The sequence below is a fragment of the Undibacterium sp. Ji42W genome (assembly GCF_049340405.1).
In the GTDB taxonomy this organism is placed as follows: domain Bacteria; phylum Pseudomonadota; class Gammaproteobacteria; order Burkholderiales; family Burkholderiaceae_D; genus Undibacterium.
In genome coordinates, this window is record NZ_JBMPOV010000005.1 from 57,672 (window position 1) to 442,329 (window position 384,658).

Consider the following 384,658-nt stretch of genomic DNA (forward strand, 5'->3'; position numbering starts at 1 on the left):
CTACTCATGCATTGCGACATGATTTACCTGGCCGAGAACGCCAAATTGTCGATGCCGTTCACCCAGCTTGGCCTGTGCCCTGAATTTGCCTCCAGCATGATATTCCAGCAAATCGTCGGCTATCAACGCGCCGCAGAAAAACTCATGCTGGGCGAAGCCTTCACCGCTGCAGAAGCTTTTGAAATCGGCTTCGTCAATAAAGTCTTGCCACTGGAAGCATTATTGCCTTACTCCCAGCAACAGGCAGCCAAACTGGCAGCACTGCCAGCCGCATCCATACGCGCCACCAAACGGCTGATGAAAGGCAACCAACCCGCTGCCATCAGTGCCAAGATGACAGAAGAGAACAAATACTTCTCGGCGATGTTGAATGCGCCAGAAGCGAAAGAGGCATTTACAGCCTTCTTCCAGAAGCGGAAACCAGACTTTAGTCAGTTTAATTGAGCTGCTTATGTCATCTTGATGTCTCACGTAAAGTGCCACAGAAGTTGAGATTCTTGCCGCAGAAGCTGAGATTTCTGCCTTGAAAAGTGAGATGGTATTTCGATGATCACCTACTACGTGAATCGCGTAATGTATGTTGTTTTTTCAGAGGGAGTCAACGTTGACGACTTAGCGATGATGGCGCGACAAGGTTTCGATTTATTTGAGTGAGTCACGGAGTATTGTATTTTCTCCTCCGCTCATTAAAAGCCTGCATGCACTGCAGGCCTTTTTTATTTCACTCGCTCAGTACTTGGGCGTTTACATATTCATAGAAATCGCAAGGCAACTGAGTTTTTTTGTATATCTTCAATACTACTTCCTACCCGCTCAAATAGTTATTTTATTAAAAGGAAGTGTATTGCAAACGTTATCCATCTGCTATTTAGGCGCTTCGATTGATGCAGCATCAAGTATGCCCACAATTGCACTAAACAAAAATGGAGCTGTGCGTTTGCTAGCTGAATTGACCCTGTCAGTTTGATCCACCTTCCACTTCCTGGCGAAGGCGGCCACCCTGTATACGACCCTTTAAATCCCGGTTCTTTCAAATCGAGATGAAGCTGCTTTAAGCTTCGTCGCTGTTTACGATTTTTACCCGCTGCGGTTTTAAGCCAGCTTGAAAGCTGTATTGCATATTTGTCGATGTCACTGGCTGTTTTTCGCTCCGCATAGGCAGGCTCTGTGACTTCAGAGCGCAGATAGCGTCGGACAGTGTTGCGAGAGATGCCCAGCCGCCTGGTGATCTCCTGTAATGGAATCTGGTCACGAATGTGCCAGCGTCGACTACTACCTAGTAATGCCACGTCAATCACTCCTGCTCCCTACTCATCAAGATAAGTAGGATTGTGTGCTAAACGTGGGTCAATTTTCAGTGCAAATCAGCATGGTGAACTTGAAACAAAGTGTCTTACATAGTGAACGAATCGGCCAGAATTAAAGAGACACCCCGCTTCTTACCGCACCAAACAGGGGCTAAACGAGTACAGCATCACACTAATAATGTACGGTGTTGATCACCCAAAGTGTCCAGTATCTCAGAGCACATTGATGAAACCTGTATGTGCTTGATCAAAATTTGTCCTATGCTGTATAAAGGATGATGAATGACGAGTATAAATAGAAGATAACGGGAGCCGGGCATGCAAAGACGAACTGTATTGCAACTCGCTTTCTTGTCATGCTTGGCATCTTTCAATGCCCTGGCGCAAGAAAGCAAGACCCTGCAAATTTCTACCCTGATTGAAAAAGATCCCGCTACGCTCATCGTTGAGAAAATTATTGACACTGCTTACCGTAAATTGGGTTTGCATTTGAGTGTCCATTATCTACCCGGCGAGCGTTCCTTGCGCAGTGCAAACAATGCAGAAATGGACGGCGAGTTGTACCGCAAGCTAGGAATGGAAAGAGATTATCCTAATCTGGTCATTGTGCCAGTCCCATTGCTGACCTATGAAATTGTTATTTTTACCAATGGTACGCATTTTCTTGTCAACAGCTGGGAGAGCTTGCGCCCCTATACGATAGGTTTTGTCCGGGGCATTAAAATTATCGAACAGAACACGGTGGGAATGAAGCTGGAAGCAGCACCTACGGTACGCCAGGCATTTCAAAAAATGTTACTGGGCCGCTCAGATATTGTCGTGGCAAATCGCATATCTGGCCTGGCGGCCTTGGCTGAAATGAAACAAACGGATGTCACCATATTGATGCCGCCATTGGCTACGTTTCCGGTATTTCACTATCTCAACAAGAAACACGAAGCGCTGGTGCCGATGTTGACTGCCATCCTGCAAAAAATGCAAAAAGACAAAACTATGGAAAGCATACAAAATGCGGTGATGGCTGAGCTGCAGCGGATTGACTAAATGCGCTGTACCTTAAATTTTATATATTGAGATACTTTTATCCACCGGAACTTGTGTGTGCGTTTATTTGAGTTCTGGTAAATGGATATTCTTAAACTTCTTCCAGGCTGACCGCAGTTTCTGCTGTTGCAGTTGATCTTGAGACATCAGGTAGCCCAAGGCAAAATTGCTGCCCGCTCTATGATCACTCTGGCGCTCATTTATAACTTGCAGTAATTGCCCCGCAACTGCACCATCATTGATACTTCCCAGAATATCCTGCAGGTTACTTAAAGAATTTATATATGCATTGATATCTTTTTCAACAAATAAATTCTCAAAAAAATTGCATGGGTAACGCGCATTCTTGATGGCAATTCTAAATTGATGACTTGTACGCGGATCTGCGTCAGCTTCTGCTTTAAATAATTTTTTGCCACGCTTGAGTAAATTCTTTTGCTGATGAAATAAAATTTCCTGTGCAAATGAAATTAATGCCGTAGTGGGATTTTTATTCTTGAGAGATTTAGCTGTTTCAATTAATGTAGGCTGCTCAAGCCAGGCGGATAATGCAGATATCAGGCACTCTGAGCGACGGCTTTTCAGTGCGGTATAAATTTTTGTTTGCTTTTTGTTTGCTATCAACAAAGCTGCCTGTTGCAAGCCAGATAGCTTTGCCTCTGCCGGGGCGATGGTTTGGATTGTGACAAGGGTACAACTAGAAAACACCTGCCAATCGCGCGCCTCGCCTAATTTTTTCGATAGATAATCCAACTCTGCTTGCAGTGTGTCAGGTACGCGAACCGAATGATCAAATACTTTTAATGCTGAGTGTAAACGACGCAGGCCGACATGCATTTGGCGAACGCAATCAGGATCTGCTCCAGCTTTGATTGCTGAATGATTGTCCTGAATTTGTTCAAGACAATTTTCCAGTATCGCCCGGGCAGCAGGCTCTAGTTTCATATGGGGGCGCAACTTCATTTTGTGCGCCTTCACTGCAACTGTTTGCTGTAGTGGTGATGACATCTTATCCTCTCAATTCCTGCGTCCGCCAAGACCGCCAATTTCAGTCAGTCCAGACATGAGTATGTGAAACTCAGCAACTGCTCAATGATTAAAGCCGTATTCAACAATCGCTTGCTTGATCTATATCAATATCTTTAACTGGCGAATGTCTATAGATGGTGTGTGCATTCTCCAGATATGGCGATACTCTTGAATACAGTGCGCTTATAGCATCGGGTGGTCTGTGTGGCAGCGAACCTAGCTCATTTGCAGCTATGCGCGGTACCGAACAGTTAAATGCTTGCTCCCTCGTGATGATGGGGGGCGCATTAAAGCGCTATGTTCCTTTGTCCGACTACGGCGTGACTCGCTTTCCAATCGTCATCCACTCATTCACTGTCTCTACCATTGAAAGTAGCTCATGAAAGCTTTTATTTATCAAGGCCCAGGGCAAAAAACCCTCGAAAACCGGGCAAAGCCAGAAATCATGGCGCCGACAGATGCGATAGTAAGACTAAGCAAAACAACCATCTGCGGTACCGATTTGCATATATTAAAAGGCGATGTCCCCAGTTGCCAACCTGGACGCATCCTCGGTCATGAAGGCGTAGGCATCATTGAATCAACAGGCGTGGCTGTCAGCAATTTTAAAGTTGGTGACCATGTGCTGATATCCTGTATCAGCGCCTGCGGGAAATGTGAATTTTGCCGGAAACAGATGTTCTCGCACTGTACTACTGGCGGCTGGATACTTGGAAACACGATAGACGGTACACAGGCTGAATTTGTCCGCATTCCATACGCCGATACCAGCCTTTATCCCATACCAGCGGGAGCAGATGAAGAAGCACTGGTGATGCTCAGCGATATCTTGCCCACAGGATTTGAATGCGGTGTCTTGAATGGCAAAGTACAACCCGGCAGCACCATAGCCATAATCGGTGCGGGGCCGATTGGCCTCGCTGCATTGCTGACTGCCCAGTTTTATTCTCCTGCTGAAATCATCGTACTTGACCTTGACGATAATCGTCTTGCTGTCGCACGCAAATTTGGAGCGACAAACACTTTTAACAGTGCCAACGGCAAGGCGGCAGAAGCCGTCATGACACTGACCCAGGGTCGGGGAGTGGATACTGCTATTGAAGCCGTGGGTATTCCTGCGACCTTTGAGCTGTGCGAGCAGATTATTGGCGCGGGCGGAACGATTGCCAATATCGGTGTACACGGGACAAAAGTTGATTTACATCTGGAAAACCTGTGGGATCGTAATATTACGATTACCACCCGCCTGGTCGATGCAGTCAGCACGCCAATGTTACTTAAATCAGTGGCGTCCAAAAAAATCGACCCGCAGTTATTGATCACACATCGCTTCAGTCTCGACCATATCCTGGACGCCTATGACACGTTTTCACATGCTGCAGACACCCACGCACTGAAAGTGATTATTGAAGTTTAGGTTTTAAATGTAGTCCGGGCATCAATAAATCTGCCAACATACCGACTTTATCTGGCTGTAGATGTAGCAGATTTTTGTTCAAGTTTTAAGCCTATGGCACTGCGCGCAGGAAAGCCCTTCCAGTAAGTGTGGTCTGGTTTTGGTTCTCCACTTTCTTCTGTACTCCATTTTCCATCGCGGGCATTTTCTGTCAGGTTCAGGTAGGCATCCATGCTGCTATCGTTTTTAAGATATCTGGCGAGGAAGGCAGTCAGGAAATGTTGTGAGATATTGTTCATCCTGGTGTTGTCCCAAACGGCATCTATATAGCTTTCTGCGGGTATTTTTTTCAGGCCTGCGATGGCTGACCAGGATTCTTTTGGTGCTGGTATCGGGGCACCTGCGTTGTGATTGGCATTTTCAAAAGTCAGTAAATAGCGCTGGGTGTTGATGCTGTTTTCATAGATATTGCGTACTCCAGGCGTATAGCCTGAGACATCGTCAGCACTGCCTGCGATAAAGAAGATGGGTGTTCGTATAGTAGTTAACGCTGCTGCGTCCCACAAGCCTGCATTCCAACCCCAGGGTGCAAATGCAACTGCTGCCTTGATGCGTTTGTCCTGGGACGCAAGATAGCTGGCATTGCCTGCCTGCCGTATCGCCAGCGCCTTGTCTGGGACGAAGGCGGCATTCACACTGGCTTCGTTCAGGCCAGCGCCTATGGAATTGACAACGCCATAGCCACCCATAGAATAACCAATCAGGCCGGTATTGTCGGCATTGATGAGGCCGGTGAACCTGCCTGTGGCATCGCGTTTGTTCAACGCTGCCATCTGCTTCAGCACAAATAACTGATCGAGTGAGCGGTTCAACAAGGTGCTGGAAAAAGCCTTGAGATCACTGTAAGTGCTGTCAGTATGATCAATCGCCACCACGACATAGCCTTTGCTGGCCAGGTTTTCTGTCAGATGGCTGAGCAGGAAGCGGTTGCCGGGATAACCGTGTGAGACGATCAGTAGCGGGTATGGGCCGTGTTGTGTATCTGGCGCCGCATCGCGCACTGCCTGGCCAATGAGGCTGATCTCAGTCTTGCCATCGCGCAGGTAAGTCTGGTATTTGCCACCCGCCGCTTGTTGCGCTTTCAATGTGGCCGGATACCAGACCTCTACCGTCAATGGCCTGTCGTAGTACACAGGATCAGCGCCAACCTTGCTACTGATAATATCCAGCTGTTTTGGGTTACTAAGGTTCAGGCTGGTGGTGCCGACATTATACTGGCCATAGGCTGCCAGCTCTGGCGCATCTGGCCGTATCAGGTCAATGCGGTTGTCTTGCGCGCTTGCCCATAATGGGGACAACAGCGTGCAGGCAGCGAAGAGTACGTACATTTTTTTTGATGGCATCGCCGACTTTCACAAAGAATGTTTGATAAATCGGACTTACGCAAAATTGTCCCAACAAGGCGTAGCGACAAAGACAGTATTTTAGTACGGCTAGGAGCTGCAACGCAGTTGGGGCGGTTTTTCGTAAGTCCGAATAAAGAAAGATGCTGATTAAGTTGTCAGCATACTCCAATGATAATGAGGGATGAGGTCATTATCTGTTCTCTGGAAAAGCCAGGCCCAGGTTTTCACGCAAGGTAGTGCCTTCATAGCGGCTTCTGAATAAACCGCGCTTTTGCAATTCAGGTACCACCAGTTCAGCAAAATCATCGAAGCCACCTGGCAAATACGGTGGCATGATATTGAAGCCATCAGCAGCTTCCTTTTCAAACCATAGCTGGATCTGGTCGGCAATCGTCTCAGGTGTGCCTATCAACGTAAAGTGACCACGGCCACCTGCGATGCGCAAATATAGTTCGCGTATGCTGAGGTTTTCGCCTTGTGCCAGTTGGGTCAGTAATTTTTGCCGGCTTTGCTGGCCATTGTCCGTCAAGGGTAATTCTGGCAAAGGCTCATCAAGCGGATAGGCTGATAAGTCAACATTGCCTATCATGCGGCCCAATAGCGCCAGACCATCCTTGGGTACGACCAGGTCTTGCAATGTCTGGAACTTTTCCTGTGCCTCTTCCAGGGTTTTTCCGACGACAGGGAACAGGCCTGGCATGATCTTCAAGCTATCGGCATCGCGTCCTGCCTGAACTACCCGGCTTTTCAAATCACGGTAAAAAGCCTGGGCAGATGCCAGATTTGGGTGGGCGGTAAACACCACATCCGCAGTTTCTGCCGCCAGGTTTTTACCCGCTTCCGAGCCACCTGCCTGCACGATGATGGGGTGGCCTTGCGGACTGCGGCTGACATTCAGCGGACCAGCCACCGAGAAGTAATCGCCCTTGTGATTCAGCGCATGCAGTTTTTCCCTGTCGAACTGTATGCCTTTTTCTTTATCGTTAACGATGGCATCGTCTTCCCAGCTATTCCACAGGCCTTGTACTACCTGATGAAATTCTCTGGCCCTGGCATAGCGCTCGCTGTGTGCTACATGCGCGCTGCGGCCAAAATTAGCGGCTTCGCTGGCATTGTCCGAGGTCACGAGGTTCCAGCCTGCACGACCTCCAGAGATGCGGTCCAGCGAGGCAAATTTGCGGGCGATGTGATAAGGCTCGTTATAGGTAGTGGTGGCCGTGCCTATGAGGCCGATATGCTCAGTCACGGCGGCAAGCGCTGACAGCAGCGTCAATGGCTCCAGGCCACCGACGCCGCTGTTCAGGGCAACACTATCGGCAAAGAATACTGTGTCGAAGCAGGCACGCTCGGCAATCTGCACCACTTTTTTGTACAGCGCAAACGGTTGGCTGCCATTGTCGGCCTGCGGATGCCGCCAGGCCGCCACATGATGGCCATTATGCAGCAGGAATGCGCCCAGTTTTAATTGACGTGTCGCCATGAGCTCAGAAGTCCTTCCTGAGATTGACACCAAAATAGCGCTGGTCATCACGCGGTACTGCGCGCGTGACTGTATTGGTGCCATTCACCAGATTGGTCGCATAAGATTTGTCACCCAGGTTCTTCGCGATCAAAGCAAGCCGCCAGCCATTGTCTGGTGCCGACAATGCCACGCTGGCATTCCATAAACCGACGCTGCCCTGTATGGTCGTTGTCGATTGGAACAAGTCATACTGCACTTTGCTTTGCCAGCTAAAGTCGCTTGCCACATCCACCTGCAAACCATTACTGAGCGGTATGGCGTAGCTGGCGCGGGCAAAGGATTTCCACTTCGGTGAAAACGGCAAGGTCTGGCCATTCAGGTTGCAGGACGCTGCTGCAGCGGCGGGGCAATTGAACTGGTCTATGCGTGCATCGATATAAGCCAGTGATGCGCTCAGGTTCAGGCGCGGTATTGGCCTGACTTCCACTTCCAGTTCCACACCACGGGTAGATACTTCACCTGCATTGATGAGGCGGGTGACAACGGCACCTGCGACGGTGTCATAAAAATTGGTCTGGTAATTGGAATAATTGGTCTGGAAAGCCGCAACATTAAAGCTGAGTTTGCGGTCCAGCAGCAAGGCCTTGATGCCCACTTCAAATGAATCTGACAGTTCTGGCTTCAAGGCCAGTGTGTCGCGGCTGAGCATATTGAAAAATACGTTGTATGCTGGCCCCTTGTAGCCGCGTGATAAGGTCGCATAACTGCTGATATCTTTGCTTACATCAAATTGCACACCTATGCGGCCTGAAAATGCACTTTCTGTGGTGGAACCTGCATTGGCAGTCGCTGGTTGTACACCCGGGAAGGCAATAGTCTGGGTAGATATGCGCGCATGTTCATAGGCCACTTCATCCCGCGTCCAGCGCAGGCCAGCCAGAAGTTTCCAGTCCGGGCTGAATTTATAATTGCCTTCGCCAAACAGGGAATAACTGTCAGTTTTTACGCTGTAAGGCGCATAGCCGTAATTGATGGCGCTTGGTGAAGTAGTCACGATGCGCTGATAAGTTTCTTCATCCTTGCCATGCAGGTAGTAGGCACCAGCCACATATTCAAAGGCGGCATCTTTTGGTGAGGCCAGCCGCAATTCCTGTGAAAACTGGCTGAAGTGCAGCGTGCCTATATCGCGTGTGGCTGGAAAGGCAGCATTGATGCGCGTGATATCTGCACTGTTGCCTATCGCAGAGGTCGTGGTGTGCTGTTCATTGTCCCACTGTCTTGCAGCAGTAATCCATGTCCAGGTATAGCCCTGATTGCGCCAATCCACCTGTGCCGATAACCCTTTATTGAAATCAGTAATCGCATTTGGCAGATCATACACAACCTGTCGATTGTCCAGGCCCGGCCTGACCGGTGAAATTGCCTGTAGCAGTGGGGCATTGGTCGATTGCAGTACTACGTAGGTCGGTGAACTGGTCGAACGCAGGTAATCTGCAATTATACTGATGTCCAGGTCATTATTCGGCGTCAGCAGAAGCTTGGCGCGCGCACCCTGGCGGTCGTAGCCATTCACCTTCTTTTGCGTACTCAGGTTATCAACATTGCCTTCATAAGAACTATCCAGTGCAGTGAATGATGCACTCAATAAATTGGGAGCCAGTGTGCCGGAGATGCCGGCGCGCAGGCGTTTTTCATTGCCTTCAAAATAAGAGGCATCAATGAAACCCGTGGTTTCTTTAGAAGGTTTCCGGCTGAGGATATTGAACACACCTGAAGATGCATTTTTACCAAACAGCGTACCCTGCGGGCCGCGCAATACTTCTATGCGGTCTATATCGAGCAGGTCCAGCGTCGCCTGGCCGGGGCGGGCATATACCACGCCATCCACCACGGTAGAAACCGTAGGTTCAACACCCGGAGAAGTGGAGATGGTACCGATACCGCGTACAAAAATCGTCGAGTCTTTATTGCCACCCTGCTGGCGAAAATTCACACTCGGCAATTCAGCAACAATGCTGTCTATGCTGTTGCGGTTAGCCTGTTCTAGCAAGTCGCCATTCAAGACAGAAATGGCCACCGGTACTGAGCGTAGAGAAGCTTCGCGCCTGGTTGCCGTGACGGTGACTGATGATAGTGTCGCCTGTTCATCGGCCGAAGAACGCGGGCTGCTTTCTTCCGCAGCAACCGTACCCATGCTCAGCGCCGCACCCGCTAGTACGATGCCCAATTGCTGATAGCGTCGCTGTTGCGACAATTTGTTTTTTGCATTGACTTTCATACGCTTTCCTTTGATTGAAACTTTTTTGTAGTCACTTCGTTGGCTTAGTCGAATTGGTAATAAGCATCGAATTAAATGCAACTTTGTTCATGTAACAGCCGCTGTTAGAATTCGATGGTATCGATACCACTTATTTAGTTTCTGTGATGCCTGTGCATCTCGTCAAAGAATTAAAACAATCATCGATATGTCTTTTAAAAATATGCAGAGATGAATAAAGAAAATAAAGTACGCCAGGGTCGCGGTTCTGGCCGGGCAACTATTCATGATGTGGCGCGGGTTGCCGGAGTGGGTTCCATTACGGTGTCACGCTATTTCAAGCAGCCTGCGCTGGTGTCGGCTACGCTCAGCCAGCGCATCGCCGTTGCAGTGAAAAGCCTGAACTACCTGCCCAACCTGGCCGCAGGTGGGCTCAAGTCTGCGCATGCGCGCATTGTTGGCATGGTCATTCCCAATATCTCGGGGCCAATTTTTGCGCATACCATACAGAGCTTTAGCGATGTGCTGACTGCGCATGGCTATCAATTGTTGCTGGCATCGAGTTATTTTTCTGTTGAGCAGGAAGAAGCCGCAGTCCGCACTTTCCTGGGCTGGTCACCCGCTGCATTGGTGGTGACGGGGCAATACCATACAAAGGGCACTGTGCAATTGCTCAATGCCGCCAATATCCCGGTAGTAGAAACCTGGGATTACCAGCCACGCCGCAAATACATGCAGGTTGGTTTTTCACACGAAGAGGTCGGCAAGCAGGCTGCACGCTACTTGCTCAAGAAAGGCTATAAACGAATCGCCTTTGTACAAAACAGCGTTGCCGGTGATGAGAGTGCCATCGACAGACGCGATGGCTATGCCTGCATCATGCGCGAAGCGGGGCTGGAACCCTGGTTCTTTTTGCCTACTGCTGCCACACCTTTTGACGCAGGCAAACAAGCGATGGAAGCCCTGGCCACGCGCGAGCGCAATGCTGCCGAAGCCATCATTTTTGCGAATGACAATCTGGCAGCCTCGGCCATACTGGCCGGACAAAGAGCGGGCATACGCATGCCTGAGCAATGTGCGATTGTGGGTTTTGGTGACTACGCGATGTCATCGATGCTCTTGCCCAGTCTGACTACTATACGTCCGCCTGCAAAAGAGATAGGTGAAATTGCTGCCCTGCGCATTTTGCAAAGCCTGGGTGAAGTAGCGGCCAGTGACAAGGTACAAAGGCTGAATCTCTTGCAATGTGAAATGCTGGAACGCGAAAGCGCTTAGCCTGAATTCAAATGTATTTACATTTATCAAGTAGTGAACTCGAAAGTGATGTATGAAAAAACTGTCTCTTTTTATTTTGGTCAAAATTATTTTACTAACCAGCCTGCCTGCACTCGCTGCAGACGACAAGCTGATTGCCATCGGTTTTCAAAAAGGCAGTGGCTTGCTATCCATCCTGAAAGCCCAGGGCACGCTGGAAAAGACACTTGCTGCACAAAAGTTGCAGGTGAAGTGGATAGAGTTTCCGGCAGGACCGCAATTGCTGGAAGCCTTGAATGCAGGGAATGTCGATTTTGGTTTGACCGGTGCGCCACCTCCTATATTTGCTCAGGCTGCGGGCGTGGATTTGTTGTATGTCGGAGCAGAACCCTCTTCGCCAGCATGTGAGGCTATCCTGGTGCCTAAAGATTCACCGATCATGACGGTTGCTGAACTCAAGGGCAAGAAGGTGGCGTTTCAAAAAGGTTCCAGTTCCAACTTATTGATACTGGCAGCCTTGCGCAAAGCGGGCCTGGGTATGCAAGACATACAGCCCATCTACCTGTCACCGGCAGATGCGCGCGCTGCTTTTGTCAGTGGCAATATCGATGCATGGATAGTCTGGGACCCTTACCTGGCGTCGGTACAGCATAGTCTGCCTGTCAGGGTGCTGGCAGATCATCAGGGGCTGCTGCCTGCCAATAGTTTTTATGAGGCATCACGCCGCCTGGTGGAAAAAAATCCGCAAGCGTTGAATGCCATTCTTGCAGAGCTTGCCGCTACCGCCGTGTGGGCCAACCAGCATCCACAACAATTGGCCAGCACCATCGCTGGCCAGTTAGGCATGCCACTGGAAGTGATCACTACCTGGCAGCAGCGTAGCCGCTATGGCGTCATGCCTGTGAGTGCTGCGATTGTCAGCCGCCAGCAGGAAATTGCTGACCTGTTTTATCAAAATAAATTGATACCAAAAGCGGTCAGGATCAGTGACAAAGCCTGGCTATGGGTGCCCAAGGCGGGTAACTGACGGGCACCTGAAGTGACTGTCACATCTCAGTTCATGCATATCCGGTTTGTCTGTGGCAAATCGGATATGCATCAGGTGAAGAAATATTAAAAAATGATATCCTGTGCAAGTTACCATTTACGCAGGTCTTCGCCATGCACAGCGATCAAATTGCCGCCGTTCTTAAAGAGCATAAATTTCTCAGTGCCCCAGGTCAGTTAGGTAGCCTGATTGCCTCGCGTGACTGGTCAAAGACATCACTGGGTCCAATTTCTGGCTGGCCGCAGAGCCTTAAAACGGCTGTTAGCCTGATACTGAGTTCGCCCCAGCCTATGTGGATAGGTTGGGGGGAAGATATCGCTTTTCTCTACAATGATGCCTATATCGATGTACTTAGCCTGGCCAAGCATCCACAGGCATTGGGTCTGCCGGCGGCCGAGATTTGGTCAGAAATATGGGATATTTGCGGCCCGTTGGCCAATCGCGTGTTTGCTTTGGGTGAAGCCACCAATGCAGACAGTGTGCGCTTGTTCATGAACCGTGGGGATTTTCTGGAAGAGAATTTTTTCTCTTTTTCATATAGCCCCATCCGTGACGAGTCAGGCAATGTCGCTGGCCTTTTTTGCCCTAATCTTGATGTCACCGCAAAGCACTTGAATGCGCGCCGTTTGCGGACGTTGTCAGAAATGGCCGCTAGGTCCTTGTTGGAAAAAACCGTGCGCGCTGCTGCGGACAGCGTTATCGCGGTCCTGGCGGGCAATCCAGATGATGTCCCGTTTGCACTGTTGTACCTGAATTATCAAACGCCAGGGCAGCAAGCAGTGGCCACAGGGCCGCAACTCTGGCAGGCAACCGGGATCGCTGTTGAAGATGTTCCTGCCATTATTGCTCCTGACCCAGAGGAAGGTGACGATGCCGTTGTTGGCAAAGTCTCCCTTTCACTCATGCTTGAACGCGCCGTTTCGGCCAGTATGACCGAAGGAGCATCGCATAAGCTTGAGTTGCCTGTAGTGCAGGCTCTGCCAACTGGCCTTGCAGGACAGCCAGTATGTCAGGCATTGATATTGCCGTTGCTTGCTTCGGGTACGACAGTCGGTGTGCTGGTCGTGGGTATCAGTCCTGTGCGCAAACTGGATCATGATTACCGCAGTTTTTTTGACTTGGTTGCCACGCAATGCGGGAATGCTATCCAGAATGCCAGGTCGGCTGAGGAAGAGCGCTTTCGGCTGGATATGCTGGCTGAGATTGATCAGGCCAAGACACAGTTTTTCAGTAACGTCAGCCATGAATTCCGCACGCCACTGACCTTGATGCTCGCACCACTGGAAGAGGCACTGGAAGAGTCAGATCACTTGCCGCCAGCACAGCGCCAGCGTCTTGAACTGATGCAACGCAATGCGGTAAGGCTGCAAAAGCTGGTGAATACCCTGCTTGAATTTTCACGGGTGCAAGCAGGCCGTGCCCAGGCCGCTTTCGAACCTACTGATCTGGCAGCACTCACGACAGACCTGGCCAGCAGCTTTCGGTCGACGGTGGAGAGTACTGGCATGCAACTCGCTGTAGATTGTCCACCATTGCCGGCGCCAGTCTTTGTCGATGTCGCCATGTGGGAAAAAATTATTCTCAATTTGCTCTCGAACGCTTTCAAATTCACTTTTGAAGGTCAGATCACGGTGAGCATGCGGGCAGCGCCGGACCGGGGCACAGTCACCGTGACTATTGCCGATACTGGCATAGGCATTGCGGCTGATCAGTTACCCCGTTTGTTTGAACGTTTTCACAGGATAGAAAGCGCCCGTTCGCGCACGCATGAAGGTTCGGGCATAGGCCTGGCTCTGGTGCATGACCTGGTGGCACTGCAAGGCGGCGAGATATGGGTCGATAGTGAGCCTGGACGCGGTACCTGCTTCCACATCAACCTGCCTATCGGCAGTGCCCATCTTAATCCGTCGCAGATTCGTCAGTCGCCACAAGCCAGCACCAGTCATGCGACCACCAGGGCTTATGTGGACGAGGCAGCGGGGTGGATAGGCGTGCCCTTGTTGCCAGTATTACCTGAGCCAGAGGTACTGCCGGCTCCGGCATCGTCAGAGCGTGTGCTGATTGTTGACGATAATACTGACATGCGTGATTATTTGAGCCGTTTGCTGAAACCGCGCTGGCAAATCGAGGTTGTGGCCAACGGTGTAGAGGCATTGGCCGCTATAAAGCAGCAGATGCCAGACCTGATAGTCTCAGATGTCATGATGCCGCAACTGGATGGTTTTGGTTTGTTGGCAGCTTTGCGTGCAGGCGTAGCAACCCATGAATTGCCAGTATTGCTGCTGTCCGCCCGTGCTGGCGAAGAGGCGCGTCTGGAAGGTTTGCAGGCGGGAGCCAGTGATTATCTGGTCAAGCCATTTTCAGGCCGCGAATTGCTGGCACGGATAGATGCACTATTGCTGCGCCAGCGCGTGCGTACCATAGAAAAAAGCGCGACGCGGCGCATGCAGGCTATTTTCAGCCAGGCACCTGTCGCCATCGCTATTCTGAGAGGGCCGCTGCATGTGTTCGAGTTAGCGAATGAGCGCTATCTGGAACTGGTGGGCCACCGCGCGCTGATAGATTTACCGATACGTCAGGCATTTCCTGAACTTGAGGGGCAACAAATATTCGGGTTGCTGGATGAGGTGTATGCAACCGGTGTGCCCTATATGGGGCGCTCAGTGCGGGTTGATCTGGTGCGCGGTAGTCCGCCGCAGCAAGTCGAATGCTATTTTGATTTTGTCTATCAGCCGCTGTGCGCTGAAGATGGCAGCATAGAAGGTGTGGCAGCTGTGGTGTTCGAGGTCACCGAGTTAAGCAGTGCCAAGCGTGCGGCAGAAGCTGCCAGTCTTGCCAAGGATGAATTCCTTGCCATGCTCGGGCATGAGTTGCGTAATCCTTTGGCTCCCATTGTCACAGCCTTGCAACTGATGCGTCTGCGTGGTGTAGAAGCGGCTCAAAAAGAGCGCGCCGTAATAGAACGGCAGGTTCAACATCTGGTGGCGCTGGTGGACGATTTGCTGGATGTTTCGCGCGTTACCCAGGGCAAGATTGAATTACGCAAAAAAGTCATTGAGGTCGGCGAGGTGGTGGCAAATGCGATAGAGACGATCAGCCCTTTGATCGAAGGCAAGCTCCATCATCTGAGCGTTGATGTCGCTTCGGGCGGTTTGCTTGTGCAGGCAGATCCCGTCCGCCTGAGGCAGGTCATCGCCAATTTGCTCAGCAATGCGGCCAAATATACTGAGCAGGGAGGCCAGTTGCGCATTGCCGCACAGCGACAGGGCACTCAGGTGCTGCTGACTGTCAGTGATAATGGCATAGGCATCAGCGGCAGCACCTTGCCGACTATTTTTGATTTGTTTGTACAGGAACGTCAGGCCCTGAGCCGGTCGCAAGGCGGATTGGGGCTGGGGCTGGCGATTGCGCGCAGCATGATGGCACTCCATGGTGGCAGTGTCGAGGCGCATAGCGATGGCCTGGGCATGGGCAGCACGTTCACATTGCGTTTGCCTGCCTATGAGCAATTGGACGCAACGGTGCCTGAGGCTACATCGGCATCGGTACCCGAGACAGCAATCGTGAATCATAAGGCGCTGAGTATCCTGATTGTCGACGACAACGAAGACGCTGCCCATGTATTGCAGGATATGCTTGAAATTCAAGGGCACAGGGTGAAGGTGGTGCTTAACGGATTGGCTGCATTGCAACTAGTACCAGCATTTCAACCGCAGGTTTGCCTGCTCGATATCGGTCTGCCCGGCATGGATGGCTATGAACTTGCTGAGCGTTTGCGCCAACTGCCTGGCGGACCATCATTGCGTTTGTTTGCTGTTACCGGCTATGGTCAAAGTGAAGACCGCCGCCGTGCGGCTGAGCATGGTTTTGACGAACATTTTGTCAAGCCACTGGATATTGCCAAGCTTAATGCCTTGTTATAGCCATCGCAGGTAGATGTCACGTTGTTTAAATTCGTTACTATCGGCCTGTGATACGCCTTTGTTGACGCTGCAAAATAACAGCATCAGGAAACGCCGCCCCCTCTGCCGTATTATCGAACACGCACCAGATGTGCTTGCAATGTGCCGATAATGCGGCAATGCGTATCGATAGCTTGTCCAGAAAAGCCGGGTCATAACTTGAACGGTACATCTGTGGACTGCCATGCAACCTCAAATACGCATTGGATGAAGTCAGTGGGAAATCTTCCTGCAGCACTTCATAGCTGGCAATGCCCGGATCGGCCGCCACCAGGCAGATATCATTTTCAAACAACAGATCAAATGCTGCAGCCTGGAACCAGGTGGCATGACGTGGTTCCAGCGCAAGCGGGGCATGACTGAGTTGCTTCAGCAAGCCAAAAAACCTTTGCGCGATTTGATAATCAAAAGACAGGCTGGGAGGAAGTTGTATTAACAGGCATCCTAATTTCTCCTTCAGGTGTGCAGCTTCCATCACAAATTTCCGCAATTCCACATCGCAATTTCTTAAACGCAGAATATGCGTGATCGCTTTTGGGAGCTTGACAGAAAAACGAAATTCATCGGGAACACTCGCGCGCCAACGTGTATAGGTAGCAGCTTGATGCGGGCGGTAAAAAGAAGAGTTGATCTCAACGCCATCCAGGAATTGCGCATAGCGTTGCAAATGCGTTAGTGCAGGACCTTTACTCTTTGATGCATTCAACGCATCCTCCAGCTGGAGCAAAGACGGAAATTGTTGTACTAAGTCTGCATTTATCTGCCCAGGTACATTCCAACCTGCACAGGCGCAAATAAGACGGGATGCAATTGCCTGTTTCATAGAGATAAGCAAGAAAGCTAAAATTAAATCTTAATATGTTGCGCCCACTCTACATACCAGCTTTATCTGAAAATGATGTAAGAGAAAATGAGGTGCGTGGTATTGCTGAGATCCGCCTGCATGCAGGCGTAAAAAAACCGCTGTAAAAGTGGTTTCTGCTTCACCACTATTACCACGGCTTCTTCAAACTCTCAGTAAATTATCAATGCTTACTGCAAATTACGCATCCGCGCACGCATAGGTTTGAGCACAGCCAGCGCCATGATGGCGGCCAGGGCATTCAAGCCTGCGGCAATATAGAACACTTCGTGCCAGCCTTTATAGGCTTCTACTACATACACAGACAGTGGCACCAGCAGGGATGCAGTACCTTTGGCGGTGTACAGCAGACCAGCATTGGTTGCGGCAAATTTGCTGCCAAATGTGTCGCCACAAGTGGAAGGGAAGAGGCTGTAGATCTCACCCCAGCCAAAAAATACCAGGCCAGTCAGCAAGACGAAAAGGACAGGGTCTTTACCAAAGATGCTGAGTGCGAAGATACCCACTGCTTCCATCGCAAACGCGATAAACATGGTGTTTTCACGACCGATATTGTCGGACACCCAGCCAAAGAAGGGGCGGGTAATGCCGTTGAAAATACGGTCCAGTGACAGGGCAAAGGTCAGCGCAGGCAAGGTGAAGCCTATCAGCGATACCGGAATGTCAGCAATTTTGAAATCCTTGGCGATGGGGGCCAGTTGTGCTGTGGCGACCAGGCCTCCAGCAGCCATCATGACGAACATGAGGTACATGACCCAGAACACCGGCGTCTTGATCATTTGCTTCCAGGTGAAATCTACCTTGGTCTGGCTGATACGTGACGCTGGTGCTGCTCTGGTCGGGGCAGTCTTTGGTGTGCTCAACAAGAAGGATAGCAAGAATACAACCAGGCCCTGGCCCAGGCCAAAATACAGGAAGGCTGATTCATAGCCAGTGTTCTTGATCATGGCTGAAATAGGAATGATGGTCAGCGCCGACCCCATGCCAAATCCGGCGGCGGTCAGGCCTGCTGCCAGCCCGCGACGGTCAGGAAACCATTTAAGCGCATTGCCTACACAGGTGCCATATACCGCACCAGCGCCAATACCGCCGATTGCTGCAGCGAGATATAGTATCGTCAGAGAATCCGCATAGGAGTTCATGATCCAGGCCAGACCAATCAGCAATCCACCGACCATCACGACAGGCCGGGGGCCGAATTTATCAACCAGATAGCCTTCTACCGGCACCAGCCAGGTCTCGGTCAGCACGAAGATGAAAAATGCAACCTGTATGGCTTTGCGACCCCAATGGTATTTTTGATCGAGGGGATCAACAAACAAGGTCCAGCCGTATTGCAAATTGGCGATCATTGCCATGCAGATGATGCCTAGCAATAATTGTAGCCAGCGGTACTGCGAGGCGGTTTCTACCAGAGGAAGTTCTGGCTTGAGGGATATTTCCGGAGTCATGCGCCTGTCCTTTAATCAAATTCTGAGAGGTGAATAGAAGCAATGCTGAGCCATACTGGAGATACAGAATCATATGCAAAAAATTTTGTCGAATTTGCTAGCCGATTCGACTAGACTATCATAAGGCATTTAAAGCTATTTAACAAAAATACCTTTAGCATATGCTTATCTGTTAAGAATTTAATTCCGCTCTCTACCTTATCGATATGACACATTGGTTACGCTTTGAACATGAAAATCAGTCTGGCTTTGGTAGCCTTGAGGCTGGCATCATCACTGTTTGCGAAGGAGATTTATTCACGAACCCCATACCCACAGGCCAGACACTGGCACTGAATGAAGTGCGCCTGCTCACGCCCAGCCAGGCTTCAAAAATGATAGGCCTGTGGAATAATTACCACGAGCTGGCTGACAAGCTGGGCCAGGCGATTCCTGCCGAACCTTTGTATTTCATCAAGACCTCCAACGCTTACCTCCCGCACGATGGCATCATCAAACGTCCACCCGCATACGAAGGCAAAATCCTGTACGAGGGCGAGCTGGGTATCGTCATAGGCAAGACCTGTAGCAATGTCAGCGAAGACGAGGCCGCTGCCAGTATTTTCGGTTATACCTGTGTCAACGATGTGACAGCATTGGAATTATTACAACGTGATACCAGCTTCGCCCAGTGGTGCAGGGCCAAGAGTTGCGACAGTTTTGGTGTGTTCGGCCCCGTGATCGCCACGGGGCTGGACGTACAAACGCTGACGGTCAAAACATTGTTAAACGGCAAGGAGCGGCAAAATTATTCCTGCCGCGATATGATCTTTAATCCGGCACAGATCGTCAGCATGATTTCACGCGAGATGACATTGTTTGCGGGCGATGTCATTGCCTGCGGCACATCAACTGGCGCTGGCCCCATGCGTAGCGGCCAGGTGGTAGAAATTGTGATAAACGGCATAGGCAGTTTGCGGAATAGTTTTGACAGTCTTGAGGATAAAAATATATGAAGATAGCGGTAGTAGGTGCAGGTGCGATTGGCGGCTTCCTGGCAGTCAAACTTGCGCTGGCAGGGCATGAGGTCAGTGTGGTGATACGCGGCGGCAACTTGCAGGCCGTGCGTGAAAACGGCATGAAACTGATCATGGATGATGGCAGCGAACATGTGGCAAACATCTTCGCTACAGACCGCATTGCCGATTTGCCGGTGCAGGATGTCGTCATCCTTGGCATGAAGGCACATCAGGTCGCGGTAGTGGCTGCCGACATACCCGCCTTACTGGGGCCAGAATCCATCGTCGTAACAGCGCAGAACGGTGTGCCCTGGTGGTATTTCCAAAAGCATGGCGGTGACTATGAAGGGCGCAGGGTAGAAGCCGTTGATCCTGGTGGTGTGGTAACTGCCAATATCGATGTGAATAAAGTCATAGGCTGTATCATCTATCCAGCCTGCGAGATCATCGCACCTGGCGTCATCAAGCACATAGAAGGTAACCGCTTTTCACTGGGCGAGATTGATGGCAGCGATACGCCACGCATACGGGCGCTGGCGGATGCCTTGCGAGTGGCGGGTTTCAAGACCCCGATCTCGTCTGACATCCGTTCAGAAATCTGGCTCAAGCTGTGGGGTAACCTGAGCTTCAATCCCATCAGTGCACTGACCCATGCAACACTAGTGGATATTTGCGAATTTGCACCAGTGCGTGAACTGGTCGCGCGCATGATGCGTGAAGGGCAGGCGATAGGTGAAAAGCTGGGCGTGAATTTCAAGGTCAGCATAGACAAGCGTATCGCTGGCGCTGCCGCTGTTGGCAAACACAAGACTTCCATGTTGCAGGATATTGAAGCTGGCCGCCCCATAGAACTTGAGGCGCTGGTGGGTACCGTCATAGAAATGGGCAGTATCACTAATACGCCTACGCCGAATATAGAAGCGGTGTATGCAATGACAGCGCTGCTGGCACGTACGGTACATGAGCAGAATGGCAAACTGCGTATACAGCAATGAGTGATTTAATGCCTGAAAATGATCTATCAGGTTTCGTGCTTTATTTTAATCATAGAAAGCAATCATGCAAAGATTTTCCACACTCGTTGAATTACTCGCCGTTGGCGCTGACGACGCCATTGCATTGCAGGCGCCTGGTGCCAAGCCGCTGACTTATCGCGGCCTGCGCGCCAACCAGCAAAAGACCCTGGCCGCCCTGAACAGCTTTGGTATAGGCCGCCAGGACAGGGTGGCTATCGTCCTGCCGAATGGCCCGGAAATGGCCAGCGCCTTTGTCAGCATCGCTGCGGCTGCCACTGCGGCACCGCTGAACCCGGTGTACCGTGCGGATGAATTTGAATTTTATCTCTCTGACCTGCATGCCAAAGCGCTGGTGGTGGAGAAGGGTAGTACTTCACCTGCGCTGGCTATCGCCGACAAGCTAAAGATACAGGTACTGGAACTCACACCCAGTGAAGAGGGCATAGGTGCATTCACCCTGACCCAGGTCAATCCTCAGCCTGCCGGTGCATCCTTTACCCCTGGCCCTGCTGCGCCTGAAGATATAGGCCTGATACTGCATACCTCGGGCACCACGTCACGCCCCAAGATCGTGCCACTGTCGAACATCAATATCTGCGCTTCGGGTTGCAATGTACGCGACAACCTGCAATTAACTGCGGCTGACCGTGGCCTCAATATCATGCCGCTGTTTCATATCCATGGCTTGATCGCAGGCTTGCTGGCTCCCTTGTCAGCGGGCAGCAGCATCTTTTGTACGCCAGGTTTTAATGCCCTGAAATTCTTTGGCTGGATGACTGAGGCCAAGCCAACCTGGTACACCGCCGTACCGACCATGCACCAGACCATCGTTGCGCGGGCAGCGCAAAATCATGAAGTGATTGCGGCCAATCCCTTGCGCTTCATACGCTCGTCATCATCAGCCATGCCACCCCAAGTCATCAGTGAGCTCGAAGCTGCTTTCAAGACCCCTTTGATAGAAGCCTATGGCATGACAGAGGCAGCACACCAGATGGCCAGTAACCCGTTGCCACCCGCCAGGCGCATACCTGGCTCCGTTGGCATTGCCGCCGGCCCTGAAGTCGCTATCATGGATGTGGACGGCAATTTGCTGGAGCGTGGCCTGACAGGTGAAATCGTTATCCGTGGCCCGAATGTGACGGCAGGCTATGAAAATAACCCCAAAGCCAATGCAGAGGCGTATACCAATGGCTGGTTCCGCACTGGTGATCAGGGCATTATGGATGTCGATGGCTACCTCAGCATCACTGGCCGCCTGAAGGAAATCATCAGCCGTGGCGGTGAGAAAATTTCCCCGCGTGAAGTTGATGAAATCCTCATGGATCATCCTGCGGTACAGCAGGTTGTTACCTTTGGCATTCCTCACGAGAAGTTGGGTGAAGAAGTCGGTGCTGCCGTGGTTCTGCGTGAAGGCACAACAGCCACAGAAAAAGAATTGCGCGAATTTGCCGCTGTACGCCTGGCAGACTTCAAGATACCACGCAAGATTTTATTTCTGGATGAAATACCCAAGGGCGCTACCGGAAAGCTGCAGCGCATAGGCCTTGCTGCCAAGCTGGGTTTGTAAAAAGTAGTTTGGCTGCACAAGCAAAAGGGGCACAGATCTGATCTGCGCCCCTTTTGTTTGCGTCCAATTATTTACAGGCCAAGTCGTTTGGTGGCATCTGCCATCACTGCACTGTCCCAAGGTACAAAGCCCTTCATGTTGATGCCTTTCAAGGCTGCTTTACCAGCATCATTTTCACTAAGCTTGAGCAACAGGTTTTGTACTTTTTCACGCTGCTCACTCGTCAACCTTCTGGATGCCAGGAATTGCTTGATAGGGACAGGCTTGGTTTCGCCTATTACACGACCACCCTTGGCAACCCAGTCTTTGGCAACTGCGCCTGAACCAGTGACACCAGCTTCAACGAAGCCATTTTCCACCATGAAGGGTACGGCATCCTGAAAGCGTGTAGCGCTAAAACGCGAAGCAGGGTCGCGAAAACCAAGCTCAGTCAGGTTGGCCGTGAACATGACGGTAGTGATGGACTCCAACGATGGCACCCCAATTTTTTTATCGCGCAGGTCAGCAATGGTTTTTACTGAAGAATCCTTCTTGACGAACACGCGGGCACGATAGTCAGTATAGTCCTTGGCGCTGACCAGACCGACATACTTACCGCTCTTGACTGCGCGCAGGCTTATATGGGCAGGGTGAATGAATACCAGGTCATAGCGTTCAGCGTCCAGACCTGCTTCAAAATTGCTGTATCTGTCCACGGCTTGTACCTTGACCGCATGCTTGAGTTCTTTTTCCAGTAAATCTACTAGTGGCTTAAAACGCTCAGAGATGGGGCTGCCATCCTGATAGGTCACACCTTCGTTGACCGCGAGTACCCAGTCCTGCGCACTGCTTGCCTGTGCTGTGAGGGTAAGAGAAATCAGGAGAAAAACACGTAGGGAAAGCATGGATGAAATCCAGATAAAGAGCATTGAGGGTAAGTAATTGCTAGTATTGTAATTGAATTTAATAAACACGCAACTTTTTCTGGAATTTCGTCAGAAGATCGAAGACTATCGAAATGATCTCAACCATTTGAATTGGCGAGCGTTTTCTTGCGAAAGAAATGGAGTGCGGTTTCATCGCTGGCCGCATTTGCCAATGACAGGCGTTCTGCCGTGTAAAGTTTGATCTTGGCGCTTTGTGAGTTCACTTGGCATATTGCTAAAAATGAGCTTGAAGTGGCTATACAATATCCAGCAATGGAAAAGATGCCGATGCGTCGATGTGAAATCAGTAATATGATGCAAAGGCTTTAGCGACTGTCAGCATAGTCATGTCAGGTTCTGACTGCCATGTCTGTTGCCCCTATTCAAGTAAGCCCGACAAACTTAATATCACTCAGGAGAATGAGATGCCCCATCAAAGCTCAGATGATTTCAAGCCAGAAGTATTGCAACTGTTTGACCAGTATGTCCATGGACAAATCGACAGACGTGGGTTTTTGCAGTCGGCCAGTAAGTTTGCCGTCGGTGCGGTAACGGCAGAGGTATTGCTGCAGCAGTTAAGTCCTAATTTTGCCCAAGCACAACAAGTGCCCAAGACGGATGTGCGCATACAGGCGCGCTATGTTGAATATCCATCGCCACAGGGTTATGGCACTTTGCGCGGTTATCTGGTCACGCCAGCAGATGCGAAAGGCAAATTGCCTACGGTGCTGGTCGTGCATGAAAACCGGGGCTTGAACCCGCACATAGAAGACATCACCCGCCGTCTGGCACTGGAAGGCTTTATCGCCTTTGCGCCAGATGCTTTGGCACCCTTGGGCGGTTACCCCGGTGATGAAGAAAAAGCCCGCGAACTCTTCCCCAAACTTGATCAGACCAAGACGCGTGCTGATTTTATAGAGGCCGCAGCGATCTTGAAAAAACTGCCAGAAGGGAATGGCAAGGTTGGTGTCGTTGGTTTCTGCTATGGAGGTAGTATTTCCAATTTCCTCGCGACCAAAATCCCCGATCTTGCTGGCGCTGTCCCTTTCTATGGTGGACAACCGACAGAGGAGGATACCGCAAAAATCAAAGCCCCTCTACTCATCCATTACGCCGGCTTGGATGAACGTGTCAACGCTGGATGGCCAAAATATGAGGCCGCACTAAATAAGGCTGGCGTCAAATACCAGGCTTTTGTTTATGCCGGTGCCCAGCATGGCTTTAATAATGATACGACGCCACGTTATGACCAGGCCGCGGCAACACTGGCATGGCAGCGTACGCTTGATTTTCTCAAGACCAATTTAAGAGCCTGACTCATGATTTTTGCCAGCGTCCGCCGATATTTTTCAACAAGATATTAGTAGCTGCAAGCTGGCGGTTGCGTATCGACAGCAAATTGGATTCACTAGCCAAGGCGGCATTCTGTGAGGTCACTACATTCAAGTAACTGACGGTGCCTGCCTTGTATTGTTCTTGCGTGATTTCCAGGTTACGCTGGGCGGCTTGCAAGGCTTCTGTCTGTAACTGCAGCTCTGCATCGAGTTGTTCCATCACCACCAGATTGTCTTCCACTTCCTGCAATGAGGTCAGGACTGTCTGGCGATAAGTAGAGGCGGCGATATCTGCCGTTGCGCGTGCCTGGTCACTAGCCAGTTGACGTGCACCACCATCAAAAATAGACAGTAATATGGAAGGGCCAAGCGACCACACCAGGTTGGGTGCATCAATCAATTTACTCAGGGAAGAACTGCGGTAACCCGCATTGGCCGACAAGCTGATGTCAGGGAAAAAGGCGGCATCCTTGACACCTATCTGGGCATACGCGGCGACCAGCTTGCGTTCAGCCGCTGCGATATCTGGCCTGCGTTCCAGCAAGGTTGCCGGGATCAGTACCGGCACAGCAGGTGCTGTCGGCAGTGTAGCGGTGCTGCTGATATTCAAGGCTGCGGGAGTCACACCCAACAGTACGGCAATCGCATGCTCCAGTTGTGCCCGCTGTGCCACTGCATCTTTTAATTGCACCTGGCCGGTGGTCACTTGTATTTTGGCTTGCAAAACATCGCTTTGTCCTGCCACCCCGGACTGATATCTGGCCTCGGTCAATTCCAGGCTGCGTTGATTGGAGGTGGTAGTTCTTTGCAATATGGCTTGCTGCGCCTCGGCCACACGCATGGCGAAATAGGTTTGTGCGAGTGTCGCCTCGGCAGACAAGCGGGCAGCATCATAGTCATCACGGCTGGCCTGCAGGCTGGCGTTGGCGACATCGGTGGCTTTTGACAGCCTGCCCCATAAATCAATTTCCCACGAAGTATCGACAGCCAGTGAATAACTATTGCTGGTAGTACGGCCATTCTGACCTGAGCCTGGGTTACCGCTGCGCGTGCCGCCTGCATTCAATGAGACTGTTGGCCACAATGCTGACTGGCTGGCTTTGAGCACCGCCTTGGCATTGGCGATCTGGGCGGCGGCTGACTTCAGGTTTTCATTGCCCAGCAATAGCTTTTGTTGCAGTTCATTGAGCACAGGGTCATTGAACATTTCCCACCAGGATTCTGCAACTAAAGCGTCCGAACCAGCGCGCGTGGCTTGCGCTGATTTCCAGTAACTGGCTTCCTTGAATTCTGCGGTCAGCGGGACCGTAGCCGGTGGCGGTGCCTTGGTCTGGGCACAGGCAGATAACAGCACGACCAAAGTCAGCACGGATAAGCGTGGCAAAGTTACAGGGCACAAGTTAATATTTTTTTTCATAATCGCTCTCATGCAATATCCAAAGCGCCAGCGCTCGCTACTGCTTTTACGGGTTTTTTCTTACGGCGTAATCTGTCCATGCACACAAAGACGACAGGCGTGGTGTACAGGGTCAGCAACTGGCTTAACAACAGGCCGCCGACGATGGCTATGCCCAGCGGCTGGCGCAATTCTGCACCATCGCCGGTACCCAGTGCCAGTGGCACAGCACCAAAGATTGCTGCCAGGGTAGTCATCAGGATAGGGCGCAGGCGCAGCAGGCTGGCGCGGTAAATTGCTGCACCGGCAGTTACGCTGCTGCCACGGCTGTTTGCTTCATGTTGCGCAGAAATTGCAAAATCGATCATCATGATGGCGTTCTTCTTGACGATGCCTATCAGCAGTACCACGCCGATCAGGGCGATGATGGAAAAATCAGTCTTGAACAGCATGAGTGCCAGCAAGGCACCTATGCCTGCCGAAGGTAAAGTTGAAAGTATGGTCAGTGGATGGATCAGGCTTTCATACAGTATACCCAGCACCAGGTAGATGGTAATAATGGCCGCCAGCACGAGTAGTGGCTGGCTGCTCAGGGAAGACTGGAAAGCCTGCGCCGTCCCCTGGAAACTGCCATGCACGGATATCGGTACCCCTAGTTTGGCGATGGTGTCATTAATCGCGTCCACCGCCTGCGACAAGGCGACATCCGGTGCCAGGTTGAAGCTGATGGTGCTGGCGGGCGAGCCACTTTGGTGATTGACAGCCAAGGGCGTATTGGTGGTCTCCACCTTTGCCACGCTGGCCAGGGGTATGCGCACACCTTTGGAGGTAGTGACATACAGGCTCTTCAAACTTTCAGGGCTTTGCAGATAGGCCGGTGCCAGTTCCATTACGACCCGGTACTGATTCAGCGGGTTATAGATGACACCGATCTGGCGCTGCCCAAAGGCATCGTTAAGCGTGCTGTCGATGGCGCTGACGGTCAAACCCAGTCTGGCCACGGCATCGCGGTCTATTACCAGCGAAGTCTGTATGCCCTTGTCTTGCTGGTCACTGTTCAGATCAGCCAGTTCAGGCAATTGCGACAAGGCCTTGCGTATGCGTGGTTCCCAGGTACGCAGATCAACCAGGTCATCTGCCTGCAAGGCATATTGCCAGGCGGCGTTACTTTGCCGGCCTCCGATGCGGATATCCTGTACCGGTGACAAAAACAGATTGGCACCCGGCAAATGCGCAAGCTTGCCGCGCAGGCGGTTGATAACCTGGTCTACACTCTCTTCGCGCTCAGTCCTGGATTTGAGCGAGATGAACATGTTCGCACTATTGCGCTGGCCGCCACCGGTAAAGCCAGTGGCATTGGCGACCGCAGGGTCGGCCAGCACAATTTTGCTGAAGGCATTGAGTTTCTCTTGCATGGACGTGAAAGAGCTGGCCTGGTCTGCCTGCACGCCACCCATCATCAAGCCGGTATCCTGCTGCGGGAAAAATCCTTTGGAGATCGTGATGTACAGCGATACATTCAGGGCAATCACGCCAGCCAGCACCAGTAGTGTCAAAGGCTGATGCCGCAAGGTCCAGCGCAGGCTGCGACGGTAGCCGCGCATCAGGCCACGCTGGAAACGGGAAAGCGCGCGCGAGAATTTACCCGGTGCCTTGGCTTTTTCCACGGGCCGCAACAAGGCCGCTGCCATCATGGGCGTAGTCGTCAGCGATACCAGCATGGATACCAGGATGGACACCGATAACACCACCGCAAACTCGCGGAACAAACGCCCGACTATGCCGCCCATCGCCAGGATGGGGATGAAGGCGGCAATCAGTGACAAGCTGATCGATACTACTGTGAAACCAATTTCGCGCGCACCCTGTAATGCTGCTTCCATCGGCGTCTTGCCGCGCTCTATATGGCGCGAAATATTTTCCAGCACGACAATCGCATCATCCACCACAAAACCGGTAGCTACCGTCATCGCCATGAGTGAGAGATTATCGATACTATAGCCAAGCAAATACATGACACCGAAGGTGCCAGCCAGTGAAACTGGCACCGCCACCGCAGGTAACAAGGCAGCGCGGAAATTGCGCAAGAAAGCGAAGACCACGACGATGACCAGGCCAAAGGCAATCGCCAGGGTGCGCTGCACTTCAGTGATGGATGCGCGTATGGTGGGCGTCCTGTCCATGACCACATTGACATCGATGGCTGGCGCAATGGAGGCGCGCAATTGGGGCATCAGGGCGCGGATGGTATCTACCGTCTTGATGATGTTGGCACCTGGTGCCTTGTTCAGTATCAGCAAGATCGCAGGTGTACCATTTGCCATGCCGTAATTGCGCACATCCTGCACGCTGTCTACCACTTCAGCCACATCGCGCAGGCGCAGTGCGGCACCATTGGCATAGCTGATGATCAGCGGCGCATATTGTTCTGCCTTATAGGACTGGTCATTGGCGCTGAGCTGCCAGTAATGTTGCTGGTCTTCGACCGAACCCTTGGGGCGGTTGGCATTGCTGGCGACAACGGTAGCGCGTACATTTTCCAGCGAAATGCCATTCGCTGCCAGCTTGTTGGGATCCACCTCTATGCGCACCGCAGGCAATGCACCTCCACCTATGGTGACCTGACCTATGCCATCGACCTGGGACAGGCGCTGTGCCAGCACGGTGGAGGCAGCGTCATACATCTGGCCGCGTGTCAGTGTCTTGGATGTCAGCGCAATGATCATCACCGGCGCATCAGCAGGATTAACTTTACGGTAAGTCGGGTTGCTGGGCATGCCGGATGGCAGCATGGCGCGCGCCGCATTGATGCCAGCCTGCACATCCCGCGCTGCGCCATCAATATCCCGGCTCATATCAAATTGCAGGGTAATGCGTGAACTTCCCAATGATGAAGAGGAAGTGATTTCATTGACACCGGCAATGCTGCCCAGCGCACGTTCCAGCGGTGTGGCCACCGTGGCTGCCATGGTATCCGGGCTGGCACCCGGCAATGAGGCATTGACGGAGATGGTAGGAAACTCAACCTGCGGCAAGGGCGCAATCGGCAGCAAAAAGTACGCGATGATCCCCGCCAGCGCCACACCCAGGGTAATGAGTGCAGTGCCGACCGGACGTTCTATGAAGGGGCGGGAAAGATTCATCTGCTTACGCCGCAGTTTCTGTTGCAGTTTCTGAACCTGGCTTTCGGGCAAACCTGCTGGCCAGCGCCGTGAAGCCAAGATAAATTACTGGCGTTGTGAACAGCGTCAGCATCTGGCTGACAATCAGCCCACCCACCATGACCACACCAAGCGGATGACGCAATTCACTGCCCACGCCCGAACCCAGCATCAGTGGCAGCGCACCCAGCAAGGCTGCCATGGTGGTCATCAGGATAGGGCGGAAGCGCAGCAGACAAGCCTTGTGGATGGCTTCGCGCGGGTTCAGGCCTTCTTCGCGTTGTGCATACAGGGCAAAATCGATCATCATGATGGCATTCTTCTTGACGATACCAATGAGCAGCACAATACCGATGATGGCGATGATACCCAGGTCCAGCCTGAATGCCAGCAAGGCCAGCAAGGCTCCCAGACCTGCCGACGGCAAGGTGGAAAGTATCGTCAGCGGATGTATATAGCTTTCATACAAGACACCCAGCACGATATACATGGTGACTATCGCTGCCAGTATCAGTAACAGTGTGCTGGACAAGGATGCCTGGAAAGCCAGCGCCGCACCCTGGAAGCTGGTTTCCACACTGACTGGCAAATGCAAGGCTGCTTCTTCTGCCTTGATGGCGTTGACCGCATCACCTAGCGCCGCGCCCTGGGCGAGATTGAAGGAAACAGTCGCAGCAGGGAATTGCGCTGCATGGTTGACTGCCAGTGGCGCTATCCTCTCCACCACTTTGGCGATTGAAGACAGCGGCACCTGTACGCCATTCGTGCCTGGCACATACAGATTGTTCAAGGCTTCCATGCCCACTTTGTATTGCGGTGCCACTTCAAGGACCACACGGTACTGATTGCTTTGCGTAAAAATCGTCGAGATCAGGCGCTGGCCAAAGGCGTTGTACAGCGAGTTGTCGATCGCTGCGACACTGACGCCAAAGCGGCCTGCGGCATCCCTGTCTATATCCACATAGGCTTGCAGGCCCAGCTCTTGCTGGTCACTGGCGACATCAGCCAGTTGTGGCAATTTGCGCAAACGTTCGAGCAGGGAAGAGGTAGCGCGCGACAGTTCAGCAATATCGGGGGAACTGAGCATGAACTGATATTGTGTTTTGGCTATCCTGTCTTCTATGGTCAGATCCTGCACTGCCTGCATATAGATGGCGATGCCAGGCACCTTGCGCGTCAGATCACCCAGGCGTCTGGCGATCAGGGTGGCCGAGATACCCCGTACCTTCAGGGGTTTCAGCACGATCAGCATGCGCCCGGCATTCAGAGTGGCATTTGCACCATCCACACCAATGAAAGAGGACACGCTTTCCACTGCCGGGTCTGTCAGGATCACGCTGGCCAGTTCTTGCTGATGTTCAGCCATGGCGGCGAATGAAGTAGATTGCGCTGCCTCGGTAATTGCCTGTATCTGGCCCGTATCCTGCACCGGAAAGAATCCCTTGGGGACAAAGATATACAGCAAACCGGTCAGAGCCAGGGTCGCTACAAATACCAGCATGGTGGTTTTTTGCCTGTCCAGCACCCAGGTCAGCATGCGGCCATAACCCGCAATGGTTCGTTCAAACATGCGGCCTATGGCGCGTTTGACCGGGCCAAAGTCCTCTTCTTTTTCGTGGTGTAAAAGACGGGCGCACATCATCGGTGTCAGGGTCAGGGACACGAAGGCAGAAATCAATATCGAGACAGCCAGGGTAATCGCAAATTCATGAAACAGGCGGCCCACCACGTCTCCCATGAACAGCAGCGGTATCAATACCGCAATCAGGGAAACGGTAAGCGAAATAATGGTGAAGCCGATTTGCTGCGATCCCTTTAGCGCTGCTGCCATCGGGGTTTCGCCTTCTTCGACATAACGGGCGATGTTTTCTATCATGACTATCGCATCATCGACGACAAAGCCTGTCGATATCACCAGCGCCATCAGGGTCAGGTTATTCAGGGAAAAACCTACCATATACATGACACCAAATGTGCCTACCAGTGACAAAGGTACGGCAACACTGGGGATGATGGTGGCAGGCACGCTGCGCAAGAAAACAAAGATCACGAATACCACCAGGCCTATGGCCAGTAGTAATTCGATTTGCACATCATCGACAGAGGCGCGTATGGTGGTGGTTCTGTCGCTCAGTACCCGCACATCGACAGACCCAGGCATGGCGGCTTGCAAGCTCGGCAGCAAGGCTTTCACGCGGTCTACCGTCTGTATCACATTCGCGCCAGGCTGACGTTGTACATTGAGGATGACAGCCGGGGCCTTGTCTGCCCAGGCCGCAAGGCGCATGTTCTCTGCATCATCGACCATGGTGGCAACATCACGCAGGCGTATGGGGTTGCCGTTCTTGTAGGCAAAGATCAGGTTGGCATATTCTGCCGCGCTTTTCATCTGGTCATTCGCATCAATCGTCGAGGCACGCAGGGGACCATCAAAACTGCCCTTGGCCTGGTTGACATTGGCGCTGCCTATGGCAGTGCGCAAATCATCCAGTGAGAGGCCAAGATTGGCCAGTGCCGTAGGGTTGGCCTGTATCCTGACAGCAGGTCTGCGCCCACCCGCAATGCTGACCAGGCCCACGCCACGCACTTGCGAGATTTTTTGCGCTAGACGGCTCTCGACCAGATCATGTATGCGTATCACTGGCAGGGTGGTCGATGAAACCGCAATCGTCAACACGGGTGCATCCGCAGGATTGACCTTGCTATACACCGGCGGCATCGGTAAATCACTGGGCAACAAATTACTGCCAGCATTGATGGCAGCCTGCACTTCTTGCTCGGCAACGTCGAGTGACAGGCTCAACTCGAACCGCAGCGTGATCACAGAGGCACCGCCAGAACTGGTCGACGACATTTGCGCCAGGCCAGGCATTTGTCCAAACTGGCGTTCCAGCGGTGCCGTGACAGAAGATGTCATGACATCCGGGCTGGCACCGGGATAAAGCGTGGTCACCTGTATGGTGGGGTAATCCACTTCCGGCAATGCCGCGATAGGCAGCAGGCGGTAAGCCAGCAAACCGGCCAGCAAAATCGCCAGCATCATCAGCGAAGTTGCGACCGGTCTTTCAATAAACAGACGTGAGGGATTCAGGGTAGCCATGGTGTGATGATAATGAGCTGAGCGCCCTTATTTCCTGGTTTCTGCTGCGGAGGCAGGGACAGGAACTGATGCCGCTGCTGGTGTTGATGCTGACGCTGAAGCAGGCACCGATGCTAACGCAGATGCAGACCCTGAAGCAGAAGCGCCGCCTCCTTTACGTCGTTTGCCACCGCCACCGCGAGGCTCATCAGCGCCTCCAGGTCTGGCGGATGCTGCAATGACTTCCACCTTGCCGCCATCACGCAAACGGTCTGCGCCATCGGTCACCAACTGGTCACCTGGCCTGAGTTCAGCCTTGACGGCCACCCAGTCACCATCGGTCGCCAACGTAGTGACAGGCTTCAAGGTAACCACACCGCCTTCACCGACGACATACACAAAATTGCCTACCGTGCCGCGTTGCACGGATGCCACTGGGACTGCCAACGCATCTTTCATGGTATCGAGTTGCAAGCGTACATTCACAAACTGGTTGGGAAACAGGCCATTGTCCTTGTTAGGGAACAGAGCCTTGACCTTGATGGTTCCTGTCGTCAAATCTATGCTGTTATCGGTATTGGCGACACTGCCTTCTGCCAGGATATTTTTTTGTTCCCGATCCCATGCTTCTACCCGCAAAGGCACATCATTTTTCATTTGCTGGCGCAATTTATCGAGGCGTACATCGGGGATGGCAAATACAATGGCAACCGGCTGGGTTTGGGTGATTGACACCAGGCCATTGGTGTCCGAGCTATGCACGATATTGCCCAGGTCAGCCTGCTTCAAGCCAGCCAGGCCAGAGATAGGAGCAGTTACGCGGGTATAACTCAACTGCAGTTTGGCATTATCTACTGAGGCCTGGTCAGACAAGATGGTGCCGTGCAGTTGCTGCACCAGTGCTTCTTGCGTATCCATTTGCTGCTTGGGGGCTGCCTGTTTTTCGACCAGGTCTTTATAACGTTGGTAATCCAGCTCGGCATTTTTTAACTGTGCCTGGTCACGCGCCAAGGTGCCCTGCGCCAGTGACAAGGCGATCTGGAAAGGCTTGGGGTCTATCTGCGCCAGCAACTGTCCTGCCTGCACAGCCTGGCCTTCCTTGAAATAAATCGCTTTGAGTTCGCCATCCGCCTTGGTGCGCACAACAGCAGTATTGGCAGCAGCGATATTGCCTATTGCGGTGACGATCAGACGTATGTCACGCTTTTGCGCAGGTACGACGGACACCGGCTGTGCTTTATTGCCGCCATCACGCCCGCCGCCTCGTTTACCTGAATTCCCTGGAGGGCCATTGCCTGCCTCTGCTGGTGCGCTGGCATCAGTGCGGTGGTAATACCACCAGCCACCTGCCGCTACTACAATAAGCACCAGTACGGCAGTTGCCGATTTCCAATTGACGATTCTTGATGTCATCTTAATGCCTTCACACTGTCAGTACTAAAACGAATAGCAAATTAATGGGGTATCCATGTGTATCATGCGGAGAACTTTTGGCGCCCAGCGACATTCATCAAAGGTGAAAAGCTGAGCTGCACAGTTTATTTTATGAGTTTGAATAGCGCAAAACAGACGCGTACAGCAGGAGCAATACAGCAGCAGCGGTGTGGCTATATCAATAGTTGCCTATGCGCGCAGCAATGTCAACGATAGTCTTGCGGCGCAAAGATATATACATCTCCATGCACTCCGCAAGTAAAGAACCGTGTGTCGCCGACAATGGCGGTCATTCCCTCAAGAAATAAGTTCTAGTTGAAACTATACTATCGGAAAACAGCTGGTCTATTCAAGGCGGAATTCAATTCGTTACGAAAGTGAGAGAATACGTTACTTGCGCGGACATGCATTGGGTTAATAATATTTCCTTGACAAAGTAAGCGCTTGCTCAGTCAGCCGTTTTAAGGGTGTATGGATGGAAAACACGATATTTTCAGAATTGAAGTTTTGGCTCATGATGATAGCCTCGATTGTCATGCCTTTTGGCATCTACAGCTACCTGATATTGAAAAAAGCCATATCCCAAAAAACCACCCTGGCGTTTGGTTTTGCACTGGTCGCCATTGCTGGTATGGACGTGTATTTTCTCAAGGTACTCTCAGCCGCCGCAAAACTGTCCCCCTCACCTGCGGACGATACGATATTTGTCTCTGAAATTTCGCTTGCTCTGTACCTGGTGCCTGCCATGTTCGGTGGTATTGGGGTCAATATCATTTCACATGTGCTGATCAAGCATCTGGACCAGGCGAATCAGCGCTTCAAGAAAGAACATCCCGAGTCATGAGCTTTGTGGCTGTTGAAGAACAATTTTTGCGATGCAAGACAGCCCTCTTTGTGGAGGACTGTCTTGCTTTTAAAATCGGCTTTTTTATTTAAACGCCTTGACCAGTGCTTCAAACTTAGTCCCTAGGGATTTGTCATGGGCCGTAATTGGCGGTACTTCACGCTTCACATCCAGTAACTGATACACCGCCATCTGCGCGGCACGTACTGAATATTCCACCGTAAAGACCACGTCATCTGGTACTTCGACAAACTGGCTGATGAAAGCAAAGTTTTTTGTACCGGGCGGCACAGGCAAAGGCCGGTCGCCAATGGCGCGGGGCATGAACATGCTGGTGATGTAAGGCATGCGGCAAGGGATGCAATTGGCATTGTCAAAGACTTCAGCATCAAAGCGCAGGTGACCCAGTAATTCTTCCAGGATTTCGGCACCACTGCATTCGCTCATTGGCTTCGCTACGTAGTCACCGATGCGGTCAGGGTAGAGCGCATAACCCCAAAACACCTGGATACCAGCAGGCTGGTTGATGAAATGAGGCTGGTGCGCCAGCACGATGGACATCAGCCAGTTGGAATCCTTGAAAGTCACCAGCCCGCCAGTACCAGCCTCGTTGCCACTGAATTTTTGCATCAGGTCAAAGAAGCGCGGATCTTTCAGCGTAACCGTGAACGACTCCCACCATGACTGGGCGATGCAGGTATTGAATGCCGCCGGATTACCCATGTTGGGTCTTTCAGCTGCAAGCTGCTCCCACAAACGCCAGCCGCAGCTATCTATCTTGCTGTGTTTTTCCGGAGCACTGCTCATCGAACCCAGGCTGGATGCATCGGTCATGGAACCATTTTGCAGGAATACGAGGTCACCGTCAGCAACGGCGATGCTTTCTGCTACGCCGTCACGCAGGCATTCCAGGCCAGTGACCTGGAATTGCTCATTGATCACAGTGTGCGTCAGTTTTTGCACCTCGCAATTCGTGATGAATTGCACGCCATTTTGTTTCAGCCAGGTTTGCAGCGGCAAGACCAGTGAATCATATTGGTTGTAAATAGTGCGTTTGACGCCGGCCAGGGTTTCGATGCGAGAAAATTCCATCATGAATCTGTGCAGATAGCGCTTGAACTCGACAGCGCTATGCCATGGCTGGAAGGCGAAAGTGGTGGCCCACATGAACCAGAATTCGGTCTCAAAGAAAGAGGGTGAGAGCCAGTCAGTAATGGTGCTGTTGCCCATCTCTGCCTCATCCGCCTGGCTCAGCTTGAGTAATTCCATACGGTCTTGCATGGAGAAACCCATGGACGATACCGGCACCTTGGCGCGTCGCTTGTCTACCAGCCTGGCCTTGGAGTTGGACTTGTAGTGTTCATTGAATTCGACCGTTTCTTCCAATACCGATCTTCCCGGATTATGCAGTGAGGGGATGGATTTGAACAAATCCCAGGTGCATTCATAATTGTCGGTCGTGAGCATGCGGCCACCTCGCAGTGAGTAGCCTTGATCTGGGCTACCTGCACCGTCAAGACTGCCGCCCAAGAGGGATGTAGCTTCAAGGATGAAAATATTGTCGCCCTTGATTTTTCCGTCACGTATCATAAAGGCGGCAGCCGCCAGGGAACCGATGCCACCACCGATCAGATATGCTTTTGTATTCATAGTCATAATTTCCTTAAACTGTATTAACGTGTTTCGTTTTGATTCATGCAGATGTATTGCCATGTTGACACGCAAGCAGGGATATGTTTTGCGCTATGACAAACAAGTGAAACAGATGAAGTTTTTAAGCGCGTAAGCGCTATGCATATCCTGCCGGAACGGATAAGCCGCAGCAGGATTGTTGACCTTGACCCAAGCACTTGCAGACAGCAATGCCAGTTCAGTTATCTCTCTGTAAAGCCAAGACTACATGGCAGTGCAACTATCCGCGCAAGTGCGGCAGGCTTTTGCACACTCACTCATCATGCCGTCGGCATCGTTATGGGCCTCACAAAAGGTGGCGCAAGACAGGCAAATTTCTGCACATTCGCGGGCCAGGTGCATGTGGTGTGGTGAGCGGCGTGCCATGAAATCTGCATGGACCAGGCAAATCTGGGCGCAGTCCAGCAGGCTGACCAGGTGTAATACTTCACTATGATTGCTGTCACCATGCATGACATGGGCGGCAGCAGTGGTACAAATGCGATGACATGCCAGACAGTTGGCCAGACATTGTTCCATTTTTTCATTGAGGGGTGTGAGTTTCATTTTTAATTCTCCTGAATGACTGAGTGAGTTCAAGTTAACAATGGCACGAAGCCAGCGACATGAGAATTTATACGCCGCATTGCCGAAAATGAATGTGCGCTGTCGTACATGGCGAGTTGTAGCAGTACTCAATAGAATAATTCCACTAAGAAATTCGAGAACGTTGTGGTCATAAAACTTGCTCCTGATAAATCTATTTGAATCTTATTTCAATCTGTTTGAGTCTGACCCATAAAGTGCTGTAAATTTATGTGTGGCAGCGTACAGAGGGCATTTGCAAAAAATGTGATGCTACGTCCCATGGTGCCTCGGTATGAATATGTTGTTCATGCTGGCTCTCTTGCTAAGTCTGAATGGCGGGATAGAACTAGTCCCCATAGCTTTGTTCAGATTTCAACCTTGGAGAAATAAATGAAACAACAATTAAAATTCATCATCGGTGTGTCAAGCTTGTTACTGGTTGCTCATGCGAGTGCACAAATCGTCTTCTATGAAGGCGAGGGCTTCCGTGGCCGCACCTTCAGTGCCAATGGCACACAAAGCAATTTCCGCAACAGCGGTTTCAATGACCTTGCTTCGTCAGTGGTGGTAACCAATGGCCGTTGGGAAGTCTGTGACGATGCCAATTTCGGTGGCCGTTGCATGATCCTGAGCAAAGGTAGCTACGATACGCTGTCCGGCATGGGCATGAATAACCGCATATCTTCCGTTCGTCCAGTCAGTGGCAGGGGACGTTATGATAATGAGATGCAGGCACCTTTGAGCTCGCCAAATTATGATTACCGCCGTCGTCCAAACGAAGGTGTGTATGACGCGCCTGTGACATCTGTCCGCGCCGTTGTCGGCCCACCAAATGAGCGCTGCTGGATAGAACGTCAGCAAGTTCAAACTGAACGCAGTGAGCCTAATGTTGGTGGTGCCATTGCTGGTGCACTGATCGGCGGTATCCTGGGCCATCAAGTCGGTGGCGGCACTGGCCGTGACCTGGCAACTGCTGGTGGCGCAGTCGCTGGTGGTGCACTTGGCGCAAATGCCGGACGTGGTAATGGTGGTACCTATGATCGCGATGTACGCCGTTGCCAGACAACTGCCAGCACAACACCGCAATACTGGGATGTAACCTATAACTATCGTGGCGTAGAACATCACGTACAGATGAGTTCTCCTCCAGGATCTACTATTGCTGTGAACCGTAATGGCGAACCAAGGCAGTAAGTAGCTTCTCAGTAGATTTAATTAAGGAAGGCCAGATACTGAAAAGTATCTGGCCTTTTTTTGCCTGCGCTCAGTAACTTTATCTGCATCCATAGGCGCATGAGTGCCAGCTAGTAATCCATCCCTGGCCATCAAAATCCTTGCCCTGAATCAGAGATTGTCATTTCCTCGCTTACTGCTTCAATGGTTGAATTACTTTAACTTGGAGGAGCGGCTTTAGCCACGAATGCACGACCACGGTCAAATGTTCCCGGCTGAAACCGCTCGTACGAAATCAAGCAAGTGTTGAAATGGCTGCCCACATCCAATCACCAGTGCCATAAATCCTTTAGCAAGATCATATGCACTTTCATCCATGTAAAAACCCGCCATCGCAAGAGCAAGGGCGGGTTTTTAACCTCGTGATCAGCTTTTGAAACAGCTAAGCTGCTGAGTGAACAATTCTCTCAAGTCCAGGACAGATTATTTCTGAACCGGCTGCACATAATTCAACTCTACAGTATGTTCACGCTGATCATCCATCAAAGGTATCAGCAAATTTCCCATGGCGACGTCATCAACAAAGAGCAGGCTCTTCCCGTACGCGATATCCCTGAGCTTGACGGTGATCAGGTAGGTGCTGCTCAGATGTTGATAGCGCAGGCTGAAGTTGGTCCATCCATCCGGTACGCATGGTGTCAGGCTTAGCTGTTTGCCTTCACGTTTCAATCCCAACAAAGATTCCATCATGAAGGTATACATCCAGCCCGCCGAACCTGTGTACCAGCTCCAGCCACCACGGCCTGTATGCGGCGCTACTGCATACACGTCGGCGCAAATGACATAGGGCTCCACCTTGTAACGCGCCACCGTCTCTGGTGAATTGCCATGGTGGATAGGATTGATCATGTCGAACGCTTCCCAGGCACGGGCGGCATCTCCCATTTTTGCAAAGGCCATACCAGTCCAGATGGCTGCATGGGTGTACTGTCCGCCGTTTTCGCGGACTCCAGGTACATAACCACGGATATAGCCAGGATTTTGTCCGGAGCTGTCAAAGGCAGGGTCGAGCAACTGTATGATTTGCTTGTCCCGCCGCATGAGGCGTTTGTCCAGGGACTGCATGGCCTGCGTCGCTCTTTGCGGATCTGCTGCACCGGACAATATAGCCCAGCTTTGCGAGATCGAGTCTATTTGGCATTCTGCATTTTGTGCCGAACCCAATGCTCCACCGTCATCAAAATAAGCGCGTCTGTACCAGGCACCATCCCAGGCATTGTCGTCAATATTTTTCGCCAACTGACGTGCCTGCTCCAGGCAACGGGTGGAGAATTCATTGTCGTTGCGTGTCAGAGCAATAGCAGAGAATTTTGTCAGCACCTGATGCAGGAAGAAAGCCAGCCAGACGCTTTCGCCCTTGCCCAGATGGCCGACTTTATCCATGCCGTCATTCCAGTCGCAGGAACCAATCAAAGGTAAGCCGTGGCTGCCAAAGCGCAAGCCATTTTCAATGGCCTTGACGCAATGCTGATACAGGCTGCCAGTGTGTGGCGATCTGCCAGGCAGGTCGTAATAGGAGTCTTCTTCGTGGTTGACGAGGCGGCCTTCCAGATAGTGCAACTCTTCATCGAGAATACCAAAATCACCGCTGCTATTGACATAACGTGCCACTGCCAAAGGCAACCAAAGGTAATCATCAGAACAATGGGTGCGCACGCCGCGCCCTATCGGTGGATGCCACCAGTGCTGTACATCGCCCTCGACGAATTGATGGGCAGCAGACAACAGCAATTGCTCGCGCGCCAGAGTTTGCCTCGTGTGTACCAGTGCCATACTGTCCTGCAACTGGTCACGGAAGCCAAATGCGCCGCCAGATTGATAATAGCCGCTACGTGCCCACAGACGGCAGGCGATGGTTTGATACAGCAACCAGCCATTGGCAAGCAGGTTCAGCTCCTGGTCAGGCGTATTCACCTGTACTACACCCAGGGTATCGCGCCAGTAATCATACACTTTATTGAGTGCATGTTCTGCGGCAGCAATACCACGGTGTTGTAGTATGAATTGCGTGACATTGGTGTGATCGGTCATGACCGTACCCAGCACAAATACCAGTCGCTTTTCCTGCCCCGGGCCTAATTCAAATTCCTGCTGGATTGCTGCACAAGGGTCAAGGCCGGCCCCCGTTTTGCCAGACAATCTTTGTCTTTCCAGCGCAGCCGGTTTTTGCAGGCTGCCATTGCGCCCGATAAATTCATTTCGGTCGCCAGTGACACTGCGGTTGGTGCCATCCAGGTCAAAAAATGCCCTGCGCCCCGGGAACTCGGTATTGTAGGGATTGCGAGCCAACAAGCAGCCGCTGGCAGGATCGACTTCGGTAGCGATATGCATCAGAGATTTAGGACGCAGATCGCCAAGCACCCATTCCACATAACCTGTAGCTGACAATTTCCTTTGCTCTTCAGAGACATTGGTGACGCGTAGTATGGAATATTTGGCTGCCGTATCCATGGAGACAAAGACCGTCAATTCGCTACGTATGCCCTGTTCCTCGTGAGTAAAGACGCTATAGCCAAATCCATGGCGGGTGACATAGTCACCGCTACCGCGGCAAGGCAGGGCGGTAGGTGACCAGTAAGCACCGGTGTCTTCATCGCGGATATAGAAAGCTTCACCGCTGCTGTCGCTGACCGGATCATTATTCCATGGCGTAAGGCGGAATTCATGGGCATTTTCGCCCCAGGTGTAAGCTTGCCCACTTTCAGAAATGACTGTGCCAAATTGTGGATTCGCCAGTACGTTGACCCATGGTGCAGGTGTGACTTGACCCTCCCGCGTGGTGATGACGTATTCACGGCCATCCTCAGAAAAACCACCTATGCCATTAAAGCTTTGCAGTTTTTCTGGTAGGTTCCCGCTATTCCTGTTCTCGCCTGACTTGTTGGCCAGAGGCTGATATCCGGATTGTGAATATACCTGGCGCGAAGGCAAGAGCTTAGGCACGCGCAAATCCAGCACATCACGCCGGCTCAGTTGCTCCATCAGGCTGCCGCGGTGATCATTCAGTATCACCCTGGCAACTGCCTGGAACAGGATTTTGTCTTCGACTGAAATCTGTTCAGCCATGCGGACAAAGATGCCACCCGGCCTTTCTATGGCGTGGGTACCAATGACAGAAGAAATCATGCCCATGATCTGTTCCTGAAGGGCTTGCCGGTAAGTGGCATGATCTTCATTCCAGATCACCAGGTCCACAGCAAGACCTTTAGAGCGCCAGTAGGCATGGGCCTGCACCAGTTGCCGCACCAGTTCTATATGTTCTTGCTGATTGATCTGCAACAGCACAATAGGCAAGTCTCCGGAAATCGCATAGCCCCATAAGCCCGACTGACCGCGGTGGTTGCGGCTCAGCACACTGGCGTCGGCACGCAGCAGCGGGTTCATGTAGATGACGGAGTTCGCCATGCGGCCATACAGCTGTGCGTCGGCTTCGCTGATATTCAACTGGCGCAAGACGATCTGGCTATGCGTCCATGACAATCCTATCACGCGGTCTGCCAGATGCTGATCCTGGTATTTATCGATCATGGCCAGACACATATCACGGTTTTCTGCGACGCCGGTGACAACATCGAAAGTGGCAATCTGTTCCGGTTCCAGCGTAATTTGATAACGTATCGCCACTATCGGATCGAGTACCGAGCCATGGCTGTCAGACAGGCGATCAACACGCATGGCTGCAGGTGCTTCCAGCGTATTTCCGCGACCTATGAACTGCGCCCGGTCGGTTTCGTAAGAGACATTGTCTGCCGTGGCACCATGGAGCGATATCAGGTGGAACATGCTGGGTATCTTCTCGTCCATGGAACGCGGACGGCGTGTACACAAAAGTGCGTGCTGGTCATGCAGGATTTCAGTCTGCACAAACAATTTGCTGAATGCCGGGTGCATGGCGTCTGCTGCTGCTGGCGCGAGCACGACCTCGGCATAACTTGTGAAGTCTATCGTGCGGCGGTGGCGTGAGCGGTTGGTAATGCGGGTACGGCGCAATTCAATATCATCTTCTGGCGAGACCACAATCTCGGTATGCATATCAAGATTATTGTCACTACGGCGGAATTCTGCCCGGCCTTCGGAAAAGATTACCTCATAGGTAGGTGAAAGCACCAGGCAAGGCTGGAATGCGGTAGACCAATATTTGCCGTTGCTGGTATCGCGGACATAACAGAACGTACCCCAATGATCGCGCGTGCTGTCTTCATTCCAGCGGGTGATGGCTAGATCGTTCCAGCGACTATAACTGCCACCTACGCTGCTGATCATGACGTGATAACGGCCATTCGACAGCAACTGTACTTCCGGTGTGCGTGTATTGACATGGTGTAGTACGCGCAACGGTGTTTCCTGGCCAGCACTGGCGCTGCGTATGTCTGCCAGCTCAGTCGTGTTGGAATACACAGCGGTCGCCTTGGGCACACGTTCATGCAGCAACGACATGGTGGCCTGGAACAAGGGGTCGGACTCAAAGCGTTTTTGCAAAGGCTTGTCGAGCAACAGATAGGCCAGTGACAAGAAGCCCATCCCCTGGTGATGTACCATGAATGAACGTATCAAGGCATGTGTCTGCCCGCGTGGCAGGCGTGAAGGTGTATAGTCTATCGCTTCAAAGAAACCATACACACCTTCAAAGCCCAGTGAAGCCAGCTGTTCGAGATTGCTGCAGGCTTTCTCTGGTTCTACCATCAGTGCCATCATCGACGCATACGGTGCAATCACGAGATCGTCGCCCAGCCCGCGTTTAAAGCCAAGACCAGGAACACCAAAGGCCCGGTATTGGTAATTCAAATGCGCATCAAAGGTGTTGTAACCTGATTCTGAAATTCCCCATGGCACATTGCGCTGTTCGCCATATTCTATCTGGCGCTGTACTACTGATCGGTAAGTTTGCTCAAGCAGGGTATTCTGGAAGTTTGGCATGACCAGCAAGGGCATCAGGTACTCAAACATTGAGCCGCTCCAAGACAGCAGAATAGGTTCTCCGCCTGCGATGGTTAATTGGCGCCCCAGTGCAAACCAGCTCTCTTGAGGAATCTGACCCTGGGCAATGGCAACAAAAGTGGCCAAGCGTGCTTCTGATGCGAGTAAATCGTAACAGGCAACATCGCGCCGGCGTTCATTGACGTTATAGCCTATGGTCAGCAAGTGAGTGTTGGCATCGTACAGGAATTCATATTCCATTCTGGCAAATTCGCCAGTCTGCTGTATCAGTTGCCCGATTTGCTGTATGCGGTCGGTGGCGCGTTTGCTGGCCGTTGTCAGCATTGCTGGTAAAGTAGGGTTTTTGCTTACAGCCAGACTAGGTTGATCCAGCGACAAGCTGTCGTCCCTTGGTGAGTTGTATGCATAACTCAATTGCGCGAGTGCTTTTAAAGTTGGAATCGCATCAAGCTGCGGAAAAGCTTGCAGCCAACTGCCTGGCTCTGGCAATGTCAGCCAAGGTGCCAGATAGACCAGCTCATCAAGTTGTGCATGTGTTTGCCTGCTCAGCGCAGTTGCCCATACGTGGGATAGATTATCTGCCTCCACGGTCTGGCTGGCCAGATAACTGTCAGCATGGTGTGTCAGGCGTTTCAGGCAGTCATAGATCACGATCAGTGAAGTTGGTGCGCTAAGACACAGCACATCGAGATCAGTTTTAAATTCCGCCAGCCTGCCTGCAACCTGCTCACCTACGGTGCTGCGCAATATCAGGTAAGTATCATGCAAGCCGCCAAACAAACGCGGCTGGCAGATTGGTGCATCTGTCAGACCTGCCAGGCCAGGGCGCAGGGTCAGCAAGTGACCAGCCAGGTTGCCGCTATCTACGGTTGAAATATACAGAGGTTGCAAAGGTTGCAATGTCTTGGTGTCGTACCAGTTATAAAAATGATCCTGGTGGCGTTCCATCTTGCTCAAGCTGGCAAACGTGTCTTGCGTGCGTTGCAAGAGCTGCCCGGCAGGGATATAGCCAAAATCATAGGCGACCAGATTGGCCAGCAGTGACAATCCTATATTGGTGGGCGAAGTACGGTGCGCCGTTACGCTAACAGGCTGGAATTGCACATTGTCAGGTGGCAACCAGTTGTCTTCAGGCCCGACATAGGTTTCAAAAAACAGCCAGGTTTTGCGGGCGGTTGCCTGCAAAAACTCTGTTTGTTCCGTGCTTAATTGAGACACGCGCTGCTGCTTTTCACGGCTCATCAGGTAAGCAATGACAGGCGAAATAAACCACAGCAACAAGATCGGTGCTGCTGCGTGCAAGGAAGCTGGATTGATATAGTCCAGGAAGAAAAATACGGCAATAGAAAATACCGGCGCGATCCACATGCTGCGGAAATTATTCCACACGGTATTGTTGAACTGATGATTGCTGATGATAGAAGGGTTCCATTCCAGCAAACGCCTGTGCGAAATCAATACACGCCATTGCGTACGCAAGATGGCATCCAGATTAATCCATGCTTCATACGGCAGAAATACCAGACTCAGTGAGGCATGGATAAAATGCTGGGTACTTGACCGCAGCAATGACAGCAGATGCTGACGGAAAAAAACATCGTCGGGCTTTTGGGTCAGGTTAAATAAAAATCCACTGGCAGCAGGTATCAGTAAAAAACCAAGGGCTGCCGCCGACCATAGCCAGGCATGTGGCAAACCGCTCCAGGCAATAACAAGGAAGGCGACAAGCGCCAGCGGCACCACGCTGCGTCGCAGATTGTCGAACAGTTTCCAGTGCGATAGTGAGGACAGGGAATTAGCGCGCTTGATGGGTTTGCCAGTAACTTCATCCTTAGGGCCTGGTACCTTGGGCAAGAGCCAGGAAGCAATCTGCCAGTCACCGCGTATCCAGCGATGGCGGCGGCGTATGTCAGCCAAATAACTGGATGGATATTCTTCATATAACTGCACATCGCTCAACAGGCCTGCGCGGGCATAGCAGCCTTCCAGCAAGTCATGGCTGAGGATACGGTTCTCCGGCATGCGGTCTTTCAGGGCATGCTCAAATACATCGATATCATAAATACCCTTGCCTATGAATGAGCCTTCGTCAAAGACATCCTGATATACATCTGACACGCTGCGTGTATAAGGGTCAATACCAGCTTCACCACCACACAGCAATTCATAATAAGAAGCGTCGCTGGCGGGCAGGCTGACTGCGACTCGCGGTTGCAAAATTCCATAACCGTCCGTCACCCTGTGCAGCTTGTCATCATAATAGGCACGGTTGAGCGGGTGGGCCATGGTTGCCACGAATTTACGTGCTGCATCTCGTGGTAATTCCGTATCGGTGTCGAGGGTAATTACATACTTCATGTTCTCCAACCCGGCGGTATTGCCGATGATACGCATGAAAGCATCGGCACCCGTGCCGCGCAGGTAGCTGTTCAGGGCGGCCAGTTTGCCGCGCTTGCGCTCATACGCCATCCAGATTTTCTCTTGCGCATTCCAGACCCGTGGCCTGTGCATGGTGATGAAATGGTCACCCTCTGGACGCGGATATTTCGTGTTAAGTGCCTCTGTGACATTGCTGATATGGTCCAGTAATTTTTCATCCGTTTCCAAGGTCTCGGTATCTGCATCAGGAAAATCGGTCAACAGGCAAAAACGTAAATTGGCATCGCTATTGGCCAGGAAGCGTACTTCCATCGCTTCTGACAATGCGTCAATATTCTCCGCATTGAACAACATGGTCGGCACTACTACCAAGGTGCTTGCTTCCAATGGTATGCCTTTAGAAAAATCCATGCGTGGCAAAGGCCGTGGCAGGGCAACGAAGGTGGCCAGCCAATTGACCATGGACAGCGCAAACTGACTGCTGGCAATCAGGCTGGCGGCGATAAATCCGGTCAGCAAATAGGGATTAACTTGGGTAGAACGAACCTGATTGAGCAGCAAACCCGTAGTCGCCAGGCTGATGATGACAATGCTGCCCAGATAAATACTCAGGGCAGAATCACGGATAGCGTGTTTGATCGATTCTGGCAGGGCATGTTGCATGGCAGTAGAGCGCTCAAGTTCTACCCGGCCTTTGCCGACCAGAAAATAGCCTATGTGGGCATTGCGAGCTGCCTGGCCATATTTGTTGGCTGCTTCCCGCGCGAAACGCAAGGCATTGTGGGCGACATCGGCTTCTGAAAACCCGCTGCCTTTGGCAATTTTCTCAACCGCATGGCGGTACAGATCGCGCGTGGAAAAATCCATGTGCATATAGGTGGCAGCAGGGTCTTCGCGCAGGCAGCGATCGACCACACTCATGCTTTCGACGAAATCACGCCAGTCCATCGATGTCAGCAAACGCAGGCTACCGATACTGTTGCTGATGGAAATCTGGTCAGCCGCCTGGTGTTGCGAATCCAGGTGTACCAGATGTTCTATGGTGTCGCCGGTTTCTGCCAGGCGTTGCGATAACCAGTTCAATGGCAATGCAAGAGCTGGCCCCTGACCTTGCAATCTGCGCATCATTTCTGCAACAAAAGAGCTGTCCAGAGGCGGCTTTGAACGTGACATGTCAGCCACCAGCAAGATCAGATTGCTGGGATCTTTTTCAGCAGTCTCTGTCATTTCCTCTGCCCATTTGGCGGCGAGGTTGCGGTTATTGTGCGTGGTTGTCAGATTCGTCGCAACCCGGCGCAAATTTTCTATCAACGCCAGACGCAGCATGATGGGAATGGCCCATAGCTCACCGAGCTTTAATACCGAGACCAGTTGATAAGCGCTGATGAAGCGGCTCAGGTTTTCTGGATCTACCCTGCCATCACCATGCGAAATGGTTTCCAGCGCAATGTCATACACACGCGGACGGCCCGCAGAACTGCCGCGCAACAGACGCGGCAGTTCCTTGCTGTAGTTCTTGGGCAAATGGCGTTTTGCCGTGCGTATCTGTTCTTCGATCAGATAGTAGTTATCCAGCAGCCATGCGGCGGCGGGGGTGACGGGCCTGCCTTCCTTGATGGCTTCTGTCAGCAAGGTACAGGCATTCATGATCACGTCCTGATTATCAGCCAGGCGGGCCAGGAGTTGATCTTTCCCAAAAACAGTGCTGAGCTTATGGCTGTTTGCCAGTATGCGGCCATGCTGTTCCATTTGCAGGGCACTGTACAAGTCTGCACGCAAGGGTAATTCTGCCCCGGACTGGGAGACATAGGTTTGCAAGCGCAACTGGCCGTGTTTCCAGACGTTTTTAAGCTGATGGAGGCTGGACGACAGCATATCTTTAGCTGATTTCAAATCGCACACTTCTTTCTGTTATTGGGATTTGCCAGTGACCGTGGTGAGTGATCATCTCTGCCACACCTTTGGTTATCTCTGCATTTCTGAATTGCGTATGCAAAAACGATGGTCTGACCTATGGGAGCGGCTGTGTTTTGATCATAAAACATCAGCGGGGGAATGTAAGTTCGTTAGCGTACATACAATATTGAGGTACACATCTCATAGTACTCTACATAGAGCGGTGGAAACAGGTATCTGTACCGCTCATTTGAAGTGTGCGGCAACGAACAGACCTGGTTTTATGCTGAGCGGTATAAAGGCGTCGAAGATCACAAAAAATGTGACTTAAATGGGGTTTGCAAGAGCACAGATACTTATCTACTGGAGAATAAAAATGAACAAAAACTTGAAAACTGGTCTTTTGGCAGTATGCAGCGCCAGCATGGTCATCATGATGGGTTGCGCCAGCAGTATGAAAACGCCTGCTACGGCAGAAGTTGCCGTCTCTAAAGAAGCAGTCGATAACGCTGCTGTCGCAGGTGGCAGTGAATTCGCACCAGCAGAAATGAATTCTGCACGTCAAAAAATGGCGTTGGCAAACAAAGCCATGCAAGACAAGGATTACAAGCTCGCCAGTGACTTGGCAACGCAGGCTCAGGCTGATGCCAAGCTGGCACAAGCCAAAGCGAACTCTGCAAAAGCAGAAAAAGCTGCCAACGCGCTGCAAGACGATATCCGCGTTTTGCGTGAAGAGCTGCAACGCGCAAATAACAAGCAATAAGAATAAGTAATAAAAATAAGCAAAACAAATTCGTCAGCAACTCTACTGCAGAGTCTGCCATTACATTTTTAAGGATACATCATGAATAAGAAAATATTTGCACCCGTCGTCCTGATGACAGCAATGCTGCTCTCCGCGTGCAGCACAGCACCAAAAACTACCAGTCTGCTAGACCAGACACGCATGGATTATCAAGCAGCGCAAAATAATCCAAATGTGCTTACTCTGGCTCCTTTAGAAATGCGCCAGGCCGATGTGGCAATGAACGATGCCAATAAAGCGGCTAAAGACAATGAAAGCTCAGAAAAAATTGATCGACTGGCTTATATTGCCAAACAAAAAATAGGCGTGGCTCAAGAGCTGACCAAGCAAAAACAGGCAGAGGCTGCCGTTGCTGATGCTGCTAAAGCGCGTGACCAGATCCGTCTGGAACAACGTACCAACGAGGCTGACAGAGCGAAAATGCAGGCTGACCAAGCCAAGGCACAAGCTGATCAGGCCCGCCTGGCTGCGCAGATAGCGCAAGGTGAAGCCAGTGAAGCCCAGCGCAAGGCGCAGGAAGAACAGGCAAAAGCACTGGAAATGCAAAACCGTAACGCTGCCCTGGAATCACAACTGGCTGACTTGCAAGCCAAAACGACAGTGCGCGGCATTGTGATCACTCTGGGCGATGTGTTGTTCGGTGTGGATCAAGCCAAATTGAACCCAGATGGTATGCGTACCGTACAAAAGTTGGCGACTGTATTGCAAAATAATATGCAAAGAACAGTGCTGGTCGAAGGACATACTGACAATACTGGCACACAGGCACACAACCAGGATTTGTCAGAGCGTCGCGCCAACGCGGTACGTAGTGCGCTGGTGTTGATGGGTGTATCGCGTGATCGTATCGAAACCAAGGGTTACGGCGAAGCCTTCCCTGTTGCTGAAAATAATACAGCGCAAAACCGCCAGTTCAACCGTCGTGTAGAGATCATTTTGTCTGATGTCAACGGCAAGGTCTTGCCACGCTAATTGCAGGAATCAAGAAAGAAAGGAATGATCATGAGCTACATAATGCACACTAAATTGCGTACCAAATATATCTTGCCCATGCTATCTGCTTCTTTGCTGATATTGGCGGGTTGCAATAAGGCGCCAGATGGCACGGCAGCAAGCGCCTCAACTACTATCGGTGTGGAAATTGATGACTCGGTCATTACCACAAAAGTCAAAGCGGCGTTGATGTCTGACGACATCATCAAAGGTGCAGACGTTAAAATTGAAACCCGCAAGGGCGAAGTTTTGCTAAGCGGCTTTGCCGACAACCAGGCTCAGATTGACCACAGTGCTGCTGTGGCGATGGCAGTACAGGGTGTCAAGAAGGTCGATAACAAACTGGCTTTGAAGCAGGGCACACAAACCGTTGGCAACAAGATAGACGACAGCGTCATTACTGCCGGTATCAAGACAGCCATGCTGCAGGACACGCAAATGAAAAGCATGGATGTTGCAGTAGTCACCCGCAAAGGTGAAGTGCAACTGAGCGGTTTTGTCGACAGCGAATTGCAGGCAACACATGCTATTGAAGTGGCAAAAAGCGTCTCTGGTGTGCAAAGCGTGGTTAATAATCTCAAGGTTAAAAACTAGTCAGATCAGCTGATACATTTTTGTCGTTTCGTACTTCCCCACATTATTCAATGATGTGGGGAAGTTTTACTTTATCACTGTGGGAAAATATCATGACGAATGAATTAAACGAAAAACCGGTGCCTGTTAAACCCGAACCAGAAGAAAAGAAGAAGGACATCAAGAAGAAAGAAGATGATCTGGATGAAGCGCTGGATGAAAGTTTCCCCGCCAGTGATCCGGTGGCTATCTCAATCACACCACAGAAAGTGGCAGAGATACCTGCAACTGAGAAGAAGAAATAATTATTGGCCTGCATAAGCCCTCTATGCCTCATAAACTTACAGGTGTGAACCCTAATAAGGACCACACCTGTGGTACTAGCAGACGTAACCAGATGGCAGTTAAAGCCAGTACTCAAGCCTTCTGGCCAGCCATTCTTTCAGCCTGTTCATTTGCGGGCGCTGTTGCCATGTTTCCAGAGTGACCTCGGTAGATAAACGCAAGTCTTCCTTGAAGGCGGTTTCCATTGCCACTGCAAACTCAGTATCAATGACAACCACATTCACTTCTTTATTGTGCAAAAAACTGCGCGTATCTATATTGGTGGAACCGACAGTTGACCATACCTGGTCGATGACTGCGGTTTTTGCATGCAGCACGGAAGTATTCAGTTGATACACCTTGATCCCGCCTGCCAGCATTTCATTGTAAAAGGATTGGCCGGCATGAAACACCAGGCCGCTATCAGTCACGCCAGGCATGATGATCTTCACGTCTACACCGCGCTGGGCTGCGGCAATCAACGCTTTCAATATTTGTGCATCCGGCACAAAATAAGCGGATGTGATGTGGATAGTGTCGCGTGCTTCCTGTATCGCTAGTAAGTAGGCTTTGTAGATAGCCGGGTTACTGTCAGGCTCACTGGCAAGTACACGCACCATCTTGTTGCCCTGGTTTTTCAAGGCCGGGAAATACAACTTGTCTGCTGGTGATTTATCATCGACACTGAGCCAGGTATCAAGAAATATCCACTGCAAAGCTGCAACGGCAGGACCTGTAACCTGTATATGGGTGTCGCGCCAACCTACTTTGTCTGGGTTTTGCGATTTGGAGCGGAATAGCGAGCTGTTTGCATAAGTGGCGCTGATATTGACACCGCCTGTGAAGGCGACTTCACCATCGACAATCAGGATTTTCCTGTGATCGCGCCGGTTAGGTGACCACGGACCTTGCAGTTTGGTCGGGTTGATGGGGTTAAACGCCAGCAGTTGTATGCCAGCGGCTTTCATTTCATCAAAGAATTTTTGTGGCGTACCTATGGTGCCCACGCTGTCATAGATGATATTGACCTGCACACCGGCTTGCTGTTTTTCTATCAATAGTCTGGCAAATTCCAGGCCAAGCTCATCCTGGTCAAAAATATAGGTTTCTAGATTGATGTGGTCTTTCGCCTGCCGTATCGCCGTCATCATGGCGCTCATGGTTTGCGGCCCATCGAACAGCAAAGTGACCTGATTACCTGCTATCAGCGGGCTGCCAGTGACAGCTTCTTCCAGTGCTGCCAGAGCCTGCATGTTCGCCAACCCTGTACCAGAATTTTTCCAGCGCTGGCGCATCAATGCCTGGGCTTTTGAGGTGCTGAGTTCACCCTTGGCATTATTAATGGTCGGTTTTACATCTGCCGTTTTCTGTGGATGGTCAAGTGCCGGATCGAGGTAATTGATTTCTGGCAGGGTACTGCAAGCATTAAACATAAGGACAGTAGCGATGCTTGCTGTGCCCGTCGCGAGGACGCGGGTGACCTTACGCTTGGCGTTCATAGTTAATCCTTACCAAATCTTGTTGCGTCAGCAGTAGCGTAGCCAGGGCTACAGTTTGCCGACTGTCAATTAACAAGACCTGGTGAAGATAATATATTTTCTTCGCCAGGTCAGCTTTTAAATAGAAACATAAAAACCGCGCTTAACGTTGGCGAATACCTGATTTTCTATAGGCATCAGCCATATCTTGTTGCATTGTCGATTTTGCTTCGCTAAGGCATGTGCTTTGCTGGTTGCGTGCCATGCGCCTGCATTCAACGACCGATAACTGATAAACAGCTTCAGCTTCTTTTTTCAAGGTCTTGAAATAAGCCATAGGCGTCATTTCTTCCTGATACCAGCGCTGCGGATCTCCATTCTGGGAGGTTGCGTTGGGATCCGTATCTGCAGCCTGCGCAGGACTTAGCATTGCAGCGCTGACGAGCGCAAATGCAAGGCCCGCCATTAACTGTTTTGTCGTTTTCATGATAACTCCTCTTGTAACGTGAGAAATTCAAAGATCAAGGAACTGCATGGAATATTTTTCAAGCCTGAAGACTTATAGGGCTTACAAGCGACCAGTCAGCAATAAGATAACGAGGATAATAACGATCAAACCGGTAACGCCACTTGGCGCATATCCCCATGAGCGGCTATGAGGCCAGGTTGGCAGAGCGCCTACAAGAGCCAGGATAAGTATGACGAGCAATATGGTGAACATGATGTAGCCTTTATTTTAGTAAGATTAAGCTAGTATTTAAAGCGTTTATTTAAGATCCTAAGATCCACTTTTTTGCGAATTATGTAGGGAACCCCAGGCGTTGGTTAATGTAGCATTCGCCAAGTTTTTGTCAGGCTTAAACTTAGATATTCGCACATTCGCCATGCTGCTCTTTCCATGCCTCTACCCGGTCTTTATCGGCGTCTTCCTGTATCGGGCAAAAGCTCGCATGAGATTCGACGTCGGTTTCTATTTGTTCGTTGCTTTGGCTGGAAACACCCCAGCCCAGCAAGGACCCGACAATGGCACCAAACAGTATGCCAAGAACAGCGCCTATGACGGCAGCTTCCAGTGGTTGTGTCACCAATAAATCCAGGCCAGGAATAAAGAACGGCGATATAACAACGGCCAGCGTCGCATTCACCATACCGAGTACACTGCCGACTACCATTCCGATAGTTGCACCGGTTGTGATGACTGAATTGATGTCATGATTCCAGCGTTGCAGGAATGGTTTTTTCCGTGGCTGCCCCGTGAAGTCACCTCGTCGTGTCAGAGGATGCTTGGGGTAATTGGGCTGTATTCCTGCGTTGCTCAGCGGCATATTGTCATTGCTGGTCATCATGATCTCTGGCTCCCTCGCTAAATCAGGCTCAACTCTGGCGCAAATCGTCCTTGCCAGAGTCGAACCTTACTATCATGGATTGGTAATTTTTTTGACTGTGTCTTCAATCACTTCGCGGGCGTCGCCCACTTTTTTCTCAAGCTGGCCTTCCACCTGTTTTTCAAGGCCTTTGGCTTGTTGCTCTTTGCTACCGATGATTTTTCCGGCGCCTTCTTGTACTTTACCGGCGATATCTTTAGCTACGCCTTCGATTTGTTCTTTGTTCATGATTTTTCCTTGGTTTCTAAGATTGAATTCAGATAAAAATTGATTTATCTGAGGCCTGTGTTTAATTTAAGCGCTTCTCAAAATAGGCTCTGTACGCTGGCACACTCTGCAAAAAAAATTTCAAAATAAAGGTCCACAGCACGATAAGAGCAGGTTGAAGAAGCTAAAAAATAGACATATAGACATGTAAATGAAATAAATATTCGCGAATGTTCGATACCGCACAGATATGTTATTGCCCAGATTGCAAAATCAGGCCATCGGAATTCTCCGACGCTGCAATTGTTGACGGTAGCTAGTTGAACTGCCGGACATTCACACCTAAGAGGGAAAAATATGAATAAAAAACTCGCCATGATGTTGGTTTGTACCGCCACGCTGAGTAGTGCTGTTTGGGCTGCCGCAGATGAAAAATCAGTTGCTTATACAGCTGCAAAAGAATCTGCAAGTACTGAGTTCAAACTGGCTAAAAGCAAATGCGACACTATCACTGGTAACCCAAAAGATGTCTGTCTTGCTGAAGCAAAAGCTGCCCGTGTACATACTGAAGCAAATGCCAAAGCGGAATATAAAAATACCGTAGCAGCACGCACAAGCGCAAGAAAAGATATTGCTGATGCTGACTATGATGTAGAGAAAGCCAAATGTGGCAGCATGACTGGCAATGATAAAGATGTCTGCATCAAGCAAGCCAAATCCAACAAAGTTGCCGCCGTAGCAAACGCCAAAGCAGATAAAAAAGTTGTTGAAGCCCGTGTTGATGCAAATGACGAAAAAGTCACTGCTGAATACAAAGTCGCATTAGAAAAATGTGATGCCTTGTCTGGTCAAGGTAAAGATAACTGCGTCGCTGCAGCAAAATCGAAATTCGGTAAATAAGTTCGCTTCGGGCACAAAATCTAATCGGATGCGCTATGCACTAAACGGTTTTGTGTCATATATAATTTTAATTAATCTCTGAAAGAAAAAAATGAAGATCGCTCAACGCATGATGGCTATGGTATTCGTCGGTTCCCTGATGGTAATTACTGGCTGCGCTTCTACATCAACTAAAGAAGGTACTGGCGAGTATGTCGATGACTCTGTCATCACAACTAAAGTGAAGGCTGAAATTTTCAATGAACCTACATTGAAATCAGCAGAAATCAATGTTGAAACATTTAAAGGTACAGTGCAACTTAGCGGCTTTGTATCTTCCAATGCCAATATTGAAAAAGCAGTCTCCATTGCACGTAACGTCAAAGGCGTACGTTCAGTGAAAAATGATATGCGTCTGAAATAAGACCCAGCTTGGTTGAAAAAGCGCTGTCAACTGACAGCGTTTTTTTTATGCCCGTAGTACGCCAGCAGTCAGTTTGCTGGCTTACTTCTTTGTACAAGGTGCTACCTGTCGTGGATTCAGCAAATTGAATCCCTTTGGGTGATCATATAGTCAATGCTATATGTTGATGCGTAATCTGGTTATTGCCGCTTGCAGATAAAGAAAAGCAATACAGAGCCTGCTCTTGCAGCCCGCCGCGATTCACTGTAAGTGCGGCTGTAGCCGAGAACATCCACATGAAACGAATAAGCAACACGGCAAAAGAATTCGCGGCTATAGCCGGCCGGATGAAACCCAATCAAGTTCTGCCTAATTCCTGATTTTAATATTCTTTGTTGACGCCATGCCAGGCTGACTACCAATACTCAAGCAGAGCTGCCTTAAATAAGTGCGCTATCATCTCTTTGGTTTTGCACAGCATGCACGGTGTTCACTTTAGAGAATTTGATCAGGCATAAAAAAACGGGAGCCGAGGTTCCCGTTTCTTCTTGTACATTGTTGCTTATTTTACGCGTTTTTCAACTGTAAATTGCTCAATTTCTACACGACGGTTTGGTTCCAGGCAAGCGATCAGGTCAGCACGTTTTTTATTGTTGCAAACAACGACTGGATTGCTTTCACCTTTGCCTACGGCATTCAATCTTTGTCCATCAACTCCTTTATCATTCAGATAGGTTTTGACGGAATTGGCACGCTTCTCAGACAATTTCAAGTTGTATTGATTTGAACCGATGCGGTCTGCATAGCCAGTGATCACGACCTGGTTGATTTGCGGATTGGCATTCAGCGCTGCAGCGATGTCATCGAGTTTTGGTTGAGGGAGGCTCAGCAATGAACTGTTGAAGGCAAACAGCTCGGTCGCAGACAGCGTGATTTTCTGATAGACCGGTGGCGGCGGGGTAACTGGCGCAGGTGGTGGTGTTTGCACAACGACTGGTTCTGGTGGAGGAGGCGGTGTGTAGCTAGCAGTTTTGACCGCGGCCCTTGGTTTGTCGAAAGCATAGTTCAGGCCAAATGACAGGTGGGAGTTGCTGGCCTGGCTAAAGCCAAAGTCATTGCCATGCAAATAGCCATGCACTTTGCGCCATTCTACCTGCGCAGACCATTGATCGTTCAGAGAAAACTGAGCACCTACACCGCCGCTGACTGCAGGGGCTGTGCTGTCACCAGCTTTCAGGCCGCCATTGCTTCTGTCTCGGTTTGCTGCAATGCCTAACACCAGATAAGGACGGAATGCTTCGCGGGAAAACAGATATAGCACGTCAACGCCGAGGGCATTTTGTTGATAACGCCTGCCGTTGTCTGAGGAGCGCGTGTAGTTGGTATTGATTTGCGCATCCCAGTTTTCCGCCAGTGGTTTGCCCAAACGCAGGCCAACACCATAGCCACGGTTACCCGCACCGAAGGTTTCATCTGTTTCTGCTGCGTGGACGCTGCCACCGACATACCAGGATGGATTGTAGTCTGCAGCCATTGCGCTGCCTGCGCAAAACAGTAAGGCCAATGCAGCGGGAAGTGCTTTTATTTTGCTCATGGATATTCTTTCTAAGTAATGTAAATTCAGTGGAAATTCTTTTGCTGTCTGGAAAATCACGAAAACACTTTTTTTCCTGAGGAGAAATGGGTTTTACGTAATTAAATCCTGATCGCCAGACTAAAGCCCAGGCGATATTCCATCGGTGCGCTGGCGCACAATGTGGTTTTTTTGTATAAAAAAAATAGGTTTATTTTTTGCAGCCAGTTTGACGCTGCAATTTGCTGAGGGAATCCGGAGTTTAAAAGCAGCAAGTTTCTTTGACGCGGGTATTGACTATGTGACCAAGTCACAAGCATCTTCCAACTGGAATAAGCCAAATTGACTACTGCTCAAATCAATACACAGAAGGGGGATAAAACCGGAGGAGCGAAACTGATAGTCGACGCCGTTGCTGCCGACTACCATTATATTGACAGATGCAGTTCAGCACTGATTCTGATGATACGTGCACTGTCTGGTTGCTTGATATGAAAACTTAACTTTCAGCCTTTTGCCTTATTGTTTCAGACCTTCGTTCTTCATCGCTTCCAGCTTGTCATAACCAACCGCCGCTGAGGCGGTTTTGATAGTTGCCATATCAACATTGTCGCCATGGGCTTCTACCATGAAGCGACCAGCGATCAACAGGCTGTATTCGCCCGATGGGCCATCCTTCTGGAATCTTTCATGGGTAGGGCGGCCATTGACCTTGCCCATCTTTTCATAGCCAGTGTCGGTTTCCTTATCCTGCTCTATCATGCCCCAGGCAAACATGGTGCCAAACATTTTGCTGCCACCAGTATCAGTGATCGTCATTCTGATCTGATGATTGTTTTCATCACCGTAGCGGGCTTCAGCCTTGGAGACCTTGAATTCGCCCATGGCAGATTTTTCACCCTCCAGGCTATTGCGCTTCAAACCGCCTATGGTTTCAGGGAACAGGGCTTTCAGCTTGTCCTTATCGACAACTTCTGCCTGGCTGCCTGCACCCAGTGCAACGCCTATGGCTTCAGTTGCGGCTTTCATTTCAGCCTGAGGGTCGCCAGATTTTTTAGCGGCTTCCATCTTCTTGTTGGCCTCTTCCATTTTCTGGCCCATTTTTTCGAGCTCACCCAGTGCACCACTAGTTGCAACAGAGGTGTGTGAGGCTTGCATGTTGGCTGCCCCATACATCGCGCTGCCACCAATTGCGCCAATGACCATGTTGAACACGACCATTAATACGATGGAACATACGATAGACACGGCAGTGTAGGGCCCAGCCTTTTCCTGTGGAGCTTTCATCAGCACAGGAAGACCCAGATACATCAGGTAAATGCCGTAGGCGCCAGCCAGCAAACTGAGCAAGCTCAGTGTTGGCAACAGCGAAAGTACGCCCGCCAGCCATGCAGGAGTGAAAGAATACGCCGCTACCTTCAATGCTTGTGCGGGATTTTTTTCTGCGCCGAATTGGGGTGCCAGGGCATCGATGATCAGCGATATCAGATAAACACCGACCAGGGCAAATACAAAGCTCATCACCATCGCTGTGATGCCGGCGAGGATGGGCAGCTTCATACTACCCAGCAAGGGGATGCTGAATCCGATAATACTCATGCCAATAAAACTGGAAACAGCAGGGATGGCAGCCAGAGGGGCGACGTAGTTCTTGAAGATGTCTGCCGTGCTGGTGGTTTCAGCAGCGATGACGGGCCATTCTGTTTTTGGCGTCAGGGTAATGTTTTTCGCGCGTTCTACGAGATTCATGGGTTTTTCCTTTAATAAAGGGCAGGGCCGGTATCTGCGACCCAAAACAGGAAAACTGAAGAAAACAGGCTACTTATCTTTTCATTAAGCGACAAAGTTTATTACAGTTTTTTGCAAGTAGGACAAAATAAAGCGCTTTTCTGCTGTTTTCCATACAATGAATCTCAGGACTTGCTAGCTGTCATCATTTCCAGGCAGCGACAGGAACTGTATCCCGGTTTTATCGACCAACTCCTTATAGCTTATGGGTTTGCTGGCATGTGCCTGGTCTGTATTTTCGACCCAATAGGCCCAGGCGCGACCAGTTGCGGGGTCATAAACCAGTTTGAACAGATACCTGGGCACCCAAATCTTATTGTTTCCAATTGTCGCTGGTCGCGAGTCGTAAACCGGGCCAGTAATCACATATACGTCACCTGATGCCCGCAACACATATTGGCGCGTGGTTTTTTCTATGGCAGCCCAGGTCTTGCGGTTGTTCACTGGTGCCTGTGGCACCATATTCGCCAGCGAAAAGCTTTGCGCCATCGCGGTGCTGTCTGCCATGTCGGCAGCCGGTGCCATATGCCCACGGTCATAGCCAGAGCCCTTGTAGTCATCCAGTTCGGCCCGTTCTGCACTCGGTAGTCTGGCATCTGCATAGAACTGGTCACTACGCTCGTTTTCCCTGGCTTTGTAGATGATCTGGCGATTCAGCCTTTCCGCTACATAGATGGGGGTATGGCTCTTGCCAGAATGCATGACTGCAAATGCCGAAAAACATAGCGCACGCGGGCGCATGTCGTTAGAAGTGCGCATGGCAGGGATGTGCCCTTTGGCAAAGAACTGGCGGCAAGCGGAGAAATCACCGGTACTCTGCGTTGGAAAAGGGAGAGAGTTGAAAAAAGGGTGGTCAAAAAAAGAAAGATCAACAAAGGAAAGGCTGACCAGTGCAAAAAAGAGCAGGGGACTGAGTTTGGCGAGTTTTTTTAACATGTATGTGCAAGCTGATGCCTGTTGCGGACTATCCTGATGTGAGCCGAATCAATTACTTCATACTCAAGCGTCCCAAGGCCGAGACAGTTGACACGGCAAAATACTGCATGTAAATACAGCGTTATGCGAAAGCGCTGGATTCTATAGGATTTTCCGCAAGGTATCTTGCTGAAATAAAAATACTTGTATTTTTGAGTAGACATATCTGGTAACAAATTGAGACTACTTTGACAATAAAATACTTGCTTATTTGATGCGCTTGACAGACTATCGCGCTGATTGAAAAATGGATATAGCATGATGTTTTCCTCTGTATTGTTTACTGCCGCGAGAAATAGACTGCTCAAGCTTGATGCACGCTGGGTTTTTTTGGGCCTGCTTTTGCTTGAATCACTGCTGTATTGTCTTGACGAGTTCACCGGGCCGTATAGTTTTTATGCGCCGTTTTACATTTTCCCGGTCGCGATGAGTGCTGCCTTGCTGTCGCGGCGTATGACGGTTTTTCTGGTGGTATTGTCCAGCCTGGCAAGAGCCCAGGTTTTTAGCCAGGTGTTTCAGTCTGGTAGCCTGATGCTGCTGGTATTCGATATTGCCCAGAGTATTTTGCTGTATGGTTTGATTGCGGTGTTGGTGATTACCGTCAATAGCATGCACCAGCGCTTGCTGAAATATGCCCACTACTTGCGCGCCAATATCAGGCAGTTGCGTCAGCAAAGACGCAACAGGGCGAGCATACGCCGCGCTTTGCCTGACGATGCGGACGGCATCGTACGGCTGGCCGTCAACGGTGCACAAAATGGCGATTTGTCCGAAGACATCTCAAATGCGGTGTTACAACGTACGCTGGCGACTGCCTTCAGGCAAGGCATAGTCGAGGGTCAGACGGTCAGGCATATCTGGGCTGGTGGGCAGCAAAAAGTACCGGTTGAATTCTGGGTGTCCATCATCAATGGTCGTATGGCTGGTTTTTTCATGCTGTACGGTGTCGATAATCAGCAAGGATCAGAACGCGAATTGCATGCCATGGTGGTGGCAGATGAATACCGTGGCTTGGGCATAGGTGCCGCCATGACAGATTTCTTTTGCATGCATTTTAAGAATCGCCGCCTGTTCGCTGCCTGCAAGTCAGGCTCAAAAATGATGAAGATGTTGAGCCGCCGTGGTTTCAGTTTTTTTTCCACCACGCAAAACGACTACGTCATCATAGAGCGGCATAACTGACACTTGCGTCTGCAATCAATTCTCGTGCAGGGCATCCCACTGCAAGCCAAACTTGTGGAGATATTTTTTGAGCCTGTCTGCATCATTGGGGTTGGCTTTATTGCTGCGTGAAGCGGCAAACAATTTACGGCCAGCTTCCGACATGTTTTTAGAGCGCACACATATTGCCAGTACGGCCTGCAATTGCACCGCATCGAATAAGTCCAGCTGTGAGACCTGCTCTGCATTCAGATAGTCATGCAAATCCAGTTCATGATTCCCACTATCGCCTTCATGCGCATATGACCACAGGCGTTGCAGGCGCTTGATTTCTTCACCAGCATTCTGATCATTAATGCGCCCGGCATCGGCCAGCGTGGCCATGCGCGTGACTGAAGCGGATAAATCACGGAAGTTGCCTGCCCACACTGCCTGGGCAGATGTGGCAAATGCCATATAGCTGTCTTTCGCCTCTTTGTTGAAGCGCACCATCTGTCCATTCTCAGCACTGTATTGCGATAGCAGATAATCGATATTCGGCGCAATGTCTTCTACCCTCCCACTCAAGCCGGGCAATTCATACGACCACAGATTGATACGCGCGTACAAGTCTTCACGGAAACGGCCTGCCGCCACTTCCTTGCCCAGATCACGGTTGGTACCCGCCACCAGCTGGAAATCACTTTGCACTTCGTGATCACTACCGACCGGGAAGAAACGTTTTTCTTCCACCGCCTTGAGCAGCATGGCTTGTTCATCCAGGCCCAGCTCACCAATTTCATCAAGAAACAGTAAGCCCTTGTGTGCTGTTCTCAGCAAGCCCGGGCGGTCAGACATGGCACCGGTAAATGAACCCTTGATATGGCCAAACAAGGTAGAACCCGCGCCATCACCACGCAGCGTAGCGCAATTGACTTCGACAAATTTTCCCTCCAGCCTGTGCCTGGCTTTTTTCAGTTCAAAGATACGCCGCGCCAGGAAAGATTTACCCGCGCCAGTGGGCCCCATCAGCAGGATGGCCGTCTTGGACTTGATGGCGACGCGTTCTATCTCATCGATCATGGTATTGAAGCGCGCATTGCGGGTGGCAATGCCAGACTTTAAAAAAGCCACGCCTTCTTCCTGCTCGCGGCTAAAGCGCTGGGCAATCTGGTCATAGCGCGACAGGTCCAGATCGATGATGGTCATCTCACCAAAATTGGTCTTGGTCTGCCGCCGTGGCGGCGAAGTCTGCAATAGCTTGCCAGGCAGGTAATTGGCTTCCGTCATCAGGAACAGGCAAATCTGTGCCACATGGGTGCCCGTGGTGATATGCACCCAGTATTCTTCTTTGTCGGTATCGAAGGGGTAGGACCTGGCAAAGTCAAACAGGCAGCCATACACCTCTTCAAAATCCCAGGGATCTTTTATTTCCAGCTGATGCGAACGTAGTTTGGTCTCGGGCGAAGTATCAGCGATGTCTTTTTCCAGTTGAGCGAGCAATAGCGCATGCTGACCGCTATGCAGCAAATCAATGCGGTCAATGACGATATCTTCATGCTGGGTCAGGGCTACCGTGGGCCGCCATTTTTCCCAGCGACCGCTGCCACGGCCACTATCGAGTTGCGTGCCTATAAAACCAATGACGACTTTTTTCTTCTTGACCATTTTTGGATAAAAATTTATCTATTTAGATAATTATATACGAATTTAGTTTTGGCGGTCATTTCGATGGTTTCCTTGTGGATTCTGTATTTATCTATTTAAATCAATTACTTAAGTCGTCTCGTTTGACGTTGATACAGAGCTGGCACGCCCATTGCAATAGAGATAGGCAAGAGCGAGTAAATAAACAGCTCTTCAAACATAAAAATAATAGATAGCGAGGAAATGAAATGGTTAACGCACAATTGTTCCAGAGTTTAAAAAACTCACTGACAAACAAATTTTTGCCAGTAACAGATACAACGAATTTTTCCGGTGTTGCCGCTTACAAGTTCACCGCCGAACACAAGCTGGCGCAATATGCAGGCACTGGTTGTTTGAACGCGACTTACTACGCCAGCGCAGAAGCGCAACTGGCAACCGTGCTGGATTTGACTAAAGAGGTAACGCCTCTGTTCGTAGCGCAAACAGCGATCTACTGCCGTGAGCGTGGCTATATGAAAGACATGCCAGCCTTGCTGGTGGCAGTACTGACTATGCGTAATGCAGTCGAATTGCCACGTACTTTCAAGCGTGTGATGAACAATGGCAAGATGCTGCGTAACTTTGTGCAGATAGTGCGTTCAGGTGCGATAGGCCGTAAGTCTCTGGGCTCACGTCCTAAAAAACTGGTACAGGCATGGTTGAATACTGCAAGTGAAAAAGAATTACTGTCCGCAGCGGTGGGTACTACACCATCACTGGCTGATGTTGTGAAAATGGTCCATCCCAAACCTGTTGAGGCGTGGCGTGAAGCCTTCTTCGCCTGGTTGATCGGCAAGCCATATAAGGCAGAAGCTTTGCCACCAGTCGTAGCGGCGTTTGAAGCCTTTAAGAAAGACCGCAGCCTGGCCTTGCCAGATGTGCCTTTCCAGATGCTGACAGCGATGGATTTGACGACAGAAGACTGGGCACAAATTGCCCGTCAGGCTGGCTGGCAGATGTTGCGTATGAACTTGAACACCTTTGGACGTCACGGTGTATATGCCTTGCCAGGCATGGTCGATTTGATTGCCGCTACATTGCGTAATGCTGAGGCAATTGCCAAAGCCAAGGTATTTCCTTACCAGTTGATGGCGGCTTACAAGGCAGCGAATGAAGAAGTGCCGTTGCCCATCAAGAATGCCTTGCAAGATGCGATGGAAATCGCCTTGAGCAATGTGCCGGAGATATTTGGCAAGGTCGTGGTGTGTGCTGACGTGTCTGGATCCATGTCATCTGCAGTCACAGGTTACCGTGGCTCTGCAACGACAGCAGTACGTTGCATAGACATCGCCGCCCTGGTTGCTGCTGCCATGTTGCGCAAGAATCCATCGACGCTGGTTTTGCCGTTTGAAAACCAGGTTGTGAAATGTGATTTGAACCCACGAGACAGCGTGATGACCAATGCGCAAAAGCTGTCAGCGATAGGTGGTGGTGGAACCAATTGCAGTGCACCACTGGTGAAATTGAACAAAGAGAAAGCGCAAGCTGACCTGGTGATCTTTGTCTCTGACAATGAATCCTGGATGGATGCAGGTCGTAGCCGTACTACTGCAACCATGGCGGAATGGAATGTGTTTAAACAACGCAATCCACAAGCCAAACTGGTGTGCATAGACATTGCACCCTATGGCACGACACAGGCAGCAGAAAGAGATGATATTTTGAATGTAGGTGGTTTTTCTGATGCCGTATTTAAAATCATCGCTGCCTTTGCTGCCGGTCAGCTAAGTGCAGAGCATTGGGTAGGTGAAATAAAGGCAATTGATATTTAGAGAGCCGCTGGCGGGGCAAATGCAGTAACAGCTTCGCCAGTCCAGGTAGTAAAAGTTTTTGAACGCAGCATGAATGCAAATGTGATTACACCTCTCACTGTAAAATCACCTTTAAATCTTGTCATGCAGTGCTTCAAAGACCATATGAATGTGGTCTTGAATTTGAAATGCAGTACGAATGCGCAGGCGATTACATCCCAAAAAAAATCGCAAGCAATCCTTGTCGTACGATATTTCTCAATACTGCAATCAGATGTCGCAGTGCAGGCTTTGAATATGGCATGAATGCTGACGTGATTACATTTGAAACGTAATATCACTTTCTGTTCTTGTCATGCCATATTCAATAAATATCATTGTGCTTGTTTTCTTGAATGCCCTATGAATGCTTATGTGACTACATTTGCAATGTTCACAGAAATTTTTGTCATAGAGTGGTTCAGGAAATGGATTTGTAAAGGTTTTGAATAAGCCAGGAATGCTGACGTGATTACATTTTGCGAAAATGAGACTTCACTTCAAATTTTTGTCCTGGCTTGTTCAATCAGGTTTTACCCGAATGCCATCAGGATTACATCGGTTACATTGGTTCGACTCCAGTCTGGTCTACACCGTAAGGATAGATCAGCAAATCCTGGTAAAACTTGTCGGGGTTTTATTTAAAGAGTATAGAAGTGATGAAAAGTGGAAAACAAAGACGGGTAGAAATCATGGAAAAGCGGCGTGCCCGCATACCAGTGAAAGAAAGTTTTGATGTCTATGCCCTACCAGTTTCAGCTGGAGCAGTTTTAGCTGATCGTGATGCATTAAGCCACAATAAGAATGCTATTTTTCTACCTTTGTTTTATGTGGACTATGCCTTTAACTGTCGTGATTGTGGAGCAGCGCAGATATGGACAGGCAAGCAGCAAAAGTGGTGGCATGAAATTATGCAGGGAAACATTAATAGCGTGGCTATCAGGTGTCGTCCTTGCCGCAAGATAGAGCAACAAAGAAAGAAGCAAGCCAGAGAAACTCATTTGCGTGGTCTGGCAGCAAAGCAAAAACAATAGAGTTTCCAGGCGAATGCCAGTGAACATTCAACGGTCCTAAGGTGGTTAACAGAGGAATGGAGATACATTCATGGTCTGGTGTAGCCTGGGTACTGACTCTAACAAGAGTCTCCCGGCCGTCCGTTTCACAAACCCTTGTCGCCGCAAGTAATTGGAAATGAAAGAGTTTGTGCAGTGAGTAAAAGTTTGGGCGAATGCTGGTGAAACTACATCTCTCATGCGGAAGTCGCGGGTTCAATCCCCGTCACGGTATCTCGGTATCGTGTAGCTCAGCTGGGAGAGCACCGAGTGGGCAACCACGATGCTTCACTTAACCTTGTCGCCACTGTGAATTTGAAAAAGAAAAAAGAGAAAAATATGAAACACGAAGATTATGATGTAGTGCAGTACAAAGATGGCCGTCCTATCAAAATGTGGACCAAAGGTGTTCCTGTTGAAGAAGAAGCCAAGCAGCAATTGGCGAATACATCCCGTTTGCCTTTCATCTACAAACATATTGCCGTGATGCCAGACGTGCATCTGGGTAAGGGTTCTACTATTGGTAGCGTGATACCTACCCTGGGTGCGGTGATTCCGGCGGCGGTTGGTGTGGATATCGGTTGCGGGATGATGGCTGCCAAGACCACCCTGTTCGCCCATGATTTGCCAGATAATCTGGGCCCTTTGCGTACAGCGATAGAAAAAGCCATACCACATGGTATGTCGCCTAAGACCCGTAGCTTCAAAGGCCGTGATAAGGGATCATGGGAATCGCCGCCAAACGCTGTGGATAATGCCTGGGCTGAATTGAAAGACGGTTTCGATGAAATCTGCCTGAAAACCCCGCGCTTGAGAAACACCAATAACTACCGTCACCTGGGGACTTTGGGTAGCGGTAACCACTTCGTTGAAGTATGCCTGGATGAAGCCAATGCCGTATGGTTCATGTTGCATTCCGGTTCCCGCGGTGTAGGTAATGCGATTGGTAGCCATTTCATTGAATTGGCCAAGCAGGATATGCGTACCCATTTCATTAACTTGCCTGATCAGGACCTGGCTTATTTGCCAGAAGGTACTCAGCATTACAAGGATTACATTGAGGCAGTAGGTTGGGCGCAGAAATTTGCGCGTATGAACCGTGAAGTGATGATGTTGAACTTGATTGCTGCTGTACGTACCGTGATCAGCAAACCGTTTGAGACCCATGTAGAAGCGGTAAACTGCCACCATAACTATGTACAGAAAGAGCATCACTTCGGTAAGGATGTCTTGGTAACCCGTAAAGGTGCGGTATCTGCGCGTGCTGGTGAATTGGGGATTATTCCTGGTTCCATGGGAGCGAAAAGCTTCATCGTGCGTGGAAAAGGGAATGAAGAAAGTTTCCATAGCTGCAGCCACGGCGCAGGCCGTACCATGAGCCGTACCGCCGCCAAGAAGCTATATACCGTTGCTGATCAGATTGCCGCAACCCAAGGTGTGGAATGCCGTAAAGATGCCAACGTGATTGATGAAATCCCTATGGCATATAAAGATATCGACGCCGTGATGCTGGCGCAAACTGCTCTGGTAGATGTAGTGCACGTATTGAAGCAGGTTGTGTGCGTTAAGGGGTGATTTACGTAAGACCATTAACCACAGAGACACAGAGACACAGAGAAGAGCAAGAGAAAACCAATGGAATGAAGATTCGCTCAAACTAGAAAGAGTTGAATTTCCTCATGTTTTTCTCTGTGTCTCTGTGCCTCTGTGTTGAGAGGTCTTGAACTTGATTTTAATAAAATAATGAATAAGAAAATGATAGAGCTGGATGGCTCTTTGGGTGAGGGTGGTGGGCAGATTTTGCGTACGTCTTTGAGCCTGTCCATGATTACCGGTCAGCCGTTTCGCATCATCAATATCCGTGCTGGCCGCGCCAAGCCGGGTTTGTTGCGCCAGCATCTAGTGGCAGTGCAATCGGCGGCGGCTGTCAGTGGCGCGCAGGTTGCTGGTGCAGAACTTGGTTCGACCATGCTGGAATTTATTCCATCGGGTATCTACGGCGGCACGTACCAGTTCGCTATCGGCAGTGCGGGTAGTTGTACCCTGGTATTGCAGACCCTGATACCGGCTTTGCTATATGCCGACAAACCATCGACTATCAAGATCACTGGTGGCACCCACAATGACATGGCGCCACCTGCACAGTTCTTGCAAAAGGCCTATGGCCGGGTATTGCAGCAAATGGGTGCAGACGTCAGCTTTGAATTGAAACGCTATGGCTTCGTGCCTGCCGGTGGCGGTGAAATCATTGCCCAGGTACAGCCATGCAAGCAGTTGAAGAAGATCGATTTGCTGGAGCGTGGCGAAAGAACCAAAGGCTATGCCGAAAGCTTTGTCGCTGGTGTACCTGTCGATGTCGCCAAACGGGAGCTTGAATGCGTAGGTGCCGGCATGGGCTGGAATGCCGATCAATTGCTGGTACGTGGCCTCAGCAATGACCAGGGGCCAGGCAATGTACTGCTGATTACACTGGAACATGAGCAGGTCACCGAAGTGTTTTGCGGGTTTGGTGAGAAAGCGGTCAAGGCAGAAAATGTCGCCAAGCGTACCGTGCAGGAGTTGCGTGAGTATGTCGCATCGGGTGCCGCTTTGGGTGAGCATCTGGCAGACCAGGTCATGTTGCCTTTTGCACTGGCGGGCGGCGGCAGTTTTACCTCCAGCGTTGTATCGCAACACGCCAAAACCAATGCAAATGTAATCGCCAGGTTCTTGCCTGTCAGTACAGAATTCAAACCACAAGATAAACGCTTTATTTGCACGATGAAGCACAATTAAAAAGGAGCGCAAGATGAAACTTGCAGAAGCCTTGTTACTGCGAGGCGATTTACAGAAGAAACTGGCATCCATGCGTGAACGTATAGTGCGCAATGGCCTGGTACAGGAAGGCAATGCGCCGCAGGAAGATCCTGAAGCCTTATTGCTGGAAGCCTATGCCGTAACTGCAGAGTTGGAAAAACTGGTCCTGGCAATTAATGCAGCGAACATGGCGAACAAACTGCCAGATGGCCGTAGCCTGACAGCCGCCATCGCTGAGCGCGATAGCTTGATACAGCGCCATGCCTTGTTGCAGGCAGCCATAGGATCAACGCATAAAGAACCAGACCGCTATAGCGCGCGTGAAATAAAATGGGTGTCCGTATTCGATGTGAAAAAATTGCAGAAGCAGTCGGAAGACCTGGCCAAAAATTTGCGCGAACTGAATGCGAAAATCCAGGAAAGCAACTGGCAGGTGGTATTGTAACTAAGCTTGTAAATGAGTTTGTAAATGATTTTTTAAATGAACTTGTAAAGTTTTCGGAACATAGGGCGAGCGTGGAACCCCGGCCCGATGACAGGGGGTGGAAAATATACTGGGATCGCTCACGGAGCGCGATGGGCAGCGCCAACAAATGACAACTCAGCCCATCACATCGCACTGTTGAATTTGCATACTGCAAACCTGACTACCACACGCTGACTATGTTCCAACCCGTTTAAAAAATTCACTTAGTCATTCGCGTTTTTTTGCGCGATGTTTTTTGTGAATTTTTCGTCGATAAAAATAATTTTTGTTGACACAGTAATTTATTTTCGTGCAGAATCAAGTTTCTTCGATATGCAGCATTTTTAAAATTCGCAGCAATTCGATTTTTCCGACTTTTTCATCAACACCCAATTCAAGAAAGGAACGGCCATGCCACGGAATACGGCTAGTAAGAACAATCAATACTTTTAGCCCCGTGCACGACGCTCGGGGTTAAGGCAAATCGCCAACCCGAGCCGGTCGTTTTTTTGAAAACCCCGGTGAGGAAACTCGTCGGGGTTTTTTACTTTTCAAAACGCTGATTTTTGTTGGAACGCCAGAACTTGCATAGCCTTGCGCCATGTAGGCAGGGACGGTGTTCGCCAAAAAAGATGCACAGCGCTATTGAAGAAGAAAGCAGCCAGATATTTCTCATGCAAGCAGCAGGATTTGCTGCGATAGCAGGAGCAACTAGCTGAAAAAACACCGGCATGACAAGAAGGAAAATTGTATGCCTATAGCTCAAAGTTTGCACAAGGCCAAAGTGCCTGTGCATATATTTACTGATGATGTTGATCACACCGCCATACAGCAGTTGCTCAATATCGCTAATTTAAACATCGTCCATCCTCATGTGGCGGCCATGCCTGATGTGCATGCGGGTGTGGGTGCCACGGTAGGCAGTGTGATACCTACCCGCTCCGCCATTATCCCTGGTGCTGTGGGTGTGGATATCGGTTGTGGCATGAATGCTGTGCGCACGACGCTGACAGCCAGCCAGTTGCCTGACAATCTGGCGAAGCTGCGCAGTGCCCTGGAAGCCGAGATACCAGTCGGCTTTCGCCAGCATGCATGGAACAGGATGCGTGGGTCAGCCCTGGTCAGGGTGGGCAAACCCTTGAATGACAGGCTGGACAAGATCGTCGCCAAACACAAGAGCATCATGAAAATGCTGCCAAAGTTTTATCAGACCTGGATATGCCAGTTGGGTACCCTGGGTGGTGGCAATCACTTCATTGAAGTGTGTATCGATGAAGAGCAGCGTGTCTGGATCATGCTGCATTCCGGTTCGCGTGGCGTGGGCAATGTCATAGGAAGGCATTTTATCTGGGCCGCGAGGAAAGAAATGTGGCGGCACCAGATACATTTGCCGGACAAGGACTTGTCTTATTTTACTGAAGGCTCGGAATTGTTTGATGACTATGTCGATGCAGTGCAATGGGCGCAGGATTATGCCTTGGCTAACCGCAGTGAAATGATGCGCAGGGCACTGGCTGTGCTGGAAAAAGAAGTCACCAGCTTCAAGCTTGATGGCGAGGCCATCAATTGCCATCACAATTATGTGTCGCAAGAAACGCATAATAATGAAAACCTGTTCATTACCCGCAAGGGAGCGATTTCGGCGCGCATGGGTGAGATGGGAATTATTCCTGGCAGCATGGGCGCACGTAGTTATATCGTCAGGGGCAAGGGTAATCCTGAATCATTCTGTTCCTGCTCGCACGGGGCAGGGCGCAGGATGAGTCGGGGTGAGGCCAGGGAGACGTTTGATGCTGATGACTTGGCCGCCCAGACTCAGGGTATAGAATGTCGCAAGGACAAGGGCGTGGTGGACGAAATTCCGGCTGCCTATAAAGATATCGATGCAGTCATGGCACATCAGCATGACCTGGTTGAAATAGTGCATACCTTGCGCCAGGTCGTTTGTGTAAAAGGATAGAGGATAAAGAATGAAGATCAATATCAAATTACCCAAACCGCGTAACCCGCTGGCTGTGCTGGTCAAGCAGCGCAATGCCGGTGTCCATGGTGCACTCAATCCGAAGCGTACTGAGCGCAGGCAAGAGAAGCAGCGCCTGCAACAACTCAAGGGCGGGCGGCTGAAGGATGAGGAGTAAGCCCGCTGCTTGTTTTGATTTTGTTTTATTTGGTTTTAATCAAGGCGCTCATTTGGCAACAAATGAGCGTTTTTTTTATTTGCCTGGCTTGAAATGTAGTGGTCAAGTAAATCAGGACAAAGAAATAGGAGAATTTACGGCGTAGTGACGTTCGAAGACAGAAGGAGATAAATATCCCAATGTGGAATGCAAACGTGTCGTGTTGTAGAAATTCGTAATATAAGCAACGATGTCCTGTCTTGCCTCCATTTTATTAGCGTAGCTACCTTGCCAGACGCGTTCCATCTTCAAATTAAGGAAGAAACGCTCTGCAACAGCATTGTCCCAACAATTTCCCTTGCGACTCATGCTGCAAATAAAACCGTGCTCTTGCAACAATGCCTGATACTGACGACTGGCATACTGAGAACCTCGGTCAGAATGAACAATTAAGCCAGGAGCCGGGTTTCGCTGGCCAATCGCCATGCGTAAGGCATCACAAACCAGATCTGCTGGCATATTGGGTGCCATCGCCCATCCCACCACTTTGCGGGAGAATAAATCCAGCAAGACTGCCAGATAAAGCCAGCCTGTTTCAGTACGAATATAGGTGATATCGGATACGTAAGCCAGGTTGGGGGCAACTGGATTGAATTGCCTGGACAGGATGTTTTCTGCTATTGGTAAGTTATGCCTGCTATTGGTGGTGTGCACGAATTTACGTCGCCAGACTGGCTGTAGTCTGGCCTGCCGCATCAGACTGCGAACCTGGTAACGACCAATACGAATGCCTTGTGCCTGCATTGCCACTACCAGGCGACGGCTGCCATAGGACTTGTGACTAGCACTAAAGGCCGCTTTCAAATGTACTTCCTTGCTGCAAATACGCGGTGTGGCATGGCGTTGCACCGAGGCGTAATACGCTGACCTGCTGACTTCCAGTACCCGGCAACTATGTGTGACTGGAATGGCCTTCTTTTGCAAGTGGGTGATGAGCCTGTAGCTCATTTCATTTCCCTGGCGAAGAAGGACGACGCATTTTTTAAGATGGTCACATCCATGCGCAGTTGACGGTTCTCTTGCTCCAGCTCCCGGATGCGCTGTTGTTCTGCTGTCAGCGGCTTACTTGCCAGTGGCTCTCCATCAAGTTCAGTTTCGTATTGCTTCATCCACCGGCGTATCGCCGTTTCTCCTATATGCATGCTTTGACTGACTCTCGATATACTCAGTCCTTGTTCTTTCACCATCTTCACCACTTCCAGTTTGAGCGGTGTGTCGAAGTGTTTCTTCATCATGTTGAGGCCTCTTTAAGATTGAGTTTCCTCTTATTTCACTGTCCTGGCAAATTAGACCACTACAAAATGCTTTGCTGCAAGCCGCGGAGGCTGGATAGAATTGCTGCATTAAAATAAAACTGCGCCTGGTCGCAGACGGGGGATACATCATGATGCGGCAAAACCGGCTACTAGCCATAGATCTCTTGCGCGGTCTGGTCATCGTGCTGATGGCACTGGATCATACGCGCGACTTTTTTGCGGTTACCCCATTTGATCCTCTTGATTTGCAACAAGGTTCGCCAGGCTGGTTCTGGACACGCTGGATTACCCATTTATGCGCGCCCATCTTCGTGACTCTGGCTGGCATGTCGGCCTTCCTGCGGGCGCAGCAGCGTGATAAAAAAGAGATGACACGCTATTTGCTGAGCCGGGGTGCCTTGCTGGTTTTGCTGGAATGCACCTGGGTCAGCTTCAGTTGGCAGTTCGATTTCAATGTGTTCATCTTGCAGGTGATCTGGGCGATAGGCATGGCGATGATGGCATTGGGCTTGCTGATTTGGTTGCCGCGCTGGGCGATTGCCCTGGTTGCTGCGGCATTGATACTGCCGCATAACCTGCTCGATGGCATGCATGCCAAAGGCAGCCATGTCTTGTTCATGGCCTGGCACCAGGGTGGTTTTTATCCCCTGACTGATAAACTGGGTATCGTCTTTGCCTATCCGCTCATGCCATGGATAGGTTTGATGGCGGCTGGTTATGCGCTGGGGCCGGTGATGTTGTGGGAAGCTGACAAGCGCCAGCGTTTCCTGCTATTAGCAGCGGCTATCCTGTTTGTCAGTTTTGTGATTTTGCGCAGCGGTAATTATTATGGTGACCCTGATTTCTGGTCAGCGCAAGGCAAGGGCTGGTTCTATGACTTCATGTCTTTTGTGAAGGTGCATAAATACCCACCTTCCTTGCTTTACCTGTGCATCACGCTCAGTATAGGCTTGGGCACGCTGGCCTTGATGGATAAGTTTGTGAAAAAACCTTTGCCATTGCTGATGCTGTTTGGCAAAACACCGATGTTCTTTTATCTGGTGCACATTGCACTCATCCATGCGCTGGGCTGGATTTATATGCAACTACGTTATGGGCAGATCGTTGATTTCCGCAAGACTGAGGCAACGCCAGAGTATGAAGCTTCGCTTCTGGTTTGCTATCTGGCCTGGTTGTTTGCCTTGGCAGTGATGTGGGGATTGACGAAACTGTGGTGGGCGCGCCGTGCCGGAGGCAAGTTGCAGGCGACCGCTTAGCTTTGCGTGATTTCGCCGCTATCCCTCGCAGGGAATAGCGGCGTTTTCTTAACTGATTGCTTACTTACCCGAATCCTTCGCTGCCTGGCGCAAAGTTTCCAGCGTCGCGCCTGGCGTGATCAGGTTGCCGTCATAACGCAGTTCTATAAGCGCAGGCAGATTGTGCTCGCGGCTATGGGCCAGTGCTTTTTCCAGCGCCGGGGCAAATTCTGCTGTGGTAGTGACGACTTCTCCACTGCCACCAAAGGCGCGGGCCAGTGCTGCAAAGTCCGGGTTGTGCAATTCCGTACCAGACACGCGCGCCGGGAATTCTTTTTCCTGGTGCATGCGTATGGTGCCATACATGCCGTTGTTAAAGACGATGATCACCACGCCTGCCTTGTATTGCACGGCAGTTGCCAGTTCCTGGCCATTCATCAGGTATTCGCCATCGCCGGCAAAGGTGATGACGGTACGTTGCGGGTCTATGATCTTGGCAGCCACGCCAGACGGTACGCTATAGCCCATGGCACCAGAGGTGGGGGCCAACTGCGTGCGCATGCCACCGTAAGGGAAGTAGCGATGCGCCCAGGTCGCATAGTTGCCAGCGCCATTGGTGATGATGGTGTCTTTTGGTGCAAGGCGTTTGATGTCCTGTACTACCTGCCACAGGTTCAGGGGGGCGTTTTCTTTGGTGAAAATCGCTGGTTCGGTTTGCCACGCCAGCAAGTCGGCCCGTGCCTCGCTGACTGTTGTCTTCCACTTCGTGGCGGCATCCAGGCCTTCCATCTCGGCCAATGCTTCGGCAATTTCCTTCATGCCACTGTTGATCATCAGGTCAGCCTGGTAGACGCGGCCCAGCTCCAGTGCGTCACTGTGGATGTGTACCAGTTTCTGTTTGGGTATCGGTGCTTCCAGCACGCTGTAACCGCTGGTGGTCATTTCACCCAGACGCGGGCCTATGGCAATGATCAGGTCAGCGTCTTTCAGTCTTTGTGCCAGCTTGGGGTTGATGCCTATGCCTACATCGCCTATGTAGTTGGGGTGGGCATTGTCCATCAGATCCTGGAAGCGGAAGGCGCAGGCCACAGGCAAGTGATTGCTGGTAGCGAATTCGCTGATGTGCTGGCAGGCTGCCTGGTCCCAGCCGCTGCCACCCAGCAACAGCACAGGGCGTTGCGACACAGTCAGCATATTGCGTAATTGTGCCAGTTGTTGAGGCGAGGCGGATGCCTGCACTGGTGTGTAATGGCGGGTATCTGCGACTTCTGCTACCTGGGCCAGCATATCTTCTGGCAATGCCAGCACGACTGGGCCGGGTCGGCCACTGGTGGCTACCTGGAAGGCGCGGGCGATGTACTCTGGTACCCGGTCAGCGCGGTCTATCTGGGCTACCCATTTCGCCATCTGGCCAAACATGCGGCGGTAATCTATCTCCTGGAAGGCTTCACGTTCGACAAAATCATGACCAACTTGGCCGATGAATAAAATCATCGGTGTTGAATCCTGATAAGCCGTATGTACACCGATGGATGCGTTGGTCGCCCCCGGCCCGCGGGTGACGAAGCAGATGCCGGGTTTGCCTGTCATCTTGCCATAGGCATCTGCCATGAAGGCTGCGCCGCCTTCCTGGCGGTTGATGATGAAGCGTATGGGGCTGTCATGCAGGGCGTCCAGCACTGGCAAATAACTCTCTCCAGGTACACCAAAGATGGTATCGACACCGTGGACTTGCAGGGCATCCACAATCAACTGACCGCCAGAACGTGATTTCAGCATGATAGACAATGATAAAAAGTAAAAGCAGTACGCTACCAGAAAGCCTGCTTAATTTGCATCGTATTTGCAGCTTGTGCACGGAATTATCGTTGAATAGGTTAGATAAACTAACCCTGGATAAGGTAGAATAGCGCCCGAAGCAGGCCAGACAATCGCTGGTTGCCTTGAGTAATCAAGGCGACGGGAGGAAGGTCCGGACTCCATAGAGCAGGGTGACGGCTAACGGCCGTACGTTGAAAGCCAGGGCGCAAGTTTTGGTATAAGACGAGGAATAGGGCCACAGAGACGAGCGTATTAAGTTACGGTGAAACGCGGTAACCTCCACCCGGAGCAATTTCAAATAGGCACGCGTTGATGTTGCTCGCGGAGCGTGCGGGTAGAAAGCTTGAGCGGCGGAGCAATCCGTCGCCTAGAGGAATGATTGTCATAGCAGACGACAGCAATGTCTATGCCGTAACAAAATCCGGCCTATCGGCCTGCTTCATTTATTTTGTATCTTCCATCGGCAAGTAGCTTGCCGCCTTCACAATGCGCCATAGTCCGTTCAAGATTGTCGCCATCAAGCATCATTCCTTGCAAGCAAGTCCTTGTTCTCAAAATACCAGTGGTACACTGGTGCAATAAGTTCTACTAGTTCTACTGACGCTGTATCTACAAAATTGCAAAACGCATGGAGACTGGCGGTCTAAAGAAAGAGCGTGATGTGCCTCTACTGGCATTCGCCATTTGCATCTGCCTGATTGCAGTCGCGATCATAGGGCAGAGCTGGTGGTCTATAGCCCAGGACAAGGTGCTGACCATCAATGCGGCGCAGGAACATAATTTCCTGGCAGTACGTATGCTTGAAGAGCATGTCAGCGAAGTCATGCGCGGCGCTGTCCGGGTGACGATGGTCGCCAGTGAAGAAATCCTCTCTGAAACCAGGGTAACTGCAAACGAATCCCGGCAATTGCAACAAATCCTGGCCATGCAGAGACAGGAATCTGAATCCATCCACGCACTTTCCGTATTTGATACGCAAGGACTATGGCTGGCGTCCAGCCAGATGGGGGCCGCCGCACCTGAAAAAGCCGAAGAGCAGCGTCATATAAAATTCTTGCTTGAGCATCCTGAAGAGAGCAAGGTAGTGCTCGGCGATGCTTATCAACTGCAACAGAGTGGCCAGTGGATTTTGCCCGTTCTCAAGAATTTTTTTGATAAGAGTGGCAAACGCGCCGGTCTGATACAGGCTGACATCCAGCTGCGCTATCTCTATGATTTTTATGAGCGTATTGCTCTGGGCAGTGGTGCCAGCATTGTTCTCTACGATGAATCTGGCCGGAAACTGGCTGCCGCCGGTCTCAAGGACCGTGATTACTCCAGGCTGGTGCTGAATAATGTCATCCGCGACAAGTCGCCGGAAGGTGCATTGCGGGATGTCGATGAAGAAGGCAAGGTCTGGCTCATCAGTTATAGAAGAATTAACGATTTCCCTTTAATACTGGTGTATGCGCGAGAAAGCAGCATTATCCTGACGGACTGGAATACCAGGGTCACACAAAAGATCATGGTCACGGCGATAACGGCAGGCTTTATTTTTATGCTGGCATTGCTGCTGTTATGGCAGATACGCCATCTGCGTGACTCCAGAAACCGTCTGGAGGCCAGCGAGAGCCGCTACCGGCTGATTTATCAGGGTGCGCAGGATGCTATCCTACTCATTAGCCGTGACTATATCTATGTTGATTGCAATCCGGCTGCCGTTACCTTCTTTGGCGTCAATACCCAGGAAGAGGTCATAGGGCGCAAGGTTGGCAGTTTCTCGCCCAGCGTCCAGTCCGTGGCTGGTTACGTCACCCAGGACAAGGATGTGCTGGTCGCCACCCTGATAGATCAGGCTTTTAACGGTGTGCCGCAGCGCTTTGAATGGGTGACCGTCAGGAATGACCAGATACAGCACACAGAAATTTCATTGAGCCGGGTAGAAGTCGATGGCGAAATGCTCTTGTTTTGCGTGGAGCGCGATATCAATGCGCGCAAATACAGCGAGTTATTGATCGCAGGACAAAATCGCTTGCTGAAACTCATCGGCGGTGAAGAAGAGCTGACGTCGATACTCGAAGCCGTCAGCCAGTTTGTTGAAAAACTATGCCCCCACTGGCGCTGCGGCATACAACTGCTGGCCGACGACAGGCGCAGTTTTGCCCATGCGACTGGCAGCCGTTTTCCAGAAGTTTTGCTGGCGCAGATACCTGGTATGACACTAAGCCACGGCAGCGGTATCTGGTCTGAGAGTGCCTTGACCAGTGAAGCTGTCTGGCTACGTGAGTTTTTGCAGGCACCTGCCATGCAGTTCGTCAATGACTTGGAAACCCTGGTTGAATTTTCTTCTTGCGCGGCATGGCCCATCTTTGGCAAGAATGGCCAGTTGCTCGGCAGTTTCAGCCTGTTTTCTTATAGTCGCGAACCTTTGAGCGAAAAAGACCTGGGCCTGGTCAGGGTCACAGTAGATATTGCCGGTATTGCCATAGAAGGCCGCCGTTCAGAAAAGAAAATCATGCAGCTCGCTCATTATGATGAGCTGACGGGTTTGCCTAACCGCTTTTTGTACAACCAGCATCTGGCCCGTTCACTGGCAATTGCCGAGCGTAACCGCAGCCAGCTGGCAGTGTTATTTCTTGATCTGGATCGCTTTAAAAACATCAATGACACCTTTGGTCATGATGAAGGTGACAATGTCTTGCGTACCATCGCGCACAGCTTCAGGCAGTGCCTGCGTGAATCCGACATCATTGCCCGCATAGGCGGGGACGAATTCATTCTTCTGATCGACCAGTTCAGCGAGGCACGGGACCTTGGTGACGTGGCTGACAAGCTCTTGTATGCTGCTGCACAGCCTTTCGAGATAGATGGGCAGGAATGCCAGCTCAGCGCCAGTATAGGCATAGCTACCTTTCCTGCCGATGGCAGGGACGCGCAGACCCTGCTCAAAAATGCCGACATTGCCATGTACAAGGCAAAAAACAAGGGCAAGGATAATTACCAGTTCTATGCCTCGGAAATGAATACCCACACCGTGGAGAGGCTGGCCTTTGAGGCGCGCCTGCGCAAGGCGCTGGAGAGACGTGAGTTTGTCGTCTATTACCAGCCCAAGCTTGATGTCAAAACCGAGCGTATTGTCGGTGCCGAAGCACTGGTGCGTTGGAACCATCCAGAGCGTGGAGTATTGTCTCCTGTCGAATTCATCAGTCTGGCAGAAGAAGCTGGCCTGATCTCCCGCCTCGGCATGCTGGTACTGGACATTGCCTGCCGCGATATTTTAAGTTTCCGCAATGTAGACAAGGACTTTGGCAGGGTGGCCATCAACCTGTCTGGCGCACAATTCAATGATGCCCACATGCTCGAAGAGGTCAAAAGCGTGGTCGATTTCTGGCGCGTGCCCTCCAACTCCATCGAGTTTGAGATTACAGAAAGCATGGTCATGCATAACCGTGAACAAGCCATCTTGCTTATGGATGGCCTCAAAGACGCAGGGTTTACGCTGTCCATAGATGATTTTGGCACGGGTTACTCGTCACTTGCTTACCTGAAGCGTTTCCCTGTCGATAGCGTCAAGGTTGACCGTTCCTTCATCAAGGACATCCCGGATGACCCGAATGACACTGCCATCGTGCTAGCCATCGTCGCTATGGCACATACCCTGGGCATCAAGGTCATCGCCGAGGGCGTCGATTCGGCTATACAGCTGGAAACCTTGCGTGACTGCAAATGCGATGAATTCCAGGGTTTCTATTTCAGCAAGGCTGTGCCAGACAAGGAATTTTTGCAATTATTGCAGCGGCAAAGAAGGGAAACTTAATAGCTATACATCGCCAGTCTGCTCACCTGGCAGGCAACATTGAATTGCCTCACTAATTCACCTGCTTTTGGCGTGAAAACCTGCCTATGCAAGCCGGTTTTCAGCGATAATCTGCCCCCTTGTTCATCTTCCTCTGTTTATCAACGTTTATAAATTATCACTTCAGCGGCTAAAAAGCAGCGATCTCCTCTTTCCTGCAGGCATTTTCCTTAAGTTTCCCATCCCAAAACGCAACAGTCCGGGATAAACACATGGTTATATGTAAGGCGCTACTTTCACTATGCTGTGTAAGTACCTAATTTATCAGGGTAAATTGTCTGGGGTTGGCTGGGTCTCACCTCAACTGTTAGCGCTAAGTCATTGACTTCATTAGAAATTTTCCCAAATTACCTGACAAATACGCTTGACCGGGCTCAAGTCATCCTCTAAAGTGGGCAATAGTGTGAAAAAGTGTAATTTTGTGGCATAGAATTCCTAATTTCGCTTACATTCCATGCGTGGTCAGACATACAGATTTTCAGGAAAAAGGTAGATAGCGTGTTTCAGGGGGCGTCCTCACTCAATCTCGATGCAAAAGGCAGGATGTCCATCCCTGCCCGGCACCGTGACGCGCTTAATGTGCAATGCGAAGGCCGGATTACCCTGACCCGTCACCCGGATGGTTGTCTCCTGCTGTTCCCGCGCCCTACCTGGGAATCCCATAGGGAGCAAATCGCTGCATGGCCCATACAGGCGCGCGACTGGAAACGTATTTTTCTCGGCAATGCCTTTGATGTCGATATGGATGGTGCTGGCCGCATCCTTGTTGCACCTGAGCTGCGTAGTGCCGTAGGCATGCAGCGCGATGTCATGCTGCTCGGCATGGGCAGTCATTTTGAGATTTGGGATGCTGCCAAGCTGGCAGAAAACGAAGCGAAGGCCATTGCTGGCGGCGCCCCTGATGTATTAAACAATTTTTCTTTCTGATCGCAGGCAATGAGTATTCAGCAAGCGGCAGATTTTACGCACCAGACTGTGCTGTTGCATGAGGCTGTAGACGCCCTCGGCATCACAGAGCAGCGTGCCAGCGGGATTTATGTCGATGGCACCTTTGGCCGTGGTGGGCACAGCCGCCTGATCTTGTCGCACCTGGGCAGCAATGGCCGCCTGATTGCTTTTGATAAAGATACCCAGGCGATTGCCAGTGCAAAAGAAATACTGGACCCGCGTTTTCATATCGTACATGACAGTTTTGCAGCCATTGCAGAGGCCTTGCCTGAACTTGGCGTTAGCAAGGTTGATGGCATCCTGATGGACTTGGGTATCTCATCGCCGCAAGTGGATGATGCCAGCCGGGGCTTTAGCTTCAGGTCAGATGGTCCGCTTGATATGCGTATGGATACTACTCGTGGCATTTCCGCAGCCGAATGGCTGGAGACTGCCGAAGAGCAACAAATTACGGAGGTTATAAAAAATTATGGGGAAGAACGGTTTGCTTTTCAGATTGCAAAGGCGATTGTTGCTCGCAGGAAGACAGACGCCATTCGTGGAACACGACAGCTCGCAGAAATCGTCGCACACGCCGTCAAAACTCGCGAGAAGGGTAAAGACCCGGCAACTCGCACCTTTCAGGCTATACGGATTTTCATCAATAAGGAGCTTGAAGATCTCGAAATAGGTCTGGCGGCAGCGTACCAGTCATTAGCGCCTTATGGCCGCATGTCGGTGATCAGTTTTCACTCCCTCGAAGACCGTATCGTGAAGCAGTTTTTTGCTTCCAAGGTCAAGGTGGAACAGCCAGATCGTCGCCTGCCCATACGTCATATCGATTTGCCCAAACCACAAATGCGCTTGCTGAACCGCATCAAGCCTACTGAAGCCGAGGTCAGCGCCAATCCGCGTGCGCGTTCGGCAATTTTGCGCGTGGCAGAGCGTTTGCCTGAGGGGGATGCATGAGCACCCGTCTCAACATTGTTCTGGCAGTGGCCTTGATCGCCTGCGCCTTGTCGCTGATTAACTCCCAGTACCAGGCACGCCGCCTGTTTATAGAGCTCGAGCGCGAACAAAGTTTAAGCAAGCAGTATGAATTGCAGTGGACGCAACTGAAACTTGATCAATCTACTTTTGGCAAGCATGCCCGCATAGAAACAACAGCGGTCCGTGAATTGGATATGGTGGCAGTGACACCTGAGCGTACGCAATACCTCAAAGCGGTGGAGACAAAATGAGCAGATCAGCCAGTACAGCCCGCACAGCCGCTGCGCGCGGTGTCGCCTTTTCTTCCAGCCCTGTGCTGGACGTGAAGCTGCCTGCCTGGCGTTCGCGTTTTGTGCTGTTTTTGTTGTTCGCCGCCTTTGTCGCGTTGATTGTCAAGGCGTTGTATCTGCAAGGATTTACCAAGGATTTTTTGCAGAAGGAGGGCGCCAATCGCTACGCCCGCACGCTTGAATTGCCTGCGACCCGCGGTAAGATCACTGACCGCAATGGCCAGGTATTGGCGTCATCCGTGCCTGTAAAAGCCATCTGGGCCATTCCGGATGATGTTTTGGAAGCGCCAAAAGAAAAAATACAACAACTGGCCAAATTGCTGGACATGACAGAAGCAGAATTGCGCAAGAAGCTTGATTCTGACCGTCAGTTTGTTTATCTGAAACGTCAGGTGGAACCTGCAATCTCAGACAAGATAGTGGCTCTGGCCATACCCGGTATAGAAACCCGCAAAGAATACAAACGCTTTTATCCAGAAGGTGAAGTCATGGCCCATGTGGTCGGCTTCACCAATGTGGAGGATATAGGACAAGAAGGTATAGAGCTGGCATCGGAAAAAAACCTGGCAGGTAAGACCGGGAGTCGCCGTGTCATCAAAGACAGACTGGGACATATCGTCGAAGATATACAAGCCGTGCGCGAACCGCATGATGGCAAGGACTTAACACTGTCGATAGATAGCAAGATCCAGTACATCGCTTTCACTCACCTGAAAGAGGCACTGGAAAAACACAAGGCCAAGGCTGGCGGCGCAGTAGTGCTGGATGTGCAAACTGGTGAAGTGTTGGCACTGGTGAATCTGCCTACCTACAATCCGAATGACCGCTCTGTGCTAACTGGTGCGCAATTACGTAACCGTGTCATGACCGATACTTTTGAGCCAGGTTCGACCATGAAGCCAGTGACCGTTGCCCTGGCGCTGGAAACTGGACGAGTGACACCGGATACCGTATTCCAGACGGCACCTGGTGTCATGGCTATCGGCCCGGCATTGATACATGATGCGCATAAACAAGGTTCTCTGACAGTCGCGCAAGTCATACAAAAATCATCGAATATCGGCACAGCAAAAATGGCTTTGCAGATGCGGCCGCAAGAGATGTGGGAAATGTTCACTACCCTGGGTTTCGGCCAGCAGCCAAAGTTCGGCTTCCCTGGTGCGGTTGCCGGGCGTTTGCGTAATTACAAAAACTGGCGTCCTATTGAGCAGGCCACCATGAGCTATGGCCACGGTATTTCGGTATCGCTGATACAGATGGCGCGTGCCTATATGATTTTCGCCAGGAATGGTGACATGATACCGCTGACTTTCCAAAAGTCGGATGAAATGCCGCATGGCTCACGCGTGATTTCTGAAAAGACTTCAAAACAAGTGCGCCAGATGATGGAAACAGTGACCGAGCCTGGTGGTACTGCGCCACAGGCGCGTATTGCTGGTTACCGCGTTGCAGGCAAAACAGGTACTGCCCACAAGAATGAGGGTGGCCGTTACGTGAATAAATATCTGCTTGATTTTATTGGTTTTGCGCCAGTTTCAAATCCGCGTGTAATCGTGGCGGTGATGGTGGACGAACCAACTGCTGGTGGGCACTTCGCAGGCCCTGTTGCAGCACCGGTATTTGCAGCAATTATGGCGAATGTCTTGCGGTCACTGAATGTGCAGCCAGACTCTTCCGTCACTAGCATTATTCCTGAAGAAGGTGTACAGGAAAGCATGTAATGGCACAGAAAAATACAATGATAATAGCAATACTGGACTGGCTGAAGCAGCATGCGCCAAATGCGCAACTGCGTTCAGATTCCCGCTCCACACAAACAGGAGATGTCTTCTTTGCCTTGCGCACCCCTATTACTGATGGTCGTGCGCACATCGCCCATGCAATTGCCAATGGTGCAGTCGCCGTGGTGTATGAGGCTGATAATTTTGCTTGGGATGAGGCGTTAAATATCCCCCATCTGGCTGTAGATAATTTGCAGGACGTGGTTGGGCATGTCGCCCATACCTGGTATGGCGAGCCAGATAATGGCTGGTTCAATGTGGCCATCACTGGCACCAATGGCAAGACTTCCTGCTCACAATGGATAGCCAAGGCCCTGTCGCTGAGTGGTACACCTGCGGCTGTTATCGGCACTTTGGGAATAGGCCAATATCGCAATGGCATGCTGGGACAGTTGGCAGAGACTGGTTACACCACACCTGACGCCATAGGCTTGCAGCAAAAATTGGCAGAATTGCAGCGCGATGGTGCACAGGCACTGGCGATAGAAGCTTCTTCCATAGGCCTGGACCAGGGACGTTTGAACGGCCTGCATTTTGATGTCGCTGTGCTGACCAATCTGACGCGTGATCATCTTGATTATCATGGTGATATGCAAGGCTATGCTGCTGCGAAAACTAAACTGTTTGACTGGCAGGGTTTGGGTACGGCAGTCATCAATTTGGACGATGCCTATGGTCTGGAACTGGTTAAGCATTTGCAAGCCAGTCAGCGAGCAACCAAACTACTCTGCTATAGCCTGGAAAGAGATTTGGTGTCGGGCATAGATGTACTGGTCGCCAGTAATCTGAAAACCAGCCATGCTGGCACCAGCTTTCATCTTGAGTCGCCATTTGGCGCGGCACAAGTAAAGACCCAGCTCATCGGCAAGTTCAATGTCAGCAATATCCTTGCGGTACTCGCCGTGTTGCTGAGCAAGGGCATAGCCCTGAACAAGGCGGTTGGCATCATAGAAAAACTCACCCCTGTTCCTGGCCGCATGCAATTGCTGGGTACTGCCGGTCATGTCATGGTCGTCATTGATTATGCACACACACCAGATGCGCTGGAAAAAACCATAGAAGCCTTGCAGCAAGTTGCGCAAGAGAGAGCCGGGGCTTTGTGGTGCGTGTTTGGTTGCGGCGGTGACCGTGATCCGGGCAAGCGCCCACAGATGGGCAAGATTGCTGAACTGGCGCAGCATGTTGTCGTCACCAGTGATAATCCGCGCAGTGAAAATCCGTCGCAGATCATAGAAGATATCCTGAAAGGCATGACCGGTACGCCGCAAGTCATTGAGGACCGCGCGAATGCGATCTTGTATGCGATCAAGCATGCTGATCATCATGACGTGGTTTTGCTGGCGGGCAAAGGACATGAAACCTATCAGGATATCAATGGCAAGAAATGGCCATTTTCTGATGAAGAACATGCTGCACTCTCACTCGCTACCGTGGCAACCAGCGGTAATATGAAGAGGAGTAGTTGATGGAATTTACTCTTCAGCAATTGCAGGCTGCTCTGCCTGCGGCGAAACTAACAGGTGATGCCGGTGTCATCACTCGCATCACTGGCCTGACGACTGACAGCCGCAAAGTTGGCGCTGGTGATCTGTTCGTCGCCTTGCATGGTGAGCACTTTGATGCGCATGATTTTCTGCCGCAAGTCGCGGCTGCTGGCGCAGCAGCAGTGATTGCTGAACGCTTGCCTGATGACTTTAATCTGCCTGCAATAGTAGTAGCGGATAGTAAGCTCGCCCTGGTAAAAGTAGGGCGCTTCTGGCGTCAAAAATTTAAGCTGCCCGTCATAGGTGTGACCGGCAGCAATGGTAAGACCACCGTCAAGGAAATGATTTCTTCTATCCTGGCGGCCGCCTTTGGTGCAGATGGACGTCTGGCAACCGCAGGTAATCTGAATAATGAAATCGGTGTCCCTCTGACCATCATGCAATTGCATGCGGGGCATAAAGCAGCGGTCATAGAAATGGGCATGAACCATCCTGGCGAAATCGCCTTGCTGGCATCTGCCGCGATGCCCACCGTGGCACTGGTCAACAATGCCCAGCGCGAACATCAGGAATTCATGCAAAGCGTGGAAGCCGTGGCGCGCGAAAACGGCGTGGCGATACAGTGCCTGCCAGATGATGGCGTCGCTGTATTTCCTGCCAATGATACTTACACGGGCTTATGGCAATCCTTTGCGTCTGAACGAGGTCAGCGTAAATCCCTGACTTTTGGTTTGACAGCCGATGCTGATGTACATGCCACTTATCTGCCCAGCGTGTTTGGCAGTGACTTGCAAATCAACCTGGCAGGCCAGGTCTTGTCCGTACGCCTGAACGCCGCAGGCCAGCACAATGTCTTCAATGCACTTGCCGCCGCAGCTTGCTGCCTTGCGACAGGCGTCAGCAAAGAAGCCATCGTTGCCGGGCTGGAAAATTTCGCACCCGTCAATGGTCGCCTGCAACGCAAGCAAGCACTATGCGGCGCAACCGTCATTGATGACAGCTATAACGCCAATCCTGATTCAGTACGTGCCGCGATAGATGTGCTGGCACAAATCGGTGGTGACACCGCACTGGTGCTTGGTGACATGGGTGAGGTGGGTGAAAACGGCGCGCAATTTCATCATGAAATTGGCGAATATGCGCAACAGCGCGGCATCAAAAAATTGTTATTGCTGGGCGAGCTGGTTGCCCATGCAGCACAGGGCTATGGCGTGGGTGCCCAGCATTTTTCCAGTGTAGAAAACCTGTGCCAGAACCTTGATGCGCAAACTGCGGCTGACACGATCGTGCTGGTCAAGGGCTCCCGTTTCATGAAGATGGAAAGAGTCGTCGCCCATCTGTTGGCCGCAGACGATAAAGAAAAAAATACATTACAACAAAAAATAATAGGGAATCATTAGTATGTTGCTCTGGTTGGCTGAATTGTTAAAGCAGGATATAGGCTGGCTGCGCGTATTCGGGTTTATTACCTTCCGCGCAGTGTTTGCCACGATGACGGCCATCTCCATCGGTATTTTTGCAGGTCCAGCGGTTATCCGCATGCTGACCAGGCTTAAGGTAGGCCAAGCTGTGCGCAGCTATGGCATGGAAACACATCTTGTTAAATCAGGTACGCCAACCATGGGCGGCGTGCTGGTCTTGATTTCGATTGGCATCTCCACTTTGTTGTGGGGCGATTTGAGTAACCGTTTTATCTGGGTCGTGATGATAGTCACCCTGGGTTATGGCGCAGTCGGCTGGGTTGATGATTACCGCAAGGTGGTACATAAAGACCCTGAAGGCATGCGTTCCAGGGAAAAATATTTCTGGCAATCGCTGATCGGTCTGATTGCTGCTTTTTATCTGGCATTTTCAGTATCCGCACCAAGCAACTCAAAAGTACTGGAATTGTTTATCGCCTGGGTGCAATCCGGCTTCAATATGGACTTGCCACCCAAGGCAGATTTGATCGTGCCTTTCTTTAAGACTGTCAGCTATCCCCTGGGCGTCTGGGGTTTTATTGCGTTAACCTACTGCGTTATCGTCGGTACCAGCAATGCCGTGAATTTTACGGATGGTCTTGATGGCCTGGCCATCATGCCGACCATCATGGTCGGTTCTGCCTTGGGTCTGTTTGCTTACCTTACAGGTAACGTTGGTTATGCCAAATATTTGCTGATACCGCATATACCAGGCGCTGGTGAATTGCTGATTTTCTGTGGTGCGATGGCCGGTGCTGGCCTGGCTTTCCTCTGGTTCAATGCCCACCCTGCGCAAGTATTCATGGGCGATGTCGGTGCGCTGGCACTGGGCGGCGCGCTGGGTACGGTGGCTGTCATCGTCAGGCAAGAAATTGTGTTGTTCATCATGGGGGGTATTTTTGTGGCAGAGACTTTGTCTGTCATGCTGCAAGTCAGTTACTTCAAATACACCAAGAGAAAATATGGCGAAGGCCGCCGCCTGTTGTTGATGGCGCCTTTGCATCACCACTTTGAGAAAAAAGGCTGGAAAGAAACCCAGGTTGTCGTGCGTTTCTGGATCATCACCATGTTGCTCGTGCTGATAGGTTTGTCTTCCCTGAAGTTGCGTTAAAAAGTGAATAAGTAGTTTGATGTTTGTTTTGTTGGATAGAAATAGCAGATATGGATTTTTCGGGTAAACATGTACTGGTACTTGGCCTGGGTGAAACCGGGCTGGCGATGGCGCAATGGCTGCTGCGCGCCGGTGCGCGCCTGCGTGTTGCCGACACTCGTGAAGCACCGGACAGATGGCCGCAATTGCAGGCTTTGTCAGATCAGGTGGAATTTATTGGCGGTGCTTTTAGCCCTGCCATGCTGGATGATGTGGAGCTGGTAACAGTCAGTCCCGGTTTGTCACCTTTGCGTGAATTGCAGGAGTTGTTACCAGTAGCTACTGAAAAAAATATCCCGGTCTGGGGCGAGATAGAATTATTTGCACAAGCTTTGCTAGCTTTGAAAGCTGAGCGCGAATACCAGCCTAAAGTCATCGCCATCACTGGAACCAATGGCAAAACCACCGTCACCAGCCTGGTTGGTTTGCTGGTAGAGCGCGCTGGTTTGACAGTTAAAGTCGCAGGCAACATCAGCCCGGCCGTACTGGATGTCTTGCGGATATGTCTGGAGCAAGACAGCCTGCCGCAAGTCTGGGTGCTGGAATTGTCCAGCTTCCAGTTGCACACTACCCATAGTCTGCAAGCCAATGTAGCGACAGTATTGAATATTACCCAGGACCACCTGGACTGGCACGGCAGCTTGCAAGCATATTGCGCTGACAAGGCAAAGATTTTTGGCGAGCAGACTTTGCAAGTCCTGAACCGTGATGATGCATTGGTCATGTCCATGGCAAAGCCGCATGGCAATGCTGTCAGCTTTGGTATTGATGCACCGAAGCACCTGGCGGACATGGGCTTGTTGAATGAACATGGCATGGGCTGGCTGGTAGTGGCAAATCCGGCAGAAGATGCACCTGTTGTCACAAATAGCCGGCGCAAGAAAAAAGAAGTGGAAGAAATGCCGGTCATCATCAGCCGCCTGATGCCTACCGATGCCTTGCAAATCCGTGGCCAGCACAATGCGGCGAATGCCCTGGCTGCTTTGGCTTTGTGCCGCGGCATAGGTTTATCATTCGCGCCCTTGTTGCATGGTTTGCGTGATTACAAAGGTGAACCGCACAGGGTAGAACAGGTTGCCAATATAGCCGGTGTTGATTATATCGACGACAGCAAGGGCACCAATGTTGGTGCCACGGTCGCCGCTTTGAAGGGCCTGGGCCAGCAATCTGACGCATTGCATAAGCGGATTATTTTGATTGCCGGTGGTGAAGGTAAGGGCCAGGATTTCTCTCCTCTGGCTGATCCGGTCGAGCGTTATACCAAAGCGGTCGTCCTGATAGGCAAAGCCAAAGAAGAATTGCAACAGGCATTGGCAGTGACCGGCGTGTCTGTACACGATGTCGCAACGCTGGAAATGGCAGTGCAGGCTGCGGCTGAAATGGCGGCAGATGGCGACATCGTTTTGCTGTCACCAGCGTGCGCGAGTCTGGACATGTTCCGCAATTACGCGCATCGCGCTGACGTGTTTGTCGATGCCGTGCGTGAAATCGCACTGGCACGCGGGGAGGTCTGTTGATGCGTCAGCTTTTGCTCCCATTGCAAAGGTGGTCCCCGTTTGGCGCACCGCCAGCGAGTACCAATCTGGTCAGCCGGTCCAAGATGATGGACTATGACCAGCCTTTGGTGTGGGTGACAATTATCCTGATGCTGTTCGGCATGGTCATGGTGTATTCGGCTTCAATCTCTTTGCCTGATTCGCCCAAGTATGCCAATTACAAGAATTCGCATTTTCTGGTACGCCAGGCATTGTTTGTCGCGCTATCTTTGATTGCGGGTGCGCTGGTGTTCCGTATCCCGATTGCGACCTGGCAAAAATATGCGCCTTATTTATTTGTAGCGACCCTGGTATTGCTGGTGGCTGTGTTGATACCTGGTTTGGGTAAAGGCGTGAACGGTGCCAAGCGCTGGTTGTCTTTCAAGGTATTGAATTTGCAGCCATCTGAATTGATGAAGTTGTTCATGGTCTTGTATGCCGCTGACTATACCGTGCGCAAACAGGAATACATGCACAAACTGACCAAAGGTTTTGTGCCCATGCTGGCAGCGGTTGGTATCGTGGGTTTGCTGTTATTGCTGGAGCCTGATCTGGGTGCTTTTGGCGTTATTGTTTGTATCGCCATGGGTATCCTGTTTTTGGGTGGTATCAACGGTGTCTGGTTTGGCGGGATTGCAGCGACGCTAGTTGGTATCTTTACCGCGGTTATTTTGGCATCTCCCTGGAGGCGTGAACGTATTTTTGCCTACCTTAGCCCGTTTGAAGAAGATCATGCACTGGGCAAGGCTTACCAACTGACACATTCCCTGATCGCCTTTGGCCGTGGGGAATTGTTTGGTGTGGGCCTCGGTGCCAGTGTGCAAAAACTGCATTATCTGCCAGAAGCGCATACAGATTTTTTGCTCGCTGTCATCGGAGAAGAGCTGGGATTCGTTGGTGTCATGGCGGTGGTACTTTTATTTTACTGGTTGCTGAAACGCGCTTTTGAAATCGGCAGGCAAGCGATAGCGCTGGATCAAACTTTTGCTGGTTTGCTGGCCAAGGGTATCGGTATCTGGATAGGTGTGCAGACGTTTATTAATATGGGTGTCAACCTGGGCTTGTTGCCTACCAAGGGGTTGACCCTGCCTTTGATGAGTTACGGTGGTTCTGGTGTCATGATTAACTGTGTAGGTCTGGCGATTTTGTTGCGTGTCGATTATGAAAACCGCGTCTTGATGCGGGGAGGCCGCTCATGAACCAGGCAATTCAAAAAATGCCAAAAAAATTGCTGATCATGGCAGCAGGCACGGGTGGGCACATTTTTCCCGGCCTGGCGATAGCCGACATCATGCGCGAACGTGGCTGGCAAGTCAGCTGGCTGGGCACGCAAATTGGCATGGAAGGGCAGATCGTCCCCAAACACAATATCGCCATGGACAATATTGATTTCTCTGGCTTGCGTGGCAAGGGTTTATCGCATACGGTCAGCGGTGCTTTCAAGCTGGTCAAGAGTTTCTTTAGCTGCTTCAGCATCATTGGCCGCCGCCAGCCAGATGTGGTGTTGGGCATGGGCGGTTATGTGACCGTGCCAGGTGGCATCATGGCTGCTTTGCGCGGCAAGCCAGTTGTGCTGATGAATGCTGACGCTGCATTGCTCTTGTCGAACAAGGCCTTGCGTCCATTCGCCAGTAAATTATTGTTTGGCCTGCCATCAGCAACAGTAACTGCGGATAGCAAAACCAGTGTTATCGGCAACCCGATACGCAAAGAAATTTGCGAATTGCCAGTGCCAGCGACACGCTATGCAAACCGCACAGGTGCTTTGCGCATACTGGTAGTCGGCGGTAGCCTGGGCGCCAAAGTATTGAATGATGCAGTACCGAAGGCAGTGGCCTTGTTGCCAGAAGCACAGCGCCCGCTGATTACGCATCAGTCTGGCAAACAACATATAGAAGCTCTGCGCCAGAGTTATGCGCAGGCAGGCGTGCAGGCAGAAGTGCTGGATTTTATTGACGACATGCCACGCCGTTATGCCGAGGCTGATCTGGTGATTTGCCGCGCCGGTGCGATTACTGTGTCTGAACTGACTGCTGCCGGTGTGGCCAGCATACTCGTGCCTTTCATGGCGTCGAGTACTTCACACCAAAAAGAAAACGCCATCTGGATGGCAGGACAAAAAGCCGCCATCCATTTGCCACAAACTGAATTAAGCCCAGCCTTGCTGGCAGAGAAATTAAAAGTACTGGACAGAGCGCAATGCCTGGCGATGGCTGAAACAGCCTACGCCCTGGGGCAGCGTGAAGCCAGTGCCAACATTGCCCATATTCTGGAATCATTAGCATGAAACACAAAGTCAAACACATCCATTTTGTAGGTATAGGCGGCTCGGGCATGAGCGGTATCGCCGAAGTCTTGTTGAATCTCGGCTATACAATTTCCGGTTCCGATCTCGGCAGCAATGCTGCTTCAAAACGCCTGGCGCAACTGGGTGCCAATGTCATGCTGGGACATGCAGCAGAAAATATTGCAGGTGCTGATGCCGTTGTGACATCGACTGCCGTCAAGGGCGATAACCCTGAGGTCATCGCTGCCCGCGCCAAACATATTCCCATCGTGCCACGCGCAATGATGCTGGCAGAACTCATGCGTTTGAAAAGCGGTATCGCGATTGCCGGTACGCATGGTAAAACGACGACGACCAGTCTGGTTGCCAGTGTCTTGGCACAAGGCGGGCTGGACCCGACTTTTGTCATTGGCGGTTTGCTCAATAGTGCGGGTGCCAATGCCAAACTGGGTAGTGGCGATTTCATCGTGGCAGAAGCCGATGAGTCAGATGCTTCTTTCCTGAATCTTTTGCCGGTCATTGAAGTCATCACCAATATTGATGCCGACCATATGGAAACCTATGGCCATGACTTCGCCCGCTTGAAACAGGCTTTCATTGAATTTACCCAGCGTTTGCCATTTTATGGTGTGGCGGTACTGTGTCTGGATGATGCGAATGTGCGTGAAATCATGCCTTTCGTCTCCAAGCCCATCGTCACCTATGGCTTTCATGCAGATGCCGATGTGCGCGCAGTGGATGCCACAGCCGCCAACGGCAAGATGCATTTCACCGTCGTGCAGGATGGCTATGAGAATATGCAGGTCAGCCTGAACCAGCCTGGCATGCACAATGTACAAAATGCTTGCGCCGCGATTGCGATTGCGCGTGAAGTCGGTGTCAGTGATGAAGCAACTCAAAAAGCACTGAGCGAATTTAATGGTGTAGGCCGCCGTTTCACCCGTTATGGCGAAATTGTCCTGGCAAATGGCGGTACTTTTGCGCTGGTTGATGACTATGGTCATCATCCTGTAGAAATGGCGGCGACTTTGGCCGCAGCACGCGGGGCTTATCCAGGCCGCAGGCTGGTGCTGGCTTTCCAGCCGCATCGCTATACCCGTACCCGCGATTTGTTTGAAGATTTCGTCCGCGTGATTTCTGATGCAGATGCAGTAGTGCTGGCAGAAGTGTATGCCGCTGGCGAAGCACCGATACTGGCGGCAGATGGGCGTTCCCTGTCGCGCGCCCTGCGCGTCATGGGCAAGGTAGAGCCGGTATTTGTTGAAGATATTTTGGAAATGCCGGACAGTATTTTACGGGTATTGAAAGACGGTGATGTCGTCATCGTCATGGGCGCAGGTTCCATCAATGCTGTGCCAGCAAAACTGGCGCAGTCAGTGTAAATGTAGAAAACAAGTGATCAGATCATCATGAGCGAATTGAATTTGAAATCTCTGGGCAAAGTAGGTGTATTGTTTGGCGGGCGTTCGGCTGAACGTGAAATCTCCCTGATGTCCGGTAATGGCGTATTGCAGGCCCTGAAAAGCAAAGGCATAGATGCCCATGGCTTTGACACGGCAGAGCGCAGTATCGCCGAACTGGCGGCAGAGAATTTCGACCGTGTTTTCATTGCCCTGCATGGCCGCTATGGTGAAGATGGCAGCCTGCAAGGTGTGCTGGAGCAATTGAATATTCCTTACACTGGCAGCGGTGTCATGGCATCGGCGATTGCCATGGACAAGATTTTTACCAAACGCATCTGGCAAACCTATGGCTTGAGCACACCTGCTTATGCCGTGTTGACAGGTCAGACTGAATTGCGCCGTGTGCCGGATGAACTGGGTTTGCCACTCATCATCAAGCCGCCACATGAAGGTTCTACAATAGGTATTACCAAGGTGGTTGGTTATTCCGATATGCAGGAAGCCTATGCCCTGGCAGCTCAGTTTGATGAAGTCGTCCTGGCAGAAGAATTTGTCGAAGGCCGTGAATTGACAGTAGCGATTTTGGGTAAAGGCGAACAGGCATATGCCATGCCGATCACCGAGATCGTTGCACCCGATGGTAACTACGATTATCAAAACAAGTATTTTACTGATGACACGCACTACATTTGCCCGGCAGTACTGGAACAGGATCTGACGGATGCCATCCGCAAAATGGCTGTCGATGCCTACCGCGCGCTGGATTGCGAAGGCTGGGCCAGGGTCGATGTCTTATTGCGCAAGTCGGATAATAAGCCATTTTTGCTGGAGATTAATACATCACCAGGCATGACCGGGCATTCGCTGGTGCCCATGGCAGCCAAGGCAGTAGGTATCAGTTATGAAGACTTATGTGTCGAAATTTTGAAGGCAGCAAGTTTGAAAATTAAATCTGAACAAAAAAAGTAAACGAGTAAGAGTGAAAAATGTGGCATGACAGCAAGCTGATGAACAATACCGCAAATGCCCTGTTTGGGCTGGTGCTGTTCATCCTGGTGCTGTCCGGTGTGTGGTGGGTGATACAAAGACCGTTTTTTACTTTGCGTGTGATACGGGTAGAAGCCAGTAGCGCAAACGGCGACACCGATTTGCGGCATGTGAACACATTGACGATCAGGAACACTGCTTTACCAAAGATCAGGGGTAATTTTTTCACTGCAAATCTGGATGCAGTAAGGACCGCGTTTGAAGCAGTACCCTGGGTACGCAAGGCCAGTGTACAAAGGGAATGGCCGAATAAGCTCATCGTCACTTTGGAAGAACATGTGGCGCTCGGTACCTGGGGTGAAAACGGGCAGTTGATTTCTGCCAAGGGTGATGTGTTCACAGCAAACCTGGCCGAGGCAGAAGATGATGCAGATCTGATTGCCCTGAGCGGACCAGAGGGTAGTGAAAAAGAAGTACTCGCGCAGTATGTGGAATTTAAAAACTGGTTTGCCAAGATCAGTTTGGCACCGGATGAAGTGAATTACTCCAGTCGTTATGCCTGGAGTGTGAAGTTGAATAATGGTATGCAAGTGCAATTGGGCAGGGTGCAGGATGCAACAACGCTCAAAAGCCGGGTGGATAAATTGATGACAGTTTATCCGCAACTGCTGGCCAGTTTGCAAGACAGTATTGAAAGTGTGGACATGCGTTATCCGAATGGCCTGGCGCTCAAATCGAGCCACAGTAATATCGGATCAAAAAAGCAAACAAAAGCAAGTGGAAAGACATGACAAAAGACGCTAAAAATCTGATCGTTGGTCTCGATATCGGCACCTCAAAAATTGTGGCGGTCGTGGCAGAAGTCATGCCTGACGGAAGGCACGAAGTCATCGGCCTGGGCCAGCACGAATCCAAGGGGCTGAAAAAAGGTGTCGTCGTCAATATCGAGGCGACCGTCGAATCCATACAGCGCGCTTTGGAAGAAGCAGAGTTGATGGCAGACTGCAAAATACGCAATGTATATACCGGTATCGCTGGCAGCCATATCCGCAGCTTTAATTCCAGCGGTATGGTGGCGATCAAGGATAAGGAAGTTACCGCAGCCGACGTTTCGCGTGTGATAGAAACTGCCAAGGCCGTCAATATTCCGACTGACCAGCAATTACTGCATACCTTGCCGCAAGAATTTATCGTCGATAGCCAGGATGATGTGCGCGAACCGATAGGCATGAGCGGCATACGTCTCGAAGTCAAAGTGCATATCGTCACCGGTGCCGTGTCGGCGGTCCAGAACATCGTCAAGTGTGTACGCCGTTGCGGCCTCGAAGTATCCGACCTGATCTTGCAACCGATGGCGTCGGCAGAAGCAGTGTTGACCAAGGATGAAAAAGAGCTGGGCGTGGTTTTGATTGATATCGGTGGTGGCACGACGGACGTGGCGGTATTTAGCGAAGGTGCGATACGCCATACCGCAGTGATACCGATTGCCGGTGACCAGATCACCAATGATATCGCCATGGCTTTGCGCACGCCAACCTCGGAAGCAGAAGAAATCAAGGTGCGTTTTGGTGTCGCCAAGCAGGTATTGGCTGACCCTTCAGATACGCTGGAAGTGCCGGGTCTGGGTGACCGTGGCCCGCGTTCTTTATCACGCCAGGCTTTGGCGGCAGTGATAGAGCCGCGTGTGGAAGAATTGTTTGCGCTGGTGCACCAGGTGGTGCGCGAATCTGGCTATGAAGATGTGCTCTCGTCAGGCATCGTTTTGACTGGTGGTTCTGCTGCCATGCCGGGCATGGTCGAGATGGCAGAAGACATCTTTTTGAAGCCGACCAGATTAGGCATGCCGGCGTACAGCGGGCAGTTGGCAGATGTCGTGCGCAGCCTGCGTTATGCCACAGTTTTGGGGTTGTTGTTGGAAGCGAAGAAGCAGTATTTGCGCGGTCATCTGGTCACTCGGCAAGAAGGTTCAGCCAAAGCGGTCTGGCAACGCATGAAAGAGTGGTTTTTAGGGAATTTTTAGCTTGTATTTTGTATCTAATTTAGTGTAGTCATTTTATAATAGTTCGATATACAGTTATTAGTCGCTAGTCGTCACATCCCGGTGATGCCTAGCGACTGATAACTGCCTACCTGGAGGAGTCATGATGGAGTTCGATATGGTTGATAACGCCACACAAGGCACCGTAATCAAGGTTGTCGGCGTAGGTGGCGCAGGCGGCAATGCGGTTCAGCACATGATCAACAAAGGCGTGTCCGGCGTTGAGTTCATAGCAGCAAACACAGATGCGCAAGCACTGTTGCAGTCTAAAGCAAACAATGTGATACAGATCGGCGAGACTGGTCTGGGCGCAGGCATGAAACCGGAAGTCGGCCGCAAGCTGGCAGAAGAATCCCGTGCCCGCATCGAAGATGCATTGCGTGGCGCGCACATGGTATTTATCGCTGCAGGTATGGGCGGTGGTACTGGTACAGGTGCTGCTCCCGTAGTTGCGCAAGTCGCCAAAGAACTAGGCGCACTGACCGTGGCGGTGGTTTCCAAACCATTTTCTTACGAAGGTCAGAAATGCATGGACATCGCCGATGAAGGTCTGGAAGCCTTGTCCCAACACGTCGATTCACTGATCATCATTCTCAACGAAAAACTCGAAGAGATTTATGAAGACGACAGCATGATCGAATGGCTGCAACACGCAGATGATGTCCTCAATAATGCCGTCGCAGGTATTGCAGAGATCATCAATGTACCTGGCCATATCAATGTCGACTTCAATGACGTGAAAACCATCATGGGCGAGCAGGGCAAGGCCATGATGGGTACGGCAACTGCCTCCGGCGTTGACCGCGCACGCATCGCCGCTGAACAGGCAGTTGCATCACCACTGCTGGACGGTATCGATTTGTCCGGCGCCCGTGGCGTGCTGGTGAATGTCACAGCCAGCCGTGGTCTGAAAGGTAAAGAGATCAAGGAAGTCATGTCGACAGTGCGCGCTTTTGCTGCACCGGACGCATCGATTGCCCAGGGTATCGCTTACGACGACAACATGGGTGACGATATTCGTGTGACAGTCGTCGCAACTGGTCTTGGCCGTGGCAAGAAAAATATACAGCTGGTGCAAACACCGATGCTGCGTACCGGTACTCACAATGAAACAGTGATGGCCAGCCCTGTCATGACATCTGCCACCATCAGCACTGGTTCTGTAACAGGTTCCGCAGGTTTTGATGGCCTGAGTAAACCTGCAGTATGGCGCCGTGAATCGGCATCAGAAACAGTACGTGCCCTGGAAAAAAATGGAATGGAAACTTACGATATCCCAGCTTTCCTGCGCAAACAGGCTGACTGATTTATCCGGTTTTCTGCAAAACGCCAGCTTCGGAAGAGGCTGGCGTTTTTTATTTGGCGATCGAAAAGCTAGACCAAAAAGCTCACCACAGAGACACAGAGGCACAGAGAAGAGCAAGAGAAAAACAATAGAAATAAGTGCTCAAGATCGTGTCATGCTGAACCAATAGTTTTTTAAAGTATTGTTTTCACCAAAAATAGAATCTTTGCTACACGTCTTATACATAACTAAACACAGCATTTCTCTTGCCTTTCTCGGTGTCTCTGTGCCTCTGTGTTGAGAGGTCTTTCCTTTAACCTCTGCAAGAAAATTCTAGCTCAGGCATACTTGCGTCCTTCACTGTCGGTGTTGATATGGCTCAAACTTCCTGCTTTTGGCGGGGCGCGGCATACTACAAGGCGTTGAATATCCGAATACTTATCTAGGGAGCATAAAATGACAATCAAGATTGGCGATACCCTGCCTGAAGGCAGTTTGGCAGAATTTATTGAAGTGGAATCAGAAGGCTGTTCACTCGGACCAAATACCTTCAAAGTCGCGGACCTGACCAAAGGTAAAACCATTGCTATTTTTGGCTTGCCTGGCGCGTACACGCCAACTTGCTCAGCCAAGCATGTGCCTGGCTATGTTGCACTGGCAGCAGATTTGAAAGCCAAGGGCGTTGATGAAATCTGGTGTATCTCTGTGAATGACGCATTCGTCATGGGTGCGTGGGGTCGTGACCAAAAATCCACAGGCATCATCCGCATGATGGCTGACGGTAATGCTGATTTCAGCAAGGCCCTGGGTCTGAGTGATGACTTTAGTAAGTACGGCATGGGCACACGTTCCCAGCGTTATTCCTTGCTGGCAGTTGACGGTGTCGTCAAGCAACTGAATATCGAAGAAGGCGGCAAGTTTGAAGTGTCTAACGCAGAAACGTTGTTGGCACAACTGGGCTAATCAGGTCTTCTGACTTACCTTAAATGGCGCGCAGTTTTTGAACTGAGCGCCATTTTTTCTATACGATACTCTTATTCCAGCGACATGCCCATGATGTGTGACTGCACGCCATAACCCTGAGCCGTATAAAAATCCATGGCATTGCGGTTGAAGTCAAAGACTTCCAGCCTGATTTCCACCGCGTCATGCTGACGCCCCCAGCTCGCTGCGCCATCCATCAATAATTTCCCTATTCCCATTTTTTGATAGGCATCAGAAACCACGATCGTGCCTATGCGGCAGATACGGCGGCGGTACAAGAAGGGAATCGTGGTGTTTTCATGCCAGCTCATGGTAATGAAACCCAGGATTTGCTCACCATCACAAGCTAGCAATGCACAGCCCGCAGGATTTTCAAAAGTGCTGTGCCAGAACTGGCGGTCGAGTTCGCGATTTGGTTTTTGGACGAAAACCTTAGGAGCAGCGGCGTGGTGCTGGGCATTGATTTGATCGCTCAGATCGCAGATGGCATCCAGATCATTGGCGGTCGCGGGGCGGATTTGAATTGTTGTTTTTGTATTCATTTTTAAGATATGAAAAGGCTAATTTCCCTCACTCCTGCATGGGAAATTGCCTGAAACGCTATAATAGCGCGATGTTAAAGCAAAGAACCATCAAACAATTAGTGAAAACTGTTGGCGTCGGTCTGCATTCCGGCACCAAAGTTGAACTCGTCATGCGCCCGGCACCGGTGGATACCGGCATTATTTTCACGCGTACAGACCTGACGCCGCCGGTGGTCTTGCCTGCCCAAGCGCTGGGCGTGGGAGATACCCGCATGGCATCGACCTTGTCGAATGAGCATGGCAAGGTGTCAACGGTGGAGCATTTGCTGTCTGCCTGCGCAGGTCTGGGTATTGATAATCTGTACATCGATGTCAGCGCAGAAGAAATCCCTATCATGGATGGTTCGGCTTCATCTTTCGTCTATTTATTGCAGCAGGCTGGCATGCAGGAACAAGACGCGGCCAAGAAATTTATTCGTGTCTTGAAACCCGTAGAAATCCGCGAAGGTACGGGCAAGTCAGAGAAATGGGCCAGGCTGGAACCTTTCAATGGTTTCAAGCTGCACTTCTTTATTGAGTTCAATCATCCGGCAGTTGATGGCACGGTGCAAACGGCAGAAGTTGATTTTGCCAGTTCCACCTTTGTGCAGGATGTCGCCAGGGCACGGACTTTCGGTTTCATGCAGGATGTGGAAATGCTCAGGGGTATAGGCCTGGCGCGTGGCGGTTCCATGGAAAACGCGATTGTCATGGATGAATACCGCATCCTGAATTCAGATGGCCTGCGCTTTGATGATGAGTTTGTCCGTCACAAAATCCTGGATGCGATTGGTGATCTATACCTGATCGGCCATCCCTTCCTCGCCAGTTATACCGCTCACAAGTCTGGTCATGGCTTGAATAATCAATTATTGCGTGCCTTGCTGGCGCAGCCCGATGCTTATGAAATCGTCAGTTTTGATGATATGGATTTGGCTCCACCAACCTATGCCACGCAGGTGGACAGGGAGTGGGCACTCGCTTAACGGGATGGGTTTCAGCTTATCTGCAGCCTAAAATCAGCTTCCCGAACGGTGGCGCTCTATCAAACGCCCCAGCGCGGCACGTAAATCTGCATTCTGTGGCGTATCTTCCAGCGCATGTTCCAGCTGTCCAAATGCCTGTAAAGCCTTGCCCGAAAAAGCTATTTGCTTTACGGCAACAGGTTTCTCGACGACACGCCTGACTTGTACTTTAATCCGGATTGCGTTAATCTGCCATCCCCGTTCTTGCAAAAATGCTTGCAGTTTCGGGCATTGTTGTTTCAATTTGGTCGCCAGTGCGGCATTCGGCGCAGAAAGCGTCAACTGTCCCTCCGTTACTTGCATAACCTCACAAGAGGCAAATATCGGCGGCAGTATGAGTCCACAGTCTTTTTGCAGCTTCAGATTGCGCTGCACCGTGGGTAGCAGTTGGGAGATTCTCTCATTACTGCGCAAAAAGTCACCGGCTTCGCTGGCACCAGGCACTTTGCGACCGCGTTTAATGTTAACCGGATAGGTAGGGCGTGAGAATGTTGACATGCGCATTACCTTACCACAAACAGGACGGGCCAGCTCTCACAAGGGGCGCCAGGCTTTCCATCGTTTTCAGAGGAGCATATTGATGCAAATCATTTTGATGCACTCCCGCTTTACCCAGGCAAAGTCAGTGACATTGTCTTCTCGCCATGTAATTCTTGCTTTATTTGCATTTTTGCTCGTGACCACCTTCTGTGCCGCATTGATGGCCGCGCTGACTTTGAAGCTGGCAAGTGCCGACCTGCCGGTTTTGCGCGATTTGGTACCAATGGCTGCAAGTGATAATGGCACTGTCGGTAACAAAGACAAATACATGAAAGAAAACCTGGCAGCCATGGCCGCCAAGCTAGGTGAAATGCAGGCACAACTGATACGCCTGGATGCACTCGGTGAACGGGTGCAGGGCCTGGCGGGTGTCAAGCCAGAAGAATTCAATTTCAAGGAAATGCCAGGTCGTGGTGGCCCTGAAGTCTCTACACAGCCAGCGCAGGAATTGAACCTGGCCGAGTTTCAGGCGGCTCTCGCAGCCATGTCGGTGGATATCGAACACCGTTCGGATTACATGAACGTGGTGGAGACCAAGCTCATGGGCTTCAAGGTGCAATCCAAGCTCTTGCCTACTATCCAGCCTGTCAATGTTGCCTATAATGCATCTGGCTTCGGCTGGAGGCTGGATCCATTTTCTGGTCGCAGCGCTTTTCATGAAGGTATCGATTTCTCTAGCCCCAGCGGTACACCGATTGTCGCGGCTGCTGGCGGGGTGGTCGTTGCTGCGGAATATCATCCGCAATTTGGAAATATGGTGGAAATCGATCATGGTGGCGAAATCATGACCCGTTATGCCCATTCATCCAAAATCTACGTCAAGCTCGGTGATATCGTGAAGCGCGGCCAGCATATTGCTGACATTGGCTCCACCGGCCGGTCTACTGGTTCGCATTTGCATTTTGAAGTGCATGTCAAAGGTGTGCCACAAAATCCCCATAAATTCTTGTCTGCAGGGGCTAATCAGGCCAATCTTGCCGCCGTGAATCAGAAATAACTTGAGTTTGCCGATTCAGTCTCCAACTGCTAACGCATGTCTGGGAATTGTTTGCCAGGAACTCACCTGGTAATTGCTAAAAAAGTTTATTTTCTTGCTTAGTTGTCAGGAGAATTGCGCATTTACTGGTTAATTGAGTGTCACATGGTAAAATCACAGGTTATCCTAATGTTGTTGTCAAATTAAGCACTATTTCAACAATTTTTTTAAGAATTTAACTTTCCGTTCATAGCATGTCATTCCTGACCAAGATATTCGGCAGCCGCAATCAGCGGCTTTTGAAGCAATACCAAAAGACGGTGCGTGAGATCAACGCATTGGAACCCAAGCTGGAAGCCTTGTCAGACGAGGCTTTGCAAGCCAAGACTGCAGAGTTCAAAGCACGTGTTGCGAACGGAGAGACACTTGATGCCATCCTCCCTGAAGCTTTCGCGGTCTGTCGCGAGGCCAGCAAACGCGTCTTGAAAATGCGTCACTTTGACGTGCAGATGATAGGCGGCATGGTTTTGCATTACGGCAAAATCGCTGAAATGGGCACCGGCGAGGGTAAAACCCTGATGGCGACCCTGCCAATTTACCTGAATGCCTTGTCAGGCAAGGGCGTGCACGTTGTGACCGTCAATGATTACCTGGCGCAGCGCGATGCTGAATGGATGGGCCAATTGTATGGCTGGCTGGGTCTGAGTACAGGTATCAACCTGTCGCAACTTGATCATGATGCCAAGCAGGCAGCCTATGGCTCTGACATCACTTACGGCACGAATAACGAATATGGTTTCGATTATCTGCGCGATAACATGGTCTATGAAGCCAAAGACCGTGTACAGCGCAGCCTGAATTTTGCAGTTGTCGATGAAGTCGATTCTATCCTTATTGATGAGGCACGTACGCCTTTGATCATTTCTGGTCAGGCTGAGAATCACACCGAGCTGTATTACAAAATCAATGAAGTACCAAAACTACTGACCCTGCAAATCGGTGAAGAAACACCGGATGGCAAAGGTAAGATTGAGGTACCTGGTGATTACACCAAGGATGAAAAAGCCCATCAGGTCTTGCTGACCGAAGCGGGTCATGACAAGGCAGAAAACATTCTCACGCAAATGGGTTTGCTGCCTGAAGGTGCCTCCCTGTATGACGCTGCTCACATCACGCTGATCCATCACTTGTATGCCGCCTTGCGTGCGCATGCCCTGTATTTCAAGGATCAGCACTATGTAGTGCAGAATGATGAGATCGTCATCGTTGATGAATTCACTGGCCGCATGATGACAGGCCGTCGCTGGTCTGATGGCTTGCACCAGGCGGTTGAAGCCAAAGAGGGTGTGCGCATCCAGAATGAAAACCAGACTCTGGCATCGATCACTTTCCAGAATTATTTCCGTATGTATTCCAAACTGTCAGGCATGACAGGTACGGCAGATACTGAAGCTTATGAATTCCAGGAAATCTACGGTCTCGAAACCGTGGTTATTCCACCGAACCGTCCATCCCAGCGTAAGGACAGGCAAGATCAGGTCTATAAGTCTGCGCAAGAGAAATACAATGCCATGCTGGTTGATATCCAGGATTGCTACGAGCGTGGACAGCCAGTGTTGGTGGGTACGACTTCGATTGAAAATTCTGAGCTTCTGTCCGACATACTGACCAAAGCCAGTTTGCCGCACAATGTCTTGAACGCCAAGCAGCATGCCCGTGAAGCGGAAATCATTGCCCAGGCCGGTCGTCCAAAAGCCATCACCATCGCTACCAATATGGCTGGCCGTGGTACGGATATCGTGCTCGGTGGTAATGTCGCCAAGCAAGTACAAATGATAGAAGCCAATGCAGCCTTGTCTGATGCAGACAAGCTGACGCAATCGCAAAAACTGCGTGACGAATGGCAATCCCTGCATGAGACTGTCGTCAATGCTGGCGGCTTGCATATCGTTGGTACTGAGCGTCATGAATCCCGCCGCGTAGACAATCAATTGCGTGGTCGTTCTGGCCGTCAGGGTGATCCAGGCTCTTCCCGTTTCTATCTGTCGCTCGACGATACTCTGTTGCGCATTTTTGCCGGTGACCGTGTCCGTGCCATCATGGACAGGCTGAAAATGCCTGAAGGCGAACCTATCGAAGCAGGCATCGTTTCGCGCTCCATAGAGTCCGCACAACGCAAGGTCGAGGCACGTAACTTTGATATCCGCAAGCAATTGCTGGAGTACGATGACGTTGCCAATGATCAGCGTAAAGTGATTTACCAGCAGCGTAATGAATTGCTGGAAGCGCAGGATATGGCAGAGCTGATTTCTTCCCTGCGTCATGGCATGTTCGAAGATATCGTGCGTGAATATGTACCGGCAGAATCGGTCGAAGAACAATGGAATATCCCTGGCCTGGAAGCTGTCTTGCGTGATGAATGGGCGCTGGATTTGCCATTGACGCAAATTCTGAAAGACGATGCCAATATCACGGATGAAGATATCCTTGAGCGCGTGCAAAAAGCCGCCAATGAAGTTTATGACGCCAAAATCTCCATCGTTGGCAAAGAGTCTTTTGCCGGGTTTGAACGCAATGTCATGCTGCAAAGCATAGATACCCACTGGCGTGAACATCTGGCTGCACTCGATCATCTGCGTCAGGGTATCCATCTGCGCGGTTATGCACAGAAAAATCCTAAACAGGAATACAAGCGCGAAGCGTTTGAACTGTTTGGCCAGATGCTGGAAGCGATCAAGAACGAAGTGGTCAGGACCGTAGTCACTGTGCGCATACAATCCCGTGAAGAGATTGATGCCGCAGAAGAAAGACTGGCACAGTCACAGATTGAAAACGTCCATTACCAGCACGCTGATTTTGATGCTGATGCAACTCCGGAAGAAATGCTGGCACCGGTTGCTAATTTCGGCACGGACCAGCCAGAAATCAACTACGCCCTGAAGGTGGGGCGTAATGACCCTTGCCCTTGTGGTAGTGGCAAGAAGTTCAAGCAATGCCATGGCAAACTTGCCTGATCATTGAGTAGTAAAAACTAAAGGCGACCAATGGTCGCCTTTTGTTTTTCGTCTTCCAGCATCAGTTTTGGAATTTCCCATGGCTTACTTGACGCAAGTAAGGCCTGGGGTTAAAGTGAACGGGCGTGCTTTATTTGAGCATTCATTCTATATTCCAAAATCCCATAGTGTGATAACCAGAACTGAAGGGCCTTATGGACTTGAACTTTAACGATGCAGAGCTTGGCTTTCGTGAAGAAGTCAAAGAATTTCTGCGGCAATCACTGCCTCAGGATATCAGCCATAAAGTCCATCATGGCATACCAATGGAAAAAGCTGACTATCATCGTTGGCAAAAAATCCTGCATTCCCATGGCTGGGGTGGTAGTTCCTGGCCAATAAAATTTGGCGGCACTGGCTGGTCTGCTGTGCAGCGCTATATATTCGAAGAAGAATGTGCCGCTGCGGGTGCACCGCGCTTGCCGCCCTTTGGTATCAAGATGGTCGCGCCGGTCTTGATGGAATTTGGCTCGGCCGAACAACAGCAAAGATTCTTGCCCAGTATACTGGCGGCAGAGGAATGGTGGTGCCAAGGTTATTCCGAACCCGGTTCAGGTTCTGACCTGGCATCAGTCAAGGCGACGGCTGATCTCATACAAGATGGCGAGGCTGAATACTATCTGGTGAACGGCCAAAAAACCTGGACTACGCTGGCACACTATGCAGACTGGATATTTTGCCTGGTACGTACAGACCGTGCAGCCAAGGCGCAGCGCGGTATTTCATTCCTGCTCATTGATATGAAGTCGCCTGGCGTCACCGTCAGGCCCATCATCACTATGGACGGCGCGCATGAAGTCAATGAAGTCTGGTTTGATGATGTCAAAGTGCCAGTTGCCAATCTGGTTGGAGAGGAAAACAAGGGCTGGACCTATGCCAAGTTCTTGCTGGGACATGAGCGCACCAATATCGCGGGCATAGGCATTGCCAAGCGTGAGCTGGCCAGACTGAAAAGAGTGGCCGCATGTGAATTCAAGAGCGGTAAGTCGCTCATGGAAGATGCTGCCTTTGCCACGCGCCTGGCACAGGTAGAGATTGATTTGATAGCCCTGGAAATGACCAATTTGCGCGTCCTGTCAGCAGAAGAGCAAAGCCATGCACCCGGGCCGGAAGCATCGATACTAAAGATCAAGGGCACGGAAATCCAGCAGCTAATCACTGAATTGCTGGTGCAGGCGGTAGGGGAGCAGGCCTTGCCGCTGCGTGATCGTCAGGACACCAGCGAGCTGGCCAGTCCACTCGCCATCAATTACCTGAATATGCGCAAGCTCTCCATCTATGGTGGCTCAAATGAAATACAAAAAAATATCATTGCCCAAATGATCATGGGACTGTGAGGGGGATATGAGGAGGGTATAGCCGCTTTTCATGAAATTTCCTCAGCGCAAACATGCTTCGCAGTGCAACAAAATGCCCTACAATGTCGGCTTGATTTCAACGCAAGGAAAAACCATGGCCGTTAATTCCCCCATCCCTGTGGCTGCAGATTTGAAACCGGTAGCCGGCATACGCCTCGGTTATGCCGAGGCTGGCATACGCAAGCCCAATCGCAAAGACGTACTGGTCATGGAACTAGCCCCTACGGCAACCGTCTCCGGGGTATTTACGACCAACCGCTTTTGCGCAGCCCCTGTGCAGGTTTGCAAGGCTCATCTGGAAGGCCTGCACATGGCGTCCAGCCCTATCCGCGCGCTGGTGGTGAACACTGGCAATGCGAACGCTGGCACTGGCGATGCTGGCTTGGCTGCAGCAAATGCAACTTGCGCTGCCCTGGCAGAATTGCTGGCTTGTGAAGCTTCCCAAATCCTGCCGTTTTCTACTGGCGTGATCCTGGAACAATTGCCGGTCGACAGGCTGGTCGCAGGTTTGCCAGCAGCCATAGCAAACCTGACAGCTGATAACTGGTTCAATGCGGCTACTGCCATCATGACTACCGATACCCAGCCCAAGGCGGCATCGGCAACGGTGGAAATCAACGGCAAAACAGTGACCATGACGGGCATCAGTAAAGGCGCAGGCATGATCAAGCCAAATATGGCGACCATGCTGGGCTATCTGGCGATTGATGCCAAGGTTGCGCAAAATGTACTGGATCACATGGTCAAGCAAGCGGCTGACAAGTCTTTTAATTGCATCACGATAGATGGTGACACCTCTACCAATGATTCCTTCATGCTCATCGCTACCGGTGCGGGTGAAGTCGAAGTCAATGATGTCGAGACACCTGAATATGCGGCTTTGGCAGAAGCCGTGACGGCGCTGTCGCAAAAACTTGCCCACATGATTATCCGTGATGGCGAAGGTGCGACCAAGTTCATGACAATCGCGGTGGAAGAAGGCCGTGATGTAGAAGAATGCCGCAAGATTGCTTACTCGATCGCCCATTCACCTCTGGTGAAAACGGCTTTCTTTGCTTCTGATCCTAATCTGGGCCGCATCCTGGCAGCCATCGGTTATGCCGGTGTGAATGACCTGGATGTAGGCAAGCTGAACCTGTATCTGGATGATGTCTGGGTCGCCAAAAACGGTGGCCGTAATCCTGAATACCGTGAAGAAGATGGTCAGCGCATCATGAAGCAGAGCGAGATCACTATACGCGTCAAACTGGCGCGTGGTGATGCGGCCGCGACGGTGTGGACATGTGATCTGTCACATGATTATGTTTCCATCAACGCCGACTACCGTTCCTGATCTGGATAGACAATGACGCAGCTTGATCAATTTCTCTTGCGTGCCGAGCATTTGCTGAGCAGGCTGGAAAACATATTGCCCGCCAGCACGCCAGCGCCTGACTGGAACCTGGGCTTTGCCTACCGTTGGCGCAAGCGTGGCGGACAAGGCTATTTACAAGTCGTGCGTCATGCCTCGACCATTGCGCTGGATGACTTGCGCAATGTCGCGGCACAAAAAAACCAGATAGAACAAAACACCAGGCAATTTGTCCATGGTAAACCAGCTAATAATGTCTTGCTGACTGGTGCCCGTGGCACAGGAAAATCATCGCTGATCAAGGCTTGCCTGAACCAGTTTTCTGACCAGGGTTTGCGCCTGATAGAAGTCGATAAGGCTGACCTGGCTGATTTGCCCGATATCGTCGATTTAATCGCAGAGCGCCCCGAGCGCTTCATTGTTTTTTGTGATGACCTGTCTTTTGAAGAGGGTGAGGCCGGTTACAAGGCTTTGAAGGTTGCGCTGGATGGCAGTATCTCTGCCCAGTCCGACAATGTGCTGATCTACGCGACTTCAAACCGCCGCCATCTGCTGCCTGAGAAAATGTCCGACAATGCCAGCTACAAATATAGTGATGATGGTGATTTGCATCCGGGTGAAACGGTAGAAGAAAAAATCTCCTTATCCGAACGCTTTGGTGTCTGGGTCTCTTTCTATCCTTTCAAACAGGATGATTACCTTGACATCGTCGCCTATTGGTTAGGCAACATGGGCTGCACTGCTGCACAGGTAGAAGAAGCGCGTGGCGATGCCTTGCGTTGGGCGTTGCAACGCGGTTCACGTTCTGGCCGCGTGGCTTGGCAATTTGCCCGCGACTATGCTGGCAAGCTGGCGGAGTCCTGAGATGAGCGCAAAACCTGTGGATGTCGCCGTAGGCATCCTGATGAAAGCCAATGGCGATGTCTTGCTGGGACAGCGTCCGGCTGGCAAACCTTATGAAGGTTATTGGGAATTCCCCGGTGGCAAAGTCGAAGCCGATGAATCCATACTCGATGCACTCAAGCGCGAATTTGTCGAAGAGTTAGGTATACAAGTGCTGACTGCTGAGCCATGGTGCGGCGTTGAGCACATCTACCCACATGCCCATGTCAGGCTGCATTTCTATATCAGCCGCGAATGGCAGGGTGAGCCGCAAAGCCTGGAAGGGCAAGCCTTTGCCTGGCAGGGCAGTGTAGGACTCACGCCGCTATTGCCTGCCACCATACCCCTGCTGGAATGGCTGGATTCGCTGCGCAAAGACGAGGCCAGCGTAGCTACTGCTGCTTAAGCCGCTGAAATTCTAAGGCCTATGCTCTGGCTTGTCGATCTGATTTATCTCCCCTCACCCAGAAGAACATCAGAGCAAACATTAGTCTGTTGGCTCTGTCCCCCTTTTTCCTCAATTCGTTCCCACTTTGTGGTCACCTGCCTATGCTTGGTGAAAAGTGCTGCCTGCCTCTTGTCATCAAACTGTCTTTTTATGACAAACAATCCGTAGTATCACTTATTGTCGGATACTTTTCTGGCTGAGATTATCTGTGCTTTATTTTACGACTGATATGTATTGAAAACAATACAGTGTATTTAAAATAGTACAGTGTGCAGATTTTAGTACGCAATAGAGTGTGTTCTCTAGTGCGCAAAGTAGAGGGAAAGCAGTAGCTGTATTAAATTCAATACAAAATTTTTGGTGATTCCAAAATAAATTTTTTAAGTCCTTGAATTTTATCAATAAAATTTTGTGGCACGACGATTGCTATGACTAGTCGCAGTTTCCTTATATGCGATGGAGTGGTGAAATATGAAGCAAGTTGCTGGAATAGCAGGTGCGGTACTTCGTATTGACTTACAGGCAATACGTTACAACTATGGTCTGTTGCGCGGTTTATTGGGCACGGCGAAATGCGGTGCCGCAGTCAAGGCGGATGCTTATGGTGTGGGCGCGGTGCAAGTCGTGCAGGCACTGTATGCAGAAGATTGCCGGGATTTTTTTGTCGCCCATTTGCAAGAGGCGATCATTATTCGTGAACATTTACCTGCAGATGCAGCCATCTATGTCATGCATGGCTCACCCGTTGGGCATGAGGCGGAATTATTGGAATATCACTGCACACCGGTATTGAACAGCCTGCCACAAATGCTGGCTTGGCGTGCATTGGCACAAAAAGAACGGCGCCGCCTGCCTGCCATCGTGCAGGTAGATACTGGCATGGCCAGAATGGGTCTGTCAGCAGCCGAGATACAGCAATGGCAGGCCGATATCAGCCTCAGCGAAGGTATAGACCTGCAATACATCATGAGCCATCTGGTCAGTGCAGAAGATCAGGCCAATCCTGTTAATCAACAGCAGTTGCAAGCCTTTAATGCCTTGCGTGCGCACATCCCGGCTTGCCATGGTGTGCCGGCCAGTCTGGCCAATTCTTCCGGCATCTTCCTGGGCAAAGACTTTCATTTCGACATGGCCCGTCCTGGTGCAGCTTTGTATGGCGTTGCTCCTGTGGCCGGGCAAGCCAACCCCATGCGTGCCGTTGCCCACTTGCAAGGCCGCATCATACAAACCCGTGAAATTCCGGCCGGTACTGGTGTCGGTTATGGATCGACCTGGCGCAGCAGCCAGACCGCCCGCATTGCCACTGTCGGTGTTGGCTATGCCGATGGTTGGATGCGCAGCCTCAGTAACCGTGGCGTCGCCCATATTGCGGGGCAGGCCGTGCCCATGGTGGGCAATGTATCGATGGATACGATCACCCTGGATGTGACTGCGGTCGCCGCAGAACATCTGCAACCCGGTTCCATGGTGGACCTGATCTCTACTGACAATACAGTGGATCAGGTGGCGACATGTGCCAATACCATCGGCTATGAAATCCTGACCAGTCTGGGAGGCCGTTATGAGCGTACTTATAGCAATTAAGCCTCCACATGTATCGCCGCTAGCCTGAGCCGGCAGCCAGTACAAACAAAGAACACAACAGACAAGCAGATTAATCCAGCAATAAGCCAGCAGCAAGCGGGGAGAAAAAAATGAAAGTAGTTATATTGGGTGCAGGTGTTATCGGTACAGCGTCAGCCTATTATCTTGCCAAAGCAGGGCATGAAGTCACCGTGATTGAGCGTCAGCCAGCAGCAGGCCTGGAAACCAGTTATGCCAATGCAGGCGAAGTTTCTCCAGGTTATTCAGCACCATGGGCAGGCCCTGGCGTGCCCCTGAAAGCCATCAAATGGCTGATGATGCAGCACAGCCCGCTGGCGATACGCCCCAGCTTTGACCCGACTATGTGGCGCTGGGTCACGCAAATGCTGATGAACTGCACCAGCAAGCGCTATGAAATCAATAAGGGTCGCATGTTGCGCATGGCTGAATACAGCCGCGATGTCTTGCAACAATTGCGCAGCGATACCGGCATCAGCTATGACGAACGTACCCAGGGTACGCTGCAACTGTTCCGCAATCAGCAACAACTGGACGGTGCAGAGGCCGATATCGCCATCCTGAAACGCTACGACGTACCCTATGAAAAACTCGATAAAGCCGGTTGCCTGAAAGTGGAGCCGGCACTGGTCAACGTGCAGGACAAATTTGTCGGTGCATTGCGCCTGCCCGGTGATGAAACCGGCGATTGCTTCAAGTTCACCCAGAGCTTGTCCACATTCGCGCAAGAACTGGGCGTGCAGTTCAAGTACGGCGTCACCATACAAAGACTGGTCAAGAGTGGCGATACCATCAGTTCTGTCATCACCTCGGAAGGTGAGATCAAGGCAGACTGTTTTGTATTGGCACTTGGCAGTTATTCCCCGATTCTCTTGAAAGAATTGGGCATCAAGATTCCTGTTTACCCTATCAAGGGCTATTCAATTACCGTTCCGATTACCAACGCACAAAAAGCGCCGGAATCGACGGTCATGGATGAGACCTATAAAGTCGCAATTACCCGCCTGGGCGACCGCATACGTGTCGGTGGTACCGCTGAAATCACCGGCTATAACCTCGACCTGCGTGCAGACCGTCGTGCCACCCTGGAGCATTCAGTAACTGATTTGTTCCCTGGTGGTGGCGACGTCAGCAAAGCCGAATTCTGGACTGGCCTGCGTCCCATGACCCCGGACGGCACCCCTGTCATTGGCCCTACGCCTTACCGCAACCTGTACCTGAACACCGGTCATGGCACGCTGGGCTGGACCATGGCTTGCGGTTCTGGCCAGTTCATTGCTGATGTGGTTTCTGGCAAGCGCCCGGCTATTTCTACTGAAGGTTTATTCATGGACCGTTACGGCAGCGTAAATAGTCCTATTTTTATACACAAGGAGTTGGCATGAATGCAATTGAAGAATTATTGTCATCAACCCAGGTTTTTTCAGACGCCAATCTGAACGCGCGTTTTTTTACGGCGATTGAATTACTGGCGCAAATCATGATGGTCATGCCGCGTACTGCGAACATCACCACTCTGGCACAGGCAACGGGCAAGACTCCGCGCCTGATACGCTCGATACTGGCAGTATTGAGCAAGGACGCTCTGGTCAGTCGCGACAGCAAGGAAAAAGATGCCTGGCATTGCCGCGACTGCAATGGCATCATCACCCTGGCAGATGTCTACCGCAGTTTCGTCAATGCTGAAGAACGCGCCGCCTCCAAGGCAATCGAAAAAGCAGTCCAGGAAGAAGAAACAGAAGTGCCACAGGAACGACGCACTACCCGTACCTCCAGCCAGCAAAGCGTGGACTTGTTGATGATGCAAGTTAAAATGACGCTCAATCGTGCAGTCTTGCAGCAACTGGAGCAATTTGACCTGGGCCGTTTGCGCGGCCTGGCATCAAATAGCGCTTTCCGTCGCCAGCATGCCCGCCCGCGTGGTTATATTCCGGAACCGTATTAATCCACATATTAAGCAGACTTACATCGTTTCATCACAAAGCAACGCATGCGCATCAATATCCAGTTCAAGGACAGAGTAGGTATTGCCCACGAAATACTGGCAGTATTGGCGCGTCGTGGGCTCAATGTGGTAGCGGTTGAAGTTGACCCACCCAATATCTATATCGACAGCCCTGAACTGCTTGAATTCATGCTCCCCTCATTGCAGACTGATTGCCAGTCTGTACGCGGGGTAGGTGAAATCAAGGTGCTGGATGTCTTGCCCGGCATACGCAGACGCCTCAATCTCGACACCATGATGGCCGTCATGGAAGACCCGGTGCTGGCAATCGATGCCAGCGGCCATATCGTGATTGCCAATGTCGCGGCTGCGACGGCAACCCGCATGAGTGAGTCCAGCCTTTGCCAGCGCAGCCTGAACCAGGTACTTGACGATGCGGGCATACAGGAAGAACTGGTCAATTGTGGTTTCCGCCTTCCCAGCCGTGAAGTCAGCCTCAATGGTGAGCCCTATTTCATGGATGTGACGCCAGTATCAGAGCCACAAGGCCTCGATATTACCCATGGCCGCTCGGTAGGTGCCGTGCTGACCTTTCACGCACCTACCCGCATAGGTGGCCGCCTGCATGCCTTGCAACATTCGGAAGGCAGTGGCTTTCATTTCATCATCGGTGAGTCAGAACAGATACGCAGCCTGAAAACCAAGGCAGCACGGGTAGCCGTGGTCGATGCCCCTTTGCTGATCACAGGCGAGACCGGCACTGGCAAGGAATTGCTGGCCCAGGCTTGCCACGGCGTCAGTGGCCGTAGCAATGCGGCTTTCCTGGAGCTGAATTGCGCAGCCTTGCCAGAAAGCCTGGCTGAGAGTGAATTATTTGGCTACATGTCTGGCGCCTTCACCGGTGCCCAGCGCGGTGGCAAGCCTGGCCTGTTTGAAATGGCGGACGGTGGCACGGTCTTTCTCGATGAGATAGGCGAGATGTCGCTTTATCTGCAAGCCAAGCTCCTGCGCTTCTTGAATGATGGCAAGTTCCGTCGCATAGGTAGTGATAAAGAGGTCAAGGTGAATGTCCGCATCATCAGCGCTACCCACAGAAACTTGCGCAAGATGGTGCAGGAGGGCAGTTTCCGTGAGGACTTGTTCTATCGCCTGAATGTCTTGCACCTGGAAATGCCAGCGCTGCGCGAGCGACCTGACGATATCCTGCCGCTGGCCAGGCATTTCATAGAACGTGCCTGCACCCAGGCGCAAAAGCCGGTATGCCGTTTGAATTCATCGGCCTGCGCTGCTTTAGTGTCCAATCATTGGCCTGGCAATGTCAGGCAATTACAGAACGTGGTGTTCCGCGCGATTACCATGTCGGACCAGCGGGTACTGGATGCTGCTGACTTGGATTGGGCTGAGGGCAGCATCACGGCTGATGTGGTGAAGAGCGATGCCACCGAGAGCTGGGAATTGTCGGTCAACGCCTTTGAGCGCAGTTTGCTGGAAAACCTGTATCCGCAATATCCATCCAGCCGTAAGCTGGCGACGCGTCTGGCAACTTCGCATTCCATGATCGCCACCAAACTACGTAAATACGGTATCCCGCAAAAACGCTAAGACGTGTTGATGACCTTAAGTGCGTGCTAGATCAAGGCGCATGCGCTGCTCTTCACCTTGCTGACACACGCTCGCTACAGATCGTAAACACGTTCTAATTCAGGGAAGTGGATTATTCAGCCAATTCTTCAGGGTCTTCAGGTAAATTGACTGTAGGTATCGTGTATTTCTCTTCAGCCCAGGCACCCAGGTCAATTTGCTTGCAGCGTTCAGAGCAAAAAGGACGCCAGCGGTTCGCTTCTTTCCATTCCACCTTGGTTTTGCAGGTGGGGCAATCAACAAAAGTAGCCATGTTCAGAAATTACAGAGAGTCAGGTCAAACGGGATATCGTTTTCGTAGGCCTTGGGCTTCATGTCGCCATCCTGGGACATAAAACGTATCCACAACATATATTTATTCGCCGAGATTTCAGGAATGGCACCAAGTTCTTGCATGACATTGACGCGTAATAACTGATAGACCTTGCCTTGTAGCATCTGCTGGTAACTGCCAGCCTGGGCAATGACTTTCGATGTAGAGCCAGATTCACGCAACAGGCGCAAGACTACATTGATGGCATCAAACAGCGGAGCGATAGGGGCAAACCAGGCGCTGATGTCGGCAAAGCGTTTTTCTGCCGTATTTTTTTGCCAGGCATGGTAGCTGGGCAAGTCAAATTCGCAGGCGCCGCCAGGGATAATGGTGCGGCCACGTATGCTCATCAGCCATTCATTGTCACGCACGTTCTGTCCGGTCTTGCCTGTGCTGGCAACCAGGGCGCTGCTGGCGCGGTCAACATCATCCAATACTTTATCCAGCATTTCTGCCTGTACATTGGGATTGGACTTAAAACTGATGAGGGTATGTCTTTGTCTTTCGAGTTCTTGCAAGAGATCGGATTTGAGGTCGGCGCGACCAGCGACTTCCAACATTTCAAAAATGGTGGCAAGGGCAACGTGATGCTGCATGGGATCAGACTGATGCAAGAAAAACGTGAATTTTTCGTATAAGTCTTCCAGCCGCAATAACGTGCGAATACGCTCGTTAAAAGGGTATTCGTAAACAATCAAAATAGTTTCCCTGTCAAAATTTGGTGCTCATCAAAGCTGCACATGATTCTGAACCATACTGTGTGAAATTACAAACACCGCGTGCAGATTTCCATTATTTTTTTTGTAGGAAAATGTTGCATGCGCATTCAATATCTTCTTGCTGATACTGGCGTTTGCGTGCGGCTCTGGTCTCTAATGCTTATTTTTTGCCAGTCTCAGATACAGCTCATGCAAGCGTAAAACCTCTTCACTAATATTTTCAAGATTACCATTGTTGACAATGACATCATCAGCTGCAGCCAGCCTTGCTTGCCTGCTGGCCTGGTTGCGCATGATGGCCTCTACCTGTTCCCGGCTTAATTGATTGCGCGACATGACACGATTGATTTGCGTCTCTTCATCGCAATCAACGACCAGAATACGATCTACGCGTTGCTTCCAGTTGCCAGACTCCACCAGCAGAGGCACCACGAAAATGCGGTAGTCACCCCTGGCTTCGGTTGCTGCACGTTCTGTTTCTGTACGTATCAGCGGATGCAATATGGCTTCGAGTTTCAGTTTTTGTGCGGTATCGGCAAACACCAGTTGCCGTATGCCAGCCCTGTCCATGGCACCGTCAGCCGTAATAAATTCATCACCAAATTGCGTACGTATCCCAGGTATAGCCAGACCGCCGGGCACTGTTAACTGATGAGCGATCAGGTCGGTATCGATCAGCGCAGCACCTAGTTCGCCCAGCATATTGGCGACCGTGGTTTTCCCGCTACCTATACCACCTGTCAGACCTAGCGAAAAAGCGGCTACGTAATTGCCAGCCATTACAAGGTGCTCAGGTAAAAATCGACAATTTGCCGACCCCAAATCAGCGCTATCAAACCGGCACCAGTCAGGTAGGGGCCAAAGGGTATTTCTGTTTCCCAACCAAATTTCTTCGAGATAATTTGTCCTATACCTATGACAGAGCCCACCAGGGTCGATAATAAAACAATAACGGGCAACATGCTCCAGCCCATCCAGGCACCAAAGGCTGCCAAGAGCTTGAGATCGCCATAGCCAAAGCCAGGTCTGCCACGCAGCTTTTCATAAATCCAGTTGATTAACCATAACGACATGTAGCCAATAGCGGCACCCAGTACTGCGTCCTTCAAAGTAGCAAAGCCGCCATAGGCATTCAACAACAGGCCCAGCCACATCAGACTCAGGGTCAGATCATCCAGCAGCAATTTATGGTCAATATCGATGAAGGTCATGGCGATCAGAAACCAGACAAAGACCACCGCACTCATGCCCATTACGCCACTGCCAAAATGCCAGATCATGCCAGCAGTGAGCAGGGCAGTCAGTGCTTCTATCAGGGGATAGCGTATAGAGATTTTGGCTTTGCAGCCCGTGCACTTACCACCAATGACGAGGTAGCTGATGATCGGTATATTTTCCAGTTCCGTGATCTTGTGCCCGCAATGCGGACAGGCAGAACGAGGCAGCATCAGGTCAAACTTGTCCTGGTGTGGCATTGGCTCCTGCCTATGTTCTGCGACAAAATTATCCACTTCACGCAGATACATTTTAGGCATGCGATAAATCACCACATTCAAAAAACTACCTATCAAGAGTCCCAATAGCCCGAAGGCTATTGTGGACAATCCATGCTGCGGCCCGGCAAATAAAAACGTCTCAATCATCCTGCAACCGAACCCATTTTGAAGATAGGCAAGTACATGGCTACTACCAGGCCACCAATGACCACACCGAGAATCACCATGATGATAGGTTCCATCAGGCTCGATAGAGCAGCAACGGCTTCATCGACTTCATCTTCATAGAAGTCAGCAACCTTGCCCAGCATCTGGTCCAGCGCACCGGATTCTTCACCAATGGCCACCATCTGCGTCACCATGGCAGGGAAGACATTTGCATTCTGCATGGCAACAGTCAAACTGGTACCTGTACTTACTTCAGTCTGGATTTTGATCGTTGCATCCAGATATACAGCATTGCCAGCAGCACCGCCGACTGAATCCAGGGATTCAACCAAAGGCACACCCGCTGCAAACATGGTGGCCAGCGTACGCGTCCAGCGGGCAATAGTTGCTTTTTTAATCACATCGCCAAAAATTGGCGCCTGCAGCAACGCTCTGTCCATGAATTGTTGCATTTTTAATGAGCGACGCCATGTCTGCATAAAGAAGTAGATGCTGCCAAACAGACCGCCAAAGATGATGTACCAATATTTGACGAAATTGTCCGAGATGTTCATGACGATCAGGGTAGGTGCTGGTAATTCTGCACCAAAGCTGCTGAAGGCCTGCTTAAACGCTGGGACCACCCAGATCATGATAACGGCGGTCACGATGAAGGCGATACCCAGAATGGCGATAGGATAAGTCAGTGCTGACTTGATCTTACCCTTGATGGCCATGGTTTTTTCTTTGTAAATGGCCAGTCGGGTCAGCAAGTCTTCCAGAATACCCGCTTGCTCACCAGCACCTACCAGATTACAAAACAGCGGGTCGAAATACAGGGGGAATTTGCGGAAAGCCGCGTTCAGGCTGGTACCGGTTTCTACGTCGCCACGAATATCCTGCAATAATTTGGACACGGAAGGGTTGCTATGGCCTTTGGATACGATATCAAAAGACTGCAACAGCGGCACACCCGCCTTCATCATGGTTGCCAGCTGGCGGGTAAACAAAGTGATGTCCTTGTCGGTAATCGCCTTGCCGGAAGTATAACTTTTCTTTTTTAGCTTGGTAACAAGAATGCCTTGCCTGCGCAGAGTGGCATTCACGATGGCTTCACCGCCAGCGCGTGTTTCGCCCCTGACGACTTTGCCAAACTTGTCCTTGCCTTCCCAGGCGTACAATTGCTCTTTGGGTTGGCCTGCTTTTGCCGATTTTGCCAGATTGGTTGCCATATTAATTTTCTCTTATTATTCGTTGGTACATCCGAGGACTTCCTCGAGGCTGGTCAGTCCCTGTCTGACTTTCATTAATCCGGATTGCCGCAAATTCCTGATACCTTCTCTTTGTGCCTGCTCTTCCAATTCCAGGGCGCTGGCACTGGCCAAAATCAGGCGTTCCAGAGCTACGGATATTGGCATCAATTGATAGATCCCGACCCGCCCCTTGTAGCCGCCGCCGTTGCAACGGTCACAGCCCACTGGACCATATGGTTTCCAGGTACCATCCAGATCTTCATCCTTGAAGCCTGCTGCCAGTAAGACTTCATCGAGGATTTCTACCGGTTTTTTGCAAGTACAAAGACGGCGTGTCAGCCTTTGTGCCGTAATCAAAATAACGGATGAAGCGATATTGAAAGGTGCCACGCCCATATTCATCAGACGGGTCAGGGTAGCAGGCGCATCATTGGTATGCAGGGTAGAGAACACCATGTGGCCAGTTTGCGCAGCCTTGATGGCGATATCGGCAGTTTCCAGGTCACGAATCTCACCTACCATGATGACATCAGGATCTTGACGCAAGAAGGACTTCAGGGCGACGGCAAACGTCAGGCCAGCTTTGTCGTTGACGTTGACCTGATTCACACCAGGCAAGTTAATCTCTGCCGGATCTTCTGCCGTCGAGATATTGATGCCAGGTTTGTTAATGACGTTAAGGCAGGTATACAAGGAAACGGTTTTGCCGGAACCTGTAGGTCCAGTCACCAGCACCATGCCGTAAGGCCGCTGGATTGCTTCCATTAAAATGGCTTTGTGGTCCGGGTCATAGCCAAGGGCATCAATACCCATCTGCGCCTGTGAACCGTCCAAGATACGCATAACAATCTTTTCGCCAAACAGGGTAGGTAAAGTGCTCACACGAAAGTCGATGGACTTGTTGGCATTCAATTGCAACTTCATACGACCATCTTGCGGAACACGCTTTTCCGAAATGTCGAGTTTGGATATAACCTTGATACGGGAAGACAGCTTGTCTTTGATGGCCAGTGGTGGCTGGGCAATCTCCCTCAGCTCACCATCGACGCGGAAGCGTATGCGGTAGAATTTTTCAAAGGGTTCAAAATGTAAATCGGACGCGCCAAGATTAATCGCATCAATCAGCATTTTCTGTAGGAATTTGACGACTGGAGCGTCATCAATTTCTGTAGCCTGTGCTTCGGCGGCGGCGGCGCCCATATCCTCTTCTTTGAATTCCAGCTCGAATTCATCACCACCAATTTCATTCAAGCTTTGTTCTGAAGACTTACCCAGTTTTTCCAGTAATTTGACCAGAGCATCGTGCTGCACGATGATGATGTCTATTCCCAGGCCAGTCTGGAATTTGACTTGATCGAGGGCAGAATTATTGGTCGGGTCAGAGATTGCCAAGGAAACCTTGTTGCCTTTTTTGGCAATGGCGATCAGACGCTGGGACTGCATGAGTTTTTGATCGACCAGTTTTTCCGGAATCTGCGACTCATTAATTGTTGATAAATCCAGCAGAGGATAACCAAATGCATCCGAGCAAAATGTTGCCAGGTCACGCGCGCTGAATGTGCCACTTTGCGTCAGGGCATCAATAAAACCGGTTTTGTCTGCCTGCGCTTTTTTGCTGACAGTGTCGACTTGGGCAGGCGTCAATAAATTGGCCTGCGTCAACGCTCTCGCCAGGCCAGAGCTTGGCATCTGGGATGCTGAATTGGGTAAGACTGCGGACATAGGATCTTTTGAGTAAAATTTGCCAATACAATCAGTTGCCTCAGGATAATGCAACTAAGCCTGTTATTTGTAAAGTCGTTCCCCGGTGTGGTCACCAGAGGGTGGGCAAAAAATGCAACGCTGTGACCGCTGCACCGAGTTTTAAATCTATACGCTGTTGACGACAAAGATTTGCAGCTTCTTTACTCTGTATAGAATGTTTTCAGACAAATTGCCACGATGAATTTACCACTCTTTTGTTTCCGTGGTGCGCGTGGATTCCGGGCAGTGATGTTATCCTGCCCGATTTTGTAACAATCTGTTAAATCCGCGAAATATGCGATTTAATGATTGCGGCCAACTGCAAAGGCACACAGTTTGACCATTGCTTGTTTGTATTGATTATCTGGCCATACCGAGATGGCAGCAGCAGCACGGTCGGCTGCTTTCACGGCTTCGCTTTGGGTATAAGCCAGCGCACCTGATTGCGTGATAGCAGCCAGTATGGCATCAAATTTGGATTCATCGCCGTTTTCTATGCAAGCACGCACCAATTCACGCTCTTCTTCGCTACCGTTTTTCATCAGGTAGATCAGAGGCAGTGTGGGTTTGCCTTCACGCAGGTCGTCGCCAACGTTTTTACCTATGTCGTTGGCATTTCCTGAATAATCCAGCACATCGTCAATCAACTGGAAAGCAGTGCCCAGAGAACGGCCATATTCACCAGCAGCCTCGATTTCTGCCTGATTGGCACCGGCGATGAGAGCGCCGATTTCTGCTGCGGCTTCAAACAGTTTTGCGGTTTTTGAACGGATTACCTGCAGGTAGCGTTCTTCAGTCACGTCAGGATCATGCATATTCAATAACTGCAAGACTTCGCCTTCAGCGATGACATTGGTCGCATCTGCTAGGATTTGCATGATTTGCATGCTATTGATGGAGACCATCATCTGGAAGGCACGGGAATACAAAAAGTCGCCCACCAGGACCGAGGCAGCATTGCCAAACAGGGCATTGGCAGTCTTGCGGCCACGGCGCATGGATGATTCATCTACCACGTCATCATGCAGCAGGGTAGCGGTGTGGATGAATTCGACGATCGCGGCCAGTTCATGATGATGCTTGCCTTGATACTGGAAGGCATTCGCGACCAGCAATACCAGTACCGGGCGTATGCGTTTGCCGCCTGCGCTGATAATGTATTCGGCGATCTGGTTGACCAGGGCAACTTCAGAATGTAGTTTGTTGCGGATTACCTGATTCACTTCGTCCATATCGACGGCGATCAGTTCAGTGATGGGGTTTTGGTTGTTTGTGGCAGACAAGGGAGAACCTGCATAAGAATCCGGGATGACCGCGATTATACGATGCAGTGCTGGTATTTGCTTGAATTGCACCAGTTTTGCGCCAGTTCTCTTGTGCGTCCTCTATTTATCAGCGGCCAATTGCCTGTTTACCATGGGTGTGCTGAAAAAATATGCAAATAGTCTTTGACGCTTTTGGCTGGATTATGTACAATTTGGGGTTTTCCCGACTTCCCAGGTGCATTTTTGTCTGGCGGGGAGAAAATCCCTAATATTTATTTGATGAGGTTTCACATGTACGCGGTCATAAAAACCGGAGGCAAACAATACAAAGTTGTCGCTGGTGAAAAACTTAAAGTAGAACAGATACCTGCAGACATTGGCTCCGAAATCACCATTGATCAAGTGCTCGCATTGGGCGCTGGCGAGACCATTAAATTTGGTGCTCCATTGGTCGCAGGTGCTACGGTGCTGGCTAAGGTTATAGATCACGGTCGTCACGACAAAGTGCGCATTTTCAAAATGCGTCGTCGTAAGCACTATCAGAAACGTCAAGGCCATCGCCAAAACTACACTGAACTGCAAATCGTTTCTATCAACGGCTAATCTGTAGATCAGCAATCAATCTACCTGTATTTAAGGAGCTAATTAAAAATGGCACACAAAAAAGGCGGCGGCACCACGCGCAATGGTCGTGACTCAGAATCAAAACGCCTTGGCGTTAAAGTTTACGGCGGCCAGGCTATCAATGCCGGCGGTATCATCATTCGTCAACGCGGCACTCGCGTACACGCTGGTGAAAACGTTGGTATGGGCAAAGATCACACTTTGTTCGCTCTGGTTAATGGCAAAGTACAATTTGCGATCAAAGGTGCAGCACGTCACCAGTTCGCTATTGTTGTTGCAGACGCAGCAGCAGCGTAATGCATTGAAGTAATTCAACGCAGGGCGCAAGCCAGTATGACAAAAAGGCTCTGCCATCGGTGGGGCCTTTTTAGTTGGATCAGTCTCCGTTCCAACTCATTGCGGTTATCTTTCCGCAAGTTAACCTCTCCGTAAGAACCTGTTTGCGATCTTTTGCGAGCGCGCGTCAGCGGGGTCAGGGTAATAAAAACCGCAGCGCAAAAAGCGGAATGTACTCTAGTAAATGAGCATTTTGAGCAGCATATGAGCCTCGCATGAACTCCGGTTGCGCCCGCGCAGTAAGATCGAAAACAGGTGCTAAGCACATCCTGCATGGCAGTTTGGTATTGACCCTTTTAATTTGAAGAAATCCTGTATAAATTTATTGTTCCATCAGGTTACAAAAATTTATACAAGCTTTTTTAGGTGGTAAAAATGAAATTTATTGATGAAGCCCGTATCGAAGTAATCGCCGGCGACGGTGGCAATGGTGTGGCATCCTTTTGTCGTGAAAAATTCCGCCCATTTGGCGGTCCTGACGGTGGTGATGGTGGCCGTGGCGGCAGTATCTGGGCAGTTGCTGACCGTAATATCAATACTCTGGTTGATTATCGCTATTCCAAATTGCACAAAGCCAAAGACGGTGAAAATGGCCGTGGTGCAGATTGCTACGGCAAAGGCGCTGACGATATCCGTCTGCGCATGCCGGTTGGCACCCAGATTTGCGACAGAAACACCGATGAAGTCATCGCTGATCTGACTGAACATGGCCAGGAAGTTGAACTGGTCAAAGGCGGCGAGGGCGGTTGGGGTAATATTCACTTCAAGACCTCCACCAACCGTGCGCCACGTCAGCGCTCTGATGGTAAAGAAGGCGAACGCCGCGAATTGCGCCTGGAATTGAAAGTACTGGCTGACGTAGGTTTGCTGGGTTTGCCAAATGCCGGTAAATCCACTTTCATTACTGCGGTATCAAATGCACGTCCGAAAATCGCTGATTATCCTTTCACGACCCTGCATCCTAATCTGGGTATGGTCCGTGTTAGTCATGAAAAAAGCTTCGTCATCGCCGATATCCCTGGTCTGATCGAAGGCGCTGCTGATGGTGCTGGTCTGGGTATCCAATTCTTGAAACATTTGCAACGCACAGGTTTGCTCTTGCACATTGTTGATCTGGCACCGTTTGATGAAGCTGTCGACCCTGTCAAAGAAGCCAAGGCCCTGATCAAGGAATTGCGCAAGTATGACGAAAGCCTGTATGAGAAGCCACGTTGGTTGGTACTCAACAAGCTCGACGTGCTGACCGAAGATGAACGCAAGAAAAAGGTCAAAGACTTCATCAAGCGCTTTGCCTGGAAAGGCCCGGTCTTTGAAATCTCCGCCTTGAATCGTGAAGGCTGCGAAGAGCTGGTGACCGAGATCTATAAATACCTGGAAGAAAAGCGTACGCATGAACAGCGTTCGCAAGAAACCACGATGAAAGAAGAAGCGCAGGGCATCTTGTCCATTGATCCGGATGATCCGCGATTTAAAGTACTGGAAGACTAATAGAAAACCTGGTGAAAGCCAGGTTTTTTTTACGCCTGCCACCGCCTGCAATCGTCTGCTCGTCAAATGCCTGGTATCCCGAAGGATAGAATATCAATGATTATTCTGATATTGGAATAATTTCTTTTTAATAATGAAAATCTCATAAAAATTAGCATACACCTTTTAAATATGAATTAAATTTAGATTGCAAAGACAGTATCCATATAAAGTATAATTTTAATTTGTTTGCCGCTTTATTGCAGCAACGCCGCCAAATCATATCCGTACTCATTTATGCAATCTGTCATTCAACAGGCAAAACGTCTGATTATCAAAGTAGGTTCATCCCTGGTCACCAACGATGGTAAGGGGCTGGACAAACAGGCCATCGCCAGATGGGCCGCCCAGATAGCAGGCCTGCGCGCCATGGGCAAGGAAGTGGTGCTGGTCAGTTCCGGCGCGATAGCTGAAGGGCGACAACGTCTGGGCTTTGAAAAACGGCCAACTGCCATCCATGAACTGCAGGCTTGCGCTGCTGTCGGGCAAATGGGCCTGGCACAGATTTATGAAAGCAGCTTTCGTGAACATCAGATAGGCACCGCGCAGATTTTATTGACGCATGCTGACCTGGCCGACCGCGAACGTTACCTGAATGCGCGTTCTACCCTGTTTACCTTGCTGCGCCTGGGCATCGTTCCCATTATTAATGAAAATGATACGGTGGTCACCGATGAAATCAAGTTTGGTGATAACGACACACTGGGTGCGCTGGTTGCTAATTTGATCGAAGCCGATGCCCTGATCATCCTGACTGATCAGAAAGGCCTTTACACCGCTGACCCGCGCAAAGACCCGAATGCCACTTTTGTCCATGAGGCCAGGGCAGGTGACCTGGCGCTGGAGGCCATGGCTGGCGGCGCAGGCTCCAGTCTGGGCAGTGGTGGCATGCTGACCAAGATACTGGCAGCAAAACGCGGTGCCCGTTCTGGTGCGCATACCGTCATCGCCTGGGGACGCGAGGACAATGTCTTGGTGCGCCTGGCGCAAGGTGAAGCCATCGGTACACAATTGATTTCGCAAATGGCTCCGGTAGCTGCGCGCAAACAGTGGATGATGGACCATCTGCAAACGCTGGGCCAGGTCGTGCTGGATGCTGGTGCGGTGCAAAAACTCACGCGTGAAGGCAAATCCTTATTGCCTATAGGCGTGCTTGATGTGCGGGGCGAATTCAGCCGCGGTGCCGTTGTCACTTGCTGTGATGAGGCAGGTACACCGGTAGCCAGAGGGCTGATTAATTATTCAAGCGCAGATGCGCGCCGCATCAAGCGTCATGCTTCTTCTGACATTGAATCCATGCTCGGTTTTGTTGAAGAGTCGGAACTGATACACCGCGACAACCTGGTTTTGTTGTAAATCGAATATAACACTGAGCATTAAAAATGGGCGCTGAATCTGAATTGACTCAGTGCCCATGTTATTCGTACATCTTGCTATTAGTAATACGACGTTTTCTTGCCACGCAACTTGTCCAGCAAGACACTGGCTTTGCCTGCGATGGTTTTGCCTTCGCAAAAATACTCAGAAAACAAAGTGGCATGCTGCTTGTTGGCACCAGTGTTGGTGATGGTGTCCCATTGATTGCGGCGCGAGCGTGACCAGGTGCCATCCGGGCGGCCAAATGCATACAGTTTGACTTCATAAGTCTGGCAACGCAGACCTTCATAACTGATATTCTTCGCACCGCCAGCACTGGTGGCAACCAGGCTGTAACGTATGGTACCGTCTGCCGCCACCGTCAGCGATTTGGTGTCAATGGCAAAAGACTGGCTGGGGCTCTTGTAAAAATTCAAGAGATTTTCAGCTTTGGGCGCTTCTGGCAATTGCAGGGCGACTTCACGCCATTCTTTGTCTTCTTCCTCTTCATCTGCTGCAAAAGCCAGGCTGACTGGCAGCAAGGCCAGACCGATGATGGCGATATGACGTAATTTTTTATTCAACATAAATTATTTGGACTCTTCCGGCTCGGTTTTATTGCAATCCTGGTTTTTTGGCGATAGTTGCGACTGTTGCTGATTGCGCAAATAGCGGTTGCGGTTGGAATTGGGGTGCTCGGTGCGGTGCACATAGCGTGACAATTCCTGCAAGGCCAGTTGATACACGCCGCGCTTGAATTCAATCACTACATCCAGTGGTACCCAATAGTCATGCCAGCGCCATGCGTCAAACTCAGGATGGGTGCTGGCCCGCAAATTCACATCGCAATCGCGGCCTATCATGCGCAACAGAAACCAGATTTGTTTTTGCCCACGATAGTGCCCGCGAATTTCACGCTTGATAAAATGATCCGGCACTTCATAGCGCAGCCAGTCGCGGGTACGTCCTATGACTTTGACATGCTCAGGCAGTAAGCCGGTTTCTTCTTCGAGTTCCCGGTACATTGCCTGTTCCGGAGACTCGCCATATTTAATGCCACCCTGGGGGAACTGCCAGGAATGCTCGCGCACCCGCTTTCCCCACCAGACTTCATTGTTGGCGTTTAGCAAAATTATGCCAACGTTAGGGCGGAAGCCTTCACGATCCAGCATGTTCAACCTCAAAACTTTCTGTGGCTAAACGGCTTGCTCCTGCAATAGATAGCGTAGAGAGCGTTTGTTTCGTCGCAAAATACCGCGTTTTTCGACGGACAGCCCCCTGGGAGGCGAACAAATCGCAGTTTCCTTCATCAAATGTGCAAAGAGTGGGCGCATTAGCCAGCTAATCCTTTAAAATTGAGTTGATTATAACCCTCCATTTAAAAAGAATCACTGTCATGCGTGCTACACGATTTTTTATTTCTACACAGAAAGAAGCTCCTGCCGATGCCGAGATCGTCAGCCATAAACTGATGATGCGTGCGGGCATGATTAAACGCCTCGGTTCCGGCATCTATAACTACATGCCCATGGGCTTGCGCATCATCCGCAAAGTGGAGAATATTGTTCGTGAAGAAATGAACCGCGCCGGAGCGATCGAGATGCTGATGCCCGTCGTGCAACCGGCAGAACTTTGGCAAGAAACTGGCCGCTGGGACAAGATGGGCCCGGAACTGATGCGCGTGAAAGACCGCCATGGCCGTGATTACATCATCCAGCCTACGTCTGAAGAAGCAATTACTGACGTCGTCCGTACAGAAATCCGTTCCTATCGCCAGTTACCTGTGAATTTTTATCACATCCAGACCAAGTTCCGCGACGAACGCCGCCCACGCTTTGGTCTCATGCGTGGCCGTGAATTCACCATGAAAGATGCTTATTCCTTTGACCGCGATGTCGAAGGCATGCAAAAGTCTTATGAAGTCATGTATGACGCCTACACCCGTATTTTCCAGCGCTTTGGCCTGGAATTCCGTGCGGTAGCGGCTGATAACGGTGCCATTGGTGGATCTGGCTCACATGAATTTCACGTCATTGCCGACACTGGTGAAGATGCGCTGGTGTATTGCCCGACCTCTGATTACGCCGCCAATATGGAAGCGGCAGAAGCCTTGCCTACGCAAACCAGTCGCCCACCCGCTGCTGCGGCGCTGACCAAGACTGCCACGCCTGGTAAAGCCAAGTGTGAAGATGTCGCGCAGTTGCTCAATATTCCGCTGGAAACCACGGTCAAGTCCATCGTGCTGGCTGTTGATGCTGAAAAAGACAACGGCAAGGCAGCGCAAATCTGGCTGTTGCTGTTACGTGGTGACCATGAGCTCAATGAAGTCAAGGCCGGTAAGATAGCTGGGATGGCCAACTATCGTTTTGCCACCGAGGCAGAAATTATCGAGCATTTCGGCACCAAGCCAGGCTATCTCGGCCCTATCGGCACACAAAAGCCCGTCAATATCGTGGCCGACAGAACTGTCGCCAACATGGCGGACTTTGTCTGTGGCGCAAATGAAGCTGACTTCCATTTCACTGGTGCCAACTGGGGCCGTGATTTACCTGAGCCAGTGGTTGCTGATTTGCGCAACGTTGTCGCTGGTGATCCTTCACCGGATGGCAAAGGTCTACTGGCCATACAGCGTGGTATTGAAGTGGGCCATGTCTTCCAGCTCGGCACCCGCTATTCCGACGACATGAAAGCCACTTTCCTCGATGTGAATGGCAAGCCACAATTGCTGCAAATGGGTTGTTACGGCATAGGCATCACCCGCATCCTGGGTGCAGCCATAGAGCAGAATTTTGATGACAAGGGCATCATCTGGCCAACGGCGATTGCACCGTTTGAAGTCGTCATCTGCCCTATGGGTATGGACCGCAGCGAAGCCGTCAGGACTGAGGCTGAATCGCTGTATGACGCATTGCTGGCTGCTGGCATCGACGTGATACTGGATGACCGTGGCGAGCGTCCCGGTGCCATGTTTGCTGACTGGGAACTGATAGGCGTGCCGCACCGTGTCGTCATCGGTGACCGTGGCCTCAAGGAAGGCCAGCTCGAATATCTGGGCCGTCGCGATACTGAAGCCAGCAATGTGCCGGTGGCCGGGATGCTGGCCTTTATCAAGGCCAAGATGGCAGATAAATAAGTAGCAGGATGAAGTATTTTTTCTTGCGCTTTTGCGTCTGGTGCAAAGGAAGATTGAGCGTTAGCAGCAAGTTTGATCTGCAAGCCACGCAAATCACACGAGTTATATGTGAAGGACGGAGAAAATCCATCCTTCATGCGGCGATCTGCCTGTTGGCTGTTTCTGTGTTACCAGCGCAAGCTGGTAATCAAAAAGAAGAAGCCATGGCAGACTCCGTCCGTCTTGCGCTGGCCAAAGCTGTGTCTGATTCCACGCCACCTAAACCCACGTTTACCAATATCGACGAACGTATCAAATACCTCAATTGGCAGGGGGAAATGGCCACTCGTCTGAAGCGACGCATACCTGATTTGCAAACCCGTAAGGAATTGCTGGATGCCATCTGGTATGAATCCAAGCGTGCAGGCCTGGATGTTGCCATGGTCATGGGGCTGATACAGGTCGAATCTGCCTTCCGCAAATATGCGACTTCTGTGGTTGGTGCGCGGGGTTATATGCAGGTCATGCCTTTCTGGTCGCGCGTGATAGGCGATGGTGATGCGAAAAAACTGTTCCAGATGCAAACCAATCTGCGTTATGGCTGCTCGATTTTGCGCCTGTACATCGATATGGAAAAGGGTGATCTTTACCTGGCACTGGGCCGTTATAACGGTAGCCGAGGCCGTCCTGAATATCCTAAAGCAGTGCTGTCCAACTGGAAAAACTGGGAATTCACCAGTTGATTTATTTGCTACGTAAAATCTGTATCGCTGTTCATGTAGCAATTTATGCTACCCCTGGTCTCGTAAAATAGTCCTTTGAATAAATCACGGGTCAAGTATGACCGGGCATTCCAGAATGCTCGGTCATACTCAGGATTACACCAAGACCAAACATGCAGGTACTCTTTTATCAAGAAGAATTTGGCAGTACAGACTGGCGCAAGCTATTGCGTTCACGCTGGCAATTGCTGCTTGCAGTACTGCTCGCGCATCTCTTGTTAATCCTGTTGTGGCCCAGCATCGTCAGGCATAAAAATGAAGTGAGCACGCCACTGGCTTTTGTGGTCCGCATGCTGGAGGCACCCGTACAACCCAAGCCAGAACAGACGGCGCCTGTGATCAAACCAGCGATATCACCCAGCCAATTGCCTGCGCCAAATAAACCCCGCACTGTAGTCGTGCCGGCCAGCCCCGTTACGCCGGTCAACAATGATGCAGGCACAAGCATCACTATCGCACCTGTCCCTGTTGCGAATACAGAAACCAGCACACCGACTTTCAGTGGCGATAGCCCCATCTTGATCCAGCGCGACATCAGCAAAGTCATCAAGCAGGTAGAACGTGAAATGCCAAACCGCATCCTGACCGATATCAAGCCAGAAAAGTCATCGATGGTGCAATTTGGTATCAATGTCGCTGCCGCTGCGCGTCCGCGTGGCACCAGCTATCAGAACATCATCATGGCGGACGGCACGGCCATGACCAAGGTGACGACACCAGCAGGCTCATATTGTGTGGTAGGTGCAAAACCAGGTGCAGATATCACCAGGGCGCCGGGCATACGGACTGTCAGTTGCGGTAGTTATTGAGGCGAGGACAGGCTCATGCTGGCAACTCCTTGTTACCACTCTGCACAAAGCAATGAGTCGCGCATATTGGCTGGCATACTCTTCGGAGTCTTCCTGCTGCATGTAGGTTTATATGTGCTGTGGCCGCAGTTGAAAGCGATGCGCAAAGACGAGTTGACGCAAGCGAATAGCGGCAGCTTGATTTTTTTACGGCAGCCCGACCAAGTGAAACTGGTAGCACGTTCACCAGCTATGCAGGCTGTCACAGCGTCATCCCGTCAAAGCAGGGGCATGCCAGCGTCACGGCAAAGTGCCGCTATCAGTATCAATGACAAAGCTGCAGTCAGTGACAATCAGCAAGCGATTTCACCAGTAGAAAAAGAGTCGGCACGTCCCGGCGTTGAGGCACCGGTTAGCCGCGATACGCGGGATATTTTCAATAGCCTGAAAAAAGATTTTCAGTACCGTGACAAGGTCAGTGCCAAATCAGCGCCCGCAGCGATGGAAAAATTTGGTGCCGCAATCCAGTCATCATCAACCGTTATGCGTGAAAGCTATAAGCATGAAGTGCATACACTTGGCGATGGGCGACCGGTATCTAAAGTGATTACCCCATTTGGCACCTATTGCATCCTGCACCGCAAACCCGGCGAGATCATTGGCAATGAGTTGCCGACTGTACCTGTGACCTGTGGTAATTTGTAAGAATATATTTGTAAAAGCGTGTACAGAAAATAAAAACAAAAATGCCCGCGCGATGCGGGCATTTTTGTTTGGGATGGGACTGACTGCTTCCCTTTAAGTTTCCCAAAGCAACTGCAGAAATCTCTTCCTGATAATCAGGACAGATGACCGGAAATGAGTTTAGTCATTTCAAACATGGACACTTGTTTCTTGCCATCGAAAACGGCTTTCAACTTGTCATCCGCGTTGATGTTGCGTTTGTTTGCTTCGTCTTGCAGTTTGTGTTTCTTGATGTATTCCCATACTTTTTTAGTGACTTCAGTACGAGGAATTGCTGCTGCACCGATGACTGCTGCCAGAACTGGGGAGATAGTCATCGGTTTCATGAACGCTGCATTTGGCTTGCGTGCTGCTGCTGGCTTGGCTGCTGCGGCTTTTTTAGGAGCTGCTGCTTTTGCTGCTGGTTTCGCTGCTGCTGCCTTTGGAGCTGCTGCTTTTACTGCCGGTTTAGCTGCTGGTTTAGCCGCTGGTTTGGCTGCCGGTTTTGCTGCTGGTTTTTTTGGTGCTGTTGCCATAAATAGCCTCCTTCACAAATTTCGTGGACGGAGCTTTGATCGTTTTGAAAAGCTCCTGCATTGCGTCACTTCACGCATCGCTAATAGTGGTGCGGTTTTTACAGGGATGCAAGTGTTTTTTGCGGGTTTTTACTGAAAAAGTGCAGGAATTTGCCTGTCGTTGGATTTACGCATAAAAAAATGCCGGATTAGCGCCATTTTGGCTGCTATCCGGCATTTTTTATAGAGGGAAATATGAACAGAAATACTGAGAAAAACTCAGCGTTTTCCTGGCATCATTCCCTTCATACCGCGCAACATCTTCATCATGCCACCACCACGTAATTTCTTCATCATGGACTGCATTTGCTCAAACTGGGCCAGCATGCGGTTCACTTCTTGTATCTGTACGCCTGCACCAGCGGCGATACGGCGCTTGCGCGAAGCCTTGATCAATTCTGGCTTGGACCTTTCTTGTGGTGTCATGGAATTGATCATGCCTTCCATGCGGCGCACCTGTTTTTCAGCCTGGTCCATATTGGCGCCGCTGGCAGCCTGCTGCATTTGTGCCGGCAACTTATCCATCAGGCTGGACAGGCCGCCCATGTTCTTCATCTGCGAAATCTGCATCTTGAAATCATTCATGTCGAATTTGCCGCCATCCTTGATCTTGTGCGCCAGATCCTGCGCTGCGGCCACATCCATGCCTTTTTGCGCCGATTCGACCAGTGCCAGGATGTCGCCCATGCCCAGAATACGGTTGGCCATGCGGGTAGCATCGAAAGATTCCAGGCCATCGAGTTTTTCAGCAACACCGACAAACTTGATCGGTTTGCCGGTGATATAACGTACCGACAGGGCAGCGCCACCGCGTGCATCACCGTCAAGCTTGGTCAGCACCACGCCAGTCAAAGGCAGGGCATCATTAAAAGCTTTGGCGGTATTGACGGCATCCTGACCCAACATGGCATCGACCACGAACAACGTTTCTATCGGCTTGACGGCAGCGTGGACTGCGGCAATCTCTTGCATCATCGCTTCGTCAATACCCAGGCGACCGGCAGTATCGATAATCAGCACATCGTGATAATGCTTTTTGGCGTAGTCAAGTGCAGCCAGGGCAATGTCCACTGGTTTATCGGTAGGCAAGGACGGGAAAAAATCTGCGCCAACCTGTGATGTCACTGTCTGTAACTGGCCTATCGCTGCCGGACGGTAAACGTCGGCAGAAACGGTTAATACTTTTTTCTTCTTTTGCTCGCGCAGATATTTGGCCAGCTTACCGACTGTCGTGGTTTTACCAGCACCCTGCAAACCAGCCATCAGGATGATCGCTGGTGGCTGGCAATTAAAACTCAGTTGCGAAGCATCTTCCCCCAGGTCGGCACCCATCAGGATGGCCAGTTCTTTTTGCACCACGCCGACCAGGGCCTGACCTGGTGTCAGGGAAGAAATGACTTCTTCACCCATGGCTTTTTCTTTGACGCGGGCGATCAGTTCACGCACTGCTGGCAGGGCAACGTCAGCCTCCAGCAAGGCCATGCGCACTTCGCGCAACATGTCGGCGGTATTGGATTCAGTCAGGCGGGCTTCGCCGCGCATGGTCTTGACGACTTTGGCTAGGCGCTGGGTAAGATTATCGAGCATGTTGGCTTAGGGGATATTAAGAAAATTTCAATAGGGTGCGGCTCACTACTGCCTGCAACAGGCGGTAGTCGCAGTTCAGTAGCAACTCAATAACAAAGAGTCGCAACTCAATAGCAACTGAGTAGCAACAACAGCAGGCATTTTACCTGAACCCGTGGCCGGGTCAGGCATTTCGCCTATTTCACCTGATGTGGGCAACATATGCGGTCAAAATTCTGAAAATCCAGAATTATTTGAAATGTCCGTGCGGATTTTCAGACGCATGAGGGATACTACTGATATATTTTACTCAAAAAATCAGTTAAAACCGAGGTGCGGGTCTTCATTCGTGCTTGGTATGAAGTCTGCTAATAAGAGCGCTATCCCAGAGCTTGTTGCAAAATCAAGTTGGCTGGACATTCTGCAATGTCAGCCGGATTTTGTCGCCGGTTCAAAAAAATAGACGCTCAATAATCTGGAGACAATCATGAGTCGACTTCACCGTGCCTGGCGCCTGCCACGCATATTTGCCCTGTGCACCCTGATTGCTACGTCTGGCTATAGCCAGGCAGAAGAAGGTGTCACAGACAATAGCATATTAATAGGACAAACTGTAGGACTGACCGGGCAGATTGCCGGGCCGGTCAAAGAAATGAATGCTGGTGCTGCGGCTTACTTCAACCAGGTCAATAAAAATGGTGGCGTGCACGGCCGCAAGATAGAGCTGCACATCGTCGATGACAAGTTTGATCCTGTCATTGCCGCTGCCAATGCCGAGACGCTCATTAAGAAAGATCATGTCTTTGCCTTGTTCCAGTCGCGTGGCACGCCACATACCCAGGCTATCCTGCCTATACTATCGTCCAGCAAAGTGCCACTGGTGGCACCGAGTACTGGTGCCGCAGTGTTTCATAACCCTGTTAACCGCTATGTATTCAATGTCAGGGCCAGGTATCAGGATGAGGTGAAAAAAGCCGTGGAGCAGTTTTCTACGATAGGCCTCAAAGATATCGCCATCCTGCATGTCGATGATACTTTTGGTGGCGATGGCTTGATCGGTTTTACCAATGCGATGGACAGCTTCAAACTCAAGCCTTCTCTGGTCAGCAAATATGACAGGGCAAAGCCTGACCTGCCCAAAGCAATAGACGAGGTTCTCAAGTCACCAGCCAAGGCGCTCATCATCGTTGGTTCAGCGACCACCGTGGCAGAACTTATCCGTGGTTTGCGTGCGAAAGGCAGCACCGTACAAATCATGACTTTGTCGAACAATGCTTCGCAGTCCTTCATTGATTCACTGGGTCCGGTAGCAACTGGTGTGATGGTGTCGCAGATTATGCCTGCGCCGCATCTGGTATCTTCTACTTTGGGGCAGGAATTCAAGACCATCGCCAAGGACAACGGCGTACCCCCATCTTATGCGGCGATGGAAGGTTTTGTTTCTGCCAAATTGCTGGTAGAAGGCTTGAAACGGGCAGGCAAGGGCCTGACACGAGAAGGCCTGATACGTGCGCTGGAATCCATGCACAAGGTTGATTTGGGTGGCGTCACAGTGACTTATAGTGATCGCGACCACAGCGGCAGCGAGTTTGTCGACCTGACGATGATAGGGCGGGATGGCAAATTCTTGCGCTAACGCATACTTCAGTGCGAAAACACGGAATGCGCGATAGGAATAGTCCGGGTTTTCGCAACGCGCTTGTACAAATTTGCAAGAAAGTTGAATGAAATCAGTTGTTTACTAAAATCCTCATGCTGGCACAATATCTGCTAATCAGCATGCGTAGGAAAAAATCAAATCAAAACCCAGGAGACAAAGATGTTCAAAAAGATGTTGCTTGCCAGCCTTATTACTACCGGATTATTTGCCAGCGCTGCCCAGGCCCAGGATGTTGTCAGGCTGGGTAACCTGAAATTCGCTCACTATGGTGCAGTCTCCTACATCAAGGAAATCGCTCCCAAATGTGGTATCAAGGTAGAAGAACGTGTGTTCGCCAAAGGCCTCGACGCCATGCAAGCGGTTATTGCTGGTGAGCTTGACGTGGGTGCCGTCTCTTCAGAGGCAACCATATCAGCCCGCGCCAGTGGGGCACCCATATACCTGGTCGCCGGTTTTGCCAAAGGTGGTGCGCGCCTGGTAGGACGTGCTGATCTTGGCATGAAGACCGTCAAGGATTTGAAAGGCAAGAAAGTTGGCGTGACCCGCGGTGGTATCCAGGATATCTTGCTGGCAGCCGAGCTCTCACAACACGGCCTGACTTATTCTGACCAGCCTGGCAAGGATGTGCAAATCATTTATCTTGGTTTTCCTGATCTGAACCAGGCTTTGTTGGGCAAGAATATTGACGCCATCATGCAGTCCGAACCATATTCTTCGCAGGCCATCAACAAGGGCTTTGGCAATGAAATCATCAAACCTTACGATACCCCGATAGGTGAGCCAGTTCGCACCATGGTCATGACCGAGAAGTTTTATAAAGAACGTCGCCCGGTTGCAGAAAAATTCATGCGTTGTTTTGTTGAGGCTACCAAGACCTTTATTGACAATAAAGAGCTGGCTGAAAAATATGTGCGTGAAAACATGTTCAAGGGGCAAATCAGCCACGAAGACTTTGTCAATGCCATAGAAAACTCACCTTATTCATATGACATAACGCCCGAGCATATACAGGTCACCACCGATCTGATGCAAAAATATGGCGTAGGCAGAATGGCCAAACCACCTGTTGCCAAGGATTGGGTGAAAACTGACCTGCTGGATCAGGCCAAGAAGTCTTTGAATATCAAGTAAGTCCCTGCGACATCGGTGATCGTGGCGATGCCTGACAGCATATGCCACGACACAATCAAATATTTCTAAGGAAGAGCAATGAAAAAGAATTGGCGTATATTTGGCGCAGGACTGATTGTGCCCATTGTATTGATACTGGTCTGGCATACCTTCTCGACCCGGGGCTGGGTTAACCCGCAAATGTTGCCGGCACCACTGGATGTATTAAAGAAATGGATAGAGTATGGTGCCCCGAGGGAAGCATTTAACCCGGCGGTAGAGAGTTGGCTATCCTGGATATTTTCAGGCGAGATGGTGCGGGATATCATGGGCAGCATGTATCGTGTGTTTGCTGGTTTTTTGATTGGCACTACGCTTGCCTTGCCATTGGGTTTGATCATGGGGACCAATCAACGGATTTTTGTCTTGTTGAATCCGTTGATTCAATTGCATCGCCCGATTCCACCGATTGCATTTACTCCGCTGGCTATTTTATGGTTTGGATTGGGTGACGCTCCTGCAATTTTCCTGATTTCGATAGGTGCATTTTTCCCGGTACTGATGAATACCATCGCTGGTGTACATCACGTCGATAGTATTTATATCCGTGCTGCTCGTAATCTCGGGGCAAATCAGTTCACCATGTTTTCGCGCGTCATCTTGCCCGCTGCCGTACCTTACATTTTATCTGGCGTGAGAATTGGTATCGGTAGTGCCTTCATTTGCGTGATCATTGCTGAAATGCTGGCCGTGAATAATGGTATCGGTTTCCGGATTCAAGAAGCACGCGAATACTTCTGGACCGATAAAATTATTGCTGGCATGTACACCATCGGCTTCCTGGGTCTGGCAATTGATATTGCAATGAATAAACTAAATAATTACCTGCTGCGTTGGCATCGTGGATTGGAGAGCTGAGATGAATAAGACACATATAAAAATCCAGGGAGTGAATAAGATTTTCAAGACTGTGGATAAAGAAGTTGTCGCACTCAAGAATATTGAGCTGGATATCCCGGAAGGACAATTTGTTTGTTTGCTAGGCCCCTCAGGTTGCGGGAAATCGACGCTGCTCAACGCTGTTGCCGGCTTTTCACTGCCAACTTCAGGCACGATTACCGCCAATAATATAGTCGTCAAAGCGCCTGGTCCTGACCGCGGCATGGTGTTTCAGGAATATGCATTGTTCCCCTGGATGACAGTAGAGCAGAACATCGCTTTTGGTCTGGAAATCAAGGGCTTGGCCAAAGGAGAAATCCAGCAACGTGTGGCCGGTTTGCTGGCTATGCTGGGTCTGAGTGATTTCAAGGCACGCTTTCCCAAGGATTTGTCTGGTGGTATGCGTCAGCGCGTTGCAATTGCCCGTGTATTGGCGCTGGATTCGCCTATCATGTTAATGGATGAACCCTTCGGTGCGCTGGATGCACTGACACGCCGCAACTTGCAGGATGAATTGCTGCGCATCTGGTCAGAACTGAAGAAAACCATCATCTTCGTTACCCATAGTATAGAAGAGGCAATTTATCTGGCTGACCGTATCATCGTCATGACCTACCGGCCAGGTACCGTGAAAAAGGATTTGATCGTTGAATTGCCACGTTCGCGTGATCCTTCTGACGCCGGCTTCAATGCACTCAAGCGTGAACTCGGTCAATTGGTGATGGAGGAGCAGCAAAGACACCATCACGATGAATTGAAGATGGCGGCAGTAGATTAAGTAGAAAGAAGGAAGTAAGAAGTAGAAATGCGGACGCGCCCCCAAAAAAACATGAGGAGAGACATCATGCTGAAATTCGTACGGATTGTCGTAGCGGGATTGGTTTTCTTTTTGGGCGCGTCCAGTCATGCGCAAAATGCCCATGGCACGGCTCCTGAGGCAGTCGCCATGGTGCAAAAAGTAATCGCCGGTATTAAGGCGAATGGCAGGGACAAGACTTTTGCTGACGTCAATAATCTGCAAGGGCCCTTCCGTGACCGCGACTTGTACGTGACCATCAATGATATGAATGGCAAGAATCTGGCTCACGGTGCAAATGCCAAGATGCAGGGCAAGGACTTGATGGATTTAAAAGATGCCGATGGCAAGCTGTTTGTACGCGAGCGGATGGAGCTTGCCAAAACCAAGGGCAAGGGTTGGCAAGACTATAAGTTTGTAAATCCCGTCTCTAAACAGATAGAACAAAAATCCATGTACTTTGAAAAGTATGAAGACATTGTTATCAATTGCGGTATTTATAAGTAAGCGCTTGTGACAGCGCCGCGTACTGGCAGTGTCCGTCACCGGCGACTGATTTTTATTTGGGTGGCGGCAGTATGCATTGCGCTGGTGGTTGGCAGCTACCTTGTCGCCGCCACCATCGCCAAAGACAATAGCCGTCAGGCGGGTGACAGGCAGTTGCAGATCATTGCGCTGGATATTGAATCTGTACTTGAGCGTTACGAAACCCTGCCTTTTGCCATTGCATACCTGCCCATGACGGCAGAGGCTTTGCTGCACAAGGAGGATGGCAAGCTGACGCAGGCCCTGAACCTGAGTTTACAAGAACTGGCAGAGCAAGCCAAAGTTGCCGCCATCTACCTCATGGATGTGCAGGGTAATACGATCGCCGCCAGTAACTGGAGTACTGCACAAACCTATCTGGGCCAGAACTTTGCTTTCAGGCCGTATTTTTCTGAAGCCTTGAAGCAGGTCAAGCCTGGCCATTTTTATGCGATAGGCAATACCACCAATATTCCCGGTTATTTTATTTCCCAGCCAGTCTATCCACCCGGCAGCAAGCGTGGCAGCCAGGCTCCGATAGGTGTGATCGCCGTCAAGATCATCCTCAACGAATTTGAGCAAGCATGGGGCAGTAGTGAAGAACCTATCGCGCTCAGCGACAGGCATGGCGTCGTGTTTTTGAGTAATCGCGCTTCCTGGAAATACCATAGTCTGCAAAATCTGTCACCCGTCGTGCAGCAAGATTTGAAAGCCACTTTGCAATATGGTGGCAAGCACATAGAAGCCATTGCTCAATTGCCGTTAAAGGAAAAGAAAGGTTATGACGACTATTTGCAAAGGCGGATAGGGCGTCTGGACTGGCAGTTAATGTTATTCCCTGACCAGGGCAAAGTCATGCGGGCGGGTTTGCAATCTGCCCTGGTAGTGGCTTTGATACTGGGCATAGCACTGGCCTTTGCTGCTGTGTTTGACCAGCGTCGCCGCAGGCTGGAAGAAGGCAGGCTGGCGCAACGTGCGTTAAAGAAAGCGGCAGATGAACTGGAACTGCATATCGCTGAACGCACCCAACAATTGACGCAGGCAAATGCAGAACTTGAAAACCGTTACCTGACACTCAAGCAGACTGAAACCCTGCTGCGATCTACCCAGAATGAAATGGTGCAAGCCGGCAAACTGGCCATGCTGGGGCAGATGGCCACTGGCATCACCCATGAACTGAACCAGCCACTGACCGCAATACGCGCCTTTGCCGATAACGCCATCACCTTCATGAACCGTGGCAAGGCTGAGCAGGCTTTGGCCAATCTGGAACATATCAGCCACGCCAGCGAACGCATGGGCAGCATCATTGCCCAGCTCAAGGGTTTTGCCAGGAAGAGCCCGAATGCGATTGCCGAGGTCAATGTGCAGACTGCAATCCAGTCTGCGGTCAGCTTGTTGCGCAGCGAAACTGACAGGCGTGGCGTCAAACTAAGCGTACATATTGAAGAACCCGCCAAGGTGCTGGGTGACACCGTCCGGATAGAGCAAGTCTTGATCAACCTGATACGCAATGCGCTGGATGCAGTAGAAAATAGTCCGGTCAGGGAAGTCGATGTCAGACTGAGTAGTGAACAGGCGATGGCAAGAATCACGATAGAAGACACTGGAACCGGCATACCTGAACATGTTGCCGGTCATTTATTCGAACCATTTTTCACTACCAAGGAAATTGGCCTGGGGTTGGGGCTTGGTTTGGCGATTTCTTCTTCCATCGTGCAAGCCATGAATGGCAGCTTGGTGGCAGATAACCGTCGGGATGGCGGTGCCAGATTTACCGTTTGCATCCCGCTGGCTGATCAGGCATGACTATATACATAGAGTAAGGAAACAGGATGACTCAAATGCTCGCTATATTAATAGAGGATGAGCAGGCAGTGCGCCTGGCAACGACCCAGACGCTGGAGCTCGGCGGCTTTGAAGTGCAGGCCTGCGCCAGCGCAGAGTTGGCCGATGCTTATATCAAGGATGGTTATGCCGGCATCATCGTCACCGATGTACGCTTGCCCGGCAAGTCAGGCCTGGACGTATTGGAAAAAGTACGCGGCATCGATGCCGAGCTGCCCGTCATTCTCATCACTGGCCATGGCGATGTGAGCATGGCGGTAGAAGCGATGCGCCATGGTGCTTATGACTTCCTTGAAAAACCTTTTGCGGCTGAGCGATTACTCGATGCCTGCCTGCGTGCGCAGGAAAAGCGGCGGCTGGTCATGGAAAACCGCAAACTCAAATTGTCCTGGCTGAATCATGCCGCAACGCCGGATTTGATAGGCCAAAGTCCACAGATAGAAAAAGTCAGAAAATTCATACAAAGCATAGGCCCAACCCAAGTTGATGTATTGATCAACGGCGCAACCGGTTCCGGCAAGGAAGTGGTGGCGCGGCAATTGCATCTGGCTAGTGGCTGTAAAGGCGAATTCGTTGCCATCAATTGCGGTGCACTGCCTGAGTCTGTGTTCGAGAGCGAGATTTTTGGTCATGAAGCCGGTGCTTTCACCAGCGCCCAGAAACGCCGTATAGGCAAGCTGGAATATGCGCAGGGTGGCACTGTATTTCTTGATGAAATTGAAAGTATGCCGCTAAACTTGCAAATCAAATTGCTCAGGGTCTTGCAGGAACGCAGCCTCGAAAGACTGGGTGGCAACCAATCCATCGCACTGGATTGCCGCATTATTGCAGCCACCAAAATGGATTTGCTCAAGCTCAGCGCACAAGGGCAATTCCGCGAAGATTTGTATTACCGCCTCAGCGTCGTCACCATGCATTTGCCCAGACTCAATGAGCGACGAGAAGATATTCCCTTATTGCTTTCGTATTTTGTGCAGAGGGCAGCGCTGCGTTATCAAAAACAAGTACCAGTCCTGTCTGCTTCACAAATGCAATTGTGGATGCAGGCTGACTGGCAGGGCAATGTGCGCGAGCTGCGCAATTTTGCCGATCAACTGGTACTGGGTGTGGTTGATTTTGCTGATCTGCCTGCACCACAAACTGGACAAGTCCAGACAAATGTTGCTTGCAGCCTGCCTGAAAAATTGGATGCATATGAAGCCATCCTGATCCAGGCTGCACTGGAAAAGAGCGCCAATAATGTGGCAGCAGCTGCCGAAGCACTGGGCATCCCCAAGAAAACCCTGTACGACAAGATGAAAAAATATCAAAAAACCTTGTCATCAATCAACCCGTTGGCAGTTTAAGGCTCGCTCGTGGAAAATGCTGAACATGCATAATCCGACTTTTCAGGCGACATGGTGTAAACTTGTGCCATGCAAATCTATCTATCATTCCTTGCCGCTGCTTTATATATATTGAGCATAGTCTTGCCAGGACGCTGGCTGACGCTGTCGAATGCCGTCAGCGCCTTGGCCTGGCTGACACATGGCATGGCTTTGTGGCTGACCATTTTTCCTGATCACGCGCTCAGGGTGGGCTTTGCTGTGATGTTATCAGCTGCTCTGTGGGTATCTGTGTTTGTCTGCTGGCTTGAAAATCGCAACTCCTCCCTCGATGGCCTGCGTTTGTTACTGATGCCTAACGCCGCCGTGATGGCTGTCCTGCCCAGTTTTTTCCCTGGCAGCCTGATTGCCCTGGCTGGCCAGACTGCCATGTTCCCCTGGCATGTGGTAGTCGCCATGTTGGCCTACAGTACGCTGACGATCGCGGCTTTTCATGCTGTCGTCATGACAGTGCAGGACAAGCACCTGCATCAATTGCGCTCAGTAAAAAAGGTGGAGTGGCTCAATACTTTGATAGACCGACTGCCAGCTTTGCTGACCATGGAAAAAATTCTGTTCCGTTTTGTCTTGTTTGGTTTTGTCTTATTAACACTGACCGTCTTGTCGGGCGTGATATTTTCAGAGCAGGTACTGGGTGTTGCTTTTAAATGGGATCACAAAACCTTGCTGTCACTGCTGTCCTGGCTACTGTTCGCGATTTTGCTGACCGGGCGCTACTGGCGTGGCTGGCGCGGTAAAACAGTCTTGAGTTTTACTCTTTCAGGATTCATCACTTTGTTGCTGGCGTATGTTGGCAGCCGCTTTGTGCTGGAAGTCTTGTTGCACAGGAGCCTGTCATGAGGTTACTGTTCTGGTTGGGGCTGGTGATACTGATTATCCTGGCCGTGAAGAAGAAAGCGCAGCCTCCGGCTACCAGGTCTGGCAATGCTGAACGCCCCCTGAAACCGGAAAATGCTGGTTCACAGAATGCCGCATCCGCTGAAAACATGGTCTGCTGTGCACATTGCCAGATTTATTTGCCCGCATCAGAGGCAGTGCAGCGCGCCGGTCAGGTTTACTGTAGCCAAGAACATGCTGATCTTGCATGAGCTTGCAAGCCGACAGGACACCCATGACTGAAACCCGCCACGAAGTGTCTGAGCCTTCACACTCATTCTGGCGCTCACTGCAAACCTTGAATGCTTCGCGCATAGTAGTGGCCGCGAGCTTGCTGATCTTGCTGAGTTTGCGCAGTGGCAAAGATATCTGGACCAGTGAGCATTTGTTCGGACGGGACATAGGCCTGATTTATCTGTCTGTGGCGATCGGCTTTGTGGTGCTCAAGCAACTGTACCCGCGCCGGTTCATGTGGCAACTGACGACCCAGATACTGCTGGACATTATCATCATCTCCACCATGTATCTGGCGAGTGGTGGTAGCAAAAGCGGCCTGGGCATTTTATTTTTGTTCCCGCTGGCAGGTGCAGCGATCCTGAGCCCGCTACTCTGGTCTTTCTTTTTTACGTCCATCGTCGTCCTGTTTTTATTGGGAGAGAGTGTTTATCATTACCTGCAACAGATAGATGGCGCTCCCTTTTCACAATCGGGTTTATATGGCGCCGCCTATTTTGCCGTGGTGTCTGTCGTCAACCGGCTGGCGCACAACCTCATTAACCAGGAACAGTTGGCGGTACAGCGTGGTAATGCGCTGGCAATACAACAGGCCATCAATCAACTGGTGATTGCTGACATGGGCGATGGCATCCTGGTGCTGGACCAGAATGGTTGCATTTTTGAAATCAATCCTGCAGCGGCGCGCATGCTGGGAGGCAATCTCAGCAAAGAAATGATAGGCACAGAATTGGGTAGCATTGCCGCTTTGCGCCCGATTGTTGAAGTATTGAGCAATATGCTGGCGCGCCCCAGTTTGCCTGACCGCCGCAAGGAAGAAGAAATTTCCTTCGTGTCGATACGCTGTTATCTCGACGATCCCAAGCCTGAATTGGGTGAAATGGTGGCCGATACCGCCACCAGGGAACGTAATGAACGTGAACGTCCGCATTTCATCACGCACTTGAAATTGCGTTTTGTTTCTATCAAGGGTGTCAATGCGGGCGGCTTGAAAGAACGCAATGGCAGCTATACCATCGTTTTCATGCAGGATGTGTCGGATATAGAAAACCAGGCACAGCAACTCAAGCTGGCATCCATGGGCCGCCTGACTGCCAGTATTGCCCACGAAGTGCGTAATCCGCTGTCGTCGATTTCTTATGCCGCCTCCTTATTGAATGAGGACATGAGCCATCCTGGCCAGGAAAATAAACAGGCACAACGCTTGCTGAAGATTGTTGATGACAATGTGTCACGCTTGAACCAGCTCATAGAAGATATCCTGAAGCTCTCACGTAAGGCACAGTCAGATGTGGAGCCATATCAGGTGATGGACCAGATTGAAGAAATGGTCAGGGATTTTATAGAAACACGTAACTTGCCAGTTGATTTTATCGCAGTATCGAAATATGAAAACTTCCTCGTCAACTTTGACCCCAGTCATTTGCGCGAAGTGGTGTTGAATCTTTTGTCAAATGCCATACGCTATGCCAGCGGGCAAACGGCCAGTATCAAACTGTTTGCCTATATTAATAGTAGTGGCCGGCAAGAGTTGCATATACAAGATGATGGGCCGGCGATTCCGTATGAAGTCAGGTCGCATTTGTTTGAGCCGTTTTACACGACATCACGTATGGGCACTGGCTTGGGCTTGTATATGGCAAGGGAGTTGTGTTTGAATAACCACGCCTTGCTCGATTATGAATACAGGGTTGAAGAAACCGAAGAAGGCAAGACCGAGCCCAGTGGGCGTTTTGTAATTAATTTCTCTGGATATAGTGCATGAGTATGATAGAAGCTGCGGTCTGTCCCCGTATCCTGGTGGTGGATGATGAGGCCCATCTGCGCGAGTTGCTGGAGATCACCCTGATCAAAATGGGGCTGGATGTCGATAGCGCAGAAACCCTGGGGCTGGCCCGTGCTCACCTGAGCAAGCGTAGTTATGCATTGGTGTTGACTGATATGCGCCTGCCGGACGGATCCGGCATGGAGCTGGTACAGGAGGTGAATAGTCTCTACAAAAATACACCGATAGCCGTGATCACCGCTTTTGGCAGTGCCGACAATGCCGTGGTTGCCTTGAAGGCTGGTGCTTTCGACTATGTCTCCAAGCCGGTGGCACTTGACCAGTTGCGCAAACTGGTCAGGTCGGCCCTGCAAACCAATGAGGTTCAAAAAGTACAACTGGCAACACCAGAAAAGCTGAATGTCCCCGCCAATTCTTTTATGATAGGTCAGTCACAAGGCATGCAAGAGGTCAGGGCGCAGATCAGCCGCCTTGCACGCAGCATGGCACCTGTGATCATTACTGGTGAATCGGGTAGCGGCAAGGAACTGGCCGCACGGGAAATACATACCAGCAGTGCCAGAGCAGACAAGCCTTTTATCGCCGTCAATTGCGGGGCGATTCCCGAGAACCTGATGGAGGCTGAATTCTTTGGTTACAGAAAAGGCGCATTTACTGGTGCCGCTGATGACAGGGAAGGTTTTTTCCAGGCTGCCAATGGCGGCACCCTGATGCTTGATGAAGTGGCCGACCTGCCTTTGCCCATGCAAGTCAAGTTACTGCGTGCCATACAGGAAAGGCGGGTGCGCAAGGTTGGTGCTACGGTGGAAGAGGCAGTCGATGTGCGCATTATCAGTGCCACCCACCAGAACCTGGCGATCTGTGTCGAAGAAGGGCGTTTCCGGCAAGATTTGTATTACCGCCTGAATGTGATTGAATTGCACTTGCCACCCCTGCGCGAAAGACTCGAGGATATTGTCGAGTTGTCCCGCAATATCCTCAAAAAACTGACGGGCAATGATGTTGATATGTCAGTAGAGGCAATTGATGCGTTGATCATTTATGACTTTCCCGGCAATGTGCGTGAGCTGGAAAACATACTGGAGCGTGCAGTTGCTTTTGCCAATGATGGCTGCATAGAGGTCAGCGACCTGGCCTTGCGCGGAACCAGGAAGTTGCCTGAGTTGCCGGTAGTGCAACCGGTACCCACCGCCGTTATCAGTCATCAGGGTCAGGCTGTTATGGATGCGCCTCCTGTTATGGTGCAGGATGTATTCGCCGCTCCGGGGTTGCCTTGTTCGCTGCCTGATTATCTTGAAAGCGTAGAGCGCGAAATGATACGCCGTGCCCTGCACCAGACCCGCAACAACCGTACCCAGGCGGCAGAATTGCTAGGCGTCAGCTTCCGGCAACTGCGCTACCAGATACAAAAATTGAAGATACAGGAATAAATTATTGAGTTCCCTTTTTAACGACCCAGGCCAACAGTGTCTGGGTTTTTGCCTGCTTGCGGCCTGTCCGTCTTAGCCCCAAGAGCACAATCACCCTCGCTTCATTGATCTCACCGCCGACACTTTCTTATTTCCTTTTTGGATGCATTTGTCATGGGATCGCAAGACCTTGCGCCTAGCATGATTTGGCACGTTAGTGTCCGCTCTCGGCTGGACTTACGCATTTCTGTGCTTTGCGAAAGTCAACACCCCGTACACATATTTACAGAAAAAATAATTCAATTAATTAAATAAAAAGCGGTTGCATATCGCCTGTTGCGGCACTAGAATTAGGGCAAATAAAAATTAGCGCACTAGATGTAGTGGTTTTCAGAATTTGTTTGTTTTCTTGCCTTGCTTCAATTTCCCTCATGTTTTGCAATTGAATTTGTGTCTGATGTAAACAAAATAAACTGGATTTGGCGAATTTTCGCCGCATCCGGCTGTAAGCCTTGCTGCACCTTACTTGCTTAACTGCCTAGTCGCTTCACTGTTTAACCCCATGCCCGGCAAAGTCGTCGCACTGCAACTTTGCTGGCAAAAAATAACACCGCATCCGGAGGATCAATGCACTCTTCTATTGAAACATCTACTACATCCAAGCCAGAACTTGGGTCGGTTTTGAATATGGCAGCGACACCTGCCACTAACAGCCACAGCAGTTATAGCGAATACCGCATCATTCGCCGCAATGGTTCAGTGGTTGGTTTCGAACCGTCCAAAATCGCCATCGCCATGACCAAGGCGTTTCTGGCAGTGAATGGTGGACATGGCGCAGAATCTGCCCGGGTACGTGAACTGGTAGAGCAACTGACAGCCAGCGTGGTGGCAGCCTTGCTGCGCCGCCAGCCTGCCGGTGGTACTTTCCATATAGAAGATGTGCAAGACCAGGTTGAGTTGGCGCTGATGCGCTCAGGCGAACATGATGTCGCCCGTTCATATGTTTTGTACCGCGCCAAACGCATGGAAGAACGCCGCCGTGTCAATGATGCGCCTGGTCATGCAGAAGCCGCTGTGCCGCAATTGCACGTCATCGTTGACGGTCAGTCTCGTCCGCTGGACGTGGCAGAAGTACGCAAGATGATTGCCGCTGCCTGCCTGGGCCTCGACAAGCTGGCTGATCCTGATGCGATCCTGGCCGAGACCTTGAAAAACCTGTACGACGGTGTACCGGTAGAAGAGTTGTATAAGTCTGCCATCCTGGCTGCCCGCGCGCTGATGGAAAAAGAGCCGGCCTACAGCCAGGTCACGGCACGTTTGCTGCTGCATACAGTCCGCAAAGAAGTGTTTGGCAAAGAAGTGGCGCAACAGGATGCGGCGGCAGAATATCTCGATTACTTCCCTAGGTTCATCAAGAAAGGCATCGAAGCAGATTTGTTGGATGCCAAACTGGGTCAGTTTGATTTGAAGAAACTGGCAAATGCCCTGGTTGCTGACCGCGATCTGCAATTTGGTTATATTGGTCTGCAAACTTTGTATGACCGCTACTTCCTGCACGTACGCGGGACCCGTATAGAAATGCCTCAGGCTTTCTACATGCGTGTGGCCATGGGTCTTTCCTTGAATGAAATTGACCGCGAAACCCGCGCCATCGAATTTTACAACCTGTTGTCCAGCTTTGACTTCATGAGCTCGACACCAACTCTGTTCAATTCCGGCACACAACGTTCACAACTGTCTTCTTGCTACTTGACCACAGTTGCCGATGACCTTGATGGCATCTACGAAGCCATCAAGGAAAACGCACTGCTGGCAAAATACGCTGGCGGCCTGGGCAATGACTGGACGCCAGTACGCTCGCTTGGCGCGCATATCAAAGGCACCAATGGTAAATCCCAGGGTGTAGTCCCTTTCCTGAAGGTTGTCAATGACACGGCAGTGGCTGTTAACCAGGGCGGTAAACGTAAAGGCGCAGTGTGCGCCTACCTGGAAACCTGGCATATGGACATTGAAGAATTCCTTGACCTGCGCAAAAATACAGGCGATGACCGCCGCCGTACGCATGACATGAATACTTCGAACTGGATTCCCGATCTGTTCATGAAGCGTGTCATGGAAAAAGGCGACTGGACTTTGTTCTCCCCATCCGATGTGCCTGACCTGCATGATAAATTTGGTAAGGCTTTCGAGACGGCATATGTCGCTTATGAAGTAAAAGCAGCCAAGGGCGAACTGACCCTGTCCAAAAAAATCCCCGCGCTGGACTTGTGGCGCAAGATGTTGTCCATGCTGTTTGAAACTGGCCATCCATGGATCACCTTCAAAGATCCTTGCAATATCCGTTCGCCACAACAGCACGTCGGTGTAGTCCACAGCTCCAACCTGTGTACAGAAATCACCCTGAACACCAACGACAGCGAGATCGCAGTATGTAATCTGGGCTCGGTCAACATGCCTGCCCACATGAAAGACGGCAAGCTGGATCACATTAAATTACAAAAAACTGTGCGTACAGCGATGCGTATGCTGGATAACGTCATCGACATCAACTACTATGCAGTGAAGAAGGCGCGCGATTCCAATCTGCGTCACCGTCCTGTCGGTATGGGTATCATGGGTTTCCAGGATTGCCTGCACATGATGCGCATTCCTTATGCATCGATGGATGCCGTACAGTTCGCTGATACTTCCATGGAAGCCGTTTGCTATTATGCTTATTGGGCATCGACTGAACTGGCTGAAGAACGCGGCCGTTACAGTTCCTATCCCGGCTCTTTGTGGGACCGTGGCATCTTGCCGCAAGATTCCCTGAAGATGCTGGCCGAAGAACGCGGCGGTTATCTGGAAGCTGACTTCTCGGAAACCATGGACTGGTACCCACTGCGTGACCGCATCAAGAAATTTGGCATGCGCAATTCCAATTGCGTGGCGATTGCGCCGACTGCAACAATTTCTAACATTATTGGTGTGGCGGCTTGTATAGAACCGACTTACCAGAACCTGTATGTAAAGTCGAATCTGTCCGGTGAATTTACCGAGATCAATGAACATCTGGTGCGCGATCTGAAAGACCGCGGCATGTGGGATGAAGTCATGATCTCTGACTTGAAATACTTTGACGGCAGCCTGGCACGTATTGACCGCATCCCGGAAGATCTGCGCGCCCTGTATGCAACAGCATTTGAAATCAGCCCATCCTGGCTGGTCGAGGCGGCTGCGCGTCGTCAAAAATGGATAGACCAGGCGCAGTCCCTGAATATTTACATGGCTGGTGCATCCGGTAAAAAACTGGACGAGACTTATAAGCTGGCATGGTTGCGCGGCTTGAAAACGACTTACTACCTGCGTACTATTGGTGCAACGCACACTGAAAAATCCACCAGCAAAACCGGTGCATTGAATGCGGTAGGGGTAGATGGTAATGGCGGTGGTTATGGCGCAGCATCTGCTGGCATCACCACAGCAGCTCAGGAAACCGATGGCCCGGCCTGCATGTTGCGTCCCGGTGATGCCGGTTTCGAAGAGTGCGAAGCCTGCCAATAACTGTCAATAAGTATCAAAAGACTGAGGGAAGAAGCGCTGCCTCTTCCCTCTGAAGAATAAGCTGTTACAAAAAGTAAGGAAATAAATAATGTTATCTTGGGATGATGAAGTCAAGCCGGCAGCTCCGGCACCACGTCAGGTCACTGGTCAGGATTTGCAGCCTCGCCTGCAGACTCAGGATGTTGCCCTCAATCCTGCGCTGGTCAGCAAGCCATTGCCGGTCGTTGCAGAAGATGTGGCCCGCCGCGTGAACGCTGCCGATAAGCGCATCATCAACGGTACTACCGACGTCAATCAACTGGTTCCCTTTAAATATAAATGGGCCTGGGATAAATATCTGGCAGGTTGCGCCAATCACTGGATGCCGCAAGAAATCAATATGCAACGTGATATTGAACTCTGGAAAGACCCTAACGGCCTGACCGAAGATGAACGCCGTTTAGTAAAACGTAATCTCGGTTTTTTTGTGACAGCTGATTCTCTAGCTGCCAACAATATCGTGCTCGGCACCTACCGCCATATTACGGCACCTGAATGCCGGCAGTACTTGTTGCGTCAGGCATTTGAAGAGGCGATTCATACTCACGCTTATCAATACATCGTTGAATCGCTGGGTCTCGATGAAGCAGAAATCTTCAATGCCTACAATGAAGTTGATTCCATCCGCGACAAGGACCAGTTCCTGATTCCTTTCATCGACGTATTAACTGATCCTGCATTCAAGACGGGCACCACCGAGGCAGATCAGACTTTGCTCAAGTCCCTGATCGTATTTGCCTGCCTGATGGAAGGCCTGTTTTTCTATGTCGGCTTCACACAAATTCTGGCGCTTGGCCGTCAAAATAAAATGATGGGTGCGGCTGAACAATACCAATACATCTTGCGTGATGAATCGATGCACTGCAATTTCGGGATCGATTTAATCAATACAATTAAGATGGAAAATCCACATTTGTGGACGCCAGCATTTCGCGATGAAATTAAATCGTTGTTTTTGCGTGCGGTGGAGTTGGAATATCGTTACGCAGAGGATACAATGCCGCGTGGAGTGCTCGGTTTGAATGCGCCTATGTTTAAAGGTTATTTACGCTTCATTGCAAATCGCCGCGCACAACAAATCGGTCTTGAAACGCTGTTCCCTCAGGAAGAAAATCCTTTCCCTTGGATGAGTGAAATGATAGACCTGAAAAAAGAGCGCAACTTTTTTGAGACACGTGTGATTGAGTATCAAACTGGTGGAGCCCTCAACTGGGAATAAGTGCTGACAACAGCGAACGCCAAAATCCGGATCAGGGATTTCTGATCAAGTAGTGCGAGCAGGTTGATTGAAGTTTTGAATGTGATGTTGAATTTGGGTATGCAAGACCCCAGATAGAAAAGGCAGCCACAAGAATTCATCAAATCAGGAAACGCCGCAAGCTGTCAGTATCCCCCGGGATTGCTCATGATTTGCACAAGATGTAAAACGCGAGAGGCCTCACCAAACTGAATGGACAGTCATAGACAACATTGTTTTGAACTGTTAGTGCCGCAATACCTGGCTACACTGGGTATTGTGGCTATTGGTTTTTGTGTTTCGCAAAAGAATACCGGCGTCTGCAATTAATGCAGGCGTTTTTGGGTTTGCCGCCAGGCCAGAAGCCGGCATACAACCTGTTTTTGATCTGCAGCGAGCGTTAGCGGGGTCAGGGTAAAAAACGCAGCGCAAAAAGCGGAATGTACTTTGGTACATGAGCATTTTGAGCAGCGCATGGACCCCGATCACGCCCGCGCTTAAGGTCATAAACAGGTTCTAAAGCAAACCATGATGGCTGAAGTGCCCCATCAATAGAGGGGATGGAGCAGTTCGGCCGGTGCAGAATTCATTAGCGCAAACAGCGATCATGTTTGTGCCGATGAATAATCCGCTTGAATGGATCGAGCGGATTTAATTTTTATCTGATTTTTTCCATCTCAATCGAAGGAGAAACAAAATGGCAACAGCACCACAACCGTCCCCGGACGAACCAGCAGCAGCAAAGAAACCTGCTGCAAAAAAAGCCGCAGCTAAGACAGCAAAACCAGCTGCAAAAAAAGTAGCCGCGAAGCCAGCAGCCAAGGCCGCAGCAAAACCAGCAGCGAAGGCAGCAGCTAAACCAGCAGCAGCTAAAAAAGCAGCGGCCAAACCAGCAGCTAAAGCGACTAAGGCAGCGGCTAAGCCAGCAGCTAAAGCGACTAAGGCAGCAGCCAAGCCAGCAGCTAAAGCGACTAAGGCAGCAGCCAAGCCAGCAGCTAAAGCGACTAAGGCAGCGGCTAAGCCAGCAGCTAAAGCGACTAAGGCGGCAGCCAAGCCAGCAGCCAAAGCCACTAAGGCAGCAGCTAAACCAGTAGCGAAAAAAGCAGCAGCCAAGCCAGCAGCTAAAGCGACTAAGGCAGCGGCTAAGCCAGCAGCTAAAGCGACTAAGGCAGCAGCTAAGCCAGCAGCAAAAGCGACTAAGGCAGCGGCTAAGCCAGCAGTCAAGGCAGCTAAAGCAGCTAAGCCAGTAGCGAAAAAAGCGGCAGCCAAGCCAGCAGCCAAAGCAGCAAAAGCAACTAAGGCGGCAGCTAAACCAGCAGCAAAAGCAACCAAGGCAGCAGCCAAGCCAGCAGCTAAAGCAACCAAGGCAGCAGCCAAACCAGCAGCCAAGGCAGCTAAACCAGCAGCAAAAGTTGCTGCCAAGCCAGCCAAGGCAGCGGCTAAACCAGCAGCAAAAGCTGCTGCCAAGCCAGCCAAAGCAGCTAAGCCAGCAGCAGCTAAACCAGTCGCAGCGAAGCCAGCACCAAAAAAAGCGGCGGCTAAGCCAGCCGCTAAAAAGGCCGCTCCAGCAAAACCAGCGACACCTGATGCAAAAACAGTTGTAAGTCCAAATGCAGCATGGCCTTTCCCAACTGGTAATCGCCCAGCATAATCTTTGATATGCTTGGTGGCCTGGTTTTATTCAGGCACAATACCCACTGTCTGATTCGTCATGCAGTGGGTTTTTTTTAAGGGCGTACCGTGTTACTGAATAATTTAATTTATGTCATCAAAGCCGTCACAGGCGTATTTGCTGGCTTTTTGTTACTGCGCTTTTGGATGCAGGCGCAACGTATACGGCCGCCGGCATCAATGGCGCAAGCAATTTTTAAATTGACCGACTGGCTTGTGCACCCTATCCGCCGCGTTATTCCCGGTTTTGCTGGCTATGACTGGGCGACACTGATCGGTGCCTTGCTTGTTGCCCTGGCTACGGCGGGCTTTATCGTCTGGCTGGTGTTACCTGTATTCATGGTCGAACAGGTTTTCATTATGGCGGGCATCATGATGGCGCAATGGATCATTTACGAGATCATGGCTTTGCTGTTGCTGGAGGTCTTGTTTAGCTGGGTAAACCCAAGCGCGCCTTTCGCGCCTTTTGTGCGGGCCTTGAACGAGCCCTTTCTGAAGCCAGTGAGGAAACTCATCCCTGCCATCGGCGGCCTGGATTTTTCCCCCATGATTATTTTGATCTTATTGCAGGTTTTGATTAACTCTATCTCTTGAACTCAAAAAATAAGCTCCAAAGATGACGTTCTAAAAACCGACTCCAGAAAGCAAATTTCAGAAAGTGGATTTCAGAGGCCAGGTTTCAAAAACTAAGTTTCTGAATTTACTCATTGCTCGATACGCTGGCAGTTGATTGCCGTATTACCAGTTGCGAGCGCAACATTTCCCGCCTTAGTGGCGCTTCCGGGTCAACAATACGGTTGACCAGTATCTGTGCTGTCAGATTACCTATGGCCTGTTTGGGCTGGGCTATCGTCGTCAATGGCGGGGTGCTGAACGAGGCCAGGGCAATGTCATCGTAACCAATCACAGACAAGGCTTCCGGTATCTTGATGCCAGCTTCATTGGCTGCCCTGATGCCGCCTATCGCCATCAAATCATTACTCGCAAAAATTGCTGTGGGTCGCTGTGGCAGCGCCAGCAATTGCTGGAAAGCGTTAAAACCGCCCTGGCTGGTAAAGTCAGCATGTAGCAGATAATTGCTGTTGAATTCCAATCCAGCCTCCTGCAAGGCGCGGCGGTAGCCGGTGACGCGGTCACCGCTGGGTAACAGGATGTCAGGTCCGGCAACGCAGGCAATACGCTTGTGACCAAGTCCTATCAGATAACGGGTTGCTTCATAGCCCCCCTGTTCATGGTCTGCTTCAATAAAGTCAGCTACCACGCCCGACACTTCGCGATCTACCAGCACCTTGGGTATGCCTTCGTCTGCCAGCAATTGTGTCAGCTCTTCGTCCGAACCGGAGGACACCAGAATCAGGCCATCGATACGTTTTTCCATCAGTACGCGGATATAGGCCGCCTGCTTCTTTGGATCATCGTAGGAATTGCACAGGATAATGTTATAGCCCAGCTTGAATGAAGCGTCTTCTATCCCCTGTATGATTTCGGCAAAATAGGGATTTGAATTATTCGGTATCATCATCCCCAGGGTGTGGGTGCGGTCGTTCTTGAGGCTGCGGGCAACCGCGCTGGGGATGTAGCGCAATTCCTGTATCACGGCCAGCACACGTTCGCGTGCATCTTCACTGACGACACGGGTATTATTGATGACGTGAGAAACCGTGGTCGTTGAAACCCGGGCTTTCTCTGCGACTTGCTTCATTGTTGCCATAAGATTCCTGCCTTTCTGTGCCAAGATTATGACGCAGGATGAGGTTCATGGCGCATATTTTCTGTAATAACTATGTACTAATCTATTTGCTAATCGATGTACTAATCATAGAGAGAGATTTCTGATGAACGATCTTGTCATTCGCAATGCCAGTTTGCCAGATGGCCGCAAGGGTATCGATATCGCCATCCAGGGTGGCCGCATCAGCGCAGTTGATGTGGCTTTGCCCGTCAGCGCGGCAGAAGAAATCAATGCCAACGGCAACCTGGTGACGCCGCCATTCGTCGATGCCCACTTCCATATGGATGCGGTGCTCAGCTATGGTTTGCCGCGCGTCAACCAGTCCGGCACTTTGCTGGAAGGCATCGCCTTGTGGGGCGAATTGAAGCCTATGCTGACACAAGAAGCATTGGTCGAGCGGGCCATGCGTTATTGCGACTGGGCGGTAGGGCGTGGTTTGCTGGCGGTGCGTTCACATGTCGATATCTGCGATGACCGATTGCTGGCGGTTGAAGCTTTGCTGGACGTGAAGCGTCGCGTTGCGCCCTATCTGGATTTGCAACTGGTGGCATTTCCGCAAGATGGTATCTTGCGCAGCGCTACCGCCATGAATAATCTCAAGCGTTCCATCGCCATGGGTGTGGATGTGGTCGGCGGCATACCGCATTTTGAACGCACCATGGCTGATGGTGCAGAATCGGTGCGGCTGCTGTGTGAGTTTGCTGCTGACAAAGGCCTGCGTGTGGATATGCATTGCGATGAATCGGATGATCCCTTATCGCGCCATATAGAAACCCTGGCTTATCACACCAACAGGCTGGGCATGCAGGGCAGGGTGGCAGGTTCGCATCTGACTTCCATGCATTCCATGGACAATTACTATGTCAGTAAATTATTACCATTGATACGCGAAGCTGGCGTGGCTGCCATCGCCAATCCTTTGATTAATATTACCCTGCAAGGCCGCCATGACACTTACCCCAAACGCCGTGGCATGACGCGTGTGCCTGAAATGCTGGCCGCAGGCATAGAGGTCGCCTTCGGCCATGATTGTGTGATGGACCCGTGGTATAGCCTGGGTTCTGGCGATATGCTGGAAGTCGCGCAAATGGGTCTGCATGTCGCACAGATGACGGGGCAAGACGCGATGCGTCAGTGCTTCCGGGCAGTGACGGTGGCACCTGCGCGCATATTGGGCCTGGAAGGTTATGGGCTGGAAGTGGGATGCAATGCTGACTTGGTGATACTCGACGCCAGCGACCCCGTAGAGGCGATACGCCTGCGTGCTACCCGCACCCATGTGCTGCGCCGCGGCAAAGTCATCAGCCAGTCGCCGGTGCCGCATGCGAATTTGAATTTGCCAGGACGGCCAGGGCAGGTGGATTTCAGGTCGAAAAACTGAGAGGCTGTTACGCAATCAATATAGGCAAGCACTGATATCACAGACCGCATTGAAGCAGACTAGCAAGGTGGCATAGTCGCAGTGAAGCAAAGTGCGCGTTGGGTGCGCCGTGTGCACCGCCTTTCTTGTGGGACTTCATGCACAGAAACGTATGCGTATGCCAAAAAAATGGTTAGCATGGCGCACCCTAGCAAGCGGAGCTTACGCTAGCAAGCCCCCTCATAGGCGCAGATATCTCGGGATCAGAGCTGCGCAAAAGCCTTTTCTGCTGCAGCAATCGTATCGGCAATAATGGCATCATCATGTTGCGCAGAAACGAAGCCTGCTTCAAAAGCCGATGGTGCCAGATAGACGCCCTGGTCCAGCATCAGGTGGAAGAAGCGGTTGAATCTTTCCTTGTCGCTGGCCATCATGGCGGCATAAGAACCCGGTACTTCATTGGCAAAATACAGGCCAAACATGCCGCCAACCGCATCTGCACAGAATGTGACGCCGGCAGCTTTGGCAGCTACAGTCAGGCCATCGGTCAGCTTACGGGTTTGCGCTGTCAGATTTTCATAGAAGCCTGCTTGCTGGATAATTTTCAGGGTAGTCATACCGGCTGCCACCGCAACCGGGTTGCCTGACAACGTGCCAGCTTGGTACACGCCACCCAAAGGTGCCATGTGCCCCATCAAATCGGCGCGGCCACCGAAAGCAGCTACCGGTAAGCCACCACCGATGACCTTGCCCAGGCAAGTCAGGTCAGCCTGTACGCCATACAATGCCTGCGCGCCATGCAGGCCCACGCGGAAACCGCACATCACTTCATCAAATATCAGGACACTGCCATGCGCAGTACACAGCTTGCGCATGGTGTTGATGAATTCTTGCGTGGCACGTATCAGGTTCATGTTGCCTGCGACTGGCTCAACGATCACGCAAGCGATCTGCTCACCGATGGACTTGAACACTTCTTCCAGTTGCTCGCAATTATTATAGTCAAGCACCAGGGTATGTTTGCTGAAGTCTTCCGGCACACCGGCAGATGTAGGGTTGCCAAACGTCAGCAAACCACTGCCAGCCTTGACCAGCAAAGAATCAGCATGGCCATGATAGCAACCTTCAAACTTGATGATCTTGTCACGTTTGGTGGCGCCGCGTGCCAGGCGCAGGGCGCTCATGGTGGCTTCTGTTCCGCTCGATACCAGGCGCACTTGCTCTATGCTGGGCACGAGTTTGCAGATTTCTTCTGCCATCTCGATTTCACCTTCAGTCGGCGCGCCAAAACTCAGGCCACGGGCGGCAGCTTCCTGTACTGCGCTGATGACTTCAGGGTGAGCATGGCCAACAATGGCAGGGCCCCATGAACCTATGTAATCGATATAGCGTTTGTCTTCTGCATCCCAAAAATAAGGGCCAGCTGCGCGCGTGATGAAACGCGGCGTACCTCCGACAGAGCGGAAGGCGCGCACGGGAGAATTGACGCCACCAGGCGTGGTCTTTTGGGCGCGGGCAAACAGGATGTCATTTTTATCGGTCATGATGGAGCTTCAATAAGTGATGATGCAAAGAGGATGTCTGTAAATAAAGACGTCTATATTAGTTGGTGTAGTAGTAGCCAACAGTTAGCTGGCTTCCCTGGCCCAGAAATAACGGTCTGGTATCAGCCTGCCCATGCCCAGTCTTTGCGCGTGGCTAAGGGCAGCATGAGTAAATTCCTGGGCTTCCAGCACGGCCTCGGGTATTTCCAGCCCATTTGCCAGCAGGGCGGCAATCGCGGCAGACAAAGTGGAGCCTGCGCCTGCATGTGAACCTGGCAAACGCTGCCAGGTGTCGCGCCTGACGACGCCGGATTCATTATATAAAGTGTTAACCACCTCACCAGTTTCACCCGCTGTGCCCGTGACTAATATATACTCGCAGCCGGATTCGATCAGCATCATGGTGTCGGCTGCCAGGTCTTCGGTTTCTGCCTCAGCGTCGGTCTCAGTGTTTTCTTTCCAGGTTTCTGCCAGGCGCGACAATTCAACAGCAGAGATCATCAGCAGACTTGCTTGTGGAATTAATAATTCGCGGATTGCCAAAACCAGGTCTTCTGCTTCTGGCCCTTGTTCTGTCAGGGCAGCATTGAAGGGGTCGAGTACCAGCGGCAGTTCAGGATAGTCAGAAACGATCTCGGCGATGACGGTGACATTCTCGACGCTGCCTGCCTGACCGACTTTAAAAGCCAGTACGGGCATGTCTTCGAGCACGGTACGTGCCTGTTCATCGACTAAATCTCCATCAAGTGGATGTAAATCATCGATTTGCGACGTATCACCAGTTAAAATGGCGGTGATAACGGGTAAGCCATAACAGCCCATGGCCGCAAATGATGCCAGATCGGCATGGATACCGGTGGCAGCAACAGGATCTGATGCGCCAAAGCTAAGTATTAGTGGAGAAATTTGGTTTTGCACGTTGGGTAGATTAATATAGCTGACTTCGTGAGGACTTATTTACTCGCGCAAATGCCATTAGTAACACATTGCAAACAGAATATTTGCAGCAGTTTCAATATTTTACTTGATTGAAGGGTTTTAGTCGTGACTGATACGGTAACGGAAAAGGGTGGTTTCAAGGCGTGGATGTGTTTGATTTGCGGTTGGGTATATGATGAAGAGCAAGGCTCCCCTGAAGACGGAATTCCGGCTGGTACCAAATGGGAAGATGTACCCATGAATTGGACTTGTCCAGAGTGCGGTGCACGCAAAGAAGACTTCGAAATGGTGGCAATCTGATCGATTTATCGATTTTGATGTTGCTTAATATGTTTATTCAAGGAAAAAAAGCGCAAATGTGCGATTTTTTGTTACAGTGATATGTAACCTTAATACTGCCGGGAAGAGATGATTTTATGTCAACGTTGACAGGCAACGAGAACTTGAAAATCATGGTGATTGACGATAGCAGCACCATACGCCGTTCGGCCGAGATTTTCCTTGGTCAGGCCGGATACAAAATAGTATTGGCAGAAGATGGCTTCGATGCACTCGCCAAGATTAATGATTCTCATCCAGACCTGATTTTTTGCGATATCCTCATGCCTAGGCTGGATGGATATCAAACTTGCGCTTTGATAAAAAAAAGCGCGAAATTCCGGGATACACCGGTAATTATGTTGTCTTCTAAGGACGGTTTATTTGACCGTGCCCGTGGCGCAATGGTCGGCTCTGATGAGTATCTGACCAAGCCTTTTACAAAGGACAGTCTGCTGAAAACGGTAAAGAATTACACTTCGGCGACATAGATTTATATAGTTAAGTTAGTTAATGTGAGGTAAAACAAGATGGCCATTCAAAAAATTCTGGTAGTAGACGATTCTCCAACAGAACGCTATTTCCTGACCGATGTATTGGTGAAAAATGGTTTTTCAGTATCAACAGCTGAAAACGGCGAAGAAGCCCTGACAAAAATCAAGGCAGACAAACCACAACTGATCCTGATGGACGTGGTCATGCCTGGACAAAATGGTTTCCAGATTACCCGTGCGATCGCCAAAGATCCTGATACGCAAGATGTTCCTGTGATTATTTGCACCAGCAAAAATCAGGAAACTGACCGTATCTGGGGCTTGCGTCAAGGTGCCCGCGATTACCTGGTGAAGCCTATTGATCCGGCAGAATTGCTGGCGAAAATTTCGGCCCTCGGTTAATCCGTATAGACAAGTATTAATTCTTGCATCAACAATAAGATATCTTCGGATTGCCTCATGAATCAGACTGTGCGTGAAACTGCTGCAGCAAATCTGGACGTCGTCAAACCTGAAAAGGGCGTGCGACGTACCCGTTTGCGTGAATTTCAGGCGCAGCTGGTTGAACGCATGCAAGCTGCCCAGCGTGGCGGCTATACGAAACTCAGCCAGCTGGGCATTATGATAGGACAGGGACGTTATCTCCTGGATTTGCGAGAATCCGGGGAGATCGTCACTGCCGGTACCCTGACACGGGTGCCGTTGACACGCGACTGGTATATAGGGCTATCCAATATCCGTGGCAATTTGACTGGCGTCGTCGATTTGCCGCGTTTCCAGGGCATGGATAACACCAAGCTTGATACACAATGCCGGATTGTTGCTTTTGCTCCCGGCATGGCATTTAACAGCGGTTTGCTGGTATCCCAGGTTCTGGGTTTGCGTACAGTTTCAGAAATGGAAGAAATCCCTTTTGAAGACAATCAGCTTGAAAGCAAGGCCTGGTTGAGGAAAAAGTACAGGGATAAGGATGGCAACATCTGGTTTGAGCTTAGTCTGGCCACATTGGTACAAGACCAGGATTTTTTGCAAATAGGTATTTAAGTCGGTATGTGCACTGTAGCAATACCGACAGCTTTTCAATCGTTTAGGAGACTTAGTAATGGCATTTAATCTACCGTTCTTGTCCAAAGATAAAGAAAATCCGGAAATTGACGGAGCAGAAGTTGCGGCAAGGTCGTTCGGGAATGCTGATTCGGTTGAAGTTGAAGAAGCAAGCAACGTCAAAATGCTGACGCCAGAGCAGGAGGCAGCTGCTGCCACGCCTGCGGTGGCAGCAGCTGCTACTAAAGTAGAGTCGTATGGCGACGCCACCTTTATCGGTGACCCTCTGGAAAAAGGCAGTGGCATGCGCCTGCCTATTATTGGCGGCATGTCAGTTCGCCGTCAGACCAACTTCTTGCTCTACACCATGGGATTTTTCCTGTTGCTGGGTGGTGTCTCCGTGTATCTGAACTCTGAGCAATCGACGCTGCTGTCTACGCAGGCACAGATCGCCGGTGAGGCGCTGATGCACTCGCAGCGTATCGGTAAAGCGGCACCGAATGCGATTCAGGGTAACGTCGAGGCGTTTAAACAACTCAAGGACAGCCGTGGCGAATTAAATGCCGATCTGGGTGTTTTGCTGAGTGGTGGTCCCTACCAGGGCCGTTCGGTCAAACGTGCTGACTCTACTTTGGAACCTGTCGTCAAAGAAGCGCAAAAAGCCTGGAATAACTCCAACAAGGCTGCGGAAACGATCCTGAACCGTCAAAAAGAATTGACGGGGTTCGGTCAGACTCTGCAAAAAATGAATGCCCTGTCCCCAATCCTGCTGGAACTGACGGAACAAATCTCTACACTGAAAGTACAGGGCGGTGGTTCCGCGCGTGAAATTAATGCTGCCGGTCAGCTGGTCATGTTGACCCAGCGTCTGGGTCGTAGCGCGAATGAATTCCTGACTTCCGAGGGTGTTAATCCTGAAACGGCGTTCTTGCTGGGTAAGGATACCAATACTTTCCGCGATCTGGTCGATGGTTTCCTGAAAGGTAGTGATGTATTGCGCCTGACAGCGACCAAGGATGCCGATACCCGCGACAAACTCACTGAACTGCAAAAAACTTTCTCTGAATATCAGGTATGGGTTTCCAGCATTTTGGGCAATCTGCAAAACTTTATCGCTGCAAAACAATCCGAACAGCTGGTGTTTAATGAGAACGAAGATCTCAAAAACAAACTGTCCAAATTGCAGAAAACGTACACCGCTGAGCAGGATGGTACCAGTGTCTACTTCTATGTAATGCTGGGTTCCGCCTTCTTCGCGTTGCTGGCTGCGGTAGGCGTGGGTTTCGTTCAGTTGCAGGAAAGCCGTAACCGCGCTAAAGAAGCGAATGATCGTCGTCTTGAAGCTGCGGCACAAATGATGCAAGCGCAGAAACAGGAAGAAGAAGCGAAAGCCGCGAACGATCAGAATCAGGCTGCGATTTTGCGACTGATGAATGAATTGCAAGAGGTTGCGGATGGTGACTTGACTGTGCAAGCGACGGTTTCTGAAGATATCACAGGCGCGATTGCCGACTCGGTTAACTACACGGTGGAAGAGTTGCGCGGTCTGGTAGGTCGTGTTACGGCAACGGCAGAACAGGTTACTTCAGCATCTACACAAGCGCAGAATATTTCCAGCGATTTGTTGACAGCGTCTGAACAACAGTCACGCGAGATTTCTGATGCCGGTCAGGTTGTTCTGACGATGGCGGCTGAGATTACCGATGTTTCCCGCTCTGCGAATGAGTCAGCACTGGTTGCGCGTCAATCGGTTGCTGCGGCGGAGCAAGGTGCCCATGCGGTGGAAAACGCCATCAAGGGTATGAACGAGATTCGCGAACAAATCCAGGAAACTTCCAAACGTATTAAACGTCTGGGTGAATCTTCACAAGAGATTGGTGAGATCACTGAACTGATTTCCGACATTACCGAACAAACCAACGTACTGGCGCTGAATGCGGCGATTCAGGCGGCGTCAGCCGGTGAAGCAGGCCGGGGCTTCTCGGTGGTTGCGGAAGAGGTTCAGCGTCTGGCGGAACGTTCAGCTGAAGCGACCAAGCAGATTGGTGCGCTGGTTCGTACGATTCAAACGGATACCCATGACGCGGTTGCCGCGATGGAAAAATCCACTCAGGGTGTGGTTGAGGGAGCAAAACTGTCAGATGCGGCCGGTACGGCGCTGTCTGAAATCCGTAGCGTTTCCAACCGTCTCGCGGAACTGATTCAAGGTATCTCGCTGGCGACGGAACAACAAGCTACCTCAGCCAACGGCGTTGCACAAAATATTCAGCACATTTTGACCATCACCGAGCAAACGCAGCATGGTACGCAGCAAACTGCGGTGTCCATTAAAGAATTGTCCATGCTTGCGGAAGAACTCAAGAACTCTGTGTCACGGTTCCGGGTTGCCGCCTGATTTTCACGCCCCGGTTGTGAGAGTGGACCTTAACAGTGAAAAACGAAGTGTCTGCCATGTGCGCGCCGACCAGGGTGGCGTTGCACATACTCGAGATAGCCAAGCTATTGCTGAGTATAGTTGGAAGCCTGGCCTTGCCCTGGTTGGCCGGGCAGATGTCCTTCACTCACGTTTTCACTGTTACAGTCCACTAGCTGCAACCCTATCATATTTGCACGGCAATGGACTGAGGTTCATTGCCCTTGAGTTTGCGGAGTACGCATGACATCCGATTTATCAAAATCGCCAGATCTCCCACAGGAGCAGTTCGACATCGGGCCGCTATCCTGGGTGATGGGAGAAGTGCGGGAAGCAATCACGAATGCTGGCAAGATGCTGACGGACGCACTTGGCCAGGACACTGAAACCCGTCCCACCACCTTATTACATGCAAAAAGCTATCTGCATCAGGCCCATGGTGCCTTGCAGATTGTTGATATCGATGGCGTATCCATCGTTACAGAAACCATAGAAGAATTGCTCGAGCGCCTGCAAAGCGGCCAGCTTGAAATGACACAGGCAAATGTTGAAGTCATTGTTGATGCCTTCCATGCTGTCTTGCGCTATCTGGAAGACTTGCTGTCTGGCTCGCTGCATCAGCCAGTACGCCTGTTCCCGTACTACCGCGCCTTGCTAGAACTCAAAGGTGCCGAGAGAATACATCCGGCGGACTTGTTTTTCCCGTCGCTGTCCGCCAAAGAGCAGATACCTGAACTGGCCGTCAGCAGCAAGGCTGTGGCCATCAGTTATACCGGCTTGCGCCAGCGTTTTGAAAAACTCTTGCTGACCGTATTGACCAGCAAGGACAAAGAACAGCAACGCACTGCTACGCAAGCCATGCATGACATGATTGCGGAAATTGAAAATGGCCAGACCAACTCGCAAGCCAAGGCTTTCTGGGTTGTCATGCGTGCTTTTGTTGAAGCCGTAGGCCATGGTTCCATCGATAACCAGCAATATGTCAAACAGATATTTGGCCGCATTAATCTGCAAATTCGTCGTCTGGTAGAAGGTGTCAGCACCATCCCGGAGCGCCTGTTGCGCGATGCACTGTTCTTCCTGGCCCAGGTTGAAAACCCTTCTCCTTTTGTCACCAGGGTACGCAAGGCTTACCAGCTTGATGACAAAGTGCCTTTCGATTACGACAAAAAGAATTATGGCCAGATCACGGCAGGTGCACTGACAGCGGCAAAAGAACAATTGTCAGCAGTCAAAAACCTGTGGGGCAGGATAGCCAATGGCGAAACTGGCCTGGCAGAAAAGTTCTCCCAAAAAATGACTGACCTGGCCGATACCGGCGCAGGTCTGAATGCGCCAGCACTGGCAAAACTCTTGCGTGAACTGAACGGCATTGCCCGCAGTGTCGCGCATTCGCCAGATGGCAGCAAGCTGGGCATAGAGCTGGCCACCAGCCTGCTGTTTGTTGAGCATGCACTTGATCACGTCACACGCCTGCCAGCCAATTTTGCTGAACGCGCTGAAGAAATCACGACCCGTTTGCTGTCCGTCGTTTCCGGTGAAACGCCGCAAACCCAAGCCAGCTGGATGGGTGAAATTTCCCGCGAAGCGCAACAACGTCAGACCATGGGTGTACTGGTTGCTGAAATGCAGTCCAGCCTGCGTCATATAGAAAAAGTGCTGGATGAATATTTCCGCAATCCCGCTGACAAAGAAACGCTGAAACCCATTGACGGCAATTTGCACCAGATCGGTGGCGCTCTGGCGATGCTGGATCAGGACGACGCTATGGCGGCAGTCGAGCATACACGTCGGATGATCAGCAGCTTCAAAGAAGAAGATGCGATAGATCCTGTTGCGCAGGCGGCCTCGCATGAAAATGTGGCGCAAAACATAGGTGCGCTGTCTTTCTTCATTGAAACTTTGCATTCTCAGCCGGATACGGCGAAAAAGAAATTCAGCTTCGACAAAGAAGCCGGCCTGTTCCGTTCCAATTTGCTCGAAGCCCAGGCAAGCAAGGAATTGCTGCCTAGCGCAGACATTCATCTGCCTGGCGATGAAGCACATGGTCAGGAACCCAAGATCGCTATCTTGCAGACTGCCGAGCAGGAACTGGCTCAGCAACAGCAGGAATCTGCCCGCCTGGCAGCATCCCTGGCTGCCGCGCCAGAAGACGCAGGTCTGCAAGCACAACTGAAAAGCTCGTTGGAATCCGAACGTTCCGTGGCTATCTTACTGGACGATACTGCGGCTTCAGAACGTGCGAAGTCTGCCATTGCCCTGCTGGCAGCAACCGATGCCACAAGTGGCTCTGGTGCCTTGCAGGAAATAGTGACAACGCCAACAGTTGACACTGCCGTTGCTGCCGCACCGGCTCAGGATATTCCTGAAGGTGATGATGCGATTGATGCTGAATTGCTGGAAATCTTCCTCATGGAAGCTGATGAGGTGCTGGAGTATGTCCAGACCACCTTGCCGTTGTCCAGAAAAGATACCAATAACCAGGAATACCTGACCAGCTTGCGCCGTTCTTTCCATACCCTCAAAGGCAGTGGCCGGATGGTTGGCCTGATGGTGTTTGGTGAAGCCGCCTGGAGCATAGAACAGGTCATGAACCTGTGGCTGTCTGATTCACGTAGTGGTGATGAAAATCTGTATGCCCTGTTGGACCGCACTGCGCGCGAAATGGTTGAATGGGTTGGTGAGCTGAAACAAAGTGGTATTTCCGCACGGACAGGCAAAGCGATCATCGCCGCTGCTGAACGTGTCAAGGCCGGCGAGGATTATCAGGATATTCCTGAAGTAGTCGCCGCACCTGTTGTTGCGCCTGAACCAGTCGTCGCTACTCCAGTTGTTGAAGAAATTCAGGCTGTTGCCCTGCCTGAAACTAACGAAGTTGCAGAAGCTTTTGAAATCGGGTACATGGCAACGCCCGCAGTGGAAGAAGTGGCTGCTACTCCAGCAACTGAGCATGCAGCTTCCGAATTTGACGCGTTTGAATTTACACCGGTAGAACTGGTGAATGCCGAACCGGCTGCGGCAGAAGTGCCAGCAGTACCTGAGCTTACCGTCACAACTGAACATGTTGAGCATCCAGCTGTTGTCGAGATTAATGCTGTCGAGATTCCAGCATTCGCCAACTTGCCTGAATTGACACTGGATACACCTGCGCAAGTTGCAGAAACCAGCTCGCCTGTAGATAGCCTGTCACTTGACCGTGCTCTGGAAGTTGCTGTAGCAGCAGAAGACATGCCAGTTCCTGACGCTGAAGAACTGGTCGCTGATTTGCCGTTGGATGCTGTACAGGAAGAAATTCTGGTATCAGGTGTACCGGCAGCCCAGGCAGAAGATGGTTCTCCTGACGTGTTGGCCGAAACTGTAGCCAATGTACCGTCACTGGAATTGTCAGAAGTCATAGAAGCGATTGACATTCCAGCCGCAGCTTCGTCTGTGCCAGATTCAGAAGCGCTGGAGTTGGCAGATTTTGTTGCCGCATCTGCCGAGAGTCTGTTGCCTGAACTCAGCATTGCCAGCGATGAGCCTGGAACAGTCTTGCCTGCAGAGACAGAGCATCATGCAGAAGACGTAACAGTGTTTGAAGTTGCACCAGTTGCGCAAGTCAGTGAAATTGTCACGGCAAAAATCATCGACTTCCCTGATCTGTCCATCCCCGCACCTAGTGTGGACGACAATATCAAACGCATTGGCGATATAGAAATCAGCCTGCCGCTGTATTCCATCTACATGGCAGAAACCGATGAAATCGTCCGTTTCCTGGTGCAAGACTTCGCTGAGTGGAGACACGAGCCGCATCGCCATGTTTCTACACATGCGATTCACGCCAGCCATTCTCTGGCAGGTAGTTCGGCAACTGTCGGACTCAAGCCTTTGCAAGAACTGGCGCATAGCCTGGAATTTGTCTTGCAGAGACTGGAACGTCATCCCGTCGTATTGCTGGAATCAGAATACGACGTGCTGGACCGCTCTCTGGATTCTGCCAAACGCATGCTGCAAAAGTTTGCCTTGTCAGAAATGGCCGCATCGGCTCCAGAAGAGATCCGTCAGCTTGAACATTTGCTGCAAGTCGTCATCGAGCGTTCCAACGCCGGTGCAGATGAAGAATTCATCACTTCCACGAATGAAAAACTCGACCTGACATCTCTGTCAGAAGAGTTGCCAGCGATCGAAGTCAGTGAGCTGACTGAAGCAATTGATGTGGTTGAAATACCGGTCGTCACCGAAACTCTGTCTGACGCAGAATTCAATCTGGATGATGCAGAAGTGCTGGAAGCTTTGCCTGTTCTGGGCGAAGATTTGACAGAAATGTTAACTGCGGAAGAGTTGGCAGTTGAGACACCTCTGGAAGCAGAAATTGTCATTGCAGCAGGCTTGCCAGAACCAGAAACGCCAGCAGAAACGATTACTGACCGCATCGGTTCCATCATGCTCGACGCCATGGATGATATCCATCTGGTGGAAACGCATGCAGAGCTTGCTCCTGTTGTTGAGCAGGCACCTGCTGTAGAGCACGCGCCTGCGATTGAGCCTGATCCGGTCGTTGAGCCTGCGCATGTAGAAGTGCCAGAGCCTGTTGCCGAGCCAGAAATAGTGGAAGCAGTAGCTATCCCGGCAACACCGGCAAGCTTTACGCCGGTCGTTCAGGCAGCGCCTGAATATGTTGCGCCAGTCAGTGACGGTAGTGTGCAGATCCGTGATGATCTGGATATGGACTTGTTGCCTGTCTTCATAGAAGAAGGTAATGACTTGTTGCCTATGGTTGGTCAGTTGCTGCGCACCTGGCAAGAAAAACCGGACGACATGGCAGCACCACAAGCCATTGCCCGTATCATGCATACCATCAAAGGCAGTGCACGTATGGCCGGTGCCATGGGCCTGGGTCAGCACATCCATGACATGGAATCACGCATCGAAACCCTGATGCATGGTGGTAGTGCAGTCCGCGTTTCGCTATTGGATGATTTGCTGGCGCGCCATGATCACAGCATGCACATGTTTGACCGCCTGTTGCATCCAGAAGCGCATGCAACACCAGTACAAGCTGATGCACCACTGACTGCCGCACAAGAACTGGATCAGTTCCAGGAACAAATGGCTGCGACCAATACAGATGCGCCAGTAGTGATCAATGAACTGGTCAACCTGACGCCTGTCGTGCCGCTCATGACCCGTGCCATACCGGCCAGGGCAGCAGCCGCACCAGTAGCGGTAGCCGCCAATACGCCAGCGACGCTGGTGCGTGTACGTGCAGATATTCTTGACCGCCTGGTGAACCAGGCTGGTGAAGTTTCCATCTCGCGTTCACGTCTCGAAAATGAAGTCAGCACCTTGCGCTCGTCCCTCAGCGAGTTGACAGAGAACGTCAACCGTTTGCGTGATCAGTTGCGTGAAGTTGAAATTCAGGCAGAAACCCAGATCACTTCACGTATGGCACTTTCGGGTGACCGTGAATTTGATCCGCTCGAGTTTGACCGCTTCACCCGCCTGCAAGAACTGACACGCATGATGGCCGAAAGCGTCAGCGACGTGGCCACCGTACAAACCAACTTGACGCGTACTATCGACGGCGCAACCAATGACTTGCTGGTACAAGCGCGTTTGACTCGTGACTTGCAACAGGATTTGATGCGCGTGCGTATGATTCCTTTCGCCAGTATTTCCGAGCGTCTGTATCGCGTGACCCGTCAGACTTCCAAAGAAGTCGACAAACGCGTGAACTTGGATATCCGTGGTGCGACGGTAGAGATGGATAGGGGCGTTCTGGAAAAAATGGCCGGCCCTTTCGAACATTTGCTGCGTAATGCGATTGTCCACGGTATCGAAAGCCGTGAACAAAGGCGTAACCATGGCAAAGAAGAAACCGGTGAATTGCTCATTGAAATCCGTCAGGAAGGTAATGAAGTTGTGATTCGCTTCAGCGATGATGGCCAGGGCTTGAACCTGACCCGCATCCGCGAAAAAGCGCTGTCCGTCGGTTTGATCTCCAATGAAGATAATCCTGGCGAGCTGGAAACAGCCAATATGATTTTCGAACCTGGATTCTCAACAGCGACTGAAATCACCGAACTCGCCGGTCGTGGCGTTGGTATGGATGTGGTCCGCTCCGAAGCAGCATCGCTGGGTGGACGTGTAGAAGTGACGACCAACGAAGGCAAGGGCGCTGAATTTATTATTCGTCTGCCTTTGACGCTGGCGGTAACGCAGGTAGTTTTGCTGAGCTCCGGTGGCCGTACCTTCGCCGTACCTTCCGTTCTGGTCGAGCAAGTACAGCAACTGAAATCCAATGCCCTGGCCAATGCCTACAACGAAGGCGCAGTCATGTGGCAAGGTCAGCGCGTGACTTTGTACTACCTGTCCTCCATGTTGGGTCAGGACGATGCAACGCCGATGACACAACAATACAGCCCGCTGCTGATCATGAAGAGCGGTGGCGAGCGTGTTGCCATTCACGTAGATGACGTTCTGGGTAACCGCGAGGTAGTTGTTAAAAACATTGGCCCGCAACTGGCGCGTATGACAGGTATTGCTGGCGCGACCGTACTCGGTTCTGGTGAAATCGTTCTGATCCTGAACCCTGTGCCACTGGCACAACGAATGGAACACGAACATGCACGCCTGCAGCAACTGGGTGCAGAAGCGACGCCTGAAATGGGTGCTGTCGCCAACCTGCATGCAGCAACGGCAGTGGCTGAAACCAAAGCCCAGCCAGTACAGGGCTTGCGTACCCAGCATACAGTAATGGTAGTCGATGACTCCCTGACTGTACGCCGCGTTACCCAGCGTTTGCTGACTCGTGAGGGTTATCAGGTCATCCTGGCAAAAGACGGTATTGATGCGCTGGAGCAGTTGCAGTCGGTGACACCAGACGTGATGCTGGTCGATATCGAAATGCCACGCATGGATGGCTTCGATCTGACGCGCAACGTACGCAGTGATTCACGTACCAGCCATATCCCTATCATCATGATCACTTCGCGTACTGCGGATAAGCATAGGAACTATGCGAAAGAACTCGGTGTGAATGAGTACTTTGGTAAGCCTTATCGTGAGGATGATTTGCTGGGGGCGATTATGGGGTTCCTGGGTAAGGATGCCGCGGTGATCGTGTAAGTAGGCTGTAGAATTAACGTAGTCAAAAAAGCAGAGAGTGATCTCTGCTTTTTTGTTTTTGGTGACCCGTCCTGATTAAAATTTACACTTTTCTGAACCCGGAAGGGAAAGTGTGAGATGGATACAGGGATACAGAGGAGTCAGAGGCATTACACGCTGACTTTTAAATTATTGGTATTGGTTTTTTGCCGTTGTAATTTATCGTGATTGAATGGCCGTGCACTAAAAGTCGTCATTCCAGCGCGCTTTTGGCTGGAATCCAGCGGCGTTCATTGCACGCAGTAACTGGATTTTTCTGCCACAGATTTTTAATGCAGACATGTGTTGAATTACGATTGCAGGCCGGTGGTAGACCGGCGGCTACTTACCTTTTTGCTTCGCCAAAAAGGTAAGCCAAAAAGGCGACCCAGGCGCAGCCGCCCCTGCGGGGTTCCCATTTGTGCAGTACAAAAAATGGGAAAGTCCGAAAACTCGCTATGCTCAAACATCGGCCTTTCTCTTTCCATTTTCTGTATTGCACAAATGGCGTCTACACATGGGAAACCGCAAAAAGTCAAAAGCAACTTCAAAATCAACAACAACAGCAACGTCAAAACCAACGTCAAAACCAACGTCAAAACCAACGTCAAAACCACATCAACACATTGCTATCGTATTAGTTCGCCTAGCCTTCAGTTCCTCACTCATCCTCATCATGCGTAGCCACCTTCTTCACCACCGCATACCGCGTCAAAGTCTGCTTGCGCGCGACGTCATGTTCAACCAGTGGAAATGGATAATCCCTACCTATCTTCACCCCGGCCTGCTCCAGTAACAGCGGAGCTACCTTCCACGGCGCATGGATACTGCGTTTGTCCAGCTTCGCCAGTTGTGGCAGGTAGCGTTTGATGAACTTGCCTTCGGTGTCGAATTTTTCTGACTGGGTGATGGGGTTGAAGATGCGGAAGTAGGGTTGGGCGTCGCAACCGGAGGACGATGCCCATTGCCAGCCGCCGTTGTTGGCGGAGAGGTCGAAGTCGTTGAGGTGTTCGGCGAAATAGGCTTCGCCGCGGCGCCAGTCTATGCCCAGGTCTTTGATGAGGAAGCAGGCGGTGACCATGCGCAGGCGGTTGTGCATGTAGCCGGTCTGGTTCAGTTGCAGCATGGCGGCATCGACCAGGGGGTAGCCGGTGCGGCCTTCGCACCAGGCGGCGAAGTGGGCGTCAGCTTGCGGGCCGGTTTCCCATCGTATCGCGTCGTAGTCTGGCTTGAACGAGCGGCTGGCCACATGCGGGTGGTGATGCAGGATCATGAAATAAAAGTCACGCCAGACCAGTTCGGACAACCAGATTTCTGCACCGCGATTGGCAGAGATGCGTATTTGCCGCATGGCTTCCTGCACCAGTTGCCGTATCGATATCGTGCCAAAGCGTAAATGGACTGACAGATACGAAGGTCCCTTGATCGCTGGAAAGTCCCGAGACTGGTCATATAGCTTCATGCGGCCCACAAAGTCTTCCAGCAAACCCCGTGCACCCGACATGCCCGCGGCAACGGGCATGCGGCGTTCGGCGGCCTGCGCAAAGCCCATTTCTGCCAGCGTTGGTATGGTTTGTCCAGAGATGGTACTTAACTTATGCCCGTATTTCTCTATGGGATAAGAGCGCGAATAAAAGTCGCTTCCTTCTGCATGGAATTTTTTCAGCCAGGCATTTTTGTAGGGTGTGAAAACAGAGAAGGGCGCATTCGCCAGCGACAAGACTTCTGACTTTTCAAAAATGACCTGGTCTTTAAAACTCAGCAATGCACAATTTCGTTTTGATAATTCTTGCCTGACGGATTCATCACGGGCCACTGCCTGTGGTTCGTAATCATGATTGGTGAACACAATATCCACCCCAAGCTCAGCCACCAGTTGCGGTATGGCGTTCTCTGCATGGGCATAACGCACCAGCAAACCACCGCCCATTTGCTGTAATTCTTGATCCAGTTCAAGAATACTTTCATGAATAAAGGCCAGCCGCCTGTCATTTTCTGGCAAATTGTCTAATATTGTTTTATCGAAGATAAAAGCGCAGTAGACCTCGTCACTTTGCCGCAGGGCATGGTACAGGGCAGCATGGTCAAAATTTCGCAGGTCGCGGCGGAACCAGACTAGTGAGCGCGGGTAATGGGCTTTATGGGCTTTATGGGCTTTATGGGCTTTATTTTCTTGCATGATCTGTCTGATAGTGTGGTCAAAACGCAGTGTGGCACCTTAGCACACATCGAAAATACACGCTAAAAATGCTAAAATGTGACCATGGCGAAGCAAACAAAATCACTACATACCAATCTGCACGACGATGCGACACAGTCGGCCCCGATGACTTCCAGACATAAATTCCAGGTGAAAAGCGAAGACGATAACAATTTGGAATTGAATTTAACCAATCATTTCCTGATTGCAATGCCATCCATGATGGACCCCGTCTTTGGCGGCACGGTAATTTATCTGTGCGAACACAGCCCGCGCGGTGCCATGGGCATGGTCATCAACCGCCCCATAGAGCTGACTGTGGCTGGCCTGTTTGACCGCATAGACCTGAAGCTGGAAATCATTCCTGACTCTCATCCCATAGGCAAGCGCCCGGTTATATTTGGCGGGCCGGTGCAGGATGACCGTGGCTTTGTCCTGCACACTCCTGTTGGTGAGTATTCATCGTCATTAAAAGTGACAGACGAGATCGCCTTCACCACTTCACGCGATGTACTGGAAGCGGTGGCCGCCGGTGACGGGCCTGAACAAGTCCTGATCAGTGTTGGTTATGCAGGCTGGGGTGCTGGCCAACTGGAACAGGAGATACTGGCTAATGGCTGGCTGACAGTCGCTGCCGACGCACGCATTCTGTTCGATTTGCCGCTGGAAGAACGTTTTGCCGCCGCCATCAAATTGCTGGGCATAGACCCGCTGATGCTGGCAGCCGAAGCGGGGCATGCCTGATGGCTGCAAGCGAAGGTACAGTACTCGCCTTTGACTTTGGTTTAAAACGCATAGGCGTTGCCGTTGGCAATACCTTTTTACGCCAGGCCAAACCACTCAGCATCATCCATGCCCCTACCAATGATGGCAAATTTGCCGACATCACCAAGCTCATAGAACAATGGCAGCCCGTGCTCTGCGTGGTGGGTTTGCCCATGCATCCCGATGGTGCCGACAATGAAATGACGCAGCGCTGCAAGCGCTTTGCGAACCAGCTCAATGGCCGCTTCAATTTGCCTGCCGTGCTGGTCGATGAACGCTATTCTTCTGCCGTACTCAGCAGCTCGCGTGGCGAGTTTATCGACGACGATGCGGCGGCCCTCATTCTGCAACAATATTTTGATGAAACGCCATGATTACCACGACCACTAATGCTGCACAGCTTGATGCAGAAGCATTGTATCAGCAGCTACTGGAGCAAATCAGGCCACATGCGCTGGCACAAGGCAAACTCGCCATCGTTGGCATTTATTCAGGCGGTGCCTGGATAGCCGAGCGCCTGGTGCAAGACCTGGGCTTGCCGAATAAAGCGGGCCTCATCGATGTCTCTTTTTATCGCGACGACTATGCCGCCAAGGGTCTGCATGCCGAAGTCAAACCTACGCAAATTCCTTTCGATGTCGATGGCGCACAAATCATCCTGGTAGATGACGTGCTGTATACAGGCCGCACCACCCGCGCCGCCATCAATGAGCTATTTGATTATGGCCGTCCGGCCCGCATCATGCTGGCCACCCTGGTAGACCGTGGTGGCCGCGAATTGCCGGTGGCTGCTGATTTTGTCGCCCATACCGCCTCATTTGAACCCGCCGTCTCTGTCAATCTGCAACGTGCAGATGATGGCACTTTCAGCATCTCTGTCGACCATGCATAATCCCCAGCTCAATAAACACGGCGAACTCCAGCATTTGCTGACGATAGATGGTTTGCCGAAAGCCATCGTTAATCATATTCTCGATACCGCATCTTCCTTCGTCAGCGTCAGCGACAGAGAAGTCAAAAAAGTGCCGCTGATGCGTGGCAAAAGCGTTTTCAATCTGTTCTTTGAAAACTCTACCCGCACGCGCACGACGTTCGAGATTGCCTCCAAGCGTTTGTCGGCGGATGTCATCAATCTCAATATCGCCGCGTCCAGTACCAGCAAGGGTGAATCCTTGCTCGACACCATCGACAATCTGGCTGCCATGCATGCCGACATGTTTGTCGTGCGTCACGCCACATCAGGCGCACCTTTCCTGATTGCCAAGCATCTGAACGACACCAAACAGCACCATGTACATGTGGTGAATGCCGGTGATGGCCGCCATGCCCACCCTACCCAGGGTTTGCTGGACATGTACACCATACGCCACTACAAAAAAGACTTCACCAACCTGACAGTCGCGATTGTTGGAGATGTCTTGCACAGCCGTGTTGCGCGTTCCGACATCCATGCCTTGACCATGCTGGGCGTACCCGAAGTGCGCGTGATCGGCCCACGTACCCTGTTGCCCGGTGGTCTTGAGCAAATGGGTGTGCGTGTATTCAACAACATGGATGAAGGCCTCAAAGGCGTCGATGTCATCATCATGCTCCGCCTGCAAAATGAACGCATGAGTGGTGCCTTGCTGCCTTCAGCACAAGAATATTTCAAGAGCTATGGACTGACGCCAGAACGCCTGGCACTGGCAAAACCAGACGCCATCGTCATGCACCCCGGCCCCATGAACCGTGGTGTAGAAATTGATTCTGCCGTGGCCGATGGCCCGCAGGCAGTGATACTGCCGCAAGTGACTTTTGGTATCGCCGTGCGCATGGCAGTCATGAGCATCGTTGCAGGCAACAGCGGCGGGGTATGAGGAGAATATGAAAATACATATCAAAAATGGCCGCGTGATTGATCCGGCAAGTGCGACCGATGCAGTACAGGACGTGTTTATTGCTGCCGGCAAGGTCGTTGCCCTGGGCCAGGCACCTGCTGACTTTGCCGCCAATAAAACTGTCGATGCCACAGGCTTGATCGTTGCTCCTGGCCTGGTAGACCTCAGTGCCCGCCTGCGTGAACCTGGCTTTGAATACAAGGCCACGCTGGAGTCTGAATTGCAGGCCGCCATGCGCGGTGGTGTTACCAGTCTGGTGTGCCCGCCAGATACTGACCCTGTGCTGGATGAATCAGGCCTGGTAGAAATGCTCAAGCAAAGAGCGCGCATGCAAAACAAGGCGCATGTCTATCCGCTGGGTGCGCTGACCGTCGGCTTGAAAGGCGAATCCCTGACCGAGATGGTGGAGCTGACCGCGGCAGGCTGCATCGGTTTCTCTCAGGCAGAAGAAACCATCGCCAATACCAATACCCTGCAAAGAGCTTTGGATTACGCGGCCACTTTTGGCTTTACCGTCTGGTTGCGTCCGCAAGATGCCTATATAGGCAAGGGCGGTGTTGCCCATAGTGGCCCGCTGGCTTCGCGCCTGGGCTTGTCTGGCGTGCCCGTCATGGCCGAGACGATTGCCCTGCATACCCTGTTTGAACTCATGCGTGCCACTGGTGCCAAAGTGCATCTGTGCCGCATCTCTTCTGCTGCTGGCCTGGACTTGATACGCAAGGCCAAAAAAGAAGGCTTGCCGTTGACTTGCGATGTTGGTGCACATCATGTACACCTGACAGATGCCGACATTGGCTACTTCGATTCCAATGCCCGCCTGACCCCGCCTTTGCGCAGCCAGCGTGATCGCGATGCCATTTCTGCAGCATTGAAAGACGGCACCATCGATGCCATCTGTTCAGACCATACACCGGTCGATGATGATGAAAAATTGTTGCCTTTTGCCGAAGCATCACCCGGTGCCACCGGTCTTGAATTGCTATTGTCACTAGCACTGAAATGGGCAGAAGACAGCCGTGGTGATGTCAGCATGACGCTGGCTCTGTCCAAGATCAGCCAGCATGCCGCCAAAGTGGCAGGCGTGCCTGCCGGACAAATCGCGGTTGGCCAGGCTGCCGACATCTGCATCTTTGATCCAGCCACACGCTGGAAGGTAGAAGCCAAAGCCCTCGCCAGCCAGGGCAAACACACGCCTTTCCTGGGGTATGAATTACCGGGTGTGGTCAAGGCCACGATAGTTTCAGGGCATATTGCCTTTGATATGCTGCATTGAATCTGCTCTGACAGAATTCTTTGAAAATGATTTAAAGTATTATTGGGTAATAAAATGGTTTGCTGGGAGTATGGTTCACCGTACTCCCGTTTGTTTTATTGCGATTTGAAATTTTTATCTTAGCCTTTGTGGGCATGGGCGTTTGGGCATGATCGTTTGGCATTTTTTCCGGATATTTCTCCATCTCACCGCAGGTCTGCTGACTTGCGCCGTGATCTTTCCGTTTTCTTCCGATGCCAGGCGTGACGAGCTGGTTCGTCGCTGGTCGGTCAAGCTGCTTGTCATCTGTGCTGTGGAGGTGGCTTTCAAGGATAAAAGCGAAGGTGCGGTGAATGCAGCGGCGATGATTATATCCAATCATGTGTCATGGCTGGATATTTTTGTCATCAATACCCTGCACCCTTGTCACTTCGTCGCCAAGTCAGACATCCGCAACTGGCCTTTGCTGGGCTGGTTATGTGAAAAAGCAGGCACGATTTTTCTGGTACGTGGCAGGCAGCGCGATGTGCGTCGTATTTATGAAGGCCTGGTACATCAGATAAAAGCAGGTAAGCGCATCGCGTTTTTTCCTGAGGGTACGACAGCAGCACAAGGCAATTTGCTGTCTTTTCACGCCAACCTGTTTGAAGCAGCAATAGAAGCACATGTGCCTGTGCAACCCTTTGTTGTCCGCTATCTCGATGCGCAGGGGCAGTTCCATACTGCTGCCGATTTTATTGGCGACATGACATTTGCCGAGAGCATGCGCATCATCTTGCTGGCACCGCGCATGACCGCAGAACTGGTACGTCTGCCTGCCATTCCTACCGAAGGTGCGCACCGTAGAGAAGTGGCACAAGTGGCGCGTGCAGCGGTGATGAAAGAACTTGGTTTAAGCGAGTAATACTTACCCTGGTTTTTGCTGCTGCGGACAATCGATCTGCATAATTTGTCGGTCTTCCAGCGCAACGGCAGTCAACTTGCCGCCCCAGACGCAGCCGGTATCCAGGCTGATCAGATTGTCACGCAAGATCAGGCCCAGGGTGGACCAGTGACCAAATACCACAGTGTGTTTTTCGCTGGCGCGTGAAAGGTCAAACCAGGGGGCAAAGCCTTGCGGCGCACTGTCGAGCCCGTCCTTGCTGTCAAAATCCATGACACCATCTGCACTGCAAAAACGCATGCGTGTCAGTGCGTTGATGATGCAGCGTAATCTGTCATAGCCTTGCAAATCATCCTGCCATTGTGCCGGGGTGTTGCCATACATATGGTGTAATAAGTCTATCCAGTCTTTACTGCGTAACTGTGTTTCGACTTCATGCGCCAGCTTCATGGTGTGCTTTGCTGACCATTGTGGGAATATGCCTGCATGTATCAGTAAATGTTGATGCAGCAAAATCGCCATGGGTCTGCGCCGCAACCAGTCTAGCAATTCTTCACGGTCTGGTGCTTGCAGGATATCGTCGAGGGTATCGCTGCGATGCACCTTGCGTATGCCATTGGCAACGGCCAGCAAATGCAGGTCATGGTTGCCGAGCACCGATTCTGCCCGGCCAGCGATTTGCAAGTCACGTATCAGTCGCAGGCTGGACAGCGATTTGGGGCCGCGGTTGACGAGGTCGCCTGCAAACAAATACTGTGCATCCGGTTCGGTCAGCTCTATTTTATTGAGCAGGCTTTGCAACTGGTCGGCACAACCTTGTATATCACCGATAAAATAAGTTTTTGCCATTGCTGCCTCAGGGCTCGCCACCCATACGTTTAGCTTCTGCGCGGCTGATCAGGGCTTGCTGTTTTTGTTGTTCACGCACGCTGGCGGTGACCATGGTTGGCCAGCCTATCAGATGCTGCTCTGCAATTTCAGCCAGGCCACGCAGCCATGCCGGTGATTCATTCAAGCAGGGGATGTAATTGAATTCCTTGCCACCCGCTTTAAGAAAATCGGTCTTCACTTCCATGGCGATTTCTTCCAGGGTTTCCAGGCAATCAGCGATAAAGCCGGGACAAATCACATCGACGCGCTTGACGCCTTCCTTGGCCAGTTTTGCCACAGTAGGTGCAGTGTAAGGTTGCAGCCATTCTGCACGGCCCAGGCGCGACTGGAAGGTGACCACATAATCATCTTTGCCCAGCCCCAGTTTCTCTGCCAGCAGGCGGGCGGTTTTATAGCATTCGCAATGATAGGCATCGCCACGCAATAAAAAAGCCTTGGGCAAACCATGGAAACTCATGACCAGTTTGTCCGGGCGGCCATGGCTTTGCCAGTGATCCATGACGGAAATGCGCAGCGCCTGTATATAACCATCATGATCATGATAATTCTTGACGAAGCGCAGTTCAGGCATGTTCCTGACTTGCTGATAATGCTGAACGATAGCGTCAAAATTAGAGGCAGTCGTGGTAGCAGAATATTGAGGGTAAGCAGGCAATATCAGTATGCGCTCACAACCGTCGGCTTTAAGTTTTTGCAAGACTTCGGGGATGGAAGGTGAACCATAACGCATGGCATAGGCAACTTGTACTTCATGTCCACGTTCACCCAGATAGCCTTTCAGCAATGCTGCCTGTTTTTGCGTATGTATTTTCAGTGGTGAACCATCCTTGGTCCAGATCGAAGCGTATTTCTTTGCTGACTGGCCAGAACGGAAGGGCAGGATAATCCCATGCAAGATCATCCACCAGAGCGGGCGCGGCACTTCAACCACGCGCCTGTCCCATAAAAATTGTTTGAGATAACGGCGCACGGCCGATGTCGTCGGTGCATCTGGTGTGCCCAGGTTGATCAGCACGACGGCTGTCTTGGCGATCTTGCCGTGTGAATATTCAGGTTCTTTAAGGAAGCGCATGATGTTTTTTTTCTTAAGATGCCAATAATTCTCTGGCGTGTTTGCGCGTAGTCGCTGTAATTTCTATGCCGCCCAGCATGCGGGCGATTTCTTCCACTCTTTGCTTGTTATCGAGTGCTTCTATCTGTGACACAGTCTTGCCATTGTGATTGGCTTTGCTGACCTGGAAGTGCTGGTTAGCCTGGCTGGCCACTTGCGGCAAATGCGTAACGCACAAGACTTGCCTGTCTTGTCCGAGACGTTTTAATAAACGCCCAACCACTTCAGCCACGCCACCACCTATGCCACTATCAACTTCATCAAATATGAGGGTAGGGGTGGCAGTAGCACAAGAGGTGATAACAGAAATCGCCAGCGAGATACGCGCCAGCTCACCGCCAGAGGCAACCTTGGCCAGCGGCCTTGCCTGTACCCCGGCATGGCCTGCCACCAAAAATTCTACTTGTTCCAGGCCATAGGCGGCCGGTTCTACAGGATTGAGTGCGACCGAGAAGCTGCCTCCACCCATGCTCAGGTCTTGCATGGCTGTGGTGACTGACGCGCCCAGATCCTTGGCAACTTTTTGTCGGGTCTTGCTCAGTTTTTGTGCGGTCTGCAAATAAGCCAGCCTGGCTTTTTCTTCCTGTGCTTTCAGGGCATCCATATCCGTCGCATTCGACAACTGCGCCAACTGGGCTGACAGCGTGGCAAATTCTTCATGCAGTTTTTCAGGTGCAACGTGAAAGCGCCGTGCCGTGGTATGTATCGCCTCTACGCGGTTTTCCACCACGCGCAATCGTGCAGGGTCAAGCTCGGTGCGGCTCAGGTAAACATTGAGGGCATAAGTGGTTTCCTGCAAATTGATGCAGGCAGATTCCAGCGCATCGGTGACGGGCTTTAATGCCGCATCATAATCAAGCAGCTTCAACAGCTTTTGCTGGATGGCAGTCAGTTGCGACAGAACCGGATGCTCGGATTCAGAGATCAAAGTAGCCGCCTCTTGTCCGCCTTCCATCAGGCTGGCAGCATGGGCCAGCCGGGTATGTTCCTGGCTGATACTCTCCCATTCGCCGGGTTTGATCTGCAATTTATCGAGTTCGCCGACTTGCCATTCCAGACGCTCGCGCTCTTGCAAGACACTCTTGGCATTGGTTTCAAATTCTTCGCGTTGCTTGCTGATATTGCGCCAGGCGCGGTAACGCAAGCCAACTTCTGTGACTTGCTCTTGTAAGCCACCTTGCATGTCCAGCAAATCGCGCTGTGCTTCAGTTTTTAATAGGGATTGATGTGCGTGCTGGCCGTGGATATCAACCAGCATGTCGCCAATTTCGCGCAATTGCCCTGCGGTGGCGGTGATGCCATTGATCCATGCTTTTGAACGGCCGGCATTATCAATGGTACGGCGCAAGATCAATGGCTGGTCCTGGTCAAAGAATTCATGTTCTTTCAGCCAGGCAGCAAGGATGTCATTGACGGCAAATTCTGCGCTGATATCCGTTTTGCTGGCAGACTCGCGCACCATGCTGGCGTCGCCCCGGCCACCCAAGGCCAGGGTCAGGGCATCGATGAGGATGGATTTACCGGCACCGGTTTCTCCGGTCAGCACACTAAAGCCAGAGGAAAATTCAAGTTCCAGCGTATCAACAATGACAAAATCACGAATGGCAAGCGTGCGCAACATAATGGGCTGACATGAAGGAGTTTGTTAAGAAAACAGGGCTGGTCAAGATGCCCCTGCATAGCGAAATCGCTATTCTAGCAACAGCCTGTGACTTCTGTGTTCGTAAGAGTGGGTGGGTTAAAACTAATTCAGCGCACCCTCTACCGATGGATATTCATTCCAGTGCAGTTTCTCGCGCAAGGTGTTGTAATAATTCCAGCCGGGAGGATGCAGGAATGTCACCGTATGAGCAGATCGGTTGACGATAATCCTGTCCTGATGCTGCAGGCTGGCAAAGTTTTGCATATCAAAATTCAGGCTGATATCGCGCCCGGCCACGATGGTGATAACGATTTCGCTACTGTCTGGCAAAACAATCGGCCGGTTCGACAAGGCATGCGGGGCGATCGGCACCATCGCAATACCGGATAAACTAGGGTGCAGCAAAGGGCCGCCGGCAGAAAGCGCATAGGCCGTGGAACCTGTCGGCGTCGAGACGATAAGACCGTCCGAGCGCTGGTTGTACATGAAATGCCCATCTACCTCGACACGTAATTCCACCATGCCTGAGCCTGCGCCACGCGAGACCACAATGTCATTGAAGGCAACACCACTGAAAATCTGGTTGCCGTCGCGCGTCACGATCGCCTGCAGCAGGCTGCGGCGCTCGGAGACATATTTGCCATCCAGCATTTCTGTAATGACAGGGATCATGCGGTCAAGCGCGATATCGGTGATGAAACCCAGCCTGCCCTGGTTGATACCGATCAGGGGAATATTATAGGGGGCCAGTTGCCGTGCTATGCCCAGCATGGTGCCATCACCACCCACTACGATGGCAACATCTGCCAGTTTGCCTATCTCAGGCACCGGCATGCTGCTGAATTCGCTTAATTGCAGGTATTGCGCCGTTTCTGACTCGATGACGACGCGGTGTCCTGCGGCCGCGAGAAAATTGGCCAGTTCCTGAATTGAGTCCGCAATGCCTGAGGCATTAGATTTTCCAACAAGTGCAATGGTTTTAGCCTGTACTGTCATAAACAAAGGTAGGGTGACATGATGGCTAAGATTAGAACATAATTAGGACATCAACGAATGGAATGAGTGCTCTTTATGGCAATTAAAGCAGTTTTGCTGGATCTGGATGATACTTTGTGGCCGGTTGCACCGGTAATTCGCCATGCTGAATCAGCATTGCAGCAATGGATGCATGAACATGCGCCCGCCGTGGCGCAAAATTACAATGTGGAAAAACTGCGTGAGCGCAGGAATGTGCTGGTAGCGAGTGACCAGCGTTTTCAATACGACTTATGGGCCTTGCGCCATACCTTGCTCAAACAGGTGTTTGATGAACATGGGGTGGCAGCCGAAAAAGCCGACCAGGCCATGGCGGTATTTGCCGACGCCAGGAACAAAGTGGACTTGTACAGTGACGTCAAACCGGCATTGCAGGCTTTGCAAGAAAAACTGCTGCTGGGAACAGTCTCAAACGGTTTTGCCGATTTGCAGGCGATAGGGCTGGCGCATCACTTCAAGGTGTCGATCGCTGCCTTTCGCTTTGGCTGTGCCAAGCCTGATCCCAGGATATTTCTGGCTGCTTGCCAGGAGCTGGGCCTGGAACCTGCCGAGGTCTTGTATGTGGGTGATGATTTATTGCTTGATGTACAAGGCGCGCAACGGGCAGGATTAAAAGGCGGCTGGATGAACAGGCAGGCTTTAAAAATTGAAGATGAGCGCCATCTTCATATCAAGCCGGATGCAGAATTTGCCAATCTGCATGACCTGACTCTATGGCTATGAATTTTTCTATGTTCATGTCAGTCATGAACGCATAAAATGAAACCATGCAACTAGATATCCGCGCACAAACTTTATTAAAAGCCCTGGTCGAGCGTTATATTGCTGACGGCCAGCCTGTGGGTTCCCGCGCCTTGTCCAAAATATCCGGCCTGGAATTATCCCCGGCGACGATACGCAATGTCATGGCCGACCTTGAAGAAATGGGCTTTGTGGCCAGCCCGCATACTTCTGCGGGCCGTATCCCTACGCCCAGGGGCTATCGCGTCTTTGTTGATACCTTGCTGACTGTACAAGATGTGAATGGCGCAGGCATGGATTCCCGGTTGCAGTCCAGCATGCAATCAAATATGAATGCACAGTCTCCGCAAAAACTAATTGCGAATGCGGCGCAGATATTATCGTCGTTGTCACAATTTGCCGGTGTCGTCATGACGCCGCGTACCGAGTCGATTTTCCAGCAGGTAGAATTCTTGCGCCTGTCAGAAAAACGTATCTTGCTGGTGGTGGTGGCACCTGGCGGCGAAGTGCATAACCGGCTGCTGTTGACCGATGTTGATTACACACCAACTCAGTTGGTGCAGGCAGCCAATTATTTGAACCAGAATTTTGGTGGCCTGAGCTTTACCGACGCACGCACCCGTATTAATAGCGAGCTGCGGGAATTGCAAAATGACATGACCAGACTCATGCAGGCGGCAGTAGAAGCGGGCAGCAATGCCATGGATGAAGATAATGACGAGGTAGTTATCTCTGGTGAACGCAATTTGCTGAATGTGCAGGACCTGTCTTCGAACATGAGTTCTTTGCGCAAACTGTTCGATATGTTCGAGCAAAAAAATAGCCTCATGCAGTTACTCGATGTGTCGAGCAAGGCAACCGGGGTACAGATATTCATCGGCGGTGAATCACAACTGGTACCCATGGAAGAAATGAGTATCGTCACCGCGCCTTATGGAGTCAATGGCAAGATAGTTGGCACCCTGGGTGTTATCGGCCCTACCCGCATGGCGTATGAAAGAGTTATTCCCATCGTAGACATCACTGCAAAATTATTATCTAATGCACTTAGTCAGTAATAAACCATTAAGATACAGTCTGAAGTAGCGAAGCAAAAAAGAAAATAAGCAAACATTGATGCGCATACAGGGTTGCTATGGACAAGAAAAACGCAAAGATTTTATTGATTGATGATAATGATGTCACCCGCGAGGTGCTCAGGGTCATACTGCGCAGTGAGGGATATAACGTCGTTGGTGAGGCTACCGACGGCGGTACCGGCCTGGAAATGGCGGTGAAACTGAAACCTGATCTGATCTTGCTCGATATCGTCATGCCCAAAATCAGCGGCACTGAAATCCTGCCCCGCATACGTGAATTGTTGCCAGATTCAAGAGTGTTGATGGTCACCGCCAATAAAGACCAGGATACGATTACGGAAGTAGTCAAGAACGGCATCCATGGCTATATTCTCAAGCCATTCAATGCGCAAAAAATCATAGATACAGTCGAAGCCGTGGTGTCCAAGATCAATAAGTAGGCTGGATCGCACACGGGGCACTCATGGCCCGGTGCGCTTGCGAAGCTACAGTGGCGGTTTTGTCCTTGCTTCAAGTCTTGTGTTCGCAATTAGGCTTGGTGCAATTGCCATAAATCGCCAGCGCATGTTCGGCGATTTTAAAGCCACGTTCCAGCGCAACGGTTTGCTGGCGGTGTTCAATTTCTTCATCAAAAAATTCTTCTACACGGCCACAGTCCAGGCAGACCAGATGGTCATGATGTGAACCCTCGTTCAATTCAAAAATGGCTTTGCCAGTCTCAAAATGATTGCGGTTTAACAGGCCAGCCTGTTCAAACTGGGTCAGGACTCGGTATACAGTTGCCAGACCGACATCCATATTTTCATTTAGCAGGATCTTATATACATCTTCTGCTGTCAGATGACGAACCTTGCTGCTCTGGAAGATTTCCAGGATTTTCAGGCGGGGCAGAGTGGCTTTCAGACCGCTGGCTTTGAGGTTTGGGGAGCTGTTTGTCATGTTTTCGATCAAAAATTTGCTATCTGCTTTATGATATCGGGTTTTAGGGCTTGTTGCTCAATTAAGAGGTTATCTATGCAACTGTTGTTTTCAGAATTAACACGGAAGAAGATGAGCCGCGTTGCGGGTCTGGTTTTGCTGGCTGGTCTGACAGCATGTTCCTCACCTATTCCGCTGTTGTCATCGGCTGACAGGACTTCAGTATATGCAACATCCAGCGCACCGAGTGACGCAAATGGTGCACAAGTGGTGGAGCCTACTGGTTTTGGCAAGGTGCTGGCTTTTATTTCACCTTACCGTGTTTCCATACAGCAAGGTAACTTTGTTTCCCAGGAAATGGTGGCGCAATTAAAAGAAGGCATGACACGCGAACAAGTGCGGTTTGTGCTGGGCACAGCTCTGCTGACAGACATGTTCCATGAAGACCGCTGGGATTATCCTTTCCGCCTCATCAAACCTAATGGCGAGCGTATCACCAGCCGCGTCTCTGTGTATTTCAAGGATGGTACCGTATCCAAGTTTGAAGGTGGCAATTTGCCGAATGAAAAAGAATACCTGGCACGTATTACCGAATCTGCTTTGGGCCTGAACCGTGTGCAGTCGGTGATAGAGACCGATGCGCCGAAGAAAAAAGAAAAATAAATCTAAAGAGAAGTAAATCTAAAGAGAAATTAATATTAATGACTGCACTGAAAATCGCTGTGGCCGGGGCTTCTGGCCGTATGGGGAAAATGCTGGTCGAGGCGATCAGCAATGCCGATGACATGGTACTGGTGGGTGCGCTGGATGTGCCCGCCTCACCAGCCCTGGGTACGGATGCCGCCGCCAGTCTGGGCAAGCCTTCTGGTGTCAGCATTACTGCTGACCTGGCTACAGGCCTGGCAAATGCCGACTACCTGATCGACTTTACCCGCCCCGAAGGCACACTCAAGCATCTTGAGTATTGCGCAGCGCATGGCATCAAGATGATTATTGGCACCACTGGCTTTGATGATGCAGGCAAGGCAGCGATTGCCGCCGCAGCAGAAAAAACTGCCATCATGTTCGCACCGAATATGAGTGTGGGCGTGAACGTCACCATGAAGTTGCTGGAAATGGCCGCCAAGAGCTTTGCCGAGGGCTATGATATCGAGATCGTTGAAGCCCATCACCGCTTCAAGGTCGATGCTCCTTCTGGCACTGCCCTGAAAATGGGTGAAGTTATCGCCGATGCACTGGGCCGTGACCTCAATGAAGTAGGCGTCTTTGCCCGTGAAGGCGTCACTGGTGAGCGCGACCCGTCGTCCATTGGTTTTGCTACCATCCGTGGCGGCGATATTGTTGGTGACCATACAGTCTTGTTTGCTGGCATAGGCGAGCGTGTAGAAATCAGCCACAAGTCTTCCAGTCGTGTGACTTATGCTCATGGCAGCCTGCGTGCGGCACGTTTTCTGCAAGGCAAGTCTACAGGCCTGTTTGATATGTACGATGTATTGGGTCTGCGTTAAAACATACGTATTCCCCTGACATTTAAATAAGTGAAATAAGCGCCACACGCATGAATTCTGCAATCGCACATTACTGGGAACAGGCAGATACCCTTGGGCATCTGGTTGGCTGGCTGTTATTGTTGATGTCTGTACTGAGCTGGACATTGATATTGATGAAGGGCTGGAGTTTCTGGCGTATCCGTAAAGCGGCTCCCGGCTTGCACGCCTTCTGGCGTGCGCCCAGCCTGGCAGATGCCTTGTCAGCGCTGCGTCAGACAGATCAATCCAAAGTATTTATCTCATTGGCAGATGCTGCGCATTCAGCCAGTGACTCGGCACAACGCAGTGCCACCCTGTCTGCCAATGCGGGTCTGAGCGAAATCCTGACGCGCAGCCTGCGTCAGGAGCTGCAAGGCCTGACGGTCAAGCTGGAAACTGGCCTGAGCTTTCTCGCCTCAGTCGGTGCAACTGCCCCTTTTGTTGGTTTGCTGGGAACAGTCTGGGGCATCTACCGCGCCTTGACAGCCATCTCATCCAACGGTGTGGTACAAATCGACCAGTTGGCAGGGCCAGTGGGCGAAGCGCTCATCATGACTGCGCTGGGTTTGCTGGTCGCTATACCTGCCGTGCTGGCTTATAACGCCTTTAACCGCATTAATCGCATTACCCTGGCTGAGCTTGATGGTTTTGCTTTCGACTTGCATGCTCATATGAGCAAGGTCTGATATTTTTCCAAAGATGACATTCGGTCAATTCCACACGCCGCGCGAATCTTCATCCCGTCCCCTGACTTCAATGGCGGACATCAATGTCACGCCCATGGTCGATGTGATGCTGGTCTTGCTGGTCATCTTTATCATCGCGGCGCCTTTCATGACGCATGCCGTCAAACTGGATTTGCCGCAAGCCCAGTCTGCCCCGGTGCCTGACCAGGCAGATGCAGTGCGTATTTCCTTCGACGCTGATGGTATTCTGTATTGGGATAAACAGGTGCTCGCCATGGCAGATATGGAATCCAGGCTGGCACTTCTGGCGAAAAAGAACAAGCAGGCAGAATTGCAACTGCGTGCGGATAAGGCCACCCGATATGAAATCATTGCCCGTGTCATGGCTGCTGCCCAGGCGCAGGGACTGGGCAGGATTTCTTTCGTGACTGATAGCAAGCAGGCTAAAAAACCTTAGTTCAGCCGTAGTTCTGCCGTAGTTCTGCCGTAGGTCTGTGCAGCTTGATTGAAAATTTGACGGCTCCGCTTGTCAGTCGAGAAACATCTTATAAGCGTCCGATCGTCGTTTGCCAAGTTGCTTCTCGCCTCAAAATCGTCCTGACAGCCTTAGTCCATCAGGCTTTCCTCAATAATGTGCCTGAACAAGTTATAATCTAAGGTTCTGAGTCATTTTCGCATCTACTTCTGCTTACGCCATGCAAGAAAAATACACGCCCTCTGACGTCGAACAATCGGCGCAAACTCATTGGAAAAAGATCGATGCCTATACGGCAGTAGAAAATAATCCACGTTTCCCTAAGGGCAAGTACTACGCTTGCTCCATGCTGCCTTACCCATCGGGCAAGCTGCACATGGGCCATGTGCGCAATTACACGATCAACGACATGCTGGCACGCCAGTTGCGTATGAAGGGCTATAACGTCCTCATGCCTATGGGTTGGGACGCATTTGGCCTGCCAGCAGAAAATGCGGCGATTGCCTATAAAAAGTCGCCTGCCGAATGGACTTACGCCAACATCGAAGACATGAAGTCGCAAATGCAGCCTTTAGGTTTGGCATTTGACTGGAAGCGTGAAGTCGCAACTTGTGACCCTGACTACTATCGCTGGAACCAGTGGCTGTTCCTGAAGATGCTGGAAAAAGGCGTGGCTTACAAGAAAACCCAGGTTGTGAACTGGGACCCGATTGATCAAACCGTGCTGGCGAATGAGCAGGTGATTGATGGCCGCGGCTGGCGCTCTGGTGCACTGGTAGAAAAACGCGAAATCCCCGGCTACTACTTTGGCATCACCCAATATGCAGACGAGCTGCTGAACAGCATCGATAATCTTGATGGTTGGCCTGAGCAAGTGCGTACCATGCAACGCAATTGGATAGGCAAGAGCGAAGGCGTGCGCTTTGCTTTCCCGCATCAGATTGCTGACGAAACTGGCGCACTGGTACAAAATGGCAAGTTGTATGTATTTACTACTCGTCCTGACACCATCATGGGCGTGACTTTCTGCGCAGTAGCGGCGGAACATCCTATCGCCACGCTGGCAGCAAAGAACAATGCCGCATTGGCAGCCTTCATTGAAGTCTGTAAAGCAGGCGGCACGACAGAAGCCGAAATGGCGACCAAGGAAAAAGAGGGCATACCGACTGGCCTCTTCGTTACTCACCCGCTGACTGGCGAGCAAGTCGAAGTCTGGGTTGGTAATTATGTGCTCATGACCTATGGCGATGGCGCAGTCATGGGCGTGCCTGCGCATGATGAACGTGATTTTGCTTTTGCGAAAAAATACAATATCGCCATCAAGCAGGTAGTGGCAATCGAAGGTGAAAGCTTCACGACAGATGCCTGGGCAGAGTCCTATGGTGACAAACAACGCGGCGTCACCATCAATTCTGGTAAATATGATGGCCTGAGCTTCAAGGCAACGGTCGATGCAGTGGCTGCCGACCTCATTGCCAAAGAACTCGGCGAAAAGAAAACCACCTGGCGCTTGCGTGACTGGGGTATCTCCCGTCAACGCTATTGGGGGACACCTATCCCTATCATCCACTGCGACAGCTGTGGTGATGTGCCTGTGCCGTATGAAGATTTGCCCGTGGTATTGCCTACCGACTGCATCCCTGACGGTTCTGGCAATCCATTGAAACACCGTGAAGATTTCCTGAATGTGCCTTGCCCTAAATGCGGCAGCCCGGCACACCGTGAAACTGACACCATGGACACCTTCGTTGATTCCAGTTGGTATTTCATGCGTTATACCTGCCCTGATGCGACAACCATGGTGGATGGCCGCAATGATTACTGGATGGCGATGGACCAGTATATAGGCGGTGTCGAACATGCGGTTCTGCATTTGCTGTACGCACGTTTCTGGACCAAGGCCATGCGTGACCTGGGTCTGGTCAAGATAGACGAGCCTTTTAAAAACTTGTTCACCCAGGGCATGTTGCTCAACGAGTCTTACTATCGACCAGATGCCAGCGGCAAGACAATCTGGTTTTATCCGAATGAAATCGAAGTCCAGCATGATGACAAGGGACGTCCAATTTCTGCCATATTGAAATCGGATGGCCAGCCTGTGCAAATGGGCGGCATAGAAAAGATGTCCAAGTCCAAGAACAATGTGGTGGAACCCAAAGACATTATCGAACAGTTTGGTGCGGACACAGCGCGTCTGTTCACGATGTTTGCTGGCCCACCAGATCAAAGTGCGGCATGGAGTAACAGCGGTGTAGAAGGTGCATCACGTTACCTGCGCCGTATGTGGGCTTCTGCCTTGAAACTGTCTGGCACGATTGCTTCCGGTAATGTTGCACCTGCTACCTATGCCAATGATGTCAAGGCCTTGCGCCGTGAAGTATATCTGACGCTGAAGCAGATCGATGCCGATTATGATCGCCTGCAATACAACACGGTGGTTTCTGGCGCGATGAAATTGCTCAATACCATAGAGTCCTTCAAGTCAGAAGCCGAAGGCAGTGCAGCAGCTTTGCGCGAAGCCTTCAGCATCTTGCTGCGTGGCCTGTATCCGGTATGTCCGCATATCACGCACGTCTTGTGGCAGGAACTGGGCCTGGCGACAGAACTCGGTGAAATCATTGATGCACCGTGGCCGCTGGTGGATGAAGCAGCATTGGTACAGGATGAAATCGAGCTGATGGTGCAGGTCAATGGCAAACTGCGTGGCAGTATCAAGGTTGCCAAGGATGCCGACAAAGCCACCATAGAAGCGACTGCTCTGGCTAATGAAAGCGTACAGAAGTTCATGGAAGGCGCAGCCAAGAAAATCATCATCGTGCCTGGCAAGTTAGTGAATATCGTCGCCTGATTGTTTAATAGATAGACCAGTAACAGGGAAACCGCATGCAAGCAAACTATGTAAAGCGTCTGCAATGGCTGGCAGCCATCATGTCCATCATGTTGTTGTCGGCCTGCGGTTTCGCCCTGCGCGGCCCGGTTGCCTTGCCGTTTAAAAGTATTTATATCGGCATGCCAGAAAGCTCGGCCCTGGGGGGGGAGTTGCGCCGCCATATCCGTGCCAATGGGCAGACGCAAGTTATGTCTGAAGCCAAGGATGCACAGGTGATACTGGAAGTGCTCAGCGAGACCAGGGAAAAACAAATCCTGTCGTTAAACAGCCAGGGTCGCGTACGTGAATATAATCTGATTTATAACTTCCGTTTCCGTGTCCGCAATAATGTAGGCAAGGAATATCTGGAACCGGTAGACCTGCAGTTGAAGCGCAATATCACCTTTAATGAATCACAGGTACTGGCGAAAGAGGCGGAAGAAGTCTTGCTGTACCGCGATATGCAAAGCGACCTGGTGCAGCAAATCATGCGCAGGCTGGCCGTTGTAAAGATGGACGACTGATATGCAATTACGCTTCGATGCCCTTGACGGCCATCTGGCGAAAACACTGGCGCCACTGTATGTGATCACCAGTGATGAGCATTTGCTGGCACTGGAAGCAGCAGACAAAATACGCCGCGTGGCAAAAGCGCAAGGGTTTTACGAGCGCGAGATACTTACGGTGGAACGCAGTTTCAAATGGGGTGCCTTGCTGGCAGCGAATCAATCGCAATCCCTGTTTGGTGATAAAAAACTCATCGACTTGCGCATCCCTACCGGCAAACCTGGTAAGGATGGTGGCCAGGCCTTGCAGGATTATGTGGCGAACTTATCGCCCGATAACCTGACCCTGATCACCTTGCCCAAGCTGGACTGGGCCACGCAAAAAGCCGCATGGGTAGGCAGCTTGCAGCAAGCCGCGGTATATATTGATATCCCGCTGGTAGAGCGCAATCAGCTGCCCGGCTGGATCAGCATGCGCCTGTCTCTGCAACAACAAAGCGCAGACCGGCAAAGCCTGGATTTCATTGCTGACAGGGTAGAGGGCAATTTGCTGGCAGCCCATCAGGAAATCCAGAAGCTGGCCTTGCTGCATCCACCTGGCAAACTCAGTTTTGAACAAATCCATGATGCCGTACTGAATGTGGCGCGCTATGATGTCTTCAAGCTCAATGAAGCCATGCTGGCTGGTGATGTCGCAAGACTGGTGCGCATGTTGAATGGTTTGAAAGGCGAGGGCGAAGCACTGCCGCTGGTCTTGTGGGCCATGGCAGAAGAGATACGTACCCTGCTTAAACTGAAGTCGGGCATGGCACAGGGCAGGCCCTTGTCAGCCTTGTTGAAAGAATACCGCATCTGGGGCCCGCGGGAAAAACTCATGGACCCCGCCTTGCGCCGCGTCAGCCTGGCAAATTTGCGGGCTGCACTGCAAGAGGCATCGCAAGTCGATAAGATGGTAAAAGGTTTACGAGCGAAGGCATTTGCAGGGGACCCCTGGGATGCCTTGTTGCAATTGGGTTTGAGAGTGGCCAGGACAGCATAAAAGCTGTTCAACAGATAATCTGGCCTGCACCCGATTAAGCGGTTTATCAAACCGGAAATTGAATTCCCTCGCTACCTTGCTGGTGGCTGATCAACGAATATGAGAACCAGACGTTCTCTGAATGACGATATGGATATCAAGCACTACATGAATGACCTCGGCATCCGGGCCCGCGCAGCATCGCGCGCCATGGCCAAAGCCGACACCGCCGCCAAGAACAAGGCCCTGTCCCTGATCGCTGTGGCCATCAGGCGCGAGGCCGCAGCCTTGCGCGCTGCCAATGAACTTGACCTGGCCGCAGCCAAAGGAGCAGGCATGGAAGCCGCCATGCTTGACAGGCTTACCCTGTCCGACAAGGCGATAGCCACCATGGCCGAAGGGCTGGAACAGATCGTCAGCCTGGCTGACCCCATAGGTGAAATCTCGAACATGAAATACCGCCCCACCGGCATACAGGTAGGGCAGATGCGCGTGCCGCTGGGCGTCATCGGCATTATTTATGAAGCACGTCCGAATGTGACGGTGGATGCTGCTGGCCTGTGTATCAAAAGTGGCAATGCCACTATTTTGCGTGGTGGCTCAGAAGCCATTCATTGCAACCAGGCGCTGGCAAAACTGGTCAAGGAAGGTCTCGCCGGCGCTGGCTTGCCTGCTGATGCCGTGCAGATCGTTGAGACTACAGACCGCGCAGCAGTCGGTGAACTGATCACCATGCCACAATATGTCGATGTCATCGTCCCGCGTGGCGGCAAAGGCCTGATTGCGCGCCTGATGCAGGAGGCAACCGTGCCCATGATCAAGCATCTCGATGGTATCTGCCATGTATATATTGATAATAAGGCTGACCTGAAAAAAGCGGTGGATGTGGCATTCAATGCCAAGTGTCATCGCTATGGCACCTGCAACACCATGGAAACCTTGCTGGTCGCGCAAGATATAGCTGCCCAGGTCTTGCCAGCACTGGCTGAGCTGTATGCAGGCAAGCAGGTCGAATTGCGTTGCGACGATGCCGCCGCTGTGATTCTGGCAGGCTATCCGCATCTGGTGAAGGCCACAGAAGAAGACTGGAGCACTGAATACCTCGCCCCTATCCTGGCAGTAAAAGTAGTGGCTGACCTGGATGAAGCCATCACGCATATCAATGATTATTCATCCAAACATACAGAATCCATCATCACAGAAGACTATAGTCGCGCCCTGCGTTTCTTGCGAGAAGTGGATTCTGCCTCGGTGATGGTAAATGCCTCCACCCGTTTTGCGGATGGTTTTGAATATGGGCTGGGTGCCGAAATCGGTATCTCGAATGACAAGCTGCATGCTCGTGGCCCAGTAGGTCTGGAAGGGCTGACTTCAATGAAGTACGTGGTCTTTGGTCATGGTGAAGTACGCCAATAATATTAGAAGATTAGAAGCTCATTGTAAGAAAACAAGAAAGAAAGTAAGCCATGCTCTGGGTCAAAGTTTTCCACATTCTGTTCGTCATGTCCTGGTTCGCAGGCCTGTTTTATATGCCACGCATTCTGGTCAATCTGGCGATGGATAATCATCCGCCCACGACTGAGCGGCTGTTACTGATGGCACGCAAGCTGTACCGGTTCATGACGGTATTGGGGGTGCTGGCCTTGATCTTCGGTCTGTTGCTATGGCTAGGCTATGGCATAGGCAAGGGGCCGGGTAATGGCTGGCTGCATGCCAAGCTGAGCTTGGTGATCGTGCTGATAGGCTATCACCATGCCTGCGGCAGCCTGCTGAAAAAATTTGAGAAGGGCGTTAACAAGCGCAGCCATGTCTGGTTCCGCTGGTTTAATGAAGTGCCGGTGATTTTGTTGCTGGCGATATTGATTTTGGTAGTCGTCAAACCCTTCTAGGTTTGACGAGGTTTCAAAATACGGTTGTCCTGGAGTGCAGAACTCCAGGCCAGCAATTGGCGGTGAATATTCACCATCGTTTTTTTTAACGGATAAAGGGTACTCCTATGACGCGTTATTCTTATTTTTGTCCATGCCCACGAGGCCTGGAAATAGCCCTGGCTGAAGAGCTGGGTGAAATTGCAGCCATGGATAAAACCATGACGGTACACAATCAGGTCCCAGGTGGCGTGCACTGCTCAGGTAGCCTGCATGATGGCTGGCGTATCAACCTGCATTCACGCATTGCATCCCGCGTGCTGATGCGTATGGCGCATTCTGGCTATACCAATGAAAACGATATTTACGACCTGGTGCTGGATCAGCCCTGGGAAGACTGGTTTGGCTATCACCACACCATCCGCGTCGATGTCACGGCAGTCAAATCACCCTTGAAGAGCCTGGACTTTGCCACACTCAAAATCAAGGATGCGATCTGCGACCGTTTCCGCGACCAGTTTACCCAGCGCCCCTCAGTCAATACCAAGAACCCGGACATGCGCATCGTCGGGTTCATGGATGCGCGCAATTTTACGGTGTATCTGGATATATCTGGCGAACCCTTGTTCAAGCGCGGCTGGCGTATGGAAACCGGTGACGCACCCTTGCGTGAGAATCTGGCAGCAGGCTTGCTGCGCACCGCTGGCTGGAAACCTGGCACACCGTTGTTTGATCCTATGTGCGGCTCTGGCACCATTCTCATCGAAGCTGCACAAATCCTGGCAGGCATACCACCTGGCCTGAAGCGCGATTTTGCGTTTGAGAAAATGCATCAGTTCGATGCTGATGCCTGGGCCCAGATCAAGGCCAGTGCCAAGCCACATCCTTTGCCCGCTGAGCCGACTATTTTTGGCAGTGATATTTCTGGCGACATGATCGTCATGACGCGCAATAACCTGAACAAGGCTGGCATACGCTTTGACGTGCCACTGAAGCAGATAGAAGCGCAGGAAATCAAGGCACCAACGGCAGAACCCGGCATCTTGCTGACGAATCCGCCTTACGGTGAACGTATCGGTGTACGTGGTGACAGCACGATGGAAGATGATGACATGGCCAAAGATTTTTTCAGCGCCTTCAGTACTACGCTCAAGCAGCGTTTTGCTGGCTGGAGCGTGTTCCTGTTCACTGCTGACCTGGGTTTGCCCAAGATGTTGCGTTTGAAAGAATCGCGCAAGACACCATTCTTTAACGGCGCACTGGAATGCCGCTTGTTCCGCTTTGACATGGTGGCAGGCTTTAACCGAAGGGAAGAAGCGAAGCCAAAAGATATCGCTGAATAATTTTCATGCAATTATTGTAGATTACTATAAGTTGTTAAAAGTGCTTATAAGTCGCTATTAGCTGCTTCAAAGTTACTGCAAAGTTACTGCAAAAACGGCCAGGTCTCAGCAGACCTGGCCGTTTTGCTTTAGGCTTGAGGCTTCACTTCAAGATTCTGCAAGGAGATGTAGTCATGGCACTGGAATCAACAGCAAAGCAACTGAATTTAAAAGACCCCTCCTTATTACGTGACCAGGCCTATATCAATGGTGAGTGGGTCACAGGCACGGCCCGTTTTGAAGTGAATAATCCTTCCACGCTGGCAATACTAGGCACAGTACCGAATTTGGATGCCAGCCATACCGAGACCGCGATTAAGGCCGCGCAAGTCGCCTTTCCCCTCTGGGCCGCAAAAACCGGCAAAGAGCGTGCGACGCTCATGCGCAAATGGTTTGACCTGATGATAGAGAATGCCGACGACCTGGCCGCCATCATGACAGCAGAGCAAGGCAAGCCACTGGCAGAAGCCAAGGGGGAAGTCATTTACGGTGCCAGCTTCATAGAATGGTTTGCTGAAGAAGCCAAGCGCGTTTCCGGCGATGTCATGGCATCCACCTGGAGCGATAAGCGCATGGTCGTCTTGAAGCAACCTATTGGTGTCTGCGCCTCGATTACGCCATGGAACTTCCCTATCGCCATGATCACGCGCAAGGTAGCACCTGCGGTTGCGGCTGGGTGCTCCATCGTCATCAAACCTGCCGAGCAAACGCCCTTGTCGGCGCTGGCCATGGCAGAGCTGGCGCACAGGGCTGGCATACCAGTAGGCGTCATCAATATCATCACGGCTGACTCCGAGCAATCCATTGCTGTCGGCAAGGTCTTGTGCGACAGCCCGGTGGTCAGGCATTTGTCTTTTACTGGTTCAACCCCGGTAGGCCGCATCCTCATGCGCCAGTCTGCTCAGACAGTCAAAAAGCTGGCGCTGGAGTTGGGCGGCCATGCTCCCTTCATCGTGTTTGAAGATGCAGACCTGGATGCTGCCGTCGAAGGCGCGCTGCAATCGAAGTTTCGCAATTCTGGCCAGACCTGCGTCTGTACAAACCGCTTTTATGCGCATGAATCAATTTACGATGCCTTCGTCGAAAAATTGTCAGCCGGCGCCAAAAAGATTAAAGTAGGTGATGGCTTTAGTGCTGGCATCAACCAGGGGCCCATGATCGATGCGCAGGCAGTCGCCAAGGTAGAGGAGCATGTGGCCGATGCCTTGAAACAAGGCGCAAGCTTGCAGGCTGGTGGTAAATTGCTGGAAGCGGGAAAACTTTTTTATGAACCAACGGTGCTGTCAAATGTCACATCCGGCATGTTGATCATGAATGAAGAGACCTTTGGCCCGGTAGCCGCAGTCGTCAAGTTCAAGACCGAAGAAGAAGCCATTGCCGCCGCGAATAATACTGACTTTGGTCTGGCCTCCTACTTTTATTCACGCGACATAGGCCGTGTCTGGCGGGTTGCTGAAAAACTCGAATACGGCATGGTAGGCATCAATACCGGCCTGATCTCGAACGAAGTAGCACCGTTTGGCGGCGTCAAGCAATCCGGCCTGGGGCGTGAAGGCTCCCAATATGGCATGGATGAATATCTGGAAATGAAGTACCTTTGTATGGGTGGCATCTGAATTTCATTTTGAACTTCAGCATGAACTGCGGCGTAAACTTCAGCCTGGTATTGGCTGCAGTTTCTTAGCCCCCCAATTTGTAGTCCCCTGCCTGATAGCTGCCACTGCTATCAGGCGCAACACTGAATTTGCCCATGTCCTCTGCAACCAAGATCAGCAATGCTGGCCTGGCGACCTTACTGGCTGCCCTGGCCATGCTTGGTCCGTTCTCGATTGATACTTATCTTCCAGCTTTCCCCAATATCCAGTCCACCCTGCATGCCAGCCCGCTGGAAGTGCAGCAGACCCTGACAGCCTATATGCTGTCCTTTGCCGTCATGACCTTGTGGCATGGCGCTTTGTCAGATGCTTTTGGGCGGCGCAATGTGATCCTGGTGGCGCTGGCGGTGTTTGCTGTGGCAAGCTTTGGTTGTGCTTCTGTGCATAGCATTCATTACCTGTGGGGTTTCCGTATTTTGCAGGGTGTATCGGCAGGGGCGGGCATGGTGGTTGGCCGTGCCATCATACGTGACCTGTATGCTGGAGCACCAGCAGAGCGCTTGCTGTCGCTGGTGACCATGATTTTCTCTATTGCGCCGGCGATTGCGCCCATATTGGGTGGGTGGATAGTCAATTTCGTCAGCTGGCGGGCGATTTTTCTGTTGTTGTTTGGCTATACCGTGGTTCTGTGGTGGGCTTGTTACAAGCATCTGCCAGAATCCTTGCCCATGGACAAGCGCCAGCCTTTCAGCGCAGAATTTTTATGGGTCAGTTATAAAAAAGTATTCAAGTCACCGCTATTTCATTTAAAGGCTGGCACCATCGCCTTTAATTTTGCTGGTTTGTTCCTGTATGTTTCCGCTGCCCCGGCTTTTATCACCCAGCATTTGCATCTGGGGCCAGATCAGTTTGGCTGGCAATTCGTGCCTTCCGTCGGTGGTATCTTTTTGGGTGCCCTGGCGGCTAATCGCCTGGCGGGCAAAATGACGGTGTGGAAGCAGGTCAGCATAGGCTTTTGCTTTTTGATCGGTGCGTCCCTGTTTAATGTGGTGTTCCATTATTTTTCTCCCCCCATTTTATGGTGGTCAGTCACGCCTCTGTTTTTTTATACCTTTGGCATGTCACTGGTAGCACCAGGTGCGACCTTGCTGGTATTGGATTTGTTTCCTAATATAAGAGGCATCGTTGCTTCATGCCAGTCGGCGACGGTGACCATGTTGGGTGCTGTCATTGCTGGCATCGTGGCACCAGCACTTGACCATTCCGTGCTGACTTTGGCGCTAGGGCAATTTGCCTGTGCTGTCATCGGTGCCACCATGTGGTACACCGGGCGTGCTTACTGGCGTGCCATGACTGCGCAAAAACAGAATGCCTGGGAAACCGTCGAATAAGTATTTACCCTAATTGTGCTAATGAAATATTTCATTTTGTCAATAGTTGAATATTTCATTTATAGTAATGTATAAATAAATTTCAAGTCAGTTACTTGAAATGCAAGTTACTGGCCTTATATAATTGGTGCTTTGCAGCAAAGATGCAAAATCAGGCGTCCTCAGCAGGTTTTCTTGATTTTGTGTACTATTCGTTCCGCATATGCAAATAAGATTTCCATCGTGTTCTTTTTGGCTGAACTTTATTAGAGTGTAGCTTTCTAAACACAATGAATTCATCAAGTTGTCACTTTTCGCAGGTATCGTGCCGCTTGTCATTGGATCTCTTACCGATTCAAGGCTGTAAAACACCTGTAATTCTGTTTTTACCGTGCTTGATATAAATTGGTGAAAACTTAACATTCATTTTTGGATACTAGATAATGAAAAAATCATTCCTCGCACTCGCTCTGATGAGTGCTTTCTCCGGTGCAGCGTTCGCTCAATCTTCCGTAACTATCTACGGTATCGTTGACGCTGGCTTCCAAAGTCTGGATAACGGCACACCTGCTGGCCGTTTCAACAAACTCCAGAGTGGTCAGGAAAACGGTTCCCGTCTGGGCTTCAAAGGTACTGAAGACCTCGGCGGTGGCTTGAAAGCCAACTTCGTTCTGGAAATGGGTCTGAACGTTGATGACGGTAGCTCTGCTCAAGGCCGTACATTTGGCCGTCGTTCCACCGTTGGCCTGTCTGGCGATTTCGGTTCAGTAGATCTGGGCCGCGACAAGACTCCAACTTTCAAATTCTTCGACAACTTTGATCCGTTTGCATCTGGCTTCATCAACAACGGCAATGGTCTGTCCAATCTGTACTTCATCGGCGGTACTGCAACTGTTGCTGGCGCTAACGCCAACTCCGGTGGCCGTGCAAGCAATGCAATCTACTACTACACACCAGGCAACCTGAATGGTTTCTCTGCTGTTGGTCAATATGGTTTCGGCGAAGCCGCTGGCGACAACTCTGCTGGCCGTTCCCTGGGTCTGAACCTGCGTTACAACGCTAATGGCCTGGATGTTGGCTACTCTTTCGTTAAAGATAATGGCCAAGCCGCTGCTAACGGTCCTATCAATGCACGTAAAGGTAACACTCTGGCTGTTGCTTATGATTTCGGCGTAGCTAAACCAGTCTTTATCTATCAAAAAGTGAGCGATGACGCTGTTTTGGCTGTTGATCAAAAGATCTTCTCCCTGGGCGTAACAGTTCCGTTTGATCCAAGCAACAAGATTTTGGCTACTTTCAGCAAAATCAAAGACTCTACTCTGGTTGCAGCTAACTCCGCAGCTACAGTTGGCGATGCTAAGCAATTCGCAATCGGTTACCAGTACACATTCTCCAAGCGTACTGACCTGTACGCTGCTTTCGCAAGCACAACACAAGATGCCAATTCCCAAAAAGTGGGCGCAGCAGTTAAAGGCGCTGACGTAAAAGAATTGACATTCGGTGTACGTCACCAGTTCTAATACGGTTCTTGTCAAGCGGGCTTTGGTCTGCTTGGTCTGAATAGGGAAGAGGCGCTATCTTTTAAGATAGCGCCTCTTTTATTTTAAGCTAAGCAGTAAGCAGCGGCCGTTGTAACTGTGGGCAGGCAAACGCTGACAGCAGCTTTGCGCAAGGTCTGACCGTATATTCCTGTCAGACCCGCCTGGGTTTGTTACAATGACTGAACATATATCGTTTCCGGGCTTCAACATGAAAATCACAAACAAATCTGCAATGCTGCTGATGTCGTTTTTGTTGGCATTCACAGCCGCTCAGTCAGCTTTAGCACAAGCGCCTTCCAAGGCTGACGTGCCACCTCCGCCAAAAATGGAAAAACTGGAAGAAATCCCCGATCCCAAAGGCGTATCGGTGAGCAAGCCAGAACCCAGGACCAAAGTGACAGAAAAACGCGTCATTGGCGGCAAGGGCACTGAGGTACAGGTAAAGTCAGGTAAGAGCAATTACACAGTCAAAACCGATACCGACGTAGGTAATGCCCCTAAAGGTACGGTGCAGGGCGACGCCAACCGCGCAGCCCAATGGACCATACTTGAATTTGGTGGCAAGAAAGAAGTGAAAGAGGGTAATCCTCCTGATGTTCTGCCACCTGCTTCAAAATCTGCTGCTCCTGCCAGCTCTGCCACCGCAAAGTAAGTGCTCACCAGACAATCACCAGCCATGCACTGCAGGCCGGGGTTGCCGCCAAGCATACGCGGTAAATATTCGCAGTAAGCATTCACTCAGTTTTTCATTTTTTTATTGATATGGCAGTTTTTACACCGGTAACTCTGGACGATCTTGGCCCCTGGATGCAGCAATTTCCATTGGGTAAGGCTTTAAGCATCAAAGGCATTGCTTCAGGCATAGAAAATAGTAATTTTTTCATCAATACCGAAGCAGGTGAATTCGTCCTGACGATTTTTGAAAACCTGAGCTTTGAGCAATTGCCGTTTTACCTGAAGCTCATGCGTCATCTGGCAGATCATGGTGTACTGGTGCCTGCACCGATCGCCAACGATCAAGGTGAGTTAGTGGTCGCTCTGCATGGTAAGCCTGCTGCGATTGTCAGCAAGCTTGAAGGCCGCTCGCAAATGGACCCGCAGGCTGTGCACTGTGCTGAGGTTGGTGCCATGCTGGCACGTATGCATCTGACTGGTAAAGATTTCAGCATACAGCAACCTAATCTGCGTTCGCTGGACTGGTGGCATGAAACCACGCCCAAGGTTTTACCTTTCCTATCAGATGAATTGCAGCATTTGTTGCGGGCCGAAGTGCATTTCCAGGACGCTTTCGACAGTACCCCAATTTATCGTGCCTTGCCGCGTGGCCCTGTGCATGCCGATCTGTTTCGCAATAATGTGATGTTTGATGGTGAGCGCCTGACCGGTTTTTTTGATTTTTATTTCGCCGGTTGCGATAACTGGATTTTTGATGTTGCCGTGACGGTCAATGACTGGTGCATTGATGTGGACACTGGCGTGCTGGACGAGGCGCGTGTACTGGCCTTGCTGAACGCCTATCACACCGTGCGCCCTTTTACTCAGGAAGAGGGGATAGCCTGGCAGCCAATGTTGCGCGCGGCCGCACTGCGTTTCTGGCTGTCGCGCCTGTATGATTTTTACCAACCGAGGGATGCAGAAATGCTGACTCCGCACGATCCTACACATTTTGAACGTATCTTGCGCCTGCGCGAATCTGCTAGTGTGCCCGCATTGCCTGTCACTCAATGAAAACAATCGATGCAAGGTCCGGCTGGACCTGGGTGACCCGGGGCTTCGCGTTATTCCGTCAAAGACCCGCAGAGTTGATCAGCCTGTTTTTCATGTGGATGATGCTCGCGCAATTGCTGAAGTTCATTCCTGTTGCCGGGCAATTTCTCAGTTTATTCCTATATCCGGTCTTTTCAGTAGGGCTGATACAAGCCTGCCTGCAAGTTGAAAATGAGCAAAGAATAAAACCCAGTTTGCTGTTCATGGGTTTTAAGTCGCAGAGCAGGGGCGCTTTGCTGGGATCGGGCGTCTTCCGTATATTGGCCTTATTGACAGCAACTTTGCTGTCTGATGCGCTTGCTGATGGAGATATCGCGGCATTTGTAAAAATTATCCAGACTGCTACCGGACCCATAGACGCGATTGCGCTGCAACAAGCCTTTCCCTTTAAAGGAATATTGTTTTTTATCCTGATTTATTTACCATTTGCAATGGCATTTTGGTATAGCGTTCCATTGATGGTATGGCAGCGGATGCCGCTGATGAAATCCATGTTTTATAGTTTTTTTGCCGTACTGCATTCCTGGAAAGCCTTCGTTGTCTATGTGCTCGGCTTGTATGGCGTGATGATATTGGTCAGCCCTGTCATACTCATTTTTGCCGGGATAGACATTTATGTCGCGGCATTCATGTTTGTCGCATTATCATTTCTGATTTTTGTGATCGCTTATTGCTCTTCTTATCCGACTTACACAGATGTTTTTGGCAAGCCGGACCAGGAAACTCAGCCTGCAGCCTGATGTTCTGAGGGTAGGTCGAGGTCTTCAATAATCTCAAAACTATGCGTCATCTCTGCCGTTTTTTCCAGCATGATGGACGCCGAGCAGTATTTTTCATGTGATAGCTTGATGGCACGTTCCACCAGGTGAGGTTTCAACTGGCGGCCACGTACAACGAAGTGGAAATTGATCTTTGTAAATACCTTGGGTTCGGTTTCCGCCCGTTCGGCTGTCAGCTTGACGTCACAACCACGGATATCCTGCTTGCCCTTGCGTAAGATCAGCACCACATCATAGGCCGAGCAGCCACCCGTTCCCAGCAATACCATCTCCATAGGGCGGGGCGCAAGATTACGGCCGCCGCCATCTGGTGCTCCATCCATTAATACCGCATGGCCGGAACCGGTTTCTGCCAGAAAAGACATGCCGGACGACCCTGTCCAGCGTACTGTTGCTTCCATTCCTCACCTCTCAATGAAATTAGAAAATACTGTCCTCAGATTGTAGCCTATTGCTCAAAATCGTGAACTTTTGAGAAAAAAACTGTGAATTACCTTGCACTGCACAATTTCTTATCCTATTATTGACTCATCGGTTAGTTAATAGCAAGTCTGTCAACTAACCCCGCACTTGTCTCCTCCACCTACTTCCTTTGGTGGATTCAACCCGAAGCCAGTCTTCGGGTTTTTTTTGCCCGTATTTCTGCAAAATTTCCACAAGCTCGCTGCAAAGCCTGCACAAAAATTAAACAGTTCTTGCACTAAGTCTTTGAAAATACTATAATTTCCGACTCCCTGATCGCCCAAGGGAGAAGTGATAAGGACGAGTCTGCTGAAATAAATGGCAGAACCACCAAAAACACAGAATATTCAGGGCGTTTTTAACTTTTATTAGGATTCAACATGAAAACCTTTTCCGCTAAGGGCCATGAGGTTCAGCGCGACTGGTTCGTGATTGACGCGACAGATAAAGTACTCGGACGTGTTGCCAGCGAAGTGGCACTCCGTTTACGCGGCAAACATAAACCAGAATTTACACCACACGTAGACACAGGCGATTTTATCGTTGTTGTTAACGCAGGCAAACTGCGCGTGACTGGTACTAAAGCACTGAACAAAACATACTACCGTCACACTGGTTATCCAGGCGGTATTTATGAAACAAATTTCCAGAAAATGCAAGAGCGTTTTCCAGGTCGTGCACTCGAGAAAGCTGTCAAAGGCATGTTGCCTAAAGGCCCACTCGGCTATGCAATGATCAAGAAGCTGAAAGTCTATGCAGATGCAACACATCCGCATGCAGCTCAGCAACCACAAGTACTCGACATCTAAGGATTAGCCATGATCGGTAATTACAACTACGGAACTGGCCGTCGCAAGAGCGCAGTTGCTCGCGTATTCCTGAAATCCGGCAGCGGCAAGATCGTTGTCAACGGCAAACCAGCAAACGAGTATTTCTCTCGTGAAACTGGCCTGATGGTCATCCGTCAACCTCTGGAACTGACTAATAATCTCGAAACATTCGACATTATGGTTAACGTTCACGGCGGCGGCGAATCTGGCCAATCCGGTGCTGTTCGTCACGGTATCACTCGTGCCCTGATCGACTACGATGCAGCTTTGAAACCTGAATTGTCAAAAGCTGGCTTTGTTACTCGTGATGCTCGCGAAGTTGAACGTAAAAAAGTTGGTCTGCGCAAAGCACGTCGCGCAAAACAATTCTCCAAGCGTTAATTTTTATCGCCGTACGGAATTGCTACAAAAAAGCCGCCTGCAAGGGCGGCTTTTTTGCTTTGGAGCATGTAACGAGTTTTTTCAGTCGCAGCGGCATGGACTCTTATGCTGCTAGAATAGCGTCAAAATTTCTTGCAAGGGAAGCATATGATCAAAATTGGCATCGTAGGTGGCACTGGGTATACCGGGGTAGAATTATTGCGCATATTAGCCACCCATCCTGAGGCGCACATCACGGCGATCACTTCCCGTAAGGAAGATGGCTTGCCGGTTTCTGACATGTATCCTTCCTTGCGTGGCCGCGTCGATATCGCTTTTTCTGCGCCCGACAAAGCCAACCTCAAAGAATGCGACGTTGTCTTCTTTGCGACCCCGCATGGCGTCGCCATGGCACAGGCACCTGAACTGCTGGCCGCTGGCGTCAAGGTCATCGACCTGGCAGCCGACTTCCGCATGAAGAATGTGGCTGAATTTGAAAAATGGTATGGCATCCCGCATACCTGTACCGATGTGCTGGATGAAGCCGTATACGGCCTGCCAGAGCTGAACCGTGCCGCCATCAAGACGGCCAGAGTAGTTGGCAACCCAGGTTGCTACCCCACGACCATGCAGCTCGGGTTTGCACCTTTGCTGCAGGCAGGCATCATTGACGCAGGCAATCTGATCGCTGATTGCAAATCCGGCGTATCCGGCGCTGGCCGCAAGGCCGAGCTGGGCCTCTTGTTCTCTGAGACCAGTGACAGCTTCAAAGCCTATGCTGTATCAGGCCACAGGCATACTCCAGAGACGGTAGAGCAATTACAGCGCATCAGCAAAGACCCGATCGGCCTGCTGTTCACGCCGCACCTGGTACCGATGATACGTGGCATGCATTCCACACTCTATGCACGCCTGAATACAGAAATCAGCAACGAAGACTTGCAAGCCCTGTTTGAAAACGTCTATAAGAACGAGGTTTTTGTTGATGTAATGCCATTCGGCTCACATCCAGAAACGCGTTCCACCCGCGCATCGAACATGTTGCGTCTGGCTTTGCACAGGCCAAACAATGGCAATACGGTCATTATTCTGGTGGTGCAGGACAATCTGGTCAAGGGGGCATCCGGTCAGGCAGTGCAGTGTATGAATCTGATGTTTGGCCTGGAAGAAACGACCGGGTTGATGCACGTACCAGTGCTGCCGTAATCGCGCGGTCATGGCAAAGTCACGTCTGACTCCCAAGCGCTTCCTAGCGCCAAAAATGACGATTACGCATGAAAAGCCCTGGTCATCCAAAGTGGCCATTGCTGGCGTGGTCGTTGCCATTGCTGCTGGTGTCGCCTGGTGGACGTATGATCTGGGCAAGAGTTTTGCGTTTGGCTCCAGGATCAGTACGGAGCAGGTAGAAGAACTCAAAGAAAAAATCAAGGAACTGACTGCCGAGCGTGACAAATTGTCACTGGCAGCCAATACCATAGAGAGCACCGTCAACATCGACAAGTCCACCCAAAAGCAGTTGACCGACCAGGTCAAGGCCTTGACGACAGAAAACCTCAAGCTCAAGGATGATCTGGCCTTTTTTGAAAGCCTGACGCCCTCGGCAGTCGGTGCTGAAGGCATCTCGCTACAGAATTTCAAGGTGGAAATACTCAGCCCAGGCCAGTTGCGCTATAGGGCGCTGGTCATGCAAGGTGGTAAAAGTGGGCGTGATTTCACTGGGGAAATGCAATTCAGCCTGAACTTGGTACAAGCGGGTAAACCTGCTACGATGCTGTTTCCCGATCCTAAATCGGGCGATGCTGGCAAGTTGAAGTTGTCATTCCGGCATTATCAGAGACTGGAGGGTATCATTACCTTGCCAGAAGGAGCTACGGTCAAAGGTGTGCAGGCCAAGGTATTATCGAATGGTCAGATCCGGGCTCAGCAACTGGTTAATTTATAGCGGACAATTTAAAAACGATTGATTAAAAGCGGTCAATTCATAAACCACGCAAAGAATAGCTGCGCTTGCTAAAATAGCATTTCTGATATGCTGCGGCTTCTGGCTTATTTCCTCAAGAAGGAACACCAATGTTTAATCGAAAAACCAAAAACACCATAGACAGCCTGATCGGTGCAACCACCGTCATCCAGGGCGATTTGCATTTTAAAGGCGGTTTGCGCATTGATGGCCATATCCGCGGCAATGTGGTTGCTGATCTTGAAGCATCCAGCATGCTGGTAATCTCTGAACAGGCAAAAATTGATGGTGAAGTCCGCGCCGCTCATATTGTCGTCAATGGCGTCATCAATGGCCCGGTATTTTCGTCAGAATTGCTTGAATTACAGCCAAAAGCACAAATATCTGGTGATGTGCATTACAAAACACTGGAAATGCTGAGCGGTGCTGTCGTTTCTGGCAAGCTCAGCCATGACCAGGCACAAGAACCTGTTTTGAAACTCGCAGCGAACAATGCATAGATTTCTGTGCGGGTCTATAATGATGGTAAATAGTCTGAAGGAGTAATTATGAATGCTGTTGCCGAAATGCCCGCACCCATTGTTTTCACTGAAAGCGCCGCTGCCAAAGTAGCCCAGTTGATTGAAGAAGAGGGTAATCCTGACCTGAAACTGCGCGTCTTCGTACAAGGCGGTGGTTGCTCTGGTTTCCAGTATGGTTTCACATTTGATGAAATCACCAATGAAGATGATACGACCATGACCAAGAATGGCGTCCATTTGCTGATTGATTCCATGAGCTACCAGTATCTGGTTGGTGCAGAAATCGATTACAAAGACGACCTCGAAGGCGCACAGTTCGTCATCAAGAACCCGAATGCAACAACCACTTGTGGTTGCGGTTCTTCATTCTCGGCATAATCGTCGTTGATTTGCCTGAAAAAGGACGCTTAGGCGTCCTTTTATTTTTTTGCGTGACCGATTGCAGCTAAAGCAGAACTAATTGTTACAGTTTACAAAGTCTTGATAAATTGCTTATCGAATGATTTCATGTAAGATTTCGCCCTCTGGCATTTTAATCAATTTAGCAAGGTGGTTCGACATGAAAAATAAACTGGCATTGGTCCTGGTATCCATCTCACTCACGATGACGATGGCCGCACATGCAGGCGAAGGCGAGTTGAGCAAATCAGAACGCCGCCAGTACAATGCCATGCTCAAGGCGATTGATGGTAATGACGCCGCCGCAGTAGAAAAGCTCATCAAGGACAAGATCAAGCTGGACTTGCAAGAGGACAGCCGTGCCGCCCCCACCTTCATGACGCAAGCAGCATTGAAAGGTAACAATGACATCATCCTGACCTTGCTCAAAGCTGGCGCCAGCATAGAGTCCACCAATGGCGATGGACATACCCCTTTATTTTGCGCCGTGATGTCAGATAAGTTGGAAACAGTCCAGCTTTTGATCAGCAAAAAAGCCGATGTGAATGCCACTGCACCTAATGGTGATACGCCTTTGTCATGGGCTAAGGGTGTTGCCAAGCCGAACAAGAAAATGATAGATGTTCTGGTCAAGGCTGGCGCTAAATAAATAATTTTCTTGCCGACAGGGCTGGTCATTTTTCGCTCTGTAAAGCAGCCTGCCTTGGCAGGTATGTTGCATGCAGCACTTCTGTAAGAAGTAATGAAAAGTATTTGCGGCAATTTCTGAGAACAATTCATCACAAGACATGGAAAGCTGATTACACTCCTTGAATCAACAGGAGCCAGCATGGAAGCATCACTCGCCATATCTTCACGCCAGCAAGACCTTGTGCGCGCACTGCGCCAGCAATTGCCTGCGCATTGCATTTTGTATGATGAAGAAGATACCCGTCCTTATGAATGCGACGGTCTGGCTGCCTACCGCCAGTTGCCCATGGTGGTGACACTGCCTGAAAATGAAAGCCAGGTCATCAGCATCATCAATATCTGCCGCGAAAAGCAGGTCGCCATCGTGCCGCGTGGCGCTGGCACCGGTTTGTCTGGCGGTGCCATGCCAATCGCGGATGGCCTGGTACTATCGACAGCCAAACTCAATAGGATCATTAAGGTAGATGCTTATGCCCGCACTGCCGTGGTACAGCCAGGCGTGCGTAACCTGGCGATCTCTGAAGCAGTGGCCGCCCATGGCTTGTACTATGCCCCTGACCCGTCTTCCCAAATCGCCTGCACCATAGGTGGTAACGTGGCAGAAAATTCTGGTGGTGTGCATTGCCTCAAATATGGCCTTACCGTACACAATGTCATGGCCGTGCGCGCCATCACCATGGAAGGTGAAGTCATCGAGTTGGGTGGCGGTGCGCTGGATGCGCCTGGCCTGGATTTGCTGGCGGTGTTCATCGGTTCTGAAGGCATGCTCGGTGTCGTCACTGAAGTGACTGTCAAACTGATACCCAAGCCGCAAACAGCACGCGTCATCATGGCGTCGTTTGATAATGTCGTCAAAGGCGGTAATGCAGTGGCGAGTGTCATTGCGGCAGGTATCATCCCCGCGGGGCTGGAGATGATGGACAAGACATCTTCACGCATGGTCGAGCCCTTTGTACAGGCAGGGTATGACACCGATGCCGAGGCCATTTTGCTCTGTGAATCAGACGGTACCATAGAAGAAGTTGAAGAAGAAATTGCCCGCATGAGCGCCGTACTGGAGCAGGCTGGTGCCACCGCACTGGCAGTATCCAGTACCGAAGCAGAGCGCTTACGTTTCTGGTCTGGCCGCAAGAATGCCTTTCCTGCTGCTGGCCGTATTTCTCCTGATTACTACTGCATGGATGGCACGATACCGCGCAAACATCTGGCACAAGTCCTGATCGGCATCACCGCCATGGAAGAAAAATATGGCCTGCGTTGCGCCAATGTTTTTCATGCTGGGGATGGCAATTTACATCCGCTGATTTTATTTGATGCGAATAAAGAGGGTGAGTTTCACCGGGCCGAGGAATTTGGTGCCGAGATACTGGAGCTATGCGTCAAGGTCGGTGGCACGATTACTGGTGAACACGGTGTGGGCATAGAAAAAATCAATTCCATGTGCGTGCAGTTTTCCAGTGAAGAGATTACTGCCTTCCTGGCCTTGAAGCGGGCTTTTGATCCTGACGCCTTGCTGAATCCGGATAAAGCCATACCTACTTTGCATCGCTGTGCTGAATACGGCCGCATGCATGTGAAAAGAGGTGTAGTGAAATTCCCTGATTTGCCGCGTTTTTAAAGACGGCGACTAGACTTAATTGGACGATGGCATGCAAACGACGCTAGACAATTTTCGTGATCGCATATTGGCCGCAAGCGCCGGTGGCACAGCACTGCAGATACAGGGCGGCGGCAGCAAGCACTGGTATGGGCAGGAAGTGCTGGGTGATGTGCTGGATACCCGCGCCTACAGCGGCATCCTGGCGTATGACCCGACTGAACTGGTGCTGACCGCACGTAGCGGTACTCCGTTGACAGAAATAGAAACTGCCCTGGCAGCACAAAACCAGATGCTGGCATTTGAGCCGCCGCATTTTGGCGCTACCGCGACCATAGGCGGTGTCGTGGCAGCTGGCATGTCTGGCCCGCGGCGGCCTGCCGTTGGTGCCGTGCGTGATTTTGTGCTGGGTGTCAGCCTCATGAATGGGCAGGGGCAAATACTGGAATTTGGTGGACAGGTCATGAAGAATGTCGCTGGCTATGATGTCTCGCGCTTGCTCACTGGTTCCATGGGATGCCTGGGTTTGCTGCTGGATATTTCCGTCAAGGTGTTACCACGTCCCTTTGCAGAAACCACCTTGGTGTTCGCCCTGTCAGAAGCAGATGCGCTGACGCGTTTAAATCAATGGGCAGGCCAGGCCTTGCCTGTCTCAGCCAGTTGCTGGCATGTAGGTCGTTTGATGTTGCGCTTGTCTGGCGCAGAGGCCGCAGTGCGTGCCGCCAAGGCCAGGCTAGGTGGTGAAGAAATGCAGGATGCCAGCGCTTTCTGGACAGCCCTGCGTGAACAGACCCTGGATTTTTTCCAGCAGGAAGAAGAGCATGGTCTATGGCGCTTGTCGCTACCATCCACCAGCCCGCCCTTGAAGCTGACTGGCAAAACCATGATCGAATGGGGTGGGGCGCAGCGCTGGCTCTACAGCACAGAAAAACCAGAACTGATACGTCTGACTGCACTGGCCGCTGGTGGCCATGCGACTTTATTCCGTGGTGGCGACAAGAGCATAGGCGTGTTCGCCCCCTTGTCTGCACCAGTAGAAAAAATACATAGACGCCTGAAAAATACTTTTGACCCTGCCGGTATATTTAACCCCGGTCGCATGTACAAAGGCTGGTAAAAACAATGCAAACCAATCTCGCTGATTTCATCAAAGATACACGCGAAGGCAAAGAGGCTGAAGATATCTTGCGCAAGTGCGTACATTGCGGATTTTGTACAGCCACTTGCCCGACTTATCAATTACTCGGTGATGAACTTGATGGCCCGCGTGGCCGCATCTACCTCATCAAACAGGTACTGGAAGGCAAGCCCGCTACGGTTAAAACCCAGCAACATCTGGACCGCTGCCTGACTTGCCGCAATTGTGAAACCACTTGCCCATCCGGCGTGGAATATGGCCGCCTGGTGGATATAGGCCGTCAGGTGGTGGAAAAACAGGTTGACCGCCCGCTGTTCCAAAAACTCAACCGCGCTGCTCTCAAAGCCGTGCTGCCGCGCAAATGGATATTCAATCCAGCGATGAAGCTGGGACAAAGCCTGCGCGCAGTCTTGCCTAAGGCCTTGCAAAATAAAGTGCCTGTCGCGCATGATGCAGGGCAATGGCCGCAAACTGAGCACGCCCGCAAGATGCTCTTGCTGGATGGTTGCGTACAGCCCGCCATGTCACCGAATATCAATGCTGCCACCGCCAGGGTGCTCGATGCCATGGGTGTGCAATTACAGATCGCCCCCAAGGCTGGTTGCTGCGGTGCCATACGTTATCACTTGAATGATCACGAAGATGGCCTCAATGATATGCGCCAGAATATTGATGCCTGGTGGCCCTATGTAGAAGCTGGGGCAGAAGCCATCGTCATGACCGCCTCCGGTTGCGGCGCCACGGTTAAAGAATACGGACATTTGCTGGCACATGATGAAGCTTATGCAGGCAAGGCTGGAAAAATATCCATGCTGACCCGTGACCTGAGTGAAATCCTGCCAGAGTTTGAAACGCAACTGGTACAGCGTCTGCAAGGAAAACTTAGCAAACCCGGCAAGCGCATTGCGTGGCATCCACCATGCACCCTGCAACATGGCCAGCAAATACGAGGCAAGGTCGAAGACCTGTTGACGGCGATTGGCGTGGATGTGAAGCTGTGTGCCGACAGCCATTTGTGCTGCGGCTCAGCCGGTACTTACTCCGTATTGCAACCGAAACTTTCCTATCAGTTGCGCGATAACAAATTACGCAATCTGGAGGCGACAGATGCGGAGATGATCTTGTCCGCAAATATAGGTTGCCTGACGCATTTGCAGTCGGGGACAGACATCCCTGTCAGGCATTGGGTAGAGCTGATTGATCAGTTGATGCAGACAGCTTCTATTGAAGCTGAAACTACATAAAAGTATTCTAAGCATCGAGATAAAAAAGAGCAATCATTCGATTGCTCTTTTTGTTTATTCCGCCAGCAGCTTCTCTATATCATCCAGCAAGTCCTTCGGCGCAGTCTGCGGCGCATAGCGTTTGAAGACTGTTCCGTCTTTCTTGATCAGGAACTTGGTGAAATTCCATTTGATCGACTGGCTGCCCAACAAGCCAGGGGCCTGGCTTTTCAGGTGCTGGAACAAGGGATGAGCCTTATCGCCATTGACATCTATCTTGTCGAACAAGGGAAAAGTCACACCATAATTCTTTTCGCAGAAAGAGCCAATTTCACCGGCAGAACCCGGTTCCTGATGACCAAACTGGTTGCAGGGGAAGCCCAGTACTTCCACACCCTTGTCCTTGAATTGCTGATATAGCGCTTCCAGCCCCTTGTACTGCGGTGTGAAGCCGCAATTGCTGGCGGTATTCACGATCAGCAATACCTTGCCTGCATATTGTTGCAGATCGACTGGCGTGCCTTGCAGGCTGTTGGCTTGAAAGTCTAGCGTACTCATACGATGCCCAGATGTTTGGTGCCTGCACTCAGGTCACGGTCTTTGGCGTCTTTGCCCCTCAGCATGATGGCCAGGCGCAGTTCATTGACAGAGTCGGCATTGCGCAGCGCGTCTTCATACGTGATCTGGTCTGCTTCATGCAAATCAAACAAAGACTGATCGAAGGTTTGCATGCCCAGTTCGCGGGATTTCTTCATGATCTCTTTGATTTCATGTACCGCACCTTTAAAGATCAGGTCAGACACCAGTGGTGTATTGAGCATGATTTCTACCGCTGCAGCACGGCCCTTGCGCCCCTTCAGTGGCACCAGGCGCTGTGAAATCACTGCCTTCAGGTTCAGTGATAAATCCATCAGCAATTGCTGGCGACGTTCTTCCGGGAAGAAGTTGATGATGCGGTCAAGCGCCTGGTTTGAGCTATTGGCATGCAGGGTGGCCAGGCAAAGGTGACCGGTTTCTGCAAAGGCAACAGCAAAGTCCATGGTTTCGCGGTCGCGGATCTCACCAATCTGGATAACATCCGGTGCCTGACGCAGGGAGTTTTTCAGCGCAGCACCCCAGTCTTCAGTATCAATACCGATTTCACGCTGGGTGATGATGCAATTCATGTGCGGATGCACATATTCTATCGGGTCTTCGATCGTGATAATGTGGCCATAGCTGTTCGCGTTTCTATAGCCCAGCATGGCTGCCAGCGAGGTCGATTTACCTGAACCGGTAGCGCCCACCATGATGACCAGGCCACGCTTGGTCATCGCGATTTCTTTGAGATTTTCTGGCAAGCCCAGGTCTTCCAGTTTGGGAATGGCCGTGGTGATCGTCCGCAGCACCAGGCCAACGCGGCCCTGTTGCATAAAGGCCGAGACGCGGAAACGCCCCAGACCTGCCGGGCTGATCGCGAAATTACATTCCTTGGTCGCTTCAAATTCTGAAGACTGCTTGTCGTTCATGATAGAACGGGCCAGATCAACAGTATGTGCAGGTGACAGCGGTTGGTTTGAGACTGGCGTTACCCGCCCATCTATCTTGAAGGCCGGTGGAAAGTCCGCAGTAATAAACAAGTCTGAACCGTTCTTGCTGAGCATGAGTCTCAGCAAATCATTCATGAATTTGGTAGCCTGATCGCGTTCCATTTTTTATCCTTTGATCAATTAGCCTGGGAAGTTGTCTGGTGTTTTGGCCGCACTACGTGCAGTCGCTACCGAGATGACATTGCGGCGCACCAGATCGGTCAGATTTTGATCCAGTGTCTGCATACCCAGGTTACTACCGGTTTGTATCGACGAATACATCTGCGCGATCTTGGCTTCGCGGATAAGGTTACGTATCGCTGGTGTACCCAGCATGATTTCATGCGCCGCCACACGGCCAGAACCATCCTTGGTTTTCAGCAGGGTTTGCGAGATAACCGCTTGCAGCGATTCTGACAACATCGAACGCACCATTTCTTTTTCTTCCGCCGGGAAAACGTCGACAATACGGTCAATGGTCTTGGCAGCAGATGAAGTATGCAGTGTACCAAACACCAAGTGACCGGTTTCAGCAGCAGTCAGTGCCAGGCGTATGGTCTCCAGATCACGCAATTCACCAACCAGGATAGCATCGGGATCTTCACGCAGTGCAGAACGCAAGGCGGCATTGAATGACATTGTATGCGGGCCGACTTCACGCTGGTTGATCAGGCATTTCTTGGATTCATGCACGAATTCGATAGGATCTTCGACCGTCAGGATGTGACCATATTCATTTTCATTGAGGTGGTTCACCATCGCCGCCAGTGTGGTTGATTTACCAGAACCGGTAGGGCCGGTCACCAGTACCAGACCACGAGGTTTCATGGCCAGTTCCGCGAAAATCTTGGGTGTGTTCAACTGTTCCAGCGACAAAATCTTGGATGGAATGGTACGCATAACCGCTGCTGCACCGCGTTCCTGGTTGAACGCATTCACACGAAAACGTGCCAGGCCCGGAATGGAGAAGGAAAAATCGCACTCCAGCGATTCTTCATAGATTTTGCGCTGCGAGTCGTTCATGATGTCATAGATCAACTCATGGACATCTTTATGCTCCAGTGGAGGCAAATTAATGCGCCTGACGTCACCATGTACCCGTATCATGGGCGGCAAGCCGGAGGATAAGTGTAAGTCGGAGGCATTGTTCTTGACGGAGAACGCCAGCAGTTCTGAAATGTCCATTTATAATTCCGGTAATGAAATCGTTGCTGATTGTGGTTAAGCTGCTTTAAAGCAAGATATCGCAATATTAAGCTGTGGATGGGAGTTTTACCAGAAGTCCACAACGAATTAGATAGATTTTTGGTTACTGATTATGTCCTCAATTTCTGACAACTTGCAAGCCGTAAGTGCTGATATTCGCGCTGCTGCGCTTGCCAGCGGGCGCGATCCGCAACAACTTCACCTGTTGGCTGTGTCCAAGACCTTTCCGGCTGATGCTGTCATAGACGCCGCAGAGGCTGGCCAGCATTGTTTTGGTGAGAATTACCTTCAAGAAGCTTTAGAGAAAATGCAGGAAGTACAGGCGAAAAAGCCGCAACTTCAGCTCGAATGGCATTTTATCGGCCCCATACAAAGCAATAAGACCCGCCCCATTGCAGAGCATTTTGCCTGGGTGCATTCAGTCGACAGGGAAAAAATCGCCCAGCGTCTGTCGGAACAAAGACCGGCAGGCATGCCAGCCCTCAATATTTGTCTGCAAGTTAATATTAGCGGCGAGGCAAGCAAGAGCGGTGTCTTGCCTGAAGAAGCTGTGGCACTGGCGCAAAAAATTGCCGTGTTGCCGGGTTTGCAATTACGTGGCCTGATGGCCGTGCCAGAAGCCAGTGACGATGAGCATGTACAAAGGCAGGCGTTTCGTCAGTTGAAGCAGTTGAGCGATAGCATGCAAGCCGCAGGCATTGCCCTGGACACCCTGTCCATGGGCATGAGTAGCGACATGCAAGCAGCAATCGCAGAAGGCAGCACGATGCTGAGGATAGGAACAGCTATTTTTGGAAACCGGAACTATGCAAAATAAGATGAAAATCGCCTTCATAGGCGGCGGTAACATGGCAAACGCCCTGATAGGTGGCTTGCTCAAGAATTTGACGACCGCTGAACATATCCACGTCATCGACCTGAATCAGTCTTCCCTCGATAAACTGAGCAGCGACTTTGGCGTAACAACAGCGCTCGCTGCCGATGCCAGGCTGGCGCAGACGGATGCGATTATCCTCGCCGTTAAACCGCAGCAATTGCGTGAAGTCGTGCAAGGCCTGGCAGCTCATCTGGATAAGCAATTACTGATCTCCATCGCAGCCGGCATTCGTGCCAGCGATATGGCGCGCTGGCTGGGGGGCTATGAAAAAATTGTCCGTACTATGCCCAATACGCCGGCTTTGATAGGGCAGGGCATGACAGGGCTGTTTGCACTGGCAGGTGTAAGCACGGAGCAAAAACAAATGGCAGAGCACATCATGGAGGCGGTTGGCGCAACAACCTGGCTGGACGATGAAAGTTTGCTGGATGCCGTTACGGCAGTATCCGGCAGTGGCCCGGCTTATGTGTTTTATTTTATCGAAGCCATGCAGCAGGCCGCAACGGAGCTGGGCCTGAGTCCTGAGCAGGGCCTGCAACTGGCGATGACTACCTTTACTGGCGCGGCGCAACTGGCTTTGCAAGCATCAGAACCAGTCAGCGTCTTACGTGAACGTGTTACATCCAAAGGCGGCACCACCTATGCCGCTTTGACCAGCATGCAAAACGCCGGAGTCAAACAGGCTATCGTGACAGCCATCAAGGCAGCGGCGGCCAGGGGAAAAGAATTGGGTGACGAGTTTGGAAAACTGTAAGCTGAGGAGGTAAGGGTATGTAAACAAAGTGCTTACTACTGAAGGTTTAAAGCGTAATCTCAATCAAGACTGATTTAAGTTGATAGGCCAGAAGGCTGGCTCAAGTTTAAGATTTGCTTGAATTCACGGAACTGGCCGTCGTATTTGTGGTATTGAAAACATCTGTGCGTATACCTCGCAATACGTTAGCCAGGCTACGCCAGGTTTGCCATCCCAATAGTGCAGATTTGGCAAAAGAAAATATCCGCCTTGGTTTGAATATCAGTACAGCAGCAATTGCAATACCACCGAGTAATGGCCTATGGCGAGCAAATTGTCCGGCTCTGCCTAGCAAGCTGGCTGCTCCACCTGCCATGCCCATGGATTCTTTGAGCTCCTGGTAATGTATCGTCATCAGGCCGCGTTCTGCCTGTATCTTTAATAATAATGCCTGACGCCGCAAGGCCAGTCTTTCCTGACGGTTTCCCATGCTTTAACCCTGTTCTTTCTGGCTCTTATCGCCACGATCAAAGACTGAAGCGTCTTTTTTCAATTCGGCCAGGCTATGGAATAACAAACCGGGTTTGTTGCGGAATTGCGTGCGTAAGCGTAAAGCGATACCCACAGCCAGCAGACCAAATACTGTGATTAAAGTCAGCAATACCGTATAGCGGTTAGGGGTATCCCAAAACACTGCTACCACGGTCAGTATGACCAGCAGGATGGCAATGCCAGCAAAAAACAGCGCCGTTAATGACCATATGAGACTGGAAGAAAAGTGTGCAAACTCTTCTTCCAGCTCAACTGCAGCCAGTTCCAGGCGAGTGCGGACCATACTGCTCAGTGTTGCAGCAAGCTGTCCGAGCGAATCGCTGATAGCCATTGTATGTTTGCTGTGCTTATTTACGGCGCTTATCTGCTACGGCCAATCAGCAAGCCAACCAGCAGGCCAATGCCGGCTGCAATACCGGCAGACTGCCATGGGTTTTCCTTGACATAGACGTCGGTGGCCTTGGCAGCTTCTTTTGTACGTGTCACGACGATATCTTCGATACGCTCAACTTCTGCCTTGGCATTTCTCAGGGTTTTTTCAAATTTGGCCTTGGCAGACTTGAAACCTTCACTGCCTTGTTGCTCGGTATTTTTCAACAGTTCTTCTGCATCGCGGATAACCAGATGCAAGTCATTCATCAATTGTTCTTTATGCTCATCTACTGTGCTCATGATTCATCCCTTCTGGTTGGTCAAATAATTTACAGCTTATAGTAATGATGTATGGTTACTTTGCGTTAATGCAAGATGTAGCAAGAGGTAATTTAATACCGCGAATTAAGAAATTGGCAATCTGTCAGCTTACTTTACTGCATAGTCAATGGCAATGCCAGCAAAGATTGCTGCACCCAGCCAATTGTTATTCACGAAAGCGGCAAAGCAGGCCATGCGTTCACGCTCGCGTATCAGGGTGTAATGGTAAAGCGAGAATGCAACTGCTACCGCCATGCCAGCGAAGAACCAGGTGCGCAAGCCGAATTGCCAGCCCACCAATAAGATCAGCATGAAGCTGAGGGCATAGCACAACATGACGGCAAGGACATCGTAATTGCCAAAGGTGATGGCAGAGGTCTTGATACCTATCTTCAAGTCATCATCCCTGTCCACCATCGCGTATTCGGTGTCATAGGCAACTGCCCAGAATACATTCGCCAGTAACAAAATCCAGGCTGCCAAGGGGACGGTATTTTGCACGGCAGCAAAGGCCATGGGGATACCAAAGCCAAAGGCTATGCCCAGGTAAGCCTGGGGGATGGCAAAGAAACGCTTGAAATAAGGGTAGCTGCCCGCCACCACCACCGCCGCCACCGACAGTATCTTGGTCAGGTTGTTCAATGGCAGGATCAGGCAAAAAGAAATCAGCGCCAGTACCACGGCAACTCCTACAGCCTCTTTGCCGGATATCTTGCCGCTGGTCAGTGGCCGGTCTGCCGTGCGTTTGACATGACGGTCAAAGTCCCGGTCTGCATAATCATTGATTGCGCAACCGGCAGAACGCATCAGGGCCGTGCCCAGGCTAAAGATCAATACCAGGTGCCAGTCTGGCTGACCATCAGAGGCTATCCACAGCGCCGCCAGCGTAGGCCAGAGTAATAAGAGTATGCCTATGGGCTTGTGCAGCCTGACCAGTTTGATGTACCAGCCCAGGCGAGTCAGCAAGAAATTCATGATTCAGCTTTGTTGTTGCGCATGGCAGAATTATAAGTGTTATCTATACACGGAGTGGCGCTGAGTGATATCTTAATGAATTGCTACATTCAATGCTTTATTGCAATATGTTGAATGCATCATGTGACTCATTTCACTGATCCGTCATGGATTTTGCAACAAGCTCACATAATTATTATAAGTTTTCTGGGACTATCTATGAAACCGCATACCAAACTGGCCTGGGCCAGTGCTGCTGTATTGATGAGCTTTGCCAGCTCCGCCCATGCAGTCACTGAGATAAGCTGGTGGCATTCAATGACCGGCGCCCTGGGTGACCGCGTTACCGCATTGGCTGAGCAATTCAATAAAAGCCAGAATGAATACAAGGTCACGGCTGTCTATAAAGGCAGCTACGACGAAGCCCTGGCCGCGGGCATCGCTGCCTTTCGCGCCGGTAATGCCCCACACATACTGCAAGTATTTGAGGTTGGCACTGCAACCATGATGTATGCCAAGGGCGCAGTCAAACCAGTATCCGAGGTCATGAAAGTCGCTGGCGAGAAATTTGATACCTCTGGCTATGTCGCCGCAGTGGCTGGTTATTACACTTCACCCAAGGGTGAAATGCTGTCCTTCCCTTTCAATAGTTCAACCACCGTGTTTTACTATAACAAGGACATGTTCGCCAAAGCGGGCATGGACCCCAACAAGGCGCCGGCAACATGGCAAGAAGTCGTGGCTGCCGCTGCCCGTTTGAAAGCCAGCGGTGAAAAATGCGCCTACACCACAGGCTGGCAAACCTGGGTGCATCTGGAAAGTTTTTCAGCCTGGCATAATGTGGAGTTTGCCTCCAAGGGTAATGGCTTTGGCGGCCTTGATGCACGCCTGACCTTCAATAGCCCGCTGCATGTACGTCATATAGAAAACCTGGAAAATTGGGCCAAACAAGGTTACTTCACTTACGCCGGTCGCAAAAATGAGCCCGAAGCGAAATTCTATTCAGGCGAATGCGGCATGCTGACTTCGTCCAGTTCTGCCTATGGCAATGTCGCCAAGAATGCCAAGTTCAAATTTGCTGTGGCACCGCTGCCGTATTATTCCGACGTCAAAGGTGCACCGCAAAACACGATCATCGGTGGTGCTTCGCTGTGGAGTATGAACGGCAAGAAAACAGAAGAATACAAAGGTGTCGCCAAGTTTTATAAATTCCTTTCGCAGCCAGAAGTACAGGCCAAATGGCATCAGGAAACCGGCTACCTGCCCATCACCAATGCCGCCTATGAGATGACCAAGAAATCAGGTTTCTATGAAAAAACACCAGGCCCCGGCGTCGCAGTACAGCAAATGATCGTCAAGACCACAGACAAATCCCGTGGCATTCGTCTGGGCAGTTTTGTCCAGATACGCACCATCATGGATGAGGAGCTGGAATCTGTCTGGAGTGGCAAAAAATCAGCCAAAGCCGCACTGGACAATGCTGTTTTGCGGGGCAATGAATTACTGGATCGTTTCGAAAAAGCGAATAAGTAAAGTCAAGATCAAGACCTCTCAACACAGAGGCACAGAGATACAGAGAAAACCAAGAGAAAAGCAAAGCGAGTAAAGAAGCACATCGTCTTTGTTTTTCCTCTGTGCTCCCTCTGTGTCTCCGTGCCTCTGTGGTGAGCTTTTCGGTTTTAAAGTTATTCAATGAGGTTTTTTTGGAAAAGCGTGCGCGGTTTCGTTCGGCCTGGTTGCCTTATTTGTTGCTCTTGCCGCAGTTACTGGTAACGGTGCTGTTTTTTTTCTGGCCTGCGATGCAGGCCCTGTATCAATCCGTCTTGTTGCAGGACGCCTTCGGCATGTCCACGCAGTTTGTCTGGTTTGATAATTTCAAGACCCTGTTTGCTGATGAAACTTATCTGGCGGCATTCAAGACCACGGCACTGTTTTCCAGCCTGGTGGCGGTACTTGGCTTGAGTCTGTCGTTGTTGATGGCAGTTTTTGCTGACAGGGTGGTCAGAGGCAGTTCCATCTACAAGACCATGCTGATCTGGCCATATGCAGTGTCGCCGGTTGTGGTCGGCGTGCTGTGGATGTTCTTGCTCAACCCCACGCTCGGCATCGTCGCGCATGGCTTGCGCCATTTTGGGATTGAGTGGAATAATCTCTTGAATGGCCGTCACGCCATGATATTGATCGTCCTGGCGGCTGTCTGGAAACAGATCAGCTATAACTTTTTATTTTTCCTCGCAGGTTTGCAGTCCATACCCAAGTCGTTAATCGAAGCTGCGGCGATCGATGGTGCCGGGCCGTGGAAGCGCTTCTTCACCATCGTCTTTCCACTGTTGACACCAACGACTTTCTTTTTGCTGGTCGTCAATATCGTCTACGCCTTTTTTGATACCTTCGCGATTGTTGAGGCCACCACCCAGGGCGGACCGGGCAAGGATACCGAGATTCTGGTATTCAAAGTCTTTAATGATGGTTTCAAGGGTGGCGATCTTGGCAGTGCCGCTGCGCAATCAGTGATACTGATGACGATCGTGATCGTCTTGACCGTGCTGCAGTTCAAATACATAGAAAAGAAAGTGCAGTATTAAGCATGATAGAACGCCGGCCTTTTCTGGGTATGTTCAGCCACTTCATCCTGATACTTGGTGTCAGCCTGGTGGTTTTTCCCATCTATGTTGCCTTTGTCGCCGCTACCCAGACGGCTGAACAATCTGCACTCGCACCGATGTCCCTGATACCGGGCGACCAGCTCTGGATCAACTTGCAGGCAGTGCTGGGCACAGGCACGTCTGGCAATGTCGCCAGCAGCCCGGTGGGGCGCATGATGTGGGTCAGCCTGGTGTCTGCGCTGATGATCGCCATCGGCAAGATTTCAATTTCCATGTTGTCTGCTTTTGCGCTGGTGTATTTTCGCTTCCCTGGTCGCACACTGTTTTTCTGGATGATTTTTGTCACCCTGATGTTGCCTGTCGAAGTGCGTATCAGCCCGACTTATAAAGTAGTGTCTGACTTGTCCATGTTGAATAGCTATGCCGGGTTGACGGTACCGCTGATCGCCTCGGCGACGGCGACCTTCTTGTTCAGGCAATTCTTTTTAACTGTGCCCGATGAACTGGCCGAAGCCGCACGCATCGATGGTGCAGGCCCCTTGCGCTTCTTCAAAGATATTCTGTGGCCGCTGTCGCGCACCAATGTAATTGCCCTGTTCGTCATCATGTTCATCTACGGCTGGAACCAATACTTGTGGCCCTTGCTGGTATCGACAGAACAGAACATGTACCCGATAGGTGTAGGTATCAAGCGCATGATTGCTGGTGGTGATGCTGCCGTTGAATGGAATATGGTAATGGCGACCCTGCTGCTGGCGATGTTGCCACCGGGACTGGTGGTGGTCGTTATGCAAAAATGGTTTGTTAAGGGCCTCGTCGATTCAGAAAAATAAGAGGACGTTGTGAAAATTAACCTGGCGTTGTTGCGCCGCCTTGCCGTGCTAAAGCATTGTCTGCGTTGGCGCGCCTAGCCATCTTAATTTCACAGCAACCTCTCAATAAAATAACTTATGGCACAACTGCATTTTAAAAACGTCACCAAGACGTATGGCAAGGGCGATAAAGCCGTTGCTGTCATCCATGGCATTTCCATGGAGATCAACCATGGAGAATTCATCGTCATGGTTGGCCCTTCTGGCTGCGGCAAATCGACGCTCTTGCGCATGGTCGCGGGGCTGGAAGAAATTACTTCTGGCGATATTGTCATTGGCGACAGGGTTGTCAATAATCTGGAACCCAAGGACAGGGATATCGCCATGGTGTTCCAGAACTATGCGCTGTACCCGCACATGAGCGTGTACCAGAACATGGCCTATGGTTTGAAGATACGCGGTTTTTCCAAAGCCGATATTGAAAACCGGGTACAAAAAGCGGCGCAGATACTGGAACTGGGCGCACTGCTGGACAGGACTCCGCGCCAACTCTCTGGCGGCCAGCGCCAGCGCGTTGCCATGGGCCGTGCCATTGTCAGGGAGCCAGCAGTATTTTTGTTTGATGAACCACTGTCAAACCTGGATGCCAAATTGCGGGTGCAAATGCGCCTCGAAATCCAGCGTCTGCACAAGGCACTGGGTACCACTAGCCTGTATGTCACACATGATCAGGTTGAGGCTATGACTCTGGGCCAGCGCATGATCGTCATGAATGGTGGCGTGGCAGAACAGATAGGTACGCCGGCAGAAGTATATGCAACGCCGGCCACGACTTTCGTCGCCAGTTTCATCGGCTCACCACCGATGAATCTCTTGCGTGGCAAACTGACTGAGAATGGCAGGCAGATGCGGATAGGCCAGGCACTGGTGTCACTGCCGCTGGTGCAAAGTGAAGCAGAGCGCGTCGCCAACCGTGAACTGATACTGGGTGTGCGTCCAGAACATTTATTCATAGGCATGCCAGGTTTGCCACTGGATGTACAACTGGTAGAGTCGCTGGGGGCAGATTTGCTGGTGCATGGTCTATGTGGTGGTGAACCCATGGTGATACGCACGCCTGCAGGCACAGCAGTAGAAGCAGGTCAGCGTACAACCGCAGGCTTTGCTGCGGATGTGGTGCATTGGTTTGATCCTGTTACAACCAAACGTATCTGAACATTTGATACGGGTCAGCAAGCCAATATCAGGGTCATTCAATCGATCAGACAATCAGGGCAGCTTTGCGCTTTTGATTTTGCTGCTGTTTTAAAAAATCCGAACGTACACTGGCGCGGCTGGGTGCGCCATTCAGTGTATTGGCTTTGCTGATGGCGGGAGTCTGTTGCTCGCTTTTTTGCCCGCAAATATAACCCAGTCCAAACACCGCAAACGTCAGCAGTGCGGCTATTGCATACCTGCGTATGGTCTCACGCCCGCTGCTGTTCATATTGGTATCACTTCCTGTTTGCATTCCTGACCCCTTTGACTGAAGCTTGAATATTTGCGTAGGCAGCGAGTTTTAATCTTGATACGCTTGCTATTGAACTTCATGCCGCTTTTGCAGGTCGAAGTGTCGCAATAATTAAAAAAACGTACCAGAAAATTGCTGAAAGAATAGTTAATTAGTCTGTTTGGTACTGAATTGCGGTACTATTTGCGAAATTTTACATTTAGTCAGGAAGCCTTCATGAGTTCACCCGAATTGGTCTTGAAAGTCTTGCGTTCAGAGTTGCGTGCCGCAGGCGTGACATACAAAATGCTGGCAGAGCGCATAGGCATGAGTGAATCCAGCATGAAGCGCATGTTTGGGCAAAAGGATATGAGCCTGTCGCGCCTGGCAGAAATCTGCAAGGCATCCGGCATTGCCATGGAAGATGTATTGCGCCAGGCCGCCGACGTCACGCCGCATGCAGATACGCTGAGCCTGACGCAAGAACAATCGCTGATGGCCGACCCCAAGTTATTGCTGGTAGCGATTTGCTGCCTGGGGCACTGGACGCTGGAGCAAATCATAGAAACCTATCATTTGTCTGAGGCTGAATGTGTCCTGCATCTGATCGCGCTTGATAAACTTGAAGTCATAGAATTGCGCCCGCTGAACCGTTACCGCCTGAAGGTATCCCCCGCATTCCACTGGCGTCCTGACGGGCCGGTGCAGCAGTATTTCAGGGACGTGGTGGTCAGCGATTATTTTGATGGCAGCTTTGCCGCGCAGGGCGAAACTTTGCTTTTCGTGCCAGCCCGGGTGTCATCACACAGTGCCATGGAGATGGTGCAAAAGATACAGCAACTGGCGGCCGAGCTGGCACGTCTGCATCAGGATGACCGCCGCCTGAGGCCAGAAGAGCGCGATGGCTTTACCTTGCTGGTGGGTTTCCGTTCCTGGGAGTTTTCAGCCTTTACGGCGTTGCGTCGTCCAGAGACGGCAGCGCCAGTCAAAGGACTGACGCATCAGATTCACCAGATAGGCCCGAGGAAAAGGTAAAGAGAAGAGCCATTACCCCGCGTCGCTCCGGCACCAAAGAACAGCGGTCCAAAACGCGTTTCAACAGAGACAAAGGCGCTGGCGGCCTGCTTGAGGGAACTCAGGCGCAGTGCCTGGCCATTGCCATAAGAATTGCCCGCTTCCAGCGAGAACCCCGTCCGTATCGCACCGCCTATGGTGGTTGGCAAAGAGCCGATTTTACGCGCTATGACAAAGCGGCCAAAAGCCGTAGCGTCACCCGCAAGTGAGTTGTTCGCCGTGCCAGACAGACGCAAGAAACCGCCCAACGGGTTGGGAGCACCACCACGTTCTGAACGGCTCCATTCTCCATATAAATGGCCGGCCCAGTCACCAAGCTGAAAGGCTGACAAAGCATCAATCTGCGACTGTGCCTGCGAGCGCTCCCCCGGATTCTGTGCCGCTGTTTGTTCCCACGAGGAGGTCACCAGATAACCCCGGCTCGGGTTGGCCAGAGAGTCCAGGGTATCCAGACGGAAGCGCAGGAAGCGCGTGGTACTGTAATAGCGCAGGCTGTCCTGATTGGCGACGGCGGGCAATAAAATGTCAACTTTGCCAAAGCCACGGCTGGCACCTGCTTCGATAGTGCCCCAGTTATCCAGTTGTCGTCCAAAAGCCAGCGTCGCCTGGGTACCGCGCACGCCCACCCGCAAGGCTCTGCGCCCCTCCTGGTACAAATCCAGGCTGCTGCCATTGTAATCAAGCGAGGGGGCGACATACCATGGAGAGCCGGAAGCCAGCGGCTGCCAGAACTGGGTGCCAAACTGGCGCTGGCTGCCTATGCGGGCAAAGGTGCGCAATTCTGCCCCATAGCTATTGAGTGAAGAGGCGATATGCAAGACGCTCAGGCCAAAGCGGTTTTCATCGGCAAAATCACTGGTCAGCTCCAGGCCCACTCGCAGGCGGTTACGGCTGGAATTTGATTCTGATGGCTTGATCAGCACATTGCGTTTGCCATCTTCATCGCTGATGACGGTTTCTATATTATCGATATCACCGCGCCCGTATAGCTTGCCCGAGGCTTGCCTGATCTGCTCTTGCGACAAGACCTGGCCCTCCTTTAAACCCGTTTGTGCGATCAGGGCCTGGGGGTTGATATAGCGCGGGCCTTCCACCTCTATTTTTGCCAGCGGCAGTTTGTCGGCAGTATTTCTGCCAGCCTGCCCCGCGTTCGAGCGCTGGTATTCAAAGACGGCATATTGTTCATCGGGTACACGCAAGGCGCTCAGTTGCGTGGCCATTTTGTTGGTGGCAATTTCGCCTGCCTTGATGGACTGCTGAAACAGTCCAAAATCAAGAAAGCTGGTACCTGACAATTCTGGTGCGATCAACACGTCAGATTTACGCAAATCCCTGATCGAACGCTGCACGTTTTGTTCAGTGAGGATTTGCAGCATCTGCTTGGTCACATCAATCGCACTATTGAGTTCATGCTCCTTGGCCAGTGGTGTGCCTACATTCACGGCAATAATGATATCGGCACCCATGGCGCGGGCCAGTTCCACTGGCAAATTACTGACCAGGCCACCATCAACCACGAGTTTTTGTTTGATGCGCACAGGCGCAAACACACCTGGCAGGGCCAGTGAGGCGCGCATGGTCATCAGCAAGGGGGTGTCATTCAATTCCACCATCTCGCCAGTCAGCAAATCAGAGGCAACCGACAGAAAGGGCAGGGCCAGCTGGTTGACGGGCTGGTCACGCATGCCTTCAGGCATCAGGCGTGTCAGGGCATTTTCCAGCGCGGCATTGCCGGCAGCCGCAGGGGGCAGGGACACACCAGACTTGGTTATCGCAAACTCTATGCGCGAAGGCAGCATCAAGTCTTCTTCCTTGCGGCGGAAATCCAGGTCATAGCGGGCTGGGCGGTCAGCCAGTACGCTGTCCCAGTCTGTTTCCTTGACGATTTGTTCCAGCTCGTCTGCTGAGCGCCCGGCAGCATAGGCGCCACCGACGACAGCGCCTATACTCGTGCCAACCACCATATCCACTGGCACACGCATTTTGCGCAACGCACGCAAGACACCAATATGGGCAAAGCCACGCGCACCGCCGCCTGATAGAACCAAGGCTACTTTCGGGCGTGTTGGCTGAGTGCTGGTAGCCATAGTGGAATTTGGAACATCGCCAGTGGTTTGCGCCTGGCTGTCAAAGGTAAAAAAGCTGGCTACCGCGCAGGCAAGTACCACCAGTATCCGGGACAATGACATGGACTGAAGCTTTCTGTAGAAATGTGATGAGCTGGGTCAATACTCCAGAATCTCAGCAGCGTGTTTCGCAAAAGACCGCAGTATATACTTATCGCCCAGTTCAATGACGGGCAGTTTGCTGATTCGCGAGAGGTACCCTAATTATCTTGCTTAGTTATCTGGATTAACCAGCGCAGTCAAAATGTGGTCACGCCAGACGCCGTTAATCTTGAGATAAGACCTGGCATAGCCTTCCTTTTCAAAGCCCAGTCTCTCCAGCAAGGCACCGCTGCGCTGGTTTTCTGGCACATAGTTGGCCATGATGCGATGCAGCCCCTGCTGCTGGAACATATAGGCAATGCCAGCCTGCACGGCTTCTTGCATAAGTCCTTGGCCTTGCTGTTGCTCGGCAATCGCATAACCCATGTGGCAAGCCTGGAATGCGCCCCGCACGGTATTGCTGAAATTGCAAATTCCTATCATGGTCTGGTTCTGGCAAACCGCAAAATGCATGGCCAGGCCAGCTTCTATCAGGCGCGAACTTGCCAGCAATCTTTCTTCGCATTTCTCCAAGGAGAAAAATTCTTCATCGCGTGCAGGTTCCCATGGTGCCAGATGATGACGGTTGAGCAACAGGTATTGCTGCACCATGGGTGCATGTTCGGGCATCAGTACCCGCAATTGCAGGCGCGTGGTCGCTATTGCTTCTTTGTTCATCGTGCAGTGAGGGGATTATTGAGTGCTCGCTGCTTCGTCGAGCATGGTGACACCGGGCAAATCGCAAGCCATCACAGCTTTGCATATCGCTTCAATTGCCGCCTGGCGGGTAAAGCTCTTGCGCCAGGCAATGACGACGCGGCGGTCGGGTGCTGGTGCGGTAAAAGGCAGGTAACGCAGCATGCCATCTTTGGCATCCATGTCAGGTACAGATGCCATTGGCAGCACCGTAATGCCTATGCCGGACGCCACCATGTGACGTATGGTTTCCAGTGAAGAACCTTCAAAGGTTCTGGCAATACCATCACCGGTCGTGGAGAAGCGCGACATTTCCGGACAAACTTCCAGCACCTGATCGCGGAAGCAATGGCCATTGCCCAGCAAGAGCATGGTTTCTGACTTCAGTTCTTCGGCCGAGACTTCCTTGCGCTCAGCCCAGGCATGGGTGCGCGGCATGGCGACCACGAAGGGCTCGTCATACAGCGGCTGTATCATCATGCCCTGGTCTGGCAGGGGCAGAGCCATGATGGCCGCATCGAGCTCACCCTGGCGCAATAACTCCATCAGTTTTACGGTGAAATTCTCTTGTAGCACCAAAGGCATCTGCGGCACCTGCTGTATCATGGTTTTCACCAGCGTAGGCAGCAGGTAGGGGCCTATCGTATAAATGACACCGAGGCGGAAAGGGCCAGCCAGCGGGTCTTTGTTTTGCTTGGCGATTTCTTTTATAGCAGCGGTCTGTTCCAGCACACGTTCAGCCTGGGCAACAATCTGCGCGCCCAGCGGCGTGGTCGATACTTCAGTGCCGCCACGTTCAAAAATAGTGACGCCCAGTTCATCTTCGAGTTTTTTGATGGCGACAGACAGCGTAGGCTGGGCAACAAAACAGGCTTCTGCCGCATGGCCAAAATGCTTTTGCCGGGCTACGGCAACGATATATTTTAATTCTGTAAGTGTCATGCCGATAGTTTGGCACAGACTGAGAGCAGCGTCAGCAAGTGCTTTGTACAGGGAACAAATTTTTTCGTGAATTTAACAATGGCAGGGGGAGTATTTTTTTAACAATCATACGGAATATACGGTATCCGCCTGTTTTGGCACATACTCTGCCAAAAACTAAATTTCTCATGAGACGCTGGCTGATTGTCGGTTTATTGATCTGGCGCAGTGTCTTGCCCCTGATTTATAGTAGATGGTCAGGGAATGGCTCTGCTGCGCCACCCCCTTCTTGAAACTACATATCCGGCATCAGCCCTTGGCCTTGCTCATGGCCTTGGTCAATTCCAGATGCCCTTGCGCCGCACCGCTTTCTGGCACTGCTTCACCATCACGCTGGCGAACTTCTGCCAGACGCGCTGCCAGTTGCTCAGGTGCATCACCACCACGACCCACCCACACACCTTGTGTCAGGGTGATGTTAGCGGCTTCAAAGCTGCCAGCGCCTGCGCACAGGATGGCACGGCTAGGAGCCTGCTCAGACGCCAGCACCAGCATCGCTGGTACTACATCAGATGGTTGCAGGGCCGCCAAAAATTCTGCCGGGAACAGGCTCTCTGTCATGCGGGTTGCTGCTGTCGGTGCCAGACTGTTGACGCGGATATCATACTTGGCCCCTTCCAGCGCCAGCGTTTGCATCAATCCAACCAGGGCCAGCTTGGCCGCGCCATAATTTGACTGGCCAAAATTGCCATACAACCCGGACGACGAGGTCGTCATCACGATGCGGCCATATTTTTGTTCTGTCATGATGGCCCAGACTGCCTTGCAACAATGCACCGCACCCATGAGATGCACATCCAGCACCAGTTTAAAGTCGGCAATATCCATCTTGGCAAAACTCTTGTCGCGCAAGATACCGGCATTATTGACCAGGATATCAATTCGCCCCCATTGCGCCATGGTGTCTGCCACCATCGCCTGTACCGCTTCAAAATCAGTGACCGATGCACCGTTGGCTATTGCCTCACCACCAGCTGCACGAATTTCTTCAACCACGGCCAGCGCAGCGGCAGATGAACCACCAGAACCATCCCGCGCACCACCCAGATCATTGACTACCACCTTGGCACCGCGCGCTGCCAGCGCCAGCGCATGTTCACGTCCCAAACCACCACCTGCACCGGTTACGATGGCAACTCGGCCTTTGAAGTCTATTGTCATTTTTTCTCCTGTTGTAATTTGATATCGTGGGCAGACTCAGCCCTGAGATGCCGAGTGTATGCTATTTTTTTGGAGATGTAGCGGCAGGCAGCTCAGTTTTTAGACGCTGGCGACTAAACAGCTTTTGCACCGATTTTCTTTTGCATGATGATCGCGCCACCAAATTCCGGGTTCAGCTCATACGGCGCAAAGCCTTCTGCGCGATACAGATTTTGTGCCCGGGTATTGCCCTCCAATACTTCCAGCGTTATCTTGCAGTAGCCCAGTTGTTCGGACAATGCAGTCAGGTGCTGCATCATTTGATTACCTATGCCCTGGCCGCGAAAATCAGGGTGGACGGCAAAGTCGTGGATGTTCAACAGCGGCTTGCAGGCAAAGGTGGAAAAACCCTCTATGCAAATCGCAAAACCGGCAGCCTGATCATTCACGTAGGCGAGAATAGCGTGCACGGTATTGCGTTTTTTGAGTTCGCTAACGAGATTGGCTTGTGCATAATCCGACAAGGCTTCGCCACCACCCATGGGGTCCAGCGCATACATATTGAGCAAGTTGACCAGGTCTTTGGCATGTTGCAGATGATTGACATCAACATTAACGATATTCAGCATAGCTTTTACACTCTCAAAAATTCTTCTTTATATCCCAGCCAGCGCTCCAGGTGAGCAGCAACGGTGACGGGATCATTTTTTAATAATTCATCAGCTAGATTGCGTGCCTTATCCACCAGCCATTGATCGGTTTCAAGATTAGCAAAGCGCAACATGGCTTCGCCGGATTGACGTGCGCCGAGGAATTCACCGGGGCCGCGTAACTCCAGGTCCTTGCGGGCAATTTCAAAACCATCATTACTCTCGCGCATGGTGGCCAGCCTTTGCTTGGCAGTGCCACCCAGCGGGCCCTGGTAAAGCAACAGACAGACACTGGCCGCTGCACCACGGCCTACGCGGCCACGTAGCTGATGCAATTGCGACAGGCCAAAACGTTCAGCGTGTTCTATCACCATCAGGCTGGCATTCGGTACATCGACGCCAACTTCAATCACCGTGGTAGCAACCAGTACCTGGCTGTCATTGCGGATGAATGCTTCCATGGTGGCCTGCTTTTCTGCTGGTTTCAGGCGGCCATGGACCAGACCTACCTTCAGTTCTGGCAGGGCTTCAGCAAGCATGGTGTGCGTGTCAGTTGCTGTTTGCAGTTGCAGGGTTTCTGATTCTTCTATGAGTGGGCATACCCAATAGACTTGCTTGCCTTCCTGCCCCGCTGCCTGCACGCGGGCGATGACTTCATCGCGGCGATTCTGGTCAATGACGCGGGTGACGATAGGTGTACGGCCCGGCGGCAATTCATCAATGATGGACACTTCAAGATCAGCGTAGTAGGTCATCGCCAGAGTGCGTGGAATAGGCGTGGCCGACATCATCAGTTGATGTGGCACCTTACCCGCCTCAGTCTTGTTGGCCAGGTTCAGACGCTGGCTGACACCAAAGCGGTGTTGTTCATCGACGATGACCAGGCCCAGTTTCTTGAATTGTACGCTGTCTTGTATTAATGCATGGGTGCCTATCACCAGTTGTGCTTCGCCAGAAGTGATGAGCGCATTGGCAGCGTCTTTATCTTTTTTCTTCAGGCTGCCAGTCAGCCAGGCGGTTGTAACACCCAGTGGTTCCAGCCATGCAGCGATTTTCCTGAAATGCTGCTCTGCCAAAATTTCTGTTGGTGCCATCAGCGCAGCCTGAAAACCATTATCGATGGCTTGCGCTGCCGCCAGTGCTGCAACGATGGTTTTGCCGCTGCCTACATCACCCTGCAACAGGCGCTGCATGGGGAAGGCTTCGCGCAAATCATCGCGTATCTCGGCCAGCACTTTTTCTTGTGCTTTCGTCAGTGAAAATGGCAAGTTCAGCAGGAAAGCATTGCTGAGTTCACCCACCATTGCCAGGGCATTCGCGCCTTTGCTGCGGCGTGTGATTTGTGCGCGCTTCAATGACAATTGCTGGGCCAGCAGTTCATCGAATTTCATGCGTTCCCAAGCCGGGTGTTCGCGTTCTATCAGGCTATGTTGATCGACATCTGGCGGTGGATTGTGCAGGGTGCGTATGCTGCTTTCAAAATCCTGCAAATGCAGGGCGGCCAGTCGCGCAGGGGATAAAGTGTCGCACCAGTTGACGCGGGTCATGGCATTGGCAATTGCCTTGCGTAACAAAGCTTGTGGCACACCCTCGCCAGATGGATAAACAGGCGTCAGCGCAGTTGGCAAAGGCGCGCCTTCATTGACGATCTTGTAGTGCGGATGCACCATCTCTGCGCCAAAGAAACCATGGCGCAATTCACCGCGTGCCCGCACCCGCACACCTACGGCCATCTGCTTGGTCTGGTTGCCATAAAAATTCAGGAAGCGAAGTACGACCTGGCCACTATCGTCAGCTATAGTCACCACCAACTGGCGGCGCGGGCGGTACTGGATATCGCATTCTGTGACCAGGCCCTCAACCTGCACGCTGCTGCCACCACGGAAAGAGGCATCGCGCATGCTGACGATTTCAGTCTCATCTTCATAACGCATGGGCAGGTGCAAGACAAAATCCATGTCCTTGCGCAAGCCAAGCTTGGCGAGTTTTTCACTGGCTTTTGCTGCAGTAGTACTACTTGCGTTGGCTGGGGCTTTGGTTTTTTTTGCAGTTTTTTTGGGGCTGGATTCAGGCGGTGTATAGCTGCCAGCCATGGCTGCATCAGCTGGTGTATTTTTTAACTCTGCACTTGCACTTTGGTCTTCAGCGGCCATGGGGTGTAAAATGGTGGGTTTTGCTGTTAGCTTATTTTCTTAGCTTACTATTCTTACGACAGGTAAAAATGATTGCTCTGGCATTTTAAAGCGTATTCATTGCTGTTATGGATAGCCTTGCAAGATTCTTGCTTTGCATTCTACTGATTTTTTATACAGTGCGCAGCAGCTTTTTTACCTATTTTCCCTGATTACCCTGAATTTTGTCGAATTTTTGCATGCGCTACTCCCTAAGTGATTTTGATTTTGAACTTCCCGAAGCCCTGATCGCGCAAACTCCTTTGCCTGATCGCACCGCTTCGCGCCTCTTGCATGTAGATAGTTATCAACTGATAGACCGGCATTTTGCTGATGTCATTGATCAACTGTCTGTCGGTGATTTGCTGGTATTTAATGATACCCGTGTACTCAAGGCGCGCTTCTTTGGTGTCAAGGAAAGCGGTGGCAAGATACAGATGCTGGTAGAGCGCGTGCTGTCGAATAATGACATGGAACGCAGTGTGCTGGCACAGATGCGGGCTTCAAAGTCGCCGCTGCCGGGCAGCAAAATTCGCCTGGCTGATAGTTTTGACGTGGTTGTCGGTGAGCGGGTTGGTGAATTTTTTACCCTGTATTTTCCGTCTGATATCTTCACGCTGCTGGAAACCTATGGCCGCCTGCCTTTGCCGCCGTATATAGAACATGATGCAGATGACTTTGACGAGCAGCGTTACCAGACCGTGTATAACCGCGTGCCGGGTGCGGTAGCGGCGCCAACCGCTGGCCTGCATTTTGATGAGGAGCTGTTGCAGCGGTGCCAAGATAAAGGTATCAAACTCGCCTACGTCACCCTGCATGTGGGCGCAGGTACGTTCCAGCCTGTACGCACAGAAAACCTCGCTGACCACCAGATGCATAGCGAATGGTATACCGTGCCAGATGAGACTGTGGCAGCCGTGCAAACCACCAAAGCCGCTGGCCGCAAAGTGGTTGCTGTCGGTACCACCAGCATGCGTGCACTCGAATCTGCCTCTCAAACTGGCAGTTTGAAAGCGGGCAGTGATGACACCCGTCTGTTCATCACGCCGGGCTATGTATTCAAAACCGTGGATAGGCTTATCACCAATTTCCACTTACCAAAATCCACTTTGATGATGCTGGTATCAGCATTTGCCGGGTATGATCGCGTCCGCGCTGCATATGCCCATGCTATCGCTCAACAATATCGTTTTTTCAGCTATGGCGATGCCATGCTGCTGACCAATTCCTCCGGGGAAGACCATGCTTGAATTTACACTGATTAAAAAAGATAAAACTACTGCTGCTCGTCGTGGCCGTGTCAAAGTCAACCATGGTGAAATAGAGACGCCTATCTTCATGCCAGTGGGGACTTATGGCTCGGTCAAGGCGATGTCGCCGCTGGAGTTGAAAGAGATTGATGCCCATATCATCCTCGGCAATACTTTCCACCTGTGGCTACGCCCGGGCATGGATGTGATCAACAAGTTTGGCGGCCTGCATGATTTCATGGGCTGGGATAGACCTATCCTGACAGACTCTGGTGGCTTCCAGGTATTTTCGCTGGGTGCGATGCGCAAGATCACTGAAGAAGGCGTCAAGTTTTCTTCGCCTATCAATGGTGAACGTCTGTTTTTGTCGCCAGAGATTTCCATGCAAATCCAGCGCGCCCTGAATTCTGACATCGTCATGCAGTTCGATGAATGCACGCCCTATGAAATCGATGGCAGGCCAGCGACAACGGAAGAAGCAGGCAAATCCATGCGCATGTCTTTGCGCTGGGCCAAGCGTTCCATTGATGAATTCAACCAGGGTGAAAACCCGAATGCCCTGTTTGGCATCGTCCAGGGCGGCATGTTTGAACACCTGCGTGACGAATCCCTGGCTGGCTTGAATGAACTGAATTTCCACGGTATTGCCATCGGCGGCCTGTCGGTAGGTGAACCCAAGGAAGACATGATGCGCGTACTGGCGCATGTCGGCCCCAAGCTGCCAGAAAACAAACCGCATTACCTCATGGGCGTAGGTACGCCAGAAGACTTGGTCGCTGGTGTAGCCAATGGCATAGATATGTTTGACTGCGTCATGCCTACCCGTAATGCGCGCAATGGCTGGATATTTACCCGCTTTGGCGATATCAAGATCAAGAATGCCCGTTACAAGGAAGAAAAAGAACCTCTGGATGCAACTTGTGAATGCTATGCCTGCAAGAACTTTTCACGCGCTTACCTGCATCATTTGCACCGCACCGGCGAAATTCTGGGCGCTCGTTTGAACACCATCCACAATCTGCATTACTACCTGGATTTGATGAAAAACATCCGTAAAGCACTCGACGATGAGCGCTTCCCAGAGTTTGTCCAGCAGTTCCATGCAGACCGCGCGCGCGGCGTTTGAGCTAGTGTAGGACATACGCAAAACCGCCCCAACTGCGTTGCAGCGCCTAGCAGTACTTAAAGTACTTTCTTCGTCGCTACACCTTGTTGTGACAATTTTGCGTAAGTCCTAATGTCTTATTTAATACGGTAAATAATGACGGACTGATCAGTAATACGAATTATATTCAGGCCGCTTGCAGGCAAAATGGCGCTCTCGTCCGATTGGACAAATGAATACTAGAGGTCTGATATGAATTATCATCCCGTCATTATTGCCGGCGGCGGCATTTCTGGTTTGTATTGCGCCTGGCGTTTGGCGCTGGCCGGGCAAAAAGTCGTGGTGCTGGAAGCCTCATCTGACCGCTGGGGTGGTCGCATAGAAACCGAAGACCTGGATGGCTTCATTGCTGAATGGGGACCCATGCGGTTCGAGCCCACGCTGCAGCCGCGCTTCGATAAATTGTGCCGTGATCTTGGTGTGAAACTGACCGAGTTCAGCGGCCCTGAAGGTGAAGAAGTCAACGCACCTACTTATGATTTGCCAGCAGAGGAAATGGGTCTCAACTCTCTGCAATTGCTCAAGCGCGGCATCATGCTGATCTTGGGGCAAGACCCACAAGACCAAGCCTGGATAGATGCCCAGACTGAAGCTGACTACCAGCGCATGCGCAAGCATGCACAACTCAATGGCCAGCCCTTATGGAGCATGGGTTTCTGGAACGCCATGTCCGCCGAAGGTGCACTCAGCCATCTGGCGCTGACCAAGCTGCGCGACACCGGCACTTTCTATCATATGATCCCGGAAAACCTGAATGCGATTGAATGGATCATCTGGTGGCTGCGGGCCCTGAAAACCGTAGGCCAGCAACTGGCCAGTGTGGATGGTGGCACCGCAAAACTGACCGAGAGCCTGATGGCCAAATTGCGCGGCCTCAGTAATGTGACCCTGGCCGGTGGTCATATGCTGACCAGCTTCAAACAAATCGCCATGGGCCAGCCCAGGCTGGAACTGGATGTACATACCAAGAACGGCAATATACAGTTGCAGACTGACAGGCTGATCCTGGCTCTGCCCAGGATGCCGCTGGTGAAACTGGCATCCTGCCTGCCTGAGCATGTCTCTTCACAACTGGATGCGGTGAATGGTTTCCCGATGTTGAAACTGTTTTTCGTCACAGACTCACCATGGTGGGATTATTCGCAACGACCGCAACAATATGCGAGTTGCCTGCCTACCCGTGAGATCCATTATTTCCGTCGCCCCCAAGGCCAGGACAAGGATGGTCATGGCATGGTCTTGCTGTACATGGACCGTCCATCGACAGAGTTCTGGAAGCACTATGTCATGGAAACCGACAAGCACGACCGCGCCGAGATCGACCAGAACGTCAAGATCGTTGATGCCTTCTCATTGTTTGTCGCACGCGATGTCAAACGCCTCGTCGATATCAAGCGTTCGGGCCTGAAACTGACTGATCAGGCCCAGCACATGTTTGAAGAAAAATCGCTGGAAGATACTCGCGACTTTATCAAGAATTCCATCGTGACTTATGGCATACGCGACTGGGCCAGGGCACCTTATGGCGCTGCCAACCATGGCTGGCAGCCAGGAGTGCGTTCATGGAAGGTCATGGATGTGTTCAAGGCCTTCGACTTTGGCAGCGGTGCCAAGAATATCCACATCGTCGGTGAGGCATACTCAGATTACCAGGGCTTTGTTGAAGGTGCTTTGAACACCTCGGAACTGGCTTTGGCGACAATACGCTCCAGTTAAAAGAAGAGTATTTGAATGGTATTTGTAATAGCAGGGGAGTCAGCGTGAGCTTGCTCCCCTTGTTTAACGCGATGTTCCAGTTTCTTCGGGGAGACTTCCTATATACCAAAGTATTGACAGTCAAATGCAAGAATGACAATCCAGGAGAAGCTTGTTACACTCTTTAAAGGTCCTCATGACCAAAGCCAAAATGGCAAGCATGTAGCTTAAATGGAGAAAGCTTGTGAGTAAAAGTACAAAACTGATCGCGGTAGTAGTGGTCCTGGCAATCGCCTATCCTGCAGCGGCCTGGTATACCGGAAAAAATGTAGAAACCAAACTGACAGAGACCAGCCTGAATCAGGCTAAATCTTCTCCTTATGTCAAAGTCATCAAGCAAGAGTATCAGCGCGGCGTGTTCTCTTCTACCCAGGACACAACGCTGGAGCTGACTTTTCCTGGCATGAAAAAACCGGATTTTCCTCTGCCTGGCGCCAGTGCTGATGCTGGTACTGACGCCAATACCGCGGGGCGGCCCGGCACCGATAATCCTGTTGCTGCTGATGCACCAGTTGCACCGGCAGCAGACCCTGCAGTCGCGGAAAAAACGTCGAAACCGCTACAAATACATTTTATCAATCATATTCAGCATGGCCCCTTGCCTGGATTTCGTGGCTACGGTGCCGCCCTGATCAAGACTGAACTGGTGCTCGATGCAGAAAGCAAGGCACAGCTCGCCAAGCTGTTTGGTACGGTCAACCCGATAGACATCACTTCGCGCCTGAATTATGGTGGCAGTGGTCGCGTCAGTATTTCCAGTCCGGCATTCAATACCGTCATGGAAAAAGACAAAGAAAAAGTCAACTGGCAAGGCTTAAGCCTGGAGGTCGGCTTTGAAAAAGATTACAAGGCATTTAACGTTGTCATGAGTGTCCCCGGTTTGACCGTCGATGGGTTGGAGGGTCAGTCATTCAAACTGGGTGCCGTCAGCCTCAAAGGTGAAGTAACGCAAGCCTACCCAGGCACCCGTCTTTACCTGGGCAAGACCGAGACCACTGTTGCCAATATCAGCTATACCGATAAAGCCGATACCAAGAAAAGCTTTATTCTGGATCAGTTCAAGTTGGGCACAGAAGCCAATATGAAAGATGAGCTGATGGACTTTGCTGCAAGAATTGGCGCCACCAAGCTCAGCTTTGATAATCAGGAGTTTACGGATTTTCATTATGACTATGGCGTCAGGCGCATTCACGGACCATCTCTCGCGAAAATCTCCGTTGCCTATACCGATGCGATGAGCGCGCCTGGTGATCCTGAAAAAACGGCTGCCCTGAAAGCCGTGTGGGATGAAGTCGCCGCGATTGTTCTGCAAAAAGAACCAGAACTGGTACTGGAACGCCTGAGTGTCATGACTGTCGATGGCGAAGCAAAACTCTCAGGTTCTGCCAAGCTGGTAGGTGCAACAGCGGCAGATGCGGCTAACCCCATGTTGCTGCTGCCAAAATTACAAAGCAATCTGGATGTTACTTTGACAGAGACATTGGTGGCCAAACTGGGTGGTGCCAACCAAAAAGATCCTGAAGCACAAAAAGCTGCGCAGGATGCCTTGGCCCAACAGATACAGGCTTTCGAAGGCCAGGGTTTTATCACTCGCAGTGGCAAACTCCTGAGTTCCAAAATCGAATGGAAGCAGGGCGCTTTGACCATTAACGGTAAACCATTTAGCAAACAATAATCATTGCCTTTGTAGTAATTATATTAAGTTGGTCAAATGCAGGCAATCATCCGGGCATACCGATGATTGCCTGCATTTTGTTTGGTGACACAGCTTTCTTTACAGATATCCTGACAATTTCGAGCAATTCGCATTGGCGATGCTAAAATACGGAGCTTTGCCGATTGAAAAATAGGCATTTGACGCTATATAACAGGAATTGCGCAAGAATTGAGCAAGAACTGCGGCAATTTATATCCGGTTTTTAGCCAAGAAATTAGTATTTCATTATTAAAATGACAGGAGTCTGAACGTGTTTATTTCCAATGCTTACGCACAAGCAGCCGCTGGCGGCGATCTCCAGAGCAGTCTGCTGACTATGTGGCCTTTGCTCCTGATGGTAGCAGTCATGTATTTCCTCATGATACGTCCTCAGATGAAGCGTCAGAAAGAGCAAAGAACAATGATGGATGCTCTGGCAAAAAATGATGAAGTGGTCACAGCAGGCGGTATCCTGGGTAAAGTGACCAAGGTGACCGATGCCTATATCACGATAGAAATTGCCAATGGCACGGAAGTCGTTGTGCAAAAAATGTCCATCACCATGATGCTGCCCAAGGGCACGATTAAAGCGATTTAATCAGCAAAACACGGCAACGCAGTCCCAAATAAACTGGGCTGCGTTGTGCTTTTTTAGCTTCCAATTATTTTTCCCATTATGAATCGCTATCCACTCTGGAAGTACATACTGATTCTGATCGCCCTGGTGTTCGGTGCTCTGTATACTGCACCAAATTTTTTTGGCGAATCACCTGCAGTACAAATCAGTAGCGGTAAAGCCACTGTCAAAGTCGAAACTGACATGGCTGGCCGTGTAGAAAAAGCGCTGGAACAGGCTGGCCTGAAAAGCAAAGATATCTCCTATGAATATAATGGTGTGCAAGGCACAGTTCGCGCCCGTTTTGACGATACAGATACTCAGTTCAAGGCCAAGGCAGCTCTCGAAAAAGCCCTGAACGCTGACCCTGCTGATCCTACCTATACGCTGGCTTTCAATCTCCTGCCAAATACACCAAAATGGATGCAGAGGCTGCATGCCTTGCCCATGTTCCTGGGTCTGGATTTACGTGGTGGTGTGCATTTCCTTATGCAGGTTGATACCAAAGCTGTTCTGAACAAGCGCATGCAAAGCTTGGTCTCCAGTGTGCGTAGCAATTTGCGTGAAAAAGAAGTGCGCCATGCTGGTTTGAATCGCGATGGTGACCTGATCAAGGTCAAGTTTCGTGATGCAGAGGAACGCACCAAGGCCAAGAATGTTTTGCTGTCACAGATGACGGACGTCGATTTGCTCGACACGGCTGGTAGTGATGGTGCCGACTTTGGCTTGCAAGTGAGTTTGAAGCCTAAGGCACTGAAAGATGTTGTCTCGGAGGGTATCAAGCAAAATATCACTGCCCTGTCCAAACGTGTGAATGAGCTGGGTGTTGCTGAGCCTATCATTCAACAACAGGGGGCTGACCGCATTGTTGTTCAATTACCAGGCGTACAAGACGTTGCGCGTGCCAAGAGCATTATCAACCGCCTCGCGACACTGGAAGTCCGTTTACTTGATGAAAGTGTCATCGGCGCAGTTGATGCCAATACCGCTGTTCCTTATGGCTCAGAAAAATTTGTCTCCAACCGTGGCGAGTTCCTGATACTCACCAAAGACCCTGTCATTACTGGTGACGATATCACTAATGCCACGTCCACTTTTGACCAGCACCAGCAGCCTGCGGTCAGCGTTGATTTGAATGGTGACGGCGGCAAGCGCATGGGCAATGCGACCAGTACCCGCATAGGCAAGCGCATGGCGATCGTCCTGTTTGAAAAAGGCAAGGGCGAAGTATTGATTGCCCCAACCATCAATGATGAATTGCGCAATCGCTTCATCATCACTGGCATGGGTACATCATCCGCCGCTGGTGATCTGGCCCTGTTGTTGCGCGCTGGTTCCCTGGCCGCACCGATGGAAATCATAGAAGAACGCACGATAGGTCCACAACTGGGTGTGGAAAATATCAAGCAGGGTCGCAATTCGACACTGTATGGTTTTATCGCAATCTCTGTTTTCATGATTGCCTACTACCTGATGTTTGGCTTCTTCAGCGTGCTGGCACTGTCATTCAACGTACTCTTGCTGGTGGCGCTTTTGTCACTGATGCAGGCGACGCTGACCTTGCCAGGTATTGCTGCGATTGCACTGGCATTGGGTATGGCGATTGATGCCAACGTGCTGATCAATGAACGCATACGTGAAGAACTACGCGCAGGCAAGACACCGCAAAAAGCCATAGAAGAAGGTTTCGATCATGCCTGGGCCACCATCCTTGACTCCAACGTGACCACCCTCATTGTTGGCCTGGCCCTGCTGGTATTTGGTTCTGGTGCGGTTCGCGGTTTTGCTGTGGTTCACTGTCTGGGTATTCTGACTTCGATATTCTCGTCCGTATTTGTCTCACGCGGCGTTGTGAACTTCTGGTACGGAAGAAAGAAAAAACTGGCGTCCATTTCTATTGGAACGATCTGGAAACCAACAGAAAGCGCTGGCAAGTAAGCAGCCAGACTATCAAGAACACAGGAATTCATCATGGAATTATTCCGTATTAAAAAAGACATTCCTTTCATGCGCCATGCGCTGATATTCAATGTCATCTCTGCACTGACCTTTGTCGCAGCTGTGTTTTTCCTGCTGCACAAGGGCCTGCATTTCTCGGTCGAGTTCACCGGTGGTACGGTCATGGAAGTGACTTACCCCAAGGCTGCCAATGTCGATGCCATACGCCATACGGTAGAAGAGCTGGGTTTCAAGGATTCACCAGTACAAACCTTTGGTAAAGCGCAGGACGTGGTAATACGTTTGCCGGAAACAAAAAAGGATGCCAGGGTCAGTGTTGCCGATACCGTGTTCGAGGCACTTTGCAAAATTGAAAGTGGCAACCTCGTTAAAGTTCCGGCCAGTGCAGCGAATGGTACGACTACAGAAAAACTCGCTTGTCAGGATGCCGCCAAAACCGAGCTGGTCAAGCTGCAAAGGGTAGAGCTGGTTGGCGCCCAGGTAGGTGATGAGCTGGCACATGATGGCTTGATGGCCTTGCTGTTCGTGGTGCTGGGCGTCATGCTGTATCTGGCAATACGCTTTGAATGGAAGTTTGCGGTAGCAGCGATTGTCGCCAACTTGCATGACGTTATCATCATCCTGGGTTTCTTTGCCTTTTTTGAATGGGAGTTCAACTTGTCGGTACTGGCAGCAGTACTGGCGGTGCTGGGTTACTCGGTAAATGAGTCTGTGGTTATTTTTGACCGTATCCGTGAAAATTTCCGCAAGCAACGCAAGATGTCTGTGACCGAAGTCATCGACAATGCGATTACCAGCACGATCTCACGTACCATCATCACCCACGGTTGTACGCAGATGATGGTGTTGTCGATGTTGCTGATAGGTGGCCCGACTTTACATTATTTTGCAGTTGCACTGACGATAGGTATCTGCTTTGGTATTTACTCTTCCGTATTCGTCGCAGCGGCGATAGCGATGTGGCTGGGTGTCAAACGTGAAGACTTGATCAAACCCGTCAAAGAAAAAGACGATACAGATGGTGCCGTTGTCTAAATATTTTGAAACCATGCAATAGTGTCTCTTCCATGTAACGGAAGGTATCTAAAATGAAAGCCAGCCTGTGTGCTGGCTTTTTCTTTGTTAGCATTCCAGTCTGAACTTTTTGACGTTGAACATAGTCTCAGGGGCGGCTGCAAATGAAGTGAAGATGATTTATTGATCAAGCCGGTGGACGTAGCCGGTCACGTTATGCAAATGTCTGTTGGGTACCCCTCTGCACTGGATAAAAATAATATGAGCAAATTCAAAACCCTGATTATCGTTGTTGCTCTGGCCGCCATTGGTGGCGCAGCCTACACTTACTTTAAACCATCTGGCAAAGCGTCAGGTGAAGGTGCTTCTGCAAAAACCGGTAGTGGTAATGGTGCTGCCGGTGCCGCTGGTGCAAGCGCAAACCGCCCTGTCAGTGTGTCAACCATCCTCGCGCAAAAACGTGACTATGATGTCAGGATTACCGCAAACGGCATGGTGACTGCATTAAATACGGTGGACATTCGTCCGCAGGTGAGCAGCACTATTGCCAAGGTGCATATCAAGGAAGGGCAGTTCGTCAAAGCCGGTGATGTTTTATTCACACTTGACAGCCGCGCAGATGAAGTCAATCTGGCAAAAGCCCAGGCACAACTTGATAAAGATGTGGCAACAATGGCTGATTATCAACGCCAACTGGCACGCAGCCAGGATTTGGTCAGCAAAAAATTTGTCGCGCAAAGCGCAGCCGATACCAGTCAGACTCAGGTTGATACGCAGCAAGCCGTGATTGCCTCAGACAAGGCCGCAGTGAATGCTGCCCGGGTTGCGCTCAGTTATAACCGTATTGTTGCCCCATCTTCGGGACGCACTGGCATTATCAATGTGTTCCCTGGTTCTCTGGTACAACCTGCAACTGCCGTTCCTCTGGTCAGCATTACCCAGATGGACCCGGTTGCGATTGCCTTCCCGCTGCCACAGCGCAATTTGCCTGATGCATTAGAAAGTATGAGGCGCAGTGACAGTTATGTCATGGCCAATTTGCCAGACACCACGATCAAGTTCAAAGGTAAATTACAGTTTGTTGATAACGCCGTGGATGCCGCATCCGGCACCATCAAGGTCAAGGCTGTATTCGATAACAAGGAATTGAAACTCTGGCCCGGTGCTTATGCCAATCTCGAACTCAGCGTACAGACCCTGAAAGATGTTGTCGTGGTACCGCAGGATGCCGTTATCGTAGGCCCTCGTGGTAGTTCGGTTTACATCGTCGATGCTGAAGGCAAGGCTGCCATGAAACCAGTGGTTGTCACCAATAGTTTTGGTGCAGATGCTGTCGTTACAGGCATCGATGCTGGTGCCAAAGTTGTGTTGGACGGCAAACAAAACCTGCGTCCTGGCGCTACCGTCAAGGAACGTAATGGCGATGGTAAAGAAGACAAGGGTGACAAGGGCGGCAAGGGCGGCAAGGGTGCTTCTGCCAGTTCCGCATCTGCAACTCCAGCGGCATCAGCAGCCTCAGCAGCGAGTGCATCATGAATTTGTCTGAATTATTCATACGCCGTCCGGTGATGACAGTATTGCTGAACCTGTCCATCGTCGTCGCAGGTATTCTGGCATATCGCTATATTCCTATCGCGGCTTTGCCAAGTTATAACACGCCAGTCATCAGTGTGAATGCCAATTTGCCTGGTGCCAGCCCTGAGACCATGGCAACTTCAGTGGCCTTGCCGCTGGAAAAGCAATTTGCGACCATACCTGGCTTGTCTATTATCAGTTCCAGCAATACTCTCGGCTCTACATCGCTGACGCTGGAATTTGACCAAAACCGCAATGTCGATGCCGCCGCCGTGGATGTGCAAGCGGCATTGTTGCGCGCGCAACGGTCCTTGCCAGTCGATATGACTTCACCGCCCTCATATCGCAAGGTGAATCCTGCTGATGCGCCAGTGTTGTTCATTGCCCTGACATCGCCGTCACTGAGCTTGTCTGAACTGACGAGTTATGCCGAGCATTTAATCTCGCCTAGTTTATCGACGCTCGAAGGTGTGGCGCAGGTAAATATTTTCGGCATCAAGCGTTATGCCGTGCGCATACGCGTCATGCCAGATGCTTTGCAGGCACGCAACCTGACGCTGGATGAATTGTCTGCATCCATCCGAACTTCGAATGCGAACACGCCAGTTGGTACGCTGGACGGTGACAAGCAAACACTGACTCTGCTGGCCAATAAGCAAATGCAGAGTGCGGCAGAATTTGCCAATCTGGTGGTCAGCAATAAAGGCGGGCAAGTCGTGCGCCTGCGTGAAGTGGCAACAGTTGAAGACAGCTATGAGCAAGTCAAGACCAACGCCAATTTCAATGGCGAAAGCTCAATTACCCTGGCGATACAAAGACAGACCGATGCCAATACCGTCAAGGTAGTAGATTCCATCAGGGCTGCCCTGCCAGGCTTCAAGGCACAGTTGCCTGCCTCGGTCACAATGAATCTGATCAATGACAGGTCTATTTCTATCCGTGACGCCTTGCATGATGTGAACCTGACCTTGCTGTTGACGATTTTCCTGGTCGTTATTGTTATCTTCCTGTTCTTGCGCCGCATGGTAGCGACCATCATCCCTACGATGTCCTTGCCGGTATCCCTGATCGGTGCCATCGCACTGTTGTGGGGCTTTGGCTACACGCTGGATAATGTCTCGTTGCTGGGTTTGACGCTGGCAGTTGGTCTGGTGGTTGATGATGCTATCGTTATGCTAGAAAACATCATGCGCCATGTGGAAAATGGCGAGCCGCCTTTCAAGGCTGCGCTACAGGGGTCGCGTGAAGTGGGCTTCACCATTATCTCGATTTCTACTTCGCTGGTGGCGGTGTTCATTCCTATCTTCTTCATGCCTGGCGTGATCGGTCAGTTATTCCATGAGTTTGCCGTAATCGTCACTCTGGCGATCGTTGCCTCTGCCTTTGTTTCGCTGACGCTAGTGCCCATGCTGGCCAGTCGCTTTTTGAAGAGTGAGCATGAACTCAAAGAGCCGCCAAAAGCAGTGGGCGCCATGTTGCACTTATTTGAAAATAGTTTCAATGCGTCTTTGCGTGGCTATACGCGTGGGCTGGACATGGCGCTGCGTCATCGCAAGCTGGTCTTGCTGATCGCACTGGCGACGTTTGCAGCTACCGCTTATCTGTTCAATGTCATCCCCAAGGGTTTCTTCCCACAAGAAGATATAGGACAGATCAATGTCTCAACCGAGGCTTCAGAAGAAACTTCCTTCCCTGCCATGGTGAGCTTGCAGGACAGGGTCGCCAAAATCATACGTGATGACCCTAACGTGGCAACCGCTACCTCATTTAACGGTGGTAGTGGTTCACAAAATACTGGTCGCATGTTCGTCAATCTGAAGCCGCGTGGTGAACGCAAGCCCATGAAGGACGTGGTAGATAGTTTGCGCAAAAAGCTCAATGAAGTGCCGGGTATCTCAGTCTTCCTGCGCCCTACCCAGAACCTGCAACTGGGCGGCCGCCCGAGCAAGAGCCAGTATCAATACATCCTGCAAAGTGTGGAAGCCGGTTCCCTCAGTGACTGGGCCATCAAGTTGCAAGAAAAATTGCGCAGTGACCCCGGTTTCAAGGATGTGACGACCGATTCACAATTGAAGGGTTTGCAGGCCAGCATTGACATCGATCGTGACCGTGCCAATGCCCTGGGTGTGAGCATGGACAGCATTCGTTCTGCGCTGTATAGCGCCTTTGGCGAACGCCAGATATCGACCATGTACACCAACGTTGATAGCTATCAGGTCATCATGGAAGTTGAGCCAGATGCCAAAAAAGATGAAAGTGCCATCAACGGTATTTTTGTCCGTGGCAACACTGGCACGCTGGTGCCCTTGTCCAGCATTGCTACTGTCAAACGCACGGTAGGGCCAACAGCCATCAACCACGTCGGGCAATTGCAGGCGGTGACGGTTTCTTTCAACCTGTCTCCTGGCACGGCATTGGGTGAAGCGACTAACCGTATAGAAAAATACCGCGATGAAATCAAATTGCCATCTTCCATTATTACTACCTATGGTGGTGATGCGGCGGTGTTCAAGGATTCGCAATCCGGCCAGGTTATCCTGATCGTTGCGGCCTTGCTGGTGATCTATGTTTTGCTGGGTGTGCTGTATGAAAGTTTTATCCACCCCATCACGATTCTGGCTGGTTTGCCTTCAGCTGCTGTTGGTGCCTTACTGACCTTGCAGATGTTTGGAGAAGACCTGACCCTGATTGCCACCATTGGTATTTTGCTGCTGATTGGTATCGTCAAGAAAAACGCCATCATGATGATTGACTTTGCGCTCGATGCGCAAAGGCATCACAACATGACCCCGCCAGAAGCAATTCGTGAAGCTTGCATACAGCGCTTCCGCCCCATCATGATGACCACGCTGGCGGCGCTGGTAGGTGCCTTGCCGATTGCCATGGGTCTCGGTGCTGGTGCTGAATTGCGTCAACCTTTGGGTTTGGCAGTGGTCGGTGGGCTAATCTTCTCACAAGCGATTACCCTGTTCATTACGCCTGTGATCTACCTGGCGCTTGATCGTTTCAGCGGCAAGGGCCCTATTATTGGTGACACGCTGGAAGTGAGATGAAGCAAGCGAAATGAAGCAAGCGAAATGAAGCAAGCGAAATGTAGGGATGGAAATAAATGAGCAGTCAATCCACTACGATATTGAAGGTGGATTGATTAGTGGACGATGAATGGATTGTAGATTGACCAAGGGAGAAGAATTAACCGCAGTCGTCTTCCTGCAAATGCTGCCTGAGTTTGAGTAAGCTGTTTTCCAGACTCAGGTAGTCATCTTCAGTATAAGTCTTGAAGCGGTGTTTACCCGATTGAACCACCTTAGGGAATACATCATCAAAAGTAGCGTCGCCCACAGCCGTCAGCTTGACGAATAACTGGCGCCGGTCATCATTGCCACGCTCACGTTGTATCAAGCCTTTTTGCTCCAGCCTGTCCAGTACGCCAGTCAGCGTACCTTTCGTGATCAGGGTTTTTTCACCGAGTTCTTTGCAAGTCATACCAGGCGTATTACCTAGCGTGGCGATGATATCGAATTGCGAATGCGTAAAACCCAGTTTGCGCACATTCCTGGCAGAAGCCTGTTCAAATAATTGCATGCACTCCGACAGTAATCGTATGCTGCGCAGGTAGCGTTCACCCATGAGATTAATTGTGAGGTTGATGGTCTGGCCCGCAATGAACGTCAGCGGACCAGACCAGGGACGGCAACTAATTGACAATTAGTCAGCCTTGATTGCTTCTACCTGGATAGCCAGTTTTACTTCTGGTGCAAAACGTGGTGTACCAAAGTTCATCCCAAAATCAGTACGTTTGAATTCTGCAGATGCATCTGCACCGCAAGCTTCTTTCTTGAACATAGGATGCTGGATACACTTGAATTTATTGATCGTCAATGTGACTGGCTTTGTCACACCCAGCATCGTCAATTCACCGATAACAGCAACAGGTGTATCGCCATCAAATTTGATGGAGGTACCTTTATAAGTCGCTGTTGGGAACTGTGCAACATTGAACAAGTCTTTTGTCTTTGCATGCTCATTCATTTTTTCGTGACCAAAGTCGATGGAGCTGGTATCGATAACGATATCCACAGTGCCAGTTTTGGCGGCACGGTCCAGTACGATTTTGCCACTTGTTTTTGTGAACTTGCCGCGCCATACAGAAATGCCCATGTGGTCAGCTTCAAAACTTGGATAAGTATGATTAGGTTCGATGTTGTATGTCTGGGCAAATGCTGGTGCAGTGCTGATCAACAGGGCAGCGGCGATAAGTTTAGCGATTTTCATTTATGACTCCTGAATGGCGAAAATTTGTTTGATTAAAAAGGGGGTACTCGGTATTACGGGTTTGTTACTACGTGAAACTTGATCTGTACTTCATCGGCGACCATGCCGGTATCTTTCCATTCGCCTTCACCGATGTTAAAGGTCAGGCGTTTGATAGGCAGGCTGCCATCAAAAACTTGGGCATTGCCTTCTTTCTTGACGCTTAAGGGGAAGCTGACATCCACAGTCTTGCCCTTGATGCTGAGCTTGCCAGTGACATCCAGCTTGCCTGCTGCGCCTGCTTTCATAGACGTGGAGACAAAGCTGGCTTTAGGGAAGGCAGCAGCATTGAACCATTCCTTCTTCAAGACTTCTTTATTGTATTCAGCATCTCCCAAATCAAAGCTGGCGACATCAATGTCTACCGTTGCTTTTGAAGCTTCTGGTTTTGCGCTGTCATAGTCGATGTTAGCCGCAAATTTTTTGAATTTGGCATCAACTGGCACATTCATTTGCTTGAAGACAATGTTGACTGTGCTTTTGGCCGCATCAACCTTCAGGGCGGCAGCGATGGCCGGGCTGGCGATCAGCACTGCTACGGCAACGGAAATGGCGATTTTTTTCATGGAATAGGTAGACATACTTGGACCTGTTAAAAAGAAATTAACTAATAAGAATTAAAAACGTGGACGCATGCGATTCAAGAGTCCGTCTTTATCATAGAAATGATGCTTGAGTGCCGCAGCGACATGCAGTAAGACCAGGACGAACATGACTTTGTTTAAAATTTCATGCAATTCTTTTAAAGTCCCCTTGATTTCCGGGTTGGGCGCTATTAATACTGGTAATTCAAATAATCCCAGATAGACTACCGGATAGCCCGCTGCCAGGGTGTAAAAATAACCAGATAAGGGCACAGCAAACATCAGCGCATACAGCAGAATATGGGTGCCATTGGCAAGCTGGGTTTGCACCTTACCCATGCTGTCTGGATAAGGAGGGGCCTTGCTCAACAGACGTGAGATAAGGCGCACGGCAACAAAGCCAAGCACCGTAACACCGAGCCACTTATGGTATGAAAAATATTGCAGCTTTGTCGGACTGATACGCATGTCCACCATGATATTGCCCAGGATAAAGGCAATGACAATCAGCACCGCAATAAGCCAGTGCAATGCTATGCTGAAATTAGAATACCGTTGAGTGGCTGCCATGCTGGCTCCTCTGATGAAAGAGATAATTAGTTCGAAGTAGAACTAATATAGCGCAAAAATAGAAAGTCTGCTGAAAGCCGCCCAATTTTTAAGCGGATAATATGTAAGCAGCTGCTACATCATGTTTTTGAAACTGCTTCTTGCAGCTATACTTTGTCCGAAATCTCCGCGCAATTTGCTATAAAAAGGTTTTTCCCCTGCCATTAAGGCATTCATTTATCATTGGCATACTTGTCAATTCATCATATCAATAATGAAACCAGAAATTCCAGAAAAACTCTTGGGGAAGATATTAGTTGACCCAGCCAAAAACGTGTTTGGCAATATGGCTGGCGCCGTCAGTGAAACCACGGGTCTGCTGGATCAAAGCGGGCCGTTGAAACCGGGTACAGGCCTTGCTAGTGGTGTGCTGGCATTGACACTGGCATTTCTGTGCTTGCTGGGCGTGATCGCTTTCCACTTCCCCCAGTATTTGACCACGCCTGAATTGCGCAAGAACTATTCGCCTGATTTGATACGTCACATTCTCTTCGCTGCCCTGGTGCTCTCGGGCGTAATCAGCTTATTGAATATATTGTTCAATCGTCGGCGTGGTTTGAATGCGGTAGCGGCCGCTTTGGTCATTGGTGCCGTGGCTTTTGGCGGATCACATGTGCCAGTTGCCGATTTTCCTGATCATACGCCTTATATTGGCCTGGACTGGTTTATCCTGGATTTGTTGGGGTCGACGATCATTTTCGTGGTCATAGAAAAAATCTTCCCACTCTATAAGGGACAATTGATTTTCCGCCGTGAGTGGCAGACTGACATGGTGCATTTTGCCGTCAATCATTTCATCGTCGGCCTGGCCTTGTTGACAGTCAACTTCGCCATCCACCGCCTGTTTGGCTGGATGGCTCATGACAGTGTGCGCGACTTTGTGCAGTCCATCTGGTTCTTCCCGCAGTTACTGCTGTGTATTTTGGCTGCAGATATGGTGCAGTACTGGACGCATCGCGCCTATCATGAGATTCCATTCCTATGGCGCTTCCACGCCGTCCATCATTCAGCCAAGACCATGGACTGGCTGGCAGGTTCACGTCAGCACATCCTTGAGTTGATCTGCACCCGCGTTGGTGTGCTGGGTGCCCTGTATGTCCTTGGGTTTGACAAGACCGTCATGGATGTTTACATCATCGTGGTTGGCTTCCAGGCAGTATTCAATCATGCGAATGTGCATTTGCCATGGGGCCCTGTCAAGTATGTGATCGTCACGCCAGATTTTCATCACTGGCATCATTCATCAGATGATGTGGCGATCGACAGAAACTATGCCGCCCATTATGCCTTCCTTGACCACTTGTTTGGTACTGCGATCAAAGGTCAAGAAGGTTTTCCTGAGAAATATGGTGTGCAGGGTGACTATATGCCGGATGGTTTCGTGAAACAGCTGATGTTCCCGTTCCGTTCGCAGAAGTAAGCTCGCAGAAGTAACAATAAAAACAAAACAGGCAGATCAAATGATCTGCCTGTTTTGTTTAGTGCTGCTAAAGCCAGAATTTAAAACCTAGTTTAAATCGCTTTTGCCAGTTTCGCTGCAATACCGGTGTAGTTCGCTGGTGTCATTGCCAGCAACAAATCCTTGGCTTCGCGCGGGATCGCCAGTCCTTCAACAAACTCTTGCAAGGCTTCTTTGGTGATGCCTTTGCCGCGTGTCAGTTCTTTCAATTGTTCGTAAGCGTTTTCAACCGCATAGCGACGCATGACGGTTTGTACCGGTTCTGCCAATACTTCCCAGGTTGCGTTCAGGTCTGCAGCCAGGCGCTCTGGATTTGTTTCCAGTTTGTTCAAACCGCGCAGGCAACTGTCGTAGGCCAGCAGGGTATAACCAAAAGCCACACCGATATTGCGCAGGACGGTAGAGTCCGTCAGGTCACGCTGCCAGCGGGACACTGGCAATTTTTCTGACAGATGGCGCAGCAGGGAATTAGCCAGGCCCAGATTGCCTTCAGAATTTTCAAAGTCAATAGGGTTGACTTTGTGCGGCATGGTGGAAGAACCAATTTCACCTGCCTTGGTTTTTTGCTTGAAATAACCGACTGAGATATAACCCCAGATGTCGCGGTTCAAATCCAGCAGGATGGTATTGACGCGGGCAAAGGCATCAAACATTTCGGCCATATAATCATGCGGCTCGATTTGTATGGTGTAGGGGTTATACGTCAGGCCCAGGCGTTGCTCGATCACGTTTTTGGAAAAGCTCTCCCAATCATGAGCGGGGTAGGCTGACAAGTGGGCATTGTAATTACCGACTGCGCCATTCATCTTGCCGAGAATGTCAACTTGCTCTATACGCTTGATCGCGCGTTGCAGACGGGCGACCACGTTCGCCATTTCTTTGCCTAAAGTAGTTGGGCTGGCAGCTTGTCCATGGGTGCGCGACAGCATGGGCACGTCAGCATTTACGTGTGCCAGTTCAGTCAATCTGGCAATAAGCTTGCGCAAAAATGGCAGCATGACATCATTGCGCGCCGTCTTCAACATCATGCCGTGTGAAGTATTATTGATATCTTCAGACGTGCAGGCAAAGTGGATGAATTCGCTGGCAACAACCAGCTCAGGCACATCTTTGACTTGCTCTTTCAACCAATATTCCACGGCTTTGACATCGTGGTTGGTGACCGCTTCGATTTCCTTGATGCGTTGTGCGTCTGCCTCAGAAAACTCAGCAACGAGTTTGTCGAGCAAGGCATTCGCCGCCGGAGAAAAAGCCTTGATTTCATCGAAACCGGCTTGTGATAAGGCTTGCAGCCAGGATACTTCAACTTTAACGCGGTGATGCATGAAGCCAGCTTCAGACAAAGTGGCGCGCAAAGCGTCAACCTTGCTTGCATAGCGACCGTCGAGCGGAGAAAGGGCGGAGAGTGAGGATAAGGACATGATGGGCTATAGAGATGGAATGACAGAAAGCCTTGCGCAAAAAACAACAAAAGTGTAGATTTTGCAAATGGTAAAGATTTGGCAAAAATTTACAATTGTTGTGTAAATACAGATTTTTTTGCACCGAATACGCGATTTTACCATTTGAATGCATTCAAATTATAGAATCGTAGTGATGTTGCTGCTCCGCACGTCTGTCCTTCAAGCACGGGTTTTGCTGGAAGGCGATGCTATAATCCGCGCTAAACCTACTACCAGATTCCTATGAAACTTATTGGCTCCATCACCAGTCCTTATGTAAGAAAAGTCCGCGTTGTCATGGCGGAGAAGAAACTTGATTACGTTTTTGTTCAAGAAAACGTGTGGGCAGCGGCTACCACGATACAGCAATCCAACCCACTCGGAAAAGTACCCTGTCTCTTGATGGAAGACGGCGGTGCGATGTTTGATTCGCGCGTCATTGTCGACTATATCGATACCCTGACACCCGTTGGCAAACTGATTCCGGCACAAGGCCGTGAACGTGTGGAAGTCAAATGCTGGGAAGCCTTGGCAGATGGCATCATGGATGCCGCCATCCTGGTGCGCCTGGAAAAAACCTTGCGCCCGACAGAACAGCAAAGCCAGGAATGGATAGACAGGCAAATGAGTAAAGTTCATGCTGGCTTGAAATCCATGGCCAGCGGCCTGGGCGATACAGCGTTCTGTACCGGCACCCACCTGACCCTCGCTGATATCAGCGTGGCTTGTGCACTGGGCTGGTTGGCCTTCCGCTTCCCGGAAATAGACTGGCGTGGTGACTATCCAAATCTGGCCAAACTGTTCGATAAATTATCGGAACGTGCTTCTTTCAAAGACACAGTGCCTCAATAATTACAATAAATACGCGCAACAAGCAGACTGAAAATTAAAAGGGATGTAGCGTGAGCGACATCCCTTTTTGTTTTCTGCCGCACTAGCGAACTGGCAGTGATTACTGCAACTTATTCTTCTGTAGACATTTGCGATTGCAAATAATTCTGGATACCGATTTTCTCTATCAATTCCAATTGTGTTTCCAGCCAGTCTATATGCTCTTCAGTATCTTCCAAAATGACCTGGAACAAATCGCGTGACACATAATCACCAACTGCTTCACAAGTGGCGACGCCTTCCTTGACTGTCTTTTGCGCAGCAACTTCCAGCTTCAAATCACATCCCAGCATTTCTACCGTGTCTTCACCTATCATCAACTTGTGTAAAGCTTGCAGATTTGGCAGGCCACCCAGCATGAGGATGCGGTCGATGAGTTTGTCAGCGTGCTTCATTTCGCCGATGGATTCTTCGTATTCCTTCTTGGCTATTTTTTCAAAACCCCAATGCTTATACATGCGTGCATGCAAAAAATACTGATTGATCGCACTCAATTCATTGGTGAGTTGTGCATTAAGCAGTTTGATGACTTTCGCGTCGCCTTTCATGGCTTTCCTTCCTGTGGCTATGGATATTGTTGGTGAGGTGTTTGCTGACGAGCTTGATGCTTGCATGCTTTTATCACATGATAGATCATTCAGTGGCAGTTGCAAAATGAAGATGACCTAGATCACTGAATTTGCTGTATTAAATGCTTGAGTGAGACAATATTTTGACGCTGATTGAAGAGATGAAGAGCAATTATTCTCATTTAGTTTTCTATAATCTGAAAAGAGAAAAAGCCTTTCAGTGCTTAGCCTTAGTTTGCGCTAAATTTATCATCAGACATTTGCATCTGTTTCTGGCTCGCTGTTCGCTTGATTGTTGAATTGGATAATTTGCAGACCTTAAATTTCAGCTCTTTCAAGCTGGGTTTTTTTAAGCTGATTTAGTTTCATATTGCCCGGACAAAAATCCGATTTATTTATCGCTCATGTCTTGGTGAAAAGTTTGACTAAAGCCTTTATGTTCTTTGAAAGCAGATATGGATGAGTTTCGGAGTAAATATAATCTATTGATTGGCGCGTATGTGGATGCCCGAAAACTGTTATGCGCTTCGATACGGGATGAATCCTCGATTGACGAATTACTTGCTTATGGAGAAGACGTTATGGCGTCTGAACCGGGAATTGCCTTACGATTTTTCGGAAGAGTGTTGGAGTTAGACTCCAAGAATATTAGCGCACTAGTTTATTCAGCGCTTTGTTATTGGTCATCTGGTGATGATGTAGGCTTCCAAAAATTACGTGACCGAGCGTTGAGGCTTGCACCTGAGGACCCAAAAGTGCTGGAACTGGTTGATCGCTGAGTCAGGCCTTTCTGATTCATATGATTGCTTCACGTCGCAGAGTTGTGTCTGTTGACGATGACAGCAAGGGTGGTATACTCCGATTGCTAAGTTGGCAATATTTAAAGTACTTTGAGTCAGCCTGAAAATATTGCGCGATTTGAGTGGTAGGTCAGGAACTCTTCGCTTGTTAATAATCCGAAAGGATCTAATAGTGCAATACAGTGCCATTGCTTCATCATCCGCAAATGCAGAGCCGGCAAAGCATCTTCGCTTGAACGCCATCCGCCTGGTTTTTGCTTCAACACTACTTGCCATGCTGACGACTTCATGCGCGCAAAGTCCTGATGCACTGGCGCAGGGAAATGGTTCCTCCGGTACTGCCTCTTCCTCAACTTCTATCGCCAACAAGAAATCTATGGAAACCAATCATCAAAATGCATCTCCAGAAGTGCCGCAAATGACTGCTGAGGAAATCAGCAAGCGTATGCTGGACCTGATGGGCAAGATTAAAACGGCTGAGGATATTTCTGCCAAAAATCTGGAAATCGCGACTGGCCTCAAGGTCTACGTCAACGCTGACAATCCCGATAAATATGCAGTGGGCGCAAAAATTACCGATACCTGGTTCTTTAACATTAAAGTGATATCCGGTAGCAAAGGCGGCAAATCCAGTCGGTTGATATTCTCTTTTGACGACCAAACCCATAGCGACGCAGATATGACACCGATCTGCAAAGTCGATTTTGACGCCTATTTGAAGCGACTAACTGAACTCGGTTTTCAATCAGAGCCGTACTATGGAGAACATAATCGGCTCATTTACTGGAATTTCTCGCGTGGGAAAGTTGAGTTGCAAATTTCCCTTTGCGGAGAAAGTAACGAAAAGGCGACGCACAAGTGTGTCTCCATGATAGTCATTGACGTCTAAAAAGGAAGTCACATGACTGGAGCAAATGACAAGCCCAATGCGGCGCCACCGACTGCTGAGCAAAAGCTTGATAAGATCATCAAGGACTTCGGTCATGCCAATAAGACTGCGAACAATAATCCCGGCGATGATTTGGCCACGCTCCTCGATGCTTCACCTGATCTGAAGAAGCGTATCCTCGACTCGGTTGATAAAGGGTTTTTGACTAAATTTCAGGCGCTTCCTGCCAATTCTGGTACCGGCGGTTCGTACGACCCGAGTGCAAAAGCCATCAATGTGCCGATGGACGTACTCCAGAAAGCCAGTACGAGCGAACGCAGTAAGGGTGAGCTGATTTTTGTGATGGGTCATGAAATCCAGCATTCATTCAATGCCGCCGCGACCAGAAAGATAACGCAAGATTTCCTTGATGGCACCACGACGCTGGCAAAGAGCAAGGCGTCGCCACACGACTATACGCAAGTGACTGAAAATTTTATCCAGGCTTCTCGTAAAGACGAAGCCTCCGCACATATCGGCGGCTTCAATGCGATTGTCTCGCAAGCCAGAAAAGATAATCCAAAAGCGACACTTGAAGATATCTACAGCACTGCCCCGGGACGCATGCAGGATTTCATTGCTGTGAGTGGCACTCCAGGAAATGATAACTACGCCATGAAGCCAGGATTGGCTATCGATGCAGATATGAGCATGCCCTACTCGCAAGGTAATATTGCGACCATGGGCAAGTATTACTTTGACAAATCCGCAAAGCAATCCCAGCTCGGTGCAAATGGCAATCTCGATTACACCAATTTTTATGGCAGCTGGGCAGTGAATGTTGCAGGTAATAATGAAAAAGCGTATCAGGATTATTATCACAAAACTGACAAGAAATATGCTACGCCTGAAGTGCAGTTCGATATGAAGCGACTGGGCTTGCAACAAGACCTGATCAACCAGAATGTAAAATTTTCCGACAACAAAACCTTGTCTTATGTCGATACCAGCGATGGAAAGAAAAAGCCTGCAATTTTCGATCCGAACGCGCATCCTAACCCTGCTCCTCCGGTAAGTCCTGTCACGAACCATGCAATGGCTAGGGATTCCAAACTTGATCTGATTGATGGAACATCAGTTCCGGTCAACTCGTCGAAGACAGTCCCCTTGTCGTCTGCCAAAAACAGTGCAGACCTGCTCATGGGCGACGACACGCCATCCAGTCGCTTGCTCAGGAGTGTGCCCGAATCGCTTAGAACTGACCAACCAAAATTGGGGTGAGCGCAAGAATTACATAAAAATGTAACCAGGCATGGGAAGCTTGCAACTTTCCTGAGTTTTATTGATGTCTATGCAGGTGTTGATAATGTGAAAGTACGTGGTTATGCAATCCAAAGCTTTTGCTTGGTCATGTCTCTCATGTTCAAATGCACCCCTGGCAAAGCATCTCCGCATGAGCACCATTCGTTTGGTCTGCGCTTTGGTACTAATTACCATGCTGTCGACATTTTGTGCGCAAAGCCGTAGTGCACTGGCAGATGGCAATAGTTCTTCTGGTACCTACTCCTCCTCAACTTCTATCGCAAATAAGAAATTTATGGATACACTTCATCAAAACGTATCGCCAGGAGTTCTACAAATGACTGCCGAGGAAGTCAGCAGGCTTATCTTGGACCTGATCAGTAAAATCAAGACAGCCGAAGATTTTTCCGCTAAAAAATTGGAAAATGCGACAGGTCTCAAAGTTTATTTTGACCCGGTCAATTCCAAAGAATATGGGGCTAGCGTAAAAATTACCGATACCTGGTTCTTTAATATTACCGTGATCTCAGGCAGCAAGGACGGCGAGCGTAGCCGTTTGCTATTTTCCTTCGATGATCAAACTCATGGTCACGCCGATATGACCCCGATCTGCAAAGTCGATTTTGCAGCCTATACAAAACGACTGAATGAACTTGGCTTTCAAAAAAAACCCGTTTATGGCGAACACGGTCGTCTCAGTACCTGGCGTTTCTCACGTAATGAAATTGTGATTCATGTGGACATTCGAGGAGAAAGCAAAGAAAAACCTCATCATGATTGTGTCTCTATGATTACCATTGACGCTTAAGGTGGATGCCTGTCGATTTGAACTGAAAAGGGGTCCACTTTGCTAAATAATTTACATCTATTGTGATGCAGGTTTAGCGCACAATTTTTCTTGTCTTGATAGCAGGGGACAGGAGTGATTGATGTGGCATTACCAGACATTACCGGCATCGCTTAGAACCGGCCAATCCCAACCGGGTGAGTGTAAAAATTTACATCAAAATATGCAACAGGAAATATAGCAGCTTGTAACTAAGCTGGGTTTCCCAAGGAATCATCTATCCACTTGATCAAGGCAGTGTTAACGGCAAGAGGTTGTTCTAGTGTGGACGCATGACCGCATTGAGGGATTATCGTTAATCGTGCGTTGGGAATAGCTGCCGCCATCTCCGCAGCTAATTCTGGTGGGGTGAGAATATCTGAATCCCCTACGAGAACAAGCGTCGGCACTGAAATAAATGATAAGCAGGGGCGACTATCTATACGCGAGATAATTGCATCAGTCTGCCGTTCAAATGCATCGATGCCCACTGCCATCACCATCCGGATATTTATTTCGCACAAGTTGCAGTCCCCTTTATGCGCTGGGTGGACAATCGAATTCAACGCTTCTGATGCGAGCGTAGTAAAGTCACCTTTGCGGAAGTTTGCAACCATGGCTCGACGTTGCTTGATCTGCTCAGCAGTATCCGGGCGCGCCGATGTATCTAGAAGCGCAAGCTTGAGTACACGGTCTGGTGCCTGTCTCATGATCTCAAGGCAAATATAACCACCCATTGAAATACCGGCGAGTGCAAATTGAGGAGGTGCTGTGGCCAGGATTGCAGAAGCCATCTCAGTTATTGAATTACCCTCCAGCGTCGATGCAACAGTCACTGGTCCAAACTGCCACAAAGCAGGTATTTGGAAGGTGAAAGCTTCTGCTGAGCAAAGCAATCCGGGCACGAGAACGATAGGCTGCATAGATATCCAGTGTGGAGCGTTAAGTGATTGTAGATATGGCAATTCCAATCTTTTGAGCGTAATACTTTGCCAGGATTGGCTTCTCCAGTTTGATAATGGCTCGCATTCTTTAATGCCTGCGCGTATCTTCCGTGATGCTGTCGCTACTTGCCTACATGGTGCTGATCAGATTGAGAAGTGTGTGCAGGTTAAGCTTGCATACAGCCTGAGTATGTCATTTATCGGGATAGCCATTGTAAAACTCGCTGGCTATTTTCCACTGCTGGTTGATTTTGATAAGTTGAATCACTTTCCAACCCTTTCCTTGATAGTCTTGGTCCCTACCTGCGCTCTCATAGTCGAGTGAAATCTGGGCCACGCTGCCAAGTTGCTCGATTTTAATGTTAGAAAATCTTTGCTTCAGTTTGCTTCCGCTTTCAAATACCGATTTTCTAAAATCAGCGTATTTTTGCACGCTTTGCAGATCATATTTTTTGTTGCCGTTGATATTGTCAGCAATATAGGAGAACGGGATATTCAGATCCAGAAGCTGCGATTCAAATAAAACCCGATCACCATTTGAGAAGGCCTGGACATAGTTGGTCAGAATTTGTCGTAACTGTTGATCGTCCTCTTTGGTCGGTCCATTCCAACCCGGTATTTCACCATTGGCTGCGATAGCGGTACTTGCGTTCGTGATATAGCCGAGCGCAAAGATAATCGTAGTAATTAAAGTTTTAGTAAACGACAGTTTCATGGTTACTCCTGATTGATTGTTATCGCGGTCAGGTTAATGCAGGTCTGTTACTTGGGGCTATCGAATTTTGCTGATGACCACCATTAAGCTTGCTAATGGCTAACTAATGTTTGATTCGTGCTGATGAATCCCATTTTATAAAGGCTACGGGTGGCCGCCGATATTTCACCTTGATCGCTTTTTCTTGAGATTCTCGAAACATATCGAACAGTCAGGGAGAATTCCAAACGCCTTCCACGACCTTGGCCTGGGAGCAGGGTGTGCAAACCTTGCCTAAACAAGTCTGCATTTTGCTAAGTCGCTTAGTCGGCGCCATCAACGAAAATAGGGGGAGTTCAATGAGGCTATAAAAAAAAGCCAGATCGCGCAATTGCCGCAATCTGGCCTGTCCCGGGGAGGGGATTTTTTAGCTGCTCAGCGAGAAGCTGATCGTTGCCGTGGCAATCACGGTCAGTGCTTTGCCATCTTCAAAATAAGGTTTAAAAATAGCACGCAATATGGCGACTTTGGCTGCTTCATCAAGGCGGTTTGAGCCAGATGATTTTTGCACATCGACTTTTTCTGCCTGGCCTTTTTCATTGACCAGCACACGCAAGGTCACTTTGCCTTCTTCGCCCATGCGTCTGGACATGGCTGGATAATCTGCCTGCGGTGCGCGTACGTATTCAACTGCACTGATCTGTTTTGGTAGTGCCGGGGCGGCTGGTGCCGGGGCAGTTTCCACTTTTGCCGCAACAGGCGCTGGTTGCGGGGCAGGAGGTACCGCCTGGGTGGTGATCTGGTGTACATCGGCTGGTATTTCTACCAATGGAACGATATGCGGGACCGCAGGTAAGGGTACTTGCACCGTCGCCAGCTTTTTCAGGGGGACTGGCTTGGGTGGTGGTTCTGTCTTGACCGCAGGTGGTTCGACAAAGGTCATCATCACTTCTTTTGGCAACATGTGGACTGCATGCGAAAGCAGACCATGTTCCAGCGCATAAAACAGCGCCAGGTGAGCCACGACGATGACGGCAAAAGAAAAGACGCGGGATTTGGGTGCTGTGAAATCTTGTGGAATTGATTGTAATGTAAGTGTGGACATGGTTAACCTCACGCAGTGACGGCGTTGGGCTGGAAGTGTAATTGCTGAATGAAATTCTGGAAGCTGGATGCATTATTGCGTTGCTCATCCATGCACTGGCGCATGACTTTGCGTGCACAGCCTGCGCATTTACCACAGCAAGTGCCAACATCGAGTTGCTCGCGCAGTTCAGCCATCGTACTGACGCCCATGGCGACAGCCTGATGAATTTTCTTTTCCGACACATTATTGCAAACACATACAATCATGAATTACTCCATTAATGCAGATTTTTTACCAGAGAAGTCTAACAACCAGCCCAATTTGCGCAGCTTGGTTTTTTGCGCGGCCTTCTTTTCTACCAGGCTGGCCCACTGCTCGGATAATTGCTGGCAAGTGGCTTTCAGCACAGGTGCCAGATCCGGCAAATTCGCCAGCACATACAAATGTCTTTCTATGACTGATGCAAGCCTGGTGCTGGCTTGCTCAGCTTCTTCCTGCGTCGCACTATTCGTGCTGTTGACTGTGTAATGCGACATCAGGTGCAATACTGCAGAAACCAGCAGTTCAGGCTGCTTGGATGTGGCAGTCAAACCCGATAATTCTTTGTTCATCAGCGTTCCACCTGGCATGTCCAGTCTCCAAGTATGATCAGCGTATCAGGCTGTCAATATCAGCTTGTTCAGTTGCGTAATGCGCAGTCGGTAAATACGACCCGCATGATCAATTTCCAGTTCACGCTTTTGCTGCATCAGATCACCGCTCTTGATACGCGGGATTTCTTTTGGAGCCTGAGTCGCGGTTGCTGTTGTCGCTGCTGTAATAGCTAGATCAGCGTGCTGGTGTAAAGCGTTATATGTAGTCATATTTACCTTGCAAATCTAAACGATAACAATTCTTATTTAGATTATTGAATATTCGAACTTGTTTGGCAAGTGTTTTTTGCTGATATTCGTCAGTTCAAGATTTACTTTTGCCTCGCTCATTAAAGTGGCAAACTAAATACGCTGAAAAAATAGCTTCAAGGCAATGCTTCCGAGAAGTGCTTGTCGCTTTTATATGGAAGAGGAAATGTTGGCGAGACTGATACTTACCCAAGCATTTCCGAAATGGAAATGCTTGGGCAAATGTTTGGAAATGACGTTGTTTGCAGCGTAAGAGGCTTCAAGAGCAGAAACTATATTATTTAGCTGGATGCATGCCCATAGCCTCACCCATGCAGATGGCTTTGGCGGGCGTCCAGGCTGGATTGAAATCCATCGTGCCTTTAGGGAATAGCATGACGACGGTAGAGCCTAGCAGGAACCGGCCCATTTCCTCACCTTTTTTCAAGACGATTTGCTGGTCATCGTAACGCCACTCGCGTACTTTAGCGCTACGTGGCGGGTTGACGATGCCATGCCAGGTGGTGGCCATGCTGCCGACGATGGTTGCACCAACCAGTGTCAATACAAAAGGGCCAAAGGCTGACTCGAATACGCACACCACGCGTTCATTGCGGGCAAACAGGCCGGGCACACCGCGTGCGGTAGTTGGATTAACCGAAAATAATGCCCCCGGCACATAGATCATGCGCGTCAAACGGCCATCACAAGGCATATGGATACGGTGATAGTCGCGTGGGCTCAGGTACAAGGTGGCAAAGCTGCCATCTTCAAACAGGGATGCCAGCTGGCTGTCGCCACCGACCAGGGCAGTAGTGCTATAGCTATGTCCCTTGGCCTGGAAAATCTGGTCTTTTTGTATGGGCCCAAACTGGCTGATGGCACCATCTACCGGGCTCAGCAAGTCGCTGCTGGCGAACGGACGGGCATCTGCACGCAGCGGGCGGGTAAAAAATTCATTGAAGCTGGCATAGCTGCTGATGTCGGGATTGGCAGCTTCCTGCATATTCACCTGGTATTTACCGACAAACCAGCGTATCAGGCGGGTAGTGAGCTTGCCTGCCTTTGCATTGGCAACTTTGCCGGCAAATACAGTCAGTGCCTGTTTTGGCATTAAATATTGTGGCAGTACGGCAAGGCGATCAGACACGGCGACTCACTTTTCAAAATGTTCAGGACAGCGATTATAACGTTGGGCGGGCAAAAGCCTGCTTTTTCTAAGGGAATCGGCGGCACATCGTCAGAAATTGTTTCTCCTGAGCTAAGGTTTTTGCAAATGAAGGGGGCGTATGCTATCGTCAATAGAAATACTTATTATTGCGTCCCCATGTCTGATGATAGCCAGCTAATTGTGATTGATCAGATCCGGATCGGGATGTTCATCAAACTCGACCTGAGTTGGTTCCAGCATTCTTTTCCGATGAACTCATTCAAGATCACCAGTCAACAGCAAATTGACGACCTGATCGCGCTCAAGCTCAAGCATGTACGCTATATCCCGTCGAAATCTGATCCGGCCACCGCCAAGCCTGCAAGCCAACCCCGGCCTGTTCCTGGCAATCTGCCAGCGTCCGCACCAAAACAGGTGTATGCCAGCATCATCGACGCTAAACGCGCCCGTTTTGAAAAACTGCAAAAGCAGCGTGATGAAATTGCCCGTTGCGAAGAAAAATTCGTGCAGGCTGCCAGCGTGGTCAAGAATATCAACCGCCTGATCTTTTCCAGGCCCAAAGAAACCATCATCGAAGCTGGCAAGCTGGTTGACAGCATGTCAGAAGTCCTGCTCAGCGGCAACGACACTGTCATGCACCTGATACAACAGACGGCGGGTAGTGAGGAATTGTATTTCCATACATTGAACGTATCAGTATTGGCGATGATGCTTGCCAATGAAGTGAAATGCAGCGACGAAATGATCAGGGAAATTGGCATTGCTGCCCTGTTTCATGATCTTGGCAAGGTCAACGTGCCAGAACATATTATTAACAAGACCGAGTCGCTGACCCGGCCTGAGCAAAATTTCTTTGAGCTGCATCCCGAATATGGTATTGAAGTTGGCAAAAAAGCAGGCTTGCCGCCAGTGGTGCTGGATGTGATTGCCCAACACCATGAATTCATGGACGGTACTGGTTACCCGCATAAACTGAAAGGCGATGCAATTGGCATGCACACACGTATTGTGACCATCGCCAATGTGTACGATAATTTATGTAATCACAATGATCCCAAACTATCATTGACGCCGCATGAAGCTTTATCGACCATGTATGCGCACAGGCGTTCGCAGTTTGATGCAGCCATCATGGCGACTCTGGTCAAGAGTCTTGGCGTATATCCGCCAGGCACGTTGGTCAGATTGTCGAATGAAGCCATTGGCCTGGTCATGAATGTGAATGTGGGCAAGCCCTTGCGGCCACGCGTGCTGGTCTACGACGCGGAGATACCCAAGGAAGTTGCCATCATTCTGGATCTTGCAGAAGAGAACAAGGAATTATCCATCAGCGCCAGCATACGGCCTGGTTTATTGCCCAGGGCAATTTTCAACTACCTGAACCCGCGCAAAAGGGTCAATTATTATTTTGACTCGCAATCGAAGAAAACACAGGGCGGCCCTTTACCAGGCCAGAATTAGCAGAAATGACCGACACCAGCATGTCACAGTCAGCATCCGTTTTGAGTAATGGATTGCTGCGTCATATTCTTGACCATAGTCGTGAGGCGATTCTGGTGGTGGATATGCAACGCATGGCGCTGGCGGATGCAAATCAACTGGCCTGCCTGATGCTTGCCTATCAGTATGACGAGCTGCTGGGCTTGCCGCTGGCAAATATAGAATGTTCACTGCAAGATGTATTCTTTTGGGAAAGCCTGCGTGCAGATGCGCAGGCAGAGGGGCGGGCGATTGCAGAAAGTGAATGGATCAGCCGCCATGGCGTTTCCTTCCCGGTAGAGAAGCGCGTTTCCACTTTTATTGAACAGGATAAAGAGTTTTTTATCATTCACGCCGAAGACATTACCCACAGGCGTGAATTGGTAGAGGGCCATGTACACCTCGTGGCGCAATTGCAAAGCTCGCTGGATGCAACCGCTGAGGGCATCCTGTCGATAGATTTGCATGGCAACGTGGTGAACATCAACCAGCGCTTTTCTTCCATGTGGCAATTGAGTGACGAGTTGTTGGCGTCACGAGATGAGGCGCAGATGTTTGCCCACCTCAGGCAGGCGCTGCATGACGCCGACGATTTTTTTGCCAGCCTGGGGAAAATCAACGAAGACCCAAATCTGGAAACCGAAGATTTGATGACCCTCAAAGACGGGCGTTATTTTATCTGTGTGTCAAAACCAGAATTTATGCGCGATAGACGGGTAGGGCGGGTTTTCAGTGTGCGCGATATCACCCAAATGAAAGAAGCCGAATGCAGCCTGGTGGCCGCCAGGGATGCCGCAGAACAAGCCAGCAAAGAAAAATCACGCATGCTGGAAGCCTTGCTGATCAGTGAGTCTCGCCTGCGCCGCCTGGTCAATTCCAGTCTCATCGGCATCATGCAGGGCAATCTGAATGGAAGACTGACAGAGGCCAATGATGTCTTGTTGCAATTGGCAGGCGTACAAAGGATGGAGTTTGAAGAATCTGGCATGAGCTGGCTGGACCGGACCACAGAAGAAAGTCATGCATCGCATCAAAATGCCATGGCAGAAATACGCCTGTATGGCCAGGCCAAACCGTATGAGGGCGAGTTGATACGCGAGGATGGTCTGCGTATTCCCGTCATGGTTGGCTTGGCTCAACTCGAGGGTTCGCTGGAAGAATGGGTGGGCTTTGTGCTTGACCTGACTGAGCAGCGCAAGGCTGACCGCATCAAGTCTGAATTCATTTCTGTTGTCAGCCATGAACTGCGTACCCCCTTGACCTCGATACGGGGTGCGCTGGGTTTGCTGGAAAATGGTGTGGCTGGTGAATTGACCGCCAAGACCATGCAGTTGATTAAGGTCGCCCACAGGAATTGCCAGCGCCTGGGTGTGCTGGTCAATGACATCCTGGACATGGAAAAACTGGCGTCCGGGAAAATGGTCATCAATATAGAACGCTTTGATCTGGTTGCCATCACCAGGCAGGCAATAGAAGCCAATGCTGGTTATGCCCAGGCATTGAACGTGCGTTACCGCATTACCGGCCACCCCGATAATGCCTGGGCCATGGGTGACAATGTGCGCGTCATGCAAGTGTTTGCCAACTTGCTGTCCAATGCGGCCAAGTTTTCACCGAATGGGGCAGAGGTGCACATCAGGATTACCGACAATGCAGGCATCTATAAGGTAGAGGTTGAAGATCACGGGCCAGGCATACCCATGTCTTTCAGGGAACAGATTTTCAAGAAATTTGCCCAGGCAGACGGCACCAATACCCGGCAACAGGGCGGCACTGGCCTGGGTTTGAATATCACCAAGACCTTTGTTGAAAAAATGGGCGGTGAAATCGGCTTTGAAACTGAAGAGGGTAAAGGCAGCATATTCTGGTTTACTCTTTTGGCCTCGGCGCACCGCCGACACGACAGATAGTCTTGAGTTTTTGACTTTACGCCCTATCTCTTACCTACACACGCATAGCCTGTTTATTAAATATCGCGGACAAGATTTTAGCTAATTGAATGGTAGTTAAAATCTATTGGATATTTAAAATTCATAGTGATATGCTTCTTGTCGTTGTGGATATATTGTCCACCTTGTTACGTCATCAGGAGAATTTAATGAAAACTGTAGGTCAAAAACTCGACGCATTCAAAGTTCCAGCAGCCAAGCCAGGCTTCAATCATCACGAAGAAAATGGCGTGTCCGCATTCGAAGACATCACTGAAGCGTCGTTCCCGGGCAAATGGAAAATCATTTATTTCTACCCAAAAGATTTTACTTTTGTTTGCCCAACTGAAATCGTTGAATTTGCCAAACTGACTAGCGATTTCGCTGACCGCGATGCTGTTCTGCTGGGCGGTTCTACAGATAACGAATTCTGCAAACTCGCATGGCGCCGTGAGCATAAAGACCTGGACAAACTGAACCACTATGCATTCGGCGATTCAACCGGTTCTTTGGTAGACATGCTGGGTGTACGTGATGTCAACGCTGGTGTTGCACTGCGCGCTACTTTCATCGTTGATCCTGACAATGTCATTCAGCATGTTTCTGTCAACAACCTCAACGTGGGCCGTAACCCGACAGAAATCCTGCGTATTCTGGATGGTCTGCAAACAGATGAACTGTGCCCATGCAACCGTACAGTAGGCGGCTCCACTCTGTAATTAAGAGCGCCCAGTTGTCGATGTAAAATAAACCCGCCCCGGCGGGTTTTAAAACCACTTTTTGATAGGTAAATACTATGGAATTCTTGAATTTAATTAAAAGTCGTATCCCTGATTACGCCAAGGATATCCGTCTGAACATTGATGGCACGATCGCCCGCTCTAGCCTGGAAGGCAATGACGCGGTAGGTGTAGCGCTGGCCGCTGCATTCGCGGCAAAAAGTACAGTGATCATTGAAGCCATCAAATCCAGTGGCGCAATTACGCCAGAAGAAATCAATGCAGCGCTGACAGCAGCGGCTTTGATGGGTATGAACAATGTCTGGTACCCGTATGTGGAAATGGCTGACGATGCCGACCTGAAAACCCAGGCTGCCCAGTTGCGTATGAATGCCTATGCCACCAATGGGGGTGTTGATAAGCGCCGCTTCGAGATGTATGCCTTGTCGGCTTCCATCATCGGCAAATGCCATTTCTGCGTGAAATCGCATTTTGAGTTGTTGAAGAAGGAAGGCATGTCGGCGACGCAGTTGCGCGATGTGGGTCGTATTGCTGCTGTTGTGAATGCGGCGGCGCAGGTTATTTCTGCTGAGACTGTGTAAAGTTTGCAAATCGCGTGCAGGTGGCGGTTGTCGATTTTGGTCCCTTCTCCTTCAAGGAAATTCTTGGGAATTCGCAAAGCGCAGCTTTGTGCCACGAATCTCTAAGCCGCTTGCAAGCGGCGTGGTGGGGAAGGTTGGGATGAGGATGGGGTTCTGTCGATTAGCGGCAATCACAAATTCGTCGCGTAGGTTGGGCTGGGCCTCGCTATGCTACGCTTGATCAGCCCAACACTGGGCTTATCAAGCACGTATTCGTCATTGTGAAAGCTGGAGACCTCCGAACCAGCGTTCCTGTGGCGTTCGTTGCATTGCTGTACTTTGATTAAAGCGATTGCCCTCCGTAGAACCAAGCCGGGTCTCGGCCCGGCCGAAATTCTTTCTTTGCACGCCAAAGAAAGTATTCAAAGAAAGGCGACCCAGACGTAGCCGCCCCTTCGCGGTTACCGTTTGTGCAATACAAAAAATGGGAAGGCCCGAAACTCGCTTCCCTTGCAGGGCGCACAATCGCTTGCAAGCGATTGCCGTTACACAGGCATGCAGCATGCTGCACGAAACCCCTGCTACACCTCAGACAGCGGCTCTTCTTAATCCATTTTCTGTCCAGTACAAATGGCGGCTACACATGGGAGCGGCAAAAGTCAAAAGCAACTTCAGCCCCAAAGTCAAACCCAACAGCAATCCAGTTCGACCTCACTTCAAATTACAACAATTCCCTAACGCGACTTCCTCTTAAAAATCCCCAACACCACAATCAGCAGCAACAAAGGCAATAAAAACGGCGAAAATATCATCAAAAACAAGCCGCCTATCAGCACCGCAAAACCCACCAGCAAGAACGACACCCCCGCAATCACCAGCCCTGCCATGATCATGGCAAAAACGATGGCAACGAGGGCTACGGCGATGCCGCCGATTGAAAAACCATTGTCAGAAAAAATATCAAAATCATCCGGACTCCAGTCCAGGTTCAAATCGATGGGGCTGTCCATGACATACCAGATGACCAGCAACAGTACGCAAAATGCGGTGAAGCGGGCGGATGATTTTTGGTCTGACATGGCTGGCTTGTTCCTCGCTTATTTCTGAATATTTACCGACTTATTGATCAACTTATTTGCCAACATTGATGAAGGGTATTGCTCCGCCAGTGGTGGTTGGCAAATGGCCATCCCATTTTTCTATGGCCTTGGCCTGGTTCTCGGTTTCACGCAGGCGTAGCAGTTCTGGTGTGACTTGCTGTCTTTGCAGGGAAAGTGCTTCTGCTTCAGCCCGGGCGCGGGATATTTTTTGTTTCGCTTCTACTTCTATCCTTTGCAGGTCGCGCTCGGCTTTCATCTTCAATTGATCAGCGGTGGTCTTGGCTTCAATCGCTTCATTGAAGGTGCGGCTGAAGTTGAAATTGACGATGGAAAATTCATCAACCACCAGGCCATGTCTTGCCATGCGTTCTTTCAGAGCCAGGATGATTTCATCGCGCACTTGTGAGCGGCGTGAAATCAGTTCTTCCGCAGTGAAGCGGGCAGTCACAGCTTTGACAGCCTCTTGCACACTAGGGATGATGATGCGTTCACCAGGTTCATTACCAAGATCACGGAAGACCGAGACCACTGCATCTGGCCTGACGTGATAGTTGATAGCGATCTTGGTGTGCACGGTTTGTAAATCCTTGGAAGCAGCATCGCCATCACCTTCGCCTTTTTGTATGGCGACGGAAACCTTTTGCATTTTCTGGGCGATAGGCCATACCCAGTGTATGCCTTCACTGTAGACCTCATCCGAGGGTTTGCCAAATGTTGTTAGTACACCGCGATGGCCTGCAGGGATAGTAGCGAAGGGGCTGAGGATGAACAGGACCAGCAAGACGATCAGGCCGACCGCAAACTTGGGAAGAAAATTACGCATGATTTTTAAATTCAAGGAATGAAAACAACCGCAGTATAGGTGTTTTTTACATAAGTATTCCCGGTAATCGGAGGGTAAAACTACCGCTTATTTTGCGTTCTCTGAACTTGCATAAATTGCTACAAATGCCACTTCACCAACGCGATGATAAGCGCGGTACATGCCTTCGGTATTGAAGGGCAGTACGATATTGCCAAGCCTGTCTATGCCTATGACGCCACCCTCGCCTTCATACAGGGGCAGTTTATCCATGACGACATTATTGGCAGCCTGCTCAAGACTAAGACCCAGGTATTGCATCTGCGCAGCAATATCATGCAATGCCAGGCTGCGCATGAAGGCTTCACCCGTACCTGTTGCAGACAGGGCAGCAGTTTGGTTGTCGGCATAACAGCCAGCACCCAGCATGGGCGTGTCACCCACGCGGCCTGGCAGTTTGTTGGTCATACCGCCTGTGGAAGTTGCAGCGGCCAGGTTACCATGCACATCCAGCGCGACAGCACCTACCGTACCAAATTTTTTATCAGGATCGAGCGGTGCGGGTTCTGGTGCTGCTTCAGGTGTAGTCGTCAGCAAATTCGCTGCATCGTGATCCAGCAGCATGCCAGATTCTTGCCGTGCGCGTTGCAATTGCGCATGGCGCTCTTCTGTATAAAAGTAAGATAGGTCTTCAAATGGCAGGCAATGTTTACGCAGGAATTCTTCTGCACCTGTGCCCACCATCAAGACATGAGGGCTGTGTTCCATGACTGCTCTTGCTGCCTGTATGGGATTGCGCACATGCTGTATGCAAGCGACTGCACCAGCGCGGCGGCTCTTGCCATCCATGATGGCGGCATCCATTTCCATGGTGCCTGCGTTGGTGAATACCGCACCTTTGCCAGCATTGAATAAGGGGCAGTCTTCCAGCAAGCTGACGGCAAGGATCACAGCATCAAGTGCGCTGCCACCTTTTGCCAATACGGCATTACCAGCATTGACGACAGACCGCAATGCATCCAGATAGCATGCTTCCTGTTCTGTAGTCAGGCTGCTGCGTAAGATCGTGCCAGCGCCACCGTGGATGGCGATAGCGGCAGGTGCGGCCATCTTATGCTGGCCTGTCCATGTCGATGATCTTGCTGGCTGCTGCTGCATGCTGCTTGCGGGTCGTGGCATTCGGTTCCTGATACAACCATGGCAGCATGAACTTGGTCATTTCAGATGCAGCATGCACCGGGGCCTTGGCCTGGTGGGCGACTGCACTGCAAATCGCTTCTATCAGGCACAGCGCTGCTCCTTCAGAGTTCGGTGAGAAATTGCGGCGGGTTTGCGCATACAGGGTGATGTTGGCCAGCGAAGCGAGTGGCGAACTTGGCGCATCCGTCAGCGCGAGGATGGGCACACCCTTGTCACGTAACTGCTGCAGGATGGTGACCACATCTTCTGCATAGCGCGGGAAGGAAATGCCGATGACCAGATCGCGCTCTGTGTATTTGAACAATTGCCGCGCGACATTCGATGGGCCGCCTGAACCCAGAGTTGATTGCACAGTATTACAGAATGGGTCCAGGCTATGCGCCATCAGGCCAGCCAGGAAGGCGCTCGCCCCATAGCCGACGATGTAAATTCTTTCGGCGTTCAGTATCTGGCGTACGGCATGGTTGCACAAATCAGGAGCCAGTCCGCGGCGGGTAGCTTCCAGATTGGCCATGTCTTCATTGAGAGAACTGGAAATAATTTCTGTGCTGGTGGCAGGGCGCTGGATTTCGCTGCGCAGATTATCGATAGGTGCCAGCATGGCTTCAAAGCCATACACCAGTTCAGCACGGAATTGCGGATAACCTTCAAAGCCCAGCGCCCTGGCAAAGCGATTTGCCGTGGCGACCGAGATGCCGACGGCATTTGCCAGCTCATCGATAGACATGGTGGCTGATCGAAATACATTCGACAGCACATAATCGGCTGCTTTTCTGTGTGCTTTTGACAAGTTCATATAGACCTTGCCTATGCGCGCATTAACAGTACCACCCAGGGATTGCGTATCAGGACGATTCATATCGACTGGCTTTTCCGGTGAAATAGAAATGTAAATATAATTTCATCGATTTAAATTGTAAAGAAATGAATCGTGTCAAATCGATGAATGTCTCTCTCCGTACATATTTTGGATAATTTGGACTATTTAGGAGATTTGTCAGGATAAACAAAATACATCAAATTTTGTTCTGAATTTACCTGAATTTACGCAAGCTAATGGTGGTGTAATTGAAAAGATTGCAGTCACTTAATAACATGAATTGAAACTATTCAGTTATTTACCAAACGGTAAAAAAATGCCCACAGGCATGTGGGCATTCAGTCTGTTGGCGATCGCAAAGTAGCGATTGCTTAATTACAAAATGGCTTAGCGGCTGGCCAGATCAATGATTCCGCCACCCAGGCAAACATCGCCATCATACAAAACTGCAGACTGGCCAGGCGTGACTGCCCATTGGGCCTGCGGGAAGTCCAGTTGAAAACGCGCACTGTCACCGCTGAAATGGCAAGCCACATCAGGCTGGCGGTAACGGGTCTTGGCAGATAGCTCACCGGCTTGCGGTGCTTGGCCCGCCACCCAGCTGACTTGCCCGGCTTCCAGACCAGCAGACAATAACCATGGGTGATCATGGCCCTGCACTGCATACAGGGTGTTCGCTTCTACATCTTTTTTCGCGACATACCAGGCGTCGCTGCTGCCGTCGGCATTCTGGTGCGACTTGATACCGCCTATGCCTATGCCTTTGCGCTGACCCAGGGTATAAAAACTCAGACCCACATGCTGGCCTATGATTTCACCTTCCGGCGTCTGAATATTGCCCGGCTTGTACGACAGATAGCGATTCAAAAATTCGCGGAAAGGGCGTTCACCGATAAAGCAAATGCCAGTCGAGTCTTTTTTCTTCGCATTCGGTAATTGCAATTGCTCAGCGATCTTGCGTACTTCAGTCTTCTGGATTTCACCAAGCGGAAACAGGGTATTTGCCAGTTGCTTCTGGTTCAGCCTGTGCAGGAAATAACTCTGGTCCTTGCTGGCATCCATGGCTTTCATCAACTGGAACTGGCCATTCATTTCACGCACGCGGGCGTAGTGGCCAGTGGCGATGTAATCGGCACCCAGCTTCATGGCGTGGTCAAGAAAGGCCTTGAACTTGATTTCGGCATTGCACAGTACGTCCGGGTTCGGTGTGCGTCCAGCCTGGTATTCACGCAGGAACTCGGCAAAGACACGGTCCTTGTATTCGCTGGCGAAATTGACGGCTTCGATATCGACACCAACGACATCGGCAACGCTGACGGCATCTATCCAGTCTTCGCGGGTAGAGCAGTATTCTGAATCGTCGTCATCTTCCCAGTTTTTCATGTACAGGCCGATGACTTCATAGCCCTGTTCTTTCAGCAGCCATGCCGAGACGGACGAATCAACGCCGCCTGACATGCCTATTACGACTTTTTTCTTGCTCATTTTTGCGGTTCCAAGTTTCCAAGTGCGCTTGGATGGGTAAACAACAGGGACAGCGGCGCGTGCTGCCCCTGCAAATAATCATTGATGCACTGCATGACCAAAGGGCTACGATGCCTGTCCTGTGACGCCAGCAAGTCGGCATAACTCATCCACACGGTGCGCAGGATGCCGGTATCAAGCGGCCTGTCCTGCGCTGCACCCAGTTCACCGCTGAAGGCAAAGCGCAGGTAAGTCACGGCTTCACCCTTTGTGGGGGAAATGAAACGCGACATATACGTACCGATCAGTCCGGTAGGTGTGAAAGCGTGCGCGGTTTCTTCCAGTGTTTCGCGGATGACAGCCTGTTCCAGCGATTCGTTGGGGTCAAGATGACCGGCAGGTTGATTGATGCGGATACCGTCAGGTGTTTCTTCTTCAATCATGAAAAACTGTTGGTCGCGCTCAATAATTGCGGCTACAGTGACGGAGGGTTTCCAAATGGCAGACATAGCATTTCCCGGTAAGTCCGACATTTTACTTTGCCGTCAGATTTTGTGTGGCAATCCAGCAAATTTGAGACCGAATTAGCTAATGCGTAATTTATCTATGCTGGCTTATTTCTGTGCTTCCAGCGTATTTTGATTTTGCACCAAACTTGTACAGTTTTTGATTTTAGTGTCAAGTGACTGTTTTTAAAGGAAATTATTTGGTTTTATTGATGTCTGCAGGACGTCATCAGCATGATTCTTTAAAGAAATTTGCAGAAAACACAAAAAAGTGAACGGTTGTGCTAAAAAACATTTTGCGTGTAATATCGTTGTCGAATATCAAATGTAAGATTCGGGTAAGAAAACTAGTGACCCGCATCAGCAAAAAAATAATGGAACGGTCAGAGCTTACCCTTGGCCATTCCAGCACGAAATTGATACACCAATATTCATACTAAAAAAGGGAGCAAATCTATGAAAATCGGCATACCCGCCGAGTCACGGCCGGGGGAGACGCGTGTAGCGGCAACCCCAGAAACCATCAAGAAATATGTCGCCGCCAAACATCAGGTGATCGTGCAGTCTGGTGCGGGCGTGGCGTCCAGTATTACTGACGAGGCTTACCAGGTTGCCGGTGCAGAAATTGGCACTGCTGCCGATGCACTTGGCGCTGAACTGGTCTTGAAAGTACGCGCCCCCAATGCAGAAGAACGTGCGCTGATGAAATCAGGCACGGTGCTGGTCGGCATGCTCAATCCTTTTGACGTAGACAATATTGCGGCAATGGCCACACACGGCCTGTCCGCATTTGCACTCGAAGCTGCACCGCGCATTACCCGTGCGCAGTCGCTCGACGTCTTGTCTTCGCAAGCCAATATCGCCGGTTACAAGGCTGTCATGCTGGCTGCCAATACCTATCAACGCTTCATGCCCATGCTGATGACAGCGGCAGGCACGGTCAAGGCCGCACGCGTATTGATCATGGGTGTGGGCGTAGCCGGTTTGCAAGCCATTGCCACAGCCAAGCGCCTCGGTGCTGTGATTGAAGCGTCGGATGTACGCCCGCCCGTCAAGGAACAGGTTGAATCCCTGGGCGCGAAATTTATCGACGTGCCTTATGAAACTGATGAAGAACGCGAGATCGCCAAAGGTGTCGGCGGTTACGCCCGCCCCATGCCAGCAGCATGGATGGAAAGACAGGCAGCACTGGTGCATGAACGTGCCAAGCAAGCTGACATTATTATTACTACAGCCCTGATCCCTGGCCGCAAGGCACCAATTCTGATCTCGGAAGAAACTGTCAAGGCCATGAAACCGGGCTCGGTCATCGTTGATATGGCGGTAGAGCAGGGTGGCAATTGCCCCTTGTCTGAACTCAACAAGACGGTCACCAAGTACGGCGTGCACATCATCGGCGAGCCTAACCTGGCAACCCTGGTGGCAGCCGATGCATCGGCCCTGTATGCACGTAATGTGCTGGACTTCCTCAAGCTCATCATCGACAAGGACGCTGCTCTGGCGATGAACCGTGAAGATGAAATCGTCGCTGCCACCCTGGTTTGCTCAGGCGGTGAAGTCCTGAAGAAATAGAATAAAAATTTTTAAAGTTTTTAGCAATCAGTATCAGAAAGTAGAAAGACCATGCAAAGAAATATGCTCCGCGCCAAAATTCATCGCGCAACTGTAACCCAGTGTGACCTGCACTACGAAGGATCGTGTGGGATTGATGAAGATCTGCTCGACGCTGCCAACATCATCGAAAACGAACAGATAGAGCTGTATAACGTCAACAACGGTGAACGCTTCTCCACTTATGCCATCAAGGGCAAACGTGGCAGTGGTGAAATTTCACTCAATGGCGCTGCAGCCCGCCGCGTACAACTGGGCGATCTGATGATTATCTGTACCTATGCACCGATGACAGAAGAAGAAGCAAAAGCGTATAAACCGAATGTCGTTTTCGTCAATGGCAAGAATCAGATCACCAGTATCAAAGAGTATAAATAACCCAGGCAGGGCAGGCAGTTTGTAAAGTTCTGCTTGTTCATGTCTCGATTTGCATGTCTCAATCCAATTAAAGAGAGGACATCATGGAAGTTAGTCATACCCTTACCAATCTCATCATCTTCGTGCTGGCAATTTATGTCGGTTACCATGTGGTGTGGACAGTAACACCAGCCCTGCACACGCCTTTGATGGCGGTGACCAATGCCATTTCTGCCATCATCATTGTTGGTGCCATGCTGGCCGCTGGTCTGACCGAAGGCCTGCTGGCCCAGGTCATGGGCACGGCAGCCGTAGCACTGGCGGCAGTGAATGTATTCGGCGGTTTTCTGGTCACCCAGAGGATGCTGGAAATGTTCAGAAAAAAAGAGCCTAAAGCCATTGCCCATGCTGACAAGGAGGGCAAATAATGAGCATGAATCTGGTAACGATGCTGTATCTGATTGCATCCGTTTGCTTTATCCAGGCCCTTAAAGGTTTGTCCCATCCTTCCACCGCCCGTCGTGGTAACAGCTTTGGCATGATAGGTATGGCAATCGCAGTCGCGACCACGATCGCCCTGATTGTCAAGCTGAAAAACGAGAGCGCCGGTGCAGGCCTTGGCTATGGCCTGGTTGCCATCGGCGTTATTGTCGGTGGCGGCATAGGGGCAACGCTGGCCAAACGCGTAGAGATGACCAAGATGCCGGAACTGGTCGCAGCGATGCACTCATTGATCGGTCTGGCTGCGGTTTGTATCGCCGTGGCTGTGGTGTCTGAACCCTGGGTATTCAATATCGTCGCAAGAGACCAGCCTATTCCTTTCGGTAACCGTCTGGAATTGTTCATTGGTACTTTTGTCGGTGCGATTACTTTCTCTGGTTCCGTCATCGCCTTTGGTAAATTGTCGGGCAAGTACAAGTTCCGTCTGTTTCAAGGCGCGCCAGTCAGCTTCAGTGGCCAGCATCAGTTGAACCTGGTATTGGCAATTGCCATGTTCGGTTGTGGTATTGCCTTCTGCGTCACACAAAGCTGGACACCCTTCATCATCATGACGGCTTTGGCCTTTGTGCTGGGTGTACTCATCATCATCCCTATCGGTGGTGCTGATATGCCGGTGGTGGTGTCGATGTTGAACAGTTATTCTGGCTGGGCGGCTGCGGGTATCGGTTTCTCACTGAATAACTCCATGCTGATCATTGCCGGTTCGCTGGTGGGTTCTTCTGGTGCGATCCTGTCTTACATCATGTGCAAGGCGATGAATCGCTCTTTCTTCAATGTGCTTTTGGGTGGTTTTGGTGGCGAAGCGGTTACAGCTGCTACAGGCGGCCAGGCACAGCGTAACGTCAAGTCAGGCTCTGCTGATGACGTGGCTTTCCTGCTCGGTAATGCAGAAACTGTCATCATCGTTCCTGGTTATGGCCTGGCAGTTGCCCGTGCCCAGCATGCACTGAAAGAACTGACAGAAAAACTGACGCACAAAGGTATTACAGTGAAGTATGCAATTCACCCTGTGGCGGGGCGCATGCCAGGCCACATGAATGTCTTGCTGGCAGAAGCTGAAGTACCTTACGACCAGGTATTCGAGATGGAAGACATCAACAACGAATTTGCTCAGGCTGATGTGGTGCTGGTATTGGGTGCAAATGACGTGGTTAATCCTGCGGCAAAAGACCCCAAATCACCTATCGCTGGCATGCCTATCCTGGAAGCCTACAAAGCCAAGACCGTCATCGTCAACAAGCGCTCCATGGCTTCTGGCTATGCAGGTCTGGACAATGAATTGTTCTACATGGATAAAACCATGATGGTGTTTGGTGATGCCAAGAAAGTCATTGAAGACATGGTTAAAGCTGTTGAATAGTTTTTGAGATAGTTTGATCTGTATTAAAAATGCCCAAAGCGCTATTCGCTTTGGGCATTTTTTTTAATACTGTATTACGGCTTATCCGTCTTGCGATGACTTAGTTGATACAGCAAAGGCAGCACCAGCAAGGTAAGCAGGGTCGATGAAAGTATGCCACCGATGACCACTGTCGCCAGCGGTCTTTGTACTTCTGCCCCTGTGCCTGTCGCCAGCGCCATGGGGATGAAGCCCAGCGATGCTACCAGCGCCGTCATCAACACCGGCCGCAGGCGTGTCAATGCGCCTTGCTGGATGGCTTTGTCCAGTGCCATGCCTTCTTCACGCAGGCTACGTATATAGGCAATCATCACCAGGCCATTCAATACCGCAACGCCAGACAGCGCGATAAAGCCAACTCCGGCAGAAATCGACAGCGGTATGTCGCGCAGCCACAGTGCGACTATGCCGCCCGTCAGGGCAAACGGCACGCCGGTGAAGACCAGTAAGCCGTCCCTGATATTGCCAAACATGGCAAACAGCAGCATGAAGACCAGTAGCAAGGCAGCAGGTACAACGATTTGCAGGCGTTGTGATGCGGACTGCAATTGCTCGAACGTACCGCCCCAGGTGGTCCAGTAAGCCGTGGGGACTTTGACTTTTTGTGCTAGCTGATCCTGTGCTTCTCTCACGAAGGAGCCTATGTCGCGGCCACGTACATTGGCAGTGACGACAACGCGGCGCTTGCCATCTTCACGGCTGATCTGGTTGGGGCCGGGTGCCATGTCTATGCTTGCCAGGTCAGCCAGGGTAATAAAACTGGCAGCGCCATTTTGTGCATTCGATGCATTCGGCAAGCGTATAGGCAGGCGCTTGATGGCATCAATATCGCTGCGCACGTTTTCTGGCAAACGAACGACGATATCAAAACGGCGGTCACCCTGGAACAGGGTGCCGGATTCTTTGCCGCCTATGGCTGCGGAAATCACGTCCTGCACATCGCTGATATTCAAGCCCAGCCTGGCTGCCTTTTCGCGGTTGATGTTGATGCTCAGCATAGGCAGGCCGGTGGTTTGTTCCAGCTTGACATCGGCAGCACCGGGGATTTTTTCCAGCACTCTGGCAATCTGCTCCCCAGTGCGGTTCATGATATCCATGTCGTCACCAAAGACCTTGATCGCGACGTCGCTGCGTACACCAGAGATCAATTCATTGAAGCGCATTTGTATCGGCTGGGTAAATTCATAATTATTGCCCGGCACTTTTTCCACGGCTTCCTGTATGGCTGATACCAGATCTTCCTTGCTGCGCCTGGGGTCTGGCCATTGCTCTTGCGGCTTGAGCATGATGAAAGTGTCGGCCACATTTGGCGGCATGGGGTCTGTCGCTATTTCTGCCGTACCCAGCTTGCCAAAAACTTTATCGACTTCAGGGAAAGTGCGTATTACATGCTCGAGTTCTATCTGCATTTGCAAAGCCTGGCTCAGGCTGGTGCCGGGTATGCGCATGGCATGCAGGGCGATATCTCCCTCATTCAGGCTGGGGACAAATTCACTGCCCATGCGGCTAGCCAGCAAACCACTCAAAGCCAGTACCACCACAACGACGCTCAAGACCAGTACCTTGCTTTGCAGGGCAAAGTCCAGCATGGGTTGATAGAGTTGTTTGGCCCACAGCATCAAGCGGTTTTCTTTTTCACTGACGTGTTCACCGATGAACAGGGCGACAGCGGCAGGGATGAAAGTCATCGACAAGACCATCGCTGCAATCAGGGCCGCAACCACGGTAAACGCCATGGGGTGGAACATCTTGCCTTCGACCCCGGTCAACGCAAAGATGGGCAGGTAAACCACCATGATGATCAACTGGCCAAACAGCAAGGGGCGGCGGGCTTCTCTGGCAGCAGCGAAAACTTCTTGCAGGCGTTCACTGCGGTTTAATGTACGCCCGGCAGCCGCTTGCGCATGAGCCAGCCTGCGCACGCAATTTTCCACAATGACCACGGCACCATCGATGATGATGCCAAAATCCAGCGCACCAAGGCTCATGAGATTGGCACTGACCTTATTGCCCACCATGCCGGTGAAAGTGAATAGCATTGCCAGCGGTATCACCATGGCGGTGATGAGGGCTGCACGTATATTCCCCAAAAACAGGAAGAGGATGGCGATGACCAGCACGGCGCCTTCCAGCAGGTTTTTCTTTACCGTATTGATGGCCTTGTCGACCAGTACTGTGCGGTCATATACGGTGCTGGCGACGATGCCCGGCGGCAGGCTGCGGTTGATCTCAGCCAGTTTTTTTGCCACATCCTGTGATACCTTGCGGCTGTTTTCACCGATCAGCATGAACACCGTGCCGAGCACGACTTCACGGCCATTTTCAGTGGCTGCACCAGTGCGTAGTTCACGGCCTATGCTGACTTCGGCGATATCGTTGATACGCACAGGAACATTCTTTTGGGTGCTGACGACGACATTGCGTATGTCATCCATGGAAGCCAGTTGCCCCGGTGCCCTGACAAGGTATTGTTCTCCACGTCTCTCTATGTAGCCCGCGCCGACATTGCCATTATTTTTTTCCAGTGCAGTGACTACGTCTTGCCAGCTCAAGCCATGTGCCACCAGCTTTTCTGGCGATGGTGCGACCAGAAATTCCTTGGCATAGCCACCTATGGTATTGATCTCGGTCACGCCTGCAACATTGCGTAGTTGTGGCTTGACTATCCAGTCCTGTATCTCACGCAGGTCGGTAGCTGTGTAAGGCTGACCGTCAGCCTTGAGCGCGCCTTCCTTGCTCTCAACTGTCCACATGACGATTTCACCCAGGCCGGTGGAGATAGGCCCCATACCGGGTTCTATACCCGCGGGTAACTTGCCCTTAGCTTCCTGTATGCGTTCATTGACGAGCTGGCGCGCAAAGTAAATGTCAGTGCCGTCCTTGAAGATGATGGTCACTTGTGACAAGCCATAGCGCGACAGTGAACGGGTTTGTTGCAGGTTAGGCAGACCTGCCATCACGGTTTCTATGGGAAAGCTGATGCGTTGCTCAGCCTCCAGCGGTGAATAACCGGGAGCGGCGGTATTGACCTGTACCTGGACGTTGGTGATGTCCGGCACGGCATCAATCGGCAGACGCTGGTAACTGAAGATGCCCACTGCTGCCAGCGCCAATGTCAACATGATGACCAGCCAGCGCTGCGCTATCGAAAATTGTATGATTTTTTCAAACATGATGTGTTTTCCTCATGCTTCTAGTGTTCATGACTGGCGGCAGCTTTGCCTAGCTCAGCCTTGATCAGGAAACTGTTTTTTGCGACATAGGCTGTTCCCGCTTGCAAGCCCTTGCGTATCTCTGTGTACTTGCCATCATTGCGGCCCATTTCCACCGGCCTGGCTTCCAGTTGATCGCCATAGCTGGCAAACACCGTGGCTTGCTCGGCTATTATTTGTATGGCTTCATTGACTATCGCAACTGGTACTTCTACTTCGGCTGACAGCAGGGCCACATTTACCGTCAGGCCGGGATACCACTCACCCTTGGTATTTGGCAGCAGCAAGCGCGCTTTGGCGGTGCGGGTCTGTTCACCCATGACTGCGCCTACATAGCTGAGCTTGCCTTCTGCCGTTGCGTCAAAGGCATTGGCACTGACTTTGGCAGGTTGGCCTGTCCTGACATTGTTGAGGTCCTTGGCAGGTATCGCGATTTCTACCCAGACACTGCTGAGATCAGCCACTGTAAAAATAGCTGCATCATCCTTGAGTGACTGGCCTATGCTGATATGTTTCTCGGTTACTGTGCCTGCGATGGGTGAGCGGATTTCATAGCGATTCAAGTTACCTTTGTTAGCCATACCTGCACCAAGGGAAGCCAGTTTTTGCTGCGCACTTTGCAGGGTGATGTCGGCTTCCTGCATCGCATTGCGGGCATGCAGGTAATCCTGTTCAGCTGAGATTTTTTCTTCCCAGAGTTTTTTCTCGCGATCAAAATTACTGCGTGCCAGTGCATGGCGTTTTTGTGTTGCCAGCACTTCGGTGCGCAAGTCCACTAGCGCCTCGCTGGATATCACGGCCAGCAGTTGTCCTTTGCTGACCTTGTCACCTGCATTCACCGCCACGCTTTCCACCACACCTGCGAGGCGTGGCACAATTTGCAGCATGCGGTCTTCATTCAGTTTCACTTCACCCAACAAGTTCAGATTGCTTTGCAGTTTCACCGCGCCTGCAATTTCGGTCTCCACGCCATTTTGTTTACGCTTCAGGGCATTCATGTTGACGCGGCCCTCTATCTGTTCACTGCTGAATTGATAGCTCTTGCCCGCATGCTGGGCAGTGATGCGGGCTTTGAAGGAATGCGGTTCTTCAACTATCGCATCGCTTTTCAGATAATTTTTTTCTGTGCTGAACTTGAAGTTTTGTACTGCGCCACCCAGGCGTTCCAGATTGATGCTGACGTTACTGGAGGCAGGTGGCAGCGGCTTGCCATCCTGGTAGGCATACAGGCGAAATTCTGGTGCCGTGTTTTGCTCGAAGATAGTCACTTCCAGTCCATAGCCATCCTTGCTGAACAGCTTGCCGCCATGCGGGCCTTTGGCGGCAGCTTCGGCTTCACTGGCTTCGTCATGATGTTCTTTGTCGGCATGTTCAGCCTGTTCTGCATGGCTGCCGTGTTCATCAGTTTTTTTCCATTTCCCTGTGCTCAGTATCAGCGCAGCCAATATTGCGCCTATGAGGAGGACGATGATGACTGGGACGGCAGCTTTTTTATTGATATTCAGTTTCATACAAAATCCTAAAATGAAGAGGTGGCGGTGAACAGGCTCAACTCACTGTCACCTATGTAAGCCTCGATATCCGCCGCAGCACGCTGGGCTTCTGACAGGCTGCGCAAGTATTGCGCCCTGGCTTGCAGCAATGAGCGCTGGGCGTCCAGCACATCCATGAAATTGAACTTGCCGTATTCAAAGCCCTTGATGGCAAGCTCATATGCCTGCTGCGCAGCTGGCAGCATGTCTTTTTTCAGCATTTCGGCTTCTTCCCTGGCGAGGCTCAGTCGTTGATGGGCTTGCAGTACTTCTCCATGCAGGCGGTTTTCTGTGGCTGCCAATTCATCCCTGGCCTTGTCTGCGCGGCTCAGTGCTTCCTGCAAATTGCCCTGGTTGCGGTCGAACAGGTTCAGCGGGATGCTGATGCCGACGATGGCCTGGTTGCGGCCGGTTTGCTGTTCACGCTTGTTACCTATGCTTAAAGTCAGGTCCGGTATTTGCCTGCTTTTTTCCAAGGCAGACATGGCGAGGCGCTTGTCTACTTCCAGTTGCGCGCGTTGCATCAATGGTGAACGTGCCAGGGCTTGCGTCAGTTTTTGCAAGTCGGGCAAGGCAGGCAGGGTATGGAATTCAGCCTGCAATTGCTGATCGACAGCCAGCTTGCTGCCCATGGAGGTTGCCAGGCTTTGCCTGGCTATCAGCAATTCGCTATTGGCTTGCGCAAGTTCTACACGCACCCCAGATTCAGCGATGCCTGCCCTGGTAGCTTCCAGTGGCGGGATTTTGCCGACGCTGACCTGGCGACTGGTAGCATGGCTCGCACCTTTTGCCAGTTCCAGTGAAGCTGTGGCCAGACGCTGGCGCTCCTGTGCAATCAGAACAGCAAAAAACTGTGTGGTGACTGCCGCCCTGATCTCGGCGGATTTGATCGCCAGTTCATTCAATGCAGCACTGCGACTGCGCTCGGCGACGTTGATGCGTGCGCCGCGTTTGCCGCCTAGTTCCAGAGGCTGATTGATCTGTATAGTGGTGCTGCGGCTGTCTTGCCTGGCATCTTCCATGAGGACAGACAGTTCAGGATTGGGCATGACGCCAGCTTGGCGCAATGCGCCTTCACTGGCTTGCACTTCACGCCTGGCAGCAGCGATGTCGGGGTTGTTGGCAAGCGCCTGTGCTAATGCTGCGGGCAGGGTCATTAGGCCTGCGCTGGTCGAGGGCAATGAGTTTTGTGCCTGTGCCGATGCCGGAAACAGCATGGAACACAGTAGTACAGCCACGACAGCGAGTGGCAAGAATAATTTTTGCATGGCATTCTCCAGAAAAAACGAAAAGGAAGAATCCAGCAAGTAACCGTCAAGTTTCTAGCTTTGAAAATGCTTTACGCGCACGCAATAAAATACGTGACAAAACACAAAAGCAAAGAAATAAATATAGACAGATGCCTCGCCGGACTTAGGCGAAGGCCATCCATTTGGGACGTTCAGGTTGTGCCAGAAAAGGCGCAGGAGTTTGCAGTGATGCTGCAGTGAGCTGATAGGTGATCAGCGTCGATTCTGACAGCGGCAGATTGGATGAATGCGCACCCAGTGGGCTATGCGCGCACGACGCGCAATCTGGGTGGGACGCTGCTTTTTTTGCCGCTGATTTGTCTGTGGATTTATCAGCATGAGTGTCGCCATCCCTGGCTTCATGCTCATGCGGATGATGACCAAAGTGTTGCGAAGTCTTGTCCGTCTCATGCATGCAATACGCACTCGCCACCGACCAGCTTAGCTGGAGAGTGAAAGCAACGATGATCATGAGGACGAATTTTTTAAGCATGGTGCGAATTATAAACCCTAAAGCATATTGTCATTATTTAAGGCGACGAACCAGACGCAAGCCATTGAAGATCACCAATAAGCTAGCTCCCATGTCAGCAAATACCGCCATCCATAAAGTCGCCACACCCATGACTGCCATCACCAGGAAAGCCAGCTTGATACCCAGTGCCAGGGCAATATTCTGTTTCAGTATGGTGGCAGTGCGCTGGCTCAGACGGATGAATTGAGGGATCTTGCGCAAGTCATCATCCATCAGGGCAACGTCAGCAGTTTCCAGCGCTGTATCCGTGCCTGCCGCACCCATGGCAAAGCCTATGCTGGATTTGGCTAGTGCAGGGGCATCATTGATGCCATCGCCGACCATGCCAACCGTGCCGTGACTGGCCAGCTCATCATTGATGGCAGCCAGTTTGTCTTCGGGCAGCAGATTGCCACGCGCATCATCAATGCCTACATTTTTTGCAATGGCTTTCGCGGTCATTTCATTATCGCCAGTCAGCATGACAGTGCGTATTCCCAGTGCATGCAGTTCTGCAATTGCCTGGCGGCTGCTTTCACGCACAGTGTCTGCCACGGCAATTACCGCCAATGCCTTTTCTTCATCGGCAATGATGACGGCTGTCTTGCCTTCCGCTTCCATCGCGAACAGTGCTGCTTCAGTAGAGGGGCTGCAAATCTTGAGTTCTTCTATCAGGCGATGATTGCCGAGGTAATACCATTTGCCCGCTATCTGGCCTTTGACGCCACGGCCTGCAATCGCCTCAAAGTTAGTGACTTCCAATGATCCACTACCTTGCATTGTCGAATAGGCAGTCACTGCGCCTGATACTGGGTGATCAGAGCGGTTTGCGAGGCTGGCTGCCAGTTGCAATGCCGTGGCCTGGTCACCGTTGAGCAATTTGATATCCGTGACAACAGGTTTGCCCTGGGTAATGGTGCCGGTTTTATCCAGTGCCAGTGACTTCAGCTTACGGCCTTCTTCCAGATACACGCCACCTTTGATAAGTATGCCCGCCTTGGCTGCTGCGGCCAGCCCGCTGACTACAGTCACCGGGGTAGAAACTACCAGCGCACATGGGCAGGCAATCACCAGCAAGACCAGCGCCTTGTACACCCAGACCATCCATGGCAGGCCCAATAACAGGGGAGGGATGAGCATGACACCCAGCGCCAGTATAAACACGATAGGTGTGTATACCTTGGCGAAGCTGTCGACAAAACGTTGCGTCGGCGCACGGCTGCCTTGTGCTTCTTCGACCGCATGAATAATGCGTGACAGGGTGGAATCAGTTTGTGCAGCAGTCACGCGGTATTCAAAAGAGCCTGTTTCATTGATGGTGCCAGCAAACAGTTTGTCACCGATTGTCTTGGCAACCGGTATGCTCTCGCCCGTGATAGGAGCCTGGTTGACTGATGACTGCCCCTTGCTGAGCTCACCATCCAGTGGGATGCGTTCACCTGGGGCAACTCTTACCGTAGCGCCTATGGCGATAGCTTTGGCCGAGACATCCTGCCAGCTACCATCTGCCTGCAAGACACTGGCTGTTTCTGGTGTCATGGCCATCAGGCCACGTATGGCATTGCGGGCGCGGTCCAGCGACATGGCTTCTATGGCTTCTGACAGGCTGAACAAGACCATGACCATGGCTGCCTCTGGCCATTGGCCTATGATCAGCGCACCGGTGACGGCGATCGTCATCAGGGCATTGATGTTCAGGTTCAGGTTCTTCAGTGCTATCCAGCCCTTTTTATAAGTGCTGGTGCCACTGAGCAGTATCGCCAGGGCAGACAAGAGCATGACGAGCCAGGCTTTTTCTGCTCCGCTGATATAGGCATAGGTTTCGGCGAATATTGCGGCCAGCCCGGCAGCGCCCAGCAACCACCATTTTTGTGCAGGGTTTGCTGGCGGTATTGCGGCTGCCTCCTCATTGTCTTTGCCATCTTCGCTTAACAGCACGGCTTGCATGCCTATGGATGTCAGCACGGCCTGTATCTTCGCCTGATTGTCCAGCGTATGGCTGACCGTCAGTTTGCGTTGCATGAGATTAAAATCAAGCTGGGCTATGCCGGGCATGGGGCTTAGCTTATTGCGTATCAAGCCTTCTTCTGTCGGGCAATCCATATTTTCTATGGAATACACCACGGTCGATGTACCGGCAGGTGCTGCTATAGGCTTTTCATTACCCTGTGCCACTTTGACGCCTCCATGGTCGCAACAGGTATGGGCATGCTTGTGCGCTGACTCATGGGCGTGCTCATGTGAGTGTTCTGAGTGTTCTTGCGAATGCTGATGCGCCATGCTGACTCCGGAAAAGAGGTATAGTAAGCATTAGACACCCTGTAGCAGGTATAGAGTCAAGCACTAGATTTAAATGAGGGGACACACAAATGGAATTGAAAATTGGCGAATTGGCAAAACGATCAGGTTGCCTGGTGGAAACCATACGTTACTATGAAAAAGAAGGCTTGCTGCCACAGGCCAGCCGCTCGCAGGGTAATTTTCGTCTGTATGGCGAAATGCATGCAGAACGCCTGCAATTCATCCGGCATTGCCGTTCTCTGGATATGACGCTGGATGAAATACGCCAGCTATTGCAGTTCCGTGATGCGCCTGAAGACAATTGTTCAGAAGTAAATGCCTTGCTCGACAAGCATATAGAACATGTGGCGCACCGCATTAGGGAGTTGAAAGGGCTGGAGTCACAGTTAAAATCCCTGCGCAAACTATGCACCAGTGCGCAGGCAACAAAAGATTGCGGTATTTTGCAAAATCTGGGAACGGCGGAAGAGCATCCGGTGCGTAACCTGGGTAGCCACGGTAGCGGCTGTCATTGACGGCTACAAGGCCTTCGAAGATCGAACAGGTCATCGGCAAACATGCCTGATGACCTGATGTTCTTTATTTCTCGCTTACATCCTGACCAGCGTTGATTTACCAAACAGGCTTTCGATCAAGTCAACTGCCAGCACCGCAGTCTGGTTGCGTACATCCAGGGCCGGGTTCAGTTCTACTACATCCAGCGATGCCATCAGGCCCGTGTCGGCGATCATCTCCATGCACAACTGTGCTTCGCGGTAACTGGGGCCACCGAGTACTGCCGTTCCTACGCCGGGGGCGATGCCTGGGTCAAGGCAGTCGAGATCAAAGCTCACATGCAAATGGGTATCGCTGTCGAGATTCGCCAGGACTGAGGACATGACATTGCGCATGCCATATTCATCGATGTAGCGCATGTCGAAAACCTGCATGCCCATTTCATGGATGAACTTGCGCTCACCATCATCGACACTGCGTATGCCTATCAGGCGTATGTCGGTGGGTTGTATGGCAGGCGTCTGGCCGCTATAGTTGATCAGCTCTTTCGGACCATGACCCATGAGGCAGGCGACAGGCATGCCATGGATATTGCCGGTAGGGCTGATGGTCGACAGATTGCTGTCGGCATGCGCATCAAACCACAGGACGCGCAATTTTTTGCCAGTGCGGCGGCAATGTGCAGCCACCGCGCTGATGGAACCTATCGCCAGGCAATGATCACCACCGAGCATCATGGGCATATGGCCATCCTGCAAGGCCTTATCGACGGCGTCATACACGGCCTGGTTCCAGTCTATCGCCTCTTTCAGGTGGCGCAGGCCATTCACTGGTTGTTCCCAGGGATTGGCCGGGCCATGCAAATTGCCATGGTCAATGACTTTCAAGCCGCGTGCCGTCAAAGCCTCGTTCAGGCCCGCCACACGTAATGCGTCGGGCCCCATGCCCGCGCCTCTGACGCTCGCGCCTACATCGGTAGGCGCTCCAATTAAGGAAATGGTTTTCATTCGTTTCTAGTGTAATGCCGTGGTCAACATTGACTTCAGGCGTTTATTGGTACGGCACAATCTGTATTGCTACGGGCAGGGCTGGCAACAGTGCTGCTTGTTGCTGCCATTCCCATACCAAACAGGTCTTTCGGGTTCATCATTTCAGGGATCAGGTCCAGTACCGGTGAATTGGCCTGCATGACATATTTTTCCAGGTAACGCATGGCAGAAAAATCTTCCAGCGCAAAACCGACAGAATCAAATACCGTGACTTGCTCAGCATGGCTGCGGCCAGTGGCATTACCTGCCAGGATAGTCCACAGCTCGGTCACCTTGAAGTCCGCAGGCATTTGCTGCAACTCACCTTCTATGCGCGATTGCGGTTCATATTCCACTACCACATAGGCATTATTCAAAATATCTGCATGCAACTCTGTCTTGCCAGGGCAATCACCGCCTACACCATTGATATGCATACCGGGTTCTATCATGTCCGGGGTCAGTATGATGGCATTGGTTTTGTCTGCTGTCACCGTGGTCACGATGTCCGCGCCCTTGACTGCCTCGGCAGTGGAACTGGCGCGTATGACACGTAATTCTGGATACATTCGCAAATTATGAATTAATTTGTCGGTTGCTGCAGGGTCTATGTCATATACGCGCAACTCTTTGATGCCCAGCATCGCATGAAAAGCTACTGCCTGGAATTCACTTTGCGCACCATTGCCTATCAAAGCCATGACACGGCTGTCAGGCCTGGCCATGTAAGTCGCTGCCAGCGCCGAGGTGGCAGCAGTGCGTATGGCGGTTGTCAATGTCAGTTCTGACAGCAGGCGAGGGTAGCCGGTATTTACATCAGCCAGCACACCAAAGGCAGTTACCGTCAGCAAACCAGCCTGGGTGTTTTTGGGGTGACCATTAACGTATTTGAATGAGTATTGGTTACCGTCCGAGATAGGCATCAGTTCTATGACACCCACGTCTGAATGATTAGCTACCCGTGCGGATTTGTCGAATGACTGCCAGCGCAAATAATCTTCCTTGATCATGCCAGCCAGACGCGCAATGGCATCTTCGAGTCTGGTCTTCTTCAAGTGGTTTTGCAATTCTTTTGTGCCGATGAAGGTCACCATGTTGTTCTCCGTGTTTACCGTATTTACAGTATTGATATATAAGCATAAGGACTTGCGGGAACACATTTCAGAGGCTATTGCGAAATCACCCTGGTTTTCCTGATGTTGCGAGACTTTCATTCACTCTTTCAAAGAAGAGTGATGTTTTGAAAATCCACCAGACCCATTTCGCATCAGGCTCTTGCGCACCTGTTGTGCTATGTATTCTGTTTATCATTGTAGCCAGCCGGGAAAAGAAATAGATTGCTAAATAAGATGTAAATTTCATGTAAATAGAAATTAAGTTTCATATATTAATAATTAATGTGTTTTAATTTCTCATTTAATGAAAATGACAAAATATCCTGAAAATCAGGGTGGAGCCGGGGGGATGAATATGGACGTGTATGACCGCAGTATCTTGCGACATTTGCAACAGGATGGACGCATGAGCAATTTAAGCCTGGCAGAACGCATACATCTGTCGGCACCACAAACCCTGCGCAGGGTCAGGACACTGGAAGAAAAAGGGGTGATACGGGCTTATGTCGCACAGGTTGCACCTGAGGCACTGGGCCTGGGCGTGATGGCATTTGTGAACCTGTCGCTGGACCGCGAACAGTTTCGTAATGTGCGCGAGGTAGAGCGGCAATTGAAGGCTTTTCCTGAAATCATAGAATGCCACACCATTTCCGGTGACTTTGATTACATCCTCAAAGTGGTGGCCAGCGATTTGAAAAGCCTGTCACAATTCCTGACAGACACCCTGATGCAGGTACCTGGTGTCGCCTCGCTGCGGTCGATGATCTGTATGGAAGAAATCAAACCCGTTAGCGGCTTGCCGATAGACTAATTTATCTTTGCTTGCGCAGATTGCGATAACGTTCTGCCCTGCTGGCGATAGTTGAAATCAGTTTTTCCGGATCTATGGGTTTACCCAAAAAATCGTCTGCCCCGGTTTCTATGGCGGTCATTTCTTTTTGTATTTCTGTCGATAGAAAGACGATGGGAATGTCGATGTAGCGGTTGTTTTGCCGGATGATTTGTGCCATCTCCAGGCCATTGCAGACGGGCATGTTCAAGTCTGTCAGCACCAGTTCAGGCTTGAATTTTTTCAGTGACTCCAGAATTTCACTGGGGTCGTTGATCGCTTTCACATGCATGCCAGCGCTGCTGAGTATGGCATCGTAATAACTGGCCAGCAATTCATCGTCATCTACCACGAGTATGCGGTAAGCCAGCACTTCGTTCCTGGCGATTTTTTCATCTATCTTGGCGCTTAATGCCTCCACGTCGAGAGGCTTGAGAAAGTAGCCCGCTGCGCCTTCTCTAACAGCCGCCAGGCGCTGTGTAAAATCGTCCATCTCTGAAATATAAATGATGGGGAAGTTGCTAATGACGCGGTTGGCAATTTTCTTGCGGGTCGCCATGCCGGCTGGACTATCCACGTCCACGACCAGGGCTTGCGGCAGCCTGACCATGATGGCGGATTGCAATTCATTGGCCTCATCAAAGCAGACGACTTCATGATGATACAGTTCCAGCGTCGCAGCCAATTGCTGACCGGCATCAGCATCTGAAAAGTACAGATACACCAGGCTGCGATAGTCTGCTTGATTCAGCTCTTCAAAGCTTTCTTCTTCATTGATTTTTTCGGACTCAGGGAGGTCATTATTCATGATGTTGGCGACTTAAATTCCGGTGAATGAAGCAATTGTCATTTGGCTGGCGCAAGCCCGGCGAGGATGTTCATAAGCGGGCAATATCACCCCATAAATGACGCATGGTAAATTTGACTGACACCTGGTCGCGGTGTAAGACTTCGCGTATTGCCATCAGGGGTTTTGCCGTATCACGGCGCAATGGTATCGACAGTGGGGTGCCGCGCGGCCCCAGCAATGCATGCACATAAGGTGTCGTCGTGGTCTCGCCTTTGCCTGTCACCACGGCAGTTTCACCACTTTCTAGCCTGACGAAAGTGCCTATCGGATAGGTACCCAGCTCCTTGATGAATACAGTGACCAGCATCGGGTCTATCTTGGATTTGCCTTCCACCAGGATGTCGCGCAATGCCGCATTTGGCAGCATGGACTTGCGATAGCTGCGGGCACAGACGCGGGCGCAGTAGCGGTCAGCGAGTGAAATAATCTTGGCGTTTTGTGGGATATCTGCACCAGTTTTACCAGCAGGGTAACCTGTGCCATCTTCACTCTCATGATGATGTAAAACCCAGGACAGCCAGTCTTCCTTATTCACCCCGGCGGCACGCAGCATGGCGACCCCGGCTTCAGGGTGCTGTGAAATCAATTCCTGTTCTGACGCATTGAGTGTTTCGCTTTTTTCTTGCAGCTTTTCCTGCTGCCTCAGCATGGCCACATTCATGGTCAGTGCAGCGGCTGCCAGCAAGAGCATTTCATCCGCTGGTTTTTTGAGCGTACGGGCAATCAGCAGTGATACTACGGCAGTATCGACAGAATGCCTGGGCCCATAGTTATCATCCTGATTCAGCAAAATACAACCCAACGCTACATCAGGTGCCATGAAGACGGCTGCGCCCATTTTTTTGGTCAGGGAGATAAGCTGGGTTTGTACATCGGCTTCGGTATTGAGGTTATAAACCAGCCTGCGCAATTCTGTACGCACTGCATTGATGGTGCGCACAACAGAAGGAGCTTCACTGGCTTTCTCTACCGCTTTGCCATCGCGCATGCCACCCTCGGATTTGCCGGTATCGGCGAACAGGCCGCGTTCTATCAAAGCCGATACCTGCCCGGCATGGGTGACAATAAAGCCCTTGCGCAGCAGCAGGCTGCCATCATTACCATACACATCCCATGGTAAGGCCTGGCCTATGACGATGTCAGACATCCCTATGCGTCTGGTTGACATGCACACCTCGGACGGTGAATGATACGGGGGAATGAAGCTTGCCGGAGTACCCTGAACACGCATTTATCCTAGCAGAATTCTTTGCCCGTACTTGTTATCAAATGTCAAGAATGGATGAATCCGTTGCAGCTTTGCAGCGCTGTGATTGTGTTTTTGCTTGTGCACTGCACAGCGAAGTTGTGAACACCTTGGGAACGCCTGGGAAACGTCGTGCCCTTGGGAAGAACGCCGTACTTATGGTGTGCCTATGTTGTGTCTATGTTGTGTCTATGTTGTGCCGATGTCTTGCTTACACTGTCCGTTTCGCACCCGCCAGAGCGCAACCAAAAAATATGAACGTGGCAGCCCCTATTTTATTCATGGACGAGCCGCCTTTTTCTGATGTCAGCCAGGTCTTGGCGCGTCCGGCAAAAATTGCATAGCTGCTATGGATGATGACGATCAGGCCACTATAAGTCATGACCAGTACGGCAAACTGCAGGCCATAGCTCATGGCCGGGTCGATGAATTGCGGGAACACTGAGAGGAAAAAGAATATCGCCTTGGGGTTGGTCATCTGCAAAGACAGGCCTTCCATGAAACGCTTCTTGAAGCTGGCTTCATGGGCATTGCCTTCCGTGAAACGGAAAGCCGGAGCGCGCCAGAGCTTGATACCCAGGAAAATCAGGTAACCTGCACCGAGCAGCTTGAGTACGGTAAATGCGGTAGCGGATGCAGCCAGCACGACACCCACGCTGGTGGCAGAAATTGCAGCGACAATCAGCGCACCAAAGGCGATACCCAGGATGCCGCCAAAAGTGCCACGCATGCCATAACGCAAGGCATTCGTCAGCGTCATGACCACGCCAGGGCCGGGGCTCAATACGGTGGCTGCTGCCATCAGCAGGAATAAAGGATACAGTTTCATGGAAAGAACTCTGTGTGTGCCAGGAGAGGAAATTGTACGTTTAAAACGTACAGCGGCAGGGATACAGATTTTTGCGTAACAGGCAAAGAAGGGGGATAGTGCCGGAGCAGCTTCAGCCGCGAACTGGCCTTATTGCGCGGACTGTTCGCGGCCAAAGCCGCTCCTGCAGAGACTGCAAAGATTAATGTGCCTTGGCAAAACGCAGGGCAAATTTCTTGAAATGACGGTAGCTGGCACCCAGGTCTTGTAAAGAATCTATAGACTCGGTGATGGATGCGCCTTGCTCGCTGAAATTGCTTTTGAATTCTTCAAATGCAGCTTCAAGCACAGCAGCCAGTTGGTGATTGTACAAGCGTCCAAAATTCAGATGGCGTCTTTTGATGCGCATTTTCATGGTGTTTCCTTTCAGTTGAAGGGCGGATTATAGAGTAAACAAGGTGAGGCAGGTATTTACTGTGTTTGCTCAAAAATAACAGACCAGTAAATTACTTGATTCTTTGTTTTTCAAGCTTACGCGCCAGCGTGCGCCTGTGCATGCCGAGCCTGCGTGCTGTTTCTGAAATATTAAAGTCAGTCTCAGCCAGTACTTCGTGGATTCTTTCCCACTCCAGATTCTTGATGGACGTAGAGCGATTGGTAATTTCTACCTCTGCCGTGCCAGCGATATGTCCAAAGGCAGCTTCGATATCATCGGTGTTGGACGGTTTGGACAAGTATTGGCAAGCGCCCAGTTTGACTGCCTCCACGGCAGTCGCAATGCTGGCAAACCCCGTGAGCACGACGATCAGCATGTCGGGATTGTGCTGGTGCAAAAGCTGTACACAAGCCAGGCCCGATGAATGGCCGTTGAGCTTTAGATCTACCACGGCGTAAGCGGGGCTATGGTCTGATAATAATTTTTCAGCATCGTCCTTGCTGCTTGCGTGCAGCACGGTATAGCCGCGCCGCTCAAACGAGCGGCCCAGTGTGCGGGCAAAAGCAGTATCGTCTTCGATAATGAGTAACAGACGACTTTCTGGCATAGTGAAACAATTCCTGAAGTTAACGCTGTAATTCGTTGAGGTGGAGCAGAACGGCCATCCAAACTATTCCAGCTCTTGTGACATTGTAAAGTTTTTATTGATTTTCTTACCGGAACAAATCTGCTTAATATGAGGTTCCTAAAGCATGATTGCCGCAAGCGGTAAACTCAATTGTACGATGGCACCGCCATCTTCGCGGTTGGATGCCGTGAAATGACCACCCAGTTTGCGTGCCACATTGACGACGAAAAATAATCCCAGCCCGCTGCCTGGGCGGCCTTTGGTCGATTGATATGGTTCTCCTATGCGTGACAGGATGGCCGGGTCGAAACCAGGCCCACGATCGACTACCGTAAATATCAGTGCATCGCCTTCGCGCCTGGCTTCCATGCTCAGCCAGTCAGGTGAAGCCTCCAGCGCATTATCCAGCACATTACAGACCATCTGCTTCAAGGCAGTATCAAAGACGATGGGCATATCTTCCTGAATCTGATTGTCGAAACCAAATGAGACGATAGGGCGGGTCGAGATAAATTCCTTGGTCAGATCATTCAGGAAGGTGTTGATTGTGGTTTTGAGTGCAGATTCACCGCGTGCTTCCCCGGCAGATAGCAGGATGCCGCTGACGATGCTTTTACAGCGCTGCAACTGCGTTTCCATTTCGCTGATTTCTTCGAGCAACTCAGGGTTTTTCTTGAACTCTGGCATGCGTCGCCAGTCACCAAGGATGACAGACAGTGTGGCCAGTGGCGTACCCAGTTCATGCGCTGCGCCAGAGGCCAGCAGACCCATGCGCACGATGTGGTCTTCTTCCACAGCACGCTGGTGCAGGTCGGCCAGTTGAACATCCCGCGCATGCAGGTTGCGGCCTATGCGGGTGATAAAGAAAACCAACAAGGCAGCATTGAGCATGAAGCAAATAATGAAGCCAGCGATATACAAGCGCGATAAGCCGCCAGTTTCACTGGATGGCAGAGGCAAAGGCTCAGAAAACAGCGATAGTCCGGCCAGGCAGGCACTGGTGATGATGACGATGATCCAGGTGGACCATGCTTCCAGCAAGACCGCACTTAAAATCACTTGCAGCAGATACAGAAAAGCGAAGGGATTCGACGTGCCGCCGCCAAAATACAGCTGTGCCGTCAGGCTGAATACGTCAATCAGCAAAGCAAAAACCAGTTCGCCATTGGTCACATACACGCGTTCATGCCAGCGTAAATGGCTGGCAATATTAAAACTGATCAGACAGATCAGCACGGCCAGCATTTTGACCAGAGGCAACTGTATGCCAAAGCCAAACATGACGATCAATATGGTTGATAGCTGGCCAAACACGGCAAGCCAGCGCAGCTGTATAAGCTGCAACATGTTCTTGTGACCTGCCGAGTTCTCGTACTCTATCGCAATAGCAGACTGTTTTTCTGGGGTTTTTGTTGCGGTTTTTGCCACTATGCCTTGCCCGATGCTATGAGGAAGTATTTTTCTTATCATGCTTGCCATGTCCCGTTATTGTGCTTTTTAGTGCATGCTAACAGATCATGGGCTCTATATTAAATTTGCAACTCCAGCCTGTTTTATGCGGTATTCCCTGCCTTGACGGCCTTGGTATTTTTTTTATCCCGCATGACATACGCCCAGGCTGCTGCCGTCATGGCTGCCAGCGAGAACCAGACTACGGCGTAAATTAAATGATTGTTGTGAAAATGAATCACGGTCAAGCCCGCGACAGGGGTGTTGGCGGGCACTTCATTTTGCTGGGCGTGGCGCTTATTGCCGGCAGGGCTTGCATCGGCGTCGATAAAGAAAGGGGCAGGCCTGGTCAAGCCAGTTGCAGTAGCAATGGCGTTCACATCGCGTGAATACCAGCGATTACCAGTGGGATCATTTTTCCTTAAAAACCCTCCAACTGGTTCTGTCATGCGCAACAGACCGGTGACCTGCATGATGCTGGCGTCAGATGTGGACAGGCGATCTTTTTCTGACGACGCCCGGTAAGACGCAGCCATTTTTTCCGGGATAAAACCACGGTTAATCAGTATCGTGGCGCCATCTGCAGTCGCCAGCGGCGTCATGACCCAAAAGCCGCCGCCCAATTCTGTCGTGGCTTGCGCCAGTATGGTTTTCTCATACAGGAAAACGCCACTGACTTGCACATGCCGGTACTCATCCGCACTGGCATTGATGTGTGGCCATAGTGAAAAACCGGGAATCGGGACTGGTTCTGCGTGTACGCGCTGTTCAACCCGCTCTATCAAATCGAGCTTCCATTGAAGGCGTAGTACCTGCCATGTAGCAAGTGAAATAAAGCCTGCAAAAATAACTGCCATGCAGGCCGTGAAGCTTATTCTGAATAAACTGGAGTGCCGGGCAAGATGCCTGGGCTGAGCTGACTTGGACGCCAGATCAGCCCCTTTACCTGTCATTCCTGGTTCTGGCTCACTCATTGCATGGACGGCATGGGCTTCGTGTTGTCCGCTGATGGACTGGATGCCGGTGCCGGACCGGATGCCGGTGCAGGTATTGATTGTGCTTCTGGTTTTGACATGGGCATAAGCTCGCCTTTTATCGATTCCGGCTTTGTTTCTGCTTCATGCATCATGCCGGGCATCATATTGTGATTCAGGTGATACATGACCCATAGTGATCCGCTCATCATGATAAATACCAGCATGCCGGTAAACAGCAGCGCCAGCATGGTCCAGCCGCCCTCTGATTTGCTATTCATGTGCAGGAAATACACCATGTGCACGACGATCTGTATCGCTGCAAATACCAGCAGGACCATGCCTGTCGTACTCGATTTGTTCATGACTTTACCCATGACCAGCCAGAAGGGTATCGCAGTCAAAATCACCGCCAGGATAAATCCGGTGGCGTATTCCTTCAGGCTGCCATGGTTGGCGTGGGTATGTCCCTGATGATCATCGTGACCGTCGTGACCATGCGCCGCATGTTCTTGGTGTGCACTCATGGCAAGACTCCCATCAAATAAACAAAGGTAAATACACCGATCCAGATCACGTCCAGGAAATGCCAGAACATCGACAGGCACATCAGCCTCCTGCCATTTTCTGGCGTCAGGCCATGGCGGCCTATCTGGAACATCAGGGTAATCAGCCAGATAATACCGAAAGTCACATGCAAGCCATGCGTACCAACCAGGGCAAAGAACGAGGTCAGAAAGCCGCTGCGTTGTGGGCCCGCACCTTCGTGTATCAGGTGGGCAAATTCATACAGTTCCAGACTGATAAAACCGGCACCCAGCAAGCCGGTAATGGCCAGCCATATCAAGGTGGCTTTAACACGCTTGCGCTGCATTTCCAGCATGGCGAAGCCATACGTGATGGAAGATAACAGCAGCAGGGAGGTATTGATAGCAACCAGCGGCAGGTCAAACAATTCTGCACCTGTAGGGCCACCTGCATAGTTACGGCCCAGTACGGCATAGGTCGCAAACAGGCAGGCGAAGATCAGGCAATCGCTCATCAGGTAGAGCCAGAAACCGAGCAAGGTGCCGTTTTCCGGATGATGTTCCTTGACATAAAAATCGCTGCTGACAAATTTGCCAGGTTCAGAAGTTGCGCTGGTATTCAAGTTCGTGCCTTCGTTGGGGAAAGTCGCAGTATTAGACATGGCTGGCACCTGATAAGCGGGTACGTTCATCTTCTGTGCGGATCACGTCGGCAACAGGGATATAGTAATCGCGCTTGTAATTAAAGGTATGGACAATGATGGCGGCCATCATGGCAACAAAGCCCAGGCCTGCCAGCAACCACATCTGCCAGATCAGGGCAAAACCACAGACAGCACTCAGCAAAGCGATGATGAAGCCTGCACCGGTATTCTTAGGCATATGTATCGGTACGAAACCATCTGTTGGCCTGCTGTATTGCTTGCTCTTCATATCAGCCCAGGCATCGTTGTCATACACTTTTGGTGTAAAGGCAAAGTTATACGGTGCAGGTGGTGAGGAGGTTGACCATTCCAGCGTGCGGCCACCCCATGGGTCACCAGTAAAGTCACGCAGGGAATCACGACGCTTGTAGCTCACATATAACTGGATGATGAAGGACGCAATACCCAAGGCAATCAGGAAGGCACCGAAAGCAGCGATCTGGAACCAGATCTGCAAGGATGGATCTTCAAAATGGCTCAAACGTCTCGTCACACCCATCAAGCCAAGTACATACAAAGGCATGAAAGCGAAATAGAAACCGATAGTCCAGAACCAGAAGCAGCATTTGCCCCAGAAATCATCGAGCTTGTAACCAAAAGCTTTTGGGAACCAGTAGTTGATGCCAGCGAACATGCCAAACAACACGCCACCGATGATGACATTGTGGAAGTGAGCAATCAGGAACAGGCTGTTATGCAAAACGAAATCGGCAGGCGGTACCGCCAGCAAGACACCTGTCATGCCACCTATAACGAAAGTGATCATGAAGCCTATTGTCCACAACATCGGCAATTCAAAACGGATACGGCCACGGTACATCGTGAACAGCCAGTTGAATATCTTCGCTCCGGTAGGAATCGAGATAATCATGGTGGTGATACCGAAGAAGGAATTGACACTTGCACCTGACCCCATCGTGAAGAAGTGATGCAGCCATACCAGGTAAGACAAAATCGTAATCACCACGGTCGCATATACCATCGAGGTATAGCCAAACAAACGCTTGCTACAGAATGTCGAAACGATTTCAGAGAACACACCGAACGCAGGCAAGACCAGGATATAAACCTCAGGGTGACCCCAGATCCAGATCAGGTTCACATACATCATGGAATTGCCACCCAGATCATTGGTGAAGAAATTCGTGCCAAACACGCGGTCGAGTGACAACATGCCCAATACCGCAGTCAGTACAGGGAAGGCAGCAACGATCAAAATGTTGGTGCACAGTGCAGTCCAGGTAAACACTGGCATCTTCATCATTGTCATGCCAGGCGCGCGCATTTTGATGATGGTCGCGATCAGGTTGATACCCGACAGCAGGGTACCGACACCAGCAATTTGCAATGACCAGATATAGTAATCAACGCCGACATCCGGGCTGGCCAGGATGCCAGACAGTGGTGGATATGCCAGCCAGCCAGTACGCGCAAATTCGCCGACAAACAGCGAAGCCATGACCAGGCCGCCGCCAAAGGCAGTCATCCAGAAGCTGAAATTATTCAGGAAAGGGAAGGCCACGTCGCGTGCACCGATTTGCAGCGGTACCACGTAGTTCATCAAACCAGTCACCAGCGGCATCGCCACGAAGAAGATCATGATCACGCCATGTGCGGTAAAGATCTGGTCATAGTGATGTGGTGGCAAGAAACCTGCAGAGTCGCCAAAGGCCACTGCCTGTTGCATGCGCATCATGATGGCATCAGCAAAGCCGCGCAGCAGCATCACCAGGGCAAAAATCACGTACATGATACCTATCTTTTTGTGATCGATGCTGGTGAACCAGTCACGCCACAAAGTGCCCCACACGCGGAAATATGTCAGCACCGCGAAAAGACCTATGCCACCGATAGCAACGGCGATAAAGGTTGCCAGCAAGATAGGTTCATGAAAGGGAATCGCATCCCAGGAGAGGCGGCCGAAGATCAACTTCGTCAAATCGATATGGTCTTGCATCATTTACTTCCGATGATAAGAGGAAGCGCTGCGGGGAACGCTTCAGGGGACACTTCAGGAGATGCTTTGCAAATGTCGGCGTCCAGATAGGCCAACAAGCGTGCTGTGCGTGCGGCGTTATCCTGTTCCAGGCGCTGCGTGAACAAATTACTGAAATCCATTTTCGCGTCAGATGCAGCATAAGCTCTGGCATTTGCTTTTGCATCGCTCATCATCATTCTGTCCATGCAGACTTCACCTGTGGCAACGCAGCGATTCAAAATGGCATGATACAAATCTGCATCGACACTTGCGTAATGACGCACCGGCTCACGCTCACTCGGTTTTTCCAGTTTCAGATAAGTCGCACGGTCCAGCGTTTGCGTCTTGGCTTTGGCTGCCTGCACCCACTGTTCAAAATTCTGCGTGCTCATGCCGTGGAACTTGAAGCGCATGTCAGAGAAACCTGCGCCGCTATAGTTGGCTGAAAAGCCATCAAATTCACCCGGTTTATTAATCACTGCATTGAGTGTCGTCTGCATGCCTGGCATCGCATAGATCTGACCAGCCAGTGCAGGGATGAAGAAGGAATTCATGACATTCGATGCAGTAATCTTGAAGCGTACTGGTACATCTATCGGTGCGGCCAGTTCATTAACGGTGGCAATGCCAAGATCCGGATAAATGAACAACCATTTCCAGTCCAGCGCAACAACTTCGACGTTGAGAACCTTTGCGTTGGCAGGAATAGGGCGGTTTTCATCCAGGCGCGACAGTTTGCGGTAGGGGTCCAGCGTATGCGTGCTGATCCAGGTGATCAGGCCCAAGGCGATGATAATTAGTAGCGGCGCACCCCAGATCACGAGTTCAAGCTGGGTCGAGTGATCCCAGTCTGGGTCATATTTGGCAGAGGTGTTATTTTTTCTGTAACGCCAGGCAAACAGGATGGTCAAAAAGATCACCGGTATGATGATCAGTAACATCAACAACGTAGATACCCATATCAAATGGCTTTGTTGAGAGGCGATATCGCCAGATGGGTTCATTACCACCGTGTTGCAACCCGCCAACAAAATTGCAGAAAAAACAGCAAATCCGCGTCGTGCAAATAAGGGAATCATATTGAGATAGGTCAATGATTATAGAAATTTGTGCTAATGTACTCTTACAAAAAGGCCGTGGCGATTGGACGTTTTGTCTCAGTTTTCAAATAAGCATCAGAACTGAAGATTGCACAGGAGCCAGACTATAATTTTAGAGATAAATTGAGGGACCATTATGGCCAGCATCAGCACCAATGAGAATGAACTGCCTTCCAGTCATATGACAGCTTCTGGAAGCAGTAATATGAAAGATCATCATTCCGACCATTCCTCTATTGCCCCCGGCGAAATTGCCATTGGCGTCGTCATCGGCAGAGCCTCGGAATATTTTGATTTCTTTGTCTATGCACTTGCCTCAGTGCTGGTTTTTCCCCAGGTTTTCTTTCCATTTGAACAAAGACTTGAAGGCACACTGTATGCCTTCGTAATTTTTTCATTTGCATTTTTGGCACGCCCCTTTGGTACCGTGGCCTTTATGGAAATCCAGAAGCGACTTGGACGTGAAGCCAAGCTCACCATTGCCCTGTTTTTGCTCGGCGTATCTACTGCTGGCATTGCTTTCCTACCAACTTACTCACATTTGGGCGCAACTTCCATCGTCTTGCTGTCCTTGTTGCGCATAGGGCAGGGGTTTGCACTGGGTGGCTCCTGGGATGGCTTGCCCTCTTTGCTGGCCCTGAACGCGCCCGAAAACAAGCGTGGCTGGTATGCAATGCTGGGGCAATTGGGTGCGCCGGTAGGCTTCATCATTGCGGCGGGCCTGTTTGCCTATATGCTTGCCAATCTGTCGACTGAAGACTTCCTGGAATGGGGCTGGCGTTATCCGTTTTATGTCGCATTTGCGATCAACGTCGTTGCCTTATTCGCCCGACTCCGTCTGGTTTCGACCAATGAATACAAGCATTTACTTGATGAACGGGAACTTGAGCCAACCAGTATTGTTGAAATGACCCGCTCACAGGGACGTAACCTGCTCATCGGTGCACTGGCAGCTTTGGCCAGCTACGCATTGTTCCATCTTGTTACCGTGTTCCCGTTGTCCTGGATCACGATTTATTCCAAACGTTCGCTGAGCGAGTTTTTGGAAGTTCAGATAGTCGGTGCGGTATTGATGATACTGGGTATTGTTATTTCTGGCCTGATTGCCGACCATATTGGCCGTCGCAAGATGCTGTTTGCGCTGGCATTGATGATTGCCGTGCTCAGTGGCTTCGTACCCGCGTTGATGGATGGTGGTGAGCTTGGACAGGATATTTTTATTTTGTTGGGCTTTGGCGTATTGGGATTGTCGTACGGACAAGCCTCTGGTGCCGTGACCTCTAATTTTTCTCCCAAATACCGTTATACCGGTGCTGCCTTGACATCTGATCTGGCATGGCTGGTAGGGGCGGGCTTTGCACCACTGGTGGCGCTGGGGCTGTCATCCCATTTCGGGCTGGAGTATGTCAGTCTCTACCTGCTGTCGGGCGCAGCATGTTCGGTAGCGGCGCTGAGCTTGAATCGTGCCCTGGAGATCAGGAACTAATTGATGACTGAGCGCACCGCAGTGTGCGCTCAGCGCCAGCCAAACATCATCTGTTCTGCCAGCGCGCGTTTTGCTGGCTTCACCATATCCAGTGCGCCCAGCCCCAGGCCCAGCAAGGTCTGGCTGAATGAGCCATCAGGGCTGCTGGCAAATACGCGGGCCATGCTGTCGGTGATGCGTATGGTCAGCTTTCTGTCGGCCTGGCGTTCGGCCAGATAGGCTTGCAAGGCGGCCGCAGGATCGGTGCTGGCGACGTTATGCAAGTGTCGGGTCAGTGCGCGTGCCAATACCATGCTGTCACGCAAGCCCAGGTTCAAGCCTTGTCCGGCAACCGGGTGCAGGGTTTGTGCGGCATTGCCGATGGCGACTGTGCGTGCCGTTGCATGTGCCTGGGCGTTCAGGCCCAGCGGATAAGACAAGCGCGCTGATGTTTTGATGAAGTTGCCAAGGCGATGACCAAAGGCGGTTTGCAGGGCTTGTTTGAAACCCTGCTCATCCAGTGCCAGCAAATGCTCTGCCTGCTCAGGGCGTACACACCAGACCAGGGCATAGCCATCTTCTTGCGGCAACAGGGCCAGCGGGCCTTGTTCGGTGAAGCGTTCAAAGGCGCGCCCGGCTATCTGGGCATCGGTATTGACATGGGCAATGATGGCGGTTTGCTGGTAATCATGGCGCAGGCTGCGCTGTTCCTGATCGCCAAAAGTACCACCTTCTGCCTGTATGACGATGCTGGCGCTGACATGGTTGATTTCTCCTGTGTCTGCATGGCTTAGTGTCAGGCGCACATGGTCTGCAGCTTCTTCGATATTGCTGACACTGACCGGTCGCTGTATGCGTATGCTGCTATTGCTGAGATTCCTGATAGCTGCTTGCAGTGGCCGTATGATGTCGCCATAGCGGGCGACATAACCCAGGTCAGGCACCGCATAGTCTGCCGCCCGCATCAGGCTGCGTCCAAAGTGGCCACGACGTGAAACATGGATTTCCTGTATGGCTGTGGCCTTGATCGGCCATGCGCCAGCCGCCTGCAGGATTTGCCTGCTGCCATAGGAGATGGCGATGGAGCGCGCATCCTGTTCTGCCTGCTCTGCAGTCTTGGCATCGTATAGCGCAATGCGCTCAGCCGCGTAACCCTGCTGTTGCAGCAATAAAGCCAGTACCTGTCCTACCGGGCCTGCACCACATATCGCGATATCAACATCATTGATAGTATGAGTCATTTGTCGAGCCTTACGCTTTCGCCATTTCTGCTTCTATCTCTGCCGCGGTTTTTGGTGTGTCGCGGCTGAGGTTGACATGGCCATCTGCCGTGATCAGAATATCGTCTTCAATGCGTATGCCGATATTCCAGTATTCTTGCGGCACGCCTTCGGCAGGGCGTACATAAATGCCGGGTTCTATGGTGATGACCATGCCAGGTTGTAACTGGCGGTAAGCCCTTGTATCTCCGGTTTTTTCGGCTGCTCGGTAGTCACCAACATCATGTACATCCAGACCCAGCCAGTGACCTGTACCATGCATATAGAACTGGCGGAAGGCGGCGCTGGCTATCGCATCATCAAGACTGCCGACCTTGTTTTTATCCAGTAAACCCGTGTCCAGCATGCCCTGGGTCAGTACGCGTACTGCTGCGTTGTGGCCATTCATATATACAGAACCTGGTCGTGCACATTCCAGTGCTGCCTGTTGCGATGCCAGCACGATTTCATACAGACGTTTTTGCGCAGGACTGAACTTGCCGTTCGCAGGGAAGGTGCGGGTGATGTCGGATGCATAGCTATCGAATTCACAACCAGCATCAATCAAGACCAGATCACCATCTTTGATCTGTGCCTGATTGCTTTGATAATGCAGGATACAGGCATTGGCACCCGTGGCGACGATGGAACCATATGCCGGTGCCTGCGCGCCATTGCGGCGGAATTCATACAGCAGCTCCGCTTCCAGTTCATATTCAAATTTGCCAGGCCTGGTACTGCGCATGGCACGCGCATGGGCAGCACCAGAAATGCTGGCGGCACGCTGCATCAGGGCGATTTCTATCGCATCCTTGAACAGGCGCATTTCATCGATGAGTTCGCGCACATCCACCGTAATGGACGGGGCCTTGATACCGCTGCGGCCCTTGTCGCGCAAGGCTTGCAAACTTTGTTGTACCTGGCTGTCGATATGTGGTTCTTGTGCTGCGCTGTAAAATAGTGTTCGTACATCACTGAGCAATTCAGGCAGTTTTTCTGCCAGGCTGGCGATGGGGTAAGCCGCATCGAAGCCAAATTCTTTGGCCGCTGCCTCTGGCCCAAAACGAAAGCCATCCCAGATTTCACGTTCGGGATTTTTTTCGCGGCAAAACAGAATCGACTCTTGTTTGTCTGTAGTAGAGACCAGCACGACCACCGCTTCCGGTTCGGTGAATCCAGACAAGTAATAAAAATGGCTGTCGTGACGGAAAGGAAAATGATTATCGCTATTGCGTATCCATTCGCGCGCAGTTGGTATTACTGCCACACCACCACCTTGCGCCTGCATTTGTACCATCAGTTGTTGGCGACGTGCAGAATATGCAGAATAGTTAGTGGTGTTGATGCTCATGCTTATCCTTTGAAATTCAATGGCGCGTTCAGCGCTTCCAGTTGATCCGGTGTGCCCAGATTATGCCATTCACCGCGGTACAGTTCACCGCCTATGCGGCCTGCATCTATGTATTCGCGCAGCAAAGGGCCTAGCTTGGCATGGTCACCCGGGCGTATTGAGGCAAACATTTCCGGGCGATACACGCCGATATTGCCAAAGGTGAGTCTTGGCGTGCCTTCATTCGATAAGCCCATCAGTGTCAGGGCAAAGTCACCAGTCGGGTGGAAGCTGGGATTTTTCACCATATACAACCAGGCAATATCGCGTTTGTCTGACGGATGCGGATTACCCCAGGGGTCATTTTCTTCCAGGGTATTCAGACATTCAGAAAAATTGAAGTGGGGGATGTAGATATCACCGGATACTACGATAAAAGGATCATCGCCCAGCAAGTGCAGGGCCTTGGCAATACCGCCTGCTGTTTCCAGTGCCTGTTCTTCAGCTGAGTATTGTATCTTTGCGCCAAAGCGCGAACCGTCACCGAGAGTATCTTCTATCATATGGCCGAGGTGGGCATGATTGACGACCATGTCGGTGATGCCAGCCTTGACCAGGTTCAGAATATGCCAGACGATCAGTGGCCTGCCACGCACCTTCAACAAAGGCTTGGGGCAGGCATCGGTCAATGGGCGCATACGTTCGCCGCGCCCGGCGGCAAGTAACATGGCTTTCATAATGCAGCCTTAGAAGGTGTAGCCAACTTGCGGCGCATTGTCTTGCAACTCGTCCAGCAGGCGTAACAGCGGGATCAGTTCCTTGTAGCGATTCGAAGTCTTGCGTACATATTCCATAACAGTAGGGATGTCGGCTATGTAATGGTGCTTGCCATCTCGATGCGACAGGCGGGCGAAGATGCCGAGGATTTTCAGATGACGCTGCAAGCCCATCCATTCAAAATCTCGGTAGAAGCTGTCGATGTCCGGTGCTACCGGCAATCCCGCACGCCTGGCTTTTTCCCAGTAACGTATGGCCCAGTCGAGCACGATTTCCTCGTCCCACTGTACATAGGCGTCACGCAGCAGCGATACCAGATCATAGGTGATGGGGCCATATACGGCGTCCTGGAAATCGATAATGCCGGGATTGCCTTTGTCCATCCACATCAGGTTGCGTGAATGATAGTCGCGGTGTACGTACACTTGCGGCTGCGCCAGTGCGCTGGCCAGCAAGTGATCAAATACTTTATCCAGTGTGGCAGTTTGCGCATCAGTCAGAGTGACACCCAGGTGCTTGCCTACATACCATTCCTTGAAAATATTCAATTCACGCAGCAGGAAAGGCCGGTCATATTCAGGCAGGACATCAGCCTGGCTTTGCGCCTGGAACAGGATCAGGCTGTCTATCGCATCCAAATACAGCTTATGCGCATTGTCGCTGTTCAAGATCTGGCCATAGGTATGCATGCCCATGTCGGTGACCAGCATGAAGCCTTGCTCAAGATCGTGTGCCAGTACTTCTGGTACAGTCAGGTTGATACTTTTCAAGAGCTTTGCCATCTTGATAAAGGCTGCGTTATTCTCTGTCGCGGGCGGTGCATCAACAGCGATCAGGCTGTGACCATCTTCGGTGTCAATTCTATAATACTGACGAAAACTAGCATCTGCGGATGCCGCACGCATGCTATCCAGCTTTATGGCATGTCTGTTTACGCTGGCAAGCCAGGTTTGCAGCGCTTGCTTGCGTTGTTCTTTTTCTGGGGAGATCGCTGCAGATGCTGCAGAATTCCCTGGGATTGCTGTAGAAGACATGTATAAATAGTAATGAAAGTTAGTTTGTCTGCATACTTCAAGTGGTTTTGCCAGCATTTAACCTATAATAGGCGACTGATTTCTGGCACATTGTCTGTATGACATCGTCCAGCATTGTTGGCAAAACGCTTATTGACCACTGAATTCATGCGCAGGAAACCCGTATTATCTCACTCACCGCTGTTGTTTCCTACTATCCCGGCAATTCTGGTGTCGGTTTTGGTGCCTGCCTACTTTTCTCAGGCGATGGCTCAGAACGTCATTACATCCAAGCCGGATGAAGTTCAGGCACCAACACAGCTGGCAACCCCTATCCAGTCACCACTGCAAACTCAGCCCGACGACAAGTCGTCCAAAGAGTCTTTGCCCAGCCAGAAGCAATTGGAAAAGCTGAGCGAAAAACAAAAGCAGGATGACAAAAACGCCCCCGTGACTGTCCGTGCCGGTAATTTCTCCGGGATGCCAGAGCGCTATATCAAGTTTGAACATGATGTCGAAGTCGTCAAGGGAGGTACCCGCATCAATGCAGATGAGGCGATGTATCGTAACCTTGAAGACGAAGTTGAAGCCAGTGGCAAAGTACGCATGACACGCTATGGTGATTGTTATAAGGGTGATGCCTTGCGCATGCAACTTGATGCCAGCTCCGGTTATGTTGCCAATCCCATCTATAAACTCTTGCGTAATAATGCCCAGGGACATGCTGCGCGCATCGATTTTCAGGATGAAGAGCGCTCCCTGATTACGCGCGGTACCTATAGCACTTGCGAAGGCCTGGACCCTGACTGGTATCTGCAATCAGATACCCTGAGCCTTGATACGGGCCTCGACAAGGGCGTGGCTGGCAAGTCGGTGTTATATTTTAAGGGTGTACCCATCCTGGCAACACCCTCATTGACTTTCCCGCTGTCGGGTGCACGTCATTCTGGTTTGCTGCCGCCCATACTGGGAGCATCATCCAAGGGCGGCCCTGAAATGACGCTGCCTTATTATTTTAATATTGCACCTAACCGTGATTTGACGCTCTACCCAAAAATGATAGCCAGGCGCGGCCTGCAACTCGGAGTGGAGGGGCGTTATCTGGGTGAAACCTATGCCGGTGAAACCAGTGTCGAAGGTTTGCTTAATGACCGCGTGACTGGTACTAACCGTTATGCTGTGGCGTCCATACACCAACAAAAATTATTGCCGCAACTGGAGTTGTCCTGGAATATCAACTCAGCCTCGGATGATGATTATCCTACCGACTTTTCGCGCACCATTACCAAAACAGCACAGCGCTTGTTATTGCGTGAAGCTAACCTGACCTATTACGGTTCTTTCTGGAATCTGTCACTCAGGACCTCGAATTACCAAGTTTTGCAGGATCTGGCGGCGCCGATAGCGCGCCCTTATGACAGGTTGCCGCAATTGCAATTGCATGCCGAGCAGCATGATGTCGCAGGGCTGGACTGGTCCATGGACAGCATATTGACGCGCTTCTGGCACCCAACCATGGTGCGTGGTGACAGGGCGGTGTTCAATCCCCAGATTTCTCTGCCTCTGGTGCAGGCTGGTGGTTTTATCATCCCGAAAATCTCTTTCCATGCGACCAACTACCATCTGGTGAACCCGGAGCCAGGCAAGGAATCTGATTTCCATCGCGTGGTACCAACGTTCTCGGTAGATAGTGGCCTGGTGTTTGAGCGCAAGACCGAGATGTTTGGCAAGGAGTTGACACAGACGCTGGAACCGCGCCTGTTCTATGTCAATACGCCTTACCGCGATCAGTCGCGCATGCCTAACTTTGACAGCGCGGTCGCCGACTTTAATTTCGCCCAGATTTTTAGTGAAAACCGTTTTACCGGCCAGGACAGGATAGGTGACTCCAACCAGATTACTGCTGCCCTGATTTCCCGTTTTATCGAAGGCAATGGTGATGAAAGCCTGAAACTGGCGATCGGCCAGCGTTTCTATTTCAATACGCAAAAAGTCACGCTCGATAATACTGTGAGCCCCAGTCGTTCAGATTTATTGCTGGCGGCAACTGGCAAACTGTCATCGACGCTGAGCGGTGAAATGGCTTTGCAACTGAGCCAGACAGACAGGCAGTCAGTACGTGCCAACTACGGCGTGCACTGGCAGCCTTCACCGAAAAAAGTCTTGAACCTCGAATACCGTTATCAGCGCAATAGCCTGGAGCAGGTCGATGTGTCAGCCCAATGGCCGGTGGCAGACCGCTGGTACATGGTAGGCAGGAGCAATTACTCCATGATGGATAAAAAGATGGTGGATGGCTTGCTGGGCTTTGAATACAAGGCTGATTGCTGGTCATTGCGATTCCTGGCACAAAGGTTTGCTACCAATAGCGTTAACAATACCTCCGGCTTTTCCATACAATTGGAGTTGAATGGCCTGGCCAGGTTGGGTTTTGGTACCAACCCGATTGATGCTTTGAAAAAGAATATTTCAGGCTACCAGTCTGGCAGTGAGCGCTAGCTTGTTGCTGTAGATAAATAATTTGCTGTACTAACAATACACATGCTGTATATGCTCTGCTCGGCAGTTTATGAAACCGGAGCGAACGTGTATATTGCAACTTTTGCCCGCTTTGATGCTCTTACGGGAATGGCTTAACAGGATTTTGGACCAATATGCGACCTTTATTGCAAATGAAACAAAGTAACTTATTCACAGTACTGGCAGTGTCTGCTGGCTTGCTTATCAGCTCGACAGCATGGTCGCAAGTCAAACTCAGCCCTATTGCCGTTCCCAAGACGCAAAACAGCAAGGCGCAAAAGGTCAACAGCATTGTTGTCGTGGTCAATGATGAAGTGATTACCCGGCAGGAACTGGATGCCCGCATGCTGGAAATAGAGACGCAGCTCAAAAAGCAGGGCACGCCCTTGCCAGACCGTGCTGTGTTGCAAAAGCAATTGCTGGAACGCATGATCACTGACCGTGCCCAAATGCAACTGGCCAAAGAAAACGGCATGCGTGTAGATGATGTCATGCTGGACCGTACCATGTTACGCCTGGCCGAACAAAACAAGATGACTTTGCCTGAGTTCCGTAACCAGATCGAGCGCGAAGGCACACCTTATGCGAAATTCCGTGAACAGATCCGCGACGATATCCTCATGCAGCGCATACGTGAGCGAGAAGTGGATAGCAAGATACAAGTATCTGAAACCGAGATTGATAACTACCTGGCAGCCGAAGCCAACAACAAGGCAGCCGCCAAGCAAGAATTGAATCTGGCTCACATCCTGATCAGCATTCCTGAAAAAGCCTCAGCTGAACAAATCGCAGCTCGCCGTGCACGCGCTGACGAAGTCTTGAAAAAATTGCGTGAAGGCGCAGACTTTGGCAAGACCGCTGTTACCTACTCGGATAGCTCAGAAGCCTTGAAGGGCGGCGACATAGGCTGGCGTGAACAAGACCGTTTGCCGCAATTGTTTGTCGATGCCATCAGCAAGGTCAAGGTCGGTGAATTCTCTGATATCGTACGTAGCCCGAATGGTTTCCATATTGTCAAAGTGAATGGCAAGCGTGCCGTCAATGACACCAAGGCTGCCGCTGCCGAGCAGCAAAGTCATGTGCGCCACATCCTCATCAAGGTCAGCCAGATTGTGACTGCAGATGAGGCCCGCAAGAAATTGCAGGAATTCAAGCGCAAGATAGAAGCCAAGGAAGCCACTTTTGAAGACCTGGCCAAGACCCACTCTGCAGATGGTTCTGCCTCCAAAGGCGGCGACCTGGGCTGGTTGTACCCGGGTTCTACTTTGCCTGAGTTTGAGCAAGCTATGGACAAGCTGGCGATCAATGAGCTTAGCGAGCCAGTGACCACGCAATTTGGTGTGCATCTGATCCAGGTGACAGAGCGCAAGGCTGATGAATTATCGAAAGACAGGCAACGTATTGCTGCCCGCCAGGCTGTGCGCGAGCGCAAGTCAGATGAAGCGCTACAAGACTGGCTGCGTGAAATCCGTGACCGTGCCTATGTCGATTTCCGCCTGGAAGAAAAATAATGCCACAGCCCAGTTTGCCGGTCATCGCGGTAACCGTAGGCGAACCGGCTGGCATAGGGCCTGAAATTGCGATACTGGCTGCCTGGCAGTTAAGGCATGAAGTCAGGTCAGTATTGATAGGTGACGCTGCCTATTTGTCCATGCTGGCAGCCGAACTTGATCCTGCCATCAGCATGATGGGCGTATCTCTGCAAGCTTTGCGGCATCAGGGCTTGCCTGCCTCTGGCAATGAGCGCCTGACCGTCATCGATTGTCCCCTGAATACTTTTGTGATTGCCGGGAAGTTGGACCCGCGCAATGGCCGGTCCGTCTTGCATACTCTGGATGTGTCTATCGAAAGCGTGCAACGCAAATGGTGTGAAGCCATAGTCACTGCCCCTTTGCAAAAAAGTACGATCAATGATGCCGGTGTTGCTTTCAGTGGTCATACCGAATATTTTGCCGAGAAAACCTTTACTGGCCGCGTCGTCATGATGCTCGCCAGTGAAGCCAATGATCATCTGCCGCAAGCCTTGCGGGTGGCATTGGCAACTACTCATCTGCCACTCAGCAAAGTCGCTGCAGCGATACAGTTTGATGATTTGTGGAAAACCCTGGAAATCATCCATGCCGATTTACGCAGCAAATTCGGCATAGAAAATCCACGCATCCTGGTGGCTGGACTGAACCCGCATGCGGGTGAAAACGGTTACCTGGGCACGGAAGAAATTGAAGTCATCACGCCGGTCATCAAAAAAGCGCAAGAAGCTGGCATGCAGGTCAGCGGCCCTTATCCAGCGGATACCCTGTTCCAGCAAAAATACCTGGAGCAGGCTGATTGTGTATTGGCGATGTACCATGACCAGGGCTTACCGGTGCTCAAGCATGCGAGTTTTGGCCTGGGTGTGAATATCACTCTCGGCCTGCCGTTGATACGCACGTCGGTTGATCACGGCACCGCCCTCGATCTGGCGGCCAAGGGCACAGGTTACGCTGATATCAGCAGCATGCTGGTGGCGATACGTGTTGCGGCCAGCATGCTCAACAAGCAAGACAAGTAAATAAGCAAAAATAAGCAGAAATAAGCAAGAAAAATATGAAACATATCCCTCGTAAACGTTTTGGCCAGAATTTCCTGACCGATGAATTGGTCTTGAGTAATATCACGCGTGTCATCAACCCGCGTCCTGGACAAACCATGGTCGAGATAGGCCCTGGACTGGCTGCCATGACGCGTCAGTTGCTCGATGGTTTGACGCAATTGCATGTGGTCGAGCTGGACAGGGACCTGGTGGCTCGCCTGAAGAAAAACTTTTCGCCAGAAAAACTCGTCATCCACGAGGGTGATGCCCTACAATTTGATTTTGCCTCCATCCCTGTGCCTGAAGGCCAGAAGCTGCGCGTGGTGGGCAATCTGCCATATAACATCTCCAGCCCTTTGCTGTTTCACCTGGCCGAGATAGCGCCGCTGGTAGAAGACCAGCATTTCATGCTGCAAAAAGAAGTGGTCGAGCGCATGGTTGCAGGCCCAGGCAGCAAAACTTATGGTCGCCTGTCGGTCATGCTGCAGGTACGCTACCACATGGAATTGATGTTCATCGTACCGCCCGAGGCATTTGACCCTCCGCCCAGAGTAGAGTCAGCTATCGTGCGCATGATACCCAAGCCGGGTGCTTTGCCTTGCGATATCAGGAAGCTGGAAGAGGTCGTCACCAAGGCATTTTCACAAAGACGCAAGGTAGTGCGCAATTGCGTGGCCGGTTTGTTGACCGAGGCAGACTTGCTGGCGTGTGGAATTGACCCGCAATTACGTCCTGAGACTATCGCAGTCGACGCTTATGTTGCCCTGGCTAATCTGCTGAGCGCACGCCAGGCCTGATCCTGCTTGAGGTGTAGCAGAGTGGAGACTTACAGAAGCCCGCTTTTACGCCAGGCTTTTCTGCGGTCTATCAGGATTTTCAATTGTTTTTGGGATTTGCTGACTGAATAATGCATGGACTGTAGCAGCGTTGCGGGATTGAAGGGTTTGACAATAAAGCCATTTGCCCCTGCCTTGATCGCCTTGACCACAGTCTCTTTATTATTACTGCCGGTGACCATCAGCACGACGGTATCAGGCGAAATTTTCTTGATATGTTCGAGAATTTCCAGGCCGCTGATGTCCGGCATCATGACGTCCAGGCACACTACTTCAGGGATGGTTTTCTCCAGCCAGTCCAGCGCGGCCACGCCGCTGGACGCTTCACCAATGACATTGAATGCCTCGCTATTGAGGATATGGCGCAGCATGGAACGACTGATGTCATTGTCGTCCACAATAAAGATGCCTATGTCTTGTCTGTCTAACATGTTCATCCGTTTCCTCTGCAAATTTACATTGCATTAATTTTTGTTTACGATAAATCCAGTTTTGGATTTTGTCTGCAAAAATTTAAATGAGTGCTAATTTTAGCAATAATAAGCTTGCAGCATGCATAATTGTCTGGCCTATAATCTGAGACATGAGGATGACGAATTACTTGAAAGACTGACAAAACATGAATATAACTCACACGCCGGAATGGCAAGCCCTGCTGGCACACCAACAAAGGCTGGAGCAACAACATCTGCGTGAATTGTTTGCCGCCGACAGTGACAGGTTCAGGCATTTTTCGGTCGAGCTTGATGGCTTGCTGGTCGATTATTCCAAACAGCGTATAGATCAGGCAACTCTGGATAGCCTCATTGCCCTGGCGCGCCTGTCCAAAGTAGAAGGCTGGCGTGACCGCATGTTCGCTGGTGAAAAAATCAATATCAGTGAAGACCGCGCAGTCTTGCATACAGCTTTGCGGCATACTGACTTTACGCCTTTCCCGAATGAGGCTGACGATGTCATGCCCAAGGTCAGAGCAGTGCGCAAGCAAATGCGCGACATCGTCGAACGGGTACGCAGTGGCTTGTGGCGCGGCTTCAAGGGAGATGCGATACAGACGGTGGTGAACATAGGCATAGGCGGTTCAGACCTGGGGCCCAAGCTGGCGACGCGTGCCTTGTCGGCCTTCCAGCATCCCGGGCTGACGTTTTATTACGTCTCAAATCTGGACAGTGCCCATCTCGCACCTTTGCTAGAAAAACTGGACCCACGCACGACCTTGTTCATCGTGGCTTCCAAAACCTTCACTACGCAAGAAACCAGCATCAATGCCCAGACTGCCCGCACCTGGCTGATGGCAGCAGCCATGGAAGAGTGGGCCGTCAGCAAGCACTTCATTGCCGTTACTTCCAGCCCGGGCAAGGCGCATGAATTTGGCATACCAGATGCAAATATCCTGGAAATCTGGGATTGGGTGGGCGGTCGTTACTCCTTGTGGTCAGCTGTCGGACTGTCCGTTGCATTGGCGATAGGCATGAATGGTTTTGAGCGTCTGCTGGCAGGTGCAGAAACCATGGACAAGCATTTCTGTAACGCGCCACTTGAAAAGAATTTACCTGTCTTGCTGGCCCTGATCTCGATCTGGAACACCAATTTCCTTGGAGCAGAGACTACGGCCATCCTGCCGTATAACGAATCGATACGTCATTTACCCGCCTTCTTGCAGCAACTGGAGATGGAATCCAATGGCAAGACCGTCAGCCGCGATGGTGAGGCCCTGACTTGCCGCGCCAACCCCATTGTCTGGGGAGAGATAGGTGTGAATGGCCAGCATGCCTTCTTCCAGCTCCTGCATCAGGGCGGCTGGTTGATACCCTGTGATTTTGTGGTGGCGGCATCCAGTGACTATCCTTTGCCTGGCCACCAGGCACCCTTGCTGGCAAATTGCCTGGCGCAGAGCGCTGCGCTGGCCTTTGGCAAGACCGAGGCGCAGGCGCGTGAAGAGTTGTCACAAGCCGGGCTCAGTGACGCCAATATTGCCAAGCTCTTGCCGCACAAGGTGTTTGCCGGTAACCAGCCATCCACCACCATACTCATGCCTAGCCTGGACCCTTTCCAACTAGGTATGTTGCTGGCACTGTATGAGCACAAGGTCTTTGTCCAGGGCGTGATCTGGGGCATTAATTCCTTTGATCAATGGGGCGTGGAGCTGGGTAAGCAACTGGCTAACCGTCTCTTGCCAGCGATTTTAGGTAACCAGGACTATGACGCGCATCTGGATACGTCCACCAGCGGTTTGATTGCTTACTTCCGCAGGCATGGGCATGTCTGAAAACCTGTTCCCGATCTGAAGCACGAGCGTGATCAGGGCGCATGTGCTGCTCAAAATGCTCATGTACTAGCGTATATTCCGCTTTTTGCGCTTCACTTCACTCCGCTGACGCACGCTCGCTGCAGATCATAAACAGGTTTTGAGGAGCTGGTGTGATTGAAAGAAATAGTTAAAATTCCTCGAAACCTACTTTGCAAAGTTGACGCACGGCATCTTGATTGATATAAAGAAACATCTTAAATCAATTCAGGATGCGTCTATGTGGACAGGAATTTTTGGTGTTGTCTCAGTCGTCATCGTATTGAGCATGGTTGTACTGATACGCGCTATGAATAAGGAAGCGCGTCGTAGCGACCACCAAAATTAAAAAAAGCAGACCTTGGTCTGCTTTTTTATTGGACTACCTGATTACCAGCTACCGGTATTCGGCATCGAAGTCCAGGGTTCAGCCGGTGCCAGTGGTTCGCCCTGCTGCAACAACTCTATCGAAATATTGTCGGGTGAGCGCACAAAAGCCATATGACCATCACGCGGTGGACGGTTGATTGTGACACCGTGATCCGCCAGGCGCTGGCATAGCTGGTAGATGTCATCAACACGATAAGCCAGATGGCCGAAATTGCGGCCACCGGTATATTCTTCCGGGTCCCAGTTATAGGTCAGTTCAACCTGGGCATCATGGTCGCCAGGGGCTGCCAGATACACCAGGGTAAAACGGCCTTTGGGATATTCTTTCTGGTGTACCAATTCCAGACCTAGTGCATCGCGATAAAAGCGCAGGGAAGCTTCAAGATCGGTGACACGCACCATGGTGTGCAGATATTTCATGTTTGCTTTCAAAAAATTCTGCCTGAGCATGCTTGCCGAGCTTGCCATGCGTACTCAGAGCAGTACAGAAGATAGACAGGATTTTATCTGATTTTGCAAAAAACTATTTTATGCAAACTATTCTGACCTGCTTCATATCCGTTAATCCGGAAAGAACTTTTTCTATACCATCCATTTTCAGGGTCAGCATGCCATCCGCCAGTGCGGCAGTCAGTAATTCAGAGACACGGGCATGGTCTTGGATGAGTTTTTTTACCATGTCATTTGCTACCATCAGTTCATGCAAACCTAGCCTGCCTTTATAACCTTTTGAGCAATGCTCACATCCCACAGCCTTGTATAAAGTGAATTTACCGGCCTTGTCGGCATATTGGCTTTGCCATGTGGTGAATACTTTTTTCTTGGCTTCTATGGGATTTTTGACAAAGTTCCCGGTATTCAGCAATTCCTGGCAATACTCATCCAGTAACTCCATCATCTCTTCTTTACCAGGATGATAAATTTCCTTGCACTTGCCACACAAACGCTTGGTCAGGCGTTGCGCTAATATGCCTAGCAAGGCATCCGCAAAATTGAAGGGATCCATGCCCATGTCCAGCAAGCGGACGATGGATTCCGGTGCGCTATTGGTGTGCAAGGTGGCGAATACCAGATGGCCCGTCAGAGAAGCCTCCAGGCCAATGGAAACAGTTTCCTTGTCGCGCATTTCGCCGACCATGATGATGTCAGGATCAGCCCGCAAAAAAGCGCGCATGACAGTGGCAAAGTCCATGCCAGCCTTGCGGTTGACCTGAACCTGGCGCAAGCCTTTCTGGGTGATTTCTACCGGGTCTTCGGCGGTCCAGATCTTGGTTTCTGGTGTATTCAGGTGGCTCAACACTGAATGCAGGGTGGTCGTCTTGCCTGAACCCGTAGGGCCACAGACAAAGAACAGGCCATAGGGTTTGCTGACGACATTCTTCAGGCGTTCAAGGTTGTACGGCAATACGCCCAGCTTATCAATAGGAATAGGCTCACCAGCAGCCAGAATGCGCATGACCACATCTTCCATGCCGCCAGAAGATGGGATGGTAGCCACCCGCAGCTCTATGTCATAAGGGCCATATTTCTTGAACTTGATCTTGCCATCTTGCGGCTTGCGGCGTTCCGAGATATCCAGGTCACACATGATCTTGATACGTGCCAGCAGGGCGCTGCGGTAGCTGGCTGGTATTTCTATATATGGCGATAGCGAACCATCCTTGCGAAAGCGTATCAGGGTTTTTTCCTTGCCTGGCCGCGGTTCGATATGAATGTCTGAAGCGCCTTGCTGATAGGCGTCAATGATGATCTTGTTAATCAGTTTGACGAGTTCGTTCTCCACCGCGGCAGATACTTCAACCGCAGCCTGCCCACCGTTTTCTTCATCATCATCGTCAAGGCCGGACAGCAGTTCATCGACTGAGCTGCCATCAGATACGCTACCAAAGAACTGGTCTATGGTTTGCAGGAATTCTTTTCTGGTGGTGACCCGGTAATTGATCTTCGAAGTCGCAAATACATGGTTGACGACATGGGTGGTATTGGTATGTTCGGGATCTATCGCCAGCACTGTCAGGCCGGTCTGGTCTTCCATGATGGGCAGCCAGGAATTCTGTTCCACATACTGGCGCTTGAGTTTTTTGACCAGATCGACAGGGATGATACGCTCAGCCTTGTAAGGTTCATAAGCTACGCGGAAATATTTGGATAATGCCTGCCCGAGGCTGGCTATAGGGATTTTAAAGTCTTCAGCCAATACCTCTTCCAGGTCCAGCAGGCTGCGCCTCGCTGCCCTGACAGCAAGTTCCATCTCTTGCGCTGACAAGATCGCTTCCGATACCAGGAAATCAAACTTGGTGCGCGGCGTATTGGTTGGCAGTACCTTGCTTTTTTGCGTAAAGGCCACGGCCAGGGTTTCACACAAGGCCTGCACACCCTCGGCGGCAATGGCATTGAACGCATCGCCCAGTTTGTGATTAATGAATTGCACCACGCCCAGTAATTCGTGGCTTTGTGCTTCGACGATGGGAGCCACCAGCATTTGCTTGGTACGGTAACCAGTGCGTTGATCGACCGCGCTCTGGAACTTCAGTGTAGGGGAGTGCGAGCGCAATTCATTTTCATCATACACGTCGCGCAAACTGATCATGGTCTTGGTCAGGGCAACGTGACCCGCGATACTCTGGTCAGAAATGGAGAGGCGCAAGTCCTTGAAAGAATTCAGCCCAGTCTTGATCTTGGAAATTAGCGTGACCTTGTCCTGTGCTACGACGTAAATGGTCAGGCGGTCACATTCAAACAGATTGCAAATGTCAGGTGAGACATCCAGCATGATCTGGTCCAAAGCATCTGCTCCGTGTATCTTGTTGGTCAGGGTTTGCAGGCGTTTAAAGAATTGTAGCCTGTGATCCAGACCATCCTGGGGAGCATTTGCGGCTTGAGCAGTTACCACCATTCGTTTTCCTTTGTTACATGACTTGCAGCCTGATTCCGCAGCTTATTAGCTTAGCTTATAACCTTAGCGTAAACCCATCGTTTAATTATCAGCTTTAATAGCTTGGTCATTGCAAGATACTGCAAATTATTATTCTCTTAAGTCAATTTTTACAAAAATGTATCACGGAAGTCGAATGTCTGACCACAAAGTCAACTCTTTATAGCGCAAAGCGACAAATTAGCCTATCTTCAGGAAAGGAATGATGCAGAAGATATTCTTGTCTTCTAAGAAAGTGTTAAGCTTGCTCAGAGGTCGGAATGGATATCGCGTTGACCTTGAGATAACAAAGCCCCGGATAGACAGAGGCACACTATTTTGTATTTATGAACTTACAAATTCTTGGCTGTGCAGGTGGCATCGGTGGCAGTGAGCCCTACACAACCAGCTTATTAATTGACGATGATATCTTGCTGGATGCCGGCACAGGCCTGTCACGGCTCAGTGTAGAGCAGTTGGTGGCGATAGACCATGTGTTTATCAGCCATAGTCATCTCGATCATGTGGCTGGCCTGACCTGGTTAATGGATGCTGTATTTGGTAAAAGAGACAAGCCAGTCACGGTACATGCGACGGCAGAAGTCTTGCACGCCCTGAAAACCCATATATTCAACTGGATCATCTGGCCAGATTTCAGTACTTTGCCAGATACAGACCAACCATCCATGCAATATCAGGAAATGCTGCCTGGCAGCACGCTGACGCTCGGGAACAGACTGATTACTTCGCATGTGGTCGATCACGTTCCGGGGTCGGTGGCTTATTGGGTGCGCTCTGAGAGTAAAGGTTTTTTGTTTACCGGTGATATGGCAAGTACGCCAGCCTTGTGGGAAAACCTGATGGGACAAAAGGCGCTGAACATGGTGATCGTTGACTGTTCTTTCCCGAATGCAGAAGTGGAACTGGCGCTGGTTTCAAAACATTTTTGCCCTGCCGCACTCATCAATGATATCGCCGATGTTTCTACAGAAATCGACTTCCATATCTATCACCTGAAACCGGGGCAAGAAGCACAAATCATGGCAGAACTAGGGCAAAATAAGGACAGGAATTTTAAAGCCTTGAAAATGGGTGAGCAATTCAGTTTTTGATATGAAATTGAAAAATGAGATACAGGCGCGCACTGTTTACAGTGGACATAATGAAGTAGCAGTATCAGCGATGACAGTTTGGAAAAAATGCTAGACGATCTGGAGAACGTGATTATGACTGCACTGAGCAGTAGCGAAATTGCACAACGGCTGGAAAAACTGACGGAGTTAAGCCTGGAGCTGAGCAATAATCACGACACGCCATTATTGCTGGAAAACATACTGCGCTCGGCCAAGAGTATTACCTATGCCGACGGCGGTACCTTATACCGTACCAGTAAAGACAAGCAAAGCCTGTGCTTCAATATTTCCCTCAATGACACCCTGAATATGTATCAGGGTGGTGTAAAAGGGCATACGGTAGATATACCTGATATCCCCCTGATTGATGCAAATGGCAGCAGGAACCTGAATGCCGTGGCCGCCTATGCTGCCAACTACAAACTATCGGTCAATATTCAAGACGTTTATACTGTTGGTGTTTTCAATTTTTCTGGCACCCGCAACTTTGACCAGCAGTTCAACTACAAGACCAAATCACTGCTGACTGTGCCCATGCATGATCATGAAGGTGAATTGATCGGTGTGCTGCAACTCATCAATGCCACCAATCCCGAAACACGCGAGCCTTGCCCATTTACCGAGACCGACCAACGTTTTATTGAAGCCCTGGCATCTCAGGCGGCCATAGCGCTGACCAATCAGCAATTGATCTCGCAACTGGAAAATCTGTTTGTCTCGCTGGTACACCTTATCAATATCGGTATTGATGAAAAATCTCCCCACACAGGCAGGCATTGCCAGCATGTACCCGAGTTGACCATGTTGCTGGCCAATGCCGTGCATGAAACGCGCGAAGGGCCTCTGGCACATTTTTCCATGACGGATAAAGACCGCAAGGAATTGTGGATGGCTGGTATCCTGCATGACTGCGGCAAGATTTCAACTCCTGTGCATGTAGTAGAAAAATCCACCAAACTGGAAACCATTTTTGACCGCATACAATTGCTGGACACCCGCTTTGAAGTCTTGAAGCGCGATGCAGAAATCAAGGTGTTGAAAAGTAAATGTGCCTTGTACCAGGCCAATGTCAATAATGAAAACCTTATCATCGAGCTCGAGCAGGGCTTGCAGGCTGAACTGGCTAAAATAGACGACGCCAGGAATTTTTTACGCAAATTGAATATAGGCTCAGAGAGAACCAGCCCCGAAGACTTGCAACGCGTGACCGATATCGCAGCATGGCAATTTGCCGATGCCAACGGCGTAGCTCAGCCTTTCCTGAATGTGGATGAAGTTGAAAACCTGTCTGTCCGCGCCGGTACTCTGAATGCGCAAGAGCGCGCTATTATCAACAACCACATTACCACCACCATCAAGATGCTGGAGGCCTTGCCCTGGCCCAAGCACTTGCAGAATGTGCCTGAATATGCCGGTGGTCACCATGAGCGCATGGATGGTAAGGGTTATCCACGCGGCTTGCGCGGCGAGCAAATGTCGGTGCAGGCTAAGATCATGGCTATAGCGGACATTTTTGAAGCGCTGACAGCCAAAGACCGTCCCTACAAAGATGGCAAGACCCTGACGGAGTCATTGCACATCCTCGGCAGCTTTGCGCTGAATGGTCATATCGATCCTGACTTGTTCAATATCTTCGTCAAGAAAAAAGTTTATCTGACCTATGCTGAGCGATTCATGGACAAGTCGCAGATTGATGATGTTGATTTGAGCAAGGTACCTGGTTACCGCATTTGAGTGTCATATCCAGACTTCCTGTGGCCCATGTTGAAAGACATCGGGTGACAGGAAAATTTTCCGGCATAAGCACTACCTGAAACTGAGTTTGTGGAGGAAAGCTTGCAGAGGCACATCAACAAACTGACACGCTGGAGCATCTGCGTGCTGCTGATCGTCATGGCTGCCTTGCAGGCAAATGGTCATTTGCCGACTACCCTCATAGAAAAAGTTGATTACTTTATCTATGACCTGCGCATGCGATGGGAGCCGACCACCTTCAACCCGGACATTGTCATCGTCAATATCGACGAAAAGAGCCTGCAAGAGGTAGGGCAATGGCCTTGGAACAGGGGAGTTGTCGCCGATCTGATAGAAAGGCTGACCGACGATTATCATGTCAGGGCAGTGGGGCTCGATATCGTGTTTTCAGAGCCGGACCGCAGTACGGGCATACAGGTGCTCGAAGGTCTGGCACAAAAAGAGTTAAAGGAAAATCCGGGCTTTATGGCGCAAATGCCAGCGCTAAGAAAAGAACTCGATTTTGACGACAAACTGGCCAGGACTTTAACGGGGCGCCCTGTAGTCTTGGGTTATGTGTTTTCAAATACGCCCAATGACAATTCGAAAGGCTTGCTGCCAACGCCCGCCTTTGTCGATGCCGATCTGGGAGAACGCAGTTTTGAGTCTGCCATCTACACCAAGTACACAGCCAATTTGCCCGAGCTGCAAAAGGCAGCAATTGCCGGTGGATTCTTCAATCCCTCGCCAGATGCTGATGGGGTGATACGGGGAATTCCCTTGCTGGCAAAACATGGTGCTGGTTACTATGAAGCACTGTCACTGGCAACGGCACGTATTGCCCTGAATGCCAGCAAAGTCAAACCAGTGTTTCTGCAAGCTGATGGCATCAATTCTCAAAGTTTTTTGAATAATTATGGTTCGATAGAAGCGATCAAACTCAACTCCACGCCCAACAAACGCATACCCGTGGAGCCACTGCTCACTGCCCTGATCCACTATAAAAGCAAGGGGGGGCCAAATGGCGGTGGCTTTGCCTATGTCTCTGCCGCGGATGTGCTCAAAAAGCGCCTGGCTGTTGATAAGCTCAAAGAGAAAATCATCTTGATAGGTACGACGGCAGCGGGGCTCAAGGATTTGCGTACTGCCCCTTTGGGCCTGGATTATCCCGGTGTGGAAATGCATGCGAATGTCATTGCCTCGATACTGGATGGTGATGTCAAGCAGCGCTCTGACAGCACGCGCGGTTTTGAAGTCATACAGGTTTGCCTGATCGGTTTATTGCTCAGCTTTGCCTTATCGCGTTTCAAGGCGCTGGCAGCCGTGTTGTGTACCACGGTAATGCTGGTACTCGTGATTGCCTTCAACTACTGGATGTATCAGTCATTCAACCTGGTCCAGCCGCTGGCAACAGTACTGTTATTGATCGTTACCCTGTTCGTGTTCAACATCACCTGGGGCTATCTGGTTGAATCCAGAAAATTGCGCGGCGTGGTAAGGCGTTTCGGTGAATATGTGGCACCGGAACTGGTTGCTGTCATGGCAGAAGAACCCGACAGTTACACCATGGCAGGTGAAATCCGGGAGTTGACCGTGATGTTTTCAGATGTGCGTGGTTTCACGACCATTTCCGAAACCCTGAGTGCAGCAGATTTGCGGGAATACATCAACATCTACCTGACCGCGATGTCAGAAGAAATACGCGGCAATCGCGGCACGCTCGATAAATACATAGGCGATTGTGTCATGGCCTTTTGGGGCGCGCCAGTGCGTCTGGAAGACCATGCAAGACTGGCCGTTGCCAGTGCGCTGAAAATGCAATCCATCGCGCAAGGCTTGAGTGTGGACTTTGTCAAGCGTGGTTGGCCTGCACTCAAGATCGGAGTTGGCTTGAATACCGGTGAAGTACGCGTCGGCGATATGGGTTCCCAGATCAGGCTGGCTTATACTGTCATGGGCGATGCGGTCAACCTGTCTTCGCGCCTGGAGGGGATTACCAAAGTATATGGCGTAGGCATTGTGGTTGGCGAAGCGACAAAAGCTGCTACGCCAGAGTACGCTTACAGAGAACTGGACAGAGTCAGGGTCAAGGGCAAAACCAGGCCTATCTCGATTTTTGAACCAATTGCCTTGGTCACTGCTCTTGATGATGCACAATCTGCCTTGCTGGAACTCTGGCATCAGGCACTTGATGACTTCCGCACGCAGCAATGGGACTTGGCAGAAAAATCCTTTTTGGCTTATCTGGAAATCCGTAAAGAAGACCTGGCTTGCCAGGTCTTCCTGGAACGTATTATTCACTACCGACAAAACCCGCTGTCTGCCGACTGGGATGGCGTTGCCACCTTTGTCAGCAAGTTCGGTGAATGAGTTCAGTACCTTATTTGGATGTTACTTTTGATTTTACCCGCAGCAGGTAATAGCTGATAACACCAAGAACTATGCCCCAGCAGGCAGAACCCAGGCCCAGCAAACTTATATTGGATGCCGTGACAATAAAGGTGATCAGGGCAGCTTCACGCTCGCTTGCTTCCTGCATGGCATTCACCAGGCCGTTTTGTATCGCACCCAGCAGTGCCAGACCAGCCACCGTGGTGACCAGTGCATGCGGCAAATGCAGGAACAGGGCAGTCAGTGAACCAGCAAAACTGCCTATCAATAAATAGAAACCTCCGCAGGCTATGCCCGCAACCCAGCGTTTTTCTGGCTGCTGGTGTGCTTCTGGCCCGGTGCAAATCGCGGCAGTGATCGCCGCCAGGTTCACGCCATGTGAGCCAAATGGCGCCAGCAAGATGCTGACAAAACCGGTAGCACTCACCAGTTTGCTGGTGGGGGCCTGGTCATAACCAGCAGCACGCATGACAGCTACGCCAGGCACTTGCTGACCAGTCAGGCAGAGCAGCGCCAGCGGCAAGCCCAGGCTGATGATGGCGCTCAAAGAAAATTCAGGCGCGGTCCAGGCAGGCATGGTCAAACCAAGTTGCACGGCAATGGACTGACCCTGGTTGCTGTCACCCCAGCCCAGAACACTCCATAGCAAGACGCCACAGAGCAAGGTCAGCACAATGGCATAGCGTGCGCTGCGGCGCTTGAAGATCAGGTAAGCCACGAACATGGCAGTCACCAGCCAGGGTGCGCCGGCAACGTCGCTGCTGGCATTGGCAAACACATCGACACCAAAACGAAACAGTATGCCCGCCAGCATGGCAGCACACAGGCTCTTGGGTATTTTTGCCATGAGTTTTTCAAAGATGCCGGTTATGCCTATCAGCCATATCGCTGCTGCCGCAACCAGGTAGGCACCTATGGCCTGATGATAAGGCACTGTCGCGAGACCCGTCACCAGCAAGGCTGCACCTGGCGTATTCCAGGCACAAATCACCGGTATCTTGTGACGCCAGCTCATCCAGACACCGACCAGACCAGAGCCTATGGAGATAGCCCATATCCACGAACTGGTTTGCGCTGTCGTCAGTTTTGCGCTTTGTGCTGCCTGCAAGATCAGCAGCATGGGGCCAGCGTACGAGATTAGTACAGCAATCAGGCCCGCCAGTACCGCAGGAAAAAAATCTGCCGCCGTAGCCGCAAAACCCGGCTTAATGGTATTTACCGGAGCAAGGAGAGGTGTAGAGTGTGGTGTATTCATGCGAGCAGTCTAGTCCAATGCAGGTCAGCATTTACTTACAGTATCTGTTTGACTTATGCTATACAGATTCTTATTCAAGGTATCTGTTATGCAGTACAGTTACAGGCAACTGGCAGAGGCCATCAGTACCGATATCCGGGCAAGCCGCTATGAGGTAGGCGAGCGCTTGCCATCGGTGCGCCTGATTGCCGAGACACGGCAAGTTAGCGTTTCTACTGCGATACGCTGCTACCGTTATCTTGAAAGCCAGGGCTTGGTCGAAGTCCGCAATAAGTCGGGCATGTATGTCGCTGACTGGAAAGCCAAACAAGCGATAAATACAGTGACGCAGAAAAAAACCAGCCAGGCCACACCAGCAGTTGAATACGACAAGCTCATGTCCCTGCAGCACAGAATGACGGAGCTGTATTCTTTGACAGCGCAACCCCTGCATCTGGGCCTGCATCTTGCCAGCGCAGCGCCTGAATGGTATCCCTGTGAAGCCCTTGCCAAAATTGCGCAACGCCTGCTGCGGCGAGACCCCATGTTAATAGGTGTTTATCCCGGCGGTACGGGTTTGCCAGCACTGAAAACCAGCCTCATACATTGGTTAAAAAATGCAGGCATGGATTTGCAGGCAAATGATGTACTCATCACCAATGGCAGCACCGAAGCCTTGAGCGTGGCCTTGCGTGCTGTCGCCCAGCCGGGTGATGCCGTGATCGTTGAATCCCCAGTGTATTTTGGCTTGCTGCAAATGCTGGAAAACCTGGGCATCAAAGCCATAGAAATTCCTTGCGTGCCAGGCCAGGGCATCAGCCTGGAAGCGCTGGAATATGCGCTGGAACATCAGAGCACCGTACGTGCCATCGTTGCCATGCCGAATTTCCAAAATCCCCTCGGTTGTGGCATGACGGACAAAAGCAAGAAGCGCCTGCTGCGTCTGGTTGAACAATACGACCTGGCATTGATAGAAGATGATGTCTTCGGTGATCTTTCGCATCAGCAAGAAAGGCCACAAGCCATCAAGGCCTGGGACAAGCAGGGCAGGGTCATCTATTGCGGCTCTTGCAGCAAAAGCCTGGCCCCGGCATTTCGCATAGGCTGGATAGCAGGTGGGCGTTATCAGGCCCGAATCAATTCGCTGAAACTTAGCGCATCTTTAATCACACCCTTGTTTGAACAGGCGGTATTGGCCGAATTTATTCAGTCAGGTGCCTTGCCTTCTCACTTGCGCAAATTGCGTGAGCGTCTGGCTGCAAATATTCCGCTGGCGACTGCTGCCATCACACGTTATTTTCCTTTGGGTACTCAGGTCATTAGCCCTGCAGGTGGCTGGTGGTTATGGCTGGAATTACCTGACGATATAGATAGTCTGGCTTTGCTACGCAAGGCAGTCGCCAAAGGCATTGCTTTTACGCCCGGCAGCCTGTTTTCTGGTTCTGGTAAATATGCAAACTATCTGCGCATGAATATAGGCCGACCATGGGGGCGGGAGATGGAGCAGGGCATCAAGACTTTGGGGAAATTGTTACAAGAGTTCACTGCATGATGTTCAGCATAGTTTTGCTTCAATCAATGCCTGATCCCACTCCGGCACAGGCTGATACTCTTCCACCAGAAAATCAATAAGTGCCCGCACCTTGGGGCTGACCTTGCGGGTAGCCGGGTAAAGCGCGGTAAAGTCATTCAAAGGCAAGTTCCAGTCAGGTAAGACGGTGACCAGCCGGCCTTCGATTAAATCACGCCATGCCAGAAAAGTCGTGTCATACACTATACCCAGCCCGCGCAGGGCAGCCTGGTGCAAGACTTTGCCATTGTTTGAGGCAAAGCCGGGAGTGATATCTATCGCCAGGGTCTCGCCATCGCGTTCAAAATGCCAGGTATTGCCCTGGGTAAGATGGCTGAAGTGCAGGCAGCGGTGCTGGCCCAATTCTGCCGGGTGGAATGGCATGCCATGCTTTGCCAGATAAGCCGGACTGGCGCACAGCAGGCCACGGCAGGGGGCCAGTCTGCGTGCGTGCAAGCCGGGGCTGTCAGGGATGCCGCCTACCCGTATGCTGAGGTCAAAGGCATGCTTGAACGGGTCCAGCAGATTGTCATCGACATGCAAGGTAGGTTGCAGCATGGGGTGGAGCAGGGTAAAGCGGGCCAGTGCATCGGCCAGCCATTCACTACCAAAGCTATTGGGTGCCTGTATGCGTATGCCACCAGCCAGCTCATTGCCCGCCTGGCTGACCACCAGCCGCGCCTGCCTTGCATGTTCCACACTGGCGCTGCATGGCTCCAGATAAGCCTGCCCCAACTCGGTCAGGCTGACTTCGCGGGTAGACCTGTGCAGCAGCCGAGCACCCAGCTCTGCTTCCAGTTGCATGATGTGCTTGCTGACCATGGCACGGCTGATGCCCAGATGGCGTCCGGCCGCGCTAAAACTGCGCTGCCTTGCCACTTCGACGAAGATTTCCATTGCTTTTAGTTGGTCCATGAAGTCATTGTCTATAGATTGGATACAATCTGTCAACCATTGTTGATATTGTGTGCGGCAAATAGAATTCGTTACACTTGATGCATATCAAGCCAAGACCTCGCAGCTAGTGAAGGTCTTTTGCTTCCCCGCATTCACAGCCAGGAGTCAACATGCTCAACGCACAACAAATCCAGCAATTCCAGCAAGATGGTTATGTCATCGTCCCCAATTTCAAAAGTGCCGATGAAATCGCCACTTTGCGTGAGCGTGCAGCAAAAATCGTTGATGAATTTGATCCGGCTTCATCCAAGACCATCTTTACAACCAAGCAACAGGAAAAGAAGGTTGATCATTACTTCCTGAACTCGGCCAACAACATCAGTTGTTTTTTTGAAGAAGAAGCTTTTGACGAGCAAGGCAATCTGCGTCAGGCAAAGTCCCTGTCCATCAACAAGATAGGCCATGCGATACATGATCTTGATCCTGTCTTTAGCGGGTTTTCGCGCGGCACTGCGTTGGCGAAAGTGGCCGGGCAACTGGGCTTGCAACAGCCACAAATCTATCAGTCGATGTATATCTTCAAGCAACCTGGTATAGGCGGGGAAGTGCGCTGGCACCAGGATGCGACTTATTTTGACACTGATCCAGTCAGCGTCACCACCTTCTGGTTTGCACTGGAAGACGCGACTCTCGAAAACGGCTGCATGTGGGCAGAACCAGGTGGGCACCGCACGCCCATGCGTGAACGCTTCGTCCGTGAAGGCGATCAAGTGCGGGTAGAAAAACTCGACAATATGCCCTGGCCTGATGACAGCACTGCCATCCCGCTGGAAGTCAAGGCAGGCAGCCTGGTGTGTTTCCATGGCCTGCTGCCACATTACAGCGCCCCGAATCGTTCAGCAGTTTCACGCCACGCTTATACTCTGCATGTGACTGATGGAACTACCAATTATTCGCCACAAAACTGGATACAGCGCGATGCCGGTTTCCCTGTCCGTGGGTTTGTCTGAGTAGCGCATGATGAATTCTGAAATATTGATCTTCGCCCCGCACTGGGGTAGCGCCCATCTGAGTCGTGCAGCTTTTATCGCCAAAGTATTGGAAGCCGGTTTTGATGGCATAGAAATGTCATTGCCTATAGACGATGCCGAGCGCGATGGCTGGAGCAATGCGATTGCCGATGCCAGTCTCAAGCTCATCACCCAGCAGTGGGAAACTGTATTCCACAGCGACTTTGCCGCACACAAGCAAGCCCTGTGTGACTTGCTGCGCAATGCCTGCGCAGCAAAACCCCTGTTCGTGAATACCCATACTGGCAAGGATTTTTACAGCCAGGCACAAAACAATGAATTGCTGGACCTGGCTGACGAGATAGCTGCCGAAACCGGTATCGCCATCGTCCATGAAATCCACCGCAGCCGCTTCAGTGGCCATCCCATGCTCTTGATGCCCTACCTTGAGCAGCGCCCACAATTGCAATTGAATGCAGATCTCTCGCACTGGTGTTGTGCCTGCGAATCCCTGCTTGAAGACCAGGCACATATATTGGAAAAAGTATTCCCGCATGTGCGCCATATCCATGCCCGCGTTGGTCATAGCCAGGGGCCGCAAGTCAATGACTTCCGTGCCCCCGAGCATGCAACGGCCTTGCAACAACATCTGTCCTGGTGGGACGCCATCATCAGCCTGCAACGCGCTTCCGGCAAACAGCAGATCACATTGACAACAGAGTTTGGGCCATCACCTTATACGCAAAGCCTGCCTTACACAAATCAGGTCGTGTCCGATGTCTGGGAGTTGAATGTGGCGATGATGAAATTGCTGCGCGAGCGCTATGCAGAGAAATGAAAGCCCCGCTCCTACTCTGACGCGCATACAGGAGAGGTTTGATTGCCTTTGATTGTTTTGTTGTAAGGGATGCAAATTTTTATTTATACTATGTCCACATTAATTTAGGGCTAGCGCATGTTAGAGCAACAACAAAAATATACTTTTGTCCGCAGCATGAGCTCTTTGTCAAAGCGGGAAAAGTGGATGCTGCTTGTTCCAGTGTTACTGTTGTTGCCAGTTTTCATCTGGGCGGGCTATTGGGAATGGTTTCAACCTGCAGACTGGAAAAAAATTCTGGAATCAAGCAAGGTCTGGCAAAAAACTCTTCCCATGATCTTCCCTCTAGGGCTATTTGCTATTGCCCAAGGCGGAATTCAATGGCTTAACCGTTCGTCGAAGCTTGTTATTGATGGCACGGGGGTATTTATGGAGTGGCCATCAGATTCCGTATTTGCAAAATGGAAGTTCCTTCAAAAGAGGTTTGCGTGGGATGACGTAAAAAAAGCAAGGTATGTGCTCAGTTCTCGAGGTGTAGTACTTCTTTCGAAAACAAATTCAACTCTTTGGACGATCAGGCTTAAAGACTGGAAATTGTCCAGCGTTGAGCCCACGCAATATGCAATAAAGCCTGCTGAGATAGATTTGCTCGGCGTTTTCCGTGAGTTGGATATTTTCGAGGATGCATCTAAAGATCCAGGGCAGTTCGACTTAATGAAGCATCCGGTAACGAGAAGCATATTGTTGGGAATTTGTGCTCTCCTTGTTTATTGTTTTTTCGATTCCACGATGCAGCAAGAAGGCTGGGCATTTTTTAATTTCGCCTATTTACTTCCCCATGTTATTTTTACCGCTCTTGCCACGATCGTGCTGGCCTGGGTGGCTTCAGCGGCTAATAAGCGACAGCCGCCACCCAAGGGGATTACAGCGTTTTTGGTAGTGCTTGCCAGTTTTTCGTTACTTGTCACTAGCTATATTGCCGGTATCCGGATTAACCAGTTTGCTGGCGGCCCTTTAATCTCTGCTGAATATCATAGAGATGGCAGTTGTGAAAATTTAATTCCTGTAGATAAGAGTTTGCCTGTTGTCGAATATACCCATAAGACCAAGGACTATTGGTGCAGCAGGGCGGTTGATGAAGTCCAGACCGTTAAAGTTCGCAAAGGCCTGTTTGGTCACTATCAATTTGATCTTAGCGAACAGGACAGGGAAATTGGCGACTTTAAAAAAAAATCCTCCGCCACTAACGTGCCTCCGGCCAACAGTAAATCACACTAACTCTACATTTTGTACCTTCACACTATACGCAAAGCCTGCCTTACACAAATCAGGTCGTATCAGATGCCTGGCAGTTGAATGTGGCGATGCTGCAGTTATTGCGTTCACGTTATCTAGAATGACTTGAAGTTGTAGCAAGTATCTATCTGTGACATCATGCGTGCCTGACGCAAATTTTGCATGCCGAATCCGGCTCCTGGATATGATGAAAACTGTGCCCGAAACTTATGTGTTCACCTGGAAGAAAAATCAATATGCCTGGATATTGTTGCTGTTGCTATCCACGCTTACAATGAGCCTGTTCGCTGGACTTTTTTGGCTCAAATATTGGGATCTGGTAAAGCTCGGAGATTACAAGAAGATAGCTCCACAATCACTAATTCCTTTAATGGCTATTCCCTTAGGTTTTGTCTTCCATTTTGCGATACAGAAGTTTTTTCGTACCGCCAGATTAATTGTGGATAGTTCTGGCGTACGACTGGAGCAGCTGCCTGGTCAAGGTTCGGCAATAATGAAATTCCTTGAAAGAGAAATTCTCTGGGCTGACGTGAAGAGTGTCACCTATCTGTCCAGTTTCGGGCTGATTCATTTGCGCTCAACACCGACAATGCAGCCCATGAGTATCAGAGTAAAAGAATGGCAGTTACAAAAACCGGTTACCACTCCTCACACCAGGAATGCTGAGCCTGATTTGATCAAGCTGTTTCGTGAACTGGGAGTCTTTGAATCATTTTCCAAAGATAACAATTTTGATGCGGCCACCTTTGATTTAATGAAGCACCCTGCAACAAGAAAATTGCTAATGCTAATGGGCGGTCTGGTGATATACAGCTTCCTGGATAGCATACTGCAACACGAAGGCTATGCTTTTTTCAAGCCTGGCCCACATGAATTGGCAGCCATGTCCGCTGCGGCGATTGTGGCTGGTTTGTTACTCAAGGCCAGGGTGCGGGATTATATTCCCCCGGGTATCGTCGCTGCGCTGGCGATGATGGGTGGGGTAACATTTGGTGTTGCCAGTTATGTTGGAGGTGTTCGCATCAATCAACTTGCAGGTGGCCCCTTGCTGGAAGCCCAATACCATCGAGATGAAACATGTCTGAAATTACTGCCAGAAGATAAAAGACTTCCAGTAGTTGAATATACCGACATGACCAAGGATTATTGGTGCAGCAGGGACATTGATGAAGTTCAAACTGTCAGGGTGCGTAAAGGCTTGTTTGGCTTATACCAGTTCGATCTCATAGAGCAGACCAAGGCAATTCGCGACTACAAGCAAAAATCCTGACGCTGGCTGTCATCGGGCTTGTAGTATATGCCTGCTCTTGAAATGCATACTGTTGAGATAGGTATCCGTGCCATCATAGACGGAAACAGCTGGTTCGAATGTAAATCTTCAACGATAGAACAATATATCAACCATGCCTGCTAGTTATGTATTCGTCCAGAAGCAAGATAAACATACGTGGGTAAATCGTTTGTTATTTGGCACACTGTTATTGTTTCCTTTTATCGCTTTTTTTCTTTGGATGTTGTATGAGGATTTGCTAAAACCGGAAATGCTCATTCGCATTCTGGCAGATGCGTCATTTCCTCCGGCATTTGTCCTTGCTCTTATAGCAGCGATCGCCTTTGATGATGTGGCAAAAATCTTTTATCGCTCCGCCAGTTTGTACATAGATGATGTGGGTGTGCGTTTAAAACTTCCGCCAAAGAGTAGATGGGCAATCCTTGGTTTTCTTGAAAAAGATATAGCTTGGACAGAACTCAAAGATGCAACTTATGTTGAGCGTTTTCAGCTTATCCAGTTACGCCCCCAATCTGGCGCACGTTTCCTGAATATCAGGCTTAAAGATTGGCAGTTGCAAAATACAGGCAGTAATTTGAATAGTGGGAATGCTGAGCCAGACTTGTTGGCAGTTTTTCGTGAATTAAAAATCCTGGATAAATACCCGGCCAATACTCAGCTTGTAGAGGCAAATTTCGATTTGACGAAACATCCCGCAACTAAAAAATTATTGTTTGGGATTGCAATTTTAATCGCCTACAGCTTCGTCGATACAATGCTGCAACATGAAGAATATGCCTTCTTTCACCTTCATTATTTTTTACCACATATTGCTTTTGGCGCGACTTTTGCGGTCGTGCTGGTAGGCTTAATGTTCAAGGCAAGCAAACGCGAATTCATTCCGCGTAGTAATGTCGTTGGTCTGGCGATCCTGAGTGGGCTGGTGCTCGGCGTTACCAGCTATGTAGGCGGCATTCGTGTTAACCAACTGGTGGGCGGCCCTTTGCTGGAAGCAAGATACCATCGCGATGCAAGTTGCCTCAATTTGCTGCCTGAAGACAAGAGTCTTCCTGTGGTTGAATATCCTTACCATGCCAGAAAGTACTGGTGCAGCAAAAATATTGATGAAGTCCTGACTGTGAAGGTCCGTAAAGGCCTGTTTGGTCTGTATCAGTTTGACCTTAGCGAGCAGAATCAGGCAATCGGCCACTTTAAGAAATCTTGATGCTGGTTGCTTTCCTGAGATGATTTAATCTTCAAAACCAAACCGGAACTCGCCCGGTGGCAGCATCAATTTAGGCGGCGTTTTACCTGCTTGCACTATCACGACATCGGCAGGCGTGCCATCTGCCGGTTCTTGCTTGTGAAAGACATAGATCAGGCGTTGTCCTGTAGTGGGTAGTAATTCTTTCGGAATATCCCTGGGTGTAAAACCCGCCAGTGTAGTCAGCCAACTGGCTCTGCCAGTTGTGGGACTGGTGGAATATGCAGGGTAGATGACTTGCATATCGACTAGCTTGTTATTGATACCCAGCTTCAGATATTGCTGACCGCCAGATTTGAGTACAAAAGGCTTTTCCTGCGCCATCCTGGTAAGGGCAGCTTTATACAATTTGCTTTGCCGTGTTGTATCAATATGCTCATACATGGCGGTCTGGTCTATCGTCAGTGGATTGATACCCGTCAGCCTTTTTAATTGCGCCGCCATCTTGGATTTATCGTCATCAGTCTCTGCCACAGGAAATTCATGGGCGTGACTATAGCCTGCATAGATAAAGACTTTTGCCTTTGGGTCTTGCCTGAAGATTTTTTGCACCAGGTTTTTCGCCATCCCTGATTCACGCGGACTATTGACGGGCTCATAGCTGACAAACTTCCATTGATCTTGCATGGCATCACGCAAGAAATTGGAGTATGTGGTTTCTTTAGTTAACATGCCCGTATTTTCGCTGACATATTGTTTTTGCAAAGGGAAGTCGTCATATAAACTGAAGGCTTCACAGGCCAGGTAAGTGTAACCTTCTTTCTTTAATTCCCGCGCCAGTTTCATTGCAAAAGCCCTATGCATGGACACATGATGCGCTTCATTTAAAATGACTACCTGCGTTTTTTTGGCTTCACGGACGATGGCGGTAATGGCATCTTCAGCTTTAGCATTGTTGATGCTGTCGAATTCACTACTCGTCGCTGGAACGTCTTCAACAGGCATTTGGTTGAATGCTGCAATCGCACCATCTACATCCCCCGCCATTGAGCGCATCAATCCTAAAGTCCAATATTTGGAAATAAGCGTTAAACGTTTGGCTTTATCATCGCGATACGTCCTGCTCTCAGCTACCCGCAGTTCTGTTTCTGCTGCTTTTAGCTGTTTTAAGCGTGTTGTAATTGTTGTTGCCGTCTCGCTGCCACCTGCTTGCGCGCATAAATGGACCAGGAAAACCAGTCCTGCTGAAAACTTCAATTTGAATTGACTCACGACCATGTCTGGCAAACTCCTGGTATCAACAATGGCAGATATCCACGGAGGTTTTATTCGACGCAAAGTGTTACGTCTTTCCTCTTAGTGGGAATTTGCTATCTTCGTGTACATGACGTCGGTACGCAAGACATATTTCACCCCACTTTCCACAGGTGCCCCCTGATGCAACATCATATGTGGGAACACCAGTGCCATGCCTTTTTCCGGCTGTATGGTTTCCCAGCGAAAGGATGTGCTACCGCCAGTGTAGTCACCGTTGAGATAAATCAGCAGGGTTAAAAAGCTGACTTCATCTTCTGTGCGGGCATAATTACCATCCTTATGCCATTTGAAGTATTGACCTTCTTCATACCGGTAAAAGCGAAAGCGTTCATTCAGGCCCAGTAAAGTCCATTCCTTCAATTCTGCTGGCAGGAATAGTTTTGCTCTTTCAAAAATAGCTGCTGCCAGGACTTTGTCATCAAAGATAACACGGTCATTATTGCGCACATCTTTGTACATGCGCATGCCTATCCCAGTCTGTATCATGGCTTCTTCATAGCCCATTTGCTCACTGGTAAAGATCATGCGTTCACATTCTTCTTCAGTGATGAAATTTTTGATGCCGAATACGCCAGCGCCGTAGTTATTGAGTTCCATATCGTTCTCGGTTTTGTTTCGTCCTGACAGTAATATAAGATACTTTGTTGTAAATATCAACTAAGTTAGTTTTAAATATTTACAAACTTAGTGACGGATTTGTACTAAATCCGGCTATCGCTTACAATGACGGTATTGAATACTCAGGGGAAAAAGCATGGCGACTGCTAAACAAAGCGAAAAAGAATTTCTGCTCAATTACAATATCCATGACTACGATGTTCCCTTGACCAGTGTAGATTTGGTGATTTTCACAATCCGGGACCAAGCCTTGCAAGTCTTGCTGGTCAAGCGCGGTGACCATCCTTGCAAGGGACAATGGAGTTTACCTGGTGGCTTTATTGATATCCACAATGATATAGACCTGGATGGTGCGGCCCTGCGCAAGCTCAAGGAAAAAACCGGGGTCGAGGCACCTTATCTTGAGCAACTCCAAGGTTTTGGCAGCCGCAACCGTGATCCGCGTGGCTGGTCCACTACCTTTGCTTACTTTGCCCTGATTTCTTCTGACCGTATCACACTCAGCCATGGTGGCAATGCTGATGCCGTACGCTGGTGCCCGGTTGAATCGGACGAGGGTTTGCCCAAGCTGGCCTTTGACCATGCGCAGATTCTGGATATTGCAGTCCAGCGTTTGCGCAACAAGGTGGAATACACGTCTCTGCCTGCCCATCTATTACCAGAAGAATTTACCCTGTCAGAATTGCAGCGAGTGTATCAGGTCTTGCTGGGGCGCTTGGTGGACAAGAGCGCGTTTCGCAAGCGCATCCGGGAAGGTGACTTCCTCGAAGAATTGCCGGGCAAATGGCGTCTCGGCAGTAATCGCCCCGCGCAATTGTATGGCTTGCGCAAAGGGCAGGGTACGGTTTATTTTAATCGTCTGATGACAGGCGAAGTCGGGGCAAAATAGTTTTTCTCCATCCTTAGTTGGGGGCGTTTTGAGCTAATGCCCCAAACCAACATCGTCAAGTTTTGTCAAAAATGCACATTTTTGCTTATCTAAACTTGACGAAAATTTAATATTATCAAATAATCATCCTGCATTCCTGATATTCATGTTTGCCGGACACGCCTTGCTGCGTGCGTCCGGTAAATGTCCGCATCAACAATGTGCACCAGCTAAAGCGGGCAATTGCGCATTCAGTACAAAAAGGGAGACAGTGTATGAGCAAAGATCAAGACCCCATTCCGCCATGTTTTGACCAGGCCAACCAGGCGCCTGAGCGTCTGACCGAGCTGTTTGTCGGCATTGCGCAAGGAAACCGCATCAGGCTGGGCCAGCGTCCGGCAGAGCGTGCAGTGTTCCGCAAATTGCATGGGGTTGCCAGCGCCAGACTGGTCATGGAAAAGAAAATACCTGCGAAACTCAAGGTCGGCGTTTTTGCGCATGAGAGCCTGGATGCCTGGGTCAGATTTTCCAGCGACACTACGCCAACGTCGCCTGACCTGTATTCAACCCTGGGCATAGGTATCAAGCTGTTTGGGGTGCCCGGCCCCAAGGCGCTTGGTGATGATGGCGACACGGCTGATTTCATCATGCAAAACTTCCCGGTTTTCTTTGTTGATAATGCCAAGGAGATGGTGGAGTTCACTTATGCTGGCGTGGTCGCGCAGGACTATCCTGGCTATCTGAAAAGACATCCCAAGACTGCAAAATTACTGGACCAGATGGAAAAGGTCGAGGGCAGTACCCTGACCACGACGTACTGGGCCATCCTGCCTTTCCAGTCCGGGAAAAAAGAGTACGTCAAATATCGCCTGGAGCCGGTCATTCCGCCAGAGAATGTGCCGAATGATGAACGCGATTATCTGGCAGTTGATATGTGTAATCGCCTGGCCAAGCGCGAATACCAGTTCCGCTTCATGGTGCAGCTCAGAACCAATCCCAAGACCATGCCGCTGGACGAGGCAACGGTAGAATGGCCGGAAGCAGAAAGCCCTTTCGTCCAAGTCGCCACCCTGATCTTGCCACAGCAAGATATCAGCGTGCGTGGCCAGTCTGAGTATGGTCAGGGCCTGGCTTTCAATATCTGGCGCGTGCCGCCAGAGCAGGCACCGGTAGGTTCCATCGCTGAAGCCCGCAAGGTCGTGTATGCAGCAGGTGCAGATGCCAGGCATGAAGCCAATGGTCAGAGTTTGCAAGACCCGCGTGAGCCGCGCTCCCCTACTGCGGGCTGTCCCTTTCACGCTGTAGCGCAGGCAAAAGCAGAAACAGTCGTCAAAGATAGTTGTATCGTCAAGGCCGTGATTTATCCAGCTATAGGTGTGGCGCGTGTAGGCACCAGTGAGAAGGAATGGTTTTTGGGGCCGGAAGTGCCTTATCCAAAACCAGAAGCACCAGGCTATTACCGTGACGCCCACAAAAAACTCAAGCGCCAAGGAGCAAGGTTTCGTGTGTATGGTGTGAATGCCAAGGGCGAGATCGTCAAGGAACTCAATGCGGACAATGCAAAAGTAGAGTGGCAGGTGCAACTCGCTAATACAAAGTCAGCCTGGTATGGCTTTCAACTGGCGCTGGATATTCCTGAAGCCGCATCGGCACCGCAAACCACCTTGCGCAATGCGGCAGTGCCGGACAGGACCATGCTGTCCATCACGCCCAAGCAAAGAAAAGTCAGTGGAAAAAAATCCAAGCCGCAGCGTTTTGATGATGGCAAATTCATGGGCAAGCCTGTATATCTGGGCGAGGCTTTTACCGATGAACAAGGTCGTTTGATTGTATTGGGTGGGCATGGTGTATCCGCCTCTTACGACAATAGCCGCGCTATTACCTTTGCCAATAATGAAGGTTGGCACGATGATACTTCTGACGGCCCCATCAATGCCAAGGTTGTCTATGAAGGGCTGGAGTTAATGGTGGAGCCGTCCTGGGTCGTTGTTGCACCGCCCAACTATGCGCCACAAAGAAAATCAGTCCGTACCATGTGGGACTTGATGCGCGATGTCGCCATCACCGCTGGTACTTTACCCAAACCAAAACGCCCCAGTTTTACTTTCGATATCCTGCCCCTGTTTGAACGCCTGAATGGCTTGCAATGGGTGAATGCCGGCTTCAATGCAGGCTTTGGCTGGAAGGGCGCCATCGACCTCACCAGTGCAGATGCTTTATCACGTCTGGCCAGCAATAACACCGCCTATGTAGAATTGCGCCGGACCATCGCCAACCAGTTCCGCAATTATGACGTCGATGCATGGTCACCCAAACCCTGGCCGTGGTTGTATGGTGATGCCATGGCTATACCTGCTGCGCAAACACCAAGGCAAAATGCCTCGCTCACAGCCACCCAACTGGCCATGTTGATGGAATGGGCAGAGGGCAATTTTGTCGAGGACTATGACCCAGAGCGCATACATGCCGAACGCATAGACCAGGTGCCGCTGGAGCAGCAGGGTGACACTCTGACGCAGGCAGCACTGGATTTTTGCCTCGCTGACGCCTTCCACCCCGGTTGCGAAATGACCTGGCCGGTGCGTGCCAGCACCATGTATATGGCACCGTTCCGCTTTGCACATGCATTGGATGGCTGGATTGCACCTGGCCTGGGTGAGATACTGACCAGCGATGGCGTCACCATACCTAACGGCCCCTTGTACGGTCAGCAGGCTGGCGGCATTACCCGCTGGATGGCGGTGCCATGGCAGACAGATACCGCAAGCTGCCGCTCGGGTTACGATAAGTCGTATGACCCGTATGTGCCCAGCTTCTGGCCAGCCCGTGTACCCAACCAGGTTCTGACCAAGCAAAACTATGCTGTCGTCATGGATGAGAAAAAACCGCTGGGTGAAAGGCTGGCCGCATTCGCCAACCGCGCATCCTGGATTAATCCTCTGGGCAGCACCAGCTATACCGACCAGATCAATAATATGATCCGTCATTTTGATCATCTTGGTGTGGTGGAAGTGCATCCCGGCCCGGCTGATCATGTGCACTTCCCGGCGGAGTTTGAAGTCGAAGACCAGCACATACCTATCGCCGACATGCCTGCACCCAATGCTCAGCACGTCGCACATGAAGAGCATGCCAGGGTGGGGGCAGCAGAAGTGACGAATGCTGAATCTGTCGATATCATGACGATAGAAAAAGTACGCCGCTTCCCACGGGGTTTGCATCGTTAGTGGACTGGCACAGTGAAAGCGAAAGTGAAGGACGTGTGCCCGGCGAACCAAGGCAAGGTGCAAAACGCAGCGATAGCGGGGCTATCTCGAGTATTTGCAACGCAGTCATGGTCGGCGCGCGCATGGCAGGTACTTCGCTTTTCACTGTGACGGTTCGCTAAATATGACAAAACTGAAGATAGATACATTGGTCTTAGGGGCAGGGCCTGCGGGCTCTGCCTTTGCCCTGAACCTCGCACCATTCCAAAAAGTAGTGATGTTGGAAGCATCACCGCCAGCGGCCATGCGTATAGGTGAATCCTTGCCAGCCGCAGCCGGCAAGCTGCTGGCTGATATGGGTTTGTATGAGGCATTTTTGCAACAAGGCCATCAGCCTGCGCATTTGAATATCAGTCACTGGGGCAGTGCTCTGGCGACAGAGCAGGATGCCATGCGCAATCTTGATGGGCATGGCTGGTATCTGGACCGTTACCATTTTGATTGCTGGTTGCAGGATGTTGCGCAAGAGCGTGGTGCAGCTTTGCTGAGGCAAGGCAAGCTGCTGTCTTTTGCTCCGGCAAAAAGCAATCCAGAATATTGGGATGCTGTCATTGCTGTACAGGGCAAGACGGTGCAGGTAGAAACCAGAATGCTGATCGATGCCAGCGGCAGAAAATCTCTTCTGACCCGGCAACTAGGCATAGCCCGCAAAGCCATGGATAAACTGGTGTGTAGCTGGCTGGTGGGCATGGATACTGACAATACAGCAGGCTCCAGCCACATCAGTGCCGAGGCTGGCGGCTGGTGGTATAGCTCTTCCCTGCCAGGTCAGGGCCGCATAGTAGCGTTATACACTGATGCCGATTTGCCAGCAGCGGCAGCCTGCAATCATCAGCAAGGGCTGCTGCAGCGCTTGCGTCAGAATACGCAATTGTCATCAAGTCTTGATGAATATGGTTTTGTACCAGGACAGCAGCATGGATATTGTGCCGCCCATACTGCAATGCCGGAGCAGTTAGCCGGGTCTAACTGGCTGGCAGTCGGGGATGCTGCGCTGAGTTTTGATCCGCTGTCTTCGCAAGGAATTTTCAATGCCTTGTACACAGGCTTGGCGGGGGCGGAAGCGGTGTCGCATTATGATGCTGAGGCACAAGCTGGTTATGTGGCGGAACTTGCCTCCATACAGGCGGCCTATCTGCATCATTTGCGAGTCTGGTATCAGCAAGAGCAACGCTGGGTTGATCAGCCATTCTGGCAACGGCGGCTTGCTGCTTGAATTTACTGCCCCTGGTTTACCACGCCAGGGGCAGTAGTTCAACATGACATCAAACTAGATCACACTGTATCGAGTGCAGACTGCAAATCCTGCCTCAAATCTTCCACATCTTCTATGCCTACTGACAGGCGTATGAAAGAGTCAGTGATACCCAGCTTGGCTCTTTGTTCTGCCGGGATCGTTGCATGCGTCATGATGGCTGGATGTTCTATCAGACTTTCTACGCCACCCAGGCTCTCTGCCAGGGCGAATACTTCGCACCGTTCAAGGAAGCGGCGTGCGCCTGCCAGGTCGGTATCCAGTTCTATGGAAATGATGCCGCCAAAACCATCCATTTGCTGTTTCGCCAGTTCGTGCTGCGGGTGGCTTTCCAGTCCTGGGTAATAAACCTTCTTGACCTTGGGCTGCTTTTCCAGCCAGCGTGCCAGGTCCAGGCCATTGGAGTTATGGCGTTCGACACGGATATTGAGTGTCTTGATGCCGCGCAAGGCAAGGAAACTGTCGAAGGGGCTGGCGATTGCGCCAACGGAGTTTTGCAAAAAGCCCAGGCGCTCGCGCCAGTCAGCCTGGTGCACTTCACCACCAACGATGGCGATACCACCGATGATATCGGAGTGACCATTCAGGTATTTGGTCATCGAATGCACGACAATATCAAAACCCAGTTCCAGTGGACGTTGCACTTTGGGACTGGCAAAAGTATTGTCGGCCACGGCGATGATATTGTGCTCGCGGCAGATCTTGGCAATCGCGCGCAGGTCTGCCAGTTTCAGCATGGGGTTGGTTGGTGTTTCCACCCACAGCATCTTGGTGTCGGGGCGTATCGCGGCCAGCACTTCTTCCGGCTTGGTCATGTCTACATACGTGAACTGCAGTCCAGCGCTGCGTTTGCGCACGCGTTCAAACAGGCGGTAGCTGCCGCCATACATATCATCGCCGGCGATGATATGGGCACCGCTGTCGACGATTTCCAGCACGGTGGCAATCGCGGCCAGGCCAGAGGCAAAAGCAAATGCCTGCGCGCCGCCTTCGAGGTCAGCTACCGCTCGTTCCAGCGCCCAGCGCGTAGGATTGTGCGAGCGGCCATAGTCCAGACCCTTGTGTACGCCAGGGCTGTCCTGGACAAAAGTCGAGGTCGCATAGATAGGGGGCATGATGGCACCCGTCACCGGGTCGGGGAACTGCCCGGCGTGGATGACACGCGTACCAAAGGCTTGCGGATGGGTAGGTTTCTTGTATTCGGGATAGCTCATGAAAGTGTCCTGCGCATATGGTTAAGGAGATCAAAGCGGGTAATCAGGCCATAAAACTGCTTTTCCGGTTTGTTGTCTGCAATGATGGCAACCAGGCCGCTGTCCAGTGTGTTGCGCAATGCGGCGATACTGGCGTCTGGTGCCAGGGTTTCTATCTGGCTGGTCATGGTGTCTTCTACGGCACTGCGGAACAGACTTGCATCGGCAGATACTTTCAACAACAGGTCTGATTCATCAATGATACCGATAATCGCGCCATCGCGTATAACAGGCAGTTGCGAGATATCGGCACTGCGCATGCGGTTGAACGCCACCATCAGGGTGTCGCTGGCATTCACGCTGATGACGCCGCCTTCATCGAAGCGGCGGCTGATGATATCGCGCAGATCGTGATAATTTTTACGCTTGAGCAAGCCTTGGTCTGTCATCCAGTTATCGTTATACACTTTGGACAGATAGCGTGTGCCGGTGTCGCAGACAAAAGTGACTACGCGTTTGGGCGTGGTCTGGGCGCGGCAATAGCGCAAGGCTGCGGCCAGCAGGGTGCCGGTGGAAGAACCGGCCAGTATGCCTTCAGCGCGTAACAGTTCACGCGCTGTGCCAAAGCTCTCGGCATCGTCAATGGTATACGCATGTTTGACAGCGCTGAGGTCGGCAATGCCAGGGATGAAGTCTTCACCTATGCCCTCGACTGCCCATGAGCCACTGACTTCATTGATCTTGCCTGTCTCTACGTACTCGGTGAGTATTGAGCCTTTTGGGTCAGCGAGTACAAATTCCAGCGCGGGCTGGACCTTGTTGAAATAACGTGTCAGCCCCGTGAGCGTACCGCCAGAACCTACGCCGACGACGATGGCATCGACTTTGTGGTCAGTCTGCGCCCAGATTTCTGGTCCTGTCGTGGTTTCATGCGCTAGTGGGTTGGCGAGATTATTGAACTGGTCAGCAAAGTAGGAGCCAGGTATTTCTTTGGCCAGGCGTGCAGCATAGTCCTGGTAATACTCGGGGTGACCCTTGCCGACATCTGAGCGGGTGATGTGGACTTCTGCGCCCATGGCCTTTAGGTGCAGGATTTTTTCGGTTGACATTTTGTCCGGCACCACCAGTACTACGCGGTAGCCCTTGGCGCGCGCCACCAGCGCCAGGCCCAGGCCGGTATTACCAGCCGTTGCCTCAATCACGGTGCCGCCTGCCTGTAAGCGGCCTTCGCGTTCTGCTGTTTCTATCATGGACCTGCCTATGCGGTCCTTGATCGAGCCGCCAGGGTTTTGTGATTCCAGTTTGAGGAATAATTCACATGGCCCTGTGTCGAAGCGGGTAACCTTGACCATGGGCGTATTGCCAATCAACGCAAGTACTGCGGGATCAGTTTGTTTTGTCATCTTAGTGTGCTCCTGGGTGCATAGAATAGGGGTGCAACAGGTTTAGCATTTGTTTATGAGGCAGCTATGCTAGCTATTTCATCTCCTGAGGCTAAGGAATTTTTCCAACTAAGCATAGTTGGAAAATGATTTACTTGCATTTGAGTAAAACTAGTTTTGAGGTCAAAGTGGCAAGTATGGGCATAGTATAGCCATAGTTTGGAAAATTGTTGGGGGTATATGCGGTTTGCTTATATCGAGGTCTTGGGTATTTATGTTTGGGCGATGGAGTGGTTCTGTTCTAAACACTGAAGATTGGTTTTGATTTTTTTATTCGTTAAATCGCTCTGATTTGAAGTTGGAGGAGATCTGGCCTTATCTGGCTGATTGATCAGTGCATTGCCGCAATCTATATAACGTCATTCCAGCGTGTTTTTGGCTGGAATCCAGAGGCGTTCATAACACATCGTAAAATGCATTAACTTCTGAATCTTGGTTTTCGTATGTTTTGATTTTCAAATGCCTTTATTCGTCATTTGCGATTGCAGGCCGGGGGTAGCCCGGCGGCTACTCACTTTTCTTGCTGTCGCCAAGAAAAGTAAGCAAAAGAAGGCGACCCAGGCGTAGCCGCCCCCTAAAGGGGTTTCCCATTTGTGCAGTACAAAACATGGGAAGATCCGAAACTCACCTTCGGCTCAAACAGCGGCTCTTCTTTTTCCATTTTCTGCACAGCACAAATGGCGGCTACACATGGGAACTGCAAACGACAACAACAACCCCAACATCAATGCGACCTTGATTTATATTCTTGAATGCACTGTGAATTGTCTAATGTCAGATGAGTTAATCCGGTCTATCGATAGCCCGCAAAAGTAAATGCCGCACGAGGCGGCATTGAAAGTGGGGGACTTGTTACGTTAAAGCGTGAACGGTTGGGACGAGCCGCCTTTATTTTATTGTGTGCTGTGCGTCAGCTTTCTGTTTGCCCTTCTTTGTGATGGAAGGGCGCAAACCAGCATACCGCAAAAGAAGGGATAGTTGCCAGCATAACGAAGATGAAATAATTTGTATAACCCAACAATTGCTGTAAATGGCCGCTGATGACGCCAGTCACCATCATGCACAGGCCCATGAGGCCGGTGCCGAAGGCGTAGTGGGTTGTTGTGTATTTTCCGGGGGCTAACTGCTGCATCAGGTAGATCATGAAACCGACCGAGCCAAAGCCAAAGAAGAATTTTTCAATGGCGACACCAGCGGTGATCAGCCACAGGCTTTCTGGCTGGAAGACACTCATGACCAAAAAGCTGGCATTCGGGATATTCACTGCGCAACAGAGTATAAATAGAGTGGGTTGCAAACCACGCTTGGCGACAAACCAGCCGCCGAGCAAAGAGCCGAGCAAAACGGCGATCAGGCCATACGTGCCATAGGTCAGACCCAGCATTTCATTCGATAAACCCAGTCCCCCCTTGCTGACAGGATCGACCATGAAGAAGGGGCCGATTTTTTCCAGGAAACCGATGCTGAGGCGGAACAGGAAGGCGAAAGCGATCATGAGCCAGACATCACGTTTCTGGAAAAAAGTGGCGAAAGAATCGCGCAAGATGAACAGGGCTTCGCTGACATTGGCGGGTGTATTTTGTGCCTTTGCACCGTCAGGCATGGTACGTAAATGCCAGGCTGCCATGAGGGCGATGATGCCTGCGACGATAAGGAAAATCACGCGCCAGGCATCCATCCAGTCTGCACCGAATACCTTGGGGTCGTGATGAAAAAAGTCAGTATGCAGTTTGCCGCTCAAATAAACCAGGCCGCCTGCCGCAACGATGGGGCCGATATTCCAACTCAGGCTCTGGATGCCGCAATACAGCGACTGCGCCTTGCTGTTCAGTGAGGTGACATAAACGCCGTCAGCAGCGATGTCCATCGTCGCACCGAGGAATGAGATGGCCAAGAACAGGCTCATCAGTATCAGCATGTAGTTGGGCAGTGACATGACTAGTGTAACGCCGACAAAACCGACGGCAATGATCAACTGCGTGCAAATGACAAAAAATTTCTTGGTTTTGTACATTTCCACAAAAGAGGCGAACACGGGTTTGATGGTGTAGGCGAGGATAAGGTAACTCGCATATTCAGCGGCCTTGCCATTGTCCATACCCATGTTCTTGAACATGATGGCGCTGACATTGGTGAGCATCATATAGGCCAGTGCCATCGTAAAGTAAGTGGTTGGCACCCAGAACAAAGGGGATTTCCTGACCTGATTTGCCGGGGGATTAGTGATTTCTGTTTCAATCATCATGGGCTGCACGCTTCTTTTCATTTGGGCGGCATGCCTGCTCGTCTAAGTTATTGCAACGCTTTGGCCATGCGATGCAGAACATATGACATTCATTGATAGCTCTATTCAGGATATGTCCTTTTTGTAGAGGATATAACCCGGGGATTGCTGACCAATGAATTGGCAGGCTGTCTCGTTTATAGTTTTATTTAGTTAGATTTTAAATCGGCATCCATTTTTATGAAAACCTTTTCAAGCACAGAATAGCATGAAATTTTGATGAAGCACATTCCAATCGAAATTTTTTTAAAATATTTGGAGCCTTGACACTGGTACACGCATATCCGTGTTGAGTTATTGGTATCTCTCAGAAAGCATGTATATCGGGAGGATTTTAATCATGTTCTTTTTGATTTTCGATGTGAATTCATGTGGTGTTGCGAGCATAAATGGGAATAAATAGGGTGATGTATAGAGTGGCATTGAAGAAATTGAGTGTAAGGTTTTCAAAGTAAATGCTAAGACTGGAGAGAAAGTCTCGACAGAAGAAATTAATTTTTCTGCAAGTTGAGGTTTCTCTCAACAAGATTTCAAATTAAAAAAGCAAAACGTTGACACGCTAAATAAGCGGTGATAAATTCCAATTCATGAAAACGTTTTCAATTTAGTGTTGAAAAATCCTTATTGTTGATTATTTCGATGGTGATCGCGGAATGTGGCTTTTGTTATTCATTGATGATCAACAAGCCATTTTTCGTAAAAAAATGAAAACGATTTCAATTAAACGCGTGCGTCATTGAATTTTGCCTATTTGCGCCTTGCGCAAGTTGTTGTAAAAGAGGATTGGGTAGCCAGTACTTCAGCAATGGGGCATAGCAAACATATAAAAAGCATGAATGCTTAAGTGAACCTATCCAAAATTAAACATGACTAATCCATCAACGACACCTGCGTTTTCACCTGCTTTTACCTGGGGCGTTGCTACCAGTGCCTATCAGATAGAAGGGGCGGCAGATACTGATGGTCGCGGTCCTTCCATCTGGGATACCTTCACCCATAAACCCGGGACCATCATTGACAGCAGCACCGGTGATGTTGCTTGCGACCATTACCATCGTTACGCAGAAGACATCGGGATTATTGCAGGCCTCGGCTTGAAGGCTTACCGTTTTTCTGTGTCGTGGTCACGGGTACAGCCACTCGGTTATGGTGATTGGAATGAAAAAGGCTTTGAATTTTATTCCAGCTTGCTGGATACGCTGGAAGAGCGTGGCATAGCAGCCCACCTGACTTTGTATCACTGGGATTTGCCGCAGGGTTTACAAGACCTGGGCGGTTGGCTCAATCGCGATACCTGTTTGCGCTTTGCCGAATATGCGGCAGAAATAGCGCGCCGCTTTGGTCATCGTCTCGCCAGCATCGCCACCCATAATGAACCGTGGTGTACTGCCAATCTTGGTTATGGCAATGCCCAGTTCGCTCCCGGTGTGGCAGATACCGCACTGGCAATACAGGTGTCGCATCATCTTTTGCTGTCGCATGGCCTGGCGCTGCAAGCCATGCGTGCGATCAACTGTCGAGCCAAAATGGGCATCGTCCTGAATCAGTGGCCAGCCATGCCAGCCACCGACTCGCCTGCTGATATAGCCCAGGCAGAATGGGAGTATGCGCGTTCTGTGCAATGGTTCATGGACCCGATTTTCAAAGGAACTTATCCACAAAAAGCTCTGGACCGCATGGACATGAGCAAGTTTGATGTGCATGCAGGAGACATGGATATCATCCGCCAGCCCCTGGATTTTCTTGGCGTGAATTATTATTTCCGCGCTTTTGTCAGCACGGACAATCCACCCAAGCAGCCTGAAGGGAAGCTCGGTTTCAGCGATATGGGCTGGGAAGTTTACCCTGCAGGCATGACAGATTTACTGCTGAAACTGCGCGCCGAATATCCGGCCTTGCCACCAATTTACATCACTGAAAATGGCATGGCTGTTGCCGACAAGCTGGAAGATGGAAAAGTCCACGATGAGCAGCGCATCAAGTACCTGCAATTGCACTTCCAGGCCATGCATGATGCGATAGTTGCTGGCGTTGATGTGCAAGCTTATTTTTACTGGAGTCTGCTGGATAATTTTGAGTGGAATTCAGGCTATGCCAAGCGCTTTGGCCTGGTGTATCTGGATTACGCAACACAGCAGCGCACCTTGAAAGACAGTGCCTATTGGTATCGTGATTTTGTCCGCGCACAATTGCAGGATCAACTGGCTCAAACTCCGGCTGCAGCCTGAGCCAGGGCGAGGTATTCCCGGCACGATTAAATACCTGTCTTAATGTAGATTTTGCAAAGGCGCAAGCAGCGCCTTTGCAAGTTTGTTCTACTGTATTACTTTTGCATCACTTATAAATTCCGCAGCCTATCAAGACATCGCCCACGCGCTCGATGTAGGTTGATTTGTGCTCCATTTGCTTGGTTGTCGGATTAGGCCATTTGTAATCGACCCAGCCATGACCGGTTTTGCTGTTGGCAACATCGAGAAAACTCTTGACGATGGGCATGCCATCGGCGTCTTTTAATTCCAGCAAATTCTTGCCCACCATCTTAGCATTCGCTCCATGAGCGCGGTTGATGCCGTCACCATTGATGTTATACACAAAAACATATAAATCCTTGACGACAAATTGACCGGTAGGATTATTGAATTCAGCATAGGCCTTGTCCTTGCCATTTTCTTTGAGGTAAGCAGAGGCTCTTTTCACCAGGGCGATTGCTTCATCGGCACTACCCTTGTCTGCAGCAGCAGAGGTCTGGCTCAGTGCCAGCATGGAAAAACCAGCAACCGCAAGCAAGGATTTAATAAACATTCTTCGCATCTTGATCTCCTGTTGTTAAAAAATATATGGAAAAGGGGGAGCTTTGAGTTGATTAGCCAAAATTCATTTTAATGATGAATTTACGTAATGCAATGTTTGCGATTTGCACTTGTGTTAAACAATGCTAAAACGTCTGTTTTCCGGGCGGACAAAGAAAATCCCCGGGCCACTTGCGTGGCCCGGGGCATGTATTGCCAGTTTGGATCTATGTGCTTAGAAATCTATACCCACATTGACGCCGAAGGTGCGTGGTGGCAAGTACTGCGCTTGCCATGGTCCATTGGCATTCATGGCACTGGTCTTGACTTTGTTGTCACCAACATTGCGCACAAAGAAGTCTGCATACCAACTGGATTTGCCCGTTGATTGATAGCGCAAGCCCAGATCAGCGCGGGAATAGGCTTCCTGTTTGTCACCGTCACCATAATTGAAGACACTGAGCCAGGTTTCAGTCTCGTAATGCAGGCTGATGCGTGGTGTCAGCGTGCCTTCATTCAAATGGAAGGTATGCTGATACAAAACCTGGGCAGAGAACTTGGGTGTATGCGGCATGGTATTGCCAGATACATCCAGGCAATTGCTGATGCCCGGGATTTTGCATGCAGGCAGGGAATAGTCATTCGAGCCGCCTACCAGGTTGCCGAGGGTGGCCTTGGCCAGAGCGATAGTGACTTGCAACTTGTCATCCTTGCTCAGCTTCGCTGCCAGCTCAGATTCAAAGCCATACACGGTTGCACCATCGGCATTGGATGTCTGCAAGCCGCGCGTGCCGTCCGGCGCAGTAACTGGCGCACTGAACTGGAAGTCCTTGAACTTGCCGTAGTACAGGGCGTTATTCCATCTGACTGCACCACCCAGCAAAGTGCTCTTGCTGCCGAGTTCAAAGTTGGTCAAAGTTTCTGGGCCATAGGTTTTACCGCCATCTTGCAGACCGCCAGATTTGTAGCCAGTGGAGATGCTGCCATACACCATATTGTCTTTGTCGATGTCATGCGAGACGCGCAGCAAGCCTGTTACCTTGTTGCCGCTGTAGCTGCCATCATTGAAAGAGTAGGGCGCAAAGTTGGAATTGGCAGAAGCTGGATTGACATTCGGTGTAATGGCCGCCTGGCTCAGCTCAGGCTTGCCTGAAAAGCCATAGCCACGTCCATCGACATTCGTGCGTTTGTCCTGGGTGTAACGCAGGCCGCCAGTAATATGCGTGTCATTGCTGGCGTTCCATGTCGCCTGGCCAAACGCTGCTGCTGTTTCCACTGTTTCTTTAGGCTGGATGAACGAACCTTGCCAGCCCACCGTGCCTTGGTAAGTACCATTCAGGATAGGAATATCAAAACGGATGTCATTGGTTTCAGAACCATAGTACAAACCCAGTTGCCAATCTACATCACGCGTGCCTGTGGATTGCAGTTCCACCTCATGACTGAAGTTTTTATAGTTGGACGAAACAGTATTGTTGGCCTGCATGCTGCCACCAGAGGTGAAGCTGGTTGGTGCATTGGCACCACCGTCCTGGTCAAAGCGGGATGATCCACTGAACTTGGAATAGCCACCGATATAAGTCAGTTGCATGTCCTTGGCTACCGCATATTCTATGCGGCCACGAATGGCATCACTATCGCGCTCTGAAAACGGTGCTGTATCGATCAGGGCCGACCAATGGTTTTGTCCCGGACGTGGCGTTTGCAGCAGGTTCATTGATGGCGTGCCACGGTCTATGAACTTCTCATACGACAAATCGATCTTGGTGGCAGCGTTAGGTTTCCACAACATGCTGATACGTGCCGCTGTCTGGTCTTGTGCACCATACTTGGGGCCATCCTGCACAAACAAGGCATAGTTGATGGGCTGGAAGGGAACTACCGTGCCACCATTTTTGAGGTAGGTGGCAAACGCAGCTTTCTGGCTATCGATGGACAGCATGGTTGGTGCCTGATAATCGACATAACCATCATGTTTCTCATGCGCATAGGCAAAGCGCAGCGCCATTTCATCGCTGACCGGGATATTGAATGCGCCACGGGTGCCAAAACGTTTGTAACTGCCCAGGCCACCTTCCACCGAGCCAGAACTTTCGCCTATTTTTGGTTTGGCGGTTTGCATATTGACCGCGCCAACTGTGGCATTACGCCCCCACAAAGTACCTTGCGGGCCGCGCAATACTTCTATGCCCTCCAGGTCAAACAGCAGGGAGGTTGCGCCTTCAGGGCGAGGTGCATAGATACCGTCGATAAACAAGGCAACTTCAGGATCGGCGTACTCAGTTTTAGCACTGTCGTTGCCTATGCCACGCATGGTCATTGTGATGACGCCGTGATCACCCTGGCCGGTGGCCTGGAAGCCTGGCACCAGATTAACCACGTCCTGCACGTTTTGTACATGGGCATCTTCCAGCGCAGCAGCATTGATTGCGGTGATCGCTACCGGGGTTTTTTGCAATGACGTGGCACGTTTGGTGCCCGTGACGATCACTTCAGAAATGGTCGTGCTTTCGCTATTTGCCTTGGCTTGGCTGGAGCTTGTTGGTGCTGGAGCAGGCGCTTGTGTTTGCGCGTGGGCAGCACCCATGCTGGTGATCATGGTAATGATCGCCAGTTGTATAGGTGTGATAGCGACCTTCCGAGTCGCAAGATTGCGGATTTTCATATGTCTCCTGTTACAGGTTGGATTGGTTTTTTTAATTTGATTAAACCATGACGTTTTTGAAAACGTTTTCTTATTGGTGTTTCTTTGATTTACTTTTGAAACCGTTTTCATAATACATAAAACTTGAATTCTGTGTCAAACATAAAATGATAACGTTTTCAAAATGTTGTAATATAAGTCGGATTGAGGCGAAAACCGCAGTGCAGTTTGTTGCCTGCATCCCGAATTTTGTTTGCGATCGACAGGACATTGCTGTCGGCTAGCAGCTTGTTTTCATTGCGTTTTGCCTGCCGCTGCCACTGTTATTGTCTGACGACGGTGTAATAGAAATTGCTGCCGAAACATCACTGCACACCATGCTATTTACTCTGGACCTTCGCTCAACCTGAGGAGCTTGCTCAAATGAAAGCCGTAAAAAATGTATTGATCGTAGGCGGTGGAACAGCCGGCTGGCTGACTGCGTGTTTCATGGCTAAACACCTGTCATCTTCCAAAAAGGGAGAGGACATACAGATACGCCTGGTAGAGTCAAAAGACATAGGCATTATTGGCGTTGGTGAGGGCAGCTTTCCTTCGATACGCGGTACGCTGGCGGCGATAGGTATCGATGAGTCGCGCTTCATCAAGGAATGTCACGCTACCTTCAAGCAGGGGATACGTTTTGATCACTGGGTCAGGCCAGCTGGTAGCCCTGGTGCTGATCATTATTTTCATCCCTTCAGTCACCCAAGCCAGCGTGGACCAGAATTACTACCTTACTGGCTGAAAGGGTTGGCTGCGCTTGAAGATAAACAGCCATCTTTTGCGGATGCAGTGACCATGCAGAAATGCATAGCGGACGCTTCACGCGGGCCCAAGAGATTTGCCGACAAAGACTTTTTGGGGCCAATGAACTATGCCTACCATTTCGATGCTGGTCGTCTGGCGGCATTATTGTCTGAGCACGGGCAATCACTCGGGGTGAAGCAGCTAATCGGCACCGTAGAGCATGCACAACTGGATGACGAGGGCGACGGTGCCATTGCTGCAGTACATACGCGTGATGGTCAGGTGCTGGCAGCAGATTTGTTTATCGATTGCACAGGTTTTAGTGCCGGCCTGATAGGCAAGGCACTGGGATCGCCATTCAAGTCATTGAATGATGTGTTGTTTGTAGATCGTGCCGTGGCCTTGCAGGTACCTTATGCAAAGCCAGATGCGCCCATACCTTCTTACACTATCTCCAGTGCGCAGGAAGCCGGCTGGATATGGGATATAGGTTTGCAGGAAAGGCGCGGCATAGGTTATGTCTTTTCGAGCAGGCACACGGACGAAGCCAGGGCGGAACAAGTCTTGCGTCAGTACATAGGCCCTGCGGCAGATGGTATGACACCCAGATTATTGAAACTCAATGTTGGTTACCGTGAAACCCAATGGATCAAGAACTGTGTGGCCATAGGCTTGTCGGGTGGTTTCATAGAACCGCTGGAATCATCAGGCATAGGCTTGATAGAAACAGCAGCGTATTTGCTGACTTATCTGTTCCCATTCAATGGTGAGTTTAATGCAGTGGCGACTCAGTTTAATCAACACATGAAAGCGCGCTATGAGCGCGTTGTTGATTTTGTCAAAATGCATTTCAGCCTGAGCCAAAGAACAGATTCTGCATTCTGGCGAGATAACCGGGATACGGCCTCCATCCCTGAGAGCCTACAGGAAAAGCTGAAGATGTGGAGCTGCCGCCCGCCACACCGCATGGACTTTGTCGCTGATCTGGAAATGTATCCGCCATCGAGCTGGCAATTCGTTTTGTATGGCATGGAATTTCAGACCGATATGGCGAATAATAAATTCGTCTATCCGCAAGAGCAGGAAGCTGTTCAGGAATTCCAGATGATTGCCCAGATGGCCCAGCGTGCCCTCGCAGATTTGCCCGACCATAGAAAATTGGTTGAGCACTTGTGCAGGGCGGCGTCTCCGCTTCCTCCTGCGCTGGCAAGGCAACGGGCTTGATGGCGTTCAATACTATGCTTCTATGGTGGGCAAGGTAAAACCAAAGCGCATGCACAAAAATCCATGTTATGCTAATTGTGAAAAGCTTTTCACTAAACTGTGAATGCAAGTTGTCAATACTAAAATAAATTATTACCCAGCTTGGGAAGGCATTGCGTGGTTGAGAGAACGAAAAGAAAAAACGAACCAGTCACCTTATTGGATGTTGCGCGTGAGGCTGGGGTATCACCCAGCACGGTATCGCGTATCCTGAATGGCACTGCCAAGGTCTCTGATGACAAGCGCAAGGCAGTCGAAACTGCCATTGCAGAAATGAAATTCGAGCCCAACCAGTTGGCGCAGGGGCTGAAAAGTGGTCGCTCCATGACCATAGGCATCGTTGTGCAGGATATTTCCAGCCCCTTCTTTGATGAAACACTGCATGGAGTGGATGATGGCTTGAAAGGCACAGGCTATGCATCTGTGATTGTTAGCGGACACTGGAATGCAGATGAAGAGGCTGCCCGCATCAAGCTTTTGCTGGCACGCAAAGTGGATGGCATTATCCTGCTGTCTGGCCGTATCGCTGACAAGAAAGTGCTCGAATTCGCTCTAGACAAACCCATTGTTGCAACAGGCCGCAGCCTGAATAGCAAGACTGCGGTCGGCTTCAAGCTCGACAATGTCCATGGCGCTTATCTGGCAACCCGGCATTTGATAGAGTTGGGTCACCGGCGCATCGCCTTTGTCACCGGGCCGGCAAATAATACAGATGCTGCGGAGCGGCAAGAGGGTTATCAAAATGCCCTGCGTGAAGCCAATATCCCATTTGAGAAAAGCTTGGTAGCTGAAGGCAATTTCCACGAAGCCAGTGGTTTGCTGGCAATTAACCGCTTGCTGGAAACCCAGCAACAATTCAGCGCCGTGTTTGCTGCCAACGATCTTTCTGCCTATGGTGTCAGGTTGGGTCTGTATCGCAAGGGAATACGCGTGCCGGAAGATATCTCCCTGATAGGCTTCGATGACTTGCCGAGCTCACTATATACAACCCCACCGCTGACCACTATCCACCAACCCTTGTATGACATGGGTTTACTCGCCACCAGGACCTTGTTGGCCCTGATAGCGGGTAATGAAGTCGATACCAGCTTGCCTGGACTGGAATTGATTGCCAGGGAAACCACCAGACGGATGCGTTAAGGAAGGCTGCTAGACATATCTTTGCGCCTGTAAAACAGGTAAAAGATATGCTGGCATGCTTGCTCATCTGTCAATAATGTATAGCCGCGCCGCGCCATTCTCTATTGCGTCCATGCACGCCTGACATTCTTGAAAAGCTTCGGTTACATCAGCATTCATTTTTGCAGCTGACAAGGATGAAAGCAGCAACAATAGACCCTAATCAAAGCAATCAGAAATCAACCATGAATCCCGCACCTATTGATTTTTGCGAATAATTATAATCAATCAGGCTCTGACCATATCCCGAGAACATTTGGAAATACGCTTTTAGATTGGTCGTAATAGGCATAGCGAGGCTGGCTTGCACTGCACCATGGCCGGTATTGAAATTGCGGCGTGCGGTCAGGGAAAATTCGCGCCCGCCTTTTTCGCGATAAGTGGCATGTATGTCGCCATGCCCCATGTAATCAACGATATCAATATTGTCATTATCTGACCTGGCGTTATCGAGACGACGCCAGAGTCTTGTGCTGAATGAGAAATTGCCGTGTTCAACACCCAACTCGGCATAGATGCGGTTCCAACTGCGTGATAAAGTCGAGGTCTGACCATTAGACTGATGTACCAGGCCAAAATTAAGGTATCGGATATTGAAATCACCTATACTTTTATTGACAGGGATCATTGCCATGACTTCTGGCTGGTAATTGGTCTCGCGGAAAGGGCTGGATGCACTGCGGTTATACGCCTGCCAAAAACTTTGCTGTGTGTAGGCCACCCACAGATCAACAGGCGAGCTACCCACTTCTTCAGCCAGTTTCATTTTCATGCTCAGTTGATAAGTCAATTCCACATGCTTGGACTTGACGCCGGAAGGTGTGAAGTTCTTGAACGGTTCATCGTTCGAGGCATTGCTGTAATTTGCCACCAGCAGATAATTATCATGATGAGGCCGAAATACGAATTTACCGCGCTTGGATGCTTCATCGAGCTCCCAGCGTTGCACCATGCGCGACATTTCTGGGGCAGCTTCTGGTGGCTTTTCAGGCGCGACTGTCTCTTGCAGAGCCTCTGCCTTGGCAATTGGTTTGTCAGCCTCTACAGGGGTAGATGCCTTGGCGAGGGCATCAAAGCAACTAAGACGGACACTCGCATCGCCGAGCACGGAACAACGCAGCATCTGTTGTTCCGTCTCGCTAGCCTGTGCCTGGCTATATAGCGCAGGCGAAAGTATGAACAGAGGTAATATTATTTTTTTGAGGTGAGCGGGCATAAGTGCTTTAATTGTCAAGATGCGAGTCGGTAACACATCGCGTGGTTAAGCTAACCAGTCGACGTGCTTGTTTTATTGTTGACAAGGATAAACGGGCTTCATCAAATGGTATGTTCGGTAACAAACAGAACTCTGGCTAATTGCTGGCTGCATAATTGAATGCACAGAATTGAACGCGCAAAAGCAGGCAGATCTAAATTTGAATTCGTGATTTATTTTGAACGAAGTCCTTTCGACCGCTTTCCGCATTCGTTGCCGAAGTTGAGGCAAAAATCAATGATGGCGACAAGCTGATAGAAGCGGTCGAAGAAGCGGTCAATGTGGAAAAAATCCACAACATGGGGCTGTCCTGCCTGCTAATGCAAAATAAATCAAAAAAATAATCGACTGCCTCAAGAAGTTTTGGCGAATAAATTTTCTCGCAAATTCACAGGCTTTTTTTGTATTTGCTAAAGGTCGGCGGTTATCTATCAGCAGCCTGTTCCAAAATTCTTATGTTTGATCTACTTAATTTTGCATCCTGTCGCATGGCGATTGTAATAATCGAAGCAGCTTGGCAAAGTAGCTACAGGTCCAGGGAATTCAGGTATGGCAAAAATTTCAAAGCCTGCTCATCTGCTTATATGTGCAATGGCTTTTAATTATGGTTGCTTAATATACATCTTTGAATGCTCAACTGCATTCTGGCGATTGTTCAAGGCGTGGCTCAAGGCGTTATGGTTTGACTATAGCTTGATATTTAAGAATTTATTGTTTCGTTCATGGCTTTATTCGGACGCAACAAGTGTTTATCTTGACGCTGGACTGGGCGCGGACTATATTACTGACTCAAAAGTAAGTTAATTTGAGTTGTTAATATTATGCTATGCCCTTTTAAGCCCAAGTGGGAGCGCCGCAAGGATGCCCGCCCGCAAGAATTACTCGCTGCTGCCCTCGATTTATTCGTAGAGCGCGGTTTCGCTGCAACACGTCTGGACGACGTGGCGCGCGCTGCCGGTGTCTCAAAGGGTACCTTGTACCTGTATTTTTCCAGTAAGGAAGAGCTGTTCAAGGCGGTGGTAAGGGAAAGTATAGTTCCCCTGATTGGTGAAGCAGAAAGTGTGATTGAACAGTTTGAAGGCAATAGTGAAGAGCTGTTCCGGCTGATCATGAAGACCTGGTGGGGTAGCATAGGCAATACCAAATTGTCTGGCTTACCCAAACTGATGATGGCAGAAGCCGGGAATTTCCCTGAGCTTGCCAGGTTTTACCAGGAAGAGGTCATCAACCGTGGTGAAAACCTGGTCATGACCATGCTCAAGCGCGGCATGGCCCGTGGTGAGATACGCAGTGTTGATGTGGAGATTGATGCGAGGATACTGATTGCCCCCATGATCATGATGATGATCTGGAAGCATTCTCAAGGGGTGTGCAATATAGAGCCAGATAAGCTCGACACTTATCTTGAACACTACATAGAGTTGTCTTTACATAGTTTGTTGTTGAAAAAATAGCTTTATTTGCTGCTTATTTGTTACTTTCTTGTCGAATTGCATGCGTTGCTTGACCCTTACCTTGTGTCAGGCTTTAAAGTCAGGGTTTTTTACGACCTGGATAGTTTATTTACCATCTTAGCCCAGGCCATGAAACCATTACTTTTTGGAAAACAAGCATGTTAAAACGCAAGACTTTCTGGATCATTGCCGTTGTGCTGTTAGTGGCTGCGGGCGTGATACTGATAAAGAAAAAATCTCAGGGTAAGGTCGCGCCCGTATCGGCAAGTGCCGCCGCCGTGGGCACGCAATCATCACCGGCAGTACTGGAATTTTTACCTGCTGATATCGTCGAAGTGGGCAATGCCGAAGTCAGGAAACTCCTGGCTTTGTCCGGTGCTCTGCGGGCCATCAACCAGGCTGCGGTCAAAGCCAAAGTAGCTGGTGATATTACCGAGGTATTGGTGCGTGAAGGTGAAGCCGTGCAGGCTGGCCAAATCCTGATCAAGATGGACAGCAGTGATTATCTGGCGCGACTAGAGCAGGCCAAAGGTGTTTTAGCCGCTGCCCAGGGGCAAATGGAAATAGCCCGCCTGGCGCGCGACAATAACAAAGCCCTGCTGGAAAAAAGTTTCATCTCCAAAAATGCCTATGACAATACCAACAGCCAATATGCCATCGCGCTTGCCAATATAGACAGCGCCAGGGGCGCGCTGAATGTTGCGCAAAAAGCGCTGGCAGATACCGTCATACGCGCACCGATCTCTGGAATGATCAGTAACCGCATGGTGCAACCGGGCGAAAAAATTTCGCCAGATAACCGCTTGCTCGATGTCGTCGATTTACGCATGCTGGAAATGGAAGCACCTGTGCCTACGCAAGATATTGCCAGCATTAAAATCGGCCAGCCTGTACAACTGAAAATAGAAGGCGTACCAGCGGCTGTCGATGGCAAGGTGGTGCGCATCAACCCGGCCACCACAGCAGGTTCACGCTCCATCATGGCCTATGTACAGGTCGCCAATCCTGATACCATTTTGCGGGCAGGCATGTTTGGCGAAGCACAACTGGTCGTTGATAAAAAATCCGAAGTGCTCACCGTGCCTGAAACTGCCATACAGTACGAAGGTGAACAGGCTTTCGTTTATGCGATAGAAAACAATGTCTTGCAACAAAAACCCGTCAAACTGGGCCTGCGTGGTGAAAGCCAGGGCAAGCCTGTGGTGGAGATAGCGTCTGGCCTGGCACCACAAGCCAAGATAGTCAAAGCCAATCTGGGCCGCCTGCGTGCAGGCGTGGCTGTGAAGATGATTACCACGACAGGCAAGGTGTAATCATGTGGTTCACACGTATCAGCATAGGCAATCCAGTGCTGGCGACCATGATGATGGTAGCCTTTGTGGTACTGGGTTTGTTCTCATACAAGCGCTTGCGGGTAGACCAGTTCCCCGATATTACTTTCCCGGTGGTGGTGATCCAGACCGATTATCCTGGTGCCGCACCTGAGACGATAGAGTCCGACATTACCCGCAAGGTTGAAGAAACCGTCAATACCATCAATGGCATCAGCGCCCTGACTTCGCGTTCTTACGAAGGCACTTCTGTCGTCATTCTGGAATTTGACCTGACAGTTGATCCGGCACAGGCAGCGCAAGATGTGCGTGAAAAAGTGGCACTCATCAAGGCGGGCTTTCGCAAGGAGGTCAAAGAGCCCAGGGTGACGCGTTATGATCCTTCTGACAAACCCATCTTCTCGGTCTCGGTAACTAATGACGAGAAGATCAAGAAGCGTGATTTCCGTGAGTTGACCACCATTGGTGATCAACTGGTGAAGAAGCGCCTGGAAAATGTGCGCGGTGTCGGCTCCGTTACTCTGGTCGGTGGTGTCAAGCGTGAGATCAAGATTTACCTCAAGCCGGGTGAAATGGAATCGTTAGGCCTGGGGGTAGATCAAGTCATCAATGCCCTACGCAATGAAAACCAGGAATTGCCTACCGGTGCCATTCGTGCGCTCGACAATGAAAAGGTTGTGCAGATACAGGGTCGCATCCAGAACCCGCAAGACTTTGGCCGCATCATCGTGGCTCGTCGTGGCGGCCAGCCCGTGTTACTGTCACAGGTAGCCAGTGTCATTGATGGACAGGAAGAACAAGAGAGTCTGGCTTTGTACAACGGCCAGCGCACTGTTGCCCTTGACATCCTGAAAGCACAGGGGCAAAACACCATAGAAGTGGCAGATGGCCTGGCCGAAGCGTTAAAGGCGCTGGAGCCGCAATTACAGGCGCAATATCCGGGTGTCAAAGTACAGGTGATCAAGGACGGCTCGCGCCAGATACGTGTGGGGGTAGAGAATGTGCGCCGCACCCTGATCGAAGGTGCCGCACTGACAGTGCTGATCGTGTTCCTGTTTCTGAACTCATGGCGCTCTACTGTGATCACTGGTCTGACCTTGCCGGTGGCCTTGATAGGCACCTTCCTGTTCATGGACATGTTTGGCTTTACCATCAATATGATTACCCTGATGGCCTTGTCGCTGTGCGTGGGTTTGCTGATTGATGATGCGATCGTGGTCCGTGAAAACATCGTGCGGCATGCTGGCATGAAGGTCAATGGCAAGTTCAAGGATCATTACACGGCGGCGCTGGAAGGTACGGCAGAGATAGGCCTGGCAGTTTTGGCGACGACCTTTTCCATCGTTGCCGTGTTCTTGCCTGTCGGTTTTATGGGCGGCATTATCGGTCGCTTCTTCCACCAGTTTGGTATTACCGTCACAGCCGCTGTTTTGATTTCCATGTTCGTGTCGTTCACGCTGGACCCGATGTTGTCATCGATCTGGCCAGACCCGGATGCACATGGTCATCCTACTGTAGATGAAAACGGCAAATCCATTCGCAAGGGTTGGTATGCGAACAGCATAGGGCGCGTGCTGGAACAGTTTGAGCGCGGTGTGCAATGGTTTTCGCGTGGCTATCAAGTGATGTTGTGCTGGTCGCTCAAGCACCGTATCAAGACTTTGCTGATTGCAGCGCTGACTTTTTTCCTTGGTCTGGCAATACCTGGTACAGGTCTGATCGGTTCAGAATTTGTACCACAAGCTGACTATTCTGAAACGGGTGTGACTTTTTATACGCCAGTAGGTTCATCACTGGAGCTGACAGAAACCAAGGTGCATCAGGTTGAGGCTGTGATCAAGGAATTCCCGGAAGTGCTTGATACCTATAGCACGGTCAATACCGGCTCGGCACAGGGCAAGAATTATGTCAGCACTTTTGTCCGTCTGGTGCCACGCAAGGACAGGGCCAGAACTACCAGCCAGATGTCAGTGCCTTTGCGTAATCGCCTGAGCCAGATTGCTGGTATTACCGTCACGCATATCGGTGCGCTGGATGGCGTAGGGGGCGATAACAAAAATCTGCGCTTCAGTTTGCAGGGCAGTGACCTGAATGAGCTGGGTAAATTATCTGAACAGGTGCAGGCGAAATTGCGCGCAATCCCTGGGCTGGTTGATCTGGATTCCAGCCTCAAAGCACAAAAGCCAACGATCTCGGTGCAACCGCGCCGCGATATTGGTGCAGACCTGGGTGTGGGCGTGGCCCAGATAGGTGGCGCTTTGCGGCCTTTGCTGGCAGGGGAAATTGCCACCACCTGGCGTGCACCGGATGATGAAAACTATGATGTCACCGTGCGTCTGTCGCCAAATGACAGGAATAATGCTGAAGACTTATCGCGGCTGATGCTGAGCAGTACACAAACCAATGCAGACGGCTCACCAAAAATGGTGCCCTTGCGTCAGGTGGCAGACATCAAACCATCGACGGGTGCTAACCAGATCAACCGCCGTGACCTGAACCGCGAAGTGGAGTTGTCTGCCAATGTGGTTGGCCGTTCTGCCGGTGAAGTCAGTGCTGAAGTTAAAAAAGTACTGGATGGCATGCAATGGCAACCCGGTTACCGCTACAAGATGGGTGGGGCCACCAAGAACATGACAGAATCCTTTGGCTACGCGCTGTCGGCGCTGGCTTTGGCAGTGATTTTCATCTACATGATCCTGGCGTCACAATTTGCCAGCTTCTTGCAGCCCATAGCCATCATGTCGGCCTTGCCCATGACTTTGATCGGTGTTTTCCTGGCTTTGATGTTCTTCCGCTCTACGCTGAATATGTTTTCCATCATCGGTTTCATCATGTTGATGGGATTAGTGACCAAAAATGCGATTTTGCTGGTAGATTTTGCCAATCAGGCAAGAAAAGATGGTATGGACCGTATGGAAGCCCTGCTGGAAGCTGCCCATGTACGCCTGCGCCCCATCCTGATGACGACGCTGGCGATGGTATTTGGCATGGTCCCGCTGGCATTTGCCTTGTCTGAAGGTTCCGAGCAACGCGCACCGATGGGGCAGGCTGTGATAGGCGGGATTATCACTTCATCATTGCTGACTTTGGTCGTTGTACCGGTGATTTATACCTATCTGGATGATTTGGGCTTGTGGATGACGCAAAAATGGCGCGGTAATCGTCAATCTACCCAAGTGCTTTGATAAAATGCCGTTTCCATCAATTTTGCAATCGAGTATAGAAATGAATATCGAAAAAGCACGCTTCAACATGATAGAACAACAAATTCGCCCTTGGGATGTGTTGAGCCAGGAAGTACTGGATATGCTGATTGTGGTTAAACGCGAAGAGTATTTCCCGGCAGAACAAAAAAGCCTGGCGTTTTTTGATACCGAATTGCCTTTGCCGGATGGCAGCAAGGCCATGACGCCCAAGCTGGAAGCGCGTATTTTGCAAGAGCTGGTGTTGAAGAAGCAGGAAAACGTCTTGCTGGTCGGCGCAGGCACAGGTTATCTGGCCGCATTGCTGGCTTATTCTGCCCGTCACGTCACTGTGCTGGAATCATCCAAAGTCTTGCATGCACTGGCGACCAGTAACTTGCACCGCAATCATGTCAGCAATGTGGATGTGGTTCTGGCTGATGCTTTCAGCGATAAAAATACGGGTAGTTACGACGCCATCGTCATCGCTGGCGGCCTGGAAGAACTGCCTGAACATCTGCAACAGCAATTGAATGTGGGTGGCCGTTTGCTGGCTTTCGTAGGGCAACTGCCAGCTTTGACAGCGCAATTATTTACGCGCACTTCTGCAACTGCAGTGAACAAGAAAAACTTGTTTGAAACGGTGGTGGAGCCTGCTGCAGGTGCCAAGCCGGTGTCGCATTTCAGCCTGTAATCCTGAACAGAAGACGGAGAACATGGTATGGAAAACATGACTGCAACAGAGCTGGCGCAATGGCTCAACGATAGTAGTAGAAAAGCCCCGGTTTTACTCGATGTACGGGAACCTTGGGAGTATGAGACTTGTCATATCCCCGGTGTGCAACTGATGCCTATGCAGACAGTGCCGGCCCGTTTTCAAGAACTGGAGCCGGATGATGTAATCGTCTGCATTTGCCATCACGGCGGGCGCAGTATGCAGGTAGCAAATTTTTTAGAGCGTCAGGGTTTTACCCAAACAATTAATCTGACTGGTGGTGTGCATGCATGGGCACAACAAGTCGATACGGGTATGCCCACTTATTAATTCACTTTTTTTCGGAGCCTTACATGCGTAATCCTATTCTTGCCACACTGCTGGCCTCTGCTTTCTTGACTTTGAATGCAAATGCAACTGATTTGCTGCAAATCTACAAGGATGCTCTGGCAAATGATGCGCAGTACGCAAGTGCCCGTGCCAGCCTGACTGCTGCACAGGAAAAACCTGTGCAAGGCCGCGCAGGTCTGTTGCCCGGTATCGCTCTGAAAGGCAGTGACGGTAAAGCACGCACTGAAGCAGAAAATGACGTCGTCAGCGGCAGCCGTTCATTTACCGGCGTGACCAATACCTGGACACTGGGATTGTCGCAACCCCTGTTCAACTGGGGCAACTGGCAAACCTATGAACAAAGCAAATTGTCTTTGGTCATCAACCAGGCTTTGTTCGAGCAGTCCAGGCAGGATCTGATTATTCGCGTAGCCCAAGCCTATTTTGATGTACTGGCCGCACAAGACACCCTTGAGACCCTGCTTGCACAAAAAAGTGCCATCTCTGAACAACTGGCTTCTGCCAAACGCAATTTTGAAGTTGGCACGTCCACCATTACCGATACGCACGAAGCGCAAGCTCGTTACGATCTGGTGACAGCACAGGAATATGCAGGCCAAAGTGATTTGCAAGTCAAGCGCGCTGCCTTGCAACAAATCATCGCCAAGGAAGCAGGTGAACTGGCACAGTTGAGAGCAGGCGTTAAACTCAATGAGCCACAACCGGCAATAATTGATCAATGGGTGACTTCTGCTGAACAACAAAATTTCAATGTCGTGGCTTCACAAGTGGCGATTGAAGTTGCCAAGCGCGAAGTTGAAAGAAACCGTGCCGGTCATTATCCTACTGTTGATCTGGTCGCGAGCACTGGCCGTACATCCAATGCTGGTGCCACTAATCCTAACCTGACCGGCGTAGCCAAGACAACGCAAATCGGTGTGCAATGGAATATTCCTATCTTCGCAGGTTTTTCTGTCGATAGTCGCGTCAAAGAAGCGGTTGCCCTGCAAGAAAAAGCACGCAGTGATTTTGAAACTACCCGTCGCTCAGCCGCACAAGGTGCACGCCAGGCTTTTGTTGGCGTAACTTCTGGCCTGGCGCAGGTCAAGGCTTATGAAGCTGCAGAAATTTCCAGCCAGTCAGCACTGGATTCCAACAAGCTTGGTTATCAGGTTGGTGTGCGTATCAACATCGACGTGTTGAATGCACAGCAGCAGTTGTACACCACACGTCAGACTCTGGCGAAAGCGCGCTATGACACTATCTTGAATGGCCTGCGTTTGAAATCAGCCGCTGGCACTTTGAAAGAAGATGATCTGGCAGAAGTGAATGCCTTGTTGCAGCACTAAGCTATTCTTCTGGATTCATCCTTGTGATAAAAAACTCGCTGAATATATATTCAGCGAGTTTTTTATTTGTGCGTATGCTTTTCAGATTTGTGCGGGTTTGCCTATTTCGCGATATGTATTGCTTTGTTCTACCAGCCATTGCTCAGTCAGGTGCAGGTTCTTGCGTTCCCAGGGTTGAAAACCAGGATTGAAATAAGCAAGGACATGCGGCAGTGAAAACCACAACAGGCCACGAGGGCGCAGACAATATCTGAGTGCCTGCCACCAGGTCTTTGGTTTGAATAACTGGCCATCCTTGTACAGGCAATGCATGGTCTGCACAGTCGTATCAACACTGAACAGCATGCTCACATACAGGAACCAGGCGATGCGACGGAAATAACCACCGCCTAATGCAAGGTAGCTATCGAAGGCGACAGATTTGTGTTCAGTCTCTTCTATGGAGTGCCAGGTCCACAAGGTTTTCAGCGGTTCTTCTGCATCACCGATCCAGCAGGGTTCACTCAAAACACCATCGGCAAAAATGGCAGTGAAATGTTCATAGGCCATGGTGATGGCAAGATTGCTCTGCACGCTGAGCATGGCTGCCGTGCGTATGCGCCAGGCCACATAGCCTTCCAGGAAATAACTCAAGCCTTGGGCATCAAGTTGTTGATTATATTGCATGTGAATATGACGGTGGCTGGCTTCCTGGCCGATGAATCCTTTGATTTCCTCTTTTAATTGTTCATCCTTGAGCATAGGCAGAGCTGCCCTGACGCTGTCGATGAAGTATTGCTCACCCAAAGGAAAACTGTAGGACTGGGCATTGTATAAATGGGTACGGAAGGCATCGCCTCCCAGCCAGTGGCGTGAAAAACCCTGGGATAAATCAATTTTCAATTGACGTACTTGCAGTGGCTTTCGAGGACTATTTGGGCTGTTTTCTTGCGGGCTCATATTCATCATGTTTCTCATGTTGGTCATGAAAAACAGTCTAAATAATCAGTCGTATCTGTAATTGTATCAAGGCGTCAAATTTGTACCGGCCCGTCAATCGATCAATAAAAAAAGTTTATTGAAATCGTCATCCGGCATCAGATAAATCCAGTATGCAGGATCGCGGGCGCTGATTTTTTGCCTGAGCTGCGCCGGTGGTATACCTGCCAGTTCTACATATTCCCTGTGCATGTGGGCTTGATCGTAGTAACCGGTATCCTGAGCAATCTGGGTCAGATCACCCCAGGCAACGTCAGGCCTGATGATATGGGGCAGGGAAAAGCCAAACCTGACTATGCGCCGGACATCACGCAGGGTCACGCCAAAGTTCTCGCGTACCCTGCGCTCTAACTGTCTTTGCCCTATGCCAAAATAGTCAGATAATTCGAGTAACGGGAAAAAGATTTTTTTGTGTGCGGCCAGAAATGCCGCACCCATGCTGCTCCTGGGCTTGTGATCCAGCACTTCGAGCAGGAACTCCTGAAACAGGGCAACGATCGCACTGATATCCTGAATATCATCAAGCGCCTGCAAGAAAGCCTGAACACGTTTTGCACTGACCAGTTCATGAAAAGGCAGGACATTACCGGCAATGCCTGCGACATTGATGCCCATGGCCTGTTGCAGCATGCCGGGACGGAAACACACTGATAAGGCCAGAGTCCTGGGTTTATATCGCACATGCATGGGTTCCATGAAAGGGCCGCGCAAGAAAAAGCGTTCAGCGACAAGCTCAGCCTGATCAGCCTGCACCACCACGCCACCACCGCGGGCAAACAGCATGATGGCAGGGCATAAAGTGGCAGGCAAGAATGCCTCACAGCCATCCAGCTCTACAGTCATGATATGCATAACCAAAGGGGACAGTTTGGGAAGGGAAGGAAAAACCTGATAATTGATAGGGGTGTGCAAGGTAGTCCTGATGGTCGTCTGGTAGTTGCCTGGTAGTCGCCTGGTAGTCGCCTGGTAGTCGGCTGATACTGAGCCAGGCGCTATTTTACCCAAAGCCTTTGCTTCTCCACTATTTCATGCAGATGAAAGGTAGCGGCGCCCTTATCTGCCGCTGACATGGGCCAGCCTGGCGATCACATTTTATACATGACTTGCAAGACGAAATTGCGTTTTGGCAGGGGTATGTCATTGATGATACTACCAGGAGCAAAGCTGGGCTCGCGCGCATCGACATTCATCAGGTTGCGGATGCCGCCAGACACTTCCCAGGCGCCTGCGTTGGTACGCAGGCTGAGGTCCATCAACTTATAGTCTGCCACTGGTGGGCGCAGGTCACCAACGGTGCGCTTGCGTCCTGCCACCCAGTTGAATTGCGGGCTCAATAACCAGTCTTGCGCAAATTGCCAGTCGGCGCGGGCAAAGACATGGTGGTGCGGCGCATAGCCCGCATCCTGATTGGTGACTTGATCAGTATTGACCTGATAGCTGTAGTTGCCGCTCACCCGCAACTGACGGCTGGCTTGCCAGTTCAACTCGGTTTCCATGCCATGCCCTTCCTGGCTATTGGTATTGGCATAGGAGCTGCCTGTGCCTTTGATCGCATTTGGCACGGTACGTATCAGGTTTTTCATCCTGAACTTGAAGATATTGAGTTTTGCCTGCAAATCATTGCGTGCCTGCCATATCAGGGCAGCCTCCAGCGTCTTGATGCTCTCGGGTTGTATGGACGGGTTGCCGCGTTGTGCAGGATTATTGATGCTGTAAAGCTCGTTAAAAGAGGGAGCGCGGAAAGCCTGGCCATACAGGAGTTTGGTTGTCAGGTTATACGCCGCTTCCCACACCAGCGCCACGCGCGGGTTGGTGGTGCTGCCGACATCAGAGTAGTTGTCATGCCGGATACCTGCCGTCAGGTTCCAGTCTGGCGCGAATTGCCATTCATCCTGGGCATACACATAATCTACCTTGCGGCGGTGCGGCTCCAGAAATGCCAGCGCACCCGTGTAAGTTTGTACCGCACCCGCTGGTTGCGGCAAGCCTGCCGGGGTGATCAGGAAATTCTTGAATTCATAGGTGTCATACATGTTGAGATCATCATGCCCGACACCGACACGTAGCTGGTGGTCACGCCAGCCTGAATACACGGCATAGGCAGAAGTACGTAATTGTCGTTCTGAAGTATTGGGTGCGCCTATGATCCCATCGGGGAAATTACCGGTGGGAAAAGTAACCCCCGCAGGATACAAAACCAGGGGCGAAGGCAGGCGTTGCAGGTACTGCGAATAACTCATATTGAAGCCCATGCCCCAGTCTCGGCCGATATGATTATCGCTCCAGGACAAATCTGACGTGAGGCGCTGGCTTTTTAATTTACCGCTAGGGTCAAGTGCTGAAGAAGTACCCGTCCCGGTACCTATGTTATCGCGCAGGATGAAATTGCTGCGCCAGCGCCATTTTTCATAACTCAGGTCAAGATGGGCATCCACTGCATCGTGACCATTATTCAAGGGGCCGGGTGCCAGGCTGGCATGGGTGCCAAATACGCGGTCCAGCCCGGTTTGTGCATCGGCAGTGATGATATTTGCGCTACCAGCGCTTTTGCCAGCCCGAAAATAAGCAGCGACATCCACGTTGCCCAGTTTGCCACCATGCTGTATCCAGACATCACGGGTAGAAAATGAACCGGCGGAAATGCCAAATTGCGTGCCCTGTATCTCTGCAGAGGTTTTGGTGATGATATTGATGACGCCGCTATACGCATCTGCGCCATATAAGGCTGAGCCAGGCCCTCGTATGATTTCTATGCGGGAGATATGTTGCAAGGGATAGCTGCCCCACAGGCGCGATCTGTTCCCGGTCAGCAGTACGGTCATCGGTACGCCGTTCTGTAATACCAGAATTTGTGAATTGAGTTCATTGATAATGCCGCGTAATACATAGGCAGAAAAATTGTTGGCACCGATTTTTTCTGCATGCATGCCCGCCACTGTTTCAAGTACCTGATCAAGGTCAGTCGCGCCCATGGCACGAATATCCGCTGCCGTGATGACACTGGTGACGGCTGGAGCCAGACGCAAGGATTTCTGGCTGCCCGTGGCAATACTGACGGTCAGCTTGTCGCCATAGACGGCCTTCAGATCATCGTCTTCTTCGGTATTATCGGCGCTGGCATGGGCTGCTAGTGAAAATGACAATAGGATAGCGGTCAGCATGGCTGTGTGCGGCGGCAAGTACATCATTCCTCCTTGGGGCAGACATTGCTTTAATGCACTCATCATAAATCTGCCGGTAAAGGCTGTCACCGATTTCTGTGGCTTGGAGTCGAAAGTATCAATGCTTAACAAGTCTTTAGGTGTGCAGTGTGGCGGGAATGCCGCATCGTTTTTGAGTTTGTCGTTTTACAGAATGATAATTTGTAGATGAATGCCTGGATGCTTCTTCAAACTGACTATTGAGGGGGAGGCGGTGAATATGTGCGGAGGTGAATTGCTGTTAACAAAGCGCTTGTACAGCGAGGCAATGAATCATGAAAAAGCAAAAAGCAGATGCTATCATGCTCATTCGCTTATCTTTTCTATGCTTGGACAGATCATGCTTATCACTATCGTTGTGGCTGCCAGCTTGCTGGTACTGGCCGGGATTTACTGTTTGTGTAGCAGCGTGCTTCTATCGCTGTCAGGCAAGGGGCCCAAAAACTGGAAAAAACTCTGTTATGGCAGCTTGCTGGCAGGATTACTGCTGGGGCTGGCATCATGGCTAGGAACCTTCTGGATGTTGCTGCCTTATCCCAACATTGCTGGTGAAGGCTGGTTTGCCGGTTTTCCGTATATGGCTGTCTATATTGATAGTACTGGCTATCACTATCATTTCAATTTCACACAGGCAAGTGTGATCGCCAATGGCATCTTCTGGTTCTTGTTGCCCATGGCTGGGCTGCATCTTTATGGCAGACACTGGCGTCGACAACAGCAAAAGAAAGCCACCTGACATTTTGCTCTGCGCTCAAGTTTTTTGCCTATACTGGTTTCAGTAGAATTCAGGCTGATACCCTAAGGGAGCAAAAAATGAAAAAACAGGTTTTTCCATTTACCATGGTGGATGTCTTTGCCAAGCAAACGCTGGCGGGCAATGGCCTGAGTATCTTCATGCTGGAGCAGACCTTATCAGCCTATATGATGCAGGCGATGACTCGGGAAATGCGGCAGTTCGAGAGTATCTTCCTGCAAAAGCTGGAAGGGCATGACAGGTGGCGTACCCATATTTTTACCATGGAAGAAGAGCTGGGTTTTGCCGGTCACCCCATCATCGGCGCGGCAGCATGCCTGCATCAGCGATATCAACCCGAGAGCAAGACTGCGGAATTTGAATTCGTCCTGAATGAACGCAGTGTATTTGCCAGCAGCAGACAAGAGAATGGAAATTTTTTTGCTGAAATGAACCAGGGCAAGGCCAGTTTTGGCGAACCCTTGAGCACAAGTGTTGCCGAGAATTTCTTGAAGGCCCTGAACCTGCATGCGCATGACCAGGTGGCAGACTTGCCGCTGCAAGTGGTATCGACAGGTCTGCCCTATCTGATCGTGCCTATACAACAACACCTAGACAAGGCCCGCATCTGCCATGAGAAGTTCGAAGTCCTGCTGGCAAGCGTGGACGCAAAATTTGTCTATGTGCTGGATGTACAGCGTCGGGAAGGGCGTACCTGGGACAATGAAGGCAAACTTGAGGATATCGCCACTGGCAGTGCGGTCGGCCCTGCCGGTGCCTATATGGTCAAGCATCAGCGTGCCCAGGCTGGCGACACGCAAATTTTTGCCCAGGGTGCCTATGTGCACAGACCTAGTGAATTGTATGTGAACGTAAGTGCCGAGGATGAAACTGTTCTGGTGCATGGACAAGTTTGCCTGGTCGCCAAGGGGGAACTCTATGTGTAAAGTCGTGAATCTGGCCCTGATATCAGATCAGAGGCATCAACCCAGCTGGCTGACCCAGCGCTAAAAAAACACCCCTGACTTGCCTGTTGAAACGGTCACTGCTCAAGATGGGCATGATAGATTCAGTTCCCCCCCAAGCTTGCCTTTTTGATCTGAACATCGCTTTGGAGTTGCTCTGCATCGTTTTTTTGCTGGAACCATGGCCTTTGCTGGGTCTCGCAGCCGGATTTATATAACGAAGTTCTCGAATTTAATAAGTAGTCCGATTACATAAAGTAGTCTAACTACATTGTTCTCTTGCTCGCTTGTGGGGCATACACAACACATTTCAGTGCGTAGAGCTAGCCTTGCTATAGAGATCTTATATGGTGCATGTATTTTGTTTGTAGTTTTTTGTAGTCTTCGTTTGACATTGAATCTAGTTTTAGTACAAAATTCACCTCGGAACCTTGGGTTCTGATTGCCGGGCTGAAATGTTGGGTTTCTGTCCGGTGACTCAAAGAGTGCAAGTCAAATAAAAGTGTGAGGGGACATTACATGAAACAAGCTACGCAAAAGCGTCGGCAGGGCGAAGCTCTGCACCGTTTTTCTTTTAAGTTGAGCCCGGTTGCGGCAGGATGTGCGGTATTGATATTTGGTATGACCGACATCGCTACTGCGCAAGAAGCAGCAAACAATACTGTAGTCGTGACAGGCATCCGCAAGGGTATAGAAGAAGCCATCTCGATCAAAAGAAATTCCAATTCCATCGTCGAAGCAATTTCTGCTGAAGACATCGGCAAACTGCCCGATGCCAGCGTGGCAGAATCGATCGCCCGTTTACCTGGTGTTACAGCACAGCGTAGCCGTTCGTCAGGCAAGGCAGCAGACGTCAGCGTGCGTGGTTTGTCGCCAAGTTTTAATGGCTCTTTGCTCAATGGTCGCGAACAGGCTTCCACAGGTAATGCCCGCAGCCCCGAGTTTGACCTGTTCCCGGCTGAACTCATGGGTTCTGTATTGATCTACAAAACGCCAGATGCAGCACTGGTGGGCCAGGGCCTGGCAGCAACTATTGATTTGAATACACTCAAGCCACTGGACTTTGGCAAGCGTGTACTGGCTGCCAGTTACCGCAAGCAACGCACGGGCGTACAATCAGGCTCCGAAGAGGGTACCGGTGACCGCGCATCTTTCTCTTATGTTGACCAGTTTGCCAACCGTACTTTGGGCGTGTCTTTGGGCTTGACCAAGTTCAAGGAAGATGGCGGCGGCCAGCAAAAATTTGATTCATGGGGCGGCTTTGCGCCAACAGTCGATTATAACGGCGCCAAAGTTGTGGCACCGGGCGGATTCAAGTCTGATACTGAAGTCAGCAAGAGTAACCGCGATGGCGCTTCTCTGACTTTGCAATACAAGCCAAATAAAAACTTCAAATCTTCTGTAGACGTGTTTTATTCCGCTGGTTCTAACAGCCTGAAGAAAACCGGTCTGGAAGGTGCAATTGCCGGTTCAGCCGGCGGTTATGATCCAGATGGCGTACTCAGCAATGCAACCATCGTCAACGGTGTTGCGACTGCGGGTACTTTCAGTAACTATAAAGGCGTAGTTCGCAATCACAAGGAAAGCGCTGATGACAAGTTGACGTCGATAGGCTGGAATAATGAAATGAAACTCGATGAGTGGACAGCAGTAGCCGATCTGTCTTATTCAAAAGCTGTCAAGCATAGCAAACGCTATGAAACCACAGCTGGTCAGCCGGGTGATGCATCGCCACTGGGTTCGATTTCTTATACCGGTTTTAATGGCGGTAATTTTGCAGATGTGAAGTACTCCACCAGCCTGAACTATTCTGACCGCAATGTCTCCAGACTGACTGACGTTGACGGTTGGGGTGGTGGACCGAATACGCCGCAAGCTGGATACGTGGCTTTGCCAGATATTAATGACAAGGTCAATAGCATACGTCTGACCGCCAAACGTGACCTGAGTTTTGGTCCTGTCGTCGCTGCCCAGTTTGGTCTTAACTACACTGAGCGTGACAAAGCCCGTACTGGTCAGGAAGGCCGTCTGGTCGTTAAAGGCGGTGGTGGTTATGCTTCTGCAGCGGTACCAGGCAGTGCAGTGGCAACTGCGGGCACAGTTGGTTTGCCAGTAGTCTCTTTTGACCCTGATGGTTCCTTGGGCTCGATTTATGAGTTGGCGCGCTGGGTTGATGCATCTGTATTGGCAAAAGACTGGTCCGTCAATGAAAAAGTGACGACTGCCTACGCGATGGGTGATCTGGATGGTCAGGTAATGGGTTTGAATTACCGTGGTAATTTTGGTGGTCAATTCATTCATACTAACCAGCAATCGACTGGCAATCAGGTTGATCTGGCCAAGTGCACAGGCATCACTGTGGATACCTGCCCATTCAAAACTATCTCTGGTGGCAAGTCTTATTCTGATTTCCTGCCTAGTCTTAACGTCTCTTTTGATCTGGGTAAAGAACAGTTCTTGCGTGTAGGCCTGGCAAAAGTTTTGTCGCGAGCAAACATGGATGATTTGCGTGCCAGCCAGGAATTTGGTGTCAAAACCGGCGGTGCTTTCCCTATCCTCACTGGTACTGGTGGCAATGCTGAGCTCAAGCCTTTCAGCGCCAAGGCTTTCGATTTGTCCTATGAGAAATATTTCGGCAAGAAAGGTTATTTCAGCGTTGCCGGTTTCTATAAGCAGCTCGATACTTATATCTACCGTGCACCACGTACTTTCGACTTTAAACCTTTTGTCAGTGCAACCACGCCTTTGCCTCTGACTGGCCCATATCAAGGTTCTACTATCGGCTTGCTGACGACGCCACAAAATGGTGAAGGCGGTAATATTCATGGCTTTGAAGTCGCCCTGAATATTCCATTCTCCATGATCACTCCCGTGCTGGATGGCTTCGGTGTCATGGTGAATCACTCTGATACGTCGAGTCAGATTACCTTGCCTGCATTTGGTTTTGGTACGCAAAATATCAGTGCTGCAAATATCCCGTTGCCAGGTTTGTCCAAACGCGTCAGCAATCTGCGTCTGTACTACGAAAAGAATGGTTTCCAGATAGCGATAGCAGGACGTAAGCGTTCTGACTTCCTGGGCCAGGTCAGTGACTTCCAGGATAATCAGCAATTGACTTTTATCAAGGGTGAAACTATCGTTGATTTCCAGGTGTCGTATGAATTTCAGACTGGTTACCTGAAAGGTTTATCATTGCTGGCGCAAGCGAATAACTGGAACAATGCGCCGTTCCAGCAATATGATACTGATCCAAACAAGATCACAGATAAAACTGTGTATGGCAGGACTTATCTATTCGGCCTGAACTACAAGTTCTAAGAACCAGTTTGCGATCTTACTGCGCGAGCGCAATCGTCGTCAATGCGGGGCTCATGTGCTGCTCAAAAAGCGCATGTACTACAGTACATTCCGCTTTTTGCGCTGCGTTTTTGTTACCCTGACCCCGCTGACGCTCGCTACAGATCGTAAACAGGTTCTAAGGCGGCAAACAGGTTCTTAGCTGAACTGCAAGCAACCCCTGTCAGCGCGAGCTCACGGGGGCTAGTTTTTTTGGTGGAGACAACATGCAGAATGCAATTATAAAAAACGTCGTGATTGTAGGTGGTGGTACTGCCGGCTGGATGACAGCAACGGCGCTGGCGACCGTGCTGCAGGGGCAATACCGGATACGGGTAGTAGAGTCGGATGAAATTGGTATTGTCGGTGTCGGCGAAGCCACCATACCGATGATACAAAGATTTAACCAGGTCGTCGGTATCGATGAAAATGAATTCCTGCGCGAGACGCAAGGCACGTTCAAACTGGCGATAGAATTCGTCAATTGGGGCAAGCAGGGGGAGCGCTATATGCATGGCTTTGGCACTATCGGCCAGGATCTTGGCAGTGTGCGCTTTGATCAGTACTGGCAAAAAATGCGCAAGCTGGGCAAGGCCGATGAGCTGGCTGCGTATTCAATTACCCGTATGATGGGTAAGGCAAATAAATTCATGCCCGCCCGTCACGATGTACCTAATTCACCCTTGAACCAGATTGCCCATGCCTATCATTTCGATGCCAGCCTGTATGCACGTTACCTGCGCAAGATCGCAGAATCACGCGGTGTAGTCCGTACCGAAGGCAAGATAGTATCGGTCAGCCAGCGCGAAGCTGATGGTTTTGTCGACGCCATCGTGCTGGAAACTGGTGAGCACATCGCTGGTGATTTATTCATCGATTGTTCCGGCTTCCGCGGCTTGCTGATAGAGCAGACATTGCACACCGGTTATGAAGACTGGTCGCACTGGTTGCCCTGCGACCGGGCGCAAGCCGTGCCTTGTGAATCTGCGTCGGAACTCTTGCCCTATACCCGCGCAACTGCACACCGCGCTGGCTGGCAATGGCGCATTCCTCTGCAACACCGCATAGGCAATGGCCATGTGTATTGCAGCCAATACGTCAGCGATGATGAAGCTGCCTCGGTATTGTTATCCAATCTCGATGGCAAGCCACTGGCTGATCCGCGCGTCATCAAATTCAAGACCGGCATGCGCAATAAAACCTGGAACAAGAATGTGGTAGCGATAGGTTTGTCCAGCGGCTTTCTGGAGCCTTTGGAATCAACCAGTATCCACCTCATACAAGCTGCCATCGCACGCCTGATTGACTTCTTCCCTGACCAGGCTTTCAATGCTGTCGATATCGCAGAATACAATCGTCAGTCACGCTTTGAATATGAACGCATCCGTGACTTTGTGATCCTGCATTACAAGCTCAATCAACGCGAAGATTCAGTCTTCTGGAAAGCTTGTGCTGACATGCCTGTGCCGGATAGTCTGCAACATAAAATCGACCTGTTCCGCGCTAGCGGACGCTTGCTGCGCGTCGATAATGAATTGTTTGCCGAGGTCGGCTGGCTGCAGGTTTTTGAAGGACAAAATTTAATTCCTGAAAGCCTTAATCCTCTGGTAAATTTGCAGACCGAAGCGGACACCATGGAATATCTCGATAGTGTGCGTGAGGTAGTGCAGAAATGCGTGGCCATCATGCCAGGACATGCTGCCTATATTGCCCAGCATTGCAAGGCCAGAAGCTGAGTCAAGACTGAGTGGGGGAGGTGCCACTGTGAGGTTCCACCAGCAGTGGCGCATAAAAAATAAACTCAAAAAAATATAAATTATGCATACTGGTATGAGCACTACCGAGATTTTCCTGATTGCGATGTTTGTGATTTTTACCCTGCCTTACCTGATCTGGCGGGTAGGTAAAACTGACTATTACGCACCACTGGTAGTAGTCCAGATTATCACTGGTATTTTGCTGGGGCCCGGTGTGTTGGGCGCGATTTATCCCGACTACTACAAGTTTGTCTTCAATCCCCAGGTGATACAGTCATTGAATGGCATCGCCTGGTGGGCCGTCATGATTTTTGTCATGATTGCCGGAATAGAACTGGACTTGAAGAAGGCGTGGGAATATCGCCGCGAAAGTACCATCACGGCGGGTCTGGCATTGGGCATGCCTTTGCTGTTTGGTTGCGTAGCTGGTATGGGGCTGCTGAGCATGGATGGCTGGATGGGGCACAAAGCCATGAGCTGGCAATTCGTGCTCGGTGTGGGCATGGCCTGCGCCGTAACTGCCTTGCCCATCCTCATCTTGTTGATGGAAAAACTCGATATTCTGCGCCAGCCTATAGGCCAGCGCATATTGCGTTATGCCAGTCTTGACGATATTGCCATCTGGGGTGTGCTGGCGGTGATCTTGCTGGACTGGACCAGGGTAGGGCGGCAAGTCGGCTTCTTGCTGTTGTTTGCTGTCACGACGTGGTTTTTCCGCAAACTCATGGTCTGGCTGGAAGAGCGTGACCGCTGGTATGTAGGTCTGATCTGGCTCGCTGCTTGTGCTTTTGCGGCGGATTGGGCTGGCCTGCACTTCATGGTTGGTGCTTTCCTGGCGGGTGCTGTGATGGATGCCCACTGGTTTAATCAAGAGAAAATGGACCTCATGCGCCACCATGTCTTGCTGGCCATCATGCCGGTGTTTTTCCTGAGTACGGGTTTGCGTACCAACTGGGCCATGGGCGGAGTTGCTGTATTTGTTGCTGCCGCGGTATTGCTGGTCGCCTCTGTTGCTGGCAAGCTGATAGGCATACAGGTCGCCGGACAAATATTGAAATGGGAAAAAGGCGAGGCATCCATCATAGGCTGGTTATTGCAAACCAAGGCTTTGATCATGATTATTTTCGTCAATATCTTGCTGGATAAAAACATCATCACCAGCGAAACCTTTACAGCGATGCTGTTGATGGCGATTGCCAGCACCATGCTGACCGTGCCTGTGGTGTATCCTAAATTGCAGAAGATGAAGGAACTGATTTTCAGGAGCAAATGAGGTTTTTGAATCTCCGTTTTTTACCAGTGAAATGCCCGCTGCTTTTATGAAAGCAGTGGGCATTTTCTTTGGGTGCCTAGTACGCCCGGATATGCCAGAATACCTCTGGGAAAGCGCATGATGATGGGTAGTATTGCTACAGATTGCTATTTTTAAGTTGAGGTTTTAAACGATATTTTCTTTTTTATCAGGCCTGATTGCAGTTTGTAGTTGCCGTGAAAAATTTATGTAGTTTAATTACATTTTGCTGTGGTAGTATTTCAAAATGCGGATGGGTTTGATCGGGTGACTTTGTTGGGAAGTCGTTTTCAGCCAGCAAGCCATACTGCAACAGTAGTTCATCATAAATTTGGGGACAAAACACCATGCAAGTATCTGCATACAAACCACGTCTGTCGTTCTGGCAATTGTGGAATATGAGTTTCGGTTTCTTTGGCATTCAATTTGGTTTTGCGCTGCAAAATACCAATACCAGCCGCATCTTTTCTACCCTGGGTGCGAACCCGGATGATCTGGCCCTGTTCTGGCTTGCCGCACCCATCACAGGCTTGCTGGTGCAACCAGTCATTGGCTACCTGAGCGACAATACCTGGCACCCTTTCTGGGGACGTCGTCGTCCTTTCTTTTTCATCGGTGCGATACTGGCGTCGATTGCCATGTTCCTCATGCCCAATTCCAGCGTTTTGTGGATGGCAATCGCCGTGCTGTGGATGATGGATAGCGCCATCAATATTTCCATGGAACCTTTCCGCGCCTTTGTTGGCGACAAGCTCGATGTTTCACAACAAACGGCTGGCTTTGCCATGCAAACCTTTTTCATCGGTTGCGGTGGTGTGATTGCATCGTTGTTACCGACTATATTCACCGACTATCTGGGGGTCAGCAATGTACCGGTGAATGGTGTCATACCCGACACTGTCAGATATTCCTTTTATGTTGGCGGTGCCATATTTGCCTTGTCCGTCATGTGGACAGTTTTCACCAGCAAGGAAATTCCTCCAGCGGACCTGGAAAAATTCAAGCAGGAACGCAAAAATAGCCAGGGCATAGGCAAGGCTGTTAGCGAAATTTTGGGTGGTTTCACCAGGATGCCCAGGACCATGGTGCAACTGGCGCTGGTGCAATTTTTTACCTGGGTAGCCTTATTTGCCATGTGGGTCTACACCACACCTTCGATTGCAAAAACTGTCTTCCATAGCAGCGACGCGCAGTCGGCAGCTTTCCAGGAAGGTGGCAACTGGGTGGGCATCATGTTTGCCGTGTACGGCGGTGTGTCTGCACTGGTTGCCTTTCTGTTGCCAGTGCTGGCCGAGATGAGCAGCCGCAAATTTGTTCACATGCTGTGCCTGGTAATAGGCGGTATCAGCCTGATGAGTATCTTCCTGATCTCATCCAAGCAAATGTTGCTCTTGCCCATGCTGGGCGTGGGCATAGCCTGGGCCAGTGTGCTGACCATGCCGTATGCAATTCTGGCCGGAGCATTGCCAGCGAACCGCATGGGTTATTACATGGGTTTGTTCAATTTCTTTGTGGTGATACCGCAGATCATTGCTGGCGTCGTGCTGGGTGCGATATTGAAGCATTTCTTTGATAACCAGTCCGTCAAGGTGTTGATGCTGGGTGGAGCTTGCATGATACTGGCGGGCTTGCTGACTTTGCTGGTCAAGGATGAAACAGTCGAAGAAACACCGGCTGCATCAAGCATGGGCAAGACCGCAACTAATGCTGCAGCAGTTTAATCCTCGCATTCGACGGAGTTTTCCCATGCAAGCGAAAGTAATCCGACTAGGGCTGGCAGCACTGCTGGCTGCGTCTTGTAGTTCCCTATCGCTGGCTGCACCCAAGTTAAAAACAGCCCAGCCATTTTTTTGGGAAAACGCTACTGTCTATTTTTTATTGACAGACCGCTTCCATAATGCCAATCATAAAAACGACCTTGCTTATGGCCGTAAAAATGACGCCGCACCCCAGCGTGGCTATGCTGGTGGTGACCTGGCTGGCATTACCGCGAAGATCAAGTCTGGTTATTTCAAAGACCTCGGTGTCGATGTCATCTGGCTGACGCCGCCGGTCGAGCAAATCCATGCGGGTACCGATGAGGGTACAGGCAAATCCTATGGCTTTCACGGTTACTGGGCCAAGGACTTCACCAGTGTCGATGCCAACCTGGGTACAGAAGCCGACATGCGCGAGTTTGTCGATACAGCCCATGCACATGGCATGCGTGTCTTGCTGGATGTGGTCATGAATCACTTGGGACCGGCAACGGAGCAAGACCCGGTCTGGCCAGACGAATGGGTGAGGACATCACCAACATGCACCTATAAAGATACTGAAACCACCGTCAGTTGCACCCTCGTGAAAAACCTGCCGGATATACGTACCGACAGTAATGCCACAGTCAGCTTGCCGCCAGTGCTGGTAGAAAAATGGAAAGCAGAAGGGCGCTACGACAAAGAAGTCAACGAGCTGGATGACTTTTTTCAGCGCAAAGGCCTGCCCCGCGCACCGCGCTACTATCTCATGAAATGGCATGTGGACTGGGTGAAAAAATACGGTGTCGATGGCTTTCGGGCTGATACCGCCAAACATACTGAACCAGAGGTCTGGAAAGAATTGCATGGCCTCGCCAGTGCAGCTTATGAAGACTGGAAGCAGGCCAACCCCAAAAAGAAGCTTGGTAACCAGGCCTTCTTCATGACTGGTGAAGTGTATAACTATGCCCTTGCCCACGGCCAGGATTTTGACATGGGTGGTGGCCAAACGGTTAATTTTTACCAGAACGGTTTTGACAGCCTCATCAATTTTGGCTTCAAGTCAGATGCCAATAAGACTTATGAAGCCTTGTTCAGTGATTACGCCGCGCGCCTGCATGGGCCTTTGGCGGGTTATTCCGTCCTCAATTACATCAGCTCACATGATGATGGTGGGCCATTTGATCTCTTGCGCCAGAAACCGTTTGAGTCTGCCAATAAACTTTTGCTGAGCCCCGGCGCTGCGCAAATTTATTATGGCGATGAAACTGCGCGCACATTGAATGCCGCTGGTGCGCAAGGCGACGCGACCCTGCGTTCTTTCATGAACTGGGATGAGCTGGCAAACAATGCCAGCCGTGATGGCTACCGTATTGCCGATGTCCGGCAACACTGGAGCCGTCTGGGTTTGTTCCGGCGTGCCCATGCTGCCATAGGCGCAGGCGTACATGAAAAACTGGCCGAGCAACCCTATACCTTCAAGCGTACTTATGATAAGAACGGTGTCAGCGACAAGGTGGTGATCGCGCTGGATATTCCGGTTAACAGCAATCCTGCCATCAGCGTCAGTGGCGTGTTTGCCGACGGACAAAAACTGCGTGACCATTATTCAGGCAAGACAGCCACAGTCGTGAATGGCAAGGTGCAATTCAATAGTGGCTTGAGCACCATATTGATCTCACCTTAGTATGAACTGGCAAAAAAATAATTAGAGACAGCATGAAGAAAACAAGCTTAGTAAAACTGAATATCTTTGCGGCGGCAGTCTTTGCATTGGTGAGTACAGTCCAGGCGCAAAATTCTACACGCACTATCGTGTCAGTCAGCAAGCAGGCTGATCACCTGGAAATCAAGACCAATGATGGCCGCTATGTCTTGAAGCCCTATAGCGACAAGATCATGGAAACCAGTTTTATTCCTGCTGCTGAAAAATGTAACCCTGCTTCGCATGCAGTTGTCTTGTCTCCAGTGCGTGTAAAGACCAGCTTCAATGAAACAGCAAGTAGTATTCACTATGTTGCCGGTGACATCAGTGTCAGCATCACCAAATCGCCGCTGCAAATTGCCTATGCTTATAAAGGCAAGCCCTTGCTGTCAGAAAAAAATGGCTATAGCAAAACTGCCGATGCAGAAGTGCTGGACTTTAATCTGGATGCCAGCGAAGCCTTGTATGGTGGTGGCGCCCGCGCCCTTGGCATGAACCGTCGTGGTAATCGCCTGCCTTTGTACAACAAGGCACACTATGGTTATGAAGAGCGTTCGGAGCAAATGAACTTTGCCATGCCGCTGGTATTTTCATCGAAGATGTATGGCCTGCATTTTGATAATGCAGCGATAGGCCAGCTTGACCTGGACAGCAAAAAAAACAATGTGCTGGCTTATGAAACCATCAGTGGTCGCAAGACTTACCAGATCATCGCTGGTGACAGCTGGGCCGATATCGTCAAAAACTACACTAGCCTGACCGGGCGTCAGCCTTTGCCACCGCGCTGGACCTTTGGTAACTTTGCCAGCCGATTTGGCTATCATAATGAAGCAGAAGCGCGCAGCATACTGGATAAATTCCGCACTGAAAAAATCCCTGTCGATGCCATTATCTTTGATCTCTACTGGTTTGGTAAAGACATCAAGGGCACCATGGGTAATCTGGAATTTGATAAAGACAGCTTCCCCAATCCCAGAGGCATGATTGCCGACTTTGCGCAGCAAGGTATCAAGACTATCCTGATCACCGAGCCTTTCATTTTGACGACTTCGAAAAAATGGCAGGAAGCTGTTGATCAAAATGTGCTGGCGACTGACAAGCAGGGTAAGCCATTTACTTATGATTTTTATTTTGGAAATACTGGCCTCATTGATATCTTCAATCCGCCTGCACAAGACTGGTTCTGGGATATCTATAAAGACTTGAAAAATACGGGAGTAGCTGGCTGGTGGGGAGATCTGGGTGAGCCGGAAGTTCATCCATCGGCTTTACAACACAAGACTGGCAGTGCAGACGAATTGCATAATATCTACGGCCATAACTGGGCCAAACTGATTGCTGATGGCTACAAGAAGGATTATCCCGATCAGCGGCCTTTCATCCTCATGCGTTCTGGCTATTCAGGTTCGCAAAGACTGGGCATGATACCGTGGTCTGGCGATGTCAATCGTACGTGGGGCGGCTTACGCTCGCAGCCTGAGATAGCCTTGCAGATGGGCATGCAGGGCATGGCCTATATGCATTCTGATCTGGGTGGTTTTGCCGGTGCCAATCTGGATGATGAGTTGTACACGCGCTGGTTACAGTATGGCGTATTCCAGCCAGTGTTCCGTCCACATGCGCAAGAAGAAGTGGCGTCTGAGCCGGTCTTGCGTGAAGCCAAGACCAGGGGACTGGCAAAGGCAGCGATAGAATTGCGTTATCGCATGCTGCCATATAACTATACCCTGGCATTTGAAAATAACCAGCATGGGCTGCCTTTCATGCGCCCATTGTTTTATGCAGAACCGCAAAACCATAAGCTGCAAACTGTGGCGGACACTTATCTGTGGGGTGATAGCTTCCTTATCCATCCTGTCATGAAGGCGGCAGAAAAAGAAACCAGCGTATATTTCCCGGCAGGTAGCACCTGGTTTGATTTTTACAATGACCAGCAATATCAGGGTGGAACAATATCCACCGTCACAGTCGCGCAAGATCATATCCCTGTATTTGTACGCGCCGGTGCCTTCGTCCCCATGAGCCCACTGATCCAGAATACCCGCGACTATTCCGCAAAAAAACTGGAACTGCATTACTACCATGATGCTGCAGTCAAAAAGTCAACAGGCAAATTGTATGACGATGATGGCGAGACTGCGAATGCCTATGAGAAAGGGGCTTATACCCTCATGCATTTCAATAGCCAGGCGAATGCCGCACAGTTGAAAATCAGCTTACAGACACAGACAGGCTCGCGCGCCGAGGCTGTGGACAGAGACATTGCAATGCATATCCACAATATTCCTGGCAAGCCAGCACAGGTCAGCCTGCAAAATAAAGAACTGCCGTTCAACTGGGACGAGACTAAAAAACAGCTGAATATAGATGTGCGCTGGTTAAAAAATAGCAAGACAGAGCTATCAATAAAGTTAATTAAATGATATTGTCAAGCCCAATCGAAGGGAGATGCAAGCTCGCCATCGTGGATTTTTGCCATGGCAGGCATTGATTTCGGGCATGAAATTGCAGGCGTTTGTGGTAAATTGCGGGATTGTATTCTCTGTAAGAACCTGTTTACGATTTGTAGCGAGTAAGCGTCAGCGGGAGTGAATAGCAGCACAAAAAGCGGAATGTACTCTAGTACATAAGCATTTTGAGCAGCACATGAGCCCCGATCACGCACGCGCAGTAAGGGCGTGAACAGGTTCTAAGAAAATAGGCAGCAAACCGTAGATATGAAGACAGCATGACGACAGAACACGCACTTGTAGAACATGGTAACGCGGCAGGCTTTTCCAGTGGCCCGCGGTTGCTGGCTGATATAGGCGCAACCCACGCGCGCTTTACACTTGAGTCTTCACCAGGTGTGTTTGAGTCCGTTAAGGTCTTGAAGTGTGACGAATACACTGACATCATCGCCTTGCTGCGCGCCTATTTATCTACTGTACCCGCCAGCAAAGTACATCATGCTGCATTTGCACTGGCTAATCCTATCGACGGTGACAAGGTCAGGATGACTAACCGCGATTGGGCATTTTCCATAGAAGATGTAAGGCGCGAATTTGGTTTATACACGCTGCTCATCGTCAACGACTTTACCGCCCTGGCCATGTCACTGCCGGGTTTGCAGGTTAAAGATCTGATGCAGGTGGGCGGCGGCACGCCAGTGGCGAAATCTGTTATTGGTGTTTTGGGACCAGGTACGGGTCTGGGTGTGTCTGGCCTGATCCCTACCTCAGACGGCTTTGTTACCCTGGGTAGTGAAGGCGGTCACGTCAATTTCGCGCCGGTAGATGAGCGTGAATATGCGATCCTGCAATTTGCCTGGAAAGAATGGCCGCATGTTTCTACCGAGCGCCTGATTTCTGGCCCTGGCATGGAATTGATTTACCGCGCCCTGGCTGACAGGAATAACAAGAAAGTCAAAGCCTTGCCGGCGCAAGACATTATGCGTGGTGCCCTGGCTGATGCTGATGAGCTTTGCCTGGAGACCCTGGAATGCTTTTGCGGCATGCTGGGTAGTTTTAGTGCCAACCTGGCGGTGACCCTGGGGGCTTTTGGTGGTATTTATATCGGCGGTGGGATTATCCCTTTGATGGGCGATTATTTCGCCACTTCCACCTTCCGCACACGCTTTGAAGCCAAGGGGCGATTCAGCAGCTATCTGGCGCAAATTCCTACCTTTGTGATTACAACGCCCAATCCGGCGTTTTATGGCGTGTCGGCGATTTTGTCTGAGCACTTGCGTGGCCGTAGCGGCGACAGTTCACTCATGGACCGCATACAGCAAATCCAGGCTGAGCTGACACCGGCAGAGCGCCGTGTCGCCACCCTGGTGCTGGAAAACCCGCGCACCGTATTGAATGAAGCCATTGCAGAGATTGCCCGCCTGGCTGATGTCAGCCAGCCTACCGTCATCCGCTTTTGTCGTTCGTTGGGCTTCCTCGGTCTTGCTGACTTCAAACTCAAGTTTGCCAGCAGTCTGACCGGCACGATACCTGTACGGCATAGCCAGGTACGCATGAGTGACAGTACGCATGACCTGAGCGCCAAAGTCATCGATAACACTGTGTCGGCGATTTTGAATTTTCGCGACCAACTGGACGTGCGTTCACTCGACCAGGCAATCGCCCTGTTACGCAAGGCAAACAAGGTTGAGTTTTATGCCATGGGCAATTCGAGGGCCGTGGCGCTGGATGGCCAGCATAAGTTTTTCCGTTTCCGTATTCCAACAGCGTCTTATGGTGATGCGCATTTATTCTCCATGGCGGCAGAATTGCTGAACCCTGGTGACGTCGTCATCGTCGTATCCAACTCTGGTAAATTGCCGGAATTGCTGAAGGCCGCGGATGCTGCCCGCCTTGCCGGGGCAGACGTGATTGCGATTACACCTAATCAGTCTCCATTGGCGAAGAAGGCTACGGTTTGCCTGGCAGTCAATCATACCGAGGACAATGCCACCTTCCTGTCCATGATTTCGCGCATCCTCCAATTATTGCTGATCGATATCATCGCGGTAGGCCTCTCAGTTGATGCGCCTGAAGCTGAGGGACATGGCGACGTCAAGCGCAAGGAATTATCGCGTTTCAGTAACTTGCTGATTTCCCATCTGGATAGTTGATTTCATCGCAACGGCAAGCAATAGAGCAATAGAGCAGTTGCGCCGCTTGCCTTAGCAGTCTTGCTGCTGTTATTGTTTTGCCTTTCATCCTTTGATGGACAGGCATGTTGGTTCTTGATCCCTTGGTCTTGCTTGATGCTGCTTTGCGGGGTACGCTGGTGGCTCTGCTCTTGCTGCTGTCCGCCATTTTAGGACGTGACCGCCCGCAATTGATCGTGGTGCGGGCAGGCATTGCACTTTGCCTCGGACTGGCGGTGCAGGTGATCAGTGCGACACCCTGGTTTGAAGCCATGGTGCCGCGCCTGTGGCAAGCACCTCTGGTCGCCATTTCTGTCGCAAATGCAGTGCTGTTCTGGGTATTCGTGCAAGCGCTATTTGACGATGATTATGTATTACGGCCCTGGCATGTGCTGGCCTGGTTGGCGGTCGCTGCCCTGAGTGCGCTTAACTGCGCTGTGGTGGCTGGCAGCGCCTCTGTCATTGCACCACTGGCGGTGGGCGTACAACGTGCGGTACCTTTGATATTTGCCATTCTGGCCGCATTGGCTGCAGCAAGAAACTGGCGTACTGATCTGGTTGAGCAACGTCGCCGTCTGCGTGCTTTCATAGTCATTGCGGGTAGCACCTATACTGTCCTGCTGTTGATCGCACGCCTTAGTGCACCGCAGGGCAGGCTGATGGGTGGTACCGCCATGGCCGATGTGCTTGTGTTGCTGTTCATCATCGCCATTGTGACATTCAGGATGTTAACACTGGGGCATCTGGACTTGTTTCCGCTGCCTGAAGTTTCACCAAAAGGACAAGCCGTCCTGCAAGCCCATCCTGTGCCCATGACTGCGCCTGTTGCCGGTGAAGACAAACTGGTGATGGCCTTACAAAAGCTCATGCAGGGCGAACACCATTACCGTAGCGAAGACCTGACACTTGCCAGTCTCGCCAGCAAGATGCAAATCCCTGAATACCGCTTGCGCAGGCTCATCAACCAGCAATTAGGCTACCGCAATTTTAATGCCTACATCAATGCTTTTCGTCTGGACGAAGCGCGCGCTGCTCTGACAGATCCAACGCAACGTGAATTGCCTGTCTTGACCATTGCGCTGACTTCTGGCTTTCAGTCCATAGGGCCATTCAACCGTGCCTTCAAGGCGGCCACCGGGCTCACGCCAACTGAGTATCGCAAAGAAAATATGGCCGATTCCTGAAATCGGCTAGCCGGAATCTGTAATTTGTCGTCTGCGGCAAGACATCATTCGCTTTTCTGCGCATAGTCCGGTTCATCCGGGGCACCGTCTCCGGCACTCAATTGACTGGAGCCTGAATGATGAAAGCCATGTATAAACATTCTTTGAAACGATTGCTGAACCGTTCCAGCTATCTGTTGCTGAGCCTGCTGTTTTTTGTAACTGGTGCAGCGAAAGCCTCTGTTGGTTTAACAGAAATAGCGCCAACTGCAACGGATGGAACCATTACCCTGTATTACCCCAGCAATGCGCCAGAACAACAAATACACCGTGGCCGCTTTCAATTCAACCTGGCAGAACAGGCAGAGCCTGTGCGTGGCAATGGCCATCTGATTATCATTTCCCATGGTTCCGGCGGCTCACCCTGGGTGCATGCAGACCTGGCGCGTAGCATGGTCGAGGCAGGTTTTATTGTTGCCATGCCTGAGCACCATGCTGATAACTACAAGGATGAAAGTCAGGCTGGCCCGGTGAGCTGGACTTTGCGTCCCGCTGAAGTATCGCGAGCCATCGATGCAGTTGGCCGTGACCCGCGCTTTGCAGCGCTGTTGACGCTGGAAAAGGTGGGCGTGTATGGCATGTCGGCAGGTGGTCACACCGCGCTTAGCATGGCTGGCGGGCGCTGGTCACCAGCGGGATTCAAGCAGCATTGTGAAGAAGACCTGGTCAATGATTTTCATTCTTGCGTGGGCCTGATCATCCGGCTCAATGGAGGCATGCTTGATGGTCTGAAGAAATGGCTGGCTTTGACAATTATCCGCAGCCGTTTTAGCGACACGACCATGCGTGAACATCATGATCCCCGCGTGGCCGCGATTGTGGCTGGCGTGCCCGCAGCGGCTGACTTTGATATGACATCCCTGCAAAATCCATCTGTGCCTTTGGGTCTGGTCACTGCAGGCCAGGACCGCTGGCTGGTGCCGCGCTTCCACAGCGACAGGGTATTGGCAGCCTGCAAAACTTGTGAAGCTGTCGCACAATTACCTGATGCTGGTCATGGCTCTTTATTGTCCCCTTTGCCACCGAACCTGACTGGTCTGGTCGGTGACATGCTCAATGATCCGCCCGGTTTTGACCGCACTCAGATGGCTGCAGTGGATAAGAAAATTACTGCATTCTTTGAAAAGCATTTATTGCATTAGAAATGGTTTATTTATTAAGCAGGTAATTGAAACTAAAAGACACCCTGTCGGTAGCTGTGAGGTTGGGGCCTACTCTATGAAATACGTCGGACCTGAACAAGACCAGCTTGCCGACTTCAGGTTCGATGACATAATTTTCAAACTGCTTGTATTGCATGTCGCAGGGGAAGATGGCGAGCTCGCCATCATGCTGGTTGGTGTTGAAATAATAAACACCGCTGATGGGCACGCCCTCAATATTCCTGTCGTGATTATGTCTTTCCTGGTAACCAAATTTCTTGGTGACATTGATCCAGCTTTGCGTGTATTGGTGATCTATTTTCCAGTCCTTGTCGCGCCTGGTCATGTGGACAAATTGCAAGACACTGTCTTCGATGAATTTTCTTAAATGCTGTAGTCCGGCAAGTGTGAAAATATTTTTTTCATTGTTGAATGAACTCAGGACATTGTCACCCCATGAATGACCAAGCAAGCGATTCAAGTCTTCCTTGCGGCGCAAGACTTCGTCATTGATGGCATAAATGGTGGCATCATCTGCCTTGGAGATGCCAACCAGGGTGGGGAAGAGTACTTCAATATTCATGTGCGCACCTTGTGAAGTGATACCCATGATCATAGATGATTTGCCTGCTTGTTTGCCTGATTATTTGCGTGCTTGTTTGTATCTTTATTCGCCGTACTTTATGGCGGTGGAGGCAGTAAATTTAATGCTTCATTCCCTGCTTTTGTTCATTTTCGCAAATGACTTCCAGGCCAGGGCATTCTGCACGCAATTGCGCCAGTAGCGCCCTGGCGATACCAAGCTCACGGTAACTGGGTGTCACATACAAGACATGCACACATACCTGCCCGCCAAGTATGCTGCAATCCAGCGCACCCACATGCTGCTGATCCAGAAATGCAGACAGCAATAAATGTGTGCAGTTGCTTTGTTCATCTTGTTTGCAGATGCGCAGTGCCGTTTTCACAGCTTCTCCAGAAGTGATCTCTGTCATGATTTCACTGCTCCCCATAAGTAGTGGACGCCCCAAGCCAGCAGGCCTATGAAAAAACAGCGCTTGAACAAAATGGGTTGCATTTTGTTGCGCAAAATTTGCCCGAATTGCATGCCCGCTAGCGCGGGTAGCAGGGCCAGCAAGGAGTCACCGGCAATATTCCATTGCAAAGTGCCATTGCCATACAGATTGATGCCCAAGGCCAGAGTGGATACCGTGAAAGACAAGCCCATCGCCTGCACCAGTTTGTCCTTATCAAGATCCAGTGCTTGCAGGTAAGGGACTGAGGGCAAGACAAATACGCCAGTAGTGGCTGTGACCATGCCTGTCGCCATCCCGATGACAGGGGCGAGCCTGCGCTCGGCATGACTGGGCACTTGCCAATGTACCGACGCCAGCCCCATGATGCCATATAGCAGCAATGCTACGCCCAGGCCAGCACCTGACCAGACAGGATCGAGCTTGCTGAATAAAAACCCGGAAACAAAAGTACCCAGGCAGATGCCAAGTAGCATAGGAGTCAGGCGGGTTAATAAGGGCTGTAGCCTGGCGCCGCTGGCGAGTTGCCAGATATTCGTTAAAAGCGAAGGTAAAAATAATAGGGCTGCCGCCTGCATGGGTGTCATCGACAGACTCAATAGAGCGATTGCCACCGTGGGCAGACCCAGGCCTATTATTCCCTTGACCATGCCCGCCAGGAAAAAAATAAAGCCTAAGGCCAGCCACTGTGTGCTGTTGCCATGAGGAGTAAATAGCGCAATGAGGGATTCCATATAGACAGTTTGCCATTGCCAGCAAGAACTGAAAATGTGGAATATACTCAGACAGGGTTCGTATTTTACGTAGCCTGCGCCTGGAACACATTTCATAAATAATCTTCTTATGCGCTTTGACCTGGTCGATTTGCAGTTATTTGTCCACGTAGTGGAGGCTGGTAGTATCACTGCTGGTGCAGACCGTTCTCATTTGGCACTGGCGTCGGCCAGTGCACGCCTGCGTGGTATGGAGGAATTGCTGGGCGTCCCCTTGCTCCTAAGGCAAAGACGTGGCGTTGAGGTGACTGACGCTGGCCGCACCTTGCTGCATCATGCGCGCATGCTGATGCAACAAATGGAAAGAATGCGTGGTGACCTCGGTGACTATGCCAAAGGACTTAAGGGTCATATACGCATGTTGTGCAATACCTCGGCATTGACAGAATTTTTGCCGCAGGCGCTGGCTATTTACATGCAGGCACATCCGCATATCAATATTGAGGTTGAGGAAAGACTCAGCAATGACATCGTGCAAGCCATCATCGCCGAGCAGGCAGACATAGGCATCATTGCCGATACGGTTGATAGCGCAGATTTGCAGGCATTTCCATTTCGGCAGGATCAACTGGTGCTGGTGACCGCTGCCCAGCATCCTTTGCAAACCACCGCAACTGTCAGTGGTAGCCTGTCCTTTGCGGATACCTTGACCTATGATTTCGTCGGTTTGGCAGGTGACAGCGCCCTACAACAATACCTGAATGAACATGCGGCGCGGCTAGGGCAGCGTTTGCATTACCGCCTGCGTCTGCGCAGCTTTGATGGCATCTGCCGCATGGTGGAAAGTGGGGCTGGCATTGCCATCATCCCTGAGACGGCAGCGCTGCGTTATGAGCAGTTGATGAAGATACACAGGTTGTATCTGACAGATCCCTGGGCAGTCAGGAACCTGCTGATCTGTGTACGGCAATATGATGAATTGCCAACGTATGCGCGTGAACTGATCAATGCAATCAAGGCCTGAATTTTCTGCTCAGACTGCAAATATCTTGGTTTGCCGGTCTTCTTGCTACAATGCAGGCCTGTCTTCATACTCATAATCAACTTCCATGTCTGTTACCACTTCCGTAGGCAATGCTCTCAAGAGTTTCAAGGATAAATTTATATCCGGCTCTATCGCACAGCCAGCGACTACAGTATTTGCCCACCTGAATATTGATGCAGAATTAACACTGGCTTTGTTTGAAATCTTGACTGCAGAAGCAATCAAGCTGAAATGGCAAGATAATTACCTGGCCCTGGATGAAGGCTTGTTGCTGGCTGTTGAACGTGTGGAAACAGTCGTGCTCGCTGAAGATAAATGTCGTACCTGCACACGTATCTATGCCAGCCATGCGGCCTACTTCCCGCAAGGTTTGAGTGAATACCAGCATGCCATGGGTGCTACCGAGTCTGAAGCCATACTTGAGGGTTTGCGTACCTGGGCCAGGATGGACTTATTGGTACTGCAGGATGCCACCCGCGAACAGCCTTTGAATTGCACAGTCATAGAAATGAACACCAGTGCTGAGGCGGCAGAAAACAGCAGTTTTCGCCAGGTGATACTTGGGCCAGTCGCCCATCTCGCCAGCCTGCCTGCTCCCAAGAAAAAAGAAGAGCATCCATTTTGCCCATGCTGCCTGTTCACAGAAAGCATGCCCGCTTTTCATGATCTGTTACAGACCAGCGATTTCATTGGAATACGCCTGTTTGCTTCGCGTGATAATGAGGGCAAGCTCGCCGCTGATTGTCGTGTGAATGGCGAGGATTTTGTGCCAGCAGTTGAATACTTGAAGCAATATGCAGAGAAATGGCCGCAGCGCAGGCTGGAGTTCCGCAAGCAATATGTGGTTGTCAGAACTAGCAAACATAGTGTCAATCAGGCACAACTGGTGCAACCCGGCCAGACTCAACTGTGATGTCGTTTCATCAGGTCAAATGTTGAATGTGATACATTAGAAATGACTATTCGCGATGCGTCGCCAATTTACTATCAATGAGTGAGGAATATTATGTACCGAAGCTACTTCAAGGGACAATGGAGTGAAGGCAATACGCCACTGTTTGGCGCCATGGATAATGCAGTCTGGCTGGGTTCCTCCGTGTTTGATGGCGCACGTTCCATTCGTGGATTGACACCGGACTTGCGCCTGCATCTGGCCCGCGTCATACAGTCGGCACAGCGCCTGGGTTTGCAATGTCCTTACAATGTCGATGAGCTAGAAGCCTTGTGTCGCGAAGGTATTGCCCTGTTCCCGGCTGATGCTGAGCTGTACATCCGCCCGCTGGTGTTTGGCACTGACGGTTTGCTGATCCCTGAACCATCGACTACTGGCTTTGCGCTGACTTTGTTTGATGCACCCATGCCAGCATTTACCGGTTTCTCTGCCTGCCTGTCGAGCCTGCGTCGTCCTGATCCTTCCATGGCGCCGACTGATGCCAAGGCCTCCTGCCTGTATCCAAATTCCACCCGAGCTTTGCGCGAAGCCAAAGAACGTGGTTTTGACAATGGCGTGGTCTGTGATGTGCATGGCAACGTGGCTGAATTTGCCACTGCCAATCTCTTTTTTGTGACGGCAGATGATGAGATCGTCACGCCTGTGGCAAACGGCAGTTTCTTGTCCGGCATTACCCGCGCTCGCGTGATTGGCTTGCTCAAGGAAGATGGCAAACAAGTGTCTGAGCGCACTGTAAAACCGGAAGAATTAGTGGTAGCCAAAGAGATTTTCAATACCGGTAATTTTGCGAAGGTAACGCCTTGTACCAGATACGAAAGCCGTGATTTGCCGATAGGTCTAGTGGCGACACGCGCCCGTGATCTGTATTTGCAATTCATGCAAAATACCTGACTCGCATCCTACCCAGACTGAATGACAGATCGATGCTCAAGCGCATACATCATGCAGCCATCATTTGCACTGATTATCAGGTGTCCAAGGATTTCTATACCCGGATTCTTGGTTTAAGCGTTATTGCTGAAACCTATAGAGCAGAAAGAGCTTCATACAAGCTTGATCTGACCTTGCCAGATGGTTCGCAAATAGAATTGTTTTCATTCCCTGATGCACCACCCAGGGTATCTCGACCTGAAGCACAGGGTTTGCGTCACCTGGCATTTGAAGTCGATGATGTCTCAGCCAGCAAAGCGATGCTGGAGGCAAAGGGGTTGGACGTGGAGGATATCAGGCTGGACGAATTGACAGGACGCCGCTTTGTTTTTTTTGCTGATCCTGATGACTTGCCTTTGGAATTGTATGAAGCGCTGCCTCAATAGGTTTGCCAGGTAATATGCAGAAAGTATGAGTCGAAAAAAAACCGGAAAATCTTCATTTTCCGGTTTTTTTTGACATGTCCTGAATCACTTCAAAAACTGCTCATTCCCGACCATGCCGATCTTGGTCACACCAAGACGCTGTGCCGCCGCCATGACCGCAGCCACAGACTTGTAAGGCACGACGGCAACCGGACGCAGATGGATCTCTGGCTGGTCACCTGCTGGCATCGCTGCCGATTCAGACAATTTCGCTTCCA

At 50.7% G+C, this 384,658-nt stretch carries 319 protein-coding genes, 1 other RNA gene and 1 pseudogene (1 of these 321 running past the window's edge); 196 read left to right on the forward strand and 125 right to left on the reverse strand.

The features are described 5' to 3' along the window. On the forward strand, positions 1-444 hold the 3' portion of the coding sequence (locus ACO0LG_RS12310; RefSeq protein ID WP_423026688.1) for an enoyl-CoA hydratase. 333 nt of this gene lie to the left of the window's left edge; only the last 444 of its 777 coding nucleotides appear in the window; its start codon lies off the left edge, out of view; it ends in the stop codon at positions 442-444. 377 nt (positions 445-821) lie between these two features. Here the strand turns inward: ACO0LG_RS12310 and ACO0LG_RS12315 are convergent, their stop codons facing one another. After that, positions 822-1,289 (reverse strand): hypothetical protein, encoded by a 468-nt coding sequence (locus tag ACO0LG_RS12315; protein ID WP_423026690.1) that lies wholly within the window; start codon positions 1,287-1,289, stop codon positions 822-824. 336 nt (positions 1,290-1,625) lie between these two features. On the opposite strand from ACO0LG_RS12315, the gene ACO0LG_RS12320 reads away from it, so the two are divergent. Then, positions 1,626-2,351 carry a substrate-binding periplasmic protein gene (locus tag ACO0LG_RS12320; RefSeq protein ID WP_423026692.1) on the forward strand — a complete coding sequence of 242 codons (726 nt, stop codon included), beginning with the start codon at positions 1,626-1,628 and terminating at the stop codon, positions 2,349-2,351. Between the two features lie 63 nt (positions 2,352-2,414). Here ACO0LG_RS12320 and ACO0LG_RS12325 read toward each other — a convergent pair whose 3' ends face one another. Beyond that, positions 2,415-3,359: a CHAD domain-containing protein gene (locus tag ACO0LG_RS12325; RefSeq protein ID WP_423026694.1), complete on the reverse strand. Its 945-nt coding sequence runs from the start codon at positions 3,357-3,359 to the stop codon at positions 2,415-2,417. Positions 3,360-3,759: 400 nt separating this feature from the next. On the opposite strand from ACO0LG_RS12325, the gene ACO0LG_RS12330 reads away from it, so the two are divergent. After that, positions 3,760-4,797, forward strand: coding sequence for a zinc-dependent alcohol dehydrogenase family protein (locus ACO0LG_RS12330; protein ID WP_423026696.1), 1,038 nt, complete (start codon positions 3,760-3,762; stop codon positions 4,795-4,797). Between the two features lie 47 nt (positions 4,798-4,844). Here the strand turns inward: ACO0LG_RS12330 and ACO0LG_RS12335 are convergent, their stop codons facing one another. The 3 genes from ACO0LG_RS12335 to ACO0LG_RS12345 form a co-directional block, all read right to left on the reverse strand. Further along, the gene (locus tag ACO0LG_RS12335; RefSeq protein ID WP_423026698.1) at positions 4,845-6,164 is read right to left on the reverse strand and encodes an alpha/beta hydrolase family protein; all 1,320 of its coding nucleotides are present in this window, start codon (positions 6,162-6,164) and stop codon (positions 4,845-4,847) included. A gap of 208 nt (positions 6,165-6,372) precedes the next feature. Further along, a complete protein-coding gene (locus tag ACO0LG_RS12340; RefSeq protein ID WP_423026700.1) occupies positions 6,373-7,662 on the reverse strand; it encodes an LLM class flavin-dependent oxidoreductase in 1,290 nt (429 codons plus the stop codon). Between the two features lie 4 nt (positions 7,663-7,666). Continuing rightward, entirely contained in the window at positions 7,667-9,922 is a 2,256-nt protein-coding gene (locus ACO0LG_RS12345; protein ID WP_423026702.1) for a TonB-dependent receptor, read from the reverse strand. Between the two features lie 210 nt (positions 9,923-10,132). Here ACO0LG_RS12345 and ACO0LG_RS12350 point away from each other — a divergent pair, with 210 nt between their 5' ends. From ACO0LG_RS12350 to ACO0LG_RS12360, 3 genes are all read left to right on the forward strand, one after another. After that, positions 10,133-11,176, forward strand: coding sequence for a LacI family DNA-binding transcriptional regulator (locus tag ACO0LG_RS12350; RefSeq protein WP_423026704.1), 1,044 nt, complete (start codon positions 10,133-10,135; stop codon positions 11,174-11,176). Positions 11,177-11,228: 52 nt separating this feature from the next. Next, the gene (locus tag ACO0LG_RS12355) at positions 11,229-12,182 is read left to right on the forward strand and encodes a sulfonate ABC transporter substrate-binding protein (RefSeq protein WP_423026706.1); all 954 of its coding nucleotides are present in this window, start codon (positions 11,229-11,231) and stop codon (positions 12,180-12,182) included. Between the two features lie 134 nt (positions 12,183-12,316). After that, complete coding sequence (locus ACO0LG_RS12360) at positions 12,317-16,126, forward strand: ATP-binding protein (protein ID WP_423026708.1); 3,810 nt, start codon at positions 12,317-12,319, stop codon at positions 16,124-16,126. 37 nt (positions 16,127-16,163) lie between these two features. On the opposite strand, the gene ACO0LG_RS12365 is transcribed toward ACO0LG_RS12360, so the two are convergent. Then, entirely contained in the window at positions 16,164-16,871 is a 708-nt protein-coding gene (locus ACO0LG_RS12365) for a DUF72 domain-containing protein (RefSeq protein ID WP_423026710.1), read from the reverse strand. Positions 16,872-17,197: 326 nt separating this feature from the next. Further along, positions 17,198-18,478 carry an oxalate/formate MFS antiporter gene (oxlT, locus tag ACO0LG_RS12370; protein WP_423026712.1) on the reverse strand — a complete coding sequence of 427 codons (1,281 nt, stop codon included), beginning with the start codon at positions 18,476-18,478 and terminating at the stop codon, positions 17,198-17,200. Between the two features lie 206 nt (positions 18,479-18,684). Here oxlT and ACO0LG_RS12375 point away from each other — a divergent pair, with 206 nt between their 5' ends. The 3 genes from ACO0LG_RS12375 (at position 18,685) to ACO0LG_RS12385 (ending at position 22,059) form a co-directional block, all read left to right on the forward strand. Beyond that, entirely contained in the window at positions 18,685-19,473 is a 789-nt protein-coding gene (locus ACO0LG_RS12375) for a fumarylacetoacetate hydrolase family protein (RefSeq protein WP_423026714.1), read from the forward strand. Further along, positions 19,470-20,471: a 2-dehydropantoate 2-reductase gene (locus ACO0LG_RS12380; protein WP_423026716.1), complete on the forward strand. Its 1,002-nt coding sequence runs from the start codon at positions 19,470-19,472 to the stop codon at positions 20,469-20,471. Before ACO0LG_RS12375 ends, ACO0LG_RS12380 begins: the two co-directional genes overlap by 4 nt. Positions 20,472-20,535: 64 nt before the next feature. Continuing rightward, complete coding sequence (locus tag ACO0LG_RS12385) at positions 20,536-22,059, forward strand: acyl--CoA ligase (RefSeq protein WP_423026718.1); 1,524 nt, start codon at positions 20,536-20,538, stop codon at positions 22,057-22,059. Between the two features lie 71 nt (positions 22,060-22,130). Here the strand turns inward: ACO0LG_RS12385 and ACO0LG_RS12390 are convergent, their stop codons facing one another. Continuing rightward, positions 22,131-22,943, reverse strand: coding sequence for a phosphate/phosphite/phosphonate ABC transporter substrate-binding protein (locus ACO0LG_RS12390; RefSeq protein WP_423026720.1), 813 nt, complete (start codon positions 22,941-22,943; stop codon positions 22,131-22,133). A gap of 119 nt (positions 22,944-23,062) precedes the next feature. After that, entirely contained in the window at positions 23,063-23,188 is a 126-nt protein-coding gene (locus ACO0LG_RS12395) for a hypothetical protein (protein WP_423026722.1), read from the reverse strand. Positions 23,189-23,389: 201 nt separating this feature from the next. On the opposite strand from ACO0LG_RS12395, the gene ACO0LG_RS12400 reads away from it, so the two are divergent. Further along, on the forward strand, positions 23,390-24,280 hold the full coding sequence (locus tag ACO0LG_RS12400) for a dienelactone hydrolase family protein (RefSeq protein ID WP_423026724.1): 891 nt from the start codon (positions 23,390-23,392) through the stop codon (positions 24,278-24,280). 1 nt (position 24,281) lies between these two features. Here the strand turns inward: ACO0LG_RS12400 and ACO0LG_RS12405 are convergent, their stop codons facing one another. From ACO0LG_RS12405 to ACO0LG_RS12420, 4 genes are read right to left on the reverse strand one after another with little or no spacing between them, the layout of a single operon-like run. Further along, positions 24,282-25,715: an efflux transporter outer membrane subunit gene (locus ACO0LG_RS12405; protein ID WP_423026726.1), complete on the reverse strand. Its 1,434-nt coding sequence runs from the start codon at positions 25,713-25,715 to the stop codon at positions 24,282-24,284. 8 nt (positions 25,716-25,723) lie between these two features. Further along, positions 25,724-28,837 carry a multidrug efflux RND transporter permease subunit gene (locus ACO0LG_RS12410; RefSeq protein ID WP_423026728.1) on the reverse strand — a complete coding sequence of 1,038 codons (3,114 nt, stop codon included), beginning with the start codon at positions 28,835-28,837 and terminating at the stop codon, positions 25,724-25,726. A 4-nt stretch (positions 28,838-28,841) separates the two neighbouring features. Then, positions 28,842-31,946, reverse strand: coding sequence for an MdtB/MuxB family multidrug efflux RND transporter permease subunit (locus tag ACO0LG_RS12415; protein WP_423027255.1), 3,105 nt, complete (start codon positions 31,944-31,946; stop codon positions 28,842-28,844). Positions 31,947-31,982: 36 nt separating this feature from the next. Beyond that, the gene (locus ACO0LG_RS12420; RefSeq protein ID WP_423026730.1) at positions 31,983-33,347 is read right to left on the reverse strand and encodes an MdtA/MuxA family multidrug efflux RND transporter periplasmic adaptor subunit; all 1,365 of its coding nucleotides are present in this window, start codon (positions 33,345-33,347) and stop codon (positions 31,983-31,985) included. A 496-nt stretch (positions 33,348-33,843) separates the two neighbouring features. Between ACO0LG_RS12420 and ACO0LG_RS12425 the strand changes: the two genes are divergently transcribed. Beyond that, complete coding sequence (locus ACO0LG_RS12425; RefSeq protein WP_423026732.1) at positions 33,844-34,212, forward strand: hypothetical protein; 369 nt, start codon at positions 33,844-33,846, stop codon at positions 34,210-34,212. Positions 34,213-34,296: 84 nt separating this feature from the next. Here the strand turns inward: ACO0LG_RS12425 and ACO0LG_RS12430 are convergent, their stop codons facing one another. Both ACO0LG_RS12430 and ACO0LG_RS12435 read right to left on the reverse strand, forming a co-directional pair. Continuing rightward, the gene (locus ACO0LG_RS12430; protein WP_423026734.1) at positions 34,297-35,868 is read right to left on the reverse strand and encodes an oleate hydratase; all 1,572 of its coding nucleotides are present in this window, start codon (positions 35,866-35,868) and stop codon (positions 34,297-34,299) included. A gap of 240 nt (positions 35,869-36,108) precedes the next feature. Then, positions 36,109-36,450, reverse strand: a complete 342-nt coding sequence (locus ACO0LG_RS12435; protein ID WP_423026736.1) for a four-helix bundle copper-binding protein — start codon at positions 36,448-36,450, stop codon at positions 36,109-36,111. A 411-nt stretch (positions 36,451-36,861) separates the two neighbouring features. Here ACO0LG_RS12435 and ACO0LG_RS12440 point away from each other — a divergent pair, with 411 nt between their 5' ends. Next, positions 36,862-37,665, forward strand: a complete 804-nt coding sequence (locus tag ACO0LG_RS12440; protein WP_423026738.1) for a beta/gamma crystallin-related protein — start codon at positions 36,862-36,864, stop codon at positions 37,663-37,665. 462 nt (positions 37,666-38,127) lie between these two features. Here the strand turns inward: ACO0LG_RS12440 and ACO0LG_RS12445 are convergent, their stop codons facing one another. Then, entirely contained in the window at positions 38,128-46,914 is an 8,787-nt protein-coding gene (locus ACO0LG_RS12445) for a GH36-type glycosyl hydrolase domain-containing protein (RefSeq protein WP_423026740.1), read from the reverse strand. A gap of 379 nt (positions 46,915-47,293) precedes the next feature. Here ACO0LG_RS12445 and ACO0LG_RS12450 point away from each other — a divergent pair, with 379 nt between their 5' ends. From ACO0LG_RS12450 to ACO0LG_RS12465, 4 genes are all read left to right on the forward strand, one after another. After that, positions 47,294-47,680, forward strand: coding sequence for a DUF4398 domain-containing protein (locus tag ACO0LG_RS12450; protein ID WP_422979194.1), 387 nt, complete (start codon positions 47,294-47,296; stop codon positions 47,678-47,680). A gap of 81 nt (positions 47,681-47,761) precedes the next feature. Further along, positions 47,762-48,694, forward strand: coding sequence for an OmpA family protein (locus ACO0LG_RS12455; protein ID WP_423026742.1), 933 nt, complete (start codon positions 47,762-47,764; stop codon positions 48,692-48,694). A 30-nt stretch (positions 48,695-48,724) separates the two neighbouring features. Then, positions 48,725-49,309 (forward strand): BON domain-containing protein, encoded by a 585-nt coding sequence (locus tag ACO0LG_RS12460; protein WP_423026744.1) that lies wholly within the window; start codon positions 48,725-48,727, stop codon positions 49,307-49,309. A gap of 92 nt (positions 49,310-49,401) precedes the next feature. Further along, the gene (locus ACO0LG_RS12465) at positions 49,402-49,593 is read left to right on the forward strand and encodes a hypothetical protein (protein WP_423026746.1); all 192 of its coding nucleotides are present in this window, start codon (positions 49,402-49,404) and stop codon (positions 49,591-49,593) included. Positions 49,594-49,692: 99 nt separating this feature from the next. Here ACO0LG_RS12465 and cls read toward each other — a convergent pair whose 3' ends face one another. The 5 genes from cls to ACO0LG_RS12490 form a co-directional block, all read right to left on the reverse strand. Continuing rightward, positions 49,693-51,111 (reverse strand): cardiolipin synthase, encoded by a 1,419-nt coding sequence (cls, locus tag ACO0LG_RS12470; protein WP_423026748.1) that lies wholly within the window; start codon positions 51,109-51,111, stop codon positions 49,693-49,695. 142 nt (positions 51,112-51,253) lie between these two features. Then, positions 51,254-51,577 (reverse strand): hypothetical protein, encoded by a 324-nt coding sequence (locus ACO0LG_RS12475; protein WP_423026750.1) that lies wholly within the window; start codon positions 51,575-51,577, stop codon positions 51,254-51,256. Between the two features lie 81 nt (positions 51,578-51,658). After that, the gene (locus tag ACO0LG_RS12480) at positions 51,659-51,811 is read right to left on the reverse strand and encodes a DUF3309 domain-containing protein (protein WP_423026752.1); all 153 of its coding nucleotides are present in this window, start codon (positions 51,809-51,811) and stop codon (positions 51,659-51,661) included. 142 nt (positions 51,812-51,953) lie between these two features. After that, complete coding sequence (locus ACO0LG_RS12485) at positions 51,954-52,436, reverse strand: hypothetical protein (RefSeq protein ID WP_423026754.1); 483 nt, start codon at positions 52,434-52,436, stop codon at positions 51,954-51,956. A gap of 72 nt (positions 52,437-52,508) precedes the next feature. After that, a complete protein-coding gene (locus tag ACO0LG_RS12490; RefSeq protein WP_423026756.1) occupies positions 52,509-52,703 on the reverse strand; it encodes a CsbD family protein in 195 nt (64 codons plus the stop codon). A 336-nt stretch (positions 52,704-53,039) separates the two neighbouring features. Here ACO0LG_RS12490 and ACO0LG_RS12495 point away from each other — a divergent pair, with 336 nt between their 5' ends. After that, positions 53,040-53,582, forward strand: coding sequence for a hypothetical protein (locus ACO0LG_RS12495; protein ID WP_423026758.1), 543 nt, complete (start codon positions 53,040-53,042; stop codon positions 53,580-53,582). A gap of 91 nt (positions 53,583-53,673) precedes the next feature. Further along, on the forward strand, positions 53,674-53,985 hold the full coding sequence (locus ACO0LG_RS12500) for a BON domain-containing protein (protein ID WP_423026760.1): 312 nt from the start codon (positions 53,674-53,676) through the stop codon (positions 53,983-53,985). A 541-nt stretch (positions 53,986-54,526) separates the two neighbouring features. Here ACO0LG_RS12500 and ACO0LG_RS12505 read toward each other — a convergent pair. The 3 genes from ACO0LG_RS12505 to ACO0LG_RS12515 form a co-directional block, all read right to left on the reverse strand. Next, positions 54,527-55,558, reverse strand: coding sequence for an OmpA family protein (locus ACO0LG_RS12505; RefSeq protein WP_423026762.1), 1,032 nt, complete (start codon positions 55,556-55,558; stop codon positions 54,527-54,529). Positions 55,559-56,056: 498 nt separating this feature from the next. After that, positions 56,057-57,286 (reverse strand): Yip1 family protein, encoded by a 1,230-nt coding sequence (locus ACO0LG_RS12510; protein ID WP_423026764.1) that lies wholly within the window; start codon positions 57,284-57,286, stop codon positions 56,057-56,059. A gap of 174 nt (positions 57,287-57,460) precedes the next feature. Continuing rightward, the gene (locus tag ACO0LG_RS12515) at positions 57,461-58,261 is read right to left on the reverse strand and encodes a DNA/RNA non-specific endonuclease (protein ID WP_423026766.1); all 801 of its coding nucleotides are present in this window, start codon (positions 58,259-58,261) and stop codon (positions 57,461-57,463) included. 297 nt (positions 58,262-58,558) lie between these two features. On the opposite strand from ACO0LG_RS12515, the gene ACO0LG_RS12520 reads away from it, so the two are divergent. Continuing rightward, on the forward strand, positions 58,559-59,482 hold the full coding sequence (locus ACO0LG_RS12520) for a GNAT family N-acetyltransferase (RefSeq protein WP_423026768.1): 924 nt from the start codon (positions 58,559-58,561) through the stop codon (positions 59,480-59,482). A gap of 15 nt (positions 59,483-59,497) precedes the next feature. Here ACO0LG_RS12520 and rtcR read toward each other — a convergent pair whose 3' ends face one another. After that, a complete protein-coding gene (rtcR, locus tag ACO0LG_RS12525; RefSeq protein ID WP_423026770.1) occupies positions 59,498-61,108 on the reverse strand; it encodes an RNA repair transcriptional activator RtcR in 1,611 nt (536 codons plus the stop codon). A 227-nt stretch (positions 61,109-61,335) separates the two neighbouring features. Here rtcR and ACO0LG_RS12530 point away from each other — a divergent pair, with 227 nt between their 5' ends. The 7 genes from ACO0LG_RS12530 (at position 61,336) to ACO0LG_RS12560 (ending at position 69,371) form a co-directional block, all read left to right on the forward strand. Further along, on the forward strand, positions 61,336-62,901 hold the full coding sequence (locus ACO0LG_RS12530; protein ID WP_423026772.1) for a vWA domain-containing protein: 1,566 nt from the start codon (positions 61,336-61,338) through the stop codon (positions 62,899-62,901). A 710-nt stretch (positions 62,902-63,611) separates the two neighbouring features. Beyond that, complete coding sequence (locus tag ACO0LG_RS12535) at positions 63,612-63,953, forward strand: zinc-ribbon domain containing protein (protein ID WP_423026774.1); 342 nt, start codon at positions 63,612-63,614, stop codon at positions 63,951-63,953. A gap of 357 nt (positions 63,954-64,310) precedes the next feature. Continuing rightward, the gene (locus ACO0LG_RS12540; protein ID WP_423026776.1) at positions 64,311-65,546 is read left to right on the forward strand and encodes an RtcB family protein; all 1,236 of its coding nucleotides are present in this window, start codon (positions 64,311-64,313) and stop codon (positions 65,544-65,546) included. Positions 65,547-65,714: 168 nt separating this feature from the next. Further along, positions 65,715-66,746, forward strand: a complete 1,032-nt coding sequence (rtcA, locus tag ACO0LG_RS12545; protein WP_423026778.1) for an RNA 3'-terminal phosphate cyclase — start codon at positions 65,715-65,717, stop codon at positions 66,744-66,746. Positions 66,747-66,759: 13 nt separating this feature from the next. Next, positions 66,760-67,212, forward strand: coding sequence for a DIP1984 family protein (locus ACO0LG_RS12550; RefSeq protein WP_423026779.1), 453 nt, complete (start codon positions 66,760-66,762; stop codon positions 67,210-67,212). Positions 67,213-67,984: 772 nt separating this feature from the next. Continuing rightward, complete coding sequence (locus tag ACO0LG_RS12555) at positions 67,985-69,193, forward strand: RtcB family protein (RefSeq protein WP_423026781.1); 1,209 nt, start codon at positions 67,985-67,987, stop codon at positions 69,191-69,193. Between the two features lie 10 nt (positions 69,194-69,203). Then, complete coding sequence (locus tag ACO0LG_RS12560) at positions 69,204-69,371, forward strand: hypothetical protein (RefSeq protein WP_186952052.1); 168 nt, start codon at positions 69,204-69,206, stop codon at positions 69,369-69,371. A 111-nt stretch (positions 69,372-69,482) separates the two neighbouring features. On the opposite strand, the gene ACO0LG_RS12565 is transcribed toward ACO0LG_RS12560, so the two are convergent. After that, a protein-coding gene (locus ACO0LG_RS12565) for an IS3 family transposase (RefSeq protein ID WP_423026784.1) occupies positions 69,483-70,645 on the reverse strand; the annotation gives its coding sequence in 2 pieces (ribosomal slippage) (positions 69,483-70,405 and positions 70,405-70,645; 1,164 coding nt in all). Between the two features lie 149 nt (positions 70,646-70,794). Here ACO0LG_RS12565 and ACO0LG_RS12570 point away from each other — a divergent pair. After that, on the forward strand, positions 70,795-71,922 hold the full coding sequence (locus ACO0LG_RS12570; protein WP_423026786.1) for a DUF1624 domain-containing protein: 1,128 nt from the start codon (positions 70,795-70,797) through the stop codon (positions 71,920-71,922). Between the two features lie 60 nt (positions 71,923-71,982). Here the strand turns inward: ACO0LG_RS12570 and ACO0LG_RS12575 are convergent, their stop codons facing one another. After that, entirely contained in the window at positions 71,983-73,680 is a 1,698-nt protein-coding gene (locus ACO0LG_RS12575; RefSeq protein WP_423026788.1) for a thiamine pyrophosphate-binding protein, read from the reverse strand. A 136-nt stretch (positions 73,681-73,816) separates the two neighbouring features. Between ACO0LG_RS12575 and rnpB the strand changes: the two genes are divergently transcribed. The 18 genes from rnpB (at position 73,817) to ACO0LG_RS12665 (ending at position 96,137) form a co-directional block, all read left to right on the forward strand. Further along, positions 73,817-74,167, forward strand: an RNA gene (gene rnpB / locus ACO0LG_RS12580) — RNase P RNA component class A. A 183-nt stretch (positions 74,168-74,350) separates the two neighbouring features. Next, complete coding sequence (locus ACO0LG_RS12585) at positions 74,351-77,518, forward strand: bifunctional diguanylate cyclase/phosphodiesterase (RefSeq protein ID WP_423026790.1); 3,168 nt, start codon at positions 74,351-74,353, stop codon at positions 77,516-77,518. 537 nt (positions 77,519-78,055) lie between these two features. Beyond that, entirely contained in the window at positions 78,056-78,484 is a 429-nt protein-coding gene (gene mraZ, locus ACO0LG_RS12590) for a division/cell wall cluster transcriptional repressor MraZ (protein WP_162039857.1), read from the forward strand. Positions 78,485-78,493: 9 nt separating this feature from the next. Then, positions 78,494-79,453: a 16S rRNA (cytosine(1402)-N(4))-methyltransferase RsmH gene (gene rsmH / locus ACO0LG_RS12595; RefSeq protein WP_423026792.1), complete on the forward strand. Its 960-nt coding sequence runs from the start codon at positions 78,494-78,496 to the stop codon at positions 79,451-79,453. Next, a complete protein-coding gene (ftsL, locus tag ACO0LG_RS12600) occupies positions 79,450-79,725 on the forward strand; it encodes a cell division protein FtsL (RefSeq protein ID WP_423026794.1) in 276 nt (91 codons plus the stop codon). The genes rsmH and ftsL overlap by 4 nt, the downstream gene beginning before the upstream one ends. Further along, on the forward strand, positions 79,722-81,485 hold the full coding sequence (locus ACO0LG_RS12605; RefSeq protein ID WP_423026796.1) for a peptidoglycan D,D-transpeptidase FtsI family protein: 1,764 nt from the start codon (positions 79,722-79,724) through the stop codon (positions 81,483-81,485). The genes ftsL and ACO0LG_RS12605 overlap by 4 nt, the downstream gene beginning before the upstream one ends. 17 nt (positions 81,486-81,502) lie before the next feature. Then, complete coding sequence (locus tag ACO0LG_RS12610; protein ID WP_423026798.1) at positions 81,503-83,011, forward strand: UDP-N-acetylmuramoyl-L-alanyl-D-glutamate--2,6-diaminopimelate ligase; 1,509 nt, start codon at positions 81,503-81,505, stop codon at positions 83,009-83,011. Further along, positions 83,011-84,429 carry a UDP-N-acetylmuramoyl-tripeptide--D-alanyl-D-alanine ligase gene (locus ACO0LG_RS12615; protein ID WP_423026800.1) on the forward strand — a complete coding sequence of 473 codons (1,419 nt, stop codon included), beginning with the start codon at positions 83,011-83,013 and terminating at the stop codon, positions 84,427-84,429. The genes ACO0LG_RS12610 and ACO0LG_RS12615 overlap by 1 nt, the downstream gene beginning before the upstream one ends. 1 nt (position 84,430) lies before the next feature. Then, a complete protein-coding gene (gene mraY, locus ACO0LG_RS12620; RefSeq protein WP_423026802.1) occupies positions 84,431-85,600 on the forward strand; it encodes a phospho-N-acetylmuramoyl-pentapeptide-transferase in 1,170 nt (389 codons plus the stop codon). 50 nt (positions 85,601-85,650) lie between these two features. Next, positions 85,651-87,156, forward strand: coding sequence for a UDP-N-acetylmuramoyl-L-alanine--D-glutamate ligase (murD, locus tag ACO0LG_RS12625; protein WP_423026804.1), 1,506 nt, complete (start codon positions 85,651-85,653; stop codon positions 87,154-87,156). Positions 87,157-87,239: 83 nt separating this feature from the next. Continuing rightward, a complete protein-coding gene (ftsW, locus tag ACO0LG_RS12630) occupies positions 87,240-88,373 on the forward strand; it encodes a putative lipid II flippase FtsW (RefSeq protein ID WP_423027257.1) in 1,134 nt (377 codons plus the stop codon). Further along, positions 88,370-89,461, forward strand: coding sequence for an undecaprenyldiphospho-muramoylpentapeptide beta-N-acetylglucosaminyltransferase (gene murG, locus ACO0LG_RS12635; RefSeq protein ID WP_423026806.1), 1,092 nt, complete (start codon positions 88,370-88,372; stop codon positions 89,459-89,461). Before ftsW ends, murG begins: the two co-directional genes overlap by 4 nt. Next, positions 89,458-90,843, forward strand: a complete 1,386-nt coding sequence (gene murC / locus ACO0LG_RS12640; protein WP_423026808.1) for a UDP-N-acetylmuramate--L-alanine ligase — start codon at positions 89,458-89,460, stop codon at positions 90,841-90,843. Before murG ends, murC begins: the two co-directional genes overlap by 4 nt. A 27-nt stretch (positions 90,844-90,870) precedes the next feature. After that, positions 90,871-91,833 (forward strand): D-alanine--D-alanine ligase, encoded by a 963-nt coding sequence (locus ACO0LG_RS12645; RefSeq protein WP_423026810.1) that lies wholly within the window; start codon positions 90,871-90,873, stop codon positions 91,831-91,833. Positions 91,834-91,850: 17 nt separating this feature from the next. Continuing rightward, positions 91,851-92,642: a cell division protein FtsQ/DivIB gene (locus ACO0LG_RS12650; protein WP_423026812.1), complete on the forward strand. Its 792-nt coding sequence runs from the start codon at positions 91,851-91,853 to the stop codon at positions 92,640-92,642. Then, positions 92,639-93,871: a cell division protein FtsA gene (ftsA, locus tag ACO0LG_RS12655; protein ID WP_110255262.1), complete on the forward strand. Its 1,233-nt coding sequence runs from the start codon at positions 92,639-92,641 to the stop codon at positions 93,869-93,871. Before ACO0LG_RS12650 ends, ftsA begins: the two co-directional genes overlap by 4 nt. A 124-nt stretch (positions 93,872-93,995) precedes the next feature. After that, a complete protein-coding gene (ftsZ, locus tag ACO0LG_RS12660; RefSeq protein ID WP_186953062.1) occupies positions 93,996-95,195 on the forward strand; it encodes a cell division protein FtsZ in 1,200 nt (399 codons plus the stop codon). Positions 95,196-95,630: 435 nt separating this feature from the next. Next, complete coding sequence (locus tag ACO0LG_RS12665; protein WP_423014127.1) at positions 95,631-96,137, forward strand: peroxiredoxin; 507 nt, start codon at positions 95,631-95,633, stop codon at positions 96,135-96,137. A 71-nt stretch (positions 96,138-96,208) separates the two neighbouring features. On the opposite strand, the gene ACO0LG_RS12670 is transcribed toward ACO0LG_RS12665, so the two are convergent. After that, positions 96,209-96,700 (reverse strand): GNAT family N-acetyltransferase, encoded by a 492-nt coding sequence (locus ACO0LG_RS12670; protein ID WP_423026815.1) that lies wholly within the window; start codon positions 96,698-96,700, stop codon positions 96,209-96,211. 71 nt (positions 96,701-96,771) lie between these two features. Between ACO0LG_RS12670 and lpxC the strand changes: the two genes are divergently transcribed. Then, positions 96,772-97,707, forward strand: coding sequence for a UDP-3-O-acyl-N-acetylglucosamine deacetylase (gene lpxC, locus ACO0LG_RS12675; RefSeq protein ID WP_423026817.1), 936 nt, complete (start codon positions 96,772-96,774; stop codon positions 97,705-97,707). Positions 97,708-97,740: 33 nt separating this feature from the next. On the opposite strand, the gene ACO0LG_RS12680 is transcribed toward lpxC, so the two are convergent. Next, on the reverse strand, positions 97,741-98,244 hold the full coding sequence (locus ACO0LG_RS12680; protein WP_423026819.1) for a DciA family protein: 504 nt from the start codon (positions 98,242-98,244) through the stop codon (positions 97,741-97,743). 82 nt (positions 98,245-98,326) lie between these two features. On the opposite strand from ACO0LG_RS12680, the gene ACO0LG_RS12685 reads away from it, so the two are divergent. The 10 genes and pseudogenes from ACO0LG_RS12685 (at position 98,327) to ACO0LG_RS12730 (ending at position 111,503) form a co-directional block, all read left to right on the forward strand. After that, complete coding sequence (locus ACO0LG_RS12685; protein ID WP_423026821.1) at positions 98,327-99,283, forward strand: M23 family metallopeptidase; 957 nt, start codon at positions 98,327-98,329, stop codon at positions 99,281-99,283. Between the two features lie 233 nt (positions 99,284-99,516). Further along, positions 99,517-102,276: a preprotein translocase subunit SecA gene (gene secA / locus ACO0LG_RS12690; RefSeq protein WP_423026823.1), complete on the forward strand. Its 2,760-nt coding sequence runs from the start codon at positions 99,517-99,519 to the stop codon at positions 102,274-102,276. A gap of 194 nt (positions 102,277-102,470) precedes the next feature. Beyond that, positions 102,471-103,652, forward strand: coding sequence for an acyl-CoA dehydrogenase family protein (locus ACO0LG_RS12695; protein WP_423026825.1), 1,182 nt, complete (start codon positions 102,471-102,473; stop codon positions 103,650-103,652). A gap of 115 nt (positions 103,653-103,767) precedes the next feature. Further along, positions 103,768-105,006: a bifunctional glutamate N-acetyltransferase/amino-acid acetyltransferase ArgJ gene (gene argJ / locus ACO0LG_RS12700; RefSeq protein ID WP_423026827.1), complete on the forward strand. Its 1,239-nt coding sequence runs from the start codon at positions 103,768-103,770 to the stop codon at positions 105,004-105,006. Positions 105,007-105,018: 12 nt separating this feature from the next. Further along, positions 105,019-105,888, forward strand: coding sequence for an ATP-binding protein (locus tag ACO0LG_RS12705; protein WP_423026829.1), 870 nt, complete (start codon positions 105,019-105,021; stop codon positions 105,886-105,888). A gap of 1 nt (position 105,889) precedes the next feature. Then, on the forward strand, positions 105,890-106,312 hold the full coding sequence (locus ACO0LG_RS12710; protein WP_423026831.1) for an NUDIX domain-containing protein: 423 nt from the start codon (positions 105,890-105,892) through the stop codon (positions 106,310-106,312). Positions 106,313-106,825: 513 nt separating this feature from the next. After that, positions 106,826-107,938: an alanine racemase gene (gene alr, locus ACO0LG_RS12715; protein WP_423026833.1), complete on the forward strand. Its 1,113-nt coding sequence runs from the start codon at positions 106,826-106,828 to the stop codon at positions 107,936-107,938. Positions 107,939-108,045: 107 nt separating this feature from the next. Next, a pseudogene (locus tag ACO0LG_RS12720) lies at positions 108,046-109,341 on the forward strand (D-amino acid dehydrogenase); the annotation flags it as partial. Then, a complete protein-coding gene (locus ACO0LG_RS12725; protein ID WP_423026835.1) occupies positions 109,338-109,901 on the forward strand; it encodes a hypothetical protein in 564 nt (187 codons plus the stop codon). The pseudogene ACO0LG_RS12720 and the gene ACO0LG_RS12725, both read left to right, overlap by 4 nt. Before the next feature lie 45 nt (positions 109,902-109,946). Then, positions 109,947-111,503, forward strand: a complete 1,557-nt coding sequence (locus tag ACO0LG_RS12730) for a sigma-54-dependent transcriptional regulator (RefSeq protein ID WP_423026837.1) — start codon at positions 109,947-109,949, stop codon at positions 111,501-111,503. A gap of 112 nt (positions 111,504-111,615) precedes the next feature. Here ACO0LG_RS12730 and ACO0LG_RS12735 read toward each other — a convergent pair whose 3' ends face one another. The 7 genes from ACO0LG_RS12735 to ispB all read right to left on the reverse strand — a co-directional run bounded on the left by ACO0LG_RS12735 (position 111,616) and on the right by ispB (position 118,496). After that, a complete protein-coding gene (locus ACO0LG_RS12735) occupies positions 111,616-111,795 on the reverse strand; it encodes a DNA gyrase inhibitor YacG (protein WP_423026839.1) in 180 nt (59 codons plus the stop codon). Positions 111,796-111,797: 2 nt separating this feature from the next. Beyond that, on the reverse strand, positions 111,798-112,553 hold the full coding sequence (zapD, locus tag ACO0LG_RS12740; RefSeq protein ID WP_423026841.1) for a cell division protein ZapD: 756 nt from the start codon (positions 112,551-112,553) through the stop codon (positions 111,798-111,800). 174 nt (positions 112,554-112,727) lie between these two features. Further along, positions 112,728-113,354, reverse strand: coding sequence for a dephospho-CoA kinase (gene coaE, locus ACO0LG_RS12745; RefSeq protein ID WP_423026843.1), 627 nt, complete (start codon positions 113,352-113,354; stop codon positions 112,728-112,730). Further along, on the reverse strand, positions 113,354-114,178 hold the full coding sequence (locus ACO0LG_RS12750) for a prepilin peptidase (protein ID WP_423026845.1): 825 nt from the start codon (positions 114,176-114,178) through the stop codon (positions 113,354-113,356). The genes coaE and ACO0LG_RS12750 overlap by 1 nt, the downstream gene beginning before the upstream one ends. Positions 114,179-114,213: 35 nt before the next feature. Continuing rightward, on the reverse strand, positions 114,214-115,449 hold the full coding sequence (locus ACO0LG_RS12755; RefSeq protein ID WP_423026847.1) for a type II secretion system F family protein: 1,236 nt from the start codon (positions 115,447-115,449) through the stop codon (positions 114,214-114,216). 15 nt (positions 115,450-115,464) lie between these two features. After that, positions 115,465-117,192 (reverse strand): type IV-A pilus assembly ATPase PilB, encoded by a 1,728-nt coding sequence (gene pilB, locus ACO0LG_RS12760; protein ID WP_423026849.1) that lies wholly within the window; start codon positions 117,190-117,192, stop codon positions 115,465-115,467. Positions 117,193-117,515: 323 nt separating this feature from the next. After that, the gene (gene ispB / locus ACO0LG_RS12765) at positions 117,516-118,496 is read right to left on the reverse strand and encodes an octaprenyl diphosphate synthase (RefSeq protein WP_423026851.1); all 981 of its coding nucleotides are present in this window, start codon (positions 118,494-118,496) and stop codon (positions 117,516-117,518) included. Between the two features lie 273 nt (positions 118,497-118,769). On the opposite strand from ispB, the gene rplU reads away from it, so the two are divergent. From rplU to proB, 4 genes are all read left to right on the forward strand, one after another. After that, positions 118,770-119,081 (forward strand): 50S ribosomal protein L21, encoded by a 312-nt coding sequence (gene rplU, locus ACO0LG_RS12770; RefSeq protein ID WP_110255243.1) that lies wholly within the window; start codon positions 118,770-118,772, stop codon positions 119,079-119,081. 48 nt (positions 119,082-119,129) lie between these two features. Beyond that, positions 119,130-119,399 carry a 50S ribosomal protein L27 gene (rpmA, locus tag ACO0LG_RS12775; protein ID WP_186952092.1) on the forward strand — a complete coding sequence of 90 codons (270 nt, stop codon included), beginning with the start codon at positions 119,130-119,132 and terminating at the stop codon, positions 119,397-119,399. A gap of 414 nt (positions 119,400-119,813) precedes the next feature. After that, positions 119,814-120,926, forward strand: coding sequence for a GTPase ObgE (obgE, locus tag ACO0LG_RS12780; protein WP_186952093.1), 1,113 nt, complete (start codon positions 119,814-119,816; stop codon positions 120,924-120,926). Positions 120,927-121,202: 276 nt separating this feature from the next. Next, on the forward strand, positions 121,203-122,321 hold the full coding sequence (gene proB / locus ACO0LG_RS12785; protein WP_423026853.1) for a glutamate 5-kinase: 1,119 nt from the start codon (positions 121,203-121,205) through the stop codon (positions 122,319-122,321). An 80-nt stretch (positions 122,322-122,401) separates the two neighbouring features. Here the strand turns inward: proB and ACO0LG_RS12790 are convergent, their stop codons facing one another. Together ACO0LG_RS12790 and ACO0LG_RS12795 are read right to left on the reverse strand one after the other, a co-directional pair. Beyond that, a complete protein-coding gene (locus tag ACO0LG_RS12790; RefSeq protein WP_423026855.1) occupies positions 122,402-122,908 on the reverse strand; it encodes a CNP1-like family protein in 507 nt (168 codons plus the stop codon). 3 nt (positions 122,909-122,911) lie between these two features. After that, a complete protein-coding gene (locus ACO0LG_RS12795) occupies positions 122,912-123,493 on the reverse strand; it encodes an RNA pyrophosphohydrolase (protein WP_423026857.1) in 582 nt (193 codons plus the stop codon). A 224-nt stretch (positions 123,494-123,717) separates the two neighbouring features. Between ACO0LG_RS12795 and ACO0LG_RS12800 the strand changes: the two genes are divergently transcribed. From ACO0LG_RS12800 to ACO0LG_RS12815, 4 genes are all read left to right on the forward strand, one after another. Then, positions 123,718-125,454, forward strand: coding sequence for a proline--tRNA ligase (locus ACO0LG_RS12800; protein ID WP_423026859.1), 1,737 nt, complete (start codon positions 123,718-123,720; stop codon positions 125,452-125,454). A 203-nt stretch (positions 125,455-125,657) separates the two neighbouring features. After that, complete coding sequence (locus ACO0LG_RS12805; protein ID WP_423026861.1) at positions 125,658-126,176, forward strand: lytic transglycosylase domain-containing protein; 519 nt, start codon at positions 125,658-125,660, stop codon at positions 126,174-126,176. 152 nt (positions 126,177-126,328) lie between these two features. Next, positions 126,329-127,024: a hypothetical protein gene (locus ACO0LG_RS12810; RefSeq protein ID WP_423026863.1), complete on the forward strand. Its 696-nt coding sequence runs from the start codon at positions 126,329-126,331 to the stop codon at positions 127,022-127,024. 15 nt (positions 127,025-127,039) lie between these two features. Then, positions 127,040-127,708, forward strand: a complete 669-nt coding sequence (locus tag ACO0LG_RS12815) for a hypothetical protein (protein ID WP_423026865.1) — start codon at positions 127,040-127,042, stop codon at positions 127,706-127,708. 134 nt (positions 127,709-127,842) lie between these two features. Here the strand turns inward: ACO0LG_RS12815 and ACO0LG_RS12820 are convergent, their stop codons facing one another. Both ACO0LG_RS12820 and ffh read right to left on the reverse strand, forming a co-directional pair. Further along, a complete protein-coding gene (locus tag ACO0LG_RS12820; protein ID WP_423026867.1) occupies positions 127,843-128,262 on the reverse strand; it encodes an SWIB/MDM2 domain-containing protein in 420 nt (139 codons plus the stop codon). Between the two features lie 258 nt (positions 128,263-128,520). Further along, on the reverse strand, positions 128,521-129,888 hold the full coding sequence (gene ffh / locus ACO0LG_RS12825) for a signal recognition particle protein (RefSeq protein WP_423026869.1): 1,368 nt from the start codon (positions 129,886-129,888) through the stop codon (positions 128,521-128,523). Between the two features lie 466 nt (positions 129,889-130,354). Here ffh and ACO0LG_RS12830 point away from each other — a divergent pair, with 466 nt between their 5' ends. The 15 genes from ACO0LG_RS12830 to ACO0LG_RS12900 all read left to right on the forward strand — a co-directional run bounded on the left by ACO0LG_RS12830 (position 130,355) and on the right by ACO0LG_RS12900 (position 149,519). Next, positions 130,355-131,503, forward strand: coding sequence for an ABC transporter substrate-binding protein (locus tag ACO0LG_RS12830; RefSeq protein WP_423026871.1), 1,149 nt, complete (start codon positions 130,355-130,357; stop codon positions 131,501-131,503). Positions 131,504-131,686: 183 nt separating this feature from the next. Then, positions 131,687-132,658 (forward strand): ABC transporter substrate-binding protein, encoded by a 972-nt coding sequence (locus tag ACO0LG_RS12835; protein ID WP_423026873.1) that lies wholly within the window; start codon positions 131,687-131,689, stop codon positions 132,656-132,658. 78 nt (positions 132,659-132,736) lie between these two features. Beyond that, complete coding sequence (locus ACO0LG_RS12840) at positions 132,737-133,555, forward strand: ABC transporter permease (protein ID WP_423026875.1); 819 nt, start codon at positions 132,737-132,739, stop codon at positions 133,553-133,555. A 1-nt stretch (position 133,556) separates the two neighbouring features. Beyond that, positions 133,557-134,354 (forward strand): ABC transporter ATP-binding protein, encoded by a 798-nt coding sequence (locus ACO0LG_RS12845; protein WP_423026877.1) that lies wholly within the window; start codon positions 133,557-133,559, stop codon positions 134,352-134,354. A gap of 66 nt (positions 134,355-134,420) precedes the next feature. Beyond that, a complete protein-coding gene (locus tag ACO0LG_RS12850) occupies positions 134,421-134,879 on the forward strand; it encodes a cache domain-containing protein (RefSeq protein ID WP_423026879.1) in 459 nt (152 codons plus the stop codon). Positions 134,880-134,885: 6 nt separating this feature from the next. Beyond that, positions 134,886-136,706 carry a sensor histidine kinase gene (locus ACO0LG_RS12855; RefSeq protein ID WP_423026881.1) on the forward strand — a complete coding sequence of 607 codons (1,821 nt, stop codon included), beginning with the start codon at positions 134,886-134,888 and terminating at the stop codon, positions 136,704-136,706. A gap of 35 nt (positions 136,707-136,741) precedes the next feature. Beyond that, positions 136,742-138,091: a sigma-54-dependent transcriptional regulator gene (locus ACO0LG_RS12860; RefSeq protein ID WP_423026883.1), complete on the forward strand. Its 1,350-nt coding sequence runs from the start codon at positions 136,742-136,744 to the stop codon at positions 138,089-138,091. A 69-nt stretch (positions 138,092-138,160) separates the two neighbouring features. Beyond that, entirely contained in the window at positions 138,161-138,970 is an 810-nt protein-coding gene (locus ACO0LG_RS12865; protein ID WP_423026885.1) for a cytochrome C assembly family protein, read from the forward strand. After that, the gene (locus ACO0LG_RS12870) at positions 138,967-139,218 is read left to right on the forward strand and encodes a PP0621 family protein (protein WP_423026887.1); all 252 of its coding nucleotides are present in this window, start codon (positions 138,967-138,969) and stop codon (positions 139,216-139,218) included. The genes ACO0LG_RS12865 and ACO0LG_RS12870 overlap by 4 nt, the downstream gene beginning before the upstream one ends. Further along, entirely contained in the window at positions 139,215-141,005 is a 1,791-nt protein-coding gene (locus tag ACO0LG_RS12875; protein ID WP_423026889.1) for a sensor histidine kinase, read from the forward strand. Before ACO0LG_RS12870 ends, ACO0LG_RS12875 begins: the two co-directional genes overlap by 4 nt. Further along, on the forward strand, positions 141,002-142,456 hold the full coding sequence (locus ACO0LG_RS12880) for a sigma-54-dependent transcriptional regulator (RefSeq protein ID WP_423026891.1): 1,455 nt from the start codon (positions 141,002-141,004) through the stop codon (positions 142,454-142,456). The genes ACO0LG_RS12875 and ACO0LG_RS12880 overlap by 4 nt, the downstream gene beginning before the upstream one ends. Before the next feature lie 666 nt (positions 142,457-143,122). Beyond that, the gene (locus ACO0LG_RS12885) at positions 143,123-145,978 is read left to right on the forward strand and encodes a ribonucleoside-diphosphate reductase subunit alpha (protein ID WP_423027259.1); all 2,856 of its coding nucleotides are present in this window, start codon (positions 143,123-143,125) and stop codon (positions 145,976-145,978) included. A gap of 88 nt (positions 145,979-146,066) precedes the next feature. After that, a complete protein-coding gene (locus tag ACO0LG_RS12890; protein WP_423026893.1) occupies positions 146,067-147,236 on the forward strand; it encodes a ribonucleotide-diphosphate reductase subunit beta in 1,170 nt (389 codons plus the stop codon). A 715-nt stretch (positions 147,237-147,951) separates the two neighbouring features. Beyond that, a complete protein-coding gene (locus tag ACO0LG_RS12895) occupies positions 147,952-148,905 on the forward strand; it encodes a transcriptional regulator (RefSeq protein WP_423026895.1) in 954 nt (317 codons plus the stop codon). Between the two features lie 89 nt (positions 148,906-148,994). Continuing rightward, entirely contained in the window at positions 148,995-149,519 is a 525-nt protein-coding gene (locus ACO0LG_RS12900; RefSeq protein ID WP_422949523.1) for a YggT family protein, read from the forward strand. Between the two features lie 106 nt (positions 149,520-149,625). On the opposite strand, the gene ACO0LG_RS12905 is transcribed toward ACO0LG_RS12900, so the two are convergent. Further along, positions 149,626-150,636, reverse strand: a complete 1,011-nt coding sequence (locus tag ACO0LG_RS12905; RefSeq protein WP_423026897.1) for a LacI family DNA-binding transcriptional regulator — start codon at positions 150,634-150,636, stop codon at positions 149,626-149,628. 124 nt (positions 150,637-150,760) lie between these two features. Here ACO0LG_RS12905 and ACO0LG_RS12910 point away from each other — a divergent pair, with 124 nt between their 5' ends. Beyond that, on the forward strand, positions 150,761-152,038 hold the full coding sequence (locus ACO0LG_RS12910) for an amidohydrolase family protein (RefSeq protein ID WP_423026899.1): 1,278 nt from the start codon (positions 150,761-150,763) through the stop codon (positions 152,036-152,038). 242 nt (positions 152,039-152,280) lie between these two features. Here ACO0LG_RS12910 and hemL read toward each other — a convergent pair whose 3' ends face one another. Next, positions 152,281-153,561: a glutamate-1-semialdehyde 2,1-aminomutase gene (hemL, locus tag ACO0LG_RS12915; RefSeq protein ID WP_423026901.1), complete on the reverse strand. Its 1,281-nt coding sequence runs from the start codon at positions 153,559-153,561 to the stop codon at positions 152,281-152,283. Between the two features lie 84 nt (positions 153,562-153,645). Further along, positions 153,646-154,479: a bifunctional hydroxymethylpyrimidine kinase/phosphomethylpyrimidine kinase gene (gene thiD / locus ACO0LG_RS12920; RefSeq protein ID WP_423026903.1), complete on the reverse strand. Its 834-nt coding sequence runs from the start codon at positions 154,477-154,479 to the stop codon at positions 153,646-153,648. A gap of 168 nt (positions 154,480-154,647) precedes the next feature. Between thiD and ACO0LG_RS12925 the strand changes: the two genes are divergently transcribed. From ACO0LG_RS12925 to ACO0LG_RS12955, 7 genes are all read left to right on the forward strand, one after another. Next, complete coding sequence (locus ACO0LG_RS12925) at positions 154,648-154,800, forward strand: rubredoxin (protein WP_110255217.1); 153 nt, start codon at positions 154,648-154,650, stop codon at positions 154,798-154,800. Between the two features lie 116 nt (positions 154,801-154,916). Beyond that, positions 154,917-155,309: a response regulator gene (locus ACO0LG_RS12930; RefSeq protein WP_110255216.1), complete on the forward strand. Its 393-nt coding sequence runs from the start codon at positions 154,917-154,919 to the stop codon at positions 155,307-155,309. Positions 155,310-155,348: 39 nt separating this feature from the next. Further along, complete coding sequence (locus ACO0LG_RS12935; RefSeq protein WP_162039914.1) at positions 155,349-155,714, forward strand: response regulator transcription factor; 366 nt, start codon at positions 155,349-155,351, stop codon at positions 155,712-155,714. Between the two features lie 57 nt (positions 155,715-155,771). Further along, positions 155,772-156,356 (forward strand): chemotaxis protein CheW, encoded by a 585-nt coding sequence (locus tag ACO0LG_RS12940; RefSeq protein ID WP_232063233.1) that lies wholly within the window; start codon positions 155,772-155,774, stop codon positions 156,354-156,356. A 58-nt stretch (positions 156,357-156,414) separates the two neighbouring features. Next, positions 156,415-158,751, forward strand: coding sequence for a methyl-accepting chemotaxis protein (locus ACO0LG_RS12945; RefSeq protein WP_423026906.1), 2,337 nt, complete (start codon positions 156,415-156,417; stop codon positions 158,749-158,751). Positions 158,752-158,786: 35 nt separating this feature from the next. Then, positions 158,787-158,945 (forward strand): hypothetical protein, encoded by a 159-nt coding sequence (locus tag ACO0LG_RS12950; RefSeq protein WP_423026908.1) that lies wholly within the window; start codon positions 158,787-158,789, stop codon positions 158,943-158,945. Between the two features lie 67 nt (positions 158,946-159,012). After that, positions 159,013-165,876, forward strand: coding sequence for an Hpt domain-containing protein (locus ACO0LG_RS12955; protein WP_423026910.1), 6,864 nt, complete (start codon positions 159,013-159,015; stop codon positions 165,874-165,876). 679 nt (positions 165,877-166,555) lie between these two features. Here ACO0LG_RS12955 and ACO0LG_RS12960 read toward each other — a convergent pair. Next, complete coding sequence (locus ACO0LG_RS12960; RefSeq protein WP_423026912.1) at positions 166,556-168,073, reverse strand: cryptochrome/photolyase family protein; 1,518 nt, start codon at positions 168,071-168,073, stop codon at positions 166,556-166,558. Between the two features lie 147 nt (positions 168,074-168,220). Here ACO0LG_RS12960 and ACO0LG_RS12965 point away from each other — a divergent pair, with 147 nt between their 5' ends. From ACO0LG_RS12965 to ACO0LG_RS12990, 6 genes are all read left to right on the forward strand, one after another. Then, the gene (locus tag ACO0LG_RS12965) at positions 168,221-168,838 is read left to right on the forward strand and encodes a YqgE/AlgH family protein (protein WP_422949683.1); all 618 of its coding nucleotides are present in this window, start codon (positions 168,221-168,223) and stop codon (positions 168,836-168,838) included. Then, positions 168,838-169,233, forward strand: coding sequence for a Holliday junction resolvase RuvX (ruvX, locus tag ACO0LG_RS12970; RefSeq protein ID WP_423026914.1), 396 nt, complete (start codon positions 168,838-168,840; stop codon positions 169,231-169,233). Before ACO0LG_RS12965 ends, ruvX begins: the two co-directional genes overlap by 1 nt. Further along, complete coding sequence (pyrR, locus tag ACO0LG_RS12975) at positions 169,230-169,751, forward strand: bifunctional pyr operon transcriptional regulator/uracil phosphoribosyltransferase PyrR (protein ID WP_423026916.1); 522 nt, start codon at positions 169,230-169,232, stop codon at positions 169,749-169,751. Before ruvX ends, pyrR begins: the two co-directional genes overlap by 4 nt. After that, positions 169,744-170,715: an aspartate carbamoyltransferase catalytic subunit gene (locus ACO0LG_RS12980; RefSeq protein WP_422949513.1), complete on the forward strand. Its 972-nt coding sequence runs from the start codon at positions 169,744-169,746 to the stop codon at positions 170,713-170,715. Before pyrR ends, ACO0LG_RS12980 begins: the two co-directional genes overlap by 8 nt. 7 nt (positions 170,716-170,722) lie before the next feature. After that, a complete protein-coding gene (locus ACO0LG_RS12985; RefSeq protein ID WP_423026918.1) occupies positions 170,723-172,009 on the forward strand; it encodes a dihydroorotase in 1,287 nt (428 codons plus the stop codon). Positions 172,010-172,157: 148 nt separating this feature from the next. Then, positions 172,158-172,892 carry a lysophospholipid acyltransferase family protein gene (locus tag ACO0LG_RS12990; RefSeq protein WP_423026920.1) on the forward strand — a complete coding sequence of 245 codons (735 nt, stop codon included), beginning with the start codon at positions 172,158-172,160 and terminating at the stop codon, positions 172,890-172,892. Between the two features lie 3 nt (positions 172,893-172,895). Here ACO0LG_RS12990 and ACO0LG_RS12995 read toward each other — a convergent pair whose 3' ends face one another. The 4 genes from ACO0LG_RS12995 to ACO0LG_RS13010 form a co-directional block, all read right to left on the reverse strand. Continuing rightward, a complete protein-coding gene (locus ACO0LG_RS12995; protein ID WP_423026922.1) occupies positions 172,896-173,720 on the reverse strand; it encodes a symmetrical bis(5'-nucleosyl)-tetraphosphatase in 825 nt (274 codons plus the stop codon). Between the two features lie 7 nt (positions 173,721-173,727). After that, positions 173,728-174,834 carry a ferrochelatase gene (gene hemH, locus ACO0LG_RS13000; RefSeq protein ID WP_423026924.1) on the reverse strand — a complete coding sequence of 369 codons (1,107 nt, stop codon included), beginning with the start codon at positions 174,832-174,834 and terminating at the stop codon, positions 173,728-173,730. A 13-nt stretch (positions 174,835-174,847) separates the two neighbouring features. Continuing rightward, the gene (gene recN / locus ACO0LG_RS13005; protein ID WP_423026926.1) at positions 174,848-176,494 is read right to left on the reverse strand and encodes a DNA repair protein RecN; all 1,647 of its coding nucleotides are present in this window, start codon (positions 176,492-176,494) and stop codon (positions 174,848-174,850) included. Positions 176,495-176,617: 123 nt separating this feature from the next. Continuing rightward, complete coding sequence (locus ACO0LG_RS13010) at positions 176,618-177,511, reverse strand: NAD kinase (RefSeq protein WP_423026928.1); 894 nt, start codon at positions 177,509-177,511, stop codon at positions 176,618-176,620. Positions 177,512-177,586: 75 nt separating this feature from the next. On the opposite strand from ACO0LG_RS13010, the gene ACO0LG_RS13015 reads away from it, so the two are divergent. The 3 genes from ACO0LG_RS13015 to ACO0LG_RS13025 all read left to right on the forward strand — a co-directional run bounded on the left by ACO0LG_RS13015 (position 177,587) and on the right by ACO0LG_RS13025 (position 179,810). Then, the gene (locus ACO0LG_RS13015; protein WP_423026930.1) at positions 177,587-178,273 is read left to right on the forward strand and encodes an HAD family hydrolase; all 687 of its coding nucleotides are present in this window, start codon (positions 177,587-177,589) and stop codon (positions 178,271-178,273) included. A 44-nt stretch (positions 178,274-178,317) separates the two neighbouring features. Next, positions 178,318-179,349, forward strand: a complete 1,032-nt coding sequence (hrcA, locus tag ACO0LG_RS13020; RefSeq protein ID WP_423026932.1) for a heat-inducible transcriptional repressor HrcA — start codon at positions 178,318-178,320, stop codon at positions 179,347-179,349. 77 nt (positions 179,350-179,426) lie between these two features. Beyond that, a complete protein-coding gene (locus tag ACO0LG_RS13025; RefSeq protein WP_423026934.1) occupies positions 179,427-179,810 on the forward strand; it encodes a response regulator in 384 nt (127 codons plus the stop codon). Positions 179,811-179,880: 70 nt separating this feature from the next. On the opposite strand, the gene fur is transcribed toward ACO0LG_RS13025, so the two are convergent. Beyond that, positions 179,881-180,309, reverse strand: coding sequence for a ferric iron uptake transcriptional regulator (gene fur, locus ACO0LG_RS13030; protein WP_423026936.1), 429 nt, complete (start codon positions 180,307-180,309; stop codon positions 179,881-179,883). Positions 180,310-180,384: 75 nt separating this feature from the next. Between fur and ACO0LG_RS13035 the strand changes: the two genes are divergently transcribed. From ACO0LG_RS13035 to ACO0LG_RS13110, 16 genes are all read left to right on the forward strand, one after another. Then, positions 180,385-180,951, forward strand: coding sequence for an outer membrane protein assembly factor BamE (locus tag ACO0LG_RS13035; RefSeq protein ID WP_423026938.1), 567 nt, complete (start codon positions 180,385-180,387; stop codon positions 180,949-180,951). Positions 180,952-180,989: 38 nt separating this feature from the next. Next, positions 180,990-181,796, forward strand: coding sequence for a 4-hydroxy-tetrahydrodipicolinate reductase (gene dapB, locus ACO0LG_RS13040; protein ID WP_423026940.1), 807 nt, complete (start codon positions 180,990-180,992; stop codon positions 181,794-181,796). 50 nt (positions 181,797-181,846) lie between these two features. Beyond that, a complete protein-coding gene (locus ACO0LG_RS13045) occupies positions 181,847-182,503 on the forward strand; it encodes a MotA/TolQ/ExbB proton channel family protein (protein ID WP_423026942.1) in 657 nt (218 codons plus the stop codon). Positions 182,504-182,516: 13 nt separating this feature from the next. Beyond that, complete coding sequence (locus tag ACO0LG_RS13050; RefSeq protein ID WP_423026944.1) at positions 182,517-182,960, forward strand: ExbD/TolR family protein; 444 nt, start codon at positions 182,517-182,519, stop codon at positions 182,958-182,960. A 238-nt stretch (positions 182,961-183,198) separates the two neighbouring features. Beyond that, entirely contained in the window at positions 183,199-185,826 is a 2,628-nt protein-coding gene (gene leuS / locus ACO0LG_RS13055; protein ID WP_423026946.1) for a leucine--tRNA ligase, read from the forward strand. Between the two features lie 35 nt (positions 185,827-185,861). Beyond that, positions 185,862-186,371 carry an LPS assembly lipoprotein LptE gene (gene lptE, locus ACO0LG_RS13060; protein WP_423026948.1) on the forward strand — a complete coding sequence of 170 codons (510 nt, stop codon included), beginning with the start codon at positions 185,862-185,864 and terminating at the stop codon, positions 186,369-186,371. 1 nt (position 186,372) lies between these two features. Beyond that, on the forward strand, positions 186,373-187,392 hold the full coding sequence (gene holA / locus ACO0LG_RS13065) for a DNA polymerase III subunit delta (protein ID WP_423026950.1): 1,020 nt from the start codon (positions 186,373-186,375) through the stop codon (positions 187,390-187,392). A gap of 129 nt (positions 187,393-187,521) precedes the next feature. Beyond that, complete coding sequence (locus ACO0LG_RS13070) at positions 187,522-188,787, forward strand: glutamate-5-semialdehyde dehydrogenase (RefSeq protein WP_423027261.1); 1,266 nt, start codon at positions 187,522-187,524, stop codon at positions 188,785-188,787. Between the two features lie 50 nt (positions 188,788-188,837). Beyond that, positions 188,838-189,260 carry a CopD family protein gene (locus tag ACO0LG_RS13075; protein WP_423026952.1) on the forward strand — a complete coding sequence of 141 codons (423 nt, stop codon included), beginning with the start codon at positions 188,838-188,840 and terminating at the stop codon, positions 189,258-189,260. A 107-nt stretch (positions 189,261-189,367) separates the two neighbouring features. Then, complete coding sequence (locus ACO0LG_RS13080; RefSeq protein WP_423026954.1) at positions 189,368-190,582, forward strand: THUMP domain-containing class I SAM-dependent RNA methyltransferase; 1,215 nt, start codon at positions 189,368-189,370, stop codon at positions 190,580-190,582. A gap of 173 nt (positions 190,583-190,755) precedes the next feature. Further along, complete coding sequence (locus tag ACO0LG_RS13085; protein WP_423026956.1) at positions 190,756-192,237, forward strand: NAD-dependent succinate-semialdehyde dehydrogenase; 1,482 nt, start codon at positions 190,756-190,758, stop codon at positions 192,235-192,237. A 134-nt stretch (positions 192,238-192,371) separates the two neighbouring features. Then, a complete protein-coding gene (locus tag ACO0LG_RS13090; protein WP_423026958.1) occupies positions 192,372-193,607 on the forward strand; it encodes a multidrug effflux MFS transporter in 1,236 nt (411 codons plus the stop codon). Between the two features lie 422 nt (positions 193,608-194,029). Next, complete coding sequence (locus ACO0LG_RS13095; RefSeq protein ID WP_423026960.1) at positions 194,030-195,106, forward strand: porin; 1,077 nt, start codon at positions 194,030-194,032, stop codon at positions 195,104-195,106. 229 nt (positions 195,107-195,335) lie between these two features. Then, complete coding sequence (locus ACO0LG_RS13100; RefSeq protein WP_423026962.1) at positions 195,336-195,779, forward strand: hypothetical protein; 444 nt, start codon at positions 195,336-195,338, stop codon at positions 195,777-195,779. A 110-nt stretch (positions 195,780-195,889) separates the two neighbouring features. Next, the gene (locus tag ACO0LG_RS13105) at positions 195,890-196,855 is read left to right on the forward strand and encodes a homoserine kinase (protein WP_423026964.1); all 966 of its coding nucleotides are present in this window, start codon (positions 195,890-195,892) and stop codon (positions 196,853-196,855) included. Further along, on the forward strand, positions 196,852-197,634 hold the full coding sequence (locus tag ACO0LG_RS13110; RefSeq protein WP_423026966.1) for a BPSS1780 family membrane protein: 783 nt from the start codon (positions 196,852-196,854) through the stop codon (positions 197,632-197,634). Before ACO0LG_RS13105 ends, ACO0LG_RS13110 begins: the two co-directional genes overlap by 4 nt. Here the strand turns inward: ACO0LG_RS13110 and ACO0LG_RS13115 are convergent. Beyond that, positions 197,619-198,074, reverse strand: a complete 456-nt coding sequence (locus ACO0LG_RS13115; protein ID WP_423026968.1) for an OsmC family protein — start codon at positions 198,072-198,074, stop codon at positions 197,619-197,621. The two genes, ACO0LG_RS13110 and ACO0LG_RS13115, sit on opposite strands and share 16 nt — an antisense overlap. A 441-nt stretch (positions 198,075-198,515) precedes the next feature. Between ACO0LG_RS13115 and rplM the strand changes: the two genes are divergently transcribed. The 10 genes from rplM (at position 198,516) to glcF (ending at position 206,874) form a co-directional block, all read left to right on the forward strand. Continuing rightward, a complete protein-coding gene (gene rplM, locus ACO0LG_RS13120) occupies positions 198,516-198,944 on the forward strand; it encodes a 50S ribosomal protein L13 (protein ID WP_110255178.1) in 429 nt (142 codons plus the stop codon). 9 nt (positions 198,945-198,953) lie between these two features. Next, positions 198,954-199,346, forward strand: a complete 393-nt coding sequence (rpsI, locus tag ACO0LG_RS13125) for a 30S ribosomal protein S9 (protein WP_110255177.1) — start codon at positions 198,954-198,956, stop codon at positions 199,344-199,346. A gap of 147 nt (positions 199,347-199,493) precedes the next feature. Then, positions 199,494-200,531 (forward strand): N-acetyl-gamma-glutamyl-phosphate reductase, encoded by a 1,038-nt coding sequence (gene argC / locus ACO0LG_RS13130; RefSeq protein WP_423026970.1) that lies wholly within the window; start codon positions 199,494-199,496, stop codon positions 200,529-200,531. Between the two features lie 10 nt (positions 200,532-200,541). Beyond that, on the forward strand, positions 200,542-201,267 hold the full coding sequence (locus ACO0LG_RS13135) for a DUF6776 family protein (protein WP_423026972.1): 726 nt from the start codon (positions 200,542-200,544) through the stop codon (positions 201,265-201,267). A gap of 128 nt (positions 201,268-201,395) precedes the next feature. Then, complete coding sequence (locus ACO0LG_RS13140; protein ID WP_422949483.1) at positions 201,396-201,785, forward strand: bactofilin family protein; 390 nt, start codon at positions 201,396-201,398, stop codon at positions 201,783-201,785. 48 nt (positions 201,786-201,833) lie between these two features. Further along, positions 201,834-202,184 carry an iron-sulfur cluster insertion protein ErpA gene (gene erpA, locus ACO0LG_RS13145; protein ID WP_110255173.1) on the forward strand — a complete coding sequence of 117 codons (351 nt, stop codon included), beginning with the start codon at positions 201,834-201,836 and terminating at the stop codon, positions 202,182-202,184. Between the two features lie 181 nt (positions 202,185-202,365). Continuing rightward, on the forward strand, positions 202,366-202,854 hold the full coding sequence (locus ACO0LG_RS13150) for an ankyrin repeat domain-containing protein (RefSeq protein ID WP_423026974.1): 489 nt from the start codon (positions 202,366-202,368) through the stop codon (positions 202,852-202,854). Positions 202,855-203,034: 180 nt separating this feature from the next. Next, on the forward strand, positions 203,035-204,513 hold the full coding sequence (locus ACO0LG_RS13155) for an FAD-linked oxidase C-terminal domain-containing protein (protein WP_423026976.1): 1,479 nt from the start codon (positions 203,035-203,037) through the stop codon (positions 204,511-204,513). 31 nt (positions 204,514-204,544) lie between these two features. Further along, entirely contained in the window at positions 204,545-205,609 is a 1,065-nt protein-coding gene (glcE, locus tag ACO0LG_RS13160) for a glycolate oxidase subunit GlcE (RefSeq protein WP_423026978.1), read from the forward strand. Between the two features lie 5 nt (positions 205,610-205,614). Continuing rightward, positions 205,615-206,874 (forward strand): glycolate oxidase subunit GlcF, encoded by a 1,260-nt coding sequence (gene glcF / locus ACO0LG_RS13165; RefSeq protein WP_423026980.1) that lies wholly within the window; start codon positions 205,615-205,617, stop codon positions 206,872-206,874. 54 nt (positions 206,875-206,928) lie between these two features. On the opposite strand, the gene ACO0LG_RS13170 is transcribed toward glcF, so the two are convergent. Genes ACO0LG_RS13170 through ACO0LG_RS13180 form a run of 3 tightly spaced genes read right to left on the reverse strand, consistent with a single transcriptional unit; the run spans position 206,929 to position 209,606 of the window. Beyond that, positions 206,929-207,411 (reverse strand): glutathione peroxidase, encoded by a 483-nt coding sequence (locus ACO0LG_RS13170; protein ID WP_423026982.1) that lies wholly within the window; start codon positions 207,409-207,411, stop codon positions 206,929-206,931. Further along, positions 207,408-208,544: a PilT/PilU family type 4a pilus ATPase gene (locus tag ACO0LG_RS13175; protein WP_423026984.1), complete on the reverse strand. Its 1,137-nt coding sequence runs from the start codon at positions 208,542-208,544 to the stop codon at positions 207,408-207,410. The genes ACO0LG_RS13170 and ACO0LG_RS13175 overlap by 4 nt, the downstream gene beginning before the upstream one ends. Positions 208,545-208,562: 18 nt before the next feature. Next, entirely contained in the window at positions 208,563-209,606 is a 1,044-nt protein-coding gene (locus tag ACO0LG_RS13180; RefSeq protein WP_423026986.1) for a type IV pilus twitching motility protein PilT, read from the reverse strand. A 133-nt stretch (positions 209,607-209,739) separates the two neighbouring features. Between ACO0LG_RS13180 and ACO0LG_RS13185 the strand changes: the two genes are divergently transcribed. Together ACO0LG_RS13185 and proC are read left to right on the forward strand one after the other, a co-directional pair. Further along, positions 209,740-210,444: a YggS family pyridoxal phosphate-dependent enzyme gene (locus ACO0LG_RS13185; RefSeq protein ID WP_423026988.1), complete on the forward strand. Its 705-nt coding sequence runs from the start codon at positions 209,740-209,742 to the stop codon at positions 210,442-210,444. Position 210,445: 1 nt separating this feature from the next. Then, positions 210,446-211,258: a pyrroline-5-carboxylate reductase gene (proC, locus tag ACO0LG_RS13190; RefSeq protein WP_423026990.1), complete on the forward strand. Its 813-nt coding sequence runs from the start codon at positions 210,446-210,448 to the stop codon at positions 211,256-211,258. A 106-nt stretch (positions 211,259-211,364) separates the two neighbouring features. On the opposite strand, the gene ACO0LG_RS13195 is transcribed toward proC, so the two are convergent. The 4 genes from ACO0LG_RS13195 to ubiA all read right to left on the reverse strand — a co-directional run bounded on the left by ACO0LG_RS13195 (position 211,365) and on the right by ubiA (position 213,445). Continuing rightward, on the reverse strand, positions 211,365-211,727 hold the full coding sequence (locus tag ACO0LG_RS13195; protein WP_423026992.1) for a YqjK family protein: 363 nt from the start codon (positions 211,725-211,727) through the stop codon (positions 211,365-211,367). Between the two features lie 3 nt (positions 211,728-211,730). Then, positions 211,731-212,120, reverse strand: a complete 390-nt coding sequence (locus ACO0LG_RS13200; protein WP_423026994.1) for a phage holin family protein — start codon at positions 212,118-212,120, stop codon at positions 211,731-211,733. Positions 212,121-212,149: 29 nt separating this feature from the next. Continuing rightward, a complete protein-coding gene (locus tag ACO0LG_RS13205; protein ID WP_423026996.1) occupies positions 212,150-212,461 on the reverse strand; it encodes a DUF883 family protein in 312 nt (103 codons plus the stop codon). Positions 212,462-212,590: 129 nt separating this feature from the next. Next, on the reverse strand, positions 212,591-213,445 hold the full coding sequence (gene ubiA / locus ACO0LG_RS13210; protein WP_423027263.1) for a 4-hydroxybenzoate octaprenyltransferase: 855 nt from the start codon (positions 213,443-213,445) through the stop codon (positions 212,591-212,593). Between the two features lie 210 nt (positions 213,446-213,655). Between ubiA and ugpB the strand changes: the two genes are divergently transcribed. The 4 genes from ugpB to ACO0LG_RS13230 all read left to right on the forward strand — a co-directional run bounded on the left by ugpB (position 213,656) and on the right by ACO0LG_RS13230 (position 218,069). Next, positions 213,656-214,969 (forward strand): sn-glycerol-3-phosphate ABC transporter substrate-binding protein UgpB, encoded by a 1,314-nt coding sequence (ugpB, locus tag ACO0LG_RS13215; RefSeq protein ID WP_423026998.1) that lies wholly within the window; start codon positions 213,656-213,658, stop codon positions 214,967-214,969. A gap of 170 nt (positions 214,970-215,139) precedes the next feature. Beyond that, the gene (gene ugpA, locus ACO0LG_RS13220) at positions 215,140-216,021 is read left to right on the forward strand and encodes a sn-glycerol-3-phosphate ABC transporter permease UgpA (protein WP_423027000.1); all 882 of its coding nucleotides are present in this window, start codon (positions 215,140-215,142) and stop codon (positions 216,019-216,021) included. A 2-nt stretch (positions 216,022-216,023) separates the two neighbouring features. Further along, positions 216,024-216,875 carry a sn-glycerol-3-phosphate ABC transporter permease UgpE gene (gene ugpE, locus ACO0LG_RS13225; protein WP_423027002.1) on the forward strand — a complete coding sequence of 284 codons (852 nt, stop codon included), beginning with the start codon at positions 216,024-216,026 and terminating at the stop codon, positions 216,873-216,875. 117 nt (positions 216,876-216,992) lie between these two features. Then, positions 216,993-218,069: a sn-glycerol-3-phosphate import ATP-binding protein UgpC gene (locus ACO0LG_RS13230; protein ID WP_423027004.1), complete on the forward strand. Its 1,077-nt coding sequence runs from the start codon at positions 216,993-216,995 to the stop codon at positions 218,067-218,069. 46 nt (positions 218,070-218,115) lie between these two features. On the opposite strand, the gene ACO0LG_RS13235 is transcribed toward ACO0LG_RS13230, so the two are convergent. Continuing rightward, positions 218,116-218,364 carry a hypothetical protein gene (locus tag ACO0LG_RS13235; protein WP_423027006.1) on the reverse strand — a complete coding sequence of 83 codons (249 nt, stop codon included), beginning with the start codon at positions 218,362-218,364 and terminating at the stop codon, positions 218,116-218,118. A gap of 216 nt (positions 218,365-218,580) precedes the next feature. Between ACO0LG_RS13235 and ACO0LG_RS13240 the strand changes: the two genes are divergently transcribed. Beyond that, positions 218,581-219,378 carry a helix-turn-helix domain-containing protein gene (locus ACO0LG_RS13240; RefSeq protein WP_423027008.1) on the forward strand — a complete coding sequence of 266 codons (798 nt, stop codon included), beginning with the start codon at positions 218,581-218,583 and terminating at the stop codon, positions 219,376-219,378. On the opposite strand, the gene ACO0LG_RS13245 is transcribed toward ACO0LG_RS13240, so the two are convergent. The 6 genes from ACO0LG_RS13245 to recG form a co-directional block, all read right to left on the reverse strand. Further along, positions 219,351-221,606, reverse strand: coding sequence for a patatin-like phospholipase family protein (locus tag ACO0LG_RS13245; RefSeq protein WP_423027010.1), 2,256 nt, complete (start codon positions 221,604-221,606; stop codon positions 219,351-219,353). The two genes, ACO0LG_RS13240 and ACO0LG_RS13245, sit on opposite strands and share 28 nt — an antisense overlap. A 150-nt stretch (positions 221,607-221,756) precedes the next feature. Further along, complete coding sequence (rimJ, locus tag ACO0LG_RS13250; protein WP_423027012.1) at positions 221,757-222,302, reverse strand: ribosomal protein S5-alanine N-acetyltransferase; 546 nt, start codon at positions 222,300-222,302, stop codon at positions 221,757-221,759. Between the two features lie 15 nt (positions 222,303-222,317). Next, positions 222,318-223,262: a hydrogen peroxide-inducible genes activator gene (locus tag ACO0LG_RS13255; protein ID WP_422949460.1), complete on the reverse strand. Its 945-nt coding sequence runs from the start codon at positions 223,260-223,262 to the stop codon at positions 222,318-222,320. Between the two features lie 288 nt (positions 223,263-223,550). Further along, positions 223,551-224,462 (reverse strand): SDR family NAD(P)-dependent oxidoreductase, encoded by a 912-nt coding sequence (locus ACO0LG_RS13260; RefSeq protein ID WP_423027014.1) that lies wholly within the window; start codon positions 224,460-224,462, stop codon positions 223,551-223,553. A 113-nt stretch (positions 224,463-224,575) separates the two neighbouring features. Further along, positions 224,576-225,070 carry a GNAT family N-acetyltransferase gene (locus ACO0LG_RS13265; RefSeq protein WP_423027016.1) on the reverse strand — a complete coding sequence of 165 codons (495 nt, stop codon included), beginning with the start codon at positions 225,068-225,070 and terminating at the stop codon, positions 224,576-224,578. A 5-nt stretch (positions 225,071-225,075) separates the two neighbouring features. Next, a complete protein-coding gene (recG, locus tag ACO0LG_RS13270) occupies positions 225,076-227,244 on the reverse strand; it encodes an ATP-dependent DNA helicase RecG (RefSeq protein WP_423027018.1) in 2,169 nt (722 codons plus the stop codon). 218 nt (positions 227,245-227,462) lie between these two features. Here recG and queA point away from each other — a divergent pair, with 218 nt between their 5' ends. The 9 genes from queA to ACO0LG_RS13315 all read left to right on the forward strand — a co-directional run bounded on the left by queA (position 227,463) and on the right by ACO0LG_RS13315 (position 241,345). Further along, positions 227,463-228,512 carry a tRNA preQ1(34) S-adenosylmethionine ribosyltransferase-isomerase QueA gene (gene queA / locus ACO0LG_RS13275; RefSeq protein WP_423027020.1) on the forward strand — a complete coding sequence of 350 codons (1,050 nt, stop codon included), beginning with the start codon at positions 227,463-227,465 and terminating at the stop codon, positions 228,510-228,512. After that, on the forward strand, positions 228,505-229,638 hold the full coding sequence (gene tgt, locus ACO0LG_RS13280) for a tRNA guanosine(34) transglycosylase Tgt (RefSeq protein WP_423027022.1): 1,134 nt from the start codon (positions 228,505-228,507) through the stop codon (positions 229,636-229,638). Before queA ends, tgt begins: the two co-directional genes overlap by 8 nt. A gap of 231 nt (positions 229,639-229,869) precedes the next feature. Beyond that, a complete protein-coding gene (locus tag ACO0LG_RS13285) occupies positions 229,870-231,393 on the forward strand; it encodes a flavin monoamine oxidase family protein (RefSeq protein ID WP_423027024.1) in 1,524 nt (507 codons plus the stop codon). 223 nt (positions 231,394-231,616) lie between these two features. Further along, positions 231,617-233,107 (forward strand): YdgA family protein, encoded by a 1,491-nt coding sequence (locus ACO0LG_RS13290; protein WP_423027026.1) that lies wholly within the window; start codon positions 231,617-231,619, stop codon positions 233,105-233,107. Positions 233,108-233,399: 292 nt separating this feature from the next. Then, entirely contained in the window at positions 233,400-233,726 is a 327-nt protein-coding gene (gene yajC / locus ACO0LG_RS13295) for a preprotein translocase subunit YajC (RefSeq protein ID WP_423027028.1), read from the forward strand. A 78-nt stretch (positions 233,727-233,804) separates the two neighbouring features. Further along, positions 233,805-235,682, forward strand: coding sequence for a protein translocase subunit SecD (gene secD, locus ACO0LG_RS13300; protein ID WP_423027030.1), 1,878 nt, complete (start codon positions 233,805-233,807; stop codon positions 235,680-235,682). A 33-nt stretch (positions 235,683-235,715) separates the two neighbouring features. Further along, positions 235,716-236,738 carry a protein translocase subunit SecF gene (secF, locus tag ACO0LG_RS13305; RefSeq protein ID WP_423027032.1) on the forward strand — a complete coding sequence of 341 codons (1,023 nt, stop codon included), beginning with the start codon at positions 235,716-235,718 and terminating at the stop codon, positions 236,736-236,738. A 240-nt stretch (positions 236,739-236,978) separates the two neighbouring features. After that, entirely contained in the window at positions 236,979-238,253 is a 1,275-nt protein-coding gene (locus ACO0LG_RS13310) for an efflux RND transporter periplasmic adaptor subunit (RefSeq protein WP_423027034.1), read from the forward strand. Beyond that, positions 238,250-241,345 (forward strand): efflux RND transporter permease subunit, encoded by a 3,096-nt coding sequence (locus ACO0LG_RS13315; protein ID WP_423027036.1) that lies wholly within the window; start codon positions 238,250-238,252, stop codon positions 241,343-241,345. Before ACO0LG_RS13310 ends, ACO0LG_RS13315 begins: the two co-directional genes overlap by 4 nt. 139 nt (positions 241,346-241,484) lie before the next feature. Here the strand turns inward: ACO0LG_RS13315 and ACO0LG_RS13320 are convergent, their stop codons facing one another. Genes ACO0LG_RS13320 through ACO0LG_RS13335 form a run of 4 tightly spaced genes read right to left on the reverse strand, consistent with a single transcriptional unit; the run spans position 241,485 to position 243,760 of the window. Then, positions 241,485-242,000 (reverse strand): MarR family winged helix-turn-helix transcriptional regulator, encoded by a 516-nt coding sequence (locus ACO0LG_RS13320; RefSeq protein ID WP_423027038.1) that lies wholly within the window; start codon positions 241,998-242,000, stop codon positions 241,485-241,487. Beyond that, a complete protein-coding gene (locus ACO0LG_RS13325) occupies positions 242,001-242,567 on the reverse strand; it encodes a YceI family protein (protein ID WP_423027040.1) in 567 nt (188 codons plus the stop codon). A gap of 53 nt (positions 242,568-242,620) precedes the next feature. Then, a complete protein-coding gene (locus tag ACO0LG_RS13330) occupies positions 242,621-243,172 on the reverse strand; it encodes a YceI family protein (protein ID WP_423027265.1) in 552 nt (183 codons plus the stop codon). 51 nt (positions 243,173-243,223) lie between these two features. Then, entirely contained in the window at positions 243,224-243,760 is a 537-nt protein-coding gene (locus ACO0LG_RS13335) for a cytochrome b (protein ID WP_423027042.1), read from the reverse strand. Positions 243,761-244,085: 325 nt separating this feature from the next. Here ACO0LG_RS13335 and ACO0LG_RS13340 point away from each other — a divergent pair, with 325 nt between their 5' ends. Next, on the forward strand, positions 244,086-245,219 hold the full coding sequence (locus tag ACO0LG_RS13340) for a sterol desaturase family protein (protein ID WP_423027267.1): 1,134 nt from the start codon (positions 244,086-244,088) through the stop codon (positions 245,217-245,219). Between the two features lie 92 nt (positions 245,220-245,311). Here ACO0LG_RS13340 and purB read toward each other — a convergent pair whose 3' ends face one another. Next, positions 245,312-246,679, reverse strand: a complete 1,368-nt coding sequence (gene purB / locus ACO0LG_RS13345; RefSeq protein WP_423027044.1) for an adenylosuccinate lyase — start codon at positions 246,677-246,679, stop codon at positions 245,312-245,314. Between the two features lie 264 nt (positions 246,680-246,943). Between purB and ACO0LG_RS13350 the strand changes: the two genes are divergently transcribed. Beyond that, positions 246,944-247,552, forward strand: a complete 609-nt coding sequence (locus ACO0LG_RS13350; protein ID WP_423027046.1) for a glutathione S-transferase — start codon at positions 246,944-246,946, stop codon at positions 247,550-247,552. Positions 247,553-247,662: 110 nt separating this feature from the next. Here ACO0LG_RS13350 and bfr read toward each other — a convergent pair whose 3' ends face one another. Then, on the reverse strand, positions 247,663-248,139 hold the full coding sequence (gene bfr / locus ACO0LG_RS13355; protein WP_423006739.1) for a bacterioferritin: 477 nt from the start codon (positions 248,137-248,139) through the stop codon (positions 247,663-247,665). A 464-nt stretch (positions 248,140-248,603) separates the two neighbouring features. Between bfr and ACO0LG_RS13360 the strand changes: the two genes are divergently transcribed. From ACO0LG_RS13360 to ACO0LG_RS13375, 4 genes are all read left to right on the forward strand, one after another. Beyond that, complete coding sequence (locus tag ACO0LG_RS13360) at positions 248,604-248,939, forward strand: hypothetical protein (RefSeq protein ID WP_423027048.1); 336 nt, start codon at positions 248,604-248,606, stop codon at positions 248,937-248,939. 193 nt (positions 248,940-249,132) lie between these two features. Next, positions 249,133-249,849 (forward strand): hypothetical protein, encoded by a 717-nt coding sequence (locus ACO0LG_RS13365; protein WP_423027050.1) that lies wholly within the window; start codon positions 249,133-249,135, stop codon positions 249,847-249,849. Between the two features lie 12 nt (positions 249,850-249,861). After that, positions 249,862-251,109: a hypothetical protein gene (locus ACO0LG_RS13370; protein ID WP_423027052.1), complete on the forward strand. Its 1,248-nt coding sequence runs from the start codon at positions 249,862-249,864 to the stop codon at positions 251,107-251,109. Positions 251,110-251,281: 172 nt separating this feature from the next. Next, on the forward strand, positions 251,282-251,938 hold the full coding sequence (locus ACO0LG_RS13375) for a hypothetical protein (protein ID WP_423027053.1): 657 nt from the start codon (positions 251,282-251,284) through the stop codon (positions 251,936-251,938). Positions 251,939-252,168: 230 nt separating this feature from the next. Here the strand turns inward: ACO0LG_RS13375 and ACO0LG_RS13380 are convergent, their stop codons facing one another. The 7 genes from ACO0LG_RS13380 to asd all read right to left on the reverse strand — a co-directional run bounded on the left by ACO0LG_RS13380 (position 252,169) and on the right by asd (position 256,712). Next, a complete protein-coding gene (locus tag ACO0LG_RS13380; protein ID WP_423027055.1) occupies positions 252,169-252,879 on the reverse strand; it encodes an alpha/beta fold hydrolase in 711 nt (236 codons plus the stop codon). 214 nt (positions 252,880-253,093) lie between these two features. Then, complete coding sequence (locus tag ACO0LG_RS13385) at positions 253,094-253,615, reverse strand: hypothetical protein (protein ID WP_423027057.1); 522 nt, start codon at positions 253,613-253,615, stop codon at positions 253,094-253,096. Positions 253,616-254,021: 406 nt separating this feature from the next. Next, positions 254,022-254,699 (reverse strand): energy transducer TonB, encoded by a 678-nt coding sequence (locus ACO0LG_RS13390; RefSeq protein ID WP_423027059.1) that lies wholly within the window; start codon positions 254,697-254,699, stop codon positions 254,022-254,024. 8 nt (positions 254,700-254,707) lie between these two features. Continuing rightward, complete coding sequence (locus tag ACO0LG_RS13395) at positions 254,708-254,947, reverse strand: (2Fe-2S)-binding protein (RefSeq protein ID WP_423027061.1); 240 nt, start codon at positions 254,945-254,947, stop codon at positions 254,708-254,710. Between the two features lie 3 nt (positions 254,948-254,950). Next, on the reverse strand, positions 254,951-255,292 hold the full coding sequence (locus ACO0LG_RS13400; RefSeq protein ID WP_423027063.1) for a hypothetical protein: 342 nt from the start codon (positions 255,290-255,292) through the stop codon (positions 254,951-254,953). Between the two features lie 45 nt (positions 255,293-255,337). Then, a complete protein-coding gene (hemP, locus tag ACO0LG_RS13405; protein ID WP_423027065.1) occupies positions 255,338-255,544 on the reverse strand; it encodes a hemin uptake protein HemP in 207 nt (68 codons plus the stop codon). A 316-nt stretch (positions 255,545-255,860) separates the two neighbouring features. Next, positions 255,861-256,712 (reverse strand): archaetidylserine decarboxylase, encoded by an 852-nt coding sequence (gene asd / locus ACO0LG_RS13410; protein ID WP_423027067.1) that lies wholly within the window; start codon positions 256,710-256,712, stop codon positions 255,861-255,863. A 177-nt stretch (positions 256,713-256,889) separates the two neighbouring features. Between asd and ACO0LG_RS13415 the strand changes: the two genes are divergently transcribed. The 4 genes from ACO0LG_RS13415 to ACO0LG_RS13430 all read left to right on the forward strand — a co-directional run bounded on the left by ACO0LG_RS13415 (position 256,890) and on the right by ACO0LG_RS13430 (position 261,461). Continuing rightward, positions 256,890-258,194 carry an HD-GYP domain-containing protein gene (locus ACO0LG_RS13415; protein ID WP_423027069.1) on the forward strand — a complete coding sequence of 435 codons (1,305 nt, stop codon included), beginning with the start codon at positions 256,890-256,892 and terminating at the stop codon, positions 258,192-258,194. 5 nt (positions 258,195-258,199) lie between these two features. Continuing rightward, on the forward strand, positions 258,200-260,122 hold the full coding sequence (locus ACO0LG_RS13420; RefSeq protein WP_423027071.1) for a PAS domain-containing sensor histidine kinase: 1,923 nt from the start codon (positions 258,200-258,202) through the stop codon (positions 260,120-260,122). Between the two features lie 188 nt (positions 260,123-260,310). Further along, positions 260,311-260,859, forward strand: coding sequence for a peroxiredoxin (locus ACO0LG_RS13425; RefSeq protein WP_186950912.1), 549 nt, complete (start codon positions 260,311-260,313; stop codon positions 260,857-260,859). A 77-nt stretch (positions 260,860-260,936) separates the two neighbouring features. Further along, on the forward strand, positions 260,937-261,461 hold the full coding sequence (locus tag ACO0LG_RS13430) for a carboxymuconolactone decarboxylase family protein (protein ID WP_186950911.1): 525 nt from the start codon (positions 260,937-260,939) through the stop codon (positions 261,459-261,461). Positions 261,462-262,174: 713 nt separating this feature from the next. On the opposite strand, the gene ACO0LG_RS13435 is transcribed toward ACO0LG_RS13430, so the two are convergent. The 6 genes from ACO0LG_RS13435 to ACO0LG_RS13460 form a co-directional block, all read right to left on the reverse strand. Then, a complete protein-coding gene (locus ACO0LG_RS13435) occupies positions 262,175-262,519 on the reverse strand; it encodes a hypothetical protein (protein WP_423027073.1) in 345 nt (114 codons plus the stop codon). 52 nt (positions 262,520-262,571) lie between these two features. After that, complete coding sequence (locus tag ACO0LG_RS13440) at positions 262,572-263,363, reverse strand: prohibitin family protein (RefSeq protein ID WP_423027075.1); 792 nt, start codon at positions 263,361-263,363, stop codon at positions 262,572-262,574. 87 nt (positions 263,364-263,450) lie between these two features. Continuing rightward, positions 263,451-264,452, reverse strand: a complete 1,002-nt coding sequence (locus ACO0LG_RS13445; protein WP_423027269.1) for an isoaspartyl peptidase/L-asparaginase family protein — start codon at positions 264,450-264,452, stop codon at positions 263,451-263,453. Between the two features lies 1 nt (position 264,453). Further along, a complete protein-coding gene (locus ACO0LG_RS13450) occupies positions 264,454-265,401 on the reverse strand; it encodes a MurR/RpiR family transcriptional regulator (protein ID WP_423027077.1) in 948 nt (315 codons plus the stop codon). Positions 265,402-265,749: 348 nt separating this feature from the next. After that, on the reverse strand, positions 265,750-266,847 hold the full coding sequence (gene mnmA, locus ACO0LG_RS13455; protein WP_423027079.1) for a tRNA 2-thiouridine(34) synthase MnmA: 1,098 nt from the start codon (positions 266,845-266,847) through the stop codon (positions 265,750-265,752). Next, positions 266,844-267,335, reverse strand: coding sequence for an NUDIX hydrolase (locus ACO0LG_RS13460; protein ID WP_423027081.1), 492 nt, complete (start codon positions 267,333-267,335; stop codon positions 266,844-266,846). Before ACO0LG_RS13460 ends, mnmA begins: the two co-directional genes overlap by 4 nt. Before the next feature lie 453 nt (positions 267,336-267,788). On the opposite strand from ACO0LG_RS13460, the gene ACO0LG_RS13465 reads away from it, so the two are divergent. From ACO0LG_RS13465 to ACO0LG_RS13480, 4 genes are all read left to right on the forward strand, one after another. Next, complete coding sequence (locus ACO0LG_RS13465) at positions 267,789-268,904, forward strand: Re/Si-specific NAD(P)(+) transhydrogenase subunit alpha (protein WP_423027083.1); 1,116 nt, start codon at positions 267,789-267,791, stop codon at positions 268,902-268,904. A 51-nt stretch (positions 268,905-268,955) separates the two neighbouring features. Beyond that, positions 268,956-269,321: an aspartate 1-decarboxylase gene (gene panD, locus ACO0LG_RS13470; protein WP_110255112.1), complete on the forward strand. Its 366-nt coding sequence runs from the start codon at positions 268,956-268,958 to the stop codon at positions 269,319-269,321. Positions 269,322-269,404: 83 nt separating this feature from the next. Continuing rightward, positions 269,405-269,728: an NAD(P) transhydrogenase subunit alpha gene (locus ACO0LG_RS13475; RefSeq protein ID WP_423027085.1), complete on the forward strand. Its 324-nt coding sequence runs from the start codon at positions 269,405-269,407 to the stop codon at positions 269,726-269,728. After that, on the forward strand, positions 269,728-271,161 hold the full coding sequence (locus ACO0LG_RS13480; RefSeq protein WP_423027087.1) for an NAD(P)(+) transhydrogenase (Re/Si-specific) subunit beta: 1,434 nt from the start codon (positions 269,728-269,730) through the stop codon (positions 271,159-271,161). The genes ACO0LG_RS13475 and ACO0LG_RS13480 overlap by 1 nt, the downstream gene beginning before the upstream one ends. A 74-nt stretch (positions 271,162-271,235) precedes the next feature. Here the strand turns inward: ACO0LG_RS13480 and ACO0LG_RS13485 are convergent, their stop codons facing one another. The 5 genes from ACO0LG_RS13485 to ACO0LG_RS13505 form a co-directional block, all read right to left on the reverse strand. Beyond that, entirely contained in the window at positions 271,236-274,373 is a 3,138-nt protein-coding gene (locus ACO0LG_RS13485) for an efflux RND transporter permease subunit (protein WP_423027089.1), read from the reverse strand. 20 nt (positions 274,374-274,393) lie between these two features. After that, on the reverse strand, positions 274,394-275,923 hold the full coding sequence (locus ACO0LG_RS13490) for an efflux RND transporter periplasmic adaptor subunit (RefSeq protein ID WP_423027091.1): 1,530 nt from the start codon (positions 275,921-275,923) through the stop codon (positions 274,394-274,396). A gap of 8 nt (positions 275,924-275,931) precedes the next feature. After that, complete coding sequence (locus tag ACO0LG_RS13495) at positions 275,932-277,212, reverse strand: TolC family protein (protein WP_423027093.1); 1,281 nt, start codon at positions 277,210-277,212, stop codon at positions 275,932-275,934. Between the two features lie 145 nt (positions 277,213-277,357). Further along, positions 277,358-277,726 (reverse strand): hypothetical protein, encoded by a 369-nt coding sequence (locus ACO0LG_RS13500; RefSeq protein ID WP_423027095.1) that lies wholly within the window; start codon positions 277,724-277,726, stop codon positions 277,358-277,360. 33 nt (positions 277,727-277,759) lie between these two features. Further along, a complete protein-coding gene (locus ACO0LG_RS13505; protein WP_423027097.1) occupies positions 277,760-280,027 on the reverse strand; it encodes a heavy metal translocating P-type ATPase in 2,268 nt (755 codons plus the stop codon). Positions 280,028-280,116: 89 nt separating this feature from the next. Here ACO0LG_RS13505 and cadR point away from each other — a divergent pair, with 89 nt between their 5' ends. Continuing rightward, positions 280,117-280,563 (forward strand): Cd(II)/Pb(II)-responsive transcriptional regulator, encoded by a 447-nt coding sequence (gene cadR, locus ACO0LG_RS13510; RefSeq protein WP_162057811.1) that lies wholly within the window; start codon positions 280,117-280,119, stop codon positions 280,561-280,563. 75 nt (positions 280,564-280,638) lie between these two features. Here the strand turns inward: cadR and rocF are convergent, their stop codons facing one another. After that, the gene (gene rocF, locus ACO0LG_RS13515) at positions 280,639-281,550 is read right to left on the reverse strand and encodes an arginase (RefSeq protein WP_423027099.1); all 912 of its coding nucleotides are present in this window, start codon (positions 281,548-281,550) and stop codon (positions 280,639-280,641) included. Between the two features lie 35 nt (positions 281,551-281,585). Next, positions 281,586-282,665 carry an ornithine cyclodeaminase gene (locus ACO0LG_RS13520; RefSeq protein ID WP_423027101.1) on the reverse strand — a complete coding sequence of 360 codons (1,080 nt, stop codon included), beginning with the start codon at positions 282,663-282,665 and terminating at the stop codon, positions 281,586-281,588. A gap of 376 nt (positions 282,666-283,041) precedes the next feature. Between ACO0LG_RS13520 and ACO0LG_RS13525 the strand changes: the two genes are divergently transcribed. Continuing rightward, positions 283,042-283,497 carry an Lrp/AsnC family transcriptional regulator gene (locus tag ACO0LG_RS13525; protein ID WP_162057814.1) on the forward strand — a complete coding sequence of 152 codons (456 nt, stop codon included), beginning with the start codon at positions 283,042-283,044 and terminating at the stop codon, positions 283,495-283,497. Position 283,498: 1 nt separating this feature from the next. Here ACO0LG_RS13525 and ACO0LG_RS13530 read toward each other — a convergent pair whose 3' ends face one another. The 11 genes from ACO0LG_RS13530 to cyoA form a co-directional block, all read right to left on the reverse strand. Further along, positions 283,499-284,323, reverse strand: a complete 825-nt coding sequence (locus ACO0LG_RS13530) for a response regulator (RefSeq protein WP_423027103.1) — start codon at positions 284,321-284,323, stop codon at positions 283,499-283,501. 70 nt (positions 284,324-284,393) lie between these two features. Continuing rightward, positions 284,394-285,533: an HD-GYP domain-containing protein gene (locus ACO0LG_RS13535; RefSeq protein ID WP_423027105.1), complete on the reverse strand. Its 1,140-nt coding sequence runs from the start codon at positions 285,531-285,533 to the stop codon at positions 284,394-284,396. Positions 285,534-285,822: 289 nt separating this feature from the next. Continuing rightward, positions 285,823-286,440, reverse strand: a complete 618-nt coding sequence (locus ACO0LG_RS13540) for a LysE family translocator (protein ID WP_423027107.1) — start codon at positions 286,438-286,440, stop codon at positions 285,823-285,825. A gap of 181 nt (positions 286,441-286,621) precedes the next feature. Beyond that, on the reverse strand, positions 286,622-286,834 hold the full coding sequence (locus ACO0LG_RS13545) for a hypothetical protein (RefSeq protein WP_422949406.1): 213 nt from the start codon (positions 286,832-286,834) through the stop codon (positions 286,622-286,624). 91 nt (positions 286,835-286,925) lie between these two features. Then, entirely contained in the window at positions 286,926-287,462 is a 537-nt protein-coding gene (locus ACO0LG_RS13550) for a response regulator transcription factor (RefSeq protein WP_423027109.1), read from the reverse strand. Positions 287,463-287,600: 138 nt separating this feature from the next. Next, positions 287,601-288,953, reverse strand: coding sequence for an ATP-binding protein (locus ACO0LG_RS13555; protein ID WP_423027111.1), 1,353 nt, complete (start codon positions 288,951-288,953; stop codon positions 287,601-287,603). Positions 288,954-289,036: 83 nt separating this feature from the next. Next, positions 289,037-289,906 (reverse strand): SURF1 family protein, encoded by an 870-nt coding sequence (locus ACO0LG_RS13560; protein WP_423027113.1) that lies wholly within the window; start codon positions 289,904-289,906, stop codon positions 289,037-289,039. Next, complete coding sequence (gene cyoD, locus ACO0LG_RS13565) at positions 289,903-290,433, reverse strand: cytochrome o ubiquinol oxidase subunit IV (RefSeq protein WP_423027115.1); 531 nt, start codon at positions 290,431-290,433, stop codon at positions 289,903-289,905. Before cyoD ends, ACO0LG_RS13560 begins: the two co-directional genes overlap by 4 nt. Then, complete coding sequence (cyoC, locus tag ACO0LG_RS13570; RefSeq protein ID WP_423027117.1) at positions 290,430-291,095, reverse strand: cytochrome o ubiquinol oxidase subunit III; 666 nt, start codon at positions 291,093-291,095, stop codon at positions 290,430-290,432. The genes cyoD and cyoC overlap by 4 nt, the downstream gene beginning before the upstream one ends. Next, positions 291,088-293,094: a cytochrome o ubiquinol oxidase subunit I gene (gene cyoB, locus ACO0LG_RS13575; RefSeq protein ID WP_423027119.1), complete on the reverse strand. Its 2,007-nt coding sequence runs from the start codon at positions 293,092-293,094 to the stop codon at positions 291,088-291,090. Before cyoB ends, cyoC begins: the two co-directional genes overlap by 8 nt. Continuing rightward, positions 293,094-294,194 (reverse strand): ubiquinol oxidase subunit II, encoded by a 1,101-nt coding sequence (gene cyoA / locus ACO0LG_RS13580; RefSeq protein WP_423027121.1) that lies wholly within the window; start codon positions 294,192-294,194, stop codon positions 293,094-293,096. Before cyoA ends, cyoB begins: the two co-directional genes overlap by 1 nt. Before the next feature lie 157 nt (positions 294,195-294,351). On the opposite strand from cyoA, the gene ACO0LG_RS13585 reads away from it, so the two are divergent. Continuing rightward, on the forward strand, positions 294,352-295,701 hold the full coding sequence (locus ACO0LG_RS13585) for an MFS transporter (RefSeq protein WP_423027123.1): 1,350 nt from the start codon (positions 294,352-294,354) through the stop codon (positions 295,699-295,701). Between the two features lie 29 nt (positions 295,702-295,730). Here ACO0LG_RS13585 and ACO0LG_RS13590 read toward each other — a convergent pair whose 3' ends face one another. From ACO0LG_RS13590 to ACO0LG_RS13605, 4 genes are read right to left on the reverse strand one after another with little or no spacing between them, the layout of a single operon-like run. Next, on the reverse strand, positions 295,731-296,921 hold the full coding sequence (locus tag ACO0LG_RS13590; RefSeq protein ID WP_423027125.1) for an FAD-dependent monooxygenase: 1,191 nt from the start codon (positions 296,919-296,921) through the stop codon (positions 295,731-295,733). 10 nt (positions 296,922-296,931) lie between these two features. Beyond that, positions 296,932-298,290, reverse strand: a complete 1,359-nt coding sequence (gene pepP / locus ACO0LG_RS13595) for a Xaa-Pro aminopeptidase (protein ID WP_423027127.1) — start codon at positions 298,288-298,290, stop codon at positions 296,932-296,934. 2 nt (positions 298,291-298,292) lie between these two features. Beyond that, positions 298,293-299,006, reverse strand: coding sequence for an N-acetylmuramate alpha-1-phosphate uridylyltransferase MurU (gene murU / locus ACO0LG_RS13600; protein ID WP_423027129.1), 714 nt, complete (start codon positions 299,004-299,006; stop codon positions 298,293-298,295). A gap of 9 nt (positions 299,007-299,015) precedes the next feature. Then, positions 299,016-300,080, reverse strand: a complete 1,065-nt coding sequence (locus ACO0LG_RS13605; RefSeq protein WP_423027131.1) for an aminoglycoside phosphotransferase family protein — start codon at positions 300,078-300,080, stop codon at positions 299,016-299,018. A 147-nt stretch (positions 300,081-300,227) separates the two neighbouring features. Between ACO0LG_RS13605 and ACO0LG_RS13610 the strand changes: the two genes are divergently transcribed. The 4 genes from ACO0LG_RS13610 to rsmA all read left to right on the forward strand — a co-directional run bounded on the left by ACO0LG_RS13610 (position 300,228) and on the right by rsmA (position 305,948). After that, entirely contained in the window at positions 300,228-302,558 is a 2,331-nt protein-coding gene (locus ACO0LG_RS13610; RefSeq protein WP_423027133.1) for an LPS-assembly protein LptD, read from the forward strand. A gap of 173 nt (positions 302,559-302,731) precedes the next feature. Then, positions 302,732-304,090, forward strand: a complete 1,359-nt coding sequence (locus ACO0LG_RS13615) for a peptidylprolyl isomerase (protein ID WP_423027135.1) — start codon at positions 302,732-302,734, stop codon at positions 304,088-304,090. Beyond that, entirely contained in the window at positions 304,090-305,130 is a 1,041-nt protein-coding gene (pdxA, locus tag ACO0LG_RS13620) for a 4-hydroxythreonine-4-phosphate dehydrogenase PdxA (RefSeq protein WP_423027137.1), read from the forward strand. The genes ACO0LG_RS13615 and pdxA overlap by 1 nt, the downstream gene beginning before the upstream one ends. A 35-nt stretch (positions 305,131-305,165) precedes the next feature. After that, on the forward strand, positions 305,166-305,948 hold the full coding sequence (gene rsmA, locus ACO0LG_RS13625; protein ID WP_423027139.1) for a 16S rRNA (adenine(1518)-N(6)/adenine(1519)-N(6))-dimethyltransferase RsmA: 783 nt from the start codon (positions 305,166-305,168) through the stop codon (positions 305,946-305,948). A gap of 29 nt (positions 305,949-305,977) precedes the next feature. Here rsmA and ACO0LG_RS13630 read toward each other — a convergent pair whose 3' ends face one another. Continuing rightward, positions 305,978-306,418 carry a response regulator gene (locus tag ACO0LG_RS13630; protein ID WP_423027141.1) on the reverse strand — a complete coding sequence of 147 codons (441 nt, stop codon included), beginning with the start codon at positions 306,416-306,418 and terminating at the stop codon, positions 305,978-305,980. Between the two features lie 188 nt (positions 306,419-306,606). Here ACO0LG_RS13630 and pgi point away from each other — a divergent pair, with 188 nt between their 5' ends. Further along, the gene (gene pgi / locus ACO0LG_RS13635; RefSeq protein WP_423027143.1) at positions 306,607-308,253 is read left to right on the forward strand and encodes a glucose-6-phosphate isomerase; all 1,647 of its coding nucleotides are present in this window, start codon (positions 306,607-306,609) and stop codon (positions 308,251-308,253) included. A gap of 408 nt (positions 308,254-308,661) precedes the next feature. Here the strand turns inward: pgi and ACO0LG_RS13640 are convergent, their stop codons facing one another. Next, positions 308,662-309,081 carry a VOC family protein gene (locus tag ACO0LG_RS13640; protein ID WP_423027145.1) on the reverse strand — a complete coding sequence of 140 codons (420 nt, stop codon included), beginning with the start codon at positions 309,079-309,081 and terminating at the stop codon, positions 308,662-308,664. A gap of 103 nt (positions 309,082-309,184) precedes the next feature. Next, the gene (locus ACO0LG_RS13645; RefSeq protein WP_423027147.1) at positions 309,185-311,557 is read right to left on the reverse strand and encodes a GspE/PulE family protein; all 2,373 of its coding nucleotides are present in this window, start codon (positions 311,555-311,557) and stop codon (positions 309,185-309,187) included. 365 nt (positions 311,558-311,922) lie between these two features. Between ACO0LG_RS13645 and ACO0LG_RS13650 the strand changes: the two genes are divergently transcribed. The 3 genes from ACO0LG_RS13650 to ACO0LG_RS13660 all read left to right on the forward strand — a co-directional run bounded on the left by ACO0LG_RS13650 (position 311,923) and on the right by ACO0LG_RS13660 (position 316,812). Next, positions 311,923-312,687 (forward strand): 3',5'-cyclic-nucleotide phosphodiesterase, encoded by a 765-nt coding sequence (locus ACO0LG_RS13650; protein ID WP_423027149.1) that lies wholly within the window; start codon positions 311,923-311,925, stop codon positions 312,685-312,687. A gap of 114 nt (positions 312,688-312,801) precedes the next feature. Then, the gene (locus ACO0LG_RS13655) at positions 312,802-314,442 is read left to right on the forward strand and encodes a GAF and HD-GYP domain-containing protein (protein WP_423027151.1); all 1,641 of its coding nucleotides are present in this window, start codon (positions 312,802-312,804) and stop codon (positions 314,440-314,442) included. A 102-nt stretch (positions 314,443-314,544) separates the two neighbouring features. Beyond that, positions 314,545-316,812 (forward strand): CHASE2 domain-containing protein, encoded by a 2,268-nt coding sequence (locus ACO0LG_RS13660; protein WP_423027153.1) that lies wholly within the window; start codon positions 314,545-314,547, stop codon positions 316,810-316,812. A 10-nt stretch (positions 316,813-316,822) separates the two neighbouring features. On the opposite strand, the gene ACO0LG_RS13665 is transcribed toward ACO0LG_RS13660, so the two are convergent. Further along, positions 316,823-318,088 carry a benzoate/H(+) symporter BenE family transporter gene (locus ACO0LG_RS13665; RefSeq protein ID WP_423027155.1) on the reverse strand — a complete coding sequence of 422 codons (1,266 nt, stop codon included), beginning with the start codon at positions 318,086-318,088 and terminating at the stop codon, positions 316,823-316,825. 88 nt (positions 318,089-318,176) lie between these two features. Between ACO0LG_RS13665 and ACO0LG_RS13670 the strand changes: the two genes are divergently transcribed. After that, positions 318,177-319,619 carry a PLP-dependent aminotransferase family protein gene (locus ACO0LG_RS13670; RefSeq protein ID WP_423027157.1) on the forward strand — a complete coding sequence of 481 codons (1,443 nt, stop codon included), beginning with the start codon at positions 318,177-318,179 and terminating at the stop codon, positions 319,617-319,619. 3 nt (positions 319,620-319,622) lie between these two features. Here the strand turns inward: ACO0LG_RS13670 and ACO0LG_RS13675 are convergent, their stop codons facing one another. After that, positions 319,623-320,552, reverse strand: coding sequence for a LysR family transcriptional regulator (locus tag ACO0LG_RS13675; protein WP_423027159.1), 930 nt, complete (start codon positions 320,550-320,552; stop codon positions 319,623-319,625). A 152-nt stretch (positions 320,553-320,704) separates the two neighbouring features. Between ACO0LG_RS13675 and ACO0LG_RS13680 the strand changes: the two genes are divergently transcribed. The 5 genes from ACO0LG_RS13680 (at position 320,705) to ACO0LG_RS13700 (ending at position 326,152) form a co-directional block, all read left to right on the forward strand. Further along, positions 320,705-321,544, forward strand: a complete 840-nt coding sequence (locus tag ACO0LG_RS13680) for a phytanoyl-CoA dioxygenase family protein (RefSeq protein ID WP_423027161.1) — start codon at positions 320,705-320,707, stop codon at positions 321,542-321,544. A 7-nt stretch (positions 321,545-321,551) separates the two neighbouring features. Further along, entirely contained in the window at positions 321,552-322,382 is an 831-nt protein-coding gene (locus tag ACO0LG_RS13685; RefSeq protein WP_423027163.1) for a sugar phosphate isomerase/epimerase family protein, read from the forward strand. 117 nt (positions 322,383-322,499) lie between these two features. Further along, positions 322,500-323,639: a hypothetical protein gene (locus ACO0LG_RS13690; RefSeq protein WP_423027165.1), complete on the forward strand. Its 1,140-nt coding sequence runs from the start codon at positions 322,500-322,502 to the stop codon at positions 323,637-323,639. 202 nt (positions 323,640-323,841) lie between these two features. Beyond that, positions 323,842-324,927 (forward strand): hypothetical protein, encoded by a 1,086-nt coding sequence (locus ACO0LG_RS13695; protein ID WP_423027166.1) that lies wholly within the window; start codon positions 323,842-323,844, stop codon positions 324,925-324,927. Positions 324,928-325,060: 133 nt separating this feature from the next. Continuing rightward, entirely contained in the window at positions 325,061-326,152 is a 1,092-nt protein-coding gene (locus ACO0LG_RS13700; RefSeq protein WP_423027168.1) for a hypothetical protein, read from the forward strand. Between the two features lie 24 nt (positions 326,153-326,176). Here ACO0LG_RS13700 and ACO0LG_RS13705 read toward each other — a convergent pair whose 3' ends face one another. Beyond that, positions 326,177-327,190 carry a hypothetical protein gene (locus ACO0LG_RS13705; RefSeq protein WP_423027170.1) on the reverse strand — a complete coding sequence of 338 codons (1,014 nt, stop codon included), beginning with the start codon at positions 327,188-327,190 and terminating at the stop codon, positions 326,177-326,179. 297 nt (positions 327,191-327,487) lie between these two features. Continuing rightward, positions 327,488-328,045: a 2OG-Fe(II) oxygenase gene (locus ACO0LG_RS13710; RefSeq protein WP_423027172.1), complete on the reverse strand. Its 558-nt coding sequence runs from the start codon at positions 328,043-328,045 to the stop codon at positions 327,488-327,490. A gap of 157 nt (positions 328,046-328,202) precedes the next feature. On the opposite strand from ACO0LG_RS13710, the gene ACO0LG_RS13715 reads away from it, so the two are divergent. The 3 genes from ACO0LG_RS13715 (at position 328,203) to ACO0LG_RS13725 (ending at position 333,416) form a co-directional block, all read left to right on the forward strand. Continuing rightward, positions 328,203-328,955, forward strand: a complete 753-nt coding sequence (locus tag ACO0LG_RS13715) for an NUDIX hydrolase (RefSeq protein ID WP_423027174.1) — start codon at positions 328,203-328,205, stop codon at positions 328,953-328,955. 254 nt (positions 328,956-329,209) lie between these two features. After that, positions 329,210-332,161, forward strand: a complete 2,952-nt coding sequence (locus ACO0LG_RS13720; RefSeq protein WP_423027176.1) for a LodA/GoxA family CTQ-dependent oxidase — start codon at positions 329,210-329,212, stop codon at positions 332,159-332,161. 163 nt (positions 332,162-332,324) lie between these two features. Continuing rightward, positions 332,325-333,416: a tryptophan 7-halogenase gene (locus ACO0LG_RS13725; RefSeq protein ID WP_423027178.1), complete on the forward strand. Its 1,092-nt coding sequence runs from the start codon at positions 332,325-332,327 to the stop codon at positions 333,414-333,416. Between the two features lie 59 nt (positions 333,417-333,475). Here ACO0LG_RS13725 and ACO0LG_RS13730 read toward each other — a convergent pair whose 3' ends face one another. The 3 genes from ACO0LG_RS13730 to ACO0LG_RS13740 form a co-directional block, all read right to left on the reverse strand. After that, positions 333,476-334,669, reverse strand: coding sequence for a trans-sulfuration enzyme family protein (locus ACO0LG_RS13730; protein ID WP_423027180.1), 1,194 nt, complete (start codon positions 334,667-334,669; stop codon positions 333,476-333,478). Then, entirely contained in the window at positions 334,666-336,051 is a 1,386-nt protein-coding gene (locus ACO0LG_RS13735) for a pyridoxal-phosphate dependent enzyme (protein WP_423027182.1), read from the reverse strand. Before ACO0LG_RS13735 ends, ACO0LG_RS13730 begins: the two co-directional genes overlap by 4 nt. A 949-nt stretch (positions 336,052-337,000) precedes the next feature. Next, a complete protein-coding gene (locus tag ACO0LG_RS13740; RefSeq protein WP_423027184.1) occupies positions 337,001-338,335 on the reverse strand; it encodes an MFS transporter in 1,335 nt (444 codons plus the stop codon). Positions 338,336-339,240: 905 nt separating this feature from the next. Here ACO0LG_RS13740 and ACO0LG_RS13745 point away from each other — a divergent pair. Beyond that, positions 339,241-340,602, forward strand: coding sequence for a GH1 family beta-glucosidase (locus tag ACO0LG_RS13745; RefSeq protein ID WP_423027186.1), 1,362 nt, complete (start codon positions 339,241-339,243; stop codon positions 340,600-340,602). A gap of 106 nt (positions 340,603-340,708) precedes the next feature. Here the strand turns inward: ACO0LG_RS13745 and ACO0LG_RS13750 are convergent, their stop codons facing one another. Together ACO0LG_RS13750 and ACO0LG_RS13755 are read right to left on the reverse strand one after the other, a co-directional pair. Beyond that, on the reverse strand, positions 340,709-341,185 hold the full coding sequence (locus ACO0LG_RS13750; RefSeq protein ID WP_423027189.1) for a cache domain-containing protein: 477 nt from the start codon (positions 341,183-341,185) through the stop codon (positions 340,709-340,711). A 213-nt stretch (positions 341,186-341,398) separates the two neighbouring features. After that, positions 341,399-343,828, reverse strand: a complete 2,430-nt coding sequence (locus ACO0LG_RS13755; protein WP_423027191.1) for a TonB-dependent receptor — start codon at positions 343,826-343,828, stop codon at positions 341,399-341,401. 402 nt (positions 343,829-344,230) lie between these two features. On the opposite strand from ACO0LG_RS13755, the gene ACO0LG_RS13760 reads away from it, so the two are divergent. Then, on the forward strand, positions 344,231-345,820 hold the full coding sequence (locus ACO0LG_RS13760; protein ID WP_423027193.1) for a tryptophan halogenase family protein: 1,590 nt from the start codon (positions 344,231-344,233) through the stop codon (positions 345,818-345,820). Between the two features lie 156 nt (positions 345,821-345,976). Next, positions 345,977-346,999 (forward strand): LacI family DNA-binding transcriptional regulator, encoded by a 1,023-nt coding sequence (locus ACO0LG_RS13765; protein ID WP_423027195.1) that lies wholly within the window; start codon positions 345,977-345,979, stop codon positions 346,997-346,999. 211 nt (positions 347,000-347,210) lie between these two features. Here ACO0LG_RS13765 and ACO0LG_RS13770 read toward each other — a convergent pair whose 3' ends face one another. Then, entirely contained in the window at positions 347,211-348,161 is a 951-nt protein-coding gene (locus ACO0LG_RS13770; RefSeq protein ID WP_423027197.1) for a phospholipase A, read from the reverse strand. 953 nt (positions 348,162-349,114) lie between these two features. Between ACO0LG_RS13770 and ACO0LG_RS13775 the strand changes: the two genes are divergently transcribed. From ACO0LG_RS13775 to ACO0LG_RS13800, 6 genes are all read left to right on the forward strand, one after another. Then, positions 349,115-349,747: a TetR/AcrR family transcriptional regulator gene (locus ACO0LG_RS13775; RefSeq protein ID WP_422949358.1), complete on the forward strand. Its 633-nt coding sequence runs from the start codon at positions 349,115-349,117 to the stop codon at positions 349,745-349,747. A 158-nt stretch (positions 349,748-349,905) separates the two neighbouring features. After that, positions 349,906-351,060, forward strand: coding sequence for an efflux RND transporter periplasmic adaptor subunit (locus ACO0LG_RS13780; protein WP_423027199.1), 1,155 nt, complete (start codon positions 349,906-349,908; stop codon positions 351,058-351,060). A 2-nt stretch (positions 351,061-351,062) separates the two neighbouring features. Beyond that, positions 351,063-354,263, forward strand: coding sequence for an efflux RND transporter permease subunit (locus tag ACO0LG_RS13785; RefSeq protein WP_423027201.1), 3,201 nt, complete (start codon positions 351,063-351,065; stop codon positions 354,261-354,263). 40 nt (positions 354,264-354,303) lie between these two features. Continuing rightward, positions 354,304-354,954 (forward strand): protein-L-isoaspartate O-methyltransferase family protein, encoded by a 651-nt coding sequence (locus ACO0LG_RS13790; RefSeq protein ID WP_423027203.1) that lies wholly within the window; start codon positions 354,304-354,306, stop codon positions 354,952-354,954. Positions 354,955-354,981: 27 nt separating this feature from the next. Beyond that, entirely contained in the window at positions 354,982-355,305 is a 324-nt protein-coding gene (locus tag ACO0LG_RS13795; RefSeq protein ID WP_423027205.1) for a rhodanese-like domain-containing protein, read from the forward strand. A 23-nt stretch (positions 355,306-355,328) separates the two neighbouring features. Beyond that, positions 355,329-356,654: a TolC family outer membrane protein gene (locus ACO0LG_RS13800; protein ID WP_423027207.1), complete on the forward strand. Its 1,326-nt coding sequence runs from the start codon at positions 355,329-355,331 to the stop codon at positions 356,652-356,654. Between the two features lie 81 nt (positions 356,655-356,735). On the opposite strand, the gene ACO0LG_RS13805 is transcribed toward ACO0LG_RS13800, so the two are convergent. The 3 genes from ACO0LG_RS13805 to ACO0LG_RS13815 form a co-directional block, all read right to left on the reverse strand. After that, the gene (locus ACO0LG_RS13805) at positions 356,736-357,599 is read right to left on the reverse strand and encodes a metal-dependent hydrolase (RefSeq protein ID WP_423027209.1); all 864 of its coding nucleotides are present in this window, start codon (positions 357,597-357,599) and stop codon (positions 356,736-356,738) included. Between the two features lie 87 nt (positions 357,600-357,686). Continuing rightward, the gene (locus tag ACO0LG_RS13810) at positions 357,687-358,637 is read right to left on the reverse strand and encodes a helix-turn-helix domain-containing protein (RefSeq protein WP_423027211.1); all 951 of its coding nucleotides are present in this window, start codon (positions 358,635-358,637) and stop codon (positions 357,687-357,689) included. 80 nt (positions 358,638-358,717) lie between these two features. After that, on the reverse strand, positions 358,718-360,793 hold the full coding sequence (locus ACO0LG_RS13815; RefSeq protein WP_423027213.1) for a TonB-dependent receptor plug domain-containing protein: 2,076 nt from the start codon (positions 360,791-360,793) through the stop codon (positions 358,718-358,720). Positions 360,794-361,172: 379 nt separating this feature from the next. On the opposite strand from ACO0LG_RS13815, the gene ACO0LG_RS13820 reads away from it, so the two are divergent. From ACO0LG_RS13820 to ACO0LG_RS13870, 11 genes are all read left to right on the forward strand, one after another. Next, entirely contained in the window at positions 361,173-361,568 is a 396-nt protein-coding gene (locus tag ACO0LG_RS13820) for a hypothetical protein (protein ID WP_423027215.1), read from the forward strand. A gap of 77 nt (positions 361,569-361,645) precedes the next feature. Further along, a complete protein-coding gene (locus tag ACO0LG_RS13825) occupies positions 361,646-362,512 on the forward strand; it encodes a PhzF family phenazine biosynthesis protein (RefSeq protein ID WP_423027217.1) in 867 nt (288 codons plus the stop codon). Between the two features lie 537 nt (positions 362,513-363,049). After that, positions 363,050-365,848 carry a TonB-dependent receptor gene (locus ACO0LG_RS13830; protein WP_423027219.1) on the forward strand — a complete coding sequence of 933 codons (2,799 nt, stop codon included), beginning with the start codon at positions 363,050-363,052 and terminating at the stop codon, positions 365,846-365,848. A gap of 245 nt (positions 365,849-366,093) precedes the next feature. Further along, complete coding sequence (locus ACO0LG_RS13835; protein WP_423027221.1) at positions 366,094-367,602, forward strand: tryptophan halogenase family protein; 1,509 nt, start codon at positions 366,094-366,096, stop codon at positions 367,600-367,602. 94 nt (positions 367,603-367,696) lie between these two features. Then, positions 367,697-368,896 (forward strand): cation:proton antiporter, encoded by a 1,200-nt coding sequence (locus ACO0LG_RS13840; protein ID WP_423027223.1) that lies wholly within the window; start codon positions 367,697-367,699, stop codon positions 368,894-368,896. A 365-nt stretch (positions 368,897-369,261) separates the two neighbouring features. Continuing rightward, positions 369,262-370,635, forward strand: a complete 1,374-nt coding sequence (locus ACO0LG_RS13845; protein ID WP_423027225.1) for an MFS transporter — start codon at positions 369,262-369,264, stop codon at positions 370,633-370,635. A gap of 25 nt (positions 370,636-370,660) precedes the next feature. After that, positions 370,661-372,337: an alpha-amylase family glycosyl hydrolase gene (locus ACO0LG_RS13850; RefSeq protein ID WP_423027227.1), complete on the forward strand. Its 1,677-nt coding sequence runs from the start codon at positions 370,661-370,663 to the stop codon at positions 372,335-372,337. Between the two features lie 32 nt (positions 372,338-372,369). Further along, positions 372,370-374,778, forward strand: a complete 2,409-nt coding sequence (locus ACO0LG_RS13855) for a TIM-barrel domain-containing protein (RefSeq protein WP_423027229.1) — start codon at positions 372,370-372,372, stop codon at positions 374,776-374,778. A 305-nt stretch (positions 374,779-375,083) separates the two neighbouring features. Further along, positions 375,084-376,958, forward strand: coding sequence for a glucokinase (locus ACO0LG_RS13860; protein ID WP_423027231.1), 1,875 nt, complete (start codon positions 375,084-375,086; stop codon positions 376,956-376,958). Positions 376,959-377,062: 104 nt separating this feature from the next. Beyond that, entirely contained in the window at positions 377,063-378,160 is a 1,098-nt protein-coding gene (locus ACO0LG_RS13865) for a helix-turn-helix domain-containing protein (protein ID WP_423027233.1), read from the forward strand. Positions 378,161-378,288: 128 nt separating this feature from the next. After that, a complete protein-coding gene (locus tag ACO0LG_RS13870) occupies positions 378,289-379,341 on the forward strand; it encodes an alpha/beta hydrolase family protein (RefSeq protein ID WP_423027235.1) in 1,053 nt (350 codons plus the stop codon). A gap of 7 nt (positions 379,342-379,348) precedes the next feature. On the opposite strand, the gene ACO0LG_RS13875 is transcribed toward ACO0LG_RS13870, so the two are convergent. From ACO0LG_RS13875 to ACO0LG_RS13885, 3 genes are all read right to left on the reverse strand, one after another. Next, on the reverse strand, positions 379,349-379,924 hold the full coding sequence (locus ACO0LG_RS13875) for a putative 2OG-Fe(II) oxygenase (RefSeq protein ID WP_423027237.1): 576 nt from the start codon (positions 379,922-379,924) through the stop codon (positions 379,349-379,351). Between the two features lie 121 nt (positions 379,925-380,045). Further along, positions 380,046-380,336 carry a GNAT family N-acetyltransferase gene (locus ACO0LG_RS13880; RefSeq protein ID WP_423027239.1) on the reverse strand — a complete coding sequence of 97 codons (291 nt, stop codon included), beginning with the start codon at positions 380,334-380,336 and terminating at the stop codon, positions 380,046-380,048. Then, positions 380,333-381,109 carry a sulfite exporter TauE/SafE family protein gene (locus ACO0LG_RS13885; protein ID WP_423027241.1) on the reverse strand — a complete coding sequence of 259 codons (777 nt, stop codon included), beginning with the start codon at positions 381,107-381,109 and terminating at the stop codon, positions 380,333-380,335. Before ACO0LG_RS13885 ends, ACO0LG_RS13880 begins: the two co-directional genes overlap by 4 nt. A 109-nt stretch (positions 381,110-381,218) precedes the next feature. Here ACO0LG_RS13885 and ACO0LG_RS13890 point away from each other — a divergent pair, with 109 nt between their 5' ends. The 4 genes from ACO0LG_RS13890 (at position 381,219) to ACO0LG_RS13905 (ending at position 384,401) form a co-directional block, all read left to right on the forward strand. Continuing rightward, positions 381,219-382,112, forward strand: coding sequence for a LysR substrate-binding domain-containing protein (locus ACO0LG_RS13890; RefSeq protein WP_423027243.1), 894 nt, complete (start codon positions 381,219-381,221; stop codon positions 382,110-382,112). Between the two features lie 85 nt (positions 382,113-382,197). After that, positions 382,198-383,046, forward strand: coding sequence for a DUF6348 family protein (locus tag ACO0LG_RS13895; RefSeq protein WP_423027245.1), 849 nt, complete (start codon positions 382,198-382,200; stop codon positions 383,044-383,046). A 93-nt stretch (positions 383,047-383,139) separates the two neighbouring features. Further along, positions 383,140-383,976: a branched-chain amino acid aminotransferase gene (locus ACO0LG_RS13900; RefSeq protein ID WP_423027247.1), complete on the forward strand. Its 837-nt coding sequence runs from the start codon at positions 383,140-383,142 to the stop codon at positions 383,974-383,976. A gap of 32 nt (positions 383,977-384,008) precedes the next feature. Further along, positions 384,009-384,401 carry a VOC family protein gene (locus ACO0LG_RS13905; protein WP_423027249.1) on the forward strand — a complete coding sequence of 131 codons (393 nt, stop codon included), beginning with the start codon at positions 384,009-384,011 and terminating at the stop codon, positions 384,399-384,401. An 84-nt stretch (positions 384,402-384,485) separates the two neighbouring features. Here the strand turns inward: ACO0LG_RS13905 and ACO0LG_RS13910 are convergent. After that, positions 384,486-384,658: ExbD/TolR family protein (locus ACO0LG_RS13910; protein ID WP_423027271.1), on the reverse strand; the 173-nt coding region annotated here is incomplete at its 5' end.

Excerpts from the sequence above, each read along its gene's own strand:
- ACO0LG_RS12800 (WP_423026859.1), top strand. The coding sequence starts at position 123,718 with ATGCGTGCTACACGATTTTTTATTTCTACACAGAAAGAAGCTCCTGCC.
- ACO0LG_RS13540 (WP_423027107.1), bottom strand. The coding sequence starts at position 286,440 with ATGAAACTGTATCCTTTATTCCTGCTGATGGCAGCAGCCACCGTATTG.
- ACO0LG_RS12490 (WP_423026756.1), bottom strand. The coding sequence starts at position 52,703 with ATGAACAAAGAACAAATCGAAGGCGTAGCTAAAGATATCGCCGGTAAA.
- ACO0LG_RS13235 (WP_423027006.1), bottom strand. The coding sequence starts at position 218,364 with ATGCAAACAGGAAGTGATACCAATATGAACAGCAGCGGGCGTGAGACC.
- ACO0LG_RS13330 (WP_423027265.1), bottom strand. The coding sequence starts at position 243,172 with ATGAAAAAAATCGCCATTTCCGTTGCCGTAGCAGTGCTGATCGCCAGC.
- ACO0LG_RS13155 (WP_423026976.1), top strand. The coding sequence starts at position 203,035 with ATGGAAGCATCACTCGCCATATCTTCACGCCAGCAAGACCTTGTGCGC.
- ACO0LG_RS13135 (WP_423026972.1), top strand. The coding sequence starts at position 200,542 with ATGGCAAAGTCACGTCTGACTCCCAAGCGCTTCCTAGCGCCAAAAATG.
- ACO0LG_RS12885 (WP_423027259.1), top strand. The coding sequence starts at position 143,123 with ATGGCAGCGACACCTGCCACTAACAGCCACAGCAGTTATAGCGAATAC.
- ACO0LG_RS13700 (WP_423027168.1), top strand. The coding sequence starts at position 325,061 with ATGCCTGCTAGTTATGTATTCGTCCAGAAGCAAGATAAACATACGTGG.
- erpA (WP_110255173.1), top strand. The coding sequence starts at position 201,834 with ATGAATGCTGTTGCCGAAATGCCCGCACCCATTGTTTTCACTGAAAGC.
- ACO0LG_RS13100 (WP_423026962.1), top strand. The coding sequence starts at position 195,336 with ATGAAAATCACAAACAAATCTGCAATGCTGCTGATGTCGTTTTTGTTG.
- ACO0LG_RS12480 (WP_423026752.1), bottom strand. The coding sequence starts at position 51,811 with ATGTTCACCATATTGCTCGTCATACTTATCCTGGCTCTTGTAGGCGCT.
- ACO0LG_RS13605 (WP_423027131.1), bottom strand. The coding sequence starts at position 300,080 with ATGTCTTCTACAGCAATCCCAGGGAATTCTGCAGCATCTGCAGCGATC.
- ACO0LG_RS13450 (WP_423027077.1), bottom strand. The coding sequence starts at position 265,401 with ATGAATCGTCCTGATACGCAATCCCTGGGTGGTACTGTTAATGCGCGC.
- ACO0LG_RS13260 (WP_423027014.1), bottom strand. The coding sequence starts at position 224,462 with ATGACAATAGACTTCAAAGGCCGAGTTGCCATCGTAACCGGTGCAGGT.
- ACO0LG_RS12870 (WP_423026887.1), top strand. The coding sequence starts at position 138,967 with ATGAGGTTACTGTTCTGGTTGGGGCTGGTGATACTGATTATCCTGGCC.
- ACO0LG_RS12905 (WP_423026897.1), bottom strand. The coding sequence starts at position 150,636 with ATGGCAACAATGAAGCAAGTCGCAGAGAAAGCCCGGGTTTCAACGACC.
- bfr (WP_423006739.1), bottom strand. The coding sequence starts at position 248,139 with ATGAAAGGCGACGCGAAAGTCATCAAACTGCTTAATGCACAACTCACC.
- cyoB (WP_423027119.1), bottom strand. The coding sequence starts at position 293,094 with ATGCAAGACCATATCGATTTGACGAAGTTGATCTTCGGCCGCCTCTCC.
- coaE (WP_423026843.1), bottom strand. The coding sequence starts at position 113,354 with ATGGCTGGCAATTACGTAGCCGCTTTTTCGCTAGGTCTGACAGGTGGT.
- ACO0LG_RS13340 (WP_423027267.1), top strand. The coding sequence starts at position 244,086 with ATGGCTGGCGCCGTCAGTGAAACCACGGGTCTGCTGGATCAAAGCGGG.
- ACO0LG_RS12455 (WP_423026742.1), top strand. The coding sequence starts at position 47,762 with ATGAATAAGAAAATATTTGCACCCGTCGTCCTGATGACAGCAATGCTG.
- ACO0LG_RS13230 (WP_423027004.1), top strand. The coding sequence starts at position 216,993 with ATGGCACAACTGCATTTTAAAAACGTCACCAAGACGTATGGCAAGGGC.
- ACO0LG_RS12880 (WP_423026891.1), top strand. The coding sequence starts at position 141,002 with ATGAGTATGATAGAAGCTGCGGTCTGTCCCCGTATCCTGGTGGTGGAT.
- ACO0LG_RS13350 (WP_423027046.1), top strand. The coding sequence starts at position 246,944 with ATGAAACTTATTGGCTCCATCACCAGTCCTTATGTAAGAAAAGTCCGC.
- ACO0LG_RS13240 (WP_423027008.1), top strand. The coding sequence starts at position 218,581 with ATGAGTTCACCCGAATTGGTCTTGAAAGTCTTGCGTTCAGAGTTGCGT.
- hrcA (WP_423026932.1), top strand. The coding sequence starts at position 178,318 with ATGCAACTAGATATCCGCGCACAAACTTTATTAAAAGCCCTGGTCGAG.
- ACO0LG_RS12555 (WP_423026781.1), top strand. The coding sequence starts at position 67,985 with ATGCCTATAGCTCAAAGTTTGCACAAGGCCAAAGTGCCTGTGCATATA.
- recN (WP_423026926.1), bottom strand. The coding sequence starts at position 176,494 with ATGTTGCGCACGCTTGCCATTCGTGATTTTGTCATTGTTGATACGCTG.
- hemP (WP_423027065.1), bottom strand. The coding sequence starts at position 255,544 with ATGACTACATATAACGCTTTACACCAGCACGCTGATCTAGCTATTACA.
- ACO0LG_RS12875 (WP_423026889.1), top strand. The coding sequence starts at position 139,215 with ATGAGCTTGCAAGCCGACAGGACACCCATGACTGAAACCCGCCACGAA.
- ACO0LG_RS12465 (WP_423026746.1), top strand. The coding sequence starts at position 49,402 with ATGACGAATGAATTAAACGAAAAACCGGTGCCTGTTAAACCCGAACCA.
- ACO0LG_RS12890 (WP_423026893.1), top strand. The coding sequence starts at position 146,067 with ATGTTATCTTGGGATGATGAAGTCAAGCCGGCAGCTCCGGCACCACGT.
- ACO0LG_RS13750 (WP_423027189.1), bottom strand. The coding sequence starts at position 341,185 with ATGCGAAGAATGTTTATTAAATCCTTGCTTGCGGTTGCTGGTTTTTCC.
- ACO0LG_RS12725 (WP_423026835.1), top strand. The coding sequence starts at position 109,338 with ATGAATGCAATTGAAGAATTATTGTCATCAACCCAGGTTTTTTCAGAC.
- ACO0LG_RS12680 (WP_423026819.1), bottom strand. The coding sequence starts at position 98,244 with ATGTCAACATTCTCACGCCCTACCTATCCGGTTAACATTAAACGCGGT.
- ACO0LG_RS13835 (WP_423027221.1), top strand. The coding sequence starts at position 366,094 with ATGCAGAATGCAATTATAAAAAACGTCGTGATTGTAGGTGGTGGTACT.
- ACO0LG_RS12390 (WP_423026720.1), bottom strand. The coding sequence starts at position 22,943 with ATGCTTTCCCTACGTGTTTTTCTCCTGATTTCTCTTACCCTCACAGCA.
- ACO0LG_RS13325 (WP_423027040.1), bottom strand. The coding sequence starts at position 242,567 with ATGAAAATCGCTAAACTTATCGCCGCTGCCCTGTTGATCAGCACTGCA.
- ACO0LG_RS12350 (WP_423026704.1), top strand. The coding sequence starts at position 10,133 with ATGAATAAAGAAAATAAAGTACGCCAGGGTCGCGGTTCTGGCCGGGCA.
- ACO0LG_RS12515 (WP_423026766.1), bottom strand. The coding sequence starts at position 58,261 with ATGTTAAAAAAACTCGCCAAACTCAGTCCCCTGCTCTTTTTTGCACTG.
- ACO0LG_RS13465 (WP_423027083.1), top strand. The coding sequence starts at position 267,789 with ATGAAAATCGGCATACCCGCCGAGTCACGGCCGGGGGAGACGCGTGTA.
- ACO0LG_RS13840 (WP_423027223.1), top strand. The coding sequence starts at position 367,697 with ATGAGCACTACCGAGATTTTCCTGATTGCGATGTTTGTGATTTTTACC.
- ACO0LG_RS13380 (WP_423027055.1), bottom strand. The coding sequence starts at position 252,879 with ATGCAGCCTATCGTTCTCGTGCCCGGATTGCTTTGCTCAGCAGAAGCT.
- ACO0LG_RS12435 (WP_423026736.1), bottom strand. The coding sequence starts at position 36,450 with ATGAAACTCACACCCCTCAATGAAAAAATGGAACAATGTCTGGCCAAC.
- ACO0LG_RS13900 (WP_423027247.1), top strand. The coding sequence starts at position 383,140 with ATGTACCGAAGCTACTTCAAGGGACAATGGAGTGAAGGCAATACGCCA.
- ACO0LG_RS12440 (WP_423026738.1), top strand. The coding sequence starts at position 36,862 with ATGAAACAACAATTAAAATTCATCATCGGTGTGTCAAGCTTGTTACTG.
- ACO0LG_RS13845 (WP_423027225.1), top strand. The coding sequence starts at position 369,262 with ATGCAAGTATCTGCATACAAACCACGTCTGTCGTTCTGGCAATTGTGG.
- ACO0LG_RS13025 (WP_423026934.1), top strand. The coding sequence starts at position 179,427 with ATGGACAAGAAAAACGCAAAGATTTTATTGATTGATGATAATGATGTC.
- ACO0LG_RS12380 (WP_423026716.1), top strand. The coding sequence starts at position 19,470 with ATGAAGATAGCGGTAGTAGGTGCAGGTGCGATTGGCGGCTTCCTGGCA.
- ACO0LG_RS13420 (WP_423027071.1), top strand. The coding sequence starts at position 258,200 with ATGACCGACACCAGCATGTCACAGTCAGCATCCGTTTTGAGTAATGGA.
- ACO0LG_RS12550 (WP_423026779.1), top strand. The coding sequence starts at position 66,760 with ATGAAACTTGCAGAAGCCTTGTTACTGCGAGGCGATTTACAGAAGAAA.
- ACO0LG_RS13335 (WP_423027042.1), bottom strand. The coding sequence starts at position 243,760 with ATGGCAGCCACTCAACGGTATTCTAATTTCAGCATAGCATTGCACTGG.
- glcF (WP_423026980.1), top strand. The coding sequence starts at position 205,615 with ATGCAAACCAATCTCGCTGATTTCATCAAAGATACACGCGAAGGCAAA.
- ACO0LG_RS13015 (WP_423026930.1), top strand. The coding sequence starts at position 177,587 with ATGGCAATTAAAGCAGTTTTGCTGGATCTGGATGATACTTTGTGGCCG.
- ACO0LG_RS13530 (WP_423027103.1), bottom strand. The coding sequence starts at position 284,323 with ATGAATAATGACCTCCCTGAGTCCGAAAAAATCAATGAAGAAGAAAGC.
- ACO0LG_RS13860 (WP_423027231.1), top strand. The coding sequence starts at position 375,084 with ATGACGACAGAACACGCACTTGTAGAACATGGTAACGCGGCAGGCTTT.
- ACO0LG_RS13745 (WP_423027186.1), top strand. The coding sequence starts at position 339,241 with ATGACTAATCCATCAACGACACCTGCGTTTTCACCTGCTTTTACCTGG.
- ACO0LG_RS12960 (WP_423026912.1), bottom strand. The coding sequence starts at position 168,073 with ATGCAAGAAAATAAAGCCCATAAAGCCCATAAAGCCCATAAAGCCCAT.
- ACO0LG_RS13665 (WP_423027155.1), bottom strand. The coding sequence starts at position 318,088 with ATGAATACACCACACTCTACACCTCTCCTTGCTCCGGTAAATACCATT.
- argC (WP_423026970.1), top strand. The coding sequence starts at position 199,494 with ATGATCAAAATTGGCATCGTAGGTGGCACTGGGTATACCGGGGTAGAA.
- glcE (WP_423026978.1), top strand. The coding sequence starts at position 204,545 with ATGCAAACGACGCTAGACAATTTTCGTGATCGCATATTGGCCGCAAGC.
- ACO0LG_RS13710 (WP_423027172.1), bottom strand. The coding sequence starts at position 328,045 with ATGGAACTCAATAACTACGGCGCTGGCGTATTCGGCATCAAAAATTTC.
- ACO0LG_RS12330 (WP_423026696.1), top strand. The coding sequence starts at position 3,760 with ATGAAAGCTTTTATTTATCAAGGCCCAGGGCAAAAAACCCTCGAAAAC.
- ACO0LG_RS13880 (WP_423027239.1), bottom strand. The coding sequence starts at position 380,336 with ATGACAGAGATCACTTCTGGAGAAGCTGTGAAAACGGCACTGCGCATC.
- ACO0LG_RS13905 (WP_423027249.1), top strand. The coding sequence starts at position 384,009 with ATGCTCAAGCGCATACATCATGCAGCCATCATTTGCACTGATTATCAG.
- ACO0LG_RS12685 (WP_423026821.1), top strand. The coding sequence starts at position 98,327 with ATGCAAATCATTTTGATGCACTCCCGCTTTACCCAGGCAAAGTCAGTG.
- ACO0LG_RS13385 (WP_423027057.1), bottom strand. The coding sequence starts at position 253,615 with ATGAAACTGTCGTTTACTAAAACTTTAATTACTACGATTATCTTTGCG.
- ftsA (WP_110255262.1), top strand. The coding sequence starts at position 92,639 with ATGACAAAAGACGCTAAAAATCTGATCGTTGGTCTCGATATCGGCACC.
- ACO0LG_RS13425 (WP_186950912.1), top strand. The coding sequence starts at position 260,311 with ATGAAAACTGTAGGTCAAAAACTCGACGCATTCAAAGTTCCAGCAGCC.
- ACO0LG_RS13525 (WP_162057814.1), top strand. The coding sequence starts at position 283,042 with ATGGACGTGTATGACCGCAGTATCTTGCGACATTTGCAACAGGATGGA.
- ACO0LG_RS13690 (WP_423027165.1), top strand. The coding sequence starts at position 322,500 with ATGTTAGAGCAACAACAAAAATATACTTTTGTCCGCAGCATGAGCTCT.
- ACO0LG_RS13095 (WP_423026960.1), top strand. The coding sequence starts at position 194,030 with ATGAAAAAATCATTCCTCGCACTCGCTCTGATGAGTGCTTTCTCCGGT.
- cyoA (WP_423027121.1), bottom strand. The coding sequence starts at position 294,194 with ATGATTCCCTTATTTGCACGACGCGGATTTGCTGTTTTTTCTGCAATT.
- ACO0LG_RS13180 (WP_423026986.1), bottom strand. The coding sequence starts at position 209,606 with ATGGACATTTCAGAACTGCTGGCGTTCTCCGTCAAGAACAATGCCTCC.
- ACO0LG_RS12570 (WP_423026786.1), top strand. The coding sequence starts at position 70,795 with ATGATGCGGCAAAACCGGCTACTAGCCATAGATCTCTTGCGCGGTCTG.
- ACO0LG_RS12965 (WP_422949683.1), top strand. The coding sequence starts at position 168,221 with ATGACTTCCAGACATAAATTCCAGGTGAAAAGCGAAGACGATAACAAT.
- ACO0LG_RS13615 (WP_423027135.1), top strand. The coding sequence starts at position 302,732 with ATGAAACAAAGTAACTTATTCACAGTACTGGCAGTGTCTGCTGGCTTG.
- ACO0LG_RS13585 (WP_423027123.1), top strand. The coding sequence starts at position 294,352 with ATGGCCAGCATCAGCACCAATGAGAATGAACTGCCTTCCAGTCATATG.
- ACO0LG_RS12320 (WP_423026692.1), top strand. The coding sequence starts at position 1,626 with ATGCAAAGACGAACTGTATTGCAACTCGCTTTCTTGTCATGCTTGGCA.
- ACO0LG_RS13415 (WP_423027069.1), top strand. The coding sequence starts at position 256,890 with ATGTCTGATGATAGCCAGCTAATTGTGATTGATCAGATCCGGATCGGG.
- ACO0LG_RS13695 (WP_423027166.1), top strand. The coding sequence starts at position 323,842 with ATGATGAAAACTGTGCCCGAAACTTATGTGTTCACCTGGAAGAAAAAT.
- rocF (WP_423027099.1), bottom strand. The coding sequence starts at position 281,550 with ATGAAAACCATTTCCTTAATTGGAGCGCCTACCGATGTAGGCGCGAGC.
- ACO0LG_RS13460 (WP_423027081.1), bottom strand. The coding sequence starts at position 267,335 with ATGTCTGCCATTTGGAAACCCTCCGTCACTGTAGCCGCAATTATTGAG.
- ACO0LG_RS13175 (WP_423026984.1), bottom strand. The coding sequence starts at position 208,544 with ATGGAACGCGATCAGGCTACCAAATTCATGAATGATTTGCTGAGACTC.
- ACO0LG_RS12910 (WP_423026899.1), top strand. The coding sequence starts at position 150,761 with ATGAACGATCTTGTCATTCGCAATGCCAGTTTGCCAGATGGCCGCAAG.
- ACO0LG_RS13085 (WP_423026956.1), top strand. The coding sequence starts at position 190,756 with ATGGCACTGGAATCAACAGCAAAGCAACTGAATTTAAAAGACCCCTCC.
- leuS (WP_423026946.1), top strand. The coding sequence starts at position 183,199 with ATGCAAGAAAAATACACGCCCTCTGACGTCGAACAATCGGCGCAAACT.
- rplU (WP_110255243.1), top strand. The coding sequence starts at position 118,770 with ATGTACGCGGTCATAAAAACCGGAGGCAAACAATACAAAGTTGTCGCT.
- argJ (WP_423026827.1), top strand. The coding sequence starts at position 103,768 with ATGGCCGTTAATTCCCCCATCCCTGTGGCTGCAGATTTGAAACCGGTA.
- ACO0LG_RS13590 (WP_423027125.1), bottom strand. The coding sequence starts at position 296,921 with ATGACTCATACTATCAATGATGTTGATATCGCGATATGTGGTGCAGGC.
- ACO0LG_RS12835 (WP_423026873.1), top strand. The coding sequence starts at position 131,687 with ATGTTCAAAAAGATGTTGCTTGCCAGCCTTATTACTACCGGATTATTT.
- ACO0LG_RS13500 (WP_423027095.1), bottom strand. The coding sequence starts at position 277,726 with ATGCTTAAAAAATTCGTCCTCATGATCATCGTTGCTTTCACTCTCCAG.
- ACO0LG_RS12735 (WP_423026839.1), bottom strand. The coding sequence starts at position 111,795 with ATGGCTACTTTTGTTGATTGCCCCACCTGCAAAACCAAGGTGGAATGG.
- ACO0LG_RS12485 (WP_423026754.1), bottom strand. The coding sequence starts at position 52,436 with ATGATGACCAGCAATGACAATATGCCGCTGAGCAACGCAGGAATACAG.
- ACO0LG_RS13265 (WP_423027016.1), bottom strand. The coding sequence starts at position 225,070 with ATGCTGAATATCGTTAATGTTGATGTCAATCATCTGCAACATGCCAAA.
- cadR (WP_162057811.1), top strand. The coding sequence starts at position 280,117 with ATGGAATTGAAAATTGGCGAATTGGCAAAACGATCAGGTTGCCTGGTG.
- ACO0LG_RS13815 (WP_423027213.1), bottom strand. The coding sequence starts at position 360,793 with ATGCTGACCGCTATCCTATTGTCATTTTCACTAGCAGCCCATGCCAGC.
- ACO0LG_RS12985 (WP_423026918.1), top strand. The coding sequence starts at position 170,723 with ATGAAAATACATATCAAAAATGGCCGCGTGATTGATCCGGCAAGTGCG.
- murC (WP_423026808.1), top strand. The coding sequence starts at position 89,458 with ATGAAACACAAAGTCAAACACATCCATTTTGTAGGTATAGGCGGCTCG.
- ACO0LG_RS12940 (WP_232063233.1), top strand. The coding sequence starts at position 155,772 with ATGAATCAGACTGTGCGTGAAACTGCTGCAGCAAATCTGGACGTCGTC.
- ACO0LG_RS13505 (WP_423027097.1), bottom strand. The coding sequence starts at position 280,027 with ATGGCGCATCAGCATTCGCAAGAACACTCAGAACACTCACATGAGCAC.
- recG (WP_423027018.1), bottom strand. The coding sequence starts at position 227,244 with ATGGCCGCTGAAGACCAAAGTGCAAGTGCAGAGTTAAAAAATACACCA.
- proC (WP_423026990.1), top strand. The coding sequence starts at position 210,446 with ATGAAAATCGCCTTCATAGGCGGCGGTAACATGGCAAACGCCCTGATA.
- ACO0LG_RS12540 (WP_423026776.1), top strand. The coding sequence starts at position 64,311 with ATGAAACACGAAGATTATGATGTAGTGCAGTACAAAGATGGCCGTCCT.
- ACO0LG_RS12895 (WP_423026895.1), top strand. The coding sequence starts at position 147,952 with ATGGCAACAGCACCACAACCGTCCCCGGACGAACCAGCAGCAGCAAAG.
- murD (WP_423026804.1), top strand. The coding sequence starts at position 85,651 with ATGGATTTTTCGGGTAAACATGTACTGGTACTTGGCCTGGGTGAAACC.
- ACO0LG_RS13315 (WP_423027036.1), top strand. The coding sequence starts at position 238,250 with ATGAATTTGTCTGAATTATTCATACGCCGTCCGGTGATGACAGTATTG.
- ACO0LG_RS13820 (WP_423027215.1), top strand. The coding sequence starts at position 361,173 with ATGCTTATCACTATCGTTGTGGCTGCCAGCTTGCTGGTACTGGCCGGG.
- ACO0LG_RS12665 (WP_423014127.1), top strand. The coding sequence starts at position 95,631 with ATGACAATCAAGATTGGCGATACCCTGCCTGAAGGCAGTTTGGCAGAA.
- ACO0LG_RS13650 (WP_423027149.1), top strand. The coding sequence starts at position 311,923 with ATGAACTTACAAATTCTTGGCTGTGCAGGTGGCATCGGTGGCAGTGAG.
- ACO0LG_RS12375 (WP_423026714.1), top strand. The coding sequence starts at position 18,685 with ATGACACATTGGTTACGCTTTGAACATGAAAATCAGTCTGGCTTTGGT.
- holA (WP_423026950.1), top strand. The coding sequence starts at position 186,373 with ATGCAATTACGCTTCGATGCCCTTGACGGCCATCTGGCGAAAACACTG.
- pgi (WP_423027143.1), top strand. The coding sequence starts at position 306,607 with ATGAATATAACTCACACGCCGGAATGGCAAGCCCTGCTGGCACACCAA.
- ACO0LG_RS13200 (WP_423026994.1), bottom strand. The coding sequence starts at position 212,120 with ATGGCTATCAGCGATTCGCTCGGACAGCTTGCTGCAACACTGAGCAGT.
- ACO0LG_RS12815 (WP_423026865.1), top strand. The coding sequence starts at position 127,040 with ATGCTGGCAACTCCTTGTTACCACTCTGCACAAAGCAATGAGTCGCGC.
- dapB (WP_423026940.1), top strand. The coding sequence starts at position 180,990 with ATGACTGCACTGAAAATCGCTGTGGCCGGGGCTTCTGGCCGTATGGGG.
- hemL (WP_423026901.1), bottom strand. The coding sequence starts at position 153,561 with ATGACCGATAAAAATGACATCCTGTTTGCCCGCGCCCAAAAGACCACG.
- mraY (WP_423026802.1), top strand. The coding sequence starts at position 84,431 with ATGTTGCTCTGGTTGGCTGAATTGTTAAAGCAGGATATAGGCTGGCTG.
- ACO0LG_RS13675 (WP_423027159.1), bottom strand. The coding sequence starts at position 320,552 with ATGGACCAACTAAAAGCAATGGAAATCTTCGTCGAAGTGGCAAGGCAG.
- ffh (WP_423026869.1), bottom strand. The coding sequence starts at position 129,888 with ATGCTCGATAATCTTACCCAGCGCCTAGCCAAAGTCGTCAAGACCATG.
- panD (WP_110255112.1), top strand. The coding sequence starts at position 268,956 with ATGCAAAGAAATATGCTCCGCGCCAAAATTCATCGCGCAACTGTAACC.
- proB (WP_423026853.1), top strand. The coding sequence starts at position 121,203 with ATGCAATCTGTCATTCAACAGGCAAAACGTCTGATTATCAAAGTAGGT.
- ACO0LG_RS13790 (WP_423027203.1), top strand. The coding sequence starts at position 354,304 with ATGAATATCGAAAAAGCACGCTTCAACATGATAGAACAACAAATTCGC.
- ACO0LG_RS12495 (WP_423026758.1), top strand. The coding sequence starts at position 53,040 with ATGAATAAAAAACTCGCCATGATGTTGGTTTGTACCGCCACGCTGAGT.
- ACO0LG_RS13205 (WP_423026996.1), bottom strand. The coding sequence starts at position 212,461 with ATGAGCACAGTAGATGAGCATAAAGAACAATTGATGAATGACTTGCAT.
- cls (WP_423026748.1), bottom strand. The coding sequence starts at position 51,111 with ATGAACGCCAAGCGTAAGGTCACCCGCGTCCTCGCGACGGGCACAGCA.
- ACO0LG_RS13075 (WP_423026952.1), top strand. The coding sequence starts at position 188,838 with ATGCTCTGGGTCAAAGTTTTCCACATTCTGTTCGTCATGTCCTGGTTC.
- ACO0LG_RS12955 (WP_423026910.1), top strand. The coding sequence starts at position 159,013 with ATGACATCCGATTTATCAAAATCGCCAGATCTCCCACAGGAGCAGTTC.
- ACO0LG_RS13080 (WP_423026954.1), top strand. The coding sequence starts at position 189,368 with ATGACGCGTTATTCTTATTTTTGTCCATGCCCACGAGGCCTGGAAATA.
- ACO0LG_RS12610 (WP_423026798.1), top strand. The coding sequence starts at position 81,503 with ATGATAATAGCAATACTGGACTGGCTGAAGCAGCATGCGCCAAATGCG.
- ACO0LG_RS12325 (WP_423026694.1), bottom strand. The coding sequence starts at position 3,359 with ATGTCATCACCACTACAGCAAACAGTTGCAGTGAAGGCGCACAAAATG.
- ACO0LG_RS13895 (WP_423027245.1), top strand. The coding sequence starts at position 382,198 with ATGTCTGTTACCACTTCCGTAGGCAATGCTCTCAAGAGTTTCAAGGAT.
- ACO0LG_RS13865 (WP_423027233.1), top strand. The coding sequence starts at position 377,063 with ATGTTGGTTCTTGATCCCTTGGTCTTGCTTGATGCTGCTTTGCGGGGT.
- ACO0LG_RS12830 (WP_423026871.1), top strand. The coding sequence starts at position 130,355 with ATGAGTCGACTTCACCGTGCCTGGCGCCTGCCACGCATATTTGCCCTG.
- ACO0LG_RS12400 (WP_423026724.1), top strand. The coding sequence starts at position 23,390 with ATGCCCCATCAAAGCTCAGATGATTTCAAGCCAGAAGTATTGCAACTG.
- ACO0LG_RS12790 (WP_423026855.1), bottom strand. The coding sequence starts at position 122,908 with ATGTTGAATAAAAAATTACGTCATATCGCCATCATCGGTCTGGCCTTG.
- ftsW (WP_423027257.1), top strand. The coding sequence starts at position 87,240 with ATGATGGACTATGACCAGCCTTTGGTGTGGGTGACAATTATCCTGATG.
- ACO0LG_RS12505 (WP_423026762.1), bottom strand. The coding sequence starts at position 55,558 with ATGAGCAAAATAAAAGCACTTCCCGCTGCATTGGCCTTACTGTTTTGC.
- rtcR (WP_423026770.1), bottom strand. The coding sequence starts at position 61,108 with ATGGTCAAGAAGAAAAAAGTCGTCATTGGTTTTATAGGCACGCAACTC.
- ACO0LG_RS12980 (WP_422949513.1), top strand. The coding sequence starts at position 169,744 with ATGCATAATCCCCAGCTCAATAAACACGGCGAACTCCAGCATTTGCTG.
- ACO0LG_RS12520 (WP_423026768.1), top strand. The coding sequence starts at position 58,559 with ATGATGTTTTCCTCTGTATTGTTTACTGCCGCGAGAAATAGACTGCTC.
- ACO0LG_RS13255 (WP_422949460.1), bottom strand. The coding sequence starts at position 223,262 with ATGACACTTACAGAATTAAAATATATCGTTGCCGTAGCCCGGCAAAAG.
- ACO0LG_RS13735 (WP_423027182.1), bottom strand. The coding sequence starts at position 336,051 with ATGACAAAACAAACTGATCCCGCAGTACTTGCGTTGATTGGCAATACG.
- rtcA (WP_423026778.1), top strand. The coding sequence starts at position 65,715 with ATGAATAAGAAAATGATAGAGCTGGATGGCTCTTTGGGTGAGGGTGGT.
- ACO0LG_RS12355 (WP_423026706.1), top strand. The coding sequence starts at position 11,229 with ATGAAAAAACTGTCTCTTTTTATTTTGGTCAAAATTATTTTACTAACC.
- ACO0LG_RS13475 (WP_423027085.1), top strand. The coding sequence starts at position 269,405 with ATGGAAGTTAGTCATACCCTTACCAATCTCATCATCTTCGTGCTGGCA.
- ACO0LG_RS12860 (WP_423026883.1), top strand. The coding sequence starts at position 136,742 with ATGCTCGCTATATTAATAGAGGATGAGCAGGCAGTGCGCCTGGCAACG.
- ACO0LG_RS12575 (WP_423026788.1), bottom strand. The coding sequence starts at position 73,680 with ATGCTGAAATCACGTTCTGGCGGTCAGTTGATTGTGGATGCCCTGCAA.
- ACO0LG_RS12420 (WP_423026730.1), bottom strand. The coding sequence starts at position 33,347 with ATGACATCAAGAATCGTCAATTGGAAATCGGCAACTGCCGTACTGGTG.
- ACO0LG_RS13630 (WP_423027141.1), bottom strand. The coding sequence starts at position 306,418 with ATGTTAGACAGACAAGACATAGGCATCTTTATTGTGGACGACAATGAC.
- ACO0LG_RS12535 (WP_423026774.1), top strand. The coding sequence starts at position 63,612 with ATGGAAAAGCGGCGTGCCCGCATACCAGTGAAAGAAAGTTTTGATGTC.
- ACO0LG_RS13170 (WP_423026982.1), bottom strand. The coding sequence starts at position 207,411 with ATGAGTACGCTAGACTTTCAAGCCAACAGCCTGCAAGGCACGCCAGTC.
- ACO0LG_RS13610 (WP_423027133.1), top strand. The coding sequence starts at position 300,228 with ATGCGCAGGAAACCCGTATTATCTCACTCACCGCTGTTGTTTCCTACT.
- ACO0LG_RS13195 (WP_423026992.1), bottom strand. The coding sequence starts at position 211,727 with ATGGGAAACCGTCAGGAAAGACTGGCCTTGCGGCGTCAGGCATTATTA.
- ACO0LG_RS13640 (WP_423027145.1), bottom strand. The coding sequence starts at position 309,081 with ATGAAATATCTGCACACCATGGTGCGTGTCACCGATCTTGAAGCTTCC.
- pdxA (WP_423027137.1), top strand. The coding sequence starts at position 304,090 with ATGCCACAGCCCAGTTTGCCGGTCATCGCGGTAACCGTAGGCGAACCG.
- secA (WP_423026823.1), top strand. The coding sequence starts at position 99,517 with ATGTCATTCCTGACCAAGATATTCGGCAGCCGCAATCAGCGGCTTTTG.
- hemH (WP_423026924.1), bottom strand. The coding sequence starts at position 174,834 with ATGCGCTTCCTTAAAGAACCTGAATATTCACACGGCAAGATCGCCAAG.
- ACO0LG_RS13520 (WP_423027101.1), bottom strand. The coding sequence starts at position 282,665 with ATGGTGACCTTCATCGGCACAAAAGAATTGCAAAACCACTTGAAGAAG.
- ACO0LG_RS12585 (WP_423026790.1), top strand. The coding sequence starts at position 74,351 with ATGGAGACTGGCGGTCTAAAGAAAGAGCGTGATGTGCCTCTACTGGCA.
- ACO0LG_RS13875 (WP_423027237.1), bottom strand. The coding sequence starts at position 379,924 with ATGAATATTGAAGTACTCTTCCCCACCCTGGTTGGCATCTCCAAGGCA.
- ACO0LG_RS12360 (WP_423026708.1), top strand. The coding sequence starts at position 12,317 with ATGCACAGCGATCAAATTGCCGCCGTTCTTAAAGAGCATAAATTTCTC.
- ACO0LG_RS13035 (WP_423026938.1), top strand. The coding sequence starts at position 180,385 with ATGCAACTGTTGTTTTCAGAATTAACACGGAAGAAGATGAGCCGCGTT.
- ACO0LG_RS13545 (WP_422949406.1), bottom strand. The coding sequence starts at position 286,834 with ATGAAAATGCGCATCAAAAGACGCCATCTGAATTTTGGACGCTTGTAC.
- ACO0LG_RS13775 (WP_422949358.1), top strand. The coding sequence starts at position 349,115 with ATGCTATGCCCTTTTAAGCCCAAGTGGGAGCGCCGCAAGGATGCCCGC.
- ACO0LG_RS13550 (WP_423027109.1), bottom strand. The coding sequence starts at position 287,462 with ATGCCAGAAAGTCGTCTGTTACTCATTATCGAAGACGATACTGCTTTT.
- ACO0LG_RS13645 (WP_423027147.1), bottom strand. The coding sequence starts at position 311,557 with ATGGTGGTAACTGCTCAAGCCGCAAATGCTCCCCAGGATGGTCTGGAT.
- rpsI (WP_110255177.1), top strand. The coding sequence starts at position 198,954 with ATGATCGGTAATTACAACTACGGAACTGGCCGTCGCAAGAGCGCAGTT.
- ACO0LG_RS12695 (WP_423026825.1), top strand. The coding sequence starts at position 102,471 with ATGGACTTGAACTTTAACGATGCAGAGCTTGGCTTTCGTGAAGAAGTC.
- lpxC (WP_423026817.1), top strand. The coding sequence starts at position 96,772 with ATGTTAAAGCAAAGAACCATCAAACAATTAGTGAAAACTGTTGGCGTC.
- ACO0LG_RS12730 (WP_423026837.1), top strand. The coding sequence starts at position 109,947 with ATGCGCATCAATATCCAGTTCAAGGACAGAGTAGGTATTGCCCACGAA.
- ACO0LG_RS13105 (WP_423026964.1), top strand. The coding sequence starts at position 195,890 with ATGGCAGTTTTTACACCGGTAACTCTGGACGATCTTGGCCCCTGGATG.
- cyoD (WP_423027115.1), bottom strand. The coding sequence starts at position 290,433 with ATGAGTGCACACCAAGAACATGCGGCGCATGGTCACGACGGTCACGAT.
- ACO0LG_RS13185 (WP_423026988.1), top strand. The coding sequence starts at position 209,740 with ATGTCCTCAATTTCTGACAACTTGCAAGCCGTAAGTGCTGATATTCGC.
- ftsZ (WP_186953062.1), top strand. The coding sequence starts at position 93,996 with ATGGAGTTCGATATGGTTGATAACGCCACACAAGGCACCGTAATCAAG.
- ACO0LG_RS12850 (WP_423026879.1), top strand. The coding sequence starts at position 134,421 with ATGCTGAAATTCGTACGGATTGTCGTAGCGGGATTGGTTTTCTTTTTG.
- fur (WP_423026936.1), bottom strand. The coding sequence starts at position 180,309 with ATGACAAACAGCTCCCCAAACCTCAAAGCCAGCGGTCTGAAAGCCACT.
- ACO0LG_RS13770 (WP_423027197.1), bottom strand. The coding sequence starts at position 348,161 with ATGCTGCGTTGTTCCGTGCTCGGCGATGCGAGTGTCCGTCTTAGTTGC.
- ACO0LG_RS13655 (WP_423027151.1), top strand. The coding sequence starts at position 312,802 with ATGACTGCACTGAGCAGTAGCGAAATTGCACAACGGCTGGAAAAACTG.
- tgt (WP_423027022.1), top strand. The coding sequence starts at position 228,505 with ATGCTTGAATTTACACTGATTAAAAAAGATAAAACTACTGCTGCTCGT.
- ACO0LG_RS12340 (WP_423026700.1), bottom strand. The coding sequence starts at position 7,662 with ATGGCGACACGTCAATTAAAACTGGGCGCATTCCTGCTGCATAATGGC.
- ACO0LG_RS13010 (WP_423026928.1), bottom strand. The coding sequence starts at position 177,511 with ATGACAGTACAGGCTAAAACCATTGCACTTGTTGGAAAATCTAATGCC.
- ACO0LG_RS13560 (WP_423027113.1), bottom strand. The coding sequence starts at position 289,906 with ATGAGTGAGCCAGAACCAGGAATGACAGGTAAAGGGGCTGATCTGGCG.
- ACO0LG_RS13150 (WP_423026974.1), top strand. The coding sequence starts at position 202,366 with ATGAAAAATAAACTGGCATTGGTCCTGGTATCCATCTCACTCACGATG.
- ACO0LG_RS13555 (WP_423027111.1), bottom strand. The coding sequence starts at position 288,953 with ATGATAAGAAAAATACTTCCTCATAGCATCGGGCAAGGCATAGTGGCA.
- ACO0LG_RS13310 (WP_423027034.1), top strand. The coding sequence starts at position 236,979 with ATGAGCAAATTCAAAACCCTGATTATCGTTGTTGCTCTGGCCGCCATT.
- ACO0LG_RS13285 (WP_423027024.1), top strand. The coding sequence starts at position 229,870 with ATGAATTATCATCCCGTCATTATTGCCGGCGGCGGCATTTCTGGTTTG.
- ACO0LG_RS13730 (WP_423027180.1), bottom strand. The coding sequence starts at position 334,669 with ATGAGCTATCCCGAATACAAGAAACCTACCCATCCGCAAGCCTTTGGT.
- ACO0LG_RS13485 (WP_423027089.1), bottom strand. The coding sequence starts at position 274,373 with ATGTTTGAAAAAATCATACAATTTTCGATAGCGCAGCGCTGGCTGGTC.
- ACO0LG_RS12605 (WP_423026796.1), top strand. The coding sequence starts at position 79,722 with ATGAGCAGATCAGCCAGTACAGCCCGCACAGCCGCTGCGCGCGGTGTC.
- rsmH (WP_423026792.1), top strand. The coding sequence starts at position 78,494 with ATGAGTATTCAGCAAGCGGCAGATTTTACGCACCAGACTGTGCTGTTG.
- ACO0LG_RS12990 (WP_423026920.1), top strand. The coding sequence starts at position 172,158 with ATGATCGTTTGGCATTTTTTCCGGATATTTCTCCATCTCACCGCAGGT.
- ruvX (WP_423026914.1), top strand. The coding sequence starts at position 168,838 with ATGGCTGCAAGCGAAGGTACAGTACTCGCCTTTGACTTTGGTTTAAAA.
- ACO0LG_RS13740 (WP_423027184.1), bottom strand. The coding sequence starts at position 338,335 with ATGATGATTGAAACAGAAATCACTAATCCCCCGGCAAATCAGGTCAGG.
- murG (WP_423026806.1), top strand. The coding sequence starts at position 88,370 with ATGAACCAGGCAATTCAAAAAATGCCAAAAAAATTGCTGATCATGGCA.
- ACO0LG_RS13430 (WP_186950911.1), top strand. The coding sequence starts at position 260,937 with ATGGAATTCTTGAATTTAATTAAAAGTCGTATCCCTGATTACGCCAAG.
- ACO0LG_RS13870 (WP_423027235.1), top strand. The coding sequence starts at position 378,289 with ATGTATAAACATTCTTTGAAACGATTGCTGAACCGTTCCAGCTATCTG.
- ACO0LG_RS12615 (WP_423026800.1), top strand. The coding sequence starts at position 83,011 with ATGGAATTTACTCTTCAGCAATTGCAGGCTGCTCTGCCTGCGGCGAAA.
- ftsL (WP_423026794.1), top strand. The coding sequence starts at position 79,450 with ATGAGCACCCGTCTCAACATTGTTCTGGCAGTGGCCTTGATCGCCTGC.
- ACO0LG_RS13830 (WP_423027219.1), top strand. The coding sequence starts at position 363,050 with ATGAAACAAGCTACGCAAAAGCGTCGGCAGGGCGAAGCTCTGCACCGT.
- ACO0LG_RS12405 (WP_423026726.1), bottom strand. The coding sequence starts at position 25,715 with ATGAAAAAAAATATTAACTTGTGCCCTGTAACTTTGCCACGCTTATCC.
- ACO0LG_RS13395 (WP_423027061.1), bottom strand. The coding sequence starts at position 254,947 with ATGATTGTATGTGTTTGCAATAATGTGTCGGAAAAGAAAATTCATCAG.
- ACO0LG_RS13435 (WP_423027073.1), bottom strand. The coding sequence starts at position 262,519 with ATGTCAGACCAAAAATCATCCGCCCGCTTCACCGCATTTTGCGTACTG.
- ACO0LG_RS12530 (WP_423026772.1), top strand. The coding sequence starts at position 61,336 with ATGGTTAACGCACAATTGTTCCAGAGTTTAAAAAACTCACTGACAAAC.
- ACO0LG_RS13440 (WP_423027075.1), bottom strand. The coding sequence starts at position 263,363 with ATGCGTAATTTTCTTCCCAAGTTTGCGGTCGGCCTGATCGTCTTGCTG.
- ACO0LG_RS12450 (WP_422979194.1), top strand. The coding sequence starts at position 47,294 with ATGAACAAAAACTTGAAAACTGGTCTTTTGGCAGTATGCAGCGCCAGC.
- ACO0LG_RS13375 (WP_423027053.1), top strand. The coding sequence starts at position 251,282 with ATGAGCACCATTCGTTTGGTCTGCGCTTTGGTACTAATTACCATGCTG.
- ACO0LG_RS13445 (WP_423027269.1), bottom strand. The coding sequence starts at position 264,452 with ATGGCCGCACCTGCCGCTATCGCCATCCACGGTGGCGCTGGCACGATC.
- ACO0LG_RS13480 (WP_423027087.1), top strand. The coding sequence starts at position 269,728 with ATGAGCATGAATCTGGTAACGATGCTGTATCTGATTGCATCCGTTTGC.
- rpmA (WP_186952092.1), top strand. The coding sequence starts at position 119,130 with ATGGCACACAAAAAAGGCGGCGGCACCACGCGCAATGGTCGTGACTCA.
- ACO0LG_RS13850 (WP_423027227.1), top strand. The coding sequence starts at position 370,661 with ATGCAAGCGAAAGTAATCCGACTAGGGCTGGCAGCACTGCTGGCTGCG.
- murU (WP_423027129.1), bottom strand. The coding sequence starts at position 299,006 with ATGAAAGCCATGTTACTTGCCGCCGGGCGCGGCGAACGTATGCGCCCA.
- ACO0LG_RS12410 (WP_423026728.1), bottom strand. The coding sequence starts at position 28,837 with ATGAATCTTTCCCGCCCCTTCATAGAACGTCCGGTCGGCACTGCACTC.
- ACO0LG_RS12345 (WP_423026702.1), bottom strand. The coding sequence starts at position 9,922 with ATGAAAGTCAATGCAAAAAACAAATTGTCGCAACAGCGACGCTATCAG.
- ACO0LG_RS12810 (WP_423026863.1), top strand. The coding sequence starts at position 126,329 with ATGCAGGTACTCTTTTATCAAGAAGAATTTGGCAGTACAGACTGGCGC.
- ACO0LG_RS13780 (WP_423027199.1), top strand. The coding sequence starts at position 349,906 with ATGTTAAAACGCAAGACTTTCTGGATCATTGCCGTTGTGCTGTTAGTG.
- rsmA (WP_423027139.1), top strand. The coding sequence starts at position 305,166 with ATGAAACATATCCCTCGTAAACGTTTTGGCCAGAATTTCCTGACCGAT.
- ACO0LG_RS13785 (WP_423027201.1), top strand. The coding sequence starts at position 351,063 with ATGTGGTTCACACGTATCAGCATAGGCAATCCAGTGCTGGCGACCATG.
- ACO0LG_RS12710 (WP_423026831.1), top strand. The coding sequence starts at position 105,890 with ATGAGCGCAAAACCTGTGGATGTCGCCGTAGGCATCCTGATGAAAGCC.
- ACO0LG_RS13090 (WP_423026958.1), top strand. The coding sequence starts at position 192,372 with ATGTCCTCTGCAACCAAGATCAGCAATGCTGGCCTGGCGACCTTACTG.
- ACO0LG_RS13795 (WP_423027205.1), top strand. The coding sequence starts at position 354,982 with ATGGAAAACATGACTGCAACAGAGCTGGCGCAATGGCTCAACGATAGT.
- ACO0LG_RS12650 (WP_423026812.1), top strand. The coding sequence starts at position 91,851 with ATGTGGCATGACAGCAAGCTGATGAACAATACCGCAAATGCCCTGTTT.
- rimJ (WP_423027012.1), bottom strand. The coding sequence starts at position 222,302 with ATGAACAAAGAAGCAATAGCGACCACGCGCCTGCAATTGCGGGTACTG.
- ACO0LG_RS13495 (WP_423027093.1), bottom strand. The coding sequence starts at position 277,212 with ATGCAAAAATTATTCTTGCCACTCGCTGTCGTGGCTGTACTACTGTGT.
- ugpB (WP_423026998.1), top strand. The coding sequence starts at position 213,656 with ATGAAACCGCATACCAAACTGGCCTGGGCCAGTGCTGCTGTATTGATG.
- ACO0LG_RS12670 (WP_423026815.1), bottom strand. The coding sequence starts at position 96,700 with ATGAATACAAAAACAACAATTCAAATCCGCCCCGCGACCGCCAATGAT.
- ACO0LG_RS12840 (WP_423026875.1), top strand. The coding sequence starts at position 132,737 with ATGAAAAAGAATTGGCGTATATTTGGCGCAGGACTGATTGTGCCCATT.
- ACO0LG_RS13670 (WP_423027157.1), top strand. The coding sequence starts at position 318,177 with ATGCAGTACAGTTACAGGCAACTGGCAGAGGCCATCAGTACCGATATC.
- ACO0LG_RS13800 (WP_423027207.1), top strand. The coding sequence starts at position 355,329 with ATGCGTAATCCTATTCTTGCCACACTGCTGGCCTCTGCTTTCTTGACT.
- ACO0LG_RS13855 (WP_423027229.1), top strand. The coding sequence starts at position 372,370 with ATGAAGAAAACAAGCTTAGTAAAACTGAATATCTTTGCGGCGGCAGTC.
- ACO0LG_RS12430 (WP_423026734.1), bottom strand. The coding sequence starts at position 35,868 with ATGACTATGAATACAAAAGCATATCTGATCGGTGGTGGCATCGGTTCC.
- ACO0LG_RS13115 (WP_423026968.1), bottom strand. The coding sequence starts at position 198,074 with ATGGAAGCAACAGTACGCTGGACAGGGTCGTCCGGCATGTCTTTTCTG.
- ACO0LG_RS13535 (WP_423027105.1), bottom strand. The coding sequence starts at position 285,533 with ATGTCAACCAGACGCATAGGGATGTCTGACATCGTCATAGGCCAGGCC.
- ACO0LG_RS12560 (WP_186952052.1), top strand. The coding sequence starts at position 69,204 with ATGAAGATCAATATCAAATTACCCAAACCGCGTAACCCGCTGGCTGTG.
- ACO0LG_RS13890 (WP_423027243.1), top strand. The coding sequence starts at position 381,219 with ATGCGCTTTGACCTGGTCGATTTGCAGTTATTTGTCCACGTAGTGGAG.
- ACO0LG_RS12795 (WP_423026857.1), bottom strand. The coding sequence starts at position 123,493 with ATGCTGGATCGTGAAGGCTTCCGCCCTAACGTTGGCATAATTTTGCTA.
- ACO0LG_RS12645 (WP_423026810.1), top strand. The coding sequence starts at position 90,871 with ATGAGCGAATTGAATTTGAAATCTCTGGGCAAAGTAGGTGTATTGTTT.
- secF (WP_423027032.1), top strand. The coding sequence starts at position 235,716 with ATGGAATTATTCCGTATTAAAAAAGACATTCCTTTCATGCGCCATGCG.
- ACO0LG_RS12500 (WP_423026760.1), top strand. The coding sequence starts at position 53,674 with ATGAAGATCGCTCAACGCATGATGGCTATGGTATTCGTCGGTTCCCTG.
- ACO0LG_RS13050 (WP_423026944.1), top strand. The coding sequence starts at position 182,517 with ATGACATTCGGTCAATTCCACACGCCGCGCGAATCTTCATCCCGTCCC.
- ACO0LG_RS13825 (WP_423027217.1), top strand. The coding sequence starts at position 361,646 with ATGAAAAAACAGGTTTTTCCATTTACCATGGTGGATGTCTTTGCCAAG.
- ACO0LG_RS13140 (WP_422949483.1), top strand. The coding sequence starts at position 201,396 with ATGTTTAATCGAAAAACCAAAAACACCATAGACAGCCTGATCGGTGCA.
- ACO0LG_RS12865 (WP_423026885.1), top strand. The coding sequence starts at position 138,161 with ATGCAAATCTATCTATCATTCCTTGCCGCTGCTTTATATATATTGAGC.
- ACO0LG_RS13490 (WP_423027091.1), bottom strand. The coding sequence starts at position 275,923 with ATGAAACTGAATATCAATAAAAAAGCTGCCGTCCCAGTCATCATCGTC.
- ACO0LG_RS13720 (WP_423027176.1), top strand. The coding sequence starts at position 329,210 with ATGAGCAAAGATCAAGACCCCATTCCGCCATGTTTTGACCAGGCCAAC.
- ACO0LG_RS12820 (WP_423026867.1), bottom strand. The coding sequence starts at position 128,262 with ATGGCAACAGCACCAAAAAAACCAGCAGCAAAACCGGCAGCCAAACCA.
- obgE (WP_186952093.1), top strand. The coding sequence starts at position 119,814 with ATGAAATTTATTGATGAAGCCCGTATCGAAGTAATCGCCGGCGACGGT.
- ACO0LG_RS12930 (WP_110255216.1), top strand. The coding sequence starts at position 154,917 with ATGTCAACGTTGACAGGCAACGAGAACTTGAAAATCATGGTGATTGAC.
- secD (WP_423027030.1), top strand. The coding sequence starts at position 233,805 with ATGAATCGCTATCCACTCTGGAAGTACATACTGATTCTGATCGCCCTG.
- ACO0LG_RS13715 (WP_423027174.1), top strand. The coding sequence starts at position 328,203 with ATGGCGACTGCTAAACAAAGCGAAAAAGAATTTCTGCTCAATTACAAT.
- ACO0LG_RS13110 (WP_423026966.1), top strand. The coding sequence starts at position 196,852 with ATGAAAACAATCGATGCAAGGTCCGGCTGGACCTGGGTGACCCGGGGC.
- ACO0LG_RS13755 (WP_423027191.1), bottom strand. The coding sequence starts at position 343,828 with ATGAAAATCCGCAATCTTGCGACTCGGAAGGTCGCTATCACACCTATA.
- ACO0LG_RS12805 (WP_423026861.1), top strand. The coding sequence starts at position 125,658 with ATGGCAGACTCCGTCCGTCTTGCGCTGGCCAAAGCTGTGTCTGATTCC.
- ACO0LG_RS12935 (WP_162039914.1), top strand. The coding sequence starts at position 155,349 with ATGGCCATTCAAAAAATTCTGGTAGTAGACGATTCTCCAACAGAACGC.
- purB (WP_423027044.1), bottom strand. The coding sequence starts at position 246,679 with ATGTCCTTATCCTCACTCTCCGCCCTTTCTCCGCTCGACGGTCGCTAT.
- ACO0LG_RS12385 (WP_423026718.1), top strand. The coding sequence starts at position 20,536 with ATGCAAAGATTTTCCACACTCGTTGAATTACTCGCCGTTGGCGCTGAC.
- ACO0LG_RS13685 (WP_423027163.1), top strand. The coding sequence starts at position 321,552 with ATGATGAATTCTGAAATATTGATCTTCGCCCCGCACTGGGGTAGCGCC.
- ACO0LG_RS12335 (WP_423026698.1), bottom strand. The coding sequence starts at position 6,164 with ATGTACGTACTCTTCGCTGCCTGCACGCTGTTGTCCCCATTATGGGCA.
- ACO0LG_RS13680 (WP_423027161.1), top strand. The coding sequence starts at position 320,705 with ATGCTCAACGCACAACAAATCCAGCAATTCCAGCAAGATGGTTATGTC.
- ugpE (WP_423027002.1), top strand. The coding sequence starts at position 216,024 with ATGATAGAACGCCGGCCTTTTCTGGGTATGTTCAGCCACTTCATCCTG.
- ACO0LG_RS12460 (WP_423026744.1), top strand. The coding sequence starts at position 48,725 with ATGAGCTACATAATGCACACTAAATTGCGTACCAAATATATCTTGCCC.
- ACO0LG_RS13805 (WP_423027209.1), bottom strand. The coding sequence starts at position 357,599 with ATGAATATGAGCCCGCAAGAAAACAGCCCAAATAGTCCTCGAAAGCCA.
- cyoC (WP_423027117.1), bottom strand. The coding sequence starts at position 291,095 with ATGTCTAATACTGCGACTTTCCCCAACGAAGGCACGAACTTGAATACC.
- ACO0LG_RS13760 (WP_423027193.1), top strand. The coding sequence starts at position 344,231 with ATGAAAGCCGTAAAAAATGTATTGATCGTAGGCGGTGGAACAGCCGGC.
- lptE (WP_423026948.1), top strand. The coding sequence starts at position 185,862 with ATGCAAGCAAACTATGTAAAGCGTCTGCAATGGCTGGCAGCCATCATG.
- pilB (WP_423026849.1), bottom strand. The coding sequence starts at position 117,192 with ATGTCCGCAGTCTTACCCAATTCAGCATCCCAGATGCCAAGCTCTGGC.
- ACO0LG_RS12475 (WP_423026750.1), bottom strand. The coding sequence starts at position 51,577 with ATGAAAACGACAAAACAGTTAATGGCGGGCCTTGCATTTGCGCTCGTC.
- oxlT (WP_423026712.1), bottom strand. The coding sequence starts at position 18,478 with ATGACTCCGGAAATATCCCTCAAGCCAGAACTTCCTCTGGTAGAAACC.
- mnmA (WP_423027079.1), bottom strand. The coding sequence starts at position 266,847 with ATGAGCAAGAAAAAAGTCGTAATAGGCATGTCAGGCGGCGTTGATTCG.
- ACO0LG_RS12705 (WP_423026829.1), top strand. The coding sequence starts at position 105,019 with ATGACGCAGCTTGATCAATTTCTCTTGCGTGCCGAGCATTTGCTGAGC.
- ACO0LG_RS13370 (WP_423027052.1), top strand. The coding sequence starts at position 249,862 with ATGACTGGAGCAAATGACAAGCCCAATGCGGCGCCACCGACTGCTGAG.
- ACO0LG_RS12925 (WP_110255217.1), top strand. The coding sequence starts at position 154,648 with ATGTGTTTGATTTGCGGTTGGGTATATGATGAAGAGCAAGGCTCCCCT.
- pepP (WP_423027127.1), bottom strand. The coding sequence starts at position 298,290 with ATGAGCATCAACACCACTAACTATTCTGCATATTCTGCACGTCGCCAA.
- ACO0LG_RS12945 (WP_423026906.1), top strand. The coding sequence starts at position 156,415 with ATGGCATTTAATCTACCGTTCTTGTCCAAAGATAAAGAAAATCCGGAA.
- queA (WP_423027020.1), top strand. The coding sequence starts at position 227,463 with ATGCGCTACTCCCTAAGTGATTTTGATTTTGAACTTCCCGAAGCCCTG.
- ACO0LG_RS12755 (WP_423026847.1), bottom strand. The coding sequence starts at position 115,449 with ATGGCAACCAATCTGGCAAAATCGGCAAAAGCAGGCCAACCCAAAGAG.
- ACO0LG_RS13400 (WP_423027063.1), bottom strand. The coding sequence starts at position 255,292 with ATGAACAAAGAATTATCGGGTTTGACTGCCACATCCAAGCAGCCTGAA.
- ACO0LG_RS12845 (WP_423026877.1), top strand. The coding sequence starts at position 133,557 with ATGAATAAGACACATATAAAAATCCAGGGAGTGAATAAGATTTTCAAG.
- alr (WP_423026833.1), top strand. The coding sequence starts at position 106,826 with ATGAAGCAAGTTGCTGGAATAGCAGGTGCGGTACTTCGTATTGACTTA.
- ACO0LG_RS13390 (WP_423027059.1), bottom strand. The coding sequence starts at position 254,699 with ATGTCCACACTTACATTACAATCAATTCCACAAGATTTCACAGCACCC.
- rplM (WP_110255178.1), top strand. The coding sequence starts at position 198,516 with ATGAAAACCTTTTCCGCTAAGGGCCATGAGGTTCAGCGCGACTGGTTC.
- ACO0LG_RS12510 (WP_423026764.1), bottom strand. The coding sequence starts at position 57,286 with ATGAATCTCGTAGAACGCGCGAAAAACATTACCCTGACGCCAAAAACA.
- ACO0LG_RS13045 (WP_423026942.1), top strand. The coding sequence starts at position 181,847 with ATGAATTCTGCAATCGCACATTACTGGGAACAGGCAGATACCCTTGGG.
- ACO0LG_RS13070 (WP_423027261.1), top strand. The coding sequence starts at position 187,522 with ATGGATATCAAGCACTACATGAATGACCTCGGCATCCGGGCCCGCGCA.
- ACO0LG_RS13245 (WP_423027010.1), bottom strand. The coding sequence starts at position 221,606 with ATGTCATTGTCCCGGATACTGGTGGTACTTGCCTGCGCGGTAGCCAGC.
- ACO0LG_RS13725 (WP_423027178.1), top strand. The coding sequence starts at position 332,325 with ATGACAAAACTGAAGATAGATACATTGGTCTTAGGGGCAGGGCCTGCG.
- pyrR (WP_423026916.1), top strand. The coding sequence starts at position 169,230 with ATGATTACCACGACCACTAATGCTGCACAGCTTGATGCAGAAGCATTG.
- ACO0LG_RS13885 (WP_423027241.1), bottom strand. The coding sequence starts at position 381,109 with ATGGAATCCCTCATTGCGCTATTTACTCCTCATGGCAACAGCACACAG.
- ACO0LG_RS12995 (WP_423026922.1), bottom strand. The coding sequence starts at position 173,720 with ATGGCAAAAACTTATTTTATCGGTGATATACAAGGTTGTGCCGACCAG.
- ACO0LG_RS12425 (WP_423026732.1), top strand. The coding sequence starts at position 33,844 with ATGGAAAACACGATATTTTCAGAATTGAAGTTTTGGCTCATGATGATA.